The 461,373-nt window shown below is 69.5% G+C and carries 412 protein-coding genes, 12 tRNA genes, 1 other RNA gene and 4 pseudogenes (2 of these 429 cut by a window edge); 169 read left to right on the forward strand and 260 right to left on the reverse strand.

Translation table 11 applies throughout. From position 1 onward, the window contains the following. From Q5696_RS13725 to Q5696_RS13770, 10 genes are all read right to left on the reverse strand, one after another. On the reverse strand, positions 1-955 hold the 5' portion of the coding sequence (locus Q5696_RS13725) for a ComEC/Rec2 family competence protein (RefSeq protein ID WP_305091885.1). 1,415 nt of this gene lie to the left of the window's left edge; the window shows 955 of its 2,370 coding nt (coding positions 1-955); the start codon lies at positions 953-955; its stop codon lies off the left edge, out of view. Beyond that, positions 952-1,779 (reverse strand): ComEA family DNA-binding protein, encoded by an 828-nt coding sequence (locus Q5696_RS13730; RefSeq protein ID WP_305091886.1) that lies wholly within the window; start codon positions 1,777-1,779, stop codon positions 952-954. The genes Q5696_RS13725 and Q5696_RS13730 overlap by 4 nt, the downstream gene beginning before the upstream one ends. 87 nt (positions 1,780-1,866) lie before the next feature. Beyond that, the gene (locus tag Q5696_RS13735) at positions 1,867-2,706 is read right to left on the reverse strand and encodes a DegV family protein (RefSeq protein ID WP_305091887.1); all 840 of its coding nucleotides are present in this window, start codon (positions 2,704-2,706) and stop codon (positions 1,867-1,869) included. A gap of 4 nt (positions 2,707-2,710) precedes the next feature. Further along, positions 2,711-3,478: a diglucosylglycerate octanoyltransferase gene (octT, locus tag Q5696_RS13740; RefSeq protein WP_305091888.1), complete on the reverse strand. Its 768-nt coding sequence runs from the start codon at positions 3,476-3,478 to the stop codon at positions 2,711-2,713. Then, positions 3,427-4,101: a histidine phosphatase family protein gene (locus tag Q5696_RS13745; protein WP_370654794.1), complete on the reverse strand. Its 675-nt coding sequence runs from the start codon at positions 4,099-4,101 to the stop codon at positions 3,427-3,429. Before Q5696_RS13745 ends, octT begins: the two co-directional genes overlap by 52 nt. Then, the gene (gene rsfS, locus Q5696_RS13750) at positions 4,098-4,529 is read right to left on the reverse strand and encodes a ribosome silencing factor (protein WP_305091889.1); all 432 of its coding nucleotides are present in this window, start codon (positions 4,527-4,529) and stop codon (positions 4,098-4,100) included. The genes Q5696_RS13745 and rsfS overlap by 4 nt, the downstream gene beginning before the upstream one ends. Next, complete coding sequence (gene nadD / locus Q5696_RS13755; RefSeq protein WP_370654932.1) at positions 4,530-5,234, reverse strand: nicotinate-nucleotide adenylyltransferase; 705 nt, start codon at positions 5,232-5,234, stop codon at positions 4,530-4,532. A 73-nt stretch (positions 5,235-5,307) separates the two neighbouring features. After that, positions 5,308-6,753, reverse strand: a complete 1,446-nt coding sequence (locus Q5696_RS13760; protein WP_305091891.1) for a vWA domain-containing protein — start codon at positions 6,751-6,753, stop codon at positions 5,308-5,310. A 13-nt stretch (positions 6,754-6,766) separates the two neighbouring features. Beyond that, positions 6,767-7,648 carry an AAA family ATPase gene (locus Q5696_RS13765; RefSeq protein WP_305091892.1) on the reverse strand — a complete coding sequence of 294 codons (882 nt, stop codon included), beginning with the start codon at positions 7,646-7,648 and terminating at the stop codon, positions 6,767-6,769. A gap of 42 nt (positions 7,649-7,690) precedes the next feature. Beyond that, complete coding sequence (locus tag Q5696_RS13770; protein ID WP_305091893.1) at positions 7,691-8,974, reverse strand: glutamate-5-semialdehyde dehydrogenase; 1,284 nt, start codon at positions 8,972-8,974, stop codon at positions 7,691-7,693. Between the two features lie 71 nt (positions 8,975-9,045). Here Q5696_RS13770 and Q5696_RS13775 point away from each other — a divergent pair, with 71 nt between their 5' ends. The 6 genes from Q5696_RS13775 to Q5696_RS13800 all read left to right on the forward strand — a co-directional run bounded on the left by Q5696_RS13775 (position 9,046) and on the right by Q5696_RS13800 (position 15,896). Then, positions 9,046-10,431 carry an amino acid permease gene (locus Q5696_RS13775; RefSeq protein ID WP_305091894.1) on the forward strand — a complete coding sequence of 462 codons (1,386 nt, stop codon included), beginning with the start codon at positions 9,046-9,048 and terminating at the stop codon, positions 10,429-10,431. Between the two features lie 28 nt (positions 10,432-10,459). Next, entirely contained in the window at positions 10,460-11,329 is an 870-nt protein-coding gene (locus Q5696_RS13780) for a ribokinase (protein WP_305091895.1), read from the forward strand. A gap of 43 nt (positions 11,330-11,372) precedes the next feature. Continuing rightward, positions 11,373-13,487 carry a RecQ family ATP-dependent DNA helicase gene (locus Q5696_RS13785; RefSeq protein ID WP_305091896.1) on the forward strand — a complete coding sequence of 705 codons (2,115 nt, stop codon included), beginning with the start codon at positions 11,373-11,375 and terminating at the stop codon, positions 13,485-13,487. 147 nt (positions 13,488-13,634) lie between these two features. Further along, complete coding sequence (gene ectA / locus Q5696_RS13790) at positions 13,635-14,162, forward strand: diaminobutyrate acetyltransferase (RefSeq protein ID WP_305091897.1); 528 nt, start codon at positions 13,635-13,637, stop codon at positions 14,160-14,162. A 14-nt stretch (positions 14,163-14,176) separates the two neighbouring features. After that, positions 14,177-15,436, forward strand: coding sequence for a diaminobutyrate--2-oxoglutarate transaminase (gene ectB, locus Q5696_RS13795; RefSeq protein ID WP_305091898.1), 1,260 nt, complete (start codon positions 14,177-14,179; stop codon positions 15,434-15,436). Positions 15,437-15,479: 43 nt separating this feature from the next. Further along, positions 15,480-15,896 (forward strand): ectoine synthase, encoded by a 417-nt coding sequence (locus tag Q5696_RS13800; RefSeq protein WP_305091899.1) that lies wholly within the window; start codon positions 15,480-15,482, stop codon positions 15,894-15,896. A 66-nt stretch (positions 15,897-15,962) separates the two neighbouring features. On the opposite strand, the gene Q5696_RS13805 is transcribed toward Q5696_RS13800, so the two are convergent. Then, positions 15,963-17,846 (reverse strand): YhgE/Pip domain-containing protein, encoded by a 1,884-nt coding sequence (locus Q5696_RS13805; protein WP_305091900.1) that lies wholly within the window; start codon positions 17,844-17,846, stop codon positions 15,963-15,965. A gap of 157 nt (positions 17,847-18,003) precedes the next feature. Here Q5696_RS13805 and Q5696_RS13810 point away from each other — a divergent pair, with 157 nt between their 5' ends. After that, positions 18,004-18,858 (forward strand): NAD-dependent protein deacetylase, encoded by an 855-nt coding sequence (locus Q5696_RS13810; RefSeq protein WP_370654933.1) that lies wholly within the window; start codon positions 18,004-18,006, stop codon positions 18,856-18,858. Here Q5696_RS13810 and proB read toward each other — a convergent pair. The 11 genes from proB to Q5696_RS13865 form a co-directional block, all read right to left on the reverse strand. After that, positions 18,786-19,886, reverse strand: coding sequence for a glutamate 5-kinase (gene proB / locus Q5696_RS13815; protein WP_305091902.1), 1,101 nt, complete (start codon positions 19,884-19,886; stop codon positions 18,786-18,788). The genes Q5696_RS13810 and proB overlap by 73 nt on opposite strands. Beyond that, on the reverse strand, positions 19,883-21,343 hold the full coding sequence (gene obgE, locus Q5696_RS13820; RefSeq protein WP_305091903.1) for a GTPase ObgE: 1,461 nt from the start codon (positions 21,341-21,343) through the stop codon (positions 19,883-19,885). Before obgE ends, proB begins: the two co-directional genes overlap by 4 nt. Before the next feature lie 149 nt (positions 21,344-21,492). Beyond that, positions 21,493-21,756 (reverse strand): 50S ribosomal protein L27, encoded by a 264-nt coding sequence (gene rpmA / locus Q5696_RS13825; RefSeq protein ID WP_305091904.1) that lies wholly within the window; start codon positions 21,754-21,756, stop codon positions 21,493-21,495. Between the two features lie 63 nt (positions 21,757-21,819). Next, positions 21,820-22,131, reverse strand: coding sequence for a 50S ribosomal protein L21 (rplU, locus tag Q5696_RS13830; RefSeq protein WP_305091905.1), 312 nt, complete (start codon positions 22,129-22,131; stop codon positions 21,820-21,822). A gap of 268 nt (positions 22,132-22,399) precedes the next feature. After that, the gene (locus Q5696_RS13835) at positions 22,400-25,681 is read right to left on the reverse strand and encodes a translation initiation factor IF-2 N-terminal domain-containing protein (RefSeq protein WP_305091906.1); all 3,282 of its coding nucleotides are present in this window, start codon (positions 25,679-25,681) and stop codon (positions 22,400-22,402) included. Between the two features lie 452 nt (positions 25,682-26,133). Next, positions 26,134-26,553, reverse strand: coding sequence for a nucleoside-diphosphate kinase (gene ndk / locus Q5696_RS13840; protein ID WP_305091907.1), 420 nt, complete (start codon positions 26,551-26,553; stop codon positions 26,134-26,136). Positions 26,554-26,571: 18 nt separating this feature from the next. Continuing rightward, on the reverse strand, positions 26,572-26,991 hold the full coding sequence (locus tag Q5696_RS13845) for a DUF4233 domain-containing protein (protein ID WP_370654795.1): 420 nt from the start codon (positions 26,989-26,991) through the stop codon (positions 26,572-26,574). Then, positions 26,988-28,418, reverse strand: a complete 1,431-nt coding sequence (gene folC / locus Q5696_RS13850) for a bifunctional tetrahydrofolate synthase/dihydrofolate synthase (RefSeq protein WP_305091908.1) — start codon at positions 28,416-28,418, stop codon at positions 26,988-26,990. The genes Q5696_RS13845 and folC overlap by 4 nt, the downstream gene beginning before the upstream one ends. Then, the gene (locus Q5696_RS13855) at positions 28,415-31,075 is read right to left on the reverse strand and encodes a valine--tRNA ligase (RefSeq protein ID WP_305091909.1); all 2,661 of its coding nucleotides are present in this window, start codon (positions 31,073-31,075) and stop codon (positions 28,415-28,417) included. Before Q5696_RS13855 ends, folC begins: the two co-directional genes overlap by 4 nt. A gap of 183 nt (positions 31,076-31,258) precedes the next feature. Then, entirely contained in the window at positions 31,259-33,310 is a 2,052-nt protein-coding gene (locus Q5696_RS13860; RefSeq protein WP_305091910.1) for a S9 family peptidase, read from the reverse strand. An 8-nt stretch (positions 33,311-33,318) separates the two neighbouring features. Continuing rightward, positions 33,319-33,936, reverse strand: a complete 618-nt coding sequence (locus Q5696_RS13865; protein ID WP_305091911.1) for a GNAT family N-acetyltransferase — start codon at positions 33,934-33,936, stop codon at positions 33,319-33,321. A gap of 71 nt (positions 33,937-34,007) precedes the next feature. Between Q5696_RS13865 and Q5696_RS13870 the strand changes: the two genes are divergently transcribed. Both Q5696_RS13870 and fdhD read left to right on the forward strand, forming a co-directional pair. Continuing rightward, positions 34,008-36,320 carry an FdhF/YdeP family oxidoreductase gene (locus Q5696_RS13870; protein ID WP_305091912.1) on the forward strand — a complete coding sequence of 771 codons (2,313 nt, stop codon included), beginning with the start codon at positions 34,008-34,010 and terminating at the stop codon, positions 36,318-36,320. After that, complete coding sequence (fdhD, locus tag Q5696_RS13875) at positions 36,321-37,145, forward strand: formate dehydrogenase accessory sulfurtransferase FdhD (protein WP_305091913.1); 825 nt, start codon at positions 36,321-36,323, stop codon at positions 37,143-37,145. Here fdhD and Q5696_RS13880 read toward each other — a convergent pair. After that, positions 37,142-38,269 (reverse strand): alpha/beta hydrolase family protein, encoded by a 1,128-nt coding sequence (locus tag Q5696_RS13880; protein ID WP_514131071.1) that lies wholly within the window; start codon positions 38,267-38,269, stop codon positions 37,142-37,144. The two genes, fdhD and Q5696_RS13880, sit on opposite strands and share 4 nt — an antisense overlap. Before the next feature lie 155 nt (positions 38,270-38,424). Between Q5696_RS13880 and Q5696_RS13885 the strand changes: the two genes are divergently transcribed. Together Q5696_RS13885 and Q5696_RS13890 are read left to right on the forward strand one after the other, a co-directional pair. Further along, the gene (locus tag Q5696_RS13885) at positions 38,425-39,084 is read left to right on the forward strand and encodes a TetR family transcriptional regulator (RefSeq protein WP_305091915.1); all 660 of its coding nucleotides are present in this window, start codon (positions 38,425-38,427) and stop codon (positions 39,082-39,084) included. Between the two features lie 19 nt (positions 39,085-39,103). Further along, positions 39,104-39,874, forward strand: coding sequence for an IclR family transcriptional regulator (locus tag Q5696_RS13890; RefSeq protein WP_305091916.1), 771 nt, complete (start codon positions 39,104-39,106; stop codon positions 39,872-39,874). Between the two features lie 10 nt (positions 39,875-39,884). Here Q5696_RS13890 and Q5696_RS13895 read toward each other — a convergent pair whose 3' ends face one another. After that, entirely contained in the window at positions 39,885-40,742 is an 858-nt protein-coding gene (locus tag Q5696_RS13895; protein ID WP_305091917.1) for an LLM class flavin-dependent oxidoreductase, read from the reverse strand. Between the two features lie 176 nt (positions 40,743-40,918). Here Q5696_RS13895 and Q5696_RS13900 point away from each other — a divergent pair, with 176 nt between their 5' ends. From Q5696_RS13900 to dmpG, 3 genes are read left to right on the forward strand one after another with little or no spacing between them, the layout of a single operon-like run. Then, entirely contained in the window at positions 40,919-41,734 is an 816-nt protein-coding gene (locus Q5696_RS13900) for a 2-keto-4-pentenoate hydratase (protein WP_305091918.1), read from the forward strand. Between the two features lie 2 nt (positions 41,735-41,736). Then, positions 41,737-42,723 (forward strand): acetaldehyde dehydrogenase (acetylating), encoded by a 987-nt coding sequence (locus tag Q5696_RS13905; RefSeq protein ID WP_305095293.1) that lies wholly within the window; start codon positions 41,737-41,739, stop codon positions 42,721-42,723. A gap of 2 nt (positions 42,724-42,725) precedes the next feature. After that, a complete protein-coding gene (dmpG, locus tag Q5696_RS13910; RefSeq protein WP_305091919.1) occupies positions 42,726-43,757 on the forward strand; it encodes a 4-hydroxy-2-oxovalerate aldolase in 1,032 nt (343 codons plus the stop codon). Between the two features lie 154 nt (positions 43,758-43,911). Here the strand turns inward: dmpG and clpX are convergent, their stop codons facing one another. From clpX to Q5696_RS13935, 5 genes are all read right to left on the reverse strand, one after another. Next, complete coding sequence (gene clpX, locus Q5696_RS13915) at positions 43,912-45,189, reverse strand: ATP-dependent Clp protease ATP-binding subunit ClpX (RefSeq protein ID WP_305091920.1); 1,278 nt, start codon at positions 45,187-45,189, stop codon at positions 43,912-43,914. Positions 45,190-45,418: 229 nt separating this feature from the next. Next, the gene (locus Q5696_RS13920) at positions 45,419-46,081 is read right to left on the reverse strand and encodes an ATP-dependent Clp protease proteolytic subunit (protein ID WP_305091921.1); all 663 of its coding nucleotides are present in this window, start codon (positions 46,079-46,081) and stop codon (positions 45,419-45,421) included. 47 nt (positions 46,082-46,128) lie between these two features. Then, positions 46,129-46,737: an ATP-dependent Clp protease proteolytic subunit gene (locus Q5696_RS13925; protein WP_305091922.1), complete on the reverse strand. Its 609-nt coding sequence runs from the start codon at positions 46,735-46,737 to the stop codon at positions 46,129-46,131. 139 nt (positions 46,738-46,876) lie between these two features. Then, complete coding sequence (gene tig / locus Q5696_RS13930; RefSeq protein ID WP_305091923.1) at positions 46,877-48,256, reverse strand: trigger factor; 1,380 nt, start codon at positions 48,254-48,256, stop codon at positions 46,877-46,879. Positions 48,257-48,345: 89 nt separating this feature from the next. Further along, positions 48,346-48,422: transfer RNA gene (locus Q5696_RS13935), tRNA-Pro, on the reverse strand. A gap of 137 nt (positions 48,423-48,559) precedes the next feature. Between Q5696_RS13935 and Q5696_RS13940 the strand changes: the two genes are divergently transcribed. The 3 genes from Q5696_RS13940 to Q5696_RS13950 all read left to right on the forward strand — a co-directional run bounded on the left by Q5696_RS13940 (position 48,560) and on the right by Q5696_RS13950 (position 50,944). Beyond that, positions 48,560-48,633 (forward strand) — tRNA-Gly (locus tag Q5696_RS13940). 247 nt (positions 48,634-48,880) lie between these two features. Then, entirely contained in the window at positions 48,881-50,014 is a 1,134-nt protein-coding gene (locus tag Q5696_RS13945; protein WP_305091924.1) for a nitronate monooxygenase, read from the forward strand. Between the two features lie 114 nt (positions 50,015-50,128). Next, positions 50,129-50,944: a DUF1542 domain-containing protein gene (locus tag Q5696_RS13950; RefSeq protein WP_305091925.1), complete on the forward strand. Its 816-nt coding sequence runs from the start codon at positions 50,129-50,131 to the stop codon at positions 50,942-50,944. Here Q5696_RS13950 and Q5696_RS13955 read toward each other — a convergent pair. The 3 genes from Q5696_RS13955 to Q5696_RS13965 are packed head-to-tail and all read right to left on the reverse strand — an operon-like array spanning position 50,941 to position 52,900. Next, complete coding sequence (locus Q5696_RS13955; protein WP_305091926.1) at positions 50,941-51,738, reverse strand: Fpg/Nei family DNA glycosylase; 798 nt, start codon at positions 51,736-51,738, stop codon at positions 50,941-50,943. The two genes, Q5696_RS13950 and Q5696_RS13955, sit on opposite strands and share 4 nt — an antisense overlap. A gap of 4 nt (positions 51,739-51,742) precedes the next feature. Continuing rightward, positions 51,743-52,222 carry a ribose-5-phosphate isomerase gene (locus tag Q5696_RS13960; protein ID WP_305091927.1) on the reverse strand — a complete coding sequence of 160 codons (480 nt, stop codon included), beginning with the start codon at positions 52,220-52,222 and terminating at the stop codon, positions 51,743-51,745. Positions 52,223-52,276: 54 nt separating this feature from the next. Further along, a complete protein-coding gene (locus tag Q5696_RS13965; protein WP_305091928.1) occupies positions 52,277-52,900 on the reverse strand; it encodes a mycothiol-dependent nitroreductase Rv2466c family protein in 624 nt (207 codons plus the stop codon). A 167-nt stretch (positions 52,901-53,067) separates the two neighbouring features. On the opposite strand from Q5696_RS13965, the gene Q5696_RS13970 reads away from it, so the two are divergent. Both Q5696_RS13970 and pepN read left to right on the forward strand, forming a co-directional pair. Continuing rightward, a complete protein-coding gene (locus Q5696_RS13970; RefSeq protein WP_305091929.1) occupies positions 53,068-54,312 on the forward strand; it encodes an NAD(P)/FAD-dependent oxidoreductase in 1,245 nt (414 codons plus the stop codon). Positions 54,313-54,385: 73 nt separating this feature from the next. Then, the gene (pepN, locus tag Q5696_RS13975; protein WP_305091930.1) at positions 54,386-56,959 is read left to right on the forward strand and encodes an aminopeptidase N; all 2,574 of its coding nucleotides are present in this window, start codon (positions 54,386-54,388) and stop codon (positions 56,957-56,959) included. A 73-nt stretch (positions 56,960-57,032) separates the two neighbouring features. Here pepN and Q5696_RS13980 read toward each other — a convergent pair whose 3' ends face one another. The 3 genes from Q5696_RS13980 to Q5696_RS13990 are packed head-to-tail and all read right to left on the reverse strand — an operon-like array spanning position 57,033 to position 58,387. Continuing rightward, the gene (locus Q5696_RS13980) at positions 57,033-57,506 is read right to left on the reverse strand and encodes a DUF5130 domain-containing protein (RefSeq protein WP_305091931.1); all 474 of its coding nucleotides are present in this window, start codon (positions 57,504-57,506) and stop codon (positions 57,033-57,035) included. Beyond that, positions 57,493-57,744, reverse strand: a complete 252-nt coding sequence (ctaJ, locus tag Q5696_RS13985) for an aa3-type cytochrome oxidase subunit CtaJ (RefSeq protein ID WP_305091932.1) — start codon at positions 57,742-57,744, stop codon at positions 57,493-57,495. The genes Q5696_RS13980 and ctaJ overlap by 14 nt, the downstream gene beginning before the upstream one ends. A gap of 49 nt (positions 57,745-57,793) precedes the next feature. Continuing rightward, positions 57,794-58,387, reverse strand: coding sequence for an HNH endonuclease (locus tag Q5696_RS13990; protein ID WP_305091933.1), 594 nt, complete (start codon positions 58,385-58,387; stop codon positions 57,794-57,796). 122 nt (positions 58,388-58,509) lie between these two features. On the opposite strand from Q5696_RS13990, the gene Q5696_RS13995 reads away from it, so the two are divergent. Genes Q5696_RS13995 through Q5696_RS14010 form a run of 4 tightly spaced genes read left to right on the forward strand, consistent with a single transcriptional unit; the run spans position 58,510 to position 62,828 of the window. Further along, positions 58,510-58,899: a globin gene (locus tag Q5696_RS13995; RefSeq protein WP_305091934.1), complete on the forward strand. Its 390-nt coding sequence runs from the start codon at positions 58,510-58,512 to the stop codon at positions 58,897-58,899. 31 nt (positions 58,900-58,930) lie between these two features. Further along, positions 58,931-60,514: a glycoside hydrolase family 13 protein gene (locus Q5696_RS14000; protein WP_305091935.1), complete on the forward strand. Its 1,584-nt coding sequence runs from the start codon at positions 58,931-58,933 to the stop codon at positions 60,512-60,514. Positions 60,515-60,572: 58 nt separating this feature from the next. Further along, positions 60,573-61,454, forward strand: a complete 882-nt coding sequence (locus Q5696_RS14005) for an AurF N-oxygenase family protein (protein ID WP_305091936.1) — start codon at positions 60,573-60,575, stop codon at positions 61,452-61,454. A 9-nt stretch (positions 61,455-61,463) separates the two neighbouring features. Next, the gene (locus Q5696_RS14010; protein WP_305091937.1) at positions 61,464-62,828 is read left to right on the forward strand and encodes a 4Fe-4S binding protein; all 1,365 of its coding nucleotides are present in this window, start codon (positions 61,464-61,466) and stop codon (positions 62,826-62,828) included. 3 nt (positions 62,829-62,831) lie between these two features. Here the strand turns inward: Q5696_RS14010 and Q5696_RS14015 are convergent, their stop codons facing one another. Beyond that, complete coding sequence (locus Q5696_RS14015; protein ID WP_305091938.1) at positions 62,832-63,221, reverse strand: hypothetical protein; 390 nt, start codon at positions 63,219-63,221, stop codon at positions 62,832-62,834. Between the two features lie 51 nt (positions 63,222-63,272). Between Q5696_RS14015 and Q5696_RS14020 the strand changes: the two genes are divergently transcribed. From Q5696_RS14020 to Q5696_RS14040, 5 genes are all read left to right on the forward strand, one after another. Then, entirely contained in the window at positions 63,273-63,632 is a 360-nt protein-coding gene (locus tag Q5696_RS14020) for a hypothetical protein (RefSeq protein ID WP_305091939.1), read from the forward strand. An 86-nt stretch (positions 63,633-63,718) separates the two neighbouring features. Then, a complete protein-coding gene (locus tag Q5696_RS14025; protein WP_305091940.1) occupies positions 63,719-64,270 on the forward strand; it encodes a hypothetical protein in 552 nt (183 codons plus the stop codon). A gap of 66 nt (positions 64,271-64,336) precedes the next feature. Next, positions 64,337-65,548, forward strand: coding sequence for a cytochrome P450 (locus tag Q5696_RS14030; protein ID WP_370654934.1), 1,212 nt, complete (start codon positions 64,337-64,339; stop codon positions 65,546-65,548). 2 nt (positions 65,549-65,550) lie between these two features. After that, positions 65,551-66,132 carry a TetR/AcrR family transcriptional regulator gene (locus Q5696_RS14035; RefSeq protein ID WP_305091942.1) on the forward strand — a complete coding sequence of 194 codons (582 nt, stop codon included), beginning with the start codon at positions 65,551-65,553 and terminating at the stop codon, positions 66,130-66,132. Positions 66,133-66,211: 79 nt separating this feature from the next. After that, complete coding sequence (locus Q5696_RS14040; protein ID WP_305091943.1) at positions 66,212-66,751, forward strand: hypothetical protein; 540 nt, start codon at positions 66,212-66,214, stop codon at positions 66,749-66,751. A gap of 3 nt (positions 66,752-66,754) precedes the next feature. Here the strand turns inward: Q5696_RS14040 and Q5696_RS14045 are convergent, their stop codons facing one another. From Q5696_RS14045 to Q5696_RS14080, 8 genes are all read right to left on the reverse strand, one after another. After that, entirely contained in the window at positions 66,755-67,408 is a 654-nt protein-coding gene (locus Q5696_RS14045) for a DUF8185 domain-containing protein (RefSeq protein ID WP_305091944.1), read from the reverse strand. Further along, the gene (locus tag Q5696_RS14050) at positions 67,401-67,871 is read right to left on the reverse strand and encodes an acyl-CoA thioesterase (protein ID WP_305095294.1); all 471 of its coding nucleotides are present in this window, start codon (positions 67,869-67,871) and stop codon (positions 67,401-67,403) included. The genes Q5696_RS14045 and Q5696_RS14050 overlap by 8 nt, the downstream gene beginning before the upstream one ends. 2 nt (positions 67,872-67,873) lie before the next feature. Further along, on the reverse strand, positions 67,874-72,748 hold the full coding sequence (locus Q5696_RS14055) for an NAD-glutamate dehydrogenase (protein ID WP_305091945.1): 4,875 nt from the start codon (positions 72,746-72,748) through the stop codon (positions 67,874-67,876). 127 nt (positions 72,749-72,875) lie between these two features. Beyond that, positions 72,876-73,301: an acyl-CoA thioesterase gene (locus Q5696_RS14060; protein ID WP_305091946.1), complete on the reverse strand. Its 426-nt coding sequence runs from the start codon at positions 73,299-73,301 to the stop codon at positions 72,876-72,878. A gap of 5 nt (positions 73,302-73,306) precedes the next feature. After that, positions 73,307-74,980 (reverse strand): energy-dependent translational throttle protein EttA, encoded by a 1,674-nt coding sequence (gene ettA / locus Q5696_RS14065; RefSeq protein WP_305091947.1) that lies wholly within the window; start codon positions 74,978-74,980, stop codon positions 73,307-73,309. Between the two features lie 194 nt (positions 74,981-75,174). Further along, positions 75,175-76,323, reverse strand: a complete 1,149-nt coding sequence (locus Q5696_RS14070; protein ID WP_305091948.1) for a lipase family protein — start codon at positions 76,321-76,323, stop codon at positions 75,175-75,177. A gap of 82 nt (positions 76,324-76,405) precedes the next feature. Then, complete coding sequence (locus Q5696_RS14075) at positions 76,406-76,876, reverse strand: single-stranded DNA-binding protein (RefSeq protein ID WP_305095295.1); 471 nt, start codon at positions 76,874-76,876, stop codon at positions 76,406-76,408. Positions 76,877-77,071: 195 nt separating this feature from the next. Then, entirely contained in the window at positions 77,072-79,102 is a 2,031-nt protein-coding gene (locus Q5696_RS14080; RefSeq protein ID WP_305091949.1) for a bifunctional copper resistance protein CopD/cytochrome c oxidase assembly protein, read from the reverse strand. A 189-nt stretch (positions 79,103-79,291) separates the two neighbouring features. Here Q5696_RS14080 and Q5696_RS14085 point away from each other — a divergent pair, with 189 nt between their 5' ends. After that, on the forward strand, positions 79,292-80,248 hold the full coding sequence (locus tag Q5696_RS14085) for a LysR family transcriptional regulator (protein WP_305091950.1): 957 nt from the start codon (positions 79,292-79,294) through the stop codon (positions 80,246-80,248). Positions 80,249-80,297: 49 nt separating this feature from the next. Continuing rightward, positions 80,298-80,374: transfer RNA gene (locus Q5696_RS14090), tRNA-Arg, on the forward strand. A 64-nt stretch (positions 80,375-80,438) separates the two neighbouring features. Here the strand turns inward: Q5696_RS14090 and Q5696_RS14095 are convergent. Continuing rightward, on the reverse strand, positions 80,439-80,918 hold the full coding sequence (locus Q5696_RS14095) for a hypothetical protein (RefSeq protein WP_305091951.1): 480 nt from the start codon (positions 80,916-80,918) through the stop codon (positions 80,439-80,441). Between the two features lie 131 nt (positions 80,919-81,049). Beyond that, positions 81,050-81,955 (reverse strand): LysR family transcriptional regulator, encoded by a 906-nt coding sequence (locus Q5696_RS14100; RefSeq protein WP_305091952.1) that lies wholly within the window; start codon positions 81,953-81,955, stop codon positions 81,050-81,052. Positions 81,956-82,046: 91 nt separating this feature from the next. Here Q5696_RS14100 and mqo point away from each other — a divergent pair, with 91 nt between their 5' ends. Then, positions 82,047-83,447, forward strand: coding sequence for a malate dehydrogenase (quinone) (gene mqo / locus Q5696_RS14105; RefSeq protein ID WP_305091953.1), 1,401 nt, complete (start codon positions 82,047-82,049; stop codon positions 83,445-83,447). A 60-nt stretch (positions 83,448-83,507) separates the two neighbouring features. Here mqo and Q5696_RS14110 read toward each other — a convergent pair whose 3' ends face one another. Beyond that, the gene (locus Q5696_RS14110; RefSeq protein ID WP_305095296.1) at positions 83,508-84,872 is read right to left on the reverse strand and encodes a glycoside hydrolase family 183 protein; all 1,365 of its coding nucleotides are present in this window, start codon (positions 84,870-84,872) and stop codon (positions 83,508-83,510) included. A gap of 459 nt (positions 84,873-85,331) precedes the next feature. On the opposite strand from Q5696_RS14110, the gene gdhA reads away from it, so the two are divergent. Then, positions 85,332-86,675, forward strand: a complete 1,344-nt coding sequence (gdhA, locus tag Q5696_RS14115) for an NADP-specific glutamate dehydrogenase (RefSeq protein ID WP_305091954.1) — start codon at positions 85,332-85,334, stop codon at positions 86,673-86,675. A 67-nt stretch (positions 86,676-86,742) separates the two neighbouring features. Here gdhA and Q5696_RS14120 read toward each other — a convergent pair whose 3' ends face one another. The 3 genes from Q5696_RS14120 to Q5696_RS14130 are packed head-to-tail and all read right to left on the reverse strand — an operon-like array spanning position 86,743 to position 89,274. Beyond that, on the reverse strand, positions 86,743-86,955 hold the full coding sequence (locus tag Q5696_RS14120) for a hypothetical protein (RefSeq protein WP_305095297.1): 213 nt from the start codon (positions 86,953-86,955) through the stop codon (positions 86,743-86,745). A gap of 14 nt (positions 86,956-86,969) precedes the next feature. Continuing rightward, on the reverse strand, positions 86,970-88,154 hold the full coding sequence (locus Q5696_RS14125; protein WP_305091955.1) for a fatty acid desaturase family protein: 1,185 nt from the start codon (positions 88,152-88,154) through the stop codon (positions 86,970-86,972). Positions 88,155-88,188: 34 nt separating this feature from the next. After that, the gene (locus Q5696_RS14130) at positions 88,189-89,274 is read right to left on the reverse strand and encodes a ferredoxin reductase (RefSeq protein WP_305091956.1); all 1,086 of its coding nucleotides are present in this window, start codon (positions 89,272-89,274) and stop codon (positions 88,189-88,191) included. A 152-nt stretch (positions 89,275-89,426) separates the two neighbouring features. Between Q5696_RS14130 and Q5696_RS14135 the strand changes: the two genes are divergently transcribed. Then, a complete protein-coding gene (locus Q5696_RS14135; protein WP_305091957.1) occupies positions 89,427-90,053 on the forward strand; it encodes a TetR family transcriptional regulator in 627 nt (208 codons plus the stop codon). Positions 90,054-90,319: 266 nt separating this feature from the next. Here the strand turns inward: Q5696_RS14135 and Q5696_RS14140 are convergent, their stop codons facing one another. Together Q5696_RS14140 and Q5696_RS14145 are read right to left on the reverse strand one after the other, a co-directional pair. Then, positions 90,320-91,285, reverse strand: coding sequence for an alpha/beta fold hydrolase (locus Q5696_RS14140; RefSeq protein WP_305091958.1), 966 nt, complete (start codon positions 91,283-91,285; stop codon positions 90,320-90,322). Further along, complete coding sequence (locus tag Q5696_RS14145) at positions 91,258-92,016, reverse strand: MerR family transcriptional regulator (RefSeq protein ID WP_305091959.1); 759 nt, start codon at positions 92,014-92,016, stop codon at positions 91,258-91,260. The genes Q5696_RS14140 and Q5696_RS14145 overlap by 28 nt, the downstream gene beginning before the upstream one ends. Before the next feature lie 84 nt (positions 92,017-92,100). Between Q5696_RS14145 and Q5696_RS14150 the strand changes: the two genes are divergently transcribed. Further along, positions 92,101-92,946, forward strand: coding sequence for an alpha/beta fold hydrolase (locus Q5696_RS14150; protein WP_305091960.1), 846 nt, complete (start codon positions 92,101-92,103; stop codon positions 92,944-92,946). Between the two features lie 7 nt (positions 92,947-92,953). Here Q5696_RS14150 and Q5696_RS14155 read toward each other — a convergent pair whose 3' ends face one another. After that, positions 92,954-93,523 (reverse strand): TetR/AcrR family transcriptional regulator, encoded by a 570-nt coding sequence (locus Q5696_RS14155; RefSeq protein WP_305091961.1) that lies wholly within the window; start codon positions 93,521-93,523, stop codon positions 92,954-92,956. 91 nt (positions 93,524-93,614) lie between these two features. On the opposite strand from Q5696_RS14155, the gene Q5696_RS14160 reads away from it, so the two are divergent. After that, the gene (locus tag Q5696_RS14160) at positions 93,615-94,442 is read left to right on the forward strand and encodes an acyl-CoA thioesterase (protein ID WP_305091962.1); all 828 of its coding nucleotides are present in this window, start codon (positions 93,615-93,617) and stop codon (positions 94,440-94,442) included. A 28-nt stretch (positions 94,443-94,470) separates the two neighbouring features. Here Q5696_RS14160 and Q5696_RS14165 read toward each other — a convergent pair whose 3' ends face one another. Beyond that, a complete protein-coding gene (locus Q5696_RS14165; RefSeq protein WP_305091963.1) occupies positions 94,471-95,826 on the reverse strand; it encodes an MFS transporter in 1,356 nt (451 codons plus the stop codon). Between the two features lie 103 nt (positions 95,827-95,929). Here Q5696_RS14165 and Q5696_RS14170 point away from each other — a divergent pair, with 103 nt between their 5' ends. From Q5696_RS14170 to Q5696_RS14205, 8 genes and pseudogenes are all read left to right on the forward strand, one after another. After that, positions 95,930-96,472, forward strand: coding sequence for a PadR family transcriptional regulator (locus tag Q5696_RS14170; RefSeq protein WP_305091964.1), 543 nt, complete (start codon positions 95,930-95,932; stop codon positions 96,470-96,472). Between the two features lie 14 nt (positions 96,473-96,486). Then, positions 96,487-98,508, forward strand: coding sequence for an NADPH-dependent 2,4-dienoyl-CoA reductase (locus Q5696_RS14175; RefSeq protein ID WP_305091965.1), 2,022 nt, complete (start codon positions 96,487-96,489; stop codon positions 98,506-98,508). A 37-nt stretch (positions 98,509-98,545) separates the two neighbouring features. Beyond that, on the forward strand, positions 98,546-99,349 hold the full coding sequence (gene cmrA / locus Q5696_RS14180; RefSeq protein ID WP_305091966.1) for a mycolate reductase: 804 nt from the start codon (positions 98,546-98,548) through the stop codon (positions 99,347-99,349). Between the two features lie 125 nt (positions 99,350-99,474). Then, positions 99,475-100,429: pseudogene (locus Q5696_RS14185) on the forward strand (diaminopimelate decarboxylase family protein). A gap of 82 nt (positions 100,430-100,511) precedes the next feature. Then, complete coding sequence (locus tag Q5696_RS14190) at positions 100,512-101,630, forward strand: NDMA-dependent alcohol dehydrogenase (RefSeq protein WP_305091967.1); 1,119 nt, start codon at positions 100,512-100,514, stop codon at positions 101,628-101,630. 23 nt (positions 101,631-101,653) lie between these two features. After that, positions 101,654-102,253, forward strand: coding sequence for an oligoribonuclease (gene orn / locus Q5696_RS14195; protein ID WP_305091968.1), 600 nt, complete (start codon positions 101,654-101,656; stop codon positions 102,251-102,253). Between the two features lie 84 nt (positions 102,254-102,337). Next, positions 102,338-102,410: transfer RNA gene (locus Q5696_RS14200), tRNA-His, on the forward strand. A 349-nt stretch (positions 102,411-102,759) separates the two neighbouring features. Next, complete coding sequence (locus Q5696_RS14205; RefSeq protein WP_305091969.1) at positions 102,760-102,903, forward strand: hypothetical protein; 144 nt, start codon at positions 102,760-102,762, stop codon at positions 102,901-102,903. A 72-nt stretch (positions 102,904-102,975) separates the two neighbouring features. Here the strand turns inward: Q5696_RS14205 and Q5696_RS14210 are convergent, their stop codons facing one another. Both Q5696_RS14210 and Q5696_RS14215 read right to left on the reverse strand, forming a co-directional pair. Beyond that, positions 102,976-103,197, reverse strand: coding sequence for a hypothetical protein (locus tag Q5696_RS14210; protein WP_305091970.1), 222 nt, complete (start codon positions 103,195-103,197; stop codon positions 102,976-102,978). A gap of 52 nt (positions 103,198-103,249) precedes the next feature. Then, a complete protein-coding gene (locus Q5696_RS14215) occupies positions 103,250-104,389 on the reverse strand; it encodes a L,D-transpeptidase (protein WP_305095298.1) in 1,140 nt (379 codons plus the stop codon). A gap of 353 nt (positions 104,390-104,742) precedes the next feature. On the opposite strand from Q5696_RS14215, the gene Q5696_RS14220 reads away from it, so the two are divergent. Next, a tRNA-Lys gene (locus Q5696_RS14220) sits at positions 104,743-104,815 on the forward strand. Between the two features lie 40 nt (positions 104,816-104,855). Continuing rightward, a tRNA-Lys gene (locus Q5696_RS14225) sits at positions 104,856-104,928 on the forward strand. Positions 104,929-105,060: 132 nt separating this feature from the next. On the opposite strand, the gene Q5696_RS14230 is transcribed toward Q5696_RS14225, so the two are convergent. Continuing rightward, entirely contained in the window at positions 105,061-105,282 is a 222-nt protein-coding gene (locus tag Q5696_RS14230; protein WP_305091971.1) for a DUF3618 domain-containing protein, read from the reverse strand. Positions 105,283-105,389: 107 nt separating this feature from the next. Here Q5696_RS14230 and bcp point away from each other — a divergent pair, with 107 nt between their 5' ends. Then, on the forward strand, positions 105,390-105,860 hold the full coding sequence (gene bcp, locus Q5696_RS14235; protein WP_305091972.1) for a thioredoxin-dependent thiol peroxidase: 471 nt from the start codon (positions 105,390-105,392) through the stop codon (positions 105,858-105,860). A gap of 4 nt (positions 105,861-105,864) precedes the next feature. Here the strand turns inward: bcp and Q5696_RS14240 are convergent, their stop codons facing one another. Then, positions 105,865-107,220 carry a dipeptidase gene (locus Q5696_RS14240; protein ID WP_305091973.1) on the reverse strand — a complete coding sequence of 452 codons (1,356 nt, stop codon included), beginning with the start codon at positions 107,218-107,220 and terminating at the stop codon, positions 105,865-105,867. Between the two features lie 42 nt (positions 107,221-107,262). Continuing rightward, positions 107,263-107,991 carry a TetR/AcrR family transcriptional regulator gene (locus tag Q5696_RS14245; protein ID WP_305091974.1) on the reverse strand — a complete coding sequence of 243 codons (729 nt, stop codon included), beginning with the start codon at positions 107,989-107,991 and terminating at the stop codon, positions 107,263-107,265. 109 nt (positions 107,992-108,100) lie between these two features. Between Q5696_RS14245 and Q5696_RS14250 the strand changes: the two genes are divergently transcribed. The 3 genes from Q5696_RS14250 (at position 108,101) to Q5696_RS14260 (ending at position 110,593) form a co-directional block, all read left to right on the forward strand. Then, positions 108,101-109,054, forward strand: a complete 954-nt coding sequence (locus Q5696_RS14250) for an efflux ABC transporter ATPase subunit, DrrA-related (protein WP_305091975.1) — start codon at positions 108,101-108,103, stop codon at positions 109,052-109,054. Then, a complete protein-coding gene (locus tag Q5696_RS14255) occupies positions 109,051-109,833 on the forward strand; it encodes an ABC transporter permease (RefSeq protein WP_305091976.1) in 783 nt (260 codons plus the stop codon). Before Q5696_RS14250 ends, Q5696_RS14255 begins: the two co-directional genes overlap by 4 nt. A gap of 106 nt (positions 109,834-109,939) precedes the next feature. Beyond that, a complete protein-coding gene (locus Q5696_RS14260) occupies positions 109,940-110,593 on the forward strand; it encodes a TetR/AcrR family transcriptional regulator (protein WP_370654935.1) in 654 nt (217 codons plus the stop codon). A gap of 85 nt (positions 110,594-110,678) precedes the next feature. Here Q5696_RS14260 and acpS read toward each other — a convergent pair whose 3' ends face one another. Continuing rightward, positions 110,679-111,092 (reverse strand): holo-ACP synthase AcpS, encoded by a 414-nt coding sequence (gene acpS / locus Q5696_RS14265; RefSeq protein ID WP_305091978.1) that lies wholly within the window; start codon positions 111,090-111,092, stop codon positions 110,679-110,681. Next, entirely contained in the window at positions 111,092-120,379 is a 9,288-nt protein-coding gene (locus tag Q5696_RS14270) for a type I polyketide synthase (RefSeq protein WP_305091979.1), read from the reverse strand. The genes acpS and Q5696_RS14270 overlap by 1 nt, the downstream gene beginning before the upstream one ends. A gap of 448 nt (positions 120,380-120,827) precedes the next feature. Between Q5696_RS14270 and Q5696_RS14275 the strand changes: the two genes are divergently transcribed. After that, positions 120,828-120,912: transfer RNA gene (locus Q5696_RS14275), tRNA-Leu, on the forward strand. 199 nt (positions 120,913-121,111) lie between these two features. Here Q5696_RS14275 and Q5696_RS14280 read toward each other — a convergent pair. From Q5696_RS14280 to Q5696_RS14365, 18 genes are all read right to left on the reverse strand, one after another. After that, entirely contained in the window at positions 121,112-122,914 is a 1,803-nt protein-coding gene (locus tag Q5696_RS14280; RefSeq protein WP_305091980.1) for an alpha/beta hydrolase family protein, read from the reverse strand. 242 nt (positions 122,915-123,156) lie between these two features. Further along, positions 123,157-124,251: an amidohydrolase family protein gene (locus tag Q5696_RS14285; RefSeq protein WP_305091981.1), complete on the reverse strand. Its 1,095-nt coding sequence runs from the start codon at positions 124,249-124,251 to the stop codon at positions 123,157-123,159. After that, positions 124,248-125,834: a signal recognition particle protein gene (gene ffh, locus Q5696_RS14290; protein WP_305091982.1), complete on the reverse strand. Its 1,587-nt coding sequence runs from the start codon at positions 125,832-125,834 to the stop codon at positions 124,248-124,250. The genes Q5696_RS14285 and ffh overlap by 4 nt, the downstream gene beginning before the upstream one ends. A gap of 42 nt (positions 125,835-125,876) precedes the next feature. After that, positions 125,877-128,312, reverse strand: coding sequence for a [protein-PII] uridylyltransferase (locus Q5696_RS14295; RefSeq protein WP_305091983.1), 2,436 nt, complete (start codon positions 128,310-128,312; stop codon positions 125,877-125,879). After that, positions 128,302-128,640 carry a P-II family nitrogen regulator gene (locus Q5696_RS14300; RefSeq protein ID WP_305095299.1) on the reverse strand — a complete coding sequence of 113 codons (339 nt, stop codon included), beginning with the start codon at positions 128,638-128,640 and terminating at the stop codon, positions 128,302-128,304. Before Q5696_RS14300 ends, Q5696_RS14295 begins: the two co-directional genes overlap by 11 nt. 5 nt (positions 128,641-128,645) lie before the next feature. Continuing rightward, on the reverse strand, positions 128,646-129,971 hold the full coding sequence (locus Q5696_RS14305) for an ammonium transporter (RefSeq protein ID WP_370654936.1): 1,326 nt from the start codon (positions 129,969-129,971) through the stop codon (positions 128,646-128,648). 466 nt (positions 129,972-130,437) lie between these two features. After that, complete coding sequence (gene ftsY / locus Q5696_RS14310) at positions 130,438-131,928, reverse strand: signal recognition particle-docking protein FtsY (protein WP_305091985.1); 1,491 nt, start codon at positions 131,926-131,928, stop codon at positions 130,438-130,440. Positions 131,929-131,964: 36 nt separating this feature from the next. Further along, on the reverse strand, positions 131,965-135,564 hold the full coding sequence (gene smc / locus Q5696_RS14315) for a chromosome segregation protein SMC (RefSeq protein ID WP_305091986.1): 3,600 nt from the start codon (positions 135,562-135,564) through the stop codon (positions 131,965-131,967). Positions 135,565-135,571: 7 nt separating this feature from the next. Further along, positions 135,572-135,850 carry an acylphosphatase gene (locus Q5696_RS14320; protein WP_305091987.1) on the reverse strand — a complete coding sequence of 93 codons (279 nt, stop codon included), beginning with the start codon at positions 135,848-135,850 and terminating at the stop codon, positions 135,572-135,574. Between the two features lie 10 nt (positions 135,851-135,860). Further along, positions 135,861-136,289: an OsmC family protein gene (locus Q5696_RS14325; RefSeq protein ID WP_305091988.1), complete on the reverse strand. Its 429-nt coding sequence runs from the start codon at positions 136,287-136,289 to the stop codon at positions 135,861-135,863. Continuing rightward, positions 136,282-137,733, reverse strand: a complete 1,452-nt coding sequence (locus Q5696_RS14330; protein WP_305091989.1) for an alanine/glycine:cation symporter family protein — start codon at positions 137,731-137,733, stop codon at positions 136,282-136,284. Before Q5696_RS14330 ends, Q5696_RS14325 begins: the two co-directional genes overlap by 8 nt. An 82-nt stretch (positions 137,734-137,815) precedes the next feature. Beyond that, the gene (locus Q5696_RS14335) at positions 137,816-138,496 is read right to left on the reverse strand and encodes a response regulator (RefSeq protein ID WP_305091990.1); all 681 of its coding nucleotides are present in this window, start codon (positions 138,494-138,496) and stop codon (positions 137,816-137,818) included. After that, positions 138,493-141,030, reverse strand: coding sequence for a sensor histidine kinase (locus Q5696_RS14340; protein ID WP_305091991.1), 2,538 nt, complete (start codon positions 141,028-141,030; stop codon positions 138,493-138,495). The genes Q5696_RS14335 and Q5696_RS14340 overlap by 4 nt, the downstream gene beginning before the upstream one ends. Positions 141,031-141,037: 7 nt before the next feature. Further along, the gene (locus tag Q5696_RS14345) at positions 141,038-141,688 is read right to left on the reverse strand and encodes a potassium-transporting ATPase subunit C (protein WP_305091992.1); all 651 of its coding nucleotides are present in this window, start codon (positions 141,686-141,688) and stop codon (positions 141,038-141,040) included. Between the two features lie 7 nt (positions 141,689-141,695). Beyond that, a complete protein-coding gene (kdpB, locus tag Q5696_RS14350) occupies positions 141,696-143,807 on the reverse strand; it encodes a potassium-transporting ATPase subunit KdpB (RefSeq protein WP_305091993.1) in 2,112 nt (703 codons plus the stop codon). Next, positions 143,804-145,504 (reverse strand): potassium-transporting ATPase subunit KdpA, encoded by a 1,701-nt coding sequence (gene kdpA, locus Q5696_RS14355; protein WP_305091994.1) that lies wholly within the window; start codon positions 145,502-145,504, stop codon positions 143,804-143,806. The genes kdpB and kdpA overlap by 4 nt, the downstream gene beginning before the upstream one ends. 46 nt (positions 145,505-145,550) lie before the next feature. Next, positions 145,551-145,649, reverse strand: a complete 99-nt coding sequence (gene kdpF, locus Q5696_RS14360) for a K(+)-transporting ATPase subunit F (protein ID WP_305091995.1) — start codon at positions 145,647-145,649, stop codon at positions 145,551-145,553. 315 nt (positions 145,650-145,964) lie between these two features. After that, complete coding sequence (locus Q5696_RS14365; protein WP_305091996.1) at positions 145,965-146,609, reverse strand: pyridoxamine 5'-phosphate oxidase family protein; 645 nt, start codon at positions 146,607-146,609, stop codon at positions 145,965-145,967. A gap of 77 nt (positions 146,610-146,686) precedes the next feature. Between Q5696_RS14365 and pdxR the strand changes: the two genes are divergently transcribed. Continuing rightward, entirely contained in the window at positions 146,687-148,159 is a 1,473-nt protein-coding gene (pdxR, locus tag Q5696_RS14370) for a MocR-like pyridoxine biosynthesis transcription factor PdxR (protein WP_305091997.1), read from the forward strand. On the opposite strand, the gene mutM is transcribed toward pdxR, so the two are convergent. The 10 genes from mutM to fakA form a co-directional block, all read right to left on the reverse strand. Continuing rightward, entirely contained in the window at positions 148,095-148,961 is an 867-nt protein-coding gene (gene mutM, locus Q5696_RS14375) for a bifunctional DNA-formamidopyrimidine glycosylase/DNA-(apurinic or apyrimidinic site) lyase (protein ID WP_305091998.1), read from the reverse strand. The genes pdxR and mutM overlap by 65 nt on opposite strands. A gap of 16 nt (positions 148,962-148,977) precedes the next feature. Then, positions 148,978-149,751, reverse strand: a complete 774-nt coding sequence (gene rnc, locus Q5696_RS14380; protein WP_305091999.1) for a ribonuclease III — start codon at positions 149,749-149,751, stop codon at positions 148,978-148,980. 16 nt (positions 149,752-149,767) lie between these two features. Beyond that, positions 149,768-149,950: a 50S ribosomal protein L32 gene (gene rpmF, locus Q5696_RS14385; RefSeq protein ID WP_305092000.1), complete on the reverse strand. Its 183-nt coding sequence runs from the start codon at positions 149,948-149,950 to the stop codon at positions 149,768-149,770. 2 nt (positions 149,951-149,952) lie between these two features. After that, the gene (locus Q5696_RS14390) at positions 149,953-150,519 is read right to left on the reverse strand and encodes a YceD family protein (RefSeq protein WP_305092001.1); all 567 of its coding nucleotides are present in this window, start codon (positions 150,517-150,519) and stop codon (positions 149,953-149,955) included. 153 nt (positions 150,520-150,672) lie between these two features. Next, positions 150,673-151,428, reverse strand: coding sequence for a DivIVA domain-containing protein (locus Q5696_RS14395; protein ID WP_305092002.1), 756 nt, complete (start codon positions 151,426-151,428; stop codon positions 150,673-150,675). A gap of 92 nt (positions 151,429-151,520) precedes the next feature. Then, entirely contained in the window at positions 151,521-152,015 is a 495-nt protein-coding gene (gene coaD / locus Q5696_RS14400) for a pantetheine-phosphate adenylyltransferase (RefSeq protein ID WP_305092003.1), read from the reverse strand. Next, positions 152,012-152,578: a 16S rRNA (guanine(966)-N(2))-methyltransferase RsmD gene (gene rsmD, locus Q5696_RS14405; protein ID WP_305092004.1), complete on the reverse strand. Its 567-nt coding sequence runs from the start codon at positions 152,576-152,578 to the stop codon at positions 152,012-152,014. Before rsmD ends, coaD begins: the two co-directional genes overlap by 4 nt. Before the next feature lie 27 nt (positions 152,579-152,605). Further along, positions 152,606-156,013 (reverse strand): pyruvate carboxylase, encoded by a 3,408-nt coding sequence (locus tag Q5696_RS14410; protein ID WP_305092005.1) that lies wholly within the window; start codon positions 156,011-156,013, stop codon positions 152,606-152,608. Positions 156,014-156,168: 155 nt separating this feature from the next. Beyond that, a complete protein-coding gene (gene recG, locus Q5696_RS14415; RefSeq protein WP_305092006.1) occupies positions 156,169-158,424 on the reverse strand; it encodes an ATP-dependent DNA helicase RecG in 2,256 nt (751 codons plus the stop codon). 22 nt (positions 158,425-158,446) lie between these two features. Continuing rightward, positions 158,447-160,105 carry a fatty acid kinase ATP-binding subunit FakA gene (gene fakA / locus Q5696_RS14420; protein ID WP_305092007.1) on the reverse strand — a complete coding sequence of 553 codons (1,659 nt, stop codon included), beginning with the start codon at positions 160,103-160,105 and terminating at the stop codon, positions 158,447-158,449. Between the two features lie 322 nt (positions 160,106-160,427). Here fakA and rpmB point away from each other — a divergent pair, with 322 nt between their 5' ends. After that, positions 160,428-160,619, forward strand: coding sequence for a 50S ribosomal protein L28 (rpmB, locus tag Q5696_RS14425; RefSeq protein ID WP_305092008.1), 192 nt, complete (start codon positions 160,428-160,430; stop codon positions 160,617-160,619). Positions 160,620-160,774: 155 nt separating this feature from the next. Next, complete coding sequence (locus Q5696_RS14430; RefSeq protein ID WP_305092009.1) at positions 160,775-161,569, forward strand: enoyl-CoA hydratase/isomerase family protein; 795 nt, start codon at positions 160,775-160,777, stop codon at positions 161,567-161,569. 57 nt (positions 161,570-161,626) lie between these two features. Here the strand turns inward: Q5696_RS14430 and Q5696_RS14435 are convergent, their stop codons facing one another. From Q5696_RS14435 to Q5696_RS14445, 3 genes are read right to left on the reverse strand one after another with little or no spacing between them, the layout of a single operon-like run. After that, positions 161,627-162,304 carry a uracil-DNA glycosylase gene (locus tag Q5696_RS14435; protein ID WP_305092010.1) on the reverse strand — a complete coding sequence of 226 codons (678 nt, stop codon included), beginning with the start codon at positions 162,302-162,304 and terminating at the stop codon, positions 161,627-161,629. Then, positions 162,301-162,825 carry a gamma carbonic anhydrase family protein gene (locus Q5696_RS14440; protein ID WP_305092011.1) on the reverse strand — a complete coding sequence of 175 codons (525 nt, stop codon included), beginning with the start codon at positions 162,823-162,825 and terminating at the stop codon, positions 162,301-162,303. Before Q5696_RS14440 ends, Q5696_RS14435 begins: the two co-directional genes overlap by 4 nt. Positions 162,826-162,834: 9 nt before the next feature. Next, positions 162,835-163,752: a thiamine-phosphate kinase gene (locus Q5696_RS14445; protein ID WP_370654937.1), complete on the reverse strand. Its 918-nt coding sequence runs from the start codon at positions 163,750-163,752 to the stop codon at positions 162,835-162,837. 218 nt (positions 163,753-163,970) lie between these two features. On the opposite strand from Q5696_RS14445, the gene Q5696_RS14450 reads away from it, so the two are divergent. Then, the gene (locus Q5696_RS14450) at positions 163,971-164,219 is read left to right on the forward strand and encodes an Lrp/AsnC ligand binding domain-containing protein (RefSeq protein ID WP_305092012.1); all 249 of its coding nucleotides are present in this window, start codon (positions 163,971-163,973) and stop codon (positions 164,217-164,219) included. Between the two features lies 1 nt (position 164,220). Beyond that, positions 164,221-164,817 carry a DUF3515 domain-containing protein gene (locus tag Q5696_RS14455; protein ID WP_305092013.1) on the forward strand — a complete coding sequence of 199 codons (597 nt, stop codon included), beginning with the start codon at positions 164,221-164,223 and terminating at the stop codon, positions 164,815-164,817. Between the two features lie 31 nt (positions 164,818-164,848). Here Q5696_RS14455 and Q5696_RS14460 read toward each other — a convergent pair whose 3' ends face one another. Beyond that, positions 164,849-165,955 carry a D-alanine--D-alanine ligase family protein gene (locus Q5696_RS14460; protein WP_305092014.1) on the reverse strand — a complete coding sequence of 369 codons (1,107 nt, stop codon included), beginning with the start codon at positions 165,953-165,955 and terminating at the stop codon, positions 164,849-164,851. A gap of 75 nt (positions 165,956-166,030) precedes the next feature. After that, a complete protein-coding gene (locus Q5696_RS14465) occupies positions 166,031-167,029 on the reverse strand; it encodes an NAD(P)H-dependent glycerol-3-phosphate dehydrogenase (protein ID WP_305092015.1) in 999 nt (332 codons plus the stop codon). 137 nt (positions 167,030-167,166) lie between these two features. Here Q5696_RS14465 and cofC point away from each other — a divergent pair, with 137 nt between their 5' ends. From cofC to Q5696_RS14480, 3 genes are read left to right on the forward strand one after another with little or no spacing between them, the layout of a single operon-like run. After that, complete coding sequence (cofC, locus tag Q5696_RS14470) at positions 167,167-167,886, forward strand: 2-phospho-L-lactate guanylyltransferase (protein ID WP_305092016.1); 720 nt, start codon at positions 167,167-167,169, stop codon at positions 167,884-167,886. A gap of 51 nt (positions 167,887-167,937) precedes the next feature. Beyond that, a complete protein-coding gene (locus Q5696_RS14475; protein ID WP_305092017.1) occupies positions 167,938-170,163 on the forward strand; it encodes an RNA degradosome polyphosphate kinase in 2,226 nt (741 codons plus the stop codon). A 38-nt stretch (positions 170,164-170,201) separates the two neighbouring features. Next, entirely contained in the window at positions 170,202-171,167 is a 966-nt protein-coding gene (locus Q5696_RS14480; RefSeq protein ID WP_305092018.1) for an NUDIX hydrolase, read from the forward strand. Positions 171,168-171,279: 112 nt separating this feature from the next. Here Q5696_RS14480 and Q5696_RS14485 read toward each other — a convergent pair whose 3' ends face one another. From Q5696_RS14485 to leuC, 3 genes are all read right to left on the reverse strand, one after another. Then, entirely contained in the window at positions 171,280-172,050 is a 771-nt protein-coding gene (locus Q5696_RS14485) for an HU family DNA-binding protein (RefSeq protein WP_305092019.1), read from the reverse strand. A gap of 167 nt (positions 172,051-172,217) precedes the next feature. Next, positions 172,218-172,829: a 3-isopropylmalate dehydratase small subunit gene (leuD, locus tag Q5696_RS14490; protein ID WP_305092020.1), complete on the reverse strand. Its 612-nt coding sequence runs from the start codon at positions 172,827-172,829 to the stop codon at positions 172,218-172,220. A gap of 26 nt (positions 172,830-172,855) precedes the next feature. After that, complete coding sequence (gene leuC / locus Q5696_RS14495; RefSeq protein WP_305092021.1) at positions 172,856-174,289, reverse strand: 3-isopropylmalate dehydratase large subunit; 1,434 nt, start codon at positions 174,287-174,289, stop codon at positions 172,856-172,858. A 121-nt stretch (positions 174,290-174,410) separates the two neighbouring features. Between leuC and Q5696_RS14500 the strand changes: the two genes are divergently transcribed. The 3 genes from Q5696_RS14500 (at position 174,411) to Q5696_RS14510 (ending at position 175,938) form a co-directional block, all read left to right on the forward strand. Continuing rightward, positions 174,411-175,112, forward strand: coding sequence for an IclR family transcriptional regulator (locus tag Q5696_RS14500; RefSeq protein WP_305092022.1), 702 nt, complete (start codon positions 174,411-174,413; stop codon positions 175,110-175,112). Positions 175,113-175,201: 89 nt separating this feature from the next. After that, positions 175,202-175,705 (forward strand): pyridoxamine 5'-phosphate oxidase family protein, encoded by a 504-nt coding sequence (locus tag Q5696_RS14505; RefSeq protein ID WP_305092023.1) that lies wholly within the window; start codon positions 175,202-175,204, stop codon positions 175,703-175,705. 65 nt (positions 175,706-175,770) lie between these two features. Further along, positions 175,771-175,938, forward strand: a complete 168-nt coding sequence (locus Q5696_RS14510) for a DUF5302 domain-containing protein (protein WP_305092024.1) — start codon at positions 175,771-175,773, stop codon at positions 175,936-175,938. 68 nt (positions 175,939-176,006) lie between these two features. Here the strand turns inward: Q5696_RS14510 and Q5696_RS14515 are convergent. The 5 genes from Q5696_RS14515 to Q5696_RS14535 form a co-directional block, all read right to left on the reverse strand. Next, positions 176,007-176,079, reverse strand: a tRNA-Glu gene (locus Q5696_RS14515). A gap of 22 nt (positions 176,080-176,101) precedes the next feature. Next, positions 176,102-176,177, reverse strand: a tRNA-Glu gene (locus Q5696_RS14520). Positions 176,178-176,272: 95 nt separating this feature from the next. Continuing rightward, a tRNA-Gln gene (locus Q5696_RS14525) sits at positions 176,273-176,344 on the reverse strand. A gap of 192 nt (positions 176,345-176,536) precedes the next feature. Next, a complete protein-coding gene (gene gltX, locus Q5696_RS14530) occupies positions 176,537-178,009 on the reverse strand; it encodes a glutamate--tRNA ligase (RefSeq protein ID WP_305092025.1) in 1,473 nt (490 codons plus the stop codon). A gap of 113 nt (positions 178,010-178,122) precedes the next feature. Further along, on the reverse strand, positions 178,123-178,896 hold the full coding sequence (locus Q5696_RS14535) for a fumarylacetoacetate hydrolase family protein (RefSeq protein ID WP_305092026.1): 774 nt from the start codon (positions 178,894-178,896) through the stop codon (positions 178,123-178,125). A 168-nt stretch (positions 178,897-179,064) separates the two neighbouring features. On the opposite strand from Q5696_RS14535, the gene Q5696_RS14540 reads away from it, so the two are divergent. Next, the gene (locus Q5696_RS14540) at positions 179,065-180,222 is read left to right on the forward strand and encodes an MFS transporter (protein ID WP_305095301.1); all 1,158 of its coding nucleotides are present in this window, start codon (positions 179,065-179,067) and stop codon (positions 180,220-180,222) included. A 73-nt stretch (positions 180,223-180,295) separates the two neighbouring features. Here Q5696_RS14540 and Q5696_RS14545 read toward each other — a convergent pair whose 3' ends face one another. From Q5696_RS14545 to Q5696_RS14565, 5 genes are all read right to left on the reverse strand, one after another. Next, positions 180,296-181,309: a 3-isopropylmalate dehydrogenase gene (locus Q5696_RS14545; protein WP_305092027.1), complete on the reverse strand. Its 1,014-nt coding sequence runs from the start codon at positions 181,307-181,309 to the stop codon at positions 180,296-180,298. 109 nt (positions 181,310-181,418) lie between these two features. Then, positions 181,419-183,011: a phosphoglycerate dehydrogenase gene (gene serA, locus Q5696_RS14550; protein ID WP_305092028.1), complete on the reverse strand. Its 1,593-nt coding sequence runs from the start codon at positions 183,009-183,011 to the stop codon at positions 181,419-181,421. A gap of 227 nt (positions 183,012-183,238) precedes the next feature. Next, the gene (ilvC, locus tag Q5696_RS14555; protein WP_514131056.1) at positions 183,239-184,252 is read right to left on the reverse strand and encodes a ketol-acid reductoisomerase; all 1,014 of its coding nucleotides are present in this window, start codon (positions 184,250-184,252) and stop codon (positions 183,239-183,241) included. 64 nt (positions 184,253-184,316) lie between these two features. Further along, the gene (ilvN, locus tag Q5696_RS14560) at positions 184,317-184,820 is read right to left on the reverse strand and encodes an acetolactate synthase small subunit (protein WP_305092029.1); all 504 of its coding nucleotides are present in this window, start codon (positions 184,818-184,820) and stop codon (positions 184,317-184,319) included. Further along, a complete protein-coding gene (locus Q5696_RS14565) occupies positions 184,817-186,757 on the reverse strand; it encodes an acetolactate synthase large subunit (RefSeq protein ID WP_305092030.1) in 1,941 nt (646 codons plus the stop codon). The genes ilvN and Q5696_RS14565 overlap by 4 nt, the downstream gene beginning before the upstream one ends. Positions 186,758-187,026: 269 nt before the next feature. Between Q5696_RS14565 and Q5696_RS14570 the strand changes: the two genes are divergently transcribed. After that, complete coding sequence (locus tag Q5696_RS14570) at positions 187,027-187,524, forward strand: PH domain-containing protein (protein ID WP_305095303.1); 498 nt, start codon at positions 187,027-187,029, stop codon at positions 187,522-187,524. A gap of 83 nt (positions 187,525-187,607) precedes the next feature. Next, a complete protein-coding gene (gene ilvD / locus Q5696_RS14575) occupies positions 187,608-189,449 on the forward strand; it encodes a dihydroxy-acid dehydratase (RefSeq protein WP_305092031.1) in 1,842 nt (613 codons plus the stop codon). A gap of 76 nt (positions 189,450-189,525) precedes the next feature. Here ilvD and Q5696_RS14580 read toward each other — a convergent pair whose 3' ends face one another. Beyond that, a complete protein-coding gene (locus Q5696_RS14580) occupies positions 189,526-190,434 on the reverse strand; it encodes a DoxX family membrane protein (protein WP_305092032.1) in 909 nt (302 codons plus the stop codon). Positions 190,435-190,545: 111 nt separating this feature from the next. Here Q5696_RS14580 and Q5696_RS14585 point away from each other — a divergent pair, with 111 nt between their 5' ends. Next, positions 190,546-191,679, forward strand: a complete 1,134-nt coding sequence (locus Q5696_RS14585) for a PQQ-dependent sugar dehydrogenase (RefSeq protein WP_370654796.1) — start codon at positions 190,546-190,548, stop codon at positions 191,677-191,679. Here Q5696_RS14585 and Q5696_RS14590 read toward each other — a convergent pair. From Q5696_RS14590 to Q5696_RS14605, 4 genes are all read right to left on the reverse strand, one after another. Then, complete coding sequence (locus tag Q5696_RS14590) at positions 191,639-192,835, reverse strand: cation:proton antiporter (RefSeq protein ID WP_305092033.1); 1,197 nt, start codon at positions 192,833-192,835, stop codon at positions 191,639-191,641. The genes Q5696_RS14585 and Q5696_RS14590 overlap by 41 nt on opposite strands. 23 nt (positions 192,836-192,858) lie before the next feature. Continuing rightward, on the reverse strand, positions 192,859-194,370 hold the full coding sequence (gene gatB, locus Q5696_RS14595) for an Asp-tRNA(Asn)/Glu-tRNA(Gln) amidotransferase subunit GatB (RefSeq protein ID WP_305092034.1): 1,512 nt from the start codon (positions 194,368-194,370) through the stop codon (positions 192,859-192,861). 42 nt (positions 194,371-194,412) lie between these two features. Beyond that, positions 194,413-195,444, reverse strand: coding sequence for an ATP-dependent 6-phosphofructokinase (locus Q5696_RS14600; protein ID WP_305092035.1), 1,032 nt, complete (start codon positions 195,442-195,444; stop codon positions 194,413-194,415). Between the two features lie 87 nt (positions 195,445-195,531). Beyond that, entirely contained in the window at positions 195,532-196,194 is a 663-nt protein-coding gene (locus tag Q5696_RS14605) for a response regulator (protein WP_305092036.1), read from the reverse strand. A gap of 168 nt (positions 196,195-196,362) precedes the next feature. Here Q5696_RS14605 and Q5696_RS14610 point away from each other — a divergent pair, with 168 nt between their 5' ends. Continuing rightward, positions 196,363-197,643 carry a hypothetical protein gene (locus Q5696_RS14610; RefSeq protein ID WP_305092037.1) on the forward strand — a complete coding sequence of 427 codons (1,281 nt, stop codon included), beginning with the start codon at positions 196,363-196,365 and terminating at the stop codon, positions 197,641-197,643. After that, positions 197,640-199,007, forward strand: a complete 1,368-nt coding sequence (locus tag Q5696_RS14615; protein WP_305092038.1) for a lipase family protein — start codon at positions 197,640-197,642, stop codon at positions 199,005-199,007. The genes Q5696_RS14610 and Q5696_RS14615 overlap by 4 nt, the downstream gene beginning before the upstream one ends. A 4-nt stretch (positions 199,008-199,011) precedes the next feature. On the opposite strand, the gene Q5696_RS14620 is transcribed toward Q5696_RS14615, so the two are convergent. Further along, entirely contained in the window at positions 199,012-200,241 is a 1,230-nt protein-coding gene (locus Q5696_RS14620) for a sensor histidine kinase (protein ID WP_370654797.1), read from the reverse strand. A 126-nt stretch (positions 200,242-200,367) separates the two neighbouring features. Between Q5696_RS14620 and Q5696_RS14625 the strand changes: the two genes are divergently transcribed. The 5 genes from Q5696_RS14625 to Q5696_RS14645 all read left to right on the forward strand — a co-directional run bounded on the left by Q5696_RS14625 (position 200,368) and on the right by Q5696_RS14645 (position 204,642). Beyond that, positions 200,368-201,012, forward strand: coding sequence for a hypothetical protein (locus Q5696_RS14625; RefSeq protein WP_305092040.1), 645 nt, complete (start codon positions 200,368-200,370; stop codon positions 201,010-201,012). Next, the gene (locus tag Q5696_RS14630; RefSeq protein ID WP_305092041.1) at positions 201,009-202,325 is read left to right on the forward strand and encodes an alpha/beta-hydrolase family protein; all 1,317 of its coding nucleotides are present in this window, start codon (positions 201,009-201,011) and stop codon (positions 202,323-202,325) included. Before Q5696_RS14625 ends, Q5696_RS14630 begins: the two co-directional genes overlap by 4 nt. An 18-nt stretch (positions 202,326-202,343) precedes the next feature. Beyond that, positions 202,344-202,880 carry a mycothiol transferase gene (locus Q5696_RS14635; protein WP_305092042.1) on the forward strand — a complete coding sequence of 179 codons (537 nt, stop codon included), beginning with the start codon at positions 202,344-202,346 and terminating at the stop codon, positions 202,878-202,880. A gap of 118 nt (positions 202,881-202,998) precedes the next feature. Beyond that, the gene (locus tag Q5696_RS14640) at positions 202,999-203,487 is read left to right on the forward strand and encodes a DUF1269 domain-containing protein (protein ID WP_305092043.1); all 489 of its coding nucleotides are present in this window, start codon (positions 202,999-203,001) and stop codon (positions 203,485-203,487) included. A gap of 48 nt (positions 203,488-203,535) precedes the next feature. Continuing rightward, entirely contained in the window at positions 203,536-204,642 is a 1,107-nt protein-coding gene (locus Q5696_RS14645; protein ID WP_305092044.1) for an AI-2E family transporter, read from the forward strand. A 61-nt stretch (positions 204,643-204,703) separates the two neighbouring features. On the opposite strand, the gene gatA is transcribed toward Q5696_RS14645, so the two are convergent. Then, complete coding sequence (gene gatA / locus Q5696_RS14650; RefSeq protein ID WP_305092045.1) at positions 204,704-206,188, reverse strand: Asp-tRNA(Asn)/Glu-tRNA(Gln) amidotransferase subunit GatA; 1,485 nt, start codon at positions 206,186-206,188, stop codon at positions 204,704-204,706. After that, on the reverse strand, positions 206,185-206,484 hold the full coding sequence (gene gatC / locus Q5696_RS14655; protein ID WP_305092046.1) for an Asp-tRNA(Asn)/Glu-tRNA(Gln) amidotransferase subunit GatC: 300 nt from the start codon (positions 206,482-206,484) through the stop codon (positions 206,185-206,187). Before gatC ends, gatA begins: the two co-directional genes overlap by 4 nt. A 179-nt stretch (positions 206,485-206,663) precedes the next feature. On the opposite strand from gatC, the gene Q5696_RS14660 reads away from it, so the two are divergent. Further along, a complete protein-coding gene (locus Q5696_RS14660; protein WP_305092047.1) occupies positions 206,664-207,314 on the forward strand; it encodes an ACT domain-containing protein in 651 nt (216 codons plus the stop codon). Between the two features lie 3 nt (positions 207,315-207,317). Here Q5696_RS14660 and Q5696_RS14665 read toward each other — a convergent pair whose 3' ends face one another. The 7 genes from Q5696_RS14665 to Q5696_RS14695 form a co-directional block, all read right to left on the reverse strand. Then, positions 207,318-207,806, reverse strand: coding sequence for a GNAT family N-acetyltransferase (locus Q5696_RS14665; protein WP_305092048.1), 489 nt, complete (start codon positions 207,804-207,806; stop codon positions 207,318-207,320). A 218-nt stretch (positions 207,807-208,024) separates the two neighbouring features. Beyond that, complete coding sequence (gene ligA / locus Q5696_RS14670) at positions 208,025-210,112, reverse strand: NAD-dependent DNA ligase LigA (protein ID WP_305095305.1); 2,088 nt, start codon at positions 210,110-210,112, stop codon at positions 208,025-208,027. Between the two features lie 114 nt (positions 210,113-210,226). Next, positions 210,227-211,255: a methionine synthase gene (locus tag Q5696_RS14675; protein ID WP_305092049.1), complete on the reverse strand. Its 1,029-nt coding sequence runs from the start codon at positions 211,253-211,255 to the stop codon at positions 210,227-210,229. After that, positions 211,252-212,340 (reverse strand): tRNA 2-thiouridine(34) synthase MnmA, encoded by a 1,089-nt coding sequence (mnmA, locus tag Q5696_RS14680; protein ID WP_305092050.1) that lies wholly within the window; start codon positions 212,338-212,340, stop codon positions 211,252-211,254. Before mnmA ends, Q5696_RS14675 begins: the two co-directional genes overlap by 4 nt. 7 nt (positions 212,341-212,347) lie before the next feature. Continuing rightward, positions 212,348-213,496, reverse strand: a complete 1,149-nt coding sequence (locus Q5696_RS14685) for a cysteine desulfurase family protein (protein ID WP_305095306.1) — start codon at positions 213,494-213,496, stop codon at positions 212,348-212,350. Beyond that, complete coding sequence (locus Q5696_RS14690; protein ID WP_305092051.1) at positions 213,417-214,400, reverse strand: lysophospholipid acyltransferase family protein; 984 nt, start codon at positions 214,398-214,400, stop codon at positions 213,417-213,419. Before Q5696_RS14690 ends, Q5696_RS14685 begins: the two co-directional genes overlap by 80 nt. Beyond that, the gene (locus Q5696_RS14695; protein WP_305092052.1) at positions 214,397-215,212 is read right to left on the reverse strand and encodes a GNAT family N-acetyltransferase; all 816 of its coding nucleotides are present in this window, start codon (positions 215,210-215,212) and stop codon (positions 214,397-214,399) included. Before Q5696_RS14695 ends, Q5696_RS14690 begins: the two co-directional genes overlap by 4 nt. A gap of 220 nt (positions 215,213-215,432) precedes the next feature. On the opposite strand from Q5696_RS14695, the gene Q5696_RS14700 reads away from it, so the two are divergent. Further along, positions 215,433-216,392 carry a type IV toxin-antitoxin system AbiEi family antitoxin domain-containing protein gene (locus Q5696_RS14700; RefSeq protein WP_305092053.1) on the forward strand — a complete coding sequence of 320 codons (960 nt, stop codon included), beginning with the start codon at positions 215,433-215,435 and terminating at the stop codon, positions 216,390-216,392. Between the two features lie 124 nt (positions 216,393-216,516). Here the strand turns inward: Q5696_RS14700 and Q5696_RS14705 are convergent, their stop codons facing one another. Then, positions 216,517-217,473: an electron transfer flavoprotein subunit alpha/FixB family protein gene (locus tag Q5696_RS14705; protein ID WP_305092054.1), complete on the reverse strand. Its 957-nt coding sequence runs from the start codon at positions 217,471-217,473 to the stop codon at positions 216,517-216,519. Positions 217,474-217,518: 45 nt separating this feature from the next. Further along, a complete protein-coding gene (locus tag Q5696_RS14710; protein ID WP_305092055.1) occupies positions 217,519-218,319 on the reverse strand; it encodes an electron transfer flavoprotein subunit beta/FixA family protein in 801 nt (266 codons plus the stop codon). A 240-nt stretch (positions 218,320-218,559) separates the two neighbouring features. Here Q5696_RS14710 and Q5696_RS14715 point away from each other — a divergent pair, with 240 nt between their 5' ends. The 3 genes from Q5696_RS14715 to Q5696_RS14725 are packed head-to-tail and all read left to right on the forward strand — an operon-like array spanning position 218,560 to position 222,239. Beyond that, the gene (locus tag Q5696_RS14715) at positions 218,560-219,411 is read left to right on the forward strand and encodes a class I SAM-dependent methyltransferase (protein ID WP_370654798.1); all 852 of its coding nucleotides are present in this window, start codon (positions 218,560-218,562) and stop codon (positions 219,409-219,411) included. A 41-nt stretch (positions 219,412-219,452) separates the two neighbouring features. Beyond that, positions 219,453-220,973: a 1,4-alpha-glucan branching protein domain-containing protein gene (locus Q5696_RS14720; RefSeq protein ID WP_305095308.1), complete on the forward strand. Its 1,521-nt coding sequence runs from the start codon at positions 219,453-219,455 to the stop codon at positions 220,971-220,973. A 21-nt stretch (positions 220,974-220,994) separates the two neighbouring features. Beyond that, positions 220,995-222,239: a glycosyltransferase family 4 protein gene (locus Q5696_RS14725; RefSeq protein ID WP_305092056.1), complete on the forward strand. Its 1,245-nt coding sequence runs from the start codon at positions 220,995-220,997 to the stop codon at positions 222,237-222,239. Positions 222,240-222,306: 67 nt separating this feature from the next. Here Q5696_RS14725 and Q5696_RS14730 read toward each other — a convergent pair whose 3' ends face one another. The 3 genes from Q5696_RS14730 to ald all read right to left on the reverse strand — a co-directional run bounded on the left by Q5696_RS14730 (position 222,307) and on the right by ald (position 224,686). Continuing rightward, positions 222,307-223,041, reverse strand: coding sequence for an acyltransferase (locus Q5696_RS14730; protein ID WP_305092057.1), 735 nt, complete (start codon positions 223,039-223,041; stop codon positions 222,307-222,309). Between the two features lie 56 nt (positions 223,042-223,097). Next, on the reverse strand, positions 223,098-223,427 hold the full coding sequence (locus tag Q5696_RS14735; RefSeq protein ID WP_305092058.1) for a hypothetical protein: 330 nt from the start codon (positions 223,425-223,427) through the stop codon (positions 223,098-223,100). A 125-nt stretch (positions 223,428-223,552) separates the two neighbouring features. After that, positions 223,553-224,686, reverse strand: a complete 1,134-nt coding sequence (gene ald, locus Q5696_RS14740; RefSeq protein WP_305092059.1) for an alanine dehydrogenase — start codon at positions 224,684-224,686, stop codon at positions 223,553-223,555. 142 nt (positions 224,687-224,828) lie between these two features. Between ald and Q5696_RS14745 the strand changes: the two genes are divergently transcribed. Continuing rightward, positions 224,829-226,136: an outer membrane protein assembly factor BamB family protein gene (locus Q5696_RS14745; protein ID WP_305092060.1), complete on the forward strand. Its 1,308-nt coding sequence runs from the start codon at positions 224,829-224,831 to the stop codon at positions 226,134-226,136. Between the two features lie 4 nt (positions 226,137-226,140). Here Q5696_RS14745 and Q5696_RS14750 read toward each other — a convergent pair whose 3' ends face one another. The 8 genes from Q5696_RS14750 to ctaD all read right to left on the reverse strand — a co-directional run bounded on the left by Q5696_RS14750 (position 226,141) and on the right by ctaD (position 234,820). Further along, complete coding sequence (locus Q5696_RS14750; protein WP_305092061.1) at positions 226,141-227,298, reverse strand: THUMP-like domain-containing protein; 1,158 nt, start codon at positions 227,296-227,298, stop codon at positions 226,141-226,143. 16 nt (positions 227,299-227,314) lie between these two features. Continuing rightward, complete coding sequence (locus Q5696_RS14755; protein WP_305092062.1) at positions 227,315-228,289, reverse strand: class I SAM-dependent methyltransferase; 975 nt, start codon at positions 228,287-228,289, stop codon at positions 227,315-227,317. A 141-nt stretch (positions 228,290-228,430) separates the two neighbouring features. Continuing rightward, the gene (locus Q5696_RS14760) at positions 228,431-229,210 is read right to left on the reverse strand and encodes an enoyl-CoA hydratase-related protein (protein WP_305092063.1); all 780 of its coding nucleotides are present in this window, start codon (positions 229,208-229,210) and stop codon (positions 228,431-228,433) included. 10 nt (positions 229,211-229,220) lie between these two features. Continuing rightward, positions 229,221-230,036: an NUDIX hydrolase gene (locus tag Q5696_RS14765; RefSeq protein ID WP_305092064.1), complete on the reverse strand. Its 816-nt coding sequence runs from the start codon at positions 230,034-230,036 to the stop codon at positions 229,221-229,223. A gap of 55 nt (positions 230,037-230,091) precedes the next feature. Then, positions 230,092-230,922 carry an ABC transporter ATP-binding protein gene (locus Q5696_RS14770; RefSeq protein WP_305092065.1) on the reverse strand — a complete coding sequence of 277 codons (831 nt, stop codon included), beginning with the start codon at positions 230,920-230,922 and terminating at the stop codon, positions 230,092-230,094. A 57-nt stretch (positions 230,923-230,979) separates the two neighbouring features. Next, a complete protein-coding gene (locus tag Q5696_RS14775) occupies positions 230,980-231,723 on the reverse strand; it encodes a peptidyl-tRNA hydrolase (RefSeq protein ID WP_305092066.1) in 744 nt (247 codons plus the stop codon). Then, positions 231,720-232,946 (reverse strand): phosphoserine phosphatase SerB, encoded by a 1,227-nt coding sequence (serB, locus tag Q5696_RS14780; protein ID WP_305092067.1) that lies wholly within the window; start codon positions 232,944-232,946, stop codon positions 231,720-231,722. Before serB ends, Q5696_RS14775 begins: the two co-directional genes overlap by 4 nt. Before the next feature lie 137 nt (positions 232,947-233,083). Then, the gene (ctaD, locus tag Q5696_RS14785; protein WP_305092068.1) at positions 233,084-234,820 is read right to left on the reverse strand and encodes an aa3-type cytochrome oxidase subunit I; all 1,737 of its coding nucleotides are present in this window, start codon (positions 234,818-234,820) and stop codon (positions 233,084-233,086) included. Positions 234,821-235,206: 386 nt separating this feature from the next. Between ctaD and Q5696_RS14790 the strand changes: the two genes are divergently transcribed. Genes Q5696_RS14790 through Q5696_RS14805 form a run of 4 tightly spaced genes read left to right on the forward strand, consistent with a single transcriptional unit; the run spans position 235,207 to position 238,797 of the window. Continuing rightward, positions 235,207-236,190, forward strand: a complete 984-nt coding sequence (locus Q5696_RS14790) for an ABC transporter substrate-binding protein (protein WP_305095309.1) — start codon at positions 235,207-235,209, stop codon at positions 236,188-236,190. Between the two features lie 48 nt (positions 236,191-236,238). Continuing rightward, positions 236,239-237,252 (forward strand): ABC transporter substrate-binding protein, encoded by a 1,014-nt coding sequence (locus Q5696_RS14795; protein WP_305095310.1) that lies wholly within the window; start codon positions 236,239-236,241, stop codon positions 237,250-237,252. Then, positions 237,236-238,321: an HtaA domain-containing protein gene (locus tag Q5696_RS14800; RefSeq protein WP_305092069.1), complete on the forward strand. Its 1,086-nt coding sequence runs from the start codon at positions 237,236-237,238 to the stop codon at positions 238,319-238,321. The genes Q5696_RS14795 and Q5696_RS14800 overlap by 17 nt, the downstream gene beginning before the upstream one ends. Continuing rightward, on the forward strand, positions 238,321-238,797 hold the full coding sequence (locus Q5696_RS14805) for an NUDIX hydrolase (RefSeq protein ID WP_305092070.1): 477 nt from the start codon (positions 238,321-238,323) through the stop codon (positions 238,795-238,797). Before Q5696_RS14800 ends, Q5696_RS14805 begins: the two co-directional genes overlap by 1 nt. Before the next feature lie 99 nt (positions 238,798-238,896). Here Q5696_RS14805 and nrdF read toward each other — a convergent pair whose 3' ends face one another. The 5 genes from nrdF to Q5696_RS14830 all read right to left on the reverse strand — a co-directional run bounded on the left by nrdF (position 238,897) and on the right by Q5696_RS14830 (position 243,987). Next, on the reverse strand, positions 238,897-239,904 hold the full coding sequence (gene nrdF / locus Q5696_RS14810) for a class 1b ribonucleoside-diphosphate reductase subunit beta (protein ID WP_305092071.1): 1,008 nt from the start codon (positions 239,902-239,904) through the stop codon (positions 238,897-238,899). 46 nt (positions 239,905-239,950) lie between these two features. Beyond that, on the reverse strand, positions 239,951-242,119 hold the full coding sequence (nrdE, locus tag Q5696_RS14815) for a class 1b ribonucleoside-diphosphate reductase subunit alpha (protein WP_305092072.1): 2,169 nt from the start codon (positions 242,117-242,119) through the stop codon (positions 239,951-239,953). Beyond that, positions 242,077-242,535, reverse strand: coding sequence for a class Ib ribonucleoside-diphosphate reductase assembly flavoprotein NrdI (gene nrdI / locus Q5696_RS14820; RefSeq protein ID WP_305092073.1), 459 nt, complete (start codon positions 242,533-242,535; stop codon positions 242,077-242,079). The genes nrdE and nrdI overlap by 43 nt, the downstream gene beginning before the upstream one ends. A gap of 60 nt (positions 242,536-242,595) precedes the next feature. Beyond that, on the reverse strand, positions 242,596-242,829 hold the full coding sequence (nrdH, locus tag Q5696_RS14825; RefSeq protein ID WP_305092074.1) for a glutaredoxin-like protein NrdH: 234 nt from the start codon (positions 242,827-242,829) through the stop codon (positions 242,596-242,598). Between the two features lie 597 nt (positions 242,830-243,426). Next, positions 243,427-243,987, reverse strand: a complete 561-nt coding sequence (locus Q5696_RS14830) for an NAD(P)H-dependent oxidoreductase (RefSeq protein WP_305092075.1) — start codon at positions 243,985-243,987, stop codon at positions 243,427-243,429. Between the two features lie 95 nt (positions 243,988-244,082). Between Q5696_RS14830 and Q5696_RS14835 the strand changes: the two genes are divergently transcribed. Next, positions 244,083-244,706: a TetR/AcrR family transcriptional regulator gene (locus Q5696_RS14835; protein ID WP_305092076.1), complete on the forward strand. Its 624-nt coding sequence runs from the start codon at positions 244,083-244,085 to the stop codon at positions 244,704-244,706. A gap of 9 nt (positions 244,707-244,715) precedes the next feature. Then, a complete protein-coding gene (locus tag Q5696_RS14840) occupies positions 244,716-245,537 on the forward strand; it encodes an META domain-containing protein (RefSeq protein WP_305092077.1) in 822 nt (273 codons plus the stop codon). A 38-nt stretch (positions 245,538-245,575) separates the two neighbouring features. Here the strand turns inward: Q5696_RS14840 and Q5696_RS14845 are convergent, their stop codons facing one another. Beyond that, positions 245,576-246,130: a nucleosidase gene (locus tag Q5696_RS14845; RefSeq protein ID WP_305092078.1), complete on the reverse strand. Its 555-nt coding sequence runs from the start codon at positions 246,128-246,130 to the stop codon at positions 245,576-245,578. A gap of 79 nt (positions 246,131-246,209) precedes the next feature. On the opposite strand from Q5696_RS14845, the gene nadE reads away from it, so the two are divergent. After that, positions 246,210-247,052, forward strand: coding sequence for an NAD(+) synthase (nadE, locus tag Q5696_RS14850; RefSeq protein ID WP_305092079.1), 843 nt, complete (start codon positions 246,210-246,212; stop codon positions 247,050-247,052). Positions 247,053-247,115: 63 nt separating this feature from the next. Then, on the forward strand, positions 247,116-247,883 hold the full coding sequence (locus Q5696_RS14855) for an SDR family oxidoreductase (protein ID WP_305092080.1): 768 nt from the start codon (positions 247,116-247,118) through the stop codon (positions 247,881-247,883). Positions 247,884-247,886: 3 nt separating this feature from the next. On the opposite strand, the gene Q5696_RS14860 is transcribed toward Q5696_RS14855, so the two are convergent. Together Q5696_RS14860 and moaA are read right to left on the reverse strand one after the other, a co-directional pair. Then, positions 247,887-248,144 carry a MoaD/ThiS family protein gene (locus tag Q5696_RS14860; protein ID WP_305092081.1) on the reverse strand — a complete coding sequence of 86 codons (258 nt, stop codon included), beginning with the start codon at positions 248,142-248,144 and terminating at the stop codon, positions 247,887-247,889. Continuing rightward, a complete protein-coding gene (moaA, locus tag Q5696_RS14865) occupies positions 248,137-249,216 on the reverse strand; it encodes a GTP 3',8-cyclase MoaA (RefSeq protein ID WP_305092082.1) in 1,080 nt (359 codons plus the stop codon). The genes Q5696_RS14860 and moaA overlap by 8 nt, the downstream gene beginning before the upstream one ends. 60 nt (positions 249,217-249,276) lie before the next feature. Between moaA and Q5696_RS14870 the strand changes: the two genes are divergently transcribed. The 4 genes and pseudogenes from Q5696_RS14870 to Q5696_RS14885 all read left to right on the forward strand — a co-directional run. Beyond that, positions 249,277-250,485, forward strand: a complete 1,209-nt coding sequence (locus Q5696_RS14870; protein ID WP_305092083.1) for a molybdopterin molybdotransferase MoeA — start codon at positions 249,277-249,279, stop codon at positions 250,483-250,485. Between the two features lie 74 nt (positions 250,486-250,559). Then, positions 250,560-251,495 (forward strand): bifunctional molybdenum cofactor biosynthesis protein MoaC/MoaB, encoded by a 936-nt coding sequence (gene moaCB, locus Q5696_RS14875; RefSeq protein WP_370654938.1) that lies wholly within the window; start codon positions 250,560-250,562, stop codon positions 251,493-251,495. Then, entirely contained in the window at positions 251,488-251,901 is a 414-nt protein-coding gene (locus tag Q5696_RS14880; protein WP_305092085.1) for a molybdenum cofactor biosynthesis protein MoaE, read from the forward strand. Before moaCB ends, Q5696_RS14880 begins: the two co-directional genes overlap by 8 nt. 130 nt (positions 251,902-252,031) lie before the next feature. Then, a pseudogene (locus Q5696_RS14885) lies at positions 252,032-253,401 on the forward strand (DEAD/DEAH box helicase); the annotation flags it as partial. On the opposite strand, the gene bluB reads toward Q5696_RS14885, so the two are convergent. Further along, entirely contained in the window at positions 253,358-253,987 is a 630-nt protein-coding gene (gene bluB, locus Q5696_RS14890) for a 5,6-dimethylbenzimidazole synthase (RefSeq protein ID WP_305092087.1), read from the reverse strand. The pseudogene Q5696_RS14885 and the gene bluB overlap by 44 nt on opposite strands. Positions 253,988-254,032: 45 nt before the next feature. Next, entirely contained in the window at positions 254,033-255,166 is a 1,134-nt protein-coding gene (locus Q5696_RS14895; RefSeq protein WP_370654799.1) for a CobW family GTP-binding protein, read from the reverse strand. Between the two features lie 131 nt (positions 255,167-255,297). Between Q5696_RS14895 and Q5696_RS14900 the strand changes: the two genes are divergently transcribed. Together Q5696_RS14900 and Q5696_RS14905 are read left to right on the forward strand one after the other, a co-directional pair. Next, positions 255,298-256,656: a lipase family protein gene (locus tag Q5696_RS14900; protein WP_305092089.1), complete on the forward strand. Its 1,359-nt coding sequence runs from the start codon at positions 255,298-255,300 to the stop codon at positions 256,654-256,656. 285 nt (positions 256,657-256,941) lie between these two features. Next, complete coding sequence (locus tag Q5696_RS14905; protein ID WP_305092091.1) at positions 256,942-257,802, forward strand: SgcJ/EcaC family oxidoreductase; 861 nt, start codon at positions 256,942-256,944, stop codon at positions 257,800-257,802. A gap of 84 nt (positions 257,803-257,886) precedes the next feature. Here the strand turns inward: Q5696_RS14905 and Q5696_RS14910 are convergent. From Q5696_RS14910 to Q5696_RS14920, 3 genes are all read right to left on the reverse strand, one after another. Further along, positions 257,887-257,959: transfer RNA gene (locus Q5696_RS14910), tRNA-Ala, on the reverse strand. 156 nt (positions 257,960-258,115) lie between these two features. Then, positions 258,116-258,868 (reverse strand): DsbA family protein, encoded by a 753-nt coding sequence (locus Q5696_RS14915; RefSeq protein WP_305092092.1) that lies wholly within the window; start codon positions 258,866-258,868, stop codon positions 258,116-258,118. Positions 258,869-258,918: 50 nt separating this feature from the next. Then, positions 258,919-259,419, reverse strand: coding sequence for a DoxX family protein (locus Q5696_RS14920; protein ID WP_305092093.1), 501 nt, complete (start codon positions 259,417-259,419; stop codon positions 258,919-258,921). A gap of 83 nt (positions 259,420-259,502) precedes the next feature. Between Q5696_RS14920 and Q5696_RS14925 the strand changes: the two genes are divergently transcribed. Further along, positions 259,503-260,228: a VIT1/CCC1 transporter family protein gene (locus Q5696_RS14925; protein WP_370654800.1), complete on the forward strand. Its 726-nt coding sequence runs from the start codon at positions 259,503-259,505 to the stop codon at positions 260,226-260,228. 39 nt (positions 260,229-260,267) lie between these two features. On the opposite strand, the pseudogene Q5696_RS14930 reads toward Q5696_RS14925, so the two are convergent. The 6 genes and pseudogenes from Q5696_RS14930 to ssrA all read right to left on the reverse strand — a co-directional run. Beyond that, positions 260,268-261,452, reverse strand: a pseudogene (locus Q5696_RS14930) (MFS transporter); the annotation flags it as partial. A gap of 36 nt (positions 261,453-261,488) precedes the next feature. Beyond that, the gene (gene pgm / locus Q5696_RS14935; protein WP_305092095.1) at positions 261,489-263,126 is read right to left on the reverse strand and encodes a phosphoglucomutase (alpha-D-glucose-1,6-bisphosphate-dependent); all 1,638 of its coding nucleotides are present in this window, start codon (positions 263,124-263,126) and stop codon (positions 261,489-261,491) included. 75 nt (positions 263,127-263,201) lie between these two features. After that, positions 263,202-263,546 carry a fluoride efflux transporter CrcB gene (crcB, locus tag Q5696_RS14940; protein WP_305092096.1) on the reverse strand — a complete coding sequence of 115 codons (345 nt, stop codon included), beginning with the start codon at positions 263,544-263,546 and terminating at the stop codon, positions 263,202-263,204. After that, positions 263,543-263,944 (reverse strand): fluoride efflux transporter FluC, encoded by a 402-nt coding sequence (locus Q5696_RS14945; RefSeq protein ID WP_305092097.1) that lies wholly within the window; start codon positions 263,942-263,944, stop codon positions 263,543-263,545. Before Q5696_RS14945 ends, crcB begins: the two co-directional genes overlap by 4 nt. After that, positions 263,941-264,900 carry a prolyl aminopeptidase gene (gene pip, locus Q5696_RS14950; RefSeq protein ID WP_305092098.1) on the reverse strand — a complete coding sequence of 320 codons (960 nt, stop codon included), beginning with the start codon at positions 264,898-264,900 and terminating at the stop codon, positions 263,941-263,943. Before pip ends, Q5696_RS14945 begins: the two co-directional genes overlap by 4 nt. A gap of 88 nt (positions 264,901-264,988) precedes the next feature. Further along, positions 264,989-265,359, reverse strand: a transfer-messenger RNA (tmRNA) gene (gene ssrA, locus Q5696_RS14955). Between the two features lie 152 nt (positions 265,360-265,511). Here ssrA and Q5696_RS14960 point away from each other — a divergent pair. Together Q5696_RS14960 and Q5696_RS14965 are read left to right on the forward strand one after the other, a co-directional pair. Further along, complete coding sequence (locus Q5696_RS14960) at positions 265,512-266,717, forward strand: lipase family protein (protein ID WP_305092099.1); 1,206 nt, start codon at positions 265,512-265,514, stop codon at positions 266,715-266,717. 103 nt (positions 266,718-266,820) lie between these two features. Beyond that, complete coding sequence (locus tag Q5696_RS14965) at positions 266,821-268,887, forward strand: amidohydrolase family protein (protein WP_305092100.1); 2,067 nt, start codon at positions 266,821-266,823, stop codon at positions 268,885-268,887. Here the strand turns inward: Q5696_RS14965 and smpB are convergent. From smpB to prfB, 6 genes are all read right to left on the reverse strand, one after another. Continuing rightward, the gene (gene smpB, locus Q5696_RS14970) at positions 268,884-269,357 is read right to left on the reverse strand and encodes an SsrA-binding protein SmpB (RefSeq protein WP_305092101.1); all 474 of its coding nucleotides are present in this window, start codon (positions 269,355-269,357) and stop codon (positions 268,884-268,886) included. The two genes, Q5696_RS14965 and smpB, sit on opposite strands and share 4 nt — an antisense overlap. Positions 269,358-269,421: 64 nt before the next feature. Then, positions 269,422-270,327, reverse strand: a complete 906-nt coding sequence (gene ftsX / locus Q5696_RS14975; protein ID WP_305092102.1) for a permease-like cell division protein FtsX — start codon at positions 270,325-270,327, stop codon at positions 269,422-269,424. 64 nt (positions 270,328-270,391) lie between these two features. Next, positions 270,392-271,081, reverse strand: coding sequence for a cell division ATP-binding protein FtsE (ftsE, locus tag Q5696_RS14980; protein WP_305092103.1), 690 nt, complete (start codon positions 271,079-271,081; stop codon positions 270,392-270,394). A gap of 66 nt (positions 271,082-271,147) precedes the next feature. Then, a complete protein-coding gene (locus Q5696_RS14985; RefSeq protein ID WP_305092104.1) occupies positions 271,148-271,648 on the reverse strand; it encodes an Rv3103c transmembrane domain-containing protein in 501 nt (166 codons plus the stop codon). Continuing rightward, the gene (locus tag Q5696_RS14990) at positions 271,645-272,547 is read right to left on the reverse strand and encodes a mechanosensitive ion channel family protein (RefSeq protein ID WP_305092105.1); all 903 of its coding nucleotides are present in this window, start codon (positions 272,545-272,547) and stop codon (positions 271,645-271,647) included. The genes Q5696_RS14985 and Q5696_RS14990 overlap by 4 nt, the downstream gene beginning before the upstream one ends. A 13-nt stretch (positions 272,548-272,560) precedes the next feature. Then, a complete protein-coding gene (gene prfB / locus Q5696_RS14995) occupies positions 272,561-273,664 on the reverse strand; it encodes a peptide chain release factor 2 (protein WP_305092106.1) in 1,104 nt (367 codons plus the stop codon). Between the two features lie 59 nt (positions 273,665-273,723). Between prfB and hisN the strand changes: the two genes are divergently transcribed. The 8 genes from hisN to Q5696_RS15035 all read left to right on the forward strand — a co-directional run bounded on the left by hisN (position 273,724) and on the right by Q5696_RS15035 (position 281,231). Further along, positions 273,724-274,494 (forward strand): histidinol-phosphatase, encoded by a 771-nt coding sequence (gene hisN / locus Q5696_RS15000; RefSeq protein ID WP_305092107.1) that lies wholly within the window; start codon positions 273,724-273,726, stop codon positions 274,492-274,494. 18 nt (positions 274,495-274,512) lie between these two features. Beyond that, entirely contained in the window at positions 274,513-274,839 is a 327-nt protein-coding gene (locus Q5696_RS15005; protein WP_305092108.1) for a hypothetical protein, read from the forward strand. A gap of 194 nt (positions 274,840-275,033) precedes the next feature. Next, positions 275,034-276,446, forward strand: a complete 1,413-nt coding sequence (locus Q5696_RS15010; protein WP_305092109.1) for an acyl-CoA dehydrogenase family protein — start codon at positions 275,034-275,036, stop codon at positions 276,444-276,446. Between the two features lie 33 nt (positions 276,447-276,479). Continuing rightward, a complete protein-coding gene (locus Q5696_RS15015) occupies positions 276,480-277,685 on the forward strand; it encodes an acyl-CoA dehydrogenase family protein (RefSeq protein ID WP_305092110.1) in 1,206 nt (401 codons plus the stop codon). Between the two features lie 206 nt (positions 277,686-277,891). After that, positions 277,892-278,854 (forward strand): ABC transporter substrate-binding protein, encoded by a 963-nt coding sequence (locus tag Q5696_RS15020; protein ID WP_305092111.1) that lies wholly within the window; start codon positions 277,892-277,894, stop codon positions 278,852-278,854. After that, positions 278,851-279,900, forward strand: a complete 1,050-nt coding sequence (locus tag Q5696_RS15025; RefSeq protein ID WP_305092112.1) for a FecCD family ABC transporter permease — start codon at positions 278,851-278,853, stop codon at positions 279,898-279,900. Before Q5696_RS15020 ends, Q5696_RS15025 begins: the two co-directional genes overlap by 4 nt. Then, complete coding sequence (locus Q5696_RS15030) at positions 279,900-280,718, forward strand: ABC transporter ATP-binding protein (RefSeq protein WP_305092113.1); 819 nt, start codon at positions 279,900-279,902, stop codon at positions 280,716-280,718. Before Q5696_RS15025 ends, Q5696_RS15030 begins: the two co-directional genes overlap by 1 nt. Beyond that, entirely contained in the window at positions 280,719-281,231 is a 513-nt protein-coding gene (locus tag Q5696_RS15035) for a HugZ family pyridoxamine 5'-phosphate oxidase (protein ID WP_305092114.1), read from the forward strand. A gap of 62 nt (positions 281,232-281,293) precedes the next feature. On the opposite strand, the gene Q5696_RS15040 is transcribed toward Q5696_RS15035, so the two are convergent. The 3 genes from Q5696_RS15040 to Q5696_RS15050 all read right to left on the reverse strand — a co-directional run bounded on the left by Q5696_RS15040 (position 281,294) and on the right by Q5696_RS15050 (position 283,958). Continuing rightward, the gene (locus tag Q5696_RS15040) at positions 281,294-281,776 is read right to left on the reverse strand and encodes an Rv2732c family membrane protein (RefSeq protein ID WP_305092115.1); all 483 of its coding nucleotides are present in this window, start codon (positions 281,774-281,776) and stop codon (positions 281,294-281,296) included. Further along, positions 281,773-283,266: a PepSY-associated TM helix domain-containing protein gene (locus tag Q5696_RS15045; protein ID WP_305092116.1), complete on the reverse strand. Its 1,494-nt coding sequence runs from the start codon at positions 283,264-283,266 to the stop codon at positions 281,773-281,775. The genes Q5696_RS15040 and Q5696_RS15045 overlap by 4 nt, the downstream gene beginning before the upstream one ends. A gap of 155 nt (positions 283,267-283,421) precedes the next feature. Beyond that, positions 283,422-283,958 (reverse strand): hypothetical protein, encoded by a 537-nt coding sequence (locus tag Q5696_RS15050; protein WP_305092117.1) that lies wholly within the window; start codon positions 283,956-283,958, stop codon positions 283,422-283,424. 175 nt (positions 283,959-284,133) lie between these two features. Here Q5696_RS15050 and Q5696_RS15055 point away from each other — a divergent pair, with 175 nt between their 5' ends. After that, positions 284,134-285,726, forward strand: a complete 1,593-nt coding sequence (locus Q5696_RS15055) for an acyl-CoA synthetase (protein ID WP_305095311.1) — start codon at positions 284,134-284,136, stop codon at positions 285,724-285,726. Here Q5696_RS15055 and Q5696_RS15060 read toward each other — a convergent pair whose 3' ends face one another. Together Q5696_RS15060 and Q5696_RS15065 are read right to left on the reverse strand one after the other, a co-directional pair. Next, entirely contained in the window at positions 285,727-286,536 is an 810-nt protein-coding gene (locus Q5696_RS15060; RefSeq protein WP_305092118.1) for a CPBP family intramembrane glutamic endopeptidase, read from the reverse strand. A 253-nt stretch (positions 286,537-286,789) separates the two neighbouring features. Next, positions 286,790-286,863, reverse strand: a tRNA-Met gene (locus tag Q5696_RS15065). 446 nt (positions 286,864-287,309) lie between these two features. Here Q5696_RS15065 and Q5696_RS15070 point away from each other — a divergent pair. Continuing rightward, complete coding sequence (locus Q5696_RS15070) at positions 287,310-287,849, forward strand: transglycosylase family protein (RefSeq protein WP_305092119.1); 540 nt, start codon at positions 287,310-287,312, stop codon at positions 287,847-287,849. A gap of 104 nt (positions 287,850-287,953) precedes the next feature. On the opposite strand, the gene Q5696_RS15075 is transcribed toward Q5696_RS15070, so the two are convergent. After that, a complete protein-coding gene (locus Q5696_RS15075) occupies positions 287,954-290,878 on the reverse strand; it encodes a UPF0182 family protein (protein ID WP_305095312.1) in 2,925 nt (974 codons plus the stop codon). Between the two features lie 175 nt (positions 290,879-291,053). Here Q5696_RS15075 and Q5696_RS15080 point away from each other — a divergent pair, with 175 nt between their 5' ends. Further along, complete coding sequence (locus tag Q5696_RS15080) at positions 291,054-291,713, forward strand: PPA1309 family protein (RefSeq protein ID WP_305095313.1); 660 nt, start codon at positions 291,054-291,056, stop codon at positions 291,711-291,713. 4 nt (positions 291,714-291,717) lie between these two features. On the opposite strand, the gene Q5696_RS15085 is transcribed toward Q5696_RS15080, so the two are convergent. Continuing rightward, positions 291,718-292,770, reverse strand: a complete 1,053-nt coding sequence (locus Q5696_RS15085; protein WP_305092120.1) for a YlbL family protein — start codon at positions 292,768-292,770, stop codon at positions 291,718-291,720. A 99-nt stretch (positions 292,771-292,869) separates the two neighbouring features. Between Q5696_RS15085 and Q5696_RS15090 the strand changes: the two genes are divergently transcribed. Further along, entirely contained in the window at positions 292,870-294,306 is a 1,437-nt protein-coding gene (locus Q5696_RS15090; protein WP_305092121.1) for a zinc-dependent metalloprotease, read from the forward strand. Here Q5696_RS15090 and Q5696_RS15095 read toward each other — a convergent pair. After that, positions 294,303-294,872: a M48 metallopeptidase family protein gene (locus tag Q5696_RS15095; RefSeq protein ID WP_305092122.1), complete on the reverse strand. Its 570-nt coding sequence runs from the start codon at positions 294,870-294,872 to the stop codon at positions 294,303-294,305. The genes Q5696_RS15090 and Q5696_RS15095 overlap by 4 nt on opposite strands. 126 nt (positions 294,873-294,998) lie before the next feature. Between Q5696_RS15095 and Q5696_RS15100 the strand changes: the two genes are divergently transcribed. Together Q5696_RS15100 and Q5696_RS15105 are read left to right on the forward strand one after the other, a co-directional pair. Beyond that, positions 294,999-295,889: a bacteriocin biosynthesis cyclodehydratase domain-containing protein gene (locus Q5696_RS15100; RefSeq protein ID WP_305092123.1), complete on the forward strand. Its 891-nt coding sequence runs from the start codon at positions 294,999-295,001 to the stop codon at positions 295,887-295,889. A 7-nt stretch (positions 295,890-295,896) separates the two neighbouring features. Next, positions 295,897-297,243 carry an ABC1 kinase family protein gene (locus Q5696_RS15105; protein WP_305092124.1) on the forward strand — a complete coding sequence of 449 codons (1,347 nt, stop codon included), beginning with the start codon at positions 295,897-295,899 and terminating at the stop codon, positions 297,241-297,243. Positions 297,244-297,279: 36 nt separating this feature from the next. Here the strand turns inward: Q5696_RS15105 and Q5696_RS15110 are convergent, their stop codons facing one another. Beyond that, the gene (locus Q5696_RS15110; protein ID WP_370654939.1) at positions 297,280-297,579 is read right to left on the reverse strand and encodes a WhiB family transcriptional regulator; all 300 of its coding nucleotides are present in this window, start codon (positions 297,577-297,579) and stop codon (positions 297,280-297,282) included. 596 nt (positions 297,580-298,175) lie between these two features. Beyond that, complete coding sequence (locus tag Q5696_RS15115) at positions 298,176-300,308, reverse strand: ATP-dependent DNA helicase UvrD2 (RefSeq protein ID WP_305092125.1); 2,133 nt, start codon at positions 300,306-300,308, stop codon at positions 298,176-298,178. 131 nt (positions 300,309-300,439) lie between these two features. Here Q5696_RS15115 and Q5696_RS15120 point away from each other — a divergent pair, with 131 nt between their 5' ends. Then, positions 300,440-300,664, forward strand: a complete 225-nt coding sequence (locus Q5696_RS15120; RefSeq protein ID WP_370654940.1) for a mycoredoxin — start codon at positions 300,440-300,442, stop codon at positions 300,662-300,664. On the opposite strand, the gene nudC is transcribed toward Q5696_RS15120, so the two are convergent. The 4 genes from nudC to Q5696_RS15140 form a co-directional block, all read right to left on the reverse strand. Next, complete coding sequence (gene nudC, locus Q5696_RS15125) at positions 300,665-301,579, reverse strand: NAD(+) diphosphatase (protein WP_305092127.1); 915 nt, start codon at positions 301,577-301,579, stop codon at positions 300,665-300,667. Between the two features lie 10 nt (positions 301,580-301,589). Then, complete coding sequence (locus Q5696_RS15130) at positions 301,590-302,657, reverse strand: potassium channel family protein (RefSeq protein WP_305092128.1); 1,068 nt, start codon at positions 302,655-302,657, stop codon at positions 301,590-301,592. A 67-nt stretch (positions 302,658-302,724) separates the two neighbouring features. Next, positions 302,725-306,099, reverse strand: coding sequence for an ATP-dependent helicase (locus tag Q5696_RS15135; RefSeq protein ID WP_305092129.1), 3,375 nt, complete (start codon positions 306,097-306,099; stop codon positions 302,725-302,727). Beyond that, complete coding sequence (locus Q5696_RS15140; protein WP_305092130.1) at positions 306,096-309,422, reverse strand: ATP-dependent helicase; 3,327 nt, start codon at positions 309,420-309,422, stop codon at positions 306,096-306,098. Before Q5696_RS15140 ends, Q5696_RS15135 begins: the two co-directional genes overlap by 4 nt. Before the next feature lie 47 nt (positions 309,423-309,469). Here Q5696_RS15140 and Q5696_RS15145 point away from each other — a divergent pair, with 47 nt between their 5' ends. From Q5696_RS15145 to Q5696_RS15155, 3 genes are read left to right on the forward strand one after another with little or no spacing between them, the layout of a single operon-like run. Next, a complete protein-coding gene (locus Q5696_RS15145; RefSeq protein WP_370654801.1) occupies positions 309,470-310,255 on the forward strand; it encodes an alpha/beta fold hydrolase in 786 nt (261 codons plus the stop codon). 8 nt (positions 310,256-310,263) lie between these two features. Beyond that, the gene (locus Q5696_RS15150) at positions 310,264-310,560 is read left to right on the forward strand and encodes an MGMT family protein (RefSeq protein ID WP_305092132.1); all 297 of its coding nucleotides are present in this window, start codon (positions 310,264-310,266) and stop codon (positions 310,558-310,560) included. 36 nt (positions 310,561-310,596) lie between these two features. Continuing rightward, entirely contained in the window at positions 310,597-312,351 is a 1,755-nt protein-coding gene (locus Q5696_RS15155) for an NTP transferase domain-containing protein (protein ID WP_305092133.1), read from the forward strand. A gap of 6 nt (positions 312,352-312,357) precedes the next feature. On the opposite strand, the gene Q5696_RS15160 is transcribed toward Q5696_RS15155, so the two are convergent. From Q5696_RS15160 to Q5696_RS15170, 3 genes are all read right to left on the reverse strand, one after another. Then, positions 312,358-312,711, reverse strand: coding sequence for a PLD nuclease N-terminal domain-containing protein (locus Q5696_RS15160; protein WP_305092134.1), 354 nt, complete (start codon positions 312,709-312,711; stop codon positions 312,358-312,360). Positions 312,712-312,801: 90 nt separating this feature from the next. Further along, positions 312,802-313,839 (reverse strand): hypothetical protein, encoded by a 1,038-nt coding sequence (locus Q5696_RS15165; protein WP_305092135.1) that lies wholly within the window; start codon positions 313,837-313,839, stop codon positions 312,802-312,804. Between the two features lie 67 nt (positions 313,840-313,906). Continuing rightward, entirely contained in the window at positions 313,907-314,875 is a 969-nt protein-coding gene (locus Q5696_RS15170; protein ID WP_305092136.1) for a R2-like ligand-binding oxidase, read from the reverse strand. Positions 314,876-315,033: 158 nt separating this feature from the next. Here Q5696_RS15170 and Q5696_RS15175 point away from each other — a divergent pair, with 158 nt between their 5' ends. Further along, complete coding sequence (locus Q5696_RS15175) at positions 315,034-315,834, forward strand: acyl-CoA thioesterase domain-containing protein (protein ID WP_305092137.1); 801 nt, start codon at positions 315,034-315,036, stop codon at positions 315,832-315,834. Here the strand turns inward: Q5696_RS15175 and Q5696_RS15180 are convergent. The 8 genes and pseudogenes from Q5696_RS15180 to Q5696_RS15215 all read right to left on the reverse strand — a co-directional run bounded on the left by Q5696_RS15180 (position 315,788) and on the right by Q5696_RS15215 (position 327,024). Beyond that, positions 315,788-316,516: a sirohydrochlorin chelatase gene (locus tag Q5696_RS15180; protein WP_305092138.1), complete on the reverse strand. Its 729-nt coding sequence runs from the start codon at positions 316,514-316,516 to the stop codon at positions 315,788-315,790. The two genes, Q5696_RS15175 and Q5696_RS15180, sit on opposite strands and share 47 nt — an antisense overlap. After that, positions 316,513-317,667, reverse strand: coding sequence for a uroporphyrinogen-III synthase (locus Q5696_RS15185; RefSeq protein ID WP_305092139.1), 1,155 nt, complete (start codon positions 317,665-317,667; stop codon positions 316,513-316,515). Before Q5696_RS15185 ends, Q5696_RS15180 begins: the two co-directional genes overlap by 4 nt. Next, positions 317,664-318,077, reverse strand: coding sequence for a nitrite reductase small subunit NirD (nirD, locus tag Q5696_RS15190; RefSeq protein WP_305092140.1), 414 nt, complete (start codon positions 318,075-318,077; stop codon positions 317,664-317,666). Before nirD ends, Q5696_RS15185 begins: the two co-directional genes overlap by 4 nt. Positions 318,078-318,184: 107 nt before the next feature. Beyond that, positions 318,185-320,685 (reverse strand): annotated as a pseudogene (gene nirB, locus Q5696_RS15195) (nitrite reductase large subunit NirB). Next, complete coding sequence (locus Q5696_RS15200) at positions 320,682-322,187, reverse strand: FAD-dependent oxidoreductase (protein ID WP_305092141.1); 1,506 nt, start codon at positions 322,185-322,187, stop codon at positions 320,682-320,684. The pseudogene nirB and the gene Q5696_RS15200 overlap by 4 nt, the downstream one beginning before the upstream one ends. Continuing rightward, positions 322,184-324,313, reverse strand: a complete 2,130-nt coding sequence (locus Q5696_RS15205) for a molybdopterin oxidoreductase family protein (RefSeq protein WP_305092142.1) — start codon at positions 324,311-324,313, stop codon at positions 322,184-322,186. The genes Q5696_RS15200 and Q5696_RS15205 overlap by 4 nt, the downstream gene beginning before the upstream one ends. Beyond that, complete coding sequence (locus Q5696_RS15210) at positions 324,310-325,659, reverse strand: nitrate/nitrite transporter (RefSeq protein ID WP_305095316.1); 1,350 nt, start codon at positions 325,657-325,659, stop codon at positions 324,310-324,312. Before Q5696_RS15210 ends, Q5696_RS15205 begins: the two co-directional genes overlap by 4 nt. A gap of 189 nt (positions 325,660-325,848) precedes the next feature. Next, complete coding sequence (locus Q5696_RS15215) at positions 325,849-327,024, reverse strand: PucR family transcriptional regulator (protein ID WP_305092143.1); 1,176 nt, start codon at positions 327,022-327,024, stop codon at positions 325,849-325,851. Positions 327,025-327,249: 225 nt separating this feature from the next. On the opposite strand from Q5696_RS15215, the gene Q5696_RS15220 reads away from it, so the two are divergent. Together Q5696_RS15220 and Q5696_RS15225 are read left to right on the forward strand one after the other, a co-directional pair. Further along, entirely contained in the window at positions 327,250-328,785 is a 1,536-nt protein-coding gene (locus tag Q5696_RS15220) for a class I adenylate-forming enzyme family protein (protein ID WP_370654941.1), read from the forward strand. After that, positions 328,782-330,152, forward strand: coding sequence for an MFS transporter (locus Q5696_RS15225; RefSeq protein ID WP_305092145.1), 1,371 nt, complete (start codon positions 328,782-328,784; stop codon positions 330,150-330,152). The genes Q5696_RS15220 and Q5696_RS15225 overlap by 4 nt, the downstream gene beginning before the upstream one ends. A 34-nt stretch (positions 330,153-330,186) precedes the next feature. On the opposite strand, the gene Q5696_RS15230 is transcribed toward Q5696_RS15225, so the two are convergent. Beyond that, entirely contained in the window at positions 330,187-331,419 is a 1,233-nt protein-coding gene (locus Q5696_RS15230; protein ID WP_305092146.1) for an MFS transporter, read from the reverse strand. Between the two features lie 121 nt (positions 331,420-331,540). Between Q5696_RS15230 and Q5696_RS15235 the strand changes: the two genes are divergently transcribed. Next, complete coding sequence (locus tag Q5696_RS15235) at positions 331,541-332,221, forward strand: FadR/GntR family transcriptional regulator (protein WP_305092147.1); 681 nt, start codon at positions 331,541-331,543, stop codon at positions 332,219-332,221. 25 nt (positions 332,222-332,246) lie between these two features. Here the strand turns inward: Q5696_RS15235 and Q5696_RS15240 are convergent, their stop codons facing one another. The 5 genes from Q5696_RS15240 to Q5696_RS15260 form a co-directional block, all read right to left on the reverse strand. Continuing rightward, positions 332,247-332,513: a DUF1918 domain-containing protein gene (locus Q5696_RS15240; protein ID WP_305092148.1), complete on the reverse strand. Its 267-nt coding sequence runs from the start codon at positions 332,511-332,513 to the stop codon at positions 332,247-332,249. A gap of 102 nt (positions 332,514-332,615) precedes the next feature. Then, complete coding sequence (locus Q5696_RS15245; protein WP_305092149.1) at positions 332,616-333,470, reverse strand: TIGR02569 family protein; 855 nt, start codon at positions 333,468-333,470, stop codon at positions 332,616-332,618. A 106-nt stretch (positions 333,471-333,576) separates the two neighbouring features. Continuing rightward, positions 333,577-334,755 (reverse strand): adenylyltransferase/sulfurtransferase MoeZ, encoded by a 1,179-nt coding sequence (moeZ, locus tag Q5696_RS15250; RefSeq protein ID WP_305092150.1) that lies wholly within the window; start codon positions 334,753-334,755, stop codon positions 333,577-333,579. Positions 334,756-334,793: 38 nt separating this feature from the next. Then, positions 334,794-335,549, reverse strand: coding sequence for an HAD family hydrolase (locus tag Q5696_RS15255; RefSeq protein ID WP_305092151.1), 756 nt, complete (start codon positions 335,547-335,549; stop codon positions 334,794-334,796). Positions 335,550-335,562: 13 nt separating this feature from the next. Further along, entirely contained in the window at positions 335,563-336,609 is a 1,047-nt protein-coding gene (locus tag Q5696_RS15260) for a DUF3152 domain-containing protein (RefSeq protein ID WP_370654802.1), read from the reverse strand. A gap of 263 nt (positions 336,610-336,872) precedes the next feature. On the opposite strand from Q5696_RS15260, the gene fasR reads away from it, so the two are divergent. Next, a complete protein-coding gene (fasR, locus tag Q5696_RS15265) occupies positions 336,873-337,544 on the forward strand; it encodes an HTH-type transcriptional activator FasR (RefSeq protein WP_305092152.1) in 672 nt (223 codons plus the stop codon). 93 nt (positions 337,545-337,637) lie between these two features. Here fasR and Q5696_RS15270 read toward each other — a convergent pair whose 3' ends face one another. Both Q5696_RS15270 and Q5696_RS15275 read right to left on the reverse strand, forming a co-directional pair. Further along, positions 337,638-337,871 carry a DUF3107 domain-containing protein gene (locus tag Q5696_RS15270; RefSeq protein WP_305095318.1) on the reverse strand — a complete coding sequence of 78 codons (234 nt, stop codon included), beginning with the start codon at positions 337,869-337,871 and terminating at the stop codon, positions 337,638-337,640. A gap of 149 nt (positions 337,872-338,020) precedes the next feature. Then, complete coding sequence (locus Q5696_RS15275; RefSeq protein WP_305092153.1) at positions 338,021-338,701, reverse strand: ferritin-like fold-containing protein; 681 nt, start codon at positions 338,699-338,701, stop codon at positions 338,021-338,023. 351 nt (positions 338,702-339,052) lie between these two features. Between Q5696_RS15275 and Q5696_RS15280 the strand changes: the two genes are divergently transcribed. Beyond that, positions 339,053-340,642, forward strand: coding sequence for a DEAD/DEAH box helicase (locus Q5696_RS15280; protein WP_305092154.1), 1,590 nt, complete (start codon positions 339,053-339,055; stop codon positions 340,640-340,642). A gap of 46 nt (positions 340,643-340,688) precedes the next feature. Further along, on the forward strand, positions 340,689-341,900 hold the full coding sequence (locus Q5696_RS15285) for an Rv3212 family protein (protein ID WP_305092155.1): 1,212 nt from the start codon (positions 340,689-340,691) through the stop codon (positions 341,898-341,900). A gap of 3 nt (positions 341,901-341,903) precedes the next feature. Here the strand turns inward: Q5696_RS15285 and Q5696_RS15290 are convergent, their stop codons facing one another. After that, entirely contained in the window at positions 341,904-342,698 is a 795-nt protein-coding gene (locus tag Q5696_RS15290; RefSeq protein WP_305092156.1) for a ParA family protein, read from the reverse strand. Between the two features lie 66 nt (positions 342,699-342,764). Between Q5696_RS15290 and Q5696_RS15295 the strand changes: the two genes are divergently transcribed. Further along, on the forward strand, positions 342,765-343,367 hold the full coding sequence (locus tag Q5696_RS15295; RefSeq protein ID WP_305092157.1) for an acid phosphatase: 603 nt from the start codon (positions 342,765-342,767) through the stop codon (positions 343,365-343,367). Beyond that, positions 343,364-343,876, forward strand: a complete 513-nt coding sequence (locus tag Q5696_RS15300; RefSeq protein WP_305092158.1) for a GNAT family N-acetyltransferase — start codon at positions 343,364-343,366, stop codon at positions 343,874-343,876. Before Q5696_RS15295 ends, Q5696_RS15300 begins: the two co-directional genes overlap by 4 nt. Positions 343,877-343,892: 16 nt before the next feature. Here the strand turns inward: Q5696_RS15300 and Q5696_RS15305 are convergent, their stop codons facing one another. Further along, positions 343,893-344,321 carry a hypothetical protein gene (locus Q5696_RS15305; protein ID WP_305092159.1) on the reverse strand — a complete coding sequence of 143 codons (429 nt, stop codon included), beginning with the start codon at positions 344,319-344,321 and terminating at the stop codon, positions 343,893-343,895. Between the two features lie 45 nt (positions 344,322-344,366). On the opposite strand from Q5696_RS15305, the gene Q5696_RS15310 reads away from it, so the two are divergent. After that, positions 344,367-345,359 carry a diacylglycerol/lipid kinase family protein gene (locus Q5696_RS15310; protein WP_305092160.1) on the forward strand — a complete coding sequence of 331 codons (993 nt, stop codon included), beginning with the start codon at positions 344,367-344,369 and terminating at the stop codon, positions 345,357-345,359. Positions 345,360-345,633: 274 nt separating this feature from the next. Then, positions 345,634-345,888, forward strand: a complete 255-nt coding sequence (locus Q5696_RS15315; protein WP_031937408.1) for a WhiB family transcriptional regulator — start codon at positions 345,634-345,636, stop codon at positions 345,886-345,888. A gap of 105 nt (positions 345,889-345,993) precedes the next feature. Here Q5696_RS15315 and Q5696_RS15320 read toward each other — a convergent pair whose 3' ends face one another. Both Q5696_RS15320 and Q5696_RS15325 read right to left on the reverse strand, forming a co-directional pair. Next, complete coding sequence (locus tag Q5696_RS15320) at positions 345,994-347,511, reverse strand: sensor histidine kinase (protein ID WP_305092161.1); 1,518 nt, start codon at positions 347,509-347,511, stop codon at positions 345,994-345,996. A gap of 28 nt (positions 347,512-347,539) precedes the next feature. After that, positions 347,540-347,755: a biotin/lipoyl-binding carrier protein gene (locus Q5696_RS15325; protein WP_305092162.1), complete on the reverse strand. Its 216-nt coding sequence runs from the start codon at positions 347,753-347,755 to the stop codon at positions 347,540-347,542. A 108-nt stretch (positions 347,756-347,863) separates the two neighbouring features. Here Q5696_RS15325 and Q5696_RS21510 point away from each other — a divergent pair, with 108 nt between their 5' ends. Then, complete coding sequence (locus tag Q5696_RS21510; RefSeq protein ID WP_095887907.1) at positions 347,864-347,938, forward strand: 50S ribosomal protein bL37; 75 nt, start codon at positions 347,864-347,866, stop codon at positions 347,936-347,938. 84 nt (positions 347,939-348,022) lie between these two features. On the opposite strand, the gene rsrA is transcribed toward Q5696_RS21510, so the two are convergent. Beyond that, positions 348,023-348,298 (reverse strand): mycothiol system anti-sigma-R factor, encoded by a 276-nt coding sequence (gene rsrA, locus Q5696_RS15330; protein ID WP_305092163.1) that lies wholly within the window; start codon positions 348,296-348,298, stop codon positions 348,023-348,025. Then, positions 348,295-348,936: a sigma-70 family RNA polymerase sigma factor gene (locus Q5696_RS15335; RefSeq protein WP_305092164.1), complete on the reverse strand. Its 642-nt coding sequence runs from the start codon at positions 348,934-348,936 to the stop codon at positions 348,295-348,297. The genes rsrA and Q5696_RS15335 overlap by 4 nt, the downstream gene beginning before the upstream one ends. A gap of 186 nt (positions 348,937-349,122) precedes the next feature. Here Q5696_RS15335 and ybaK point away from each other — a divergent pair, with 186 nt between their 5' ends. After that, positions 349,123-349,617, forward strand: a complete 495-nt coding sequence (ybaK, locus tag Q5696_RS15340; protein ID WP_305092165.1) for a Cys-tRNA(Pro) deacylase — start codon at positions 349,123-349,125, stop codon at positions 349,615-349,617. Positions 349,618-349,767: 150 nt separating this feature from the next. Next, positions 349,768-350,784, forward strand: coding sequence for an LLM class flavin-dependent oxidoreductase (locus Q5696_RS15345; protein ID WP_305092166.1), 1,017 nt, complete (start codon positions 349,768-349,770; stop codon positions 350,782-350,784). Here the strand turns inward: Q5696_RS15345 and Q5696_RS15350 are convergent. Next, complete coding sequence (locus tag Q5696_RS15350) at positions 350,771-351,532, reverse strand: SOS response-associated peptidase (RefSeq protein WP_305095319.1); 762 nt, start codon at positions 351,530-351,532, stop codon at positions 350,771-350,773. The genes Q5696_RS15345 and Q5696_RS15350 overlap by 14 nt on opposite strands. A gap of 86 nt (positions 351,533-351,618) precedes the next feature. Between Q5696_RS15350 and aroA the strand changes: the two genes are divergently transcribed. The 3 genes from aroA (at position 351,619) to Q5696_RS15365 (ending at position 356,019) form a co-directional block, all read left to right on the forward strand. Beyond that, positions 351,619-352,938, forward strand: coding sequence for a 3-phosphoshikimate 1-carboxyvinyltransferase (gene aroA / locus Q5696_RS15355; RefSeq protein WP_305092167.1), 1,320 nt, complete (start codon positions 351,619-351,621; stop codon positions 352,936-352,938). After that, entirely contained in the window at positions 352,878-353,927 is a 1,050-nt protein-coding gene (gene rsgA / locus Q5696_RS15360; protein ID WP_305092168.1) for a ribosome small subunit-dependent GTPase A, read from the forward strand. The genes aroA and rsgA overlap by 61 nt, the downstream gene beginning before the upstream one ends. 85 nt (positions 353,928-354,012) lie before the next feature. After that, positions 354,013-356,019 (forward strand): CocE/NonD family hydrolase, encoded by a 2,007-nt coding sequence (locus tag Q5696_RS15365; RefSeq protein ID WP_370654942.1) that lies wholly within the window; start codon positions 354,013-354,015, stop codon positions 356,017-356,019. A 71-nt stretch (positions 356,020-356,090) separates the two neighbouring features. Here the strand turns inward: Q5696_RS15365 and Q5696_RS15370 are convergent, their stop codons facing one another. The 7 genes from Q5696_RS15370 to Q5696_RS15400 all read right to left on the reverse strand — a co-directional run bounded on the left by Q5696_RS15370 (position 356,091) and on the right by Q5696_RS15400 (position 363,947). Next, the gene (locus tag Q5696_RS15370) at positions 356,091-357,377 is read right to left on the reverse strand and encodes an NADH:flavin oxidoreductase (RefSeq protein ID WP_305092169.1); all 1,287 of its coding nucleotides are present in this window, start codon (positions 357,375-357,377) and stop codon (positions 356,091-356,093) included. A 211-nt stretch (positions 357,378-357,588) separates the two neighbouring features. Further along, positions 357,589-358,827 (reverse strand): fatty acid desaturase family protein, encoded by a 1,239-nt coding sequence (locus Q5696_RS15375; RefSeq protein WP_305092170.1) that lies wholly within the window; start codon positions 358,825-358,827, stop codon positions 357,589-357,591. Between the two features lie 70 nt (positions 358,828-358,897). Next, on the reverse strand, positions 358,898-360,157 hold the full coding sequence (locus Q5696_RS15380) for a fatty acid desaturase family protein (RefSeq protein WP_305092171.1): 1,260 nt from the start codon (positions 360,155-360,157) through the stop codon (positions 358,898-358,900). A gap of 91 nt (positions 360,158-360,248) precedes the next feature. After that, a complete protein-coding gene (locus Q5696_RS15385) occupies positions 360,249-361,364 on the reverse strand; it encodes a ferredoxin reductase (RefSeq protein WP_305092172.1) in 1,116 nt (371 codons plus the stop codon). A 106-nt stretch (positions 361,365-361,470) separates the two neighbouring features. Further along, entirely contained in the window at positions 361,471-362,019 is a 549-nt protein-coding gene (locus tag Q5696_RS15390; RefSeq protein WP_305092173.1) for a DUF6912 family protein, read from the reverse strand. A 57-nt stretch (positions 362,020-362,076) separates the two neighbouring features. Continuing rightward, positions 362,077-363,501, reverse strand: a complete 1,425-nt coding sequence (locus tag Q5696_RS15395; RefSeq protein WP_305095321.1) for a WS/DGAT/MGAT family O-acyltransferase — start codon at positions 363,499-363,501, stop codon at positions 362,077-362,079. A 17-nt stretch (positions 363,502-363,518) separates the two neighbouring features. Beyond that, complete coding sequence (locus tag Q5696_RS15400; protein ID WP_305092174.1) at positions 363,519-363,947, reverse strand: HAD-IA family hydrolase; 429 nt, start codon at positions 363,945-363,947, stop codon at positions 363,519-363,521. A 173-nt stretch (positions 363,948-364,120) separates the two neighbouring features. Between Q5696_RS15400 and Q5696_RS15405 the strand changes: the two genes are divergently transcribed. Further along, the gene (locus tag Q5696_RS15405) at positions 364,121-364,627 is read left to right on the forward strand and encodes an Rv3235 family protein (protein WP_305092175.1); all 507 of its coding nucleotides are present in this window, start codon (positions 364,121-364,123) and stop codon (positions 364,625-364,627) included. A gap of 16 nt (positions 364,628-364,643) precedes the next feature. On the opposite strand, the gene secA is transcribed toward Q5696_RS15405, so the two are convergent. The 18 genes from secA to Q5696_RS15495 form a co-directional block, all read right to left on the reverse strand. Continuing rightward, positions 364,644-367,442 carry a preprotein translocase subunit SecA gene (gene secA / locus Q5696_RS15410; protein WP_305092176.1) on the reverse strand — a complete coding sequence of 933 codons (2,799 nt, stop codon included), beginning with the start codon at positions 367,440-367,442 and terminating at the stop codon, positions 364,644-364,646. A 156-nt stretch (positions 367,443-367,598) separates the two neighbouring features. After that, entirely contained in the window at positions 367,599-368,288 is a 690-nt protein-coding gene (gene hpf / locus Q5696_RS15415; protein ID WP_305092177.1) for a ribosome hibernation-promoting factor, HPF/YfiA family, read from the reverse strand. 240 nt (positions 368,289-368,528) lie between these two features. After that, positions 368,529-369,194 (reverse strand): ComF family protein, encoded by a 666-nt coding sequence (locus tag Q5696_RS15420; protein WP_305092178.1) that lies wholly within the window; start codon positions 369,192-369,194, stop codon positions 368,529-368,531. Positions 369,195-369,233: 39 nt separating this feature from the next. Then, entirely contained in the window at positions 369,234-371,024 is a 1,791-nt protein-coding gene (gene lpqB, locus Q5696_RS15425; RefSeq protein ID WP_305095322.1) for an MtrAB system accessory lipoprotein LpqB, read from the reverse strand. Between the two features lie 8 nt (positions 371,025-371,032). After that, positions 371,033-372,907 (reverse strand): MtrAB system histidine kinase MtrB, encoded by a 1,875-nt coding sequence (gene mtrB, locus Q5696_RS15430; RefSeq protein WP_305092179.1) that lies wholly within the window; start codon positions 372,905-372,907, stop codon positions 371,033-371,035. Continuing rightward, complete coding sequence (gene mtrA / locus Q5696_RS15435) at positions 372,904-373,581, reverse strand: MtrAB system response regulator MtrA (RefSeq protein ID WP_305092180.1); 678 nt, start codon at positions 373,579-373,581, stop codon at positions 372,904-372,906. Before mtrA ends, mtrB begins: the two co-directional genes overlap by 4 nt. 82 nt (positions 373,582-373,663) lie before the next feature. Continuing rightward, entirely contained in the window at positions 373,664-374,305 is a 642-nt protein-coding gene (locus tag Q5696_RS15440) for a dTMP kinase (RefSeq protein ID WP_305092181.1), read from the reverse strand. Between the two features lie 83 nt (positions 374,306-374,388). Further along, complete coding sequence (gene ahcY / locus Q5696_RS15445; RefSeq protein WP_305095323.1) at positions 374,389-375,867, reverse strand: adenosylhomocysteinase; 1,479 nt, start codon at positions 375,865-375,867, stop codon at positions 374,389-374,391. Positions 375,868-375,950: 83 nt separating this feature from the next. Further along, positions 375,951-376,559, reverse strand: a complete 609-nt coding sequence (locus Q5696_RS15450) for a TetR/AcrR family transcriptional regulator (RefSeq protein ID WP_305092182.1) — start codon at positions 376,557-376,559, stop codon at positions 375,951-375,953. Between the two features lie 22 nt (positions 376,560-376,581). Beyond that, complete coding sequence (locus Q5696_RS15455; RefSeq protein ID WP_305095324.1) at positions 376,582-376,764, reverse strand: rubredoxin; 183 nt, start codon at positions 376,762-376,764, stop codon at positions 376,582-376,584. A 2-nt stretch (positions 376,765-376,766) separates the two neighbouring features. Beyond that, positions 376,767-376,934 carry a rubredoxin gene (locus Q5696_RS15460; RefSeq protein ID WP_305092183.1) on the reverse strand — a complete coding sequence of 56 codons (168 nt, stop codon included), beginning with the start codon at positions 376,932-376,934 and terminating at the stop codon, positions 376,767-376,769. Beyond that, the gene (locus Q5696_RS15465; RefSeq protein WP_305092184.1) at positions 376,931-378,160 is read right to left on the reverse strand and encodes an alkane 1-monooxygenase; all 1,230 of its coding nucleotides are present in this window, start codon (positions 378,158-378,160) and stop codon (positions 376,931-376,933) included. The genes Q5696_RS15460 and Q5696_RS15465 overlap by 4 nt, the downstream gene beginning before the upstream one ends. Before the next feature lie 105 nt (positions 378,161-378,265). Continuing rightward, the gene (locus Q5696_RS15470; RefSeq protein WP_305092185.1) at positions 378,266-379,801 is read right to left on the reverse strand and encodes an amino acid permease; all 1,536 of its coding nucleotides are present in this window, start codon (positions 379,799-379,801) and stop codon (positions 378,266-378,268) included. 77 nt (positions 379,802-379,878) lie between these two features. Next, positions 379,879-380,799: a cation diffusion facilitator family transporter gene (locus Q5696_RS15475; protein WP_305092186.1), complete on the reverse strand. Its 921-nt coding sequence runs from the start codon at positions 380,797-380,799 to the stop codon at positions 379,879-379,881. A gap of 66 nt (positions 380,800-380,865) precedes the next feature. Continuing rightward, positions 380,866-382,119, reverse strand: a complete 1,254-nt coding sequence (gene manA, locus Q5696_RS15480; RefSeq protein WP_305092187.1) for a mannose-6-phosphate isomerase, class I — start codon at positions 382,117-382,119, stop codon at positions 380,866-380,868. Further along, positions 382,119-383,240: a tobH protein gene (locus Q5696_RS15485; RefSeq protein ID WP_305092188.1), complete on the reverse strand. Its 1,122-nt coding sequence runs from the start codon at positions 383,238-383,240 to the stop codon at positions 382,119-382,121. Before Q5696_RS15485 ends, manA begins: the two co-directional genes overlap by 1 nt. Positions 383,241-383,322: 82 nt before the next feature. Further along, positions 383,323-384,705 carry a phosphomannomutase/phosphoglucomutase gene (locus tag Q5696_RS15490; RefSeq protein ID WP_305092189.1) on the reverse strand — a complete coding sequence of 461 codons (1,383 nt, stop codon included), beginning with the start codon at positions 384,703-384,705 and terminating at the stop codon, positions 383,323-383,325. A gap of 165 nt (positions 384,706-384,870) precedes the next feature. After that, positions 384,871-385,269, reverse strand: coding sequence for a DUF3499 domain-containing protein (locus Q5696_RS15495; protein ID WP_305092190.1), 399 nt, complete (start codon positions 385,267-385,269; stop codon positions 384,871-384,873). Positions 385,270-385,390: 121 nt separating this feature from the next. Here Q5696_RS15495 and Q5696_RS15500 point away from each other — a divergent pair, with 121 nt between their 5' ends. Then, complete coding sequence (locus tag Q5696_RS15500) at positions 385,391-385,867, forward strand: metallopeptidase family protein (RefSeq protein WP_305092191.1); 477 nt, start codon at positions 385,391-385,393, stop codon at positions 385,865-385,867. 108 nt (positions 385,868-385,975) lie between these two features. Here Q5696_RS15500 and Q5696_RS15505 read toward each other — a convergent pair whose 3' ends face one another. Beyond that, positions 385,976-386,209 (reverse strand): WhiB family transcriptional regulator, encoded by a 234-nt coding sequence (locus Q5696_RS15505; protein ID WP_305095325.1) that lies wholly within the window; start codon positions 386,207-386,209, stop codon positions 385,976-385,978. A 501-nt stretch (positions 386,210-386,710) separates the two neighbouring features. Between Q5696_RS15505 and cofD the strand changes: the two genes are divergently transcribed. The 4 genes from cofD to Q5696_RS15525 are packed head-to-tail and all read left to right on the forward strand — an operon-like array spanning position 386,711 to position 390,859. Next, the gene (cofD, locus tag Q5696_RS15510) at positions 386,711-387,709 is read left to right on the forward strand and encodes a 2-phospho-L-lactate transferase (protein ID WP_305092192.1); all 999 of its coding nucleotides are present in this window, start codon (positions 386,711-386,713) and stop codon (positions 387,707-387,709) included. Continuing rightward, positions 387,706-389,061: a coenzyme F420-0:L-glutamate ligase gene (locus Q5696_RS15515; protein ID WP_305092193.1), complete on the forward strand. Its 1,356-nt coding sequence runs from the start codon at positions 387,706-387,708 to the stop codon at positions 389,059-389,061. Before cofD ends, Q5696_RS15515 begins: the two co-directional genes overlap by 4 nt. After that, positions 389,058-389,615: an NUDIX hydrolase gene (locus Q5696_RS15520; RefSeq protein ID WP_305092194.1), complete on the forward strand. Its 558-nt coding sequence runs from the start codon at positions 389,058-389,060 to the stop codon at positions 389,613-389,615. The genes Q5696_RS15515 and Q5696_RS15520 overlap by 4 nt, the downstream gene beginning before the upstream one ends. A 2-nt stretch (positions 389,616-389,617) precedes the next feature. Next, positions 389,618-390,859 (forward strand): hypothetical protein, encoded by a 1,242-nt coding sequence (locus tag Q5696_RS15525; protein WP_305092195.1) that lies wholly within the window; start codon positions 389,618-389,620, stop codon positions 390,857-390,859. Here Q5696_RS15525 and Q5696_RS15530 read toward each other — a convergent pair. Together Q5696_RS15530 and Q5696_RS15535 are read right to left on the reverse strand one after the other, a co-directional pair. Further along, positions 390,834-391,481 carry a CoA transferase subunit B gene (locus Q5696_RS15530; protein ID WP_305092196.1) on the reverse strand — a complete coding sequence of 216 codons (648 nt, stop codon included), beginning with the start codon at positions 391,479-391,481 and terminating at the stop codon, positions 390,834-390,836. The genes Q5696_RS15525 and Q5696_RS15530 overlap by 26 nt on opposite strands. Further along, a complete protein-coding gene (locus Q5696_RS15535) occupies positions 391,478-392,224 on the reverse strand; it encodes a CoA transferase subunit A (protein WP_305095326.1) in 747 nt (248 codons plus the stop codon). The genes Q5696_RS15530 and Q5696_RS15535 overlap by 4 nt, the downstream gene beginning before the upstream one ends. 191 nt (positions 392,225-392,415) lie before the next feature. Here Q5696_RS15535 and pcaH point away from each other — a divergent pair, with 191 nt between their 5' ends. The 6 genes from pcaH to Q5696_RS15565 are packed head-to-tail and all read left to right on the forward strand — an operon-like array spanning position 392,416 to position 398,338. Next, on the forward strand, positions 392,416-393,138 hold the full coding sequence (pcaH, locus tag Q5696_RS15540) for a protocatechuate 3,4-dioxygenase subunit beta (RefSeq protein ID WP_305092197.1): 723 nt from the start codon (positions 392,416-392,418) through the stop codon (positions 393,136-393,138). Next, a complete protein-coding gene (gene pcaG / locus Q5696_RS15545; RefSeq protein ID WP_305092198.1) occupies positions 393,131-393,775 on the forward strand; it encodes a protocatechuate 3,4-dioxygenase subunit alpha in 645 nt (214 codons plus the stop codon). Before pcaH ends, pcaG begins: the two co-directional genes overlap by 8 nt. Before the next feature lie 13 nt (positions 393,776-393,788). Then, entirely contained in the window at positions 393,789-395,129 is a 1,341-nt protein-coding gene (gene pcaB / locus Q5696_RS15550; protein WP_305092199.1) for a 3-carboxy-cis,cis-muconate cycloisomerase, read from the forward strand. Continuing rightward, positions 395,126-396,301, forward strand: coding sequence for a bifunctional 3-oxoadipate enol-lactonase/4-carboxymuconolactone decarboxylase PcaDC (gene pcaDC / locus Q5696_RS15555; RefSeq protein WP_305092200.1), 1,176 nt, complete (start codon positions 395,126-395,128; stop codon positions 396,299-396,301). The genes pcaB and pcaDC overlap by 4 nt, the downstream gene beginning before the upstream one ends. Before the next feature lie 2 nt (positions 396,302-396,303). Beyond that, entirely contained in the window at positions 396,304-397,134 is an 831-nt protein-coding gene (locus Q5696_RS15560) for an IclR family transcriptional regulator (RefSeq protein WP_305092201.1), read from the forward strand. Then, on the forward strand, positions 397,127-398,338 hold the full coding sequence (locus Q5696_RS15565; protein ID WP_305092202.1) for an acetyl-CoA C-acetyltransferase: 1,212 nt from the start codon (positions 397,127-397,129) through the stop codon (positions 398,336-398,338). The genes Q5696_RS15560 and Q5696_RS15565 overlap by 8 nt, the downstream gene beginning before the upstream one ends. A 74-nt stretch (positions 398,339-398,412) precedes the next feature. Here Q5696_RS15565 and Q5696_RS15570 read toward each other — a convergent pair whose 3' ends face one another. The 3 genes from Q5696_RS15570 to Q5696_RS15580 all read right to left on the reverse strand — a co-directional run bounded on the left by Q5696_RS15570 (position 398,413) and on the right by Q5696_RS15580 (position 401,545). Then, complete coding sequence (locus Q5696_RS15570) at positions 398,413-399,327, reverse strand: NAD-dependent epimerase/dehydratase family protein (protein ID WP_305092203.1); 915 nt, start codon at positions 399,325-399,327, stop codon at positions 398,413-398,415. 196 nt (positions 399,328-399,523) lie between these two features. Continuing rightward, a complete protein-coding gene (locus tag Q5696_RS15575) occupies positions 399,524-400,711 on the reverse strand; it encodes a 4-hydroxybenzoate 3-monooxygenase (RefSeq protein WP_305092204.1) in 1,188 nt (395 codons plus the stop codon). Positions 400,712-400,828: 117 nt separating this feature from the next. Next, entirely contained in the window at positions 400,829-401,545 is a 717-nt protein-coding gene (locus Q5696_RS15580; RefSeq protein WP_305095327.1) for an IclR family transcriptional regulator, read from the reverse strand. Positions 401,546-401,723: 178 nt separating this feature from the next. On the opposite strand from Q5696_RS15580, the gene Q5696_RS15585 reads away from it, so the two are divergent. Beyond that, positions 401,724-403,007, forward strand: a complete 1,284-nt coding sequence (locus Q5696_RS15585) for an MFS transporter (RefSeq protein ID WP_305092206.1) — start codon at positions 401,724-401,726, stop codon at positions 403,005-403,007. Between the two features lie 70 nt (positions 403,008-403,077). Here the strand turns inward: Q5696_RS15585 and Q5696_RS15590 are convergent, their stop codons facing one another. The 4 genes from Q5696_RS15590 to rfbD all read right to left on the reverse strand — a co-directional run bounded on the left by Q5696_RS15590 (position 403,078) and on the right by rfbD (position 406,780). After that, positions 403,078-403,854, reverse strand: a complete 777-nt coding sequence (locus tag Q5696_RS15590; RefSeq protein WP_305092207.1) for an SGNH/GDSL hydrolase family protein — start codon at positions 403,852-403,854, stop codon at positions 403,078-403,080. A gap of 64 nt (positions 403,855-403,918) precedes the next feature. Next, positions 403,919-404,998, reverse strand: coding sequence for a mannose-1-phosphate guanylyltransferase ManB (manB, locus tag Q5696_RS15595; RefSeq protein WP_305092208.1), 1,080 nt, complete (start codon positions 404,996-404,998; stop codon positions 403,919-403,921). Next, positions 404,995-405,897, reverse strand: coding sequence for a glycosyltransferase family 2 protein (locus tag Q5696_RS15600; RefSeq protein WP_305092209.1), 903 nt, complete (start codon positions 405,895-405,897; stop codon positions 404,995-404,997). The genes manB and Q5696_RS15600 overlap by 4 nt, the downstream gene beginning before the upstream one ends. Before the next feature lie 34 nt (positions 405,898-405,931). Next, positions 405,932-406,780: a dTDP-4-dehydrorhamnose reductase gene (gene rfbD, locus Q5696_RS15605; RefSeq protein WP_305092210.1), complete on the reverse strand. Its 849-nt coding sequence runs from the start codon at positions 406,778-406,780 to the stop codon at positions 405,932-405,934. A 103-nt stretch (positions 406,781-406,883) separates the two neighbouring features. Between rfbD and Q5696_RS15610 the strand changes: the two genes are divergently transcribed. Together Q5696_RS15610 and Q5696_RS15615 are read left to right on the forward strand one after the other, a co-directional pair. Then, on the forward strand, positions 406,884-408,401 hold the full coding sequence (locus Q5696_RS15610) for an LCP family protein (protein WP_370654803.1): 1,518 nt from the start codon (positions 406,884-406,886) through the stop codon (positions 408,399-408,401). A gap of 35 nt (positions 408,402-408,436) precedes the next feature. After that, positions 408,437-409,147, forward strand: coding sequence for a TIGR03089 family protein (locus Q5696_RS15615; RefSeq protein ID WP_305092212.1), 711 nt, complete (start codon positions 408,437-408,439; stop codon positions 409,145-409,147). A gap of 6 nt (positions 409,148-409,153) precedes the next feature. On the opposite strand, the gene Q5696_RS15620 is transcribed toward Q5696_RS15615, so the two are convergent. The 6 genes from Q5696_RS15620 to Q5696_RS15645 form a co-directional block, all read right to left on the reverse strand. Further along, complete coding sequence (locus Q5696_RS15620) at positions 409,154-411,598, reverse strand: FtsX-like permease family protein (protein ID WP_305092213.1); 2,445 nt, start codon at positions 411,596-411,598, stop codon at positions 409,154-409,156. Further along, a complete protein-coding gene (locus tag Q5696_RS15625) occupies positions 411,598-412,344 on the reverse strand; it encodes an ABC transporter ATP-binding protein (RefSeq protein WP_305092214.1) in 747 nt (248 codons plus the stop codon). The genes Q5696_RS15620 and Q5696_RS15625 overlap by 1 nt, the downstream gene beginning before the upstream one ends. A gap of 107 nt (positions 412,345-412,451) precedes the next feature. Then, complete coding sequence (locus Q5696_RS15630) at positions 412,452-413,117, reverse strand: response regulator transcription factor (RefSeq protein WP_305092215.1); 666 nt, start codon at positions 413,115-413,117, stop codon at positions 412,452-412,454. Between the two features lie 10 nt (positions 413,118-413,127). Next, the gene (locus Q5696_RS15635; RefSeq protein WP_305092216.1) at positions 413,128-414,324 is read right to left on the reverse strand and encodes a sensor histidine kinase; all 1,197 of its coding nucleotides are present in this window, start codon (positions 414,322-414,324) and stop codon (positions 413,128-413,130) included. 4 nt (positions 414,325-414,328) lie between these two features. Further along, entirely contained in the window at positions 414,329-414,802 is a 474-nt protein-coding gene (purE, locus tag Q5696_RS15640; RefSeq protein WP_305095328.1) for a 5-(carboxyamino)imidazole ribonucleotide mutase, read from the reverse strand. A gap of 32 nt (positions 414,803-414,834) precedes the next feature. After that, entirely contained in the window at positions 414,835-416,124 is a 1,290-nt protein-coding gene (locus Q5696_RS15645) for a 5-(carboxyamino)imidazole ribonucleotide synthase (RefSeq protein WP_370654804.1), read from the reverse strand. Between the two features lie 112 nt (positions 416,125-416,236). Between Q5696_RS15645 and Q5696_RS15650 the strand changes: the two genes are divergently transcribed. After that, complete coding sequence (locus tag Q5696_RS15650) at positions 416,237-416,749, forward strand: GtrA family protein (protein ID WP_305092218.1); 513 nt, start codon at positions 416,237-416,239, stop codon at positions 416,747-416,749. A 12-nt stretch (positions 416,750-416,761) separates the two neighbouring features. Here Q5696_RS15650 and Q5696_RS15655 read toward each other — a convergent pair whose 3' ends face one another. Genes Q5696_RS15655 through Q5696_RS15665 form a run of 3 tightly spaced genes read right to left on the reverse strand, consistent with a single transcriptional unit; the run spans position 416,762 to position 419,378 of the window. Beyond that, positions 416,762-418,075: a sensor histidine kinase gene (locus Q5696_RS15655; protein ID WP_305092219.1), complete on the reverse strand. Its 1,314-nt coding sequence runs from the start codon at positions 418,073-418,075 to the stop codon at positions 416,762-416,764. A gap of 13 nt (positions 418,076-418,088) precedes the next feature. Then, a complete protein-coding gene (locus tag Q5696_RS15660) occupies positions 418,089-418,769 on the reverse strand; it encodes a response regulator transcription factor (protein WP_305092220.1) in 681 nt (226 codons plus the stop codon). Positions 418,770-418,808: 39 nt separating this feature from the next. After that, on the reverse strand, positions 418,809-419,378 hold the full coding sequence (locus tag Q5696_RS15665; RefSeq protein ID WP_305092221.1) for a PH domain-containing protein: 570 nt from the start codon (positions 419,376-419,378) through the stop codon (positions 418,809-418,811). A gap of 360 nt (positions 419,379-419,738) precedes the next feature. On the opposite strand from Q5696_RS15665, the gene Q5696_RS15670 reads away from it, so the two are divergent. Next, entirely contained in the window at positions 419,739-420,077 is a 339-nt protein-coding gene (locus Q5696_RS15670; protein ID WP_305092222.1) for a hypothetical protein, read from the forward strand. Here the strand turns inward: Q5696_RS15670 and Q5696_RS15675 are convergent. Continuing rightward, positions 420,060-421,145 carry an ISAs1 family transposase gene (locus Q5696_RS15675; protein WP_305091797.1) on the reverse strand — a complete coding sequence of 362 codons (1,086 nt, stop codon included), beginning with the start codon at positions 421,143-421,145 and terminating at the stop codon, positions 420,060-420,062. The genes Q5696_RS15670 and Q5696_RS15675 overlap by 18 nt on opposite strands. A gap of 92 nt (positions 421,146-421,237) precedes the next feature. Between Q5696_RS15675 and Q5696_RS15680 the strand changes: the two genes are divergently transcribed. From Q5696_RS15680 to Q5696_RS15690, 3 genes are all read left to right on the forward strand, one after another. Beyond that, on the forward strand, positions 421,238-421,669 hold the full coding sequence (locus Q5696_RS15680) for a hypothetical protein (protein WP_305092223.1): 432 nt from the start codon (positions 421,238-421,240) through the stop codon (positions 421,667-421,669). A 99-nt stretch (positions 421,670-421,768) separates the two neighbouring features. After that, complete coding sequence (locus Q5696_RS15685) at positions 421,769-422,680, forward strand: hypothetical protein (protein ID WP_305092224.1); 912 nt, start codon at positions 421,769-421,771, stop codon at positions 422,678-422,680. 88 nt (positions 422,681-422,768) lie between these two features. Then, positions 422,769-423,422, forward strand: a complete 654-nt coding sequence (locus Q5696_RS15690; protein ID WP_305092225.1) for a class F sortase — start codon at positions 422,769-422,771, stop codon at positions 423,420-423,422. 10 nt (positions 423,423-423,432) lie between these two features. On the opposite strand, the gene Q5696_RS15695 is transcribed toward Q5696_RS15690, so the two are convergent. Beyond that, complete coding sequence (locus tag Q5696_RS15695) at positions 423,433-424,023, reverse strand: HdeD family acid-resistance protein (protein ID WP_370654943.1); 591 nt, start codon at positions 424,021-424,023, stop codon at positions 423,433-423,435. 193 nt (positions 424,024-424,216) lie between these two features. Here Q5696_RS15695 and Q5696_RS15700 point away from each other — a divergent pair, with 193 nt between their 5' ends. After that, positions 424,217-424,636, forward strand: coding sequence for a DUF7144 family membrane protein (locus tag Q5696_RS15700; protein ID WP_305092227.1), 420 nt, complete (start codon positions 424,217-424,219; stop codon positions 424,634-424,636). A gap of 12 nt (positions 424,637-424,648) precedes the next feature. Here the strand turns inward: Q5696_RS15700 and Q5696_RS15705 are convergent, their stop codons facing one another. Beyond that, positions 424,649-425,479, reverse strand: coding sequence for a biotin--[acetyl-CoA-carboxylase] ligase (locus tag Q5696_RS15705; protein WP_305092228.1), 831 nt, complete (start codon positions 425,477-425,479; stop codon positions 424,649-424,651). Positions 425,480-425,595: 116 nt separating this feature from the next. Here Q5696_RS15705 and Q5696_RS15710 point away from each other — a divergent pair, with 116 nt between their 5' ends. Genes Q5696_RS15710 through Q5696_RS15720 form a run of 3 tightly spaced genes read left to right on the forward strand, consistent with a single transcriptional unit; the run spans position 425,596 to position 428,271 of the window. Beyond that, positions 425,596-427,236, forward strand: coding sequence for an acyl-CoA carboxylase subunit beta (locus Q5696_RS15710; RefSeq protein WP_305092229.1), 1,641 nt, complete (start codon positions 425,596-425,598; stop codon positions 427,234-427,236). Next, positions 427,233-427,598 carry an acyl-CoA carboxylase subunit epsilon gene (locus Q5696_RS15715; protein WP_305092230.1) on the forward strand — a complete coding sequence of 122 codons (366 nt, stop codon included), beginning with the start codon at positions 427,233-427,235 and terminating at the stop codon, positions 427,596-427,598. Before Q5696_RS15710 ends, Q5696_RS15715 begins: the two co-directional genes overlap by 4 nt. Positions 427,599-427,626: 28 nt before the next feature. Next, positions 427,627-428,271: a Maf family protein gene (locus Q5696_RS15720; protein ID WP_305092231.1), complete on the forward strand. Its 645-nt coding sequence runs from the start codon at positions 427,627-427,629 to the stop codon at positions 428,269-428,271. Here the strand turns inward: Q5696_RS15720 and Q5696_RS15725 are convergent. Continuing rightward, positions 428,268-428,684 carry a group III truncated hemoglobin gene (locus Q5696_RS15725; RefSeq protein ID WP_305092232.1) on the reverse strand — a complete coding sequence of 139 codons (417 nt, stop codon included), beginning with the start codon at positions 428,682-428,684 and terminating at the stop codon, positions 428,268-428,270. The two genes, Q5696_RS15720 and Q5696_RS15725, sit on opposite strands and share 4 nt — an antisense overlap. A gap of 128 nt (positions 428,685-428,812) precedes the next feature. On the opposite strand from Q5696_RS15725, the gene Q5696_RS15730 reads away from it, so the two are divergent. From Q5696_RS15730 to Q5696_RS15760, 7 genes are all read left to right on the forward strand, one after another. Then, positions 428,813-429,724: a sulfurtransferase gene (locus Q5696_RS15730; protein WP_305092233.1), complete on the forward strand. Its 912-nt coding sequence runs from the start codon at positions 428,813-428,815 to the stop codon at positions 429,722-429,724. Beyond that, complete coding sequence (locus tag Q5696_RS15735; protein WP_305092234.1) at positions 429,721-430,134, forward strand: SufE family protein; 414 nt, start codon at positions 429,721-429,723, stop codon at positions 430,132-430,134. Before Q5696_RS15730 ends, Q5696_RS15735 begins: the two co-directional genes overlap by 4 nt. 120 nt (positions 430,135-430,254) lie before the next feature. Continuing rightward, positions 430,255-431,637 (forward strand): condensation domain-containing protein, encoded by a 1,383-nt coding sequence (locus Q5696_RS15740; protein WP_305092235.1) that lies wholly within the window; start codon positions 430,255-430,257, stop codon positions 431,635-431,637. 158 nt (positions 431,638-431,795) lie between these two features. Then, positions 431,796-433,586 (forward strand): acetyl/propionyl/methylcrotonyl-CoA carboxylase subunit alpha, encoded by a 1,791-nt coding sequence (locus tag Q5696_RS15745; RefSeq protein WP_305092236.1) that lies wholly within the window; start codon positions 431,796-431,798, stop codon positions 433,584-433,586. A 74-nt stretch (positions 433,587-433,660) separates the two neighbouring features. Beyond that, complete coding sequence (locus Q5696_RS15750; RefSeq protein WP_305092237.1) at positions 433,661-434,038, forward strand: DUF1707 SHOCT-like domain-containing protein; 378 nt, start codon at positions 433,661-433,663, stop codon at positions 434,036-434,038. Continuing rightward, positions 434,038-434,379 carry a hypothetical protein gene (locus Q5696_RS15755; RefSeq protein WP_305092238.1) on the forward strand — a complete coding sequence of 114 codons (342 nt, stop codon included), beginning with the start codon at positions 434,038-434,040 and terminating at the stop codon, positions 434,377-434,379. Before Q5696_RS15750 ends, Q5696_RS15755 begins: the two co-directional genes overlap by 1 nt. 11 nt (positions 434,380-434,390) lie before the next feature. After that, positions 434,391-434,744, forward strand: a complete 354-nt coding sequence (locus Q5696_RS15760) for a VanZ family protein (RefSeq protein ID WP_305092239.1) — start codon at positions 434,391-434,393, stop codon at positions 434,742-434,744. Positions 434,745-434,747: 3 nt separating this feature from the next. Here the strand turns inward: Q5696_RS15760 and Q5696_RS15765 are convergent, their stop codons facing one another. From Q5696_RS15765 to lat, 3 genes are all read right to left on the reverse strand, one after another. Then, positions 434,748-435,560: a tyrosine-protein phosphatase gene (locus Q5696_RS15765; protein ID WP_305092240.1), complete on the reverse strand. Its 813-nt coding sequence runs from the start codon at positions 435,558-435,560 to the stop codon at positions 434,748-434,750. A gap of 9 nt (positions 435,561-435,569) precedes the next feature. Continuing rightward, the gene (locus tag Q5696_RS15770) at positions 435,570-437,120 is read right to left on the reverse strand and encodes an MBL fold metallo-hydrolase (RefSeq protein WP_305092241.1); all 1,551 of its coding nucleotides are present in this window, start codon (positions 437,118-437,120) and stop codon (positions 435,570-435,572) included. A gap of 121 nt (positions 437,121-437,241) precedes the next feature. Continuing rightward, entirely contained in the window at positions 437,242-438,582 is a 1,341-nt protein-coding gene (gene lat, locus Q5696_RS15775) for an L-lysine 6-transaminase (protein ID WP_305092242.1), read from the reverse strand. Between the two features lie 65 nt (positions 438,583-438,647). Between lat and hglS the strand changes: the two genes are divergently transcribed. Next, positions 438,648-439,901, forward strand: a complete 1,254-nt coding sequence (hglS, locus tag Q5696_RS15780; protein WP_305092243.1) for a 2-oxoadipate dioxygenase/decarboxylase — start codon at positions 438,648-438,650, stop codon at positions 439,899-439,901. Continuing rightward, positions 439,898-441,427 carry an L-piperidine-6-carboxylate dehydrogenase gene (gene amaB, locus Q5696_RS15785; RefSeq protein ID WP_305092244.1) on the forward strand — a complete coding sequence of 510 codons (1,530 nt, stop codon included), beginning with the start codon at positions 439,898-439,900 and terminating at the stop codon, positions 441,425-441,427. Before hglS ends, amaB begins: the two co-directional genes overlap by 4 nt. Here the strand turns inward: amaB and Q5696_RS15790 are convergent. The 3 genes from Q5696_RS15790 to Q5696_RS15800 are packed head-to-tail and all read right to left on the reverse strand — an operon-like array spanning position 441,424 to position 444,673. Further along, positions 441,424-442,266, reverse strand: a complete 843-nt coding sequence (locus Q5696_RS15790; protein WP_305092245.1) for an SDR family oxidoreductase — start codon at positions 442,264-442,266, stop codon at positions 441,424-441,426. The two genes, amaB and Q5696_RS15790, sit on opposite strands and share 4 nt — an antisense overlap. Further along, positions 442,263-443,729, reverse strand: a complete 1,467-nt coding sequence (locus Q5696_RS15795) for a flavin-containing monooxygenase (protein ID WP_305092246.1) — start codon at positions 443,727-443,729, stop codon at positions 442,263-442,265. Before Q5696_RS15795 ends, Q5696_RS15790 begins: the two co-directional genes overlap by 4 nt. Next, a complete protein-coding gene (locus Q5696_RS15800) occupies positions 443,726-444,673 on the reverse strand; it encodes a patatin-like phospholipase family protein (protein ID WP_305092247.1) in 948 nt (315 codons plus the stop codon). Before Q5696_RS15800 ends, Q5696_RS15795 begins: the two co-directional genes overlap by 4 nt. A gap of 61 nt (positions 444,674-444,734) precedes the next feature. On the opposite strand from Q5696_RS15800, the gene Q5696_RS15805 reads away from it, so the two are divergent. Continuing rightward, positions 444,735-445,358: a TetR/AcrR family transcriptional regulator gene (locus tag Q5696_RS15805; RefSeq protein WP_305092248.1), complete on the forward strand. Its 624-nt coding sequence runs from the start codon at positions 444,735-444,737 to the stop codon at positions 445,356-445,358. Positions 445,359-445,371: 13 nt separating this feature from the next. Here the strand turns inward: Q5696_RS15805 and Q5696_RS15810 are convergent, their stop codons facing one another. Further along, a complete protein-coding gene (locus tag Q5696_RS15810) occupies positions 445,372-445,965 on the reverse strand; it encodes a DUF8020 domain-containing protein (RefSeq protein WP_305092249.1) in 594 nt (197 codons plus the stop codon). Positions 445,966-446,156: 191 nt separating this feature from the next. Here Q5696_RS15810 and Q5696_RS15815 point away from each other — a divergent pair, with 191 nt between their 5' ends. Further along, a complete protein-coding gene (locus tag Q5696_RS15815; protein ID WP_305095329.1) occupies positions 446,157-450,728 on the forward strand; it encodes an ATP-dependent helicase in 4,572 nt (1,523 codons plus the stop codon). Between the two features lie 20 nt (positions 450,729-450,748). On the opposite strand, the gene Q5696_RS15820 is transcribed toward Q5696_RS15815, so the two are convergent. Together Q5696_RS15820 and Q5696_RS15825 are read right to left on the reverse strand one after the other, a co-directional pair. Continuing rightward, the gene (locus tag Q5696_RS15820; protein ID WP_305092250.1) at positions 450,749-452,332 is read right to left on the reverse strand and encodes an ABC transporter permease; all 1,584 of its coding nucleotides are present in this window, start codon (positions 452,330-452,332) and stop codon (positions 450,749-450,751) included. Then, positions 452,329-453,240 (reverse strand): ABC transporter ATP-binding protein, encoded by a 912-nt coding sequence (locus Q5696_RS15825; protein ID WP_305092251.1) that lies wholly within the window; start codon positions 453,238-453,240, stop codon positions 452,329-452,331. Before Q5696_RS15825 ends, Q5696_RS15820 begins: the two co-directional genes overlap by 4 nt. 85 nt (positions 453,241-453,325) lie before the next feature. Between Q5696_RS15825 and Q5696_RS15830 the strand changes: the two genes are divergently transcribed. Next, the gene (locus Q5696_RS15830; RefSeq protein WP_370654805.1) at positions 453,326-454,273 is read left to right on the forward strand and encodes an oxygenase MpaB family protein; all 948 of its coding nucleotides are present in this window, start codon (positions 453,326-453,328) and stop codon (positions 454,271-454,273) included. 20 nt (positions 454,274-454,293) lie between these two features. Beyond that, the gene (locus Q5696_RS15835) at positions 454,294-454,833 is read left to right on the forward strand and encodes a hypothetical protein (protein WP_305092252.1); all 540 of its coding nucleotides are present in this window, start codon (positions 454,294-454,296) and stop codon (positions 454,831-454,833) included. Here Q5696_RS15835 and Q5696_RS15840 read toward each other — a convergent pair. After that, a complete protein-coding gene (locus tag Q5696_RS15840; protein ID WP_305092253.1) occupies positions 454,811-456,550 on the reverse strand; it encodes a glycerol-3-phosphate dehydrogenase/oxidase in 1,740 nt (579 codons plus the stop codon). The two genes, Q5696_RS15835 and Q5696_RS15840, sit on opposite strands and share 23 nt — an antisense overlap. A gap of 91 nt (positions 456,551-456,641) precedes the next feature. On the opposite strand from Q5696_RS15840, the gene glpK reads away from it, so the two are divergent. Next, positions 456,642-458,147 carry a glycerol kinase GlpK gene (glpK, locus tag Q5696_RS15845; RefSeq protein ID WP_305092254.1) on the forward strand — a complete coding sequence of 502 codons (1,506 nt, stop codon included), beginning with the start codon at positions 456,642-456,644 and terminating at the stop codon, positions 458,145-458,147. An 80-nt stretch (positions 458,148-458,227) separates the two neighbouring features. Here the strand turns inward: glpK and Q5696_RS15850 are convergent, their stop codons facing one another. Together Q5696_RS15850 and Q5696_RS15855 are read right to left on the reverse strand one after the other, a co-directional pair. Beyond that, positions 458,228-459,418, reverse strand: coding sequence for an aminotransferase-like domain-containing protein (locus Q5696_RS15850; protein ID WP_305092255.1), 1,191 nt, complete (start codon positions 459,416-459,418; stop codon positions 458,228-458,230). Between the two features lie 160 nt (positions 459,419-459,578). Continuing rightward, positions 459,579-460,985 (reverse strand): NAD(P)H-quinone dehydrogenase, encoded by a 1,407-nt coding sequence (locus tag Q5696_RS15855; protein ID WP_305092256.1) that lies wholly within the window; start codon positions 460,983-460,985, stop codon positions 459,579-459,581. A gap of 192 nt (positions 460,986-461,177) precedes the next feature. Between Q5696_RS15855 and Q5696_RS15860 the strand changes: the two genes are divergently transcribed. After that, positions 461,178-461,373, forward strand: the start of a protein-coding gene (locus Q5696_RS15860; protein WP_305092257.1) for a gamma-glutamylcyclotransferase family protein. Its footprint extends 281 nt past the window's final position; 196 of the gene's 477 nt are visible here — the first part of the coding sequence; its start codon is at positions 461,178-461,180; the stop codon falls past the right edge of the window.

A 461,373-nucleotide genomic window follows, 5' to 3' on the forward strand; every position in this document is an offset into this window, starting at 1 on the left:
GCGCCAGCAACGCGACGGCACCCATCACCGCGGCCCGCAGCACGCTCGGGGACGGTCGCGCGACGACCACGAACGCGACCAGCGCGGCACCCGCGAGGACCGCGCCGATGCGCGGCCCGATCCCGGCGCCGCGCACGAGCAGCAGCACGGCACCCAACACGACCGACACGTTCGCGCCCGACACCGCCGTCAAGTGGGTGAGCCCGGCCGCGGTGAACTGGTCCTTCACCTCCTGCGGCAGCGCGGAGACGTCCCCGACGACGAGGCCCGGCAGCAGCCCGGCCTGCGCGGGTGGCAGTGCCGCAGCGGCCGCGGCGGAGAGCCGGTGCCGGACGGTGCCGGCCCACCGCTGGTGCACCGGTGGGGGCCGGACCTCCGACGGTGGCCCGGCCGCGCGGAGCACCGCGACCGTGAGGTCCCGGCGCTCCGGTACGGCGAGTTTCCCGCGCACCGTCACCTGCTGTCCGGGCAGCAGGTCCTCCCACCGCTCCCCCTGGGCGAAGACGAGGATCGAGCCGCCGGCCCGGACGGTGCGGTCGCCGTCGCGCACCTCCCGCAACGACGCCCGCACCAGCAGTTGACGGGGTCCCCCGAAACCGGAGGCGCGCAACGGTTTCGGATCGTCGTCGACGACGACGCTCAGGGTCGCCGACGCACCTCGTGCTGCCGCGCCGGCGAGTGGATTTTCGGTCACCGCGTGGACCCGGAGGGCGGTGGCGGCCGCGAATCCGGCGCCGAGCAGGGTCGCGGCGATCAGGGCGGCCGCCACGGTGCGCCGCAGCGGGGCGGCACTCCGATACGCCGCCACCGTCGTGACGGTTCCGGCCGCGACGAGCCCGACCCCCACGACCGCGACCGGCCGCCACCCTGCGAGCAGCCCGGTCAGTGTCACCGCCCAGCACACCGCCGCGGACGGGACCAGCCGCAGATCGACCGGCCCGTCCGGATCGGTCACACCGTCACCAGGTCCCGCAGCTTCGCGAGCCGGCCGGGCCCGATGCCGTCGACCTCCCCCAACTGTTCGACGTCGGTGAAACGTCCGTTCGTCGCCCGCCAGGCGACGATCGCGGTGGCGGTCACCGGCCCGACACCGGGCAATGCGTCGAGCGCGGCCTCGTCGGCGGTGTTCAGATTCACCTTGCCGCCCGGCTGGGCCCCGGCTTTCGCGGCAGTTCCCGCGGCTCCCGCTCCCGATCCGATACGGGCACTGCCGACGGTGGTGGGGCCACCGTCCGGTGCCGCCGCCCCGACCAGGATCTGGTCGCCGTCGTCGACCCGTTCGGCCATGTTCAGGCCCAGGACGTCCGCGCCGGGCCGGGCACCGCCCGCCGCGGCGAGGGCGTCGGCCACCCGGGATCCGGGCGGCAGCCGCACCAGCCCCGACCGTTCGACGACGCCGACGACACTGACCACCAGTTCCTCGGCGGGCGCGGGTACGGGTGGCCCGGCGGACGACGGTGGTGACGGCGACGCCGGCTCGGTGTCGGGCAACGTCCCGGATTCGACGACGGGCAGCGGTGGTATCGCCTGTACGGCGGGCCGGTCCCGCCACACCGTCACCGCGGCGACGATCGCGGCGACCAGTCCGACCACCACGAGTGCGGCGATGCCACGTCGTCCCGGGTTCAGGCGCAGACCGCGCCACCGGTCCGGGCCCGGGAGCACGGCGTCGTCGTATCGGTCCGGACGGTCGTCGTCGGTGAGCCACCCGGGCTCGCCGCCGGTCGACGCCGCGGCCAGCCGGCCGCGCACTCTCGCTCGATCCTCATCGGTCCCCATGCCGCCGACCCTAGGGTCGCGCGGCCGCCGCGATACCGCTCGAACGGGCCGGGAGAGAAAATCTGTGGATCAATCGGGAGCTGTGGATCAATCGCCGGTAGACGCCCCTCCGGTGCAGGTCACGACACCGATCGTGCCCGGCCCCAGATGGACGCCGAGTACACTGCCGATCTCCGTCACGACCACCTCGGTCAGCGACGGGATCCGCTCCTCGAGCTGAGCGGCCACGGTGTCCGCCCGCTCACGGGCATGCACGTGGTGCACGGCGACGGCGGCCGGTGCGTCACCGACCTGCTCGGCGACGGCATCGACGAGCTTGGCGAGGGCCTTCGTCGACGTCCGGGTCTTCTCCCGCAGCACCAGTTTGCCGTCCACCAGGTGCAGCACCGGCTTCATCGCCAGTGCCGTACCGAGCAGGGCCGCGGCCGTTCCGATGCGGCCGCCGCGACGCAGATGATCGAGCCGGTCGACGACGATCAGTGTGCGCCCCTGCCCGGCCACGTCGACGGCCCGGCGGTACACGGCGTCGAGGTCGCCACCCGCGCGGGCCGTGCGGGCCGCCTCGAGCACCGGATATCCGAGTCCCATACCGGTGGACGCGGAGTCGACGATCCGTACCTTCTCACCGAGCCCGGCCGCGGCCTGCCGGCCCGCATCCCACGTCCCCGACAGGTGCCGGGACAGATGGATCGCGACCACGCCGTCACCGTCGCTGTCGGCGAGCGCCGCAGCATAGGCGTCGGCCAGTTCCCCGGGCGACGCCCCCGACGTGGTCACTCCGGTCAGGTCGTCGGGGATCGGGTCGATGCCCTCGCGGTAGTCGTGGCCGTCGTGCAGGACGTGCAACGGCACGACCCGGACCCCGAACCGGCCGACCAGCTCGGGGGTCAGGCAGGAGGACGAGTCGGTGACGACGACGACAGGCATCCGGTCAGCCCTGCTCGCTCTCGGCGGACTCCGGGAGTCGGCGCGCATTCTTGACGGCGTCGATCATCGCGGCCGCGACCTCCTCGTGCGCGTCCCACCCCCAGTGGATTCCGTCCGGGTTGGCCCGATCGGAGAACACGTTGCCGCGAACAGCGGCGGCCAGGTCCACCATCGGCACCTTCTTCTCCGCCGACCACGCCGCCAACGCCCGCACCGCAGGCTCCCGGCCCGTGTGGACCTGCCCGTAGGCGTCGCACCGGTGCACCGACGGGAACGTGCCGATCACCGGCAGCTCCGGCCGGATCGCGGCGAGAGCGTCCCGGCAGCTCTCCAGGTATTCGACGGACAGTTTCGGGGGCAACGCGACCGGGCGGCCCAGTTTCGACAACCGCGGCTGCAACCACTGGTAGCCGGAGCGGACCACGCGGCGCAGCGCCGGCGGACGAATGTACCGCAACTGCTCACGCAACGCGGTCGGCAGCGGCGACGGCAACGAATCCATGCCGCCGACCGCGAACACGACGGCGCCCGCACGCGGCACCGCCGCCCACACTCGCGGGTCCTGGGTGATCGCCCACCACGCGTCCCGGCTGGTCCAGCCGATACGCGCGACGAGCTCGACCCGCCAGCCCAGTTCCTTCGCCACCAGATTCGGCCAGATCCGCGGATCGTCCGCCGGCAGCCCACCCTTGGGCCCGTAGTAGGCGAGCGAATCCGCGACTACCAGCAGGACGGGCTGTTCGCCGTCGCGTTCCACACGTCCAGACGCCATACCGGATCCGTTCCCTCCCCAAGAGCGCTGAGTTCCACCCAGGCCGTGTTTCCGAGTCCACCGAGCACCGGCCACCGATCCACCGGCAGGTCCAGCAGCCGCGCCGTGAGAGCCGCGATCAGACCCCCGTGCGCGACGAGGACCAGGGGACGCTGCGCGTCCTGTGCGCTTCCCCGGGAGCCCCCACCGTCCGAGACGAAGAGCTCCTGTACCACCGGCAGGCTGCGGGCAGCGACGTCGATGCGGGATTCTCCGCCGGGCGGCGCCCAGGAGGCGTCGGTACGCCACTGGTCGCGGGCTCCGGGGGCGATCTCGTCGACCTCGGTGTGGGTGAGCCCCTGCCAGTCCCCGAGATGCGTTTCCTGCAGCCGGGGATCGGTGTCGACGGGCATGCCGAGGTGGTCGCCGAGCGCGAGGGCGGTGTCGTGGGCGCGGCGCAGGTCCGACGAGACGATCGCGTACGGGTTCTTCTCGGCGAGGGCCAGGGCCGCGGTCTTCGCCTGGGCCCGCCCCAGGTCGGTCAGGTCGGTGTCGAGCCGGCCCTGCATCCGGTTGGTGGCGTTGTATTCCGTCTGCCCGTGCCGCAGCAGGATCAGCCGCCGCACCCGGCGACCGGCCGTCACGACTGCGTCTCCCCCGGCTCCCCGGCCTCGCCCGCCTCGTCGGCGTCGTTCAGGGACAGGCTGCGCGGCTCGATGCCCTCGACGGGCACCACGGGGCAGTCCTTCCACAGCCGGTCGAGGGCGTAGAAGTTGCGTTCGTCGGTGTGCTGGACGTGGATGACGATGTCGACGTAGTCGAGCAGCGCCCACCGGCCTTCCCGGGTGCCCTCACGACGGACGGGCTTGTGCCCGGCCTCGCGGAGCTTGTCCTCGATGTTCTCGACGATCGAGTTGACCTGGCGCTCGGTGTCCGCGGATGCGATGACGAAGCAGTCGGTGATGACGAGCTGCTCCGAGACGTCGAGTACCACCACGTCGGAGGCCAACTTCTCGTCGGCCGCCAGTGCGGCGATCCGTGCCATGGCGATGGCGTCGTTCGATGCGCTCACTCAGTGTTCTCCCGGTTCTGCTGATGTTGACGATAGTGGGGTGGGCGCGGCGCCGTGGACACGACGATGCGCGGGGACGGGCTCGGACATGGTGGCCGCGCCGTCGGGTCGGGCCGCGCCGTGCGGCCGGTACAGGTTGCGTTTGCTGATGTACTGCACGACGCCGTCGGGCACGAGATACCAGACGGGCCGGTTCTCGGCGGCCCGCTGTCGGCAGTCGGTCGACGAGATCGCCAGTGCCGGGATCTCGATGAGGGTGACGGCGTCGGCGGGCAGCTGCTCGAGATGCGCCGCGAGATGCTCGGTGTGCAGTTCGTAGCCGGGCCGGGAGACGCCGACGAAACGGGCGAGCCCGAACAGTTCCTCCCAGGCCTGCCACGACAGGATGCTCTCGAGCGCGTCGGCACCGGTGATGAAGTACAGGTCGGCGTCCGGATGCTGGACGTGCAGGTCGCGCAGGGTGTCGACGGTGTAGGTGACCTTGTGTCGGTCGACGTCGACACGACTCACCGAGAACCGCGGGTTCGACGCCGTCGCGATGACCGTCATGAGGTAGCGGTCCTCGGCGGGGCTGACCTCCCGGTTCTCCTTCTGCCACGGCTGACCGGTGGGGACGAAGATCACCTCGTCGAGGTCGAACCGATCGGCGACCTCGCTCGCGGCCACGAGGTGGCCGTGGTGGATCGGGTCGAAGGTTCCACCCATCACGCCCAGGCGGCGCCGGGGGGTGATCGGTGTCGGCTGCTGCACGAGGATCCAGCTTACGGGCTGCGGCCGATCACACCGGCAGCAGTCCGGAGACGACGGCGGACAGTTGCTGCGCGGACCGGCACTCGTGCATGTCGATCACCTCGTTGTAGACGAGGGCGGCCGAGTCGCCGCTGCCCCACTGCCGGCGCGGTTCCGGGTTGAGCCAGTGGGCGTGCCGGGCCACCGACACCAGGTGCGTGAGTGCCGCCAGGCCGGGGTCGCGGTAGTTGTTGCGGCCGTCGCCGAGGACGAGCAGCGAGCTGCGGCTGGTGAGCGTGTGTGCGTACCGTTCGGCGAACACCCCGAGGGAATGGCCGTAGTCGGAGTGGCCGTCGTACGTGATCAGTTCGGCCTCGCGCACCATGCGCGACATCGCGACACCGAGGTCGGCGCCGGTGTCGAAGAACCTGGTCACCTCGTCGGTGGTGTCGATGAACGCGAACACCCGCACCCGCGAGAACTGTTCCCGCAGCGCGTGCACCAGCAGCAACGTGAAGTGCGAGAACCCGGCGACCGAGCCGGACACATCGCACAGCAGCACCAGTTCGGGGCGGGCCGGGCGCGGCTTGCGCTGCACCAGATCGATCGGGACGCCGCCGGTGGACATCGACTTGCGCAGGGTGCGGCGCAGGTCGATCGCGCCCGCCCGGGCCCGGCTGCGCCGCACCGAGAGCCGGCTCGCGAGGAGCCGGGCCAGTGGCGTGACGCTGCGCCGCAGGGCGACCAGTTCGGCGTCCGACGCCCGCAGGAAGTCGACCGCCTCCGCCAGCTTGGGCACCCCGTAGTTCGCGACCCGTTCGCGGCCGATCCGTTCGGCGGACCGGCGCCGGGTCTCGGCGTCGACCAGCTTCCGGAAGTCCATGATCTTCTGGATCGCAGCCCGCTTCGCGACCTCGGACGCGTAGTCGCCGTCGGCGCGTTCCTCACCGGGCTGGTTGCCGAGGAGCCCGGAGAGGATCTTCTCGAGCAGCGTGTCGGGGGCGACGTTGCGCAGCGCCTGGTACGCCGAGAACGACGCCCCGTTCGGGGACTCGTACCGGCCCAGTTCCTCCACCATGAGCGCGACGAGTTCCTCGAGCCGGTCGTGGGCGTCCGGGGAGTCGTCGGACAACAGTGCGGCGAGCAGTTCCTGCAACGCGTCGTGGTCGAGCTCGCCGTCCGGGGTACGCGGGAGCTGCTGCGGGTCGTCCGCGTCCGGGCTGCGGAGACCCGTCCCGGCCGGGAACCACAGGTCGAACAGGGCGTCGAACGTGGCGCGGTGGGTGGGCCGGCGCAGCAGCGCGCACGCGAGTCCTTCCCGCAGCGCGTCCCGATCGAGCAGATCGAGGACGGCCATCACCCGTCCGGCGTCGACCGTCTCCGACGGTCCCACCGCGATCCCCCGGCGGCGCAGCGCCTCGACGAACTCGACGAGATGCCCGGGGATGCCGTGCGGTGCGAGCGGACCTCCGGAACGCGCGAACGGTGCGACCATCGGCTCGGTCTCCTCAGTTCAGGCGCAGCTCGGCAGCGGCCCGCTGCTGGTCGGCGCGATGTTTGAGGACGACGCCCATCGTGGCGCGGACCGCGTCGTCGTCGAGGGTGTCGAGGCCCAGCGCGAGCAGGGTGCGCCCCCAGTCGATGGTCTCGGACACCGACGGCACCTTCGCGAGCTGCATGCCGCGCAGCACCCCGACCGTCCGGACCAGCTGGTCCGCGACCGCCTCGGGCAGTTCCGGTACCCGGCTCGCGAGGATGCGGCGCTCGAGGTCGGCGTCCGGGAAATCGAGGTGCAGGAACAGGCAGCGGCGTTTGAGTGCCTCGGACAGCTCCCGGGTCGCGTTCGAGGTGAGCACCGCGAACGGCTTCCGGGTCGCGGTGATCGTGCCGAGCTCGGGGATGGTGACCGCGAAATCGCTGAGCACCTCGAGGAGCAGTCCCTCGATCTCGACGTCCGCCTTGTCGACCTCGTCGACGAGCAGCACCGTCGGCTCGTCGCGGCGGATCGCGGTCAGCAGCGGCCGCGGCAGCAGGAACTCCTCGGAGAACACGTCCTGCTTCGTCGCGTCCCAGCTGTGATCGCTCCCGGCCTGGATGCGCAGGATCTGTTTCGCGTGATTCCACTCGTACAGGGCCCGCGACTCGTCGACGCCCTCGTAACACTGCAGGCGCACCAGTTCCGCCGCCGACGTCTGTGCGACGGCGCGCGCCAGCTCGGTCTTGCCGACACCGGCGGGCCCCTCGACCAGCAGGGGCTTGCCGAGCCGGTCCGCGAGGAACACCGCGGTCGCGGTGGCCTTGTCGGACAGATAGCCGGTCTCGGCGAGCCGGGCGGTGACATCGTCGACGCTCGCGAACAGCGGCGGTGTCGTCGGCAGTGCTCGATCCACGCTCACTCCTTGCTGGCTCTACCGGTTGTCACCGGTGATCGGTCATGCCGGGCGGGTGTGCCCGTCGCCCCACACGGTCCACTTGGTGGAGGTCAGCTCACCGAGCCCCATCGGGCCGCGGGCGTGCAGCTTCTGGGTGGAGATGCCGATCTCGGCACCGAAACCGAACTGCTCGCCGTCGGTGAACGCGGTCGAGGCGTTGACCATGACCGCGGCCGCGTCGACGCGGGCCGTGAACTCGCGGGCCGCCGCCAGATCGGAGGTGACGATCGCCTCGGTGTGGCCGGTGCCGTAGCGGTCGATGTGGGCGACGGCCTCGTCGATGCCGTCGACGACCTTGAGCGCGATGTCGAGGGTCAGGTACTCCTGCGACCAGTCGTCCTCGGTGGCCGGGACCAGACCGGGGAGATCACCGTGCACGGTGATGCTGTGCATCTGCAGCACCTGCAGCAACTGCGGCAGCGCGGTCTCGGCGATCGCCGAATCGATCAGCAGCGTCTCGACCGTGTTGCACACGCTCGGGCGCCGGGTCTTGGCGTTGACCACGATCTTCTCGGCCATCGCGAGATCGGCGGCCGAATGGATGTAGATGTGGCAGTTGCCGACACCGGTCTCGATGGTGGGCACGGTGGCGTCCCGCACGACGGCGTTGATCAGTCCGGCGCCGCCCCGCGGGATGACGACGTCGACGAGGCCGCGGGCCTGGATGAGGTGGGTGACCGACGAGCGGTCCTCGCTCGGCAGCAACTGGACGGCGTCCTCGGGCAGCCCCTGCTCGGCGAGGGCCGCGCGCAGTACCGCGACCAGGGCCGCGTTGGAGTGGGCTGCCGACGACGATCCGCGCAGCAGTGCCGCGTTACCGGACTTGAGGGCCAGCCCGAACGCGTCGACCGTCACGTTGGGACGCGCCTCGTACACCATGCCGACGACGCCGAGCGGGACCCGGAGCTGACGGATCTCGAGGCCGTTCGGCAGCGTCGAACCGCGCACGATCTCCCCGACCGGATCGGCCAGGCCCGCGACCTGGCGCAGGCCCGCCGCGATGCCGTCGACACGAGCCTCGGTGAGCCGCAGCCGGTCGAGCAGCGACTCCTCGGTGCCCGCCGCCTTCGCCACCTCGATGTCCTCGGCGTTCGCGGCCAGCACGGTGGCGGTCGCGGCGAGGACCGCGTCGGCGGCCGCATGCAGCGCGGCATCCTTCTGGGCGGTGGTGAGCAGGGCCAGCGTGCGGGAGGCGACACGCGCACGGCGGGCGGCGTCGTGTACCTGCCCGCGGATGTCCCCGACCTCGCTGGCGGCCGATGTGGTGTGCGTCGCGGCAGTCATGCGTACAGATTAGCCACTACCGGGAGCGCATAATCGTTCTGCCCATTCGCCGTCCGAGTAAGGAAACACCAGTGTCACCACACGAGACGGTCGATCACGCTCCGTCGGAGGGCTACAGTCGCGGGCTCAACGCGCGCACCGTACAGATGATCGCCCTCGGTGGCGCCATCGGAACCGGCCTGTTCTACGGCTCCGGCGGCGCCATCGAGGAGGCCGGGCCGTCCCTGATCCTCGCGTATCTGGCGGCCGGTCTCGTGATCTTCGTCATCATGCGCGCACTCGGTGAACTCCTCACCTACCGTCCGGTCTCCGGCAGTTTCGCCGAGTACGCGGAGGAGTTCCTGGGCCGGTTCTTCGGCTTCGCGACCGGCTGGGCGTACTGGGCGGTGTGGGCGGCCACCTGCATGGCCGAGATCACCGTCGCCGGCAAGTACGTCGAGTACTGGTGGCCCAGCGTGCCCGGCTGGCTCACCGCACTCGTCGTGCTGCTCGCCTTGTTCGGCGCCAACCTCATCTCGGTGAAGATGTTCGGTGAGGCCGAATTCTGGTTCTCCACCATCAAGATCACCGCGATCCTCGGCATGATCCTCATCGGCATCGGCGTCCTCACCCTCGGATTCGGTCACGCCACGAATCCGACCGTGACGAACCTGTGGGCCGACGGCGGCGTCTTCCCCAACGGATTCGGCAGTTCACTGATGGCCCTGCAGGTCGTCATGTTCGCGTACGTCGGTGTCGAACTCGTCGGCGTCACCGCGGGCGAGGCGGAGAACCCCAAGGAGACACTCCGCAAGGCGATCAACACGCTGCCGTTCCGCATCGGCCTGTTCTACGTCGGCGCGCTCGTCGTCATCCTGTCGGTCGCCGGCTGGCAGGACTTCCATGCCGGACGCAGCCCGTTCGTCGAGGTCCTCGAACAGATCGGCATCCCCGCCGCCGCCGGCATCATGAACTTCGTCCTGCTCACCGCCGCACTGTCGTCGTGCAACTCGGGTATCTACTCCACCGGCCGCATGCTGCGCAGCCTGTCCCAGCGCAAAGAGGCACCCGAGGTGCTCGGCCGGCTCAGCAGTCGCCAGGTGCCGTACGCGGGCATCACCATGTCGGCGGCCGCGATGCTCATCGGCGTCGTCGTCAACATCCTGTCCCCCAACCGCGCCTTCGTCTACATCACATCGGTGTCGACGATCGGCATCATCTTCGTGTGGGGCGTCATCCTCGTGTGCCACCTGCGCTACCGCCGGTTCGTCGCCCGCGGCATCCTGACCGCCTCCGACTACCGACTGCCCGGCGCCCCTTACACCAACTGGATCGCCCTCGCCTTCCTCGCATTCGTCGTCGTCCTGCTGTTCTTCACCGACACCGGCCGCATCGCTCTCGGCGTGGGCGTCGTGTTCGGTGGCATCGTCGGCGGCGGCTACTACCTGCTCCTCGGACGCGCGTCGTCCCGGCACTGAGTTCCCGCCAGGCGCTAGCGTGCGGATCGTGAGGCGCAACAGGGTGGTCGTCGTCGGCAGCACCAACATGGATCTGGTCGCGTCCGTCCCGCGGCCGCCCGCTCCGGGTGAGACGGTCCTGGGGACAGCGTTCACGACGACGCCGGGCGGCAAGGGTGCCAACCAGGCGATCGCGGCGGCGAAAGCCGGCGCGGACGTGGTGTTCGTCGGTGCGGTCGGCGACGACACGTTCGCGTTGGATCTGCGGCAGGCCCTGGTCGACGCCGAGGTCGACACCGAGAACCTGCGTGAGGTTCCCGGTCCCAGCGGAGTCGCCGCGATCACCGTCGACGCCGACGGCGGCAACGCGATCGTCGTGGTGCCCGGCGCGAACGCACAGCTCACCACGCTCACCGACGCCGACCTGCAGGCGATCGCCGACGCCGACGTGCTGCTGTGCCAACTCGAGATCCCCCTCGACACGGTCGTTGCGGCCGCGCGGCACGCCGCCGCGCACGACACGGTGGTGATGCTCAATCCGTCACCGGTCCGGCCGCTGCCGGACGCCCTGCTCGCCGCCGTCGACGTGCTGGTCGTCAATCAGACCGAGGCCTGGCAACTCGGGCGCGACGTCCTGGCCGCGGTACCGCACGTGGTGACCACCCTCGGCGCCGACGGCGTCCGGTACCGCACACACCAGTTGCTCCAGAGCATCCCGTCCCCGACGGTCGACGCCGTCGACACCACCGGCGCGGGCGATGCGTTCGCCGGGGTGCTGGCCTGTGAGTGGGGTGCCGAGCCGCTTGCCGCCCTGATCTTCGCGGGTGCGGCCGGGGCGCTGGCCACCACCCGCCGCGGCGCGAGCGTGTCGTCACCGACACGGGCGGAGATCGATGCGCTCGTCACCGCGTGGCCCTGACGCGTGGCACCGATCTGTCGGACGTCTCCGGCACGATGGGGGCATGACGACCGCACCGACTGCCGCCGACCCGACCGCCGCCGATCTGCGCGACGAAGCCGAACGGCTGCTGCGTGAGCTGGCCGGCCCGGACGCGCGGCTGCGGGAGGATCAGTGGACGGCGATCGAGGCGCTCGTCGTGGGCCGGCGCCGGGCGCTGGTGGTGCAACGCACCGGCTGGGGCAAGTCGGCCGTCTATTTCATCGCCGCGAAGCTGCTGCGCGCCCACGGGCACGGCCCGACGGTCATCGTGTCGCCGCTGCTGGCGCTGATGCGCAACCAGGTGGCGTCGGCCGAGCGGGCCGGGGTGCGGGCCGCGACGATCAACTCCGGCAACGTCACCGAATGGGACGAGATCCATCAGCGGGTCGCGGACCGCGAACTCGACGTGCTGCTGGTGAGCCCCGAGCGGCTCAACAACCCGGACTTCCGGGACCAGGTACTGCCGTCGCTGGCCGCCGACGCCGGGCTCGTCGTGGTCGACGAGGCACACTGCGTCTCCGACTGGGGGCACGACTTCCGTCCCGACTACCGCCGCATCCGCACGCTCGTCGAGGATCTGGGCGACGGCATCCCGGTCCTCGCGACCACCGCGACCGCCAACGACCGCGTCGTCGGCGACGTCGCCACCCAGTTGGGGGTCGGCGGCGCGGAGACGCTGGTGCTGCGCGGCACCCTGGAGCGGGATTCGCTGAGCCTGTCGGTGGTGCGCATCCCGGAGGCGACACAACGGGCGGCGTGGCTCGCCGAGCACCTCGACGACCTGCCCGGATCGGGCATCGTCTACACGCTCACCGTGTCCGCGGCCCGCGACCTGGCGAGCCTGCTCGCCGACCGCGGACACCGGGTGGCCGCTTACACCGGGCAGACGGACGCCGCCGAACGTGAAGTGCTCGAACAGGATCTGCTGAACAACCGGGTCAAGGCGCTGATCGCGACGTCGGCGCTCGGGATGGGTTTCGACAAACCCGATCTGGGGTTCGTCGTGCACCTGGGCGCGCCGTCGTCGCCGATCTCGTACTACCAGCAGGTGGGCCGTGCGGGACGCTCCACCGACAGTGCCGAGGTGGTGCTGCTGCCCGGTCACGAGGACCGGCAGATCTGGAGCTATTTCGCGTCGGTGTCGTTCCCGCGGGAACATGTCGTCCGCCAGGTGCTCGACGTCCTCGACACCGAACGAGTGCAGTCGACGATGGCGCTCGAGCCGCTCGTGGAGCTGAACCGCACGCGCCTGGAACTGGTGCTCAAGGTCCTCGACGTCGACGGCGCGGTACGCCGCGTCAAGGGTGGCTGGGTGTCGACCGGGCAGCCGTGGACGTACGACGCCGACCGGTACGGTCGGCTCGACGCCGCCCGGCAGGCCGAGCAGCAGGCGATGCTGGACTACGAGACCACCGATGAATGCCGGATGACGTTCCTGCGCCGTCAGCTCGACGATCCCGGGCTCACCGCGGACAGCCGCTGCGGCCGCTGCGACAACTGCGCCGGGCCGAAGTACACCGCGGAGGTGGCCGCGGACACGGTCGCGGACACGCGGCGCCGGCTCGAACGCCCCGGTATCGATCTGCCGCCGCGCAAGCAGTGGCCGAGCGGCATGGCGAAGCTCGGGGTCGGCCTGTCCGGCAAGATTTCCGACGGTCCGGAACCGGGCCGGGTGCTGGGCCGGTTGTCCGATCTGGGGTGGGGGCAGCGGCTGCGGGCACTGCTCGACGGGCCCGATGCGCCGGTGCCGGACGCGGTCGTCGATGCCTGTGTCCAGGTGTTGGCGGCGTGGGACTGGGCGGAGCGCCCGGATGCGGTGATGTGCCTCGAATCGCCCCGGCATCCGGTGTTGATGCGGTCGCTGACCGCGCGGCTCGCGCAGGTCGGCCGGCTCACCGACCTCGGTGTCCTGTCGGAGCGTCCCGGTCGGCCGCCGGTGTCGGCCGCCAATTCCGCGTATCGGGTTGCGGGTCTGGTCGATGCGTGGGAGGTGCCGGATCTGGCCGATCGGACGCGTCCGGTGCTGTTGCTCGACGCCGTCACCGATTCGGGGTGGACACTGACGATGGCGGCTCGAACCCTCTGCCGGGCAGGTGTCCCCTCTGTCCTCCCTTTCGCTCTCGCCACCCCCAAGTGATACATCATGTGACGAGCATCACATTCACCGTCTCACCTGCACTGCAACAGGGTCTACTCTGCCCGATTTTCGCGGTTCCATGACATTGAGACCGGGGGTTGTTACGTTCGATTGGCAAGCACGTCAACAATACTGACGCCAACGCCTATGACCCCAACTGAACTGAGAGTTACCCCGACCACCGCGCCGGACGCGGTGAAGTTCCGTCAGCCCCAGATCTCCGACGGAGTCCGGCTCTGGGAGATCGCCAAGGATTCACAGGTTCTCGACCTCAATTCGAGCTACGCATACCTGCTCTGGTGCAGGGACTTTCGCGACACATCGATCGTCGCCACCGTCGACGACACCGTCGTCGGATTCGTCACCGGCTACGTGCGCCCCGAGGTGCCGGCCACCCTCATGGTGTGGCAGGTAGCGGTCGACGAGAACCACCGAGGCCACGGCCTGGCCGGACGTATGCTGTCCAGCCTCCTCGATCACGTTGCACTGCAAGGTGTCTGGAAGCTAGAGACCACGATCAGCCCGGGCAATGACGCCTCCGTCGCACTCTTCACATCCGTCGCACATCGACGTGGATGCACGATCACGAAGCAAGAACTGTTCTCCCCGAACGATTTTCCCGATGGGCACGAGGCCGAGGATCTGTACACGATCTCGCCGCAGAACGCCTCCTGAGGAAGGAGCACCCCATGACTACAGCCACGACCAGCATCTTCGAGGATCTCGAATCCGAGGTTCGCAGCTACTGTCGGAATTGGCCGACCGTCTTCGAGTCGGCGTCCGGCGCGTGGATCCGGGACGAATCCGGACGTGAGTACCTCGACTTCTTCGCCGGCGCCGGTGCGCTCAACTACGGGCACAACAACCCGGTGATGAAGGAGGCTCTGCTCGAGTACCTCTCCGGTGACGGCATCACGCACGGACTGGACATGTCTACCGTCGCGAAACGCCGATTCCTGCAGACATTCGAGCGAAACATCCTGCAGCCCCGGGGATTCGACTACAAAGTCCAGTTCCCCGGGCCCACCGGCACGAACGCCGTCGAGTCGGCACTGAAACTGGCCCGCAAGGTCACCGGTCGCGAGTCGATCATCAACTTCACCAACGCTTTCCACGGTATGACGTTGGGCGCACTGTCGGTGACCGGTAACTCGATGAAACGGGCCGGGGCCGGTATCCCCCTCGTGCACGCGACGCCGATGCCGTTCGACAACTACTTCGGCGGCGTCACCGACGACTTCCAGTGGTTCGAGCGTGTCCTCGACGACTCCGGCAGTGGCCTCAACCGGCCGGCCGCGGTGATCGTCGAGACCGTGCAGGGCGAGGGCGGCGTCAACGTCGCCCGCCCGGAATGGCTGCGCGCCCTGGCCGATCTGTGCACGCGCCGCGACATCCTGCTCATCGTCGACGACGTGCAGATGGGCTGCGGTCGTACCGGCCCCTTCTTCTCGTTCGAGATCGCCGGCATCACTCCCGACATCGTGACGCTGTCGAAGTCGATCGGCGGCTACGGCATGCCGATGGCCTTGACGCTGTTCAAACGGGAACTCGACCTGTGGGCTCCGGGTGAGCACAACGGCACGTTCCGTGGCAACAATCCGGCGTTCGTGACCGCGACGGCGGCGCTGGACCACTACTGGTCCGACGACGCCCTGCACCGTTCGACGCTCGCGAAGGGTGAGCGGATCAACCAGATCTTCGCCAACCTCACGGACAGCTTCGAGGGTGTGAGCACCCGGGGCCGCGGCATGGTCCGGGGCCTGGTGTTCGACGATCCGAGCAAGGCCGTCAAGGTGTGCGGTCTCGCGTTCGACGAGGGTCTGCTCACCGAGACGTCCGGGCCGTCGGACGAGGTGGTGAAACTGCTTCCGCCGCTGACGATCACGGATACCGAACTGGATCACGGGCTGAGCATCCTCGCCGAGGCGACCGCGAAGGTCTGCGCCTGACCGTCGCCGGCTTCCCCATTCTTTTTCGACCACAGGAGTTTTCATGATCGTTCGCACCACCGACGAGATCACCGACACCGACCGCGACATCACCAGCGAGGACGGGAACTGGCGCAGCAAGCGGATCGTGCTCGCGGGTGACAGTGTCGGATTCTCGTTCCACGAGACCACGATTCGCGCCGGATCGGTCAACGAGTTCCACTACGCCAACCATGTCGAGGCCGTGTGGCTGGTGGAGGGTGACGGTATCCTCACCGACCTCGACAACGGTGAGGTGCACCAGTTGCGTGCGGGAACGATGTACCTGTTGGACGGTCACGAGCGGCACCGGGTGGAGCCGGTCACCGAGATGCGGATGCTGTGTGTGTTCAATCCGCCGGTCACCGGTCGCGAGGTGCACGACGAGAACGGCGTGTACCCGCTGATCACGCTCGACGACGACGAGCGCGCCGCCTCCTAGTCCGAACCGGTACGAACACGGGCGGGGCCCGGTCGATTCGTCGACCGGGCCCCGCCCGCTGTGCGATCAGCCGATCCGCTCCATCACGATGGTCGGACCGTCCATCGGGGAAATCTCCTCGGCCGCCGGTTCCTGCCGGCGCCGCCACCAGATGGTGCAGGCCACCGCGACGACGACGAGCGCCGCGAGCGCCGCGACCGCGGTCCAGAAGCGCGGTCCGTAGTACCCGACCAGCACCATCCGCAGCGAGTTACGCGCCCACGTCAACGGCATCAACGCGTGCAGCCACTGCACCGGCGCGGGCATCTGCTCGATCGGATAGACCGCACCGAACGCGAAGATCTGGATCATCAACGCGCCCAACGCGACAAAGGTGCCGTTCACGGCCCCGAAGACGACGGTGAAGAGCCGCCCCGACGCCACTGCGGCCGCACCGACCAGGATCATGACGGCGGTCATGGCGAGCACGCTCGGCGGATTCGCGTCCGCGACGACGAGCGAGACCGTCGACGCCACGAGGGCCGCGACGAACGTGACCGTCGCGGGAATCCGGTACCGGCGCAATCCTTCCCGGATCACGCTCTCGTGTACGCGCTGCGGGCGTCCCCGCCGCGGGCGGACGACGAACCAGGTCAGGATGCCGCACAGGAACAACAGCACCGACATCACGGCCGGCACCGCGCCCGGCCCGAACCCGGCGGCCGGGTACGCGTACGTCTCCTGGACGGCCACCGGTGCCGCCAGCAGCCCCGCCGTGGTGGCGCGCTGCTCGTCGGTGAACTGCGGCACCTGCGCGGCCCCGTCCGTCAGACCGGTCGCGAGTTCGTTGCTGCCACTGTCGAGTTGGGTCATACCGGTCGACAGCTGCCCCAGCCCCTCTTCCAACTGGAGGCCACCGGTGTTCAGTTGCCCGAGACCCGACGACAGCTCGTTCGCGCCGGTACCGAGCTGGTGGGCGCCCGACGACAGCTCGCCCAGCCCGGTGTTCAGTTCGGCCGCGCCGGCCGCCGCGGCGAGCAGGCCACCACGGTAGTCCGCGGCCGGGTCGGTGAGCTGACGCGCGAGTTCGCGGGCCCCGTCCCGCAGCTCGGCCAGCTGGGATCCGATGTCGCCCTGCTCTCCGAGAAGGTCGAGCACCGGACCGGTGACCATGTCGACGACCTCGCTGATCTGCTTCGCACCGGCACCCAGCTCGTCGGTGCCACCCACCAGCTGGTTCAGGCCGGTACTCAGTTCACCCGACCCGGCCGCGGCCTGATCGGCGCCCGCTGCGAGCTCACCGGCACCGGCCGCGAGTTCCCGCCCACCCTGGTTCGCCTCGCCGAGCCCCGCCGACAGTTCCTTGCTGCCCGCGTAGAGTTCGTCGGTGCCGGCCAGGGCCTCCTTCGTACCCGCCGAGAGCTGCCGGGCACCGGCCGCGGCCTCACCGAAACCCTTACCGAGGTCACCGAGACCGATGAGCACCTGGTCCACCGATTGCTCGCCGATCGACTCCGACACCGCCGAGCGCACCTGCGCGACGACGCTCTCCCCGACCGGTGTCGCCACGAGGCTGTTGTAGTCGTTGTAGACCACGTCGAGCTGTGCCTTGCGTCCGGTCCCACCGGCGGCGCTCGCGACGTCCGCGCTGAACGTCTCCGGGATCACGACGGAGAAGTAGTACCTGCCGTCGTCGACACCGTCCCGGGCCTGCTGGGCCGTCACGACCTTCCAGTCGACGTCACCGCTGTCGACGAGCGCGGCCACCACGTCGTCGCCCGCGACGATCCGGGTCCCGTCGACGTCGGCGCCCGTGTCCGCGTTGACGATCGCGACCGGCAACCGGTTCACGGTGTCACCCGGATTCCACAACGCCCACATGTAGAAGCCGGCGATCGCGAGTGGCGCGATGACGAGCAGCGCCAGGATCGTACGGACGATGTGGGCACGACGCGCATCGGTCGGGGGCACGGTTGGGAACACCAGGCACGCTCTCTTGTCGGGGCGGGAGCACGGACGAAACTCTGGACGGATGTCCAATTTGCTCACGATAGAGATCCGCGGTCACGCCCGTGACCGTTTTCGGGCAGATCGACGTCCGCCTACCCTGGACATCGTGATCGACCAGATGCTCGACCTGCTCGACGGACGCCGCGTCTGCGTCCTGACCGGTGCGGGAGTCTCCACCGACTCCGGGATCCCCGACTACCGCGGCCCCGATTCCCCACCCCGTAATCCGATGACCTACCAGCAGTTCGTGGGCGATGCCGCGTTCCGCCGCCACTACTGGGCCCGCAACCACCTCGGCTGGCGGTTCATGGACGCCGCCCGCCCCAATCTCGGGCACCGGGCCCTGGCCCGGCTCGAGCGGGCCGGCGTCGTACACGGTGTGATCACCCAGAACGTGGACCTGCTGCACACCAAGGCCGGCAGCCGCCGCGTCGTCGACCTGCACGGCAGTTACGCCCAGGTCCGCTGTCTGGTCTGCGACCACCGGATCTCCCGCTGGACACTCGCCGATCGGCTCGACGCCGCCAACCCCGGTTTCGCCGACACGGTCGCCGCGGCCACCGGGGTGGAGATCGCGCCGGATGCGGACGCGGTCGTCGAATCCACCGACCATTTCCGGGTCGTCGACTGCGACCGCTGCGGCGGCACGCTCAAACCCGACATCGTCTACTTCGGCGAATCGGTCCCGAAACCTCGTGTCGCGGAAGCGTTCTCGATGGTCGACGCCGCCGACGCCCTCCTGGTCGCGGGCTCGTCACTGACGGTGATGTCGGGACTGCGGTTCGTTCGCCGCGCCGCCCGCGCCGGCACACCCGTCGTCATCGTCAACCGGGGCGCCACCCGCGGCGACGAGTTCGCCTCGATCAAGCTCGAACTGGGCTGTTCCGAAGTCCTGGACGCCTACAGTGCCACCAAATCGTCCGCGTGCACGACGGGACGATGCATGTCGGCGGGCAACTCCGTCGTGGAGTGACCGAGCATGTCCTCGATCTCGGCCGAGTCGTAGGCGACGACACCGCGGGCGACGGGCATCTCGTCGGGGCCGACGAGTGAGACGACGTCGCCGCCGTGGAACCGTCCGGACACCGCGGTGACCCCGGCCGGCAGCAGGGACCGCCGTCGCTCGACGACGGCCCGCACGGCACCGTCGTCGAGGTGGATCGCGCCCTGGGTGTCGGCGGCGTGCCGCACCCAGAACTTGCGGGCGGACATCCGGTGCGGTCGGGCCGCGAACACCGTGCCCGACTCGGCGGTGGTCAGGGCTGTCGCCGCATCGGATGCAGCGGTGAGCAGCACCGGCACCCCCGAGTCGGCGGCGAGGCGGGCCGCGGACAGCTTGGACGCCATCCCGCCCGTTCCGAGCGCACCGCCGGAGCCGGCGACCACCCCGTCGAGATCCTCGGGGCTGTTGACCTCCGGGATCAGGGTGGCCGCGCCCTTGCGCGGGTCACCGTCGTACAGTCCGTCGACGTCCGACAACAGCACCAGCGCATCCGCGCCCACGAGGTGCGCGACGAGCGCGGCGAGCCGATCGTTGTCACCGAACCGCAGTTCCGTCGTGGCGACGGTGTCGTTCTCGTTGACGATCGCGACCGCGTGCAGTGCCCGCAGCCGGTCCAGGGTGCGCTGCGCGTTGCGGTGCTGGGTGCGCCGGGCGATGTCGTCGGCGGTGAGCAGCACCTGCCCGACGGTGCGCCCGTATCGCGCGAACGACGTCCCCCACGCGTGCGCCAACGCCAACTGCCCCACACTCGCCGCCGCCTGCTTCGTCGCGAGATCCCGTGGGCGACGGGTCAACCCGAGTGGTGCGAGTCCCGCACCGACCGCACCCGACGACACGACGACGACGTCGGAACCGGCCCGCATCCGCGCCTCGAGCGCATCCGCGAGCACGTTCAACCGTCCGACGTCGAGTCCCCCGACGAGGCTCGTGAGTGCCGACGATCCGATCTTGACGACGATGCTGCGCGCCGACGCGACGGCGGCTCTGGTGTCGCTCACTTGTTCTCGGGGTCCTCGCTGTCGAGTCCGCGCCGCACCCGCCGGGCGTGCTTGCGTTCGGAGGCACCGATCCGGTCCACCTGGTCGAGGCGGGCGTCGGTGCCGCGGCCGGTGCGGACGATGTCGACGCCCGCCGCGGTCTGCGGTTCCCACTCGAATCCGACGTCACCGATCGTGACGAACGCACCGGGTTCGGCGCCCTGCTTGACGAGTTCGTTCTCGACACCGAGCCGGGCGAGCCGGTCCGCGAGATAGCCGACGGCCTCGTCGTTGTCGAACGCGGTCTGCCGTACCCAGCGCTCCGGCTGTACACCGCGGACGATGAAACCACCCGGGTTGTCCGGGTCGGCGATGACGTCGAATCCGGTCTCCTTGGCTGCGATCGGACGGATCACCTGTCGCTTCGGGGCGGCCGGCGGATGGGCCTCACGGTAGTCGGCAACCATCTTCGCGAGCGCGAACGTCAAGGGTCGCAGACCGTCCCGGCTCACCGCCGAGATCGTGAACACGGGCCAGCCGCGCGCCTCGAAGTCGGGGGTGACCATCTCGGCCAGTTCCGCGGCCTCGGGCACGTCGGCCTTGTTGAGGATCACGATGCGCGGCCGGTCCGCGAGCTCACCCAGGCTCGCATCGCCCTCGAGCGCCGGCTGGTAGGCGGCCAGTTCCGCCTCGAGCGCGTCGACGTCGGAGATCGGGTCGCGTCTGGGCTCGAGCGTCGCGCAGTCGACGACGTGCGCGAGCACCGCACACCGTTCGAGGTGCCGCAGGAAGTCGAGGCCGAGACCACGGCCCTTGCTGGCGCCGGGAATCAGCCCCGGCACGTCGGCGACGGTGAACGTGGTGTCGCCGCTCGACACCACACCGAGGTTGGGCTGCAGGGTCGTGAACGGGTAGTCCCCGATCTTCGGCTTGGCGGCCGACAGCACCGACACCAGCGACGACTTGCCCGCGGACGGGAAGCCGACGAGACCGACATCGGCGACGGACTTGAGTTCGAGAACGACGTCGAGTTCCTCGCCGTCCTCGCCGAGCAACGCGAAACCGGGCGCCTTGCGGGCCCTCGATGCCAGCGACGCGTTCCCGAGGCCGCCCCGGCCGCCGCGGGCCGCGACGAACTGGGTGCCGATACCGACGAGGTCGGCGAGAACATTGCCCTGCTTGTCGAGGACGACGGTGCCGTCGGGCACCTTGAGGGTCAGGTCGGAGCCGTTGGCACCCTCCCGGTTGCCACCCATCCCCTGCGTTCCGTTCGTGGCCTTCGCCCGCGGATGGAAGTGGAAGTCGAGGAGCGTGTGCACGTTCCGGTCGACCTCGAGGACGACGTCCCCGCCCCGGCCACCGTTGCCGCCGTCCGGACCACCGAGTGGCTTGAACTTCTCGCGGTGGACGGAGGCGCAACCATTGCCGCCCTTACCGGCGCTGACGTGCAACACCACGCGGTCAATGAATCGGGACATGAGTGCCGAACCCTTCCTCAGCAGGATGAAACAACAGTAGGGGCGGGCAAGGGTTCTGAAGACCCTGGCCCGCCCCTACTGGGAGATCGGAACGGAATCGTGTTCGTCAGCGCGAGGCGCTGTGAACGCGAACCGTAGTCGGCAGCAGACTAGGCCTGTGCCGCGACCGGAACGATGTTCACGGTCTTGCGCCCGCGCTTGGTGCCGAACTCGACGGCGCCGGCAGCGAGAGCGAACAGGGTGTCGTCACCGCCACGGCCGACGTTGACGCCGGGGTGGAAGTGGGTGCCGCGCTGACGCACCAGGATCTCGCCGGCGTTGACGGCCTGGCCGCCGAAACGCTTGACGCCGAGTCGCTGTGCGTTCGAATCGCGACCGTTACGGGAGCTGGATGCACCCTTCTTATGTGCCATGACTAACCCTCCAGGTTCAGGAATCCACGAGTTCGCGGTGCACGGGGCGGGGCCCCGATGCGGTTACTTGATGCCGGTGACCTTGACGACCGTCAGCTTCTGACGGTGGCCCTGACGCTTGTGGTAGCCGGTCTTGTTCTTGAACTTGTGGATCCGGATCTTCGGGCCCTTGGTGTGCTCGACAACCTCGGCGGACACGGAGACCTTCGCCAGCTTGTCGGCGTCGGTGGTCAGCTCGGAACCATCGACCACGAGGACCGGAGCAAGCGAGACAGCAGCGCCGGGCTCACCCTCGATCTTCTCGACCTTGACGAGGTCACCAACAGCGACCTTGTACTGCTTTCCGCCGGTCTTGACGATCGCGTACGTTGCCATCGGACGGCTACCCCTTGCTACTTCGAACGTGCTCGCGCCGCTGCCGTGAGGCTTTCAGTGCTGCGCGACTGGTCTGGTGTGGCTACTACCCCATGCCCGCCCGTGGTAGGCCCTCGATCGGGCGCAGCAGAGCGGTATCGCCGGGTAGCGACCGGTCAAGATTACGGGACGCGGACCACCATGGTCAAACCGAGGTGACCGCCGATCCCGCTGCGACGGTTCGCCGCCTCCGTGGGAGCACGAGGACGACGAACCGTCGCGATGCCTGTCAGGCCTCGGTGTCCACCGGAGGCCCTGCCGGGCGGGCCGCGGCGCGACGACGCCGGGGGCGCCGCGACACGGCGGGTTCACCGTCACCCGCCGCCGTTTCCGGCCCGGTGGCCGGCGCCGGGGCCGCCTCCGCGGCCGGTGCGGACTCCGTCACGGGAGCCGCCTCCGGTTCCGGGGACGGGGTGGGGATCACGAACACGGTTCCCGCATCCGACTTCTCCCCGGACTCCGCCGTCGGCGCCGCTGCCGCCCGGGACACCCGGCGGCTGCGCCGCCGGGCCCGCGGTGCCGGCGCGGCGTCGGCCGCTGGTGCCGAGACGACCTCGGGTTCGCGTTCCGGTTCGAGAGCGGGCTCCGGCTCGCGCTCGGATTCGGCGACGATCGGCGCCACCACCTGCGCAGCGATCGGCTCGGTCGACACCGGCTCCGCCGTGTCGGCCTGCTCGGCGTGTTCGGCGTGTTCGGGGTCGTGGTGCGAGGCCATCGCGAGCGCCACCGGGTGCGCACGCTTGACCGTGGCGTCCACGGCGGCTTCCTCCACCGTCGGATGCGGGTGCGACTCGGTCACCTCGGCGGGTGCCGCCGCGGCAGCACGATCCTTGCCGCGCTTGCGGCGGCCACCGGACTCCTTCGACTGCCCACGGCCGTCGTCGCCCGACTTCACCTCGATCGGCTCGCTCTGCACGATGATGCCGCGACCGTGGCAGTGCTCACACGTGGTGGAGAACGCCTCGACCAGCCCGGTACCGAGCTTCTTGCGTGTCATCTGGACCAGGCCCAGCGACGTCACCTCGGACACCTGATGCCGGGTGCGGTCCCGGCCGAGCGACTCGGTGAGACGCCGCAGCACCAGATCCCGGTTCGATTCGAGCACCATGTCGATGAAGTCGACGACGATCATGCCGCCGATGTCCCGCAGACGCATCTGCCGGACGATCTCCTCGGCCGCCTCGAGGTTGTTCCGGGTGACGGTCTCCTCGAGGTTGCCGCCGGCACCGGTGAACTTGCCGGTGTTGACGTCGATGACGGTCATCGCCTCGGTGCGGTCGATCACCAGCGTGCCGCCGGACGGCAGCCACACCTTGCGGTCGAGTGCCTTCGCGAGCTGCTCGTCGATGCGGTGCGTCTCGAACACGTCCGGGGTACCCGGCGCGGAATCGTGCCGTTCGACACGCGGCAGCAGGTCCGGGGCGACCGCCCCGATGTAGCCCTCGACGGTGTTCCACGCCTTCTCGCCCTCGATGACGAGCTTCGAGAAGTCCTCGTTGAACAGATCCCGGACGACCTTGACCAGAAGATCCGGTTCCTCGTACAGCGACTGCGGGGTGCCGGACTTGGCGGCCTGCGCCTTGTCCGCCTGCTCCTGGATGGTCGCCCACTGGGCCTGCAGCCGGGTGACGTCCCGCGACAGTTCCTCCTCGCTGACGCCCTCCGACGCAGTCCGGATGATCACACCGGCGTCGGCCGGGACGATCTCCTTGAGGATCTCCTTGAGCCGCTTGCGCTCGGTGTCGGGCAGCTTGCGGCTGATGCCGGTGGACGTGCCGCCGGGCACGTACACCAGGAATCGGCCCGCGAGGCTGATCTGCGTGGTCAGGCGGGCACCCTTGTGCCCGACCGGATCCTTGCTGACCTGCACGACGACCTGGTCGCCGGGCTTGAGGGCCTGCTCGATCTTGCGTTCCCGGCCGCCGAGACCGGCCGCCTCCCAGTTGACCTCACCCGCGTACAGGACGCCGTTGCGTCCACGGCCGATGTCGATGAACGCGGCCTCCATGCTGGGCAGCACGTTCTGCACCCGTCCCAGGTACACGTTGCCGACCATCGACGAGGACGACGACCCGGTCACGAAGTGTTCGACGAGCACGCCGTCCTCGAGCACCGCGACCTGTGTCGACGCTGCCGGGTTGCTGCCGCCGGTTTTCTCCCGGACCACCATCACACGGTCCACCGACTCGCGGCGGGCCAGGAACTCCGACTCGCTCAGGATCGGCGGGCGACGGCGTCCCGCGTCGCGTCCGTCACGACGGCGCTGACGCTTGGCCTCGAGCCGCGTCGAGCCGCTGATGCCCTGCACCTCGTCCTTGACGCGGGCCTTGTTCCGCGGTTCGCGTTCGTGGACGACGGTGGTGACGCCGTCGTCCTCGGCGGTGTCGGCGGACTCCGCGCTGCCCTTGCGACGACGGCGACGACGGCGACGGCGACTGGTGCCCTCGCCCGACTCCTCCGTATCGCCGGACTCGGCGTCGGCTCCCTCGGTCGACTCGGCGTCGGTTCCCTCGGCGGATTCTTCCGACTCGGTCGTCTCCGTGCCCTCGGTGGACTCGGTGGCTCGAGTGTCCTCGATGGTCTCGTCCGTGCCGGGCACGTCGGACTCGTCGGTCTCGGTACCGTCGGCGCCCTGTTCCCCGCGGCCCCGGCCCCGGCCCCGGCGGCCCCGGCGACGGCGACGCTGATGATCGCCCCCCTCGGACTCCGCAGTCTCCGTCTCGGCAGTCTCCGAGGACTCACCGGACTCGGTGGTCCCGGTGGAGTCCGTCGCCTCGGTCGCCTCGGCGCGGTCTGCAGCCTCGGCGGCCGGGGTCTCGACACCGGCCTCGGTCTGCTGTTCCTCGGTCTGCTGTTCCTCGGTCACCGCAGGCGCCGCTGCCCGGCGGCTGCGGCGACGTCGCGGCGTGGATTCGGCGGCCGGAGCCTCCGGGGTTTCCGGCTGCAGGAACAGCGGCGCCTGCACGGCAGGGGCGGCCGGCTGGATCTGCGGCTTGTGGCTCACGAGCTCGGCATCGGTGAACAGGCCGCCGGTCTCGGTCGCCTGTCCGGGTTCAGCGGCAGCCTCCGGCTCCGGCTGAGGCTCGGGCACGGACTCCGTGACAGCCTCCTCCGCCCGGGGAGCCTCCGCCTTGGGCGCGGCTTTCTTGCGGGTGCGCTTACGCGGCGCCGGCTTCTCGACCGGCTCGGCAGCCGCTTCTGGTTCCGGCTGAGCTTCCGGTTCCGGCTGAGCGGCGGGTTCCCGCTGCGCCTCGGGAGGTTGCTCCGAGGCCGGCGCGGACATGATCGCGTGAATGCGTTCGGCGAACTCACGCTGCAGGCTGGACTGCGCGCTGCGCAGCTCGGTGCCCAGCGCGGCAGCCTCGGCGAGGACCTGCTTACTGGTCACACCGAGCATCTTCGCCAGCGCATGGACACGAATCTTCTCGGGCAGCACCGGGGTGGTTCCGGTATCGGCCGACGCTTCCGCGGTCGGGTTCTGCACGTTCTCGGGCGGCGCTTGGTCGGCCACGTATTCTCCTCGAGCCCCCGGGCGCGTCCATCCGTCTGTCGATCGGGTGTGACGCGGCCGCGCGGGGGCGATGGTTGTGTACTCGCACCGGGGGTACGAGATTGTATGGTCTCGCTCCACGTGCTTCGCGGTGTCCGTTACTCACTGCGAAATCGCGCGGCGCCTGGCTGGATGGCGGCGATCCACGGCGCGGACGCCTGACCGTTCACGAGGCGAGCGCCTGATCATCCAGCGTGCCGGCCGGAGCAGGGGTTGCCTGCCGGTGGACCGCGATGACGGGCTTCGCACCGTGGTGTCATCCGATCGGATCCGCGTGAAACGCAATTGCAGTCCGACCATCTCGAGTATCCCACATGAATGCCTCGTGTTCTCTCAGCGGCGCACCGTCGACGAACAAACGAAAGGACGCCCCCGGGCCCGCTGGGCCCGGGGGCGTCCCGTACAACGTGGAATCAGGACTGGGCGAGCTGCGGAAACCAGAGGGCGATCTCGCGTTCGGCGGACTCGGTGGAATCCGATCCGTGGACGAGGTTCTGTCCACCGTCGAGCGCCAGGTCGGCGCGGATGGTGCCGGGAACGGCCTTCTCGACCGGGTCGGTGCCGCCGGCGATCTGGCGGAACGCGGCGATCGCCCGTGGCCCCTCGAGCACGGCGGCCACGAGCGGACCGGACGTGATGAACTCGAGCAGGCCCGGGTAGAACGGCTTGCCTTCGTGTTCGGCGTAGTGCGTGGCGGCCACGTCGTTCGGCGCGGTCCGCATCTCCATCGCCGCGATGGACAGGCCCTTGCGTTCGATACGGGAGAGGATCTCTCCGACGTAGCCGCGGGCCACGCCGTCGGGCTTGATCAGTACCAGGGTGCGCTCAGTCACGAAAAACAGCCTAGACGGTCAGTCTCGTTGTCCGGGCAGCAGACCCCGCTCGATCCGCTGCGTGATGTCCTTGCGCAGGTACACGATGTACAGCCACACGGCACCGAACAGCAGACCGATCACGCCGAGCGCGACGTCGATGAAGAATCCGAGGATCGTCAGCACCTGCAGGGCGAGATTGAACTTCATCGCCCACGGACGGCCCTGCATCCCGGCACCGAGGATCATCAGCAACGCCAGCACGCAGATGTAGGTGCCGGAGAACCAGGTCAGGCCGGTCGAGTTGATGACCGCGACGACCGGCAGCGCCAGCAGCACGACGATCGCCTCGAGGACGAGGGTTCCGGCCATGACGCCGCGGAAACCCTTCCACGGGTCGGTGGCCGGCGGGCGGAAGCCCTGCTCGGGATTCTCGGGGGTATCGGGCGTCTCGCTCACGCGGGGTCCTTTCCGAACAGGGAGCGGGCCACGCCCGCGGTCACGACCGAACCGGTCACCACGACGCCCGCACCGGACACCGCCTCGCCGGGTTCGGCGACCTCCTCTGCCAGGCCGATCGCGGTCTCGATCGCGTCGGCCAGGGTCGGCGCGACGACGACACGTTCGTCCCCGAACCGGGCGACCGCACGGTTCGCGAGATCCTCCACGTCCATGGCCCGAGGGGATCCGTTGTGGGTGACGACGAGTTCGTCGAAGATCGGTTCGAGGGCGTCGAGGATGCCGTCGACGTCCTTGTCGCCCATGACGGAGACGACGCCGACGAGCTTGCGGAAGTCGAATTCCGCGGACAGAGCCGCGGCGAGGGCACGGGCGCCGTGCGGATTGTGGGCGGCGTCCAGGAACACCGTCGGCGCGCTGCGGACCCGCTCGAGCCGACCCGGGTTGACGACCGACGCGAAACCGGCACGGATCGCGTCGGCGTCGAGCTGCCGGTCGGCGCCGGCCCCGAAGAACGCCTCCACCGCCGCCAGCGCGAGCGACGCGTTGCGCGCCTGGTGCTCGCCGTGCAGCGGCAGGAAGATGTCGTCGTACACACCGCCGAGGCCCTGCAGCTCGAGCTGCTGGCCGCCGATCGCGATCTGTCGGCGCAGAACCCGGAACTCGGATCCCTCGCGGGCGACGGCGGCGTCGACCTCGACGGCACGACGCAGCAGCACGTCCATCGCCTCGGGATCCTGTTCGGCGATGATCGCGACGGTGTCGACGCCGGGCATGCCCTCGACCCCGCTGTCGCGGCCCTTCGCGATGATCCCGGCCTTCTCCCCCGCGATCGACGCGAGATCCGAGCCCAGGTAGTCGACGTGGTCCAGGCCGATCGGGGTGATCACCGCGACCTGCGCGTCGATCACGTTGGTCGCGTCCCACGTGCCGCCGAGACCGGTCTCGACGACGGCGACGTCGACCGGAGCCTCCGCGAACGCGGCGTACGCCATCGCGGTGGTCACCTCGAACTTGCTCATCGCCGGGCCGCCCGCGGCCTGCGACTGCGCATCGATCATCCGGATGTACGGCTCGATCTCGCGATAGGTGTCGATGTACGTGCGGACGTCGATCGGCTTGCCGTCGATGCTGATCCGCTCGGTCGCCAGCTGCAGGTGCGGGCTCGTGGTGCGGCCCGTACGCCGGTGCAGTGCGGTGAGGAGCGCGTCGATCATCCGGGTCACCGACGTCTTGCCGTTGGTGCCTGCGACGTGGATCGCCGGGTAGTTGCGCTGCGGCGACCCGAGCAGATCCATCAGCGCGGAGATCCGGGTCAGCGACGGCTCGATCTTCGTCTCGGGCCAGCGCTGATCCAGCTCGGCCTCGACGAGGGCGAGTTCGGCCAGGTCGACCGGGCCGGGGTCGCCCGGACGTTCGGTGCTCACGCTCCGCCCAGCTCCTTCAGACGTGCACTCATCCGGGTGATCTCCTCCTGCGCCACCTGCCGGCGGGCGCGGATCTTGTCGACGACCGCGTCGGGGGCCTTCGCGAGGAACGCCTCGTTGCCGAGCTTCGCGGTGGTGCCGGCCAGTTCCTTCTCCGCGGCCGCGAGGTCCTTCTCGAGACGCTTCTTCTCCGCGCCCAGGTCGACGGCCCCGGACGTGTCCAGCTCGACGGTGACGGTGGCCTTGCTCAGCCGCACCTCGACGGACGCGGTCGCCGCGAACGTCTCGGTCGGCTCGGTGAGCTTCGCGAGCGACGACACCGACGCCAGCTGCGACTCGATGTCGGCCTCGGCGGCACCGGACAGGCGCGCGGCCACCTTCTGCGACGGCTTGAGACCCTGGTCGCTGCGGAAGCGGCGCACCTCGGTGACCAGGCGCTGCATGTCCTCGACGCGCTGCGCGGCAACGGGATCCACCGCGACACCGGTCGCGACCGGCCAGTCCGCGACGACGACGGACTCGCCGCCGGTGAGCACCTTCCACAGCGTCTCGGTGACGAACGGGATCACCGGGTGCAGCATCCGCAGCAAGGTGTCGAGAACGTTGCCCAGCACGGCCCGGGTGGACGCTGCCGCCGTCTCGTTCGAGGCGAGCTGCGGCTTGGCGAGCTCGAGATACCAGTCGCACACCTCGTCCCACGCGAAGTGGTACAGCGCCTCACAGGCCTTGGAGAACTCGAACTTGTCGAGGGCTTCGTCGACCTCGCCGCGGACCTGCTCGAGCCGGTCGAGGATCCAGCGGTCGGCGTCGGTCAGGGCCTCGCGGGCCGGCAACTCGGCGACGACGGCACCGTTCATGAGCGCGAACTTGGTGGCGTTGAACAGCTTGTTCGCGAAGTTGCGCGAGGACTGCGCGTGATCCTCACCGACCGCCAGGTCGCTGCCCGGATTGGCGCCGCGAGCCAGGGTGAAGCGCAGCGCGTCGGCGCCGAAACGGTCCACCCAGTCGAGCGGGTCGATGCCGTTGCCGCGGGACTTCGACATCTTCTTGCCGTACTGGTCGCGGACCAGACCGTGCAGGAACAGATCCTTGAACGGCACCTTGGCCCCGCTCACGGCGTCGTCTCCGGCCACGTACGTGCCGAACATCATCATCCGGGCCACCCAGAAGAACAGGATGTCGTAGCCGGTGACGAGAACGCTGGTGGGATAGAACTTCTCGATCTCGGGGGTCTTCTCGGGCCAGCCCATCGTGGAGAACGGCCACAGACCCGACGAGAACCACGTGTCGAGGACGTCGGGGTCCTGCTCCCAGCCCTCGGGCGCGGTCTCGTCCGGACCGAAGCACTGCACCTCACCGTTCGGGCCGTACCAGATCGGGATGCGGTGACCCCACCACAGCTGACGCGAGATGCACCAGTCGTGCATGTTGTCGACCCACGCGAACCAGCGCGGCTCCTGGCTGGCCGGGTGGATCACGGTGTCGCCGTCACGGACCGCGTCACCGGCGGCCTTCGCGAGAGCGTCGACCTTGACCCACCACTGCATCGACAGCCGCGGCTCGATGGTCTCGCCGGAGCGCTCCGAGTGGCCGACGCTGTGCACGTACGGACGCTTCTCGGCGACGACGCGGCCCTGCTCGGCGAGCGCCTCGCGCACCTTGACACGGGCCTCGAAGCGGTCCATGCCGTCGAACTGCGTTCCGGTGTCGGCGATCTTGCCGGTCTTGTCCATGATGGTGGGCATCGGCAGGTTGTGCCGCAGGCCCATCTCGAAGTCGTTGGGGTCGTGCGCGGGCGTGATCTTCACGGCGCCGGTACCGAACTCGGGGTCGACGTAGTCGTCCGCGATGATCGGGATCCGACGGCCCGTGAACGGGTGCTCGAGTGTGGTGCCGATCAGGTCCTTGTAGCGCTCGTCCTCGGGGTGGACGGCGACCGCGGTGTCACCGAGCATCGTCTCGACACGGGTGGTCGCGACGATCACGTGCGGCTCGTCGTCGTCGAGGGAGCCGTAGCGCAGCGAGACGAGCTCGCCCTCCACCTCCTCGAACTTGACCTCGATGTCGGAGATCGCGGTCTGCAGCACCGGCGACCAGTTCACCAGGCGCTCGGCGCGGTAGATGAGGCCGTCGTCGTAGAGGCGCTTGAAGATCGTCTGGACGGCCCGCGAGAGGCCCTCGTCCATCGTGAAGCGGTCACGGCTCCAGTCGACGCCGTCGCCGATGCGCCGCATCTGGCCCTGGATGGTGCCGCCGGACTCGCGCTTCCAGTCCCACACCTTCTCGATGAAGGCCTCGCGGCCGAAGTCTTCCTTCTTCTTGCCGTCGGCGGCGAGCTGCTTCTCGACGATGGTCTGGGTCGCGATGCCGGCGTGGTCCATGCCAGGCAGCCACAACACCTCGAAGCCCTGCATCCGCTTGCGCCGCGACAGTGCGTCCATCAGCGTGTGGTCGAGGGCATGCCCCATGTGCAGCGAGCCGGTCACGTTCGGCGGCGGCAGCACGATCGAGTAGCCGGGCTTGTCGCTCGTCGCGTCGGCGGTGAAGTAACCGGCGTCCACCCAGCCCTGATACAAGTCGGCCTCTACCGCGCTGGGATCCCAGCTCTTCGGGAGGGCGTCTGCGGGGTTCTGGGGAGTCTCTGGCGCACTGGTCACCCCCCAATCGTAATCAGTGACGGCGAATCGCCCGGACCCGGCTCGAAGACGTCCCCCTCCCCCGCGTTTTGCGCACTTATCGCGTCTTTCGGGGCACGAAAACACGCGATAAGTGCGCAAAACGCGAAAGGTCGGCCGAGCAGGCCCGGCAGGGAGCGAAGACCGGGCGGGAAGCGGGACGAATCAGCCGAGAGCGTCGGGCAGGGGCACGGTGTCACCGAGGACGTGTTCGGCGAGGAACGATTCGACCACCTGATACCAGATCTTGGTGTGCTGGGGGCTCAGGATCCAGTGGTTCTCGGTGGGGAAGTACAGGAAGCGATGGTCGGTGGTGCCGTCGGCGTCGGCGGGCAGGCCCGATTCGGACAACAGTTCGTACCAGAGCCGCAGGCCCTCCCCGATCGGGACGCGGTAGTCCTTGTCGCCGTGGATCACGAGCATGGGCGTGGCGATGTCGGCGACGTACAGGTGCGGCGAGTTCTCGAACGCCATCTCCGGTGTCATTTCGCGGGCCCAGTACCAGGCGGCGTCGGTGGTGGGCGCGAACTGGTCGAGGGCCCACAGGCCGGCGTGGGTGACGATCGCGTCGAACCGGTCGGTGTGTCCGGCGATCCAGTTGGCCATGTAGCCGCCGAACGAGCCGCCCATCGCGGCGGTGCGGGTGGCGTCGATCTCCGGTAACGCGGCGGCGGTGTCGGTGATCGCCATGAGATCGGTGAACGGTTCCTTGCCCCAGCGGCCCCAGCCGCGCTGCACGAAGTCCTGTCCGTACCCGGTGGACAGGGCCGGATCGGGCAGCAGCACCGCATAGCCCTGGGCGACGAGCAGCCACGGGTTCCACCGCCACGACCACGTGTTCCACGAGTTCAGGGGGCCGCCGTGGATCCACAGCAGCAGCGGCGCCGGGGCCTCGTCCGACGCGGTCTCCGGCAGTGCGAGCCATCCGCGCAGCGGGGTGCCGTCGACGCCCTGCGCGACGACCTCGGTGAGTCGTCCGGGCAGCGGCGGGTTCTCCGACGGGGCGCGCAACGGAGTGACGGTGCCGGCGTCGTCGCCGGTGAGCGAGATCCGGACGGGGTGCGGGGGCGACGTGTACGAGGCCCGCAACGCGTACACCGCCGCGGCGTCGGGGGCGACCTGCAGATCGGTGTACGCCGCAGCGTCGGTGGTGAGCGGTTCCGGGATGCCGTCGCGCAGCACGAAGACCGGGCCGCGTCCGTGGTCGTCGGCGGTGAGGAGCACTCCGGTGCCGTCGGGCAGCCACGTCACCGATGTGGGCCAGCGGTCCCACCCGGGTGCGAGGTCGTCGACCTTTCCGGTGTCGAACCGGTAGCGGTGCACCGTGATTCGCGGCGCGTTGTCGGCGTCGCCGTGGGCTTCCCGCAGAAAGGCGACGCTGCTGCCGTCCGGGGCGATCATCGGGTGCCCGGCGTCCGCGGTGGCGTCGTCGACGAGGACGGTCCGCTCCCCCGTCGCGGTGTCGATGCGTACCAGTGTCGTGCGGCGGGCACCGAGCGCACCCGGCACCGTCCACGTGCTCACCACGAACGTGCCGTCGGCGGACAGGTCGTAGTCGGCGTCCCGCAGCGCTGCCCCCGGATCGGGCGTCAGATCGTCGACGTCGATGCCGTCTCCACTGCCGCTGCCGTCGGTGCGGCCGACGAGGAGGTGTGGAACGTCGGCGCCGAGATCGTGGTCCCAGTGCCGGATCGGGTAGCCGCGGTGCAGGACCGCGGTGATCTTCTTGTCCTTGCGGTCGCCGCGGATCCGTTCGTCGTCGGCGGCGGTGGCCCCGAACACGGCACCACGCAGCACCGTTCGCGGGGAGCAGCGGGCGGCGCGGACACCGGTGAATCCGCCGCCGCGGGCCGCGATGCGGTGGGCCTCACCACCGTCGGCGGGCAGCCGCCACAGCGCGGCCGGGGTGTCGTCGCCGTCGTCGGGGCCGGGGCGGGACGCGAGGAACAACAGGTCCCCGGCGTCGGTGAAGACGGGTCCCGATTCCCCGGTGGCGCCCCAGGTGAGCCGGCGTGCCGGGCGTTCCCCGGACGGATCGATCTCCCACAGTGCGGATACATATTTCGTGGCGGCCTCGTCGAGCACCGCCCGGGTCACGACGAGTCGGGTGCCGTCCGGGGACAGCACGAGCCCGGACGTGCGCGGCAGCGCCACATAGTCGTCCAGGTCGCGGAAAGGCGTGGAGGGGACGGCCGGCGAGGAGGTGTCGGGGGTCATGCTCGTGCTCACCGCTGCCCGGTGTCCCGCGGTCGACGCCACATCTGCCACAGCGTGGGCCCGCCGTTCGGGATCACGATCTCGCCGGTCACCTCGAAACCGAACCGTTCGTAGTACGGGATGTTCCCTTCCTTGCTCGATTCCAGGTACGCGGGTAGGCCGTCCGCGTCGCACCGGGACAGCCGCGAGTTCAGCAGTGCGGTGCCGTGGCCGCCGCCCCGGCCGGCCGTCGACGTTCCGATCGACGCGAGATACCAGTGCGGTTCGGTGGGGTGCGCGGCATCGAGTGCGCCGTCGACCTCGGCGCCGGCCCGCAGCTGCCGGCCCAGGGCCAGCGCCAGCGTCGGCAGGCTCAGCAACGACGACAGTGTCGACTGCTTCCACCGTCCCGGCGGATCCCACAGTGCGCCCCCGACGATCGTGCCGTCGTCGGTGTATGCGAGTTCGGCGCCCCCTCCGGCCAGGTGGTGGTAACGGATCTCGGCGCCGAACAGGCGGGCCATGCCGGCCGGGCGGCGCTCCGGGTCCGGCAGGATCCAGCACATGACGGGGTCGTCGTCGAACGCGTCCGCGAGGGCCACCGAGACGGCACGGATGTCGGATCGGGTCACGGGACGCACAGGCATGCCGGGAGCCTACCGTCGGACGGCGTGTCGGTACGCGTGCATCGGAATCGTTTCGGGGCCACTATAGGTCCATGACGCGTCAGGGACCTCGGGACGACATCGACGAAAACGATCTGGTCGTCGGCAGCGCGAAGGACTACGCGGCCGGGGTGCCGGCGGTGTTGGTGTCGATGCAGCGGGCGGTCGAGCAGATGGGTGTCGTGCGGACCGCTCGCACACTGACCCGCCTCAACCAGCGGCACGGTTTCGACTGCCCGGGCTGCGCGTGGCCGGAGACGCCCGGACATCGCAAGCCCGCCGAGTTCTGCGAGAACGGCGCGAAGGCCGTCGCCGAGGAGGCGACACTGCGCACCGTGACACCGGAATTCTTCGCGTCGCATCCGATGTCGCTGCTGGCCGAGCGCACCGACTACTGGTTGGGCCAGCAGGGCCGGATCACGCATCCGATGGTGGTGCGGCCCGGTGGCGACCGGTACGAACCGATCGGCTGGGACGACGCGTACCGGCTGATCGCCGAGCATCTGCGGGGCCTCGACTCCCCCGACGAGGCGGTGTTCTACACGTCGGGCCGCACCAGCAACGAGGCCGCGTTCGTGTACCAGGCGATGATCCGGAGTTTCGGCACCAACAACCTGCCGGACTGCTCCAACATGTGCCACGAGTCGTCCGGCAGTGCCCTGACGGAGACGATCGGGATCGGGAAGGGCTCGGTGACGGTTCCCGACCTCGAGCAGGCCGACCTGATTCTCATCGCGGGACAGAACCCCGGCACCAATCATCCGCGGATGCTGTCGACGCTGGAGAAGGCGAAGGCCAACGGCGCGAAGATCATTGCGATCAATCCGCTGCCCGAGGCCGGGCTGCTCCGGTTCAAGGACCCGCAGAAGGTCGGCGGTGTCGTCGGCCACGGCGTCCCCATCGCCGACGAGTTCCTGCAGATCCGGCTCGGCGGCGACATGGCCCTGTTCCAGGGGCTGGGACGGCTGCTGCTCGAGGCCGACGACCGCAACCCGGGTTCGGTGGTCGACCGGGCGTTCGTCGACGCGCACTGCGCCGGGTTCGACGACTGGGCGGCACACGTGCGGGCCGTCGACCTCGACACCGTCGCCCTGGCCACGGGCCTGACCCGGCGTCAGCTCGACGAGACCGCTGCCGCGCTGGCCGCCTCGGAGCGCACGGTCGTGTGCTGGGCGATGGGCCTGACGCAGCATGCGCACGCCGTCGCCACCATCCAGGAGACGGTCAACGTGCTGTTGGCCCGCGGCATGATCGGCAAGACCGGTGCCGGGGTGTGCCCGGTGCGCGGACATTCCAACGTGCAGGGCGATCGAACGATGGGGATCTGGGAGCAGATGCCCGAGGAGTTCCTCGCTGCACTCGACGCCGAGTTCGGTATCTCCAGTCCCCGCAGCCACGGGTTCGACACCGTCGACGCGATCCGCGCGATGCGGGACGGCCGCGCCCGCGTGTTCGTGGCGATGGGCGGCAACTTCGTGTCCGCGACCCCGGACACCGCCGCCACCGAGCAGGCGCTGCGCAACTGCGAACTGACGGTGCAGGTGTCGACGAAGCTCAACCGCAGCCACGTGGTGCACGGGCGCACCGCACTGATCCTGCCGACGCTGGGCCGCACCGACCTCGACGTCCAGGACACCGGGAAACAGGCGGTGTCGGTGGAGGATTCGATGTCGATGGTGCACCTGTCGCGGGGACGTCTGCACCCGGTGAGCGAGCACCTGCGCAGCGAGATCGCCATCGTGTGCCAGCTGGCGCGGGAGCTGCTCGGGGCCGACCACCCGGTGCCGTGGCGCCGGTTCGAGGCCGACTACGACCTGATCCGGGACTCCATCTCGCGGGTGGTGCCCGGCTTCGAGGACTACAACGTGCGGGTACGCCGCCCGGACGGTTTCCAGTTGCCGCATCCGCCACGGGATTCGCGGGAGTTCCCCACCCACACCGGCAAAGCCAATTTCACGGTCAGCCCGCTCGAATGGGTGCCCACCCCGGCCGGCCGGCTGATCCTGCAGACCCTGCGCAGCCACGACCAGTACAACACCACCGTCTACGGCCTCGACGACCGTTACCGCGGCATCAAGAACGGCCGCAAGGTGGTCTTCGTCAGCGCCCCCGACATCGCCGAACTCGGCCTGCACGACGGGCAGATCGTCGACATCGTCTCGGAGTGGACCACCGCCGACGGCCGGCTCGAGGAGCGTCGGGTGCACGGATTCCGCGTCGTCGAGTACAGCACGCCGCGCGGCAACGCGGCCGCCTACTACCCGGAGACCAACCCGCTGGTGCCGCTCGATCATGTTGCGGCCAAATCGAACACACCGGTGTCGAAGGCGATCGTCGTCCGACTCGATCCCGTCGGGAACAGCTAGATGGGACGGGTCACCGCCCGACGCCCCGTCCTGCGCATCACCGCCGACGGCACCCGCCGCCGCCCGGATGCGCTGGCCGTCGAGGAGCCGCTCGAGATCCGTCTCGACGGCCGCTCGCTCACCGTCACGATGCGCACCCCCGGCAACGACGTCGAACTCGTGCACGGATTCCTGCTCACCGAGGGGATCGTCGCGACGGCCGCCGATGTGGCGGTGGTGCGCTACTGCGACGGGGTCGACGCCGACGGCGCCAACACCTACAACGTGCTCGACGTCGCGTTGGCGGCCGGTGTCCCCGATCCCGGTGAGCGGGGCCGGCGCGCGTTCCTCACCACGTCGGCATGCGGGGTGTGCGGCAAGGCGTCGCTCGACGAGGTCGCGGTCCGCAGCCGATTCGACCTGTCCGACAGCAGCTTCGAGATCTCCGCGGCGACCCTGTCGACACTGCCGGAGACGTTGCGCAGCCACCAGCGGGTGTTCGACGCCACCGGCGGCCTGCATGCGGCCGGGTTGTTCACCGCCGACGGCACCCTGCTCGCGGTGCGCGAGGACGTGGGCCGGCACAACGCCGTCGACAAGGTTCTCGGCTGGGCGCTCACCGAGAACCGGGTCCCCCTGTTCGACGCGGTTCTCGTGGTGAGCGGGCGCGCATCGTTCGAACTGGCGCAGAAGGCCGCGGTCGCGGGGGTGCCGGTGCTCGGGGCGGTGTCGGCACCGTCGTCACTGGCCGTGGACCTGGCCCGCGACCGCGGGATGACGCTCGCCGGATTCCTGCGCGGGGAGACGATGAACGTCTATTCCGGCGAGCAGCGCATCCTCCTCTAGCAGGTGCCGGCCGGCTTCTCGCCGTTCGCGAGCGCCGACATGAACTGCGACGCGTCGTCGTACGAGGCGGGGATCGCCGCCCGGTGGTCGGCACCCTCGTACGTCTTGTACGCGACCTCGCTGCCGTTGCTGCACAGGCTCTTCACGAGCGAGCTGCTCATGGCCTCGGTGACGAGCGTGTCCGCCGTGCCCTGCAGTACCAGTGTCGGCACGGTCGGTGTGACCGCCCCGGGCGCCTGCGCCTTCAGGTAGTCGGTGAGTTTGCCGAGATCGACGCCGGGCGCGAACGCCTTGTCCGGCGGGACCTGCCCGATGACGTCGCGGATCTGCCCGACGCAGCTGGTGCGGGCCGCGGTGAGCAGCACCTGCGCCTCCGGGGTGACGTAGTCGTCGGCGACGATCGACGGATCGGCGGCCTCGGCGCCCAGCAGGATCAGCGGCAGGAACGCGAGGGCGGGCGCCACCTCGGGGGTACCGGCCGCGAGGTACTGCGGGGTCTCGCTGATGTCGTTGCCCGGGGCGATCGCGATCGCCCCGCGCAGGTCGAGTTCCGGTGCCCGGTCGGCGCCCTGCGCCGCGGTGAACACGGCCGCGTGCCCACCCTGGCTGTGTCCCATCGCGTACCACTGGGTGCCGACCGCATCGTCGAGTTCGCGGCTGGCCCGGACGATGTCGGTGACCGCGTTGGCCTCGGTGCCGCCGTCCATGTACGGGTGGCCGCCGGGAGTACCCATGCCGACGTAGTCGGTCCGGACCACGACGTAACCGTCGGCGACGTACTTGTCGAGGGTCTGGTCGACGCCGGCCAGGTAGTCGTGTGCGAAGCCGTCGATCGTGTCGGCGGACGGCGCGCAGATGTCGGAGACACCGGTGGTGCCGTGGGCCCAGCTGATCACCGGGAAGCCGCCTTCGGGCGCCGCACCGGACGGGATCGACACCGTGCCGGAGACGACCACGGGGTCGCCCTGCGCGTTCTGCGACGCGTACGTGATCAGTTCGCTGCGGCCGGCGCTGGGCAGCACCGGGGTACCGCGCAGTTCCTGGACCGACAGCAACTGCCCGGGTTCGAGCGTCGCGGCCGCACTCTCGTTCGACGGGCCGCTGCTGCAGCCCGAGGCCACCAGCGCGACGGTCGTGGCCGCGACGGCGGTGAGAACACCGGCACGGGTGGTACCGGTACGTCGCTGATTCGTCGACGACGGTCGGAACACAGAACACCTCCAGATTAAGAACTTTGTCTCAACTTGGTGAACATAGTGCATTGGATACTCTGACCGTCATGCACTCGCCCAATGGACGCGACATGCTCATCCGTGTCGCCGAACGACTCATCGCCGAGCGCGGACTCCACGGAGTGTCCGCCCGCGAGATCGTGAGAACGGCCGGGCAGCGGAACAACTCGGCGATCACCTACCATTTCGGCACGTGGGACGGGCTGCTCGAGGCGGTGTGGCTCACCCACATGGACACCGTCAATGCGCATCGCGCCGAGATGCTCTCGACCCTGGATCACGCCGAGTCACCCGCCGACGACACCACCGTGGACACCCTGGCAGCCCTCGTTCATGCCTACATCCACCCGTTCGTCGTGGAGATCGAGTCGTCCGAACCGTCGTACTGGGCACGTTTCAACGAACAGTGGCTCACCGGCATCCACCTGGATTTCGTGAGCAGTCCGACGGCGCTCGACCCGGAGGATCCGAGGTTCCCGCGGGTCGGCGGTATGAACATCCTGCAGGGACTGTTCGAGCGGCTCCGCGCACAGCTCACCCACCTCGACGAGAGCGTCCGGGCCCGGCGGGTGGCCCTCATGGCCCGGTTCGTCGTCTCGGGGCTCGCGTCGTGGGAGCGGGAATCGGTGAGCGGCGGCGCCCCCGACCTGGCCGCGTTCGAGATCGAGCTGAACTCGCTCGCGGTCGCGCTGCTGCGGGCCACGTGACGATCCGGTCGGCGATCCCGTGACCGGCTCCGAGGGCGTCCCCAACACCGTGATCGGCAAGGTCGTCGTCGTCCTCGACGCGTTCACCGCCGAGGACCACTGGGTGAGCTTCACCGAACTCGTCCGCCGGACCGGGCTGCACAAGACGACGCTGCACCGCCTGCTCGCCGAACTGGTGGGCAGCCGACTCGTCGACCGGTCCGGGGCCGGCTACCGGCTGGGCCGGCACCTGTTCGAACTGGGCATGCGCGCCTCCGTCGAACGCGGCCTCATCGAGGTGGCCACCCCGTTTCTCGAGGACCTGCGGGAGCGCACCCACGAGACCGTGCACCTGGGGGTACTCGAGGGCGACGAGGTGGTGTACGTCGCGAAGATCGGCGGGCACCGGCAGGCCGCGTCTCCGTCGCGGATCGGTGGCCGGATGCCGTTGTACTGCACCGCGATCGGGAAGGCGATGCTCGCGCACGCCCCGGCCGACCTGAAGGCCCGCACCCTGTCCGGGCCGCTGCCGCGGCGTGGGCCGCGCACCATCACCACCCCGGGCCTGCTCGCCCGACAGCTCGAGACGATCCTCGAGACGGGGGTGGCGTTCGAGTACGAGGAGTCGGCGGTCGGCATCGTGTGCGTGTCGGCCGCGATCCTCGACGCCGACGACCGGCCGGTCGCCGGTGTCAGTGTGACCGGCCCCGTCACCCGCTTCCGGCCCGAGGCACACACCCACCAGGTGCGGGCCGCGGCCGCCGGTATCGCGGCCACTCTCGCCCGCCGGGACAACCTGCGGCAGGACTGACCGCACCCCGTCAGCCACGTTCGTGGGCGACGGCCCGCCGGATCGCCGGAATCGTTTCCTCGGCGAGGGCACGCAGGTCGGCCTCGGTGCCGTCGGAGTCGAGCACGAACGTGTCGATACCGTGCTCGACCGCGAGCGACGTGCACAGGTCGACCAGGGCGTCCCGATTCGACTTGCCGTTGATATTGAGGATGCGACGGATGTCCGACGGTGCCCGTCCGGCTTCCCCGGCGGCGTCGTCGATGCGTTTGCTCGCCTCGGCGATCCCCGGCACGTCGACGAACCCGAGCGACGGCAGCCACCCGTCGGCCGTGCTCCCCACCAACCTCAGCATGCGCGGCTTGTAGCCGCCGACCCAGATGCCGATCGGATGCGCCGGTACCGGTCCCGGATGCACGCCGGAGAGCGAGTAGAAGTCACCGCTGTACCGCACCGAGCGCTCCCCGCTCCACATCTGCCGGGCCACGTCGATCGCCTCTGCCAACGCCGACACCGCGTCCCCCGGCGTGCGGCGCGGCCCACCCATCGCGGCGATCGCGTCCCAGAACGCGCCCGTGCCCAACCCCAGTTCGACCCGACCGCCGGTGAGCAGATCGAGACTGGCCGCAGCCTTCGCCAGCACCGCCGGCGGCCGCAGCGGCAGGCTCGCCACGTCCGGGAACAGTGTCACGCGACTGGTGCGGGCCCCGAGCACGGACAGCAGAGTCCACGCGTCGAGGAACCGGGCCTGGTACGGATGGTCCTGGATCCCGATCAGGTCGAATCCCAGTTCGTCACACAGCACCGCGGACCGCACGAGCGCAGCGGGGTCGTCCGCGGCGGGAGTCGGGAAGTGACCGAATGCGACAGCTCTACCGTAATCGGGCACGCCGGCCTCCTGAGTTCCTCGGTACGGGCCCCACTCGACAGGTACCACACAGCGGGACACACCGCCGGGAAACCCGCACCGACAGGTAAGTTCCGCTCAGCGAAACCGAATGCTCGCGCGCGGCGGGCATCGTCACGCACAGTCGTAATCACGCACAACCCACGACAAGGACATCCATGCCTGACACCGCACCTACGATCTCCGAAGAGGCGATCACCCAGGCCGCGAAGCGCCTCGCCACCGCAGCCCAGACCGGCGTCGCCTGCGCACCGATCAACGACCTCATCGGCCCGTCCGACATCGGCGTCGCCTACCGCGTCCAGCAGAAGCTGATCGACTGGCAGATCGCCGACGGTGCCGTCGTCGTCGGCCGCAAGATCGGTGCGACGTCGCTGGCCGTGCAGACCCAGCTCGGCGTCGACCAGCCGGACTTCGGTGTCCTGTTCGACAACATGGACGTCTCCGACCTGCCCGAGGTGCCGACCGAGCGGATGCTCCAGCCCAAGGCCGAGGCCGAGGTCGCGTTCCGTCTCGGTGCCGACCTCGCCGAGGGCGATCTCGACCTCGACCAGATCCGTGCGGCCGTCACCGGCGCCGTCGCGGCCCTCGAACTCGTCGACAGCCGCATCGAGAACTGGAAGATCCTCATCACCGACACTGTCGCCGACAATGCGTCGTCCGGCCTGTACGTGCTCGGCGACAAGTGGGTCACGCTCGACGAGTTCGAGCCCAAGGACGTCGTGATGAAGATGTACGCCGACGACGAACTCGTCTCCGAGGGCAACGGCGAGGCCTGCCTCGGCGATCCGCTGATCGCACTGCAGTGGCTCGCCCGTACCGCCCGCGAGTACGGTCAGCCGCTGCGCGCCGGCCAGGTCGTGCTCTCCGGCGCCCTGGGTCCCATGGTTCCCGCCGCGCCCGGCGTGACCATCCGCGCCGAGCTGTCCACCCTCGGCTCCGTCACCGCAGTTTTCTCCCGGAAGGAATCGTGACAATCGTGACGAACAACGCTGATTCGAAGAAGATTCGGGTCGCCATCATCGGGCCGGGCAACATCGGCACCGACCTGATGATCAAGGTCCTGAACAAGTCCGACGTGCTCGAGATGGGTGCCATGGTCGGCATCGATCCCACGTCCGACGGCCTGGCCCGCGCCGAGCGTCTCGGCGTGCCCACCACCTCGGAGGGCGTCGACGGTCTCATCGCGCTCGACGGTTTCGACCAGATCGACATCGTGCTCGACGCGACCTCCGCCAAGGCGCACATCTCCAACTGCGAGAAGCTCGCCCCGTACGGCAAGAAGATCATCGACCTCACCCCGGCCGCGATCGGCCCGTTCGTGGTGCCGCCGGTGAACCTCGAGGAGCACCTCGACGAGGACCTCGACAACCTCAACATGGTCACGTGCGGTGGCCAGGCCACCATCCCGATGGTCGCCGCCATCTCCGCCGTCACCCCGGTCCCCTACGCCGAGATCGTCGCCTCGATCTCCTCGAAGTCGGCCGGCCCCGGCACCCGCGCGAACATCGACGAGTTCACCGAGACCACGTCGAACGCCATCCAGCAGGTCGGCGGCGCAGGCCGCGGCAAGGCCATCATCATCTTGAACCCGGCCGAGCCGCCCATGCTCATGCGCGACACCGTTCTCGCACTCGTCGGCGACGCCGACCAGGAGGCCATCCGCGCCTCCGTCAAGGAGATGGCCGCCCGGGTCGCCGAGTACGTGCCCGGTTACCGCCTCAAGCAGGAGGTCCAGTTCACGCCGGTCGCCGCCGACGAACCGGTCCACACCCTGCTGCCCGAGGGCTCGGGCCCGGTCACCACGAAGGTCACCGTGTTCCTCGAGGTCGAGGGCGCGGCCGACTACCTGCCCGCGTACGCCGGCAACCTCGACATCATGACCTCGGCCGCCCAGCGCACCGCCGAGTCCATCGCGCGCCGTCTGATCGCCGCGCGCACCAACACCCCCGCGGAGGTCTGAGCGTGTCCACCAAGATCTACATCCAGGACGTCACCCTGCGCGACGGCATGCACGCCGTCCGGCACCGGATGTCCCCGGAGAACGTGGCCAAGATCGTCACCGCCCTCGACGAGGCCGGCGTCGACGCCATCGAGGTCTCCCACGGTGACGGCATCGCCGGTGGCTCGCTCAACTACGGCCCGGGCTCGAACACCGACTGGGAGTGGATCGAGGCCGCCGCCGGTGCCGTGAAGAACGCGAAGCTCACGACGCTGCTGCTGCCCGGCATCGGCACCATCGAGGAGCTCGAGCACGCCCACAAGCTGGGTGTGCAGTCGGTTCGCATCGCGACGCACTGCACCGAGGCCGACGTCTCCGCACAGCACATCGCGAAGGCCCGCGAGCTGGGCATGGACGTGTCCGGCTTCCTCATGATGAGCCACATGGCCGCCCCCGAACTGCTGGCCCAGCAGGCCAAGCTCATGGAGTCGTACGGCGCGCACTGCGTGTACGTCACCGACTCGGGCGGACGCCTGACGATGGACGACGTCCGCGCCCGCATCAAGGCCTACCGGGACGTCCTCGACGCCGACACCCAGATCGGCATCCACGCGCACGAGAACCTGTCGCTGTCGGTGGCCAACAGCGTCGTCGCCGTCGAGAACGGCGTGTACCGCGTCGACGCCTCCCTCGCGGGTCAGGGCGCCGGTGCCGGCAACTGCCCGATCGAGGCGTTCATCGGTGTCGCCGACCTGTACGGCTGGGAGCACGGCTGCGACGTGTTCAAGCTGATGGATGCGGCCGACGACATCGTCCGACCGCTGCAGGATCGTCCGGTCCGCGTCGACCGCGAGACCCTCACCCTCGGCTACGCCGGCGTGTACTCGAGCTTCCTGCGGCACGCCGAGAAGGCGGCCGCGGACTACGGCCTCGACGCCCGCACCATCCTCCTCGAGGTCGGCAAGCGCAGCCTCGTCGGCGGCCAGGAAGACATGATCGTCGACATCGCGCTCGATCTGCTGAGCAAGGAAAACAAGGCGAACGTCTCCGCCTGAAGCCGAAGGGACCCTTTGTGCGCCGAGCACGTACGAAGGGTCCCTTCAGCTCGGCCGACCCCGTGAAAACGGCACTGCCCCCGACCTCCGCGCGGAGATCGGGGGCAGTGCTGTTGTGTCGATGTCGTGGATGTCCGCGTTGTCGCGGCCGGTGTCAGGCCGACTTGTCGCGGCGCTCGCGGTCCGTCTTGCGGGGCACGATCGTCGGGAGCACGTTGTCGTTGACGGTCTCGGCGGTCACGACGACCTTCTCGACGTCGTCACGGCTCGGGATGTCGTACATCACCGGCTGCAGCACTTCCTCCATGATGGCGCGCAGGCCGCGGGCGCCGGTGCCCCGGAGGATCGCCTGATCCGCCACCGCCTCGAGGGCGTCGGCAGTGAACTCCAACTCCACCCCGTCCATGTCGAACAGCCGCGAATACTGCTTGACGAGTGCATTCTTCGGCTCGGACAGGATCTGCACGAGCGATTCCTTGTCGAGGCTCGTCACCGACGCCACGACAGGCAGCCGGCCGATGAACTCGGGGATCAGCCCGAACTTGATGAGATCCTCGGGCAGGACCTCGGAGAAGTGGTCCTGCGTGTCGATCTCCGCCTTGGAGCGGACCTCGGCACCGAAACCGATACCCCGCTTGCCGACCCGGTCGGAGACGATCTTCTCGAGGCCCGCGAACGCACCGGCGACGATGAACAGCACGTTGGTCGTGTCGATCTGAATGAATTCCTGATGCGGATGCTTGCGTCCGCCCTGCGGCGGAACACTCGCCTGCGTACCCTCGAGGATCTTCAGCAGCGCCTGCTGCACACCCTCACCGGACACGTCGCGGGTGATCGACGGGTTCTCCGACTTACGAGCGATCTTGTCGACCTCGTCGATGTAGATGATGCCGGTCTCGGCACGCTTGACGTCGTAGTCGGCGGCCTGGATCAACTTCAGGAGGATGTTCTCGACGTCCTCACCGACGTAGCCGGCCTCGGTGAGTGCGGTGGCGTCGGCGATCGCGAACGGCACGTTGAGCATCTTCGCGAGCGTCTGCGCCAGATACGTCTTGCCGCAGCCCGTCGGGCCGAGCATCAGAATGTTCGACTTCGCCAGTTCGACGGTCTCGCCGCGCGCGTCCCGGCCACGGTCACCGGCCTGGATGCGCTTGTAGTGGTTGTAGACGGCGACCGCGAGCGTCCGCTTCGCGGCATCCTGGCCGATCACGTAGTTCTCCAGGAAGTCCCGGATCTCGGCCGGCTTCGGCAGTTCGTCGAGCTTCACCTCGCTCGACTCGGCGAGTTCTTCCTCGATGATCTCGTTGCACAGATCGATGCATTCGTCGCAGATGTAGACCCCAGGTCCCGCAATGAGCTTCTTGACCTGCTTCTGGCTCTTGCCGCAGAACGAGCACTTGAGCAGATCGCCGCCGTCACCGATGCGTGCCATCTCGTTAGGTCCCTACTTCCTTGTCTCCGTGCGAGCCCGTCACGGTCCGCGAGTTCCACCGTACGGCGGTTCCGCCTCCCCCACCGGGTTCGAGAGCTCCTGGTGAGACCGTACCCGCAGATCCGGAACGGGGTCGACCGTTCACGCGTGTTGCGGCCCGGCCGCTACGAATCCCCGGCACGCCGGTCACACGGATCCTTCGTGCGACCGACGGGCCGGGGGCGCCACATCACTTCTGGGCGGACAACTTTCGGTACTCGAGCACGTTGTCGATGATCCCGTACTCCTTGGCCTCCTCGGCCGTGAGGATCTTGTCGCGATCGGTGTCCTTGCGGATCACCTCGGGATCCTTGCCGGTGTGCCGGCCGAGGGTCGTCTCCATCAGACGGCGCATCCGCTCGATCTCGGCGGCCTGGATCTCGAGGTCCGAGACCTGACCCTGGATGCCGCCCGTGGCGGGCTGGTGGATCAGCACGCGGGCGTTGGGCAGCGCGAGACGCTTACCGGGGGTGCCGGCCGCGAGCAGCACCGCTGCCGCCGACGCCGCCTGCCCGAGGCACACCGTCGTGATGTCGGCGCGCACGTACTGCATCGTGTCGTAGATCGCCATGAGCGACGTGAACGAGCCACCCGGCGAGTTGATGTACATCGTGATGTCGCGGTCCGGATCGAGCGACTCGAGGACCAGCAGCTGCGCCATGATGTCGTTCGCGGAGGCGTCGTCCACCTGCGTGCCGAGGAAGATGATGCGCTCCTCGAACAGCTTGTTGTACGGGTTGGACTCCTTGACGCCGTAGCTGGAGTGCTCGATGAACGACGGCAGGATGTAGCGGGACTGGGCACCGGCCGGGGCCTGGCCGCCGAGTGCGCGAGGATCGAACATGTTGGTCATCAGTTCTCCAAGAATGGTCTGGGCTTCGGGGACGGGACGGCGGGCGGCTAGTTGCCTGCGCCACCGGCCTGCCGGGCACGGGAGACGACGTGGTCGACGAATCCGTACTCGAGCGCTTCCTGAGCCGTGAACCAGCGGTCACGATCGGAGTCTGCGGTGATCTGCTCGACGGTCTGACCGGTGTGCTCGGCGATCAGCTGAGCCATTTCCCGCTTGGTGTGCGCGAACTGCTCCGCCATGATCGCGATGTCGGACGCGGTGCCACCGATACCGGCGGACGGCTGGTGCATCATGATCCGCGCGTGCGGCAGCGCGTACCGCTTGCCCTTGGTGCCGGCCGAGAGCAGGAACTGGCCCATCGACGCAGCCAGGCCCATGCCGAACGTCGCGACGTCGCACTCGGCGAACTGCATCGTGTCGTAGATGGCCATGCCCGCCGTGACCGACCCGCCCGGCGAGTTGATGTACAGGCTGATGTCACGCGTCGGATCCTCCGCCGACAGCAGCAGGATCTGGGCGCACAGCTTGTTCGCGATGTCGTCGTCCACCTGCGTACCGAGGAAGATGATGCGCTCACGAAGGAGGCGTTCGTACACCGAGTCGCTGAGATTCAGGCCGGAAGTGGCCGAGGTCATGGCGGGATTCTGGTAAGTCACGGTACCTGCCTTCTCGAAAGATCGTTGTTCCTGACACAGACACTAACGAAGTAGGGCGGCACCGGAGTCCCGGTGCCGCCCTACTTCGCTGAAAGCGGAAAAGTCTTTTCCCACAGGCGGCGTCACCGCCGCCGGAGAACTACTCCTTCTCGGCCGCCTCGGCGTCCGCGGCAGTCTCGTCCTCGGCAGCGTCGTCCGAAGCCGTACCGAACATCTCGGCCGTGTCGACCGCCGCACCGGTGGTGTCGGTGACGGTCGCGGCCTCGACGACACCCGCGAGGGCCTTGCCGCGGCGGACGTCGGCGAAGACGGCACCGAGCTGGTTGGCCTGCTGGATCTGCTGGATGAACTGCTCCGGAGCCATGCCGTAGCGCTGCGCCTGGAACAGGATGCGCTCGGTGAGCTCGTCCTGGCCGACGGTGGTGCCGGCGGCGTCGGCGATCGCGTCGAGCAGCAGCTGCGTCTTCACCGAACGCTCGGCAGCCTCCTTGGCGTCGGCGTCGAACTGCTCACGCGTGGTGCCCTGCGACTCGAGCATCTCGGCGAGCTTCGCCTCGTCGTGGTCGAGACCGTGGATGGCGTCGTGCAGGGCGGCGTCGACCTCGGCCTTGACGACGGCCTCGGGCAGCGGAACCTCGACGGTGTCGAGCAGGTGCTCGAGCACCTTGTCGCGGATCTGACCGGCCTGCTCGACCTTGCGGACGCGTCCGACGCGCTCGCGCAGGTCGGCCTCCAGCTCGGCGAGGGTGTCGAACTCGCTCGCCATCTGGGCGAACTCGTCGTCGGCCTCGGGCAGCTCGCGCTCCTTGACCGACTTCACGGTGACGGTGATGACCGCGTCCTTGCCGGCGTGCTCACCCGCGACCAGCTTGGACGTGAAGTCCTTCGAGCCGTCGGCCTCGAGGCCGATGACGGCCTCGTCGAGGCCCTCGATCAGCTGACCGGAGCCGACCTCGTGGGACAGGCCCTCGGTGGCGGCCTCCGGAACGGCCTCGCCGTCGACGGTGGCCGACAGGTCGATCGACACGAAGTCGCCGTCCTGCACGGCCCGCTCGACGCCCTTGAGGGTGCCGAAACGCTGGCGCAGCGACAGCAGCTGCTCGGCGACGGCCTCGTCGGTGACCTCGATCGGGTCGACCTCGACGGCGACGGTCGCGAAGTCCGGGAGGGTGATCTCGGGGCGGACGTCGACCTCGGCGGTGAAGGTGAACTCCTGGCCGTCCTCGAGCTTGGTGAGCTCGATCTCCGGCTGGCCGATGACCTTCAGGTCGTTGGCCGAGACGGCCTCCGAGTAGCGGGCCGGCAGGGCGTCGTTGACGACCTGCTCGAGCACGGTGCCACGGCCGACGCGGGCCTCGATCAGCTTGGACGGAGCCTTGCCCGGGCGGAAGCCGGGGAGACGAACCTGCTGCGCGAGCGTCTTGTAGACCTTGTCGAAATCAGACTTGAGCTCCTCGAAGGGCACCTCAACGTTGATACGGACTCGCGTCGGGCTGAGCTGCTCGACGGTGCTCTTCACGGATCTGACTCCTTCATGTGGTGGTGCTCGTTGTTCGATGTCCGGTACCGCTGTGCGGCGAGGACCGTTTCCGGCCCCGCCGCACATGTTGGTCGGGGTGACAGGATTTGAACCTGCGACCCTCCGCTCCCAAAGCGGATGCGCTACCAAGCTGCGCCACACCCCGTTCGAACCAGGACTTCGCAATCCTCGCGACGACCCGCGCAGAATCCTACGGCTCCCCGATTAGGAATTCCAAAGCGAGGTGGGTACAGTCTGTTTTCGCACACGGCATCACTGGCGATCCCACAATGTCGTATGCGCGGGGATGTAGCTCAATGGTAGAGCCTCAGTCTTCCAAACTGATTACGCGGGTTCGATTCCCGTCATCCCCTCCACGAGGGAAACCCCGGTTCGCCTGCGGAAACGCAGGCGGACCGGGGTTTTTTCACGTCGCCGCCACGGCCGTCGCACATGTGACGCAGCACACTTTCCGATCCGATCGGTTCCGGATCGACCTCGCACGTTTCGGGCGTTTCCCCACCCCGCACCGCTCCCCCGCCCTAAGTTGGAACCTGTTACAGATTTCTGTCGGTTCCCCGCCCGGCACGGGCCGGTGGAGGCCCTCACGCAAGGAGCGCCCGGATGCACACCCCTCTCTGCGACGACCTCGGGATCGAGTTCCCGATCTTCGCGTTCACCCATTGCCGTGACGTCGTGGTCGCAGTCGCCAAGGCCGGCGGATTCGGCGTCCTCGGCGCCGTCGGTTTCACACCGGAGGAGCTCGAGATCGAGCTGAAGTGGATCGACGAGCACATCGGCGACCGCCCGTACGGCGTCGACATCGTCGTTCCCGGCAAGTACGAGGGCATGGACTCGAACCTGTCCGCGGACGAGTTGACGACGATGCTGCAGAAGATGGTGCCGCAGGAGACCCTGAACTTCGGCCGCAAGATCCTCACCGACCACGGCGTGCCCCTGCCCGCTCCCGGCGAGGACAACGCCCTGCAGTTGCTCGGCTGGACGGAGGCGACGGCCACCCCACAGGTCGAGGTGGCACTGCAGCATCCGAAGGTGACGCTCATCGCGAACGCGCTCGGCACCCCGCCCGTCGAGATGATCGAGCACATTCATGCCGCCGGCCGCAAGGTCGCCGCCCTGTGCGGCTCCCCCTATCAGGCCCGCAAGCACGCGGACGCCGGCGTCGACATCATCATCGCGCAGGGCGGTGAGGGCGGCGGCCACTGCGGCGAGGTCGGCTCGATCGTGCTGTGGCCGCAGGTCGTCAAGGAGGTCGCGCCGGTGCCGGTGCTCGCGGCCGGCGGCATCGGCAGCGGCCAGCAGATCGCGGCCGCGCTGGCCCTGGGTGCGCAGGGCGCATGGTCGGGCTCGCAGTGGTTGATGGTCGAGGAGGCCGAGAACACCGCCGTCCAGCAGGCCGCGTACGCGAACGCGACCAGCCGCGACACGGTCCGCAGCCGCTCGTTCACCGGCAAGCCGTGCCGCATGCTGCGCAACGACTGGACCGAGGCGTGGGAGCAGGAGGGCAACCCGGAGCCACTCGGCATGCCGCTGCAGTACATGGTGTCCGGGATGGCCGTGGCCGCGACCCACAAGTACCCGGACGAGACCGTCGACGTCGCGTTCAACCCGGTCGGTCAGGTCGTCGGCCAGCTGACGAAGGTGGAGAAGACGTCGGCCGTCATCGAACGCTGGGTGCAGGAGTATCTGGAGGCGACGGGCACGCTCGAACGGTTGAACGCCGCCGCCGGCGCGTGACACCACTCGTCCCACCAACGATTTCGTCTCGATCCGGGGCTCGACGCCGACCTGTCGGCGTCGAGCCCCGGTACCCTGGATGTTGTCCGATTTGCCGCCTCCGGAAGGCATCCCGTGGAATTCCTCCTCATCGTCGCCGTCCTTGCTGTCGTCGTCCTCCTGGTCGCGAAGAGCCAGAACAGGAACCGGGGCCATTCGGCGAACCGTCTCGACGACGCCAAGGCGGACGCTCGCCAGGCGATCGAGCGTCTCGGCGGACAGGTCTACAACCTCGTCGGCAGCAACGACGCCGCCAAGCAGGCACTCGCCGACGCGTCCGAGCGCTACACCGCCGCCGGTTCGCAGATCGAGCAGGCCGCGACCCCGGTGCAGGCGCGACTGGCCAAGCAGACCGCACTCGAGGGCCTCTACTACATCCGGGCCGCGCGGACCGCGATGGACATGGATCCCGGCCCCGAGATTCCGAGCATCGACGGCCAGCAGTCCGCCGGTGCCGTCACCGAGGACCGGAAGATCGAGTTCGAGGGCCGGCAGGTGTCGGCGTCGCCGAACCCGTCCGCGGCCACCCCGAACTATTACCCCGGCGGCCGCGTCGCCGGACGCCCCGTCCCCGCCGGCTGGTACTCCGAGCCGTGGTGGAAGCCGGCCCTCGTCGCGGGCGCGTGGGGTGTCGGTTCGATGCTCCTGTTCTCGGCCATGTTCTCCGGCATGGCAGGCGTCCCGTACGACGCGCAGTCGTTCGAGAGCGGTGCCGGCGACGGCTCCGACGCCGGTGGCGGCGATGCGGGTGGTGACGACTTCGGTGGCGGGGACGACTACTCGGGCGGCGACACCGACTACGGTGCCATGGGCGACGGCGGCAGCGACTGGGGCGGCAACGACTTCGGTGGCGGCTTCGACGGCGGCGGAATGGACTTCGGGGACTTCTAGTCCGGCTGGCAGCCGGGACACCAGAACAGGTTCCGGCCCTTCATGACCGTGTGAGCGATCGGCGTGCCGCAGATGCGGCACGCCGATCCTGTTCTGCGGTAGACGTAGGTGCGGGGCCGGTCCGGCGCGTACGACGGGGCACCGTGGTCGTGTTCGGGGCGCACGACGTGCATGACCCCGGCGTCGACGCCGACGGCCATGAGTGCGACGAGGTCGGTCCACATCGCGTCCCAGTCGGCGCGGCCGACGTGCCGTCCGGGCCGATCGGGGTGGATGCCGTGCCGGAAGAGGACTTCGGCGCGGTACACGTTGCCGACGCCGGCGAGGACCGACTGGTCCAGGAGCAGCGCCCCGATCGGGGTGCGGGAACGGGAGATCCGCTGCCACGCCCGGTCCGGGTCGGCGTCGGCGCGCAGCGGGTCGGGGCCGAGTCTCGCTTCGAGGGCGGCGATCTGGGTGGCGTCGTAGATGTCGCACGCGGTGGGGCCGCGCAGGTCGGCGCCCGATGCGGCGCCGATCATCCGCATCCGGACCTGTCCGACGGGGTCGGCGAGCGGGGTCGACGCGAAGTCGAACCGCCCGTACAGGCCGAGGTGGACGTGGACGGTGCGGCCGCCGTCGAAGTGCAGCAGCAGGTGCTTGCCGTTGGCCTCGGATCGTTCGAGGGTCCGGCCGTCGACGGCGGCGGCTCCGGCCTCGAACCGTCCCTGCGGGCTCGACACCCGCACGGGAGCACCGACGAACCTGTGTCGATGCTCCCGTGCGAGCCGATGGAGGGTGTGCCCCTCGGGCACGTCGTTACTTCTCGCCGCCCGGAACGGCCGGGGCGACACCGGTCTTCTCGTACTCGGCGAGGATGTCGATGCGACGCTGGTGCCGCTCCTCCTCCGACCACGGGGTCGCCAGGAAGGCGTCGACGATCGCGAGGGTCTCCTCGAGGCTGTGCATGCGGCCGCCGATGCCGATCAGCTGTGCGTTGTTGTGCTGGCGGGCCAGCTGCGCGGTCTCGACGCTCCACGCGAGGGCGCAGCGGGCGCCGGGCACCTTGTTCGCGGCGATCTGCTCGCCGTTGCCGCTGCCGCCGAGGACCAGGCCGAGGCTGCCCGGGTCGGCGACGACGCGGCGGGCCGCCTCGATGCAGAAGGCCGGGTAGTCGTCGAGGGCGTCGTACTCGTGTGCACCGCAGTCGACGGCCTCGTGGCCGTTCGCGGTGAGGTGTTCGATGATCTGGTTCTTGCGTTCGAAGCCGGCGTGGTCGGCACCCAGGTATACGCGCATGGCGTCAATTCTGACAGGCGCCACCACGCCGGCGACGCGGGACCTCGAGGAAGCTCAGTCGAACGCGGGATCCTCGGTGCGGCTGCGCTTGAGTTCGAAGAAGTGCGGGTACGACGCGAGTGCCACCGCACCGTCCCACACCCGTCCGGCGTCCTCGCCGCGCGGGATACGGGACAGGACCGGCCCGAAGAACGCGGTGCCGTTGACGTGGATGGTGGGGGTACCGACGTCGTCGCCGACCTTGTCCATGCCGGCGTGGTGGCTGGCGCGCAGGGCGGCGTCGTACTCGTCGGTGTCGGCGGCCGCGGCCAGGTCCGCGGGCAGCCCGACCTCGGCGAGTGCTGCGGCGGTCACGGCGGGCAGGTCCTTGTTGTTCTCGTTGTGGATGCGGGTTCCCATCGCCGTGTACAGCGGCAGCAGGATCTCGTCGCCGTGCTGTTGCGCCGCCGCGATCAGTACCCGGACCGGGCCCCACGCGTGGGTCAGCTTCTCGCGGTAGTCGTCGGACAGGTCGCGGCCCTCGTTGAGGACGGCAAGGCTCATGACGTGGAAGTTGGCTTCCAGGTCTCGAACGGTCGCGGCCTCGAGGATCCAGCGGGAGGTGATCCAGCACCACGGGCACAGTGGGTCGAACCAGAAATCGACGGTGTCCTTCGTGGTGGCGGTCGTGTCGGTCACGTGTGTCTCCCTCGTCCGGTATCTCGTGCGCGGCGGGTCACGGCCCGCCCGTTCAAGGGAACCACGTGGGCGCGCGTTTGCTTCCCGAGCACGCCGGGCCGCGGTTAGTGTCGGAGGAGAACCGCGAGAGGGCAGATCCGGTAACCGCACTGGAACGGAGCATTCACGTGACTTCCCACGATCCCGCACATCGCACCTTCGTCGTCGTCGGCGGTGGACTCGCCGGAGCCAAGGTGGCGGAGTCCTTGAGGGACAGAGACTTCGACGGAAACATCGTATTGCTGTGTGCTGAGGAGCATCTTCCGTACGAGCGTCCGCCCCTGTCCAAGGAACACGTCGCGGGCACGAAGGCCCTGGCGGACTTCACCGTCCGCCCGGGCGACTGGTATCGCGACCAGCACGTCGACGTGCGGCTCGGCACCACCGTCACGGCGATCGACCGGGACGCGAAACAGGTGGTGCTGCCGGACGGTTCGACGCTCGGCTACGACAAGCTGGCGCTCGCGACGGGGTCGCGGTCCCGGCGTCCACCGATCCCCGGCGGTGACGCCGACAGGGTGCACTATCTGCGCACCGTCGACGAATCCGACGCGCTCATCGCCGCATTGACGCCCGGCTCCCGGTTGGTGATCGTGGGCGCCGGCTGGATCGGGCTCGAGATCGCGGCCGGTGCGCGGGGCCGCGCCGTGGAGGTGGCGGTCGTCGAGGCCGCCGAACTGCCGCTGCTGGCGTCGCTCGGCCGGGAGATGGGGGCGGTGTTCGCGGATCTGCACCGGCAGCACGGCGTCGATCTGCGGTTCGGGGCGAAGGTCGAGGAGATCACCACGGCGGACGGGCGGGCGACCGGGGTCCGGCTCGGCGACGGCACGGTGCTGCCCGCCGACGCGGTGCTGGTGGCGGTGGGTGCGCAGGCGAACATCGAGATCGCCGAGGCCGCGGGGCTGGCCGTGGGCGACGGCGGGGTGCTGGTGAACGGGAACCTCACGACGAGCGACCCGGACATCGTCGCGGTGGGTGACATCGCGGCACAGCAGCATCCGCTGCTGGGTGCGCGGGTTCGGGTGGAGCACTGGGCGAATGCCCTGAACCAGCCGGCGGTCGCGGCGGCCACGCTGGTGGGGCATCCGGAGGAGTACACGCGGCTGCCGTACTTCTTCACCGACCAGTACGACCTGGGCATGGAGTACGTGGGTTGGGCGCCGGAGTATGCGTCCGTCGTCACTCGCGGCGATGTCGGGAAACGCGAATTCCTGGCGTTCTGGCTCGATTCCGGCAATCGGGTGCTGGCCGGGATGAACGTGAACGTCTGGGATGCCGGCGACGACATCAAGGCGCTCGTCGCCTCCGATGCCGCGGTCGATCCGGGCCGTCTCGCCGATCCGGGTGTGGCCCTCTCCGGCCTCCTGCCCTGACGTCACGTGATGGGATGGGTGTCGACGTGATTCGTCATCGTCGTTCGTGTCCATCCGTGATGAGGAGATCTTCGTGGCCCCACCGAATCTGACCCGTGACCAGGCCGCCGAGCGGTCCGCGCTGGTGTCGGTCGACAATTATTCCGTCGACCTCGATCTCACCGACGGCACCGGCCGCCCGGGTGAGCGGACGTTCCGGTCCCGCACCACGGTCACGTTCTCGGCGACACCGGGAGCGTCGACGTTCGTCGACCTGATCGCCGACCGGATCCACTCGGTGACGCTCAACGGCAACGCCGTGGACGTGTCCGGCTACGACGAGGCCACCGGCATCGTGCTCGACGGGCTGGCTGCGGGCAACGAGCTGGTCGTCGACGCCGACTGCCTGTACACGAACACCGGTGAGGGTCTGCACCGGTTCATGGACCCCACCGACGATGCGGTGTACCTGTACTCGCAGTTCGAGACCGCGGACGCCAAACGCATGTTCGCGTGCTTCGATCAGCCGGATCTCAAGGCCACGTTCGATATTCGTGTCACGGCGCCCGCCGCGTGGAAGGTGATCTCGAACGGTGCGACGGTGTCCGAGGACGCCGGTGTGCACGTGTTCGCGACAACGCCTCGGATGAGCACGTATCTGGTGGCGCTGATCGCCGGGCCGTACGCGGTGTGGACCGACAGTTACACCGACGAACACGGCACGATCCCGCTGGGCATCTACTGCCGTGGGTCGCTCGCCGAGTACATGGACGCCGAGCGTCTGTTCACCGAGACCAAGCAGGGCTTCGGCTTCTACCACCGTAATTTCGGGATCCCGTATGCGTTCGGCAAGTACGACCAGTTGTTCGTGCCGGAGTTCAATGCGGGCGCGATGGAGAACGCGGGCGCGGTCACGTTCCTCGAGGACTACGTGTTCCGGTCCAAGGTGACCCGCTACTCGTACGAGCGGCGCGCCGAGACCCTGCTGCACGAGATGGCGCACATGTGGTTCGGCGATCTCGTCACGATGCGCTGGTGGGACGACCTGTGGCTCAACGAGTCGTTCGCGACGTTCGCCTCGGTGCTGTGCCAGACGGAGGCCACCGAGTACACCAACGCGTGGACGACGTTTGCGAACGTCGAGAAGTCGTGGGCGTACCGGCAGGACCAGTTGCCGTCGACGCATCCGATCGCCGCGGACATCCCGGATCTGGCGGCGGTGGAGGTGAACTTCGACGGCATCACGTACGCGAAGGGGGCGTCGGTCCTCAAGCAGCTGGTGGCGTATGTGGGCCAGGAGCCGTTCATGGCGGGCCTGCGCGACTACTTCGCCGAGCACGCTTACGGCAACGCAACATTCGACGATCTGCTGCGGGCACTGGAGAAGGCGTCGGGCCGCGACCTGTCCGGCTGGGGCGCGCAGTGGCTCAAGACGACGGGCCTGAACATTCTGCGCCCGGATTTCCGGATCGACGCCGACGGCACGTTCACGTCGTTCGCGGTCCTGCAGGAGGGTGCCGAGCCGGGGGCCGGCGAGACCCGCGTGCACCGGCTCGCGATCGGCGTCTACGACGACGATCCGGTCACCGGCAAACTCGTTCGTACGCACCGGGTCGAACTGGACGTCGAGGGTGCGAGCACCGATGTTCCCGAGTTGGTGGGGGTGCCGCGCGGCAAGCTGATCCTGGTCAACGACGATGATCTGACGTACTGCTCGGTGCGCCTGGACCAGGATTCGCTCGACACCCTGATCGGCCGGATCGGTGACATCTCCGAACCGCTCCCCCGCACCCTGGCGTGGTCGGCGGCGTGGGAGATGACGCGTCAGGCCGAGATGCGGGCCCGCGACTTCGTCGGCCTGGTGCAGCGCGGTATCGGCGCCGAGACGGAGGTCGGTGTGGTGCAGCGGCTGCTGATGCAGGCACACACCGCGCTCGCGGCGTACGCGGAGCCCGGCTGGGCGGACGCATTCGGCTGGCCGGCATTCGCGGACCGCCTGCTCGAGCTGGCCCGGGAGTCCGAGGCCGGTTCGGACCACCAGTTGGCGTTCGTCAATGCTCTGGCCGGATCACAGCTGTCGGCGTGGCACACCGAGGTACTGCAGGAACTGCTCGACGCCGACCCCGCCAGGCTGGGCCTGTCCGGGCTGGCCGTCGACACCGATCTGCGCTGGCGGCTCGTGCACGCGCTGGCCGCGGCCGGCGCGGTCGACGCGGACGGCCCGGAGACGCCGTTCATCGACGCCGAGGCGCGCCGCGATCCGACCGCGGCGGGGGCACGGCACGCGGCGGCCGCGGCGGCGGCGCGCCCGCAGACGGCGGTGAAGGAGCGGGCGTGGACGACCGTCGTCGACGACGACACCGTCCCGAACATCACGGCCCGCGCGATCATCGGCGGCTTCGCCGGTCCGGGCCAGGACACACTGCTCGCACCGTATGTCGCACGGTATTTCGCGGAGATCCCCGGGGTGTGGGAGCGCCGTTCGAGCGAGGTGGCGCAGACGGTCGTCGTGGGGTTGTACCCGTCGTGGTCGATCAGCGAGCAGTCGGTGGCCGCCGCCGACGAGTTCCTGTCCGGTGAGCGTCCGCCGGCGTTGCGGCGTCTCGTCGTGGAGGGCCGGGCCGGCATCGTCCGGTCGCTGAAGGCCCGCGCGTTCGACGCGAGCTGACCGGCCCCCGACATGCCGGTGACCCGGTGCCGTACGGCACCGGGTCACCGGAGAGAAGCACTGAGCGGAAGGCCTACTTCGGGGCGATCGCGTTGCTCATGACGTTCAGCGCGGACACGAGACCGTCGATGAGGTTGCCCTCGGAGAACGAGGCCAACGCGGCCGTGACACCGAGCTGCGCGACGCGGTCGGTCACCCGGTTCTGCACCTTGCGGCCACCGCGGACCTCGATGACGCGCTGGTTCGGGGACACCGCGATCAGCACCGACCGCTCGGCCTCCGGGGTGTTCGGGAACACCGCGTCCACGCCGGCGGCCGGGTCCGCGCCCAGGTCGCCGACGAACACGTTGAACCGCACCTTGGTCAGGCGGGTCGCGTCGGTGAGGGCATTGTCGAGGGCGACCAGCTCGTCCGTGCTGAACGGCGGCAGATCGACCGGTTCGCCGACCCTGTGCGTCGCCGAGATGCGGCCCGACATCGTCACGACCGTGCCGGACGGCAGATCTGCCGCCGGGACCACGGGCTGGAGAACGTCACCACTTGCCACTTGCGGAACCTCCGATCAGATCTGCACCCGCCACAGCGTGTGCCGCGTGGTGATCGTGCGTCGTCACCTCGTCGGTCGCGCTCCACAGGATCGGGCCGTGCGTCCACCGCTCGCCGAGGCGGTACTCCGCCGGCAACGGGTTCGGCGACCGCCTGACCGGCAAGGACAGGAGGCCGAGGACCGCGATCACGAGGGCGGGGATGCCTACGTAAATCAGCACTGTCTCGAGAATGCTCACGCCTCGAACCGTAGCCCAGTCCTGCCGAATTGGAAGCGTCGGGGCCGTATCACGCCGCGCCTTCCCCGAGATACTGCAGCCACGTCGGATGCACCTCGGTGACGGTGGCGAGCAGACGCCAGTGCGGGCCGGTCGGCGGGACGAGGGCGGTGCGCAGCGTCCACCCCAGCTCGACGAGCAGTTTATCCGCTTTGCGGTGGTTGCAGGACGCGCAACAGGCGACGCAGTTCTCCCAGCCGTGCGCACCTCCCCGACTGCGCGGGACGACGTGGTCGATGGTCTCGGCCTTGCCGCCGCAGTAGCCGCACCGGGAGTTGTCGCGGAGCATGAGAGCGGTCCGGGTCATCGGCACGCGGGTCCGGTACGGGACGCGGACGTAGTTGCGGAGTCGGATGACGGACGGGAGTTGCACGGACCAGCCCTCGGAGTGGACGACGGGGCCGTTCGGGTCCTCGTGGACGGCGTCGGCCTTGTCGCACACCATGAGCACGACGGCGCGCCGGGCGGGCAGTGCGGTGAGGGGTTCGAAGGTGGCGTTGAGCAGCAGAACGCGGCGTTTACCCCACGCCGTGGGGGCCGGCGTCGTGCGCTCAGGTTCGGGTATCACCTGCAGCGCGCGCCGGTTGCCGTTTCTCTGCGCCATCGACACCTCCGCGAAGACTGCACCCAGTGGATCACGGATAATCGGGGCACGCACTCGCATTTCGGCGAAAAAATGCCCGACACCGGGTTAACGGGCGGCAACGGGCACAGATTGGAGCTGGTGTGACGGAGACGACGTTCTACGAGGCGGTCGGTGGAGCCGAGACGTTCCACAAACTGGTCGCGCGTTTCTACGAGGAGGTCGCGAAGGACGAGATCGTCCGACCGCTGTATCCGGAGGAGGATCTGGGGCCGGCGGAGCGCCGGATGCGGATGTTCCTCGAGCAGTACTGGGGTGGGCCGCGGACGTACTCGGACGAGCGCGGGCATCCGCGGTTGCGGATGCGGCACGTGCCGTTCAAGATCGGCCCGCTCGAGCGGGACGCGTGGCTGCGCTGCATGCACACGGCGATCGCGTCGATCGACGAGCAGACGTTGGATGCGGCACATCGCAAGACCCTGACCGAGTACATGGACATGGCAGCGGCGTCGCTGGTGAATTCGCCGGTCTGACCCGGCCCCGAGCGGGCGCGGATGCGGCACTATGAGGAGTGTGACCACTCCCGGTGCTCGCGCATGGTGGACGGACGCAGTCTTCTACCAGATCTATCCGCGCTCGTTCTGCGACGCGGACGGTGACGGCGTCGGCGATCTCGAGGGCGTGATCGACCGGCTCGGCTATCTGGAACTGCTCGGGATCGATGCGGTGTGGCTGGGCCCGGTGATGCGGTCGCCGATGGCCGATCACGGCTACGACGTGTCCGATCCGCGGGACGTCGATCCGCTGTTCGGGGATCTCGCGGTGATGGACGAGCTGATCGCCGAGGCACACGCCCGCGGAATCCGGGTCACGATGGATCTGGTGCCGAACCACACCAGCGATCGGCATCCGTGGTTCGATGCCGCGCTGGTGGGCGGCCCCGGCAGTCCGGCGCGGGACCGCTATTTCTTCCGGGACGGCCGCGGACCGGACGGTTCCGAGCCGCCGAACAACTGGCCGAGTGTGTTCGGGGGGCCGGCGTGGACGCGGGTCGTCGAGCCGGACGGGACACTCGGGCAGTGGTATCTGCACATCTTCGCGCCCGAGCAGCCGGATCTGAACTGGAGCCATCCGGACGTCGGCACGGATCTGGAACGGACGCTGCGGTTCTGGCTGCAGCGGGGCGTCGACGGTTTCCGGATCGATGTCGCACACGGGATGGCGAAGCCGGACGGCCTGCCCGACCACGACTGGTCGGCGGGTTCCCGCGATTCCGGTGACGTCGGGGATCCCCGGTTCGACAATCCGCGGGTCCACGAGATCCATCGTGGGATCCGCCGGGTGCTCGACGAGTTCCCGCAGACGGTGGCGGTCGGCGAGATCTGGGTGCGGGACAACGAGCGGTTCGGGCGGTACATCCGGCCGGACGAGTTGCATCTGGGGTTCAATTTCCGGCTCGCGGAGACGCCGTTCGATGCGGATGCGGTGCGGTCGGCGATCGAGAATTCTCTCGACGCGGTGGGCCGGGTGGGCGGCACTCCGACGTGGACGTTGTCGAATCACGACGTGGAGCGGGAGGTGACCCGGTACGGCGGTGGGGCCCGTGGTCTCGCCCGGGCGCGCGCGATGGCGTTGGTGGAGTTGGCGTTGCCGGGTGCGACGTTCGTCTACAACGGCGCCGAGCTGGGGTTGCCGAACGTGGAGCTGCCCGACGAGGTGCTGCAGGACCCGATCTGGCGGCGGTCGGGACGCACCGAACGCGGCCGGGACGGCTGCCGGGTGCCGTTGCCGTGGGAGGGTGCGGCACCGCCGTTCGGGTTCTCGACGACGCCGGACACGTGGCTGCCGATGCCGGCGGAGTGGGCGGAGACGACGGTGGAGGCGCAACTCGAGGACGTCGGATCGACGTTGTCGTTGTATCGCGCCGCCCTGGAGTTGCGCCGGAATCGTCCGGAATGGTCGGGTGACGAGATCGCGTGGTACGGAAGCCCTCCCGGCTGTTGCGCGTTCCGCCGCGGCGGCGGGTTGATCTGTGTCCTCAACGCCTCGGACGCCCCGATCGCGCTCCCACCGGGCCGGATCCTGCTCTCCAGCATCCCGCTGGTGGACGGCCTGCTGCCGGCGGATTCGGCGGCCTGGCTGGCGTGACGCCCGGTCTGTTTCTGCTTACCGTGCACGCCACCTCCGACGCATGTACCTTCCGTGCATGTACGAGAGCGATGCGCTGTTCGGGGCGCTTCTCGATTCCGCGAAGCGCCTGTCCTTCGATGCGCGCAACCCCCTGATCCCGCAGGCCGAACCCGGCGACGAGTATCGGCACGGCATGTCCCCCGAGTGGTCTCCCCTGTACGGCACCCCGTTGTGGGAGAGCATGTCCGACGCCGATCGGGTGCGGCTGACCCGCGCCGAGGTGGCGAACGTGCTCGGTGTGGGGATCTGGCTGGAGGTGGGCCTGCAGGTTGCGGTGCTGCGGTCGATCCATCCGGCGGATCCGGCGCGGCCGGACGTGAAGTTCCTGTTCAACGAGTGCGCCGACGAGAACATGCATTCGTTGATGTTCGTCGAGGCGATCGAGGCGATCGGGGCGCAGTTCCCGCGGCGGGACCGTGCGCTCGATCTCTTCGGCTGGCTGTTCCGTCATTTCTTCTCCGGCGAGGCCGCGTACGGGATCATCCTGGCCGGCGAGGAGATCTTCGACGTCATGCAGCGGGACTGGTCGAACGACGTGGACGTCGCCGCGCCCGTCCGCCGGGCCGCATACATCCATGTGGTCGAGGAGTCCCGGCACATGGCGTTCGCGCGCCGCAAGATCCGGGATCGGCTACGTGGCCTGTCCCGGGTGCGGCGCGGTGCGAGCACTCTGCTCATCGCGCTGGGGATGCACGTGATCGCGAAGAGTCTCATCAACCGGAGGACGTACGAGAGTCTCGGTCTCGACTGGAACGTGGTGAAGGCGAACATCGACGGCAACGAGCACCATCGGATGATGTTCCGGAAGTCCGCAGCACCGTTCGTCGAGTTCCTGAGCCGGGAGGGCCTGCTCACGCCCGCGGCCCGCTGGGTCTACCGGAAGTCCAATCTTCTCTGAGGAGTCCCCGTGACCCACGTGATCCTGGGCCAGTGCTGCAAGGACGCCTCGTGCGTGCGGGTGTGCCCGCAGAACTGCATCCATCCCGCGCCGGGCGAGGACGGTTTCGCGGAGGCCGACACCCTCCACATCGATCCGAACTCATGCATCGACTGCACCGCATGTGTGGAGGCCTGTCCGGCGTCGGCGATCAAACCCGATTACGCGCTGACCGCGACGGAACTCGGCCACCTCGACCGGAACCGGGACTTTTTCGTCGGGATGCCGTCACCGCGGACCCGGCCGCGGACCGTCGTCGATCTGCCGCTGACCGCTCCGGCCGGCCGGTTGTCGGTCGCTGTCGTGGGGGCGGGTGCGGCCGCGATGTACACGGTGCGCGAGTTGCTGCGGCGGTCGTCGTCGATCCGGGTGACCGTCTACGAGCGGGACGACGCCGTCGGGGGTCTGCTGCGCCGAGGGGTGTCCCGTGACCATGTCGGGGTGCGGGACATGATCCGGTTGTTCGACGTGCCGTTCCGGGACGACCGGGTGACGCTCGTGTCCCGGACACAGGTCGGGGTGGACGTGTCGGTCGACGAACTCCGGGCACGACACGACGCGGTGATCCTGGCGTGCGGGGCGTCGGTGCCGCGGCGGGTCGGAGCCGTCTCCGACACCGGAATTCTTCAGGCGATCGACGTTCTGGTCGCCGAGAATGCGGGGTTGCGGCCGCCCGCACCGGCGGGGCCGTCGTGTGTGGTGATCGGTGCGGGCAATGTGGCGTTCGATGTCGTCCGCTGGATCGTGCGGACCCGGAACCGGTTCACGGGCAACGCGATCCGTGAGGTGACGGTGTTGTCCCGATCGGGTCCGGAGCGGGCCGCGGTCACGTTGTCGGCGCTGGACGAGCTGCTCGGAATCGGAGGCGTCGACGTGGTGGTCGATGCCGCGGGCGTAGTGCCGATTCCCGGTACGGAGGGGCCGTTGGTGCGTTCGTTGTCGCATCTGCCGCTCACCGGGGTCCACGACGAACTGCGGGTCGACGGCCCGCTGCGGGTCGTGTTGTCGTTCGGGCAGGAAGTGGCCGATCTCGCGGTGTCCGGCACCGACACCGTCACGGTCACCACGTCGGCCGGGCGGGTGTTCCACACGAATTCGGTGGTGTGCGCCACCGGGTTCACGACCGAACGGATCGACGGTGTCCCGCTGGACGATCGTGGTGCCGTCCCACACGAACGCGGCCGGGTCCTGCGCTCGGGCAGCGACGATCCGGTGGACGGGCTGTACGTGGTGGGGTGGGCGAAGCGGGGTGCGTCCGGCGGGGTGGGCGACAACCGGCTGTGCGCGACCGAAACCGTGGCACGGCTCGCCGAGGATCTACTGGCACGGGTGTGAGGGTCAGGTGTCCCGGCCGGGGTCTGCCGCGTCGACCAGGTCGACCGCTGCTTTGAGACCGAGGCCGGGGTGGCGTTCGCGGAGCGCCTTGATCGCCGGGATCCGGCCCGTGGTGGACGCGACAGCGTCCCGGACGTCGGCGGCCGGTATCGAGGCCGGGTCGACGGCCGGAGGCGACGACGGGGCCGGACGGCGTCGAATCACGGTGCTGCACTGCCGGATCGTCATCACCATGACGAACACCCACAGGCCGACCTTGACCCAGTTCCAGACCGAACCGTCCTCCGCAAGGTCGGTGACGAAAAGGAATCCGAATGCCAGGAACGCTGCGAGCGAGACGAACGGCGCCCATCTCTCGTAGTTCGACGCGACTCTCCGCCACCTGCTCGGCACCGCTGCCCTCCTCGTCTTGCCGCGGCCGCCGCGACCGGGTACCAACAGCGTATGTGGTTCAACCGGATTGCCGCGGTGGTGCTCGCGGCCGCGTGCGCGGTCGCGGTCGGACGGTATCTGGCCGACGCGACCGGATGGCCCGCCGGCGGCCTCGCCCTGTGCATCGTCGCAACGGTGATTGCCCTCGTGCAGTCGCTGCGCGCCGCGCATCGGGAGCCCGCCTCGTTCGTCGCCGGGGCGTACGTGGCGTTCGGAATGATCACCGTTGTCGGCGGCGCGATCGCCGGCGACTGGACCCGCGCCTGCATCGCCCTCGTCCTCCTACCGATCATCCCGTGCTGGATCGTCGAAGATACGCGAACACGCAACTGGGTCAACAAGATCGGAGGCCACCGCCGGACAACTGCATGACTCGCCGGCGACCCACCCCGCGCACTCACATCACCCGAAATAGGGTGCATTGCATGTGGGGTGGAAACGATTTGTACAAAATTGCCGTGACAGGAATGCTCGTCTCGGCGGCCGTGAGCGGATGCAGCACTGCGGAACGGTCCGTCGCACCGGAGCCGGAATCATCGGTCGACTCGTCGGAGACCGGCACGTGGCTCCGCGTCGTCGGAGCCTGGCCCGAGCGCGTCACCCTCCCCACCGCCGGCACCGTCGACTGCACGCGACATTCATCCGACCACGGATACGGCTACCGCGCCTTCGATGCCCGCACCAGTGATTTCACCGAGTACGACGCGGGCGGAGAACGACCCGGCCACGATTTCGACGTCTCCGTCTACATCCCGAACGCCGACAACGACACCGACAACACCGACGGATCGTCGTCGTCCCACGTAATGGTCCAGTTCTCGGACCCGCAGGGGCGGTTCTTCCGGCTCACCGGTTCCGGGACCGACGACGCGACGATCACCCCGAGTCCCGACGGCACCTCGGTCTCGTTCGAGGTCACCGGCAGCGCCACCAGCATCGACGCCGATCCGCTCCTCGTCCGCGCCGCCGGCCGGATCCACTGCGATGCGGTGACCGAGCAGACTTACTGACCTTCCCCTCGTCACACCATTGACAAAACTCTCAATGTGTCTCACCGTTGAGTCATGACCTCGATGATGTCCGACAAGGTGGCCTACGTTCCGCGTTCCGGTGCGTCGTGGCGGGATCCGTGGCCGATGTATGCGGCGCTGCGCGAACACGATCCCGTGCATCACGTGGTGCCGGAATCTGCTCCGCAGGAGGACTTCTGGGTCCTCACCCGGCACGCCGACGTGTACGAGGCAGCCCGTGACGCGGGCACGTTCTCGTCGGCCGAGGGACTGACCATGTCGTACGGCGAGCTCGACAAGATCGGGCTGCGCGACAATCCGCCGCTCGTGATGCTCGACCCGCCGGCACACACCCAGTTCCGGCGTCTCGTCGCCCGCGGGTTCACCCCACGACAGGTGGAGGCCGTCGAACCGGAGGTCCGCCGCTTCGTGATCGACCGCATCGAGGGGTTGCGGTCGGCCGGAGACGGCGACATCGTCACCGAACTGTTCAAACCGTTGCCGTCCATGGTCGTCGCCCACTACCTCGGGGTGCCGGCCGAGGACCGTGGGCAGTTCGACGGCTGGACCGACGCGATCGTCGCCGCCAACGCCACCGGTGATCCACTCGAGGCACAGAACGCCGTCATCGAGCTGATGACGTACTTCGGCGGCCTCATCGAACGCCGCCGCACCGAGGGCGCGACGGGCGACGACACCATCTCGCATCTCGTCGCCGCAGGCATCGGTGCCGACGGGGACGTCTCCGGCCTTCTGTCGATCCTCGGATTTGCGTTCACCATGGTCACCGGCGGCAACGACACCACCACCGGAATGCTCGGCGGCGCAGTGCAACTGCTGACACAGCACCGCGATCAACGGCAGATCCTGCTCGACGATCCGACGCTGATCCCGGGCGCGGTCGAGGAGTTGCTGCGACTCACCTCGCCCGTTCAGGGCCTGGCCCGCACCACCACCCGCGACGTCGACATCGACGGCGTCACCATCCCCGCAGGCCGCAAGACCCTGCTGGTGTACGGGTCCGCGAACCGGGATCCGCTGGTGTTCGGCGACGACGCCGGAGAACTCGACGTCCTCCGCAACCCCAAGATGATCATGACGTTCAGCAGCGGCAACCATCACTGTCTCGGCGCCGCCGCCGCGCGCATGCAGGCGCGGGTCGCGCTCGAGGAACTCCTCGCCCGCTGCCCGGACTTCGACGTCGACATCGACGGCGTCGAATACGCCGCCGGAAACTATGTGCGACGCCCCACGCACGTCCCGTTCCGAACCGGATAGCCATGCCTGCCACAACATCTCACTCCTGGCTCCGCGACGAACGAACCGAGGCTGCCGCCGAGAGAATCCTCGACGCCGCCGCACGGTTGTTCGTCGACCACGGCGTCACCGCCACCGGCATGGCCGACATCGCTTCGGCCGCAGGATGTTCCCGGGCGACGCTGTACCGCTACTTCGAGAACCGCAAAGCCCTGCATCTGGCGTTCGTGCACCGGGAGGCGCGGCGGCTCGGGGAGCGCGTCGCCCGCTCGGTCACCGCCACCGACCCCCGCGAACGGATCACCGAGGCCGTGCTCACCGCGATCCGTGAGGTCCGCGCCGACCCGACCCTGTCCGTGTGGTTCGGTCTCGGTGACGCCGCGCTCGCCTCCGAGTTGGCGAGCACGTCCGAGATGATCGAGGTGCTCGGCGCGACCTTCCTCGCCGGCCCCGGCGGGGGCGTCGACGCCGAAACCACCGGCCGCGCCCGCTGGCTCGTGCGCGGTATCGTCTCCCTGCTCACCGTGCCCGGCGTCGACGAGGACGACGAACGCGCCATGATCGAACAGTTCCTCGTCCCCGTCGTCGGCCCCGCTCGCCTGTAACGGATCCCGGCACATCCGCGGATACACCAGTACCGTGTTGATCACCGTTGCCGCGGAACCGAAACGAAGGGGAGCACCCATGAGCACTCGGTCGCTACGCACAGCGAGCACAGCCGTGATCGCCGCCGCCGGAACGGCAGCCGCCGTCCTCGCCGGCAGCGGCGTCGCCCACGCCGACCCTGCACCGCCCACCTCGACGACCATGACGTGCTCGAGCCTGAACCCACTGTTCTGGGCTCCGTCGTTCACCTGGACGGTGACCGCGTCGTCGGGCGAATCGCTGCCGCCGGGCGGTGACGCCCTGCAACCGGCGGTGCTGCTCAGCGGCGGCAACGAACTCCCGGTTCCGCCCGGCGGACTGATCCCCAGCATCGGCCCCAACTGGTACGGCACCCGCGTCCTCGTCGACTGGCACAACCGCACCACCGGCGAGTCCGGGCACAGCATCAGCGACGAGGCCGCCTGGAACCAGGCCCCCGGCATCCCCGTCAACCGCACCTGGACCGGCACCGGCACCGTCGACGTGACCGTCACCGTGCAGACCGGTGCCGGCTGGTGGTGGTTCAACCCGCAGAACGCCGTCTGCCAGGGCACCCTGTCCGTCGTCCCCGGCCGCTGACGCCTACGTCGTGAACAGCGGCAGCCCGCCGCCGCGGCGGGCACAGATCGAACCGTAGCGGGCGTCGAGCCGCAGCCATGTCGCTGCGGCCCGCACCCGGACGACCTCGGTGTCGTCGGCAGTGTCCCCGGCCGGCTCGGGTACGAAACCCATTGCGGAGAGCGCGAACACGGTCCGCATCTCGACAGTCACCTCGACCCCGCCGCCGGAGACCTCGAGCACCTTCTGACCGAGCAGCGACGTCGGCGGCCCCTGCGGACCGGCGTGCTGCTGGGCGAGATCGGCGCCGCGCCGGGCCAGCTCGAACAGCACCCGGGCGGGTACGTCGTCGACGTGGACGAACCCCGTGTCCGGGGGCAGGGCACCGCGCCACGCCGAATCCATCGCATAGCCGACGCCGATGTCGGCGGTGCCACCGGTGAGCCCGGACAGCAGCACGTCCCCCGCGGCGGTGAGGTCCGTCGGACGGACGGAGCCGGCGGCAACGCGGGTGGCGAGGGCGTCGAACCCGGTGGGCGCCCACACCGTGACGTGCTCGTCGTCGCGTCGGCGCACCCGGATCACGGCCGCCTCGTCGAGACGCAGCGCACGCGTGACGAACGCCGCCAGGTTGGTACGTTCGGCCGGGTCGGGGACGGTCAGAGCCCGGTCAGCCACGCTTCCACAGCTCCAGGTAGCCGCGTTCGGCGTCGGTGAGACGCCGCAGCCGCTGCGTCCCGATGTCGAACGCCGCGATCTGCGTCGACGCGACGATCGACGGCGGCACCGACACCGTGGCGCCGGCGGGACGCACCTCGTACGCGATCGTGAAGTCGACGGCCCGGATCTGCTCGACCCACATCAGCACGTCCAGGGGGCTGTCCGAGTGCCGCAACTGCCCGCGGTAACGCACGTGCAGGTCGGCGATCACGGCACCCTCGCGCAGTGTGACGGTGGGAGCGTCGTCCTCGAACAGCCACGGGATCCGCGCCTCCTCGAGCAACGTCACCATCCGTGCATGGTTGACGTGCTGGAAGGCGTCCATGTCCGACCAGCGGACCACCACCGTGGTGTGGAACCCGACAGGCTCCGCCGCGGCCTGCCCACCGACCTCGACACCGTTGTGTACGACGTCCTGCATTGTCACCGTCCGACCTCCGATCTGGTGCCCACACCCCGCACCATGCTGCGTACCTGACGCGCCGCCACCGAGAGCGTCGCGAGGTCCAGCGTCCCAGACTCGGAGATCTCCGCGAGCGCGGACCTCGCTCTCGCGAGCCGCGACGCGTTCGTCGACTCCCAGTAGTCGATCTTCTCCTGGGAGGTTTCGGTCGGCTCCCCACCGGCGAGGACCTCGAGGGTCAGCGAGCGCAGCGACCCGTACAAGTCGTCGCGCAGGGCGAGACGGGCCAGGGAATGCCAGCGGTCGCCGCGCTCGAGATCGGAGACCGCGGTGAGCAGCCAGTCGATACCGAGATGCGCGTCGAGCGCGAAGTACAGTTCCGCGACCTCCGTGCCGTCCCGCTCGCAGATGTCGGCGACGTCGATGATGTCGAGCAGGCTGTACAGGTCGAGGAGCCCGTACACCTCGCGGGCCAACTCGTACGGCACCCCCTGTTCGACGACGGCTGCTGTCCGCCAGTCCAGTTCGGTCGACCTATGCCCGCGCAACCATCCGGGTACGTGCGGTGCGAGCTTGCGGAACTCCGACGAGTACCGGCTGATCTCCGCGCCCACCGCGACCGGCTGCGGCCGGTTCGACAGGAACCAGCGCGACGACCGGTCGAGGACGCGTCGCGACTGCAGCATCAGGGTGTACGCGACGTCGGACGGGATGGCGGCACTGTCGATCCGCTCCCACACCGCCGGCAGTTCGAAGATCTCGGTGACGGCCGCATACGCGCGGATCGCATCGGAACCGGACGCCCCGGTGTGCTCGCCGAGCCGGTAGGCGTAGGTGATGCCGCCGTTGTCGATCGCCTCGTTCGCGAGCATCGTGGCGACGATCTCGCGGCGCAGGGGGTGCGAGCGGATCGACGACCGGAACCGGGACCGCAGTTGCGGCGGGAAGTAGTCCGGCAACCGTGCGGCGAACACCTCGGTGTCAGGCAGGTCCGTGCCCAGCAGATCCTTCGAGAAGGCCAGCTTGACGTGGGCCATCACGGTCGCCAGTTCCGGTGACGTCAATCCGGTCCCGGCCTGTGCCCGCTTGGCGAACTCCGCTTCGGTCGGCAGTGCCTCGATCCGGCGGTCGAGTCCGTGGTCGGCGACGAGCATCGCGATCAGCCGCCGGTGCACGTCGAGCAGTTGCGGCGCGTTCGACCGCGACATACCCAGCTGGATGTTCTGGGAAATATTGTCCGCCAGCACCATTCGGGCGACGTCGCCGGTCATGGAGGCGAGCAGCGGGTCCCGGTCGGCGACGCCGAGTTCACCGCTGCTCACCAGTGAGTCGAGGAGAATCTTGATGTTCACCTCGTGGTCGGAGCAGTCGACGCCGGCGGAGTTGTCGATCGCATCGGTGTTGATCTTGCCGCCGCGCAGGGCGTACTCGATCCGGCCGAGCTGGGTGACCCCGAGATTGCCACCCTCCCCGACCACCCGGGCACGCACGTCACCGCCGCACACCCGTACCGCGTCGTTGCTCTTGTCGCCGACCGCCGCATCGGTCTCGGTCGCGGCCTTGACGTACGTGCCGATACCACCGTTCCACAGCAGGTCGACCGGGGCCGTGAGGATCGCTTTCACCAGATCCGGCGGCGTCATCTCGGTGACGTCGTCGCCGAGGCCGAGCGCGGCCCGCACCTGCGGGCTGATCGGCACGGACTTCACCGTCCGAGCGAACACGCCGCCGCCGTCACCGATCAGGGTCGTGTCGTAGTCGGCCCACGACGAGCGCGGCAACGCGAACAGGCGTCGGCGTTCCGCGAACGAACGGGCCGCGTCCGGGGTCGGGTCGAGGAAGATGTGCCGGTGGTCGAATGCGGCGACGAGACGGATGTGCTCGCTGAGCAGCATCCCGTTGCCGAACACGTCACCACTCATGTCACCGATTCCGGCGACGGTGAAATCGTCTGCCGCGACGTCGATTCCGAGTTCCCGGAAGTGAACCTTCACGCTCTCCCACGCACCGCGCGCGGTGATCCCCATCTCCTTGTGGTCGTAGCCGGCCGAACCGCCGGACGCGAACGCGTCCCCCAGCCAGAACCCGTAGCCGGCGGCGACGTCGTTGGCGATGTCGGAGAACGTCGCGGTGCCCTTGTCGGCGGCCACCACCAGGTACGAGTCGTCCTCGTCGCGGCGCACCACCCGATCCGGTGGCACGATCGCGCCGGACGCCCGATCCACGTTGTCGGTGACGTCGAGGAGCCCGGAGATGAACTCGCGGTAGCACGCCACCCCCTGGTCCCGTACCGCCTGCCGATCCACCACCGGGTCCCCGGTGGGCGGTACCGGCTGTTTGACGACGAATCCGCCCTTCGCACCGACCGGGACGATGACCGCGTTCTTGACCGCCTGCGCCTTCGCGAGCCCCAGGATCTCGGTGCGGAAGTCCTCCCGGCGATCCGACCAGCGCAGCCCGCCGCGGGCGACCGACCCGAACCGTAGGTGAACGCCCTCGACCTCCGGCGAGTACACGAACACCTCGAACCGCGGCCGCGGCTTCGGCAACTCCGGGATCCGGCCGGGGTCGAACTTCAGGGACAGGAAGCCGCGCGGATGCCCGTGCCGGTCGAGCACGAAACGGTTGGTCCGCAACGTCGCCCGGACCAGGCCGAACAGGGCCCGCAGGATCCGGTCCACGTCGAGGCTCACCACCTCGCCGATCGCGGTGGACAACGCCTGCTCGAGACCACGCGGATCGGGGCGCGCCGCACCGTCACCGGCGTCCGGGTCGAACAGCGCCTCGAACAGTTCGACGAGCTGCCGCGCGATCTCCGGATGCCCCAGCAGCACCGTCTCGATGTGCACCTGGCTGTACGCGAACCCGGCCTGCCGCAGATACTTCACGTACGCCCGCAGCACCGTCACCTGCTGCCAGCCCAGCCCCGCGCGCAACACCAGCTCGTTGAACCGGTCCGCCTCGCACCGGCCGTACCAGGCCGCCGTGAACGCCGCCGTGAACCGGTCCCGCAACCGGGCGTCCGGTCCCCCGCTCCGCAGGTCGACGACAGCGTCCCGCAGCACCCGCGATGGGACGGACAAGCCGAAATCGTATATCCAACAGTGCATTCCGTCCGGCCGGACGATCCGGTACGGGCGCTCGTCGAGGACCTCGACACCGAGACTGTGCAGGACCGGAAGCACGTGCGACAGCGAAATCCCCTCGCCCGCGAAGTAGAGCGCGAACCGCCACCGACCGGAGATGCCCCCCGGATCGTGGTAGAGGCTCAGGTCGATCGAGTCCACCTGCAGTGCAGCCAGTTTCCGGATGTCGGAGAGTGCGTGATCCGGCTCGAAATCCTCCTTGTACCCCTCCGGGAACGCTGCCGCATACTGTGCAGCCAGCGTGGGATCGGTCACCGACCCCGTTGCCGCCGCGTCGGTGAAACGATCGTCCCAGCTGCGACTGGCCTCCGCGAGACGCGACTGGAGCCGCAGCCGGTTCGCCTCCGAGGTGTCGACCGTCGCGTCCCGCGCACCGGGGGCGCGACGGATCGTCACGTGCAGCATCGCCAGATCGCCCTCGCTGACCCGCACCGTGTACTCGATCGAGCCTCCGCCCAGTTCGGCGAGTAGGATCTTCTGCATCCGCAACCGCACCGCCGTGGTGTACCGGTCCCGCGGCAGGTACACCAGGCACGAGACGAACCGGCCGAACGGATCCTCCCGCATGAACAGCCGCACCTGCCGGCGCAGACCGATGTTGAGGACCGCCGTCATCGTCCCGACCAGGGCGTCGGTGTCGATCGAGAACAGTTCGGTCCGCGGGAACGACTGCACCACTTCGAGCATCGCCTGCCCCGAGAACGAGTCGAGGTCGAACCCGGCCCGGGCGATCGCCGTCCGGACCCGCCGCTCGATGACGGGGATGTCGAGAACGTTCTCGTGCAGCGCGGTCACCGTGAACACGCCGAGGAACCTGTGTTCGCCGACGATCGCACCGTCGTCGTCGAGGATGCTCACCCCCACGAAGTACGGGTACACCGACCGGTGGACCGTCGCCGGTGCGGATCCCTGTGTCAGTACGAGGATCGGCTTCTCGGGAAGTCCTGCCGCACAGGGGATTTCGATGTTCCGATCGGTGGCGCCGTCATTGCGGAGCACACCGAGACCCGTCCCCGGCACCGGCACGGCGTGACAGCCGCTCCCGCACTCGTACCGCCGGTAACCGAGCACCGTGTAGTGACCGTCCGCGAGCCAGCGCAGCAGATTCGCGCAGTCCCGGATCTCGTCGGCACTCCGGTCCGGTGGCGGCGCAGCGGCTCGCCGGTCCAGCTCGGCCGCGAGGGAACACTGCAGACTGCGCATCGTCTCGGTGTCGCCGACCACCTGTGCGACATCGGACAGGACCGCGGCCAGCTCCCCCTCGACGGCATCCAGCACCGCGTCCTCGGTGGCCGGATGCAACTGCACGTGGATCCACGATTCGGCCGTCGTCCCGTTCTGCCGGTCCTGTGTCGGCGCATCGGGGACGATCCGGTGCAGCAGGCCGTCCGGTCCGCGGTCGACCCCGAAGATCGGATGCACCACCTCGGCGACCGATGCGTCGAACCTTCCCAGCAGCGCTGTCACCGATTCGACGAGCAGCGGCATGTCGTCGGTGACGATCTGCAGGGCGGCACCGACCCCCGTCCCGTCGTCGGGACGGTGGACCCGGGTGACGGCGACCCCCGCCGGCCGCTGCACCGCCAGCCGGGTGTGTTCCCGGAAGATCGCGTCCGCACGTTCGTGCAGCACACTGTCCGGTTCGTCGACCGATGTGTGCCGGAAGTAGGCGGCCCGCAGGACCGGCAGCTCGGCCCGCACCTGCGCGGGCAGGTCGACCGGCCGACCGGCATCGAGTGGATCCGTCATCGCGACACTCCGTCCTGGTCGAGGTCACCGCGGATGGCTCTGAAGCGAGCCTAACCGCGGTGACCTCGAATCGCGTGCGGGACGACGGCGTCGCGACCGTTTCCTGCCGTTACGCGACGACGGTTCGTTACGTGAGTGTGGCGGCCGGCAGGTACCGGCCCAGGACCTCACGTTCCATGTCGGTCAGGGGACGCGACTTCTCGGTGCGGACGTCGAATGCCACCAGCAGCGCATCCCCGGCCGCGCACACGTTGCCGTCGGCGTCCTTGACGACGTGCCGCATCGTGAACGACGACGTTCCCAGGTGCACGACCGACACCTCGACCCGCACCGGGCCGGACGCGTCGGTGAGGGGCCGCAGGAACTCGGCGTCCATCTTGCGGACGACGACCGCCCCGGCGCGCCCGCCGGCGGCCCGCACCTGTTCCTTCAGGAACAGGGCGCGGCCCTCCTGCATGAATTCGATGACGCGTGCATTGTTGACGTGCCCGAGCCGGTCGGAGTCACCCCACCGGATCTGGACGTCGCACGTGTAGACCTTCGTTTCGGACACGGTGGTCAGTCGCGGGTCAGCTTGCGGTGCGTGACGCGGTGCGGGCGTGCAGCATCGACACCGAGCCGCTCGACCTTGTTCGCCTCGTACGCCTCGAAGTTGCCCTCGAACCAGAACCACTGCCCCTCTTCGACGTTGCCCTCCCACGCGAGGATGTGGGTGCAGGTGCGGTCGAGGAACCAGCGGTCGTGGGAGATCACGACGGCGCAGCCCGGGAACTGCTGCAGCGCGTTCTCGAGCGAGCTGAGGGTTTCGACGTCGAGGTCGTTGGTCGGCTCGTCGAGCAGGATCAGGTTGCCGCCCTCTTTGAGGGTCAGCGCCAGGTTGAGGCGGTTGCGCTCACCACCGGAGAGCACCTCCGACCGCTTCTGCTGGTCCGGGCCCTTGAAACCGAACGCGCTGACGTACGCGCGGGACGGCATCTCGTTCTGGCCGACCTCGATGAAGTCGAGGCCGTCGGAGACGACCTCCCACACCGTCTTCTTCGGGTCGATGTTGGCGCGGCTCTGGTCGACGTAGCTGAGCTTGACCGTCTCGCCCACCTTGACGTTGCCCGAATCCGGCTCCTCGAGTCCGACGATCGTCTTGAACAGCGTGGTCTTACCGACACCGTTGGGGCCGATGACACCGACGATGCCGTTGCGCGGCAGCGTGAACGACAGGTCCTTGATCAGGACGCGGCCGTCGAAACCCTTGTCCAGGTGCTCGACCTCGACGACGACGTTGCCGAGACGCGGCGGCGTCGGGATCTGGATCTCCTCGAAGTCGAGCTTGCGGTGCTTCTCGGCTTCGGTGACCATCTCCTCGTAGCGGTCGAGGCGGGCCTTGTTCTTGGTCTGCCGGGCCTTCGCACCGGACCGCACCCAGGCCAGCTCCTCCTTGAGGCGCTTCTGCAGCTTCTGGTCCTTCTTGCCCTGGACCTCGAGCCGCTCGGCCTTCTTCTCCAGGTAGGTGGAGTAGTTGCCCTCGTACGGGTGCAGCTTGCCGCGGTCGACCTCACAGATCCACTGCGCGACGTGGTCGAGGAAGTACCGGTCGTGGGTGACGGCCAGCACGGCGCCCGGGTACGACGCGAGGAACTGCTCGAGCCACAGCACCGACTCGGCGTCGAGGTGGTTGGTGGGCTCGTCGAGGAGCAGCAGGTCGGGCTTGCTCAGCAGCAGCTTGCACAGCGCCACGCGGCGGCGCTCACCACCGGACAGATGGGTGACGGGGGCGTCGCCCGGAGGGCAGCGCAACGCGTCCATCGCCTGTTCGAGCTGCGAGTCGAGATCCCACGCGTCGGCGTGGTCGAGCTCCTCCTGGAGTTTGCCCATCTCCTCCATCAGCTCGTCCGAGTAGTCGGTCGCCATCAGCTCGGCGATCTCGTTGAACCGGTCGAGCTTGACCTTGATGTCGCCGAGACCCTCCTCGACGTTCTCCTTGACCGTCTTCTCCTCGTTGAGCGGCGGCTCCTGCATCAGGATGCCGACCGTCGCCTCGGGATCGAGGAACGCCTCACCGTTCGACGGCTGGTCCAGACCGGCCATGATCTTCAGGATGCTCGACTTGCCGGCGCCGTTCGGGCCCACCACACCGATCTTGGCGCCCGGGTAGAAGCTCATGGTGACGTCGTCGAGAATGACCTTGTCACCATGCGCCTTGCGCACCTTCTTCATCGTGTAAATGAACTCAGCCACCCAAAGGCTCCCATCTGGACCGGAAAATGTGCAGCTCACCGGCTGCGAGAATGCACGACTCGGGTGCCAGCCTACCGCGCCGTAACAGCGGCCCTCGTCCGCGTTCTACGCTCCTGCCCCTTCGACCGAAGGGACCCCTCGGTCGCCGGGAGCGCACGAAGGGTCCCTTCAGCTGTCGACGGGGATCGGGCAGATCACCCCAACTGCCGCTGCACGAACGGTGTGCTGTCGGGCAGGGACGCCGCCATGGTCTCGCTGTGCCCGGTGGGGTACGTCCGGTAGGTGGCATCGAGACCGGCGACGGCGAAGTCGGCGGCCAGCTTGAACGAGAACGGCGCCGGGACGACGGTGTCGAGCAGTCCCTGGGCGACGAACAGCGGCCGGTCGTAGCCGTTCGGCGGGACGCCCAGGTAGGTGGTCATCGCGTCCCGGAACTCCGGTTCGGCGAGCGGTCGGGCGAGGATGTCACCGACCGAGACCCCCGAGACGGCCTCGTCCTGTACGTCGTAGCAGTTGACCTCGGCGGCGTCGACGAGTTCCCGGCCGCGCGGCGTCAGATAGCTGTCGACGTCGACCTGGGGCATGGTTTCGCGCATGCCCGCCAAGATGTAGGTGGTGAACGACGTGAGTCCGTCGAGTCCGAGGTTCGGGATCCAGGGTCCACCGATCACGAAGCCGTGCTCGAGATTGGACGGGGCGCCGGTGGTGACGGCCCCGCGATAGTCGAGGTCCGGCGCGTACGTCGTGGCCTTGTGGGCGGCGACGAGGGCCGCGTGCCCGCCCTGGGACTGCCCGATCACCATCCAGCGCGGCGACAGCTCCGGGACGACCGCGCGGCCGGCCCGGACCATGTCGACGACGGCGTTCGCCTCGGACTCGCCCTCGAGATACGGGTGCACGCCCGGGGTGCCGAGTCCGATGTAGTCGGTGGCGACGATCGCGTATCCCTGCGACAGCCAGTGGTTCAGATAGTTCGCGTCCCGTTCGGTCCGCGGATTGTTCGACGGCGCACACGAATCGCCCAGGCCGACGGTGCCGTGTGCCCACGACACCACCGGCCAGCCGCCCTCCGGCGGGGTGCCCGGCGGCACGAACACCGCCCCGGTGCTCGACGCGGGACGCCCGGCGGCGTCCCGCGTCGTGTACTCGATCCGGTACTGGCGGTCCGCGCCGGCCAGCCCGAGTTCGGTGGGCAGTTGCCGAACCGACTCGACGTGGCCGGGCGCGGTGACGTCGTCCGATGCTCCCCCGGCCGACGCGGTGGCCGGTGCGAGGACGGCGAGCGCGAGCGCCGCGCCGACCGCCGTGGTGCGGTGCAGTGCCTTCGAACGTGATCGGCGCATATCAACTCCCAAGTGCTCTGAATGTCCGGGTCGGATGCGGATCACTCTGTCAGACCGCCGCACCGGGATGGACCGGATCCGGTCAGCCGACGAGCGCGGGTTCCGCGTCGACGAGTTCCCCGGCGTCCGTCACGTCACCCGATCCCGGCTCCGGGGCCGGCTGCTCGTCCGACGCGGCTGCGGGACGCACCCGGCCGGTGCGGTCGAGTTTGACGCTGCACCGGGACAGGTCGGGTCCGACGGCGGCGGCCCGCATCTCGAGGCCGCTGCGTGCTTCGCCGTCGCGGGTGACGTACTCGTTGGTGCGCAGTTCGCCGTACGCGATGATCGGATCGCCCTTCATGAGGGATGCGGCGACGCCCGAGACGAGCCGGCGCCAGCAGCTGACGGTCAGGTACAGCGTGCCGCCGTCGACCCATTCCCCGGACTCGCGGTCGCGGCGGCGGATGTTGCTGGCCATGCGGAAGCTCAGCACCTCCTCACCGGTGAGCGTTTCCCGCTTGACGGGATCGGTGATGACCGTGCCGACGACGGCGGCGTGGGTCTCGTACATGGTGTCCCCCTCGAACTCGGTGCGGCGTCCCCCGGAAAGCGGCGAACGCACCGCCCGGATGGGGCGGTGCGTTCGACGATGCCGCGGCGGCGGCACCGGGGACAGGGCTTCACCGGATCTGTGGACGAACGCAAGTCGTATCCACAGCCACCCCCGGAACCGTACGTTCCGGGGTGTTCCTGTCGGCGGGGTGTGCTACAGGCTGGACTCCCGGTCACGGCGGGCGAGTTCGGCGAACATCGCATTGTGGGCGGCGAGGTCGGCGTCGTCGTCACGTTCGGCGGCCCGGTCGACACGCTTCGCGGTCCGCTGATCACTGCGCGACCACTGCACGAGCAGCGCCAGCATGATGATCACGAGCGGCATCTCGCCGGTCGCCCACGCGATGGAGCCACCGAGCTGCTGATCGCGCAGCAGGTCGTCGTTCCAGCCGAGGCCGAGCGAACGGTAGAAGGTGGCGCCCATGACCTCGCCCATGCTCATCAGCGTGATGCCGAAGAAGGCGTGGAACGGCAGCGATCCGAACACCACCGCGAGTTTCGTGACGGGCTGCAGGGTCCGCGGCGACGGGTCGACCCCGATGATCACCCAGTAGAACAGGTAACCGCTGAGAAGGAAGTGCAGGTTCATCACCAGGTGCGCGGCGTGGCTGTCCACGGAGGCGGAGAAGATGCCACCCAGATACAGCACGTAGAAACCGCCGACGAACAACACGGCCGCGACCAGCGGCTGCGTCAGGAACCGGGAGATGGGGCTGTGCAGGAAACTCAGCAGCCATTCCCGCGGCCCGGGAACCCCGTCCTTACCGGCAGGTTTGAGGGCGCGCAGCGCCAGCGTGAACGGGCCACCGAGTGCGAGCAGCACCGGGGCGAGCATCGACAACGCCATGTGCGCACCCATGTGGACGCTGAACACGGCCGTTGCGTACCGGCCGACACCCGACGACGTCGCGAGCAGCAGCACGAGGCAACCGGAGAACCACGCAATGGTCCGGCCGACCGGCCACGAGTCGCCGCGCTTGCGCAGGGTGTACAGGCCCATGATGTAGAGCACGGCGAGCACGATGGCCGCGGTGCCGAACATGAGGTCGAACCGCCAGTCGAACAGCAGCCGTCCGAACGTCGGCGGCCCGGCGAGGTTGTAGCCGAGTTCGACCTCGCTCAGGGTGGGGATCGACGCCGGCGGCGGGGGCGGGGTGCGACCGAGGCCGACCGCGATACCGATGGTGGCGGCGAACACGAGGGCCTCGGCGCCGGCGAACCGGACGAGGGCACCCCGGGACTGCGGATCCGCGGCCAGGGCCGGCAGCGACTTGCGGCGCTGCAGGTAACCGAACACGCCGAGGAGGATCAGGGCGACGGTCTTCGCGACGACCAGGCGCCCGTACGTGGTGGTGAACACCTCGTCGAGCTGCATCCGGACGAGGGCGTTGATCACGCCACTGACGGCCATCGCGACGAAGGCGATCGTCGCGACCAGCGAGAAACGTCGGGCCGCGACGTCGGTGTGGGCGCCGCCGCGGCGGGCGTGCGCGAGCAGCGCGAACAGGCCACCGGCCCAGAACGCGGCACCGACGAGATGCCAGATGAGGCTGTTGGTGGCGACGTCGTGGGATCCACCCGACGACGAGTGACCGGTGAGTGCGAGCGGCATCATCGTGACGATGCTCAGCAGCAGCAGGAACGGTGTCCACGACCAGCGCAGCGCCATACGGGTCGTGACGGCGAGGACGAGCGCGAGGCCCGCCGTCCACGCCCAGGCGACCGCGTTCTGGACCTGGCCGATCGCCGACCACAGGTTGTCCGGCTGGATCGCCACCGAGAACGGCTGCCCCGACGTGTCCGACAGGGTCAGGGGGACGAGGAGCACCGCACACGCCGCCCAGACCAGCGCGGCGTGCGACGCGGTGCGGACGGCGCGATATCCGTCGACGTCGAGGACACCGGATTTCTGCGGCGGCACCATGAACGCCGCGAACAGCAGCGAGCCGACGGCGATGACGGCGGCGATCTCGCTGACCGCGCGGATCGCGGGCAGCCCGTACGTGGTGAACGGGCCGGGGTCGGGGATGCCCATGAGGACGAGTGCCTGTGACGCCGACAGAGCGACGACCAGCGCGGCAACGACACCCGCGAGGGCGCCGCTGACGGCGTAGAGGGGTCCGGAACCGGCGCGGGGAGGGGAAACGGAAGCGTGCTCCGACTGCTCTCGCAGGGGTGTTGCCATAGCAACCAGGGTAAGACCTACGACAATGCGTCGGACTCAGGCCTCGGCGGCTTCGGCGTACCGACCGGTCGCCGCCGGAGACCGAGAACACACCGCCGTCGGTACCGGTCCGGTCACGAACACCGCACAGTCCTTCCACCACCGGGGATTTTCGATTGCCGACGGTCGGGGCACCGTACTCTTCGATCCGTGACACCCGCTCAGCTGCGAGCCTATTCCGCGGTGGTGCGGCTCGGCTCGGTTCGGGCGGCGGCACGGGAACTGGGCATGACCGATTCCGGTGTCTCGATGCACATCGCGCAACTCCGCAAGGAACTCGGCGATCCCCTGTACAGCCGGGGCCCGTCCGGGCTGGTGTTCACCCCCGGCGGCCTGTGCCTCGCCGGACGGTCGGCCGAGATCCTCGGACTGCAGCGGCAGACGGCCATCGAGGTGGGGCAGGCCGGACACGGGCGGCGGATGCTGCGGATCGCGGCGTCACCCCTGTTCGCCGAACATGCCGCGCCCGGTCTGGTCGATCTGTTCGCGTCGGCGGCGACGAACCTGTCCGTGGAGGTGAGCGTCCATCCGGTGCGACGGTTCGCCGACCTCGTCGCCTCCCGGGCCGTCGACGTCGCACTCGGCCCCCGCGCCCCGGACAAACGGGGCCAACTGTCGGTGTGCCCGTTCCTGCACTACGAGGTGCTGACGGTGTGTGCCGCCGACCATCCCCTCGCCCACACCAGCCCCCCGCTGTCGCGGCTACGGGAACAACAGTGGTTCCTCGGCCCGTCCGCGGCCGCCGGCGACGGGCCGATGCGGCACATGCTGCGCGGCCTCGGCATCCCGGACAGCCACAAGCGGGTCTTCCCCAGCGATGCGTCGGCGATCGAAGCGGTCCGGCAGTCGACGGCTCTGACCGTCGCCCTCCGCTACGCCGTCGGCGACGAACTGTTCGACGGCACCCTCGGCGTCGTCGACGGCCCCGACCTCCGCGCCGACGGCGACTGGTGCGCCACCACCCTCGCCCGCCGGCACCTCCAACCCGCCACCACCGAACTCCTCCACATCATCACCACCCCCCACTGCCGGCAGGCCATGACCCGCTCCGCCGGCGCCGACATCACCCACTACACCCCCCACACCCACGTCGTCCGATGGAACTGACGACCGGACTCGCGGTACCGCCCGACCCAGCGGGTATGCTTCTGCCCGCGCCTCCGTAGCTCAGTTGGATAGAGCAAGAGCCTTCTAATCTCTAGGTCGCAGGTTCGATTCCTGCCGGGGGCACCACAAAACACCTGGTCATTGACCATTTTCAGGATGGTGTTGCCTGATAGGGAGCGGAGCGATCGGCTCACCCTTCCGATGTCGGCGTGCCCTTCCCGCTCGTGCCTTGATTACGAGCCTCGATGGCCTCGACGGACTTCTCGAGTTGCTTCCCCAATACGCGGGTGCCGAAGGCCCCGAGCACGATCGCGAGAAGCCGTCCCCTGAGGTTCTTGCCGTCCCGGACCACGACGACGTCCACGTCGGTCCCGCCTGTGGGCTGCTGAGTGAGAGTGTAGGTGTGGCCCGAGGCACCACCCCACAGGTTGGAGTCGGTGGTCGTCATCACGACGCGATGGGGGTCGGTCCAGTCGTAGTGCAGGCGTTCCCAGATACCGCTCGAGCCCTCCGTGACATCGGCATCATGGGGACCCTCGTGGTGTAGTTCGAGGTAACTGTCTGCACTGTTGCCGAAGAGTTCCTCGCGACCCGGGCCGAAGTCGGTGAGACCGGCAAGGAACTGTTCGGGCGTCGCGGTGGTCGTCTGATGGAGATGAATTGTGGTCATGGCATCTTCCTCGACATTCGGATGATCCGCCCCGCTCCGGGAGGCCGCAGCGGTGACCCGTCCAGAACACCACGGACGCGAGTTTCCCGGAAGAGGACTGATCGAGGTCGCACCCTCCGACCTGTGGTCGTTCACCACCCTCCGGTGGTCGCGAACCGTTCCTCGAGGTGCCGGCGCAGCCGGTCGACGGCCGGGGTGGGGCGGTGTCCGCCCGTGACGAGTCCGATGGTGCGGCGGCGTTTCCCGTCGAGCCGAATGCTCACCAGATCCGTGTGTTCGGTCTCGGCGTCGGGTAGCAGGGCGACGCCGAGGCCGTGGGCGACGAGTGAGCGCAGCGTCTCGAATTCGGTGATCTCGAAGACGACTCGGGGCGAGAATCCTGCCTCCGCGCACCACGAGTCGAGTTGCCGGCGCAGATGGTAGGTGGGCGGGTTCGCGACGAACGGTTCGCCGGCGAGATCACCGAGGGCGACGCGTCTCCGTCCGGCCAGTCGGTGGCCGCGTGGGACGACGGCCCGGATCTCCTGATGTCCCAGTCGAGTCGTCGGTAGGTCCTCCGGCGCCGGGATCACCACTGCGAGGTCGAGGTTCCCGGCGCGGATCCGATCGACGAGATCCTCACCGTGTGCCTGGACGAGGTGGAGCCGCACCCGCGGTGCGCTCCGATGGAAGTCTGCGAGCAGCGCCGGAATGCTCACCGGGCCCAGGGTGAGCGGGAATCCGAACCGCACCAGCCCGCTGTCCGGGTCGGCGTTGCTGCGCACGGCCGCCGCGGCATCCTCCAGTGCGCGCAGCACTCCCCGCGTGCGTTCGTGGAATTCGCGCCCCTGCGGGGTGAGCGCCACTCCGCGCCCCACCGGCTGGAACAGGGCGACACCGAGCACGTTCTCGACCGCTCGGATCCGTCGGCTCAACGTGGACTGTGGGATTCCGAGGTCGTGCGCGGCACGGGTGATGTGTCCTTCCTCGGCGGCCGCGTCGAACGCCGCGAGCAGCGGGACCAGCTCGTCGGCGTGCCCCCACACATATTCATCCATATGTGGATGATATTCCGGTCATCTGTTCGTTGGACGGGTTGTTCGATCCGGGTCAGCATGGTCCCGAACCCACATCGAGGAAGGGATCACGATGACTCGGACATCACGGACCGACACCGAACACGGTGTGCCACACGAGGTTCTCGACGCCGTCCTCGTCGGCGGCGGCATCATGTCCGCAACACTCGGCGCACTGCTGGCCCGCGTGCAACCGGACTGGCGGATCGCCGTGATCGAGCGCCGGGACCGGCTCGCCGCGGAGAGTTCACATCCGTGGCACAACGCCGGCACCGGCCACACCGGGGCGTGCGAACTCAACTACATGCCCGACCCGCACGACGCGGCACGCGCCGAGGAGATCGCCCGACAGTTCGCGGTGACCCGCCGGTTCTGGTCGGCCCTGACCGGCACCCCCGAATCGGAATGCACCGCGATCACCCCGGTCCCCCACATGACGGTGGTGTTCGGCGACCGTGACGTCGCGTATCTGCGCCGACGCTACGACACCCTGCACCGTTCACCGATGTTCGCCGGAATGCGGTACACGGAAGATCCCCGGACGATCGCCGAGTGGGCGCCGCTCGTGATGCGGGGCCGCCCGCCGGGTGAACCGATCGCGGCGACACGATTCGAGGACGGTACCGACGTCGACTTCGGCGCGATCACCCACGAGCTCACGAACATAGTGCGAGACACCGGCTCCCGGCTACTTCTCCGCCACGAGGTGACGTCGGTGACCCGTGGCGCGGACGGCAGCTGGAAGGTCGGCGGGCGTGATCGTGCGACCGGGCTCCGGTTCACGCTCCGCACCCGGTTCGTCTTCGTCGGGGCGGGCGGTGCCACACTCCGCCTGTTGCAGAAGGCCGGTGTTCCGGAGGTGCGGGGCTACGCCGTCCTCCCCGTCGGTGCCCAGTTCCTGCGCACCGACGAGCCCTCCGTGGTCGCCGCGCACGACGCGAAGGTGTACAGCCAGGCACCGTCCGGCGCTCCCCCGATGTCGGTCCCCCATCTCGACAAACGGGTTGTCGACGGTCGCGCGTCGCTGATGTTCGGCCCGTACGCCACGTTCAGTACCCGGCTTCTTCGGGCCGGCCGGCTCACCGACTTCTTCGCGACGGTGCGCCGCGACAACCTCCGCACCCTCGCCGGAGCGGCTGCCCGCAACCTGCCGCTGGTGCGCTATCTGATCGGCCAGCTGCTCGCGACCCGGGGCCGCAAGTTCGCCCAGCTCCGACGCTTCTACCCGACGGCCGATCCCGCGCACTGGCGTCTCGTCACGGCGGGCCAGCGGGCCCAGCTGGTGAAACCCGATCCGCGCGGGCTCGGTGTCCTCGTCCTCGGCACCGAGCTCGTGACGTCCGCCGACGGGACGATCGCGGGACTGCTCGGGGCGTCGCCGGGAGCTTCGACGGCCCCGTCGATCATGTCCGATCTCCTCGAACGCTGCTTCCCGGATCGGCACGCCCGCTGGGCGGAGGAGCTCGACGTGTGACGCGCGACGGCCCGCCCCCGAGGCTTCGGGGGCGGGCCGTCGTAATCGGCTGTCGCCGAACTACTTCTGCGGATCGAGCTGCAGGATCTCACCCTGTTCCGGGGTTTCGACACGCAGCAGCTGCTGTTCGCCGGTGGTGCCGGGGTCCGGGCGGTCGGCGGTGTCCGTCGACGTCATCCTCATGCCGCTGAGGTCGGTGCGCATGTAGATGACGTTGTAGCGGTCCCATGTGGTGAGCACGAAGTACAGGTCCTTGCCCTGCGACCACGGGTGCATCAGTCCGCCGTACAGCGACGGCAGCGTCACCGAGCTGATGAGCGTCTGCTTGCCGCTCCACGGGCCGGTCAGCGAATCGGCCTGACGCATCACCAGACCACTCACATCGGTGTACATCGCAATGTACTTGCCGAGATAGTCGTTCCACTGCACCGACAGCTCGCTGACCTGGCCCTTGATCACGGGCTTCGCGGCATCGATGTCGGACGACCACTGCGATCCGGTCCAGTACTCGTACTGGGTCAGGTCCGTCATGCCGGCCGAGGTCGCCGGAACCCGGGCCAGACGGGCCTCACCCGAGCGGCCCGACGGGGTACCGAACTCGTAGACGAAGCCGTCGCCGCGATCCGGAACGAACGCGCTCATCTGCCAGTTCTTGTTGGCCGAGGCCAGGGCGGGAATCCCCGGGACGTCGACGCCGTCGAACACGCCCTCACGGTTGAGTCGCACCGTCTGCGGCAGCGTCTTCCACGTGTCGCCGTTGTCCGAGGACTCCGCGAGACCCGAATAGTTCGTCGTCCACTCGCCCGGGGTGTCCCACGACCGCACCGACATCCAGCGCACGTACTGTTTGCCGTCGACCGCGACACCACCGGTGGGGATGACGGTGAACTCGGGGAAGCTACCGGGATTCTGGCCCAGCAGCCCCTGGATCACCTGTCGGGAGAAGTTCTGCGGCGTCTCCGCGAGCGGCGAATCGTCCAGTCGCATGCCGTCGCTCAGCGTCGTGTCGCTGCTGCGGAACAGGACGTTGCTGCGCCACTGGTCGCCGGGCTCGTCGCAGTCGCCGACGGTGTCACCGAACGCCATGAGCACCTGACCGGATCCGTTGTCCCACATGATGCCCAGATCGGTGCCGGCGACGCTGAAACGATCGATCGTCTTGTTCGGGCTGCCCGGCCCGGTGACCATCTCGACGGCCTTGGTCCTGCCGGACAGGACCGGCAGCGCACCGTCGGGCGATCCGGTGATCCACGGCAGCGAGTTGGCGAGCGACCCCGTGGCACTGCCGAGGCTTCCCGAACCCAGACTGCCCATCAGACTGCCGGTCAGCCCGGAACTGCCGAGACTCCCCGAGCTGCCACCGCTGCCCGAGCTGCCGTTGACCTGACCGCACGGACCACCGACCGCACTCGCCGGCGTCGCCATCGCCACCGACAGTCCGACCGTCACCGCCGTCGCCGACACCGCGGCCGCCCACCTCCGCGCGCCTGCATTCCACTTGCCTGTCACCGACCGAGTCCTCCCAACCGTGCGAAGGGAAGACAGTGCGCGCACGGCAACCCGGCCGACGTTTCCCCGAAATGATCATCGAACCCAGATCGAACCACGGACCGCCGACACCTAGGGGTGTTACGCGCCGGAAACACGATTTCGTCGACGTTCGGCCCCCTTCGAACGGTCCCTGATCGGTACAGATGCGACATTTCCGCCAACCGGTAGCCGTCGAACTCACTCGTCGGTACGCTGATCTTCGCAAGCGTGTAACACGATGTTTACACGTGGCTAATCTCACTTTCCCCTGGTAACCGTCGAAACCACCACCCCCTCCGGCCTAGGCTGTGACGGCAAGGTTTCAAACTTCTCACGGAAATCAGGTAGGTGAACGTGTCTGTACGCGACCGCGTCGAGGAGATTTATCAGCAGGTCCTCCTCCGCAATGCTGGCGAGCCCGAATTCCACCAGGCGGTCGCCGAGGTCTTCGAGTCGCTCACTGTCGTGCTCGATCGCCACCCCAACTACGCCGACGGCGCTCTGATCGAGCGACTGTGCGAGCCGGAGCGGCAGATCATCTTCCGGGTTCCGTGGCAGGACGACAACGGAAACATCCACGTCAACCGTGGTTTCCGGGTGCAGTACAACAGCGTGCTCGGCCCCTACAAGGGTGGCCTGCGCTTCCATCCGAGCGTCAACCTCGGCATCGTGAAGTTCCTCGGCTTCGAACAGATCTTCAAGAACTCCCTCACCGGTCTGCCCATCGGCGGCGGCAAGGGCGGCTCGGACTTCGACCCCAAGGGTCGTTCCGAGGCCGAGATCATGCGTTTCTGCCAGTCGTTCATGACCGAACTGCACCGCCACATCGGCGAGTACACCGACGTGCCGGCCGGTGACATCGGTGTCGGCGGCCGCGAGATCGGCTACCTGTTCGGCCAGTACAAGCGGCTCACCAACTCGTACGAGTCGGGCGTCCTCACCGGCAAGGGCCTCACCTGGGGCGGCTCGATGGTCCGCAAGGAAGCCACCGGTTACGGTGCCGCCTACTTCGTCGCCGAGATGCTCGCCGCCAAGGGCGACTCCATCGAGGGCAAGAAGGCCGTCGTGTCCGGCTCGGGCAACGTCGCCATCTACGCGATCGAGAAGATCCGCCAGCTCGGTGGCACCGCCATCGCGTGCTCCGACTCCTCGGGCTACATCGTCGACCGCAACGGTCTCGACGTCGAGCTGCTCAAGGAGATCAAGGAGGTCCGTCGCGGACGCATCTGCGAGTACGTCGACGAGCGCACCGACGCCGAGTTCTTCCCCGGCGGCACCATCTGGAACGTTCCGTGTGACATCGCGCTGCCGTGTGCCACGCAGAACGAGCTCGACGACGTCGCCGCGAAGACCCTGGTGAACCACGGCGTCAAGGCTGTCGCCGAGGGCGCCAACATGCCCACCACCCCCGGCGGTATCACGGTGTTCCGCGAGGCCGGTGTCGCGTTCGCTCCCGGCAAGGCCGCCAACGCCGGTGGCGTCGCCACCTCCGCGCTGGAGATGCAGCAGAACGCGTCGCGCGACTCCTGGAGCTTCTCCTACACCGACGAGCGGCTGTCGAAGATCATGCGCGACATCCACCACCGCTGCTCCACCACGGCCGAGGAGTACGGCAAGCCGGGCGACTACGTCCTGGGCGCCAACATCGCCGGCTTCGTGAAGGTGGCCGACGCAATGTTCGCCATGGGCGTCATCTGATCGACCCACATACGGGATCGGGCCCGGCACCTGTCACAGGTGCCGGGCCCGATTTCTTTGCCCCGGTTCAGTTTTCGTCGGGCGCCTGTCGTTCCCGATCTTCGCGGGCCTTCTGGGCGGCCTCGCGCATCTCGATCCCGTCGGTGATCCAGTCACCCACTTCCCGGGTGACGTCCCGGACGGCCCCGGCGATGATCACGGCGATCCTGCCGACGTGTGTGGCCGCGGACTCGGTGAGCTCCTGCACCGTGTCCTTGCCGCGTTCGAACTTCCCCACCATGTTCGATGTGCCTCTCATGCAGCGGTTTTCCGATGCTCGACGATAACACCGCGGGCCGCGGGACGGCCGGTGAGCGCGGGCGGCAGTGCGAGCCGGAAGATCTTGGCCCACACCGTGCCGATCTGCCGGAAGAAGCCGCCGGTGTTGTAGGGCAGGTCGTAGCGTTCGCACAGTTCACGCACCCGCGGCGCCATCTCCGGGTAGCGGTGGGCCGGGATGTCCGGGAACAGGTGGTGCTCGATCTGGTGCGACAGGTTGCCCGACATGATGTGGAACAGCGGGCTTCCGGTGATGTTCGCGCTGCCGAGCATCTGCCGCAGGTACCACTGGCCGCGCGTCTCGTCGGCGGTCTCGTCCTCGGTGAAACTCTGTACGCCGGACGGGAAGTGGCCGCAGAAGATGATCGAGTACGCCCACACGTTGCGGACCACGTTGGCCGTCGCGTTCCCGAGCAGTGTCGAGACGAACAGCGGGCCGGTGAGTGCCGGGAACAGCACGTAGTCCTTGAGCACCTGACGGCCGGCCTTGCGCCACCAGCCCCGCACGAGCGGTTCGACGTCCGACCATCTGCGCTTGCCCTGGATCACGTTCTCGGCCTCGAGGTCGTGCAGCATCACGCCCCACTCGAACAGGAACATCAGCGCGGTCGCATACAGCGGATTTCCCAGATAGTAGGGGTTCCAGCGCTGCGCCTCGTCCATCCGCAGGATGCCGTACCCGATGTCACGATCACGGCCGACGATGTTCGTGTAGGTGTGGTGCAGGTAGTTGTGCGAGTGCTTCCACTGATCCGCCGGGCACACGGTGTCCCACTCGAACACCCGCGAGTTCAGGCCGGGCTCACGCATCCAGTCGTACTGGCCGTGCATGACGTTGTGCCCGATCTCCATGTTGTCGAGGATCTTCGAGATCGACAGTGCCCCCACTCCCGCCAACCAGAACGGCGGCAGGAATCCCAGGTACATCAGGCCGCGGCCGGCGACCTCGAAACTGCGCTGCGCCTTGATGATCCGATAGATGTACTCGCGGTCTGCGGCACCGAGGTCGGCGACGACCTCGTCACGCAGCGCGTCGAGTTCGCGGCCGAGTGCCTCGACGTCGTCGTAACCGATGACGGTCACCTGCGGATCCTCGTCGCGATGCCCGCGGCGAAGGAACCCGGGTATCGACAGGAACCCGGGCAGACTGATTCCGAACATGGGTTTCTCCTCTGATCGTGGTGGGCCGGTGGGGTCAGACGTCGATCTCGACGTCGCCGACCGGCGCCGAGATGCACAGCTGGATCGGCTGGTCCGGGTCGTCGTGGGTGTCGCCGGTGCGGATGTCGCGGGTGCGTCCGGATCGTTTGACGGCGGTGCACGAGAAGCAGATCCCCATCCGGCAGCCGTGCTCGGGCCGCAGGCCCGCCGCCTCGGCCTGCTCGAGCAGACTCGCCCCGGTGTTCTCCGCCGTCACCCCGCTGCGGGCGAACGAGATCGTGCCGTCTGCGGTGCCGATCGGTGCGAGTGCCGCAGTCGTGAACATTTCGGTGTGCATGCGTGCACCGAATTGGCCGGCGTCGAGCAGGTCGGCGACGGCGTCGACGAGCGTGCCCGGCCCGCACACGAACACCTCGGAGTCCGCCCCCAGCCAGGGTGCCGCGTCGTCGAGGTGCTCACGCGCCAGACGCCCCTCGACCGATGTCTCGACGACACGGACGGCGATGTTCGCCCGCTCCCGCGCGAGTGCGTGCAGTTCGCCGAGGACGGGGACGTCACCGAGGGCGCGGGTGTAGTGCAGGAACGCGACCCGGCCGTCGAACTCTTCGTCGGCGAGGGTGCGCAGCATCGACAGCACCGGGGTGATGCCGCTGCCGCCGCTGATCAGGACGATCCGGCGGGGACGCGACCGGGGAAGAACGAATTCTCCTGCCGCCGTGGACAGGTCGACCACGTCACCCTCGGTCGCATGACGGACGAGATGTTGCGAGACCAGCCCGTCGCGGTGTCCGCGAACGATCAGCGTGACCCTGTCGCCGCTGCCGCGTTCGGGGTCGGTCGGCGAGTAGCAGCGGGTGTGCCGCACCCCGTCGATCACGATGCCGACCTGCACGAACTGCCCGGCTCGCGCCCCGCGCCACTGCCGCGTCGGCCGCAGCTCGAGCACGACGGAATCCGGCGTCGGACGTTCCACCCGTTCGACGCGTGCCCGCGTCTCGCGGGCCGTGACCATCGGATCGAGCAACTCGAGGTAGCGGTCCACCGCGTGCGGCGTCGCGAGCGCTTCCAGCAGGGACAGCAGCGGCCGACGCCTCGGTCGCTGCAGGGAACTCTCCGTCATGAGCATCTCCTCACGAGAGTTTTTCAGTGCACACTCGTACACTGATTAGTGTGAACGGGAGTACCCCACATCTGTCAACGGCGACCGGACGTGACGCCGGTCACCCGACGATCGGTTCGGGCGGCCGCGGCGCGCTGCCTACACTCGACGCCGTGACCGACCCGGTGGAGACCCGCGCGCAGCGCAAGGAACGCACGCGGCAGGCCCTGCTGGAGCACGCTCTCGAACTGCACGCCGACCGCAGTTTCGCGAGCGTGAGCCTGCGGGAGGTCGCCCGCGCGGCCGGCCTCGTGCCCACCGCCTTCTACCGACACTTCGCGTCGATGGAGGAGCTGGGTGTCGTGTTGGCCGAGGACAGCATGCGGGTCCTGCGCCGGATGTTGCGGGACGCCCGCCGGTCGCCCGGCCCGACGACCGCCCGTACCTCCCTCGACGTCCTGGCCCGTCAGGTGCGTGCCCACGAGGCGGAGTTCCGGTTCGTCGCACGGGAACGGTACGGCGGCGTCCCCGAGGTGCGGCGCGCCATCGCGACCGAACTGCGTCTGTTCGTCAGCGAACTCACCGTCGACCTCGGCCGGACACCGGCCCTGGCCGACTGGGACGTCGAGGATCTCGAGATGGCGGCCGATCTGATCGTCCAGGCGATGCTCGCCGCCGTCGTCGACCTCCTCGAAGTCGACCGCCCCGGATCCTCCGGTGAGCGTGCCGTGCTCGATCGTGCCGGGAAGCAACTGCGTCTGATCGGGTTGGGCATCGGCGCCTGGGATCCCGCGCGGTAGACGTGCCGCTCTCCCCCCAGAAGTCGCTCTTCGTGTAGCCGGTCCGCAGCGAGAATCCCAGGCCGCGCAGTTCCGCCGCCTCGCGGGCGTGCCTGAACTCGTCGGTGCAGACGAGCGCACGGTCACGGGACGGCCCGCTACCGGACAGGTCGCTCTCGAGTTCCACATCGGACGCCTCGACATCGAGCCGCCGGTTCGTGGTGACGAGTTCGTAGTCCGACGCGATCGGGGACTCGACGGGGTCGGGATCGCAATCGTCCGGGCCGTCAGGGGCCGGTGGCGAGAAAGTTCTCGATGTCGACGGCGATCCGGTCCGGTTGTTCACCGTTGATCGCGTGCGATGCCCCGGGGTAGACCGTCACGGTGCCGTGGCGCAGGGTGTCGCGGGCGGTCCGGGCGGCGGCGTCGCTGTCGTGCATCGGTGAGTCGCCGGCGAGGATCACCAGGACGGGCATCTGCAGGTCCCGGAGCCGGTCCGGCTCGATCCGGCCGGGTTGCGGCAGTGCCGTGGTGTACGTGGACATTCCGGCCTCGATCATCCGGGCGACCGGGGTGTCCTCGACGGGCGCGCCGCCGGCGGTCCAGCTGTTGAAGCTGTCCCGCCACGATCTCGGGAACCAGCTCACGCTCGCCGGCAGCGACCTCAGCACCAGTTCCGCGGAGAGCCCGGCGAAGGTCTGCACCGGCTCGATCAGGATCAGGCTCGCCACCTTCCCGGGTTCGTGGACGGCCAGGTTGGCAGCGGTCCAGCCTCCGATCGAGAGCCCCAGCACGTGGAATCCCGGTTCGGGCAGTACCGACAGGACCTCGTGCAGCCAGCGCGCCTGGTCGGTGGGGGTGTCGATCGGGCGGTCCTGCACGCTCATGCCCGGTTCCCCCAACAGATCGAGGGCGTACACCGGACGCTGGGCGAGCAGTGCGGGCATGTTGTCGGCGAATACAGCTGCTCCCGAACGAGTTCCGGGAAGCAGCAGGAACGGTTCCCGTCCGCCGACCTCCTCGGGGCCGGCGTACCGGTACACCCGCACGATCCCGTACCCGGTCCGCACGTCCAGCACCTGTTCCGGCTCGGGCATCTCCCGCATCGCGTCGTCGTACGCTGCCAGATAGCGGTCCTTGTCGCCGGCCGAGTCGAAATGCCCCACCGGTGTGGTGTCCCGCAGGAAGAACCAGGCCAGGGCCACGGCGGCGATCACGACGGCAGTTACTTCCGCTGTACGACGCGTAGACATCGGTCCAGGAACTCCTTTGTCTTCCGATGCAGGACAAGATCTTCTGCCGGCCATTCGTGATCGGTGTCCGCCGTCTCGCGGTACAGGTCACCGGTTCCGTCGGGCGGGCCTGCGAGCGCATGCTCCACTGTCGCCTGCCATTCCCGGCCGAGGCGTCGGCCCGAGGGAGTATCGGCCGGCACCCCGTTCTCCACCAGCAACAGCGCCTGGACCGCGGCAGCCTTCCACCCGAAGTACGTGGTGATCACCCGCTCGACGCCGGCCTCGGGCAGCGCGGGTGCCGCCGTGTCGGCGCGTTCCACCCCCGGATGACGCAGCAGGGTGCGGTCGAGGCTCATGGTGGCGGCCACGACACCCGCGGGCACGCGGGCCTCCGGATGTTCCCGCAGCACCTGCGTCACCGCGGCCAGCACGATCCGCTGGCACCGCAGCCGCAGTTCCGCGAGTTCGAGCAGCCGTACCTGTTCCTCGTACGTCTCGATCAGCGGCAGCCCGGCCTGCCGGTCGAGCGCCACACCGACCTCGTCGAGTCGTAGTCCCGCACCGGTGAGCAACTGGATCATGCGGAGCCGCTCCAGGTGTTCCGGACCGTAGCGGCGGCGACCGCTGTCGTCGCGGTCCGCGACCAACAGCCCGATCCGGTCGTAGTACTGCAGCGTGCGCACCGTGGTCCCGCACCTGCGCGCGGCGTCACCCACGACGATCCGTTCCACCTCGTCCCGACCGGCCATGACACCGAGCCTGGCACATGACGTCACGTCACCTGCAACTCTCGAATCCTTCCCGCCGCCGACCGGTTCCGTTACCGTGGCGCCATGACTGACGATTCACGGAACGATCGAATCCGATTGGGCGAATGGGAATTCGACGTCGTCGTCGCCGGTCGCGACGACGGTGTTCCGATCGTTCTGCTGCACGGTTTCCCGGAGAGCGCCGCGTCGTGGCGCCCGGTCACGCCGCGTCTCGTCGATGCCGGGTTGCGTGTCCTGGCACCGAATCAGCGCGGCTACTCCCCCGGTGCCCGGCCGTCGCGTGTCGAGGACTACCGGATCGGGGAACTCGTCGGTGACGTCGTCGGACTGCTGGATGCCTACGGTCTGGAATCGGCGCATCTGGTCGGGCACGACTGGGGTGCCGCGGTCGCGTGGCACGTCGCCGGTCTCCGGCCGGAGCGGGTACGCAGCCTGACGGCGGTCTCGGTTCCGCACACCGCCGCATTCGGCTGGGCACTGCGCGAGGACGCCGACCAGCAGCGCCGCTCCGGTTACATCGGCCTGCTCCGACAGGAAGGAAAGGCGGAAGAGGTTCTCCTCGAGGACGATTCGCGACGCCTGCGGGCGATGTTCGGCGACGGGCCCGATCCGGCGCTCGTCGACGAACATGTGCGACTGCTGTCGCAGCCGGGTGCATTGACGGCGGCGACGAACTGGTACCGGGCCATGACCCGCGAGTTCGGGGAGCTCGCGCCGGTACGGGTGCCGACCACCTACGTGTGGAGCACCGCGGACCCGGCGCTCGGGCCGGCGGCGGCGCAGCGGTGCGGCGAATTCGTCGACGCCCCCTACCGTTATGTCGTCCTCGACGGCGCGAGTCACTGGATTCCCGAGGAGCGTCCGGACGCACTGGCCGACGCGATCCTCGCGCGCGTCGCGCAGGCGTGAGCGGACGTCACGCGCCGAGCAGCACCTCGAGTTCGTCGACGACGGCGTCGAGCGGCGCCGACGTGCGCTGCGCCTGCGCCATCACCAGTGCCCCCTCGAGCGCCCCGACCACGAGTACCGCCAGTGTCGTGGACCGGGCCACCGGGATGCCGTCGTCGACGAGCGAATCGGCGATCGCCCCACACCACCGTGTGAACGTCTCGCCCGCGACGTCCCGCGCCGCCGGTTCGGTGCCGAGTGCCGCGGCGGCGATCGGGCAGCCGGCCGCGTAGTCGGTGGCCTCGAGTCCGCGGCGCCACAGGTCGACGAGTTCACGCAGCGCGGAAACGGTGTCACCGGAGCCGAGGACTCGGGTGATGCCGCGGCCGAGGTAGTCCGCCGCGGATCGGGTGGCCTCCTCCACCAGTTGCGCCTTGCCCCGGGGAAAGTGGTGGTAGACCGAGCCACGAGGAGCGCCGCTGTGGGCCAGCACGTCGGAGAACGCCGTGGCCGCGACGCCCCGCTCCCGCATCAGCGCGACCGCGGCGTCGATCATCGCGGCCCGGGGGCCGCCGGTGGGGTCCTGTCGCCTCGCCATATCGTCTCCTCCTCGATCGCACCGTGGTTGCCCAGCACTTCTATGTATGTTGTCATACCTGGAACCGGTTCATCACCTGTCAGGAGTCGCCGTGACCCAGACCGTCACTTCCACACATCCGTTCGACGACGCCGTCGAACTCGCCGCCGAGGCCGCCGCACCCGGCATGTTCCGGGGCCACACCTCGGCCGCCTACGCGAACATGGTGGGCCCGTTCGGCGGCATCACCGCCGCCACTCTGCTGCGGGCGGTGCTGCGACATCCGGAACGGCTCGGTGATCCGCTGTCGCTGACGGTCAACTTCGCCGGGCCGATCGCCGACGGCGAATTCGAGGTCGTCGCGCGGCCCACCCGCACCAACCGGTCGACGCAGCACTGGAGCATCGAACTGACCCAGGACGGTGTCGTCGCCACCACCGCCACCGCAGTGTTCGGCATTCGACGCGACACCTGGTCGTCCACCGAGATCGGCGCCCCCACCGCCCCGCCGGCCACCGACGTCGCCGCCACCGAGTTCCCCGACTTCATCGCCTGGGCCCGCAACTACGAGCTGCGGTTCGTCGAGGGCGCCGTGCCCGACCCGGACTCCGGTGAACAGGACACGTCGACCAGCACGCTGTGGGTGCGCGACACCCCACCGCGACCGCTGGACTTCCCGTCCCTGACCGCACTGTGCGACGTCTTCTATCCGCGCGCCTTCCTGCGGCTGGGCCGCTACCTGCCGGCCGGGACCGTGTCGCTCACCGTGTACTTCCACGCCGACGCGGCCCTGCTCGCGGCCCAGGCCGACGACGCCGTCCTCGCCACCGCCCGCGCGCAGCGGTTCGGCGGCGGCTACTTCGACCAGTCCGGGGAGATCTGGGGCACCGGCGGCGTCCTGCTCGCCACGACGCACCAGCTGGTGTACTTCAAGGCCTGACCCCGTTGTGGCCGAATGTCACACGCGTTCAGTCCGACTGAACCGATGTGACATTCGGCCCGACCGCAGGCTCGGTATCGGGGGCGCGCACCGCGAGCAGGGCGGCGAGGCCGCCGGCGAGGACGACGAGGAGTCCGACGATGCCGGCGCGGTCGGCGCCGAACCACCAGGCGAAGAACCCGAACAGGGTGGGGGCGAGGAACGAGACGGCGCGGCCGGTGGTGGCGTACAGCCCGAACAGCTGGCCTTCGCGGCCGGGTGGGGTGAGGCGGGCGAGGAAGGTGCGCGACGACGACTGTGCGGGGCCGACGAACAGGCACAGCAGCAGTCCGAAGATCCAGAACATGGTGGGGCCGGACACGGCGAGCAGGGCCACCCCGACGATCAGCATGGACGTCAGCGACACCACGATGACGGTTTTGGGGCCGGCACGGTCGTCGAAGCGTCCGGCGACGATGGCGCCGAGCGCGGCGACGACGTTGGCGGCGATGCCGAACAGGAGGACGTCGTCGGCGGCGAGTCCGTAGACGGTGACGGCGAGGACGGCCCCGAAGGTGAACACCCCGGCGAGTCCGTCGCGGAACAGGGCGCTGGCGACGAGGAAGCCGACGGTGCGCCGGTCCTGGTTCCACAGGTCGCGGACGTCGCGCCACAACACCCGGTAGGAGTCGAGGAATCCGGCTTTCGCGGCGCCCGGATCGGCTGCGGTGCGCGGGGCCTCGGGGACGGCGACGAGGACGGGGATCGCGAACACCGCGAGCCATGTCGCCGCGAGCAGTGCGACCAGGCGGATGTTCAGGCCTCCGTCGGTGGTGACACCGAGCAGTCCGCGGGTGTCGCCGTCACCGGCGATGAACCCGAGATAGCAGATCAGCAGCAGCGCGATACCGCCGAAATAGCCCATGGCCCAGCCGAACCCGGACACGCGTCCGATGGTCTCCGGGGTCGACACCTGTCGCAGCATCGCGTTGTAGGGGACGGCGGCGAGTTCGAAGATCACCGACGCGAAACCGAGCAGCACCAGTCCGAGCCACAGATAGTGGTAGTCGTCGACGACGAAGAACATGCCGGCCATGGCGGCGACGGTGAGGAACGTGAGGACCGCGAGGGAGCGTTTGCGCCGGCCGGTGGCGTCGAATCGTTGCCCGCTCACGGGGGCGAGGACCGCGATGAAGAACCCGGCGATGCCGAGGGACCAGCCGAGCCACGTGCTCGCCGAGATCGAGCCGGGCAGGTCGTCGCCGACGGCGTCGGTCAGGTAGACCGAGAACACGAAGGTGAGGACGACGGCGTTGAAGGCGGCGCCGCCCCAGTCCCACAGCCCCCATGCCGCGACCTGACGACGCGTCGCCGCCTGCCCGATTCCCGCCTCTCCGGTGACCATGGCGGGAGCGTATCCGGACGGCGCGATGGAGTCGCGGCGACGACCCACCGGTCGGTATATACACCCCGTTGCATACTCACCGTGTTGCATACAGAATGGCGGTGTGGCCCTCGAACACGCGATCCTCGTGTCCCTGTCCGAACAGAACGGTTCGGGATACGAACTCGCGCGCCGGTTCGACCGGTCGATCGGGTTCTTCTGGAGCGCCACCCACCAGCAGATCTACCGCGTACTCAAGCGGATGGACGACGCCGGATGGGTCGTGGGCGAGACCGTGGCACAGGACGGCCGCCCCGACAAGACCGTGTACCGGGCATCGAGCGCCGGACGAGCCGAACTGGCCCGCTGGATCGCCGAACCCACCGAACCCGGACATCTGCGCAACGAGCTCGCCGTGAAGATCCGCGGCGCGTCGTACGGCGACCCGGCGGCCCTGCTCGCGGAGGTGCGCCGGCACCGCGACGATCACGCCGCCCGCCTCGAGCTGTACCACCGCATCGAGGCACACGACTTTCCCGCGTCCCGCCGACGCACCGGCCGCACCCTGCACCAGTACCTCGTCCTGCGCGGCGGCATCCGCGTCGAGGAGGGGTTCGTCGCATGGTGCGACGAGGTACTGACCGCCCTGAACCCTTCCGACGACTGACGAAAGAGCCGCCGATGACCCCGTCGTTCCCGCACCTGCTGTCCCCGCTCGACGTCGGACCCGTGACGCTGCGCAACCGCGTCGTCATGGGCTCGATGCACACCGGGCTCGAGGACCGCGCGAGAAACACCCGCCGCCTGGCCGCGTTCTACGCCGAACGGGCCCGTGGCGGTGTCGGACTGATCGTCACCGGCGGCTACGCCCCCAACCGGACGGGGTGGCTGCTGCCGTTCGGCGCCAAACTCACCAACCGGTTCGAGGCGCGCCGGCACCGTGCGATCACGGCGGCCGTGCACGACGCGGGTGGGCGGATCGCCCTGCAGATCCTGCACGCGGGCCGCTACAGCTATCAGCCGCTGAGCGTGAGTGCGTCGTCGATCAAGGCGCCCATCAACCCGTTCCGGCCGCGGCGACTCACCGCGCGCGGCGTGCGATGGCAGCTCCGCAACTTCGTGCGCTGCGCGACGCTCGCACAGTCCGCGGGATACGACGGCGTCGAGATCATGGGTGGTGAAGGCTATTTCATCAACCAGTTCCTGTGCGAGCGCACCAACCGGCGTCGCGACGAGTGGGGTGGCACCCCCGAGAAGCGGCGCCGCCTCGCCGTCGAGATCGTCCGCCGCACCCGCGCCGCGGTGGGCCCGGATTTCCTGATCCTGTTCCGGCTGTCGATGGCCGATCTCGTCGAGGGCGGGCAGACCTGGGACGAGATCGTCGCGCTCGCACAGGAGATCGAAACCGCGGGCGCGAACGTGATCAACACCGACATCGGCTGGCACGAGTCCCGGGTGCCGACCATCGTCACGTCGGTGCCGCGGGCCGCGTTCGTCGACGTCACCGAGAAGCTCGCGAAGCACGTGAGCATCCCGGTGGTGGCGTCGAACCGGATCAACATGCCCGAGGTGGCCGAGGAGATTCTGGAACGCGGCGCCGCGCAACTGATCTCGATGGCCCGGCCGATGCTGGCCGACCCGGACTGGGTACGCAAGGCCGAGGCCGGCAACTCCGACGAGATCAACACGTGCATCGCGTGCAATCAGGCGTGCCTCGACCATGCGTTCGCGAACGAGCACGTGTCGTGCCTGCTCAATCCGCGGGCCGGACGCGAAACCGAGCTGACCCTGCTGCCGACACGCCGGAAGAAGCGGGTCGCGGTGGTCGGGGCCGGGCCGGCCGGACTGGCCGCGGCCCTGAACCTGGCCGAACGCGGGCACGCCGTCACCCTGTTCGAGGCCCGCGACGACATCGGCGGCCAGTTCGCGATCGCCCGCCGCATCCCCGGCAAGGAGGAGTTCGCCGAAACCGTCCGCTACTACCGGCGTCGCCTCGACCGCACCGGCGTGGACCTGCGTCTCGGAACCCGCATCACCGCACCGGAACTGCTCGATTCCCGGTTCGCCGAGGTGGTCGTCGCGACCGGCGTCACCCCACGGATCCCGGACATCCCCGGGATCGACCATCCGTCGGTGCTGTCGTACGCCGACGTGGTGCGCGACGGTGCCCCGGTCGGGCGTCGGGTCGCGGTGATCGGGGCGGGCGGGATCGGGGTCGACGTCAGCGAATTCCTCACCCACGACCACTCCCCCACGCTCGATCTCGCGGCGTGGAAACGGGAGTGGGGCGTCACCGACCCCGAGGCTGCACCGGGCGCACTCACCACGCCGCAGCCGGCCCCGTCCCCGCGGGAAGTGTTCCTGCTGCAACGCAGTCCCGGACGGATCGGCGCCGGACTCGCGAAAACCACCGGATGGGTGCACCGGGCGACCCTGAAAGCCAAAGGTGTCCAGGAGATTTCCGGGGTCACCTACGACCGTGTCGACGATGCGGGCCTGCACATCACCGTCGACGGCAGATCGCGTCTCCTCGCGGTGGACACCGTCGTGGTCTGCGCGGGGCAGGAATCGGTGCGCGACCTGGTCGACGAGCTGACGGTCGCGGGGATGCCCACCCACGTGATCGGCGGCGCCGACGTCGCCGCGGAACTCGATGCGAAACGGGCCATCGAGCAGGGCACCCGGCTGGCCGCCCGGATCTGACCGCGGCGCACGGGGCGACCCGCTACGCTGGCCTGTCGTGAGCCTGCCGTATCCCCGCCCTGACGCCCGCGCCGTCGTGACCGGCGCCTCCTCCGGCATCGGGGAGGCCCTCGCCGCCGAACTGGCCGCGCGAGGGCATTCCCTGATCCTCGTCGCCCGCCGAGGCGACGTCATGGAGACCACTGCCACCGAACTGCGCAGCAGGTACGGCGTCGAGGTCGAGGTCCGCGCCGTGGACCTGTCCGACCGCGACGGCCGTGCCCCGCTGGTCGCGGAGCTGGCGGAGCGGGAGATCTCGATCCTGTGCAACAACGCCGGCATCGCGACGTTCGGTCCGGTCGCCGAGCTCGATCCGGGCTACGAGCGTGACCAGGTGGAGCTCAACGCGGTCGCCGTCCACGACCTGACCCTCGCGGTGCTGCCGGGGATGCTCGAACGCAAGTCCGGCGCGATCCTCATGGTCGGCTCGGCGGCCGGCAACATGCCGATCCCCAACAACGCCACCTACGCGGCGACGAAGGCATTCGTCAACACGTTCTCGGAATCGTTGCGCGGCGAGCTCAAGGGCAGCGGCGTGCACGTCACCCTCCTCGCCCCCGGCCCGGTCCGCACCGAGATCCCCGACCCCGCCGAGGCGTCGATCGTCGACAGGCTGGTCCCCGACTTCCTGTGGATTTCCAGCGAATACGTCGCGAAGGTGTCGCTCGACGCCCTCGCCGAGAACAAGATGCGGATCGTGCCCGGCATCCTCAGCAAGGGCATGTCGATGGCCGGCCAGTACAGTCCCCGCGCCGTCATCGCCCCCATCGTCGGCACGTTCTACAAGAAGCTCGGCGGCTGACCGCTTCCGCGTCAACCACGCGTCAGATCCGGCCGGGACGGCGTCAAGTAGTCGTCAAGACCCGGACCCGGCGCCGGGCACCGGCGTACTCCTGAAGGGGAACCCCCACTTCCAGGAGTACGCCGGTGACTCTGCTCGACATCTTTCCGTCCCTCCGCGCCGCGATGACGCCGCGCCTCGACCCGGCGCTGTGGCCGGCCACCACCGGCCACGACGCCGTCGGTCGCATCACCGTCGGCGGTGTCGCCCTCGACGACGTCGCCGACCGGTTCGGCACCCCGACGGGTGCTCGTGCACGCCGAACCCGGAAGCGACATCGCGGCCACGGCGCGTCTCGTGCTCGATCGACCGGATCTCGATCCGGTCGGACTGCACTGCCGGCTCGGGTCCCGGATCACCGACAGCCGGGTCTTCGGCACCGCGATCGTCGACCTGATCGGGCAGATGGAACAGGTCCGCCGCGACCACGGCATCGTCCTCACCCAACTCGATCTCGGCGGCGGGCACGCCGTCCCGGAGTACCCGGGTGGCCCGCAACTCGACCTCGCCGCCCTCGCCCGGGACATCGCCGACGCCCTCGACGAGGCGTGCGCCCGCAACCGGTTTCCGCGCCCCACGATCGTCCTCGAACCCGGACGCGGGATCGTCGCCCGCGCCGGCGTCACCCTCTACCGGGTGGTGTCGACGGAGACGGACGCCGACGGCATCCGGAGCGTCACCGTCGACGGCGGCTCGGGCGACTGCCCGTGGGACGCCGCGAACGACGGCCGCCGTGACATCGCAGTCGCCAACCGGCATCCGGTTGCCGCCGGAGTTCCGACGACGGTGCGGGGCCGGCACGGAGGCTCCGACCGCACCCTGGCCCGTGGGGTGCTGCTGCCCGGCGATCTGCATCCCGGGGATGTGCTCGCGATGCCGTGCACCGGCGCCTACCACCACAGCCTCGCGTCCCCGTACGGCGGTGTCGGGCGGCCACCGGTCGTTGCGGTCCGGGGCGGCACTGCCCGCGAACTGGTCCGCAGGGAGACGGTCGCCGACCTGTTGTCCCGGGAGGTCGATGCCCGACCCGTGTTCCGTTGAGTGAGATCACAGTCACATTTACGGACACTCCGGACGAATAGTGATGCGGAGCACATTGTTTCGTTTCGTCAGGAGGACACCCGTGAAGACCCGCGCCGCCGTGATCACCGACGCCCCCGGCACCTACAAGGTCGTCGACCTCGAACTCGAGGGCCCCCGCCAGAACGAGATCACCGTCGAGATGGTCGCGTCCGGCCTGTGCCACTCCGACGATCACATCGCCAAGGGCGACCACGGCGTCGGCCGCTACCCCATCTGCGGTGGCCACGAGGGCGCCGGCATCGTCGTCGAGGTGGGCCCGCACACCCTCGGCTGGGAGGTCGGCGACCACGTCGTGTTCTCGTTCCTCGCCGGCTGCGGACGCTGCCGCTGGTGCGCCAAGGGCCTGCAGAACCTGTGCGACCGCGGCGCCGCCATCATGACCGGCGGACGCCCCGACGATCCGAACAGCTACCGCCTCTCCCTCGACGGCGCACCCGTCGCGCAGACCTGTGGACTCGGCACGTTCAGCGAGTACACCACCGTCAGCATCGATTCCGCGGTGAAGGTGGACAAGGACCTGCCGCTCGACAAGTTGTGTCTCCTGGGCTGCGGCGTCGGCACCGGCTGGGGCGCGGCGGTCAACTCCGCACAGGTGTATCCGGGCCACACCGTCATCGTCATGGGTGTCGGCGGCATCGGCATCAACGCCGTGCAGGGTGCCGCGCACGCCGGCGCGGCGCACGTCATCGCCGTCGACCCCGTCGAGTTCAAGCGCACCACCGCCCTCGAACTCGGCGCCACCCACGCGGTCGCCACGATGGAGGAGGCCACCGACATCGCCCGCTCGTTCACCAACGGGCAGGGCGCCGACTCGGCGATCGTCACCGTCGGCGTCACCACCGGTGAGCATGTCGCGCAGGCATTCTCCTCGATCCGCAAGGCAGGCACGTGTGTCGTGACCGGCCTCGGGAAGATGGAGGACGTGGGACTGCCGATCAGCCTGCTCGAGCTGACCCTGTACCAGAAGCGCCTCCAGGGCTCACTGTTCGGCGCATCCGCTCCGAGCGCCGACATCCCGTGGATGATCGAGCTGTACCGCAGCGGCAAGCTCGATCTCGACCGGCTCGTCACCACCACCTACTCGCTCGACGACATCGCCCAGGGGTTCGTCGACATGCACGACGGCAAGAACATCCGCGGCGTCGTCCTGTTCGACTGACGACCTGACTACTGTTGTTCCCCGTGCAGGACAAATTGGTATGGATCGATTGTGAAATGACGGGGCTGCAGCTCGGGTCGGACAAGCTCATCGAGATCGCCGCACTGGTGACCGACAGCGACCTGAACATCCTCGGTGAGGGCGTGGACATCGTCATCCACGCCGACGACGCCGCGCTCGCCGCGATGCCCGACGTCGTCACCGAGATGCACGCCCGCTCCGGGCTCACCGAGGAGGTGCGGGCGTCGACGGTGACCCTCGCCGAGGCCGAGCAGCAGGTGCTCGCCTACATCCGGCAGCACGTGCCCGTCGCCGGGACCGTGCCCCTGGCCGGTAACTCGATCGCCACCGACCGGGGCTTCATCGCCCGTGACATGCCCGAACTGGATGCGTACCTGCACTACCGGATGATCGACGTCAGCTCCATCAAGGAACTGTGCCGACGCTGGTACCCGCGCATCTACTTCGGCCAGCCGGAGAAGGGTCTCGCCCACCGGGCGCTCGCCGACATCAGGGAGTCGATCCGCGAACTGAAGTACTACCGGCAGACCGCGTTCGTCGCCGACCCCGGCCCCTCGACCAACGACATCGCCACCGTCGTGAAGGACCTGGGACCCGCCTGACCAGCGGATTGGCCCTTTCGACGATCTTCAGGCTAGTATTTGACTCGCTGAAGCAACCGGCCCCGGCCGGGAGCAGATGCGATGGTGACTGTAGTTCAGTTGGTAGAGCACCAGGTTGTGATCCTGGCTGTCGCGGGTTCGAGTCCCGTCAGTCACCCCGAACAAACGCCCTCCGGCATTGCCGGAGGGCGTTTGTCGTTTCCCGCCGGCACGCCTCTCCCCTCTCACCTCTCCCGCGCTTTGCGCACTCGTCGAGACCGGAAGGGCCGACCGGCCGTGCCCAGGGCGCGAAAAGCGAGATAACACAGAAGCGTGTGCCAGATCACACTTCTGGCACCCGGTGCCATCCCAAACTGCCCTGAACAGGAAAAACCTCGCCAAGTCCCACTCAGCGGGACTGTCAATTAACTGTTTGTTCATCCCAAATCTACTGTGACGCGCAGCATCCACCGATGCGCGGCATGACATGTGTCACTGCCGAACGCTTTTCACGACAGGAGACTTCCATGGGTTCTATCGACGCCGACAGCATGGCCCAGCTCGGCAAGATTCAGCCGGTCATCGCAGCATCGGGTGGCGCCCTCGTCGGCATCGGCTCGATCCTCGGCCTGGTCCTGGCGATCAGCAAGTTCGCTGCCCCCGCCGCCTGACCTGAGGCACGCACGAAGAAGGCCCGCTCCGTACGGAGCGGGCCTTCTTCGTGTCGTCGTACCGGGAGGGGCTCAGTCGAACAGTGTCGGCGCTTCACCGGAATCGTCGACGGCCGGCGCGGCAGGGCGGCCCGGCTCGGCCTTGCGGACGACGGTCAGCGTCGTGGTGCGACGCGACAACCGGTGTCCGTCCGCGTGTTCGAGCAGTGCCATGCCGTGTCGCACCTCGAGGACCGTCCACGGCCCGGCATGCCCGGCTGCCTGAACGAGATCTCCGACTGTCACCGCTTCCACGTTGTGCTCCCGTTCATCCGGTCGATTCGGTCACGTCCAGGGTAGTCGCCCGTCACGCGTTCCCGGCGCTCCAGGTCTCCCACGGAATGTTCCAGTCGCCGAGACCGTCCGTGCCGGACAGTGTGCCGCCGACGGTGTTCTTCACGACGACGATGTCGCCACGCTTGGTGTTGTCGAAGATCCACTTGGCATTCGACGGACTCAGGTTGAGGCATCCGTGACTGGTGTTGGTGTTGCCCTGCTCGGCGATCGACCACGGTGCCGAGTGGAAGAAGATGCCGCTGTACGACATTCGTGTCGCCCAGTCGACGGGGGTGCGGTAGCCGTCGGACGAGGTGATCGGCACTCCGTAGGTGGACGAGTCCATGATCATGTGGTCGAAGCGGTCGCCGATGATGTAGACGCCGTTGTCGGTGGGCGTCGAGTTCTTGCCCATCGAGGTGGGCATGGTCTTGACGGTCCTGCCGGACACGTCGACGGTCACCTGCTTGGTGTCGTCGTCGACCTCGATGATCACGGCGTCGCCGATCGTGAACGACGAGTGCACGTCCTCCTGCCCGAACAGCTCCTTGCCGAGGTTGCGGCCGTACGCCTTCACGTCGACGGTGACGGTGGTGCCGGGCGCCCAGTAGTTCTGGGGCCGCCAGCGCACCTCACGGTTGTTGAGCCAGTAGAACGCTCCGTCGACGGGCGGGTTCGTGGTGATCTCGATGGCGGCTTCGGCGGCCTTGCGGTCGGGGATGTTCTCGTCGAACTGGACGGCGACGGGCTGGCCGATGCCGACGACGCTGCCGTCCCACGGCATGACGTACGGCTTGGTGAGGTTGCCGGGCGCGCTCGTGGTGAACGTCGTGTTGGTGGTGACGGCACCGCCGAGTCCGTGTGCCTCGGCCGCCAGCGTGTAGGTGCGGTTGTAGCCGAGCGGCTCGGTGGTGGTCCACGTCGATCCGTCGGGGGTCATCGTCCCGGCCACGATCTTGCCCTCGGGGTTGCGCAGGGTCACCTCCGTCAGCCGGCCGTCGACGACACCGACGGTGACCGGATCGCCCGGCGACGCGCCCACCGCGCCGTCGGCGACGGACGTCGTCAGCTTGGGCTGGACGAGTGCGACGAGCGGGTTCGAGTCGATCGGCTCCCCCGACGTGGACGCTCCGGCCGCTCCCGTGGAGATGGTGCAGCCGGTGACGAGCATCACCGCCCCCAGCGTGGCCGCCCCCACCACGAAGGCCTTCGGTAGTCGCTCGAGGATCGCGCCACGCCCGCTCCGCCGTCGGACATCACCCCTGATATTCATGAAAACCCCACTTCACACCACAAGAACCACTTCGACATGCCACAGGGCGAACCCCGACAATTACCCCGCGCCACTGCATGATGCCAGGTTTGTCCGACATCCCCGCCCGACGTGCCGGACCGATGAATAACGGTCGAATACCAATCGCCACCTGCGACGGAACGGTTACAGCACCATGGATTTGCTTTCGCTCGAAGCCGTCCGCTAATGTTCTCCTCGCACCGAGCGAGGGACACCTCGTGACGAGCAATGCGCCTATAGCTCAGTTGGTAGAGCAAGTGACTCTTAATCACTGGGTCCGGGGTTCGAGTCCCTGTGGGCGCACGCTAGTTCACTAGCAGCCGGTTCGCCGGCGTATGGGCATGCGCCTATAGCTCAGTTGGTAGAGCAAGTGACTCTTAATCACTGGGTCCGGGGTTCGAGTCCCTGTGGGCGCACCGAGAAGGCCCCCGCACGCATCGCGTGCGGGGGCCTTCTTCTGTTTCCGATCCCGGAGCGTACGCCGAGCAAGACGCCACGGCACGCTCCCGAGGGAGGTGGCCGCGGCGTCCCGCTCGGACGAGCCCGCTCTAGCGGAAGATCTTGCGCAGCACCACGAGTCCCACGACGGCGCCGACACCGACGAGCGCGGCCTTCACCTTCGGATCGCCCAGCTTGACGAGGACGGACTGCTTGGTGGTCTCCACCAGGCGCTTGGGGTTGGTGCGGACAGCGAGCACGTCGAGTGTCTGTGCGAGCTGGTTGCGGGCGTTCTCGATGTCCCGCTCGATGGCCTCGGTGTCCCTGGGCACGTGTCCTCCAATAGTGAATCGGTGCTGCTGTCGCCGGTCACGCTACCGGCAGCTCGGGTCAACCGTAGAACAGAAGGGTCACATCAACTTCGGTAGCCTCACTGGTCGTGACCGACAACAGACTCGCCCCCGGCGACATCGCCCCCGACTTCACGCTGCCCGACGCCGACGGCAACGAGGTGTCGCTCGCCGACTACCGCGGCCGCAAGGTGATCGTGTACTTCTATCCGGCCGCGAGCACCCCCGGCTGCACCAAGCAGGCGTGCGACTTCCGCGACAGCCTCGCCGAGCTGAACGAGGCGGGGCTCGACGTCGTCGGCATCTCCCCCGACAAGCCGGCCAAGCTGGCGAAGTTCCGCGACAACGAGGGACTGACGTTCCCGCTGCTGTCGGATCCGGAGAAGACGACGCTCACCGCGTGGGGCGCGTTCGGTGAGAAGAAGCTGTACGGCAAGGTCGTCCAGGGGGTCATCCGGTCGACGTTCCTGATCGACGAGGACGGCAAGGTCGAGGTGGCGCAGTACAACGTGCGTGCCACCGGTCACGTCGCGAAGCTGCGCCGCGACCTGTCCGTCTGACGGGTCAGGCCAGGCCCTGCAGGAACAGGGCCTCGGCGACGGCCAGGTTCTCGATCTCCGACGGGTCGACGCTCTCGTTCGGGGCGTGGATCGACGCCCGCGGTTCCTCGACGCCCATGAGCACGATCTCGGCGTCGGGGAACTGCACCGCGAGCACCGTGCACAGCGGGATCGTGCCGCCCTGCCCGGCCACGGCCACTCCCCTGCCGTACGCGGCCGTCAGAGCCGCCGTCAATGCCGTGTAGCCGGGCCCCGACGTGCGGGCCCGGAACGGTTCTCCCACGGCCTCCCGTTCGACGGTGACACGCGCACCCCACGGTGCCGCCTTCTCGAGATGCGCGACGAGCGCGTCCTGCGCCCGGTGCGGGTCCATGCCGGGCGGCACCCGCAGGTTGAGCCGCGCCGATGCCCGTGGCGCGATCGCCGCGGCCGATCCGACGACCGGCGGGGCGTCGATACCGAGAATCGTCAACGCGGGCCGCGCCCAGACGGCGTCGGCGACCGTGTCCGATCCGGTGAGCCGGACCCCGTCGAGGACGCCGGCGTCGGCCCGGAACCGGTCCTCCGGGTATGCGACGCCGTCCCACACCTGAGCGGTGTCGAGGCCGTCGACGACGGTGTTGCCGCCGAGGTCGCGCAGGGTCGACAGCATCTGCACGAGTGCGGCCAGCGCGTCGGGCGCCGACCCGCCGTACATACCCGAATGCAGTTCGCCCGCCAGGGTTTCCACGTGTACGACGACGTTCGCGATACCGCGCAGGCTGGTGGTGAGCGTCGGCACCCCGACCGCGACGTTGCCGGTGTCCGCGATGATCACGACGTCGGCGGCGAACAGGTCGGGCCGCTCCTGCACGAGGTGTTCGAGGCCTCCGCCCCCGGTTTCCTCGGAGCCCTCCGACACGATCCGGATGCCCACCGGCAGCGGCTCGCCGCCCGCGGTGAGTGCCCGCAACGCCAGCAGGTGCATCACGAGGTTGCCCTTGCAGTCGGCGGCGCCGCGGCCGTACCAGCGGCCGTCGCGTTCGGTGAGGGTGAACGGCGGCGATTCCCACAGTGCCTCGTCACCGGCGGGCTGGACGTCGTAGTGGCTGTAGAGCAGGACGGTGGGTGCGCCGTCGGGGCCGGGCCGGTGCCCGACGACGGCAGTCGAACCGTCGGACGTCTCGATCAGGTCCACGGACGGGATCCCGGCGCCGCGGAACGCGTCGGCGACCCACCCGGCCGCCCCGATGTTCTCCGAGGGCGGCGCCTGCCGCGGATCGGCGATGGACCGGAACGCCACCAGCTGCGCCAGCTCGTCGCGGGCCGTGGGCATCTGCGCCCGCACCCGCGACCGGATCTCGTCCACCCGTTCCACCATCACGGCCACCTCCACACGTCTCCGACAGAGTCCCCCCAGAGCCTACGAGCCGTGCTGCTCGACGAAACGTTCCACACCGTCGAGCAGCAGCGCCAGCGCGAACCGGAAGTCCGTATCCGCCCAGTCCACATCGTCGTCCTCGAAACCGCCGTCCGCGAGTGCGGTGGTGAGCGCCGGGAATCGGGCGGGGTCGAGCACTCGGGTGAGGATGCTCGCGTAGTCGTCCGGTTCGGCGTCCGGGGACAGGTCGACGGCGAACCGCGCCCGTCCGATGACGTGGACCGAGACGTTGAGAGCGATCTGCACTTTGAGTGGTTCGGGCAGTCCGGTCGACGCCAGGCAGCCGAGCGCCGCCTCGAGCCAGGCCATGTTGTTCGGTCCGAGCGGCGCACCGCTGATGGGCAACCGCAGCCACCAGCGGTGACGCATGAGGGCGTCGTACTCGGCACGCGCCCACACCTCCAGGCCCTCACGCCACGACAGGCCGGGCGCGATGTCGGGCGGAGTGCCGACCACCCGATCCGAGATCAGTTCGAGCAGTTCGTCCTTGCTGCGAACGTACCGGTACAGCGACATCGTGGTGAAACCGAGCCGCTTCGCGACCCGCGCCATGGACAGTGCCGCCACACCTTCCTCGTCGGCGAGTTCGATTGCGGCGTCGAGTATTTCGTTCAGGCTCAGCCCCCTGCGGGGCCCCCGGGCCCCGGCGTCGTCCAGCCCCCACGCCAGTTCGACGACACGCGGCAGCGACGCGCTCTCCGTGGTGTCCATCCGTGTCCGCTCCTCGCCAAGTGCCCGGCACACTCTTGCGCTCATCCTAAAACTGCGTATCGTCTAAACAGTTGTGTACGTCATACACAGTTTATCGAGAGGGTTACTCGTGAAACCACACCGACCCGGCCACGCCGTCGCCGTGACCGGCCTCCGCAAGACGTTCGGCGACCGCACCGTGCTCGACGGCGTCGACCTGCACATCCCCACCGGATCCGTCTTCGCGCTGCTCGGCGCCAACGGCGCCGGGAAGACCACCACCGTGCGGGTCCTGTCGACGCTGCTCCCCTTCGATGCAGGCGACGTGGAGGTCGCCGGCCACCGTCTCCCCGACGCCGCGCACGCCGTCCGCGCCGACATCAGCGTCACCGGCCAGTACGCGTCGGTCGACGCCCTGCTGACCGGCCGCGAGAACCTCATGCTGATGAGCGCCCTGCACCACCTCGGCCGACGCGAATCCCGGCTCCGCACAGAAGAACTCCTGCACCGCTTCGACCTGACGGGTGCCGCGGACCGCCGCGCCGACACGTATTCGGGTGGCATGCGGCGCCGCCTGGATCTCGCGATGAGCCTGGTCGCCCACCCCACCGTGCTCTTCCTCGACGAACCGACCACCGGACTGGACCCGCGCAGCCGCCGGGACATGTGGGAGATGGTGCGCGAACTGGTCCGGGAGGGCACAACGATCCTGCTCACCACGCAGTACCTCGACGAGGCGGACGAACTCGCCGACCGCATCGCCGTGCTCGACGGCGGACGCATCGTCGCCGAAGGCACCCCCGACGAACTCAAACGTCTCGTCCCCGGCGGCCACCTCGCCCTGCGTCTGCGGGACACGACGCAGCTGGCCCGGGTGAGCAGCGCCCTGCCCGACGCCGTCGTCGATGCCGACACCGCGACCCTGGCGGTCCCGACCGACGGCAGCGTCCGCTCGCTACGGGACGTACTGGACCGGATCGACGACCCGACGCTGTCCTTCGAGCGGTTCGCGCTCGACACCCCCGATCTCGACGACGTCTTCTTCGCCTTGACCCGGGCCGACCGGAAGGAGCCTGTGCGATGACCGCCTCCCCGAGCCGCGATGTCCGAACCGTGGGGCCCGACTCGTGGGCCATGCTGCGGCGCAACCTGACCCATGTCACCCGCAGCCCGGACACCATGATCACCGCCGTCGCGTTACCGGTCATGCTGATGCTGCTGTTCGTGTACGTGTTCGGCGGTGCGATCGACACCGGCCGCGCCTACATCGACTACGTGGTGCCCGGCATCGTCCTGTTGTGCGTCGCGTTCGGCTCGTCCACCACCGCCGTCAGCGTGTCGAGCGACATGACCGACGGCATCGTCGACCGGTTCCGCACCCTGCCCATCGCCCGGTCCGCCGTCCTCAACGGCCATGTCCTGGCGAGCGTCGTCCGCAATCTGATCACCGGGGCCGTCGTCGTCGCCGTTGCCCTCCTCATGGGTTTCCGTCCGACCGCGGACCCCGTGCGCTGGCTCGGCGTGATCGCGGTCGTGGTCCTGTTCGTGTTCGCCCTGTCGTATCTGGCCACCGCGCTCGGACTGCTCGCGAAGAATCCCGAGGCCGCGAACGGCTTCACGTTCGCGATCCTGTTCCTGCCGTACGTCAGCAGCGCCTTCGTGCCCGCCGAGACGATGCCGTCCTGGCTGCGGTGGTTCGCGGAGAACCAACCGGTGACCCCTGTCATCGAGACCGTGCGCGGCCTGCTCACGGGCACCGCGATCGGTGCCTCCGCCTGGCTGGCGGTCGCCTGGTGCACCGTCATCGCCGTCGTCGGATTCGGGTCCGCCACCGTGCTCTACCGCCGGCGCACCGGCCGATAAGCGGTACCGCCGGAAACACGAGAACGGGAAGTTCGTCGAATCCTGCGCAAAAGACCGATAACCTGTTCTCGTGGAGTCCACTACCAGCCGCCGTCCGTCCCGCCGGGTGGACCCCGCGTTGGAGGTCCAGAGCGATCCCCAGGAGCTGGTGCCTCGGCGGCGCCCGACCCAGGAACGCAGCCGACGCAAATTCGACGCCCTGCTCACCGCGTCCCGCGACCTGCTCGTCGATGTCGGTTTCGAGTCGTTCACGTGCGAGGAGGTCGCGGCCCGTGCCGAGGTGCCGATCGGCACGCTGTACCAGTTCTTCGCCAACAAGTACGTCATCGTGTGCGAACTGAACCGGCAGGACCTCGTCGGCGTCCAGCAGGAACTGGAAACGTTCAGCGGAGAGGTGCCGTCGATCGACTGGCTGCGTTTCCTCAACAAGTTCGTCGACCACATGGCCGGACTGTGGACGTCCGACCCGTCCCGGCGCGAAGTGTGGCTGGCGATGCAGTCGACGCCGTCGACCCGCGCCACCGGCATGATCCACGAGAAGCAGTTCGCCGAGCAGGTCGCCTTGATGCTGGCACCGCTCACCCCGCACACCCCGCGGGAGCGTCGCACTCTGATGGCCGAGGTCCTCGTGCACGTCGTGTACTCGATGCTCAACTTCTCGGTGCAGGACGGGCAGAGCCACGCCGACGCCGTCGCCGAACTCAAACGCCTCATGGGCGCATACCTCGTCGTTGCGGAGAAGGAAGCCCGCGCCAAGTAGCAGCCCACGCATGCAGGGCAGAAACACCGAGGCCGGCCGACGGATTGTGTCCGTCGACCGGCCTCGGTTCTTTTTCCGTGCTCGATCAGCCGTTGGGCGCGATCGGGTCAGGTTCTTCGATCACCACCATCGCGCCCGCGACGTCGCCGTCGTGGGTGAGCGACAGGTGGATCTTGGCGCTGGGCAGGAACTGGGCGGCCTCACCGTGCAGCTTGATGGTGGGCCGGCCCCACGCGTCGTTGACGACCTCGACGAGTTCGTAGGCGTTGTCGCCGACGGCGGGGGGCCGCGCGAACCGCGAGGCCGCCCACGCCTTGATGACGGCTTCCTTGGCGGCCCAGCGGACCGCGTAGTGCCGGGCCGGGTCGGTACTGCGGGTTTCGCAGTACCGACGCTCGGCCGGACGGAAGCTCGACTTCATTGCGGTGCCGGGCATTTTCAGTTGCTCGGCGAACTCCGAAATCGTGACGACGTCGAAACCGATCCCCAGGATCGCCACTACTGGCACCCCGGCTTCCCGGTGAAGTACACGCTGTCGGCTCCGAGGCGGGCGTCCTCGTCGAGGAGCACGTCGGCCTCGAGCTGACGGGTCACCTTCGCCGGCACCGAGTCGCCGCCGAGGCGGCGGTCCGCGGGACGCTCGTAGAGAGCGTCGCCGCCGCACATCGCGGACGCCAGGCGGCGCTGCCCGTCGATGGTGCGCTGCTGTGCCTGCGCGAGGTACGCCGCGCGCCGGTCCGCCGGGATCGACTCGACGAACGCCTGCGGGTGCACGACCGCGATCAGCCCGGACACGTGCCCGAAGCCGAGGCTGGTGAGCAGGCCCGCCTTGAGCGGCAGCCGGTCACCGAACCGCAGCGGGGTCCGCGGCCACACCAGGTGCGAGAACTCGGCCATCTTGTCGTCGACACAGTCGAGGCTGCGGTTCGGTGGGACGACGCCCTGGCCGAGGACCTGGCACAGGCCGATCAGCTGGAACGCCGCCGCACCGCCCTTGGCGTGACCGGTCAGCGTCTTCTGCGAGACGACGAACAGCGGGGCGCCCTCGCTGCGGCCCAGGGCCGCCGCCAGACGCTCGTGCAGTTCGGCCTCGTTCGGATCGTTCGCGGCGGTCGAGGTGTCGTGCTTGGAGATCACCGAGATGTCGTCCGCGGTGACGCCCAGTGCCGCCAGCGACAGCGCCAGCTGCGAGTCCTGGCCGCCACGGCCGGCGCCGAGGGCACCGATACCGGGTGCCGGGATCGACGTGTGGACGCCGTCCGCGAACGAACCCGCCCAGGCGACGACACCGAGGACCGGCAGGCCCATCTCGAGCGCGACGTCGCCGCGCGCCAGCAGGATGGTGCCGCCACCGGCGGACTCGACGAAGCCGCCGCGACGACGGTCGTTGGCCCGCGAGAAGCGGTTGTCGTCGATGCCCTTGGCGGTCATCTCGTCCGACTTGGCGGTCGCCGACATGTCACCGAAGCCGATGATGCCCTCGATGCCGAGGTCGTCGAAGCCGCCGGCGACGACGAGCTGCGCCTTGCCCAGCTTGATCTTGTCGACGCCCTCCTCGACGGAGACCGCGGCCGTGGCGCACGCCGCGACCGGGTGCACCATCGCACCGTAGCCACCGACGTACGACTGGACGACGTGCGCCGCAATCACATTCGGCAGGGCTTCCTGCAGGATGTCGTTGGCGCGGGACTCGCCGAGCAGTGTGTCGACGTACAGCGAGCGCATCGACGTCATACCGCCCATGCCGGTGCCCTGCGTGTTGGCGACCAGCGACGGGTGCACCCAGCGCAGCAGCTCCGACGGGGTGAAGCCGCCGGTGAGGAACGCGTCGACGGTGGTGACGATGTTCCACAGGCCCACCCGGTCCACGGAGCCGGCCATGTCGGCGGGGATGCCCCACTTGGTGACGTCGAACCCGGTGGGGATCTGGCCACCGACCGTGCGGGTCAGCTTCGCCTTGCGCGGCACGCGGATCTCGGTGCCCGCCTTGCGGGTGACGGTCCAGTCACCGGACTCCGGATCGACCGCCGCGGTGGTGTTCTCCGGGTCGGAGTCCACGAACGCGCGGGCCTCGGCCTCGGAGCCGACGACGAACGACAGGTCCTTGTCGATGAACACCGACGTCAGCAGCGGCGCCGTGTTGTCGACCATCGCGCCCTCGTCACCGTAGGTGCGGATGCCGCAGCGTTCGACGACGGCGTCGTGGTAACGGTCGGCGATCTCCGCCTCCGGCACCAGCTCGCCGGACTCGACGTCGTACCAGCCGGGGGTGGGGTCGTTCTCCCACGCGACCAGCCCGGTGTTCCAGGCGAGTTCGAGGACGCCGGCCGCCGACAGCTGCTCGTCGACCTCCATCTCGAAACGGGTCCGCGAGGAGCCGTACGGGCCGAGCTCACCGGCGCCGACGATGACGACCAGCTCGGACGGGTCGACGTCCAGCTCGGTCCACGCCGGGACGGGGGCATCCACCGCGCGCGGCGGGGACGGCAGGGCTGCAATGGCATTCGCGTCGGCCGTGTCGTCGGACGCGGCGTCAGCGGCGTTCTCGGCCGCCTCCGCTGCTTCCTTCGCGAGCGCCGGCAGATCCAGATCGACCTCGGCGAGACCACCGGTGAGATCCACCAGTCGCGGTGCCTGCGCGGCGTCCGCCTTGGCGTCCGGCGTGCACGAGGACAGCAGTTCGGTGGCCATCTCGTCGGTGGACCACGTACGCACGCCCTTGGCCTCGACGGCCTCGACCATCGGGTCGTTGCCGCCCATGAGGCCGGTGCCGCGCACCCAGCCGATCAGCGCGTGGACGAGGGTGACCCGCTCGGCCCAGGTGCGCTCGGCCGACCAGCGTCCGACGACCGCGTCGAGCGCGGCCTTCGACTCGCCGTAGGCGCCGTCGCCGCCGAACAGGCCACGGTTCGGGGAACCGGGCAGCACGACGTGCAGGTGGGTGTCGACGTCACGGTCGTAGCCGATCTGCGACAGGCCACCGATCAGGCGCTCCACCGACCACAGCAGGACCCGCATCTCCATCTCGGCGCGGGCACCCGCGTCGGACAGTTCGCCGGCCACACGCGGTGCGGCGAACGGGAAGAGCATCGTCGGCGTCATCGCCTCCTTGACGAGCTTCTTCGCGCCACCGGCCGTTTCGGTCTGGACATTGCCGACCCACTCGACGAGCGCGTCGACATCGGTGTACGACGCCATGTTCGCGGGCACCACCCACAGGGCGGCACCGGCGCGAGCGTGTGCGGCGTACAGCTTCCGGTAGAAGCCGAGACGGCCGCTGTCGAGACGCGAGGTGGTGACCACGACCGTGGCACCGCCGCCGAGCAGCTTGCCGGCGACCGACGCCGCGATCGAGCCCTTGCTGGCACCCGTGACGACGGCGATCTCACCGGTGTACTGCCCGGTCTCGTCGGCCGGGGCGACCGCGACCTGCGCGATGCGCCCGTACAGCTCGGCCAGGTCGGTCCGGCTCTCGGCGGCGGCACGCTGCTGCCACCACTGTGCGTGGGCGGCGACGGCGGCACCGGCACCGTCGAAACGCTCGGCGGTCAGCTCGATCTCACCGGTCCAGGCGCGCGCCAGATCCTCACGCGCGGTGGCCCAGCGGTCGTCGATCAGGACGGCCTTCTTCGCGTCGAACGCGGGGGCGACCAGACGCGGCCAGTCGGAGCCCAGCTCCGCCGACACCAGGTCGACGAGCGCGGTGTCGTCCGCGGCGACCGCGGCCGCAGCCGACTCGCTGAAGCCGAGCTGCTCGAGCACCAGCCGTGCCGCCGACGCCAGCACACCGTTGCGGCCGGTGATGGCCTCGGTGAACTCGCCGAGTGCGGCAGCGTCGACGGTGCCGCCCGCTCCCCCACCGGCAGCCGGCATCGAGACCGTCACACCACGACGCGACGCGACGGACTGCACGGCGGCGTCGATCACGGCGTCGACGGCGCTGCCGTCGGCGATCGCACCCTCGTGCAGGCCACCCATCGCACCACCGCGGACGGACGAGCCGTCTCGGGTGCCGAGCGCGACCTCCGCGGTCACGTGGTGGGCCCAGCCGTCGCCGAGCTGCCACACCTTGGTGACCCGGTCGGCGATCGCGGCCGGACGCTTACCCGACGGGCCGAACACCTTGCGCAGGTGATCGCCTATCGAGTCGGACAGCACCGGGCCGAACGGCTTGTAGGTGCGGGCCAGACGGTCGACGGTGACGGCGAGCGCACCCATGTCGGCGTCCGCGGCGCCGTCGATCGCGCCGAGCGACAGCTCGGAGCCGAGGTCGACGAGCAGCTGGTTGCGGCGCGAGGACACACCGTCGCACAGCGCCTCGATGGTGTCGGCGGGACCGATCTGGTCCGGGCGCAGCTTCGTCCACAGCGCGATGAGCACCTTGGTGGCGTCGGCGGCCTTGAACGCGATGTCGTCGGGGCGCGGGCCACCGGCCGGGGCGGCCGGGGCCGCGACGGGTGCGGCAGCGGCCGGAGCGGCGGCGACAGCGGCCTCGGGCGCTTCCGGTTCATCGTCCTCGACCGGCGCCGGATCGACGTCGGTGCTGTAGACGATCGACGCCTCACGCTCGATGTTGAGGACCTCGAGCACGGTGTTGGCGTGCTCGGGCAGCTTCATCGTCTGCGACGCGAGGTTCGCGACGGTCGGGGTGGCACCCAGACCGATCTCGACGAACCGCTCGACACCGAGACCACCGTCGGCTTCCGCGGTGAACAGCAGGTCCTGCGTCTCGATCCAGCGGACCGGGGACGCGAACTGCCACGCCAGCAGCTCGATGAGCAGCGTGCGGGTCAGCGCGACGGGGCGGGCGGCCCAGGCGTCGAAATCGGCGAGGACGTCGGCCAACTGCTGCGACGGCACCAGGTCGGCGATCTCCTGGACGAAGTCGCGGCCCAGGTTGAACAGCTTGGGCACCAGGTTCGGGATGTAGCGGCCGATGAGCACCGACGGGTCGATGTCCTGCGGCAGCAGCTCGTCGAGCTTGGCACGGAAGTCGTCGACACCACCGCGCAGCACGGTCGAGTGGAACGGCACGTCGATGCCGGGCACCAGGATGAACGCGCGCTTGCCACCGAACTCGGCACGCTTGCGGTCGATCTCCTCCTCCAGCGCCTTCAGACCCTTGACGGTGCCGGCGATCGCATACTGCGAACCCTTGAGGTTCAGGTTCACGATCTGGAGAAATTCTCCGGTCGCATCCGCGACGCCACCCACGAACGCCTGCAGTTCGTCGTCGGCGACACCGATCTGCGACGGACGGATCGCGGCCATGCGGTAGCTACTGCGGCCGGCACCGTCGCGCGGGACCAGCTCGTGCATCGCCGAACCACGCTGGAACACGACCTCGAGCAGCGCCTCGAGCGGCAGCACCCCGGCGACCGCGGCGAGCGCGTTGTACTCACCGACCGAGTGACCGGCCAGGTACGCACCCTCCACGTACGCACCGGATTCGCGGAGCTCCGCGACCTGGGCGACACCGAGGGTGGCCATCGCGACCTGCGTGAACTGGGTCAGGTGCAGGACACCGTCCGGGTGCCGGTGCTCGACGCCACGCGCCTTGACCAGCGTCGGGTTGTCGCGGACGACGGCGAGGATCGAGAAGCCGAGGGCCTCGCGGGTGTGCTTGTCGGCGCGCTCCCAGATCTCGCGGGCGGCCTTGGACCGGGAACGGGCGTCGAGGCCCATGCCCGGACGCTGGATGCCCTGGCCGGGGAACGCGTACACGGTCTTCGGGGCGGCGGTGCGGCCGGTCGCGACCATCACCAGATCGCCGTCGACGCGGCAGCCGACCTCGACGATCTCGTCGCCGCCGTCGGTGGCGATCCGGTCGACGCGGACGTCGATCTCGGCGCCGGGACGGACCATGCCCAGGAAGCGCGCGGTCCACGCGGTCAGGCGGCGCGTCGGCACCTTCGATGCCGGGTCGACCGCGACGACGGCCTGCTGGGCCGCAGCCGACAGCCACATGCCGTGGACGATCGGGCTGCCGAGCCCGGCGAGCAGGGCCGCGGCGTCGGAGGTGTGGATCGGATTGTGGTCACCGGAGACGCGGGCGAACGCCGCCATGTTGCGCGGCGCCACCATCGTCAGGTCGCGGCGGCGGCGACGCGGGGTCTCCGCGACGTCCGCGGACAGCGAGCCGCCGGCACGCGCCGGGTCGGCCAGCTCGCCGCGGCCGGTGCGGCCACGGATCGCGAACCGCTCGGTGAGCGTCGCGACGGCGGGGGCCTCGAGGCCCTCACCGAGCATGGCGCCGACCTCGACACGCACCTCGACGACCCGACCCATGTCGGTGTCGACGACGTCGCCGGCCTCGGCGCGGACCACGAGAATGCTGGTCTCCGAAGGCAGCTCACCGACGAGGTTCACCGCGTGGTCGAGGTGGACCAGGTCCAGCATGCCCTCGATGACATGGATGCCGGACTCGGTGGTGGCGGCGCCGAGCGCCGCGAACACGGCCGGCCAGCAGGCGCCGACGACGACGTCGGGGACGGCCTTGCCGCTGGTGCCGACGCTCTCGGGCAGGCCGACACCGGTGACACCGGCGTGGTCGGCGATCAGGTCCGGGGTCCACGCCAGGTTGATGTGCGCGACCCCGCCCTTGACGGCCGGAAGCTCCTGGCCGGCAGCGACACCCAGCAGTGCCGACATCGACGCCTCGGCGTCGGCCTCCGTGACGACGGGGGCACCGCCGTCGTGGACCGTGGCGGGCACGGTGATCCGGATCTCGACGGCCTTGCCCTGTGCGAGCGGCACGGTCAGGTCGACGTGCTCGGCGTCGGCGACGACGAGGCGCGCGCCGGTCTTGTCGTGGCTGGCGACGGTGTCGGACTCGATGGTCCACTCGTCGACCGCGCCGAGGCGACGGACCGGGTTCTGCGTCAGGCGTGCCGCCCACAGCACGTCCGGGGCGGTGAGGACGGCGTCGAGCAGTCCGGTGCCGAAACCACCGTGACGGCGGCCGGCGACAGCCGCCGGGACGGCACCGGCCGCGAGCAGCTCGTCGGCGGTGGCCTTCTCGAAGCGGTCGAGCAGCTCACCGACGGGCTCGTCGGCGCGGGTGATCCCGGCGACCGCGACGGTGCCGGGGATGATGCACACCTGGTCGGCGGTGTAGCGCGCGTCGTGCGCCTGCCACAGCGAATCCGACCGCCACCAGCGGCGGACGTCACCGTCGACGACGGGCACGAAGTTCACCGGCTTGCCGGGGGTCTTGCACAGCGCGACGAAGAACGGAACGTCGGCCGGGTGCAGCACCGTGGTGGCGTAGTCGGGGTAGGCGGCCTCGAGCGCGCACAGCGCCGCGAACGGCTGATCGAGCGTCGCAGGATCCGCGAACAGCGTCCGGATCGGGCCACGGTCGTTGCGGTGCAGACGGGCCTCGGCACGCTGCAGCATCTCGCCGAAACGATCCCGCCACGACACGTCCAGCCACACCGACCGGGTCGCGTCGGCGATCGCGTCCTGCACGTCGCCGCCGCAGTCGAACGCCTGCGCGGAGTCGACGCCCACGGCCAGTTCCAGGTAGCGGCGCAGCCACTGCTGGTACGTCATCGACGCGACGTCACCGAAGTACGGCTTGGCGGTCACGTCGAGCGCGGCGATGATCTCGTCGCGGCGCTTCGCGACGGCCTCGGCGTCGCCGGCGACCTCGTCGAGCAGACGGCCCGTGCGCGAGGCGGCGTTGTCGATCTCGTGGATGTCGGCGCCGAGCTGGCTGCGACCGGAGGCCATGCCGCCCTCGGCGGTGCCGGCACCGACCCAGTCCGGGGTGCCGGGGGTGTCGACGAGCATCTGCTTGACGTCGGGCGAGGTGGTGGCCTCGAGCGTCGCCATCGCAGCGGTACCGACGAGGATGCCGTCGAGCGGCATCACCGGGAAACCGTAGTCGGTGGCCCAGCGACCGGTCAGGTAGTCGGCGGCCCGCTCGGGGGTGCCGATGCCGCCACCGACGCACAGCACCAGGTTGTCGCGGGTGCGCAGCTCGGCGTAGGTGTCGAGGAGCAGGTCGTCGAGGTCCTCCCACGAGTGGTGACCGCCGGCGCGGCCGCCCTCGATGTGGACGATGATCGGGAAGTCCGGCACCTCGTTCGCGATGCGGATCACCGAGCGGATCTGCGCGACGGTGCCCGGCTTGAACGCGACATAGCTGAAACCGGCCTCGGTCAGCTCGTCGATGATCGTGACGGCTTCCTCGAGCTCGGGGATGCCGGCGGTGACGACGACACCGTCGAACGGGGCGCCCGCGGCACGGGCCCGCGGCACGAGACGCTTACCGCCCACGTGCAGCTTCCACAGGTACGGGTCGAGGAACATCGAGTTGAACTGCACGGCACGGCCCGGCTCGAGCAGGCTCTTCAGGCCCTCGACGTTCTCGGCGAAGATCGCCTCGGTGACCTGACCGCCACCGGCCAGCTCGGCCCAGTGGCCGGCGTTCGCGGCGGCAGCGACGATCGCCGGGTCGACGGTCGTGGGGGTCATGCCGGCGAGCAGGATCGGCGAGCGGCCGGTCAGACGCGTGAACGCGGTCTCGACGGCGACACGGCCGTTCGGCAGCGTGACGGCCTGCGGCGCGAACTCGGTCCACGCGCGCGGCACCTCCGGGGTGGCCCCCGGCGTCAGAAGGTTGCGGTGGCCTCCGCGGGTGGAAGCGGCCACGATTCCGACACCCTGACCACGCAGGCCGGTGGACGTCATGCGGGTGAGCAGGTCGCCCGGGCCCAGATCCAGGATCCAGGCGGCACCGGCACCGACCGCGCTCTCGACGGCGTCGACCCAGTCGACCGGATCGACGAGGACGGCCTGCGCGAGCTCACGCACCTGGTCGGCGTCGAGACCGCAGCGGGTGGCCCAGCCACCGACGATGTCGACGGCCTCGTTCAGCGCCGGGTGGTGGAAACCGACCTCGACCGGCAGCGACTCGAACACCGGCGCGAACACGGCACCGCCGCGCGTCTTGGCGTCCCGGTCGCGGGTCTCGTCGGCGGCGATCTGCTCGCAACGCTGCTGCACACGCGCCAGCTGCTCCGGCGGGCCGGCCAGCACGACACGACGACGGCCGTTGCGGATCGCCATGACTGCGGCACGGTCCTCGTCGACACCGTCGAACAGGTCCGCGACGATCCCGCGCAGACGCTCGGGGTCGACGTTGGAGACGGCCAGCATCGGCGACCGGTCGGCGGTCGCGAGGATGCCGCGACGGCGTCCGACCAGGCCGGCTGCGGCACCGATGAGCTGCGCGGTCGCGAGCAGTGCGGCGTCGGCGACACCGCCACCGGAGACGGCAGCGGCGGCGATCAAGCCCTGCGAGTGCCCGATCGTGGCGACCGGTGCGGTCTCCGCGGGGTCGAGGCCCTGCTGCTGCAGTGCGCGCAGCGCGGCGAGCTGGGTGAGGAAGACGCCGGGCAGCGACACCGCGGCGGAGGTGAGTGCGGCGGCCGACGGGCCGGCGGGTGCGGCATCGTCGTCGGCGAGTTCCTGCTCGAGAATCCACGCGATCGGGTCGAAGCCGACCGGGCGGACCACGAGGAGGTCCTGCGCGACCGGCTCGAGGATCGCGGCGGCCTCGTTCACCAGGTCGGTGAGAGCCGGCTCGAGGCCACTGTCACGGGTGAGCTCGGCGAGCGCGCTCAGCCACGGGGCCCCCTGACCACCGAACGCGAGCGCGTACGGCTCACCGGCGCGCAGCCGGTCCACGAGCGGAGTCTGCGCAGCAGAACGGACCGGCGTCCGATCGGCGCGGTCGTTCGAGGTTCGTCCATTTCCTGCAGTGTCGTCGATCGTCACTGAAGTGAGTCCTCTCCTGCTCCCCCATGGGAGGTAGGTCGTGTTCGGCCGCCCTCGAGTACAGAGCGCATCCGGGCACGTAGAGGTTGGCACAGAATCATGAGGAAATCCTCACGTTTGACCTGGGGCGCCTTCCCTACCAGCGAGTATCGAGTGATGTTCACCACAGGAGTGCCACGAAGTGACCCGTCGGTAGACCGGGTATCCGCGGGTCAGGCCACATGCGTGGAAGCCCTCGAACCTGAGGAAACCCTCATGTTGATTGTTATCAATTCGTGACCACTTGACTCGATGGTTTCGGCGTGCACGGAACGGGTTGCCGGGACCGATCCACCGTCCCCCCACGCGGCCGCCGAGCGACGCGAAGTCGACTCCCGGACCCTGGCGCACACCAGCCGGTGCGGCGATTCGGGCACCGGCCGACGGTGGCGTAGGCTGTTGACCGCTCGCGCGAGTGGCGGAATTGGCAGACGCGCTGGATTTAGGTTCCAGTGTCTCAGGACGTGGGGGTTCAAGTCCCCCCTCGCGCACCACATCATTTCCCCGGCGTCACACCCCTTCTCCCGGGATCACACACGACTTCGGCACCGAAAACGTGTGTGACGCCGACAGAACGTGTGTGACGCCGTCGCTGCCGCAGGGCCGATCGCACGGTCGCAGGACAATTCCACCCGCACCGCCCCTGCGGCCGTCGCACACACCCTGCGACGACCGCCTGCCGGCCCACCGACGTCAGTGAGCGCCCGCAAGTACCGCATCGGGATCGCCGTCCGGCGCAGCGATCGCGACCGGGCCGAGTCCCTTCTCGGACATGAACGCCATCAGCCGCTCGAGCACTTCGTGCCCGGTCCGCAGCTGCGCCAGCCTGGGCGACTTCTGGTCGGAGAACGGCTCGAGGCTGTTGATCTCGGCGTTGATCTGGTTGTCCCTGTCGACGATCCGCTCCCACAGAGCCCGGTCGTACTCGAGGTTCAGCTTCTTCAACGCATACTCGGCAGCCACGCGAGCAACAAGCGTCCGCGGATCCTCGGTGGCCGCACTCGTGGAGCCCACGGTCGCCGCCACGGTTGCCATGAGCGTTCCTGTCGACGCCAGGCCGCCGACCATTGCGAGGCCGCCGGCCATGCCGCCGGGGCCGAACGCGGCGAGCATGCTGGTGAACGCGGCGCCACCGGCGAGTCCGACGGGCGCGGCCACCATCAGCCCGATGGGTGCGGCCGCGAGAAGCGCGACACCGAGCGCCCCGATCACCCACCGGCCCGCCGTGACATCACCGAATCTGTCGCGCAGACTGCGGGATTCGAGCACACTGCGGCGCACCTCGACGACCGCACCTTTCACCGCGTCGCCGATCTGACTGCTCAGCCCGAGGCCCATCGCGATATGCGGGAGCGCCGTGAACGGTGCGTCCCCGCAGTCGATCTCGTATGGCGCGATGTTGTTCGCGGTCGCCAGCACCGCCATGTACCGGACGGCCTCGACCTCGGTCCACAGCAGCGGCAGCATCGGCATGCGCCCCTCGACGAGCGTCCGGAATTCGGCCGGCACCGGCCGACCGGCCTCGATCATCGACCGGATGCTGTCGACAGCCTCGTCGCGCAGCAGTTGAGCGGCACCGGTGAAGCGTTCCCGTGCATCCTTGTCCTCGATCTGGTTCGCGACCAGTCGGTTGAACTCCATGACCAGCAGTCGGAGCGCATCGCCTTCGCCCAGTCGCACAGCGATATCGGCGCTGCCGCGGTACGTCGGTTCGGGTGTGGGCCAGACGGCGTCGCCGATCAGTCCGGCGATCGCATCGTGCTGCAGATACCGGGTGCTGTCGTGGGCGCCGGCCGCAACCACCTCGGCCACGTCGAGGTCGTCGAGTCGGACCGTGAAGTCCTGCGCGGCCGGGAACAGCGAGGCCAAGCCCCGCCCCATGGTGACCGGGTCCCACGGCGACAGGAAGTTGGACCAGTCGTCGACCCGCGCATACGGGAACTTCTCGAGCAGGCGCTCCGCATCCTTGTGCAGGGTCTTCGAGTGCGCGGGGCTACCGATCGTGACGAAGCGTCGAACACGGAGCGTCTCCGGCAACCGGCCGAGAAGGTCGATCGCGATGACGCTGCCGAGACCGTGTGCGACGAGCACGATGTCGCCGTGTACCCCGCGCAGCGCCTCGAGGATGTGCGCCAGGACTGCGCCCCGAATCTTCTCGTTCGTCACATAGTTCTTCACCGCCTCGAGTGGCCCCGGTGCCGCCCATACAGTGGCCGCGCTTCCGGCCTGCGCTGCCGGCTCCGGGATCCTCCCGAGCCCGAACGCCTTGACCGTCGGATCCTTCTGTAGCTTCCGCTGGATCCGCGCCCGCCGCCGTTCGTACTGCCGGCGCACCGAACCGTCGTCCTTCGACTTGTACGTCACCGACGGCAACGAACCACGGATCGTCGGGTCCCGGAGCAGGTCGTTGTAGCGCGGGGCGACGACGTTGCTGCGGTCGATCGACCCGTATCCACACCGGTACAACCCCTGGTCGAGCGCGTCCAGCCACGCCATGCCGGGATCGCCGTTACCGACTCCGTGTAGGAAGACAACTTTCGGTGTGGACACTGTGTGTTCCTCCGCCCCCTGATGGTGCACGGCCCCTCCGTGCGAGCGGATTCTGGCACACGACGCAGACAGACCGACCGAATGCCCTCATCGCTGTCGCAGGGCGAGTCCCACCGTCGCAGAACGAATCCGCCCGCATCACCCCTGCGGCCGTCGCAGACGCCCTGCGACAGGTTCGACGGCTACCGTCAGGCGTACGCCCCGCGCGCCACCACGACGTCGCCGCCGACGACGACCAGCGACGGCCGCGACAGGACCTCGGGCCCGGTGCGCGGATCGTCTTCGTACACAACGAAATCGGCGCGCGAACCGGCTGCGAGTCCGCCACCGCCGAGCCAGTCCTGCGCGTTCCAGCAGGCGGCGCCGAGTGCTTCGGTGGGGGTCATGCCGATCTTCCCCAGAGCGGCGACCTCGTCGGCGATGCGGCCGTGTTGCACGTGCCCGCCGGCGTCGGTGCCCGCGTAGACGGGGATGCCGGCGTCGCGGGCGGCGCCGATGGTGTCGTTCACGCGGGCGTGGAGATCACGCATGTGGGCGGCGTACACGGGGAATCGGGTGGCGCCGTCGGCGATTTCGGGGAAGTTCGCGATGTTCACCAGTGTGGGGACGAGTGCGGTGCCGTGTTCCGCCATCATCGCGATGGTGGTGTCGGTGAGGCCGGTGCCGTGTTCGATGCAGTCGATCCCGGCCGCGATGAGCCCGGGGAGGGCGTCCTCACCGAACACGTGCGCGGTGACCCGAGCCCCGACGGCGTGCGCTGCGGCGATCGCCTCGACCAGCACCGCGTCGCTCCACAGCGGCGCCAGATCGCCGACCTCGCGGTCGATCCAGTCCCCCACCAGCTTCACCCAGCCGTCGCCGGCATGCGCCTGCCGGACCACCTCGGCGGGCAGCTGCGACTCGTCCTCGAGGTCGACGGGCAGCCCGCGGATGTACCGCTTGGGGGCGGCGATGTGCCGTCCGGCACGAATGATCCGGGGCAGCCCGGGGACGTCGTCGAGTCCGCGGGTGTCGACGGGTGAGCCGGCGTCCCGCACCAGCAGCACCCCGCGGTCACGTTCGGTCCGGGCCTGCGCCAGCGCACCGTCCAGGTCCTCGGCGCCGCCGCCGTACCGAATCCCGATGTGGCAGTGGGCGTCCACGAGGCCGGGCAGGATCCAGCCGGACGTCGACACCGTCTGCGCGCCGGGCACCGGGCCGTCGACGAACACATCGCCGTCGACCCACAGGTCGACGGGCTGCTCGTCGGGCAGGCCGACACCGCGCAGGTGCAGTGCGCTCACTTCTTGGGGAACTTGAACTGCGACAGGTCGATACCGTCGAGGCCCGGGGGCAGCTCGTCGAGACCCTTCGGCATGTTCGACAGGTCCGGGAATCCGGCCGGCATACCGCCGGGCATTCCGCCGGGGAAGCCACCCGGCAGGCCACCGGGGAAGCCGCCCTTGATCTTCGGCGGGGTGGGGCCGCGGCCGCCCTTCTTGCCCTTCTTCCCCTTCTTGCCCTTGATCTGCTTGCGGGATCCGGGCATGCCCATGCGTCCGGCCATCGCGGCCATCATCTTGCGGGCCTCGAAGAACCGGTCGACGAGCTGGTTGACGTCCGAGACCTTGACACCGGAGCCGTTCGCGATACGCAGGCGGCGCGACGCGTTGATGATCTTCGGGTTCTCGCGCTCGGCCGGGGTCATGCCGCGGATGATCGCCTGGATGCGGTCGAGCTGCTTCTCGTCGACGTTGGCGAGGGCGTCCTTCATCTGCCCGGCGCCGGGCAGCATGCCGAGCAGGTTGCCGATGGGGCCCATCTTGCGGACGGCCATCATCTGCTCGAGGAAGTCCTCGAGGGTGAGCTCGCCGGAGCCGATCTTCGCGGCGGTGGCCTCGGCCTGCTGGGCGTCGAACACCTGCTCGGCCTGCTCGATGAGGGTGAGCACATCGCCCATGCCGAGGATGCGGCTGGACATGCGGTCCGGGTGGAAGACGTCGAAGTCCTCGAGCTTCTCACCGGTGGACGCGAACAGGATCGGCTCACCGGTGATCTCGCGGACGCTGAGCGCGGCACCACCGCGGGCGTCGCCGTCGAGCTTGGTGAGCACGACACCGGTGAAGCCGACACCCGTCTTGAACGCCTCCGCGGTGTGCACCGCGTCCTGGCCGATCATGGCGTCGAGCACGAACAGCGTCTCGTCGGGCTGCACGGCGTCGCGGATGCCGGCGGCCTGCGCCATCAGCTCCTCGTCGATACCGAGACGGCCGGCGGTGTCGACGATGACGACGTCGTACTGCTTGGTGCGGGCCTCTTCGACACCGGCGCGGGCGACCTCGACCGGGTCGGCGGCGGAGATGCCGAGCGGGTTCTCGCCGCCACCGATGGACGTGCCGGGATGCGGCGCGAACACGGCCGCGCCGGCGCGCTCACCGACGATCTGCAGCTGGCTGACGGCGCCGGGACGCTGCAGGTCACACGCGACGAGCAGCGGCGTGTGCCCCTGGTCCTTGAGCCACTTGGCGAGCTTGCCGGCGAGGGTGGTCTTACCGGAACCCTGCAGACCGGCCAGCATGATGACGGTCGGCGGCGTCTTCGCGAACCGCAGGCGCCGCGTCTCACCACCGAGGATGCCGACGAGTTCCTCGTTGACGATCTTGACGACCTGCTGCGCCGGGTTGAGCGCCGCCGAGACCTCGGCACCCTTCGCCCGTTCCTTGATCTTCGCGATGAAGGACCGGACGACGGGGAGCGCGACGTCGGCCTCGAGGAGCGCGAGACGGATCTCGCGGCACGTGGCGTCGATGTCGGCTCCGGAGAGTCGACCCTTGCCACGCAGATCCTTGAGGGCTCCGGTCAACCGGTCGGAAAGGGATTCGAACACCGAATGCGCTCCTGAGCTCTGTTCTGGTCTGGGTGCAGGCCGTTACTGGTCACCGCCCAGGGTAGCGGCTGGGGGTGCCGGCACCACGGACAGCACGGCTTTCCCGAGCCGGTCGCGGGTGTCGTCGTCGGCGAGGTGAATACCGAACGCGTCGACGACGGTCGCACCGAGCGTGTTCACCGTGGCCCACCGCACGTCCGCGCCGTGCTGCTCGAACACCCGCGCGAGGCGTCCGAGCAGGCCCGGCCGGTCCTCGGCGCGCACCTCCACGACGACCTCGCCGTCACGGCCGTCGAACCAGCGGACCCGCGGCGGGGCCAGCGCGTACTGGACGGGGACGGCCGCCCCGGTCCGGTCGCCGAGCGCCCGGCTCTCCCGGTTCTGCCGTTCCCGGTCGTCGAGCCTGGCGACGACGTCGACGTCCCCGGCGATCGCCCGCAGCAGGTCCTGCCGCAGCAGCACGGCGTCCGGCGGCGCCCCGAACCGTGGGGCGACGACGAACCGGTTGATCGCCGCCGGCCCGTGGTGGCCGACGGACGCCGACAGCACCCGCAGCGACGCCAGGGCCAGCACCCCGGCCTCGTGGGCCAGCAGTCCGGGGGTGTCGGGCGCGACGATCGTCACGACGTGGGTGTGGGCGGCGGCGCCCGGCTCGAAGTCCACCCGGATACCGCCGTGGGCGGCGACCTCGACGAGAGCCGGGTCGATCGGGTCCGGTTCCGGGTCCGGTTCCCCCGCCATCACGAGCCGGCAGCGGCGCACCAGTTCCCCGATGAGCGACGCCTTCCACTCCCCCCACACGCCGGGTCCGGTCGCGAGCGAGTCGGCTTCGGCGAGCGCGTGCAGCAACTCGAGCAGTATCGGGTCGCCGCCGATCCGGTCGACGACGAGGTGCGCGGTGGCCGGGTCGTCCAGATCGCGTCGGGTCGCGGTCTGCGCCAGCAGCAGATGGTGACGCACCATCGCCGTGAGCACGACGATGTCCGACGGCCACATTCCGAGCCGGGCCCCGATCTGCGCGGCCAGTTCGGCCCCGACCTCGCTGTGGTCGCCGCCGCGGCCCTTGCCGATGTCGTGCAGCAGTGCCCCGAGCAGCAGCAGATCCGGCCGGGCGACGCGGGTGGTGAGGGCCGCGGCCTGCGCGACGGTTTCGACGAGGTGCCGGTCGACGGTCCAGGTGTGGACGGCGTCACGCGGCGGCAGATCGCGCACCGCACCCCATTCGGGGAGCAGCCGCCCCCACAGTCCGGTCCGGTCGAGGGCTTCGATGGTGCCGATCGCGCGCGGCCCGGAACCGAGCAGTACGAGGAAGTCGGCGAGCGCCCCGGACGGCCACGGCTGCCGTAGTTCGGGGGCCTGGTCCGAGAGCCGGGTCAGCGTCGACGCCGAGATCGGCAGCCCGGCCGACGCGGATGCGGCCGCGACCCGCACCAGCAGACCCGGATCGCGGCGCGGGCGGGCGTCGCGGGCGAGCACCACCTCCCCCGCCTGTTCGACGACGCCCTCGTCGAGGGGACGCCGCAGCGGTCCGCGGCGCAACGCCGACAGCCCGCGGCGCGGCAACGCGTTCCCCGCGGTGCGCAACCCGACGTCGACGGCGTAGCCGACAGTGCGGGCGCTGTCGCTGAGGGTGCGGGCCAGATCGAAACGGTCCCCGATGCGCAGGGCGGCACCGATCTCGTCGGCGTCCTGCGCCCGCACCTGTTCGCGGGGGCGTCCGGCCACCCGGTGCAGTTCGGTGCGGACGTCGAGCAGTCGCCGGTGCGCGGACGCGAGACCACCACCGGGAGTGTCGGGGCCGAGGCCCGGCACTCCGTCGGTGAGCTGCGCGATCGACAGCGCGCTCAGCAGTTGAACGTCGCGCAGCCCGCCCCGGCCGTTCTTGATGTCGGGTTCGGCGCGGTGCGCGATCTGTCCGCTCCGCTCCCACCGGTCGTGTGCCTGCGCGACGAGTTCGTCGAAACGGGAACGGATCCCGGTGCGCCACTGTCGCCGGATGCCGCCGATGAGCAGGGCGGTGAGGTCGGCGTCGCCGACGATGTGCCGGGCCTCGAGCATCCCGAGCGTCGCGGTCAGGTCCGACGCTGCGACCCGCAGCGCCTGCGCCACCGTCCGCACACTGTGGTCGAGCCCGATGTGCCCGTCCCACAACGGATACCAGAGCTTTTCGGCCACCGACGCCAGCTGGGCGGGGTCGACGTCGTCGTGCAGCAGGATCAGGTCGAGGTCCGAGTACGGCAGCATCTCGCGGCGCCCGAGCCCGCCGACCGCGACGATCGCGAGACCCGAGTCGGGCCGGACACCGAGTTCGTGTCCTCGTGTGGTGAGCCAGAATTCGTGCAGGTCGACGAGCGCCTCGCGCAGGTCGGCGGCGTCGAGACGGTGCCGGCGATCGGTGCCGGAGAGCAGTCGGTCACGAGCGCGGGCGAGATCGCCCGCGTCGTGACCGGCTCCCGACCCGTGGGGGTCAGATCGCATCCACTCCCCGCTCCCCGGTGCGCACCCTCACGATCGATTCGACCGGGGTGACCCACACCTTGCCGTCACCGATCTTGCCGGTGCGGGCGGCCTCGACGACGATGTCGACGACCTTGTCGGCGACCGCGTCGTCGACGACGACCTCGACCCGCACCTTCGGGACGAAGTCGACGGAGTACTCGGCTCCGCGGTAGACCTCGGTGTGGCCCTTCTGCCGCCCGTAGCCCTGGACCTCGCTGACCGTCATCCCGAGGACACCGGCCTGCTCGAGCCCGGTCTTGACGTCCTCGAGCGTGAACGGCTTGACGATTGCGGTGATGAGCTTCATATCCCTCATGCCTCCCTGGCGGCAACAGTGACGGGCGCGGATGTGCGTCCCGGGACCGGACTTCCGGCGAGTGCAACGAAGTCGTAGGCGTTCTCGGCGTGCTCGCTCTCGTCCACTCCGCGAACCTCCGCTTCGGCACCGACCCGCAGTCCGATCGTGGCTTTCACGATAAGCGCGATGACGGTGGTTGCGGCGGCCGAGTAGAGCAGGACCGCACCCGCGCCGACCCCCTGACGCCACAGTTGGTCGAATCCTCCGCCGTAGAACAGCCCGTTCACGCCGGCCGGTGCGGTGTCGGTGGCCACGAATCCGACCAGCAGGGTGCCGAGCAGGCCACCGACGAGGTGGACGCCGACGACGTCGAGGGAATCGTCGAATCCGAAGCGGTACTTCAGTCCCACCGCGAGCGCACACAGTGCGCCGGCGACGACACCGATCACGATCGCCCCGAGCACGTCCACCGACGTGCAGGCCGGCGTGATCGCGACCAGGCCGGCGACGATGCCCGACGCCCCACCGAGCGTGGTGGCGTGCCCGTCACGGATCTTCTCCACCAGCAGCCACGCCAGCATCGCGGCACACGTCGCGACGATCGTGGTGACGAACGCGGCACCGGCGACACCGTTGGCGGCGAGGGACGATCCGGCGTTGAACCCGAACCAGCCGAACCACAGCAACGCGGCACCGAGCATCACGAACGGCAGATTGTGCGGACGGAACGGGGTGCGCGGCCAGCCGCGACGCTTACCCAACACGATCGCCAACACCAGACCGGCGACACCGGCATTGATGTGAACGGCGGTACCACCGGCGAAGTCGATCGCCTCCACCTTGTTCGCGATCCAACCACCGGTCGCGGCGGTGACCCCGTCGAACGCGAACACCCAGTGCGCCACCGGGAAATAGACGACCGTCGCCCAGATACCGGCGAACAGCAGCCACGCCCCGAACTTCATACGGTCCGCGACGGAACCGGAGATGAGAGCGACCGTAAGGATCGCGAACATCGCCTGGAACGCCACGAACACCAGTGCCGGAATCGTACCGACCAGCGGGATCGACACGGCAGCACCGGTTTCCGCGTCCGCCAGATACTGTCCGCCGAACAGGCCGCGCAACCCGAAGAACTGTGTCGGATCACCGATCACCCCGCCGACGTCGTCGCCGAACGCCATCGAGTACCCGAACAGCACCCACAGCACGCCGACGACACCCATCGCGCCGACACTCATCATGATCATGTTCAGGACGTTCTTGGCGCGCACCATGCCGCCGTAGAAGAACGCCACCCCCGGCGTCATCAACAGCACCAATGCGGCACTGATCAACATCCACGCCGTATCCCCGGTGTCCGGGGTTCCGAGAACGGGAAAGTCCACCGTGAGCCTCCTCGTCAGTCTTGTCGGTCTGCACGAAAGACTGCTCACACGGTGTTTCCGCTGTGGTGTCGGCGCGTTTCGGATACGTGAACGGACCGGCGGGACGTGTTGCGATCGGGTTTCCGACAGTGCACGGCACCGGCAGGCCACCGCGGCGCGATCCGGAGCAGGGGACCGGACGCATCGAGTTGCGCACAGTCGACAGATTCCAGCGGACGCTGGCAGTCTTATCGATTGCAGGCGCGATCCCTCTCTCGGGGATGACCCCGTTGTCGCTGCCAGGGACAGCTGAACGTCTGCGTATTCCCCGCGCGAGCGGGGACGACCCGTACTGCCATCCACCATTGGCGCCGAGCCCCCGCAAGCGGCACTGCCCGGCCCCTGAACAGGGACCGGGCAGTGCCGTATCGGGCTGTTTCTAGCCGAGCAGCGCGTCGACGAACGCGGCGGGTTCGAACGGGGCGAGGTCGTCGGCGCCCTCACCGAGGCCGACGAGTTTCACGGGCACACCGAGTTCGTGCTGGACCTGGAAGACGATGCCGCCCTTGGCGGTGCCGTCGAGTTTGGTGAGTACGACACCGGTGATGTCGACGACCTCGGCGAACACGCGGGCCTGCATGAGGCCGTTCTGGCCGACGGTCGCGTCGAGGACGAGGAGGACGTCGTCGACGACGGCTTTCTTCTCGACGACGCGCTTGACCTTGCCGAGTTCGTCCATGAGACCGGTTTTGGTGTGCAGGCGGCCGGCGGTGTCGATGAGGACACAGTCGACGCCGTCCTCGATGCCCTTGGCGACCGAGTCGAACGCGATCGCGGCCGGGTCGCCGCCTTCCTTGCCGCGCACCACCTCGGCGCCGACCCGTTCGGCCCACGTCTGCAGCTGGTCGGCGGCGGCGGCACGGAACGTGTCGGCGGCGCCGAGCAGGACGCGTCGGCCGTCGGCGACGAGAACGCGGGCAAGTTTGCCGGTGGTGGTGGTCTTGCCGGTGCCGTTCACGCCAACCACCAGCAGCACCGCCGGATGATCACCGTGTGGCAGCGCATGGATCGAGCGGTCCATCTGCGGCTGCAGCTCCTCGATCAGCACCTCCCGCAGCAGGGCACGGGCGTCGGCTTCGGTGCGCACACCCCGCGACGCCATCTGCTCCCGCAGCCGCTCGACGACCTTCGTCGTGGTCGCGGTGCCGAGGTCCGCGATCAGCAGCGTGTCCTCGACCTCCTCCCACGAGTCCTCGTCCAGGTCGCCGCCACCGAGCAGACCCAGCAGAGACTTGCCGACCGCGTTCTGCGACCGCGACAACCGGCCACGCAGACGATCCAGACGCCCCTCGGTGGGCTCGATCTCCTCGATCGCCGGGGCCGGGACAACCTCCGGCTCGGGCTCCACCACGACCGGCTCCACGACGACCGGCTCGGGCGAGACGACCGGCTCGGGTTCCGGTTCGACCACCGGCTCGGGCGCGGCGGGCGCCTCGGGTTCGACGACGGGCGCCGCAGCATCGACGACCGGTTCGGGTTCGAGGGCCGTCGGTTCCGGTGCCGGCTTCTCGACCACCGGCTCTTCGACGACCGGCTCCGGCTTCGGCTCCGGCTTTGGCTCGGGTGCCGGCTTCTCGACCACCGGCGGAACCGGTGGCACCACGGGCGGCACGACCGGCGGGGCGGCCGGGGTCTTGGGCGCGGCAGGCGGCGCGGTCGGGGGCGCGGTGGCCGTCGGCCCCTGGCTGAAGTTGAATCCGCCGCCGGCTTGATAGCCGCCCGACCGGTCCTTCGGCTTCTCGAGTTCGGGCTGCTGCTCGGGTGCGGTGAGGGTGATGCGGCGGCGCCGCGACACGATCAGGCCGACGACGAGTGCCACGATGAGGACGGCCAGTACGGCCGCTATTGCTATCCAGGCTCCGGTAGTCACCCCCACATCCTGTCAGGCTGGGCGGGGTGCGGGCGATCAGCCCGACGCGGTCAAGTCGTGTCCGCGGAGGCGTTGGGAGATGACGGTGGTGATGCCGTCGCCGCGCATGCTGACGCCGTAGAGGGCGTCGGCGACCTCCATGGTCGGCTTCTGATGGGTGATGACGATGAGCTGCGATTTTTCCCGCAGCTGCTCGAACAGTCCGATGAGCCGTCGCAGGTTGGTGTCGTCGAGGGCGGCTTCCACCTCGTCCATGACGTAGAACGGGGACGGGCGGGCCTTGAAGATCGCGACGAGCATCGCGACGGCGGTCAACGATTTTTCGCCGCCGGACAGCAGGGAGAGCCGTTTGACCTTCTTGCCGGGTGGGCGGGCTTCGACGTCGATGCCGGTGGTGAGCATGTCGGACGGGTCGGTGAGCACGAGGCGGCCCTCGCCGCCGGGGAACAGGGCGGCGAACACGTCGACGAATTCGCGTTCGACGTCGGCGTAGGCGTCGGTGAACAGTTGCAGGATGCGGGCGTCGACGTCGGCGACCACCCCGAGCAGATCCTTGCGGGCCGCTTTGACGTCCTCGAGTTGCGTGGAGAGGAACGTGTAGCGCTCCTCGAGGGCCGCGAACTCCTCCAACGCGAGCGGGTTGACCTTGCCGAGTGTCGCGAGATCCTTCTCGGCGCGCTTGGCGCGACGTTCCTGGGTGGCCCGGTCGTACGGGACTGGTGCGGGTTTGACGACCTGCTCGCCACGCTCGCGGGCCTGCTCGTATTCGGCGAGTTCGAGTTCCGACGGCGGTAGCGGCACGTCGGGCCCGTATTCGGCGATCAGGTCGTCGGGGGCGATCGCGTACTGCTCGACGATCGTCGCCTCGAGTGCTTCGATGCGCAGCGCGGCCTGCGCGCGGGCCACCTCGTCGCGGTGGACGGCGTCGGTGAGTGCCGCCATCTGCGCGGTCAGTTGCCGGACGTGTTCCTTACCGGTCTCGACCTGTTCGGCGTGCACGGTGCGCAGCCGGGTCAGGTCGTCGCGGTGCGCGGCGGCGTCCGCCACCACCTGTTCGAGGCGGGACGCGACCTCGGCCCCGGCTTCGGCGACGGCCGCGGCGACGGCGGCCGCGGACTGCCGGGCCCGTCGGGCGTGTTCGGCGCGGGCCCGCGCGTCGCGTTCGGCCTGCGCCGCCCGTCGCAGCGAATCCGCTTTGCCGCGTACCGATTCGGCGCGTTCCTCGGCGGTGCGCACCGCGAGCCGGGCCTCGACCTCGACGGCCCGCACCTCCGCGAGGGCCGCGGCCGCAGTCTCGCGTTCGAGGTCGGTGCCGGCGCCCTCCCCGTCGATGTCGGTGCCGCCCGTACTCTCCTCGGCGAGGCGCAGCCGCTCCTCGAGGTCGGCGAGCGCCGCGAGGGTGTCGTCGCGTCCGGTCTCGGCGTCGTCGCGGTGCGCGAGAAGACGGTCGGTGTCGGCTCGGGCCACCCGCACCGTGTGGCCGAGCCGGCCCAGCTGCTCGTAGACGGCGGTGAGTGCGGCATCGGATTCGTGCAGGGCTGCGAGGGTCTGCCCGGCCACCTCGGCGCGGTCGGCCTGTTCGGCGACGGCCCCGGCGAGCGCGGCCGTCAGTTCTTCGGCGCGCTGCCGCGCGTCGGCGAGGGCGGTGGTGGACGCGTCGATCGCGGCCTGCACCTCGAGGGTGCTCGGGCGGCGTTCGGTGCCGCCGACCAGCCAGCCGGGTCCGATCAGGTCGCCGCTGCGGGTGACGGCCCGGGTCGCCGGCGTCTGCCCGACGAGCGCGACGCCGTCCGCCGCGGTGTCGACGACGGCCACCCCGGCCAGCAGGGCGTCGACCGCGGACCGCACGGTGTCGGGGCAGGTGACGACGTCGGCGAGCCACCGAGCCGCACCGGGAAGGTCGGGGGGTGCGGCCGTGGGAGGGTTTCCGGCGGGGAACAGCAGTGCGGCCCGGCCGCCGTCGCCGGCCGCGAGTGCGTCGATCGCGGTGACCGCGTCGGTGGCGGTGGCGACGGCGAGCGCATCGGCGGCGGGTCCCAGGACGGCGGCGACGGCGGCCTCGAATCCCGGTTGCACGTGCAGCAGTTCGGCGACCCGACCGGTGATCTTCCCGTCGTGGTGGTCGAGGAGCCACGCGGCGCCGTCCCGCTGTTCGAGGCCGATCGCGAGCGCGTCGATCCGTGCGGTCAGGGACGCGACCTCGTGTCCGGCGGCCCGTTCCGCGGTGCGTAGCTCGGTGACCCGCCCGGTGACGAGTTCGAGTGCGGCGACGGCACGTTCGTGCTGCTCGTCGAGTCCGATCTCGCTCGCCTCGAGGTCGGCGGCGGCGGTGACGGCGTCGTCGAACTCGGACTGCGCGAGGTCGCCGCGCTGCCGGGCGTCGGCGATCGCCGTGTCGAGGCGGGCGACCTCGGTAGCAGCGGCGTCGGCGCGGGAACGCAGGGTGTCGACCTGCCCGGCGAGCCGGGCCAGGCCCTCACGGCGGTCGGCGACGGCCCGTACCGCGGCCAGGTGCGCACGTTCGGCGTCCGCGGCGGCGTCCTCCCGTTCGGCGAGCTGTTCGCGGGCGGCGTCGAGCATGCCGCGGGCGATCTCGACGGCCGCGGCGAGTTCGGTCTCCTCGGCCGCGATCCGGTCGGCGCGGGCCTCCATCTCGTCGGGGTCCTGGCCGCGACCGGTGTCCGGTTCGGTGTCGAGGTGGCGGGCGCGTTCGGCGGCGATCCGGACGGTGGCGCTCACCCGTTCGGCGAGCGCGGACAGCCGGAACCAGGTCTGGGCGGCGGTGTCGGCCTGCGGGGTGAGCCGGGCGAGGGCCTGTTCGTGGCCGCGGAGTTCGGCGGTCGCAGCGTCGAGTGCGGCAGCGACCGTCTGCTGCTGCTCACGGATCAGGGTCTCGTCGCGGCTCTGGTCGGCCAGTTCGGTGCGGCGGGTGTCGAGGTCGTCAGCGGCCAGGCGTAGTCGGGCGTCGCGCAGGTCGGCCTGCACGGTCTGGGCGCGGCGCGCCACCTCCGCCTGCCGGCCGAGCGGTTTGAGCTGGCGGCGCAGTTCGGCGGTGAGGTCGGTGAGCCGGGCCAGGTTGGCCTGCATCGCGTCGAGCTTGCGGACCGCTTTCTCTTTGCGTTTGCGGTGCTTGAGGACGCCCGCGGCCTCCTCGATGAACGCACGTCGTTCCTCGGGCCGGGATTCGAGGATCGCCGCCAGCTGTCCCTGCCCGACGATGACGTGCATCTCCCGGCCGATACCGGAGTCGGACAGCAGTTCCTGGACGTCCATGAGCCGGCACGAGTTGCCGTTGATCTCGTATTCGCCGGCGCCGTCGCGGAACATGCGCCGCGTGATCGACACCTCGGAGTAGTCGATGGGCAGGACGCCGTCGGAGTTGTCGATCGTGAGGGTCACCTCGGCGCGGCCGAGTGCGGGACGGCCCGCGGTGCCGGCGAAGATGACGTCCTGCATCTTGCCGCCGCGCAACGCCTTGGCGCCCTGCTCTCCCATCACCCACATCAGAGCGTCGAGGACATTGGACTTGCCGGAGCCGTTGGGTCCGACGACGCACGTGATGCCGGGCTCGAACCGCAGAGTCGTCGCGGACGCGAAGGACTTGAAGCCCTTCAACGTCAGACTCTTCAGATGCACGTGTGTCCTACCGCTCCACGAATCCGGACAGACCGCCGCGCGGTGCGTCGAATTGGTCGACGACGAGGGTGACGGTTCCCGGGGTCTCCCCGGACCGGAGCAGCGCGAGCAGCCGGTCGAGTTGCCCGCGCGGGCCTTCCGCGATCACCAGCACCCGCCCGTCGGCTTGATTGGTGGCGTGCCCGACGAGACCCAGTTCGAGTGCGCGAGCCCGGGTCCACCAGCGGAAGCCGACGCCCTGCACCCGCCCGTGTACCCAGGCGGTCAGCCGTGCGGTGTCGTTCATGCGGCCCCCGTCAGTCCCGTGTGACGGTCAGCGTCACCTTCGTGCCGGCCTTGAGCGTGCGACCGACCGTGCACACCTTGTCGACGGACCGTTCGACGAGGGCGACCAGACGCTCCTGCGCGTCGGCGTCGAGTTCGCTGAGGTCGAGTTCGAGGGTCTCCTCGAGGTGCGGGTACACCTCGTTCTCGCGGTCCGCGGCGCCCGAGACGCGGATGGTGGCGTCGTAGTCGTCGCCGAGACGGCGCGACAGCGGGAAGTCCGAGCTCATACCCGAGCAGGCGGCGAGGGCGATCTTCAGCAGCTCGCCGGGCGTGAAGACGCCGTCGACCGACTCCGACCCGATGCGGACCTCGGCGCCGCGGGAGCTGCGTCCCGTGTAGAGGCGGGTGCCGGTCCGTTCGACCCACAGCTCGGTGGGTGCGGTGCTCTGTTCAGCCATGAGACGTGATCCTGCCATCCGCGTCCGACACGGTCGGCGGCTCCCACACCTGGATGCCGGTGATCTCCGGGATCTCGTCGCGGTGGAACGTCGGGTCCTGGCCGGCGGCCTTCTGCTTGCTGTAGTGCCGGAACAGCAGGAACGCGATCCCGGACAGTGGCAGCAGCGCCGCGAGGTTGACGGTCGCCATGACACCCATCACCAGGTCGGCCAGACCCCACACCAGCGGCACCGAGCCGAGCGCACCCGCGAACACGCACACCACGACGAGGGCCCGGAACCAGGTGAGGACCCGGCGTGACGGCGTGAGGAACTCGATGTTCGTCTCGCCGTAGTAGTAGTTGCCGATCACGGAGGTGAATGCGAGGAAGAAGATCGCGACGGTGAGGAAGTGGACGGTCCAGCCGCCGAGCTGGGCGGCGAGCGCGTTCTGGGTGAGGGACGCGCCGGCGCGAGTCCCGTACTCGGGATCGGACAGCAGGATGATGAACGCGGTCGCCGTGCACACCAGCAGCGTGTCGAAGTACACACCGAGGCTCTGGACGAGGCCCTGCTTGACGGGGTGCGACACGGCCGCGGTGGCGCCGGCGTTGGGCGCCGAACCCATGCCGGCCTCGTTGGAGAACAGGCCGCGGCGGATGCCGTTCATGAAGGCGGCCGCGAACCCGCCGGTCACCACTTCCTGGATGCCGAACGCGTTCTCGACGATGAGCCGGAACATGCCGGGCACCTCGGTGATGTTGAGGGCCACCACGAGCAATGCCATGAGGATGTAGGCGCCCGCGACGACGGGGACGACGATGCTCGACACCGTGGAGATGCGTCGCACACCGCCGAAGATGACGGCCGCCGTGAGGCCCGCGACCACGAGGCCGACGACGACCGCCGCACCGTTGCCGTCGGTGTCGAGGGACGTGTTGACGGCGTCGACGATCGAGTTGGTCTGCACGGCGTTGAACACGAACCCGTAGGTGATGGTGATGACCACCGCGAACAGCACGCCCATCCAGCGTTTCCGCAGGCCGTGCAGCATGTAGTAGGCGGGGCCGCCGTGGAAGCCGCCGTCCTTGTCACGCACCTTGTACAGCTGGGCGAGGGTGGACTCGATGAACGCGCTGGAGGCGCCCAGGATCGCCATGACCCACATCCAGAACACGGCGCCGGGCCCGCCGATACTGATCGCGATCGCGACGCCGGCGATGTTGCCGGTGCCGACGCGGGACGCCGCCGAGATCGAGAACGCCTTGAACGCCGAGATGCCCTTGGTGCCGTCCGGCAGGGTCTCGGCGCCCTCGGTGACCGACCTCAGCATGTCCGGCAGGAGCCGGATCTGCACGAACCGGGACCGCACCGTGAAGTACAGTCCCAGGCCCACGAGCAGGGCGATGACGACGTACCAGTAGGTGTCGTTGACGTCCGCGATCAGATCGACGAGTGAATCCACTCGAAAACTATCTACGACGATCGCCTTCGATCGCCACCCACGTACCGGCTGGTCTCGTTCACGAAAGTGTCACGATCGGTGCTCACACCTGGAAGCGGTAGCCCATTCCGGTCTCGGTGATCAGGTGCCGCGGCTTCGACGGGTCCTGCTCGAGTTTGCGGCGCAGCTGGGCGAGGTAGACGCGCAGATAGTGGGTTTCGGTGGCATATGCCGGACCCCACACCTCGCGCAGCAGCTCCTTCTGTCCGACGAGTTTGCCCCGGTTGCGGACCAGCATCTCGAGCATGCCCCATTCGGTGGGCGTCAGATGCACTTCGGTGCCGTCGCGGGTGACGGTCTTCGCGGCCAGGTCGACGGTGAAGGCGTCGGTGACGACGACGGGTTCGCTCGTCTCGGTGGCGGCGGCACCGCGCCGGACCGCGGCCCGCAGCCGGGCCAGGAACTCGTCCATCCCGAACGGTTTCGTGACGTAGTCGTCGGCGCCGGCGTCGAGGGCCTCCACCTTGTCCGACGAATCGGTGCGCGCCGACAGCACGATCACCGGGGCCGTGCACCAGCCGCGCAGGCCGGCGAGGACCTCGATGCCGTCGATGTCGGGCAGCCCGAGATCCAGGACGATCACCTCGGGATGTTTCTCGGCCGCCGCCCGCAGCGCCGCCGCCCCGGTCGACGCCGTCGTCACCTCGTAGCCGCGGACACTCAGGTTGATCCGCAGTGCGCGCAGGATCTGTGGCTCGTCGTCGACCACCAGGACCCGGGTCATGCCGTTCCTTCCGCCGTGGCAGCCGGGCAGGCCGCCAGTTCCACCACCATCGTCAGTCCGCCGCCGGGGGTGTCGGTGGCCTGCACCGTCCCACCCATCGCCTCGACGAATCCCTTCACCACCGACAGCCCCAACCCGACACCGCTGGTGGTGTCGCGGTCGCCGAGCCGCTGGAACGCGTCGAACATCTGCTCGTCGGCGCCCGGTGCGAGTCCCGGCCCGGTGTCGGCGACGGTGAGCGTCATCCGGTCCCCCGCCCGCGCCGCCCCGATCCGCACCGGCCGGTCCGGCGCGTACCGCAGGGCGTTGTCGACGAGGTTCGCGATCACCCGTTCCAGCAGTCCCGCGTCGGCCATCGCGGTGGCGCCGCCGACCTCCACCTTCACCCGGTCCCGGATCCGCTGCGCTGTCCCCGGCGCGCCGTAGCCGACGCCGACGAGCGCCCGGTGCACCACCTCCTCGAGGTACACCCGGCGCAGCGTCGGCTTCACGACACCGGCGGCCAGCCGGGACGAGTCGAGCAGGTTCCCGACGAGGGCGGTCAGCTGGTCGGCGGATTCCTCGATGGTGGCGAGCAGTTCGGCGGTGTCCTCGGGGGAGAATTCGATGTCGTCGCTGCGCAGGCTCGACACCGCGGCCTTCACCGCGGCGAGTGGGGTGCGCAGGTCGTGGCTGACGGCCGAGAGCAGGGAGCGGCGCAGCCGGTCCGCCTCCGCGAGGGCCTGCGCCCGGCTCGCTTCCTCCGCGAGTTGTCGCTGCCGGATCAGGCCGACGGCCTGGTTCGCGACCGCGTACAGCACCTTGCGGTCGCGGGCGCCGAGTTCGCTGCCCGCGAGCAGCAGCGTGTACTCGCCGTCGCCGGCCTCGCACACGGTGTCGGCGGCGTCGACGGTCGCCGGGGGCCTGTCACCGGCCGCGCTGATCACCCCGGTGCCGTGCCGGACGACGCTGACTCCGCGCTGCGCATAGGTTTCCCGCACCTTCTCGAGCAGCGCCGGCAGGTCCGCGCCGCGCAGCACCGACCCCGCGAACAGGGCCAGCAGTTCCGCTTCCTGCGACGCCCGCCGCGCCTCCCGGGCGCGTTTCGCGGACGCGTCGACGAGGACGGCGACAGCGACCGCGACGACCAGCAGCACCATCGTGGTGATGAAGTTCTCCGGCTGCGCGATCGTGAAGCTGTAGAGCGGGCTGGTGAAGAAATAGTTGAGCAGCAGCCCGGAGACGAGCGCCGACAGGATCGCCGGGCCGATCCCCCCGAGCAGCGCGACGACGAGCACCACGACGAAGAACAGCGCGTTCTGGCCGCCGACGCCCGCGTACCGGTCGACGACGCCCATGAGGATCGCCGCGATCGACGGCACCCCGACCGCCGCGAGCCACGACACCAGCCGGCGTTCGTGACGCCCCAGTACGGACAGCCGTCGGCGGGTCGCGGCCTCGGCATGCGTGACCATGTGGACGTCGATCGTCCCCGACTGCTGGACGATCGACGCGCCGATCCCCTCGTCGAGGATCCGCATCCACCGCGACCGCCGGGACGTACCGATCACCAACTGGGTGGCGTTGACCTCGCGGGCGAACTCGAGCAGGGTGGTGGGGACGTCGTCGCCGACGACGTTGTGCACGCTCGCCCCGACACCGGCGGCCAGCGCACGCACCTTGCCCATGTCGCCGGGCGACACTCCGGCCAGCCCGTCGCCGCGCACCACGTGCACGACCATCAGTTCCGCGCTCGCCCGGCCCGCGATGCGGCTCGCCCGCCGGATCAAGGTCGCCGACTCGGGTCCGCCGGTGACGGCGACGACGACCCGTTCCCGTGCTTCCCACGTGTCGGTGATCCGGTTCTCCGCACGGTACTTCGCGAGGGCCGCATCCACCTGGTCGGCGACCCACAGCAGCGCGAGTTCGCGCAGCGCCGTGAGGTTTCCGCGCCGGAAGTAGTTGCCCAGCGCCGCATCGACCTTGTCGGCGGCGTACACGTTTCCGTGGGAAAGTCTGCGCCGCAACGCCTCCGGTGTGATGTCGACGAGCTCCACCTGCGCCGCCGACCGCACCACCTCGTCGGGCACCGTCTCCTGCTGCGTCACCCCGGTGATCTGTTCGACCACGTCGCCGAGGCTTTCGAGATGCTGCACGTTGAGCGTCGACAGGACGTCGATGCCGGCGTCGAGGATCTCGTCGACGTCCTGCCACCGCTTGGCGTTGCGGCTGCCCGGGGTGTTGGTGTGCGCGAGCTCGTCGACCAGCACCACCGCGGGCCGACGCGCGATCACCGCGTCCACGTCCAGTTCGGGCATCGCGGTGCCGCAGTAGGCGACCATCCTCGGTGCCACCGTCTCGAGTCCCGCGAGCTGTTCGGCGGTGCGGGTGCGGCCGTGGGTTTCCACCACGCCCGCGACCACGTCGCGTCCCCGTTCCCGCCGCCGGTGCGCCTCCCCCAGCATCGCGTACGTCTTGCCGACACCGGGTGCGGCACCGAGGTAGATCCGCAGCTCGCCGCGCCGGGTCGGACGCGACTGCTCGAGGTTGCTCACTCCGCCATCATTCACCGTGCGCGGCCGGGTCGCATCCAGGTGCGGTGAGCCCCAGGGCCGCGTTCAGTTCCAGTACGTTCACCCGTTCGGATCCGAGGAATCCGAGCTGCCGTCCGTCGGTGTGGGCGGCGACCAGTTCCCGTACCCGGTCCTCGCCCAGTCCGGTAGCCTTCGCGACGCGCGGCACCTGCAGGGCCGCGTACTCGGGCGAGATGTGCGGGTCCAGCCCGGATCCCGACCCGGTGACAGCGTCGGCCGGAACCTGTTCGGGAGCAATGTGTTCCCGGGCGGCGATCGCGTCCCGCCGGGCCTGTACGAACCCGGCGAGGATCTCGCTGCTCGGCCCCTGGTTGGTGGGCAGGCCGGCGGCCGGGTCCCCGGTCGCGAACGGGTTGCCGTCGGCCACCGAGCCGACGACGCGGTTGTGGAAGAACGGGTCCGGTGCACCGGCCGCGACCTGCGGGTCCACGCCGAGCCACCGGCTGCCGACGACGCATCCGGACGCGTCGGTCACCGGTGAGCCCTCCGCCGACCCCGACGAGAGCCGGGACACCCCCCACACCGCGGCCGGGTAGAGCCCACCGAGGACGACGGTGAGCGCGAGCAGGACCAGCAGCCCGGTCCGCACCTGTCTGAGAATTCCGATTCCGAATCGCATTGCGGTTTCACCCGATTCCAGGGACGAGGCGGACGACGAGGTCGATCAGCCAGATACCGACGAAGGGTGTGACGACACCACCCAGGCCGTAGATCAGCAGGTTTCGGCCGAGCAGCGTCGACGCCGACGCCGGCCGGTAGCGGACTCCCCTGAGCGCCAGCGGGATCAGTCCGACGATGACCAGCGCGTTGAAGATCACCGCCGACAGGATCGCCGACTGCGGCGAGGCCAGGTGCATGACGTTCAGTACCGCGAGCTGCGGGTAGATGCTGCTGAACAGTGCCGGCAGGATCGCGAAGTACTTCGCGAGATCGTTCGCGAGCGAGAACGTGGTGAGCGCACCCCGGGTGATGAGCAGCTGTTTGCCGATCTCGACGACCTCGATCAGCTTGGTCGGGTCGGAGTCGAGATCGACCATGTTGCCGGCCTCCTTGGCCGCCGACGTGCCGGTGTTCATCGCGACACCGACGTCCGCCTGCGCCAGCGCCGGGGCGTCGTTGGTGCCGTCCCCGGTCATCGCGACCAGCCGGCCGCCCTCCTGTTCGGTCCGGATGCGGTCGAGTTTGTCCTCCGGGGTCGCCTCGGCGAGGAAGTCGTCGACGCCCGCCTCCTGTGCGATGGCCCGCGCGGTGAGTGGGTTGTCGCCGGTCACCATGACCGTCCGGATGCCCATCGCCCGCAACTGCGCGAACCGCTCCGCGATACCGGGTTTGACGACGTCGGTCAGTGCGATCACGCCGAGTATCGACGCCGTGCCGCGTTCGGCGACCGCCACGACGAGCGGGGTGCCGCCCGCGAGCGCGACCTGCTCGACGGCACCGGACACGGCCGGGTCGAGGTCGCCGCCGAACCCGGACACCCACGCGCGCACCGAGTCACCGGCACCCTTGCGGATCTGCTGCGGGCCCGTCGGGGCCGCGATGTCGAGGCCACTCATCCGGGTCTGTGCGGTGAAGGGCACGAACTCGGCGGCCCGCTCGTGCTCGGCCGGTTCGGTGGGCAGCCCGTACCGCTGCGCGCACAGTTCGACGATGCTGCGCCCCTCCGGGGTGTCGTCGGCGAGGCTGGACAACCGTGCGGCGGCGGCCAGTTCGTCGTCGGAGACCCCCGGCGCCGGATACAGTGCGGTGGCCCGCCGGTTGCCGTAGGTGATGGTGCCGGTCTTGTCCATGAGCAGCGTGTCGATGTCGCCGGCCGCCTCGACGGCGCGCCCCGACATGGCCAGGACGTTGCGCTGTACGAGCCGGTCCATGCCGGCGATGCCGATCGCGGACAGCAGCGCACCGATGGTGGTGGGGATCAGGCATACCAGCAGCGCGATGAGTTTCACCGGATCCTGCGCCTCACCGGCGTATTCGCCCATCGGTCCGACCGCGACGACCGCGAGCAGGAACACGATCGTCAGCGCGCACAGCAGGATGTTCAGTGCGATCTCGTTGGGCGTCTTCTTGCGGGACGCCCCCTCGACGAGCGCGATCATCCGGTCGACGAACGACTCACCCGGCGCGCACGTGATCCGGACGACGATCCGGTCGGACAGCACGGTCGTGCCGCCGGTGACGGCGCACCGGTCGCCGCCGGATTCGCGGACCACGGGCGCGGACTCTCCGGTGATGGCGGACTCGTCGACGGTGGCGATCCCGTCGATCACGTCGCCGTCACCGGGGATCACCTGGCCGGCCTCGACGACGACGGTGTCGCCGACCCTCAGGGTGGACGCCGACACCTCCTCGACCGCACCGGACGTCGTCGTCCGGCGGGCGACGGTGTCCTGCTTGACCTTCCGCAGGCTCGCGGCCTGCGCTTTGCCCCGGCCCTCGGCGACGGATTCGGCGAGGTTCGCGAACACGACCGTGAACCACAGCCAGGCGGCGACGAGCCACGTGAACAGCGTCGGCCGGGCGATCGCCATGACCGTGGTGACGATCGAGCCGACCAGGACGACGAACATGACCGGGTTGCGGGCCTGGTGGCGCGGGTCGAGTTTGCGCACCGCACCGGGCAGGGCAGTGAGCAGTTGCCGAGGGTGGAACAGGCCGGCCGGGACGGATGCGGGTCCGTCGTCGCCCGACGAGGCGGCCTCCACGACAGGAGGTTTCACATCGGTGTGCAGACTCATTGGAGCGCCTCCGAGATCGGCCCGAGCGAGAGGGCCGGGAAGAAGGTGAGGGCCGCGACCAGCACGACGGTGCCGGTGAGCAGGCCCGCGAACAGGGGGCCGGACGTGGGCAGGGTGCCGACTCCGGCGGTGGTGCGGCGCTGCGCGGACAGGGAGCCCGCGAGTGCGAGGACGAACAGGATCGGCAGGAAGCGACCGAGGAGCATGCACACGCCGAGCGCGGTCTGGAACCAGTCGCTGGTCACGGTGAGGCCGCCGAACGCGCTGCCGTTGTTGTTCGACGCCGACGCGAACGCGTACAGCACCTCGGTGAACCCGTGGATGGACTGCGGGCTGCCGGGATCGCCGCTGTTGCCGAGGTAGCCGACGGTGGAACCGAGGATCACGGTGATCCCGGTGCCGACCAGCACGAGTGCGGGCATCACGAGGACCGAGAGCGCCGCGAGCGTGATCTCGCGCTGCCCCAGCTTCTTGCCCAGGTATTCGGGGGTGCGGCCGACGAGCAGACCACCGACGAACACCGCGATGATCGCGAGGATCAGGATGCCGTACAAGCCGGTCCCCACCCCGCCGGGCGCGATCTCCCCGAGCAGCATGCCCAGCAGCGCCGCCCCGCCGCCGAGCGGTGAGAGGCTGTCGTGGGCGGCGTTGACGGCACCGGTGCTGGTGCCGGTCGTGGTCACCGCGAACAGTGCGGTGCCGGGGATGCCGAAGCGAACTTCCTTGCCCTCCATCATCGCTCCGGCCGCGTCGGCGGCTACGCCACGCGTCCCGGATTCGGCGGCGAGGACGACGGCGAGCAGACCGAAGTACAGCACCGACATGACCGACAGGAGCGTCAGCCCCTGCCGGCGGTCGCCGACCATGGTGCCGAACGTGCGGGTGAGGCTCACCGGGATCAGCAGGATCGCGAGGATCTCCACGACGTTGCTCAGCGGTGTCGGATTCTCGAACGGGTGCGCCGAGTTGGCCGCGAGGATGCCGCCGCCGTTGGTGCCGAGTTCCTTGATCGCCTCTTGTGAGGCGACGGGGGCGAGCGCGTTGGTGACGGGGGTGCCGTCGAGACCCGTCGACGCGAAACCGCTGTGGAACGACTGGATCACGCCCTGGCTGAGCAGGATCAGTGCGATGACGAACGCGATGGGCAGCAGGATTCGCAGGCAGCCGCGGACGAGGTCGACCCAGAAGTTGCCGATCTCGCCGCCCCGGGAGACCCGGACGATACCGCGGATCAGTGCCGCGGCGACGGCCATCCCGACGGCGGCGGACACGAAGTTCTGCACCGCGAGACCGGCGGCCTGCGTGAGGTGTCCCATCGTCGTCTCGGGGGTGTACGACTGCCAGTTGGTGTTGGTGACGAACGACGCCGCCGTGTTGAACGCGACCGCGGGGTTGACCCCGCCGAGCCCGTTGCTCAGCGGCAGCACCCCCTGAATGCGTTGCAGCGCATACAGCAGCAGCACGCTCGCCGCGGAGAAGCCGAGCAGGCTGCCGGCGTAGCCGTACCACGTCTGCTCGGCCCGCGAGTCGATCCGGCAGACCCGGTAGAGGACGGATTCGATGCGCAGATCCCCGGAGCGGAGATCGGTGTCGGTGGTGTAGACCTTGGCCATGTAGTCACCGACGGGGACGTACAGAACCGCCAGGACTGCGACGACCAGCGCGATCTGCAGTCCTGCCGCGAGAGCGGGATTCATAGGACCGTGACCTTTCCGGGATCCCCGATGGGATCCGTCGGGGTACTCAGAACCGTTCCGGGTTCAGGAGTGCGACCAGCAGATAAGCCACGAGGGCGGCGGCGATCACGACGACGGCGACACTCACCGTCCCCGCGACCGTCACCGCACACTCCGGGCATGCAGTCCGCGCAACACCAGGGCGCAGACGGTGAACACACCGATGATCAACCCGACACAGGCCACGTCAGCCATTGCGTTCCTCTTCCGAGTTCGCGCGCTGCAGATCGGCAGCGCGACGCGGCGCCGACTCTCGACGCACCCGGTGAGCGTGCGCCCGTTCCCGCTCCGGGGACCCGCTCCTGACGGTTCGCTGACACCCTGTCCGACCGCGTTGACGCGATCTTTACGCCGCGGTGATCCCGGTCACCATGTGTCCGCCGTGTCCGTGCGGCGCGGTGCGGTGCGGTGCGGTGCGGTGTCAGCCCTGCTGCAGTGCCCGCACCGACGCCGGCACCGGGACGTCGTCGGGCACCCACGACGCGCGTTCGGGTGCACCGGCCACCGTGCGCAGCGGCACCACCCCGGCCCACACTCCGGGGGCGCGATCGCCCGCGCTCGGCGGGCCCGAGCGTGCCTTGACGGTCCACTGCCCCGGCTCGATCGGCAGTGCCAGAGTGAGGGTGGCAGCCAGTTCCTTGCCGGACGACGCCCGCACCTCGGTGCTCCGGTCGGGGATCAGCGCGTCGGACAGGGCGACGAGTGCGGTCTCGGCGTCGACCCCTTCCAGGCTGGTGAGCCGGCCGCGGACCACCGCCGACCGGTAGTTCGCCGACGAGTTGAACAGGTTGTCCGCCACCACGATCCCGTCGAGGTGCGTCACGCTCAGGCACGCGGGTGCCCCGGCCGCCACGCGGCGCAGTGCTCCCGCCCCGGTGGACCCGTGGAGCAGGATCGCGTCGCCGATCCGCGCGTACAGCATGGGCACCGCCCAGGGCAGGCCGTCGACGACCGTGGACAGTGTGCCGACGGCGCCGTCGGCGAGCACGGCGTCGAGCACGGATCGGTCGCCGACGGCGCGGTCGGCGAGGCGTCGGACACGGGTTCGAGGGTCGATCGTCGTCATGACTCCACCCTCGCCACAATCCGGTCCGGGCTCCAGATCCAGAATCGGCTCTTACAACAGACCAGTATCCTGCCGGTATGCCCCGCACCCGGACGCTCACGACACTGCACCTGGCTCTCCCGGACACCCGGGAACCGTTGCGGCACCGGATCGCTGCCGCCGTCGTCGACGCACTGCGCACCGGGCAGCTCGCGGCCGGGGACCCGCTGCCCGCCAGCCGGACACTGGCGTCCGACCTCGGGGTGTCCCGCGGCGCGGTGGTGAGCGCCTACGACGAACTCGCGGCGGCCGGATACGTCGTCACGCGTGCCGGCGGCAGCACCCGGGTCGCACCCGGTGCCGTCGATGCCGCACGGGCCGGCGCCGACCCGCACATCACCGAACCTGCCGGTGTCGTCCGCCCGCCCGGTGTCCTCCGGGAACCGGCCGTCGTCGACCTGTCCCCCGGCTACCCGGACACCACCTCGATCTCGGCGCGGGAGTGGCGATCGTCCTGGCGGACGACACTGTTCGACGCTGTCCCCAACGCGGCACCCGGGCCGGAGCTGCATCTGCGCCTCCGCACCGCGCTGGCCGGGCACCTGCGGCGCACCCGCGGCATCGTCGCGGACCCCGACGAGATCGTCGTCGTGCCCGGTGTGCTGTCGGCGCTGCGCACTCTGGTCGCCGCCGCCGATCTCGCCGGACGGACGATCGCGTTCGAGGACCCCGGCTATGCCCGGGCCCGACGCCTGTTCGAGGCGGCCCGTGTCCGGGTCCGCCCGGTTCCGGTCGACGCCGACGGGCTGCCACCGCATCTGCTCCGCGACTCCGATGCCGCCGTGTACTGCACCCCCGCGCACCAGTATCCGATGGGTGGACGCATGCCGGTCGCACGCCGGGCCGCGCTGCTCGCCGCATCGGCGTCGACCGGACGCCTGGTGATCGAGGACGACTACGACGGCGAATTCCGTTACGGTGCAGCGGTACTGCCGGCTCTCCGCGCGTTGGATCACGGCCGCGACACGGTCGCCTACGTGGGTACCGCGTCGAAGATCGTCTCACCGTCGCTGCGGCTGGCCTGGCTGATTCCCCCGGCCCCGCTGCTGGGCCCGGTGCGCGACGTGCTCGCGGTCAGCGGCGAAACCGTATCGGAGATCACGGCCGACGCGTTCGCCCGGTTCGTCGAAACCGGTGCACTCACACGGCATCTGGCGCGGGTCTCCCGCACGTACGCCGCGCGTCGGCACGCCTTCGTCGACGCGTTGCGAACCCACCTGCCCGCCGTGGAACCGCTCGGTATCGAGGCGGGACTGCATGTTGCGCTGCGCCTTCCCGACGGCACCGACGACGTCGCGCTGGCCGCGGAGATCACCCGGCGCGGCGTGACGGTTCCGGCGTTGGCGAACTACCGGGCATCCGAGCAGGGGCCCCGCGGACTGCTCTGCGGCTACGCGCGACTGCCCGAATCGAAGGCCGACGCCGTCGCGCGGACGATCGCCGACGTCATCCGCGGACGAGTCGGGGCCGCGGCTGGCATGTCGGGCAGCTGTACGACGAGCGGTTCATGAACTTTTCGCGGCGGATCGGCGCCCCGCAGCGCGGGCAGGGCCGGTCTTCCTGTCCGTAGGCGTTCAGGGAGCGGTCGAAGTAGCCGGACTGGCCGTTGACGTTGACGTAGAGGGCGTCGAACGAGGTTCCGCCCTGGTCGAGGGCTTCGCGCATGACGGCGCCGACGTGGTCGAGCAGTAGGTGCAGGCGGGGTCCGCTCAGCTTGTCCGTGGGGCGGTTGCCGTGGATCTCGGCGCGCCACAGGGCTTCGTCGGCGTAGATGTTGCCGACGCCGGACACGATCGTCTGGTCGAGGAGGGCCCGTTTGATCTCGGTGTGCTTGCCGCGCAACGTTTTCACGACACGGTCCGGGTCGAACAGCGGATCGAGGGGGTCGCGGGCGATGTGTGCGACGGCGTCGGGGACATCGGTGCCGTCCACGGTCACCAGGTCGGCGAGCGCCCAGCCCCCGAACGTGCGCTGGTCCACGAACCGCAGATCGGTGCCCGTGTCGAGGCGGGCCCGGATCCGTAGATGTTTCTCGTCGGGAACCGACGGATCCTGGACGAGCATCTGACCGCTCATCCCCAGATGCACGACGAGTGCGACCGAATCGGGTTCGAGGACGAGCCACAGGTATTTGCCGCGACGCTCGGCGGCGGCGACGGTGCGGCCCTCGAGACGTCCGACGAGGTCGGCGGCACCGGGTAGGTGCCGGCGGATCGCACGGGGATGCAGCACCTCGACGGAATCGATGCCGTGGCCGACGACGTGGGCGGTCAGCCCACGTCGCACGACCTCGACTTCGGGTAGTTCGGGCACGACGTGCTCGGGTGCCCTAGCCCTGGACCGCGGGGTCGACGGGCTCCGCCGTGTCCGCCGAGCCGGCAGGTTCCGACAGCGCGCTCCACGCGGTGCTGGCTGCCTTCTGTTCGGCTTCCTTCTTGGAGCGGCCGACACCGACACCGAGGGGGGCACCGCCGACGAGGACCGTCGCGGTGAACTCCTTGTCGTGGTCGGGCCCGGTCGCCGTGATCTCGTACGCCGGCACACCGACACCGCGTTCGGCGGTCAGCTCCTGCAGACTCGTCTTCCAGTCGAGTCCGGCACCGAGCTTGGGAGCCCGGGTGAGCAGTTCCGCGAACAGGGTGAGCACGACGGTGCGTGCCGTGTCGATGCCGTGCTGCAGGTGGATGGCCCCGAGCAGCGACTCCATCCCGTCGGCCAGGATGCTCGGCTTGTCCCGTCCTCCGGTCATCTCCTCGCCCTTGCCCAACAGCAGGTGCGCGCCCAGCCCGCCCGGACCGAGACCGCGGGCGACCTCGGCGAGCGCATGCATGTTGACGATGCTGGCGCGGATCTTCGCGAGCTCACCCTCGGACTTCTCCGGGTGGGACAGGTACAGACGTTCGGTGATCGTGATGCCGAGAACCGAATCGCCGAGGAACTCGAGGCGCTCGTTGGTGGGCAGCCCGCCGTGCTCGTACGCGTACGAGCGGTGGGTGAGCGCCAACGTCAGCAGCGAATCGTCCAAGGAAACGCCGAGAGCGGCGAGGAGCGATCCGTGATCCTCCTCGCCGCCGGCGAGTGCTGTATTGCTTTTTCTGGTCACAGTGCCACTGAGCAGACTAAACCGCTGCGGTGACCTGACGGCCCTTGTAGGTGCCACACGACGGGCACGCGATGTGGGGCAGCGTCTGCTCGCCACAGCCACGGTTCGGGCAGGTGATGAGGGTGGGCGCAGTGGTCTTCCACTGGCTCCGCCGCGAACGCGTGTTGGAACGCGACATTCTGCGCTTGGGAACGGCCACGTCTACTTCTCCTCGTTGATCTTGCTGGCATCAGCAGTTGCATTGCTGGCGTCGGATCCTGCACCGAATTTGGCTGCGAGCCCAGCCCAGCGGGGATCCATTATTTCATGACCGTGCTCGGATCCGGCAATCGCCAGGCGAATACCGCATTCGGGGCACAATCCCTCACAATCGTCGCTGCACAGAGGCTGGAGCGGAAGCTCGAGTCCCACTGCATCGACGATCACCGGTTCGAGGTCGATCTCGTCGTCCACGATCCGGTAGACCTCGTCCTCCTCGGTGGTCTCCTCCGTGGCGCTGTTCGGGTACGCGAACAGTTCCGTGAGGTGAAGATCCACCGAGCCGTCGAACGGTTCGAGACACCGAGAGCACTCACCGACGAGGTCCGCGTGAACGGATCCCGTGACGAGCACACCCTCGGACACGGCCTCGAGCCGCAGATCGAATTCCACATCCGTACCCTCCTCGATCGCGACCAGGTCGAGACCGATGCGGGCGGGAGCCGGAACGACACGGGACACCGTACGCATCGAACCGGGGCTGCGCCCCAGCGAGAGCGTGTCCAACACGAAACCCTCGTCACGCGTCGGACGCGAGGACGAAGACTTGTGGCGATGCGATGACACGAGCGTTCACTTTCTTTGACGGAGATGGAACGGGCAACCACTCAACGGTACGCGACGGAGGCGCCCCGAGGGAAATCGACCGAAAGTCGGACCTGTTCAGCGGCGACTCTCGCCGTAGCCGGCGTCGTAGTCCGGCACACCGGTACCGGTCCGCAGCTGCTGCCGGCCCCGCCCGACCGACCGGATCGTGCCGTTCAGGAAGTCCTCGAACTCAGCGAGCTTGGTGTCGACGTAGAGGTCGCAGTCGGAACGCAACCGGTCCGATTCGGCGTGCGCGGCATCGATGACGCGCGTCGACTCCGCGTTGGCGGCCTGCACCACCTCGGCCTGCGACACCAGCCGCTGCTGTTCGGCGATACCGTCGGCGACGGACCGCTCGTACGCCACCTGGCCCGACTCGATCATCCGATCCGATTCGGCGCGCGCACGCGAGGTCAGCGTGTCGTACTCGCGCTGCCCGTCGGCGACGACCGCGTCGGCGTCCGCACGGGCGTCGTGCACCAGCTGGTCGGCATGGGCACGCGCCTCGGCGACCATCCGGTCGGCCTGCGCCTTGGCGTCGGCGAGGATGCGGTCGGCGTTCTCCCGTGCGTCCGTGAGCGTCTCGTGCGCTTCCGCGTTCGCCCGGCCGACGGTCTGCTCCGCATTGTGGCGGGCGTCGCCGACGAGCTTGTCCCGATGGTCGAGCACGTCCTGCGCGTCGTCCAGTTCGCCGGGAATCGCGTCCCGCACGTCGTCGAGCAATTCGAGGACGTCACCACGCGGTACGACGCATCCCGCGGTCATCGGAACTCCCCGCGCCTCCTCGACGATCGCGACAAGTTCGTCGAGTGCCTCGAATACCCGGTACACGCACAACCCCATTCGTCCGTTGCTTCGCTGGTGTCGGGAACCAGTCTGCCCCAGACCGGGCGGGTCGGTCGTCGCGCACGCCGGTGTGTCGGTCAGGAGTTGGCCGCGGCCCGTTCGGCGAGACGCGCCGTCAGGCGTGCGTGCACCTTCTCGGGCACCATGTCCGCGACGTCGCCACCGAAGGTCGCGACCTCCTTGACCAGGGAGCTGGACAGGAAGCTGTAGGTCGGGTTGGTGGGGATGAACAGCGTGTCGACGCCGGACAACTTCTGGTTCATCTGCGCCATCTGCAGCTCGTAGTCGAAGTCGTTGGCACCGCGCAGGCCCTTCACGATCGCCGAGATCCCTTGGGATTTCGCGTAATCCACGAGCAACCCGTACCACGATGCGACCCGCACGTTGGGCAGGTGCGCGGTGGCGTCCTCGAGCATCTCGATGCGCTCGTCGACGGTGAACAGCCCGCTCTTGCTCTTGTTGATCATGACGGTCACGACGACCTCGTCGAACAGCGCGGCCGCGCGGCCGATCACGTCCAGATGACCGTTGGTCACGGGGTCGAAGGATCCGGGGCAGACGGCACCAGTCATGAGTCGAGACCGTAGCAGGTGGCAATCTCGATCCTGGTCTCCCCGTAGCGCTTCACCCGGTCGGGGCGCATGCCGTCGGGCCACGTCGTCTCGGGCGAGCGGGACGAGCGTTCGACGGCGACGACGGTGCCCTCCCCCACCCAGCCGTGGGCGAGGAGATCGGCCAGTGCCGCGGTCACCGCGTCCTCCCCGAGCGCGTAGGGCGGGTCGGCGAGGACGATGTCGTACTCGCGGTCGGCGGTGACCGCCACGACCGACGCGACAGACGCCACGCGCACCACCGCGCCGGGCAGGCCGACAGCCGCCACGTTCGCCCTGACGACGGCGGCCGCCTTGGCGTCGGATTCGATGAGCAGCACGTGCTCGGCACCCCGCGACAGCGCCTCGAGCCCGAGGGCGCCGGAACCTGCGAACAGGTCCAGTACGGCGGCGCCCTCGAGCTCGATGCGGCTGTCGAGCGAGGAGAACAGGGCCTCCCGAACACGTTCGGACGTCGGTCGGGTCCCGCTCGCGGGCACCTTCAAACGTCGGCCACCGGCACGGCCGGCGACGATTCTCGTCACGGTGTCAGTCCTGTCCCTCGCTGGTCGTCACTCGTTGCCGGCGGTCTCCCGCGTCGACACGACGGCGAGGAGATCCCCGCCCTCGACCTGCGAGGTGCCGCCGATGGCAACCCGCGTGACGATACCGCCGCGCGGTGCTGTGATCGCTGCCTCCATCTTCATGGCCTCGATCGTGGCCACAGTGTCGCCGGCGGACACGGGCTGCCCCTCGGTGACGACGAGAGTCACGGCCCCGGCGAACGGCGCGGCGATGTGACCGGGGTTGTTCTTGTCGGCCTTCTCGGCGGCCGGCACCTCGCTGGCGATGGAGCGGTCGCGCACCGAGACGGGACGCAGCTGCCCGTTGAGGATGCACATGACGGTGCGGTAGCCGCGCTCGTCGGGTTCGGAGATCGCTTCGAGACCGATGAGCAGTTCGACACCCTTGCCGAGCTTGACGCGGTGTTCCTCGTCGCGGCGCAGGCCGTAGAAGAACTGGTTGGCCGACAGCTGCGACGTGTCGCCGTACGTGTTGCGGTGCTCCTCGAACTCCTTGGTGGGGCCGGGGAACAGCAGCCGGTTGAGGGTCGCCTGACGTTCCTTCGACGTGCCCGCCAGCCCCTTCTCGTCCTCCGCGGTCAGCGGGGTCTCCGGTTTGGCGGCACCGCGACCCTCGAGGGCCTTGCTGCGGAACGGTTCGGGCCAGCCGCCGGCGGGGGTGCCGAGCTCGCCGCGCAGGAATCCGACGACGGAGTCGGGGATGTCGAATTTCTCCGGTTCCGAAGCGAATTCGTCGGCCGGGACGTCCGCGCCGACCAGGTGCAGCGCCAGGTCTCCGACGACCTTCGACGACGGGGTGACCTTGATCAGGCGTCCGAGCATGCGGTCGGCGGCGGCGTACTTGGCCTCGACCTCCTCGAAGCGGTCACCGAGGCCGAGCGCGATGGCCTGCTGCCGCAGGTTCGACAGCTGGCCGCCCGGAATCTCGTGGGTGTAGACGCGTCCGGTGGGGGCAGGAATACCGGACTCGAAGGGGGCGTACACCTTTCGCAGCGCCTCCCAGTACGGTTCCAGATCGCACACGGCCTGCAGGTCGATGCCGGTGTCCCATTCGCTGTGCGCGGCGGCCGCGACGATCGCGGACAGGGCGGGCTGACTGGTGGTGCCGGACAACGGGGCGGACGCGCCGTCGACGGCGTCGGCCCCGGCCTGCCACGCGGCGAGGTAGGTGGCGAGCTGCCCGCCGGGGGTGTCGTGGGTGTGCACGTGTACCGGCAGGTCGAAGTTGGAGCGCAGCGCCGTGACCAGCTTGGTCGCGGCGGGGGCGCGGAGCAGCCCGGCCATGTCCTTGATGGCGAGGACGTGCGCACCGGCCTCGACGATCTGCTCGGCGAGCCGCAGGTAGTAGTCGAGGGTGTAGAGCTTCTCGTTCGGGTCGGCCAGGTCGCCGGTGTACGACATCGCCACCTCGGCGACCGTGGTGCCGGTCTCGCGGACCGCCTCGATCGCGGGCCGCATCTGGTCGACGTTGTTGAGGGCGTCGAAGATCCGGAAGATGTCGATACCCGTGGCCGCGGCCTCGTCGACGAATGCGCGGGCCACCTTCTCCGGGTACGGGGTGTAGCCGACGGTGTTGCGGCCGCGCAGCAGCATCTGCAGGTTGATGTTCGGGATCGCCTCACGCAGCGCCGCGAGGCGGTACCAGGGGTCCTCGTGCAGGAACCGCAGCGCCACATCGTAGGTCGCGCCACCCCACGCCTCGATCGACAGCAGCTCGGGCGTCATCCGGGCGACGTGTCCGGCGACGTCGAGCAGACCGGACGTCCGCACCCGGGTCGCGAGCAGCGACTGGTGCGCGTCGCGGAACGTGGTGTCGGTGACCGCGAGCGCCTTCTGCTCGCGCAGCGACTTCGCGAAGCCCTCGGGGCCGAGTTCGAGGAGCCGGTCCCGCGAGCCCTTCGGCGGCGCGACCGTGAGATCGAGCTTCGGCAGCTTGTCGTGCGGGTACACGGTGGTGGGGCGGGCACCGTGCGGCTTGTTGACCGTCACGTCCGCGAGGTAGTTCAGGATCTTGGTGCCGCGGTCGGCGGAGCTGCGCAGGGTGAGCAGTTCGGGGCGCTGCTCGATGAACGACGTCGTCACCCGGCCTGCCCGGAAGTCGGGGTCGTCGAGAACCGCCTGCAGGAACGGGATGTTCGTGGAGACGCCGCGGATACGGAACTCGGTGACGGCACGCCGGGCGCGCGCGATCGCGGCCTCGAGGGTCCGGCCGCGGCAGGTCAGCTTGACGAGCATCGAGTCGAAGTGGGCACCGACCTCGGCGCCGAGGTTCGCGCCGCCGTCCAACCGGACGCCCGCACCACCGGGGGTGCGGTAGCCGGTGATCCGGCCGGTGTCCGGGCGGAAGCCGTTGGCCGGATCCTCGGTGGTGATGCGGCACTGCAGCGCGGCGCCGCGGATCGTGATCGTGTCCTGGCTCAGGCCGAGGTCGGCGAGGGTCTCGCCCGCGGCGATCCGCAGCTGCGCCTGCACCAGGTCGACGTCGGTGATCTCCTCGGTGACCGTGTGCTCCACCTGGATACGCGGGTTCATCTCGATGAACACGTGGTTGCCGCGGGTGTCGAGGAGGAACTCGACGGTGCCCGCACAGCGGTAGCCGATCTGCTTCGCGAACGCGACCGCGTCGGCGCAGATCCGATCCCGCAGTTCCGGATCGAGATTCGGCGCCGGCGCGAGCTCGATCACCTTCTGGTGGCGGCGCTGCACCGAGCAGTCGCGCTCGAACAGGTGGATGACGTTGCCCTCGCCGTCGGCGAGGATCTGTACCTCGATGTGCCGCGGGTCGACCACGGCCTGCTCGAGGAACACCGTCGGATCGCCGAACGCCGACTCCGCCTCCCGCGACGCCGCCTCGATCGCCTCCCGCAACTGGCCGCGCTCGGCGACCCGTCGCATACCGCGGCCGCCGCCACCGGCGACGGCCTTGACGAAGATCGGGAACTCCATGTCCTCGGCGGCCGCGAGCAGCGCCTCGACGTCCGAGGACGGCTCCGACGACGCCAGCACCGGCAGGCCCGCCGCCTTCGCCGCCGCGATCGCCCGCGCCTTGTTGCCGGTCAGCTCCAGCACCTCGGCGGACGGGCCGACGAACGTGATGCCCGCTGCCTCGCACGCGGCTGCCAGGTCCGGATTCTCGGACAGGAACCCGTAACCGGGGTAGATCGCGTCCGCGCCCACCTTCCGCGCCGCCGACACGATCTCCTCGACCGACAGGTATGCGCGGACCGGATGCCCGACCTCACCGATCTGGTAGGCCTCGTCGGCCTTCAACCGGTGGACCGAGTTGCGGTCTTCGTACGGGAACACCGCCACCGTTCCGGCACCCAGTTCGTAGGCGGCACGGAACGCGCGGATCGCGATTTCGCCGCGGTTGGCGACGAGGACTTTGGTGAACATGGCAAGGAAACTACAGCGTTCCCCGCCGATTCGCCGGGCCACCCCCGACCCGAAACCGAGACTTAACAAACTTCACAAACGACACCTCTGACGTGCGAAATTGGCAAGTTTGCAAACCGGAGAAGAAGTGCCCAGCACAGCGGCTCGCGCGGCCGTCAGGACTTCTCCAGATACTCCAGGCTCCGCGGGTCGAGTGCCGCACCCGTCATCGCCGCCAGCCCCGGATGCCCCGTGAGGTCCGGGTCCACGTCGACGATCCGCCGCGCGAACTCGCGCGCCGCCTCGATGACGTCCTCGTGTTCGAGCAACGACAGCAACCGGAGCGTCGTCGCCTTCCCCGACTGCGCCTTGCCGAGCACGTCGCCCTCGCGTCGCTGCCGCAGATCGAGCTGCGCCAGCTCGAAACCGTCGTTGGTGCCGGCGACCGCGGTGAGCCGCTGGTAGGTGGGCGACTCCGGCATCGCGTCGGTGACGAGGATGCACAGCCCCTGATGGCTGCCGCGACCGACACGGCCCCGGAGCTGGTGGAGCTGGCTCACCCCGAACCGGTCGGCGTCGACGATCACCATGACGGTCGCGTTGGGGACGTTGACACCGACCTCGACGACCGTGGTGCACACCAGGACGTCGATCCCACCGGCCGTGAAATCGCGCATCACGGCGTCCTTCTCGTCCGACGGCAGCCGCCCGTGCAACAGCCCCACCCGCAGGTCCCGCATCGGTCCCGCGCGCAGCTGGTCGAACAGATCCACCGCGGACGTCGTCTCGGGCGGCTCCTTACCGGACTTGACGAGGTCCTCCTCGCTCTGCCCGTCCCCGATCCGCGAGCACACCACGTACGCCTGACGTCCGCTCGCGACGTCCTCGCGGATACGTTCCCAGGCCCGGGCCACCCACTGCGGTTTCTGCCGGGCGGGGACGACGTTGCTCACGATCGGCGAGCGACCGTGCGGCAGCTGCCGCAGGGTCGACGTCTCGAGGTCCCCGAGGACCGTCATCGCGATCGTGCGCGGGATGGGGGTGGCGGTCATGACCAGCAGGTGCGGGCTCAGCCCCTCCCGCGCCCGCCTGCGGAGTTCGTCACGCTGTTCGACACCGAACCGGTGCTGTTCGTCGACGACGACGAAACCCAGGTCGAAGAAGTGCACGTTGTCCTGGATCAGCGCGTGGGTGCCGATGACGATGCCGGCGTCGCCGGTGACGATCTCGTTCAGTGCCGTCCGCCGCTGGGCGGTGGGCATCGAGCCGGTCAGCAGCGTCACCCGCGTGGCCACCTCGGCGGCTCCGAGTTCCCCCGCGGCCCCGAGCGGTCCGAGCATCTCCCGTAGCGACCGGGCATGTTGGGCGGCAAGCACTTCCGTCGGAGCGAGCAGCGCACACTGGTAGCCGGCGTCGACGGCCTGCAGCATCGCCCGCAGCGCGACGATCGTCTTGCCCGACCCCACCTCACCCTGCAGGAGCCGGTTCATCGGGTGCGGGTCCGTAAGATCGGCGGCGATCTCGCGGGCCACCTCCTGCTGTCCCTCGGTCAGCTCGAACGGCAGCTGCCGGTCGAACGCCGCCGCCAACCCGTCCGGCTTCGGCGGGCACTGCGGCGCCACCCGCAGCGCGGCGTCCCGGCGGCGCTGCGCGAGCACCAACTGCAGGGCGGCCGCCTCGTCGAACCGCAACCGTTCCTGCGCGCGGCCGATGTCGTCCCGGTGCTCGGGCAGGTGCACGAGCCGCAGCGCCTCGTCGAGACCGATCAGACCGTGTTCGTCACGCACGTCCGGCGGCAGCGGGTCGTCGACGACGTCGAGCTGGTCGAGGACCTGCCGCACGCACCGCAGCAGCGTCCAGCTCTCCACCTCCCGGGTGGCCGGATAGAGCGGGATCAGTTCCCGATCGAAGATCGACATGTCCACACCGTTCCCGGAATCCTTTGTGGCACGGGCCATTCCGGCCAGAGCTCCGGCACCGCGGACGTGGGCCATCGACACGACCTGGTCCTCTCCGTCGACGGCGTCCGGCAGGATCAGGTAACTCGGATGCGTCAGCCCCCACTTGCCGCGGAAGGTCTTGACGGTGCCCGAGAACATACCCTTGGCGCCCACCCGCACTGCATGTTTGACCTTGTGCGGGTTGAAGAACGTCACGTCGACGCTCTGCGACTCCGCCGCCAGCACCACCCGTAGCAGCTGGCCGCGGCGACTCTTCATGTTCACGACGTCGGCCTTGACGACCTTCGCGACGATCGTGACGTGCGAGCCCTCCTCGGGGTCCTTCTCGGTCAGCTCCCGCCCTTGGGAGGCGTAGCGGTGCGGGTAGTGCCGCAGCAGATCCTCCACCGTGTGGATGTCGAACGCGTCGACGAGAGCGTCGGCGTTCTTCGTGCCCAGCAGGTGGTCGAGGCGGTCGTTCAGCGTCGCCATCTCGTCACGTCCCTTCCGTCTTCTACTCGACCCCGAACTGGAGCAGGTCACAGCCCTGCCCACCGCGGTACACCATCACCTCGACACCCGGGTTCCGGGACGTGAGATGCTCGGCGATACGCTCCCCCAGTTCGTCGGTTGCCTTCTCCCCCAACAGGATCGTGACCAGTTCACCACCGGCGCGCAGCACCAGTTCGACGAGACGGCGCCCCGCCGTCCCGACATCGGGTTCGATGACGACGACCTCGTGCCCGACCAGGCCGAGACAATCCCCGGGTTCGCACGTGCCCACATAGGTGAGGGCCCGCTGATCGGCGATCCGCAACGATCCCCACCGTGTGGCCGCGGCAGCCTCGGACATCGAGTACGCGTCGTCGACACCGAGGCGGTCCGGGTCGTGGACCGCGAGCGCCGCGAGCGCCTGCACGGTGGAGGAACTGGGCAGGAACACCACGTCCCGGCCGTCGGCGCGGGCCTGCGCACCGACCGCGACGAGATCCGGGGCCGGCAACACGCCGTTGGGCAGCACCATCACGTCCCGCCGGCCGGTCCGCCGGATCGCGGCCAACAGATCCGCCCGCGTCACCGGCCCGTCCGCGCGCAGCACGTGCGCACCCTCCTGCGCGAACAGGTCGGCGGCGCCGTCGCCCGCGACGATCGACAGCACCGCTCGCGGCCCACGACCGGTCGTCGCCGTGCGGGTCGCATCGAGCACGAAGCACGTGATCCGCACGTCGGACAGCCGTCCGGCGACGAGACCCGCCTCGACCGCGGCACCGGCGTCCGCACAGTGCACGTGCACCGACCACGTCGCCGCCCCCTCGCGACCCCCTGCAGTGTCCCCGTGCCCGTCCCCGACGATGACGACCGAGTCGCCGATCTCCCCCAGCACCGTGCGCAGTACCGCGATCCGGTCGGCGTCGGTGTCGGAGACGAGGTACATCACCTCGTAGTCCTGCCCGGCGGCCTCGTGCGCCACCGGGCGATCCGTGCACACGGACTCGGCGTCGGCGACGTCGGGGCGACGGCGGGAGGCGAGGGGGGCCCGTTCCGGGGCCTGCCCGGTGACCACGTCGACGAGGGCGTCGAGGATCACCACCAATCCGCGGCCGCCCGCATCGACGACGCCGGCCGCGCCGAGCACGTCGAGCTGGGCCGGGGTGCGGCGCAGCGCGTCGGCCGCGGTGTCCGCGGCCGTCCGCACCAGAGCGGCAAGCGTGGCATCAGAGTCCGAGACGGCGGCCGAGACGGCGGCGAGCACCGTCACGATCGTGCCGTCCATCGGTCGGCTCACCGCCGCGAGGGCCAGCTCCGACGCGTATCGCAGCGCCGAGCGCAGGCCCGGCCCGTCGATTCGGCCGGGGTCCACCGAATCGGCTGTCCCCCGCGCGACGCCCCGCAGCACCTGGGACAGGATGGCCCCCGAGTTTCCCCGCGCGCCCGCGACCGCGCCGCGCGCGAGCGCGGACGCCACGACATCGGCGCCGTCGCCGTCCACGGTGTCCGCCGCACGCACGGCCGCGCGCATCGTCGCGAGCAGATTGGTCCCGGTGTCGGCGTCCGGGACCGGGAAGACGTTGAGGTCGTTGATCTCGGCGCAGTGCTCGTCGAGGCCCGCGACACAGGCGTGGGCCCACCGGCGCAGCGCCGGGCCGTCGATGGCATCCGGGGCTTCGAGCACTCGCCTGTCCTTACTCTCTGGACTCTTTCCGATCGACCGTGCGGCGACCGTTCTCGGGGCATGCACCGACCGAGCCGATCCCGCCGGCCAGCCTAGCCGCGGGCCCCGACAGACCCGGCGCTCACACGATCCGCGCGAACGGGTACGGTCGATACCGTCTTCGACGCGGTTCGGCCTCGATTTCGTTCCTGGAAACGACGATTTGGCCAATCGAACCGCGAGCGGTTATCCTTGTCGGGTTGCCTCGCACCAGCGACTCTGTCGCCTGTGTTCGAAGGCACCGCACAAGACAATGTTTGACTATCACAAGGAGTTCGCGACTATGGCTGCCGTCTGCGACGTTTGCGCCAAGGGCCCCGGCTTCGGTAAGTCGGTCTCGCACTCGCACCGGCGCACCAATCGTCGCTGGAACCCGAACATCCAGACCGTTCGCGCTCAGGTTGCCCCGGGCAACACCAAGCGACTGAATGTCTGCACCTCGTGCCTGAAGGCCGGCAAGGTCCTCCGCGGCTGATCTGCCCCGGCACACGTTCTCGACGGAACCCCCGAACATTCCGGTGTTCGGGGGTTCCGTCGTCTCCGGGGACCCGGTCCCGTACCGGCCCGGTGAACGCCGCTGGATGGGACGGGTGACCGATGCGTACCGGCCCGCCCGCTACTGTGCTCCACGTGACTGCAACAGACGCCCCCAGCAATGTCCGGATCGAGGACGGTGTCCTGCGCATCGCCGTGTCGACGGCCGCCAACGGAACCTCCCTCGACGTCGACGGACTCGCCGACGCCACCGCCGCACTGCGTGATCTCGACGCCGATGTCCGCGCGGTGCTGCTCGTCGGTGACGGCGGAAACTTCTGCGCAGGCGGCAACGTCCACGCGTTCGCGGCCGCCGAGAACCGTAGCGAGTACGTCGGGCAGATCGCGTCCGCGTTCCACGAGTTCGTACGTGCCCTCGACGCCACGACGCTGCCCGTCGTCGCCGCTGTCCACGGCTGGGCCGCCGGCGCCGGGATGAGCATCGTGTGCCTCTCCGACATCGCGATCGGCGGCACCTCCACCAAGCTGCGACCCGCCTACCCGTCGATCGGTTACACCCCGGACGGCGGCATGTCGTGGACGCTGCCGCGTATCGTCGGCGCCTCACGGGCCCGCGAGATCCTCCTCACCGACGCAGTGCTCGGCGCCGACGAGGCAGTGCGGCTGGGACTGCTCAGCCGGATCGTCGAGGACGACCAGGTGCAGGACGAGGCGCTGCGGGTCGCCCGCACTCTAGCGGCCGGGCCGACCACGTCGTACACCGGGATCAAGACCCTGCTCGCGGGCAGCCGCGCCACCTCGCTGTCCGAGCAGCTCGACGCCGAGACCGCGTCGATCGCCGCAGCCGCCGACACCCCCACCGGCCGGGAGGGCGTCGACGCGTTCGTCGAGAAGCGCCGCCCCGACTGGAGCTCGGTCCGCGACGCCTGACACCGCACCACCGTCCCGGCCCGCCCCGTCCCGACCGGACGAGGCGGGCCGGTTCCGTCAGGTCAGGTGCCAGTCCACCGGCTCGCCGCCGCGTTCGGTGAGCAGCGCATTGGCGCGGCTGAACGGGCGGGAGCCGAAGAACCCGCGGGACGCGGACAGCGGTGACGGGTGCGCGGATTCGATCGTCGGGACGTCCCCGAGCATCGGTTTCAGGGTGGCCGCGTCGCGTCCCCACAGGATCGCGACCATCGGTGTGCCGCGGGCGACGAGTGCGCGGATCGCCTGCTCGGTCACCGCTTCCCAGCCTTTGCGGCGGTGCGATCCGGCATTCCCCGGCTCGACGGTGAGGACCCTGTTGAGCAGCAGTACCCCGTGCCGCGACCACGGGGTGAGGTCGCCGTTCGACGGGGTCGGGTAGCCGAGGTCCTGCGTGTACTCGGTGAAGATGTTGTTCAGGCTGCGCGGTACCGGTCGCACGTCGGGGGCCACCGAGAAGCTCAGTCCCACAGCATGTCCCGGGGTCGGGTACGGGTCCTGGCCGACGATGAGCACGCGGACGTCCGCGAACGGCTGCGTGAACGCGCGCAGCACGTTCTCGCCGGCGGGCAGGTAGCCGCGGCCGGCCGCGTTCTCGGCGCGCAGGAAGTCGCCCATGTCGGCGATGCGGTCCGCGACCGGTGCCAGGGCCTGCGCCCAACCCGATTCGACGAGGTCTCCGAGGGGTTTGCCCGTCATCGGTCGATCCGACGCAGCGCGTCCCGGTAGTACGCGGCGTTCGCCTGGTACAGCTTCACGTTCAGGTCGAGGTGTCCCTCCGGAACCTCGTAGCCCTCGCGCACCTTCGCGGGCACACCGAGCGCCATACTGCGCGGCGGCACCTCGAACTTGAACGGCACCACGGCGCCCGCACCGACGATCGACCCGGCACCGATCACGGAGCCGTTGAGCACGATCGACCCCGAGGCGACGAGACAGTGGTCGCCGATCTGTGCGCCCTCGATGTGCGCGTTGTGGCCGACGACACAGCCGGCGCCGATGACCGTCGCGTCGATCGACGTGCAGTGCACGACGGTGCCGTCCTGGATGTTGGTGCCGGCGCCGACGCTGATGGTGCCGTAGTCGCCGCGCAGGACCGCGCCGGGCCAGACCGAGGCGCCGGGGCCGAGGGTGACCGCACCGATCACGACCGCGTCGGGGTGGACATAGGCGTCCGGCGCAATGTCCGGTTCGCGTTCACCGAGTGCATAGATAGCCATGCGTGCAACCTATCCCGCGTCGAAGCTCTGCCAGCCGCCGGACGTCTGCCACCCGCGGCCGTCGACGAGGACGGCCGGGCCGTCCCCCGCCGCCACCACGTCGCCGATCGCCGTCCATCCCTCTGGCAGCGGGACGTCGGGCGGGAACGTCGCGGCGAGGGCGTGGTCCTCGCCGCCGGTGAGGATCCACTGCCACGGGTCGGCGTCCAGTGCGGTGGCCGCCTCGGCCAGGTCGGGGTCGAGGTCGAACGCCGTCCGGTCGAGACGGACACCCACGTTCGACGCCGCCGCGATGTGCCCGAGGTCGGCGATCAGCCCGTCCGAGACGTCGGTCATCGCGCTCGCCCCGGCGGCAGCCGCCGCGACCCCCCGCTCGTACGGCGGGGACGGCACCCGGTGGGCGTCGACGAGGTCCGCGAACCGCGACTCCGGCGCCCGGCCGGCGAGCAGGACAGCCAGCCCCGCCGCGGACCGGCCGAGGCGTCCCGCGACCGCGACGACGTCCCCGGCGCGCGCACCCGAGCGCAGCACCGGTGCCCGTCCTTCCAGATCCCCGAGAACGGTGACCGACACCACGATCCGATCGGACTGCACGAGGTCACCGCCGACGACGCCGGCACCGAGCGCCTCCGCCGCTCCACCGAGACCGTCCGAGATACCCGCCGCGACGGCGACCGGGGTGTCGGCCGGGCAGCCCAGGGACACCAGGAACGCCGTCGGCCGTCCGCCCATCGCGGCGATGTCCGCACCGTTCTGCGCCACCGCTTTTCGGCCCACCTGCTCGGGGGTCGACCAGTCGAACCGGAAGTGCCGGCCCTCGACGAGCATGTCCGCCGACACCGCGACCCGGCCGTCACCGGCCCGGACGAGGGCGGCGTCGTCGCCGGGGCCGAGCAGGGTCGTGGCGGGCTGCCGGCGTCCCCGCACGGCCCGCCCGATGACGGCGAACTCACCGGCCTGCGCAACGGTCCGGTCGGTGTCGTCCTGCGGTGCGCGCGCGGCGTCGATGATGTTCTCCTGGTGATGTCCGTGATGTTCGAGGGCGGGAAGTCGAGCGCTGGGTCGTTCGAGCAGCGGTCCGGTACTTTTAGATGCGGTGACTCTACCGAGGTGACGGTGCACGACGACGGGAAGGGACTTCACCCGTGGTGCAGGCTTTCGTACTGATCCAGACCGAGGTCGGCAAGGCCGCCGCGGTCGCGGCGACACTGTCCCGGATCCCCGGTGTCACTTCCGCCGAGGACGTCCTCGGTCCGTACGACGTGATCGCCCGCGTCGGCGCGCCCGCGCCCACCGGCGTCTCCGACATCGTCGACGACATGAAGAAGGTCCGGGGCATCACCCGCATCCTGACCTGCCAGATCGCGGCCCCCGCCGCACCGAACGAGAACTGAGATGGCCGAACCAGAACACCCTGCCCCCGTCCCGTCCGACACCGAGCACGCCGAGGTCCCCGAGAAACGGCATCCCGCCCTCATCGCGACGGCCGTCGCGCTTCCGGTGGCGCTCGTCATCGGCGTCGTCGTCGCCGCCGCGGTCGCGAACCGCACGCCGGTCCTCGAACCCGTGGGCCTGGGCCCTGTCGAAGCACCCGCGGCGGACTCCCCCGAATGCGGCACGCTGATGGCGGAACTTCCCGAGGAGCTCGGCGACTACACCCGTGCCGAACTGCGCGATCCGGCCCCCGAGGCGACCGCCGCCTGGCAGCAGGCCGAGGGTGATCCCGTCGTACTCCGGTGCGGTCTGCCGCGGCCACCCGAATTCGATCAGGCGTCGGCGCTCAATGTCGTCGACGGCGTGCAGTGGTTCGAGATCTCCGGCGCAGCGCAGGGCATCGACGCCAGCACGTGGTATGCCGTCGACCGCGGCGTGTACGTCGCCGTCACGATCCCGAACGGGTCCGGGCCGACGCCGTTGCAGGACGCGTCCGAGGCCGTCGCGCAGGTGCTGCCCGAGCAGCCGCTCGATCCGGCCCCGCTCCCCGGCTCGTAGGCACGTTCCGGGGCCGGGTTCCGGTGGTGGACTACCGGAGCCCGGTTCCCCGGGCCAGCGCCGTGTCGACCAGTGTGGACACCAGGTCCGCGTACTCGACACCGGCGGCCTGCCACATACGCGGGAACATCGAGATCGACGTGAAGCCGGGCATCGTGTTGATCTCGTTGATCACCGGACCGTCGGCGGTGACGAAGAAGTCGACGCGGGCCAGGCCCTGGCAGTCGAGGGCCCGGAACGCGCGCACCGCGAGCTCCCGGATCTGCTCGCTGACGTCGTCGTCGAGTCGGGCGGGAACATCGAACTCGCACACGTCGTCGAGGTATTTGGTGTCGAAGTCGTAGAACGCGGAGTCGTCGCCGTCGCTGTCCGGCATCCGGATCTCGGCGACCACACTCGCCCGGACGTCGCCGTCGGCGAACTCGAGCACACCGCACTCGACCTCCCGGCCGACGATCCCGGACTCCACGATCACCTTCGGGTCGTGCCGGCGGGCCTCCGCGATCGCCGCGTCGAGCTGCGCCCAGTCCGCGACGCGGGTGATCCCGATCGACGATCCGCCGCGTGCGGGCTTGACGAACACCGGCAGCTGCAGCTGTTGCTTCTGTTCCTCGGTGACCGTCGCGGTGCCCGGACGCAGCACCACCTGGAAGCCGACGGGCAGGCCCTCGGCGGCCAGCAGCTTCTTCGTGAACTCCTTGTCCATGCCGGCGGCACTCGCCAGCACCCCCGGCCCCACGTACGGAATGCCGGCGAGTTCGAGCAGGCCCTGGATGGTGCCGTCCTCGCCGTACGCGCCGTGCAGCACCGGGAACACCACGTCCACAGAGGCCAGCGCCTGCCCGGCACGGCCCTCGTCGAGTGCGACCAGCTCGCCGTCCCGGGTGGGGTCGGCGGTCAACGCCAGCGCGGTGCCGGACGCGTCGACCGTCGGCATCGACCGGTCCCGGATCGACAACGACTCCGGATCGGTGGAACCGAGAACCCACGCACCGTCCGTCGTGATCCCGACGGGGACGACGTCGTAGCGTTCCGGGTCGAGGTTCCTCAGAACACTGCCGGCGGACACACACGACACCGAATGCTCGTTACTGCGGCCGCCGAAGACGACGGCGACCCTGGTACGCGGATTGTTCACGCCCCAAACCGTACCGTCGCGGTGCCCGGGCAACCGAACCGACCGCAGGACCGGCGAACCGGTGTTCCGGACATCTCACTCCGGTTTGACGCGACGCCCCAGCAACATTCCGACCGCGTCGCGCACCGACATGCCCTCGTGGCACACCCGGTGCACGGCGTCGGTGAGCGGCATCTCGACACCGTGTGCGGCGGCGAGGGCCCGCACGGACGTGCACGATTTGACGCCCTCGGCGACCTGGCCGTTGGTGGCGGCCTGCGCGCTCTCGAGGGATCCGCCGCGGCCGAGTCGCTCACCGAAGGACCGGTTGCGCGACAGCGGCGACGTACACGTCGCGACGAGGTCACCGACACCGGCGAGGCCGGCGAGGGTGGCGGCGTTGGCGCCCAGGGCGACGCCGAGGCGGATGATCTCGGCCAGGCCCCGAGTGATGAGGCTCGCGATCGTGTTCTCCCCCAGACCGATGCCCGACGCCATCCCACAGGCCAGGGCGATCACGTTCTTGCACGCCCCACCGACCTCGCACCCGACCACGTCGGTGTTCGTGTAGGGGCGGAAATAACCTGTCGCGCAAGACTTCTGGACGGCCACGGCGCGGGCCTCGTCGGTGCACGCGACGACCGTGGCGGCGGGCTGCCCGAGCGCGATCTCGCGGGCCAGGTTCGGGCCCGACAGCACCGCCACCCGCGACGGATCCACCGCCGCCACCTGGGAGATCACCTCGCTCATCCGCAGCAGGGTGCCGCTCTCGATGCCCTTGGCCAGGCTCAGCAGTGTCGCGTCCGGACCGATCGACGGTGACCAGCGTTCGAGGTTGCCGCGCAACGACTGCGACGGGACCGCGAGCACGACGAGATCGGCACCGGCGAGCGCCCTCTCGTGGTCGACCGTCGCGGTCACCGTGGCCGGCAACGTGATCCCGGGCAGATAGTAGGGGTTCTCGTGTGTCGTGACGACAGCGTCGGCGACCTCCTCGCGCCGCGCCCACAACGTGACGTCGGTGCCCGCGTCCGCGAGCACCTTCGCGAACGCCGTCCCCCACGAGCCGGTCCCCAGCACTGCCGCCTTGGTCACGCCGGCTCCTCCCATCCGCTCACACCGTTCGCCGGCGGCCCGCACACACGCCGGCCGCTCGCCGAACACGATATCCCGAGCGCGGACGACGTCGCCGGTCGTGAGGCCCCGACACGGCGACTGGCAAGATTGCGCGCATGGACGCGGAGCACCGAGCCGGGCGGGCCGTGCACACGCACGTTCTCGTCGCGGTCAAGGAGTTGCGGGTGGCCAAGTCGCGCCTCGCCGACCATCTCTCCCCCGCCGACCGGGCCGCTCTGGTGACGGCGATGCTGCACGACACGCTGGACGTTCTCGCCGAGGCCGGTTTCGGTACCGCGCCCGGGTCGGGGGTGACCGTCGTCAGTCCCGATCCGGCGATCGCCGCGGTCGCCGCCGCGCACGGCGTCCGGCACGTCCCGGACCCGGGTCCCACGCCCACCGGCGGGTCCGGGCTCAACGCGGCGCTCGCCGCCACCGCCCGTGCCGTCCTGTCTGCAGGTTCGGGCGTCACCGATCTGGTGGCGTTGCAGGCGGATCTGCCGTCGCTGCGAGCGAGTGAACTGCACGATGCGCTCGCCGCCGCCCGCCGGGTCGGACGCGCGATCGTCGTGGACCACACCGGCACCGGGACGGCGGCCCTGTTCGCGTGTGGTCGCCCGCGCCGGCTCGATCCGCGGTTCGGGTCCGGTTCGGCGGCCCGGCACGTCGCGTCGGGTGCGGTCGCTCTGGACGGACGGTGGCCGGGTCTACGACAGGACGTCGACACGATTGCGGATCTCGCGGCGGTCGCCGGCCTCGGTCCCGGACCGCACACCCGCACGATCCTCGACCACATCGCGTGCACACCGGGTGTCGGGCAGCCGCCACCGCCGTGAACGACACGTGATCGATTGTCCCGCCTGGGATTCTCGAGGGATGATCGAGACGTGACCAACGGGAGAGCAGTCGAATCACGCACAGACATCGAATCGGCGGCCGAGGACGGTTCCGGTCCCGGGCACGGGAACCGCACCGGCGGTCCGGAGGGCGTGCACTCCCCGAACATCCCGACCCCGCCGCCTGCCGCCACCCCGACCGGCACCCCCGATGGTGGACTGCCGTCGGATCGTTACCTCAACCGGGAGCTGAGCTGGCTCGACTTCAACTCGCGGGTGCTGGCACTCGCCGAGGACTCCTCGCTCCCCCTGCTCGAGCGCGCGAAGTTCCTGGCGATCTTCGCTTCGAACCTCGACGAGTTCTACATGGTGCGGGTCGCCGGCCTCAAACGACGCGACGAAACCGGACTGTCCGTCCGTTCCGCCGACGGGCTGTCCCCGCGAGAACAGTTGGCGCTGATCGGCGCCCGGACGCAGGAACTGTCCGACAAGCACGCTCGGGTCTTCCTCGATGCGGTACGTCCGGCCCTGGCCGCGGAAGGCATCTCGATCATCGGCTGGGCCGATCTCGACGACACCGAACGCGCCCGGCTCTCGGCGCATTTCCACGAGCAGGTGTTCCCGGTCCTCACTCCGCTGGCCGTCGACCCCGCACACCCGTTCCCCTATATCAGCGGGCTGAGCCTGAACCTGGCCGTGACGGTGAAGGACGGGTCCACCGGCGGCGAGCACTTCGCCCGAGTGAAAGTGCCCGACAACGTCGATCGGTTCATGCGCGTCACCCGCACCGGCCATACGCCCGGCGCCGTTCCCGCATTCCTGCCCACCGAGGATCTCATCGCCGCGCACCTCGACGTCCTCTTCCCCGGCATGGAGGTGGTGGAGCATCACGCCTTCCGGGTCACCCGCAACGCCGACTTCGAGGTCGAGGAGGACCGGGACGAGGATCTGCTGCAGGCCCTCGAGCGGGAACTCGCGCGGCGCCGCTTCGGTTCACCGGTCCGCCTCGAGGTGGCCGACGACATGACCGAGCACATGCTCGAACTGCTGCTGCGCGAACTCGACGTCGATCCCAGCGACGTGATCCAGGTACCCGGCCTGCTGGACCTGTCGTCGCTGTGGCAGGTGTACGGCGTGGACCGGCCGAACCTCAAGGACACGCCGTTCGTCCCGGCGACGCATCCCGCGTTCGGGGAACGCGAAACCCCGAAGAGCGTGTTCTCGACGCTCCGCGACGGCGACGTCCTGGTACAGCATCCGTACGACTCGTTCTCGACGAGCGTGCAGCGGTTCATCGAGCAGGCCGCCGCCGACCCGCAGGTACTCGCGATCAAGCAGACGCTGTACCGGACGTCGGGTGACTCCCCGATCGTCAACGCGCTCGTCGCGGCCGCCGAGGCGGGCAAGCAGGTCGTCGCCCTGGTCGAGATCAAGGCCCGCTTCGACGAGCAGGCGAACATCAAGTGGGCGCGCAAACTCGAACAGGCCGGTGTCCACGTCGTGTACGGGCTCGTCGGGCTCAAGACCCACTGCAAGACGTGTCTGGTGGTCCGCCGCGAGGGGGCGACGATCCGCCGTTACTGCCACATCGGTACCGGCAACTACAACCCGAAGACCGCGCGCATGTACGAGGACGTGGGTCTGCTGACCGCGGCCCCCGAGATCGGCGCCGATCTCACGGACCTGTTCAACTCGCTCACCGGCTATTCGCGAAAGTCCCAGTACCGCAATCTTCTCGTCGCACCGTACGGGGTCCGGGCCGGCATCATCGCCCGGATCGACGCCGAGGTCGCGCACCGGCAGGCGGGTCGCGCGGCGGGTATCCGGATGAAGGCCAACGCGCTCGTCGACGAGCAGGTGATCGACGCCCTCTACCGGGCATCCCGGGCCGGGGTCCCGGTCCAGATCGTCGTGCGCGGCATCTGCGCCCTCAAGCCGGGAGTCCCGGGGTTGAGTGAGAACATCGAGGTCCGCTCGATCCTCGGCCGGTTCCTCGAACATTCCCGCATCATGCATTTCCGGGGTGCGAACGAGTTCTGGATCGGCAGCGCGGACATGATGCACCGCAACCTCGATCGCCGGGTCGAGGTGATGGCACAGGTCAAGGATCCGCGGCTGACCCGTCAGCTCGACGAGATCTTCGAGTCCGCGCTCGACCCGACCACCCGGTGCTGGGTGTTGCAGGCCGACAGCAGCTGGCAGGCTTCCCCGGCCCGCGGGGAGAAGGTGCGCGAGCACCAGGAAGAGATGATGCGCCGCCGCCGGGTGGGCGGTTGACGGCACCCGGCCCGTGGTCGACGGAAGGAACGATTCCCTTGAGCCCCCAGCATCCTCATCCCGACAACGCCGCGATCGACAAACCGGTCAAAGCCAATATTTTTGCGGCCGGCGCCGTGGTGTGGCGGAAATCTCCCGCGAATCCGTACGAGATCGAAATCGCTCTCATTCACCGTCCGCGGTACGACGACTGGTCGTTTCCCAAGGGGAAACTCGACCCCGGTGAAACCTCGATCGCCGCAGCTGTACGCGAAATTCGCGAGGAAACCGGGCTCGACGCACAATTGGGTCGATATTTGTCGGGTGTGACATACCCGATACCCGGGCATCGCAAACTGAAGAGAGTCGAGTACTGGGCGGCCGAGGCGGTCTCGGGAGAATTCGAGCCCAACGACGAGGTCGACGAGTTGCGCTGGCTGGCTCCGGATCTGGTACCCGACCAGCTCTCGTATCCGATGGACCGGACCATCCTGCGCCGGTTCGCACACCTGCCGCCCGACACGACGACGGTCCTGCTCGTCCGGCATGCGAAGGCCGGTAGCCGTAAGAAGTACAGCGGCGACGACACCCTCCGACCGCTCGAGAGCAAGGGCCGGATCCAGGCGGAAGCCCTTGTCCCGCAACTACTGGCCTACGGTGCGGTCGAGATCACGTCGGCGGATCGGACCCGGTGCATCCAGACCGTCGAGCCTCTCGCGGAGTCTCTCGGCGTGCCGGTACGCGTCGACCCACTGCTGTCCGAGGAGGGTTACGCCGCCGATCCGACGGCCGCCCGCGCCCGGATCCGCAAGATCGCCGCGCTCGGCGGCACTCAGGTGATCTGCAGCCAGGGCGGTGTCATTCCGGATCTGTTGCAGTGGTGGGCCGATCGTGACGGCGTGACGCTTCCACCGGCCCGGAACCGCAAGGCCAGCATGTGGGTGCTGTCGCTGTCGGGGGGCCGGTTGGTCGCCGCCGATCACGTCGACAGTCCGCTGCCCGTCGCCCGGAACACGAACCAGTAGTTCCGCGCCCCGAACACGAACTCGGCGGCCACGGGAATCGTCCCGTGGCCGCCGAGTTCGTTACGGAGTATCCCGTTCGACGCGAACGCCGCCACACCTGCTCACGCAGGAATCACTTACGGGCGGTGCGCTTCGCCGGAGCCTTCTTGGCTGCAGTCTTCTTGGCTGCGGTCTTGGCGGGAGCCTTGGCCGCAGTCTTCTTGGCTGCGGTCTTGGCCGGAGCCTTGGCCGCAGTCTTCTTCGCGACAGTCTTCTTGGCTGCGGTCTTGGCGGGAGCCTTGGCCGCAGTCTTCTTGGCTGCGGTCTTGGCGGGAGCCTTGGCCGCAGTCTTCTTGGCTGCGGTCTTGGCCGGAGCCTTCGCCGCAGTCTTCTTCGCCACGGTCTTGGCCGGAGCCTTGGCCGCAGTCTTCTTGGCTGCGGTCTTGGCCGGAGCCTTCGCCGCAGTCTTCTTCGCCACGGTCTTGGCCGGAGCCTTCGCCGCGGTCTTCTTCGCCACGGTCTTCTTGGCCGCAGCCTTCTTCGCCGCCGCAGTCTTCTTGGCCGCAGCCTTCTTCACGGGCTCGGCGGCACCGCGCTTGACGGCCGGGCCGCTGGACGGAAGCTTCTGTCCGCCCGCGATGAGCGCCTTGAACTGCGCACCCGGACGGAACGCCGGCACCGACGTCGGCTTGACCTTGACGGTCTCACCGGTACGCGGGTTGCGCGCGACGCGGGCCGCCCTACGACGCTGCTCGAAGACACCGAATCCGGTGATGGTGACGCTCTCGCCCGAGTGGACCGCACGCACGATGGTGTCGACGACGTGCTCGACAGCCTCGCTGGCAGTGCGCCTGTCCGTGCCCAATTTCTCGGTCAGAACATCGATCAGCTCTGCCTTGTTCATGGAAAATCCTCCGCAAACTTGTGGTCCACCGTCGGACCGACTATGACCTACGGTAAACCCGAAATCGGCAAGAGTCTATGTGCCACGGTGATTCTCACCAAAAGCGGCCCCCCGATCCAGTGTGGATCGAGGGGCCGCGCCGGTCACCTGTCAGGCGTCCGATTGTGTCAATTGTCGTTCGCGACTCGGGCGGGAAGAGTCTCAGGTTTCCATGAAGGCCTTGACTTTTCGAACTCCGAAATCGCTTCTACCTGGCGCAACGTGAGACCGATGTCGTCGAGTCCCTCGAGGAGACGCCAACGCGTGTAGTCGTCAATAGTGAAGCGCACCACGGTCGTTCCCGCGGTGACCGTCTTGGCCTCGAGGTCCACGACCAGTTCCAGTCCCGGCTGCTCCTCGAGCAGCTTCCACAGCATCTCGACGTCGGACTGCTCGACCTGAGCGGCGAGCAGTCCGGCCTTGCCGGCGTTGCCGCGGAAGATGTCGGCGAAGCGGGACGCGATGACGACACGGAAACCGTAGTCGGACAGAGCCCACACGGCGTGCTCGCGCGACGATCCGGTACCGAAGTCCGGTCCGGCGACCAGAACCGAACCCCGGTCGTACGGTGCGACGTTGAGGATGAACTCGGGGTCCGTACGCCATGCGGCGAAGAGTCCGTCCTCGAAACCGCTGCGGGTCACGCGCTTCAGATAGACGGCCGGAATGATCTGGTCCGTGTCCACGTTGGAGCGGCGCAGCGGAACACCGATTCCCTTGTGAGTGGTAAAGGCTTCCATCGTTTTTCTCCTAGTTCCCTTGCGCCCTATGCCAGATCTGCCGGTGCCGACAGCGTGCCGCGGACCGCGGTCGCCGCCGCGACGGCAGGAGAGACGAGGTGGGTTCGTCCGCCCTTTCCTTGGCGGCCTTCGAAATTGCGGTTCGACGTCGATGCCGAACGCTCGCCCGGCGCCAGCTGATCCGGGTTCATGCCGAGACACATCGAGCATCCCGCCTGCCGCCATTCGGCGCCCGCGGTGGTGAAGATCTCACCGAGGCCTTCCGCTTCGGCCTGCGCCCGCACCCGCATCGAGCCGGGCACGACCAGCATCCGGACGCCGTCGGCCACCTTCCGGCCCTTCAGGACGTCGGCCACAGCCCGCAGGTCCTCGATACGGCCGTTGGTGCACGAACCGACGAACACGGTGTCGACGGGGATCTCGCGCAGCGGGGTGCCCGGCTCCAATCCCATGTAGGACAGCGCCTTCTCCGCCGAGATCCGCTCGCCCTCGTCGGCGATGTCGGCCGGGTTCGGGACCGTGTCGCTCAGCGGCGCACCCTGACCGGGGTTGGTGCCCCACGTCACGAACGGGGTGAGCGACGCACCGTCGATGTGCACCTCGGCGTCGAACACGGCGTCGTCGTCGGTCTTCAGCTGCTCCCACGCAGCCACGGCGGCGTCCCAGTCGGCGCCCTGCGGGGCGTGCGGCCGTCCCTTGACGAACTCGTAGGTGATCTCGTCGGGGGCGATCATGCCGGCGCGAGCGCCCGCCTCGATCGACATGTTGCAGATCGTCATCCGCGATTCCATCGACAGTTTCCGGATGGCCTCGCCGCGGTACTCGATGACGTAGCCCTGCCCACCACCGGTGCCGATCTTCGCGATGACGGCGAGGATCAGGTCCTTGCTCGTGACCCCGGGCGCCAGTTCACCGTCGACAGTGACCGCCATCGTCTTGAACGGACGCAGCGACAGCGTCTGCGTGGCCATGACGTGCTCGACCTCGCTGGTGCCGATTCCCATTGCGAGAGCACCGAAAGCACCGTGCGTGGACGTATGGCTGTCGCCGCACACGACGGTCATACCCGGCTGGGTGAGGCCGAGCTGTGGGCCCACCACGTGGACGATGCCCTGGTCCAGGTCGCCCATGGGATGCAGCCGGACCCCGAACTCCTCGCAGTTCTTGCGCAGGGTGTCGACCTGCGTGCGCGAGACCGGATCGGCGATCGGCTTGTCGATGTCGACGGTGGGAACGTTGTGGTCCTCGGTCGCGATCGTCAGGTCCGGCCGGCGCAGCTTCCGGCCGGCGAGCCGGAGGCCGTCGAAGGCCTGCGGGCTGGTGACCTCGTGGACGAGATGCAGGTCGATGTAGATCAGGTCGGGTTGCCGCGCCGAGCCCTCTCCCTCACCGCGTACGACGACATGCTCGTCCCACACCTTCTCGGCCAGTGTCCGTCCTCTGTGAGCCATGTTCTCCACCTCTGCAATCTGCTTTGTCGCGCCGCCGGAATTCAGGGCTGACCCGTGTCGCGTGCTGTGTCGTTCCCACTGTCCCGCACCTCGGCTATGATCCCAACATGCGAGAAAGTAGTATCGGCCTATGAGACAGCATAGCGGCATCGGGGTACTCGACAAAGCAATGGGCGTGCTGCACGCAGTGGCCGAACAGCCGTGCAGTCTCACGGAACTGTGCACGCGAACCGGCCTGCCCCGCGCCACCGCCCACCGTCTCGCGGTGGGCCTCGAGGTGCACCGACTGCTCGCGCGCGACGCCGACGGACTGTGGTGCCCCGGCCCCGGACTGGCCGAGCTGGCCGCCAAGGCCACCGACACCCTCGTCGACGCCGCGGCACTCGTGCTCCCCCGGCTCCGCGACATCACCGGCGAGAGCGTCCAGCTGTACCGCCGCGAGGGCATCCAGCGGGTGTGCGTCGCCTCGGTGGAACCCCCGGCCGGCCTGCGTGACACCGTCCCGGTGGGGGCGCGCCTGCCCATGACGGCCGGCTCCGGTGCGAAGGTGCTCCTCGCCTGGGCCGATCCGCAGTTGCAGCGCACCGTGCTCCCGGAGGCGACGTTCGGTGAACGCGTCCTGGCCGAGGTCCGCCGCCGCGGGTGGGCGCAGAGCGCCGCCGAACGCGAAGCCGGCGTCGCGAGCGTCGCGGCGCCGGTACGGGACGCCGCCGGCACCGTCGTCGCCGCGATTTCGGTGTCGGGCCCGATCGACCGCATGGGACGCCGCCCGGGTGCCCGCTGGGCGGCCGACCTCCTGGCGGCAGCGGAGGCGCTCCACAAGCGGCTCTGACCCCGAGGGGACCCTGCCCGGCCACCCGGAACGTGATCCGTGGCACAGTCGTGCCCGAGAACGAATTCCAGCCGAGTGGAGGTAGTGCCGTGGGAACGAACCAGCGCGGTCAGATCACGATGACCGACGACGAGATCACCGAGTTCATCGAGCGCAGTCGCGTGTCCACGATGGCGACGGTCGGGCCGAGCGGCACCCCGCATCTGGTCGCCATGTGGTACGCGGTGATCGACGGCGAATTGTGGTTCGAGACGAAGGCCAAATCGCAGAAGGCCGTCAATCTCCGCCGCGACGACCGGATCACGATGATGATCGAGGACGGCCACACCTACGACACCCTGCGCGGCGTCTCCATCGAGGGCCGTGCCGAGATCGTCGACGACCCCGAAGCCCTGTTCAAGGTCGGGATCAGCATCTGGGAGCGGTACACCGGCCCGTACTCCGACGACGTCAAGCCGGCCGTCGAGATGATGCTGCACAAGCGAATCGCGGTGCGTGTGGTCCCCGATCGGGTCCGCTCCTGGGACCATCGCAAGCTCGGACTGCCCGCGATGCCGGTCGGCGGATCCACTGCAGCTTTCCTGCACTCGTAAATTCGGGCGACGAGTCCCCCGCTCGGCGGTACATTCCGACGTACCGACGAACGGAGGAGGACCCCGTGACCGATACCGGAACCGACGACATCAAACGCAAGTTCCGTGAGGCGCTGGATCGCAAGAATCACCAGCAGTCGAACGCTTCGGCCCATCTGGACGGGCAGTCGAAAGTGCACGACTCGCACGGCAGCGCCGACCACAAACGGGAGTTCCGCCGCAAGAGCGGATAGGGATCCGGAACTCGCCCCACACAGAGAAGAACACCCTCCGATTCGTGTGATCGGAGGGTGTTTCGTTGTAGCCCCGACGGGATTCGAACCCGCGCTACCGCCTTGAGAGGGCGGCGTCCTAGGCCGCTAGACGACGGGGCCAGAACCGTGTTCGATACGACGTTGGTAGCCCCGACGGGATTCGAACCCGCGCTACCGCCTTGAGAGGGCGGCGTCCTAGGCCGCTAGACGACGGGGCCGAGAACGTGCATCGAAACACGCTATGACTGCGTGACCACGCCGGGCCTCGACAGTATCTGTGCGATCCGGAAGGAATGCACCTTGCGGATCACTGCTGGGGTACCAGGACTCGAACCTAGAATGGCTGAACCAGAATCAGCTGTGTTGCCAATTACACCATACCCCAATGGTCTGTTTCGGCGGCCTGCCCTGCGGGCGTCTGGCCTCCGTTCCGAACCGAGAGAAACATTAGCATCAACCCCGTATCGAACTACAAATCGGCAGGTCAAAGGCGGTAAATCGACCCAAAACGACAGCCCCGGAACGACAGCGGCCCGCCCCGAGGACGGGACGGGCCGAGCGCTCTCGGTGCTCGCGATCAGGCGATCTGCGCCCGCGCCGACCGCAGCCGGGCCATCGTCGTGTCGCGGCCGAGCAGTTCCATCGACTCGTACAGCGGCGGGCTGATGTGCGATCCGGTCAGCGCCACCCGCACCGGCGCGAATGCCTTGCGCGGCTTGAGTTCGAGCTTCTCGATGAGGGCGGCCTTGAGGGCCTCCTCGAGCTCGGCCGTCGTCCACTGCTCCAGCGCGTCGAGGGCCTCGATCGTCGCGTCGAGCACCGGCGCCGCATCGGCACCGAGATTCTTGGCCGCCGCGGCCGGGTCGATCGCGAAATCGGCCTCGTCGACGAGGAGGAACTTCAGCAGGCCCCACGCGTCGGACAGCACCGTGATGCGGGTCTGCACCAGATCGGCCGCGACGTCGAACTGCTCGGGGGTGAGCGCGTCCACCGGATGCCCGTGCGTCGTCAGGTACGCGCGCAGCCGCGCCGAGAAGTCGGCCGGCTCGAGCAGACGGATGTGCTCGGCGTTGATCGCGTCGGCCTTCTTCTGGTCGAAACGTGCCGGATTCGAGTTGACCTTGGAGATGTCGAACGCGGCCACCATCTCGTCGAGGGAGAAGACGTCGCGGTCGTCGGCGATGCCCCAACCCAACAGCGCCAGGTAGTTGAGCAGGCCCTCGGGGATGAAGCCGCGGTCCCGGTGGATGAACAGGTTCGACTCGGGATCACGCTTGGACAGCTTCTTGTTGCCCTGTCCCATCACGAACGGCAGGTGCCCGAACTCCGGCGTGAACTCGGCGACCCCGATGCGCTGCAGCGCCTCGTACAGCGCGAGCTGACGCGGCGTCGAGGACAGCAGATCCTCGCCACGCAGCACATGCGTGATCCTCATCAGCGCGTCGTCGACGGGATTCACCAACGTGTACAGCGGAATCCCGTTGCCACGGGTGAGCGCGAAGTCCGGCACCGTACCGGCCTTGAACGTCGTCTCCCCGCGCACCAGATCGGTCCACGTGAGGTCGTGGTCCGGCATCCGCAACCGCACGACCGGCTTGCGCCCCTCGTCCAGGTACGCCTGGATCTGCTCCGGCGTCAGGTCCCGGTCGAAGTTGTCGTAGCCGAGCTTGGGGTCGCGTCCGGCCGCCTTGTGCCGGGCCTCGACCTCCTCGGGCGTCGAGAACGACTCGTACGCCTCTCCCGCCTCGAGCAGACGCCGCACCACGTCGAGGTGGAGATCACGGCGCTGCGACTGCCGGTACGGCTCGTACGGGCCGCCCACCTCCGGACCCTCGTCCCAGTTCAGCCCCAGCCAGCGCAACGCGTCCAGGATCGCCTGGTACGACTCCTCCGTGTCACGGGCGGCGTCGGTGTCCTCGATCCGGAACACGAGCGTGCCGCCGTGGTGACGGGCGAACGCCCAGTTGAACAGGGCGGTCCGGATGAGCCCGACGTGCGGGGTTCCGGTGGGTGACGGACAGAAACGGACGCGTACTTCGCTGGTGGTCATGGCTCACTTCGGAAACAACGCTGCCTGGACGCGTCAAGCCGTCGCCCGGCAGCGATCGGGTACGGAACGGACCCCTACAGGCTAGTCCCGCACCCGAGCGGAGCGGTACCGGATCAGCGCTTGGCGGCAACCGGATTGGTGAGTGTGCCGATACCCTCGACCGTCACGCTCACGGTCTGGCCGTCGACGATCGGGCCCACTCCCTCCGGCGTACCGGTGAGGATCACGTCACCCGGCAGCAGGGTCATGACGGCGGACACCCATTCGATCACCTTCGGGATGTCGTGCAGCAGAAGCGAAGTGCGACTGCGCTGCACGACCTCGCCGTCGACCTCCGTGCGCACCTCGACGTCGGACGCGTCCAGGTTCGTCTCGATCCACGGGCCGAGCGGGCAGAACGTGTCGTACCCCTTGCCGCGCGTCCACTGCCCGTCGTGCCGCTGCTGATCGCGGGCGGTGACGTCGTTGGCGGCGGTGTAGCCGAGGATGACCTCACGGGCCTTCGCCGCGGGCACGTCCTTGCAGGGGCGACCGATGACGACGGCGAGCTCGCCTTCGTAGTGCACCTCGTTCGACGACGGCGGCAGCACGATCGGCGCGCCCGGGCCGACGATCGACGTGTTGGGCTTGATGAAGATGACCGGGTCCTCGGGGGCCTCGCCACCCATTTCGGCCGCGTGCGCGGCGTAGTTCTTGCCGACGCAGATCACCTTGCTGGCGAGGATCGGGGCGAGCAGCCGGACGTCGGCGAGCGGCCAGCTCCGGCCCGTGAAAGTCGGTGTACCGAAGGGGTGTTCGGCGATCTCCTTCGCGGTCTGCGCATCCCCCTCTCCCTCGATGGACACGAAGGCAACTCCGTCGGGACTGGCAATTCGACCTAGGCGCATGCGCCGAGTCTAACGAGTGCCCGGACACGCCTCGGTGCACGCGTGGCGGCGCAGGGTCTACACTCCGACCTGTATTCACAATGTAGGAATTTCATTTCACATATTGAGATAGAGGTGAGTGGTGTGAACCTGGCGGACACGACGACCGGAACCGCACGCCGCTGGACGATGCTGGTGCTGGGCGTCCTCGCTCAGGCCGCTGGAGCGACGTTCTCGAATGCGCCCGCGTTCCTGCTTCCGGCACTCGAGACCGAGCACGGACTGGACCTGTCCCGTGCCGGACTGCTCGTCGCCGCACCCACCGTCGGGTTCCTCGTCAGCCTCATGGCGTGGGGCGCGATCGTCGACCGTATCGGGGAACGACGCGTCCTCGTCCTCGGCATGACGCTGACGGCGGCGGCGGCCGCCGGCGCCGCCGTGGCCGCCGCCGCGTCCTCGTTCCTCGCGACGGGCCTGATGCTGCTCGTGGGCGGAACGGCCGCGTCCAGCGCCAACGCCGCCAGTGGCCGGGTCGTCGTCGGCTGGTTCCCGCCGCACCGCCGCGGCCTCGCAATGGGGATCCGTCAGATGGCGCTGCCCCTCGGGGTGGCCTTCGGCGCACTGACGGTACCGAGAATCGCCGAAAACCACGGTGTCGGCTGGGCGTTGGCGATACCGGTCGCAGCCGCCGCCGTCGCCGCGATCGCGTGCCTGTTCGTCGTCGACCCGCCACGACCGGACCGGGCGGCGGCCGCACAGTCCGGCCTGCTGGACAATCCGTACCGGTCGTCGAGCGTGCTGTGGCGTATCCACGGCGTCTCGGTGCTGCTGGTGGTGCCGCAGTATCTGGTGTGGACGTTCGCACTGGTGTGGCTGATGTCGGACCGACACTGGTCCGCGGCCTCGGCGGGACTGCTCGTCACCGTCACCCAATTGCTCGGTGCGGCAGGACGGATCGCGGCCGGCGCGCTGTCCGACCGGGTCGGCAGCCGGATGCGTCCGCTGCGCTGGGTCGCGATCGCGGCGGCACTGTCCATGGGCGCCCTGGCCCTGACGGACGCGCTGGGCTCCTCCGCGTCCGTGGCACTGCTGGTGCTGGCGTCGGTGATCACGGTGGCGGACAACGGATTGGCGTTCACCGCCGTCGCCGAGATCGCCGGACCCTACTGGAGCGGCCGGGCGCTCGGCGCCCAGAACACCAGCCAGTACCTGGCGGCGTCACTGGTGCCACCGCTCTTCGGTGGGCTGATCGCGGCGGTGAGCTTTCCGGTCGCCTTCGCGGTGACCGCACTGTTCCCCCTCGTCGCCGTGCCCCTGGTCCCCGCCGACCGGCCCGAACGCCACTGACCCGTCGCCGATACGGCCGTGGCCGCCACCCGGGTTCCGGGTGGCGGCCACGTCTGTCGGACGTACGGAGCGGCTAGACGGCAGCCGCGATCCGGTCGCCGACCTCGGTCGTGACGATCGGGGCGTCGCCGCGCGACGCCAGGTCGGCCTCGACGGCACGCTCGATGCGGGCGGCGTCGTCCTCCCGGCCGAGGTGACGCAGCAGCATCGCGGCCGACAGGATCGCCGCCGTCGGGTCGGCGATACCCTGGCCGGCGATGTCCGGTGCCGAACCGTGGACCGGCTCGAACATCGACGGATTGGTGCCCGACGCGTCGATGTTGCCCGACGCCGCCAGCCCGATACCGCCGGTGACCGCGCCCGCGAGGTCGGTGATGATGTCACCGAACAGGTTGTCGGTGACGATCACATCGAAGCGGGCGGGATCGGTGACCATGTAGATGGTGGCCGCGTCGATGTGGCAGTACGCCGTCTCGACCTCGGGGTACTCGGCACCGACGGTCTCCATCGCGCGGGTCCAGATGCGGCCGGCGTTGGAGAGCACATTGGTCTTGTGGATCAGCGTGAGGTGCTTCCGCCGCTTCTGCGCCAGCTCGTACGCGGCGCGGACGACACGCTCGGCACCGAACCACGTGTTGACCGACACCTCGGTCGCCACCTCGTGCGGGGTGCCGATGCGGATCGAACCACCGTTGCCGGTGTACGGGCCCTCGGTGCCCTCGCGGACCACGACGAAGTCGATGTCCGGGTTCGCGGCCAGCGGCGAGCTCGACTGCGGGTAGGTGCGCGCCGGGCGCAGGTTCACGTGATGGTCGAGCAGGAAGCGCATGTTCAGCAGCAGGCCGCGCTCGAGGATGCCCGGCGCCACGTATCGGGGATCGCCGATCGCGCCGAGGAGGATCGCGTCGTGCTGCCGGATCTGCTCGAGCTCGGCGTCCGGCAGCAGGTCACCGGTCTCGTTGTAGCGCTTGGCACCGAGGTCGAACTCGGTGGTCTCGACATCGGGAACCAGCTTCCGCAGGACCTTCAACGCTTCCGCGGTGACCTCGACACCGATGCCGTCACCGGGGATGACCGCAAGCTTCATGAACACACTCTCTTCCTCGTGGACCGGCCGCGAACACGGAACCGGTGAATTCGACTGTGGCCGCGACCGTTTCGCAACAGTCGCGGCCACCATCGTCAGAAGGGGACGATCAGGACAGGTCGACCTGCGCGACGCGCGCGTCGAGCTGCGAGGTGATCTGCTCGACCTCGGCGTCACCGACGACACGGTCGACACGCAGGATGACGGTGGCGCCCTCGCCCTCGGCGTCCTGGCTCAGCGCTGCGGCCTGGATGTCGATGCCGGCGCCGCCGAGCACGGTGCCCAGGACACCCAGGACACCCGGACGATCCGTGTAGTGGACGACGATGTTGTGGCCCTCGGCGCGCAGGTCGAAGCTGCGGCCGTTGACGGCGACGATCTTCTCGACCTGCTGCAGGCCGGTCAGCGCGCCCGCGACGGTGGTGACGGTGCCGTCCGCGGCCACCGCCCGCACCTCGACTGCGCTGCGGTGCGTCTGGGCCTCGCTGTGCTTCTCGACCTCGACGGTGACGCCGCGCTGCTCGGCGAGCTGCGGGGCGTTGACGAACGTGACGGCCTCGTCGCTGCTCGCGGAGAACAGGCCGCGCAGTGCGGCCAGGCCGAGGATGTCGACGTTCTCGGCGGACAGCTCACCGCTCGCGATCACCTGGACGTTCTGGACGGCCTCGAGCGACAGGGTGCCGGCGAGCAGACCCAGCTTGCGGACCAGCTCGAGCCACGGGGCGACCTCTTCGCCGACCGGGCCGCCGGAGACGTTGACGGCGTCCGGCACGAACTCGCCGGCCAGCGCCAGCAGGACGGACTTGGCGACATCGGTGCCGGCGCGGTCCTGCGCCTCGGAGGTGGAGGCACCCAGGTGCGGGGTGACGACGACGTTGTCGAGGTCGAACAGCTTGGAGTCGGTGCACGGCTCGGTGTTGAACACGTCGAGGCCGGCGGCGCGGACCTTACCGTTCACCAGCGCGTCGTACAGCGCGTCCTCGTCGATGAGGCCACCGCGGGCGGCGTTGACGATGATGACGCCGTCCTTCGCCTTGGCCAGGCGCTCCGCGTTGATCAGGCCCGCGGTCTCCTTGGTCTTGGGCAGGTGCACGGAGATGAAGTCGGCGCGCTCGACCAGCTCGTCGATGTCGACCAGCTCGATACCCAGCTGCGCGGCGCGGGCCGCGGGCAGGTAGGGGTCGTACGCGATGATGTCGGTCTCGAACGCGGCGAGACGCTGCGCGAACAGCTGGCCGATACGGCCCAGGCCGACGACACCGACGGTCTTGCCGAGGATCTCGGTGCCGTTGAAGCTCGAACGCTTCCAGGTCTTCTCCCGCAGGGTGCGGTCCGCGGCCGGGATCTGGCGGGCGGTCGACAGCAGCAGCGACACGGCGTGCTCGGCGGCCGAGTGGATGTTCGAGGTCGGCGCGTTGACGACCATGACGCCGCGCTCGGTGGCGGCCGGGATGTCGACGTTGTCGAGGCCGACACCGGCGCGGCCGACGATCTTCAGCTTCGTGGCGGCGGCGAGCACCTCGGCGTCGACCGTGGTGGCCGAACGGACCAGCAGGGCGTCTGCCTCCGGGACGGCCGCGAGCAGCGCGGGACGGTCCGGGCCGTCGACCCAGCGCACCTCGACACCGTCTCCGAGCGCATCGACGGTCGATTGTGCGAGCTTGTCGGCGATCAGGACGACGGGACGGCCATTCTGGCTCACGAGCGAACTCCCTGTGTTGAGGTGGCGGCTTGGATAGTGCAGTGTCAGCTTAGTGGGCGGCGGTCACGGATTCCGCAGGGCGGGTGCGCCTTACCAGATAGTGGACACCTCCCGCACCGAAATCGGAGATTCGTACCACTCTTTTGCCGCCGGAAAGGCCTTCGGCCCGAGCGGTACTCGCGTACCACCCGGGCCGAAGGAGTCGGACCGTCAGATCCGGGACAGGATCAGGCCGTCTCGGTGATCGGACGATCGACCCAGCTCATCAGGTCGCGCAGCTTCTTGCCGGTGACCTCGATCGGGTGCTCGGCGTTCTCCTTGCGGAGAGCCTCGAGCTCCTTGTTGCCGTTCTCGACGTTGGCGACCAGGCGGCGGGTGAACTCACCGGACTGGATGTCGGCCAGGATCGCCTTCATGCGCTCCTTGGTGCCGGCGTCGATGACACGCGGACCGCTCAGGTAGCCACCGAACTCGGCGGTGTCGGACACCGAGTAGTTCATGCGGGCGATGCCACCCTCGTACATGAGGTCGACGATGAGCTTGAGCTCGTGCAGCACCTCGAAGTACGCCATCTCGGGCGCGTAGCCGGCCTCGACCATGACCTCGAAGCCGGTCTTGACCAGTTCCTCGGTGCCGCCGCACAGCACGGCCTGCTCACCGAAGAGGTCCGTCTCGGTCTCTTCCTTGAAGGTGGTCTTGATGACGCCGGCGCGGGTGCCGCCGATGCCCTTCGCGTAGGACAGCGCCAGGGCCTGGCCCTCACCCTTCGGGTCCTGGTGGACGGCGATCAGGGCCGGAACGCCCTTGCCGTCGACGAACTGACGACGCACCAGGTGGCCGGGGCCCTTCGGGGCGACCATGCCGACGGTGACGTTCTCCGGGGCCTTGATCAGGTCGAAGTGGATGTTGAGGCCGTGGCCGAAGAACAGCGCGTCGCCGTCCTTCAGGTTCGGCTCGATGTCGTTGCTGAAGATCGACGCCTGCGCGGTGTCGGGAGCCAGCAGCATGATGACGTCTGCCCACTCGGAGACCTCGGCCGGCGTGCCGACCGTCAGGCCCTGCTCCTCCGCCTTCGCGCGGGACTTCGAACCCTCCTTGAGGCCGATGCGCACATCGACACCGGAATCGCGCAGGCTCAGCGAGTGCGCGTGGCCCTGGCTGCCGTAGCCGATGACCGCGACCTTGCGGCCCTGGATGATCGACAGGTCTGCATCGTCGTCGTAGAACATCTCGACTGCCACAGTTCTTACCTTCCCTCTGGGTTCAATGAACGCTTGATTGTCTGTTGTCGCCGGTGCGACGGTTCTAGCGGGTTGCCGTGATGGACTTCGGCCCACGGCCGACCGCCACCACACCGGACTGCACGATCTCCCGGATACCGAACGGATCGAGCATGCGCAGCAGCGCGTCGAGCTTCGACCGGGTACCGGTCGCCTCGATCGTGAGCGACTCCGGTGACACGTCGATCACCTTGGCACGGAACAGGTTCACGGTCTCGATCACCTGCGAGCGCACACTCGCATCCGCGCGCACCTTGACCAGGATCAGTTCACGGGCGACGGACGCCTCGGTGTCCTGCTCCACGATCTTGATGACGTTGACGAGCTTGTTGAGCTGCTTGGTCACCTGCTCGAGCGGGAACTCCTCGACCGTCACGACGATCGTCATCCGCGAGATGTCCGGAACCTCGGTGCCGCCCACGGCGAGCGACTCGATGTTGAAGCCGCGGCGGGAGAACAGGGCCGCGACTCGGGCCAGCACGCCCGGCTTGTCCTCGACGAGAACACTGAGGGTGTGACTGGTGCTCACTGGCGTTCCTCTCCGGTTTCGGTGTCGGACTCGACCTGGTTGCGTTCGGTCGCTTCCGCGATGACGTCGTGGATGACGGCGGGGTCGTCGGCAGCCTCGTCCTCGTCGAACAGCGGACGGATGCCGCGGGCCGCCATGATCTCGTCGTTGCCGGTACCGGCCGCGACCATCGGCCACACCTGGGCGTCCTTGCCGACGATGAAGTCGATGACGACGGGCTTGTCGTTGATCGACTGCGCGGTGCGGATCGCGTCCTCGACGTCCTCCTCGCGCTCGACCCGGATACCGACACAGCCGAGGGCCTCGGCGAGCTTGACGAAGTCGGGGATGCGCACGGTGCCGTGCGTGCCGAGGTTCGTGTTCGAGTAGCGCTGGTCGTAGAACAGGGTCTGCCACTGACGGACCATGCCCAGGTTGCCGTTGTTGACGAGCGCGACCTTGATCGGCACACCCTCGACGGCGCACGTCGCGAGTTCCTGATTGGTCATCTGGAAGCAGCCGTCACCGTCGATCGCCCACACCTCACGGTCGGGCATGCCCATCTTGGCGCCCATCGCGGCCGGCACGGCGTAACCCATCGTGCCCAGACCGCCGGAGTTCAGCCACGTGCGGGGCTTCTCGTAGTTCACGAACTGGGCGGCCCACATCTGGTGCTGGCCGACGCCCGCGCAGTAGATCGCGTCCGGACCGGCGAGCCGGCCGACGGCCTGGATCACGAACTGCGGCGACAGCGTGCCGTCCGCGGGACGGTCGTACGACAGCGGGTAGGTGCCGCGGATGTCGTCGAGGTACGCCCACCACGCCGTGAGATCGAACGACGTGCCCGTCGCCATGTCGGCCCGGATCGCCTCGATCAGTTCGGCGATGACCTCCTTGCAGTCACCGACGATCGGCACGTCCGCGTGCCGGTTCTTGCCGATCTCCGCGGGGTCGATGTCGGCGTGGACGATCTTCGCATCGGGCGCGAACGAGTCGAGCCGGCCGGTGACGCGGTCGTCGAACCGGGCACCGAGCGTGATCAGCAGATCACTCTTCTGCAGCGCAGCGACGGCCGCGACCGTGCCGTGCATGCCCGGCATGCCGCAGTTGAGCTGGTGGCTGTCGGGGAAAGCGCCGCGGGCCATGAGCGTCGTGACGACGGGGATGCCGGTCAGCTCGGCCAGTTCGAGCAGCTCGGCGGACGCGTCGGCCTTGATGACACCGCCACCGACGTACAGGACCGGGGCCTTGGCTTCGGCGATGAGCCGGGCCGCCTCACGGACCTGCTTGCCGTGCGGCTTGGTGACCGGACGGTAGCCGGGCAGGTGCATCTCCGGCGGCCACGAGAACGTGGTCTGCGCCTGCAGGATGTCCTTGGGAATGTCGACGAGCACGGCACCGGGGCGGCCACTGGACGCGAGGTAGAACGCCTCGGCCAGGATGCGCGGGATGTCGAGACCGTCGGTGATGAGGAAGTTGTGCTTCGTGATCGGCATCGTGATGCCGGAGATGTCGGCTTCCTGGAAGGCGTCGGTGCCGATCAGCCCACGGCCGACCTGACCCGTGATCGCCACGACCGGAACGGAATCCATCTGGGCGTCGGCGAGCGGCGTGACCAGGTTGGTGGCGCCGGGACCGGACGTGGCCATGCACACGCCGACCTTGCCGGTCGCCTGCGCGTAGCCGGTCGCGGCGTGACCCGCGCCCTGCTCGTGCCGGACCAGGACGTGCCGGACCCGCCGCGAATCGAACAGCGGGTCGTACACCGGAAGGATCGCACCGCCCGGAATACCGAAGACGGTGTCGACCTCGAGCTCCTCGAGCGCGCGGACCACGGACTGCGCGCCGGTGACCCGCTCGGGGGCGAGCTGACGTCGATTGGTCGATGCGGCGGCAGTCGGGCCTGCTGTTCCCGACTTGCGCGGCGACGGCTGAGGCCGTGCGGTTGGTGCGCTCACTGGAAAAACCTCTTGATTCTGGCTCCGGGCAACAAAAAACCCTCGTCAGCATCAGCTGTACGAGGGTGGCGCGTCGTTATCTGGCGAGTTGCAGCAACCGGCTCAGGCGACGACGCGCCGGCCGAGTACGAGCAACTCATTCTGCTTCACGCGCTCGACGGTAGGCGCGCGATTCGTAGACAGTCAACTTTGGTGAGTGCGCTGTCCCAGAATGTGAGATGTATCGGCTGCAATGAGAAGATGGTGAGGTGTCCACTCCGCAGCAGCCCGTGCCACCGCAGCCATCATCCCACATCCCCGACGAAGACCGACAGGTCATCCGGATTTCGCCGCTCGCCCTGATCGCGTGCATCTTTCTGCTGTTCTGTATCAGCTTCCCGGTCCTGGGGTGGCCCGCCGCGTTCAGCTGGATGCTGCTGATCCCGTTCCTCGTCGGTGCCTGGGTCCTGCGGGTTCGCACCACCGTGACCCCGAACGGCCTGGAGCTGCGGCACGCCTTCTCCTCGACATCCATATCGTGGGATCAGATCAAGGGGTTCCGCTTCCCGAAGCGTGGCTGGGCCCGCGCCGACCTCCTCGACGGCACCGAGGTGTCCCTGCCCACCGTCACGTTCGGACGGCTCCCACAACTCGCCGCGGCCAGCGGTGGCCGCGTCACCGACCCGTACGCCGCAGCCCGCGAGGCCACCCGCCGCAAAGCCCGCGAAGAGGACGCCACGGCCGCAGCGAAGACCGAAACTACCGACCAGGAGTCGGATACCGACTGACCGGCGCGCGAGAGTAGCGTCCCACCAGGACGTCCCCGCTCCCCGGAGATGACGAGATCCGCTGATCGACGAAGGAAACGCCCATGCCCCCGCTCAGGTCACGCACCACCACCGTCGGACGCAACGCCGCCGGCGCCCGCTCGCTGTGGCGCGCCACCGGTATGACCGACTCCGACTTCGGTAAGCCGATCGTCGCGATCGCGAACTCCTACACGCAGTTCGTCCCCGGACACGTCCACCTCAAGAACGTCGGCGAGATCGTCGCCGAGGCCGTCCGCGCCGCCGGCGGCGTGCCCCGCGAGTTCCACACCATCGCCGTCGACGACGGCATCGCGATGGGCCACGGCGGCATGCTGTACTCCCTGCCCAGCCGCGAGATCATCGCCGACTCCGTCGAATACATGGCCAACGCGCACACCGCCGACGCCCTCGTCTGCATCTCCAACTGCGACAAGATCACCCCCGGCATGCTCAATGCCGCGATGCGCCTGAACATCCCGACCGTGTTCGTCTCGGGCGGCCCGATGGAGGCCGGCAAGGCCGTCGTCGTCGGCGGCGTCGCCCAGGCCCCCACCGACCTCATCACCGCGATCTCCGCATCCGCCAACGATGCGGTGTCCGAGGAAGGCCTCGACGAGGTCGAGCGCAGCGCCTGCCCCACGTGCGGCTCCTGCTCCGGCATGTTCACCGCCAACTCGATGAACTGCCTCACCGAGGCGCTCGGCCTGGCCCTGCCCGGCAACGGTTCGACGCTGGCCACGCACGAGGCACGCCGCGCCCTGTTCACCCGCGCCGGCACCACCGTCGTCGAGGCCGCGCTGCGCTACTACCGCGACGAGGACGAGTCCGTGCTGCCGCGGAACATCGCCACCCCCAAGGCCTTCCGCAACGCGATGGCACTGGACGTCGCGATGGGCGGCTCCACCAACACCGTCCTGCACACGCTCGCCGCGGCGCAGGAGGGCGAGGTCGACTTCGATCTGTCCACCATCGACGAGATCAGCCGTCGGGTGCCGTGCCTGTCCAAGGTCTCCCCCAACTCGGACTACCACATGGAGGACGTGCACCGCGCCGGTGGCATCCCTGCACTGCTGGGTGAGCTGCGCCGCGCCGGCCTGCTGGAAACCGACGTCTCCACCGTCCACACGAAAAGCTTCGACGAGTGGCTCGACACGTGGGACATCCGCTCCGGCAAGGCGTCCGACGAGGCGATCGAGCTCTTTCATGCGGCACCGGGCGGCGTCCGCACCACCGAGCCGTTCTCGACGAACAACCGCTGGTCGTCCCTGGACACCGACGCCGAGGGCGGCTGCATTCGCGACCTCGAGCACGCCTACACCGTCGAGGGCGGCCTGTGCGTGCTGCGCGGCAACATCGCCGTCGACGGCGCGATCCTCAAGACCGCCGGCATCGACGAGGAACTGTTCTCCTTCCAGGGCCCGGCGGTCGTCGTCGAGTCACAGGAGGCGGCCGTCTCGGTGATCCTGCAGAAGCAGATCAAGCCGGGCGACGTCATCGTGGTTCGCTACGAGGGCCCCAAGGGCGGCCCGGGCATGCAGGAGATGCTGCACCCCACGGCGTTCCTCAAGGGCGCCGGCCTGGGCAAGGAGTGCGCGCTCATCACCGACGGCCGCTTCTCCGGTGGCACGTCGGGCCTGTCCATCGGCCACATCTCCCCCGAGGCCGCGTCGGGCGGTGTGATCGGCCTCGTCGAGGACGGCGACCAGATCCGCATCGACGTCGCGACCCGCACGCTCGAGGTCCTCGTCGACGACGAGACCCTCGCCGCGCGCCGCGCCAAGATGGAAGCCTCCGAGCGTCCGTGGCAGCCGGTCGACCGTCAGCGCACCGTCACCACCGCGCTGCGCGCCTACGCCGCCCTGGCCACCTCGGCCGACAAGGGCGCCGTGCGCTACGTGCCGTAGGCACTTCTCTCGACAGCTGAAGGGACCCTTTGTGCGCTCCGAGCGCACAAAGGGTCCCTTCGACTCATGGGGGGCGTCAGATCACCGGATTGGCACCGTTGAGGACGAACCACACGGCCAGTCCGGCGGCGATACCGGCGAGCAGGATCAGTACCGATCCGGCACGGGGTCGAGTGGCCCAGCTCCGGCGTCCGTCGAGGGCGATGCGGCCGGGGCCGGTGAGGGCGATCGCGGCGGCACCGGCAGCGAGAACCGTCTCGTATTCGATGCCGTCGGGGGCGAAGTATTCGAGGCCGGGTACCGCCGACTGCTTCAGGCACCACGCGTTGATCATCACGGCGAGGACGGCGGCCGCCGCGACGGGGGTGATCAGCCCGAGAATCAGCAGCAGCCCGCCGGCGACCTCCCCGACACCGCCGGCCACTGCCAGGATGCGGGCCTGGTCGAATCCGGCGGCCGCGAGATCGTCGCGGTAGCCGAGGAGCCCGGGCCCGTTCCACCATCCGGTGAGTTTCTGCAGGCCGTGTGCCAGCAGAGTGCCACCGACCGCGAGCCGCAGGATCAGCAGGCCGACGTCGAGGGTTCCGCGACCCACCTCCGCGGCGGGTGCGGCCGGAGGCACGACGACGGGTGCCGCGGTGGTCGGCGTGAACTGTTCCGGCGGCACGGGTGCCGCGGCCCGGATCGGCTCGGTCGCGGACGCCTGTTCGGCGAACGCCTCCGTCGCCGGTTCGGTGCGGTCGATCACTGCGGTCGGCAGATCGTCCCCGGCCGGCTGGGGTGCCGGGATCGGACTCGCGGCGGGCCGGTATGTGGGGATCTGTTCGGTGGGCAGGCCGTCGAGGGCACCGAAGTCGAGGTCCTCGTCGGTGTGGGCCAGCGGCCGCCCCGCCGGATTCGACACGACGGGGAAACGTCCGGTCGGCTGGTCGTACGGGCTGGGCGCGGATCCCGTGCCCGGGGTGTCACTCGGCTTGTCCGTCACGTCCTGCAGCCTAGGGCTGTTCGTCCGAGTCGCCCGGGAGCGCGGTCCGGCGTGCCGGTCACAGCCACCGCGCGACACTCACCGATCGTCCTTTGCGTAACGTCGTGAACCATGACGACGGGAGAACCGCGCCGGACCCTGGGACGTGTCGCGATGATCGGAGCGATCGCGGCCCTGACCCTCACCGGTTGCGCCCGCTTCGACGATGCCGCGTCGTCGCCGTTCACCCCCGAACCGACGTTCGATCCGGGTGCCGAGGTGCAGCCGGAGTCCCCGGCCGCACCGTCGTCGGCGGCGGAACCGACGATCCCCGACGACCCGTGTTTCGACCCCGATCCGAACGTGGTCGCAACGTGCCTCGACACCACCTCCGGGTTGGTGCTCCTGCCCGGCGGCTCGGCGCTCGTCGCCGAACGGCGGACCGGACGCATCCTGCGGGTGGCGCCGCAGCAGCAGCCGGCCGAGATCGCACGGATCCCGGTGGACGGCGCCACGGACGGCGGACTGCTCGACATCGCCCTGTCCCCCACGTTCGACGAGGACCATCTGATCTACGCGTACGTGACGACGCCGTCGGACAATCGGGTGGTGCGGATCGCACCGGGCGACATCCCGAAGGATGTGCTCACCGGCATTCCGCGTGGCGCGGGCGGCAACGCGGGCGCGCTCGCGTTCGCGACACCGAACGAACTGATGGTGCTCACCGGGGACGCCGGCGATCCGGCGGCGGCCACCGATCCCGGCTCGCTCGCCGGGAAACTGTTGAAGGTGACGTCCCTGACGTCGAATCCGAATCCGCCCCGGCCCGCAGTGGTGCTGTCCGGGATCGGGACGGCCGGCGACGTGTGCATCGACCCGCGCGGTGCGATCTGGGTGACGGACCGCACCGCCGTCGAGGACCGGTTGCAGCGGGTCCGCGCCGACGGCACGGTGGGTGCGCCGGCCTGGACGTGGCCCGACAAGCCCGGTGTCGCGGGCTGCGCGGCGGGGCCGGGGGCGGTCGCGGTCGCATTGACCGACGGGCAGGCGATGGCGCTGCTCGAGATCGAACGGGACACGGGCACGGTGACGTCGGCGCCGGCACTGCTCGCGGAGAACGCCTACGGTCGGCTCGGCGCCGCCGCCATCGACGCGGACGGCCGGATCTGGTCGGCGACGGTGAACAAGGCGGGCGGGCAACCGGTTCCGACGGACGACCGCGTCGTCAAGCTGCCGATGTCGTCCGGGGGCGGCGGTCCCGACTGACGATCGCGTTCGCGAGCAGCGGCAGCACCAGGACGGTGATCGCCCCGGCAGCGACGAGGATCGACGCGGTGGCGTTCGACATCTGGCCGGCGTCGACGGCCACCCCGGTGACGGCGACGATGAGTGGCAGCCCGGTGGTGGCGTACAACGCCACCTGTACCTGCCCGCCGGTGTCGAGGCCGGAGGCCCGGTCGGTGCGGGACGCCACGAACACCGGCAGTCCGCGCACCACGACGAGCAGGGCGAGGAACGCCAGCAGGACCAGCGGTTCCCCGACCACCGCGGACACCTCGATCGCCATGCCGGACGTGACGAAGAAGATCGGGACCAGCAGCCCGAACGCGAGGCCGTCGAGTTTGTGTTCGAGTTGCTCGTCACCGTCCGGGACGGTGCGCCGCAGGATGAATCCGGCGGCGAACGCGCCGAGGATGATGTCGAGGTCGAACACCGCGGCCACCGCGATGAGGGCGACGAGGAGCAACATCACCAGCCGAACCGACGTCTGGCCGGTGGTGTCCGAGCCGCGTCGCACGACGGCGAGCAGTGCGGTGCCCTCTCGCAGGATCCGGGTCGGTAGCACCGCGACAACGGCGGCGACCACCGCGAACACCGCGAGGACGACGAGGGACGCGACGGCCCCACGCGCCCCGAGGAGGATCGCCATGGCGACGACCGGGCCGATCTCGCCGACCGCACCGTGGTTGAGGACCGCCCGGCCGACCGGGGTGCCGATCAGCTTGCGGTCCTTGAGGATCGGGAGCAGCGTGCCCAGCGCGGTGGAGGTGAGCGCGATCGCGACGGCGATCTCCGAATGCACCAGTCCTGCCGCCGCCAGGGCACCGACGACGGCGAACGCCAGTGCCAGGCACGCCAGCCATGTCACCAGGGCCCGGCGTCCGCCGCGGCCGGTCAGTTCGTCGCGGTCGATCTCGTAGCCGGCGAGCAGGAACAGCATGCCGAGCCCGAGTTCACGCAGCATCCCGATCTCGGAATCGACCTGTGCGAGATCGAGGGCGTACGGGCCGATCACGATACCGGCCACCAGCAGCAGTACGACTTCGGGAATCGGCTTGTGCCGCAACGATCCCGCGATCAGGGGCGCGATCGCTGCGGCAGCGACGATCCAGAACAGTGACGTGGCTACTGCAGCGCTCATGCGGCGCTACAGTAGCCGGAACATCAGCTGCACGCAGCGAGCACGAGCTCCTTGACGCGCGCCGGATCGGCCTGGCCGCGAGTGGCCTTCATGACGTCGCCGACGATCTTGCCGGCCGCCGCGACCTTGCCGCTGCGGATCTTGTCGGCGATGTCGGGGTTGGCGGCCAGGGCCTCGTCGACGGCGGCCTGCAGCTTGCTGTCGTCGCGCACCACCACGAGCTCCGGGTGGGCCTCGAGGATCTGCTCGGGGTCGCCCTCGCCGTCGAGGACCCGGTCGACCACCTGGCGGGCCACCTTGTTGTTCAGCTTGCCGCTGTCGATCAGCGCGATCACCTGCGCGACCTGCGCGGGCGAGATGGGCAGCTCGCCCAGCTCGACGCCGCGCGTGTTGGCCTGCTGCGCGAGGTACGACACCCACCACGAGCGGGCGGCGTCGGCAGAGGCGCCCGCCTCGGTGGTGGCGATGACGAGATCGAGCGCGCCGGCGTTGACGAGGTCGCGCATCACCTCGTCGGAGACACCCCACTCCTTCTGGATGCGGGCGCGGCGCAGCCACGGCAGCTCGGGCAGGGTGCCGCGCAGTTCCTCGACCCAGGCGGCGTCGGGGGCGACGGGCTCGAGGTCGGGCTCCGGGAAGTAGCGGTAGTCCTCGGCGGTCTCCTTGCGGCGGCCCGCGGACGTGGTGCCGTCGGCCTCCTGGAAGTGCCGGGTCTCCTGAATCACCTCACCGCCGGAGACGAGAACCGCGGCCTGACGGCGCATCTCGTAGCGGACGGCGGTCTCGACGCTCTTGAGCGAGTTGACGTTCTTGGTCTCGGTGCGGGTGCCGAACACGTCGGCGCCGATCGGCATGAGCGAGACGTTGGCGTCGCAGCGCAGCGACCCCTGGTCCATGCGGACGTCGGACACGTCGAGGGCCTTGAGGAGATCGCGCAGCGCGGCGACGTAGGCGCGGGCCACCTCGGGGGCACGCTCACCGGCGCCGGTGATGGGCTTGGTGACGATCTCGACGAGCGGCACACCGGCCCGGTTGTAGTCGAGCAGCGAGTGGCTCGCGCCGTGGATCCGGCCGGTCGCGCCGCCGACGTGCAGCGACTTTCCGGTGTCCTCCTCCATGTGGGCGCGCTCGATGTCGACGCGCCACGTGCTGCCGTCGTCGAGGACGACGTCGAGGTAGCCCTCGGTGGCGATGGGCTCGTCGTACTGCGAGATCTGGTAGTTCTTCGGCTGGTCCGGGTAGAAGTAGTTCTTCCGCGCGAACCGGCCCCACGGGGTGATCGAGCAGTTCAGTGCGAGACCGATCCGGATTGCGGACTCGACAGCGGCCTGGTTGACGACCGGCAGCGCACCGGGCATACCGAGGCAGACGGGGCACACCTGCGTGTTGGGTTCGGCACCGAATGCCGTGGGGCACGGGCAGAACATCTTGGTCGCGGTGTGCAACTCGACGTGCACTTCCATGCCCAGTACGGGCTCGAACTTCGCGAGAACGGCGTCATAGTCGAGAAGGTCAGCGGACACGGCGGCAGTCATGTCCACGAGTTTAGACGGCCCGGGTCGGACGGTTGCGGAGCGTCAGCCGAAGATGATCCGCATCTCCCGGTAGCGCTCGGCGGGCACGAACTTGTGGTCGGCGAGGGCCTCGTCGAATCCGACGCGGGCGATGTCGGTGCCGTGCAGCGCCACCATGTGCCCCCACTGTTCGTCGGCGACGAGGTCGGTGACGGCCATGCCCAGCCGGGTGGCGAGTACCCGGTCGAACGCGGTGGGAACACCGCCGCGTTGGACGTATCCGAGGATCGTCGCGCGGGTCTCGATGCCGGTGTGTTCCTCGATGAGCGGTGCCAGCACGTCGGCGATGCCCCCGAGCCGGGGGCGGTCGAAGCCGTCCCGCCCCTTCGTCGAGTACACCTCGCCCATGCCGGGCAGGGTGAAGCCCTCGGCCACGACGACCATCGGGGATCGTCCGCGGTCGTGCACGCTGGTGACCCATGCGCAGATCTGTTCGAGGCTCTCCGGGTGTTCGGGGATGAGGATCGCGTGTGCGCCGCCCGCGGTGCCCGAGTGCAGCGCGATCCAGCCGGCGTGCCGGCCCATCACCTCGAGCACCATGCACCGGCGGTGCGAGTTGCCGGTGGTCCGCAACCGGTCGATCGCGACGGTCGCGATCTCGACGGCGGTGTCGAATCCGAACGTGTAGTCGGTGCGGCTGAGGTCGTTGTCGATCGTCTTGGGGACGCCGACGATCCGGATGCCGTCCTCGTAGAGGCGTTTCGACGCGGCCGCCGTCCCCTCCCCGCCGATCGCGACGACGGCGTCGACGCCGAGCCGGTCGAGGGTGGCCCGAATGTTCTCCGCGCCCCCGTTCGGGCCCTGGTAGGGGCCGATCCGGCTCGTGCCGAGGATCGTGCCGCCCTCGTGGGACAGGCCCCGGACCCGGCTGCGGTCCAACGGGATCGCGTCGCCGTCGACCAGCCCGCGCCAGCCGTCGAGGAAACCCACGAACTCCTGGCCGTGGACCTCGGTGCCCTTGAGGACGGCCCCGCGGATCACCGCGTTGAGGCCGGGACAGTCGCCACCGCTGGTGAGGATGCCGATCCGGGTCATGCTGCACAACCTTCCGTCGACGGACTGGGGCGCACCTGCCATCCTGCCCGCCCCGACGGTCGCCGGCACGCCGATCGTGTGGCCGGGTCAGCCCGGGACGACGAGCCCCGACTCGTAGGCGAGGACCACGGCCTGTGCCCGGTCCCGCAGTTCCAGCTTCGCGAGCACCTTCCCCACATGCGTCTTGACGGTCTGTTCGGCGACGAACAGGCGCTGCGCGATCTCGGTGTTCGACAGACCGGCCGCGATCAGTTCGAGAACCTCCCGTTCCCGCGGGGTGAGCGTGTCGAGCCGTGGATGCCGCGGACGCGGCGTCGACCGGCGCCGGGTGGCGTCCTCGATCAGCCGGCGGGTCACGCTCGGCGCGAGCAGCGCGTCACCGGCGGCGACGACCCGGACCGCGCGGACGAGTTCCTCGGCGGGGGCGTCCTTGAGCATGAAGCCACTCGCCCCGATCCCGAGCGCCTCGTACACGTACTCGTCGATGTCGAACGTGGTGAGCATCAGGACCCGGACCGGAGGATCCGTCGGCGCCGCCAGGATCGCCCGGGCCGCGTCGAGGCCGTTCAGTTCCGGCATCCGCACGTCCATGAGGACGACGTCGGGGCGCAGCCGTGCGACCTCGGCGACCGCGACCCGGCCGTCGGGAGCGTCACCGACGACACTGATGTCGGGTTGCGCGGACAACAGTGCCCCGAACCCCTGCCGCACCATCGCCTGGTCGTCCGCGATGAAGACCGTGATCGCCACCGTCACAGAGTAAGCGCCGGGCACGACGAATCGCCGAACACGACGAATCGGTGAGATCCGGACCACTTTCCGTCAATTCGGGAAACGTCAATCTTCCCGTCCCCCATGCTGTACCGAACAGTACGTCTCGCCCGGTCACACCCCGGGGCATTCGCTGGAAGTGGACGGATGACAACTGCACGCACACCCCTGCCGGACTCGAAGCTCGCCCGAGCGGCCGTCGGTGTCCTCGCCGCCACGGCCGTCGCACTGGGCGGAACCACGTGGACGGCGGCGGCCACCCCCACCGGCGATGTCGACCGGTACCTGAACCTTCCGCTGGTGAACCGGGACGCCGCGCAGGGCCCGGGCGGTGTCAACCCGATCCTGCCCACCGACGGTGCCGCGCTGACCGCCCTGCTGCACGACGCCCGCAGCAGCGGCGCCGCCCCCAGCACCTATCGGGCACTGGTCTACCAGTACTGGCTGGTCCAGGCGACCGAGGCCGCCGGCATCGACCTCGCGGGCTGGGATCCGCGCGCCGGGGTGGAGGCCAACCGGGACAACCTGATCAAGTCGTACCGCTTCTACGAGGACCTGCAGCTGTCGCACCGCGAACTGCAGTGGGCCGGGATGGGCGGCATGGTGGGCGCCGACTTCGGCGGCGGCCTGATCGACTTCGAACTGCTGACCGACGGGTTCGACATCCCCGCGGTACAGCAGTCGGCGCGCGCGATCGTGCAGGCGGCGACCGACGTCGCGGGACCGGACCTCGTCGCGTCGCTCCCGGAGGGCCTGCGTGCCCTCGCAGACGCCGGCACCGTGATCACCGGGGACGACCTGCACTACATCCTCGGCATGATCATGGTGATGCAGAAGAACATCTTCTCGGACCTGATGCCGATGCACCGCGCCTATGTCACCGAGGGGATTCCGGCACTCGAGGAGATGCACGCCGCCGGACTGTTCGGCGACGACATCATGGACGCGTGGCGGGACGTCGCCTCGAAGGATCCCGATCGCATCGCCCGCGGCAACGCGGCACTGCTGCAGCGTGAGCAGGGGGTGATCATCCGCGACCAGTGGGACACCGTCCGCGACTACAAGGGCTCGGTCGGCGCCGCGATCACCTATCTGTCCACCGTCGCCGGATCGCCGTCGGTCGCCGGAGTGGTCCCGCCGCGGTCGTTCCACCCGATCGAGATCGGCACGACGCTGCCGGACGGCCGGACCGCGACCCTGACGACGCCGCTGCCGGACTGGAACTGGTCCGTGTACGACGAGCGCTGGGACTACATCACCACCCAGCTGCTGCCCAAGTACAAGAACATGGTCGAGAACCACTGGCCGCAACTCGAGGCGGAACTGCGGACACCGTACGAGACACAACTCGAAACCCACCGGCCCCTGCTCAACATTCCGCAGATGCTGCAGTCGGCGGCCACGAACACGGCGGTGACGGTGTCATGAGGATTCGGGGAGGACGTTCCGTCCGCGCACTGACCGGGGTGACAGCGGTCGCATCGGCGCTCGTGACGCCCACGGTCGCATCGGCGGCACCGGCACCGATCGTGAGCGACCAGTCGGTGGTGCGGACGGCCGGCCTGGACGAGGTGTTCGGCACATACGTCGTGAGCACGCTGACATCGGGCCGGCTCGCGACACAGGCCGAGATGGACGCCGGGATGCGCACCGACGAGCCGTTCTACGACGCACCGGCGCTCACCGGTACCGAGAAGCCGGGCACGCTGCTGAAGGTGCAGCCCGTCGAGGTCCTGTTCTCCGGAGTGAAACCGGGCAAGCTCGACGCCTACCGGATCATGTTCGTCACCACCGGGATCGACGGCGTCACCCCCGAGATCAGCACCGGCATCGTCCTCGTCCCCGACGACGGCACCCCGGCCGACCAGCGGAGACTGATCAGCTACCAGGAGGCCAACGACAGCGTCGGCGGCTACTGCCATCCGAGCACGCAGTGGACCGGCGGCGACCCGATGGACGGCGCGTCCTGGTCGGCACTGGGACCGCTGGCCCTGATGTTCGGCAAGGGGTACGCGGTCGTCATCTCCGACGTCGGCAACAACGGTGACCTGTCCCCGCACGGTGTGTTCGCGGGCCGGTACGCCGGCCACACCCAACTCGACGCGATCCGGGCGGCGACGGCCGTCGACGAGATCGGGCTCCGCAAGGACGTGCCGGTGGGGCTGTTCGGGATCGCCGGCGGCGGTGTCGGTGCCGCGTTCGCGGCCGAATCGCACGCCGAGTACGCACCCGAACTGAACATCACCGCGACGGTGCTCGAGGGGATGGTCGTCGACCAGCGCACGTTCATGCGCACGGCCGACGGCTCCGTCGGCTCGGGGTTCGCGTTCGCGGCACTGCTCGGTCTCGAACCGAAGTACCCGGAGATGCGGATCGACGAGAAACTCACCCCGGTCGGGAAGAAGGTGGCCGACTGGTATCGCACACAGTGCCAGACACCCGCCTACTTCACGGCGCCGTTCGTGCCGTTGCGGACGCTCTTCACGAGCGGGCAGAGTCCGGCCGACATCCCCGAGTTCCAGCACGTGTACGACGACAATCTGCTCGGCGACAGGGCACCGCGGTCGAAGGTGCTCATCGCGTCGTGCGAGAAGGACGACTCCCCGATGTCGCTGGTACCGGCGCAGGACGCCCGGGACCTCGCCGCCCGCTACCGGGCCGGCGGCACCGACGTCACGTACGCCCCGAGCGACTGCAGCATGGGCCGGTTCTTCGCCGACCCGTACGGGTGGGGCACCGACCTGTTCGGGATGCAGACGATCGACTGGCTCTCCGGCAACGTCACCGGCTGAGCCGTCACCGCCTCGCCGGGGACGTCGCCGGCAGCGTCGCGACGACCTCGAATCCGCCGTCGTCGAGGGGCCGGGTGCCGAGGGTGCCACCGACCGCGACGGCCCGCTCGAACATTCCGGTGATGCCGCTGCCACCCGAATGCTCCACCGGCAGCGTCTGATCGGGCTCGGTGCGGGCGGGTCCGTTGACGACACGCAACGCCACCGCGTCCGGTCCGTAGTTCAGCGTCACGTCGACGTGCGAGCCGGGCCGGTGCCGGGCCGCATTGGCGAGCGACTCCTGCAGGATCCGGTACAGCGCGAGCCCGGACAGCTCCGACAGCACCGACGGATCCCCCGTCACGTCCCACGACAACGCGATCCCGGCCCGCCGGGTGCCGTCGAGCAGTTCCCGGATCTGCGCGGTGCCCGGCTGCGGGGCGCGTTCGACGAGCTCGGCGTCGCTGCGCAGCACCCCGAGCAGCCCGCGGATCTCGTTGAGGGCCTGCCGCGCACTCGCCCCGATGGACTCGAACTCGGCGCGGGTCTCCTCGGACACCTCCGGCAACCGGTACGGGGCGCTCTGCGCCTGCACCACCACCATCGACATGTGGTGGGCGACGACGTCGTGCAGGTCGCGCGCGATCCGGGCCTTCTCCTCGAGGATCGCGCGGCGGGCCCGCTCGAGTTCGCTCGTCTCCTCCTCGGCGGCCAGTTGCCGGCGGGACGACACCAGCCAGCGGACGAGCAGCGCGAACACCACGAGCGCGGTCAGCCCGAACGCCCAGCCGCGACCGTCGTCGCCGGGGGCCTCGGCCAGGAACAGCAGCGACGTCGCAGCCCATGCCACCAGCACCGTCGGCGGACCGGCGGTGAGACTCACCGACAGCAGCAGCGCCATGATCACGATGATGTGCACGACCTGCCACGGATACGTGTAGCCGGAATCGGGCACCAGGTCGAAGACCGCCGGGATCACTGCCGCCGACGCCGCCGAGATCGCCCATCCCAGAGCCGGATTCGCGCGTACGAACAGGAACGGCCAGGCGGCGAGGGCAGCGACGATCGGCTGGACCGGCGGCGGCACCCGATGCGTGAGGTGCAGCGTCGGCCACGCCACCGCGTACAGGATCACGGTGACCAGCACGACGAGGACGATCGTGCCGTGTCCGCGCAGTCGCGTCCGCACACCGCGGGTGGTTCGGGTGACATTCACCTGTCCGACTCTAGGAACCCGGAGCTCGTGGCGCGTCATACCCGGGAGTGAGATCGACCCGATACCGCAGGGTGAGAGCGGTCGCCCGCACCCCCACCGGTCGGGGTCGAGATCGGCTCCGCGGAGGGATGTTCCAGCGTATCGGCCATTCCTAACGTTCGGTTCATGCACACGAGAACCTGGGCCGGAGCCCTCGTCGCCGGGGCGGCGATCCTGACTCTCACCGCGACCGCACCGCACGCCGATGCCGGGACACCCGCACGCGACGGCTCCCCGGTTGCGCTGGCCGTCACGGCGCTGACCGCCGACGGCACACCGGATCCGTCGGCGGTGCCCGCCGACTTCGCCGACCGGTTCGGCTACCGACCCCGTGTCGTCGACGGCATGGTGGTGAACCCGAACGGCGCCTGCTCGTCCCCGGTTCCCCTGCCCGCCGAGTTCGACATCGCGTGCATGGCCCACGACTACGGGTACGACCTGCTCCGGTACGCGCACGCGACCGGAACCGACCTCGGCCCGTGGGCGCGCACGGCCCTCGACGAGCAACTCGACCGGCGGATGCACGACGCGTGCGAGGCGCGGGACACCGCCCGGGCGTCGTGCTTCGCGATGGCGAACACCGCGACCGTGGCCGTCGCGATCAACTCGCAGCGGCAGGGGTACGGGGCGCCGATCGACGAACCGTGGATCCGGTACGGCCTGGTCGCCGGGCCGGTGCTGCTCGGCGGGTGGGCGCTCACCGCGGCCGCCCGCCGGGTCCGCCGGAGCCGGACACGGGTCGCCGCGGACACGGTGGGAGCCGTCGCATGAGCGCCGTACACGCGCCCCGGCTCGGCACCCGAATCCACGTCGGTGCCGCCGCCCTCCCCCGGGTGAGCACGTCGCTGGCGGTGTCGGCCGGCACGCTGATCTCCCTCGCACCGTCGCTGCTGCCCCGCCCCGCCGCGGTACAGGGCATCCTGACGGGGGTGCTCGTGTCGGTGCTGTGGGGGCTCGCGACCCTGGCCCGTCGCCGCCGGCGCACCGTGACATCGCCCGGCACCCGTGCGGTCGCCGCGACCGCCGCCGTCGTGGTCGCGGGGTGGGGTGCCGTGCTCGCCGACCACTGGCAGAACTCGCTACGGACGGCGATGGCGTTGCCCGGCACCGACATCGGCTACTGGATCCGGGTGGAATGCTGGGCAGGGGCCGTGTGCCTGGCCGGGTTCGTCGCCGCCCGGGCCGTGACCGCCGGGACGCGCCGGCTGGGACGGCTGGGGCGGCTGGGACGTCGGAGGGTGATCGCGCTGGGCGGCGTACTCGTCGCCCTCGGCTGGTTCGTCGCCGTCCCCGCCGCGACGACTGCTGCGGCACAACACTTCCGGTCGTCGAACACGGAAGCGGAGCGGTTCCTGACCGGGGGATCCGATCCGCGTGCGGTCCGCTCGTACGTCGGACTCGATGCCGCCCCCGACGTCGCGTCCCGCGCCGCCCTCGCCGTGCGGGACCTCGATCGGGCCGGCGGTTTCGGGCGCGGCCACGTCGTCGTCGCGGTGCCGACGGGATCCGGTTGGATCGACGGTGAGGCCGCCCGCGGTATCGAGCGCCGGTTCGACGGCGATGTCGCGATCGTCGGGCAGCAGTACTCGTACGCACCGAGCTGGGTGACGTTCCTGTTCGGGCGGAACGACGCCGCGGAGTCGGCGCGGGCACTGTTCACCGCGGTGTCGGCGCACATCGCGGCGATGCCCGTCGACACCCGCCCGGACCTGCACGTGTACGGGCAGAGCCTCGGATCCATCGGCGGCAGCGCCGTTTTCGACTCGGGCGCCGAGACCGCCGTGTGCAGTGTGCTGTGGGCCGGGCCCCCGGCCGGAGCCGTCCGCACCGACGGGGCGGCCGTTCTCGCCAACAGTTCCGACCCTGTCGTGTGGTGGTCGCCGACGCTGCTCACCCGGGCACCCGATCTGTCCCGGGTGCGCATCGACGCCCCGGTCCCGCAATGGATTCCGTTCGTCAGTTTCGTCCAGACCACCGTCGACCTGGTGTTCGCACTCGACGCCCCCACCGGGCACGGGCACCGCTACGGTGACGACCAGGGACTGCGGCTGCCCGGGTGCGGAACCGCTGCGGACGCCCGCTGACGCTTCTACCGTGGAGGCATGAACGGCGACACCGGAAACCGGGACATCGACGCCACCCGCTCCGTCCTGCGGGACCACTTCGAGCGGATCCGCGAACTGGTGGAATCCGCCACCGCGGGGCTGACGACCGAGATGTCGGACTATCGCCCCGGGCCGCAAGCGAATTCGATCGCGTGGCTGCTGTGGCATCTGACCCGAGTGCAGGACGATCACGTGTCCGGGGCGGCCGGAGTCGAACAGGTGTGGACGGCCCACGGGTGGCGGGACCGGTTCGCGTTGCCCTTCCACGCCGACGACATCGGCTACGGGCACACCGACGAGCAGGTCGGACTCGTGCACGCCGACGCCCGACTGCTCGCCGACTATCACGCCGACGTGCACCGGGTCACGCTCGGCTACGTCGACGGTCTCACCGCCGACGAACTCGACCGCATCGTCGATCGGCGGTGGGATCCCCCGGTGACCGCCGCGGTGCGACTGGTCAGTGTGATCGGGGACTGCCTGCAGCATCTCGGTCAGGCCGCCTACGTTCGGGGGTTGTTCGAGGCCGAGTGACCGCGCCCGGCGGCCGCGGGAACTTCATCCGAAAGGTGTGAAGTGCCGAGCCCGCCGCGGACCGTACCGTCTCGTACGAGTCCGAGGTGACTCGACTTCGACCCACCAGGAGGAACCGATGGCCGGAACATTGACCGTGTGGAAGTTCGACTCCCCCACCGGCGCGGACACCGCGATCACAACGTTGGAAGATCTCCAGAAACAGGAACTGATCACGGTCCTGGACGCGGCCGTCGTCAGCTGGCCCGCGGACAAGAAGAAGCCGAAAACACACCAGTTGAACAACGTGACGGGCGCCGGCGCCCTGGGCGGCACGTTCTGGGGGCTGCTCTTCGGGATCCTGTTCTTCATTCCGCTCATCGGTGCGGCGGTCGGCGCCGCGGTCGGCGCGCTCACCGGCGCGATGACCGACGTCGGGATCGACAACGACTTCATCGCGCAGGTCAAGGACAAGGTGACGCCCGGTACGTCCGCCCTGTTCGTGCTCACCACGGACGCGACGATCGATCGGGTCCACGAGGAGTTCCGGGGGCAGTCCGCCGAGCTGATCTCGACGAACCTCTCCCACGAGCAGGAGTCCCAGCTGCGTGAGGTGTTCGCGGACTGACCGTCCGCGAACACGGATATCGAGACCACGGAGGCGAGGATGATGTCGATGCGCTCCCGGAGATCGTCGTCGACACGCACGCTGCCGCCGGGGCCGGTGCCCACACTGGCACCGGCCCAGTGGGCGATCCCGCGCGGCCTGATCGTGCTGCTGGCCGGCGCCGGAGCGGTGGTCACGATCGCCGGCATCAAGACGTTCGCCGGGATTCTCGGGCCGGTGTTCCTGGCGTTGATGCTCACGATCGCAGTGCAACCGGTCCAGGGCTGGGTGCAGCGCAGGGGGCTGCCCCCGTGGCTCGGCATGCTGGGGGCACTGCTCGCCGTCAACGCCATCGTCGTCGCCCTGATCGGTGCGCTCGTCGTGTCCGCGGCCCAACTCGCGTCCGAGCTGCCGCAGTACGCGGACACCGCCGACGAACTGCTCGACGGGCTACGGTCCACCCTCTCGGGTGCCGGAGTGAGTTCCGACCAGATCCAGAACATGCTGAGCGGCATCGACACCGGCACGATCGTCGGGCTGCTCGAGTCGGCGTTGCAGGGGCTGCTCGGTGTGTTCTCCAACCTGTTCTTCGTCCTGGCCCTGCTGCTGTTCATGGCCTTCGACGGCATGACCATCGGCAAGAAGATGCAGATCGTCGCCGAGGCTCGGCCGGAAATCGCTTACGCCCTTTCGACGTTCGCACACGGAACCCGGCAGTATCTCGTGGTGTCCACCGTCTTCGGCCTCATCGTGGCCGTGCTCGACGGTGCCGCACTGTGGTGGCTGGGAGTGCCGCTGCCGATCCTGTGGGCGGTCCTGTCGTTCATCACCAACTACATTCCGAACATCGGGTTCGTGATCGGGCTGGTGCCCCCGGCACTGCTCGCCCTCCTCGACGGCGGGGTCGGCGCCATGCTGTGGGTGATCGCCGTCTACTGCGTGATCAACTTCGTCATCCAGTCGATCATCCAACCGAAGTTCGTCGGCGACGCCGTCGGCATCAGCGTGACGATGGCGTTCCTGTCCCTCGTCTTCTGGACCTGGGTTCTCGGCGCCCTCGGCGCCCTGCTCGCGATCCCGATGACGTTGCTGGTCAAGGCCGTTCTGCTCGACATCGATCCCACGACCCGCTGGGTGGGGGCACTGATCGGCGATCGGGTACCACCCCGCCCCTGAACACGCGTGCGGCCCGGCCTCCTCGTCGAGGATGCCGGGCCGCACGCGGGCGTCGGGGGCGTTACACGACGGGCGACGCGATCGGGCCGCGCGCGGCCTCGTAGGCCGCACCGACGCGGTAGAGCCGCTCGTCGGCGAGGGCCGGGGCCATGATCTGCAGGCCGACGGGCAGACCGTCGTCCGCGGACACCCCGGACGGCACCGACATCGCGCAGTGGCCGGCCAGGTTGGTCGGCAGCGTGCACAGGTCGGACAGGTACATCGCCAGCGGGTCGTCGACCTTCTCGCCGAGCTTCCACGGCGTGAACGGGCTCGTCGGGGAGACGAGAACGTCGACCTTCTCGTACGCGGCGTCGAAGTCGCGGGCGATCAGCGTGCGGACCTTGAGCGCCGAACCGTAGTAGGCGTCGTAGTAGCCGGACGACAGCGCGTAGGTGCCGATCATGATGCGGCGCTTGACTTCCTTGCCGAAGCCCGCGGCGCGGGTGGCGGCCATGACCTGCTCGGCGCTCATGTTGCCGTCGTCGACGCGCAGGCCGTAGCGCATCGCGTCGAAGCGGGCGAGGTTCGAGGACACCTCACTCGGCAGGATCAGGTAGTACGCGGCGAGCGCGTGCAGGAAGTTGGGGCACGACACCTCGACGACCTCGGCACCGAGCGCCGTCAGCTGCTCGACCGCGGCGTCGAACGAGGCGATGACACCGGGCTGGTAGCTGTCGGAGTGCAGTTCCTTGACGACGCCGACTCGCACACCCTTCAGGTCACCGGTGGCACCCTGGCGGGCCGCCTCGACGACCGGGCGGACCGGCTCGTTCACCGACGTCGAGTCGCGCGGGTCGTAACCGGCGACGACCTCGTGCAGCAGCGCGGTGTCGAGGACGGTGCGACCGCACGGGCCACCCTGGTCCAGCGACGACGCGCACGCGACGAGACCGAACCGCGAGACGGTGCCGTACGTGGGCTTGGTGCCGACGGTCGCGGTGACCGCGGCCGGCTGGCGGATCGAACCACCGGTGTCGGTGCCGATCGCGATCGGCGCCTGGTACGACGCGAGCGCTGCCGCCGAGCCGCCGCCCGAGCCGCCCGGGATGCGGGTGGTGTCCCACGGGTTGCGGGTGGGACCGTACGCGGAGTTCTCGGTGGACGAGCCCATCGCGAACTCGTCCATGTTGGTCTTGCCGAGGATCGGGATGCCGGCCTCGCGCAGCTTGGTGGTGAGCGTCGCGTCGTACGGCGACACCCAGTTCTCGAGGATCTTCGACGCGCACGTCGTCGGCATGTCGGTGGTCGTGAAGACGTCCTTGAGCGCGATCGGCACACCCGCGAGCGCGGAGACCGGCGCGTCGCCGGCGGCGATCGCGGAGTCGACCTCCTTGGCCGCGACGAGCGCCTGCTCGCCCGCGACGTGCAGGAACGCGTGCAGTTCGCCGTCGACCTGCCCGATGCGGTCCAGGTGCGCCTGCGTGACCTCCACCGAGGAGACCTCGCGGGAATGGATCTTCGACGCCAGTTCGGATGCGTCGAGACGGGTCAGATCGGTGCTCATTCGCCCTCTCCCAGGATCTGCGGAACCGCGAACCGGTCCTGTTCGACAGCCGGGGCGCCCGACAGCGCCTGCTCCGGCGTGAGGCCGGGGACGATGACGTCCGGCCGGGTCACGTTGACGACGGGGTTGGGATTCGCGGTGGGCGGCACATCATCTGCCGCGACCTCCGACACCGCCTTCACATGGCTGAGAATCGAATCCAACTGACCGGCGAACTCGTCGAGCTCGGCGTCGGTCAGGGCGAGCCGGGACAGCCGGGCGAGGTGGGCGACCTCGTCACGGGAGATGGCAGGCACCTTCGGTGACCCCTTTCAGGTCGGAAGTGAACGTTCCCGACCAGCCTAGAGCGTGCCGTGAACGGCCGTGCAGGCCGTCACCCCACCGGCGGACGCCTCGGAGTGACAGGATGGACGACGGCGGGGGCCGACCGGTGTCCCTTCCGAGTGTCGAACCAGACCGAACGGAAAGGCCACCCGTGTCCTACCTGCTCCGCGTCCAGCTTCCCGACCGGCCCGGCAGCCTCGGCGCGCTCGCGCTCGCGCTCGGCGCGGTCGGGGCCGACATCCTGTCGCTGGACGTCGTCGAACGCGGCTCGGGGTTCGCCGTCGACGATCTGGTCGTGGACGTCCAGTCCGGGTCGCTGCCGGACGCCCTCATCACGGCCGCCGAGAAGCTGCCCGACGTGCACGTCGATTCGATTCGCCCGTACGCCGGGATGCTCGACACGCATCGCGAACTCGAACTCATCGACCAGGTCGCCGCCGCCCGCACCGACCGGCTGCAGGTGCTCGTCGACAACGCACCCCGCGTGCTGCGGGTGGGCTGGTGCACCGTCCTCGCGGCCGGGCCGCGCGGCACCTACCGGGTGGTCGGCAGCCCCGGAGCCCCGGAAACCCATGCAGCGGACGCCCCCTGGATGCCACTCGAACGCGCCGTCGTCCTCGACACCGACGACGACTGGGTGCCGGCGCTGTGGCGGGACATGGACACCGCGCTGGCCGCCGCACCCCTCGGGTCCAGCGGTAACGTGCTGCTGCTCGGACGGCCGGGCGGCCCCGAGTTCCGCCCGTCGGAGGTGGCGCGACTCGGCTACCTGACCGGGATCCTCGCCACCGTCCTGGGCTGACCGTCAGACGAGTTCGCGCACCAGCGCGGTCAGTTCGACGCCGGGCACCGGCTCCCAGTTGCGGTCCGGTGCGGGCACGAAACCGTTGCGGTCGTAGATGCGGCGGGCGTCGGCCATATCGGGCTGGGTGGAGATCACCACCGCCTGGTCGCCACGCTCGTACGCGATGTCGAGAACGTGCCGCACCAGCGCCGACCCGACCCCCTTGCCGCGGGCCGACTGGGCGACCGCCAGCATGCGGAACTCGAGTTCGCCCTTGTCGGCGACGTCCGAGAACGGCGTGCCGGGCTCGGCGATCGTCACCGAACCGACGATCTCGCCCTCGACCTCGGCGACGACGACCTGCGCCTGCTCGGCCCGGGTCGCGGTGTCGCGCAGGAGCTGCGCGTAGCCGTCGTCCCTCGACACGAAGCCGTCACCGATGTAGACGCCGACGGTGAGATCGCCGATCGTGTCGAAGTCGGCAGGTGTCGCGGTGCGGATATCGATCATGGCGTCATGATGACAGTCGACCCCGACAGCAGGAAAACCGTTTCGAGAACACGTCCGAGACACATGTCACATTCTCGAGGCGTGAGATTCGCGGACCACGCCCGGGACCTGCAACCCGGCACCACATCAACGACACCGCGTCGTAGACGTGGCGTTCGTCACGTGGACAAGTCGGCCCCCGAAGTGCGAAAGTTCCTGTCGCTCTGTGCTTCTGCCGGTCACTCCGACTGTTCGACGTCGTCCGGGCCGGTGACACCGTCGGGACCGTACTCGAGCAGACGCCGGAACCCGTCCTCGTCGAGGATCGTCACCCCCAGTTCCTCTGCCTTGACGGCCTTCGATCCCGGGGCGTCACCGATCACCACGAACGCCGTCTTCTTCGACACCGACCCGGCCGCCTTGCCGCCGCGAACCAGGATCGCCTCCTTCGCCTCGTCCCGGGAGAACCCGTCGAGCGATCCCGTCACGACGATCGACAGTCCCTCGAGGTTCCGCACGATCGACTCGTCCCGCTCGTCCTCCATGCTCACCCCCGCCGCACGCCACTTGCCGACGATGTCCCGATGCCAGTCGACGGTGAACCAGTCGACCACCGCCGCCGCGATCGTGCCGCCCACCCCGTCGACCGCCGCGAGTTCCTCGACACTCGCGGACTCGATCCGTTCGAGGCTGCCGAACGCGCCCGCCAGCGCCCGTGCCGCCGTCGGGCCCACGTGCCGGATCGACAGCGCCACCAGCACCCGCCACAGCGGCTGCACCTTGGCCGAGCCCAGATTGTCGAGCAGGCGCCGTCCGTTCGCGGACAGGTTCCCGGCCTTCGTGCGGAACAGCGGGGCCTCGAGCAGGTCGTCCTCGGTGAGCGAGAACAGGTCGCCCTCGTCCCCGATCACCCCGGCCTGCAGCAGCGCCGTCGCCGCCTCGTAGCCCAGGACCTCGATGTCGAACGCGCCGCGCCCCGCGACGTGGAACACCCGTTCCCGCAACTGCGCCGGGCACGACCGGGTGTTCGGGCAGCGGATGTCGGCGTCCCCCTCCTTCGCCGGTGCGAGCGTGGTCCCGCACTCGGGGCACTGCGTGGGCATCACGAACGGGCGTTCGGTGCCGTCCCGCACGTCGACGACCGGGCCGAGTACCTCGGGGATCACCTCCCCCGCCTTGCGGATGACGACGGTGTCGCCGATCAGCACCCCCTTGCGGGCGACCTCCGACGCATTGTGCAGCGTCGCCAACGCCACCGTCGACCCGGCCACCAGCACCGGCTCCATGTACGCGAACGGCGTCACCCGGCCCGTGCGCCCGACACTCACCCGGACGTCGAGCAGCTTGGTGGTGGCCTCCTCCGGCGGATACTTGTACGCGACCGCCCACCGCGGCGCCCGCGACGTGGCCCCGAGCCGCCGGTGCAGCGACATCTCGTCGATCTTCACGACCAGCCCGTCGATCTCGTGCTCGACGTCGTGCCGGTGCTCACCCCAGTACCGCACCTTCTCGATCACCGCATCGGCGCCGACGACCCGGGTGGTGTGGGTCGAGACCGGCAGCCCCCACGCCGCGAGTGCGGTGTAGGCCTCGTACTGCGAGGCCGGGGCGAAACCCTCGGTGCGGCCGAGACCGTGGCAGATCATGCCGAGCCGGCGGCGCGCCGTGACCGCGGGATTCTTCTGCCGCAGCGACCCCGCCGCCGAATTGCGGGGATTCGCGAACGGCGCCTTGCCGTCCGCGACGAGGGACGCGTTGAGCGCCGCGAAATCCTCGAGCCGGAAGAACACCTCGCCGCGCACCTCCAGGAGCGCAGGAATCGGGTATTCGTCCGAGTGCGTGAGGTTTTCGGGGATGTCGGCGATGGTCCGGGCGTTGAGGGTGACGTCCTCACCGGTGCGCCCGTCCCCTCGCGTCGCGGCCCGCACCAGCTTCCCGTTCTCGTACACCAGGTTCAGGGCGACACCGTCGATCTTGACCTCGCACAGGTAGTGCACGTCACCGGCCGACATCTCGGCCTCGACCCGGCTCACCCAGGTCCGCATCTCGTCCTCGTCGAAGACGTTGTCGAGACTGAGCATGCGCTCGAGGTGGTCGACGGCCGCGAACTCGGTGGCGAAGCCACCACCGACGAGCTGGGTCGGCGAATCCGGCGTCCGCAGATCGGGGTGCTCTTCCTCGATCGCGTTCAACTGGCCGAACAGCCGGTCGAACTCCCCGTCGGACACGATCGGCGAGTCGAGCACGTAGTAACGGAACTGATGGTTCCGCACGATCTCCGCCAGCTCCTGCCAGCGCTCCCGGTCCACGGGGCTCGCAGGGTGCACCTCGATGTCCGACGGGCTGGTCACGGCAGTCACGGCTTCGTTCGGATCCACCCCGGAAGGCTATCGCAGCCGACCGACAGGATCCGCCGGGGAAAGCGCGGCGCCGACTCCCGTTCAGCGCCGCGCGTCGGGGTCCGCGCCGTCCGCGAAGGCACGGGTCAGCTCGGCCGCGCCACGCAGGACGTCCCGGGCCCGGTCGAGGCTCGCGCCGGTCAGTCCGCACGCCGGGGTGACCGCGACCCGCGACGCCAGATACTCCCGCGGAAACCCGAGCCGGTCGAGCAGCCGCGTCGCCGGCTCCGCCAGGTCCCGCCACCCGGGAACCGGATCGGACGCCGTCGGCACCAGCCCGAGCCCGAGATCGACGCCGTCGTCGAGCAGCCGGCCGACCCCGTCCAGATCGGCGGTGCGCAGGGTGCTCACATCGAACCCGATCATCGTCGCACCGCTGCGGCGCAACAGGTTCCACGGAAGATCGGGGGCACAGCAGTGGATCGTCGTCGGCACACCGACAGTCCCGACCGCACGCTGCACCAGATCCAGGGCCTCCGGTTCCGGCAGCGCCGGCGGCGACTGCAGAATCGACACCCCCGGCAGCGATCCGGCCAGCACGGCGGGCAGCGACGGCTCGTCGAACTGGACCACGATCGGGGAGCCGAGCCGCCGGGCGGCCTCGGCGACGTGGTTCGCGACGCCCTCCGCCAACGACTCCGTGACGTCCCGCAGTGCGCCGCGGTCGGTGAGCACCCGGTGGCCGCCGAACAGTTCGGTGTGCGCGGCGAGCGTCAACGGTCCCACCGCCTGCACCTTCACCGGACGGTTACTGCCCCGCAGCCCCGCGAGTTCCCACGCCTCCTCGAGCGCATCGAGGTCACGGGCCAGGAAATCGCGGGCCGCCCGGGTCGCCGCACCGGGCCGCTGCGCCAGCCGGTACCCGGTGGTGGACGTGTCCAGCGGCATGTCGACCAGCAGTGCCGCGGCCCGGCCGATCAGATCGGCGCCGACACCGCGCGCGGGCAGTTCCACCAGATGCGGCAGGCCGGGCAGTTCCCCGACGACGATCTCCGCGGCCATCCGCGGATCGGTACCCGGCCACGACCCGATGCCCGTCGCCACCCCGACGGGAACCCGGGTGTCCGTCACGGCCGGTCCGTGGACGTGCCCGAGATGGTGCCGCTGCCGATCACGATGTCACCGGCGGCGTCCGGGCGGTACAGCACGACGGCCTGCCCCTTCGCGACACCGGTCAGCGGCTCGGCGAGCCGGACCACGATGCCGTCGGGCGTGGCTTCGGCGACCGCGGGCGCGGTACCGCCGTGCGCGCGCACCTGCACGACGCACTCGATCGGCCCCTCGGGGGTCTGCCCCGACGTCCAGATCGGCCGGTCCGCGGTGATCGTCCACACGTTCAACCGGTCCACCGAACCCACCTGCACGGTGCCGGTCTCGGGTTCGATCGCGGTCACGTAGCGGGGCTTGCCGTTCGCGGCCGGCCCCTCCACACCGAGGCCCTTGCGCTGGCCGATCGTGAACCCGTGGACGCCGTCGTGCTGCCCGAGCACCTCACCGGTGTCGGCGTCGACGACGGCGCCGGGACGGATCCCGATCTTCGCGCCGAGGAACGCCCGGGTGTCACCGGACGGGATGAAGCAGATGTCGTGGCTGTCGGGCTTGTTCGCGACCGCGAGGCCCCGCTCGGCGGCCTCCGCGCGGATCTGTTCCTTGGGGGTGTCGCCGACCGGGAACATCGCCCGCGACAACTGCTTCGCGGTGAGCACCGCGAGCACGTACGACTGGTCCTTGTCGGCGTCGACGGCGCGCCGCAGCTCACCGTTCTCGAGCCGCGCGTAGTGGCCGGTCGCGACCGCGTCGAAACCCAGCGCGTACGCCCGCTCCGCGAGCGCCGAGAACTTGATCTTCTCGTTGCAGCGCAGGCACGGGTTGGGGGTCTCCCCCGCCGCATACGACTCGACGAAGTCGTCGATCACGTCTTCCTTGAAGCGGTCGGCGAAATCCCATACGTAGAAAGGGATTCCGAGGACATCGGCGGCCCGCTTGGCATCGCCCGCGTCCTCCTTGGAGCAGCAGCCCCGCGACCCGGTCCGCAGGGTGCCCGGCGCAGTGGACAGCGCCAGATGCACCCCCACCACGTCGTGGCCGGCGGCCACCGCGCGCGCCGCGGCGACCGCGGAATCGACACCGCCGCTCATCGCTGCCAGAACTCGCATCTACCGATTACCTCCGTGTCGTGTCGGCCAGTCCGGCGGCCCGGGCCCGTTCGATCACCTGTGGCAGCGCCGCCAGCAGCGCCTCGACGTCGCGTCGGGACGACGTGTGCCCCAACGAGAATCGCAGCGAACCCCGTGCCACGACCGGGTCGACACCCATCGACGTCAACACGTGACTCGCGCTCGCGACCCCGGCCGTGCACGCCGACCCGGTCGAACATTCGACCCCGGCGACGTCGAGCAGCATGAGCAGCGAATCGCCCTCGCAGCCGGGGAACGTGAAGTGCGCGTTACCGGGCAGTCGCGCCGCACCCGTCGCACCGTTGAGAATCGCATCGGGCACGATCGCCCGCACCCCGGAGATCAGGCTGTCCCGCAGTTCGGTCAGCTCGGCCGCCCGCTCGTCCATCTCGGCCGTCGTGATCCGCAGCGCCGCCGCGAGCCCGACGATCGACGCGGTGTCCTGCGTGCCGGAGCGGACGTCGCGCTCGTGCCCGCCGCCGTGCAGCAGCGGCACGCACGGCACCTGCCGGCCCAGCAGCAGGACGCCGACGCCGTGCGGGCCGCCGAGCTTGTGCCCGGCGAGACTCAGCGCCGACAGTCCGCTCGCGGCGAAGTCGACGGGCAGATGCGCGGCGGCCTGCACCGCGTCGGAATGGATCGGGACGTCGTAGGAGGAGGCGATCGCAGCGATCTCGGACACCGGGTTGATCGTGCCGACCTCGTTGTTGGCCCACATGACGGTCACCAGCGCGACCTCGTCGGCGTGGCGGGCCAGTTCGGTCCGCACCGTCTCCGGGTCGACGGCGCCGTGTTCGTCGACCGGCAGCCACGTCACCTGCGCACCCTCGTGCGTCACCAGCCACTCGACGGCGTCGAGCACCGCATGATGTTCGACAGCGCTCGCCAGGATGCGGGTACGACGCGGATCGGCGTCCCGTCGCGCCCAGAAGATGCCCTTGACCGCGAGATTGTCGCTCTCGGTGCCGCCGGAGGTGAAGATCACCTCGGACGGGCGGGCACCGAGGCACGCCGCGATGGACTCGCGGGACTCCTCGATCCGGCGACGGGCGGCCCTACCCGACCCGTGCAACGACGACGCGTTGCCCACGGTCGCGAAGATCTCGGTCATCGCCTCGATCGTGGCCGGATACATCGGGGTGGTCGCGGCGTGGTCGAGGTAGACCGCGGGACTGGGCGCAGGCGAGATCATGGCCCGTCAAGGATAGCCCGTCCGCCGCAGCGGTCACGTCCGCGGAGGCGCCGGCCACCCGTCGCACGTACCGCTCGCACCGAGCGGCGAGTTCGCGACGATCCCCACCCGGCCGCTGCACCGGACCCACCACCACCTCGGCCCGCACGCCACGGCTCCGCAGGATCCGCCGCATCGACGCGCCGATCTCCTCGTCGCCCACGAAACTCGGGCCCGTCGTCCGCTCCCCGGACGCGTCGACATAGCCGATCGACACCGGCACCACCGGCCGGCCCGAATCGATCGCGGCCTGGAACAGCGCCGGACGGAACCGCCCGTACACCCGGCCGCACCACGTGGTGCCCTCCGGGAACGCGATCACCGTCTCCCCCGCCGCCAGCCGATCCCGCACCACCGCGACCGTCGCGGGCAGCCGGCGCAGCCGGTCCCGTTCGATCGGGACGACACCCGCCCACCGGGCCACGACACCGAGCAGCGGCCACGACACCAGATCCGCGCGGGCGACGAACCGGCCCGGCGTCACCGCTGCGAGTACCAGGACATCCAGCCACGACGTGTGCCCCGCGACGACGAACGCACCCCCACCCATCTCACCGACGTCCACCCGGCGTCCTCGATCGAGGCGAATCCCGATGCTGTGCAATGCCACCCGCGCCAGGCTGCGGTGCACCGCCGTCCGCAGACCGGCCGGCAGCAGCCGTACCAGCGGCAGCAGCAGCGTCGACGACGCCACCAGGACCAGGGCGCACCAGCGGGCCGCCGCCACCACCGTCGGCACCCGTTCCGGACGCCGCGGCAGACACCCCGCACCGCACGGGCTCACCGGCTGCCACGCGTGCCCGCTCACGCCGCGGCCTCGACCACCGCCGACGCCCGACGCAACCGCTCGAGATAGCGGGTGTCCGCGCCGTGCAGGCTCTGGACCGCCACGAAGTCGGCGACACCGAAGTCCGGATCGTGGGCGGGCTGCCCGTGGATCCGCGCACCCAACCGCAGGTATCCGCGCAACAGCGGCGGCACCACGGCGCGCTCGGCGGCGGCGATGTCGTCGAGCGGGCGCCCGTCGACCCGCACGGGCCGCCGCGGCCGCACCCACCGGCCCGGGTCGGCGGCGTGCCGGGCCAGCAGCAGATCCCGGACCGCGCGGACGTTCGCCCCCGGCACCGCGTCGGGCCGGTCCTGCATCGGAACCGACACACAGCCCATGACACTGTCGTGGCCGGTGAGCTGCAGATAGTGCAGGATTCCGGCCCACATGAGCGCCAGCACCGACCCGTTCCGGTGCGCGGCGTCGACGCACGCCCGCCCCATCTCCACGACCCGCAGACCGGCCGGGTCGAGATTCGCGAGATCGAACTCGGTGGCGGTGTAGTAGCCGCCCGCGGCGCGAGCACCGTCCGGCGGCAGCATCCGGTAGCAGCCGACGAACTCACCCGTCCGGTTGTCGCGGACGAGCAGATGGTCACAGAACTCGTCGAACCGGTCGGCGTCGAGCAGCGCCTCGTCGAGGGGAAGAACGAAGCCGGGTTCGGTGGAGAACACCCGGTAGCGCAGCCGCTGCGCGGCCTGCCGATGGTCACGGTCGGCGGAGACGATCAGGGAGTAGCGCGGGGTCGTGTGCGCAGAACAGACGGTTTCGACGAACGGCGAAGTTGTCATGCTGCAGGTCTATCGCCCGTCGACAGCGCCGGGGCGTCTGCTCCGTGACGCGTCGATGCAGGTTCGGTGAACGCGCTGCGCGCACGTTGACGTCCTGCGCGCACGATTGCGCGCGCAGGACGTCGAGTCGCGCGCAGGAACCTGTGGACAGCGTCGAAGTTGTCCACAGATTCCGAAACGGGTCTCGCGTAGACCCCGGCCGGCTTCCACGATGGACGACATGACCGAGACACCACGGCTGCTCCGTCGCAGCGACGCACTGGCCCACGGCTACACCGACGCCGAGATCCGGACCCTGTGCCGCACCGGCGGGCTGCACCGATTACGGCCCGGCGCCTACCTCGCCCACGACGCACATGCCGACCTCGAACCGTCGCAGCAACACCTCGAACTCGTCCGCGCGACGCTACCGAAGGTGAGTGCGGACGCCGTCGTCAGTCACCAGTCTGCGGCTGCTCTACACGGGTTACCCTTGTGGCGGATCCCACTCGATCGCGTCCACGTCACGCGGGTCCGGACGTCCGGCGGCCGTCGCACCCGACTGCTGCACTCGCACTGTGCGCCGCTGGCCGATCGGGATGTCGTGGAAACAGGCGGCCTCCGCATCACCTCACTCGCTCGCACCGTGGCCGACTTGTGCCGGACAACTCCTTTCGAGTCCGCGGTCGTCACCGGTGATGCCGCGCTGCACACCGGCTCGATCCGAACCGACGATCCGGCCGACGCCCTGTCCTACGCGGAGCGGAGACCCGGGTACCCCGCCGCACTGCGGGCGCTCGCGTTCCTGGACGGACGCAGTGAGAGCGTCGGCGAGTCCCGCAGCCGCGTTGTACTCGCCGGGCTCGACGTGCCGGCCCCGGAATTGCAACGATCGCTGCTCGACCCGGACGGCCGATTCCTGGGTCGGGTCGACTTCCTGTTCTCGGACGCCGGTGTCGTCGGGGAGTTCGACGGGAAGGTGAAGTACGGCAAGTACCTTCGTGACGGCCAGGACCCCGGGGATGCAGTGTTCGCGGAGAAGCAACGCGAGGACCGGATCCGAGACGCCGGCTGGGAGGTGGTGCGCTGGGTGTGGAGGGACCTCGCACGTCCGGAGGTGATCGGTGCCCGTATTCACCGGGCTATGCGCCGCGCCGCGGTCCGGCCTCGGCCACTCGGTGAGGCGCCGCGCGCACGTTGACGTCCTGCGCGCACGATTGAGCGCGCAGGACGTCGAGTCGCGCGCAGCGCGCGCCGCCGGAGGACAGCACGACGCCCCGTCACCGGAAGCGGTGACGGGGCGTCGGTTGCCGAGCGGGTGGGTGTCAGCCCTTGTGAGCCTTGACGGCCTCGGTCAGCTGCGGGGCGACGTTGAACAGGTCGCCGACGACACCGTAGTCCGCGATCTCGAAGATCGGGGCCTCTTCGTCCTTGTTGACCGCGACGATGGTCTTCGAGGTCTGCATGCCGGCGCGGTGCTGGATGGCGCCGGAGATGCCGAGCGCGATGTACAGCTGCGGGGAGACCGTCTTACCGGTCTGACCGACCTGGAACTGGCCCGGGTAGTAGCCGGAGTCGACGGCGGCACGCGAGGCACCGACGGCGGCACCGAGCGAGTCGGCGAGCTCCTCGACGACCGAGAACTTGTCGGCCGAGCCGACGCCGCGGCCACCGGAGACGACGACCGACGCCTCGGTGAGCTCGGGGCGATCGCCACCGACGATGGGCTCACGGGAGACGACCTTGACGGCGCTCTCGTCCTGGGCCGGAACCTCGACGACGACCTGCTCGCCGGCCGCGGCCTGCGGGGCGGCCTCGACGGCGCCCGGGCGGACCGAGATGACCGGAACCTCGCCGTTGGCCTTGGCGTCGACGGTGAAGGCACCACCGAAGATCGAGTGGACGACGCTGCCGTCGGCCTTGATGTCGACGACGTCGGACAGCAGGCCGGAGCCGATACGGGCCGCCAGACGTCCGGCGACCTCCTTGCCCTCGATGCTGGCGGCGAGGACGACGGCGGCGGGGCCGGAGGTCTCGACGAGGCTCGCGAGGACGTCGACCTTCGGGGTCACCAGGTAGCCCTCGATGTCGTCGGACTCGGCGACGTAGATCTTCGCGGCACCGGCGGCGGCCAGTGCGTCGGCCAGCTTCGCGGCCGTGCCGGCCGGGCCGGTGACGACGGCGGACGGCTCACCGAGCGCGCGGGCGGCGGTGATGAGCTCGGTGCTGACCTTCTTGAGTGCACCCTCGGCGTGCTCGACGAGCACGAGTACTTCTGCCATTGCTTACTTCTCCTGAGTCTTGTCTGCTGGTCTCGAGGGGTGCGATCAGATGATCTTCTGGCCCACGAGGTACGCGGCGATCTTGCTGCCGCCGTCGCCCTCGTCGGTGACACGCTCGCCAGCGGTACGCGGGGGCTTCGGGGTGGACGCGGTGACGGTGGTGCCGGCGTTGGCGACACCCACGGTCTCCGGATCGACACCCAGGTCGGCCAGGGTGAGGACCTGAACTTCCTTCTTCTTCGCGGCCATGATGCCCTTGAAGGACGGGAAGCGCGGCTCGTTGATCTTCTCGGTGACCGAGACGATGGCCGGCAGGCCCGCCTCGAGGCCGAAGACGCCCTCGTCGGTCTCGCGCTCGCCGGTGACCTTGCCGTCGGCGACGGTCAGCTTGCGCAGCTGCGTGAGCTGCGGCAGGCCCAGGTACTCGGCGATGATGGCCGGGACGGCGCCGATGCGGCCGTCGGTGGCCTCGTTACCGGCGATGACCAGGTCGGCGGCCTCACCGTTCTCGAAGCTGATCTGGCCGAGCGCGGCAGCCAGCGTCCAGCCGGTCTGGACCGCGTCGGAGCCGTGCAGCGCCGGATCGTTGACGTGAACGGCCTTGTCGGCACCCATGGACAGCGCCTTGCGGATGGCGTCGGTGGCGCGGTCGGGACCGGCGCACAGCACGATCACCTCGCCGCCGTCCTTCTCCTTGATGAGGAGGGCTTCCTCGACGGCGCGCTCGTTGATCTCGTCGAGCACTGCGTCGGCAGCCTCGCGGTCAAGCGTGAAGTCGCCGTCGGTGAGCTTGCGCTCGGACCACGTATCGGGGACCTGCTTGATCAAAACGACGATGTTCGTCATGGGTCTTCGTCGACCTCCTGTGTGTAGCCGGCTGATGGTCGCGAGAATCTCCGCGACTTGTACCGAGCTCTCGTAAGTAATTTCGTCGCACGTTGGCTGTGCGACACGTTACCCCACGCTAAGTTACCCGCCGGTAACTTTTGTGGAATCCGGCCTCACTCTAACCGCGACCCCCGTCTCGACCGCTGTGATGTGAACCACCTTTACAGGTGTCCGAGAGTGGCCACTAACCTCGCTGAGGTGAGCAAATCCACAGTCGGTGAGCCGACGATGCCCTCTGCCGGCGAGCCGACGACGCCTTCCGTCGGTGAACCGACCCCGTCTTCCGCCGGCGAGTCGACCACCCCCACCCTGCCCCTGACCGGCGAGCGGACCGTGCCCGGCATCCCGGAGGAGAACTACTGGTTCCGCCGCCACGAGGTGGTCTACCGGGATCTGCTCTCCCGTTGCGCGGGCCGCGCGGTACTCGAGGCCGGATCGGGAGAAGGCTACGGCGCCAACATGATTGCCGATGTCGCCACGACGGTCACGGGTCTCGACTACGACATCTCGGCCGTCGAGCACGTCCGCGCCCGCTACCCCCGGGTGGAGATGCTGCACGGCAATCTCGCCGATCTTCCGTTGCCCGACGGCTCGGTCGACACGGTCGTCAACTTCCAGGTGATCGAGCACCTGTGGGATCAGGGCCAGTTCCTGCGCGAGTGCCACCGGGTGCTCCGCGACGGTGGCGAACTTCTGGTGAGCACCCCCAACCGGATCACGTTCTCCCCCGGCCGCGACACCCCCCTCAACCCGTTCCACACACGTGAGTTGAATGCCGCCGAGCTGACCGAACTGTTGGTCGACGCCGGTTTCCGGGTGGAACTCATGACGGGTGTCCATCACGGTCCGCGTCTGCGGGAGCTCGACGCCAAGCACGGCGGGTCCTTCATCGACGCGCAGATCGAGCGGGCCCTGGCCGGCGAGCCGTGGCCCGAGGACCTGTGCCGGGACGTCGAGGGGATCGGCGTCGACGATTTCGTTCTGCGCGAACCCGACATCGACGCGAGCCTCGATCTCGTGGCGATCGCCGTCAAGGATCCTCGGAAGTGACTGCCGTGAAAGGTGTTTCCGGGGGGACCCGCGAGCCGGGCATGTTCGCCCTGGTGCTGCATTCGCACCTGCCGTGGCTCGCGAACCACGGCCGCTGGCCGGTCGGTGAGGAATGGCTGTACCAGTCGTGGGCGGCGACGTATCTGCCGGTGACGTCGGTGCTGCGCCGACTCGCCGCCGAGGGCCGCACCCGGCTGCTCACACTCGGCATCACACCGGTGCTGGCGGCGCAGCTCGACGATCCGCACTGCCTCGCCGGCATGCACCACTGGATCGGCAACTGGCAGCTGCGTGCCCACGAGGCCGCGGGCATGCGGTCGGAGTCGCACCGGGAGCTCGGCGCCCGCGAGCACCGGGCGTCCGCCGCCGCCCTCGAGGATTTCGAAACCCGTTGGCGCCACGGCGGTTCCGCAGTTCTTCGGGAGCTGATCGACGCCGAGACGTTCGAACTCCTCGGTGGCCCGCTCGCGCACCCGTTCCAGCCGCTGCTCGATCCGCGGCTGCGCGCGTTCTCCCTCACCGAGGGACTCGCGGACGCCCGTGCCCGCTGGGGGCACACCCCGTCCGGTATCTGGGCACCCGAGTGCGGCTACACCCCCGGCCTCGAGTCGCAGTACGCGGCGGCCGGCGTCTCCCATTTCATGGTCGACGGTCCCGCCCTGCGCGGCGACACCTCGCTCGGCCGTCCGGTGTGGGATTCGGACGTCGTGGCGTTCGGCCGCGACCTCGAGGTCTCGTACCGGGTGTGGTCACCGAAGGACGGCTACCCCGGCCACGGCGCCTACCGCGACTTCCACACGTACGACCACGACACCGGACTCAAACCGGCTCGTGTCACGTCACGGACCACACCGTCGGAGAAGAAGGCTCCCTACGATCCGGACCTCGCCGCGGCGGCCGTCGACAAGCACGTCGACGACTTCGTCGAGACCGTCCGGCGCCGGCTGCGCAGCGAATCCGCGCGCACCGGACGCGACGCGCTCGTGGTGGCCGCCTTCGACACCGAACTGTTCGGGCACTGGTGGTACGAGGGGCCACAGTGGCTCGAGAAGGTGTTGCGGGCCCTGCCCGAGGCCGGCATCGAGATCGGCACCCTTTCCGATGCCCGCGCCCGCGGCTACGTCGGGCAGCCGGTCGAACTGCAGGACTCGTCGTGGGGGTCCGGCAAGGACTGGCGGGTATGGGCCGGCGACCAGGTGCGCGACCTCGTCCAACTCAACGCCGAGGTCGTCGCGACCGCGCTCGACACGATCGACAAGGACCGCGATGCGCACCGGGAAACCCCGGAACTACGCAATCGGGTCCACGACCAGATGCTGCGTGAGACGCTGATGACGGTCTCGAGCGACTGGGCGTTCATGGTCAGCAAGGACTCGGCGGCCGGATACGCGCGCGACCGGGCCCACAAGCACGCGCACGCGTTGCGGGAGATCGCCGACGCCGTCGCGTCCGGACGCCACGAGACCGCCCGCAGGCTCGCCGACGGTTGGAACGCCGCCGACGGGCTGTTTCCCGCGCTCGACGCGCGGCGACTGCCCGGCCGCGACACCGCGACCATCTGATCCGCTGGGGAGCGAGAAAAAATGAAGATTCTGATCGTGTCGTGGGAGTACCCGCCCGTCGTGGTGGGCGGGTTGGGGCGGCACGTCCACCATCTGGCGACCGAACTGGCCGCCGCCGGGCACGAGGTCGTCGTGCTGTCCCGGCGGCCGACGGGCACCGACGCGTCGACGCATCCGACGGTCACCGAGATCGCCGACGGCGTCCTCGTCGTCGCGGTCGCGGAGGATTCACCGCACTTCGTGTTCGGTGAGGACATGCTCGCGTGGACGCTCGCGATGGGCCACGCGATGGTCCGGGCCGGTGTCGCACTGTCGAAGGGCGGGATCGGCGACGGCTGGCAGCCCGACGTCGTGCACGCCCACGACTGGCTGGTCGCGCACCCGGCGATCGCACTCGCCGAGTTCTACGACGTGCCGCTCGTGTCGACGCTGCACGCGTCGGAAGCGGGCCGGCACAGCGGCTGGATCTCCGGGAAGATCAACCGACAGGTGCATTCGGTGGAGTGGTGGCTCGCCAACGAATCCGACTCGATCATCACGTGCTCGGCGTCGATGGAGGACGAGGTCACGCAGCTGTACGGACCCGACCTGCCGCCGATCACCGTGATCCGCAACGGTATCGACGTCACTACGTGGAACTATCGGGCGCGCGCCCCCCGGTCCGGTCCCGCGACCCTGCTGTACGTGGGACGGCTCGAATACGAGAAAGGCATTCAGGACGCGATCGCGGCCCTGCCCCGGATCCGCCGCACCCATCCCGGCACCACGTTGGCGATCGCCGGCGAGGGTACCCAGTTCGAATGGTTGCAGCAGCAGGCCCGCACCCACCGGGTCGTCCGTTCGGTGACGTTCCTCGGCAACCTCGACCACGAGGAACTGCTCGGCTGGTTGCACGGCGCCGACGCGATCGTGCTGCCCAGCCGCTACGAGCCGTTCGGGATCATCGCCCTCGAGGCCGCGGCCGCCGGTACCCCCCTGATCGCATCCACCGCCGGCGGTCTCGGTGAAGCCGTCGTCGACGGGACGACCGGGCTGTCCTTCGCACCCGGCGACGTCGACGGCCTCACGAGTGCCGTCCGCCGCACCCTCGACGACCCGGACGCCGCCCAGGTACGCGCGCGGGCCGCCCGCGACCGGCTCACCGCCGACTTCGACTGGGGCAAAGTCGCCGAGGAAACCGTCCAGGTGTACGCGGCCGCGAAACGTCGCGTCCGGCACCCTCTGGCCCGGCCGGTGATTCCGGAACATCCCCTGCCGGGCCGGTGACCGCTGTGCACCCTTGTCGGTGGTTGCTACTGCCGACAAGGGCGCACAGGCTGGTACTACGCGGGCGCTAGGAACTCTTCTTGCGGGCGATGTCCTCGAGGGCGGCGATGTAGGCGGCGCGGTCCTCGGCGCCCGATTCCCATTCGGCGCGGCGGTTCTTGACGACCTTGGCCGGGGAACCGACGGCGATGGAGAAGTCGGGGATCTCACCCTTGACGACGGCGTGGGCGCCGAGGACGCAGCCGCGGCCGACGCGGGTGTTGCGCAGCACGGAGACCTTGGCGGCGATCCACGTGTCGGGGCCGATCCGGACCGGTCCCTTGACGATGCCCTGATCCTTGATCGGATAGGTGACGTCCTCGGTGCGGTGGTCGAAGTCGCAGATGTAGCACCAGTCCGCGACCAGGGTCGAGGCGCCGATCTCGATGTCGATGTAGGTGTTGACGACGTTGTCCTTGCCGAACACGACCTTGTCGCCGATGCGCAGCGAGCCTTCGTGGCAGCGCAGGGCGTTGCCGTCGCCGATGTGCACCCACTTGCCGATCTCCATGCGCGACAGGCCGGGGGTGGAGTGGATCTCGACGTTCTTGCCGAGGAACACCATGCCACGGGTGACGATGTGCGGGTTGGCCAGTTTGAACTTGGCCAGACGGTAGTAGCGGACCAGATACCACGGGGTGTACGCCTTGTTGGCGATCACCCATTTCAACGACGCCACCGTCAGGAACCGGGCCTGATCGCTGTCCCGCCGACGGGATCCGCGCCACCTCGAGCGCAACGGTGCGCCCCACATGCTCGTCATGGTCGACAAGCCTACGGACCGGTATTGTGCGCCCGGTCACGTGGCCCGGGTGTGCGTTACGCGGCGTGCCGTCCGACGTTCCGAGAGTCCCAGGCCGGGGTGGTCGACGTCTTCCACGACGGCGCCACCGCCACCCGGCGGCGTCGGGCCCGGCGCCGGTGCAGGCGGAGCGCCCAATCGTCGTCGTGCGCGGTGAGATAGGCGGTGACCGCGCCGACGAGAGCCGTGACGACCACTGCGACGACCGAGTTCAGGGCGATGCCGACCGCCGCCGCGATCCCGGCAACCAATGCCACCGCAATGGCACGCCCGGCGGCCGGTGAACCCAGCAGATAGTCCGTTTCCTGCATCCGCGCCGCGGATTCGTTACCCGTTCCCGACTGCATGAAGCTATTAGACCCGTCCTGCGGTGGCGTGTCGCAGCAGAATATGTAAACGATCGGCAACAATTCGGTGCCGCCGGACGGACAACGCCCACACCGTTCACACAATCGTCCTGTTCGCCCTCCGGTCACTCGCGCAGGGCACTGTCCACGGGCACGTGCGGCAGGGCGTGTGCGAGCGCGACCGGAGCGTGGGTCACCTGCCCTGACCAGGTATTGAGCCCCCTCGCGAGCGACGGGTCCGTGGCCATCGCGTCCCGCCATCCCCGCCCGGCGATCGCCGCGACGTACGGCAATGTGACATTTACCAATGCATGGGTGGACGTGTGGGGAACAATGCTCGGCATATTGGGAACGGCGTACATGATTGAATTGTGAACAGAAAATGTGGGATGGTCGTGTGTCGTAGGTCGGGAATCCTCGAAACACCCGCCCTGATCGATCGCGATGTCGACCAGAACACTGCCCGGCAGCATCCCCGACACCTGCCGGGACGACACGACCCGGGGAGCGCGGGCACCCGGGACCAGAACCGCGCCGATCACCAGGTCCGCATCGGCGAGGATCGCGTCGAGTTCGGTGCCGGTGGACACCGCCGTCGTGATCCGCGAACCGAACCGTGTGTGCGCGGCCCGCAGTCGATCGACGTCCCGGTCCAACACCGTCACCCGGGCACCCATACCGACCGCGACGGCCGTCGCCTGCGTTCCGACGCTCCCCGCCCCGATGACCGCGACCCGGGCCGGCGCCACGCCCGGCACCCCGCCGAGCAGGATCCCGCGGCCCCGCAGTCCGTCCGGTCCGGCGGTGGCCTGCAACGCGTGCGCCCCCACCTGGGTGGCGAGCCGGCCGGCGACCTCGCTCATCGGTGCGAGCAGCGGCAGTGTCCCGTCCGCCCGCTCGACCGTCTCGTATGCGATCGCCGTGACGCCGCTCGACAGCAGCGCCTCGGTGCACTCGAGGGACGCCGCGAGATGCAGATACGTGAACAGGACCTGTCCGCGGCGCATCCGCCCGTACTCCGGGGGCAACGGTTCCTTCACCTTGACGATCAGCTCCGTATCCGCCCACACGTCGTCCGGAGATTCGACGATCCGGGCCCCGGCGGCGGCGAAATCCGCGTCCGGAAGCGAGGATCCGTCACCGGCGCCCCGCTCGACGAGGATCTCGTGCCCTCGGGCCCGCAGTTCGGCCACCGCGAGCGGGGTGAGGGCGACCCGCAGCTCACCGCTCTTGATCTCCTTCGGGACACCGATGCGCATGACGCCTCCTCGACCGAGCCTGCTTCGAGCGTCCCACGAATCGGGGTCTGCCGATACGAAATCGTGGCCGGGATAGTCTCGTCCGTGCCGGTTCCCGCAGGGTCCGGTCGACAACCGGCAGACACCGACTCGAGGAGATGGAATGCGGCGCGCCCTCAGGTCGTCGGCGGCAACGCTGACGGCGGTCTCGGCTCTCCTGCTCGTGGGATGCGGCGCGGATTCCGGCACCGAGAACGTTTTCGGCGGCGGTGGCTGGCCGGGCATGCACGCCGACGCCCGAAACAGCGACACGAGCGGTGTCACCGGCCCCCGCACACCGGAATTCACGTGGTCGCGTCCCGTGGGTGCCCCGACTCCGGTCCGGGCGACGGTCGCCGCGAACGGGCAGGTCTTCCTCACCTCCCAGGCCGGCGAGGGCTGCAACCTGCTGTCGTTCCAGCTCGACTCCGGCCGCAAACGCTGGTGTGTGTGGACGGGCCCCGGGGCGGCGACGTCGTCCCCGATCGTCGACGACAGGACCAACGTGTACGTGGGCACCGAGGGGGCGATGAGCTCGTTCGACCAGCGCGGCCAGCTGCGGTGGTTCCGGCCGGTGACCGGAACACCCCTGTCCGCCCAGTTCACCGGTGACGGAAGGCTGCTGTTCGTTACGCATCTCGGGCAGATCGTGATCCTCGACCCGCAGACCGGTGACCGGGTGGCCGCCCCGTACGACCTGATCCCGCCCGCATCGTTCACACAGGACGCGAACGTGGACCCGGTCCCGAACGGGCTGGGCCTCGACGCGTGCTTCGACGGCGGCCCGGCATGCCCCGTCGCGAATCCACCCGCGATCGACCTCGGCAACGGCCGGTTCGTGCTCACCTTCACCCGGCCGGGAGAGTCCCGCGCCGACCTGGTCGCGATGCAGTACACCGGCGGCGACAGTCCCCGCATCGAACCGGTGTGGTCGACGACGACGCTCGACGACGGTCCGGCCGGCGCCCCGGTCCTGTCCGCAGACGGGGCCACGGTGTACGCGAACGACAATGCCGGGCAGCTGTGGGCGGTCGACGCCGAGACCGGCACCCCGAAGTGGAGCCACGACCTCGGCTACCGTCCGCTCGACGGCCCGTCCGTGTCCGCCGACGGGCTGATCGTCCCGGCAGGCGGCGAGAACGCGCACCTGATCGCACTCCGGGACCGCGGCGACAGCGTCGAAACCGTTTGGGAACGCGACGATCTCGCACCGGTCGGAGGCGCGGCCCAGACAGCCGGCGGCACCGGCCACACGACGGTCCGCGGCAGCGACGGCGGTGTCACACTGCTCACGTTCGACCTCGGAACCGGTGAGACCCTCGACCAGGACGTGCTGCCCGGCGCCACCGGATTCACCGCCGGCACCTCGATCGGACCGGACGGCGAGATCCTCACCCCGACACTCATCGGCGAACTGTTCGTCCTGAAATAGGCGCTCAGTCCCGGGCTGCACACACGAACGCGACCGGCGTGCGCCCGATGCGGGTGAGCACCACCGACAGTGGCGTCGCCCCCCGCAGTTTCAGTCGACGCCGCAGTGCGTCCGGGTCGACGTCGAGACCCCGGACCAGGATCTCCGCGGACCCGCAGTCCCGGGCCGACAGTTCCTGCCGCAGCGCCTTTTCCGTGTATTTGAGTTGCGACAGGATCCGGAATCCGCGGACCCCGTCGGGCACGCGGTCGCCGGTCAGGTACGCGATCCGCGGATCGAGTTGCCACAGCCCGTGCCGGGCCGCGTAGTGCCGCACCAGCCCCGCCCGGACGACGGCACCGTCCGGGTCGACGATCCACTCCCCCGGTTCGCGTTCCGGGATGTCGTCGGGCTCGGCGTCGGTGATCTCCCAGGCCGACCCGTCCGACCGCAGCACGCTCGCCCGCCGGCGCACCCCGGTCCCGGCCAGGCCCGGCGACCACAGGCACGCCTCCCGCACCCCGCCGTCGAGCGAGACGATCTCCACTTCGCCGTCCCAGTCGAGAGCATCGAAATCCAGTCCCGGAGCACACTTCACAGCGAGGTCGCGGCCGGCGTAGACGTCGAGGAGGTCCGGCAGCGGCGGCATCAGCGCCGCCGGATCGTGGGTGCGCTTGCCACCCGAGCGGCGGGCCGGGTCCGCGATCACCACGGTGTCGCGGGTGCACGGGCGCAGCGCGTCCGCCCGCACCAGCACCGCACCGGGCACGTTGTGCGCGGCCATCGCCAGCCGCACCGGGTCGAGGTCGCTGCCGATCACGGTGTCCGCCACCGGAACCAGCGCCGACAACTCCGCCCCGATCGAACAGGTGACGTCGTGGACGCGTCGGCCCGTCAACCGGACGCTGCGACGGCGGGCCACCAGCGACGGCGTCGCCTGCTGCACCGCATCGTCGGTGAGCAGCCACGCCGCTCCCCCGTCGAGCTTGGCCTCCGCCTTGCGGCGCAGCAGCACCGTCTCGATCAGCAGTCCGGCACGATCACCGAAACGCGTACGCGCCCGACCGATGTCGGCCAGGCGCGTGCGCGTGGACAGTTCCGACTCCGCCGTCTCCGCGAGCGCGGCGACACCGTCGCCGCTGCGCAGATAGTCGACATCGTCGAGTGTGAAGTCGTATCCCACGTGCGAGCAGAATCGATCAGTCGGTGGCGCCCGGCTTCACGCCGGTGATCATCGCGTTGTAGAAGAAGCCCTTCGGGACGATGTGCTTCATGACGTTGTCGTCGACCCAGCTGAGAGCCTTCCAGCCGCCGAACGCGAACTTGGCCCAGTTCCAGCCGAGCTTGCCCTCCGGGACGGCCGCCTCGAACGTGCGGACCGGCCAGCCGAGCATCGCGGCCGTGAACTCCTCCGACGCCGCGTGCACCTGCACCGCACCGGCCGAACGTGCCATCTTCTCGAGATCCGCCGGATCGAACGTGTGGATGTCGACGACGGCCTCGAGTGCCGCCGCGCGGGACGACTCGTCGAGCTCGGCCTGCGGACGACGCCAGCTGCTGAGCGGGCCGAACTTGGTGACGTTGGTGGTCAGATACCACGTGGCGCGAGAGAGCCAACGGGCGTAGAAGTCGCCGACCGTGGTGGGCTCGCCGGCGAAGACGAAACGGCCACCGGGCTTGAGGACCCGGATCACCTCGCGCAGCGACTGCTCGACATCCGGGATGTGGTGCAGCACCGCGTGCCCGACGACCAGGTCGAACGTGTTGTCGTCGTACGGGATCCGCTCGGCGTCCGCCACCCGACCGTCGACCGGCAGGCCCAGCCCCTCGGCGTTGCGCAGCGCCACCTTCACCATGCCGGGCGACAGGTCGGTGACCGAACCGGTCTTCGCGACACCACCCTGCATGAGGTTGAGCAGGAAGAAGCCCGTACCGCAGCCGAGTTCGAGGGCCCGCTCGTAGGGCAGGTCCTGGTCGCCGGCGACTGCGTCGAAGCGCCCGCGCGCGTAGTCGATGCAGCGCTCGTCGTACGAGATCGACCACTTCTCGTCGTACGTCTCCGCCTCCCAGTCGTGATACAGGACCTGGGCGAGCTTGGTGTCCTGCATCGCGGCCGCGACCTCTTCGGCCGTGGCGTGCGGGTTGGGTGCGGGGTCTGTCGGGCTAGCAGTCATGCGGGGAATCCTACCGAAAGGTAAGCAATGAACAAGTTCTAGTTTTCCGGTTTCCGTCCTCCGCGTTTCACGCACTCGTCGTCGTCCGCCGGACGCGTGGACCACGACAAGTGCGCGAAACGCGCGAGGTGGACGGTGCGGCTACTTGCCGGTGAACGACGCCTTACCGGGACCGTTCTCGACGAACGACGCCATGCCGATCGTGCGGTCCTCGGTGGCGAACAGCGACGCGAACAGGTGCTGCTCGATCTTCAGACCGGTCGCCAGATCGGTGTCCAGCCCCTCGTCGATCGCAGCCTTCGCGGCAGCGATCGCGCGGCTCGCGGCACCGGTGAACTGCGACGCCCACGTGCGGGCCGCGTTGTACACCTCGTCGGGGGCGACCATCTCGTCGATCAGACCGATCGCGAGGGCCTCCTCGGCGCCGACGAAACGGCCCGTGAACACCATGTCCTTCGCCTTCGACGGCCCGACCAGACGCGCCAGGCGCTGCGTGCCGCCGCCACCGGGGATGATGCCCAGAAGCACCTCGGGGACACCGAGTTTCACATTGTCACCGGCGATGCGGCGGTCTGCGCCGAGGGCGAGTTCGAGACCGCCACCGAGCGCATAACCGGTGATCGCGGCGACCGTCGGCTTCGGGATGTCGGCGATCGCGCCGAGCGCCGACTGCAGGTCCGCGATGATCTCGCTCATCTGCACGAAGTCGAGCTCCGCCATCTCCTTGATGTCGGCACCCGCCGCGAACACCTTCTCGCCGCCGTACACGATGACGGCCTTGACGTCCGCATCCACCGTCGCCTGTCGTGCCGCGGCCCGGATCTCCTCCTGCACCTGACGGTTCAGCGCGTTCATCGGGGGGCGCGCGAGACGGATCGTGCCGATACCTTCGGAGACCTCGAGGGTCACAAACTCAGCCATGCGGCTCAGGTTACTGGGCGGTCGACCAAGGGTGGGCCCCGGTGCCGTAGTAGCCGGCTTCCCCCGGGAACGACACCCGCGGCGTGCCGTCGACGAACGTCAGATCCGGCAGGATCGGCGAGATCTCCGGCTCCGCAGCGAGAATCGCGTCGACGCCGTCGTACCGGCCCAGCTCCGTCAGCTGCGTCCACGTCGGCGGCAGCAGGATGCTGCGCTTGCCGCGCCAGTCGTCGACGGCCGCGGCCGGGGTCCGCCACGCCACCTCCGCGGCCTCCGAGGTGTCCCCGTCGGCCTGCTGCCCCTGCGGCAGCACCGCGACGAAGAACCGGGTGTCGTAGCGGCGTCCCTCCTGAACCGGGGTGATCCAGTTGGCCCACGGCCGCAACAGGTCACTGCGCAGCACCAGGTTCTCCTGCTCCAGGAACTCCGCGAACGACAACTCCCGCGATTCGAGCCGGCGGCGGGCCTGCGCGTACCCGGAGGTGTCCGCGACGACGGTATCCGCCGTCGGGCCGGCGAGCAGCACCCCGCACTCCTCGAACGTCTCCCGCACCGCCGCGCACACCGCCGCCTGCGCCCGGGACTCGTCGACACCGAACCGGTGCGCCCACCACGACGGCGGTGGCCCCGCCCAACGCACGTCGGCGTCGCCGTCGCTCGGGTCGACACCGCCCCCCGGGAACACCGTCATGCCCCCGGCGAACGCCATCCCGGTCACTCGGCGCAGCAGGAACACCTCCACCCCGTCCGCACCGTCGCGCACCAACATGACGGTGGACGCGTCCTTCGGATCGACCGGAGAGCCGGGCTCACGCATGGTTTCCATATCCGGAACCTACGCTCCGAGTGACCGGGACCTCACGACCGCCCCGCCGCGCGTGTCAGGCCCGGTGCCGGCCGGGAAGCCGGCTGCGACGGGCGAAGTACCGGCCGTCGACGCGGTCCAGACTGATCGACTGACTGAACGCCGCACTGAGGTTCTCGGCGGTGATCACGTCGTCGAGCAGACCCTGCGACACGACCCGGCCCTCCGACAGCAGCAGCGCGTGCGTGAAGCCCGGCGGAATCTCCTCGACGTGGTGCGTGATGAGCACCGTCGCGGGCGAATCCGGATCCGACGCCAGATCCCCGAGCCGCGCGACCAACTCCTCGCGGCCACCGAGGTCGAGGCCCGCGGCGGGCTCGTCGAGGAGTAGCAGCTCCGGGTCGGTCATGAGCGCCCGCGCGATGAGCACGCGCTTGCGTTCGCCCTCCGACAGCGTCCCGTACGTGCGGTCGGCCAGATGCTCGGCACCGAGACTCTCGAGCATCTCGACGGCCCGCTCGGTGTCCATGTCCTCGTAGCGTTCCCGCCACCGGCCCAGGACCGCGTACCCGGCGGACACCACGAGATCCTTCACGACCTCGTCCGCCGGAACCCGGTGGGCGAGAGCGGACGACGACAGGCCGATCCGGGGACGCAACTCGGTGACGTCGGTCCGGCCGAGGGTTTCGCCCAGCAGCCGGGCGACACCGGACGTGGGATGAACCTCGGCGGCCGCGATACGCAGCAGCGACGTCTTGCCCGCGCCGTTGGGGCCGAGAACGACCCACTTCTCGTCGAGTTCCACCTTCCAGGAGACGGGACCGACGAGGGTCGCACCGCCCCGGCGGATCACGACGTCTTCGAAATCGATGAGGAGATCAGGATCTGGTTCCGACACGGTCACCATCTTCGCGCACCGGACACGGGCCGCGCCGACCGGTCCGGTGTGCGTGTCGTCGCAGTGTCAGGCGAGCCGCGCGATCACCGTCGTCGAACCCGGTGCCACCTCGGTGAATCCCGCGTCGCGGACCGCGATCGCCCGGCCCGCGGCGACGTCGGCACACAACCGCGCCCACGCCGTCTCGTCGGCGTCCCGGACCGCACACCGGTAGCCGTCCGCCGCCCAGTCGAACGCTCGATCTGCGGACATCGCGCCGGCCAGGATCATCGACGCGTGCCCGACCTGTGCGGCGGCCTTGCCGACCGTCATGCCCAGCGTCGCGTTCACCCACAGGACCGGGACACCGTCCGGCACCGGTCCGGGATCGTCGGTATCCAGCTCGGTGCCGCCGATCTGCAACTTACGGATCCGCGGATCGAGCGCCCCGACCCGGCCCGGGACCAGTGCGCGGGCCTGCGCGCCGTCCACGTCGACGGTCACCCCGTCGACGTCCTGCGCCGCGAGCCACTGCGCGCCCCGCGCCCGCCGTGACACCTTCCGGATCCGGGCACCGACCCAGTCCCGCAACGACGCCTGCCACGGCCCGGGGGCCCCGTCCGGGCCGGGCCCGACCCGGTCGTCGAGGCACAGCGCGACGGTCGCCGACGCCGCCGCCGCGAGCAGGGCGCTGCGCGCGGGCGGGTCCGCCTTGGGGATGTGCAGGACGATCGGCATCGCCAGCACGTCCGCCGGATCGGCGGGGTCGGGACGGTCGCCGTATCCGCCGGCCAGCACCGCGTGCCGGGCCGCGAAGCCGGACGGGATCACGCGAGCGGAACCCGCCGCACGCCGCCGTCGACAGCGTCGGCGGCCTCGACCTCGTCGCGGGTGACGCCCAGAATGAACAGCACCGCATCGAGGAACGGGTAGTTCAGTGCCGTGTCGGCGACCTCCCGCAGCGCCGGCTTCGCGTTGAACGCGACACCGAGACCCGCGGCGGTGAGCATGTCGATGTCGTTGGCGCCGTCACCGACCGCGACGGTCTGCTCCATCGGCACCCCCACCTCGGCGGCGAACTTGCGCAGCGCGGTGGCCTTGTAGGCCCGGTCGACGACGTCACCGACGACCCGGCCCGTGAGCTTGCCGTCGACGATCTCGAGCGTGTTGGCCTGTACGAAGTCGAGCTCGAGTTCGTGCGCGAGCCCCTCGATGACCTGACGGAATCCGCCCGAGACGACACCACAGTGGTAGCCGAGCCGGCGCAGGGTACGGATCGTGGTGCGGGCGCCGGGCGTGAGCTGCAACTCGGCCGCGACGTCGTCGATGACGGATGCGTCCAGGCCCGCGAGCGTGGCGACCCGCTGGTTCAACGACTCGGTGAAGTCGATCTCGCCGCGCATCGCGGCCTCGGTGACCGCACGCACCTCGTCCTCGACACCGGCCCGGGCCGCGAGCATCTCGATGACCTCACCCTGCACCAGCGTCGAATCGACGTCGAACACGATGAGGCGCTTCGCCCGCCGGGCGAGGCCGCCGCGCTCGACGGCCACGTCCACGTTCTCCCCGGCCGCGACCTCGGCGAGGCCCGCCCGCAGCTGCGCGTCGGCGTCGGTGTCGGTGTTCGACGCGGTGACCATCAGTTCGAGCCCCGTGACCGGGTAGTCGGCGATACCGCGGATCGAATCGATGTTGGCGCCCTGTCGGGCCAGCTCCCGGGACAGCGCCCGGAACGCCCGCGCACTGACGGGGCTGCCCAGCACCACGACGGCGTGCGTCGACACGTGCTGGCGGGCATCCGGATCCGCGCCGATCGCCACGTCGACGTGCATCCCGACGGTGTCCATCGCCTCCTCGAGCGCCTCCTGCAGCAACTCCGGATCGGTGGGGCACTGCACCAGCACGCCCAGGGTGAGCCGGCCCCGGATCACGACCTGCTCGACGTCGAGCAGGCTCACGTCGTGACGCGAGAGCGCCCCGAAGAGAACCGACGTCACGCCGGGCCTGTCCGGACCTGTAACCGTCACCAGAACCGTGGCGTCTGACGCACCCACCGAGAAACTCCGTTCGTTAGGGAAAATCCGCACCCATTCTGCCAAGCCCGGGTGCGAGCAGCGGGAAGGCCCCGACCGTTCCCCCGATGTGCGGGGGTCGGCCGGGGCCTTCCGGGTAGTGCAGGGACGGGGGTCCGTCAGGACTTGCCGTCTTCCAGGACCGTGGTGGGGTGCTTGGCTCCACCGGTGAGTCCGACGTGGGCTTCGGCGCGCATCCGCTCGACCATGTGCGGGTAGTGCAGCTCGAATGCCGGGCGCTCCGAACGGATCCGGGGCAGCTCGGTGAAGTTGTGCCGCGGCGGCGGGCAGCTGGTGGCCCACTCGAGGGAGTTGCCGTAGCCCCACGGGTCGTCGACGGTGACGACCTGGCCGTAGCGGTAGCTCTTGAAGACGTTCCACAGGAACGGCAGCGTCGAGGCGCCGAGGATGAACGAGCCGATCGTGGAGAACGTGTTCAGGAACGTGAACCCGTCGGACGGCAGGTAGTCGGCGTAGCGGCGCGGCATGCCCTCGTTACCGAGCCAGTGCTGCACCAGGAACGTGGCGTGGAAGCCGACGAACGTGCTCCAGAAGTGCCACTTGCCGAGACGCTCGTCCATGAGCCGGCCGGTCATCTTCGGGAACCAGAAGTAGATGCCCGCGTAGGTGGCGAACACGATGGTGCCGAACAGCACGTAGTGGAAGTGCGCGATGACGAAGTACGAGTCGGTGACGTGGAAGTCGATCGGCGGGGACGCGAGCAGGACGCCCGACAGGCCTCCGAACAGGAACGTCACCAGGAAGCCGACCGAGAACAGCATCGGGGTCTCGAAGGTCAGATGCCCCTTCCACATGGTGCCGATCCAGTTGAAGAACTTCACGCCGGTCGGCACGGCGATGAGGAACGTCATGAACGAGAAGAACGGCAGCAGGACCGCGCCCGTGGCGTACATGTGGTGCGCCCACACCGCGATCGACAGGGCGCCGATGCCGATGGTGGCGTACACCAGGCCGCTGTAACCGAAGATCGGCTTGCGCGAGAACACCGGGAAGATCTCCGAGACGATGCCGAAGAACGGCAGCGCGATGATGTACACCTCGGGGTGGCCGAAGAACCAGAACAGGTGCTGCCACAGCAGGACACCGCCGGTCGCCGGGTCGAAGATGTGGGCACCGAGATGGCGGTCCACCCACAGGCCCATGAACGCGGCCGTCAGGATCGGGAACGCGAGCAGGATCAACAGCGACGTGATCAGGATGTTCCACGTGAAGATCGACATCCGGAACATGGTCATGCCGGGTGCGCGCAGGCACACGATCGTGGTGATGAAGTTGACCGCACCGAGGATCGTGCCCAGGCCGGCGACGGCCAGACCCATGATCCACAGGTCCGCGCCCATGCCCGGCGAGTGCAGTGCGCTCGTGAGCGGGGTGTAGGCGGTCCAGCCGAAGTCCGCGGCACCACCGGGGGTGATGAACCCGGCCGTGGTGATGATCGCGCCGAACAGGTACAGCCAGTAGCTGAACGCGTTCAGACGCGGGAACGCCACGTCGGGGGCGCCGATCTGCAGCGGGATGATGTAGTTCGCGAAGCCGAACACGACCGGCGTCGCGTACAGCAGCAGCATGATCGTGCCGTGCATCGTGAACAGCTGGTTGAACTGCTCGTTCGACAGGAACTGCAGACCCGGCACCGCGAGCTCGGTACGCATCAGCAGCGCCATCAGGCCGCCGATGAGGAAGAACGCGAACGAGGTGACCAGATACATGATCCCGAGCACCTTGGGATCAGTGGTCGTCACCATCTTGTGGATGAACGAGCCCTTCGGTCCCTGCCGCGGCGGGTACGGCCTCGCGGTTATCTCTGGGACTGGCTGGGGCGCTACGGCAGTCACTGATCCTCCTGATTGTGCCCTTGGTCGCTCCGCAGGCTCGCTCCGAACCCCGGCCTCATGCTCGAGGCAGGCGTTCTCCGGCTTGCGCTCATCGAATCGTAGACGGTGCTTTCGTGCCCGATCGACCGGGTCCTACTCCCTGTCGTACTCGGGTCCTTCCGCCTCCGGCCCGTAGAGCCTCGAGCAGGACCTTAGTCCCTGTTCGGGCCTATGCCCGAACAGGACCACCGCGTGTCGAGGACCGAGGTCGCGCGCCGATCTCTTCCCGAACCGGAACCGTGGCGCGACCACACCCGACACCCCACTGTTAAGGTACCCCTTACTAACCTGAGCCTCACCTTATCCACCTGGAGTTGTCGCCCGTGTTCACACAGTCTCGTCGCGCTCTGACCGCCGTCGCCGCCGTAGGAGTGACCGCCGCCCTCGTCCTCACCGGATGCTCCTCGTCCGAGGACGACGCCCGCACTGCGGAGACAACGACCGCATCGGCCGGCGAGTTCCCCCGCACCGTCGAACACTTCCGCGGGGCCACCACCGTCGAATCGCAGCCGCAGCGCGTCGTGACCCTCGACAACAGCTTCACCGACGCCGTCCTCCTGCTCGGCTCACCGCTCACCGGCTACGCCGACTACCGCGGCGCCGGACTGCCCGACTATCTCGGCGACGCCCGCACCGAGTACGGCGCCGACGCCGAATCGGTGGGCAAGGTCTCCGACGTGAACCTCGAGAAGGTCGCCGCTCTGCAGCCCGACCTGATCCTGTCGGCCGAGGTCCGCGACGGGAAGAACTACGAGACGCTGTCCGCGATCGCCCCGACCGTCTTCTCGCAGACCACCGGGCCGACGTGGAAGGACAACATCCGACTCGTCGGGCGCGCACTCGGCAAGGAGGACGTGGCCGAGCAGAAGATCGGCGAGTACGAGGCCCGCGCGAAGGCCATCGGCGACGAGATCAACGCCAAGGCCGGCAACCCGAAGATCTCGGTCGTACGGTTCGCCGGCGAGCCCACCGCCCGCCTGTACCGGACCACATCGTTCAGCGGCATCGTGCTGTCCGATGCGGGCCTGGCCCGCCCCGACAGCCAGGGCCCCGACCCCGCGGACCCGAGCAGCATCATGAACGCGATCAGCCCGGAACGGATCACCGACGCCGACGCCGACGTCATCTTCGTCACGACGTACGACGACCCGGCCGGCAAGTCGGCCGAGATGTCCCAGACGTTCCTGCAGAACCCGCTGTGGGGAACACTGCACGGCCGGATCGTGAACGTCGACGACTCGCTGTGGATGTCCCCGGTCAGCATCCAGGGCGCACACAAGATCCTCGACGACCTCGCGGAAGCCTTCGAGGTGGACCCGCACAACAGCTAGCCTGGACCGGCCCGCCAGCAGGAGCCCGTCGAACAGGAAATCACCGTGGTGCCCAGTTCCCAGCCCGTCCGTGTCGCCCGACGGACCGCCGTCGCTCTCGCCGCCGTCTCCGTGACGGTCGCGGGCGTCACCGGATGCAGCAGCACGTCGGACGACGACGCGTCGTCGATCGTGCGGAAGACCACCGCGATCGCCGGGGCCGGAGTCGTCACCGTCGAACGGGACACCAGCGGTGCGTGCGCGGCACCGACACCGCCCGATCCGGGGGCGCCGGACCCGCAGCGGATCGTCGTACTCGACAGCGGCGCACTGGATTCGGTGTGCGCGCTCGGCGTGTGGGATCGGGTGGTCGGGGCGACGGTGTCGCCGGTCGACGGTGAGCGGCCGTCGTATCTCGGTGCGGGGATCGCGCAGCTTCCCTCGATCGGACCCGAGGGGGCACCGGACGTCGACCGGATCGCCGCGGCCGCACCCGATCTGATTCTGGCGTCCGCTCCCCCGTCCCCCGATGTGGACGCGCGACTGACCACGATCGCGCCCACCGTGTCCGTCGGCGCCGATCCGGCGCAGTGGAAGCCCCGTTTCCTGGCTACCGGTGCGGCACTGGGCCGTTCGGGTGCCGCGCAGCAGGCACTCGATGCCTACACCGCCGACGCGGCCCGCGCCGGAGACGATCTCGGCGCCCGGCAGACGCAGGCGTCGGTGATCCGGTTCGGCGCCGACACCGCCGTCGTCGAGGGGCCCGGATCGTTCTCCGGTCAGGTCCTCGCCGACATCGGCGTCGCCCGCCCCGGACCGCAGCGGATCGAGACGGAGACGGCGCCGCTCGACGATCTCACCGCGGCCGAGGGTGACCTGATCTACGTCGGCTTCGACGGACCCGACGGGCTCTCCCACGGGACCGACGTCCTCGAATCCGATGCGTGGCTCGACCTCGGGGCCGCAACCGACAACCGTGTTTTCGCGGTCGACGACGACGTGTGGAACACCGGTAACGGCATCGTCGCCGCCCGCGCCGTCATCGCCGATGTGAGGAGCTCACTCAATGGATATGCCAGCTAGGACACGAGGGTTCACCCGTACGGCTGCCGCGGCCGCCGCGACGGTCGTAGTGTGCGCCGTCCCCGTCACCGCACAGGCCGCCACCCCGACCGGTCCGTCGATCACGGTGTTCGCCGCCGACGGTGTCACCCCACTCGGCGACACCGCCGTGCACGAGGGTGACCGGATCGTGGTGCGCGGCACCGGCTTCGACCCGAACGCCGATACCGGCGGGCTGCCGGTTCCGGTGCCGCCCGGGGTGCCGCACGGCACGTTTGTGTCGTTCGGCGCATTCGCCGACGACTGGCGTCCGTCGCAGGGGGCGCCCGCCGATTCCCGGGTGGGACAGCAGCGTTCCGCGACCGCATGGGTGATGTCGCCGGACGCCCTGAACCGGGTTCCGGACGTGCCGTTCGACTTCCGTCGCACCATCCGGCAGCAGTGGGTGCCGCTCGAGGGCGACGGCTCGTTCACCGCGACCCTCACCGTCACGAAGCCGGCGACGGTGCCGGAGGGCGCCGAGTACGGCGTCTACACGTACGCTGCCGCCGACGCCGTCAACGCCGCCGAGGAACTCGAGGTGCCGGTCGTCTTCGATCCGACCCCCGGCCCGAACGCTCCGGTGGCCCCGTCGCAGGACCTGGTGTGGGGTCTGGCCCCCGGCTACACCGACCTGGTGAAGACCACGACCCAGGGCTCCGTCACCGGATCGGACGGGGCGTCGGTGCGCGGCGACGGCCGGCTCACGTTCGAACTCGACGGCGCCGACGTCGACCCGGCCACCGGCCTGGGCGCCGTGCGCTACCGCGGCACCGTGGTGTCGTTCACCCGGTTCCATCTCGCGGAGATCGCGCTCGCGAACCCGTGGATCGAATTCACCCCGGAAGGCACGTTCCTGTCCGCGGAGACGTCCGACGGCAACATGGTCGGCACCGACGCCATGGCCCGGATCCGATTCGCCCGGTTGGACACCCGCCCCGGCACGAACGACGTGACCGACGCACCGGCACACTTCCTGTTCCCGCTGCAGCCGTCGATCCTGCTCCCCTACTCGGGTCAGCCGGCCGCACCGGTGACGTTCCGGTACTGATGCCGGTCCCCGAGTTCGTCCGCGACCTGCGCGCTCACGTCGGGCACGCCCCCTTGTGGCTGCCCGGCGTGAGCGCCGTGGTCGTCGACGACGACGGTCTGGTGCTGCTGACCCGGCGCGCCGACAACGGGCTGTGGGCAATCGTGTCCGGCATCCTCGAACCCGGTGAGGAGCCCGGCCCTGCCGTGCTCCGGGAGATCCGTGAGGAGACCGGGATCGACGCCGAACTCGTGCGGATCACCGGCGTCGACACCGCCGGCCCCATCACCTACCCCAACGGGGACGTCGCGAGCTATCTCGACGTGTGCTTCCTCGCCCGCGCGGTGTCCGGTGAAGCCCACGCCGCAGACGACGAGAACCTCGAGGTGCGCTGGTTCTCTCCCGACGAGTTGCCGGCGGACATGACCGCGTCGTCGACGAGCCGGCTCACCGCCGCACTCCGCGGCGACGAGCGTGCGTGGTTCGCACGGGAGTGAAACCGCCTGTGCCCTGAAACGCCTTGTGGCCGAATGTCACATCGGCTCAGTCGAACTGAACGCGTGTGACATTCGGCCACAGGGTGGTGTGCGGGGAGGTTAGAAGTCCCAGTCCTCGTCTTCGGTGTTGACGGCCTTGCCGATGACGTAGCTCGAACCCGAGCCGGAGAAGAAGTCGTGGTTCTCGTCGGCGTTCGGGGACAGGGCGGAGAGGATCGCCGGGTTGACGTCCGTCTCGTCCTTCGGGAACAGGCCCTCGTAGCCGAGGTTCATCAGCGCCTTGTTGGCGTTGTAGCGCAGGAACTTCTTGACGTCCTCGGTGAGCCCGACCTCGTCGTACAGGTCCTGCGTGTACTCGACCTCGTTGTCGTACAGCTCGAACAGCAGCTCGAACGTGTAGCTCTTGAGTTCCTCGCGCTCGGCCTCGGTGACCTGCTCGAGGCCCTTCTGGTACTTGTAGCCGATGTAGTAGCCGTGCACGGCCTCGTCACGGATGATGAGGCGGATCATGTCGGCCGTGTTGGTGAGCTTGGCCCGCGACGACCAGTACATGGGCAGGTAGAAGCCCGAGTAGAACAGGAACGACTCGAGCAGCGTGGAGGCCACCTTGCGCTTGAGCGGGTCGTCACCCTTGTAGTAGTCGAGGATGATCTGCGCCTTGCGCTGCAGGTTCGGATTCTCCTCCGACCAGCGGAACGCCTCGTCGATCTCCCGGGTGGTGCACAGCGTCGAGAAGATCTGCGAGTAGCTCTTCGCGTGCACCGACTCCATGAACGCGATGTTGGTGAGGACAGCCTCCTCGTGCGGGGTGACCGCATCGGGAATGAGGCTCACGGCACCGACCGTGCCCTGGATGGTGTCGAGCAGCGTCAGACCGGTGAACACCCGCATCGTGAGCTGCTGCTCACCCGGCGTCAGCGTCCCCCACGACTGGATGTCGTTGGACACCGGCACCTTCTCCGGCAACCAGAAGTTACCGGTGAGACGGTCCCACACCTCCGCATCCTTCTCGTCCGGAACCCGGTTCCAGTTGATCGCCGAAACCCGGTCGATCAGCTTGATGCGCGTGCCGTCGGCCGGCGAATGCACGTGAGGAGCGGAGGTCATCGTTCTTCCCTGTTCGAGTGTCGGTGCAGGACTGGAGAATCGAGGGTCACAACATGCACGAGACGCAACCCTCGACCTCGGTGCCCTCGAGTGCCATCTGGCGCAGTCGGATGTAGTACAGCGTCTTGATGCCCTTGCGCCATGCGTAGATCTGCGCACGGTTGACGTCACGGGTGGTGGCGGTGTCCTTGAAGAACAACGTCAGCGACAGGCCCTGGTCGACGTGCTGGGTGGCGGCCGCGTAGGTGTCGATGATCTTCTCGTACCCGATCTCGTACGCGTCCTGGTAGTACTCCAGGTTGTCGTTCGTCAGGTAGGGCGCCGGGTAGTAGACGCGGCCGATCTTGCCTTCCTTGCGGATCTCGATCTTCGACGCCACCGGGTGGATGGAGCTGGTGGAGTTGTTGATGTACGAGATCGAGCCGGTCGGCGGAACCGCCTGCAGGTTCTGGTTGTAGATACCGTGCTCCTGCACCGACGCCTTCAGCTCACGCCAGTCGTCCTGCGTGGGGATGTCCACACCGGCGTCCGCGAACAGCCGTCGCACCTTGTCCGTCTCCGGCTCCCACACCCGGTCGGTGTACTTGTCGAAGTACTCGCCGGACGCGTACTTCGATTCCGGGAAGCCCGCGAAGTAGGTGCCGCGTTCCTTCGCGATCAGGTTCGACGCCCGGATCGCGTGGTAGACGACGGTGTAGAAGTAGATGTTCGTGAAGTCGATGCCCTCGTCGGAGCCGTAGTAGATCCGCTCGCGGGCCAGGTAGCCGTGCAGGTTCATCTGGCCGAGACCGATCGCATGGCCCTCGTCGTTGGCCCGCTTGATCGACGGCACCGAGTCGATCGACGTCTGGTCGGCGACCGCCGTCAGAGCCCGGATCGACGTCTCGATGGTCTGCGCGAAGTCCGGCGAATCCATCGTCTTGGCGATGTTGAGGGAGCCGAGGTTGCAGGAGATGTCCTTGCCGATGTGGCTGTAGGACAGGTCGTCGTTGAACGTCGACGGCGTCGACACCTGCAGGATCTCCGAGCACAGGTTCGAGTGCGTGACCTTGCCGGCGATGGGGTTGGCCCGGTTCACCGTGTCCTCGAACATGACGTACGGGTAACCCGACTCGAACTGCAGCTCGGCGACCGTCTGGAAGAACTCGCGCGCCTTGATCTTCGACTTGCGGATCCGCTTGTCGTCGACCATCTCGTGGTACTTCTCGGAGACGTTGACGTCGGCGAACGGCACCCCGTAGATGCGTTCGACGTCGTACGGCGAGAACAGGTACATGTCCTCGTTGTTCTTCGCGAGCTCGAACGTGATGTCCGGGATCACCACACCGAGCGACAGCGTCTTGATGCGGATCTTCTCGTCCGCGTTCTCCCGCTTGGTGTCGAGGAACCGGTAGATGTCCGGGTGGTGCGCGTGCAGGTACACCGCGCCGGCACCCTGCCGGGCCCCGAGCTGGTTGGCGTACGAGAACGAGTCCTCGAGCAGCTTCATGATCGGGATGACGCCCGAACTCTGGTTCTCGATCTTCTTGATCGGCGCGCCGTGCTCGCGAACGTTGCTGAGCAGCAAGGCAACTCCGCCGCCGCGCTTGGACAGCTGCAGCGCCGAGTTGATGGAACGACCGATGGACTCCATGTTGTCCTCGATGCGCAGCAGGAAGCACGACACGGGCTCGCCGCGCTGCTTCTTGCCGGAGTTGAGGAACGTGGGAGTGGCCGGCTGGAAGCGTCCGGAGATGATCTCGTCGACGAGATGCTCGGCGAGCGCCTCGTCACCGGCGGCGAGCGTGAGCGCGACCATGCACACCCGGTCCTCGAACCGCTCCAGGTAACGCTTCCCGTCGAACGTCTTGAGCGTGTACGACGTGTAGTACTTGAACGCGCCCAGGAACGTGGGGAACCGGAACTTGTACGCGTACGCGCGGTCGATCAGCGACTTCACGAACTCCCGCGAGTACCGGTCGAGAACCTCGGCCTCGTAGTAGTTCTCCTCGACGAGGTAGTCGAGCTTCTCGTCGAGGTTGTGGAAGAACACCGTGTTCTGGTTGACGTGCTGCAGGAAGTACTGGCGCGCGGCCGCGACATCCTTGTCGAACTGGATCTCGCCGTTCGGACCGTACAGGTTCAGCATCGCGTTGAGCGCGTGGTAGTCCATGTCGCCCACCGCAGCGCGCTCTACACTCCCAGCCGGGGCTGAATCCGTGATGGTCGGTGCCACTGTTCACTCTCCATGAATTGTGCGAGGCCCTCGCGCACTGCGACGACATCGTCTGCTGTTCCCATGAGTTCGAAGCGGTACAGGTACGGGACCTGACACTTCTGCGCAACGACGTTCCCCGCATAGCAGTAGGACTCGCCGAAGTTGGTGTTGCCGGCAGCGATCACGCCCCGAATGAGGGCGCGATTGTGCTTGTTGTTGAGGAATCTGATGACCTGCTTGGGCACGTAGCTCGTGTCGCGCCCCGTTGCCGTCGTCCCACCCCCGTAGGTGGGCAGGATCAGAACGTACGGTTCGTCGACCTCGATCGTGCCGGCGCGATCGTGAATCGGGATGCGCGTGGCGGGGACTCCGAGTCGCTGAACGAATCGGTGCGTGTTCTCCGACACGCTGGAGAAGTACACCAGCGATGCCATCGGCGTTCACCTGTTCCAGTCGAGCGTGAATCGGTCTCCCGCGGCACCCGCCGCACCGCTTCAGGCAGCGTTTGCGGTGAGTGCCTTGATGCGGTCGGGACGGAAGCCCGACCAGTGGTCGTCACCGGCCACCACGACGGGCGCCTGAAGGTATCCGAGGGCCATCACGAAGTCGCGCGCCTCGGGGTTCTCGGAGATGTCGACGACGTCGTATTCGAGACCGGCCTTGTCGAGGGCACGGTAGGTGGCATTGCACTGAACGCAGGCGGGCTTGGTGTAGACGGTGATGCTCATATTGGTCCCTCTTTCCCACGGCCTGACGAGCCTGGCGAACTTCGGTGATGCAGTCTTCGCGCCGAGATCGAAAGGGTTCTCGAACCGGGAACCGTCTCGGCCCCCGTTGCACCTTCTCGGCTGTGTAGACACTACACCTTGTGGCCGACGGATACATACAACGCGAGATCTTGTGACTCACATCGATGAAATTCCCCAGGCTCCATCCCCAGGGGGTGGATGATTCCGGCGTGTCGCACACCACCCCGAGAGGCGACGGCGGCTCCGTTCGAGCAGGTGGAGCCGCCGTCGGCGCCGAGTCCTCTCCGAGTTCCTCGCGCCGCCCGGCCGGCGACCGGCGCGACACGCCGGACGACACCCGGCTCGACCCCACCCGACCACCCCTCCGGGCCTACTCCGGACCTCGGCTATCGACACGCCGGACCACGACACACCGGGCGATGCGCGAAGCCGCACGACGCCGCACGGACACCGCCCCCGAAGCGTTAGCTGATAGGTAACTGACGCCCGAGCCGCCTCCACAACAGCTGAAGGGACCCTTTGTGCGCTCGCAGCGCACAAAGGGTCCCTTCAGCTGAACGGGTGGAAGCCGAAACGTCAGGCGTCGACGAGCTGGGTCGCGGCGACGAGGGCGGTGAGGAGGTCGCCGATCTGGCCGGCGACCTCGGCGTTGTCGCGCGGGTGGGCGTCGCCGAACTTCTGGATGGTGGCGCCGATGGAGAGTTCGGCGTCGACGACGTTGCCGCCGGCGATGCCGAGGGCCTTGCGGGCGTCGTCGTGGGCCCACTTGGCGGCATTGGGGCTCGGGGAGGCGCTGATGACGGCGACGGGCTTGTCCTTGACGGCGCCGGCGCCGTAGGGGCGGGAGATCCAGTCGATGGCGTTCTTGAGGACGGCGGGGACGGTGCCGTTGTACTCCGGGGTGACCAGGAGCAGGGCGTCGGCCTGGGCGGCGGCGGCGCGCAGTTCGTCGACGCCGGCGATGGTGGCGCCGGGGACGTCGATGTCCTCGTTGTAGAAGGGCAGGTCGCCGAGGCCCTCGAAGATCGCGACCTCGACACCCTCGGGGGCGACGGCTGCGGCGGTCTCGGCGACCTGACGGTTGACGGAGCCGGCGCGGAGGCTGCCGACGAGGGAGAGGACGCGGGTCTGCGACATGAGTGGTGATTCCTTCGATGATGCGATGGTTGACGCTGCAACAGGTATAGCAGCATAAACGGACCACGGTCCACTTATGTTCCCGCTGGGCTACGATGCGTCACGTGAACAGCCCGCTCCTTCCGCTGGTGGACGCCGAGATCCCCGAACGATGTGACGCTGCCCGCAATCGGAAACTGCTCCTCGACGCGGCAGCCGCACTCGTCGCCGAACGTGGGGTCGACGCCGTCACGATGGACGACGTCGCCGACCGGGCCGGAGTCGGCAAGGGCACCGTGTTCCGCCGGTTCGGCAGCCGGTCGGGCCTGATGAACGCTCTGCTCGACCACACCGAGCGGGAACTGCAGGACGCCTTCATGTTCGGGCCGCCGCCACTCGGGCCGGACGCGGACCCGGTCGACCGGCTGATCGCGTTCGGGCGGGCCCGGCTGGACATGGTCTTCGTGCAGGGCGACATCCTGCGCGCCGCCGAGGACTCCCCCGAGTTCCGTTACGGGGCACCGGCCCGCGCGGTGAGCCTGCACCACGTGACGATGCTGCTCTCCCAGGCCGGCACCGACGGGGACCTCGAACTACTCGCGATCGCCCTGCTCGCGCCGCTCGAGGCGACGCTGGTGCTACACCAGATCCGGGTCCGGGGAACCGCACCGGACCGTATCGCCGCCAGCTGGGAAGACTTGGTGCTCAGAGTCACCCGACCCGGGCGGACCGCCGGTTAGGGTGTGCGCATGCGCACACCACTGGTCGCCCTCGCACTGCTGTCCGCCGCCGCCCTGACCGCGTGTGGTGGCGCGTCCGACGATGCCGCCGGCGCTACGTCGGAGACGACGGCCGCGTCGACGGCGACGGCCCCCCAGGACGCACTGTGGGGCCGGACGTTCCTGTCGACCTCCGTGACCGGCACCGCGATCCCCGGCGGCGGACCACTGGAAGTGGCGTTCCCCGAACGGGATCGGATCGCGATGAGTGCCGGCTGCAACCGCGGCGTGGGCAGCGTCGACCTGTCCGGGGGTGTCGTGCGGACCGGCCCGATCGCGACCACGATGATGGCGTGCCCCGGCGATCTCGAGGCCGCCGACACGTGGATGACCGACGTGTTCGCCGCCGCACCCACCTGGACGCTCGCCGACGACGTGCTCACACTGTCGTCGCCCGGCGTCACGATCGCGCTCGCCGACAAGAAGACGACCGACCCGGATCGGCCGGTCGTCGGCACCACGTGGACGGTCGAGACACTGATCACACCGGACGCGATCACGTCGTCGCAGGCGATCGAGGCGGCGGACGCGAATCTGACGATCGGACAGGACGGTCAGGTGTCCGGTTCCAGCGGCTGCAACCGGTTCTCCGGCCCGGTCTCCGTCGGCGACAGCACCATCACGTTCGGGCCGCTCGCGTCCACCCGGATGGCGTGCACGGACGAATCCGTCGCCGACGTGGAACGGTCGGTGCTGCACGTACTCGACGGTGAGGCCACGTACGCCGTCGACGGCCCGACGATGCGGCTGACGAGGGCCGACGGCACCGGCCTGGGACTGCGCGCCCGGTAGAGCTGCGCCACCGGTAGAGCTGCCTCACCGGAAGCGCGTCACAGCTGCCGGCGCACCCAGTCCGCGAGAACGCGGGCGCTGGCGTCGACCTGCGCGGGCCAGTCCAGGGCCGTGTCGTCGGCGTGGTCGCTGACATGCTTGACCAGCCGGCAGCGGGCCCCGAACGCCTCGCACGCGTACGCGATCGCGAACCCCTCCATGTCGACCAGGTCGGCGCGGGCGGCGAGCGCGTCGCGGACCTGCGCGTCGGACACGAACGCGTCCCCGGTCGCGAGGACCGATCCGTCGCCGTCGGCGAGATCGATCGCGTCCCGCACCGGATGCCCGAGGGAGCGCAGCACGTCGGCACTGATGTCGTGGTTGATCACCGCCGACGGCACGTACAGGCCACCGTGGTGGGCGTGCAGCGCACCGGCCGTACCGATGTTGAGGACGAGCGGCGTCCGGCCGGACGGGTACCGCGCCAGCGCCCCGGCAACCGCGACGGCGGCCGCGACCTTGCCGATGCCGGTGACGACGACGTCGACCCCGTCGTGGACGTGCGCGGCTTCCTCAGCGGTAGCACTGACCACGAGGATTCCGGTGCTGCCCATGACGATCTCCCTTGTTCGGTCGCGGCAGCCGGACGGTCGCCGCGCACCCATCCTGCCGGGTGGCCGTTAGAGTTCTCCCATGGCGATCACGCAGGCACAGATCATCGAGGAATTGCAAGTCCGGTCGACGATCGATCCGGCCGCCGAGATCCGGCGTCGCGTGCAGTTCCTCGCCGACTACCTGAGGTCCACACCGGCCCGCGGTTTCGTGCTCGGCATCAGCGGCGGACAGGACAGCACCCTGGCCGGGCGCCTGACGCAGCTGGCCGTCGAACAGTTGCGGGCCGACGGCATCGACGCCGAGTTCGTGGCGGTTCGGCTGCCGTACGGCGTGCAGATCGACGAAGACGACGCCCAGACGGCGCTGGCGTTCATCGCCCCGGACCGGTCGCTGACGGTCGACGTCCGCCCGGGCGCGGATGCGACGATCGCGGAGGCGTCGGGCGCCATGCGCGAACTCCTCGGGGACGGGGAACGGTTGCGGGACTTCGTCCGCGGCAACGTCAAGGCCCGCGAACGCATGATGATCCAGTACGCGATCGCCGGGGAACTCGGCCACCTCGTGGTCGGCACCGACCACGCCGCGGAGGCGCTCACCGGCTTCTACACCAAGTTCGGTGACGGCGGTGTCGACGTCACCCCGCTGACCGGCCTCACCAAGCGGCAGGGTGCCGCACTGCTGCGTGAGCTCGGCGCACCCGAGAGCACGTGGCGCAAGGTACCCACCGCGGACCTCGAGGACGACCGGCCGTCGCTGCCCGACGAGGTGGCGCTCGGAGTGACCTACCGACAGATCGACGACTTCCTCGAGGGCGAGACCGTGCCCGAGGAGGTCTCCGACCGGCTGATCCGGATGTTCACGAACACCCGGCACAAGCGGACGGTGCCGGTGACACCGTCCGACACGTGGTGGCGGGACTGACCTTCCGGCACACACCGTTTCGGTAGCGGACCGCAGCGGACCGTATCGAGGACAGGGGGCGTGATGACGACGTATCTGGTGGCCGGCGGGACCGGCACCGCGGGACGGGCCGTGGTCGCCGAACTGGTACGCCGCGGCGAGACGGTACGTGTCCTGAGCCGCCGGACCGGGTCGCAGGACGGCGCCGACCGGGTGATCGGCGACCTGGTGAGCGGGTCCGGTCTGGCCGCCGCTCTCGACGGTGTCGACGTCGTCGTCGACACGACGGACGGCAAGACCCGCAGTGCCCGTGCGGTTCTCGCCGCCGGCACCACGAATCTGCTGTCGGCGGCACACGACACCGGGGTGTCGCGGGCCGTGCTGCTGTCGATCGTGAACGTCGACCGCTGCGATTTCTCCTACTACCGCACCAAGACTCGCCAGGAGCAGCTCTACCGGGAGGCGTCGGTCCCGACGCGGATCGTGCGGGCCACCCAGTTCCACGAGTTCGTCCCCATGATCTGTGCGCCGGCGTCCCGGATCGGGGTGATCCCGGCGTTCACCGGCACCCGCTTCCAGCCGATCGACACCACCGACGTCGCGCGGGCGCTGGCCGACGCGGCGACCGACGGATCGCCGTCGCAGGACCCGGTCACGGTGGGCGGGCCCGAGATCCTCACGATGCGGGACATGGCGGACGCCTGGAAGACCGCGACCGGTGCCCGTGGCCGGGTCACGAATCTCCGCATGCCCGGACCGCTGGGCGCGTTCCTCCGCGCAGGGCAGAACCTGGTGCCGGACGCCACGTTCGGCACGGTCACGTTCGCGCAGTGGCTGGCCGGGCGGAGCTGACCGTCAGCCGCCCGCGAACGGCGGCAGGACGTCCACCCGGTCACCGACCCCGCGGGCGAGGTCACGGGTGAGTTCGGAGTCGACGATATAGGCCGACACCCCGAGGATCTGCTCCATACGCGACCCGTAGCGTGCGGCGAGCAGGGAACGCAGACCCGCCAGATCCGTGCCGGCCGCCAGCTCCACCGTCTCGTCGGTACGCCCGGCCGCCTCCGCCGCCGCCGCGAAATACCGCACCTGCACCGAACACACGTCAGCCACCGATCGCTCCCATACTGCGCTGCGGCGGAACGAATCCGGCCGCGTTGATACCGTGCCCCGCCCACTTGTCCCACATCGCGGCCCGCCAGCGGTCCGCGACCGTCTCGTCGTCGGCGCCGCCGCGCAACGCGTCCCGCAGGTCGATCTCGCGATCACTGAACAGACACGACCGGACGGTTCCCTCCGCGGTCAGCCGGGTGCGATCGCAGTCGGCGCAGAACGAGCGGGTCACCGAGGCGATGATCCCCACCGTCGCCGGGCCACCGTCCACGAGCCACTCCTCGGCCGGCGCCGACGGGTCCTCGCGTCCGGCCTCCCGCAGCTCGAACCGGGTACCGAGCACATTCAGCAGGGTCTGCGCGTCGACCATGTTCGCGCGAGCCCACTCGTGGTCGGCGTCGAGCGGCATCTGCTCGATGAACCGCAGCACGCATCCCGCGTCGAGGCACCATTGCAGCAGGTCGGGGGCACCGTCCAGAGTCTCCGCCATGAGCACCGCGTTGATCTTGAGTGGAGTGAGGCCGGCGGCCTGCGCAGCCCGGATACCGGCGAGTACCGACGCGAGCCGGTCCCGGCGGGTGAGTTCCGCGAAGTGTGCGCGGTCGACCGTGTCGAGCGAGACGTTGATCCGGGTCAGTCCCGCCCGGGCCAGGCCTGCCGCGCGGTGTTCGAGTCCGACCGCGTTGGTCGTCATCGACAACGGCGTCCCCGGCACCGCGGCCGCACACCCGGCGACGATCTCCTCGAGATCCCGGCGCATCAGCGGCTCGCCCCCGGTGAACCGCACCTCCCGGACCCCGAGCCGCTCGACCGCGACCCGCACCAGGCGGATCACCTCGTCCGCAGTGAGCAGCTGCCGCGCCGGGATCGGTGGCAGCCCTTCCGCCGGCATGCAGTACGTGCAGCGCAGCGAACACTTTTCGGTGAGCGATACCCGCAGGTCGCGAGCGACCCGGCCGAAACGGTCCACCAGATCGGGCACGTCGGGCCGATCCGTGGTCGACGGCAGGGTGTCGCGCACGGCGGGAACACCCAGATCCACCCGGGCCCGTGTGTGCTGTGCCGCCGTCATGGCACCAGTATGCCGCCGGTCACCGGCCCGCGCGGGCCGACCTGCCTAGGATGGGCAACCATGGCACACGCGCAGCGGCACACCGGCCCCGCCCGTTCGGTCGAGGAGCACACCGCCGAGGTGTCCGGCCTGCTCGCGCCCCTGCTCGCCCGGCCGGCCGAAACCGTGCCGGTGCCGGACGCTCTCGGCCGGGTCGTCGCGGCCGACGTCGTCTCCCCCGTCGATCTGCCGCTGTTCCGGAATTCGCAGATGGACGGGTTCGCCGTCGACGCGGCCACCGTCGCGGCCGTCCCGGTGACGCTGCCGATCGTCGCGACAATTCCTGCCGGCCCGACGCGCCCGGCCCCGCACGTGCCGGGGACGGCGGTGCGGATCATGACCGGCGCCGCCCTGCCCGACGGCGCGGAAGCCGTTGTCCCCGTGGAAGACACCGAGGTATCCGGTGACACGGTCACGATCCTCCGGCCCCGCACGGCCGGCGAGTTCGTCCGGGACCGCGGCAGCGACGTCGCATCGGGAATGCTGTTGGTGCCCAACGGGACCCGGCTCGAACCGCGCCATGTGAGCGTGCTGGCCGCCGTCGGTCTGCCCGGCGTCCCGGTCCGGACGCGGCCCCGCGTCGCAGTGCTCACGACCGGCGCCGAACTCGTCGACGCCGGCAGCACACCCGCCCCCGGGCAGATCTTCGACTCCAACGGCCCCGCGCTCGCCGCCTCGCTGCGGGCGAACGGCGCCGACGTGGTGTCCGTCGACCGCAGCAGCGACGACCCCGACGCGTTCCGGAATGCGCTGCACCGGGCGACGTCCCGAGCGGAACTGGTGATCACGTCCGGCGGGGTGTCGATGGGCGACTTCGAGGTCGTCAAGGACGTGCTGTCCGGGATGGGTGGCCGGTTCGGGAAGGTCGCGATGCAGCCGGGGGGCCCGCAGGGCGTCGCCGTGGTCGACGGCGTTCCCGTGCTGACCTTCCCCGGCAACCCGGTGTCGACGCTGGTGTCGTTCGAGCTGTTCGTCCGCCCGCTGCTGCGCCGCGCCGCCGGACTGCCCGCGATCCCCACCGAGACCGTTGCCCTCGACCACGCGCTGACCTCGATTCCGGGGAAACGCCAACTGCTGCGCGGACGCCGCACGACGACCGGCGTCGGCACCGTCGCCGGACCCGGCTCGCATCTGGTGGCGGCGTTCGCGTGGGCGGACGTCCTCATCGACATCCCCGCCGACACCACCGCCCTGACGGCCGGTGACCGAGTGAAAGTGTGGCCCCTGTGACGACCGACCACGAGACGACGACCGACCACCAGACCAGCCCGCTGAGCCACCTCGACGCCGAGGGCCGCGCCCGCATGGTCGACGTCAGCGCCAAGGCGAGCACCACCCGGATCGCCGTCGCGGCCGGGGAACTCGTCACCACCGCCGAGGTGATCGCCCTCGTGCGCGCCGACGACATGCCGAAGGCCGACGTGCTCGCCACCGCCCGGATCGCCGGTATCGCGGGCGCCAAGAAGACGTCCGAGCTGATCCCGCTGTGCCACCAGCTGGCGCTGTCGTCGGTGAAGATCGCATTCGGGTTCACCGACACGTCGATCACGATCGAGGCCACCGCGAAGACCACCGGGCAGACCGGTGTCGAGATGGAGGCACTCACCGCCGTCGCCGTCGCCGGCCTCACACTCCACGACATGGTCAAGGCCGTCGACCCGGCCGCGACGCTCGACGGCGTCCGCCTGCTCACCAAGGAAGGCGGCAAGCGTGGCGTCTGGCAGCGCGACGAGACCGTGACGACCGCTCCGGGGACGCCGCGCCCCGGCTCGGCGACCGTCCTGGTCGCATCCACCGGCGCCGCCCGCGGCACCCGCCCGGACACCACCGGGCCGGCGATCACGGAATGGCTCACCGCGCGCGGGCACACGGTCCGCGGCCCACTCGTCTACGCAGACGCCGACATCACCGCCGGTCTGGCCGACGCCCTCTCCGACACCCCGGCCCTGGTGATCACCACCGGCGGCACCGGCGCCTCCCCCACCGACGCGACCCCGGACGCGACCCGCGCCGTCCTGGACCGAGAACTGCCGGGCATCGCCGAGGAGATGCGGCGACGCGGCACGAAGGTGACCCCGCACGCGACGCTCAGTCGTGGCCTCGTCGGGCTCGCCGGACGCACCGTGATCGTGAATCTGCCGGGATCACCGGGCGGAGTGAAGGACGGGCTCGCGATCCTCGAACCGATCCTCGACCATCTGCTCGCGCAGGTCGCCGGTGGCGGTGCGCACGATGCGTGAACTGCTCGCCGCGATCTCCGACACACCGCTCGATCCGGCCGTGGTCGACGCCGCCGTCGCAGGCCCCGAGCACGGTGCGGTGGTGCTGTTCACCGGTGTGGTCCGCGACCACGACGGCGGCCGGTCGGTGTCCGCCCTCGAATACCAGGCCCACCCGGACGCGCAACGGTTCCTGCGGCAGTGCTGCGAGCAGGTGTCCGAGCGGACGGGGCTACCGGTCGCAGCCGTCCACCGCGTCGGGCCGCTCACGATCGGGGATCTGGCACTGGTGGCAGCGGTCGCGGCCCCGCACCGGGCGGAGGCGTTCGCGGCGTGTGCGGAACTGGTGGAACGCATCAAGGCCGACGTGCCGATCTGGAAGCGGCAACGGTTCGCGGAAGGCACCTCCGAGTGGGTCGGGTTGTGACCGCCGGTATGGTGGGGACAACGAGACGTCCCCGAAGTGGGCGTCCGACGTCGTAGAGCGCTTCCTTTCTCGAGCATGTCTTGCGGCGATCCACTGTGCCCGGACTCTGCCCGAAAGGCTCTCAGTCACCTTGTCTACCACCGTCTCCGACGCCCCCCTGTCCTTCTCCGCTCTCGGCGTGCCCGCCCCGATCGTCGCCGCCCTCGCCGGTGGCGGCATCACCGCGCCGTTCCCCATCCAGGTCGGCACGCTGCCCGACACGCTCGCCGGGCGGGACGTCCTGGGCCGCGGCAAGACCGGCAGCGGCAAGACCCTGGCCTTCTCCATCCCTCTCGCGGCGCGTCTCGCCGGCGGCAAACGCCGCCCCCGCCGGCCGCGGGGCCTCGTCCTGTCCCCGACCCGGGAACTCGCGACGCAGATCACCGCGGCCCTCGAGCCGCTCGCGAAAGCGTCCGGGCTGCGGGTGACCACGATCTTCGGCGGCGTGTCGCAGCACCGTCAGGTCAATGCCCTCGAACACGGTGTCGACATCGTCGTCGCCTGCCCGGGACGGCTCGAGGACCTCATGAAGCAGGGATTCGTCACCCTCGACGCCGTCGAGATGACGATCCTCGACGAGGCCGACCACATGGCCGACCTCGGCTTCCTGCCCGGCGTCACCCGCATCCTGAACGCCACCCCGAAGGGCGGGCAACGCCTGCTGTTCTCCGCGACGCTCGACAACGGCGTCGACAAACTCGTCAAACGGTTCCTGCAGAACGAGGTGCTGCACTCGGTCGACGAGGCCACCTCCCCCGTCGCCGCGATGACCCACCACGTGTTCGACGTCACCGGCGTCGACGCCAAGAAGGCCCTCGTCCACACCCTCGCCTCGGGGCAGGGTCGACGAATCCTGTTCATGCGCACCAAGCATCAGGCTCGCAAGCTCGCCCGGCAGCTCACCGAATCCGGTATCCCGTCGGTGGACCTGCACGGCAACCTGTCGCAGAACGCCCGCGACCGGAACCTGGCCGCATTCTCCTCCGGTGAGGCCCGCGTCCTGGTCGCCACCGACGTCGCGGCACGCGGCGTCCACGTCGACGACGTCGAACTCGTCGTGCACGTCGACCCGCCCGCCGAACACAAGGCGTACCTGCACCGTTCGGGCCGCACCGCCCGCGCCGGCAGCGCCGGTGACGTCGTCACGATCGTGCTGCCCGATCAGCGCAAGGACATGTCGGCGCTCATGCGCAAGGCCGCGATCAAGGTGTCCCCGGTGCAGGTCACCGCGGACTCCGAGCACGTGACCCGGCTCGTCGGTGAACCCGCCGCCTATGTGGCACCGGCCCCGAAGGTCGACAAGCCGGCCTCCGGCGGCGCGGGCGGCAACGCCGGACCCGGCCGCCGTCCCGGTGCGCGGGGTGGCCGCAGCCGTGGTGGCCGCAGCCGGCGTCCCCGCGCTACCGGCCGGGACTGATCAGAACTTCTCCCAGTGGATCGCGTCGGCGAGGTCGCGACGGTTGCGCCACCCGAACCGCTCGAGGTCCGGCACCTCCTGGAACTTGTCGACCTTGCCGACGCACAGCCACGCGATGGGACGCACCGGCTCCGGGACCCCCACCAACTCGGTGAGGTACTCCTCGTCGTAGAACGACACCCAGCCGACGCCGACGTTCTCGGCGGCCGCCGCGAGCCACAGGTTCTGGATCGCGAGAACCGCCGAGAACAGTCCGGTGTCGTCGATCGTGTGCCGGCCGAGGATGTTCGTCCCGCCGCGGGACGGGTCGTACGTGACGACGATGCCGGTACCCGACTCCCGGATCCCCTCGATCTTGATGGGATCGAACGTCTTTCGGCGTTCCTCGGGCAGCGACTCGGCGAATGCCTTGCGCCGGTCGGCCACATGGTTCGCGAACGTGTCGAGAGTGTCCGGGTCACGGACCACGACGAAGTCCCACGGCTGGGTGTTCCCGACACTCGGGGCCGCGTGCGCCGCACCCAGGACCCGCTGCAGGACATCGTCCGGGATCAGTTCGCCGCTGAACTCGGCGCGGACGTCACGGCGGCGGCGGATGGCTTCGTACACGGAAACGGGAGATTCGGTCACCCCACCACCGTAGCCGTCGGGTGAGCGCCCCCGTACCGGGTCCGGTCACGCCGGGTCGGTGTACCGGTGTACGCCCATCATCGTGTCCGGCTCGAGCGCGTCGGCGTCCGGTTCGGTGCACGCCTCGAGCAGCGCGTCGATCCCCTCGCCGTCCAGATCGGTACCGATGACGACCAGGTCGGTACGCCGCTCCTCGCCCGCCGACCAACGCTGCCGGCTGAACGCGATGTGGTCGCCGACCACCTGCACCAGGTATTTGTGCTGATGACCGGGCACCCCGAAATACACGAACCCCTTGATCCGATACACCCCGGTGGGCTGCTTCTCGAGAAACCGGATCAGCCGGCGTGGATGCATCGGCGACCGCGAGGTGAACGTCACACTGCAATACATCTCGTGAATGTGGTCGCCGTGCCCACAGTCTTCGTGACCACAGTCCGTGTCGGCCTCGCCGCCGTCGTGCCCGCAGTCGTTGCCGCCGGTGAGCAGTTCGTCGAACGAGAGCTGCTCCCCCGGGCTCGGTCGTCGGCGCGGCGTCCGGTCGAACAGCAGTCCGGGATCGACCCGGCCGCGCACGGTCGACACGAGCGCGGCACGCGGATTGATCGCGACCACGTCGCCGCGCAGCACGTCGCGGGCGGCGACGTCGATGCGGTCGATCTTGTTGAGCACCACCAGATCCGCGATCGCGACGTGCTGGTCGAGTTCGGGGTGCCGACGGCGGCTTTCCTGATACTCGGCGCCGTCGACGACCACGACGAGCCCCCCGTACGTGATGTACGGGTTCTCGCTGCCGAGGACGAGCCGGATCATGTTGCGCGGCTCCGCGAGCCCACTCGCCTCCACCACGATCACGTCGATCTCGGAGGTGCGGTGCGCGAGCCGGTCGAGCATCTCGTCCATGTCGCTGACGTCGACGGCACAGCACATGCAGCCGTTGCTCAGCGCCATCATCGAGTCGACCTGACCGGCCACCAGCATCGCATCGACGTTCACCGACCCGAAATCGTTGACGATCACACCGATCCGGGTGCCCCCGTTGTGGTGCAGCAGATGGTTGAGCAGGGTCGTCTTCCCGGACCCGAGAAAACCCGCCACCACGACGACCGGGATCGACCGCGAGCTCCGCTTCCTCGCCACCTGCGACCTCCGCGACCTCGACGACAACCGACCGGCCATCGTACTAGGTTCGCGGGCCGGCCCGGTGTGTCACCGACTCCGGCAACCCCTCCCTACCGGAAAGTAAGTTCGATTATGCTACTCCTCACATTTCCCCGCCGCGGCGGGGAACGACGACCGAAGGAGCCGAGTTGCGGACGAAGTCGATTGCACGCTCGATGGTCACCCTGCTCGCGGCCACACTCACACTGACTGCCGCACCGCTCGCCGGCGCCGCACCGGCACCGCCCGGCACGGACGGCTTCTACCGCTACGACGGCACCGCACCGCTGGAGTCGTACGCGCCCGGCACCGTCCTGAAGACTCGCACCACGTCGTACAACGTGGTGAACGTGCCCACACCGCTGCAGGCGGTACAGATCCTCTACCGGTCGACCGACGCCCTCGGTCGGCCCGTCGCCAACGTGACGTCGGTGCTGCGCCCGGCGAACGCCCTCCCCGGCAAGGTCGTCTCCTACCAGTCGTTCTACGACTCCCTGAATCCGGAGGACAGCCCGTCGCGGGCCATCGCCGGCAACACCCCACTCGGCGGGTGGACGGTCGACGGCCGCAACCTCGAGATCGGCGGGGCGGTCGCGTCCAGCGAAGCGTTCGTGTTCGGACCGCTGCTGGCCATGGGCTACACCGTGGTGATCCCGGACACCGAGGGCCCGAACGCGGACTTCGCGGCCGGCCCGGAGTACGGCATGACGACGCTCGATTCGCTGCGGGCCGTCCGCGCCGTGCCCGAGACGGGTGTCACGGTCGGCACCGACATCGGCCTGATGGGGTATTCCGGTGGCGCGATCGCCACGAACTGGGCCGCGATTCTCGCGCCCTCCTATGCACCGGAGATCGACGCCGACCTGGTCGGGGCCGCACAGGGCGGTGTGCTGGTCGATCCGGCGAAGAATCTGCGCTACGCGAGCGGCAGTATCGGCTGGGGTGGTGTGGTCGGCATGGCCGTCGTGGGCGTGGCCCGCTCCTACGGCATCGACTTCGACCGCTACCTCAACGATCGTGGCCGTGAGGTCGTGGGCCGACTCGCGGACGCCTCGATCGGCAACGTCATCGCGCAGTATCCGGGGCTGACGTGGGAGCAGATGGTGAAGCCCGGCTACGAGGACCCCAACTCGATCCCCGAATACGTCGACGCCGTGAACAAGATCAACATGGGCCTTGCTCCGGTACCGACGATCCCCATGTTCATCGGGCAGGGCGCCAACGGCGTCCTCGAGGGCACCCCGCCCGGCGGTCCCGGCATCGGCCCCGGCGACGGCATCATGGTCGCCGGCGACGTCCGCGGCCTCGCCCACCGCTACTGCGACGCCGGTCTCACCGTCCAGTACGACGAATACGCCGCGCTCAGCCACGTCCCGGCCGCCGTCGCGTGGCTGCCCGGTGCCGTGATCTGGCTCCACGACCGGCTCAGCGGTGTCGCGGCGACCGGCAACTGCGGGCAGTTCGCCCCCGGGAACAGTTTCGCTCCCGCCCGCCCGGCCACCGGTTAGCAGTAGTCCCGTCTCTTCACAAGCCTTCGGCACGGGGTGAGGAATTCGTCACTTCACGCTGGTCGAATGCCTCAGATTCGTGCCCTGGGCCACAAATTGCACTACAGTACAAAAAGTTGCCCTCCCCCCCTGGGCAGCAACGGGCTCGCCCGGCGTTCCCCCCTGCCCGGGCGAGCCGTCGAGCGGGGCGCGTGAGACTACTCCGCGCCCCGCTCGACACCGTCTGGCCCGTCTCGCGGACCCGACCTTGACTTCAAGTGCACTCGATCCGGCACTGTCCGACGTATGACAACCGAGAACACGCTCCCCACCCCGACGGACGCAGACACCGCCCGTCTCCGCGAACTCGTCGCCGTCGTGCAGCGCACGCAACGCGCAGAAGACGTCGACGGCTTCCTCGCCCTGTTCGCCCCCGACGCCGTGTGGGTCAACGGTGCCGGCCGCCGCCTGGTCGGACTCGACGAGATCGCGGCCTTCACCCGCACGGTGCTGCCCGGCGCGATGGCGGAACAATCCGTGCGCTACGACGTGGTCGACGTGCGCTTCCTGGCACCCGACATCGCGGTCACGAGCATCGACCAGGAGGCCCTGACAACGGACGAACAGTCGTTCTCACCGCGACGAGAGGGGAAACCGACCTACGTGTGGGCACGACGGGACGGCGAATGGCGTCTCGTGCAAGGGCAGAACACCGCCGTGTTCCACCCCGACGCGGAGTTCGACGGGGCCGTCTCACCGGAGGACGCGGCCGCGCTCCGCGCCATCGTCGCGAACGTCGAGGAGGGATTCAACCGGAACGATGCCGAACTGCTCCTCGGGGACGTCGCCCCGGACGCCCGCATCGTCAACGCGGTCGGGACGGAGGCCGCCGGGCGCGAGGAGATCAAGGCGACCACACGCCGCGGGCTCTCGCAGGCGTCCCTCCGCGACGCCACCGCGCACTACCGTCTCCACGGGATGTCGATGCTCGCACCCGACATCGCGGTCGCACACAAGCGCGCCTGGTCGACCGCGGAAGCAGCCGACCGGGGTGACGCACCCGAGATGACGGCGCTGTACGTGTTCGCGCGGCGGGACGGTCGCTGGTGGATCGTCCGCAGGCAGAACACCCTGGTCCCCACCGCGCAGGCAGCATCACCCGAATAGGGGTGCTCGATCCTTCCGCGGACCCGCCCGAGGGACCGACGAAAAAAGACCAGGTCAGACAATTGTCTGACCTGGTCTTTTCTGTGGAGCTAAGGGGACTCGAACCCCTGACCCCCACACTGCCAGTGTGGTGCGCTACCAGCTGCGCCATAGCCCCGTGTGAAATTGCGTTCTACGCTTCGGGAGGGACTCCCTTGCGCTGAAGAAAAAGTACACCACCGGCGACGTGGACAACAAATCGGCTGGTCAAAAGCGTTTCCGCGACGACGGCGGCCGGTGGCCGGCCCGTACCCGGGCCGGCCACCGCATCCGATTACGGCTGGGAGACCTCGGCGACCCAGTTCGGGTTGCCGAGAGCGTCGACCACCGTGCCGTTGTGGACGACGGCCGGGGTGCCGGTCGCCCCGGACGCGGACAGGGCCTGGCGTCCCGTCTCGGCGTCCGCCGCGGCCTGCTGCATCCGCTCCCCGCTCGTGATGCACGAGACGGCCGTGTCGTTCGCGCCGGCATCCGTCGCGAGCCGCGCCAGATCGTCGTTCGACAGATCCGACTTGCCCTGCTCGGCGGGCTGGTTGTCCGGCGAGAACAGTTCGCCGTGGAACGTCGAGTACGCGATCGCGTCACCGGTCTGCGCGACGCACTGCGAGGCCGCGACCGCGCGGGTCGAGTAGTCGCCGCTCGCCGAGAGCCGGTCCAGGAAGTTGAGGACGTGGTAGCGGACCGCGAACTTGCCCTCGTCGATCGCCTGCGCGACCTCCTGACCGTGCTTCTGCTCGAGCTGCGCACAGTACGGGCACATCGGGTCCTCGAACACGTCGATCGTGTTGGTGACGTCGGGCATCCCCAACCGGACGACACCGGTGTCCTCCATCGTCACCTGCACGGCCGGATTCCGGACGGCGCCGTAGCCGGCGTTGCGGGCCTCGTCGTTGCTCTTCGTCAACAGGATGCCGCCGATCACCAGCGCCGCGATCACGACGATCGCCAGGCCACCGATGAGGTAGGTGGTCCTGCTCGACGTGGGCTGGGGGTTGTACTTGACCGACTTCGGTTTCTTCGAACTCACTTCGCGTCCTTCGTCATGGGAGTGACATCCGTGCGGGCACTACTCGTTCTTTACTCTGCCACCGCAGCCTGAGGGGGCACTGAGAACCGCGGACGCGACCGGGGGCCGAGCGACAGCGGGCTGCGCGGCAGGATCGTCAACCACACCGCCAGAGCGAGGAACCCGATGTCGCGGGCGATCTCGAGGGCGTAGTCCCCGCCGTCCACATCGGCGGCGCCACCCCCACCGAAACAACCGCAGTCGATGGACAGGCCCCGCGCCCACACCGACACGATCACACCGATCAGCACCAGCAGGGTCGCCGCCGACACCACCGCCACGATCCGCACCCCGAGACCGATCACGAGGAACAGGCCGAGCGCGATCTCGAACATCGGCATCGTGTACGCCACCGGCCGCACCAGATCCTCCGGCAACAGCTGGTAGGCCCGCACCGCGACGACCGTCTGCGTGGGGTCGGCGAACTTGATCCATCCCGAGACCAGCCACACCGCAGCCAGGCCGAGGCGGGCGAGGAAACTGACGCCGAGCGTCCACTGCTGTCTGTGCACGACCGTAACGCTACCGACACGCGGGACTGGCGGGAACTGCGTCGCTACCGCCACGGAGCCGTCTCCGGGGCTACGTTCACGAGGTGACTGCGATACCGCCCGAGGGTGCCCTGCCGCACGACTTCGACCACACCCACGCCGACGTGTCCGGCGGCTGGCTGCGCGCCGCCGTATTCGGCGCGATGGACGGCCTGGTCACCAACACCGCACTCGTCGCCGGTGTGGGCGGCGCCGGCGTCGACGCGCAGACCGTGGTGCTCAGCGGTGTCGCGGGCCTCGTCGCGGGCGCGTTCTCGATGGCTCTCGGCGAGTACACGTCGGTGCGGACCGCGAACGAGCAGATCGACGCCGAGGTCCGGGTCGAACGGCGAGCGCTGCGCATGCATCCGGAGGCCGAGGAGGCCGAACTGGTGCAGACGTTCACCGCGATGGGCATGAGCGAGGACACCGCGGCCGCGGCCGCCACCGAGATCCACGCCGACGCGGACCGTGCCGTCGACATCCACATCACCCACGAACTCGGCGTCGACCCGAACGAGAAGCCGTCTCCGGCGGTCGCCGCCGGATCGTCGTTCGTGATGTTCTCGATCGGCGCGATCATCCCGCTCATCCCGTACCTGCTGGGCTTCGACTCCCTCGTCGCCGGGCTGGCCGTCGGCGGGGTGGGACTACTGCTCGCGGGCGGGCTCGCGGCCCGGTTCACCGACCGGCCCGTGCTCCACGGCGCGCTCCGGCAACTGCTGTTCGGTGCCATCGCCGTCGGCGCCACGTACGCCGTCGGTGTACTCGTCGGTGTCGGGGTCTCCTGATCCTGCTGTGAGCGTCGTGTCGGCGTCGTACCGGCCGCCGGGCGCGAACATCCACAGCAGGACCGGCAGCAGCATGACCCCACCCGTCACCGTCCACGCGGCCCCGTACGAGAACTCCTGTACGACGACACCCGCGACGAGCGGGCCGGAGAAAGTGCCGATGTCGTTGGCCATCTGGTAGACGGCGAGGACGGGCCCACCGCGCCGCTTCGAGCCGATGACGTCGGCGACCGCGGCCTGCTGCGGGGGGCCCATGATCCCGGATCCGAGCCCGCACACCGCAGTGGCCACGAAGAACAGCACCAGATTGGTGGTCTGCCCCATCACGACGGTCGACACACCGCACACCACCAGGCCCAGCAGCACGAACGGTTTGCGCCCGATCCGGTCGGACCACCGGCCGGACTGCATGAGGACGGCGGTGTTACCGAGCGCGAACACCGTCAACGCGATCGCGGCCATCGCCCCGCTGCCGCCCAGGACCTCCACGACGAACAACGGCACCAGCGAAATCCGTACCCCGAAGATCACCCATCCGGTCACGAAGTTGGATCCGAGGGCCGCCCGGAACAGCGGCGACCGCGCACCGTCGAGCAGCGTCATCGTCGTCAGCCCGCTGTCGCCCTCCGGCTCCGCGAGATGCGATTTCCGCAACGCCAGATAGACGACACCCGCCGCGATCAGCAACGCGACCGCGTAGATGACGAACGGCACCCGCAGCCCGAACCCGGCGAGCGCGCCACCGAACAGCGGGCCGGTGATGGTGCCGATGAGGAACGCCGCCGAATACACGCCCGACACCCGGCCGCGGCCGTCCGGCGGGGAGATCCGGACCAGCAGGCCCAGCGCCGACACCGTGAACATCGTCGACCCGATACCACCGAGCCCCCGGAACAGCAGCAGCTGCCAGTACGTCTCGGCGAACGCGCACGCTCCCGTCGACATCGCCGTGATGAGCAGACCCGTCAGATAGGTGGGCCGCTCCCCCAGCCTCTGCACGAGAGAACCGCTGAGCGGCGCGAACATCAACCGCATCAACGCGAACGCACTGATCACCGCGGAGGCCGCGGTGACACCGACGTCGAAGCTGCGCGCGAACTGCGGCAGCACCGGTGCCACGATGCCGAAGCCGACCGCGACGATGAACGCCGCCGCGACGAGAACCCAGATCTCCTTGGGCAGGGGTGTGGCGGGTGTCGAGGTGCTGTCAGGCGTGTGCGTCATCGCCGACGAACTCTATCGGCGCAGCAACAGCGCAGGTCAGCCGAGTCCCAGTGCGCGGGAGACCAGCTCCCGGGCCGCCGACTGCACCTGCGCGAGATGCTCGGGCCCGCGGAACGATTCGGCGTAGATCTTGTAGACGTCCTCGGTGCCGGACGGCCGGGCCGCGAACCACGCGTGCTCGGTGGTGACCTTGAGCCCGCCGAGCGCGGCACCGTTGCCAGGGGCCGTCGTCAGGGTCGCGGTGATCGGCTCACCCGCCAGCTCCGACGCCGCCACCTGCTGCGGTGTCAGCGCCGCCAGCACCGCTTTCTGTTCGCGGGTGGCGGGGGCGTCGATCCGCGCGTACGCCGGGTCGCCGTGCCGGCGGGTGAGTTCCCGGTACCGCTGCGACGGGCTCTGCCCGGTGACGGCCGTGATCTCCGCGGCGAGCAGGGCGAGCGCGATGCCGTCCTTGTCGGTGGTCCACACGGTGCCGTCCCGGCGCAGCAGCGACGCACCCGCGCTCTCCTCGCCGCCGAACCCGAGGCTGCCGTCGCTCAGGCCCGGCACGAACCATTTGAAGCCGACCGGCACCTCCACGACGGGGCGGCCCAGTTCGTCGGCGACCCGGTCGATCATCGACGAACTGACGAGGGTCTTGCCGACCTTCGCCATCGGTGACCAGCCGCCGCGGTACGTGAACAGGTAGTCGATCGCGACCGCCAGGTAGTGGTTGGGGTTCATCAGGCCACCGTCGGGGGTGACGATGCCGTGCCGGTCGGCGTCGGCGTCGTTGCCGGTCGCGAGATCGAACCGGTCGCGGGCCGCGATGAGCGACGCCATCGCGTGCGGCGACGAACAGTCCATCCGGATCTTCCCGTCACCGTCGAGGGTCATGAACCGCCACGTCGCGTCGACGACGGGGTTGACGACCGTCAGATCGAGACGGTGCCGGTCGGCGATCACCGCCCAGTAGTCGACCGACGCGCCGCCCAGCGGGTCGGCACCGATCCGCAGCCCGGACGCCCGGATCGCATCGAGGTCGATCACGTTCGGCAGGTCGTCGACGTACGCGGCGAGGAAATCGTGGCGCCCCGCCGTCCCGAGTGCCCGGTCGAGCGGCACCCGGGTGATCCCGGACGATCCGTTCCGCAGCAGCTCGTTGGCGCGGGCCGCGATCACCGAGGTGGCGTCGCTGTCCGCGGGTCCGCCGTGCGGCGGGTTGTACTTGAAGCCACCGTCGCGGGGCGGATTGTGCGACGGGGTGACGACGATGCCGTCCGCGGCGGCCGCGGCGCCGGACGCATTGTGCCGCAGGATCGCATGGCTGACGGCCGGGGTGGGCGTGTACCGTCCGCGGGCGTCTACCACCACCTCGACGTCGTTCCCGACGAGCACCTCGAGGGCCGTGGCCCACGCCGGCTCGGACAGGGCGTGCGTGTCCCGGCCGAGGAACAGCGGACCGGTGATGCCCTGGGCGGCGCGGTACTCGACGATCGCCTGCGTCGTCGCCAGGATGTGCGCCTCGTTGAACGCACCGTCCAGGCTCGAGCCACGATGCCCGGACGTCCCGAACACCACCTGCTGCGACGGATCCGACGGGTCCGGGGTGCGCGTGTAGTACGCGGACACCAGGTGCGCGAGGTCCTCGAGATCCTCCGGCAGCGCCACCTGTCCCGCCCGTTCGTGCACCATCGATCGCCTCCGCTTCCTCGTTCCTGCACCGTCGAACCGGCTCCATCGTGCCAGGAACCCGACCTACCGGCGGGTTCAACGAGTGAGGTGGAATCCCGTCCAGGCGGCACCGATCCCGACCGTGAGACTGGCCGCGACGTACACCGCCGACGTGACGGTGCGCCGCACCCGGGCCAGACCGACGGCCTCGGTCGCGAACGTCGAGTAGGTGGTGAGGCCGCCGCAGAATCCGGTGCCGAGCAGCGCGAACACCGCCGGCGGCAGCGTCGCGCCCGCGAGCAGGCCCAGGATCAGGCAGCCGGCGACATTGACGACGAACGTGGGCACCGGGAAACTGCCGAACGAATGCAGGTGCCGGCCCGCCAGATACCGGACGGCGGCGCCGGCGCCGCCGCCGAGCGCGACCCACAGCACCGTCATGCCGGCACCTCCGACCGTCGGGCGTGCACGTACTCGCCGACCGCCATGCCGAGTCGGGCCGCGAGCAGCGCCGGCAGCAGCGTCACGAACACGTACAGGATCGCGGTGCCCGGGTTCTGCACGGCGTCGACCGCGAACGTGGAGAACGTCGTGAAGCCGCCCAGGACGCCGGTGCCGAGGAACAGGCGCCACAACCGGTCCGGGCCGAGCAGCGCGGCGACGCACCCCAGCAGCAGCGAGCCGGCGATGTTGATCGTCGCGACCGTCCAGATGCCGGAGAACTCGTGGGACAGCAGGTACCGGGCCCCCGCGCCGATCGCACCGCCCACCGCGACCACGGTCAGCGCCCGCATCTCCACCGTGCCCGTACCTCCGTCCGGCCGACGCACCCGGGTCATCCGATCCGGGACGCGAGCGAGTCGATCGCGGCGACGAGTTGCCCGGTGAAGCCTCCCCCTCCGTGGCCGGCGTCGTCGACGACGACCAGTCTGCTGCCCGGCCACAGACGCGACAGGTCCCACGCGGTGTCCACCGGCCCGGACACGTCGTACCGGCCGTGCACGAGCACTGCCGGAATGTCGGCGAGCAGGTGCATACCGTCGCGGAGTTGGTTCGGGGCCAGGAAACAATCGTTGCCCCAGTAGTGCGTGACCGTGCGCGCGAAGACGCTCCGGAACAGCGGATCGCGATATCGCGCGTCCGGCGTCCAGCCCGGGGCGAGGGAGACGTGCGTGTCCTCCCACTCGCACCAACGGACGGCCGCGTGCTCGCGGACCGACGGATCGGGGTCGGCGAGCAACCGCGCGTACGCCGCCGCAAGGTTGCCGTCCCGCTCGTCCTCGGCAACCGGCTCGACGAAGCGCTCCCATTCACGCGGAAAGATCCGCCGCATGTCGCGGGTGATCCACTCGATCTCCTCCGGGGTGCCGGAGGTGATCGCCCCGAGCGCCATTCCGGTCACCCGATCCGGGTGCGCCTGCGCGTATGCCAGTCCGAGCGTGACGCCCCACGACACACCCACCACGATCCACTTCTCGATCCCGAGACGTTTCCGCAGCCGCTCGATGTCGGCTATCAGGTGGGCCGTGGTGTTCGTCGACAGGTCGGCCGTGGGATCGTCCGCGCGCGGCTCGCTGCGACCGCAACCGCGCTGGTCGAAGAGCACGGCCCGGAACACGTTCGGGTCGAAGAGACGTCGTCTGCCGGGTCCGGCCCCCGAGCCCGGTCCACCGTGCAGATAGACCGCAGGGACACCGTCCGGATCACCGACGCACTCCCAGTACACGCGGTGGCCGTCGGAGACCTCCAACAGGCCGGTCTCGTACGGCTCGATCGACGGGTAGCGCGCAACCATGGGTCGAGTCTGCCAGCCGGGTGCAGAAGACTTTCCGGCAACGAAAAGGGGCCCGATCGGAAGTGTTTCCGATCGGGCCCCTTCGTTGCGGTGGAGCTGCCGGGAATCGAACCCGGGTCCTACGCAGCCTTGCCTGGGCTTCTCCGTGTGCAGTTCGCTATGTCTCTACTCGGATCTCCCGGTCTCGCGAACAAGCCGTGATGACGATCCCAGTCGCTGTTGGATGTCCCGTTCCACTCCGCGACCGAGTGGAACGGTGGAGCCCTCTAGCTGATGCCAGTACCCGACCCGAGGGCGAGGCCGGACTGACAGACACGCTTCGTTGCTTAGGCAGCGAGAGCGTAGTCGCGCTGATTGGAATCGGCGCTTAATTGGTTGCATCGACGCTTACGGTGGTCTCTTGCCTGCACCGACACGCTTCCCCTGACTCAACGTACGCAGTCGAAACCGTTCAGCCCCGTACGTGCCCCTCGATTTTCGGGGGGCCACCCACTGTAACCCGATACGGCACAGGATTCATCCCGATTTCCGCTAGTGTCTCTCCCCGGGTCGGGGAAGCCCGGTGACACTCGTCACCTTACTGATTCGTCACCTTCACTGGGGAGTGATTCATGACGTCCTTGGCACGTCGACTGACGGCCACTGCGGCACTCGCGCTGACCGCGCTCGTCGGCACTGCGGTCGCGACACCGGCGGCTTCCGCGACACCGGCGTATCCGACTCCGCTACCGGATCCGTTCTATGCCGCACCGGCGGACATCGCCACCAAGGCGCCCGGCGACGTCCTCGAGGTCCGCCGCGCCGACACGTGGCTGGCGTCGGGCAACGAGGTGTGGCAGATCAAGTACCGGTCCACGAACTCCGCGGGCGAGGCGATCCCGGCGGTCACCACCGTCCTCAAGCCCGTGAATGCGCCCGCCGACATGCCCGTGCTGTCGTACCAGGCGATCGTCAACTCGCTCGGACTGCAGTGCGCACCGTCGGCGGCGCTGTTCACCGGCGAGATCAAGGACGTCTTCGGGTTGCCGCTCGCCCTGTCGCGGGGCTGGGCGGTCGCACTGCCCGACCATCTCGGACCGAACAGTGCCTACGGTGCTGCGAAGCTCGGGGGCATGATCACGCTCGACGGCGTCCGGGCCGTCAAGAACGTGCCGGAGCTGCAGTTCGCGAACAGCCCCGTCGCACTGGCCGGCTATTCGGGCGGCGGCATGTCGACGGCATGGGCGGCAGCCCTGAACTCGACGTACGCGCCGGACGTGAAGCTCGTCGGCGTCGCGCAGGGCGGTGTGCCCGCGAACATCGAGGAGATGGCCGTCGGTCTCGGTCTCGCCGACCGGCATCCCGGTTTCGGGCTCGGGTTCGCCGCCGCGATCGGCCTCGAACGCGAGTATCCGGAGAAGCTGCCGCTCGGTGACCAGCTCACGCCGGCCGGGCTCGCGCTGCGCGACGAGTTCAAGGACGAGTGCCGCACCCTGCTGCTCGCGAAGGGGGTCCTGCACGGCGTCAGCGAGGTCGCGCACTCGACGAGCCTGCTGCAGGACGAGGCCGTGAAAGCGGTGATGCGCGAGAACAGCATCGTGAACTACCCCGGCATCCCCACCGCGCCGATGTTCATGTGGCACGGCACCTCCGATCCGCTCACCCCGTACGGCTCGGTCGCCGCGACCGCCGACCGCTACTGCAAGGCCGGTGCCACGCTCGAGTTCCGCAGCTTCCCCATCGCCGAGCACATGACCAACGCCGCCCTCGGGCTGCCGGAGGCGATCCAGTACATCGCGGACCGGTTCGCGGGCCTGCCCGCGCCCAGCAACTGCTGACGGCGTCCACACTGCGGGACAGTTCGCCGAATCCACCTGGACGGCTGTTCAAGTGAATCTAGTCTTCTGACGAAACAGACCGTTTCGTCAGGAGAAGGCCGTGATGACCGCTCGATCCGGATCCGTGCAACGCCGAGCGGCTGCACTGCTCGGCGCCGTCGTCGCCGTCACCCTGGCGGCGACGACGGCGGCCGTAGCGGCTCCCCTGTCCCCGATGCCCGACGACCCCGGACCCGCCACCGACCCGGTGTACGGACTCGCCGGCGGCTGCTACACGCTGGCCGCCGACGGCGGACGCGGTGTCGTCGTCCGCGACGGCAACGGCTTCCGGACGACCGACACCGCGTCCGCCACCCCGTTCCGGATGCAGGCCGCGCAACTCGGCCGGTTCCTGTTCGTCGCCGACGACGGCACGTCGATCACCGGCGGTCCCGGCGCGGTCACCGCGGCACCACAGCCGACCCCGGACGCGGACTGGACACTGACCCACACCGACGGGCTCTACACCGCGGTCGGGACGGTGACGGGCAGGCAGCTGAGCGTCGGCGCCGACGGCCGGCTCACCGTCACCGATCCGGGTCCCGCACCCGATGCCGGACGCTTCCGGCTCGCCGCCGCCACCGGGTGCACCGACGTCCCGGAGGCCGACGTGAACGCGACCGGTGTCCCGGCCGGGGCGGACGCGTCCGGTCAGGTGCTGGGTTTCGTCGACGCCCACGTCCACATGAACGCGAACGAGTTCATCGGCGGCGAGATCCGCTGCGGGAAGCCGTACTCGCCGCTCGGTGTGGCGGCTGCGCTGCGCGACTGCGACGACCACGGCCCGGACGGGGCGACCGCCCTGCTCGAGAACGTCCTGTCGCACGGCACTCCGTTCGACAACCACGACACCACGATGTGGCCGAGCTTCGCCGACGTCCCCGCGTACGACTCGATGACACACGAGCAGACGTACTACCGGTGGGTCGAGCGGGCGTGGCGTGGCGGGCTGCGCATCTTCACGAACCTGCTGGTGTCGAACCGGGTGCTGTGCGAGCTGTACCCGCTGCGCAGCAACCCGTGCGACGAGATGGAGACCGCCCGTATCCAGGCCCGGCAGGCCCGCGAGATCCAGGACTACGTGGACGCCCAGTACGGGGGCCCGGGCCGCGGCTGGTTCCGGATCGTCGACTCCCCCGCCCGGGCCCGTGAGGTGGCGGCGTCCGGCAAGCTCGCCGTCACCCTCGGCGTGGAGATCTCCGAGCCGTTCGGCTGCGGGATCCGGGACGGGGCCCCGCAGTGCACCGAGGCCGATATCGACGCCGGTCTCGACGAGCTGTACGCGCTCGGGGTGCGGCAGGTGATCCTCGCCCACAAGTTCGACAATGCGCTCGGTGGGGTGCGGTTCGACGAGGGCATCACCGGGATCGCGGTCAACGCCGGTAACTTCCTGGGCACCGGCCGGTTCTGGGAGACCGAGCCGTGCGTCTCCGCGGCGGAGGACAACCCGATCGGGAACGTCGACGCCGACACCGCTGGACAGGTGGCCGCGATGCTACCGCCGGGCGTGACGCTGCCGGTGTATCCGGAGGGGCCGTCGTGCAACGCTCGCGGGCTCACCGATCTCGGCGCGTACGCGGTCCGGGGACTGATCGACCGCGGCATGATCGTCGACGTCGACCACATGAGCGCGAAGGCCGCCGACGCGGCCCTGACGATCCTCGAGGACGCCCGCTATCCGGGTGTCGTGTCGAGCCACGGGTGGACCGATCCGGCGAACTATCCGCGGATCTACACGCTCGGCGGATTCGTCGCGTCGTATGCCGGTCCGGCGGAGAATTTCGTCGACGAGTGGCGCGCGGCCCGCGACGTCCGGGACGACGACTACTTCTTCGGCTACGGATTCGGCGCCGACACCAACGGGTTCGGGGCCCAGCCGGCGCCACCGGAGAACGGCCGCAGCCTCGTCGACTACCCGTTCACGGCGTTCGACGGCACCGTCCTGGATCGTCAGCAGGCCGGGACGCGGGTGTTCGACTTCAACCGGGACGGGCTCGCCCAGTACGGGATGATCCCCGACTGGATCGAGGCGATGCGCACGTACGCCGGCACCGACGGCGACCAGTTCCTGACCGATCTGTCCCGCGGCGCCGAGGCGTACCTGCAGATGTGGGAGCGGGCGACGCGTTAACGCATGCCCTTGATGCGCCGTCCGAGTTCGCGGGTGACCTCGCGTTCGGCGGTGCGTCGGGCGATGTCCTGGCGCTTGTCGTAGTCCTGTTTGCCCTTCGCGAGGGCGAGCTCGACCTTGACCTTGCCGTCGGAGAAGTACATCGACAGCGGCACCAAGGTCTGGTTGCCCTCGCGGGACTTGCCGACCAGGTGCTCGATCTCGCGGCGGTGCAGCAGCAGCTTGCGGGTGCGGCGCGGCGCATGGTTGGTCCAGCTGCCGTGGCCGTACTCCGGGATGTGCAGGCCGCGCAACCACACCTCGCCGTCGTCGACGGTGGCGAACGCGTCGACCAGCGACGCCTTGCCCTCCCGCAGGCTCTTCACCTCGGTGCCGACCAGCGCCACACCGGCCTCGTACGTGTCGAGGATGGTGTAGTTGTGGCGTGCCTTGCGGTTGGTCGCGATGACTTTGCGGCCCTTTTCTTTCACGCCTCCCAGCATAGGGGCCGCGGCAACCGGATTACGCCCTGCACGCCCCCGGGCCGTCCGGCCGTCAGTCCCGCACGTACAGACGCAGCGCCACGTACGCGGTGATCGCGGCCATGCCGGCGCCGGCGATCGCGATGAACGGCGACACCAGCAGCACATCGCTGTTGGAGATGCGGGCGACGATGTTGGCGTCGTAGATGTCGGCGAGGACATCGTCGACGAACAGGTTCTTCGCTGTGAACAGGGCGGCGATCGCGAGCGCCGAACCGATCAGGGACGCCACCACGGCTTCGAGCAGGAACGGTAGCTGCGTGTACCAGCGGGTCGCGCCGACCAGCCGCATGATGCCGACCTCGGTGCGGCGGGTCAGGGCGGCGACCTGGACCATGTTGGCGATGAGGAAGATCGCGGCGATCGCCTGCACGATCGCGATCGCGAACGCGGCGTTGCGGATGCCGCCGAGAACACTGAACAGCCGGTCGACCAGTTCACGCTGGTTGAGGATGCTGTCGATACCGGGCCGCAGCGCGAAGTCGGCGCCGAGGGCCTCGAACTGGTCCGGGTCGCTCAGCTTCACCTTGAACGACGCCGGGAACGACTCGGCACTCACCAGCGACGCCAGTTCCGGGTTGTCCTTGAACACCCGGTCGGTGGCGTCGACGACGGCGTCGTCCCGGTTGAGGTACTGCACCGACACCACCGAACCGGTGTTCTCGAGATCGGTACGGATGCCCCGGCAGATGTCCTGCTCGCAGTTCGGGTCGGCCGCGGAGATGTCGTCGGTGAGGAACAGCTGTACCTCGACGCGGTCCAGGAAGATGTGCTGCGTCTTGTCGGCCATCTGCACGATCAGCAGGCCGCCGCCGAACAGCCCCAGCGAGATCGCGGTGGTGAGGATCATCGCGACGGTCATCGTGATGTTGCGGCGCAGGCCGGTGAGGACCTCGCTGAAGATGAAGCTGGCACGCATCGGGGTAGGCAGTCCTTGCAGTCGTCGCAGTCGTCCGGGCAGGAGAGAACGTGGTGTACGCCGGTCAGCGGCCGACGGCGTACACACCCCTCGCTTCGTCGCGCACCACCTTGCCCTGATCGAGTTCGACGACGCGGCGGCGCATCGAGTCGACGATGTGGTGGTCGTGCGTGGCCATGAGCACGGTGGTGCCGGTCCGGTTGATCCGTTCGAGCAGCAGCATGATGTCGCCGCTGGTGTCCGGGTCGAGGTTGCCGGTCGGCTCGTCGGCGAGCAGCACGAGCGGCCGGTTCACGAACGCCCGCGCAATCGCGACCCGCTGCTGTTCGCCACCGGACAGCTCGTTGGGTAGCCGGTCAGCCTTCCCGGACAGGCCCACCAGATCGAGCACCTCGGGGACCGTGCGGGCGATCACCGAGCGGGACTTGCCGATCACCTCGAGCGCGAACGCGACGTTCTCCGACACCGTCTTGTTCGGCAGCAGCCGGAAGTCCTGGAACACGTAGCCGACGCTCTGCCGCAGCTTCGGAACCTTGCGTCCGGACAGCCGGTTGACGTGGAAGTCGGCGACGTGGATGTCTCCCGACGTGGGCGTCTCCTCACGCAGCAGGAGCTGCATGAACGTGCTCTTCCCGGAGCCTGACGGCCCGATGAGGAACACGAATTCGCCCTTGTCGATCTCGACGTTCACCTTGTCCAGAGCCGGCCTGGTGGAGGCCTTGTAGAACTTGGAGACATCCTTGACGCTGATCACGAGGAGCCAGTCTAGCCGTTATCCAACGGTGACCTTCGGGAACGACGCGGCGGATTCCGGGCCGCGTCAGCCCTCGGGGGTGGGGACGACGGTGGTCTCGTTCTGTGGTGTGGTCTCCACCGATCCCGGTTCACTCTGCGACGTCTCCGACGTGACCGTGGACCCGTTCTCCCCGGGCGATTCGAGCGTCGAGGTCTCGCGCTGCCCGCCGGGTGTCGTCGAACTCGACGAGCTGCCCGAGCGGCCCGACTGCGGACTCGGCGACGGGGTCGGCGTCCCGCTGGTCTCCGACGGCGACGCCGGCACCGAGGTCGACGGTTGGGTCGGCGGCTTCTCGACGGGCGCGGGCGGGATGTACGTGCCCTGTTCCGTACCGGCCGGAGCCGGGGCTTCGGTCACCGGCGACGGTGTGGGATTGAGCTCGCCGTTGAGGATCGACAGCCCCAGCCACAGCACGCACATGACCGCGGTCGTGGTGCGCATGTGGCCGCGGAACAGGGTGTGGGGAATCCGCGCCCACAGCCGGGACAGCTTCTTCTGCGCGGTCACGTTCTCCTGCTCGGTCACTCGTCACCACCGGTCGCTTCGGCGGTGAGGTCGGCGGCGATCGTGAGGCCCGCGCGGCGCAGTGCCGCCACCACCCGCACCCGCAGCGCCCGGCCCACCTGGAACTGTTTGCCGGGCAGGGTGCGGGCCACCATCCGGACGCTGACCTGATCCATCTCGAGGCTTTCGACGCCCATCACGGTGGGGGTGTCGAGCAGCAGCGGTCGCAGTGCCTTGTCCTCGTACGCGTCCTCCCCGACCCGGTGCAGGATGTCGTTGACGTGGTTGATGTCGGCGGTCGCCGGGATCGGCACGTCGACCACGGCCCGCGCCCAGTCCTTCGACAGGTTGACGGCCTTGACGATCTGCCCGTTGGGGACGGTGATGACCTCACCGTCCGCGTTGCGCATCCGGGTCACGCGCAGGGTCACGTCCTCGATGACGCCCTCGGCGTCCGTCCCCGACCCGGTGACCGCGATCTGCACGGTGTCACCGAACCCGTACTGGCGTTCGGTGATGATGAAGAATCCCGCGAGGATGTCCTGGACGACGCGTTGCGCACCGAAACCGAGAGCGGCACCGAGCACGGTCGCGGGCGCGACGAGGCTACCGAGCGGCATGTCCAGTTGGGAGAGCACCTTCACGATCGCGAGGGTGTAGACGAGCGTGATGATCACCCACGTGACGACCTGCGCCACCGAATGCCGGTGTTTGGTGGCCTCCGAGCGGACCAGCGCGTCGCCCTGCTGATAGTTCTCGTCGATCCGTTGGGTGATCCGGCCACCCGCCCACGACACGAACCGGGCGACGAGCAGCGCCCCGAGCACGGTCAGCGAGATCGGCAGGATCGTCACCTTCAACCAGTCGAGAAACTGGTTGAGGGGACCGATCGAGGTCTGGGCGAGGTAGCTGATCTGCATACGGGCCCGCGGCCTAGTCCTGGTTCTGACTCATCCGCCAGCGGATGCCTGCCTCGATGAAGCCGTCGATCTCGCCGTCGAGGACCGCAGACGGGTTGTTGACCTCGTACTCGGTGCGCAGGTCCTTGACCATCTGGTACGGGTGCAGCACGTACGAGCGCATCTGGTTGCCCCACGAGCTGCCGCCGTCACCCTTGAGGGCGTCCATCTCGGCGCGCTCTTCCTGACGCTTGCGTTCGAGCAGCTTGGCCTGCAGGACCCGCATCGCGGACACCTTGTTCTGCAGCTGCGACTTCTCGTTCTGACACGTGACGACGATGCCGGTCGGGACGTGCGTCAGGCGCACCGCAGAGTCGGTCGTGTTGACCGACTGGCCGCCCGGGCCGGACGAGCGGTAGACGTCGACGCGGACGTCGTTCTCGTCGATGTCGATGTGGTCGGTGGTCTCCACGACGGGCAGCACCTCGACCTCGGCGAACGACGTCTGGCGGCGGCCCTGGTTGTCGAACGGGCTGATCCGCACCAGGCGGTGGGTGCCCATCTCGACGGACAGGGTGCCGTAGCTGTAGGGCGCCTTGACCGCGAAGGTGGCGGACTTGATGCCGGCCTCTTCCGCGTAGGAGGTGTCGTAGACCTCGACGCCGTAGCCGCGCTTCTCGGCCCAGCGGATGTACATGCGCATGAGCATCTCGGCCCAGTCCGCGGCGTCGACGCCACCGGCACCGGCCCGGATGTTGACGAGCGCGTCACGCTGGTCGTAGTCACCCGAGAGCATCGTCTTGACTTCCATCGCCTCGATGTCGGCGCGCAGCTGCTCCCGCTCGGCGTGCACGTCGGTGACCGCGTCGGCGCCCTCTTCCTCGGCGAGTTCGTACAGCACGGCCATGTCGTCGAGGCGCGCCCGCAGTTCCTCGACGCGGCGCAGTTCGGACTGTGCGTGCGACAGCGCGCTGGTGACCTGCTGCGCGTGTTCCTGGTCGTTCCACAGCTCCGGGTCGGACGCCTGATGCTCGAGTTCGTCGATGCGTCGGCGCAGCTCCTCGACGTCGAGGACCTTCTCGACCGTGGTCAGAGTGGTGTCGAGTTCGGCGAGGTCAGAGGAAACGTCAGGATGCACAGTTCACCAGGCTACCGGGTGAAATCGCGGGACCGCCACGACCCGGTACCGTCGGGCGCGTGACCGATCTCGAACTCGCCCTGCGCCTCGCCGACGCCGCCGACACCATCACCCGCGACCGTTTCGGCGCCCTCGATCTGCGGGTCGACGCCAAGCCGGACCTGACGCCCGTCTCCGACGCCGACCTGGCCGTCGAGGAAGCACTGCGGGCGATGCTCGGCGCCGAGCGGCCGGCCGACGCCGTGCTCGGCGAGGAGTTCGGTGGCGACGCCACGTTCACGGGACGCCAGTGGGTGATCGACCCGATCGACGGCACCAAGAACTTCGTCCGCGGGGTTCCGGTGTGGGCGAGCCTGATCGCGCTGCTCGAGGACGGCGTGCCCGTCGTCGGCGTGGTGAGCGCCCCGGCCCTGAACCGGCGCTGGTGGGCGTCGGCCGGAGCGGGCGCGTGGGCGGCGTACGACGGCGGCGAGGCCCGCAAGCTGTCGGTGTCCGCGGTGGGCGAGCTGGCGTCGTCGAGTCTCGCGTTCTCGTCCCTGTCGGGATGGAAGGACCGCGGCATCCGGGAACAGTTCGTCGATCTGACCGACGACGTGTGGCGCATCCGCGGCTACGGCGACTTCTTCTCGTACTGCCTGCTCGCCGAGGGCACCCTCGAGATCGCGGCCGAGCCCGAGGTGTCGCTGTGGGATCTGGCGCCCCTGGACGTCCTGGTGCGGGAGGCCGGTGGACGCTTCACGAGCCTCGACGGCGTCGCCGGCCCGCACGGCGGCAGCGCCGTCGCCACCAACGGACTCCTGCACGACGAGGTCCTCGCCCGGCTCCGCTGACCCGGGAGGAACACACCGATGGACGCCGACGACGTCGACTTCGCCCACACCGATCAGGCCGACCGCAAACGTCGGGAGAAGGCCCTCGGGTTGGCCAGGTTCGTGTGGGAGCGCGGCATCAGCGGCGCCGAACTGCTCGACATGCCCGACGACCGGCTCCGCAAGCTGGCGCGCGCGGCGGGGGCGAATCCGCCGAGCACCCGCGAAACCTGGACGGTCGCGGCCCGGCTGATCGACGAGAAGGACCGGTGGGCCGACCGGAATCCCGACGATCCGCGGGCGGTCCGCGACCACACCGACGAGAAGATCATGTGGGTCAAGCCGCCGATCACGCCCTGGACGTGATCCCCTCTCCACCCCGCTCTCCCCGCGTTCTGCGCACTTGTCGCGGGTTCTCGGCGCCGTTTCTCGCGGCAAGTGCGCAGAACGCGAGAAGGCGGCACACCCGAGTAGTGACGTTCGTCACTTTTCGGGTTGACTCGACTTCCTTTCTTACTCCAGAGTAAGGTCGTGACAGTCCGAGACCGCACCTCCGAGAAATGGTCATCATGAGCAAGCAAGACGTTGTGAAGACGAACGGCGCCCAGCGTGAGCCCCGCGACACCTCGGCGGTCGGCCTCAACCCCGTCCGACGGGACGCGATGGGCGCCGCCATGCGGATCCTGACCCGGATCACCGGGTCCGACCTGGCCGAGAAGTACAACCTGCGACAGGTCATCGACCGCGTCACCTACGAGGGCACCAAGACCGGCTTCAAGACCCTCGGCGCCGCGACCCGCACGTTCAACCAGGTTTCCGGCGGCGGCGCACCCAAGCGCCTGCCCGACGGCGCCACCAAGAACGCCGACTACTTCGATCTCACCCCCACCGACGAACAGCAGATGATCGTCGAGACGGTCCGCGAGTTCTCGGCCGAGATCCTGCGCCCGGCCGCGCACGACGCCGACGAGGCCGCCGCCGCGCCCGTAGATCTGACGAAGCGGGCCGCGGAACTGGGTATCACGCTCGTCAACATTCCCGAGGAGTTCGAGGGGGTGGCGTCCGAGCGTGGCGCGGTCACCAATGCGCTGGTCGCCGAGGCCCTCGCGCACGGCGACATGGGTCTGGCACTGCCGATCCTCGCGCCGAGCGGTGTGGCCGTCGCCCTCACCCAGTGGGGCACCGACGCCCAGCAGCAGACGTATCTGCCCGCCTTCGCCGGCGAGAACGTGCCCGCTGCGGCGGTCGTGGTGAGCGAGCCGCGCGCTCTGTTCGATCCGTTCGCGCTGCAGACCAAGGCCGTCCGCTCCCCCAGCGGCTACAAGCTCAACGGCGTCAAGAGTCTCGTGCCCGCCGCCGGTTCGGCGGAACTGTTCGTCGTCGCCGCCGAACTCGACGGGCGTCCGGCGTTCTTCCTCGTCGAATCCGACACCAAGGGTGTCGTGATCGAGGCGGACCCGAGCATGGGTCTGCGCGCCGCCGGCCTGGGCCGGCTGCTCCTCACCGACGTCGCCGTCCCGGAGTCGGCGATCCTCGGTGACGGTGACGCCGACCAGCGGGCCCGCGAATACGCGGACGCGATCCGGCTGGCCCGGCTCGGCTGGGCGTCGCTCGCCGTCGGAACGAGCCAGGCCGTCCTCGACTACGTCATCCCCTACGTCAACGAGCGTGAGGCGTTCGGCGAGCCGATCAGCCACCGGCAGGCGGTCGCGTTCATGGTCGCGAACATCGGCATCGAACTCGACGGCATGCGGCTCGTCACGCTGCGCGGCGCGTCCCGCGCCGAGCAGGGCCTGTCGTTCGCCCGTGAAGCGGCACTGGCCAAGAAGCTCGCCTCCGACAAGGGCATGCAGATCGGGCTGGACGGCGTCCAGTTGCTCGGCGGCCACGGCTTCACCAAGGAGCACCCGGTGGAGCGCTGGTACCGCGACCTGCGAGCCGTCGGCGTTGCCGAGGGCATCGTCCTCGTCTGACGCCGACCCGATCCGTTTACAGGAGATCCTTCGATGATCAATCTCGAACTTCCCAAGAAGCTCAAGGCGTCCGCCAACCAGGCCCACCAGGTCGCGGCACAGATCCTGCGACCCGTGTCCCGCAAGTACGATCTCGCCGAGCACGAGTACCCGGTCGAGCTCGACACGATGGCCGCGATGGTGGAGGGCCTGAACGACTCCGGGCAGGGGGCGTCCGGCGCCGCACTGGGCCGCGGCGACGCCCCGTCCATCGTCGGCAACGCCAACGGCGGCAACATGGCGTCGCTGATGAACGTGATCGAAACCTGTTGGGGCGACGTCGGTCTGACGCTGTCGATCCCCTACCAGGGTCTCGGCAACTCGGCGATCGCCGCGGTCGCCACCGACGAGCAACTCGAACGGTTCGGCAAGGTGTGGGCGTCGATGGCCATCACCGAACCCGGCTTCGGCTCCGATTCGGCGGCCGTCACCACCACGGCCGTCCTCGACGGCGACGAGTGGGTTCTCAACGGCGAGAAGATCTTCGTGACCGCCGGTGAGCGGTCGACGCACATCGTGGTGTGGGCGACGGTCGACAAGTCCAAGGGCCGCGCCGCGATCAAGTCGTTCGTCGTGCCCCGCGACGCCCCCGGCCTGTCCGTGGCCCGGCTCGAACACAAGCTGGGCATCAAGGCGTCCGACACCGCAGTGCTGCTGCTGCAGGACTGCCGCATCCCGAAGGACAACATCCTCGGCAGCCCGGAAGTGAACGTGGAGAAGGGTTTCGCGGGCGTCATGCAGACGTTCGACAACACCCGCCCCATCGTCGCGGGCATGGCCATCGGTCTCGGACGGGCCGCCCTCGAGGAGTTGCGCGGCATCCTCGAAGACGCCGGCGTGGAGATCTCGTACGACGTCCCCGCGAACAACCAGCACGCTGCGGCGGCAGAGTTCCTGGCACTCGAAGCCGACTGGGAGGCCGCCTACCTGCTGGCGTTGCGCGCCACCTGGATGGCCGACAACAAGAAGCCCAACTCGCTCGAGGCATCGATGTCGAAGGCGAAGGCCGGCCGCACCGGCACCGCGGTGTCCCTCAAGGCCGTCGAACTGGCCGGCAGCTACGGCTACTCGCAGCGTCCGCTGCTCGAGAAGTGGGCCCGCGACAGCAAGATCCTCGACATCTTCGAGGGCACGCAGCAGATCCAGCAGCTCATCATCGCGCGCCGACTGCTCGGGAAGAGTTCGGCAGAGCTGAAGTAGCAGCCCCCCGCACACCGTCGCATCGCCGTCCCCGCCACGTCCCCGCACGTGGCGGGGACGGCGTCGTCGTACCTGTTTCCGGGGCGTTCCGGACTTGACAGCCGGATCGGCAATACTGGATATTCTGGACACAGGGTGCCCTCAGTTTGGGTAGTCTTCCCTAATTCTTCTGTCCCGAATGTCGTCGCCCCGAGGAGTGCACCACCGTGCGATACCGTTCTGCATCGATAGCGCTGCTCGCCAGTGCGGTCCTCGTCGGTGGCGTCACCGCGTGCGGCAGCGACAGCGCCACCGCGTCCGAGACGTCCACCTCGGTGGCGGCCACCACCCCGGCCGAGGACACCGCGAAGCGCGAGGCGGCCCTCGCCCAGTTCCCCGACACCCCGCCGCAGACGGTGGTGACGGCGTCGGTGCCGCTCGCCGAGGTGCTCACGCTCCTGGACGTGCCGGTCGCCGGTGTCCCGTCCACGACGACGCAGCAGCTGCCCGCCGCCCTCGACGGCGCGACCCGCATCGGCACCGTCAAGGCGCTCGACGTGGAGAAGATCGTCGGCCTGGGCCCCGATCTGGTGATCGGGTCGGAGAGCTCGCGCAGTTCCGTCGAGGCCAGCCTGGCGTCGACCGCGACCCCGGCCGCGTTCCTCACCACCGAGAGCTTCGGCGATCTGAGGTTCGCGGTGCAGGTGCTGGGCGACGCGTTCGATCGTGCGGACCGCGCGAACGAGATCGTCGCGAACATGGACGAGCACGCCGCGACCCTGTCCGACGCCGACGGCTCGGCCGAGGCTCCGAAGGTGCTGGTGCTGATCGGTGCCGCCGACTCGTTCATGGTGATGAACGACAAGTCGTTCCTGGGCAGCCTCATCGAGCTGTCCGGTGCCGACAACGTCGCGGTGTCGTCGCTCGGAGCGAAGGAAACCTTCAGCGCGGTGAACCTGGAGAACATCATCGCGGCCGCCCCCGACGTGGTGCTGGTGCTGCGCTCGGGTGACGTCGCGGAGGGCCAGGCCGCATTCGACGCCGAGGTCGAGAAGAACCCGGCGTGGAAGGGCCTGCCCGCGTACACGAACGACCGCATCCACGTCCTCGACTACTCGGCCTTCGGCTACACATCGGTCACCGGCCTCGACAAGGCCGTTCCCGCCCTCGCGGGTGTGCTCTACCCGTGAGCGCGCCGACCCCCGTACGCGCCCCGGCACCGTCGCCGGTGTCCGCCGCACCCGTCCCCGCGCGGTCGCGGGCCCGGTGGGCGCTGCCCGCAGCGTGGATCCTGCTCGTCGTCGCGACGGTCGTCAGCCTCGGGCTGGGCAGCGTGCACATCTCACCGGCGGAGATCGTCTCGATCCTGTCGGGACGTTCCGACGGCGGCTCGCTGAGCACGATCGTGTGGGACGTGCGCATGCCACGCGTCCTGCTCGCGCTGCTGGTCGGATCGGCCATCGCGGTGTCCGGTGCCCTGCTGCAGACCGTGATAGGCAATCCGCTCGCCGATCCCGGCCTGACCGGTGTCACGAGCGGCGCGGCGTCCCTCGTCCTGGTGATCCTGCTGGCCGCCCCGGCCTACCACTCGATGATCCCGGTCGCGGCGTTCGTCGGCGGGGTGATCGCCGCGACCGTCGTCTACGCGCTGGCGTGGCGGCGCGAGGGCATCAAACCGCTCAACATCATCCTGGCCGGTGTCGCGGTCAACGCCCTCGCCGGCGCGTTCATCGGCTACCTGTCGCTGCGCTACAGCGATCGGCTCCCGGCGGCGATCCAGTGGATGAACGGCAGCCTCGCCGCGAAGGGCATGAACTCGGTGTGGCTGATCCTGCCGTACACGATCGTCGGACTCCTGGTCGCACTGCTGTGCATCCGCTCCGCCAACGTCATGCGTCTCGGCGACGACGTCGCCCGCAACCTCGGCGAGGGCGTCGACCTCACCCGCATCCTGCTGTCCCTCGTCGCCGTGTTCCTGGCCGCGATCGCGGTGTCGGCCGTCGGCATCATCGGCTTCGTGGGCCTGGTCGTCCCGCACATCGCCCGCATGATCGTCGGCTCCAACCATGCCGTCCTCATCCCGATGAGCATCGCCGTCGGCGCACTGCTGGTGCTCGTCTCGGACACGGTGGGCCGGACGGCGTTCAGCCCCACCGAGATTCCCGCCGGCATCATCATGGCGGCGATCGGCGCACCCTACTTCCTGTACCTGATGCGCAGGCAGGGAGCACAGTGATGCTGCTCGAGGGACACGAGCTGGGGATCTGGTACGGCGACAAGCAGATCGTCGACGGCGTGTCGATCGCCGTAGGGTCGCAGGAGGTGGTCACGCTCATCGGACCGAACGGGTCCGGGAAGTCCACCATCTTCAAGTCGTTGAGCGGACGGCTCCGCCCGCGCACCGGAGTCGTCCGGCTCGAGGGTTCCGACATGGCGTCGTGGTCGTCGCGGCGGCGGGCGCAGGCGATCGGCATGCTCAACCAGAAGAACACGGCGCCGGCCGACATGACGGTGCGGGAACTCGTCGGCTACGGCCGGCACCCGCACCGCCGCTGGTACGAGCGCACCACCGCCGACGACGGTGAGGCCGTCGACTGGGCCATCGCGCACACCGAACTGAAGTCGCTGGCCGATCGTCCCGTCGCGGAACTGTCCGGCGGTGAGGCACAACGGGCGTGGCTCGCGATGGTGCTCGCGCAGCGCCCCCGCGTCCTGCTGCTCGACGAGCCCACCACGTACCTCGACATCGCGCACCAGCACGAGGTCCTCGAGGTGGTGACGTCGCTCAACCGCACGCTCGGCATCTCGGTGCTGATGGTGCTGCACGACCTCAACCAGGCCGCGACGTTCAGCGACCGTATCGTCGCGCTCTCCGCGGGACGGGTCGTCGCCGACGGCATCCCCGGCGACGTCCTGACCCCCGAGTTGATCCGGGACGTGTACGGCATGGAAGCCGAGGTCGAGGCGCACCCCGTCACCGCACACCCACTAATTCACCTGGTCAGACGGCAGTGGAACGTTGCCGTCGCCGCCCCGATTCTCGAGGAGAGCTGAATGCTGACCGACACCCAGCAGGACAAGGCCCTGAACGACTACCGGTCGTTCCTCGCCACCCGCAAGACCGTCGTGATCGCGACCCGCGACGAGAACGGCGACCCGTTCCTGTCGATCGCCCCGTTCGTCGTGCACGACGGCGGCCTCTACGTGTACGCCAGCGAGATCGCCGACCACTACCGCTACCTGCGGGACGCGAACACCGTCCGAGTCCTGATCCACGCCGACGAAGCCGAGTCCGGCAACGTGTTCGGTGTCGAGCGGGCAAGCTTCGTGTGCACCGTCGAGCAGAAGCCGGAAGAGGGCCACGACGCCGTCTTCGAGAAGTTCGCGGACCGCACCAACGCGAAGCTCGTCGAGACCCTACGGGGCCTCGACTTCCACCTGTTCCGGCTGACACCGCAGGACGGCCGCTACGTCGTCGGGTTCGGCAAGGCGTTCGAGGTCAGCTTCGACGGCAGCCGCTTCGACCATGTCGTGGTCGACAAGAAGGCCGCCGCAGAGAACAACTGACGACGACCGACACGGTGGTCCTCCGGTTGCCCGGTTCGGCGTCGAACCGGGCAACCGTCGTCTCACGGCCGGGTCGGCATGAGATTCGAACGTCCCGCGACGACGGGAATCCACAACACCGCGAGCACCGCCATGGCCGCCCATTCGACGAGCAGGCCGTAGCCGATGCTGCCGGTGCCGCTGACCCGTGCGGCGTGCTGCGACCAGTAGGTGAGCAGCCCGAGGACGGTGCCGACGGTGACCCCGGCCATCGCGATCCACGCGAACATCCAGCGCCGGGTCCACACCGCCAGCGCCGACATGCCGATACCGAACACCACGACGAACCACGTGAACAGCCGCGCGAGCGCCGCCACCTCGTGGTGGCCGCCGGCGAGGACGTGCCAGGCCCGGAGCCCGTCGACCTGTGGGGCGGCGAGCGCGATCAGCAGGACCGCGACCGCCGCGGCGATGACCGGGCCGCGCCCACGCGGATCGACCTCGCGGGCCACCTTCGCCTCGATCGCGGCCAGTTCCCGTCGCAGCAGCGAGATGTCGTCGCTCATTCGCTCACACCGGTCGATACTCGTCTGCGGTGAAACATACCGACGACCATATCGACGCCGACGAAGCCGAGCAGGGTCAGCCCCAGCAGCGGAACGAACCAGCCGATCAGTACGGAGCCGGTCACGATCGCCGCGATCGCCACCGGGTGCAGACCGCGCAGGGTGCCGCGCACCGGCGGCCGACCCCAGCGCCGCGCACCACGGGTGGGGCGGCGGCGCCACCACATCGAGTAGCCGAGGACGACGACGATCAGCAGCGCCGCGGCCAGCGCCAGCAGCACCAACTGGTTGACCGGCCCGAACAGGATGCCCATGTGCAGAGCGATACCCCAGGACGCGAGTTTCGCGGCCAACGGCCAGTCCGTGAACCGCACAGTGTCGGTGACCTGCCCGGTCGCACCGTCGATCGCGACCGCATCCGAGCTGAACCGAAACGGCTGACGGGTCTCGGTGACAGTGAACGCGGTGCCCGAGTCGGACGGGACCGAGGCCTCGACCTCCCCCGCCACGCCCACCGCCGCGGCCGCCGCCAGCACGTCGTCGATGCGTCCCACGTTGGTGTCGAGCACACCGGCGTCCCCCGAGGCCGCCACGTGGTGGCCGTCGTGGCCGCCGGCCGGAGCGGCGTCCGTGCCGGCGAGGTTCTTCGCCACGGCCGGTGTGGTCCAGCCCAGTGATGCCCGCAGGTCGGTGACGTTCTCACCGGCGTACTTCGACCAGGTCAGACCCGTCGCCGACAGGAACACCAACCCGAGCGCGATCCACAGCCCCAGCGCGCCGTGCCATCCGAGCATCCGGTTGCGTCCGCGTGCACCCCGCTCGACGGTCCACAGCCGCGGCGCGGCGGCCGCGCTGCGGGCGCGGGCGGTCCGGTAGCGGCGCACCCACAGGTAGCCGCCACCGAGCGCGATCACCCACAGCCACGACGCCGCGAGTTCGCTGTACAGTCGCCCGGATTCACCCAGGTGCAGGTGTCGGTGCAGCCCGGAGATCCACGCGCGCATCGGCAGCGCACCGCTGCTGCCGTAGACGACCAGCTCGCCGACCGGTCGCGCGGACACCGGGTCGACGAACACCGCGAGACGCTCCGACTCGCCGAGCGTCGGATCGGCGAACAGCACGCGCGTGGTCTGTCCCGGGTCGGTGGACGGGCGCACCGCCGCCACCGTGAGGTCGGGCCGCTCGGCCCGCGCGGCCGCGATCTGCTCGCTCACGGGTGCCGCCGACCCGGCCCCGCCGGATTCCGGCTGCTCGACGTGCAGGTAGTCCCGGTACACGAACTGTTCGAGTGTCGGGGCGATCGCGTACAGCCCACCACTGACCGCGGCGATCACGAGGAACGGCGCGACGAAGACCCCCGCGTAGAAGTGCAGTCGCAGCACCAGCTTGCGGAGGGCGCCCGGCGGTGACGAGTCGTTCGACGCGCGGCGGACTCGAGGATCGTGCGGAACGTGCGCAGGGTCGGTCCCCACGCCTTCGGAAGCGTGCATGAATCAGGCTCTTTCCTGAAGTTGCGGATCGGCGCGCGACACGATCGGGCGCGCCGCGTAGGACACGCCGACGTACCCCGGCACACGAGCGGTGTGCGGGCGTCGGCGGTGACGGCAACGGCAGCTACCGGACACGCGGGCGCGTGACCGGGCGTCTACCAGGAAAGAACGGGAGGACCGCGGGTGCCCCCGGCGGCGCGGGCGACGCGGGACGTCGTGGGATCGAGGCGGCGGACGACCGTCGGCGTCCAGCGCAGGATGTCGGGCACCGGGGGCGTCGACAGCACCGTGACGACGATGCGCACCACCGAGCCGATCACGGCGGACAGCGAACGCTCGACGGCGCGGACCAGCACCGCACCGGCGGCGGTCGCGGCGGCGTGTGCCGTGAGCATCTGCGGCGTCAGGTGCAGGCCGTGACCGTGTTCGGAGGCCAGCGTGAGCGTGAGGTGTCCGATGCCCTGACCGGCCGCGAGCACCGCAGCGGCGAGGAGCAGCGGATTGCGTTCGCCTCGGACCGAAGCAACGACGGCGCCGACCACGGCGCTGGCCGCGAGGAGCAGCACGATCGCTTCCTCACCGGGGACCGCGGTTCCCCCGCCGAGTCCGTGCGCGGCGATGCTGATGGCCCCGGACAGCGAGCCGACGCACATGCCGCGCACTCGCGCGACGGCACCGGCCCGGGACTTCACCCCGCGAGACTAGCGCGCCTACTACAGCGGCTAGTACATCGGATGCTCGCCGACCAGGACGAATCCACCCCTTGTGATCTCCATCACCACTAGTCTGGGGCTGCCGCCGTCGAGGGGAGCTGCCGTGCCGGACCTGCTGACGAACGTCACCGATGCGTTGCGTGCCGTGTACGTGATGGGTCGGGCCGGGCTGGTGCCGTTCCCGCGTGTCGACGAGGGCATCGCGCTGCTGCGGGCCGTCGACCGGTACGGCCCGTTCGCGGGCGCCGTCCACGCACACGCCGGGACCCGACGCGACCGCATCGCGCTGATCGACGAGGGCGGGCCGCTCACCTACCGCGATCTCGAGGAGCAGTCGAACGCGCTGGTGCGGGGCTGGCAGGCCGCGGGCATCGACGCCGGAACGTGTGTGGGCGCGATGTGCCGCAACCACCGCTACCTGGTGCTGACGATGCTGGCCGCCGCGAAGGCCGGACTGCGGCTGGTGTTGATGAACACCGGGTTCGCGCGACGCCAGCTCGCCGACGTCGCGCAGCGGGAAGGTGTGCGGCACTTCGTGTTCGACAGCGAGTTCACCGATGTCGCGGACGCGTTGCCGTCCGACGTCACCCCACTGCTGGCGTGGGTCGACGGCCCGGTCCGCACTCCCCCGGCCGAGGATCCGGTCCGCACCCTCGACGACGTGATCGCCGGCCGGCCCACCGGCTCGGTGCCGGCACCGGACGAGCCGGGCACGTTCATCCTGCTCACCAGCGGCACCACCGGCACCCCGAAGGGGGCGCCGCGCGGCCACACCTCCCCGTTCGTGACGGCCCAGTTCCTCGACCGGATTCCGCTGCGCCCCCGTCAGACCCTCGTCATGCCGGCGCCGGCGTTCCACGGCACCGGGCTGTCGCAGCTGGCGCTGGGGCTGGCACTCGAGAACACGATCGTGATGCCGCGCCGCTTCGACCCGGAGGCAACGGTCCGGCTGCTCGCCGAGCACCGGGCCGACACGCTGGTCCTGGTGCCGACGATGCTGCAGCGGATCGTCGACCTCGGCCCGGACGTGCTGGCCCGGTACGACACGTCGAATCTGAAGGTGATCTTCGCGGCCGGCTCGTCGCTGTCCCCGGACCTGTGCATCCGCACCCAGCAGGCGTTCGGGAAGGTGCTGCACAACTTCTACGGTTCCACCGAGGTCGCGGCCGTCACCGTCGCCACCCCGGACGATCTCGAACGTGCCCCCGGCACCGCGGGACGAGCGCCGGCGACCTGCCACATCGCCCTGTTCGACGACGCCGGGACACGCATCACCGAACCGGACGTGGTGGGACGTATCTTCGCCCGCAGCGGCCTGAGTTTCACCGGCTACACCGACGGCCGCGACAAGCAGCGCATCGACGGCATGCTCTCCACCGGCGACGTCGGCCACTTCGATACGGACGGGCTGCTGTTCGTCGACGGCCGCGACGACGACATGATCGTCTCCGGCGGCGAGAACGTGTACCCGCTCGAGGTGGAGAACGTCATCGCCGAACGCGCCGACGTCCTCGAGGTCGCCGTCATCGGTGTCGCCGACGACGAATTCGGTCACCGGCTGCGCGCCTTCGTGGTCCCGGCACCGGACTCGGCCCGCGACGCCGACGACATCCGCACCCACGTCAAATCGACTCTCGCCCGCTACAAGGTGCCCCGGGACATCGTCTTCGTCGACGAACTGCCACGCAACGCGACCGGCAAACTGCTGCGGCGGGTGCTGGTGGAGACGGAACTTCCCGACGCCTGATCAGAGGGCGATCAGGGCCGCGCCACCGATGATGGACGGGGTGAACATCACCCAGTCGTTGATGATGTGGGCGCCGGTGGAAACCCACAGATTCTTCGTGCGGATGTAGGCCAGGGTCAGGACGATCCGCGCCCCGCCGATGACGACGAACGCTTGCGCGACGTTCCAGTCGTAGGTGGGAAGATGAGCGGCCCCGAACCAGACCGCGCTGATCAGCCACGCGAGGACGATCGCCGTCTTGCGGGACAGCTTCGCCTTGGCGTACAGGACGTACAGCAGGGCAAGGAACGGCAACATCGTGAAGATCTCTTCACCGAGCAACTGGATCGCGGTCCCGACGTAGAACGCGACGACGTCGAGTGTGCCGTCCTTGCCGACGTCGTCGGCCGCCGTGTTCCCCGACGCGCCGAACAGTGCCCCGACGATCACGCCCAGGACCGCTGTCACCGCAATATTGAGGGCTGCGATACCGAACATGAGAACCACGTCGCGGCCAGTGAGGCGACGGAACAGTGCGGTCCAGTGTTCCCGGGCGATCAGGGCGAACACCCCCAGCGGAATCACGACGAACAGGGCCCGCGGGATCAGGTCGACGAGATTGTTCGGGGCCGGAATCTGGGTCAGGGCGACGAAGCCGACCGCGACGGCCGCCCACGCGGCGACCCACTGGCCGACCGACAGGGTCGTCGGGGTGCCGTTGTAGAAGGGGAAGTCGGCATCGTCGTCGCGTTCGACGAGGTGACCGAAACGCTCGACGGACGGGACCGGTTCGTGCCGCGGATACGGTCGGATCTCGGGTGCGTCGCTCATCGCGGTTCTCCTGGGTATCGGTCCTGCGCCATATCCCGGGTCACGTCATGGGGTCACACCACGGACCCTCGATATCGGTTCGAGAATAAAAGGAACAGGTTTCCGCTCCGCGTCGAAACGCCGATTCACCCGAGCGAATATCCGGCGACGGCCGATCCGGGGCGACGCTACAGAATCGCCCGATGGGGCCGTCAGCTTGTTCTGGAAATGGAACAGGCCCGGAAATCCATGGATTTCCGGGCCTGTTCATCAGTAGCGGGGACAGGATTTGAACCTGCGACCTCTGGGTTATGAGCCCAGCGAGCTACCGAGCTGCTCCACCCCGCGATGCATGAACGAAGTTACACGAACCGTGGAACGGAAGGCAAATCGCCTGCGCGCGGGCCGATTCGGTTCGCCGACTGCGCAGGAACAGCGCCGTCGATGTGTCCCGGTTCACAGAATCCCGGTAATCCATCTCACGAAACGAGCGTGTAACGCCCCCTGTTCCCGATCGGCAGTGACGACGTCCGACCTGCGGAAACGGCGACCCGAGGGCGCTTCAAGCAAACCGACAAGTCTATTTTCACGAGGTGGCTCCACCGGAAACCCTGTCGTACGTTCGTTACCGGCTCGTGACGAACGAGCCCAGAAACCACCGACCCGGCGCTGCCAGCACTGCCCCCGCGGGACCGGTACGACATCCGTCGAGGGGCAGGGACGCGAAGATCGCACGCCCGGGACATGCCGTCCTGCCGGCCGCTCGCGTCGGCGCAGGAGAGGATTCACCCCGCATGACCATCAGCATCACCGCGCGCGGCATCGGCCTCGCCGCCGTCACCGGCGCCCTCGTCGCCGCCCCGCTCACCCTCGGTACCCCCGCCGCATCCGCCGCCACCCACAACTGGGACGGCGTCGCGCAGTGTGAGAGCGGCGGCAACTGGGCCATCAACACCGGCAACGGCTACTACGGTGGCCTGCAGTTCTCGCAGAGCACCTGGACCGCCAACGGCGGCACCGGTTCCCCGCACACCGCGTCGAAGGAAGAACAGATCCGCGTCGCCGAGAACACCCTCCTCTCTCAGGGCCCCGGCGCCTGGCCGCACTGCGGCCAGTACCTGACCGTCGCCGAACCCGCCCCGGCCCCGGCCGCACCGGCCCCCGCGCCCGCCGTCGCACCCCAGCCCGCCGCGACCCCCGAATACCTCGACCACGTCGTCGACGTCGCCCGCGGACTCGCCGACCAGCACGGTGTCGCCGAGCAGTTCCAGCAGGCCCTCGACACCCACGGCCACGTCCTCGACGACGTCAAGGCCGCGCTGCCGAATCAATAGTTCCCCCGCTTACAGCTGAAGGGACCCTCCGTGCGCCGTGAGCGCTCGAAGGGTCCCTTCAGCTGTACCGGCGCGACAGGCGCGCCGTCACCCGTTGCCGGGGTTTATCCGCCGGCGTTCTTGTACGCCTGGACGGCCTTCTGCAGTTGTTCGAGGGCGTCGCCGTAGGCCTTGAAGTCGCCGCTCTGCTGCGCCGACTGGAGTGTGGCGAGCGCGGAATCGAGTTGGGCGACGGCCGCGGCCTTGTCGGCGGGTTGGCCGGCGGGCGGCGGTGTCGGTGCCGGGGTCTGGCCTTCCGTTTCCTGACCGGACTCCGGCTGCTCGCCTTCACCGCTGGGTGCGGTGGCCGCGTTGCCGGTGCCGGAGCCGAACACCTGGTCGAGGGCCTCGGCGAGGGTCGGTGCATAGCCGACGCGGATGCCGGTGGTGTCGGTGAAGCTGACCATGACACGGGCGAGCTGCGGGAACGCGTTGGTCGAGTTGCGCTGCGTGTAGATCGGTTCGACGTAGAGGATGCCGCCGTCCGCGATGGGCAGCGTCAGCATGTTGCCGAAGATGACCTTGTTGGCCTGTCGCAGCAGTGCGAGCTCGCTGGCCACACGCGGGTCGGAGGTCATCGCGGACTGGGCCTGCTGCGGGCCCTGGGTCTGCGTCTCGGTGGGCAGCTGCAGTACCCGGAACTTGCCGTAGTTCTCCGGATCGGACTGCACCGAGATGTACGCCGACAGCAACTCCCGCTCGTATCCCACCATCGGGCTGGTGAGCACGAACTGCGGCTTCGCGGTCTCCGGGTTGCCGGACAGCACGTAGTACGGCGGCTGGTTCTTGTCCGTCTCGACGGTCGGGTCGCTCGGCACCGACCAGAACGCGTTGTTACTGAAGAACACGGCCGGGTCGTCGACGTGGTACTTGGCGAGCATCTCGCGCTGCACCTTGAACAGATCCTCCGGGTACCGGAAGTGGGCCTGCAGGTCGGCGGAGACGTCCGACTTGGGCTTGACGGTGTCCGGGAAGACACCCATCCACGCCTTGAGCACCGGATCGTTCTCGTCGACCTGGTAGAGGGTGACGGTGCCGTCGTATGCGTCGACGGTGGCCTTCACCGAGTTGCGGATGTAGGAGACCTCCTGCTTGGGCAGCATCCGACCCGGGGTCTGGTTGGTGGTGCTGTCCTGCACCAGGCCGTCGAGGGACGACCGCTGTGCGTACGGGTAGTTGTCGAGCGTGGTGTACGCGTCGACGATCCACTGCAACCTGCCGTCGACGACCGCCGGGTACACGGTGCCGTCGGTGGTCAGCCACGGGGCGACCTTGTTGACGCGGTCGGCGGGGTCACGGTTGTAGATGATCTTCGAGTCGGAGCCGATGGCGCTCGAGAACAGGATGTTGCGTTCGGTGTACTTGCCCGCGAACGCCAGCCGGTTGAACCAGTTGCCGATGCCGACGCCGCCGTCACCGGTATAGGTGTAGTTCTTGCCGTCGGCGTCGTATTCGCGGGGCGCGCTGCCCGGGTCGCCGCCGACGATCGCGTAGTCGGCGTCCGACGCGGCGATGACCGGACCGTAGTAGATCCGCGGGTTCTCCACCTCGAGCGCCTTGTCGATCGGCTTGGTGGTGAGGTCGCTGACGCTGTAGATCGGGTAGCCGCCGGTGTTGTTCTGGGTGTCACCGCTGACGGCGGTCACCTGGTTGGCGTAGGCGGCGACGAATCCGTTGCCGTGCGTGTAGACGGTGTGCTTGTTGATCCAGTCCGTCTGGTTGCCCTGCAGGCTCGACGGCGACAGCTCACGCGCGGCGACGACGAAGTCCCGGACCTCGCCGTTCATCTCGTACCGGTCGATGTTGAGCGACTTCGGGAACGCGTAGAAGTTCTTGAGCTGCTGCTGCGCGGTGAACGTCGGGGACAGCACGTTCGGGTCGAGCAGACGGGTGTTGGCGATGGTCGTGACGTCCGACGGCACATCCTTGGGCTGCTTCGCGGACTTCCCGGAATAGTCGACGTAGTCGACCATGTCGTCGGTGATCCCGTACGCCTGCCGGGTGGCCGCGATGTTCCGCTCGATATAGGCGCGTTCCTTGTCGGCCGCGTTCGGCTTGACCGAGAACTGCTCGACGATCAGCGGCCACACCGCGCCGACGAGGATCGACGAGAACACCAGTAGTGCGACGGCCATCGCGGGAATCCGCAGATCGCGCAGGAAGATCGCCGCGAAGAACGCGATCGCGCAGATGATCGCGATCGCCATGAGGATCAGTTTGGCGGGGAGCACCGCGTTGATGTCGGTGTAGCCGGCGCCGGTGAACGTGGGTTCCTTACGACTGCTGGACAGCAGCGCGTACCGGTCGAACCAATAGGACACGGCCTTGAGCAGGACGAACGTGCCGGCGAGGACCGCGAGTTGGACGCGGGCCGCCCGGGTGAGTGCGCCCTGCCGGTTGCCGAGGCGCAGGCCACCGAAGATGTAGTGGGTCACCAGGCTCGCGAAGAATGCGATGACGACGGCGACGAACAGCCAGTTGAGCACGTACTGGTAGAACGGCAGCGAGAACGCGTAGAAGCCGATGTCCTTGCCGAACTGCGGGTCGGTGACCCCGAACGACTGCCGGTTGAGGAACAACTGCACCGTCGACCATCCGGCCTGCCCGACGAGTCCGGCGAACAGTCCGATGACGACGGGGATGCCGATGCCGAACAGCTTCTGGCGGGCCATCACCGCGGTGCGGTAGCGGGCGACGGGGTCGTTGGCGCCCGGCGACGGCAGGAACATCGGCCGCGACCGGTAGGCCAGCAGCAGCCCCGCCCACACGATCAGGCCGACGATCAGGCCGACGACCACGAACAGCACGATCCGAGTGACGACGACCGTGCTGAACACGCTGCGGAAGTCGACTTCTCCGAACCACAACCAGTCGGTGTAGACATCGATGAACCGGGGGCCGAACAGCAGCAACGCGGCTGCGATCAACGCCAGGATCAGCAGCACGCGTGTGCGTTTCGACAACGAAGGTAGTCCGGCGGGGGGCCGCATGCCCACTTGCCACTCTCCCTACAAATCCGGCGACGCCTTCGCGCCGCAGCCAATGCACCGTCCAGCGTCACCAGAAAGTGACCGTTTCGTCCCAACTCTACGTGCCGAGGGCCCGTCCCGAGCGTCACGACCGACGAGAGTCGACGCGAGCCCCTGGTGCAAGGATAGGGATGTGATGGAGAACGATGGTGTGTTCCACGGGGACGACCCGGTCAGCGGCGGGTCGAGCGTGAGCCTGTCCGACGAATCCCTGCGCCGATGTGTGCACGAGGTGATCGATTACGTCGACGGCAACGGGTGGGGCCGCCCGCCGGTGATGTTCGCGCTCGTACCGACCGCGTTGATCGCGGCCGCGGAACCGTCGCTGCTCGATCAACTCGACGACGGGGCCGAGCTCACCCCGATCGAACAGGAGGCGCTGCCCGACGACGTCGAGGGCGGCTCCCCTGCGCTCGACGAGTTCCTCGCCACCACGAGCTGGCCGGACGAGATCGTCGGCTGTGTACTGGTGCAGGAGATCGTGGTGCTGCCACCGGCCGCCGAATCCGATCTGGACGACGCCGTCACAGCAGACACGGTCGAGGCCCCGACCCTGTCGGATCGGCACGCCGCCGACGAGGCCGCCCGTACGGCCGCCGGCGCGCACCCCGATCGGCGGGAGGCCCGGCTGATCGCCGCGGTGCTGCGGGACGGCCCGTCGATCACGCTGCTGCAGCTGCGGCCCACCGACGACGACGATCCGTTCGCAGGCCTGGAGTTGCGCACGTACGACAACCTGGCGCCCGGCGTGGTGTCCGCCCTGTACGCGACCCTCGAGGCCGACCCGGACCTGTAGCGGATCAGCAGCTGGGTGCGGGGACCCCGGCGTCGATCGAGTCGAGGGCGTCGACCGCCCCGGACAGGGTCTCGACCTTCACCAGGTCGAGGCCGTCGGGCCGGTTGGCGGCGGCCTCGTCGCAGTTGGTCGCGGGCACCAGGAACGTGGTGGCCCCGGCTTCCCGGGCCGCGGTCATCTTGAACGGGATGCCGCCGATGGGCCCGACGTTGCCGTCGGGGTCGATCGTGCCGGTGCCCGCGACGAAATCGCCGCCGTTGAGTTCACCGGGGCTCAGCTTGTCGACGACCGCGAGACTGAACATCAGGCCGGCGGACGGTCCGCCGATGTCGGCGAGGTTGAAGTCGATCGTGAACGGCACGTCCGGCACCAGTACGGCACTCACCCCGAGATAACCGTTCTCGCCGCCGTCCCCGCCGGGCCGCGCACCCAGCGTCACGGGGACGGTCGATTCGACCCCGTCACGGCGGTAGGTGACCTGGACCGGGGTGCCCGGGGAGGTGGCCCCGATCACGTCCTGCAGTGCGGTGAGCGAGTCGACGACGGTGTCGTTCACGCGCAGGATCAGGTCACCTTCTCGCAGGACGGCGGCGGCAGGGCCGTCGTCGGCGACCGTCGTCACCTCGAGCGCGACCGGCTTGCCGAGGAACCGCAGCGCGGCCAGTTCGGCACTGTTCTCCGACTTCTGGAACTGTCGCGCATTCTCCTCACGGACCTCGTCCTGCGTCTTCTGCGGCGGATACACCTCCTCGCGGGGGACGAGTCCGTGCCGGCCGCTCACCCACAGGCCGAGGGCGTCGAACAGCGACAGGTTGCTGCGCACCGCGACGGTCGTCATGTTGAGGTTGCCGCTGGTGGGGTCGACGTCGGTGCCCTCGATGTCGACCACCGGCCGGGTTTCGGTCTGCCCGTCGACGGTGACCTCGGTGTCGCCGAGCGTGTTGAAGGTCGGGCCGGGCCCGAGCGCGACGAACGGCACGGTCACCGTCGTCCCGAGCACCCCGAGAGCCACCACCGGGGCCAACGCTGCCAACAAGGTCACCATCCGTCGGTTCACCCGGCCAAGAATAGAGGCCACCGTGGAAACGTCGGATGTTCGCCGTCAGCGTCATCTCCGCACGGGCCAACGACGGCGCCGCCTTGTACCGTTGAAACCATGAGCGATCTGCCCTTCGGCTTCTCCAGCCCCGACGACGACCCGGACCGGAAGAAGGATGCGGGTGGAGGTCAGGGCGGATCGTCCGGTCAGCCGTTCGGATTCGATCCGAGCGCGTTCGGCCTCGGCGGTGCCGGTGGCCCGGTCGGCGGCAACTTCAACCCTGCCGATCTCGGGCAGATGCTCACCCAGTTCGGGCAGATGCTCAGCGGCATGGGCAGCGCGATGGGCCAGGGCGGGCAGTCCGGTCCCGTCAACTACGAGGTCGCCAAGAAGCTGGCGCGTCAGCAGATCGGCACGGTCGCCCCGATCACCGAGGGCACGACGTCGGCGGTCACCGACGCCGCCCGCCTCGCGGAACTGTGGCTCGACGGTGCGACGACGCTGCCGGCCGGTGCGACCCGGACGCTGGCGTGGACGGCGAACGACTGGCTCGACGGCACCCTCGACACGTGGAAGCGGCTGTGCGACCCGGTGGCCCAGCAGGTGTCCGGCATGTGGGTGCAAGGTCTGCCCGAGGAGGCCCGCAGCATGATCGGCCCGATGGCCGGGATGCTCACCCAGATGGGTGGCCTGACGTTCGGCTCGCAGCTCGGGCAGGCGCTGGGGCAGCTGTCGAAGGAGGTCCTCACCTCCACCGACATCGGGCTGCCACTCGGCCCCGCCGGCACCGGCGCACTGCTGCCGGCCGCGATCGAGGCGTTCAGCGAGGGCCTCGAGCAGCCGCACCGCGAGGTGCTGGTATTCATCGCGGCCCGCGAGGCCGCCTACCAGCGGCTCTACAGTCACGTGCCGTGGCTGCGGCAGCGGCTGCTGTCGACGGTCGAAGACTACGCGCGCGGCATCAAGATGGATTTCTCGGCGATCGAGGAGGCCGCGCAGGGCCTGGATCCGTCGGCGCTGACAGACCCGTCGCAGATCGAGAAGATCCTGGCCCAGGGCGCGTTCGAACCGCAGACCACACCCGAACAGAAGCAGGCCCTCGAACGACTCGAGACGCTGCTCGCGCTCGTCGAGGGCTGGGTGGAGACCGTCGTGTCCGACGCTCTCGGTGACCGGCTGCCCGGTGCCGCCGCCCTGACCGAGACGCTGCGCCGCCGCCGCGCGACCGGCGGGCCGGCCGAGCAGACGTTCGCGACGCTCGTCGGTCTCGAACTGCGTCCCCGCAAGATCCGAGAGGCCGCGCAGCTGTGGCACCGCCTCACCACCGACACCGGTATGGACGCCCGCGACGGCGTCTGGGCGCACCCGGATCTGCTGCCCGACGCGAGCGACCTCGACAACCCGGCCGCGTTCGTCGACCGCATCCTCGGGGGCGGCACCACCGACACGTTCCACGACCCCATCGCGCAACTCGAGCAGATCGAGGCGCGCGAGCGGGAGGAGAAGAACCGAGAAGGCGGCGACCCCGAGAATCCCGAGAGCACCGACTCCTAACCGGTGGTGTCCCCTGCGCAGTCGGCCCGGTCCAGGTCGACGAGGTCCGGCTGCCGGGTGACCACCGAGTACGCCTCGAGGTATCCCACGGCCCGTTCCGTCCTCGGATAGCGGCGCACCTGCTGCCAGAAGCGGTCGTTGTGGCCGCCGGGAACGTACAGGTGCACGAGTTCGTGGACGAGAACGTAGTCCAGCACGTACGCCGGCACCGTCTGCAGCAGTTCGCTGACGCGGACGGTGCCGTCGTGCGGTGTGCACGACGCCCACCGGGTCCGCATCGGCGGCACCCAGCGCACCGACACCGGGCGGGCGGCCCCGTCGAGCCAGCGCTGCGACAGGCGCCGGGCCCGGTCGGCGAGGTCGATGTCGCCGCGTTCGGCGCGGGCGGCGGCCCGCCGGTCGGCGCGGTCGAGTTTGCCGATCATCTCGGCGACGAGGTCGTCCTCCGCCTGCTTCGACAGCCCGGTGGGCATGAGCACGATCACCTTGTCGCCTTCACGGCGGGCGCTGACGGTGCGCCGGCGGCGGGCGCTGCGCCGGATCTCCACGTCGGGGATTCCTGTCACGAGCGACCACGCTAACCCGCGAATTCTTCCTGGACGGTAAACCAGCAGGTCGAACCGGGTTTCGTCCTGTGGATAACCGGCCCGTCCGCCCCCGGTACGCGGTGTCGTGTCTGCGATCGTCGAACCATGACGCAGGCACCCGTGAGACGTCCCCACCGGCCCACCCTCGATCCGCGGCTGCCGCTGTTGGTCCGGCCGAGCGGCCTGGTCCAGATCGGGTGGGACCCGGACACCGCCCTGGTGCTCACCCCGCCGGCAGGGGTGGACGCGGACACCCTGGTGTCGGTGCTGGAGTTGCTCGACGGCCGCACCCCGCGGCCCACGATCGTGTGGCGGGCCGTCGAGCACGGGATCGCGGCCGCCGACATGTCGACATTGCTGAGCGAACTCGACGAGGCCGGGCTGCTGCGCCCCGAACCGGCTGCGACCGACCCCGATCGCAGCCCCCTGATCCGAGTCCACGGCCGGGGGCCGCTCGCCGACGCCGTCTCCGCCGGTCTGGCCCGGGCGTCGGTGCGGGTGACCCGGTCGACGCACGTCACCGCCGACACCGACGTCACGCGCTGGAACTGCCTGTGTGTCGTCCTCACGGACGATCTCGTCGCCGATCCGCGACTGGTGGACGCCCTGCTCGCTGCGGGTGTCCCGCATCTGCAGGTGCGACTGCGGGACGGTCGCGGCATCGTCGGACCGCTGGTGCTGCCGGGGCGCACGAGTTGCCTGCGGTGCGCGGATCTGACGCGCAGTGCCGTCGACGAGGAGTGGCCGCACGTGGCCGCGCAACTGCTGGGGCGGGTCGGGTATGCCGGGCCCGCCGCGGTGCTCGCGACGGCCGCGGTGGCGCTGGGGCAGCTCGAGAAGGTGCTGTCGGGGGTGGCCCATCCGGCACCGGCGACGCTGAACGCGACCCTCGAACTCGACCTCGACGAGCACCGGCTCGCGGTCCGGCCGTGGCCCCGCGATCCACGGTGTACCTGCTCACGCTTCTTGGACGAACCCGAGAATTTTCCGTCATGATGGTCAGGTGCCCGAGATTCCCCGCAGAAGCACCGCCCGCACCGCCAAGCTCGCGAGTATCCCGCTGGGGATCGCCGGCCGCGCGGCTGTGGGGTTCGGCCGGAAGCTGACCGGTGGCGACCGGGACACCATCGATGCCGAATTGGCCGCGAAGGCTGCCGAACAGTTGTTCACCGTCCTCGGGGAACTCAAGGGTGGCGCGATGAAGCTCGGCCAGGCGCTGTCCGTGATGGAGGCGGCGGTGCCGGAGGAGTTCGCGGAACCGTATCGCGAGGCCCTCACCAAGCTGCAGGCCGAGGCTCCGCCGCTGCCCGCCCGCCAGGTGCACCGGGTGCTCGACCAGCAACTCGGCACCCGGTGGCGGGAACGCTTCCGCGAGTTCGACGACTCCCCCACCGCGTCGGCGAGCATCGGGCAGGTGCACCGGGCGGTGTGGGCGGACGGCCGCGAGGTGGCCGTCAAGGTGCAGTACCCGGGAGCCGACGAGGCGCTGCGCGCGGACCTGAAGACACTGTCGCGGTTCGCGAACCTGTTCACGTCGATCATGCCCGGCACCGATGTCAAACCGGTCCTCGACGAACTGTCCGCCCGCACCGAGGAGGAACTCGACTACCGCATCGAAGCCGACAATCAACGGGCGTTCGCGACGGCGTTCGACGGAGACCCGAAGTTCGTGGTGCCGCGCGTCGTCGCGAGTGCCCCCAAGGTGGTGGTCACCGAGTGGATGTCGGCGACACCGCTGTCGGCGATCATCACCGACGGCACCGCCGAGCAACGGAACACCGCCGGCGCCCTGCTCGCGGAGTTCCATTTCGTGTCGCCCGCCGAAGTGGGCCTGCTGCACTGTGATCCGCATCCCGGTAACTTCATGCTTCTGGACGACGGACGTCTCGGCATCATCGACTTCGGGGCCTGCGCGCCGCTGCCGAACGGGTTCCCACCGGAGCTCGGCCGGATGGTGCGGCTCAGTCTCGAAGAACGATTCGACGAGCTCACCGAACTGTTGCGCACCAACGGTTTCGTGCTGCCCGGCCGCACCGTCACCGACGAGGAGATCGCCGACTATCTACGCCCGTTCACCGACCCCATCCAGACCGAATCGTTCCATTTCACCCGGGCCTGGCTGCAGCGGGCGGCCGGCACGGCCACCGATCTGCAGGGTTCCCATTTCCGGACGGCCCGCGCACTCAATCTGCCACCGCAGTACCTGATGATCTTCCGGGTACTCCTGGGTTCGGTGGGTATCTGCGCGCAACTCGACGCCGAAGCGCCCTACATGGGCATCCTCAGCGCCTGGCTGCCGGGCTTCACCGACGACGGCACCGTGGCCGAATGTCACACCGGTTCAGTCTGACCGAACGCATGTGACATTCGGCCACAGCGGGTGCTGTCAGGCACACACCAGGGCCGGGTCCTCCTGTGGCACGGGATGTTTCCGGGGCCGGCCGCGGGGCCTCTTGCGGGCGATGACGGCGCCCTGTTCGAGGATCTCGCCGCCCCACACTCCCCACGGTTCCGCACGGTCGAGGGCTGCGGTGAGGCACCGGGTCCGGATCGGGCAGCCCGCGCACAGCTGCTTGGCGCGTTCGAGGTCGGCGGGGGTGTCGGCGAACCACAGGTCGGGGTTGTTCCCGGTGCGGCAGGGCAGTTCCCGGCGTGCCGAGCGGACGGCTCCCAGCCCGTTGGACACGGTGTGGTTCACGTTCTGTACTCGGCATGTCACGGTAGACACGTCTTCTCCTCTGTTTCGTTCTCGGCGGGTGCCGGCTGTCGTGGGTTTCACGAACCGCGGATGGTGGCCGGGAGCGGTGAACGCTCGAAACACGAAGGCCACGGTTCGCTGGGTGCGATCCGTGGCCTGGGGAGGACGGGCGGAGTGTCTACCGAACGACGGTTCGGTGGCGGCTCCTGGCCACGGATTCGCGGGCTGCTGCTGCAATGACTGCTGCTGCGCGCGGACGGAGTGCGTACGGTGCTGCTGCTGCGACGCTCGCGGCGGCCGTGTGGGCCGCGGGGAGGGCGCATGCGAATGCGGGCACCGATGCACGTGCCGCTGCTGCGTTCACCACAGTCGCGTTCCAGTCGTTCATCGTTGCCACCTCCCTTTCATCTCGTCGTCGACAGGACATGCCGGCCGGGCCGGCTACCGCACACGAGTTTCCCCGTGGCATGCGATCCAGGTTATGGGACCTGATCGGACCGCACAAGTTATTTTCTACCTGCGGTTTCTCCGCCGCACAGCCGCATCCGTCGCCCGGCCGCGTGCCGGATACGCACGACGGCAGCTCACGGCAGGTCGAGAGTCGCCGCCGTCCGCTCCCCCCGCACAACTGCCAGGACCTCGGCACCGTACTGTTCGAGCTTCTTCGCACCGATCCCGGAGATCCCGGTCAGGGCCCGCTCGTCCCGGGGCTGTTGTTCGGCGATGGCCTGCAGCGTGTTGTCGGTGAACACCACGTAGGCGGGAACCTTCGCCTCGCGGGCCTTGTCCCGGCGCCATTCCTTGAGCGCCTCGAACAGTCCGGCGTCGAGGTCCGACGGGCAGTCCCGGCAGCGACCGAGGGTGGTCGAGGGGGCGTCCATGAGCGGTTTCCCGCACACCCGGCACCGGGCACGTTTCCGCGTCGACCGTTGCGGCTCCGCAATTTTCGACGCCGGGGAATCGTCGGGGATCAGGCCGTGCAGGAACCGGGAGCGGCGCCGCGACTTGCGTCCGCCCTCGTTGCGGGCCAGCGCCCACGACAGGGCGAGGTGTTCGCGGGCCCGGGTGACACCGACGTAGAGGAGGCGTCGCTCCTCCTCGATCCCGGCCTCGTCGCCGGGCGAGGTGGAGTCGCCGAGCACGTGCGCGATGGGCAGCGTGCCCTCGGTGAGCCCGACGAGGAACACCGCGTCCCATTCGAGGCCCTTCGCGGCGTGCAGCGACGCGAGCGTCACACCCTGCACGACGGGGGGATGCCGGGCCTCGGAGCGGGCGGCGAGTTCGGCGAGCAGCCCGCCGAGCGTCAGGTACTGGTCGTGGCCCAGCAGTTCCTCGGTGAGCGCGACGAGCGCGGTCAGCGAGGCCCACCGTTCCCGGGCCTGGGTGCCGGCCGGTTCCTCGTCGCCGAGGCCGAGCGGCGCCAGGACGGCCCGCACGAGCGTCACCAGGTTCTCGCCGGTGTCGGCACCGTCGGGGAGGTCGTCGCGGGCGGCGGCGCTGCGCAGCGCGGTGATCGCCTGCCGCACCTCCTGCCGGGTGAAGAAGCCCTCGCCGCCGCGCACCTGGTACGGGATACCGGCCTCGGTGAGCGCCTGCTCGTGCACCTCGGACTGGGCGTTGATGCGGTACAGGACCGCGATCTCGGCGGGGTCGACGCCACGGTCGATCAGTGCCCGGATCTGTTTCGCGACGGCCTTCGCCTCGGCCGGTTCGTCGTCGTACTCGGCGAACGTCGGTTCGGGGCCGGACGGGCGCTGCCCGATCAGTTTCAGGCGGGTGCCGGCGATGCGGCCGCGAGCGGCCCCGATGACCCGGTTGGCGAGCGACACCACCTCGGGCGTCGACCGGTAGTCGCGTTCGAGCCGGACGACGGAGGCGTCCGGGAAGCGCCGTGAGAAGTCGAGCAGATATTTCGGGGTGGCACCGGTGAACGAGTAGATGGTCTGGTTGGCGTCGCCGACGACGGTGAGGTCGTCGCGGTCCCCGAGCCACGCGTCGAGGACCCGCTGCTGCAGCGGCGTCACGTCCTGGTATTCGTCGACGACGAAGCAGCGGTAGCGGTCCCGGAACTCCTCGGCGACCGCCGGATGGTTCTCGAGGGACGCCGCGGTGTGCAGCAGCAGGTCGTCGAAGTCGAGGAGCATGCCGTCCGCACTGTTCTTCGCCTGCTCGTAGGCGGCGTAGACGGCAGCGACCTTCTCCGCGTCCGCCGGGACGTCGCGGCGGGTGCGGGCCGCGACGGCCGGATAGTCCTCGGGCGCCACGAGGGAGCCCTTGGCCCATTCGATCTCGCTCGCGAGGTCCCGGATGCTGTCGGTGGCGGTCGGCAGTCCGACCCGGCTCGCGGCCTGACCGACGAGCGGGAACTTGCGGTCGAGCAGCCGCCACTCGATGTCCCCGACGACCTGCGGCCAGAAGTACTTGAGTTGACGCATCGACGCGGAGTGGAACGTGCGGGCCTGCACCTGCGGTCCGCCCCCACCGATCCCCAGCGCACGCAACCGGCCCCGCATCTCCCCCGCCGCGCGGGCGGTGAACGTGACCGCCAGCACCTGTCCCGCCGACACGTGGCCGTTCGCGACGAGGTGCGCGATGCGCCGGGTGATGGTGCGGGTCTTGCCGGTTCCGGCGCCCGCGAGCACACACACCGGTCCGCGGGGTGCGAGCACCGCCGCCGACTGTTCCGGATCCAGTCCCTCGTCCTGCCCACCTGACATGCGGTCCATCCTGTCAGGCGCCACCGACAGCCGCCCGGTCGCGTTCGACCGCGATGGGAACATCGATGGGAACATCACAGCCCGGTCGTGGTGTTATTAGGCGCGTGACTACCGAAGCTCCCGCCCTGACCATGTACTCGACCACCTGGTGCGGCTACTGCCGACGCCTCAAGAAGCAGCTCGACGAGAACGGCATCACCTATGTCGTGGTCGACATCGAGGACGATCCGGCGGCCGCGGACTTCGTCGGCAGCGTCAACGGCGGCAACCACGTCGTTCCGACCGTGAAGTACGCCGACGGCAGCACCGCCACCAACCCGACCCTCTCCCAGGTCAAGCAGGCCCTCGGCCGATAGTCAGCCGGCGCTCGCCCAGGACTCGACCATGATCCGCGCGATCGAGATCGAGCCGGGCAGCAGCAGTTCGGCGTCCGACGACTCCCGCGTCCCCGACGCCCAGTCGCCGGCGTCGAGCGCCGCCCGCACCTGATCGCGGGTGAACCAGTGGGCCTCGGCGATCTCGCCGTCCGCGAACTCCAGTGCGGCGGCGGGGTCGCCGACCGCCGCGAACCCCAGCATCACCGACCGCGGGAACGGCCACGGCTGACTGCCCAGGTAGCGGATGTCGGTGACGTCGACTCCGACTTCCTCCCGGATCTCCCGGGCCACGCACGCCTCGAGTGATTCCCCGGCCTCGACGAACCCGGCGAGTACCGAGAACATCCGCGGCGGCCACGACGGCTGCCGCGCCAACAGGACCCGGTCGCCGCCGTCGTGGACGAGGCAGATGATCGCCGGATCGGTGCGCGGGAACTCCTCGTGCCCGGTGCTCGAGGAGATCCGGGACCACCCGGACATCGTCGGTTCGGTGGGGGCACCGTCCAGGGCACTGAACCCGGCGTGGTCGTGCCAGTTCAGCAGCGCGACGGCCGTCGTCAGCAGGCCGGCGCTCGCCTCGTCCAGCCGGTGCCCGATCATCCGCAGGTCCCCGAGTTCGCCGGTCAGTGCCGGAACCCGCACCGCCCACACGTGCAGCGGTCCGCGCACCCCCAGGAACACCGCCCCCGGCACCGGTGTGTCGCCCAGCTCCGTCGCCGGTTCGAGTACCAGGTCGCCGTCGGTGATCCGGACCTGACCGCGGCCGTTGACCCGCAACAGCACCGCGTCCGGCCACCCGGCGCGCAACGCGTCGGTGTCGGGGCGCAGATGTTCGGCCCGGTCGAGGGCGGCGCGGGACAGCAGGGGCAGGTCGGTCAGCACGAAATCGGTCATGGCCGGCGGCTCAGTTGCCGACGCGTCGGATGTAGAGCAGCAGATCGTCGGCTTCGACGGCGTCGACCTCCGGGGAGCCGACCCGCAACAGCCGGCCGTCGCGGACGACACCGAGCACGATGTCCGCCAGGTGCCGCGGCGATCCGCCGACCTCCTCCGGTTCGACCTCGCGTTCGGCGATCGCGAACCCGGCCTCCGGTGTGAGCAGGTCCTCGATCATCTCCACGACGCTCGGTGTGGTGCGGGCGATACCGAGGAGCCGGCCCGCGGTGTCGGAGGAGACGACGACGGAGTCGGCGCCGGACTGTCGCAGCAGGTGCGCGTTGTCGGTCTCTCGGATCGCGGCCGCGATCTTGGCGTTCGGCGCGATCTCTCGGGCGGTGAGCGTCACCAGGACGGCGGTGTCGTCGCGGTTCGCGGCGACGATGATCGAGGCCGCGTTCTGCACACCGGCCAGGCGCAGCACATCGGATTTGGTGGCCGACCCGTGCACGGTGACCAGGCCCAGGCTCGCCGCGGTCTCGAGCACATTGGAGTCGGTGTCGACGACGACGATGTCCGACGGGCTGATGCCGTCGCCGAGCATGGCGTCGATGGCGGTGCGGCCCTTGGTGCCGAATCCGACGACGACGGTGTGGTTGCGCACGCGGTGCCTCCAGCGCTGGATCTTGAATGCCTGCCGGGAACTCTCGGTGAGTGCCGAGAGTGTCGTACCGACCAGGACGATGAGGAAGAAGATGCGGAGCGGTGTGATGACCAGGACGTTGATCAACCGTGCTTCCGGGGTGATCGGGGTGACGTCGCCGTAGCCGGTGGTCGACAGCGACACCGTCGCGTAATAGATGCAGTCCAGCAGCGACAGCGGGTTGTCCTGCGCATCCTTGTAGCCGTCCCGGTCGATGTACACGACCACCACGGCCAGGGCGAGGGCCGCGATCGCGTACGACACCCGTCGCAGGATGGCCCGTGCCGGACTGGTCTGCAGTTCGGGAACCTTGAGGACGCCGACGAGCGCGAAGTCCGGGCGATCCGTCAGCGTGTCCGAATTCCGGAACCGCGCACTCAACCTACCGGGCATCCACTCGTCCCTGTCTTTTCGTCTCGCTACCGAACATCGGCTCGCAGCCTAACCGTGAATCCGGATTTCACGGAACGACACCCGCACCCCGGACGAGTGCCGCCAGCCGATCTCCGTCCGGCAGATCCGCGGGCGCGATGGTGCGTCCGGTCCGCACGTAGTGGAACGCGGCACGCACCCGGTCGAGTCGCGGCGCCGCCGGGCGTCCCGTGAGCTGTGTCTGCCGGGCTGCCACGAGTTCCGCCCACGCCAACCGGTAGGCCGCCAGCTGCATCACCACCGCCCGCTCGTTCTCGGCGGACGGTTCGGCACCGGTCTTCCAGTCGATGACGGTCCAGCCGCCGTCCGGGTCGGCGAACACCGCGTCGATCCGGCCGCGCAGCACCGTGCCCGCCACCGACGTCTCGAACGGCACCTCCACCTCCACCGGGTTCCGGTCCGCCCATGGGGACCGCAGGAACGCGTCCTGCAGCAGTGTCAGTTCCGGGTCGGCGCGCACGTCGGTGTCGGCGGCGCCGGGCAGCTCGTCGAAGTCGAGCAGCCGGGTGGCCCCGAACCGCTGCTCCACCCACGCGTGGAACGCGGTGCCGCGGCGCGCCAACGGGTTCGGCGGGTACGGCAGGGGCCGCCGCAGCCGTGCCGCCAGCGCGTCCGGGTCGGCGGCCAGGTCCACGAGCTGGCTCACCGACATCTGCCCCGGCAGCTCCACCTCCAGGGTCGATTTCCGTGAATGCCGTTCGGCCAGCAGCGCGTCCACGTCGGTGGCCCAGTTGTCGGGGTCGTCGTCCTCCGGCTCGCCGTCGGCGGCGTCCCCGGTGTCCGCGCCCAGTGCCGCGAGCGCCTCCCGCACCAGCTCCGCGCCGTGCACGACGTCGGCGCGCCGCTGCCCCAGCGGGTCCCGCGGCCAGGTCTCCTCGCGCGGTTCCGCGGTCAGGGGGTTCTCGGTGCCGGGTTCGGGGGCGGGCGCCCACTCGTCGATCACACCGAGCGGCGGACCGTCCCACGTCTCGACCAGCTCGTGCAGTTCGGTCAGGAACGGGGACGGCCCCTTCGGCGTCGGCGCCGACTCGGTCCAGTGGTGCCCGGAGGCGAACAGGGCCCGTTCGGTGCGGGTGAGTGCGACGTAGAACAGGCGTCGGTCCTCGTCGAGGCGGCGGGCGCCGAGCGCATCCTTGTGCACGTCGATCGCGTTCTCGAGGTCCTTGCGGTCGCACACGGTCCCGACGTCGAGCACGGGGACGCCGTCGGCCTGCTCACCGGGCCAGGCGCGGTCGCCACGCAGGGACGGCGGCAGTTCGGACGTCGACCCCAGCCATGTCGCCGACGCCTGTGTGGACGGGAACACCCCCGCCGTCAGGTGCGGGATCGCGACCACGTCCCATTCGAGGCCCTTCGCGGAATGCACGGTGAGGACCTGCACCCGATCCTCGGCGACGTCGACTTCGCCGGGGGCCAGCCCGTTCTCGATGTGCTCGGCCGCCGACAGGAACGCCAGCAGACCCGTCAGTGTCGCCGACGGCCGGCTCGCGTACCCGGAGACGACGTCGGCGAACGCGTCGAGGTGCTCGCGTCCGGCGACCCCGACATCGGACGCGACGGTCCGCGCCTGCGCCTCGATGCCGATGCCGATGACCCGTTCGACCTCGAAGACGAGCTCGGTGAGCGGTTGACCGAGCCGTTCGCGCAGCGAGGCGAGTTCCGCCGCGAGCGCGTGGATCCGGACGTACCCGGATTCCGAATAGCGGTGGGCGGGGCCGGGATCGTGGAGGGCGTCGGCCAGGCCGGCCTGCTCGGCGTGCTCACCGGGCAGCGCACTGCCGAGGGCCTCGTCGAGGGCCGCCGGGTCGGTGACCGCCCCGGCGGTGCCGTACCCGGAGCGGATGCCGAGTTCACCGGCCCGCTGCCACAGGGCCCGCAGGTCGGCGGCACCGATCTGCCAGCGGGCGCCGGTGAGCACCCGGACCGCGGCGCTGCCGGCCATCGGGTCGGCGACCAGGCGCAGCATCGCGACCACGTCGGCGACCTCCGGGGTGTGCAGCAGGCCGCCGAGACCGACCACTTCGACGGGCAGGCCGCGGGATCGCAACTCCTCGGCGATGGGGGCGGCGTCGGCGTTGCGTCGCACGAGAACCGCTGCGGTGGGCGGTTTTCCGTCCTCGCCGCGTCTCGTCTCGTACTGTTCGGCGATCCGGTCGGCCACCCAGGCGCGTTCGGCGGCGACGGTGTCGAGCAGGGCGAGACGCACGTCGCCGGGCTCGGGGTCGGGGCGCGGCGCCAGCGTGCCGACCTCCACGCCCCGGTCGCGGAGCGGATCGGCCACCAGGTTCGCCAGCACCAGCGCCTCGGGGGGGTTGCGCCAGCTGGTGAGCAGTTCGAGGGTCGGGGCGGGCCGGCCGTCGGCCAGCGGGAAATCGGTGGCGAACCGCGGCAGGTTCGCAGCCGACGCACCACGCCACCCGTAGATCGACTGCATCGGATCGCCGACCGCGGTCACCGCGAGCCCGGCACCCGCGCTGTCGCCGCCGAACAGCGACGACAGCAGCACCCGCTGCGAATGCCCGGTGTCCTGGTATTCGTCGAGCAGCACCACCCGGAACCGTTGCCGCTCACTGCGTCCCACCTCCGGATGTTCGGACGCGACGCGTGCCGCGAGCGACATCTGGCTGCCGTAGTCGAGGGCACCTTCGCGGTGCAGGGTGTCGGTGAGCCGCTGCACGAGCGGCAGCAGGTCGAGTCGTTCGTGCTGCGCCGCGACGATGTCGAGAAGTTTCTTGGGCGGGTCGGCCTTCTGCCGGGGGCCCGGCGGCAGGGTGTGGACGAGCTTCTCGAACTCGACGTGCGCGGACCGCAGATCGTCGGGGTCGACGAGGTGTTCGGCGAGCTGACCGGCCAGCGCCAGCACCGACTCGGTGAGCGACGCCGGGCTGCGGTCGGTGTCCAGGTCGCCGTCCCAGGCACTGACGACGCGGAACGCGAGCTGCCACAGTTCGGTCTCCGACAGCAGGGTCGCGGACGGTTCGATGGGCAGCAGCAGTCCGTGTTCGGTGAGGAGTCGTCCGGCGTACGCGTGGTACGTGCTCACCTCGGCGTCGCTGGAGAGGATCCGGGACCGCAGGCCGCCGCTCGGATCCAGGTCGTCGACCAGCGGGGATCCGGCCAGCGTCCGGAGCCGCTGCCGGATCCGTTTCGTCAGCTGCTGCGCGGCCTTGCGGGTGAACGTGAGGCCGAGGACCTGTTCCGGCTCGACGATGCCGTTCGCGACGAGCCACACGACCCGCGCCGCCATCGTCTCGGTCTTGCCGGCACCGGCACCGGCCACGACGAGCGTCGGAGCCATCGGGGCCTCGATGACCGCGGCCTGTTCGGGGGTCGGCGGATGCTGCCCGAGTGCACGCGCCAGTGTCACCGAGCCGACGACGGGACGTGACCGGGGTGCGCTCATCGGGACGTCACCTGCCGTCCCTCGTCGTGTGCCGGGCAGCTCGACAGCACCGGGCAGTGCCGGCAGCTGTCGTTGATCCGGGCGGCGAACGTCGGGCCCTGTGTCGCGGCCGCGGCCGCGTGGATCGTCGTCTCCCACAGGTCCAGTCCCTCGTCGTCGAGGGCGAGTTGCTCACGTTGCGTCGCCCCGTCCTTGTTGTGCGGTCTTGCGACGAACACGAGCCGCGCCCCGCCCGGTTCGGTGGCGGGCTGCCCGTCGACGAGCCCGTGCGCGGCCGCCACCTGGTAGGCGGCGAGCTGCGCGTGCTGCTGCGCCTGGTCCTTGGTGACGGCGTTCCGTGCGGTCTTGACGTCGATGATCACCGGACGGCCCTCGGCGTCACGTTCGAGCCGGTCGATACGGCCCTTGATGCGCACCGGCGGGTCGTTCTCGTCGCGGGGTTCGAGGAGGCCGTCGACGGTCACCTCGACCCCGATCTCGGTGAGTTCGGAGCGGCTGCGGCGCAGCCAGTTCGCGAATGCGTCGAGCATGCCGCGGGTGCGTTCGAGTTCGCGTCGCGCATACCAGTCCGAGCCGAGGTCGACGGCGTCCCACGCGGTTTCGAGGGCGTGGTTCACCCGGTCCGGCGGGATGTTCCCGGCGAGGGCCTGCACCAGTGTGTGCACGAGGGTGCCGGCGATCGCGTGGGTGTTGTCGCCGTCGCTGCCGCCGTGCCGTTCGAGCATCCAGCGCAGCGGGCAGTTGGTGATCAGTTCGATCGTCGACGGCGACATCGGCACCGGGCCGTCCGCCGTCTCCCACAACGGTTCGGACGAACTCGGGTCCGCGAGGCCGTACCAGCTGTCCGGGTGGGCGCCACGGACACCGGCGTCGGCCAGTCGGGCGAGCTGGTGGGCGGCCCGGCGCTGCCGGTCCGGGTCGGTTGCCGCGATACCCGGATCGCACACGACGCTGCGCAGTTCGGCGACCAGTGTCGGCATGGCCAGTACCCGCGGATCCGGTTGCAGTGCAGTGTCTTCCGTATCGTCGTCGGCGCCGTTGTCGGTACCGAGCAGTTCGTCGACGAACCGGGACGGCATCAGTTCCTCGTCGCTGCCCGCCGCGTCGACGGCGGTGATCAGCAGCGACGACCGGGCCCGGCTGCACGCCACGTGGAACAGTCTCCGTTCCTCCGCGAGCAGTGGGGCCGTCCGGGACAGGTACGCGGTCGGCGACGCCGGATCCGGTTCCGCCGCACCGCTGGTGAGGTCGATCAGCGCCTCGACTCCCAGCAGGGTGCCACGCGCGCCGAGACTCGGCCACAGTCCTTCCTGCACGCCGGCGACCGCGACGACCTGCCACTGTCGTCCCGCGGCCGAGTGCGCGCTGAGGATCGTGACCGTGTCCTGCGGGGCGACCGTCCGGGCCCGCGGGCTGCCGGGGATCTCCTGTGAGACGAGGTAGTCGACGAAACCGGCCAGTTGGGCGCGGGGCAGCCGGTCGACGTAGTCGGCGGCCTGGTCGAACAGCGCGACGACCGCGTCCAGGTCGCGGTCGGCCTGGGCGCCGATCGGCCCGCCGAACGCGGATGCCGCGGCCCAGCGTTTCTCGAGGCCCGTCGCCTGCCACGCCGCCCACAGCACCTCTTCGATCCCGCGGCCGCGGTCCAGTGGGATCCGGGCCCGGCGCAGCACCTTCAGGACCCGGCGCAGCGACAGGGATTCGACGTCGGTGAGGCCCGGCAGCAGGTGCGCGAGGCCGTCCGCGTCGGGTCCGTCGACGATGATCGCGCGCAGCAGTTCGGCGGAGTCCCGGTCGCCGCCGGACGCCAGTTCGACGCGGCGCAGGCCGCGGCGCAGCCGGCGCAGGCTCACCGGTTCGGCGCCGCCGACAGGCCCCGACAGCAACGCGAGCGCGTCCTCTCCGGTGAACTCGCCGCCCGACAGTGCCTGCAGGACCGCGAGCAGCCCGGCGACGCCGTGCCGGCGGGCCAGCGGCAGTTCGCTCGCGGCGGTGGTGACGGGCACCCCGGCGGCGAGCAGTGCGCGGCGCAGGGGCGGCAGCACCCGCGGCACCGACCGCGCGACGATCGCCATCTGCGACCACGGCACGCCGTCGATCAGGTGCGCGCGGCGCAGGGTGTCGGCGATCAGGGCGGCCTCCTTGGCGGGGGTGGTCACCACCCGCACCGCGACCCGGCCGGGTGCGCCGTCGTCGGTGACCGGGGCGGCGAGCCCGCGGTGCGGCGGCCGGCCGGGCAGCAGCGACGCGATCTTCGCGGCGACGGCCGCCACATCGGGTGCCGACCGGTAGCCGGTGTCGAGGAGCACCTGCGCCGGGCTGTCCTTCTCCGCGAGATCGGTGAGGAAGCGGGGGTCGGCGCCGCGGAACGCGAAGATCGACTGGTCCGGGTCTCCTGCGACGGCGGTGGTGTCGGTGCCGGTGCCGATCAGCCGCACCAGTTGCGCGGCCTGCGGGTCGAGGTGCTGGGCGTCGTCGACGAGCAGGTGCCGGATCCGGTGGCGTTCCCGCTGCAACAGGCCGGAATCGGTGGCCAGCGCGGTGAGTGCCGCACTGATCAGCTCGGCGGCGTCGAGGGCCGGTGCGGTGGCCTCGGGTGCCTCGACACCGACCGAGCCGCGCAGCAGCATGCCCTGCTCGTAGGTGGTGGCGAAGCGACCGGCCGCCACCCATTCCGGGCGGTTGTGGCGCTCCCCGAGGTCGATCAGGTCTTCCGGCCCGAGTCCGCGTTCGGCCGCTCGGAGCATGAGGTTGCGCAGTTCCACCGCGAACCCGGTGGTGCCGAGGGCGGGGCGCAGTCGCGGCGGCCAGTACTCGGCGCCGTCCTCGATGTCGCCGCGCAGCAGTTCCCGCAGCACCGTGTCCTGTTCGGCACCGGTGATGAGCCGTGGCGGCGGGTTACCGTGGGTGGCGGCCTGCAGGCGCAGCACCGCGAACGCGTACGAGTGGACGGTGCGGACGAGCGGTTCCCGCGTCGCCCACGGACGCTCGTCCGACGCCGGGTCCGCGGCAGCCAGCAGGCCCTCCGTGATCTGTGCGCGGATCGCGGTGGACGCCCGCCGCGACTGGGTCAGCACGAGTACCGATTCGGGGTCGGTACCGGCGAGGATGCGGGCGACGGCGGCGTCGACGAGCAGCGACGTCTTCCCGGTGCCGGGGCCGCCGAGGATCTGCCACGGATGCCAGTCGCGCCCGGGTGGGGCGCCGGCGAGGACCCGCGCCGGACCGGCCGGCCACGTGCGGGACACGGCCGGTGCCGCGACCCGGCCGACGAGCCGCGCCGACGGAACCGTCGTCCTGCTGGATGCCCCCGTCTCGGTCATGCCTGGCATCTCACCAGACGGGTCCGACATCGCGTGCGTCCGGCATCATGGACGGCATGCGCGGTCTGCACACCCACCTGTTCGGCACTCCCGGGGGACCGGAGGTCCTCGCCCTGCACGGGCTCACCGGGCACGGCCGGCGGTGGGAGGCGCTCGGCACCGATCAGCTGCGCGACGCCCGCATCATCGCCCCCGATCTGCGCGGGCACGGCCGGTCCCCGTGGACGCCGCCGTGGGGGTTCGACACACACGTCGACGACCTGCTGCGGGTGCTCGACGAGCATGCGACGGGCCCGGTCGTGGTGGTGGCGCATTCGTTCGGTGGTGCGGTCGCCGTGCATCTCGCGCGCACCGCACCGGAGCGGGTCCGCGGGCTGGTGCTGCTCGATCCGGCGATCGGTCTCGAGCCGGAGCTGTCGGGCCGGATCGCCGGGCTGGTGGCCGAGTACCCCGACTACACCGATGCCGCGGAGGCGCGAGCGGAGAAGGCGCACGGGTCGTGGGGCGACGTCCCGACGGAGGCCCTCGACGCCGACATCGCCGAACACCTGATCGCCCTGCCGAACGGGCGTGTCGGCTGGCGCATGTCGATTCCGGCGGTCGTGGCGTCGTGGGGTGAGATGGCGCGCGGGTTCGTGCTGCCGCCGACGGGGATGCCGACGGTGCTGGTGCAGGCGCTGCGGGTGCAGCCGCCGTACGTGACGCCGGTGTTCCGGGCCGCACTGTCCGAGCATCTGGGCCCGGATCTGACGATCGCCGACCTCGACTGCGACCACATGGTGCCGCACGCCGTCCCCGACGATGTCGCGGCGTTCGTCCGCAAGCTCCTGTAGGCGGTCACGTGGCCGCCACCACCGACGAGCAGATCGAACGGGTCCGGGAACTCGTCGCCTCGGTCCCGGCCGGCCGGGTCGCCACGTACGGGGACATCGCCGAGGCCGCGGGGCTGTCGTCGCCGCGGACCGTGGGCTGGATCATGCGCACCGACGCCGCCGACCTGCCCTGGCATCGAGTGATCGGCGCGTCGGGCCGGCCCGCTCCGCACCTGCAACACCGGCAGCTCGCGAAACTCGAACTCGAGGGCGTCCCGATCCGCGGCGACCGCGTCGACCTGGCCCGGGCCCGGCACCGGTTCTGACCACCGGGCCTCGGCCCGATACGGCACGATGGGGCGATGCGTACTTTCGGTCCCCCTGTCGATGCGATCGTTCTGGCGGGTGGGCGCGCGCAGCGCATGGGTGGTGCCGACAAGCCGGCGCTGACGGTCGGCGGGCGGCGCATGCTGGACACGGTGCTGGCTGCGGTTGCCGGCTGCACGCACGTCGTGGTCGTCGGACCGCACCGCCCCGAGCTGCCCGAACATGTCCGGCAGACCCGGGAGGACCCGGCCGGGTCGGGTCCGGTCGCCGCGCTCGCGGCCGGGATGCACGTCCTCCGGCAGTCCGAGGACCATCTCGTCGTGACCGTCGCGGCCGATCTGCCGACCCTCGACAGCCGCATCGTGGACGATCTGGTCGCGGCGCTCGTCGCCCGCCCGGACGCCGACGCCGTGTTCGCGGTGGACGAGGCGGGCCGCACCCAGTATCTCCTGGGTGTCTGGCGGCAACCTGCGCTGGCCGCGCAGCTCGGGGCGCTCCGCCGTCACGAGAATCAGCCGGTCAAGGCGCTCGTCCCCGACGCTGTCGTGACCGTCCCGGCCCTCGGGGTCACCGACTGCGACACCCCCGAGGACGTCGACCGCGCTCGCGCCGCTCATGTTCCGGAACCGATGGAGGTGGATGCGGCCCGTGACGCGGTCCGAAGGTCGGTGAAACCCCTTCCGATACACGATCTTCCGATAGCCGATGCGCTCGGCGCCGCCCTCGCTGCCCCACTCGTCGCCGCGGACGCCCTGCCGCGCGTCGACACGTCCGCGATGGACGGCTACGCGGTGGCCGGGCCGGGCCCGTGGCGGCTGCGTCCCGAGGTCCGCCGCGCCGGTGCGTCGTCGGACGTCCACCTGGCCACGGACGAGGCGGTGCGGATCGCGACGGGCGCCCACGTCCCACCGGGATCGACGGCGGTGATCCGCGACGAGTTCGTCGACGCGACACCGGATTCCGAGACACTTCGTCGGCGCCCCGACGCTCCGTCGCGCGACGACACCCGGCGGCGCGGCGAGGACTGGCAGCCCGGTCATCATCTCGCGGAGGCCGGGACGGCGGTGTCCCCGGCGGTGGTGTCGGCGGCGGCCAGCGGGGAGGTGACCGAGATCGCGGTGCGCGGCCCGGTCCGGGCGCATGTCGCCCTGACCGGGGACGAGATCCGCCGCGACGGCCCGCTCGCCGAGGGCCAGACGCGGGACTCGATCGGCCCGATCCTGCCGGAGATCCTGCGGCACTGCAGGGTTCGGGTCGCCGCCGACACCCACGTGCCGGACACCGTGGACGGCTTCGACGTCCTGCTGCGGGACGCGAACACCGCCGACGTGATCGTCGTGGTGGGGGCGACCGGCGGGGGTGCCGCGGACCAGTTGCGGGCGGCGCTGACACGGGCGGGCGCCCGGATCGTCGTCGGCCGGGTCCGGTGCCGGCCGGGCGGCTCGCAGGTGACGGCGATGCTGCCGGACGGGCGAATCGTGTTGGGGCTCCCGGGGAATCCGTTGGCGGCGGTGGCGACACTGCTGGTGATGCTGCCCGCGATCGTCGACGCGCTCACCGCCGGAACTCCGGCCGTTCCCGTCGTGGGTGTGGTGGCGAACGCGTCCGAGGCGGCGGCACCGGTGACCCGGATCGTGCCCGTCACACGTCTGGCGGACGGGACGTGGCGCGCGGACACCGTCGTGCGCACCGCGCACCTGGCGGGGCTGATCGGCCGGGACGCTCTCGCCCTGATCCCCTCGGATGCGGTCGACGGTCAGGTCGTCGAACTGGTCACGCTGCCACGCTGATTCGCGTCAGCCCTCGGCCTGGTTCCGCTTCTGCTCGCGGGCGATGCGCCGCTGTTCCTCGGCGCGTTCGCGGCAGCGGCGCAGGAATTCCTCGTCGTCCGTGGACTGCTGCGCGACGTGCCGTCCGGGCCGATCGTATTCGGGGAACGTCGACCGTGCTGCGGGCCGGCGCGGGCCGGGGTATCCGCCGTCGGGCCGGCCGGCGACGAGCCACAGCAGCGACCCGAGCAGCGGCACGAACAGCACCACGAACACCCACGCCACCTTGGGCAGGTTCCGCACGGCGTGTTCCTCCGCGAGGATCACATCCACCAGACAGACGACCCACACGATCATCACGATCAAACCCAGATACGGCACGGCTGCCGGCCCTCCCCTGTTTCCTCCCGAAGCACACCGACCGATGCCGGGCGCCCGTAGATGGAACCAACCGGGAGGTAGGTAGTGCAACTATTCGGCGACAGCCCCCTGGTCGGACGCTCGGCGCCCGAGCGCGAACGCACCCCAGACGAGAGCGCCGACGAGGGCCGCACCGCCACCCGCGACGGCGTACACCCAGGCGGGACGTCCCGACGAGTCCGTGGCCGACGCGGCCTGTGTGTCGGTGGTGTCGTCCGGGGTGGCCGGCTTACCCGAGGGCAGCGCCTTCGAGGCGGCGCTGACGCTCGACGACAGGCCGTCGACGACGCCCGAGATGGGGCCGGTGCCGTCGACGAGCTGACCTGTTCCCGCGGCGAGGGCTTTACCGCCGTCGTCGAGGAGTCCGAGGCCCTCGGTGAGCTGGTCGGCGCCGTCGGCGATCTGGTTGACGCCACTGACGAACTGTGCGGACGGGTCGTTGAGTTCGAACGACAACTGGCGGGCGCCGTCCTTGAGGGTGGCGAGCTGGTTGAGGGTCTCGGGGCCGAGTCCTTCCGCGTCGAGACGGTCGGCGAGTCCGGTGAGACGTGCGACCGCCCCCTGCGACACCGGGTCCGGGGAGATCGCGAGGGTGCCGGCGACCTGGCGGAGCGACGCGGTCACGTCGGCCTGCATGCCACCGAAGCTCTCGAGCCGGTCGACGACCTGGTCGACGCCGCCGCTGACCTGACCGGCACCGTCACCGAGAAGTCCGACACCACCGCTGAGCGCGGTCAGCCCGTCGGACAGTTGCTGGGCGCCGTCGCGGGCCTGACCGATGCCGGCGGAGAGCTGGTTGGCGCCGTCGTCGAGCTGGCGGCCGCCGTCGACGAGCTGGTCGACGCCGCCGCCGAGGAGTGACAGCGGCAGGCTGGCCTGTGACAGGTTGCTGCGGGCCTTCGCGAGCGCGGCCGCGTCGTCGTCCCCGGCGGACTGCTCGGTGGCCTGCTGGTCGGCGGCGGGCGCGGCATCGTCCTTGCCGAGGACGAGCCACAGGACGACGCCGGTCACCGCGACGGCGGCGACGACGAACAGGGCGAGGATCTGCCGAGCGGACGGTCGGCGGCGGGGGATGTCGTGTGCGCTCATAGGTCCGCGAAGGGTAGCAACGCGGATTAAGCACTCTCTGAGACGGAGCGCGGGAGGGAGATGCAGGTCACACCGGGCGGTCGGCGGCGACCTCCGCGAGCGCGGCCGCGTCCTCCGCACCGAACGTGTCCTCGAGGGTTTCCGGCGAGTAGTCGAGGTCGATTTCCTCGACGGGCCGACCCCGCGCGGATTCGATGGCGCCGAGTCGGCGCTGCGCTCGATCGGCGGCGTAGTCGAGGTAGTCCTGCGGTTCGATACCGAACGGTGGTTCCTCGAACTGGTCGTTGACCCACTGGATCATGTTCAGGGCGTGCGGCAGCAACTCGCCCATCCGCTGGGTGACAACGTCCCACAGGCTGTCGTCGGCGGCGACGTGCCGGCGGCACGTGAACGTGCCCCACGCCATGTGACGGCGTTCGTCGTCGCCGATACGGCGGACGAGCTCCTGCATGCCGGGCAGGATTCCCCGTTCGGTGCACACCCGCTGCCACGCGTAGTAGCCGGTGAGGGCGAGGCTGCCCTCGATGACGTGGTTGTAGGTGACCGACGCGCGAATCTGGTTGGCGGGACTCGGATCCGATTCCAGGATGCGCAGCGACCGCGGCAGCTCCTCGTAGAAGAGGGTGCGGTAGTGCGGGTTCTCCGCGACGAACGGGTGCAGGTCGCCGTCGAGGCCGACCGTGTCCATCCACCGGCGGAACACCTGGACGTGCTTGGCCTCCTCGAAACAGAACTGCGTCAGGTACATCTCGTCACCGAAGCGGCCCTCGGTGGCCATCGCCTTCATGAACGGCTGGATGTCCTCGGTGACGGCTTCTTCACCGGCGATGAACTGCGCGCACAGGTAGGTGGAGCTGCGCCGTTCCTCGTCGCCCAGGCCCTGCCAGTCGATGGCGTCCTGCGTGAAGTCGATGTCCACCGGATTCCAGAACTTCGCGTTGCCCTTCACGAACAGGCGTAGCGGGAAGGCGTCCCAGTTGAGGCCACCCGCACGCAGCGAACTGAAACCTTCACGGTCGACCGAGGTCGCGGTCATTCGAAGCCACCCACTTTCACGTCGGTACCCACACCTGTCTTCCACGGTAGTGCGTGAACGGCCTCGACGGGAGCACTTCTTGCACATCGATGTGCATGCCGTGGGTTCCGCCGATGCCATATGTTCCGGTGACCAATCAGACGAGGGGGTTTGTTCGGATGGAGATCGGTTTCCTGCGCCACGACGGCGACGGGTTCGTGCCGCTCGAGTTGGGTATCAGCAAGTGGTCACCGGACATGATCAACGGGCCGGCGATCACCGGCGTCCTGGCGCGGGCGATCGAGAACGCGCACGGCGCCGAGGATTTCGTTCCTGCCCGATTGACGGTCGACCTGTTCCGGCCGGCCCGCGCACGACGGTTGCACGTGGCGACTCGCAGTGTGCGGGAGGGTAACCGGATCCGGTTGGCGGACGCCGAGGTGGTGCAGGACGGGGAGACCGTGGCCCGGGCATCGGTGGTGTTCCTGCGCCGCGGCGTCCGACCGCCCGGGCAGACGTGGACGCGCCCGGACGTCCCGCAGCCGCCGCCCCTGTCGCTGTTGCAGCCGTTGCAGGGGCCGTCGCATCCGTGGATCGGCAGCGACGGACACCCCGACGGATGGTCGCCGTCCCTCGTCGACCATCAGGGGTCGACCCGGAAACGGTTGTGGCAGTATCAGGTTCCCGTCGTCGCCGGGGAGGAACCGTCGCCGTTCGTGCGGGCCGCGACGGTCGGCGAGACCACGAGTCTCATGACCAACTGGGGCAGCGCCGGTGTCGGCTACATCAACGCCGATCTCACCCTCGCCCTGTCCCGGCTCCCGGACGGACCGGAGATCGGGCTCGAAGCCGACAACCACATCAGCGTCGACGGTGTCGCCGTCGGCTCCACCACCATGTTCGACCGGAGCGGTCCGATCGGTACGTGCATCGTCACGGCACTGTCGAACGCCGAGCGGCAGGTGGGGTTCTCGAACTGATCGCGGCACGCCGGTACCGCTGCGCCACGAGGTCGGCGATCGCGTCGTGCGCACCGAGCGGGGCAGCGATCCCGTCGGCCCCGGCGTCGGCGAGTCGGGTGTGGAAGTGGCCGGGCGCCAACAGGTACGACGCGACGAACACCCGCTCCTCCCCCGCGGCCCGCAGCGTCTGCACGGCATCGGCGACGGTCGGTGACCCGGTCGCGATGTAGCCGACCGGGACATCGCGGCGCACCCGCGCCGCCAGCATCGCGGCGGCCCGTCGCACATCGTGTCGGGCTCGTGGATCCGACGATCCCGCCGCTGCCAGTACTACGGAATCTCCGGGGTACCATCCGGATTCGCGTAGCCGGTACTCGAGGATCCGGGCGAGGGCCGGGTCCGGACCGAGCGCGCGGGTGACCGTCACCCGCCGGTGCCCGGACGCCGCCACCTCGCGCGGCACATCGGTGTGTACGTGGTAGCCGGACGCCAGGAATGCCGGCACCAGCACCGCGGGCCCGGTGAGATCCGACAGCACTTCGGCGGGCGACGGACCCAGCACGTCGACGAACGCGGTCCGTACCGCGCCCACCCGGGCGGCGACCGCGTCCGCGAGGGCCGCCACGGTGTCGACGCCGGCCCGGCTGCGGGTGCCGTGCGCGACGAGCACCGGAGCCGGGGACACCGCCGGCCCGGTCATCGGGCACCGACCGCGAGCAGCCGGTCGTAGTCGTCGGGGGCGATCGCCAGCCGGTACCCGCGTTTGACGACGGTCTGCACGGCGGCGGGGGCTCCGAGTGCGCTGCGCAGCCGGGCGATCGCGGTCTCCACGGCGTGCGGGTCGTCGCTGCCGCCGGGCAGTGCCGCCAGCAGGTCCGCACGGGTCACCACCATGCCCGGCTGTTCGACGAGCCGGTTCAGCAGTGCCATGGTGGCGGGCGAGAGCGATTTCACGGCGCCGTCGACGACGACGCAGGTGCCGCGCACGCTCAGCTCGTGTTCCCCGGCCCGGATCGGCACCGCCCGCCGCGGCAACTCGTCCGCGATGTGCCGGGCCAACGCCCCCAGCCGGGACCGAGCGGGCATCGTGGTCGGTACGCCGAGGGCCGTCAACGGTGCAGCCGTCACCGCCCCCACGCACACGGCCGCGGCCCGCCCACCGAATCCGGCCAGCAGGTCGTCGAGCACACCGGTCTCGTCGGCGCGCTCCAGCATCGACGCCACCGCTGGTGCACTCGTGAACGCGACCGCGTCCAACCCTCCCGATCGGACGCCCGCGATCACCTGGTCGAGCGCGGCGGGGTCGTCGGGTCGTGTCCACCGGTACACCGGGACCGGCACGACGTCGGCGCCGGCGGCCCGCAGGACCGCGACCACGTCCGGGGTCGGTTCCCACCGCGTCGTCTCTCCGTGTAGTTGCACCGCGATACGCAGTCCCGAAACGCCTTCGGCGAGGAGACGGTCGAGCATTTCCGGTGACGACTCCGACTGCGGAGCCCAGTCCTCCCGCAGATCCGCGGCCCGCACCGCCCCCTTCGCCTTGGGGCCGCGGGCGACGATCCGGCTCGCGCCGAGCACCCCGAGCAACTGCTCGGCGCGTCCCCGTCCTTCCGCCGCACCGATCCAGCCACGGAATCCGACGGCGGTCATCGCGACCGTGATGTCGGGCGGGTTCGCGATCACCTCGTCGGTGGCGCGGGCCAGGCCGGTGTCGTCGGCGAGCGGAACGATACGGATCGCCGGTGCGTGCAGCACGGTGGCGCCGCGCCGTTCGAGCAGCGTCGCGAACTCCTCCGCCCGCCGCGCCGCCGTCACCGCGACGGTGAACCCCAGCAGTTCCGATCCCGTCACCCGCGGCCCCCGCGCCCCGTGCCGGCGAACGTGCGACTGTGCACCTGCACCACACCGGCCCACACCCGGACGTCGTACACCGGCAGGCGCACCGATTCGTCGTCGAGGCAACGTCCGTCGACGAGCGAGAACACCTGCTTGAGCAGTGGTGACGCGACGGTCGGTTCGCCGCCACGGTCCCCGACCAGGCCGCGGGAGATCACCGCGGCCCGCGCGAACGGGTCGATGTTGCCGACGGCCCGCAACGATCCGTCGTCGAGCCGGAACAACGCCACCTGCTCGCCGCCCCGCAGCAGCACCGCCACACCGCATCCGGGGACGAGGCTGCTCAGCGGGCATGCGGACGTCCAGGCACTCCGGCCCTCCGGGGCGTCGTCGGTCGTCACGGTCGTGATCTCGAGAATGGTCATCACGGTCCTCCCTGTGGCTGCAGCACGTCGCCGACTGCAGGACTCCATTTCTACGAAACGGGTGTTACTCCCGCGTTAAGGGCCGATTCCCGCGCGGTAAGGAGTCGTCACGAGGCCGGCACGGTGGGCATGCCCATCAGGACCGGCGTCTTGCGGGCACCCGTGTCGTCGAAGACGACCGTCGGGTCCGCGGTCTCCGGGGCGTTGACGAAGGACACGAACCGCGACAGTTTCTCCGGGTCGTCGAGGACCCCCGCCCATTCGTCCCGGTAGCCGTCGACGTGCCTGGCCATCGCCGCCTCGAGGTCGTCGGCGATACCGAGGGCGTCGTCGCACACGACGGCCTTCAGATGGTCGAGGCCACCGTCGAGGGCGTCGAGCCACGGCGCGGTGCGCTGCAACCGGTCGGCGGTGCGGATGTAGAACATGAGGAACCGGTCGATGTACCGCACCAGGGTCGCGTCGTCGAGGCCGCCGGCGAGCAGTTGCGCATGTTTGGGCGACTGTCCGCCGTTGCCGCACACGTACAGGTTCCAGCCGTTCTCGGTGGCGATGACGCCGACGTCCTTGCCTCGGGCCTCCGCGCATTCCCGTGCGCACCCGGACACCCCGAACTTGAGTTTGTGCGGCGACCGCAGGCCGCGATACCGCAGTTCGAGGGCGACGGCCGTGCCCACGGAGTCCTGCACCCCGTACCGGCACCACGTCGACCCGACGCAGCTCTTCACCGTCCGCAACGACTTGCCGTACGCCTGACCGGATTCCATGCCGGCGTCGACGAGCCGACGCCAGATCAGCGGCAACTGTTCGACGCGCGCCCCGAACAGGTCGATGCGCTGCCCACCGGTCATCTTCACGTACAGGCCGAAGTCGCGGGCCACCTCACCGATCACGATCAGCTGCTCGGGGTGCATTCGCCGCCGGGCATCCGCGGCACCACCGAGTACGTGCCGTTGCGCTGGATGTTCGCCAGGAAGTGGTCGTTGGTGTCCTGCAGTCCGGCCTGCTGCCGGTGCAGGATGTGGTCCGAGTCGGTGGACGCGAGGATCGACGCGACCACCGGTTTGCAGATGTCGCAGCCGGAACCCGTGCCGTACTTGGTGATCAGTGCCGAGAACGTGCGGATCCCGGTGGCCTGGACCACCTGGAACAGTTCGGCCCGCGACTGGGAGAAGTGCTCGCACAGTGCCTTCGGCAGCTCCACCCCCGACGACGCGAGCAGTTGCTTCACTGTCGGCAGGCAGCCGCCGCACGTGGTGCCGGCACTGGTGCACGCCTTGACCGTGGCGATGTCGCACGCGCCGCCGGTGATGGCGTCGCAGATCTGCCCCTTGGTGACGGCGTTGCACGAGCACACCTGGGCGTCGTCGGGAAGTGTTCCGGCCCCGGGCTTCTCACCGGACGGGGAGATCAGGGCCGCCGGGTCGCCGGGCAGTTCACGTCCGACGAGGGGGCGCAGCGACCCGTACGCCGACGCGTCACCGACGAGGATGCCACCGAGCAGGGTGCGGGCGTCGTCGGAGACGACGAGTTTGGCGTAGGTGCCCTTCGCGGCGTCGGACAGCACCACCTCGAGGGCGCCGGGCGTGGCCGCGTGGACGTCACCGAAACTCGCGACGTCCACGCCGAGGAGCTTGAGTTTGGTCGACAGGTCGGCACCGGGGAACACCGCGTCCCCGCCGAGGAGCCGGTCGGCGACCACCTCCGCGGTGGTGTAGCCGGGGGCGACGAGCCCGTAGCAGCGGCCCTCGACGGCGGCGCACTCGCCGACCGCGAAAACGTCCGGATCCGAGGTGACACAGCCACTGTCGGTGAGGACGCCGCCGCGTTCGGCGATCTCGAGGCCCGCGGCGCGGGCCAGCGTGTCGCGGGGGCGCACCCCGGCCGAGAACACCAGCAGGGCCGCGTCGATCACCGCGCCGTCGGACAGTTCCACGCGCAGCCCGGCGGGCCCGTCGGTGATCGACGCGACCCCCGCCCCGGTGTGCAGGTGCAGGCCGAGGTCGGTGACCAGCCGGGCGAGAACCCGACCGCCGCCCTCGTCGACCTGCAGTGGCATGAGCCGCTGGTTGTGTTCGACGACGTGCGGTGTCATACCCAACTGCCGCAACGCGTTCGCCGCCTCGAGGCCGAGGAGACCGCCACCGATCACGACACCGGCGGCGCCGGGGGCGGCGGATTCGGCGCCGGCCCGGATCCCGTCGAGGTCGCTCGGGGTGCGGTACACGAAACACCGGTCGTGGTCGTGACCGGGCACCGGCGGGACGAACGGGTACGAGCCGGTCGCCAGGACCAGCGCGTCGTAGCCGAGGATCTCGCCGTCCGAGGTGGTGACGGTGCGGGCCGCGCGGTCGATCGACTCGGCCGCCGTCCCCACCCGCAGATCGACGGCGGTGTCACCGTCGAAGTCGTTGCCCGCCAACGCCAGTTCCGCCGCATCCCACGATCCGACGTACGACGACAGCGCCACCCGGTCGTAGGCGGGCAGCGTTTCCTCGCACAGCACCGTCACCGCCCAGGTGCCGGCGTCGTCCCGTGCCCGCAGTGCCTCCACGAACCGGTGTCCCACCATGCCGTGTCCGATGACGATCGCGGTCTTCGCGTTCATGCCGCACCTTCCTTCCGTTCCGGTCCTGTGTCCTGTTCGGTGTTCTCGTCGCCGGTGCTCCCGCTGTGGGGATCCGTCGTGCGCAGCCAGCCGCAGATCCCGTCGACCGCGGAGCCGCAGCCGCCGCACCCCGTCGTGGCGCGGGTCGCGGACGCGAGCGCCGCAACCGTGCGGGCACCGGCCCGCCAGGCCGTCGTCAGATCCGATTTGGTGACCGAGTTGCAGCGGCAGATCACCGCGCTGCCCGGCATACCCGCGGGGCTCACCGCGTCCGTCGCCGCCCCGGCCCGGCCGGTCAGCAACGTCATCCGGTCCCGCGGTACCGGCAGCCCGGCGTCGAACAACTGGGTGACGACGCCGACGGTGTCGGGGCAGCCGAGCAGGACGGCCCCGACGATCCGGTCGCCGGCGACGACGAGTTTGCCGTAGCGGCCGCGCGCCGGGTCGGCGACGACGAGCACGTCACGGTCCGGGTCGTGCAGGTCCGCGTCGACCTCCCCCATCGACGCCAGATCGATGTCGTGCGCCTTCAGCCGGGTCAGGGCCGGGGTGCCCGGGTAGTCGGCGTCCGGGTCGGTGCCGGTGATGCGGTCGGCCACCACCGCGGCCTGCTCCCAGCCCGGCTGCACCAGGCCGTACACCTCGCCGCGATGCTGCGCGCACTCCCCGATCGCCCACACGTGCGGGATGCTGGTGCGCAGGGCGTCGTCGACGACGATGCCGTGGTCGACGCCGATCCCCGCGGCCCGGGCCAGGGTGGTGTCGGGCCGGATGCCCGCCGCGAGCACCACCAGGTCGGCGGGCAGGACGGTGCCGTCTCCGAGGACCAGGGACCGTCCGGAGCCGCCACCGCGCACCGCCACCGCGCGCCGCTCGAGCAGCATGCGCACCCCGAGTCCGGTGAGGGTGCGGGTGAGGATCCGGCCGGCACCGTCGTCGAGCTGGCGTTCCATCGGCACCGCCTTGGGGTGCACGACGGTGACGTCGGCGCCGCGCAGCAGCAGCCCGCGGGCCGCCTCGAGCCCCAGCAGGCCGCCGCCGAGGACCACGGCCCGGCATCCCGGCCCCGCCGCCGCGGCGATGCGGTCGCAGTCGTCGACCGTCCGGAACGCGACGGTCCGCGGATCGTCCGGGTCGGCGCCGTCGATCTGCGGCACGAACGGGGTACTGCCGGTGGCCAGCACCAGGTCGTCCCAGCCGAGGACGGTGCCGTCGTCGCAGTGCACGACACGGCCGGCGGTGTCGACGCCCGTCACCCGCACCCCGGTCCGGACGTCGACGTGGTTCCGGGACCACCAGTCGTCGGGACGCAACCGGGTGTCGCGGGCGGTGATGCTGCCCGCCAGCACGTTCGACAGCAGGATCCGGTTGTAGGCGGCCCGGGGTTCCGCCCCGACCACCGTCACCGCGAGCCGCCCCCGACTCGGCTCGCGGCGACGCAGTTCCTCGGCCAGGCGCGCCCCGGCCATCCCGTTGCCGACGATCACCACGCGGCGCGTCACGACGGCATCCGATCTTCCGGCGCCGCCGGGGCCGGCTCCAGCCGGACCGCGCACACCTTGAACTCCGGCATCCGGCTCGTCGGGTCGAGTGCCGGGTTGGTGAGCAGGTTGGCCCGCGCGTCCCCGGGAAAGTGGAACGGCAGGAACACGGTGTCGAGCCGCATCGTGTCGTCGCAGCGGACCACGGCGGCGACCCGGCCGCGCCGGCCGATCACGGCGGCATCCTCGCCGTCGCGCACCCCGGCCCGGGCCGCGGTGTCGGGATGCACCTGCACGAACATCGGCCCGGCCGCGGACACCAACTCCGTGACGCGGCGGGTCTGCGCCCCCGACTGGTAGTGCGCCAGAACACGTCCCGTCGTCGCGACGAGCGGGAACTCGCTGTCGGCCGGCTCGGCGGGGCCACGATGCTCGACGGCCGTGAACCGGGCCCGGCCGTCGGCGGTGGCGAACCGGTCGAGGAACAGTCGCGGCGTGCCGGGGTGGCCGGTGTCGGGGCACGGCCAGTGCAGAGCCTCCCCCGCCTCGAGCCGGCCGTACGTGACGCCCGCGTAGTCGGCCTTTCCACCGGCCGACGCGCGCCGCAGTTCCTCGAACACCACCTCGGGTTCGGCCGGGAACCGCTCCGCCGGCTGCCCGAGACGAACAGCCAAGGCACGCAACACCTCCAGTTCGCTGCGCGGGCCGGCCGGCGGGTCGATCCCCCGGCGGCGGCGCAGGATCCGGCCCTCGAGGCTCGTCACCGTGCCCTCCTCCTCGGCCCACTGCAGCACCGGCAGCACCACGTCGGCCGCCGCGGCGGTCTCCGAGAGGACGAAGTCGCACACCACCAGCAGGTCCAGGGAACGCAGCCGCTCGACGACGTGCCCGGCCCGCGGCGCCGACACCGCGAGGTTCGCGCCGTGCACCAGCAGGGCGCGCGGCCCGTCGGGGCGGCCGAGGGCGTCGAGCAGTTCGTACGCGCTGCGGCCCGGGCCGGGAAGCTCGCCCGGGTCGATCCCCCACACCCGCGCAACATGTTCGCGGGCACCGGGATCGGTGATGCTGCGGTAGCCGGGCAGCTGGTCCGCCTTCTGCCCGTGCTCGCGTCCGCCCTGCCCGTTGCCCTGCCCGGTGACCGCGCCGTAACCGCTGCCGCGGCGTCCCGGCAGACCCAGGGTGAGGGCCAGCGCGATCCACGCGGAGACGGTGTCGGTGCCGGACGCGTGCTGCTCGGTGCCGCGCGCGGTGAGCACGTAGGCGCCGGTGTCGCGGCGCCGCGACCGGGACAGGGTCTCCACGGTCCGGCGCAGCGCGGCGACGGGCACGCCGGTGACCCGCTCGGTGCGTTCCGGCCACCACTGTGCGGCCGCGCACCAGACGTCGTCGAAACCTGTTGTGCGCGAGTCGAGATACTCACGGTCGAGGTGGCCGTCGGTGACCGCGACGTGCAGCAGGCCGAGGGCGAGCGGCAGATCGGTGCCGGGGGCGAGTTGCAGGTGCAGGCCACCGCCCGCGAGTGCCCGCTCGGCGGTGGCGGTGCGGCGCGGGTCCACGACGATCAGCCCACCGGCGTCGACGGCGGACGCGAGATGCCCGAGCAGCGGCGGCATGGTCTCGGCGACGTTCCCGCCGGCCAGCAGGATCGCCTTCGCCGGCGACAGATCCGACACCGGGAACGGCAGCCCACGGTCGAGTCCGAAGGCCCGGTTGCCGGCCGCCGCGGCCGACGACATGCAGAACCGTCCGTTGTAGTCGATGTTCGACGTGCCGAGCGCGACCCGCGCGAACTTCCCCAACTGGTAGGCCTTCTCGTTGGTGAGACCGCCGCCGCCGAACACCGCGACGGCGTCCCGACCGCCCACGGCCTGCGCGGCCCGGATGTCGTCGGCGACGCGGTCGAGGGCGTCGTCCCACGATGCCGGACGCAGTCCCCCGGCCGTCCGGACCAGAGGTGCGGTGAGCCGGTCCGGGTGCCGCAGCAGTTCGGCGCTCGTCCAGCCCTTCTGGCACAGGCCGCCGCGGTTGGTGGGGAATCGGCGACCGGTGACGGTGACGGCGGCGGCCGATCGGGTCAGGGTCATCGCGCACTGCAGGCCGCAGTACGGGCAGTGCGTGTCGGTGGGAGCTGCGGTCGCTGCGGTCACAATGTCACCGGAACCGGTTCGGCGGCACTGTCGTTCGCGACGGGACGGCGCACGAACACCGCCCAGGTGAGAGCCCCGCACACGATGTAGAAGCCGAGGAACACCCAGAACGCGAGGGTCGCCGACGCGGCCGCACCCCCGTACGACGCCCGCAGTACCAGGTTGATGCCGACGCCGCCGAGGCCACCGATGGCGCCCGCGAAGCCGATGAGTGCGCCGGACAGGTTCTGGGCGCGGGCGTCGAAGATAGACGGGATCAGCTTGTACACCGAGCCGTTGCCGAGACCGGACAGCACGAACAGGGCCACGAACCCGGCCACGAGCACGGCCAGGGTCGCACCGGACGCCGCACCGGGGGTGGCGTCGTCGATCGTGGACGCGGTGACCAGGACGGCTGCGGCCGCGGTCATGCCCGCGAACGTCCACAGGGTGATCCGGCCGCCGCCGATCCGGTCGGCGAGCCGGCCGCCGATCGGGCGGGCGATCGACCCGAGCAGCGGGCCGACGAACGCGATCTGCGCGGCGTGCAGTGCGGCCTGCGCCGGGGTGTCGCCGCCGGCGAGGAAGTTGATCTGCAGGACCTGCCCGAACGCGAAGCTGAATCCGATGAACGAACCGAACGTGCCGATGTAGAGGAAGCTCACGATCCACGAGTCCCGCACCTTCAGTGCGTCGCGCATCGACCGCAGGTCGGCGGTCTGCCCGTCGAGGTTGTCCATGAACAGGGCCGCGCCGACCGCCGCGACCGCGATGAACACCAGGTAGATCGCGCACACCAGGTACGGCGCGGTGGTGCCGGCGGTCGCGATCACCAGCAGGCCCACCAGTTGGATCGCGGGTACCCCGATGTTGCCGCCGCCCGCGTTGAGCCCGAGCGCCCACCCCTTGAGCCGCTGCGGATAGAACGCATTGATGTTCGTCATCGACGACGCGAAATTGCCGCCACCGACACCGGCCGTGGCCGCCACCAGCAGCAACGTCGTGTACGACGCCCCCGGATGCGTCACGAACCACAACGCGAGCAGCGCCGGCACCAGCAGCAGGACCGCACTGAACACTGTCCAGTTGCGGCCGCCGAAGCGGGCCGTCGCCACCGTGTACGGGATGCGGAGCAGCGACCCGACGAGAGTGGGCACCGCGACGAGGAAGAACTTGCCGGCCGCGTCGATCCCGAACACGTCGGCCGGCATGAACAACACCATCACCGACCAGATCGACCAGATCGAGAACCCGACGTGCTCGGCGATCACCGACCAGATCAGGTTGCGCCGCGCGATCTCCTTACCGCCTGCCTCCCAGGCGTCGACGTCCTCGGGATCCCAGTGCTCGATCCGGTGGCGTCGCACCACCGGTTGCTGCGGGGTCGATGTCTCGGACCGATCGGAAAGTGTGGTCACCGGAGCCTCCTACCTGTGAGGGAAACCCCAAGGTAGAAGTCCGGTGTTGCGTCGGTGCTGCATCCTGTGACCCGCCGGTCAACACTCCCTCACCGGCATGATTCGACGTGGTGAGGGACGAGCAGCAGCGCCCGACGCTCACCCGGCCGGTCGTGCGGCGTCACCTGTCCCCGCGTCGAGAATGCCCTCGTCTCGGCGGGCCGCGAGGACCCAGCTGAGTTCGACGAGAGTGTTCGTCGACTCGAGCGAGCACGCGGTCAGTTCCTCGAAGCGGGCCAGACGATGGCGCAGGGTGTTCTGGTGGACGACGAGCGCCTGGGCCGTCGCGCGCACGACCCGATCGTGCTCGAGGTGGGTCCGGACGGTGTCGAGCAGGACCACACCGAAGTCACCCTCGGCGGCAAGCGGCTCGAGATAACGCCGCCGAAGCAACTGCGTGACCAGCGGCGTACCCGGGATGCCCAGGCGCCAGGACACCGTGCTCGGGTCGTGCAGGCCCGGCGTACCGCCGGGCACGAGTGCCAGGATGCGCTCGGCCACGGCGGCGGATGCGGCGAGATCGTCCAGCGGGGCGGACGGCCCCACTGCGAGCACGCCCCGGCCCGCGACTTCGCGTGGCACACGGGCCACCAGGGCCGCGGTGCGCCCGGAAACCTCGGCGACCAGGGCCGCGGCTCCGGGCATCGATCCGTATCTGGCCAGATCCGCGGCCCACCGCTCCCGGGTTCCCGACGTCGGGTGGCCCAGCACGATGTGGTGGTCTCGGGAGGGATCCACCCCCAGTGCCCGCACCCGGGGCAGCAGAGCCGGATCGGGTGGCGATCCGGCGACCAGGGTCCGCAGCACGTCGGCCTCCTCCACAGAGCGCCGGACCGCCTCCGGGACGGCGTGTGTGCGGTACTCCTTGACGACGTCGGCGACGAACCAGTCACCGACTTCCCACAGCAGGTTCGACCCGCGCAGGGTCAGTTCCGCCATCAGCGAATGCTCCCGTGCAATCTCGATGAAGCGGTCGTGGATGGCGTTGAGGCTGAGCCGATATGCCCGGATGATGTCCTCGATGGCCATGCCCTGCCGGATCCGCTGCCGGGTCGTCCGGCGCGCCTCACCGTCCGGGACGTCTCGCGGCGCCCGCCCCTCCTCGAGACTCAGCACGCCCCTGGCCACGTTCAGCCGGACGGAGTAGATGAGTTCGTCCCGTCCGACGCTCGCGTAGTCGGGCAGCTCCCGGTAGATGTCGTCCGCTGCTCGCTGGGCGATCTGCTCCGCCTCGTCGCGTAGCAGGGCTGCGGCAGACTCGAGATTCACGGCCATCGTCGGCCTCCTGTCCGGTCGGTGCGCGGACACCCGGCCTTCGTTGTAGTTTTCTCCGATCAGGGTATCGCGAGGTTGGGTGGCGCACCGTAGTAAAACCCTCGATGACCACCGAATATTGGAGACATGACATGGATCACAGATGGCGGACCGGCTTCTGTCGTAGTAGAGAAGGATGACGCCGAGAGTTCTCCCCTGGCTGGATCACCCGGCACCTTCGACGCCCTGTGGACAGTCGCCGTACGAGACCACGGCGCCGGGACCTTCCTCGTGTTCAAGGACGAGGACGGCGCCGTCACCCGGTGGACGTACGCGGAGTTCGACGCAGTCGTCGCACGCACCGTTGCCGCCCTGCGCCGTCGCGGCGTCGTACCGGGCGACGGCATCCACCTGTGCCTGCGCAACAGTCCCGCCTTCGTAGCCCTCTGGCTCGCCGCTGCCCGGATGGGTGCCTGGATCGTGCCGGCGGACCCGAGCGCGTCCGGCCGGGACCTGAATCAGCAGATCGGCCGGACGTCCCCGCGGATCGGCTTCCACTCGTCGGCGCGCCGGGAGGCCTACCTCGTGGGCGCCGGCGCCCACGGTCTGAGCACGGTGGAGTTGACCGAAACCACCCGAGACGTCACGGATTCCGCCATCGGGCTGGTCTCCGACGAGTCCGTGACCGCCGAACGGTACACACCCGGTCCAGGCGATCGTCTGGCCGTCATGTTCACCTCCGGCACCACGTCCCAGCCCAAGGGCGTCGTGCTGACCCAGGCCAACTACTCCAGAGTGGCCACCACGATGGCGGACGCCGCGGAGCTCCGGGCGGGCGACCGCTGGCTGGTGACCCTGCCGCTCTTCCACGGCAACGCGCAGTACTACTGTTTCGCGCCGGCCATCGCGGTGGGTGGCGGTGTGGGGCTGACCGCCACGTTCTCCGCCAGCGGATGGGTCGGTGACGCGATCGAGCTGGGTGCGACACACGCGAGCCTCTTCGCGGCTCCGATGCGGATGATCCTGGCTCGCACGCCCGCCGACCAGCCGCCGGCACAGTTGCGGCACGTGTGGTTCGCCCAGAGCCTCGGCGCCGAGCACCACGCCGCCTTCGCCCGCCTGGCCGGATGCTTGCCGCGTCAGCTCTACGGCATGACCGAGACCGTGCCGGTGGTCAGCTACGATCGCAGCACACCGCCGGTGTCCGACCTGATCGGCACGCCCCTCGACGGGCGGGTCGCCCGGCTGGTCACACCCGGAACCCTGAACCCGGTATCCCCGGGAGAAACCGGGATGATCGCGGTCGCCGGTAGCCGCGGCGACACCCTGTTCCGGGAGTACCTCGACGATCCGGCCACCACGGAACGGTCCTTCCACACCGACAAGAACGGCACGGATTGGCTGCTCACCGGCGATCTCGCCGTCGAGACACCCCACGGGTGGCGTTTCGTGGGACGAGCCGACGACGTCATCAAGGTCGCCGGCGAGAACGTCTCCCTGACCGAGGTCGAGGCGACCGTCGCGCAGGCACCGGGTGTTCTCGAAGCGGCAGTGCTGGCCCGCCCGGACGAGATCCGCGATCACGTGCCCGTCGCGTACGTGGTGCCCCGCGACCCGTCGAATCCTCCGCATCCCGACGAGCTCGAGGAATGGGCCACCCGCAACCTCGCCAAGGCCGCTCGCCCCCACGTGTGGACCGTCATATCCGAACTACCGCGCACCAGTGTGGGCAAGATCCGCCGTTTCAAGCTGACCGACACCGAAGGAGCTGTCACGCGATGACAACTGCGACCACCATCTCCTCGACCCGGCGTAGACGCGCCTTCGTCGGCGCGGTCTCCGGCCACCTCATCGAATGGTTCGACTACGGCGTCTACGGTTTCCTCGCACTGACCATGGGGCAGTTGTTCTTCGCCTCGGAGTCGCCGGCCGTCAGCCTGCTCAGCAGCTTCGCCGTATTCGCGTTGAGTTTCTTCATCCGCCCGCTGGGCGGGATCTTCTTCGGACCGATGGCCGATCGGATCGGACGCAAGCAGACGCTACTCGTCGTCATGCTTCTCATGTCGGGATCCACCTGTCTCATCGGGCTTCTCCCGACGTACGCCAGCATCGGTATCGCCGCTCCGCTGCTGTTGATCCTGCTGCGCTGCATCCAGGGTTTCTCGGCGGGGGGCGAGATCGGCACCGTGACCAGCTTCGTCGCGGAATACGCGGGTCCTCGTCGTCGCGCCTTCTCGACCAGCTGGCTCATGGTCACCGCCGTGCTCGGACTGATGCTGGGCAGCCTCGTCGCGAACGGGCTCACCTCCCTCCTCGGCCAGGACGGGATGGCAGCCTGGGGCTGGCGCCTCCCCTTCCTCCTCGCCGGGCCTCTGGGGTTGGTCGCTGCCTATATCCGGCTCAAGCTCGAGGACAGTCCCGAGTTCCTGGCCCTGCACGCCGCGGGCGGGCACGAGAAGGCTCCGCTGCGCGAGGCGATGCGCTGGAAGCGCGCGCTCACGATCGTCTTCTTCGTCATCGTCCTGCACTCGTCGATCTTCTATCTGGTGCTCACCTTCGCATCGACGTTCATGACCAACACGCTCGGCTTCGGCAACTCGACCCGTTTCTGGTACGTCCTGCTCGCCTGCGGGCTGGCCGCGGCCGTCATGCCGCTCGGCGGTGCGTTCACGGACCGCTACGGGCGCAAGCCGTTCCTGATCGGAGCCGGGCTGATGGCGACCGGTTCGATGTTCTGGTTCTTCCAGGCCGCACCCGGTGCCACACCCGAGTCGTTCCTGCCGCCGCTGCTCGCGACGGCCGTGTCGTTCGGTCTCTACGTGTCGTCCACCTACGCGACCATGACCGAACTGATCCCGACCCGGATCCGGTCCACCGGTATCTCGATCGCCTACAACGTTCCCGTTGCGGTGTTCGGCGGCTGCGCCCCCTTCGTCGCCTCGTGGCTCATCACCACCACCGGCGACATCACCTCCCCGTGGTACTTCTTCGTCGCGACCGGTCTCGTGTCCCTTGCCGCACTGCTGGTGCTGCACCCGAACGACTTCCGTCGCGCCGCAGCCGCCTCGGTGCCCACCTCGTCCACTGGGGAGGCACCGCCGGCTGCCGACTCCCCGTCCGTGCGGCCGACAGCGGAGGCGACGGCGTGAATGCGAGCGTGCCCGGACACGGAGGCGAACGGGCTCAGTTCCAGCTGTCCTCGAGCATCCGCGGTTTGCAGGCGGCCCATGCCGAGATCAGGACGACGACGACGGCGACACCGAGCAGGGCGAAGGGGGCGCCCCAGCCGCCGGTGGTTTCGTGGAGGACGCCGAACAGCAGGGGGCCGATGCAGGCGACGGTGTAGCCGAGTCCCTGCGTGAATCCGGAGAGGGCGGCCGATCCGGCGTGGGTGCGGGTGCGGAGGTTGATCAGGGTCAGCGACATCGGGAACGTGCTCGGGCCGAGGCCGATGACGATCACCCACAGGATCGGTGCCGCCATCGGCGCCACCAGCAGACCGGTGAATCCGATCGCGTACGCGATCGCGCAGCCGACCACGATGGGGAACGGATTGCGCATCCGCGCGCACACGTTGGGGGCTGCGAACGCCGCGATCAACCCCATGAACGAGAACAGGGCGACCATGCTGCCGCCGAACGATTCGCTCGCACCGGCCTCGGTGAGGATCGTCGGGATCCACGTGAACATCGAGTACGTGATGAGCGACGTCATCCCGAACATGCCGGCCATGCCCCAGCCGACCGGCGACCGCCACGGACGCCCCGACGGATGTGCTTCGGTGGACCCGGACACAGCCGTCGCGGCGGTCGCACCCCGGCCGCGGGCCAGGATCATCAGCCACGGCACGGCCGCCGCGAAACCGAGCAGCGACCACACACCGAGCGAGATACGCCAGTCGAACGCGTCCGCGAGCGGCACCGCGACCGTCGCCGGGAGGATCGTGCCGATCTGCACACCGGTGATGTAGATGGCGCTCACGAGCGCCAGCCGGTCCCCGAAGTATCGCTTGACCAGGGGCGGGATGACGACGTTGCCGATGCCCATACCGCCGAGGGCCAGTGCCGACAGGGCCAGCAGCGACCACGTGTCCGACATCATCGCACGCGTGAGCATGCCGATCCCGGCCATCATCATGCCGAGCAGGGCCGTCCACTCGAGACCGAGGCGACGGCCGATCGTGGGGGTGAGGAGACCGAACACCGCGAACAGTGCGGTGGGCAGCATGCCGAACACGCCGACGACCGTCGACGAGAAACCGATCTCGTCGCTGATCTGGGAGGCGAGCGGTGTGAACGACGTGACCGCGAGCCGCAGTGTCAACGCCGACATCGCGATCGCGGCGAACACCAGCAGCCGGCCCTTCAGCAGGGGCTGCGGGCCGGTGGTCGCGGGCGGGGCTGCGGTCACGGTCATGTAGTACTACCTCGGTTCGGGGCTGCGGCGAAAGAAGGGCCGCCAAAATCATAGGATGACCCGATGACTGTGGCAAAGCATTAAAGTGCGGACAGGCCCCGTCCCCACCACCAGGAGCACCGTGCAACCCGTCCGCCGCAGCACCCTGATCACGCAGGTCACCGAACAACTCCGCGACGAGATCCGCTCCGGACGCTGGCCCGTGGGATCCCGCATCCCCACCGAACCCGAACTGGCCGAACGCACCGGCACCGGACGCAACACCGTCCGCGAGGCGGTACAGGCCCTCGTCTACTCGGGACTGCTCGAACGCCGGCAGGGATCGGGCACGTACGTGCTCGCCGACACCGAGCACACCGCGTCGCTCGGCGCCTACTTCGCCGGCGCCCACCAGCGCGACGTCGTCGAACTACGCCAGTCCCTCGACGTGACCGCCGCCGGCCTGGCCGCGCAGCGACGCACCGACGACGACATCCGCACCCTACGGGCCCTGCTCGACGCACGGGCCGCGGCCTGGGACGGCACCGATCTCCGCGCCGCGGTGGCCGCCGACATGGCCCTGCACCGCGGCATCGTCGCCGCGAGCCACAACCGCGTGTACCTCGAGTTCTACGACTCGCTGCTGCCGACCATCGAGGCCACCGTCCTCGAACACGTCACGGCCACCGGCATCGGCTTCCACGACGAGCACACCGACCTGGTCGACGCGATCGTCGACGGCGACACCGACCGGGCTCTCGCCACCGCACGCTGCTTCTTCGCCGAACTCCTCGCCGGCTACACGTCCACCGACGAGCGGTGAGACCACACCTCGACCACAGGCCGGGTCAGGATCGGTGGTGGTGCTCGAGCGCCTCCTGGAGTTCGGCGATCCGCTTGCTCTCCTGAGTGTCCAGTTCCACCATGTCGGCGGCCGTCACGACGTGGGCGTCGGGTCCGGGGAACACCAGCGCCTCGTGCTCGTCGTGCAGCCATACGACCAGGTACGGCGGCCCACCTTCGGCTCCGCGCACGTCGCGGATCTGCCCGACCTCGTCGGGTGCCCCGACGGTCGTTCCCTTGACGATGAGCCAGTCTCCCGGTTCGGCGTTCATGACGCCCTCCTCGATCGAGTTCGTTGGTGCCGGTCGAACCACGAATCCAGTATCACCGACACAGGTGCACGGTCAACAGTGGCCGATCCGCTCCGACTCCGATCAGAGGATCAGCCGGATCATCTCGGCGGTACGGATCAGCCCGGGCAGCGCCTCGGGTGTGGACCGCGGATGCAGCGTGTGCACCGACAGCCGGAACAGCAAGGCCCGCAACAACATCTGCGGCCACTCCGGCAGGTCCTCCCACCGTCCGATCAGGCCCTCGTCGGCGCCGCCCCACGACAGGGCGTCGACGACGACGACTCCGGCCGCCCACGCCGCCGGACGCCAGTACGGGGTGATGTCGGTAACCCCGGGGGCCGTACTGCCGGTGAACAGGACCGTGCCGAACAGGTCGCCGTGGACGAGCTGATCGGGGGTCTGCACCGGCCTGCGCAGCGACGCCAGCTGCCCGATCAGTTCGACGCTGCGCTTCGCGTCGGCGGACAGGTCCTCGAGTGCACCGGCGGCGCGGGCGGTGCGCAGCGGCACCGTCTCCCACGCGGCCCGGTCGGCGGCGACGAACACGTCCACGTCGGCCCACGGTGCAACCGGCGGCTGCGCCAGGAACCGGGGGCGTTCGAGTTGCGCGGTCGCGGCGTGCAGACGCAGCGACAGCGACACGACCTCGTCGTGACGGGGTTCGGGGGTGCCGGTGAGGAACGTGTCGGCCCGCCACCCTGAGACGACGTAGCGGCCGTCGGTGGCGCGTACCGGGCGGGCCAGCCGCACCGCGTCCACCGCGAGGGTTTCCCGGACCTTCGCCGACCAGGCGGCCCGTGCGTGGTCGGCGACCGGGGTCAGTACGACGTCGCCGAGACGCCAGCCGCCTTCCCAATCCGACCCCAACGCGACCGGCTCGACCTCGCGGAGACCGAAAGTGGAACAGACGTGCTGGGGTGGTTGTGCTGAGCTCACGGCGGTCAGGCTACCGTCGCGAGCGGTCGGTTCCGGTGAGGCACCCCGGCGAACCCGACAGCGTGACCAGGCTGTGACCAGGGCTGCGCGGGCCGGTGCGCCGCGGTCAGTACACCGGCAGCGACGGATCCACCTGATGTGCCCACGCGATCACCCCGCCCTGCAGGTGCACGGCGTCGGCGAACCCGGCCCGCCGGACCGCGGCGAGGGCCTCCGCCGACCGGATCCCGGTCTTGCAGTGCAGCACGATCCGCTTGTCCTGGGGCAGCTCCGCGAGCGCGTCCCCGGACAGGATCCGGTCCTTGGGGATCAGCGTCGCCCCCGGCAGGTGCACGATGTCCCACTCCACCGGTTCGCGGACGTCGACGATCGCGATGTCGGCGCCGGACTCGATCAGTTCCCGCAGCTCGGACGGCGTGATCGTCCCGTCGGCCTGGACGTCGGTCTCGGGTACGACGCCGCAGAACGCGTCGTAGTCGATCAGTTCGGTGACCGGCACCCGGTCGGGGTCCCGGCTGAGCCGGACCTTGCGGCAGCTCATCGCGAGCGCGTCGTAGACCATCAGGCTGCCCAGCAGCGGCTCCCCGATGCCGGTGATCAGCTTGATCGCCTCGGTCGCCATGATCGAGCCGACGGTACCGGGCAGCACCCCGAGGACGCCGCCCTCGGCGCACGACGGGACGGCGCCCGGCGGCGGCGCCTCCGGGTACAGGTCGCGCAGCGTGATCGAACGATCGCCGGGGGCGGCGTCCCAGAACACCGACACCTGCCCCTGGAAGCGGTAGATCGATCCCCACACGTACGGCCGGCCGGCCAGGACGGCGGCATCGTTGACGAGGTAGCGGGTCGCGAAATTGTCGGCGCCGTCGAGGATCAGGTCGTACTGCTCGAACAACGCCACCGCGTTGGCCGCCTCCAGCCGGAACTCGTGCAGGCGGACGTCGACGTACGGATTGATCTCGCGGACGGAGTCCCGCGCACTCCGAGCCTTGGACCGTCCGACGTCGGCGGTGCCGTGGATGACCTGACGCTGCAGGTTCGACTCGTCGACGACGTCGAAGTCGACGATGCCGATCGTGCCGACACCGGCCGCCGCCAGGTACAGCAGCGTCGGCGCGCCCAGACCGCCCGCACCGATCACCAGCACCCGGGCATTCTTGAGTCGACGCTGCCCGACCGTGCCGACGTCCGGAACGATCAGGTGCCGGCTGTAGCGGGCCACCTCGTCACGACTCAGTTCGGACGCCGGCTCCACCAGCGCCGGAAGCGGATTCTTCGCGGACACACACGCTCCTGACCTCGACCGGAAAGCTCGCATCCAGCCTAGGCGCTGCCGAACTCCACCTCGAGGTCGCGCAGGTCCGAGACCACCACGTCGGCGCCCGCCGCCCGCAGCGCATCCGCGTGATGCGTGCGGTCGACACCGACGACCAGCCCGAACCCGCCCCGTCGGCCCGCCTGCACCCCGGCGAGGGCGTCCTCGAGCACGACGCACTCCCCCGCTGCCAGCCCCAGCCGGCGCGCGGCCTCGAGATACGTGTCGGGTGCCGGTTTCCCGGGCAGGGACAGCCGGTCGACGTCGACGCCGTCGACCCGCGCATCGAACAGGTCCGTCAGCCCCGCCGCGTCCAGGACCCGGGTCGCGTTGCGGCTCGCGGTCACCAGCGCCACCGCCGTGCCCGCTTCCCGCAGCCGCCGGATCAGCGTGACGGTGCCGTCGAACACGACGACACCGTGCGCCTCGAGCTCACGGCGGAACAGGGCGTCCTTGCGGGCGGCCAACCCGCACACCGTGTCCGCCGTCGGCGGATCCGACGGGTCACCGTGGGGCAGGTCGATCGACCGGGACGCCAGGAACGACGCCACCCCGTCGACGCGGGGACGCCCGTCGACGTACCGGAGATAGTCGTCGGACGTGAACGGCGGCTCCCCCCTGCCACGGTCGGCGAGGACATCGTCGAACAGGCGTGTCCACGCCCGCTCGTGGACCCGGGCGGTATCGGTGACGACACCGTCCAGGTCGAACAGGAAACCCGAGCATCCGACGCCCCCGATCGACGCCGTGGGCGCAACGGTCACGGCCGGCCTCCTGTCAGCCCCGCGGGTACGGCCACGGATTGAACCGGCACACCTTGCCGTCCATCGGGACCACACCCTCCGGGTCGAGCATCGCGATGTCGTTGTTCGCGGTGCCGAACGTCTGCTGCATCATCACCGGCGCCAGACCGCCGTCCACCTCGCACGGCTGATGCGTCTCGTACCCGATCGCGTGCCCCACCTCGTGGTTGATCTGGTACTGCCGGTACGAGCCGATGTCGCCCTGGTAGGCGATCGCGCCACGCACCCAGCGGGCCTCGTTGAGCACCACCCGGTCGATACCCGGGTTGTAGCAGGACACCTCCAACTGGATGTCGTAGCCGCACGCCTCCCGGATCGTCATCGGCGACGTCAGCGAGATCCGGAAGTCCGGGCCGTCCCCGGCGAGCATCGGGTCACCCGCGTCGACCCGGCGGAATGCGAACCGGGGATCCTTCGTCCACCCCTTCGGGTTGGCGAGCGTCTGGTCGATCATCCGGCCGAACGACTCGTCACCACCGAACCCCGCGGTGTCGATACCGTCCTCGACCTCCACCGAATACGTGAACACCCGCTCCGTGCCCTGCCCCACCTGGCCGGTCGCACCCGGTACGACGTGCCACGTCTTTGCGCCGGCCTCCACGTACTGGCCACCGTCGGGCAGCGCACCGGACGGAACGGTGTCCGCGAAGTTGCCGTCGGCGACCGGCGGCACCCCCACGATGTTCGTGCTGTCCGAATGGCTCAGTTCCCCGAACCCCGGATTCCCGAGGTTCTCGTCCGCGGTGTCGCCGCCACCGCGGACGGCGTCGACCAGCACCAGCACCGTCACGACCAGCAGGATCGGAACGGCGTACGCCCGCCACCCGTACATGGTGACGAAACGGCCGAGCCGGCTCTGCTTCCGGGCGTCCCGTTCGGGGCGGGGCGTCCGGGGACGACCGATGTTGCGACGCGTCGGATCCCACAGTGCCCGCAGCGGCTCGTGCGGATCCGGCACCCGCTCGGCGTCGGACGTCTCGGGGGCCGGGCCCCGCAGTCGTGGTCCTCCTCGGTCAGTCACCCCGCCAGAATCTCACAGTCCCGGTCCCCCCTTCACCTGCCGCAGGTGAACGCGTGACCGGCCTCGCACACGTCGGCCCGGAGTGGGATGCTCGATGTGGGGACCCGGAAGATCGACCGGAGAACCGGGCAAGTTCTCCGGGAGTTCACCGGTTACGAGCGGAAACCTTCCGGGTATCGTGCACATGATTTACCTTGCCCCGAGAGGTTCGACTCAAGTCGGGCATCGAATCGACCGAGGCTCTTGTGCAGATTGGGAGCGACATGACTGAACTCGCCGACCGGACACACTCCGGTCGCGCCGCCACGACCGCAAACGGTCAGGGCGCCCGCCGCAGCACCCGACTACCCCGGGATGCGCGACGCCTTCAGTTGCTCGCGGCAGCCAGCGAGGTCTTCGTCAGCCGCGGGTACCACGCGGCCGGAATGGACGAGATCGCCGAGTGCGCCGGCGTGAGCAAACCTGTGCTGTACCAGCACTTCCCCGGCAAACTCGAGTTGTACGTCGCGGTGCTGCAGAGCTACGTCGACAGCCTCATCTCGGGAGTCCGGCAGGCGCTGCGGTCCACGACCGACAACAAGCAGCGCGTCCGGGCCGCGGTACAGGCGTTCTTCGACTTCGTCGACAACGACACCCAGGGCTTCCGGCTCGTCTTCGAATCCGACCTCATGGGTGAGCCGCAGGTGCAGCAGCGGGTCGAGCAGGCCACCGAGGCATGCGTCGACGCCGTGTTCGACCTGGTCGCCCACGATTCGGGTCTCGACCCGTACCGGGCCCGCATCCTTGCGGTCGGACTCGTCGGCACCAGCCAGTTCACCGCCCGCTACTGGCTCGAGGCCGCCCGCCCCATCCCCAAGGAAGAGGCCGTCGACACCACCGTCGCGCTCGCCTGGGGCGGCCTGTCGCACGTGCCGATGCACGGCGACCTCAGCTAGGCGACCACTCGCCGACCACGCACACACCCCTCACGCAGAAGGGGCGTGTGGCCCGGAATCCCCGGACCACACGCCCCTTCTGTCGTCTCGGAACTAGCTCGTCGTGGGAGCGAACCCGACCTTCCGGCCGTCCGCCGGGCCGATCTCCACGTAGGTGATCCGGCTCGACTGGACGAGGAACTTGCGCCCCTTCTCGTCGACGAGCGAGAGCACACCCTCCGCACCACCGAGTGCGTTCGTCACGAGCGCCTCGACCTCGTCGGCCGACTGCGCGCTGACGACGACGAGCTCACGCGGGCTGTCAGTTACACCGATCTTGACCTCCACGGTCAACCTCCGAACTCTCCGAGCGCTTCCAGCTGTCCCGGCCAGATTAATGCAGCCCCACCGTGGCAGGCCCGCCGTGACACTGCGCCGAGAGCGAACAGTGCCGAACCGGGGCCGCCGGAGAGACGCCGGAAGTCCGTCGGGGGTCGTCAGACCAGGCCCAGGACCGCCATCCGCTCGGCATGCTTGGCCTGCATGTTGTCGAACAGCGCGGCGACGCCGTTGAGGCTGCCGGTCGCGGCCATCACCAGATCGGTGAGATCCTCGCGCCGCGCGAGCACGAACTGGGCCTGCGTGATCGCCTCCCCGAGCAGGCGCCGGCCCCACAGCATGAGCCGATCCTTCTCCGTCTTGCTGCCGGTCACGACCGAGTGCACCTCGTGGACCACGAACTCCGAGTGCCCGACCTGCGCGAGCACGTCGCTGACGATCCCCCCGACCTCGGCGGGCAGCGAGTGTGCGATCTCCCGGTAGAAGTCCGCGGCGATACCGTCACCGACGTACGCCTTCACGAGCGCCTCGAGCCACGTCGACGGGTCGGTGGACGCGTGGTAGTCGTCGAGGGCCCGCACGTACGGTTCCATCGCCGGATAGACGTCGATGCCCCGGTCGGTCAACGCCGACCGCAGCACGTCGAAATGCGCCATCTCGGCGGCGGCCATGCTCGCGAGCGCGACCCGGCCCTGCAGTGTGGGGGCCATCCGGGCATCGTCGGCCAGCCGGTAGAACGCGGAGATCTCACCGTAGGCGAGGACCGCGAACAGTTCGGCGACACCGGGATGGTCGGCTGCGATGGTCGGCACGGACGACAACGAGGTTTCGGCTCCCATGCGGGCCAGCCTAGACCCGGCCACCGCGGTCGTCGGGCTCAGCGGTGATCGGCGAGAAACGTGACATACGCCATTGCCCTGTCGGGTTCGAACACCCCGACCGCTACAATTGCGGCGGGAGACCATTACTTCGCACCCGGCCACCACGTCATTCGGGCACGTCGTTCGAGACGAACCGGGTCCGGCCTCCCGACGACAATGTGCGCGCACCTGATCGACGACGCCCACCGTTGCTCGCCGAAATCGACACCGGTTTCCGTGCTGAAGCAGTGGCCGACATCCGGCCCGGTGGCACCGACGCAAGAGGGCACCGACATCGGCCGACTTACGGCCAGGCCCCTTACCTCGTGCGTGCGTGCCGATACGAGGAAGGCCAGTCCCCTGAGCGAGAGCACGATCGACATCACCCCCGACACCACCCCCGCGGTGCACACCGCCCCCTCCTTCGCCGAGCTCGGCGTCCGCGACGAGATCGTCCGGGCCCTCGCCGAGATCGGTATCGAACGCACCTTCGCGATCCAGGAGCTGACGCTCCCGCTGGCACTCGCCGGCGACGACCTCATCGGTCAGGCGCGCACCGGCATGGGCAAGACGTTCGGCTTCGGCATTCCGCTGCTGCACCGCGTGTCCACCGCGAATTCGGGTACGACGCCGCTCGACGGCACCCCGCGTGCCCTCGTGATCGTCCCGACCCGCGAGCTGTGCATCCAGGTCACCCAGGACCTCGAGAACGCGTCGAAGTTCCTGCAGGCCGGCGACCGCAAACTCCAGGTCCTCTCGATCTACGGCGGCCGCCCCTACGAGCAGCAGATCGATGCGCTCCGCAAGGGCGTCGACGTCGTCGTCGGCACCCCGGGCCGTCTGCTCGACCTCGCCAACCAGGGTCACCTGATCCTCGGCAAGATCGGCGTCCTGGTCCTCGACGAGGCCGACGAGATGCTCGACCTCGGCTTCCTGCCCGACATCGAGCGCATTCTCGGCATGGTCCCGGACAAGCGTCAGACGATGCTGTTCTCGGCCACGATGCCCGGCCCGATCATCACCCTGGCCCGCACGTTCCTGACCCAGCCGACGCACATCCGTGCCGAGGAGCCGGAGTCGTCGGCCGTGCACGAGCGCACCAGCCAGCACATCTACCGCGCCCACGCCCTCGACAAGGCCGAGATGGTCGCGCGGATCCTACAGGCCGAGGGCCGCGGCGCGACGATGATCTTCACCCGCACCAAGCGCACCGCGCAGAAGGTCGCCGACGACCTGAACGAGCGCGGCTTCAAGGTCGGCGCCGTGCACGGCGACCTCGGTCAGGTCGCCCGCGAGAAGTCCCTCGAGGCGTTCCGCAAGGGCACCGTCGACGTCCTCGTCGCCACCGACGTCGCGGCCCGCGGCATCGACATCGACGACGTCACCCACGTCATCAACTACCAGTGTCCCGAGGACGAGAAGACCTACGTGCACCGTATCGGCCGCACCGGTCGCGCGGGCCGCACCGGCACCGCTGTCACCCTCGTCGACTGGGACGACGTGCCGCGCTGGCAGCTCATCGACAAGGCCCTCGAGCTCGGGGTCGCCGAGCCGGTGGAAACCTACTCGAGCTCGCCGCACCTGTTCGAGGAGCTCGGCATCCCCGCCGACGCGAAGGGCACGGTCCGCAAGCCGCGCGCCGAGCGTCCCGCGAAGGAGTCCGCCGAGAAGAGTGGCGCGAAGGCCGACGGAGACAAGCCGGCCCGCACCCGCACCCGCCGGCGTACCCGCGGCGGCAAGACCACCGAGAACACCACTGCCACCGCCACCGAGACCGCGCCCACCGGCGGTCCCGCAGCGGATTCCGCGACCGGCGACCAGCCGGCGGCCCCGCGTCGCCGTCGTCGTCGCCGTCGTTCGGGCGCCGGTGCGGAGGCCGCGGCCACCGAGTCGGCGAGCGTGTCCGCAGCCTCCGAGTAACTCGGAGCAGAACCCTTCCGGATCGACGCCGGGTACCCTCGCCCCTGTGCCGGCACCCGAGCGTCGTACCCGTCTGGACGTGGCGGCCGCCGCGACGATCGCGATCGTCGTGGCGGTCGCCACGACCGTTCTCTGGCTGCGCAGCGACGCCCGGGGAACCACGTCGATCACTGCGAGCACCCCTGCCTCGGAAGCACTTCCGGTACTCACCCCACCGGAGACGCTGAGCGAGATCTGGCGTGCCACCAGCGGCGCGTCCTCCGCCCCGATCGCCGCGGACGGCGCGGTCGCCACCGCCGACGACGGCACCGTCACCGGACGGGACCGGCTCACCGGCGACGAACTGTGGCGATACCAGCGGGACATGCCGCTGTGCGGGACCATCGGCGCCTGGAACAGCGTCGTCGCGGTGTACCGGGACCAGCGCGGCTGCAGTCAGGTCACCCAGCTCGACGGCGCGAGCGGTGCCCGGGAGGCGCAGCGGTCCAGTGACGCCGACGACGACGTGACCCTGTCCTACGACGGCACCTACATCGTCTCCCGCGGCCCGGAGCGGCTCGAATCGTGGCGGTCGGATCTGGTCCGCACCCTCGAGTTGGGCCGGGTCGACGCCCCGATCAACCCGCACAAGCAGCCGCATCCCGGCTGCGAGCTGATGTCCGCGGCGGCCGGCGGGACCCGGCTGTCGGTACTGATGCACTGTCCCGGTGAGGCCGGGGACCGGCTCAGTGTCCTCGACATCGCCCCGTCCGACAATCAGGAACCCCACGAGTTCGGCACCAGCCTCGTCGGTGCCGCCAACACGCCGGGCGCCCGCATCGTCGCAGCGTCCGGCGACCGGACCGCGGTGTACGTGCCGGCCGGTCCCGTCTCGGAGCAGCGGCTCGCGATCTTCGACGGCAGCGCGAACGAGATCGCGTCCCACCCGGTGCCGGGACCGGTCTCCGAGAACGCGACCGCGGCCCGCAACGGTGCGGTGTTCACGTGGTGGACCGGCAGCGAGCTGATCGCACTGTCCACCAGTGAACTCGCGCCGCGCTGGACGGCGGCGGCCGGCGCACTCGGCCCCGGCACGATCATGGCCGGCGCCCTGCTGGTCCCGATGCCCGACGGCACGGCTGTCGTCGACCCGAGGACCGGCACCGAGAATCGGCGCATCCCGATCGACCGGGACGACGTGTCCGGCCCGATCACGATGTCCGTTCTCGGTGACGTCGTCCTCGAGCAGCGCGGCGACGAGGTCGTCGCCCTGCGCTGACCGCTACGGGACCGACTCGAACGTGACCAGTGCGGCCCCGTCGAACCAGTGGGCCGAAAGGCTCTGCGCCAGTTCGCGATACGCGTCGGCGCCCTTGTTCTTGCGACCCGACAGGACCGTCGCCCCGGACGCCGACGCCTCCGCGAACCGCACGGTGCGCGGGATCGGCGGGGCCAGCACCGGCATGGCGTAGCGGTCGGAGACGTCGGCGAGGACGTCGCGGCTGTGAGTGGTCCGGGCGTCGTACAGCGTGGGCAGCGCACCCAGCAGGACCAGGTCGGGGTTGGTGATCTGCTGCACCTCGGACACCGTCCGCAACAACTGCCCGACACCGCGGTGCGCGAGCGTCTCGCACTGCAACGGCACCAGCACCTGCTGCGCCGCGGTCAACCCGTTGAGGGTGAGCACCCCCAGCGACGGCGGGCAGTCGATCACGACGACGTCGAACAGGTCCAGCAGCGGTGCGAGCGCCCGCTTCAGTGCGAATTCGCGGCCCGGCCGCATCAGCAGCAGTGCCTCGGCGCCGGCCAGATCGATCGTCGCGGGCAGCAGGGACACCCCGTCGCCGGTGTCGAGCAGGACCTCCTTCGCCGGGATGTCGCCGACGAGCACGTCGTGCACCGACCGCTCGAGCCGGTCGGGGTTGTGCCCCAACGAGAACGTCAGACATCCTTGCGGATCGAGGTCCACCACGAGTACCCGTCGACCGAGGCCCGCGAGCGCGGCCCCCAGCGACGCCACCGTCGTGGTCTTGGCCACCCCACCCTTTTGATTCGCTACAGCCAGCACCATCGTCACGGCCTCGATCCTTGCGTACTCGCGGTCCGAACGCGAGAGCCTGCCCACAGCGGGCATGATGATCGAGTGACCACATCCGACCGCCGCCTCGTCCTGCTCCGACACGGCGAAACGGAGTGGGCTCGGCTCGGCCGGCACACCGGCGTCACCGACGTCGACCTGACGGTGCGCGGTGTCGCACAGGCCCGGGCTGCCGGCCCCCTGCTCGCCGCACTGGGACTGCGCGATCCGCTCGTCCTCACCAGTCCGCGCCGACGGGCCCACCTCACCGCGGATTTGGCGGGCCTGTCCGGGGATCGACGCTGGGACGCGCTGGCCGAATGGAACTACGGGGACTACGAGGGCCGCACGACCCCCGAGATCCGTGAGCAGATCCCGGACTGGACGGTGTGGACGCATCCGTGCCCGGGCGGCGAAACCCACGAGACGGTCGCGTCCCGCGCCGACATGGTGCTCTCGACGTGCGAGGCGGCGCTGCCCGACCGGGACGTGGTCCTCGTCGGGCACGGTCACTTTTCCCGCGCACTGATCGCCCGCTGGATCGAACTGCCCGTGACCGAGGGCCGCCGTGTCGTGCTGTCCCCGGCCGGGCATACCGTGCTGAGTTACGAGCACGGTTTCCGCACCATCGTCACGCACAACGTGACGCCCGAGAAAGGTATCGAGTGATTTCCGCACCGTCCGCCGTCGTCCGCCGCGCCACCGAGGCCGATGTCGCCGCGATCACCGGCCTGATCTACGAACTGGCCGAGTACGAGAAGGCCCGGCACGAGTGCACGGTGACGCCCGAGCAGATCACGGCCGCCCTGTTCGAGCCGGCGCCGGCCGTGTTCGCGCACGTCGTCGAGGTCCCGACGGCCGACGGGCCGCAGGTGGTGGGGACGGCGGTGTGGTTCCGCAACTTCTCCACCTGGGACGGTGTCCACGGCATCTACCTCGAGGACCTGTACGTGACGCCCGAGCATCGGGGCGCCGGATACGGCAAGGCCCTGCTGGCGACGCTCGCCGCCGAGTGTGTCGACAACGGCTACACGCGGCTGGCGTGGTCGGTGCTGAACTGGAACACCCCGTCGATCGGCTTCTACGAGTCGCTCGGCGCGGTCGCGCAGGACGAGTGGACGACGTACCGGCTCAGTGGAGCTCCGCTGGCCGCGTTGGCCTCCCACGCCCCGCGGTAGGCCCGGTCGGGCCGGGTCAGTCGTCCTCGGACGGAGCGTCGGGTGCGGCGTATCCGGCGGCCATCCACCGGGACGTGCTCGCCGAGAACAGCAGCACGAGCGCCGAGAGCACCACGATGCCCAGCAGGATGCCCCACAGCATCTGGTGCGAGGTGAAGACGTACCACGTGACGGGCAGTAGCAGCAGCTGCGCGAGCAGCGCGATCGTGCGGCCCCAGCGGTGGCCGAGGAGCAGGGCGATCCCGGACGCCAGGACGGCCCCACCGAGGATCGCGAACCAGGCGGCGGTGCCGTAACCGCTGACGACGCTCTGGTCGGCACCGGCCAGCCCGCGCACCACGAGGACGATCACGAAGATCATCGCCACCGTGCCCTCGAGTGTGACGAGTGCACCGGCCCCGCGGACGGATCGAGGGACCGGGACGGGCGCAGACTGATTCGACACGCGGTCAGCCTATACATCGAGGCGCCCCGGTTAAGCTGATCCCCCGTGCACGCCCTGCTGATCGTCAACCCCAATGCGACGTCGACCACACCGGCCGGCCGCGACCTGCTCGCGCACGCGTTGTCGAGTCGGGTCCGGTTGACGGTGACACACACGACGCACCGCGGTCACGCCGCCGAACTGGCCGCCCGCGCCCGCACCGACGGAGTCGCGCTGATCATCGTGCACGGCGGTGACGGCACCGTGAACGAGGTCGTCAACGGACTGCTCGGGGCGCCGCACCCGGTGTCGATGCGGTCGGTGCCGGCCGGGCCGATCCCGCTCGTCGCGGTGGTGCCGGGTGGTTCGGCGAACGTGTTCGCCCGCTCCCTCGGGATCGCGCCCGATCCGGTGGATGCGACCAATCAGCTGATCGATCTGCTGGCGGCGCGGCGGCGGCGCACGATCGGACTCGGGCACTGCGACAACCGCTGGTTCACGTTCAATGCGGGCATGGGCCTGGACGCCCAGGTGTGCGAGGCCGTCGATCACGGGCGCAGCGCCGGGCAGGCCGTCACCCCGGCGCGGTACGTGCGGCACGCGGTGCGGGCGTTCTTCCGTGCCAAGCGTGCGGAGCCGACGCTGACGGTCGAGGTGCGCGGCAGTCGGCCCGAGCCGTTCGACGGCGGCGAGCCCGAACCGTTCGTCGCCGACGGCGTCCACTACGCCTTCGTGTCGAACTCGACGCCGTGGACGTATCTGAACAAGCGTGAGGTGCACACGAACCCGGGGACGAGCTTCGACGGCGGGCTGGGCCTGTTCGCGATGCGCACGACGCGTGTCTTTGCCAGCTTGCGCGTCGTACGTCAACTACTCAGCACCGGATTATCACCTAAATCACATTCATTGATTCGATTCGACGACGTTTCCGATATCCGAATCCGCGCGAGTACACCGATCGGCCTTCAACTGGACGGCGACTATATCGGCCTGCGCTCCGACGTGACATTCACCGCAGTTCCGGATGCACTCACGGTCGTCGCACCGGACGCCTCCTGAGCCGATCCGGGCGGTCAAGGGCTACCAGATCGGGTCCCGGCGCAGGAACCGCCCCCCTTCACCACGCGAAACCGCTGGTGAGCACCACAGACCGGCCATTCTGGATAGGATGCCCTAACCAAGTGAGCTTCCCCACGCTGTCGCCGGAACCTATTGACTTCTCCCTCGATCGTGAAAGCATTCACAAGTAACCGCGCTGAAACATGCAAGTAAGCGCCCCCTGAACTTGTGAATGCATATCGGTGCCGCGTGCACCCTGTTAAGGAGTAGAAGGATGGACTGGCGCCACAACGCAATCTGCCGCGACGAGGATCCCGAACTGTTCTTCCCCGTGGGAAACAGTGGCCCGGCCCTCGCGCAGATCGCCGACGCCAAGGTCGTGTGCAACCGCTGCCCCGTGACGGCCGAGTGCCTGTCCTGGGCCCTCGAGTCCGGCCAGGACGCCGGCGTGTGGGGCGGCATGAGCGAGGACGAGCGTCGCGCACTCAAGCGCCGCAACGCCCGCACCCGCGCACGTACCGCGGTCTAGTCTCCACGGACTACACGACGAGGGCCCGGCACCGTTGGTGCCGGGCCCTCGTCGTGTCGGTACCGGACGGCTTCGGTCCCGGACTGCGCCGGTGCACGATTCACATCAGACGCGGGACGCCCTGCGCCCCAAGGGGACTCGCAGGATCGCATCGGTTCCGCCGCCCGTCGACGGGTGCAGACTCAACGATCCACCGAGTTCGGCGTCGACGAGGGTCCGCACGATCTGCAGTCCCAGCCGATCGGACTTCTCGAGACTGAAACCGTCCGGCAGGCCGTGCCCGTCGTCGTGGACGACGACGTCGAGCCAGCGGGCCGAACGTTCCGCCCGCAGGAACACCACGCCCTCCTCACCGGGGTCGAAGGCATGCTCGATCGAGTTCTGGACCAGTTCGGTCAGCACCATCACCAGCGGGGTGGCGCGTTCGGCGGCGAAGACACCGAGGCTGCCCTCGCGCCGGATCTTGATCGGCATGTTCACCGAGGCGACGTCGGAGAGGATCGGGACCAGCCGGTCCACCACCTCGTCGAGATCGACTTCCTCGTCCACCGACATCGACAGGGTTTCGTGGACGAGCGCGATCGACGTCACCCGCCGCACCGACTCGGACAACGCCTGCCGGGCCTCCTCGTTGCCGGTGCGCCGGGCCTGCAACCGCAGCAGGGCCGCGACGGTCTGCAGGTTGTTCTTCACCCGGTGGTGGATCTCCCGGATCGTGGCGTCCTTGCTGAGCAGTGCGCGGTCCCGGCGTTTGACCTCGGTGACGTCCCGGACGACGACGGCGGCACCGACGACCTCCCCGCGCGGCACCAGGACGAGGGCCCGTAGCAGCACCGTCGCACCGCGTGCCTCGATCTCCATGCGATGGCCGAGCCGGCCGGCGACGGTCCCGGCGATGTAGTCGGCCACCTCCTGCGACTCGAACGTGTCGGTGATCAGGTCGCGGGTCGTGGAGGCCAGATCCCGGCCCACCAGGTCGGTGTTGAGGCCCATCCGGTGGTACGCGGATTTCGCATTGGGGCTGGCGTAGACGACGCGCCCGTCGGGGTCGAGGCGGATGAAACCATCGCCCGCGCGGGGGCTGGAGTTGGTGTCCGAGCGGGACTCCGGGTTGGGGAACGTGCCCTCGCTGATCATCTGGCACAGGTCGGCGGCGCAGTCGAGATACGCGATCTCGAGAGGGCTCTGGGCCCGCTGCTGCGCCAGGTTGGTGTCGCGGCTCAGGACGGCGATCACCGCGCCCTCGTGCCGGACCGGGACCGCTTCGCGGCGCAGGGGGGTGCCGTCGCGCCAGGCCGGGTCGACGGCGGTGACGATCTCACCCTCGAGGAGGGCTTCGAGAACGTGCGGATGCTCGGATTCGGAGACGACCGTCCCGACGGCGTCCTCAGGGAAGGCCGTGGACGCCGTCGTCGGACGACACTGGGCGACGCACACGACGGTCACCGGATCGGATGCGGCGGCTCCCGCCTCGTCGTGATGCTCGGTCGGCACCCACAGCAGGACGTCGGCGAAGGACAGGTCCGCGAGGAGCTGCCATTCGCCCACCACCTGCTGCAGGTGGTCGACCGCGGCGCCGGGGAGGTCGGTGTGCTCGGCGAGCAGATCACTCAGTGTCGACACGAACCGGCCTCCGCTCGTCGCCTCGAATTCAGCTGATGACGGCGATCAGGTCGCCCTGCTGGATGACGTCGCCGACCTTCACGTCCACGGTGGTGACCGTGCCCGCCGCCTCGGCCAGCACCGGAATCTCCATCTTCATCGACTCGAGGATCACCAGGGTGTCGCCCTCGTTCACCTCGTCACCGGCGTTCACAACCACCTGGTAGACGGTCGAAACCATTTCGGCGCGCACATCTTCTGCCACAGGGAACCTCACTCTTCGCGGACGGTCGCGGACCAGCCAATGGAACCACAGCCAACCACACGTGAAACACTGGGACGAACCGAGTTCACACACCGAAAGGAGCTACTCATGGGTAAGCGTGGCCGTAAGAAGCGCAGTCGTAAGGGCAGTGCCGCCAACCACGGCAAGCGTCCCAACGCCTGAGACGCCTGACGTACGAAACGGGGGCCGGTGAGCACAGCGCTCACCGGCCCCCGTCCGCGTTCCGGGCCGTCGACCGGTTGCCGGTCAGTCGTCGGTTTCGGCGAGGATGACGGTGTGCCGGATCTGGATCGACAGCCGTTCCCGCAGCCCGTCCGGCGCATGCTCGCCACCACATTTGCGACCGATGAGACTCTTGACCTTCTCCTCGATCCCGTACGCCGCGAAGCACGCCCCGCACGTGTCGAGATGATGCTGGATCCGGGCCCGTGAATGCTCGTCGCATTCCCGGTCGAGGAGCAGCCACACGTCCGCGATCACCGCCGAGCAGTCCAGTTGCTCGAATTCGTTCTCCCCGGTCACCGGGTAACCTCCTGCTCCGCTGTTGCCCCGCGGTTGAATCCACGTTCCTTGGCGACGTCCGCGAGCAGGCCGCGCAACTGTTTGCGCCCGCGGTGCAGCCGCGACATGACCGTCCCGATGGGCGTGCCCATGATCTCGGCGATCTCCTTGTACGGGAAGCCCTCGACGTCGGCGTAGTACACCGCCATCCGGAACTCCTCGGGCAGCTCCTGCAGGGCCGCCTTGATGTCCTCGTCGGGCAGCGCGTCGAGCGCCTCGACCTCGGCCGACCGCAGACCGGTGGACGTGTGCTCGGCTGTCGCGGCGAGCTGCCAGTCGGTGATCTCGTCGGTCGGATACTGCGCGGGCTGCCGCTGCTTCTTGCGGTACGAGTTGATGTACGTGTTGGTGAGAATCCGGTACAGCCAGGCCTTGAGGTTGGTGCCCGCCTTGAAGGACCGGAACGCCGAATACGCCTTGACGTACGTCTCCTGCACCAGATCCTCGGCGTCGGCCGGGTTCCGGGTCATCCGCAGCGCGGCCCCGTACAGCTGATCGAGCAGCGGCAGGGCGTCCCGCTCGAACCGCGCCGTCAACTGCTCGTCGGTCTCCGGCCTGTCGCCTGCGGGGTCCTCCCCAGGTTCGTGGTCGCCTCGCACACCGATCCCTTCGCTTGCCGTAGGGATCAAGGCTACCGCCGCCACCGGCTCGTCCACCGGACGAACACGTTCGGGACACAACACCGTCACGCCACCACTTCCCTTCACCACAGGCCTGCGGCAGTGTTCAACAGCGCGCGGGCACGTCGTGTTCCCGGCGGGCGGTCTCTCGTAGAGTTCCGGGTCATGGCCGGAACCTCGACACCCGCGACGAAACTGCTCGACAAGGAGAAGGTGGCACACCGTGTCCACTCCTACGATCACGATGCGCGGGCCGCGTCGTACGGCGGTGAGGCCGTCGACTCGCTGGCCGGGGTGCTCGGGGTGCAGCCGGCCCAGATCTTCAAGACCCTCGTGATCAAGACCGACACCGGCAAGCTCGCGGTCGCGGTGCTGCCGGTGCCGTCGAAACTGTCCCTCAAGGCGGCCGCGGCGGCGGTCGGCGCGGGCAAGGCCGTCATGGCCGAGCAGGCCGACGCCGAACGCTCCACCGGCTACGTCCTCGGCGGCATCTCCCCGCTCGGGCAACGCAAACGGCTGCCGACGGTGATCGACGCGTCCGCCCTGGAATGGGATCGGGTGCTGTGCAGCGCCGGCCGCCGCGGCCTCGAGATCGAGGTGGCGCCGCAGGACCTGGTGCGACTCACCGGCGGCATCGTCGCCGCCGTGACCGCCGGCTGAGCCGGCAATCGGACTCAGGCGGCTGAGCCGGCAATCGGACTCAGGCGGCTGAGCCGGCAATCGGACTCAGGCGGCTGAGGGGAATCAGTAGCCGAGTACCGCTGTTGCCTCTCGGGAAGATCATTCGACGAACGAAAGACGGTGTCCGTCATGCCCGGCCTCGCGCTGCCCCTGTCCATCCTCGATCTGGCGTACATCGGGTCGGGTGAGACGGTGGCCGACAGTTTCCGGTCGAGTGTGGAGATGGCGCGTAATGCGGAGCGGTGGGGATATCACCGGATCTGGTACGCAGAGCACCACAACATGCCGTCGATCGCGTCGTCGGCGACGAGTGTGCTGATCGCGCACGTCGCGGCGCACACGGAACGGATCCGGCTCGGGTCGGGCGGGATCATGCTGCCCAACCATTCACCGCTCACGATCGCCGAACAGTTCGGCACGCTCGCCGAACTGCATCCGGGGCGCATCGATCTGGGTCTGGGCCGGGCGCCGGGCACCGATCAGCCGACGATGCGGGCCCTGCGCCGCGACCCGAGTGCCGCCGACTCGTTCCCGCAGGACGTGCTCGAACTGCAGGGGTATCTGGCGGGGGCGTCCCGCATTCCCGGGGTCGCCGCGATTCCCGGTGCGGGTACGCACGTGCCGCTGTACGTGCTCGGTTCGTCACTGTTCGGGGCGCAACTGGCGGCGGCCCTCGGGTTGCCGTACGCGTTCGCCTCGCACTTCGCCCCGGATGCCCTGCACGACGCGATCGCCGTCTACCGGCGCGACTTCCGCCCGTCCGCGCAGCTCGCCGAGCCGTACGTGATCGCCGCGGTCAACGTCATCGCCGCCGATACCGCCGCCGAAGCACACCGGATCCTCGAACAGACCGAACGCACCCGCGTCGAACGGTTCCTGGGCCGCGGTCGCACCTTCACCGACGAGGAGATCGACATGCTCCTCGAGGCGCCCGCCGGCCGCCAGGTGCTCGCCATGATGCGCTACACCGCCGTCGGCACCCCCGACACCGTCCACGACTACCTCGCCGCCTTCGCCGAACGCACCGGCGCCGACGAACTCATGATCGTGTCGTCCGCCTCCGAACGGAACGCCTGGATGCGGTCCCTCGAACTGGTGGCCGAGGTGGCCGGCCTCGGTGACCGTCCCACCGTCACAGCAGACTGATCTGCTCCCCGGCCCGTTCGCCGTCGTCGGGGGCCAGCAGGTCGGGCCCGTTGTTGCGGACGCTGTTCACTTTCGGGGAGACGCGTCGGATCTCGACGGCGGCGACCGCTTCGAGGCTGGGACGGATGAGATCCGGGTGTCCGAGGCTGTCCGGGTCGAGCCACGCGTCCCACCGGTCGGGCGGCAGGATCAGCGGCATCCGCTCGTGCACGTTCGCCAACTGGTCCACCGAATCGGTCGTCAGGATCGTCGTCGACAGCAGCGGCGGATCGGTGGGCGCCTTCGGGTCGTGCCACACCGACCACAGTCCCGCCATGAAGATCCGCTGCCCGTCACCGCGGGACATGTAGTACGGCACCTTGACGGCTCTACCGGCCGTGTCCCCGGGGGCCGGCTCGGTCTGCCACTCGTACCAGCCGTCCATCGGGACCAGGCAGCGTTTGTGCCGCAGCGACGTCCGGAACGACGGTTTCGTGGCCACCGTCTCGGAACGCGCGTTGAACAACGGGGCACTCCTGCCGGGATCCTTCGCGTACGCCGGCACCAGCCCCCACCGCATCCGCCGGATCCGGCGCCGTACCGGGCTGTCGGCGTCGCCGTGGTCGTGGCGGGCGACCACGGTGAGGACACCCGTCGTCGGCGCCACGTTGTAGTTCGCCGATTCCACCGGCTCCCCCGTCTCGTTCACCGCGTCGAGTTCGACGGCGAGGGCCGCCGGGTCGGCCGTCGTCGCATACCTGCCGCACATGTCCGCCAGCTCCCTTCGCACCGGATGTCCCCTCCCATGCTGGCACGGTTGCCGCGGCCCGCTCACGCATAGGAGAAGATGGACGGGTGAGCCCTGACATCCTGTGGAGAGCGCCCCGAGCCGAACATCCCGTCGACGCGTCGGTGACGCTGCCCGGATCGAAGTCGATCACCAACCGAGCCCTCGTACTGGCGGCGCTCGCGTCCGGGCCGTCGACGATCACCGGGACGCTGCGCAGCCGCGACACCGACCTCATGATCGACGGCCTGCGCGCGCTCGGCGCCACGATCACCGAGGTCGACGGCGACCCGACCACCTTGCGGATCGCCCCCGCCCCCCTGCACGGCGGCACGATCGACTGTGGTCTCGCCGGCACCGTGATGCGGTTCCTGCCGCCCCTCGCCGCCCTCGCCGCCGGCACCGTCACCGTCGACGGCGACGAGCAGGCCCGCCACCGGCCGATGGGCACCATCCTCGAGGCGCTGCGCGGACTCGGTGCCGACATCGACGGCGACACCCTCCCCTTCACCGTCCACGGCCGCGGCGGGCTGCGCGGCGGCACCGTCACCGTCGACGCGTCCGGATCGTCGCAGTTCGTGTCCGGGCTGCTGCTGTCCGCGGCCCGCTTCGACGACGGGGTCACCGTCCGGCACCTCGGCGGGCCGCTGCCGTCGATGCCGCACATCGACATGACCGTCGAGATGCTCCGCGACGCCGGGGTCACGGTCCTCACCCCCGGCGAGAGCGGCGAGGCCGACACGTGGAAGGTGTTGCCGGGCAGTATTTCCCCCGTGGACTGGGCAATCGAGCCCGACCTGTCGAACGCGACCCCGTTCCTCGCCGCGGCCGCCGTCACCGGCGGCACCGTGCGGGTGCCGCTGTGGCCATCGCGCACCACCCAGCCGGGCGACGCGATCCGCGGCATCCTCACCGACATGGGCGCGACCGTCGACCTGGCCGACGGCGTCCTGACGGTGACCGGGCCGAAGACGTTGCGCGGCATCGACATCGACCTGCACGACGTCGGCGAGCTCACCCCCACCGTCGCGGCGCTCGCGGCGGTCGCGGACGGCCCGTCGGTGCTGCGCGGCATCGCACACCTGCGCGGCCACGAGACCGACCGGCTCGCCGCGCTCGCCACCGAGATCGGCAAACTCGGCGGCGCGGTCACCGAAACCGACGACGGTCTGCACATCGAACCGCGTCCCCTCCACGGCGGGCAGTGGCACTCCTACGCCGACCACCGGATGGCGACCGCCGGCGCGATCCTCGGCCTCGCCGTCGACGGCGTCGACGTGCAGGACGTCGGCACCACCGCCAAGACCCTGCCCGGTTTCGAGAACCTGTGGGCCGCGATGCTGAACGAGACGAGGACCGCGGCCACCGAGCAGGGGGCACGACCCTGAGCCGCCGGCAGTACGACGAGTCCGACGTCCGGATCCGTCCGGGCAAGGGGTCGCGTCCGCGCACCAAGAACCGGCCCGAACACGCCGACGCCGCCGAGGCGATGGTGGTGTCGAAGGACCGCGGCCGTTGGGGCGTCGTCCTCGACGGCGACCCGGACCGGCCCGTCGTCACCATGCGGGCCCGTGAACTGGGCCGCACCCCCATCGTCGTGGGCGACACCGTGAGCGTCGTCGGTGACCTGTCCGGCAAGCCGGACACCCTCGCCCGGATCGTGCGGGTCGCCGACCGCACGACGGTGCTGCGCCGCACCGCCGACGACACCGACCCGTTCGAGCGGATCGTGGTCGCCAACGCCGAGCAGCTGCTGATCGTGGTGGCGCTGGCCGATCCCCCACCGCGCACCGGGTTCGTCGAACGCGCCCTCGTCGCCGCGTACGTCGGCGGCCTGGAACCGATCCTGTGCCTGACCAAGAGCGACCTGGCGACACCCGACGAGTTCGCGGCGACGTTCGCCGGCCTCGACATCCCCGTCGTCGTCGCGGGCCGCGACGACCCCATCGAACCGGTCACCGAGATCCTCACCGGCCGGCTCACCGCCCTCATCGGGCACTCCGGTGTCGGCAAGTCGACGATGGTCAATCGTCTCGTCCCCGAAGCGGATCGGGCCACCGGCGTGGTCTCCGGTGTCGGCAAGGGCCGGCACACGTCGACGCAGTCGGTGGCGCTGCCGCTGCCCGACGGCGGCTGGGTCGTCGACACCCCCGGCATCCGCTCGTTCGGGCTCGCACACATCTCCCCGGAGAATGTCGTCGACGCCTTCACCGACCTCGCGGCCGCCGCCGAGGACTGCCCGCGCGGCTGCACCCATCTGGGCCCGCCGGCCGACCCCGAATGTGCCCTCGACCGCCTCGAGGGCGAGTCCGCGGGACGCGTCGAAGCGGTGCGGCGCCTGCTGGTGGCGCTCATGTCCAACGAGTCCTGGAGCTGACCCGGGTATCCGCTACCCGCGGTACCGCCTTTCCGGTCGCGACAGCTAGGGTGTGTCCAGCGTCACCGAATCGGGGGAGGATCTCGTGCACACTCTGCTGCGTCGCACCGGCACCGCACTGGCCGTGGCCGCCGCACTGGTCGTCGGCACCACCACCGGCGTACCGGCCGCGGCCGCCGACCCGACCGGCGGTGCGGCCGGGCAGGACTGGACCGCCACCACCGACGGCCCCGACCGGTACCCGGGCGTGGCCGTCGACCAGGACGTACCGATCCGCATGAGCGACGGAGTCGTGCTGCGGGCCAGCGTGTTCCGACCCGCGGACGCGTCCGGCGCCGCGATCGACGCAGCGCTGCCCACGATCGTCAACATCACCCCGTACACGCGGCTCGTCCCCGTCCTCGCCGACGGAGCCGAGCAGGATCCGATCCTCGGGCAGGCACTCGACCAGCTCGGGGCGGCCGACCTGTCCGGCACCCCGTTCGACGGCGTCACCGAACTGACCGGCGGGCTCGGCGGCGGCCTGCTGCGCACGTTCGGCGTCAACCGCGATCTCGTGCAGAACGGCTACGTCCAGGTGGTCGTCGACGTCCGCGGCACCGGCTACTCGCAGGGTGTGTGGGACGTCCTCGGGGAACGCGAACAGCAGGACAGCGTCGAGGTGTTCGACTGGGCCCGTACCCAGCCGTGGTCGAACGGCGAGTTCGGCATGGCCGGCGTCTCCTACTCGGCGATCAACAGCTTGCACGCCGCAGACAAGCGCCCCGAGGGCCTGAAGGCCATCTTCCCGGTCGAGCCGTCCGAGGACCTGGCCCGCGAGATCGTCGCCACCGGAGGCGCCTTCGGCGCCGGCTTCATGCCGGCGTGGCTGGTGGCGGTCAACGCGCTCAAGTTCGCGCCGATCGACTCGCTGCTGCGCGGCGACGTCGACCCGCAGTGGCTCGCCGACCGCCTGGCCGATCCGGCGGTGATGTTCCCGCAGATGTTCGATGCGGTCCTGGGCGGTGACGGTGAGGCCGCGAACGACGGCGCGTTCTACGACGTCCGGGCCGCCGACATCGAACGAATCCAGGTGCCCACGTTCGTCACCGGCGGCTGGCACGACATCTTCGGCCGCGGCGAACCCCGTATCTTCGACCGACTGCAGCTCCCCGCCGGGCGGAAACAACTGCTCATGGGCAACGGGTATCACCTCAATCCCGGCCTGGGACAAGGTGATCCCGGGAACCCGCCGCGCCTGGACGTGCTCGAGCGCGCCTGGTTCGACAAGTGGATCAAGGGCATCGACAACGGTATCGACGGCTACGGTCCGGCCACGCTGTACCAGCAGGGCGGCGACTGGATCACCGCGTCGCAGTTCCCGCGGGCCGGCGCCGAGTACCGGCGCCTGTACCTCGACGGCGCCCCGTCCGGGTCGGCGCCGCACGCCCTGACCGACGGCTCGCTCACCACCTCCGCACCGACGGCGGCGAGCACCCTGTCGGTGACGCCGGGGCTGCGGGCGGCCTGCTCGCGGGACACCGCGCAGGGCACCGCCGGCTTCGGCGCGATCCTCGGGTCTGCGTGCACCCAGGACGCCCGGTTCGCCGAGGCCGAGGCCCTGACGTTCACCACGGCACCGGTCACCGAGGCCACCGAGATCTCCGGATCCATTGCCGCACATCTGCGTACCACCACCGACGGCGCCGACGGTTTCTGGGCGGTGACCGTCACCGACGTCGCCCCCGACGGCCGCTCCACGGTCCTCACCAACGGGGCCCTGCTGTCGTCGCGCAGCGCACTGGACGAGCAGCAGAGCGAGAAGGACTCCTCGGGTGCGTACACGGTGCCCGTCGCCGACCTGCACGCCGACACGAAACGGGCCGTCACCCCGGGCGCACCGCTGGTCCTCGACATCGGATTGAACGGCACCGAGGCGAGGATCGCTCCGGGACACCGACTGCGCATCGACATCGCGGCCGCGAGTTTCCCGCGCTACCTGCCGATGCTGCCGGACCTGCAGGCCAGCGGGCTGAAGCCGCAGCGGCTGCTGATCGACCCGGACGACCCCAGCTTCGTCAACATTCCGGTCGTCGGCACCGCCGGCTGGTGACCTGACCGGCCCGACGGGCGCCGATGCCCGCCCCGGTTTCCGGGGCGGGCATCGGTGTCTGTCGCTGCGGATCAGGCGGGCGTGATCGGGAGTTCCTTCGACCGGTCGGCGGTGAACCGGGTCGACTCGGCGGACCCCGCCGCGCCGTGTCGGCTGTCCGGATCGAGAACGCAGTGCGTGCGCCCGTACACGGTGTACATGCACTTGTTGTTGTGGTTGCAGCGCCCGGAAACCGTGTGGTCGGCCTTGATCCGGTTCACCAGGTCCGGTTCGCGCAGCAATGCGCGGCCCATGGCGACGAAGCCGAAGCCCTCGCGCATACCGGTCGCGATGTGGTCGTAGTTGTTGATGCCGCCCAACAGGATCAGTTGTGTGTTCGCCACGACCGGAACGAACTGGCGGGCCGATTCGAGCATGTACAGGTCCTCGTACGGGTAGGTGCCCAGCGCGCGCTTGCCGAACAGCCGGACACCGGTCTTGAACGGCTCTTTCATCACGGCCGCGAACTCGTCGACGGGAACGTCACCGCGGAAGAGGTACATCTGCTTGAAGAACGACGAGCCCTGGGTCAGTTCGATCGCGTCGAGGTTGTGGTCCCGGTCGAGGAGTTGCACGGTCCGCAGCGACTCGGACAGCCAGATGCTGCCGCGGATGCCGTCGTCCATGCTGATCTTCGCGGTCACCGCGATCCGGTCGCCGACGACCTCCCGGACCCGTTGCGCGATCTCCCGGACCAGCCGGGAGCGGTTGTCGATGGTGCCGCCGTACTCGTCCCGGCGGCGGTTGAGCAGCGGGCTCAGGAACGAGCTCGGCAGGTAGAGGTGTCCGAAGTGCAGTTCGACGGCATCGAATCCTGCCTCCTCGGCGATCTTCGCGGCCTCTCCGAACTGGTCGACGACTCGGCGGATCTCGGATGTGGTGATCTCCCGGCAGTACTCGAGCGACGACGGGTTGATCACGCGACTCGGCGACATCGCGGTCACTCCGGTGATCTTCTTCGACGCCACCACGCCGGCATGGCCGAGCTGGGCCGCGATGGCACCACCCGCGTCGTGGACCGCATCGGTCAGGCGGCGCAGGCCCGGCAGGGCCTTGCTGCTCATCAGGATCTGTCCGGGAGCGCTGGCCCCCTCGGGGGCGACACAGCAATACGCCACCGTGGTCATGCCCACTCCGCCGCGGACGTAGCCGAGATGGAAGTCGACGAGGTCGTCGGTGACGAGGCCGTCGGGGGAACGCCCCTCGGAGGTCGCCGCCTTGATGATGCGGTTGCGGAGTCGAACCGGCCCCAACGTCGCCGGGGCGAACGGATCCGGCGTCACCGGTGTCGAATCGGTGTGTTCAGCTGCGATGGTCATGGTCGCCCTTCCCTCGAATCCGATGTGGCCGAGACCACACTTCGCGAGGGCTACCCCATCGTCAATACCGTTTCCCTCCCAACGGACAACCGGCTTTCGAACACCGGCGTCTCCGCACAGCGCTCGGGACCGGACGTCGGGAGGCGGGTTTCCCGGTGTGGCACGTACCGAATCGGTATGTGCCACACCGGGAAACCGGGTGTCAGCGGAACTAGCGGGACAGCAGCGCGCGCAGGCCGCGACGCTTCTTCGATGCCGTGATCGCCGACAGCAGGCCCTGACGACGGCCGGTCACCGGATCGATCGTCGCAGTGGTGTTGCCACCGAACTTGCGCTCGGACGCCGTCTCGGGCGCATCGTCCGCGGTGTCGGTGAGGTACTTGTTCGGCAGCGACAGCTTCGCGATGGTCCGCCAGGCCTTGAGGTACTGCACCAGCAGCGGGCCGGTCGTGTACGGCAGGTCGTACTTGTCGCACAGCGCCCGCACCTTCACCGCGATCTCGGCGTACCGGTTGGACGGCAGATCCGGGTAGATGTGGTGCTCGATCTGGTAGCTGAGATTGCCGGTCATGAAGTCCATGACCGGGCCGCCCGAGATGTTGGCACTGCCGAGCATCTGGCGCAGGTACCACTCGGCGTGCGTCTCCTTGTCGACGTCCGCCTTCGTGAACTTCTCGGCACCGTCCGGGAAGTGACCGCAGAAGATCACCGCATTCGTCCACACGTTGCGGATCACGTTGGCGGTCAGATTCGCCGTCATCGTCGACTTCCACGCCTTGCCGGTCAGCGCCGGGTGGACGACGTAGTCCTTGACGATCTGCTTGCCGATCTTCTCGCCGACCTCGGCCAGCTTGCGCTTGGTCTCGGCGCGATCGTCCCGACCCTTGGCGACCTTGCCCAGTTCGAGATGCTGGATCGCGACACCGTACTGGAACGCCAGCGCCAGCAGCGTGTTGTAGGCGAGGTTGCCGTAGTTGAACGGCTTCCAGCGCTGGTCACGGGTCACCCGCAGCAGCCCGTATCCGACATCGTCGTCCATGCCGAGGATGTTCGTGTACTTGTGATGCAGGTAGTTGTGGGTCTGCTTCCAGTGCGCCGACGGATCGGCGTTGTCCCACTCCCAGTTCGCGGAGTGGACCTCCGGATCGTTCATCCAGTCCCACTGCCCGTGCATCACGTTGTGCCCGAGCTCCATGTTCTCGATGATCTTCGAGACGCCGAGCAGGCCGGCACCGAGCAGCCACAGCGGTCGCTTGCGGCTGCCGAACAGTACAGCCCGGCCACCGATCTCGAGGCCGCGCTGCAGCCGGATCGTGTTGCGGATGTACCGGGCGTCGCGTTCGCCACGGGACTCCTCGACATCCCGGCGGATCGCATCGAGCTCGCGTCCGAGCGCCTCGACGTCGGCATCCGTCAGATGCGCGTACTCCTTGATGTCCGTAATCGCCACGGGCCTACCGTACCGTAAGTTACGACACCGTAGGTTACCGATCGGTGACTGTGTCGTGGATCACGATACGTCAGCCCCGGCGCAGGGCGCGACGCCGTCCCACCTGCGCCTCGGCATGCGCCCTCAGCGCCGACAACAGCCCGCGCCGGCGTCCGGTCTCCGCATCGACCCGCAACGCCTCCGCGATCTGCGATCCCGTCGACGCGAACTTGCGCTCCGACGACGTCTCCGGGGCGTCGTCGGACGTCCGCGTGAGGAACCGGTCCGGCAACGCCAGCTTGTGGATCGTCCGCAACGCCAGCAGATACTGACGGCTCAACGGCCCGGTCGTGTACGGCAGGTCGTACTTCGCGCACAGCGCCTGCACCCGCGCCGCGACCTCCGCATACCAGTTCGACGGCAGATCCGGGAACAGGTGGTGCTCGATCTGGTAACTCAGATTGCCGGTCAGGAACGCCATCACCGGACCGGCATCGATGTTGGCGCTGCCCAGCATCTGCCGCAGATACCACTGCGCACGCGTCTCGTTCTCGAACTGTTCGACCGTGAACTTCTCGGCGCCGTCCGGGAAGTGCCCGCAGAAGATCACCGCGTACGCCCACAGGTTGCGAACCAGGTTCGCCGTCGCGTTCGCGGCCAGCGTGTGCTTCCACGCCTTCCCCGTCAACGCCGGGAACAGCACGAAATCCTTGCCGACCTGTCGGACGATCTTGACCGCGAACTGCCTGTTCGGCCCGGAGTTCAGCTGCATCGGGTCGACGCCCTCGAGCTTCTTCTGCGCCGAGAGGTCGTGCAGTGCGATACCCCACTCGAACCCGGCCGCGAGAACCACGTTCGCGATCGGCTGCAGCAGATTGATCGGACGCCACTTCTCGTCCCGCGTCATCCGCAGGATCCCGAATCCCACGTCCTCGTCCATGCCGACGATGTTCGTGTACGTGTGATGGGCGTAGTTGTGGGCGCGCTTCCAATGCTCCGACGGGCCCGTCATGTCCCACTCCCACGTCGTGGAGTGGATCTCCGGGTCGTTCATCCAATCCCACTGGCCGTGGGTGATGTTGTGCCCCAGCTCCATGTTCTCGATGATCTTCGCGAGCGACAACATGCCGGTCCCGAGCACCCACAGCGGACGCCGCCGGCTGCCCAGCAGTACCACCCGCGCCCCCAGTTCGAGCGACCGCTGCGCCCGGATCACCCCACGGATGTAGCGAGCGTCACGCACACCACGGGACGCCTCGACGTCACGGCGGATCGCGTCCAGCTCGGCACCGAGCAACTCGATGTCGGCGTCCGTGAGATGGGCGAACTCTTTGATGTCGGTGATGGCCACCGAGGATCCTCCGTCGGATAGATCAGGCACTGGGGATCAACCACAGTGGTCAGGTACCCGACGACACGCCGAACACCGAAACGCTCGAAAGTTACACGTCGAGCGTACAGTCGCCCGCCGCCGCGGAGATGCACGTCTGGATGCGCTCACCCTCGGCATGCTCCTTGCCGGTACGCAGGTCCACCGCATGACCGGACGCCAGCGGGACCACACACGTCTGACAGATACCCATGCGGCAGCCGAACGGCATGAGCACCCCGGCCTTCTCACCCGCCTCGAGCAGCGTCGTCGCCCCGTCCACCTGCGCATTCTTGCCGGAACGGGCGAACGTCACCGCGCCGCCCTCCCCCGACAGATCGGCCCGCGACACCGCGAACCGTTCGAGGTGCAGATTCGGTTCGACGCCCTCGTGCTTCCACGTCTGCTCGATGTCGTCGAGCATGGCCTGCGGACCGCACGCCCACGTCTGCCGCTCCCGCCAGTCCGGGCACACCTCGTCGAGCGATGCGAGCGCGAACTTGCCGGCGGTCCGGGTGTGCTGCACGTGGCAACGGAACGACGGATGTGCCGCCCCGAGCCGGGCGAGCTCACCCGCGAACATCGTGTCGTCCGCGGTCGGCGCCGAATGCACGTGGACCACGTCGGGCAGGTCACCGCGACGGTCCATCGTCCGCAACATCGAGATGACCGGCGTGATACCGCTGCCCGCGGTGAGGAACAGGATCTTCTCCGGCGGCGGCGACGGCAACGCGAAATTCCCCGTCGGCGCGGCCAGGCGCACGATCGTGCCCGACGGCACCCCGGTGACCAGATGGCTCGACAGGAACCCCTCCGGCATCGCCTTCACGGTGATGGAGATCAGCTTGTGGTCGACGTCCGGCGCCGACGTGAGCGAGTACGAGCGCCAATGCCAGCGACCGTCGACGAGAATGCCGATACCGACGTACTGGCCCGGCCGGTAGTCGAAGTCGAATCCCCAGCCCGGCTTGATCACCAACGTCGCGGAATCGGACGTCTCGGGCCGCACCTCGACGATCCGGCCCCGCAACTCACGCGCAGACCACAACGGATTGACCAAATGCAGGTAGTCGTCGGGGAGCAGCGGTGTCGTCAACCGGGTGACGGCACCGCGCACCACGTTCGCCACCGACCGGTTCGAGCCCGCGGCCCTCGCCGCCGGCGCCTCGATCCAGCTCTTCAGTCCCATCCGACCTCCCTCTCGCATCGTGCAGCAGCCAGCGTAGACCAGAAGGCTACGGTTGCGTAAGTTACGGCCGGGTAGTGAGCGAGGGTAAGAACCGGGGCGGGTTCCGTCAGAGCAGTTCCAACAGGAACGGCAGCTCCTGCGTCGCGTACCACGCCAGCTCGTGATCCTCGGCGTCCCCGAGCACGAACTCGGCATCCTCGTCCCCGAGATCGGCTGCATCGATCACGGCGACCGCCTTCTCGACGTCCGCCTCCGCCTCCGCGAGATCGACATGCACCGACGCCACCTGCGACAAGGTCACCACGTCCGCGAGCCGCACCACCGCATCGTCGAGATCCGGCCGATGCTTCGCCTCCGGCACGTCCGCCGCGATCACCGCCCGTCGGAAACGCGGGGCACCGCCCGCTCCCGTCCCGCCCGCCTCAGCCGTCTCGGGGACTTCGGGGGCTTCGGAAGCTTCGGCCGCCAACAGGCGCAGCGATGCGCGCGCCGCCTCCGCCATCGCGACCTCGGACAGTTCGTCGTCGTCGCCCGAATGGTAGGCCTCCCGCAGCGCGGGCGTCACCGCGAACGCCGTCCGGCTCACCGGTGTCAGCTCCCGCTCGGCGACCAGCTTCTGCAACATCGCGACCGTCGCGGGCACATAGACCCTCATGCCCGGCTCCCGGCCGCGTACGCCACCCGGGCCACGTGTGTCTCGACCATCCACCGCTCAGCCACCGGCCTCCACCAACTCCTCGAGAGATTCGTGCAACGACGCGGCCACCACATCCACGTCGGGCATGGCGTCGCGGTCCGCATTCAAACCGTAGTGGACGTACCCGTCGTACGACGTCAAGGCGATACCGAGCGTCTGATTCTCGAGCAGCGGCGACACCGGATACATCTCCACCATCCGCATCCCCGCCAGATACAACGGAATCTGCGGCCCCGGCGCGTTCGTGACGACGAGATTGAACATGCGCTGCGACATCCCGGACGCGAGCCGCGCCGCCCGCGCATGCAGCGACGCCGGAGCGAACCCCGACAACCGCACCATCGTCCGCGCCGTCACCGGGCGACCCTGCCGTGCGAACTCCTCCGTCGCATGCTGGACGTGCGACAGCCGCATCACCGGGTTCGGTTCCCCCACAGGCAGATCCATCAGGAACGACGACGTCCACGCATGCTCCGCACCGGACTCCCCGGCGCCACACACATCGACGACGGCGGCCCCGTTCGTGCCCGGTCGGGCCTCGCAGATCGACATCGGCGCGAGCACCCGCAGTGTCGACGCCTCCGACACCGGCTCCCCCCGCGACAACAGCCACGTCCGCATCGCACCCGCCACCACGGTCAGCACCGCATCGTTGATCGAACAGCCGTACCGGGCCCGGATCTCCCGGTACCGCTCGAGATCCGTGCGGGCCACCGCGAACCGGCGACTGCGCGACACCGGCACGTTCAACAGACTCGACGGCGCCGGCTGCGCCGCCGTCCGCACCAGAGCCGCAAGCTTGCCCAGCACCTCCGACGCCTCGTCGACCACGGTGTTCACGTCCCGCAACGTCATCCGCAACGTCGCGATGCCCTCCCGCGGCTGCGCCACCAACTGGGCGAGTGCCTCCGCGACCAGCGCCGGCTCCCCCGGCGCCCGCTCCGGCATCCACAGATCGTCGACGACCGCCGGCAACTCGTCGTCCTCGTCGAGAAGCACCTGACCGATGTCGAGAGCATGGGTGCCGTCCACCAACGCCGAATGCGACTTCACGAACACCGCACACCGGTTACCGGCCAGCCCCTCCACGACATACATCTCCCACAGCGGCCGCGTCGTATCCAACGGCCGGGACGTCAACCGCGCCACCAGATCGTGCAGCTGGTCGTCGGTTCCCGGGGACGGCAACGCCGACCGCCGGACGTGATAGGTGATGTCGAAATCGGTGTCGTCCACCCACACCGGACGCGCCAGCCCGTACGCCACCTCCCGTACCTTCTGCCGATACCGAGGCACCAGATGCAACCGGCCCTCGACGAGCCGCAACACCGCCTCGAAGTCGAGACCACCCGACGGCACCTGCAGGATCGCCAACGACCCCATGTGCATCGGGGTGTTGCTCGCGTCGAGGAAATAGAACGACGCATCCTGCGCCGACATCCGGACCGCTTTCGCCACTACCGCTCCGTCCGCTCGACCGTGCCCACACCGTCCGAACCCAGAAGAATCCGGATCTCTTCCGCCGCCACCACCGGATCCCCGTGATGCACACCCACCATGCCCGCAGCCGCCGCACCCCGCACATTCCCGACGAGGTCGTCGACGAACACGCACTCACCCGGGTCGAGCCCGATCCGCTGCGCCACCAACTCGTAGATCCGCCGATCCGGCTTCGCCAGCCCCACATCCCCCGACAGCACGACGACGTCCACGAACGGCCCCGCCAGCTCCCGCAGTCCCCGACCTGCCGGACCACCCGGATCATTGCTCAGAATCGCCGTCCGCACCCCGTGTCGACGCGCCTGTTCCACCACGCCCGCCATGAGCTCACCGTCCGCACCGGGACCACCGAGCACTCCACCGAAATCCAGCACCAGCCCGCGCACGGGTCCACCCTAGGCCGCACGGGCACGAAGCGCCTCTGGACGTGTCCTGTGGGGCCGTGTCATGCTGTGCGCCAGATTCCGTCCTCTCCACGGGGTCGACCCGTCGTCGCCGGAACACCGGCGCCGGTCCAGTCGACGGGTGCCGCGTCTCGCGGCACCGGAGAGGCCATCACATGGACAGTGCGCAGTACGCCGCCCACCGTTTTCTTTCTCCCGCACCACGATTCGAGCCGTCCACGGCCGAGGAACCGGGGCGGCGCAACGGGCCGTTGTCGTCTCCGGTGTCGTCCGCTCGACGTTCCCCGCACGACGGCCGTCCCCCGCACCGTCCGCGGCCGGCCGCGGTGGACGCCTCGGACGCCCACCGGTTCGCCGAACATGCGTTGCGACTGGTACTGGAGGTCGTCGATCGCCGACGTCCGCCGGCGCAGTTGCGTGCCGTCGCGGTTCCCGCCGTCGTCGACGTCGTGCACTATCTGGCACGGTCGGCTCCCCCGGCCGGTCGGCCCGGTCCTGCGACCCGGGTGCGGGTCCACGTCCGCCCGGTGCGGCCCGGTGCCGCCGAGGTGTTCGGCACCTACAACCGCAGCGGCCGGGTGTTCGCCGTGGCCGCGCGTATCGAACGCGGTCACGACGCCCACCCGGCCGACTGGACGGTCACGGCTCTGCAGATCGCCTGAACGACGATCCTCGGATTCAGCGCTTGCGCTTGGACTTCGGTCGCTTCGCCTCGGCCCGGGCCGCTTCCCGCCGCTCCCGGCGGGTTCCGGCCGGGGCGTCGGTGTCGCCCGAGATCCGGCTGACGTGGGCGCTGCCGTCCTCCGCCGGACCCGACAGGGTCAGGCCGCTCGGCCGGCCCTCGTCGAGGCCCTTCGCCGCGAGGGCGGGAGCCGGGGCCTGCTGCCCCAGGGCCGGGCCGCCCGACGCCGCGGCAGCCGCCGACGCCGCGGTCACACTCACCGGTGCACCGCCACCCTGCGGGGTGCCCGCCTCGACCTGCAGGTTGAACAGGAAGCCGACCGACTCCTCCTTGAGGCCGTCGAGCATCGCGGTGAACATGTCGTAGCCCTCCCGCTGGTACTCGACCAGTGGATCGCGCTGCGCCATCGCCCGCAGGCCGATGCCTTCCTTGAGGTAGTCCATCTCGTACAGATGCTCGCGCCACTTGCGGTCCAGCACGGACAGCAGCACCCGACGCTCGAGCTCCCGCATGCCGCCCTCGCCGGCGATCTCGTCGATCTGCTGCTCTCGGGTCGCGTACGCGGCGCGCGCATCCGTCAGCAACGCGTCGAGCAGCCCGGCCCGGTCGAGATCCGAGTCGGCGGCGTCGTCACCGACGAGGTCCCGGTAGTCGATGCCGACCGGGTACAGCGTCTTCAGTGCCGACCACAGCTGCTCGAGATCCCAGTCCTCGACGTAGCCTTCCGCGGTGGCCCCGTCGACGTACGCGGTGACCACCGCGGTGATCATCGACTCGACCTGGCCCTCGAGGTTCTCACCCTCGAGGATGCGGCGACGCTCGTCGTAGATGACGGTGCGCTGCTGGTTCATCACCTCGTCGTACTTGAGGACGTTCTTGCGGATCTCGAAGTTCTGCTGCTCGACCTGCGTCTGCGCGCTCTTGATCGCCTTCGAGACCATCTTCGCCTCGATCGGGACGTCGTCGGGCAGATTCAGGCGCGTCATGATCGATTCGAGGGCCGCACCGTTGAACCGGCGCATCAGCTCGTCACCGAGGGACAGGTAGAACCGGGACTCGCCCGGATCGCCCTGACGACCGGAGCGGCCGCGCAGCTGGTTGTCGATACGACGCGACTCGTGCCGTTCGGTGCCCAGCACGTACAGGCCACCGGCGGCACGAACCTTCTCGGCGTCCGCCTTGACCTCGGCCTTGACCTTCTCGAGGACCTCGTCCCACGCCGTCTCGTACTCGTCCGGATTGTGCACCGGGTCGAGACCCTGCTTGCGCAGCACGAGGTCGGCGATGATGTCCGGGTTTCCGCCGAGCACGACGTCGGTGCCACGACCGGCCATGTTGGTGGCGACGGTGACCGCGCCGGACCGACCGGCCTCGGCGACGATCGTCGCCTCCTGCTCGTGGAACTTGGCGTTGAGCACACTGTGCGCGACACCGCGCTTGGTGAACTGCTTCGACAGATACTCGGAGCGCTCGACGCTGGTGGTACCGATCAGGACCGGCTGGCCCTTGTGGTGCCGCTCGACGACATCGTCGACGACCGCGTCGAACTTCGCTTCCTCCGTCTTGTAGATCAGGTCGCCCTGGTCGACACGGATCAGCGGCTTGTTCGTGGGGATCGGGATGACGCCCAGGCTGTACGTCTGGTGCAGTTCGGCCGCCTCGGTCTCGGCGGTACCGGTCATGCCGGACAGCTTGTCGTACAGGCGGAAGTAGTTCTGCAGCGTGATCGTGGCGAGAGTCTGGTTCTCGGCCTTGATCTCGACGCGTTCCTTGGCCTCGATCGCCTGGTGCATGCCCTCGTTGTAGCGGCGGCCGACGAGGATACGTCCGGTGAACTCGTCGACGATGATGACCTCGCCGTCGCGGACGATGTAGTCCTTGTCGCGCTGGTACAGCTCCTTCGCCTTGATGGCGTTGTTGAGGTAGCTCACCAGCGGCGAGTTCGCGGCCTCGTACAGGTTGTCGATGCCGAGCTGGTCCTCGACGAACTCGACACCTGCCTCGTGCACGCCGACGGTGCGCTTCTTGATGTCCACCTCGTAGTGGACGTCCTTCTTCAGCAGCGGCGCGATACGGGCGAACTCGCCGTACCACTTGCTCGACGCGTCCGCCGGGCCGGAGATGATCAGCGGGGTGCGGGCCTCGTCGATGAGGATCGAGTCGACCTCGTCGACGATCGCGAAGTTGTGCCCGCGCTGGACGAGATCGTCGAGCGTGTGCGTCATGTTGTCGCGCAGGTAGTCGAACCCGAACTCGTTGTTGGTGCCGTACGTGATGTCGGCCGCGTACGCCTCACGACGCTGCGCGGGACTCAGCCCGGACAGGATCACGCTGGTCTCGAGGCCGAGGAGGCGGTGCACGCGGCCCATCCACTCGGAGTCACGCTTGGCGAGATAGTCGTTGACGGTGACGACGTGCACGCCGTCCCCGGAGATCGCGTTCAGGTACGCCGGCAGCACACAGGTCAGGGTCTTGCCCTCACCGGTCTTCATCTCGGCGACGTTGCCGAAGTGCAGGGCCGCGCCACCCATGATCTGCACGAGGTAGTGCTTCTGCCCCAGCACCCGGTGCGACGCCTCCCGGGCGACCGCGAAGGCCTCGGGCAGCAACTCGTCGAGCGATTCCCCGTCGGCGTAGCGCTTACGGAACTCGTCGGTCTTGGCGCGCAACTGGTCGTCGGACAGCGACTCGTAGTCGGGAGACAGGGCATCGACGTGCTCGGCGATGCTCTTGAGCCGCTTGACCATGCGGCCTTCACCTACACGGAGCAACTTCGATAGCGACAGTGACGGCACGGGCCTCTTCGTCCTCAATCCAGGTGGCGGAATCCGGATGTCGAATCCGGCTCACGGATACACGACACATGGAATCCGGCTGGGGTCGGGCGACCCCAGCCGGATTCCATGGTAGGCGTAATCACGGTTCGGCGAGTAGACCGACCGGCCGCGACATCAGGTCAGCCGGATCAACCCGTAGTCGAACGCATGACGGCGGTACACGACGGAAGGCCGATCGGTCTCCTTGTCGTGGAACAGGAAGAAGTCGTGACCGACCAGTTCCATCTCGTACAGGGCGTCGTCGACGGTCATCGGTTCGGACGAGTGTTCCTTCGTACGAACGATCTGACCCGGCCCGTGCGGAACCTGCCCCTCCCAGTCGATGTCGTGGTCGATGGCGAGCGAATCGTCCCGGGCGAGTTCCGCGGTCGCCTGTGCGACGGAGACCGGGGTCTTGTCCCCGTAGTGAACGCGACGACGATCCTTCGTGCGCCGGAGTCGGCTCTCCAACTTGGCGGTCACCGATTCGAACGCGGCATAGAAACTGTCCGCGCTGGCTTCCGCACGGACCACAGGTCCCTTGCCCCGTGCGGTGATCTCGACCCGCTGGCAACTCTTGGCCTGGCGGCGGTTGCGTTCGTGTTGGAGTTCCACATCGAAGTGGAAGATCGTGGGATCGAAACGCTCGAGTCGTGCGAGCTTCTCGGAGACGTAGGTTCGGAAGTGTTCCGGAACCTCCACGTTCCGTCCTTTGACGACGATTTCGGCGTTGGTGCCGTTCGACGGAGCTGTGGCCTGCGCGGTGTCGGTGGTGTCCGCGGTGTCTTCTTCGACGAAGATCGAGGCCTTGGTAGGGGTCGTCACTCGTACCTCCCGATTAACGGCCGGCTCACGTCGTGAGACCGGCGAGTTCGATCTCGACCGGGCGGGGAACCACCCGGCATCAGAACGTGGAATATCACCTCCCACCTGTGACTTCGGGTGTGAACGCGACGCTAGTACGTAACCGCGCCGTGTGCCACTGTTCGGCGATATTTCACCGGTGTGTCGCACGATCGAGGTGTCCCGATCGCCGGAATCCCCAGGACATCGCGGTACCGCACCTCACGCGGCCGCGACGACGAGGGCCGCCGTCACCGCCACACCCGCCGATGCCAGCACCCGAACGGACTCGGCCACCGTCGCCCCCGTCGTGACGACGTCGTCGACGAGCACCACCTGAGAGCCCCACTCGCCTCCACCGCGCCGCAACCCGGTCCCCGCGGCCGTGAACCGGATCCGGCCCGCCAGATTCTGTTGTCGCCGCGCCGCCGACAGTCCCACCGAATCCCGCACCCCGACCCGCATCGTCAACGCCGGCACTACCCGGCAGCCGCCCGTGGCGGTCGCCGCGACCTGCGCGGCCCGCAGCACCGGATCCCCACCGCGGCCGCGGGCGGCCCGCGGCCGGGACGGGGCCGGCACCAGCACGAGCGGACCCGCCGGATCCAGTTCGCCCCACCGCCGCAGCCGCCCCAGCGCACCCGACAACGCACGCCCCAGCGGATCTGCAAGATCGCGGCGGCCCCGCTCCTTCGCCGCGATCACCGCGCGCCGACGCGGACCGGAATAGGGGCCGAGCGCCCACACCTCGACCCCGGTGTCGACGCGGGTGTGCACCTCGATCGGTACGTCCGCCAGCAGTCGGCGACAGCCGTCGCACCACGATGTGCCGGGGGCACCGCACCCGCCGCACTCGACGGGAAGGATCAGGTCCAGTAGCGCACGCACCCGGCCAGTGTGCCCGCCGGCACCGACATCCCGGCCGGATCAGCCCGGCAGGATCGGCACCGAGTCCCGACCGCCGAGGCCGGGCACCTCACGCCAGTACCGGTCCCCCGCGGGATCGTTGTTGTTCAGCTGGAACACCGCCCGCGCGTCGGCGACGTACTCGGTGCTCGGTGACGCCTCCACCGACCGGACGGGCGCCGTGAGATTGCGGCTCGGCATCGAGTCCATCCGGGACCCGTCGATCGCGATCTTCACCACCGGCACCTCGGACGTGTCCCGGGCGACGACGATGCTCTCGGCTCCGTTCCAGTCCAGCGACACCGCCCGGCCACCCAGCCCGTACGCCACCGCCCGCGGACTGGTCAGCGTGTAGGTGCCGTCGTCGAGCCGGGTGACGGTCGCGATGTACACGTTCCCGTCGACGATCATCGCCGCCCGCACCCCGTCCCGGGACAGACGCAGTTCGGTGATCGGACCACCGAGCGCAGTGACCGCGGCCGCCTCGACACCGGTGACGGTGAGTTTGCCGGTACTCGTCTCGCGCACCACCCGCACCACCGTCGACCCGTTCACGACGGCCCACACCGTGGTGCCGTCGAACGCCCACGTCGGACGGGTCACGCTCTGTGCCTCGAGTGCCGTGGCGACGTTCCCGTCGTAGGTGCCCACGACGAGCGCGTTCTGCTCGGCCGGCGGCGGACGCCGCGTGTCCGCGACCGCCGCGGTCAGGGTCCCGTCCCGCGACAGGGCCACCGACCGGAGATTGTCCGACGCCCCGAAATAGCCGGGCACCGGGGTGACCGCACCGTCCTGGACGCGCACCATGCCGCCCGCCCGCAACGCGTGCAGGGCCACGGACGCGCCCGTCGTGGCCAGCGGGTTGAACGACGCCACGTCCGCGGACGTCCACCCGTCCGGGTAGCGCTGGTCCAGCGGCTGCCCGTCCGCGAGCAGCACGTACGGACCCGAGATGTCGGCGTTCGTCAACGTCCAGACCACTTGGGCGGCAAGCAGTTCCCGCGTCTGGGCGTTCATCGTCCCGAGGCCCTGGAAGTCGACCCGGATCCCGCCGAGCCCGACACCGACCTGAGAGGTCCGGCCGTCCGCCTTCGTCACGGACCCCAGGATCGACACGCCCGCACCGAGTTCGTTGCGGACCGCGCCGGCGAGCGACGGCTTGGGGCCGTCGATCAGCAGCCCGATCAGCTGTGTCGCGACCTGATCGGGTGCGGCCGCGATCCACCGCGGATCCGGGACCACGGTCTGCGCCGTCGGATCGAGGAAGTACAGCGACCGCCGCTGGTACGTGTTCAGAAACTCGGGCCGATCCATGACGACCCCGTTCGGCAGCTCGTCGATCCGCCACTGCCCGTCGACCCGGACCCAGCTGAACTTGGCCTCGTAGTCGCCGTCCATCGCCTGGTACAGGCCACCGGGCTCGAGCTGCCCGACCCGATTGGCGCGAACCCTGTACACGGCCCGCTCCGACGAACGCGATTCGAGGATCAGGTCGATCTTCTCGACGATCGTGGCGCTCGCCGCGTCGTCCCAGTGCTCGGAGGCGTTCTCGGTCAGATATTGGCGTGCCGCCAGATGCCGGTTGGCCGGATCGGTGCCGGCCCGGAAGAAGTCACGCAGCAGCAGATCCGGTTCCCGTCCCGGTGCCGGTGCCTCCACGCTCGTCGTCACCGGGGACCGGTCGACCGTGCCGATGGCCTGGGGCGCCGACGAGTCCGGCAGGTTCGCACATCCGGCGACCACCGTCACCATCGCCACGAGCAGCGCGAGAACCGCCGACGCTCGGGTTCCGCCCCGCTTCCGGCACGACACAGCAACTCTCACGATTCGGGCTCACGATCGTCGGGGGCCGAGGGCAGACGATCCGAGCCGGTCCGCGGCACCGCCGAGTTCGCGTCGGGCGGATAGGCCACGGCCGGGCGGGCCGGAGCGGCGGGCTGCGGCACCGGGCCGGGGTCGTCGGCCTGGGCGGCGGCGGAGTCGGCTCCGGTGTTGCGCGGGGCGGGCACATCGGTCGACGACAGCCCTTCTGCGAGGAAAGCCGCCTCGGCCGCGGTACCCGGCAACGGCCGGCCCTGCACCAGCTTCCCGGACGACGGCTTGAGCGGCAGTGGACTGCGGCTCACCTTGCGTCCCCGGACCCGCGGCAACGTCAACCGGAAGCACGCGCCGTTCCCGGGCTCACCCCACGCTTCGAGGGTGCCGTTGTGCAGGTTCGCGTCCTCGACGCTGATCGCCAGCCCCAGACCGGTACCACCGGAACGTCGGACCCGCGACGGATCCGACCGCCAGAACCGGTTGAAAACCAGCTTCTCCTCACCGGGACGCAGACCGACGCCCTGGTCCCGCACGATGAACGCGGCAGCATCGTCGTCGGCACGCAGCCGCAACAGCACCGGCTTGCCCTCACCGTGGTCGATCGCGTTGGCCAGCAGGTTCCGCAGGATCCGTTCGACCCGCCGCGGATCGACCTCCGCGACCACCGGATCGTCCGGCAGATCCACGATCAACTCGGTCGACGTCTCCTTCGCGAGATGCCGCACCGTCGAGACCGCGGCCCGTGCACACATCCGCAGATCCAGCTGCTCGGACGCCAGCTCCGCGACGCCCGCGTCGTGCCGGGAGATCTCCAGCAGATCACCGAGCAGGCTCTCGAAGCGGTCCAGTTCCGCCACCAACAGTTCCGACGACCGTTTGAGCACAGGATCGAGGTCGTCGCTGCTGTCGTGGATCAGGTCGGCCGCCATCCGGACCGTGGTGAGCGGTGTCCGCAGCTCGTGGCTGACATCGGATGTGAACCGTTTCTGCAGATTGCCGAACTCTTCGAGCTGGGTGATCTGCTTCGACAGGCTCTCGGCCATCTCGTTGAACGACATCGCCAGCCGCGCCATGTCGTCCTCACCGCGCACCGGCATCCGCTCCTTGAGCCGGCCGTCGGCGAACCGCACCGCGATCCGCGACGCCGACCGGATCGGCAGCACCACCTGGCGGGCCACGAGCATCGAGATCGCCGCCAGCAACACCGCCAGCACCGCACCACCGATGAGCATCGTGCCGCGCACCAGCGACAGGCTGCGATCCTCACTGGCCAGTGGGAACACCAGGTACAGCTCGAGCGTCGAGATGTCCGACGCCGTCGGGCTGCCGATGATCAGGGCCGGACCGGTGTAGCCGTCCGGGTCGGTGACCGTCGCGAACTGGTACGCGATCTGGCTGGCGTGCACGAAATCCCGCAGGCTGGACGGAATCTGATCCACCGGGCCCGCATACGTGGGCTCACGGGGGCCGTCGCCGGGCACGATCAGCACCGGATCGAAGGTGCCCGCCGACCCCGCGTTCTGCCCACTGTCGGGTTCCCGGTTGGTCAGGACCAGCCGGGCCGCCTCCAACCGCACCTTGAGCGAGCCACTGTCGTCTGCTCCCGCCAACTGCGCCTCGACGGTGCCGCGGGCACGATCCATCTCCTCCGTGGCGGCGGTGATCTTGGCCTCGAGCAACCGGTCGGTGATCTGGCTCGTGAGCACGACACCGAGAATCGTGATCACGATCAGGGACAGCGACAGGGTCGACACGACGACCCGAAGCTGGAGCGAGCGCCGCCACACGTGGGCGAGCCAGTTGCTCGATGCTCGACTCCAGCGGACCAGCGGCGCGAACGCGCGGTTCGACCGCCGGTTCCTACGGGGACCGATCACGGCGGTCCGGCCTTGTAGCCGACCCCCCTGACCGTCAGGACCACCTCGGGATTCTCGGGATCCTTCTCGACCTTCGCACGCAACCGCTGCACGTGCACGTTCACCAGGCGGGTGTCGGCAGCATGCCGGTAGCCCCACACCTGCTCGAGCAGCACCTCACGGGTGAAGACCTGGCGCGGCTTGCGGGCCAGCGCGACGAGCAGATCGAACTCGAGCGGCGTCAGCGAGATGAGCGCGTTGTCCCGCGTCACCTTGTGCGCCGGCACGTCGATCATGATCTCGCCGATGCTCAGGATCTCCGCCGGCTCCTCCTCGGTGCGGCGCAGCCGCGCCCGCACCCGGGCCACCAGCTCCTTCGGCTTGAACGGCTTCATGATGTAGTCGTCCGCACCGGACTCGAGGCCGAGGACGACGTCGACGGTGTCGGTCTTCGCGGTCAGCATGACGATCGGGACGCCCGACTCGGCCCGCAGTACCCGGCACACGTCGATGCCGTTCATGCCGGGAAGCATGAGATCCAACAGCACCAGATCCGGCCGCGTCTCGCGCACCGCGGCCAACGCCTGGCTACCGTCACCCACCACGTACGGCTCGAATCCCTCACCGCGCAGCACGATGGTGAGCATCTCGGCGAGCGCCGTGTCATCGTCGACGACCAGAATCCTTGGCTTCATATCCCTATCGTTACATCTTCGGGGCTGCGAAATGTGGAAAGGCGCGCTCACGAATACGGGGAACCGTCCGGCGCCTGCCCGGTTACTGCACGAGTGTCAGCCTATCGGCCAGGTCGTCCGGATCCGCATCCGGCGAAACCGTCCACCACTCGGAATTCCAGTTCGCGGTGGCCAGCTCGCGGTAGACGGCACCGGTCCGCGCCTGCAGCCCGCTGTCCTTCTCGTAGGCGTCCAACGCCCGCGCACTGTCCTCGGCCTCGCGGCGCCGGGCCCGCTCCTCGGCGAGCGCGACCGGAACGTCCAGGTACAACTGCAGATCGGGGCGCGGCATCCCGAGCCGGCCGAACTCGAGTGCGTCGACCCACGCCACGAACTCGCCGTCCGCGTGCTCGTGCAGCCGCGCCGCACCGTACGCCGCATTGGACGCCACGTACCGATCCAGGATCACGATGTCGTGGGCGGCGACCAGGTCCCGCAGCGTATCGGCCGCACCGGCCCGGTCCAGCGCGAACATCACGGCCATCGCATGCACCGACCCGGCCAGGTCACCGTGGCCGCCCTTGAGTGCCTCCGACGCCAGATCCGCGTGGATCGACGTGCCGTAGCGGGGAAAGTCGAGTGTCGCGACCCGCGTCCCCCGCTGCTCGAGCCGAGCCACCACCTTGCCGACGAGAGTGCGCTTACCCGCGCCGTCCAGCCCCTCCAGGGCGATCAGAGTTCCCACGGGAGACACAGTAGGCAGCGGCGCCGCCTGTGCGCACTTTCGGTAGTGGCCGCTACCGAAAGTGCGCACGAGCACCACTACCGCTAGTAGCGGTAGTGCTCCGGCTTGTAGGGGCCTTCGACGTCCACACCGATGTACTCGGCCTGGTCCTTGGTCAGCTTGGTGATCGAACCGCCGAGTGCCTCGACGTGGATCTTCGCGACCTTCTCGTCGAGGTGCTTGGGCAGACGGTAGACCTCGTTGTCGTACTCGTCCGGCTTGGTCCACAGCTCGATCTGCGCGATCGTCTGGTTCGCGAACGAGTTGGACATCACGAACGACGGGTGGCCGGTGGCGTTGCCCAGATTCAGCAGACGGCCCTCGGACAGCACGATGATCGAGTGGCCGTCGGCAAACGTGAACTCGTCGACCTGCGGCTTGATGTTGACGCGCGTGACGTCACCGGCACGCTCGAGGCCCGCCATGTCGATCTCGTTGTCGAAGTGGCCGATGTTGCCGAGGATCGCCTGATGCTTCATCTGCTTCATGTGCTCGAAGGAGATGATGTCCTTGTTGCCGGTCGCGGTGACGACGATGTCGGCCTGGCCGATGAACTCCTCGACGGTCTTGACGTCGTAGCCGTCCATCATGGCCTGGAGCGCGTTGATCGGGTCGATCTCGGTGACCGTGACACGCGCGCCCTGGCCGCGCAGCGCCTCCGCGCAGCCCTTGCCGACGTCGCCGTAGCCACACACCAGCGCGGCCTTGCCGCCGATCAGCACATCGGTGCCGCGGTTGATGCCGTCGAGCAGCGAGTGGCGGGTGCCGTACTTGTTGTCGAACTTGCTCTTGGTGACCGAGTCGTTGACGTTGATCGCCGGGAACGCCAGTTCGCCGGCGGCCGCGAACTGGTACAGGCGCAGCACGCCGGTGGTGGTCTCCTCGGTGACACCCTTGACGGACTCGGCGATCGCGGTCCACTTGCCGCCGTCCGCCTCGAGGGACTTGCGCAGCAGTGCAAGGAACACCTTGTACTCGTCGGAGTCGCCGTCCTCGGTGGGCGGGACGACGCCGGCCTTCTCGTACTGTGCGCCGCGCAGCACGAGCATCGTGGCGTCACCACCGTCGTCCAGAATCATGTTGGCGGTCGTGCCCGGCCACGTGAGCATCTGCTCGGCCGCCCACCAGTACTCCTCGAGGGTTTCGCCCTTCCATGCGAACACGGGGACACCCTTGGGTTCCTCCGGCGTGCCGTGCGGACCGACGACGACGGCCGCGGCCGCATGGTCCTGCGTCGAGAAGATGTTGCACGACGCCCAGCGGACCTCGGCACCGAGAGCCGTCAGCGTCTCGATGAGCACCGCGGTCTGGATGGTCATGTGCAGCGAACCGGAGATGCGGGCACCCTTGAGCGGCGCCACGTCCGCGTACTCGCGGCGCAGCTCCATCAGACCGGGCATCTCGTGCTCGGCGAGCCGAATCTCTTTGCGCCCGAACTCCGCGAGCGACAGATCCGCCACCTTGAAGTCGATACCGCCCCGGTGCTCGGCCACCGGGACTGCTGTTTCGGGGGAACCCGACATCGTCATAACTGCCTCTCCTGTCAACCGTCTGAACTGTTCCCCAGGCTATCGGGTGACGATCCCCGACCGGGGACGGGCAACCGTCAGCTGCGGACGACGATGCTCACGAACGGAGCCAACAACGCCGCCAGCTCCCGCGCATCGTCACGATCGGATGTCGGCGGCATCGACACGTAGCTCAACGCGACCCGCACGATGCCGTGGCTCAGGGTGTCGGCATCGGCGTCGGATGCCCCGATCCAGCTGTGCCGGAACGTCTCTGCCAGACGGCCCGACGCCCGTTCGATGAGCTGGCCGCTGTCGATCGTGACGATCCGCAGCAGATCGGGTTTGGCCGTCCCGCTGCGCAGCGACCGCACCAGGGGATCGACGGCGCTCGCCCGGAAGAAGGCCGCGAATCCGTCGACGAGGGCCGCGTGCCCGTCACCCGGATGCGCATACACGGCCGAGGTGACCGCGTCGACGAACCGGTCCGCCAGCTGCAGCGCGTACCCCTCGGCGAGACCCTGGCGGCTACCGAACTCGTTGTAGATCGTCTGCCGGCTCACCCCGACCGCGGCCGCCACGTCCGTCATCGTCACCGCAGGCCAGTCCCGTTCGAGCAGAAGGTCGTGGACCGCACCGAGAATCGACTCGCGCAGCAGTTGCCGCGACGCCTCCGGATACGGTGTCCGCCGTGGTGACTCGCTCATGGGAACGAGCCTAGAGACCGCCTCAGCTGCGTTCGACCTCCACCATGAAGAAGTCCTCCTTGGCGGCCCCACAGTCCGGGCACCGCCAGTCGTCGGGAATGTCGTCCCACCGGGTGCCCGGCGCGATGCCCTCGTCGGGCCAGCCGAGTTCCTCGTCGTACTCGAAGCCGCACTGCGCGCACTGGTAGAGCCTGTAGTCCTTCACGGTCACGACACCACCTGTTCGAAATCGATCTTCTCCCGGACCCCGCAGTCGGGGCAGCACCAGTCGTCGGGGACCGACGTCCAGGCCGTCCCGGCGGGGAATCCCTCTCTCGGCGCGCCGACGGTTTCGTCGAACACGTACTCGCACACCGGGCATCGGTACGCGCTCATGCCGTTCCCCCGTTCACACCGTGGGCCGCGAGCAGTTTCTCGCGCTTGCTCGGCTGCAGGTTCACCTTCGTGATGTCGCCGTCGTAGTGGGCGAGCACCCGATGGTCCATGACCTTCCGCCACAACGGCGGCACGTACGCGAGGACGATCATGCCGGCGTAGCCGCTCGGCAGGTTCGGTGCGACGTCCATGCTGCGCAACGTCTGGTAGCGCCGGGTGGGGTTGGCGTGATGGTCGCTGTGCCGCTGCAGGTGGTACAGGAAGATGTTGGTGCAGATGTGGTCGCTGTTCCAGCTGTGTGCGGGCGTGCACCGTTCGTAGCGGCCGCTCGCGGTGCGCTGCCGCAGCAGCCCGTAGTGCTCGAGGTAGTTGACCGTCTCGAGCAGCGTGAAGCCGAACACCGCCTGCAGCAGCAGATACGGGGCGACGCCGACACCGAACACCGCGATCAGGACGCCGAACAGCACCACCGACATCGCCCACGCGTTCAGGACGTCGTTGCGCAGTGTCCACGGGCTCGTGCCGAGCCGTTCGAGCCGGGCCTTCTCGAGGCGCCACGACGAGCGCAGGCTCCCCCACACGCTGCGCGGCAGGAACGCCCAGAAGCTCTCCCCGAACCGTGAACTCGCCGGGTCCTCCGGGGTGGCGACCCGCACGTGGTGGCCCCGGTTGTGCTCGATGTAGAAGTGGCCGTAGAACGACTGCGCCAGCGTGATCTTCGACAGCCAGCGTTCGAGGTCGTCCTTCTTGTGACCGAGCTCGTGGGCGGTGTTGATGCCGATGCCGGCGACGCAGCCGACACTGATCGCGAGGCCGATCTTCGACACCACCCCGAGCCCGCCGTCGATGCCGAGCCAGGACAGATCGTCCGCCGACCACAGGTAGCACGCGGCGACCAGCGTGAGGAGCTGGAACGGAATGTAGGCGTATGTGCACCATCGGTAGTAGCGGTCGTTCTCGAGCTGCTCCATCACCTCGTCGGGCGGATTCTGCCCGTCGTCCCCGAACCACAGGTCGAGGATCGGGAGGAGCCCGTAGACGAGCAGCGGCCCGATCCACCACCAGACGGGCGCGACGGCGTCGAGCCCCAGCCGGTTCGTCGCCCACACCAGTCCCGTCGCGACGAACAGCGCGGTGGGCGGGATCAGGCCCAGCAGCCACAGATACCGCTTCTTGTCCCGCCACACCGGCGCCGCCGCGTCCGGCTCGCGCACCTCGCTCGACATCGTCGTCCCCTTCCCGAGGGGTCGTCAGTGTGATCGACCCCACTCAGGAGTGGACGATACGCGCCCATCTGTAAGGCGTCTAGACAATCAAGCTTATTTGTAAAGTCAGGAGTCGGTGCCGTCCTCCGCCGCCCCCGCCGCCTCGGCAGCCGCCGCCTGCCGCTCCCGGATCCCGATCATCGAGTGCCGACGGCTGTAGGCGAAGTACACGACGACACCGAGCGCCATCCAGATCAGGAACCGCAGCCATGTCTCGACGGACAGGTTGAGCATCAGCCACAGGCACGACACGACGGCGAGGATCGGGATCAGCGGCACGAGCGGCACCCGGAATCCACGCGGCAGATCCGGGCGGGTGCGGCGCAGGATCACCACACCGATCGACACCAGCACGAACGCGAACAGCGTGCCGATGTTGACCATCTCCTCGAGGGTGCCGATCGGGAAGACGGCCGCCAGGGCCGCGACGACGACACCGACGATGACGGTGATGCGCACCGGGGTGCCGCGTTTGCCGGTCGGTGCGAGCGACCGCGGCATCAGCCCGTCCCGCGACATCGCGAACAGGACGCGGGTCTGGCCGAGCATGAGCACCATGACGACGGTCGTCAGCCCCGCCAGGGCGCCGAAGGAAATGAGGTTCTTGGCCCAGTCCATGCCGTTGAGCGCGAAGGCCGTCGCGAGCGTCGAGTCGTCGCCGGCGAGGTCCTTGTAGTTCACCATTCCGGTGAGCACGAGCGAGACCGCGACGTACAGCACCGCGACGATCGCGAGCGAACCGAGAATGCCGCGCGGCAGCGCCTTCTGCGGGTTCTTGGTCTCCTCCGCGGTGGTGGCGACGACGTCGAAACCGATGAACGCGAAGAACACCAGGCTGGCGGCGGCCAGCAGTCCGTACCAGCCGAAGTTGCTGCCGCCGGCGCCGGTGAGGAACGAGAACAGCGACTGGTGGATGCCCTCGCCCGTCGTACCCGCCTCCGACGGCGGAATGTACGGCGAGTAGTTCTCCGCCTTGATGTAGAACGCGCCGAGCACGACGACGAACAGCACGACCGCGACCTTGATGGCGGTGACGACCGCCGAGACCCGCGACGACACCTTCGTGCCGACGGCCAGCAGCACCGTGATGATCGTGACGATCAGCAGTGCCCCCCAGTCGATCTCGATCGATCCGAGGTGGAGGATCGTCCGCGAACCGCCGAGCACCTCACCGAGGTACAGCGACCAGCCCTTCGAGACGACGGCGGCGGCGAGCGCGAATTCGAGGATGAGGTCCCAGCCGATGATCCAGGCGACGAACTCGCCGAACGTGGCGTACGAGAACGTGTAGGCGCTACCGGCGACGGGCACCGTGGAGGCGAATTCGGCGTAGCACAGCGCCGCGAACGCACACGCGATCGCCGCGAACACGAACGCGAGCGACACCGACGGCCCGGCGACGTTGCCGGCGGTCCGCGCGGTCAGCGTGAAGATGCCGGCACCGATCACCACCGCGACACCGAATACCGTCAGATCCCACCCCGTCAGATCCTTGCGGAGTTTGGTCTCGGGTTCGTCGGTCTCGCGGATCGACTGCTCGATCGACTTGGTACGGAACAGCCCGGAGCGGTTGCTCACGGGCTTCCTGGCGGGTGTCGCCATCGGGTCCTCCTCGGGAGGGGTGAGATGGGGGAAGCCTATGTCGGGACACCGCCTGTCGGCACGATCTCCCGACACTGTCATCCCACGGTGGTGCGGTACAGATCCGGTTCGATGTAGATCAGCTCGACGGCGGGTAGTGCGGTACGGATCCTCTTCTCTGCGTCGTCGATCGCGGTCGCGACGTCCCCGATGTCGAGTCCGGGGGTGATCGCGACCTTGGCCGCGACCAGGATCTCGTCCGGGCCCAGGTACTGGGTGCGGCAGTGGATGACCCGGTCGATGCGGACCCCGTCCACGAGCGCGGCGAGGATCTTCTCCGCTTCGTCGGGTGTCGCGCCCTCCCCGATGAGCAGGCTCTTCATCTCGACGATGAGGACGACGGCGATGATGCCGAGCAGCACGCCGATACACAGCGTTCCGATGCCGTCCCAGACCGGGTCGCCGGTGAGCATCGTCAGACCGACGCCGCCGAGCGCGAGGACCAGGCCGATCAGGGCCCCGGTGTCCTCGAGCAGGACGACGGGCAGTTCGGGGCTGCGCGACGTGCGGATGAACCCCCACCAGCTCGCGTCCCCCTTGAGCGGACGCGACTCCCGCGCCGCGGTGACGAAGCTGTAGCCCTCGAGTGCGATCGCGACACCGAGGATGACGACGGCCACGATCGGCGACGACAGGCCCTCGGGGTGCTGGATCTTGTGGATGCCCTCGTAGATCGCGAACAGCGAACCGAGGGTGAACAGCACGAGCGCGACGACGAACGAATAGAAGTAGCGGTTGCGGCCGTACCCGAACTGGTGCAGGTCGTCGGCCTGCTGCTCGGCACGCTTCTGGCCGAGCAGCAACAGGCCCTGATTGGACGTGTCGGCCACCGAGTGAACCGATTCGGCCAGCATCGACGACGATCCCGTGATGAGGAATCCGGTGAACTTCGCCACCGCGATTCCCGCGTTCGCGGTGAGTGCCGCGAAGATCGCTTTTTTACCCCCGTGCGCCGACACCGGCCACTCCTCCCGTCGAAAATGAGCGGCTCACAGGGTACGGCACGAAAACGCGCAGGCCACACTTCACCCGTGGACGGCGCCCACCCCGGCGACGAACAATTGTGTGTGCTCGGCGCACGACTGGACCTGGATGTCGCGGTCCGCCGCGGAGATCCACACCGAACCGCCGCTCTCGACGACGAGGGACCGCGTCTCGCACGTCACTTTCGCGGCACCGGACGTGCACAGCAGGATCCGGGGGCCGCCCGACCCGAACCCGGTCGCGGCGCCGTCCGTGGTGTCCAGGTCGAGGTCGATGCGCGCGAGCCGGAATTCCGGTGCCGGGGTCTCGTAGACGCCCCACCCACCGTTCTCGGGGTCCGGGGAGGGCACGGGGGTCAGGATCGGAACGTCGACCGAATCGAAGTCGAGGACGCGCAGCAGTTCGGGCACGTCGACGTGTTTGGGGGTCAGACCGCCGCGCAGGACGTTGTCCGAGTTCGCCATGATCTCGACGGCCGTGCCGTGCAGGTAGGCGTGCAGGTTGCCGGCGTCGAGGAACAGGCCCTGTCCCGGTTCCAGGGTGATCCGGTTGAGCAGCAGCGACGCCAGCACCCCGGCATCGCCCGGGTAGCCCTCGCTCAGTTCGAGTGCCGTCTGCGCTTCGGCCGCGAATTCGAGCCCACTCGCGTCGGGGGTGGACAGGTAGGCGACACAGCCGTCGAGCACGGCCGGGAGCAGCGCCGACAGTGCCGGGGACGGCAGCGTGATCCACGTCGTGAACAGTGCCCGCAAACCACCCGAATCGGGTTGTCCGGCAAGTAGTCCCGTGTACGGGTCGAGTTCCGGTACCGCAAGTGCCTCGAGCAGGCGGACGGTCCGGTGCGGGTCCCGGAAGCCGGCGAGCGCCTCGAACCGGGTGAGTGCCACCACCAGTTCCGGTTTGTGACTCGCGTCCCGGTAGTTGCGTTCGGGCGAATCGATCGGAATGCCCGCCGCCTCCTCCCGCGCGAAGCCCTCCCGGGCCTGCTCGGCACTGGGATGCGCCTGCAGCGACAGCGGCTCCTCCGCCGCGAGCACCTTGAGCAGGAACGGCAGGTCCGCCCCGAACTCGGCGATACACCGGTCGCCGAGTTCACCGGCCGGGTCGGCGTCGACGACGTCCCGCAGGGAGCGTGGGGAGCCGTCCTCGACGACCCGCGCCGGGTCGGCGGGATGCGCTCCCAACCACAGTTCCGCTTCCGGGTGCGCGCTGGGGCTGGTGCGGCCGCACAGTTCCGCGAGCGCAGTTCGCGACCCCCAGGCGTAGGACCGGAGCGCACCTTCGAGTTGGCGCACTAGTTACCACCGATCAGACGTAGATATGCCGCACTCGTTTCGAGGCGGCCGGCGAGAATTGCCATCTGCTCGATCTCTGCACGGGTGTCCGGTGCCGCCGACAGGGGAACAGCGGCCGGCGTGGCCGCCTGCTCGTTCACGGCGACGATCACGTCCGCGTCCGGCAGCGCCGCCACCCGGCGTTCGGCGATCGCCCGGCCGGTTTCCGTGGCGAGCACGAACACCCGCAGCGGCAGACCGGGCGCCGGCCCGTCGAGTTGCTCGTCGTGGAACAGCGGGTCGTACCCGGTCACCGCCGTCCCCGTCGACCCCGCGGCCGCGAACGCCGGAACGCCGGACAGGACACCGGACAGGTCCGCGGCCGCGGCGACCGCGGCCCCGGACTGCAGCAGCAGCTCGCTGCCGTGCCGGGCCAGCTGCATCGTGGCCGGCCCGTCCCCGGTGAGGACCACCCGTCGCCCCTGCATGCGGGCGGCGAGGGCCTTGGCCGGATTGTGGAACACCTCGTTGCGGGGGTGCGCCCGCAGCGACTCGTCGTCGACGGCGTCGGCGAGCAGGTTCAGGTCCGGGCACACGGCGGCGCCGCGCTCGGATTCGAGAGCGGAGACGACGGCCAGGAACACCGCGACGTACCGCAGCAGAGCGTGTCGGTCCGGGACCGCGACCCGTGGGGGAAGCGTGAGCGCACCACCGGCACCCGCCGACCGCAAGGGGCCCTCGTCGGGCGCGGCGACCACCACTTCGGCTCCGCGCCGCAACGCGCGGTCCACGGATTCGACGAGCCGCGGATCACCCGCGTCGTCGCCGGCGACCACGACCACGTCCAGCGGCCCGGCCCACGGCGGTGTCACGGAGCAGGCGACGAGCGGGACGCCGATCCGGCCGCCGACGGTTGCCGTGACCAGGTCGACGGCCCGCTCGGCCCGCCCGGTACCGGTGACGAACACGACGCTGCGCGGTTGCAGCCCGCGCAGCCGCGCCAGCGCACCTTCCTCGACGGCGGCCTGCGTCGCCCGGATCTGGGCGCCGCCGAGGGCCGCGAACCGGAGTGTGCCGTCGACGTCGGCAGCGAGCAGCGCGTCGACGTCGTCGAGATCGAGCAGAGACGACGGTGCCGTCATGACCGACACACCTCCCTTTCTCCCACTCCCCTGTCCCCCCGAACGCTCCCAGGTCACTCGAGTATCCCAGCTTTTGCGGCGGCTAGGCGCGTACGACGGCGAGGATCTCGGTGACGAGCGCGTCGACCTCCGTGGAGGTTCGCGCCTCGACGTTGAGGCGCAGCAACGGCTCGGTGTTGGAGGCGCGCAGGTTGAACCAGGCACCGTCCGGAAGGTCGACGGTGACCCCGTCGAGCCGGTCCACGGACACCGTCCGATCGGCGAAGGCGTCGACCACGGCGGCCGTCCGCTCACCGGCGTCGGCGACGGTCGAGTTGATCTCGCCGGACGCGGCATAGCCCTCGTACGAGCGCATCAGCTCCGACAGCGGGCGGTCCTGTTCACCGAGTGCCGCGAGGACGTGCAGCGCGGCGAGCATGCCCGAGTCGGCGCCCCAGAACTCGCGGAAGTAGTAGTGCGCGGAATGTTCGCCACCGAAGATCGCGCCGGTCTCGGCCATCTGCTGCTTGATGAACGAGTGCCCGACCCGGGTCCGCACGGCCGTGCCGCCGAGCTTCTCGACGAGCTCGGGGACGAACCGGGACGTGATGAGGTTGTGGATGACGGTGGCGCCGGGCTCCTTCGCCAGCTCCCGGTCGGCGACCAGTGCGGTCACCGCGGACGGCGACACCGGGTCGCCGTTCTCGTCGACGACGAAGCAGCGGTCGGCGTCGCCGTCGAAGGCGAGACCGATGTCGGCGCCGGTGTCGAGCACGAACTTCTGCAGGTCGACCAGGTTCGCCGGATCCAGCGGATTGGCCTCGTGGTTGGGGAACGAGCCGTCGAGCTCGAAGTACAGCGGCAGCACCTCCACCGGCATGGGCCCGAACACGGCCGGCACGGTGTGCCCGCCCATGCCGTTGCCGGCGTCGACGGCGATCTTCAGCGGCCGCAGCTCGGACAGGTTCACCAGGCCGCGCACGAACGACGCGTACCGGTCGAGCACGTCGTCCTCGGTGACCGTGCCGGCCGGGCCGTCGAACGCGGGGACACCCTCGGCGACCTCACCGGCGATGACGGCCAGGCCCGTGTCCTGACCGACGGGCTTGGCGCCCGCGCGGCACAGCTTGATGCCGTTGTACTTGGCGGGGTTGTGACTCGCGGTGAACATCGCACCCGGGCAGTCGAGGATGCCGGACGCGAAGTACAGCTGGTCGGTGGACGCGAGTCCGATGTGCACGACGTCGAGTCCCTGTGCGACGGCACCCTCCGCGAACGCGCGGGACAGGTCGGGCGACGAGGCCCGCATGTCGTGACCGATCACGATCCGCGTCACCGGCTCGCCGGAACCCTGCTCGTCGCGGACCAGGCGGGCGAACGACGCGCCGACGTCCCGAACGAAGTCGGCGTCGATCTGCTCACCGACGACGCCACGCACGTCGTAGGCCTTGATCACGGCATTCACGGATTCGACGGACCGCTCCACTGCTGAGTTCTCCTGCTGTTCGTTGATGCGACGCGCATTGTTCGCCGCACCGCTTGTCCGGCCCGGTGGCGTGGACGCGACCGGGTCGTCGACGAGCCTAGTGCGGAGTGCCCCGTTCGCGCTTCCTGAGTGAAATGTCGAGGTTCGACGGGGGCCGGTGGCGCGTCAGTTGGCGGGATCGGGCAGGACCCGGAGATGGCCGCGACGGCCGGTACGTGCGGTCGGCGGCGTCGACGGGACGACGGCAGCCGACGATTCCGTGTCCGAACCGGTGTCGACCCGGGAACGCTCCCCCAGACCCGCTTCGCGGACCGCCTCGGCGAGCGCGGTCAGGTCGTCCTCGTCCGGGGTGCTCGACGAGAACCCACCCTCGTATCGCACGAGTTCCCACCCCTTGGGGGCGGTTATCCGCGACGCGTGACTCTCGCACAGGTCCCACGAGTGTGGTTCCGCGACCGTTGCCAGGGGACCCACCACCGCGGTGGAATCGGAGTACACGTACGTCAGGGTCGCGACAGCCGGGTTCTTGCACCCAGGCCGGCAGCAACGACGCAGTGATCTCACAAGCAAGGAGACTAACCCCATCTCCGCGGTTGGCCTACTCCGACACACGGAAGGCCACCCGAACCGTCACCGACCTGCTCACCGGACGGGAGCGACGCCGGGTCGCGGTAGTGTCCCCACCATGGCCAGAGCTCGTCGTCCCCGCCCCTCGACGTCCCGTTCCGTCACGCGGCACGGCCGGGGAATCCGCGGGCCGCTGCTGCCGCCGCACCTGCCGGCGGCCCGGACCCGCGCCGAGAAGTTCGACCATCTGGTCCTGAACGCGTTCGAACCCGTCGACGCGCGCTGGCACGACCGGCTCACGAAACTCGACATCGCCGTGGACGACGTGCCGCGCATCCGGGCGATCGACCCGGATTCGGTGAACTGGCCACCCGAGGTGGTCGCCGACGGCCCGGTGCCGCTGTCACGGCTGATCCCGGCCGGTATCGACCGGCACGGGACGACGACCCGGGCCCGCATCGTGCTGTTCCGGCGGCCGCTCGAACTGCGAGCCAAGAATCCCGACGATCTCGAGGACCTCGTGCACGACGTTCTCGTCGAGCAGGTCGCCACCTATCTCGGGGTCGACCCGGACGTCGTCGACCCACAAGGCTGACCCGAACCGGCCCTGCATCCCGGACCCGATCGGGACCTGCTCACCGGACCGGCCCACCGGACAGAAACGGCGCCCCTCGCAACGAGAGGCGCCGAAAGCTGTTGGACGTCAGATGATTCCGCGCTTGAGGCGACGGCGCTCACGCTCCGACATGCCACCCCAGATACCGAACCGCTCGTCGTTCGAGAGTGCGTACTCGAGGCACTCGTTGCGCACCTCGCACCCCATGCAGATGCGTTTGGCCTCGCGCGTCGATCCGCCCTTCTCGGGAAAGAACGCCTCAGGGTCGGTCTGCGCGCACAGTGCACGCTCCTGCCACTGATCGTCCTCGTCGTCGTACATCGCGTCGAATCCCGGAATCAGACTCAGCCGGGGCACACTCACCCCGAGCTCGAAGTCCACGACACCCTCTCCGACCGGCACCACTGCCGACGAACCCGTGTCCACCCCCGTGTCGAACCCGGTGCGCGATCGCGCACCGGCCACGGCCAGAGGAGTTTCGGGAGTATCGAACTCGTACTGCTGAACGTGCATCGCTCCGCCTCCTCACTTACCTTCACTGCGCAGAGCCGGGAACACCCTCGAATTCCCGCTGCTCTCCCGCTGCTTCCGAATTGCTTCTCCCACCTCGATATTCGTCCGGACGAGTACCCGCACGAAAGTTCGGGAAAAGAGCCATACCGGGTGAACTCGCCCCACGAACCCGGAATGACATAAATGTGATTAGACACGCGTTGGCGTGTCGGGTCAAGCCGAATCGGGAATGTCGTTTACCATCCCGCGCTCCCCGCGCAGACGTGGTAGAACCCGACAGCTCCGAGGGCACCGCCTAGGCTTCGGGACGTGAACGTGACTGTATTGGTTGGCGGCGTCGGAGGGGCTCGATTCCTCCAAGGAGTTCGGAACCTGCTCGGGGTCGTCCCCGGCGAGGCCGGCGACGACCCTGTGCATCGGATCACGGCCGTGGTCAACGTCGGCGACGACGTGTGGATGCACGGTCTGCGGATCTGCCCTGATCTCGACACCTGCATGTACACCCTCGGCGGCGGCATCGACCCCGAACGCGGCTGGGGCCACATCGGCGAAACCTGGAACGCCAAAGAGGAACTCGCCGCCTACGGCGCCCAGCCCGACTGGTTCGGTCTCGGTGACCGCGACATCGCCACACACCTGATCCGCAGCCAGATGCTGCGCACCGGATATCCGCTCTCCGCCGTGACCGAAGCGCTGTGCAACCGCTGGCAGCCGGGTGTCTCACTGCTCCCGGTCACCGACGATCGCAGCGAAACCCACGTCGTCGTCACCGATCCCGACTCCGATCCGGCGGATCCGATGCAGAAGGCGATCCACTTCCAGGAGTGGTGGGTGCGTTACCGCGCGCAGATCCCCACACACAGCTTCGCTCACATCGGCGCCGATCAGGCGACCCCGGCGCCCGGGGTGCTCGAGGCGATCGAGACCGCGGACGTGGTGCTGCTGGCCCCGTCGAACCCGGTCGTCAGCATCGGCGCGATCCTCGCCGTCCCCGGTATCCGCGGCGCACTGCGCACGACGGCCGCGAAGGTCGTCGGCCTGTCCCCCGTGATCGACGGAAAGCCGTTGCGCGGCATGGCCGACGAATGCCTGTCCGTGATCGGCGTCGAGACGTCGGCGGAGGCCATCGGACGCCACTACGGTGCCCGCTCGGCGACCGGCATCCTCGACGGCTGGCTGATCCACTCCACCGACACCGCCGACGTGCCCAGTGTCGACGTGCGCAGTGTTCCGCTGCTCATGACCGATCCCGACGCGACCGCCGACATGGTGCGCGCAGCCTTCGACGTGGCCGGAGTCGTGTTGTGACGGTACGCGATCACGGGGCCGGCGGGGGCCTCGAAATTCTGCCGGTACCCGGTCTGCCCGAGTTCCGTCCGGGGGACGATCTGGCGGCGTCGATCGTCGACGCGGCACCGTGGCTGGCGGACGGCGACGTCCTCGTCGTCACGAGCAAGGTGTTCTCGAAGGTCGAGGGCCGGATCGTGGCCTCCCCCACCGACCCCGACGAACGGGACGCGGCGCGCAGGCGACTCGTCGACCAGGAGGCGGTGCGGGTCGTGGCCCGCAAGGGGCGCACCCTCATCACCGAGAACAAGCTCGGCATCGTGCAGGCCGCGTCGGGTATCGACGGCTCCAACGTCGACGGCGCCGAGCTGGCTCTGCTACCGGAGGACCCGGACGGCAGTGCCCGAAAGCTGCGGCAGGACATCGAGAATCGTCTCGGGATCCGGGTCGCGGTCGTGGTGACCGACACGATGGGGCGGGCGTGGCGGATCGGGCAGATCGACGCCGCGATCGGCGCGTCCGGCATTCCGGTGCTGCACGCGTACGCCGGCTCGGTCGACGGTCAGGGCAACGAGCTGATGGTGACCGAGGTGGCCGTCGCCGACGAACTCGCCGCCGCCGCCGACCTCGTCAAGGGCAAGCTGGGCGGCATGCCGGTGGCAGTCGTCCGGGGTCTGGCCGCGGACGGTCTCGTCGACGACGGTTCGTCGGCGCAGGATCTGATCCGCCGCGGCTCCGAGGACCTGTTCTGGCTGGGCACCGCGGAGTCGTTCGAGCAGGGCCGGCGCGAGGCACTGCTGCTGCGCCGGTCGGTACGCGAGTTCTCCGACGAACCGGTCGACCCGGAGGTACTGCGCGCGGCGATCGCGGACGCGCTCACCGCGCCCGCCCCGCACCACACCCGCCCGGTGCGGTTCGTGTGGCTGCGCAGCCCCGACGTCCGCACCCGCCTGCTGGACGCGATGCGGGAGCGCTGGCGGGCGGACCTCGCGTCCGACGGGTTGGACGCCGGGCGGATCGAGAAGCGGATCGCGCGCGGCGACATCCTGTTCCGCGCCCCGGAGGTGGTGATCCCTTTCTGTGTGCCGGACGGGGCACACGACTATCCGGACGAGCGGCGGACCCGCGCCGAGTCGACGATGTTCACGGTCGCGGTCGGTGCCGCCGTACAGGGGCTGCTGGTGTCGCTCGCGACGCGCGGCATCGGCAGCTGCTGGATCGGGTCGACGATCTTCGCGGCCGACACCGTCCGGGCAGCACTGGAGTTGCCGGCCGACTGGCAGCCGCTGGGGGCGATCGCCGTCGGCCACCCCCTCGAACCGTTGACGCCGCGCGAACCGCGGGTTCCCGGTGACGCACTGGTGGAGCTGTGAGCGCCCGGTCGCTGCACGCCTCGGCGCGGGCGGCACTCACGGACTGGGCCGCCGACTCCGACGCCGCGGACTCGTTGCGGCACACGATGCTCGCGTTCCTCGACTCGGCACCCGACGGCTGTCTGCGTGCGCACGTCCCCGGGCACATCACGGCGTCGTCGCTCGTCCTCGACGCACCCCACGAACATGTGCTACTCACCCTGCATCCGCGGGTGGGCCGGTGGATCCAGCTCGGCGGGCACTGCGAGGAGGGCGACGACACGGTCGTCGACGCGGCCCTGCGGGAGGCCCGGGAGGAGTCCGGGATCGCCGGGCTGCGGATCGATCCGCGGCTGCTGTCGGCGCACACGCACCCGATCACGTGCTCGCTCGGGGTGCCGACCCGGCACCTCGACCTGCGTTTCCTCGTCACCGCACCCGGCCCGGCCGCCGACACGCCCGCCACGATCAGCGACGAATCCCAGGACCTGCGCTGGTGGCCGGTCGACGCCCTCCCCGACGGCGCCGAGAAGGAGACGATCGACCACCTGGTGACGTTGGCGCGGCAGCGGTGACTGTGACGGTGTCTGCGGCCGCCCGGACCGCACCGGTCGCGGCCGGACTCGTCGGCGGCGCGGTCGCGGTGTTCGCGATCCGCGAGACCACCGTCCAGGACCACATCTCCGTCGAGGGCACGTTCCGGCAGCTCGTCGTCACCCCGCAGTGGGCGGGCGCCCTCGCGGCGCTGACCGCCGCACTCGTGCTCGTGGTGCTGTCGCTGCGCCGGGAACGGTTCGCAGCCCCGCTCGCGGCCGTGGCGGGTGCGGTCCTGCTCGCACTGCCGGCCTGGGTGGAGGTGACCGCGCCGCCGGCGATCTCGCTCACCGCGGTCGGGGCGGGCCTGCTACTCGGGGCGGCCGCGTACGCCGGGGCCGGGGTGCCGGCGGCGCAGGCCGCCCTCGTGTTCGGTGTGGTGGGCGCGAACCTCTTCTACGCGGGTGCCCTGTGGCGGAGCCGTGAGGACCGGTGGGCGCTGTCGATCAAGGCCCTACCGGTGCAGGCCGCGATTCCGGTCGCGGTGGCGGCCATCGCCGCGGTCGTCGTCGGCTACGCCGCAGGGACGGCCCGCTCCGGCACGGCCGCGGATCGTCGCGCGCTCGCGGTCGCGGCCGGACTCCCGATCGTTGCGACGTTCGTGTACGCGGGGCTCGGGTCGATCTCGGCATCGGTGTCGCCGTCGCCCACGTCCTGGACCGTGGCGGTGATCGTCACCGCCGGACTCGTCGTGGCCGCTGCCCGGTGGACCGGCGCCTCGGGTGGGCGATTCCTCGCCGCCGGGTTCGCGGTGGCCGCGGTCGGGGTGAACATCCTGGCCTACTTCCCCGGATCGGGGTGGCTCGTCGCCGCCGGTGTCGCGCTGTTCGCGGCCGGTGCCGCGACGGGGCGGCGACGGCCCATGCCCGACCTCGGTATCGGCCTGCTCGCCGTCGCCGTCGTCACCGGGCTGTGGGCGCCGGCGACGCTCGCCGCGGCCGGGTACACCCTCGTCGTGCCGTTCGCAGTGGGACTGGTCGTCGCCGCGACATTGCCGGCCGACCCGGCGACCGCACTGACCGGCGCCCTGTTACCGCTGACCGTCACCCTGTTCTCCGTGTCCGCACCGGTGGAGTGGGATTTCGGCTGGATCTCCTACGTGCCCGGCGAGGTGGACTACCCGCTCGCACTGGTCGGGTCGCCGCTGCCGGTCGGGGTGGTCGTCGCGGCAGCGGCGATCGTGATCGCGTGGTTCTCGATCAGAGCAGCAACGTCGCGGCGGTAGCGGCGACGACCTCGTCGACGCTGATGCCGGGTGCGGTCTCGACCAGTCGCAGGCCCTCGTCGGTGACGTCGAGGACGGCCATGTCGGTGATGATCCGCTGCACGCAGCCCTTGCCGGTGAGCGGCAGGGTGCACTCGTCGAGGATCTTCGACTCACCCTTCTTCGAGACGTGCTCCATCATCACGATGACGCGTTTGGCGCCGTGGACCAGGTCCATCGCGCCGCCCATGCCCTTGACCATGTGCCCGGGGATCATCCAGTTGGCGAGATCACCGGTGGCGCTGACCTGCATCGCGCCGAGCACTGCGACGTCGACCTGACCGCCGCGGATCATCCCGAACGACTGCGACGAGTCGAAGAACGACGCGCCGGGCAGGGTGGTGATGGTCTCCTTGCCGGCGTTGATCAGCTCGGGGTCGAGTTCGTCCTCGGTGGGGTACGGCCCGACGCCGAGCACACCGTTCTCCGAGTGCAGTACGACGGTGATGCCCTCGGGGATGAAGTTCGGCACCAGGGTGGGCATGCCGATGCCGAGGTTGACGTACTGGCCGTCGGACAGTTCCTGCGCGACGCGCGCGGCCATCTGTTCGCGGGTCAGCTTCTGGATCGTTACCTGAGTCATGCTCGTACCGTTCGCTTCTCGATTCCGACAGTGACCTTGCCCACGGGCACGACGCGCTGCACGTGGATGCCCGGGGTGTGGATCTGGTCCGGGTCCAGCTCACCCGGCTCGACGAGGTGTTCGACCTGCGCGATGGTGATCCGGCCCGAGGCGGCGGCGGGCGGGTTGAAGTTGCGGGCGCTGCGGCGGAAGACCAGGTTGCCGTGGCGATCACCCTTCCAGGCGTGCACCAGGGCGAAGTCGGCCACGATGCCACGCTCCATCACGTACGTCGTGCCGTCGAACTCGCGGGTCTCCTTGACCGGGCTGGCGACGGCGATGCCGCCGTTGCCGTCGTAACGGCGCGGCAGCCCGCCCTCGGCGACCTGGGTGCCGACACCGGCCGGGGTGAAGAACGCGGGGATGCCCGCGCCACCGGCGCGCAGCCGTTCGGCGAGCGTGCCCTGCGGGGTCAGCTCCACCTCGAGCTCACCGGAGAGGTACTGCCGCGCGAACTCCTTGTTGTCGCCGACGTACGAGCTGATGGTGCGGCGGATGCGGCCCTTCTCGAGCAGCACGCCGAGGCCGAAGCCGTCGGTACCGCAGTTGTTGCTCACGGTCTCGAGGTCCGTCGCCCCCTGGTCCAGGAGCGCATCGATGAGGATCTCGGGCACTCCGACCAGGCCGAATCCGCCGACCGCGATGGTTGCACCGTCCGGGATGTCGGCGACGGCCTCGGCCGCTGTGGCAATGACTTTGTCCATCATGCTCGTCAGCATACGACGACATGTGCGTATTGTGAACCCTCGTCCGCATGACGAACAAATCCGGGGTGAGCCGTTGATTGCCACGCCCGTACGCACTACGTTGTTCGTATAGCGTCACATCGTCCACATTGCGAACAGCCTTACTCGATTCCCCCTCACCTGTTCCCTGTTCCCCCATGAGGTCTCACATGCTTCATCTACCCCCTCAATACCGGCCGATCGGCACCGGCGTGAACGCCCCGCCGAACTTCGCCGACTACAAGACCACCGGGCTGCGCAGCCCGCGTCAGCCGTTGAAACTGCTGCCGCAGCGTCTCGGCGAACTCACCGGGCCGGTGTTCGGCGAGGACCGGGTCCGCCCCGGCGACGCCGACCTGACGATCGCGAACGGCGGCGAGGCCCAGGGCCAGCGGATCATCGTGCACGGCCGCGTCCTCGATTCGAACGGCAAGCCCGTCCCGCACACGCTGCTCGAGGTGTGGCAGGCCAACGCCGGCGGCCGCTACCGCCACACCGGCGACAACTGGCCCGCACCACTGGACCCGCACTTCGACGGGGTCGGTCGCTGCGTCACCGACGCCGACGGCCACTACACGTTCACCACGATCAAGCCGGGCGCCTACCCGTGGCGCAACCACGACAACGCGTGGCGGCCGTCGCACATCCACTTCTCGCTGTTCGGCACCGCGTTCACGCAGCGTCTGGTGACGCAGATGTACTTCCCGGACGATCCGCTGTTCTTCCAGGACCCGATCTACAACGCGGTGCCCGCGGAGGCACGGCACCGGATGGTCAGCGTCTTCGACTACGACGCGACCGTGGCCGACTGGGCGCTCGGCTTCCGTTTCGACATCGTCCTGCGCGGACGCGACGCCACCCCGTTCGAGGACGACGAGGATCACGATGACTGACGCATCCACCGAGAACACCGCCCCCACCTACCCCGTCACGCCGGGCGACTTCACCACCGCCGCGTTCGGGGTCACCCCGTCGCAGACGGTGGGCCCGTACTGGCACATCGGCCTGCCCTGGGCGGACGGCCCCGACGCCGCACCCGCCGGCGCCGAGGGCCGGATCACGCTGCGCATCACCGTGATCGACGGGAATCGTGTCCCCGTCGCCGACGCGATGGTCGAGACCTGGCAGGCCGACGCCGCCGGACGGTTCGCGCATGCCGACGATCCGCGCGGCGCAACCGAGCCGGTCCCCGCGGGGTTCCGGGGCTTCGGCCGGGCCGGTGCCGACGAGACCGGCACCGCCGCAATCCACACCGTCAAGCCCGGTGCGCTACCGGCCGAGGACGGCGGTGTCGAGGCACCGCACGTGAACGTCGGGATCTTCGCGCGCGGCATGCTCGAGCGTCTGTACACGCGGTTGTACTTCCCCGAGGACACCGCCGCGCACGCCGTCGATCCGGTGCTGGTGTCGCTGCCGGAGTCGCAGCGCCCCAAGCTGATCGCGACCGAGACCGAAGACGGCTACAGCCTCACGGTCTATGTTCAGGACAGTGATCCCGACGGTGTCGAGACGCCGTTCTTCGAGCTGTGATCAGGAGCCTGCCGTGACGCACACCCGTGGCGACCTGTTCGATCCCGTGTTCGGCGCCGGTAGCGACACTGCCGTCGCGGCGCAGGTGTCGGACCATGCCTGGGTGGCCGCCCTACTCGAGGTGGAGGCGGCCCTGACCCGGGCGGCCTCCACCGCGGGGCTGGCGACGGCCGAACAGGCCGCGACGGTGACCGCGGTGGCGGCCCGGCTCGCCGCACCCGGCGGGATCGACGTCGCCGACCTGGGCCGGAAGTCGGCGGCCGGCGGCAATCCGGTGATCCCGCTCGTGAAGATCCTGCGGGCCGCGTGCGCCGAGCACGGCGTCCCGGCGTCGGCCGTGCACGTCGGCGCCACCAGCCAGGACGTCATGGACTCGGCGCTGATGCTGTTGTCGCGCAGGGCCGGGCGTCTGGTTCTCGCGGATCTGCGGGCGGCCGCGAACGCCGCGGCCGAACTCGCCCGGGTGCACCGCGCCACCCCCATGGTCGCGCGCACTCTCGGGCAACAGGCGCTGCCGACGACGTTCGGGGCGCTGGCCGTGTCGTGGCTGACAGGCCTGGACGACGCGGCCGAACAGCTCGAGCGGGCCCTGTCGGCGCTGCCCGTCCAGTTCGGTGGCGCGGCAGGCACTCTCGCCGCCGTGCATCCGCACGGCCTTACGGTGGCCGATGCCCTCGCCGACGAACTGGGCCTGGCCCGGCAGGTCGTGCCGTGGCACACCACCCGCACTCCCGTCGCCGCCCTCGCCGCCGCACTGGGGGTCGCGGCCGGTGCGATCTCCAAGCCGGCCACCGACGTCACCGCGATGGCCTCGACCGAGTTCGGCGAGGTCGCCGAGGACGCGCCCGGCGGCTCGTCGGCCATGCCGCACAAGCAGAATCCGGTCGCGGCGATCACCGCGCGGGCCGCGGCCCGGCGGGTGCCGGGCCTGGTGTCGACGGTCCTGTCGTCGATGGACCACGAGTTCGCCCGTGCCGCCGGCGCCTGGCACGCCGAGTGGGAGACGGTCTGCGACCTGCTGCGGCTCACCGGAGGCGCCGCGCACCGGCTGGCCTCCAGCCTCGGCGGACTCCGTGTCCGCCCCGACGCGATGGCCCGCAACCTCGACATCACCGGTGGCCTGATCCTCGCCGAACGGGTCACCGGCGCACTCGCCGCACACACCGATGCCGCCCGTGACATCGTCACCGCCGCAGCGGCTTCCGGAACCCCGCTCGACCAGGCGCCCGAGATCACCGCGCATCTGACGGCCGGTGAACTACGCGACCTGCTCGACCCCGCGCACTATCTCGGCCACGCCGTCGATCTCGTCGACCGCGCCCTCGCTTCCCGAACCACCGGAGGACACCCATGACCGTGGACCTGAACTTCGAGACACACGGCGACCCCGCCGCCCCGCCGGTTCTGCTGCTCGGCTCCCTGGGCTCCGACCTGCACATGTGGGACCCGCAGATCCACGCCCTGTCGTCCCGCGCGCACGTCGTCGCGGTCGACCATCGTGGCCACGGCGGCTCTCCCGCCCCGGCCGGTCCGTACACGATCGCCGACCTCGGCGGCGACGTGCTCGCGCTGCTCGACAAGCTCGGCCTGAACTCGGTGCACGTCGTGGGCCTGTCGCTCGGCGGCGCCGTCGGGCAGTGGCTGTCCGCGAACCACCCGCAGCGGGTACAGACCCTGACCGTGATGTGCACGGCGGCGCAGTTCGCGCCGGCGCAACCGTGGCTCGACCGGGCCGCGGCCGTCCGCGCCGACGGTGTCGCGTCGATCGCCGAGTCGATCGTCGGCCGCTGGTTCACTCCCGAACTGGCGCAGCGTGATCCGCAGCTCGTCGCCCGGCACGTCGAGATGGTGCGCGGCACCTCCGACGAAGGGTACGCCGCGTGCTGTGAGGCACTGTCGCAGTGGGACGGCCGCGCCGACCTCGCGCGCATCGTCGCCCCCACGCTGGTGATCGCCGCCGAGCAGGACGGCCCGACCCCGCCGTCGACCCTGCAGGTGATCGCCGACGGCATCGCCGGCGCGCAGCTGCACGTGTTGTCCCCCGGCGCGCATCTGGCCAACGTCGAGCAGGCCGGTGCGGTCACCCGGCTGATCGAACGCCACATCGCCGCGGCGACACCGGTGGGTGTGTCCCGCCGCGCCGTGCACGACGCCGGTATGGCGGTGCGCCGCTCGGTGCTCGGCGACGCCCACGTCGATCGGGCGATCGCCGGCAGCACCGCGTTCACCGAGCCGTTCCAGGACTTCATCACCCGCACCGCGTGGGGCGACATCTGGGCCCGCGACGGCCTCGACCACCCCACCCGGCGTCTGCTCACGATGGCGATCCTCACCGCGGTCGGCAACGAACACGAACTCGACATGCACATCCGGGCCGCGCTGCGGGCCGGTATGGACCCCGAGCTGCTCGTGGAAGTATTCCTTCACACCGCGGTGTACGCGGGTGTGCCGAACAGCAACCGGGCGTTCGCGCTCGGCAAGCAGGCCCTCGCCGACCTGGCGGGCGCCATCGAGGGGAGTACGTGACAGTGACGAATTCGAGCGGGATCGAGCCGACCGGGGTATCGACCGACTACGTGCAATCGCTCGCACGAGGTCTGTCGGTGATCAAGGCGTTCGACGCCGAGAACCCGCGGCGCACGCTCAGCGACGTGGCCCGCGCGACCGAGCTCACCCGCGCGACGGCCCGTCGATTCCTGCTCACCCTCGTCGAACTCGGCTACGTCCGCACCGACGGCTCGGTGTTCTGGCTGACGCCGCGGGTCCTCGAACTCGGGTACAGCTACCTGTCGAGCCTGTCGCTGCCCGACATCGCCCGCCCGCACCTCGAGGCGCTGTCGGAGCGGGTCCACGAGTCGACGTCGGTCTCGATCCTCGACGACGGCGACGTCGTGTACGTCGCCCGCGTGCCGGTTCGGCGGATCATGACCGTCTCCATCACCATCGGGACCCGGTTCCCCGCGTTCGCGACGTCGATGGGCCGGGTGCTGCTCGCCGGGCTCGGCCCCGCCGACCTCGACGCCTACCTCGGGCGCGTCGACCTGACCCCGCTCACCGGCCGCACCATAGCGACTCCCGACGCGTTGCGCGCCGAACTCGACAAGATCCGGGCCGACGGCTACTGCGTCGTCGACCAGGAACTCGAGGAGGGGCTGCGTTCGCTCGCCGCACCCATCCGCGACCGGTCGGGCACTGTCGTTGCGGCCGTGAACATCTCGACGCAGGCGGCGCGGTACGAGATGGAGGCGGTGCACGACATACTCGTCCCGGCCGCCGTCGCGACCGCCGAGGCCATCTCGGCCGATCTCGCCCGCACCCAGTCTCAATCGTCTCCGCATCAAGGAAGTAGCCATGCCTGACGCAGTCATCTGCGAACCGCTCCGCACCCCCGTCGGCCGTTTCGGCGGGGTCTTCCGGGACATCGCCCCCGAGGACCTCGCGGCCACCGTCATCACCGAACTCGTCACCCGCACCGGCATTTCCGGTACCGACATCGACGACGTGATCCTCGGCCAGGCCTCCCCCGGCGGTGAGGCCCCCGCGATCGGCCGCATCGCGGCACTGAACGCCGGACTCGGAGTGGACGTTCCGGGTCTTCAGGTCGACCGCCGCTGCGGCTCGGGTCTGCAGGCGATCGTCCAGGCCGTGATGCAGGTCCAGTCCGGCGGCAGCGACCTCGTCCTCGCCGGCGGTGTCGAGTCCATGAGCCAGGCCGAGTTCTACGCCACCGGCATGCGGTACGGCGTCCGCGGCGAATCAGTCGCCCTCAGCGACCGTCTGGCCCGCGCCCGGGTGACCGCCGGTGGCCGCAACTATCCGGTGCCCGGCGGCATGATCGAGACCGCCGAGAACCTGCGCGCCGAGTTCGCGATCAGCCGCGCGGACCAGGACGCGCTGGCCGTACAGTCCCACCGGCGCGCCGTCGCGGCGCAGCAGGGTGGGGTGTTCGCGCAGGAGATCGTCCCGGTGACCGTCCCGCAGCGCAAGGGTGACCCGCTCGTCGTCGACACCGACGAGCATCCCCGCGCCGACACCAGCGTCGAATCGCTCGCGAAGCTGCGCCCGATCCGCGGCAAGATCGACCCCGATTCGACCGTCACCGCCGGCAACGCCAGCGGCCAGAACGACGGCGCCGCGATCGCGATCGTCACCACGCCGGAGAAGGCGAAGGCCCTCGGCCTGCGTCCACTGGCCCGGCTCGCCAGCTGGGCCGTCGCCGGTGTGCCGCCGCGGACGATGGGTATCGGCCCGGTCCCGTCGACCGAGAAGGCCCTGAGCCGACTGGGGCTGGGACTGGCCGACATGGGCGTCATCGAACTCAACGAGGCCTTCGCGGCGCAGGCCCTCGCCGTGACCCGCACGTGGGGCCTCGAGCCCGACGATCCGCGGCTGAACCCGAACGGCTCGGGCATCTCGCTGGGTCACCCGGTCGGCGCGACCGGTGCCCGTATCCTCGCCACGCTGCTGCGCGAGATGGACCGTCGCGAGGCCCGCTACGGCCTCGAGACCATGTGCATCGGCGGCGGCCAGGGCCTGGCCGCGGTGTTCGAGCGCATCGCCTGACACCGATACGACGAGAAGGTCGGCCTCGCGGATCATTCTGCGGGGCCGACCTTTTCGTAGACATAGGTGAAGCGTCAGTGGGCGGCGGCAGCCTTGACGGTCTCGTACATCTCGGCGAGCGCGCGGGCGCAGTCACCCTTGCCGTAGCCGAGCAGAGCGGTCTCCTCCGGATCGGTCTCGTATGCGATGACGTTGCCGCGGCCCTGGACGATGAAGCTGTCCGGCAGCAGCGGATGCTCCTCGTCACGTTCCTCGATGGTGCGGTCGCCACCGGCGGCGTCGACGAGCAGCTGGAAGTACTCGGTGAACGTGAGGTTCTGGTCGCCGATCAGGTACGCCTTGGACTCGCCGTGCTGCAGCGCACCCCAGATCGCCTCGGCGAGCGACTGCGCCGACATGTAGTTCGTGCCGCCGGCCGGGGCGAAGTCCGGGATCTGCGGCTCGTTGCCCGCGGCCCACGAGAACAGTCGGCGGTACCGCTTGGCGGACACCCCGCTGATGGCGCCCAGGATCGACGGCGGGTTCAGCGTCACGACGGTGAAGTTCTCGTCCGCGAGCGCGCGGGCACCCTCGTCGGCCGCCTTGCGCGCCGCGACGTACGGCATCGTCTCCGCGTACTCCGGCCGCAGGTGGTGGTAGTAGCTGCCGACCTGGACGAACCGGGACACCCCGGCCTCCTTGGCCAGCGCGGCGAACCGCGGCACGCCGCCGGACTGCGTCTTCTCCCAGAATTCCGCCTCGTCGACGTCACGGCCCATGTGCCGGATGTCCTGGCCCGCGGCGAACACGACGGCATCGAACGGGGCCAACTGGTCGGCCGTGAAGGTCTGCTCCGTGTAGTCGCCGAGCAGCACCGGGAAATCGTGCACCGGCGAATCGTCGGCCAGCGGGTTACGCGCAGCGACGGTGACGTCGTTGCCCTGCTCGCGTAGGTGAAGTGCCGTGTGGGCGCCGATCATGCCGGTGCCGCCGACAATCAGGATCTTCATGGAAGGCCTCTCCTGTAGGTGATGCGAACAACTCCCCCGAACCTACGGACGACTCGCCCACACCCCTCCCCCTCTTCTCACCGACCGAGAAATTCGACCACACCTCTTTTCGTCACACGACGGAATCGGGGGTACCTACGGACATGCCGAATCGGCCGACCCCGATCAGAGGTCGGCCGATTCGGTACGGCGCGGGTCAGCCCAGCGGCGTGCCCACGTAGTTCTCGGCGATGAGGGTGCGGCCGGCGACCGAGCGGGTCACCATGTCGAGCTCCGCGACCTGGCGCTTGTGGTCGAAGCCGGACGCGTCGGGCAGTCGGTGCAGCATCGACGACATCCACCACGAGAAGTGCTGGGTGCGCCAGATCCGCGGCAGCACCGTCTCGGTGTAGGCGTCGAGGCGTCCACGGTTGCCTGTCTCGAAGAACTCGGCCATACCCTTCGACAGCACGTAGACGTCGGCGACGGCCAGGTTCAGGCCCTTCGCGCCGGTCGGGGGCACGGTGTGCGCGGCGTCGCCGGCGAGGAACAGGTTGCCGTGCTGCATCGGCTCGCACACGAAGCTGCGGAACTGCAGGATCGACTTCTCGAAGATCCTGCCGTCCTTGATCTCCGCTCCCTCGCCGTCGACGCGGGCGTGCAGTTCGGACCAGATCCGGTCGTCGGACCAGTTGTCGACCGAGTCGTCCGGATCGACCTGGAGGTAGTGGCGCTGCACCTCCGGGGTGCGGGTACTGATGAGCGCGAAGCCACGCGGATGGTTCGCGTAGATCAGCTCCTCCGAGGACGGCGGCGCCTCGGCCAGGATGCCGAACCACGCGAACGGGTACTGGCGGAAGTGGTCCTGCCGGATCGTCGACTCGGGAATGAGCTTGCGGGTCTTGGTCCGGGAGCCGTCGCAGCCGCCGACCAGCGCGCACGTGACCGTCTGCGGGTTGCCGTCGGTGTCGGTGTAGGTGATGTACGGCTTGTCCGTGGTGTGGTCGTGCACCTCGACGTCGGAGACGCCGAACCGGATGTCGCCGCCGTCGGCGAGCCGCTTGGCGATGAGATCCTTGAGAACCTCGTGCTGCGGGTAGACCGTGACCGCGCGACCGTCCGTGAGCTCGTCGAATGCGATGCGGTGGCCACGGCCGCCGAAGCGCAGCTCGATGCCGTGGTGCTCGTGCCCCTCGGCCTTCACCCGGTCACCGAGACCGGTCTCCACCATCAGGTCGACGGTGTTCTGCTCGAGCACGCCCGCACGAATGGTGCCCTCGACCTCCTCGCGGGTGCGCGCCTCGAGAACGACGGATTCGATGCCGCGCAGGTGCAGGAGATGGGACAGCATCAGTCCGGCCGGGCCGGCGCCGACGATGCCGACCTGGGTGCTCGAGATGGTCATGCGGTTAACTCCTCGGTAGAACGTGATCGCCAACACTGTTCCGGCCGGCCGCCGACCACAGAACCCCCACTTTCACTCAGTGAAAGGCAATTCTTCGTCGATCCGGGGAGATCTCGGTCACGCCAGCCCGCGCGAGATACCGCGCGCCGCGGCCCGCAGCGCCGGGATCAGCGGCGCCGGATCGACCTCGGCGCCGACGACGACCGAGATCGACGCGACCACCTCCCCGGCCTGCCCCCGCAACGGCGCGGCGACCGCGAGCGTCCCGACGTTGAGATGCTCGCGGCACACGACGAACCCGCTGCGCCGAATCTCGTCGAGCACCTGACGGAGCCGATGCTCGGAGGTGATCGTGTTCGGCGTGAATCGTTCGAGCCCACCGGCGAGCACGTCCCCGAGGAGTTCCGGCCCGCCGTGCGCGAGTAGGACCAGCCCGCCACTGGACGCGTGCAGCGGCAGCCGCCCGCCCGCCCGACCGACCACGGGGACCGCCCCACGTGCGGAAAGCCGCTCGATGTAGAGGGCCTCGAGACCTTCACGGACGATCAGCTGGACGTTCTCGCGCGTAGCCTCGTAGAGGTCCTCGAGATACGGCATCGCCACCTGCCGGAGCCCGTGCGCCCCGGGTGCGAGCGCGCCGATCTCCCACAGTCGGACACCGATCTCGTAGCTCCCGTCGGCTGCACGTTCGAGCGCACCGTTGTCCGCCAGCTGGATGCACAGCCGGTGCACGGTCGGCAGCGGCAGTCCTGTGCGGCGGCTCAGTTCGGACTGCGTCAGGCGCGGACGCTCGACGGTGAAGGAGTTCAACACCAGGAACGCCCGACCGAGCATGCTGCGGTCGATTCCGCGTTCGTCGATCACCCGCCCAGTGTGGCCGGACCACGACCCCGACGGGGAGCCAACCCCCGGGTTTGCGGCTTGACATTCACGTGTGACCCACCAAACAATGGCCGAGTTCTTAAATTGAACGGTGGTTCGTATTGCGAACACCTTGGCTTCTGGAGATCGAATGAGCACCATCGAACGACCCGCGACGCGCGGTCGCGCAGCGATGTGGGTCGCCCCACTGTGTTGGATCGCCGTCCTACTCGACGGATTCGATCTCGTCGTTCTGGGTGCAGTCATCCCCTCGCTGCGCGAGCACGGAGACTGGAACCTGAGCACGAGCGCGATCACGACCATCTCGACGTTCGGGCTCGTCGGCATGACGATCGGTGCCCTCGTCATCGGCACCCTCACCGACGTCCTGGGACGCCGCCGGGCGCTGATCTACGCCGTCGCGGCGTTCTCGATCCTCACGCTGCTGTGCGCGGTCGCCCCGAACCCGTTCCTCTTCGGCCTGCTCCGCTTCCTCGCGGGCATCGGCCTGGGTGGCGCGCTGCCCACCGCACTGGCGCTGGTCAACGAGTTCTCCAAGAAGCAGGGTGGCGGATCCGCGTCCACGATGCTCATGACCGGCTACCACGTCGGCGCCGTCGCGACCGCGGCACTGGCCATCGTGCTCATCGACCCCTTCGGCTGGCACTCGATGTTCGTCGTCGGCGCCGCACCGGCGATCGTGCTGATCCCGTTGATGATCAAGTACCTGCCCGAGTCGCCGTCGTACCTGCTCTCCAAGGGGCGTCGCGACGAGGCCGAGCGCATCGCCGCACAGTACGGACTCGTCCTCGAGCCGGCACCCACCGGCGACGCCTCCACCGCCGCGACCGCCAATCCGGTCAAGTCGCTCTTCTCGCCGAAGTTCCTGCGCAACAGCATCGCCATCTGGGTCGCCTCGTTCATGGGCCTGCTGCTGGTCTACGGCCTCAACACGTGGCTGCCGACGATCATGCGTGAGGCCGGCTACGAACTCGGTGCCGCGCTGACGTTCCTGCTGATCCTCAACGCCGGCGCCGTCGTCGGCCTGCTCATCGCGGGCCGGGTCGCCGACAAGATCGGCCCCCGCACGGCGGCCATCGGGTGGTTCACCGGTGCGGCCGTCTTCCTCGCGGCGCTCAGCATCGACGTCGCGGGCGGCATCTACGTGATGGTCTTCCTCGCCGGCTGCTTCGTGTTCAGCGCCCAGGTGCTGGTGTACGCATTCACCAGCGCCAACCATCCCGCAGCGATCCGCGCGACCGCCCTGGGCTGGTCTGCGGGCGTCGGACGCGTCGGCGCGATCTGCGGCCCGATCCTCGGCGGCGCACTGCTCGGCGCCGGCTACGCGGTGCCGTGGGGCTTCTACGCCTTCGCCCTGGTCGGCCTGATCGGCCTGATCGCGATCTCCACGACCCGTAATCTCGCTACCGACTGACCTGCCCGACAGACGACGGAAGGCCGACCGGGGAGTCCCCGGTCGGCCTTCCGTCGTCTGTCCGCCTCCCTCAGCGGATGGATTCGAGCGTGGGCCGTTTGGCGGCGACACCGTCACCCGACGACGTGCCACGCACCCGGCGCCCGATCCACGGCAACAGGAAGTCCTTGGTCCACACCAGGTCCGCGCGGCGCCGCGACGCCTTGTCGGTGGGCAGATCCGGGCCGAGTGGGTCCACCACGATGTGGTGGTCGACGCCGAGCGTCTCGAGCACCCGGACGGCCATGTTCTGGTGTCCCGGGGTCGACATGTGCAGCCGGTCCCAGTCCCACATGCGCAGGTCCTGGTACTCGTCGAACCGCCAGAAGTCGACGAGCGTCGCACCGTGCCGGTCCGCGACCTCGCGCACCAGTTCGTTGTAGATCGCCGAACGGCCGCGGATCTTGCCGAACACCGCCGAGAAACCGGCATCGAATGCCGTCCACATCAGGACCGTGGCTCCGGTGGCGGTCAGTTTCCCGATCGCCTCGTCGTACCGGGCGACGAGCGCATCGAGATCGAGCGACGGGCGCATCAGATCGTTGCCGCCCGCATAGATCGTGACCAGGTCCGGCTGCAACGCGACCGCCGCATCGACCTGCTCGTCGACGATCGGGCCCAGCAGCCGGCCCCGGATCGCGAGATTGGCGTAGCCGAAGTCGGCACTGCGGGTGGCCAGTTCCTCGGCGACCCGGTCCGCCCAGCCACGCAGACCGTTGGGGCGGGTGGGATCGGGATCCCCGACACCCTCGGTGAACGAGTCACCGAGGGCGACATACCTGCGATAGACGGGTTCCTGCGACATCATCACTCCAGTATTCCGTTAGCAATGCGCAAGAAGTCGACCGCGTGGCCGATCCCACGTCACCGGATCACACGTCGGTACTGAACCGGACCCCGCCGTCGGGCAGCTTCACGCCGGGCCACACCCGGGCGCCACCGATCAGTTCACAGCGCGCACCGACGTCGGCGCCGTCACCGATCACGGCGTCCCGCACCAGCGCACGCGGCCCGATCCGGGCACCGAATCCGATGATGGACCGCTCGACCACCGCACCGGCCTCGACCTGCGCCCCGTCGAACAGCACGGCGCCGTCGAGACGGGCACCGGCACCGACCTCGGCGCCGCGTCCGACGACGGTGCCACCGATCAGCAGCGCACCCGGCGCCACCCCGGCACCGGGGTGGACGAGGGACTCGCCGCGCGGGCCGTCCAGCGCCGGCGACGGCGCGATACCGCGCACCAGATCGGCGGACCCGCGGACGAAATCGTCCGGGGTGCCCATGTCGCGCCAGTACGAGGTGTCGACGTGGCCGAACACGCGGGCACCGTCCGCGAGCAGTGCCGGGAACACCTCGCGTTCGACGGAGACGGGGCGATCCGACGGAATCTTCTCGATGATCTCGCGGCGGAACACGTAGCAGCCGGCGTTGATCTGATCGGTCGGCGGATCCTGCGTCTTCTCCAGGAACGCCTTGACGCGGCCGTCGTCGTCGGTGGGAACACAGCCGAATGCGCGCGGGTCACCGACCCGCACCAGGTGCAGGGTGACGTCGGCGTTGGTGCGGAAGTGCGTGTCCAGGACACCGGACAGGTCGGTGCCGCCCAGGACGTCACCGTTGAAGACCATGATGTTGTCGGCCCGCAGGCTCGGCAGCACGTTGCGGATGCCGCCGCCGGTGCCCATCGGCTCCACCTCGGTGACGTACTCGATCTCGAGCCCCAGATCGCTGCCGTCGCCGAAGTGCTCCTCGAAGACCTCGGCCTTGAACGACGTGCCGAGCACGACGTGGCCGATGCCCGCCTGCTTGATCCGCGCCAGCAGATGCGTCAGAAACGGCACCCCCGCGGTGGGGAGCATCGGCTTGGGTGCGGACAGCGTCAGTGGACGGAGCCGTGTGCCCTGGCCTCCCACCAGGACGACGGCGTCGGTCGCCGAAGCAATTGTCATTCTTTCCCCTCGATCTCATTGTCCCGACTCTCGCTCGCGCCGCGCTGCCGGACGGCTGCGGCGACCGCAAGCTTCGAACGCAGGGCGAGACCGCCCCGCAACGCCCACCGCAGCGGCGCCTGCCACCACGCCGGGTGACGGTCCGCCTGGAATCGGTAGGCACTCTCGTGGTGGGCGGGCAGCATCAGTTCCGGATGCCGGCCCGCGGCGTGACCTTTCGCGTGGGTGACCTCGGCGGACGGCACGAACACGTTGAGCCAGCCGGCCCGGCCCAGCCGGTCCCCGAGATCGACGTCCTCCATGTACATGAAGTATCGGGAGTCGAAGCCGTCGATCGCGTCGAACGCGACCCGACGCAGCAGCAGGCACGACCCCGACAGCCAACCCGCCGGACGTTCGGTGATCGTCTCGCTGTCCTGCCGGTACCGCTGCGTCCACGGATTCGACGGCCACACCGAACCGAGCACCGCGTGCCCGGCACCGGAGACCAGGTCGGGAACGGCCCGCGCCGACGGATACACGCTGCCGTCCAGTTCGCGCACCATCGGACCCAGTGCGCCGGCCCGCGGCCACCGCTGCGCCGCGGCCAGCAGTTCGTCGATCGACCCGGGCGACCAGCGCACGTCCGGGTTGACGACGAGGACGAACTCGATGTCGGGGTCGATCTCGGCGACGGCACGGTTGATCGCGCCGCCGTAGCCGATGTTGCCGCCGGTACGCAGCAGCCGGACATGATCGTGAGCGGCGGCCGCAGCCTCGGGGGTGCCGTCGACCGACCCGTTGTCGGCGAGGATCACCTGCGGATTCTCGGTCGTGGCATCGGCCAGCGTGCTCAGGAAATGCTCCAGATGCTCGCCCGGCGAGTAGGTCACCGTCACCACGGCCAGCTTCGAACTCACGACGGCCAGCCTAGCCGCAGTGCCCGTATCGTCCTCATCCGAGCCGGGCCAGCGCGTCGGCCAGCGCGTCGCGCCAGTCCCGCAGCGGCGTCAGGCCCGCGTCCGCCCACGATCGCGGCGACAGCACCGAGTAGGCGGGCCGTGGTGCGGGCCGGACGAACTCGGCGCTCGTGCACGGACGCACCCGCTCCGGGTCGGCCCCGACCCCGGCGAACACGGCCCGCGCCAGGTCGAACCACGTGGCCGCGCCCGCATTGGTGGCGTGCAGCGTCGTGACACCCCGGCCACCGGTGCGGGCCAGCTCGAGCAGCCCGGCCGCCAGATCGGCGGCATATGTGGGCGACCCGATCTGATCGTCGACGACCTGCACGGTGTCGCGTTCACGTTCCAGTCGCAGCATCGTCGCCACGAAATCGGTGCCACCCCCGCTGTACACCCACGCCGTCCGCACGATCTGCGCCGTCGGCAGCGCATCGTGGACGGCCCGCTCCCCCGCCAGTTTCGTGCGCCCGTACACGGTCCGCGGCCCGGTCGGAGCGTCCGCCGCGTAAGGGGCGTCCGCATCACCGGCGAACACGTAGTCCGTCGAGACGTGGATCAGATGGGCACCGGCACGTGCGCAGGCCCGGGCCAGATTCCGCGGTCCGTCCTCGTTGACCGCGGTCGCGGCGGCCACCTCGGACTCGGCCGCGTCGACGGCCGTGTACGCCGCACAGTTGATCACGACCGTGCCCGGCCGCACCCGGTCCGCGACGGCGTCCGCGTCGGTGATGTCGAGGTCTGCCGAACCGACACCGTCCACGTCGACGCCCGCGTCCTGCGCGCCCTGCACCAGCCGGCTGCCCAACTGGCCCCGCGCCCCCGTCACCATGATCCTTCGCACAGCGACCGAGTCTGGCACGCCGGGCCGTGGTGCGCCGTCCCGGAGCACGATCACCGTTAGCCTTGAACACAGTATGAGAACCGACCGTCATCAAGGCCCCCGCGTGCCCCCCGACCGCCCGCCGCGCGACGTCCCACGTCCGCCGGCCCCCGCGTCGCGCAAGCAGATCGCTGTCGCGATCGCCGCGGTCCTGGTGCTCGTGATCACCGGATTCGCCTGGCGCAGCGTCGATTCGCTGCGGTCGAACCTCGCGACGATCGGACTCGGGCTCGGTGGCGGCGAGGACGGCGCCCTCGACATCCTGCTCGTCGGCACCGACAGTCGCACCGACGCGCACGGCAACCCGCTCACGTCGTCCGAACTCGAGGCCCTGCGGGCCGGAGAAGAAGTGGCGTCGAACACCGACACGATCATCCTCGTACGCGTCCCCAACGACGGCAGTTCCGCCACCGCGATCTCGATCCCCCGCGACGCCTACGTGAACGTGCCCGGCATCGGCAAGTCGAAGATCAACGCCGCGTACGGGGCCACCAAGGAAGCCGAACGTGGGCGCCTCGTCGAGGCCGGGAAATCCGATGCGGCCGCGGAGAAGGAAGCCGCGCAGGCCGGCCGCGAAGCCCTCGTCGAATCGGTCGCCGACCTCACCGGCGTCACCGTCGACCACTACGCCGAGATCGGGCTCCTCGGATTCGTCCTGCTCACCGACGCCGTCGGCGGTGTCGACGTGTGCCTCAACGCCGCCGTCGACGAGCCGCTCTCCGGGGCGAGGTTCCCGGCCGGGGAACAAACCCTCGACGGCTCCGACGCCCTGAGCTTCGTGCGGCAGCGGCACGACCTGCCCCGCGGCGACCTCGACCGGATCGTGCGCCAGCAGGTGTTCATGGCGTCCCTCGCGAACAAGGTGCTCAGCGCCAAGACCCTCACCAACCCCGGCAAACTCAACCAGCTGTCGTCCGCGGTGCAACGATCGGTGGTCCTCGACTCCGACTGGGACATCATCGACTTCGCGACCCAACTACAGGGCCTCGCCGGGGGCAGCGTCAAGTTCGAGACCATTCCCGTCGTCGACATCAACGGCACCACCGACTACGGCGAGTCCATCGTCGAGGTAGACCCGAAAGCCGTCCGGAAATACGTTGCGTCCCTGGCCGGGGAGGAACCGGCCGAGGACGCCTCCACGACGACATCCGAGCAGATCCCCACCACCATGCCCGACATCGACGTGTCGTCCGTCGCCGTCGACGTCGCCAACGACTCCAGCGTCAGCGGCCTCGCCTCCAGCGTCGGAAACCTGCTCGAGAACGAAGGCTTCGACCTCGGCACCGTCGGCAACCACACCGGGAAGTCGGTGTCGCGCAGCACCGTGTTCGCGAAAACCTCCGACAGCGACGCCGCCCGGGCGGTGTCCGTGACCCTCGGTGGGTTGCCGATCGAAACCGACTCGTCCCTGAAAACCGGGGAGGTGCGGGTCGTGGTCACCGGGGACTACACGGCACCCACATCGTCTTCCTCGTCCTCGAATTCGGCGTCCGGGACGAGCACCACCGCCACCTCCCCCACCCCGGTCGAACCCGGGCCCCCGATCGACGCCGGCGGTACCGGACCGCGCTGCGTCAACTGAGCGCACCGCGCTCGCGTCGACTGAAGGATTTTTCTGTGACCGATCTGACCACCGCCCTGCTCGACCCGATCCTCGCCGCCGACCCGGCCGGGCCGCGCATCACCTACTACGACGACGCCACCGGCGAGCGCATCGAACTGTCCGCGATCACGCTCGCCAACTGGGCCGCGAAGACCGCGAACCTGCTGTCCGACGAGTTCGGGCTGCTCCCCGGCTCTCGGGTGTCGGTGCTGCTGCCCGCGCACTGGCAGACCGCCGCGGTCCTGCTCGGCGCGTGGTGGGCCGGACTCGAGGTCACCCTCGACGCCGATCCCGATGCGGACGCCGCCCTCGTCACCGCCGACCGCCTGGACGACGTCGCCGACGTCCCCGAGGTCGCGGTCCTGTCGCTCGACGCGTTCGGCCGTCCCGTCCCGGATCTGCCGGTCGGGGTCACCGACTACGCGACGGCGGTGCGCGTGCACGGCGACCAGTTCCGGCCCACCGGAACCGGCGCCGCGACCCTCGACGGCCGCGGCGTCGACGAGGTCCTCGACGCCGCCCGCGCCGCGGCCGCCGCCGACAAGGTGACCGGGTCGGATCGGGTGCTCTCCACCCGCTCCTGGGCGACGCCCGACGAACTGATCGCCGGACTCGTCTCGATGCTCGCGGTCGGCGCCTCGCTGGTGCAGGTGAACAATCCCGACACCGACGCGATCGAACGTCGCGTCGGCGCCGAGAAGGTCACCGTCCGGTTCGGCGGGTAGCCGCCCTCACGCCAGCGCGGCCACCGGGGCCGTGCGGGCCGCCCGCCGCGCGGGCAGGATCGCGGCGATCGCCCCGGCCACGCCGCCGCCCGACACGATCAGCAGCAGCGTGAGCCACGGCAGGGTGCCGAGTTCGAGACCGTCGAACCCGAACACCGACGCCGATCCGGTGATGCCGAAGGCGAGGCCCAGCACGACGCCGAGCACGGACGCGACACCCGCGATGAGCACCGCTTCCCACAGCAGCAGCGATCGCAGGCCCGCACGGGTCAGACCCACCGCCCGCAGCAGGCCGGACTCGCGTCGACGTTCGAGCACCGACAGTGCCATCGTGTTCCCCACACCGATCAGTGCGATCACGACGGCCACCGACAGCAGACCGGCCACGATCATCAGCAGCGTGTCGAGCACGGTGTCCAGCGTCGCGCGCATCACCAGCGAGCCGCCGACCTCACTGCCCGGCGCCGACCGTTCGGCGATCGAGGCGATCTCGTCCTGCACCACACGTTTCTCTTCGTCGGTGAGACCGTCGACCAGCCGGATCCACACCTGGTCGTCGACGACCTGCGGCGACAGCGCCGCCAGCACCCGCCGGTCCGCCAGCGCCTCGGCGCCGCCGGTGGCCGATCCGATCACCGCGTCGGTGCGGCCGACGTTACCGCGCAGCGTCACCGTGTCGCCGAGCTCGAGCCCGAACGCCCGGCGCTCGTCCGGGCCCAGCAGCAACTGGTCCGGCCCGGGCAGGTCGACGTCGGTGCGCAGCGTCGCCCGCACCGCCGCCACGTCCACACCGATCACCGGAAGCGTGTGCCCGTCCGGCAAGGTGATGTCGGCCGTGGCGAGCGCCGCGGCCGCAGCGACCCCGTCGAGGCGCCGGACCCGGTCGACGAGGTCGACCGGCAGCCCGGCCGCGCCGTGCGTGGCGATGCTGACATCGACCGGGAACTGCTCGTCCACCGCGCCCGGCGCACTCGCCTTCGTCACCGCGACGCCGACGACGAGGGTGCTGGTGAGCGTGACACCGATCAGCAGGGCCGTCGCGGTCGCCGCGGTGCGCCGCGGGTTGCGGCCCGCGTTGCCGGCAGCGAGCAGCCCCACCGGGCCGCCGAACCGTCCGACGAACGCGCCCACCGCGGACACCACGGCCGGCACGATGCGCCGGCTCAGCACCACGATCGCGACGAACGTGAGCAGGCCACCGACGCATGCGATCAGCACCTGGCCCGTGGCGACCGCCACCGCGAGGATGCCGACACCCGCGAGCAGTGCGAGCGCCCCGAGGATGCGACGCACCCGCGACACCGCGACGGGTTCGGGCGCCGACTCGAGCGGCTGCAGCGCGGCCAGCGGCGACACCCGGGTCGCGGCCCGGCCGGGCGCCGACGCCGCCACCATCGTCATGACCACACCGACCACCAGGCCCACGAGCACCGTCACCGGTGTCACGCGCACCCCGTGCAGCGGGATCGGCACGTCCACCGCCGTCGCGACCCGGGCGACCGCCCACGCCGCCACGACGCCGACCCCCACCCCGAGCACCGATGCGAGCACGCCGAGACCCGCGGCCTCGACCTGCACGCTGCGCCGCACCTGGGGCGCGGTCGCGCCGACGCAGCGCAGCAGCGCGAGTTCCCGGGTGCGCGCGGCGAGCAGCACCGCGAACGTGTTCGCGATCACCAGTCCCGCGACGACCACCGCGATCGCCCCGAACGCCAACAGCACACTCGCCAGCAGATCCGAGTCACCCAGGTACTGCTGCGACACCAGCTCGGCCTGTCGCGCACCGGTTTCCACGGTCACCTCCGTCGGCAGCGCCGACCGGACCCGCTCCGCCAACTGCTCCGGTGCGAGGGTGCCGTCACCGACCGCGCGCACCTCCCGCCCTCCGGATCCACCGGTCCACTCGTCGAGTTGCGCGGTGGTCGCGAACACCGTGGTGCCGTTCATCTGCTGCGCAGTGCCCGACAGATCGACAGTCCCGACCACCGTCACCGTCGCCGCGACCGCCGCGCCGTCGGCGAGCGGGGTGACCGTCAGTTCGCTGCCGAGCGGAATCCCGGAGCCCGCCGCGACCGCGACCTCACCGGGTGCCTGCGCGAAGCGGCCGTCCACCAATTTCTGCCAGCGCAGAACCGGGTCCGGAGACAACGAGAGTGCCGACCCCCACGACGTTCCCTCGCCGGGACGTCCCACCTTCACGCTCGTCGAGATGTCCTCGGTGACCGCCCGCACGCCCGGCACCGCGGCGACAGTGGCCGCGCTGATGTCCCCGGTGACGACGATGTCCGACGACGCGTACTGGCCGGCCAGCGAATCCGTCACGCCCGCTTTGAGCGTCGAGTTCAGCGTGAGCGTCGCGACGATGAAGGCCACCGAGATCACGACCGCCAGGGCCGAGGCGACGTACCGCCCCGCATGGGCACGCATCTGCGCCCACGCCAGCCCGCGCATCAGTGCGTCCTGCTCAAGTCGTCGGCACCGAGAAGACGCATCGTCTCGATCACCGAATCGGTGGTGGGGCGGTCGATCTCACCGGCGATACTGCCGTCGGCGATCAGCACCACCCGGTCCGCGTACGACGCCGCGACGGGATCGTGGGTCACCATCACCACGGTCTGCCCGGTCTCGCGCACGCTCGACCGCAGCAGATCCAGCACCTCCGCGCCGGTCCGCGAGTCGAGGTTGCCCGTCGGCTCGTCCGCGAAGATCACGTCCGGCTGTGGCAGCAGCGCCCGCGCCACCGCGACCCGCTGCTGCTGCCCACCCGACAATTCGTGCGGGCGGTGTCCGAGCCGGTCGGTCAGACCCAGGCGCCGCACCACCTCGTCGCGCCACCCCTGTTCGGGCAGGCTTCCCGCCAACCGCATGGGCAGCAACATGTTCTCCTCGGCCGACAGCACCGGCAGCAGGTTGAACGCCTGGAACACGAACCCGATCCGGTCCCGCCGCAGCTCGGTGAGCGCCCTGTCACCCAACCGGGTGATCTCGGTGCCGCCCACCTCGACGGTCCCGGCAGACGCGGTGTCGAGACCGGCCAGGCAGTGCATCAGCGTCGACTTTCCCGAGCCCGACGGCCCCATGATCGCCGTGAACGCACCCGCCGCGAAATCCACGTCCACCCCTCGAAGGGCATGAACGGCAGTGTCGCCGGCTCCGTAGGTCTTCGTCAGGCTCCGCGCCCGCACCATAATCCTCATGCTGTCGACGCTATGGCTGGTCAGACGCCCGGCACATCGGAGCGGGGAGCGATCTACGCGAGGCCCGCCGTCATCCCCCGGTAGGACCGGGAGTCATCCCGCCGGGATCAATCGGAGCCGAGCAGATCCTGCGGCCGCACCAGGCCCACCTGGAACGCGTACAGCACGGCCTGTACCCGGTCACGCGAACCGGTCTTCGAGAGAACCCGTCCCACATGGGTTTTCACGGTCGCCTCGGAGACGACGAGCTTTGCGGCGATCTCGGTGTTGGACAGCCCGTGGGCCATTTCCACGAGCACCTCGATCTCCCGTGGGGTGAGGTCCTCCGGCAAGGACGGCAGAGCCACACCCAGCATCGGCCCCACGTGCTGCAGCAGCTTGCGAGTGGAGCGGGCCTCGATGACGGCGTCACCGCGGTACACGGTGCGGATCGCGTCGAGGAGCTGCTCGGGCGGGACGTCCTTGAGGAGGAAGCCGCTCGCGCCGGCACTGATCGCGGACAGCACGTACTCGTCGTTCTCGAAGGTGGTGAGCACCACCACCTTCGGCGAGTCGTCACGCGCGGTGAGCCGGCGGGTGGCCTCGATGCCGTCCATGTGCGGCATCTGCACATCCATCAACACGACATCGGCCGGAGTGCAGGCCAGTGCCGAAACCGCTGCGGCTCCGTCGCTCGATTCGAGAACCACCTCGAGGTCGGGCTGCGAATCGATCACCATGCGGAACCCCGCGCGCACGAGCTGCTGGTCGTCGACGAGGGCCACACGAATCATGGTCGCCAGCCTAGGCGGCGGTGTACGGCAGCCGTCCGTGTACCCGGTAGCCGCCGCCGGCGACCGGACCGGCCGCGAGGGCGCCGCCGTGCAACCCGGCCCGCTCCTTCATGCCGATGACGCCCTGCCCGCCGGGGGACGCGTCGACCAGCGCCGCCGCCCCACCGCGCCCGTCGTCGGTGACGACGAGATCGAGTTCCCGCTCACCCCACGACATCTCGACACGGGCGTGCGCGCCCGGGCCGGCGTGTTTGAGGACGTTCGTGAGAGATTCCTGCACGATCCGGTACACGGTGAGACCGGTTCCGACCGGCAGGTCCCGCCGCTCCCCGGACACCTCGAGGTCGACGGCGAGCCCCCCGCGCCGCAGGTCCTCCACGAGCCCGCCGACGTCGTCGGCGCCGGGCAGTGCCGAGAACTCCCGCGGCCGGTCCTCCCGCAGCACCGACAGCAGGCCCCGCATGTCCGTCAGGGCCTGCCGCCCCGTCGACGCGATCGTCTCCAGGGCATCGAGCGCAGCCTGCGGATCCTTCGCACCGCCGTAGCGTCCGCCGTCGGCCTGGGCGATGACGACCGTGAGCGAGTGCGCGACGATGTCGTGCATCTCGCGGGCGATGCGGGTGCGTTCACCGATCGCGGCGAGTTCGGCCTCCTGCGCGCGTTCGAGTTCGAGGAGCCGGGCGCGTTCGGAGAGTCCCTCCACCTCCTGGATGCGGACCCGGCGCAGATCGCCGAACGCCCACACGGCGATGACGAACACCACCAGCAGGCTCGCGTTGGCGACCGCTCCCTGCCAGGTACGGCCGTCGTATCCGAAGTATTCGACGCCGGCCGCGGCCGCCCCCAGGATCGCGACGACCAGCGCGGTGTAGCTGCTCCACCGGGGCGCATACGCCGCGAACGCGTACAACGCGACCGGTACCGCGATCGCGCTCGGCATCAGCAGATCCGAGACGACCATCAGGTGCGCGACCGCGAACGCGGCCACCACGAACCCGGAGATCACCGTGTGCGAGCGGCGCCACGCGAGCGGCACCGTCATACCCAGCGAGATGATCACCCGCTCGGCGCCTCCGCCGTCGACCGCGGTGGCCAGACAGAACAACGTCAGGAGCGCCGCCTCGGCGCGGTCGATTCCGACGGCGTGGGCGGCGCTCCATCGGTACCAGCGTTCACTCAGCCGAGAGCGCGCCGGACGGGGCGTCACGGGTTCAGCCGAGCAGCTTCGCGCGCAGCGCCGCGTCCTTCTCCAGCACCATCTGCTCGAGGCCGGCCTGGAAGTCGGCCATCCGCTGCTGCAGGGCCGGATCCGAGGCGCCGAGGATGCGGGCCGCGAGCAGGCCCGCGTTGCGGGCGCCGCCGATCGAGACTGTTGCGACCGGGACACCGGCCGGCATCTGCACGATCGACAGCAGCGAATCCATGCCGTCGAGGTACTTGAGCGGAACGGGCACGCCGATCACCGGCAGCGGGGTCGCCGAGGCGACCATGCCGGGCAGGTGGGCGGCCCCGCCGGCGCCGGCGATGATGACCTTGATTCCTCGGCCGGCGGCGTCCTTCGCGTAGTCGAGCATGCGCTGCGGGGTGCGGTGCGCCGACACGACACCCACCTCGAAGCGGACACCGAACTCGGCGAGGGCCTCGGCGGCGGCCTCCATCGTCGGCCAGTCCGAGTCGCTGCCCATGATGAGCCCGACGAGGGGCCCGTTCGATTCCGTCACTTGGTCGCTCCCGTGTGCTCGTCGTATCCGTCGGTCCATTCGGCGTGCGACAGCCAGTGCGCCGCCCGCTCCGCGCGTTCCCGCACGGCCGCCACGTAGGCCGGGTCGTCGATCGAGCCGGACGCCGCACCCACGATGTTCACGTGCCCGATCTTGCGGTCCTTGCGCTCGCCCTTGCCGTACAGGTGCACCTTGGCGTCGGGCATGCGCGCGAACAGGTGGTGCAGGCGCTCGTCCATGCTCATCTCGGGTGCCGCGGGGGCGCCGAGCACGTTCGCCATCACGGTGACCGGGGCGATCGGCGACGGGTCGCCGAGCGGGTAGTCCAGGACCGCGCGCAGATGCTGCTCGAACTGTGACGTGCGGGCGCCGTCCTGCGTCCAGTGGCCGGAGTTGTGGGGGCGCATCGCCAGCTCGTTCACGATCAGGTCACCGGCGGTGGTCTCGAACAGTTCGACGGCCATCGCTCCGACGACGCCGAGCTCGGACGCGATCCGCAGTGCCAGCTGCTCGGCCTCGGCGGCCCGCTCGGCCGGCAGGTTCGGGGCCGGTGCCAGCACGACCGAGCACTGCCCGTTCACCTGCACGGTTTCGACGACGGGCCACGACGCGCCCTGCCCGAACGGGGAGCGGGCGACCATCGCGGACAGTTCACGGGTGAAGTCGACGGCCTGCTCGACCATCAGCTCGACGCCCTGATCGAGCTGCTGCGCCACGATCTGCTCGGCCTCGTCGGAGTCGTCGGTGATCCACACGCCGCGGCCGTCGTAGCCGCCGCGGACTGCCTTGATCACGACCGGCCAGCCGTGTTCGGCACCGAACCGGACGACGTCCTCGGCCCATGTGACCTCGGTGAACGCCGGGATCGGGGCGCCCATCTCGCCGAGCCTGCGACGCATCGCCAGCTTGTCCTGCGCGTACACGAGCGCCTGCGGCGGCGGCTGGACGTTGACGCCCTCGGACACCAGTACGTCGAGGTGCTCGGTGGGAACGTGCTCGTGGTCGAAGGTGAGCGCATTGGATCCGGCCGCGGCCTTGCGCAGTGCCTCGAGGTCGGTGTGGCTGCCGAGGACGATGTCCGGACCGACCTGCGCGGCGGGCTCGTCGACACTGCCGGCGAGCACCCGCAGGGTCTGTCCCAGCTCGATCGCGGCCTGATGGGTCATGCGCGCGAGCTGACCGCCGCCGATCATCGTCACCACGGGCATCCCGGTGGGGAGGTCACGCGGCGGGGTGGGGCGGGATTCGGATTCGGATTTGCCGGTCACGACACACCATGGTGTCATGTCGGCTCGCGGCTCGTTCCGTCGAGGTCGGCGGGCGTCGCATCCTGTGGAGAACCTGATAGATCGCGGTCCGCTGCACCGTCTGCGTCGCGGCTTCGTACAATACTTCGTTGTGTCATTCGTCGACGCGGCGTTGAGCCGAGTTCCCGAGCCCTTCCGGGCCCTCGTCCTGCGCCACCACGAATTGGTCAAGTTCGCGATCGTGGGCGGCACGACCATGGTGTTCGACCTCGCGATCTTCTACTCGCTGAGCCTGACCGTCCTCGAACAGAAGCCGGTGGTCGCCAAGATCCTGTCCGGTGTGATGGCGACGATCCTGAGCTACATCCTCAACCGGGAGTGGTCGTTCAAGCATCGCGGCGGACGGGAACGCCACCACGAGGCGCTGCTGTTCTTCACGATCAGCGGTATCGGCGTGATCATCGCCGCCGCCCCGCTGTGGATCGCGAACAACATCTTCGACGTCCGTTCGTCGGTCAGTTTCACCGCGCTGATGGTCATCGACTTCGTCCTCAACTACATCATCGGCAACCTGCTGCAGATGGTGTTCCGGTTCTGGTCGTTCCGTCGCTGGGTGTTCCCCGAGGAGACCGGACCCGAGACGCCCGAACGCGAGACCGTCTGATCCGGTCCGGGTCTACCGCGGTTCGTGAATACCGGTGACCCGGGTCGGTGCCTCCGACCGGACCGGCGCCAGGAACGCCGCGAACAGGCTGGGCCGTCGCCGCTGCAGTTCCAGTCGGCCACCGTCCGCCTCGATGAGTGCCCGCGCGAGCGCCAATCCGACGCCCGTCGATCCGGCCCCGGAGAATCCGCGGTCGAAGATGTGCGGGGCGAGTTCGTCGCTGACGCCCTCCCCCTCGTCGGACACCTCCACGCACACGCGTGACCCGCGCCCACCCGACCCGGACACCTGACGCACCGACACCGTGCACGTGCCCGCACCGTGCTGCAGCGAGTTGTCGATCAGCACCGACACCGCCTCCCGCAGCCGCGACCCGGTCGTCGCCGACATCAGCCGCGGCTCGCCGCGCAACCGCAGGACCCGCCCGGCGTCCTCGAACGGCCCCTGCCAGTCGGCGACGACGCTCGCGAGTTCCCCGACCACCGACACCGGTTCCCGGTTCGCGGCGTCGCTGTCCCGCGACGACCGCACCAGATCGTCGACGGCGACGGTGAGCCGGTCCACCTGTGCCATCGCCTCCTCGGCCTCGTGCACCACCGCGGGATCGTCGTGTGTGGACAGTTCGTCGAGCCGCAACCGGATCGCGGTCAGCCGGCTACGCAGCTGGTGCGAGACGTCCCCGACGAGCGCATGCTCGCGTTGCAACCGCCGGGAAATCTCGACGGTCGCCGAATCGAGCACGTCGGACACCCGGTCGAGTTCCGGGATGTCGTGCCGGCGCGAGTCCGGGCGGAAGTCGCCTTCGGCGAGCCGCGCGGCCCGTTCGGCGACATCCTTGAGCGGGTCGGAGAGCCGTTTCGCGGTGACGACCGCGACGCCCGCACCCGCCCCGATGGACGCGAGGACCAGCATCGCGACCGCCCCGGCCGCCTGCCGTTGCAGTGACCGCATCCGATCCGACGGCATCTCGAGCCGCAGCGAACCGGACGTCCCCATCGACAGCGATTCGACCAGCGGGGACGGCACCGCAGCCTCACCGATGTCCAGGCGCGCTGCCCCCTCCGACGGCGTCGGGTAGACGACGACGAGTTTGCCTTTCTCGGGGACCACGAGCCGCAGCGACGTCGTGTCCAGGCCGCCCTCGACGACGCCGGTGCTGCCCTCCTGCCGGATGATTTCGGCGGCCATCCGGTCGAGCCGGGCCTGCATCTCGTTTCGGGTGAAGTCCTCCACCCACAGCCACGCCGTGTAGATGAGCGGGACACCGAGCAGCAGCCCGGTGAGCAGGACGACGGCGAGAATGGACAGCAGCAGTCTGCGACGCACTGGCGGTCCGCGCCTAGTCGGTGTTGATCCGGAATCCGACGCCCCGCACGGTCGCGATACGCCGGTCCGCACCCGTGCCCTCGTCGCCGATCTTGCGGCGCAGCCACGACATGTGCATGTCGAGGGTCTTCGATCCGCGCAGTTCCACGTCGCCCCACACCTCGCGCAGGATCGTCTCCCGGGAGACCACCTGCCCGGCATGCTCGAGCAGCACCCTCAGCAGCTCGTATTCCTTGTTCGCCAGCGCCACCTCGGACCCGTCGACGAGGACTCGACGGGCCGCGGGTTCGAACCGGATTCCGGGCACCTCGACGACGACGTCCTCGCCGCCTCCGCTGCGCCGCAGCAGCGCCCGCACCCGGGCCATCAGTTCGGCGAGCCGGAACGGTTTGCCGACGTAGTCGTCGGCACCGGCGTCGAGCCCGACGACGAAGTCGACCTCGTCGGTGCGGGCGGTGAGCATCAGCACCGCGAGGTCCAGGTTGTTGGCCCGGAGCTGACGGCACACTTCGAGCCCGTCCATCCCCGGCAGGCCGAGGTCGAGAATGAGGAGCTCGAACCCTCCGGTGAGCGCCTGTTCGAGTGCTGCCGGCCCGGTCTGTTCGACGGTGACGGTGTAACCCTCTCGCCCGAGCGCACGCGACAGGGGGGCGGCGATGGCCTCGTCATCTTCGGCAAGCAGTACGGCAGTCACGCACGACAGCCTACGGTCGCGTCGGCGGATACGGTTCGATTACCAACGTTTCCGATCATCGTGACGTTCTGGACCGGCCTCGTGGGTGGGTCGGTGGGTGGGGGCACCGTCGGCCGCTCCGGCGTCGAGGACCTGGCGATAGAGCAGTGCGTGCACCTGCTGGACGTCGGGGATGTCGTCGAACTCGAGCGGATCGTCGGACGACGCGACGATCATCAGCGTTCCGGTTTTCAGCAGCCGGTCGACGAGGCCGTGCCGGAACTGGACGTTGCTGATCCGATTCATCGGGATGTCGATGCCGGTGTGGGTGAGGACGCCGTGCCGGATCATGACGCGGCGATCGGTGACGAGGAAGTGCGTCGACTTCCACCGCAACGCCGGTACGAGGACCTTCCAGCCGACGAGGGCCAGCCATACGACGCCGACGAGTATCGACACCACCGGAACGGCACCGCCGGTGAGCCGCGACTGCGCCGAGCCGAGCGCGAAACCGGCTATCGCTGTCGCCAGTACGAAGATCGCTGCCGGTACGACGAGCATCTTCCAGTGCGGGTGCCGGTGCAGCACCAGTTCCTCGTCCGCGGCCAGCGCGTCCTGCGGGTATCCCATCCCACGAGTGTGACAGGACCTGCCGGCAACACCGTGCCACTGTACGGCGACTGCGGCGCGGCTGATGCGATCGAACGAACACTCGACCCGATGCTCGTCGTCGGGTCGGGTGTTTTCCGGCCCTCGACACCTGCGACGAATGTCGACCTTGTCACACCTTTCTCATGTAACGGTCGAGGCAATAGCCATACAGCGCTCCGAATTCGCAGTTCAGCCACCCGAACGAACGATCTACCCGAACAATCGTGAATTTCGAACGGCCACCCAATTCCGTCGGGGAAAGAAATTTGACTTACTCTTTGCCGCGCAAGTGGGGGTCGGGGCCCGCGAGACGATCTGTCGAGTGGCTAGGAAGTGGTAATGCGTACGAACAGTCTGATGTCGCGTGGGCTGAGGGGAGGGATCGCCGCGTTCGGTGCGCTCGCACTCGTGAGCGGGGCAAGCGTCGGCGTCGCGTCCGCCGATCCGGGCCTCCCCGGGCTCCCGAAGATCACGGTCCCGGGAATCCCGGACACCGGCTTCACGGCACCGGCATGTGAGGCGACCGAGTGGACCCCCACCGATCTGCAACTGACGATCGACGGCTCCAGGTTGGAGAGCTACAACGCCGGCAACGTCGTGCCGATGTACGGCAACAAGCCCGACACCCCCAGGGCCCCGGCAAAGTCGCATAGCTGCATGTCAGGCGGCATGAAGTAGATCGATCGGACGATGCGGGTCGCGGCCGTGATGCCGTAGCGCGGCTGCGATGTTGTCGTGGCCGGCCAACCGCAGGACGCTGACGACGGTGTTGCGGATGGTGGCCATCACCTGCGGACCGGTGCCGGTGCGGACGGCGGAGCGGTCTTCGTCGAAGGTGACGTCCCGGACCCAGTGCAGGCGGTTCTCGATCGCCCAATGCCCGCGAACCCAGCCGGCGACCTGCAGCGGAGCGGCAGAGGTCATCGGGATCGAGGTGACCAGGTAGACGACCTCGACGGATCTACGGCCCTTCCTGGTGACGGTGCGACGCACCTGCAACACCTGGCAGGCGTGTGGAAACCCGAGCCCACCGGCGACCTCGGTGGCCTTGATCGTGCGCTGCTCCCGCCGCCCGTGACCATACCCACCGGTCGACGACGAGACAGGAATCGCGTTCCACGGCAACGACTTCAACAGATCCCGCAGGACCTTCTGGTTGTTCTTGACGGTGAACACGTAATGCCCGCCCCGACCGACGATGTACTCGGCGGTGGCCCGCTGACAGTGCAGGGCATCCGCGGTGACCACCGCGTCGGTGAGGTCGAGTGGGGCGAGGAGGTCGGTGATCAGCGGGATCTCGTTGGTCTTCGCACCGACCTCGACCTGTCCGAGGACCACCCCGCTGCCGTGGTCGAGGGCGGCCAGCAGATGGGTGAGATGCCCGGCCGCGTCCCTCGCGCCTCGCAACGTCTTGCCGTCGACGGCGATCACCCGGCGCCCGTCGACCACCCGGGTTCGTAGCCACGCCCACATGCCGATGACCTGGTCCAACACGGCCGCGTCGACGCGGGCGAGGGTGCGGCGGATCGTCGATTCCGACGGCACCCGATCGGCCACACCCAGCTTCCCGAGCGCGTCTGCCGGCGCATCATGGACCCACTCTGCGATGGCGGTGAACGAGCGCGCGCCGGCGCACACCGCGGCCAGGGACACCGACAGGATCACCGTGAGCGGGTGCCGGACCCCACGCCGGGCCCGTGGATCGGGCACCCAGTCGAGCGCGTCGAGGATCCCGGTGTCGGACACTGGAACAGGCGTGGGAGAAGATGAGGCTGCGGGCACGACTCGTTCCTGGTTGTGACGATTGTGTAGGAACTTGAATCATCGCCGAGGCGGTCGTGCCCGCCCCAATCCGCGCTCTCGTCGAGCGTCATCTCGCACTGAAACCCCAGCTCAGCGTGTATCACTCACGACTTTGCCGGGCCCCTGCCGACACCCCCTACTGGGAAGAACCTCCGATCTGCGGTGTCCGCCAGGTCGACGGACAGCCCGTCGCCGCGTGGATGTTCTGCACCGACGGCGCCAGCGACACGTGCGCCATTCTCGACGAGAACGGCAACCCGGTCCACGGCTTCACCGGCGAACAGGTCGGCCCGATGCTCCCCCGGCCGACCAACGCGCGTCTCGACGACGACCAGGCGAAGGTTGTCGGCTACCTGCTGCAGCACGGTATCGAATGGAATGCGAACTACCCCGACTACGGCGGAACGGCCACCCGGGCCGACACGGCGTCCCAGCCGAACCGCCAGGCTCTCCAGCGTGCAGTCTGATGTGTCACCGACGGCCCGGGTCTGTTCCCGGACCCGGCGGACAAGGACAACTGCGGTAGGTACATCGGCGAGAAGCAGCAGCAGGACATCCTCGCTCTGATGCCGGACACCGAGGCCGTCCTCGACCTGTCCCGCACCGAACCGGCCCCCGGCGACGAACTCTCCGTCGGCGAGACTGCGCGGTTCACGCTGACGACGAACCTGGTCGATCAGCCGCTGACCCTCACCGTTCCGGCCGGCGCGACGGTCGAGGTGTGCGAGGGCGACGCGACGCTCGTCGGCGACACACTCACCGTCGCGAAGGCTGCCGGTGACACCGCCACGGTGGTCCTGTGTGTGACCTCCGATCAGGAGGGCACCGTCGATCTGTCGGTCGCGGGAATCCCGTCCGGCGACAAGAGCATCCGCTGGAACCAGGCGAACTCCGACATCACGCACGCCTACCCCGACGAGGCGTACCTGGACTGCCAGGTCTTCGCGACGTTCGACGAGAAGGAGCAGCTGACCTCCGCCGCCACCGTCACCTTCGTCGACGAGGACGGTGCAGGCGCCGGTTCGGGCATCATCGGCTCCGAGGACACCGGTTCGCTGGGGCTGGGCAGCCTCGGCAGTCTGGCTCTCGGTTCGCTGGGTCTGGGCAGCCTCGGCTCCGGTTCCCTCGGCGACCTGGGCAGCAGCGATCCGAACGGTTCGCTGGGTGGCGACGATCAGGGCAGCCTCGGCGGCTCGACCGACCCGCAGCCGACCACCCCGTCGCAGCCGACTCCGCAGCCGACCACCCCGTCGCAGCCGACCACGCCGCAGACCCCGGACGACAACCAGGGCAACGGCGGCCAGAACAACGGTGGCCAGCCCGGCGACAAGGCTCCGCAGGGTGAGCGTCCGCACGCCATCGACGGTGGCGGCGCCGAAATGAGTACTGCAACCAGGACCGGTGCCGGTCTTGCGATCGCACTGCTGGCTCTCGGTGGTCTGGGCGCGTTCGTGGCCGTGCGCCGCATGCGTGGCTAGCCTGAAACCGAACATCGACTGAAACGGCGCCCGGCCCGGTGCGTATCACCGGGCCGGGCGCCGTTTCACGAACTCCCGAGGACACGGCATGCGGACACGTGGCAGGCATCGGCGGCGGCCGAACCTGTTCTGGACCTTGACGATCGCGCTGGTCGCGGTGGTCGTGCTCGTGGCCGGTGGCGTCCTGCTGCTGCGGGAACCCCAGCAGCGGGTCGCGGCCGACCCGCGTCCTCCCGGGGTGTCCGAGAGCGCCGACGCCCCGACCTCGCCGCTCCCCGAGATCGGGCAGTTGCCGCCTCGCACACTGCTTCTCGGGCGGGTCGGGGTACAGGCCCCGATCGGGGTGTCGACGGTTCCCGGCGGCGTGCTCACCCCACCGAACGACGTGTCGACCGTCGGAATCTGGCTCGACGGCGCCACTCTCGACGCCGACGCGGGCACCACCCTGCTGGCGGGGCACGTCAACATGATCGGCCAGGGCAACGGCGCTCTGTTCGATCTGGCACTCATGCAGCCCGGCGATGTCGTCTACACCTCGGACGACGCCGGCTCACCCACGGCGTGGCGGGTGAGCCGGGTGGTCGAACGGGCCAAGGCCGACGGGGTCGAGGAGAGCGTCCTCGACGGTCCGACCGGCCCGCGCAGGCTCGCCGTCGTCACGTGCGGCGGCGAGCTGACGTACGACAACGGGGTCGGCGACTACGAGGACAACATCTACCTGTACGCCGACCTCGTGGAATAGTCCCGGCCGGTCACGCGGCCGCGCGACGCACGAGGAACGGTGCGGCGACGACGATGACGCCGTACAGGATCATCCAGACGGCGACGACGACGACGAACACGCCGAGCGACATCGTCGGCTGCAGCAGCACGATCGCACCGGCGACGATGCTGATCAGGCCCAGGACGATGCCGGCCGCACGGTTGCCGGGCACCTCGCTGGCGCCGGCGACGAGGTCGAGCACCCCGCGGAACACCCACCACGCGCCGATCACGAGTGTGATGACGATGAGCGTCTGCAACGGGCTGCGCAGGACCAGGAATCCGAGCAGCACGGCCAGCGCCCCGGACAGTCCGGTCAGGGTGCGGGATGCGGTGGGCGCGTTGACTTCCGCGAAGGACCGCACGATCTGGACGATGCCGAACGCGAACACCTGGATCGCGATGATCACCGCGGCGACCACGAGGGTCGCGTCGGGCCATACCAGCATCGCGACACCGAGGCCCACGGTGAGCAGACCGAACACGACGGTCAGTCCCGTCAGGAATCGGCCTGCGGCCTCGAGGTCCCCGGACCCGTCGGCCACCCATACGCCACCGGTCGGCTGCTCTTGCGTGTTCATCATGTTCCCCTCGTTGCACGATATCGATCGATCAGCGAGAACGTAGCAGTCGAACGGTGTTGTGAGAGGGCAGAAACGCTGTGGAATTCACCCGGCACGGGTGAGCCGGGGCGAGTGCTCGCGGCGGAGACTGCGTCCAGGCGACGTTTCCCTGTCACCGTCGCCCCTGTCACCGACCGAAGGGGATTCAGTGATGACGACTTCCACCCCGCCCTCGCACAGTTCGGGCAGCACCAAGCAGGGCTTCGCGGCGGGGGCGTCGATCGCCGCCGCAATCCTGCTCATGACCGTGGGAATCCTGCAGATCTTCCAGGGGATCTCGGCGCTCGCCGACGACGACATGTTCGTCGTCGGACCGCAGTACGTCTACCAGTTCGACCTGACCGCCTGGGGCTGGATCCATCTGATCCTCGGCATCGTGGTCGTTCTCATCGGACTCGGCCTGCTGACGGGGGCGACGTGGGCACGCGTGTGTGCCATCGTCATCGCCGCGCTGTCGATCATCGCGAACTTCCTGTGGATCCCGTGGTACCCGCTGTGGTCCATCCTGATCATCGCGCTCGACGTCGTGGTGATCTGGGCGGTCACCGCCTGGAATCCCGACCGCGCCTGAGGGTTTCGACGTTCAGACGGCACGCAGATGGGTGATGTCACCGGCCGATACCGCGACCGGTGACATCCCCGTCGGCGTGATGACGATGCGACCCTCGTGATCGATGCCGGTCGCGATGCCGACGAGTTCCCGGTCTCCCGGGAGTTCCGCGCGCACCAGCCGGCCGAGTGTGCCGCACCGCTCCCGATAGGCCGCGGCGAGATCGTCGACCTTCCATCCCGCGGCCTCCCATGCGCGCCACCGTGCGGCCAGGGCTCGCAGCAGAGCGCGGGCCAGCACCGAGCGGTCGGTGACCTCGGCGTCCTCGAGCAGCAGCGACGTGGCCGTCGGCACCGGCCGTTCGTCCGCGGTCAGGGTCACGTTGAGACCGACACCGACGACGACGGTCGGCACGGGCGTCGTCGACGCCACCTCCACGAGAATCCCGGCAAGTTTGCGGCCGTCGACGAGAACGTCGTTGGGCCACTTGAGATCCGCATCGACACCGGCGACGTCGCGCAGGGTGTCGACCACCGCGACCCCCACCAGCAGTGGCAGCCAGCCGATGTCCGCGAGGTCCAGTCCCGGCAGGTCGAGCACTGCCGACACGGTGAGCAGTGCCCGCGGCGGACTCACCCACGGCCGGGCGTGCCGGCCACGGCCGGCCGTCTGGTATTCCGCGATCAGGACGCTGCGCGGGTAGCCCGGCCCCTTCGGTCGGGCGAGGAGGTCGGCATTGGTGGAGCCGGTCTCGGCCACGATGTCGACGCTCGACCAGAAAGCGTCCGGGTCACCTCCGCCGCGCACCAGGGCACGGCGCAACACGTCGGCGTCGAGGGGCGGGCGGTTCAGGTCGGTCCACATCCGTCCAGCGTAGGGTGTGATTGAAAAGTGACTCGTCAGTAGCTTAGGTTGAACAATTCGGCCCGAAGAGACCTCACTCGAAAGCGGCCCGTCGCGCCTGGTTATGCTCACGAACCATGACCAGTGTTCAGGAGCCGGCCGCGGCGGAGGCGGCGAATACCCCGGATATCCACACCACGGCGGGGAAGCTCGCTGACCTGCGTAACCGCCAGGCGCAGGCAATGCAGCCGATGGGCGAGAAGGCCGTCGAGAGGGTCCATGCCAAGGGCAAGCTGACGGCCCGCGAGCGCATCGAAGCGCTGCTCGACGAGGGCTCGTTCGTGGAACTCGACGCCCTGGCCCGGCACCGGAGCACCAACTTCGGCCTCGCCGACAACCGTCCCGTCGGCGACGGTGTCGTCACCGGCTACGGCACCATCGACGGCCGCGACGTCTGCGTGTTCTCGCAGGACGCCACCGTGTTCGGCGGCAGCCTCGGCGAGATCTACGGTGAGAAGATCGTCAAGGTCATGGACCTGGCGCTCAAGACCGGCCGCCCGTTGATCGGCATCAACGAGGGTGCCGGTGCCCGCATCCAGGAGGGCGTCGTCTCGCTCGGCCTGTACGGCGAGATCTTCCACCGCAACATCCAGGCCTCGGGTGTCATCCCGCAGATCTCTCTGATCATGGGCCCGGCCGCCGGTGGCCACGTGTACTCCCCCGCCCTCACCGACTTCGTCGTCATGGTCGACGAGGCCAGCCAGATGTTCGTCACCGGCCCCGACGTCATCAAGACCGTCACGGGCGAGGACGTCACCATGGAGGATCTGGGCGGCGCCCGGACCCACATGGCCAAGTCGGGTGTCGCGCACTACGTCGCCTCCGACGAGCAGGACGCCCTCGACTACGTCAAGGACCTGCTGTCCTACCTGCCGAGCAACAACCAGGCCGCGGCGCCGCGCATGCTGCCGACGGATCCGATCGACGGCTCGATCGAGGACTCGCTCACCGACGAGGACCGCGAGCTCGACACGATCATCCCGGACTCGGCGAACCAGCCGTACGACATGCACGAGGTCATCCGTCGTCTCCTCGACGACGACGAGTTCCTCGAGGTGCAGGCCGGCCGTGCCGCCAACATCGTCGTCGGCTTCGGCCGCATCGACGGCCGCAGCGTCGGCATCGTCGCGAACCAGCCGATGCAGTTCGCCGGCTGCCTCGACATCGACGCCTCCGAGAAGGCCGCCCGCTTCGTCCGCACGTGCGATGCGTTCAACGTTCCGATCGTCACCCTCGTCGATGTCCCGGGCTTCCTGCCCGGCACCGACCAGGAGTACAACGGCATCATCCGTCGCGGCGCGAAGCTGCTGTACGCGTACGGTGAGGCCACGGTCGGAAAGATCACCGTCATCACCCGCAAGGCGTACGGTGGCGCGTACGACGTCATGGGCTCGAAGCACATGGGCGCGGACGTCAACCTGGCGTGGCCGACCGCGCAGATCGCCGTCATGGGCGCATCCGGCGCTGTGGGCTTCGTCTACCGCAAGGAGATCAAGGCGGCCGAGGCGAACGGCGAGAACGTCGACGCACTGCGCCTGGAGCTGCAGCAGCAGTACGAGGACACCCTGGTGAACCCGTACGTTGCGGCCGAGCGCGGCTACGTCGATGCCGTGATCCCGCCGTCGCACACCCGCGGACAGATCGTCTCCGCTCTGCGTCTGCTCGAGCGCAAGATGGTTTCGCTTCCGCCCAAGAAGCATGGGAACATTCCGCTGTGACAGCCACCACCCGGGAAGAAGTGCTCACCGACGCCGCTCTGCTCGACGCGTCGACGCTCGAAGGAGCCGTGTTGGCGGATGCAGTCGCCGGACTCGAACCGGCCGGGCTCGAAACGGCCGGGCTCGAGCCCGCCGCCACGACGACGCCGGTCGCGCCCGCGTTCAGCATCGTCAAGGGCAATCCGACGGACGAGGATGTCGCGGTCCTGGTGACCGTGCTGGCCGCCGCGTCGAGCTCGGCGGCACCGGCCGGTGACGGCCTGCCGCCCGAGACCTGGGGTGCCCCGACCCGCATGCATCGTGGGCACGCACCGTTCTCGCCGTACTCCTTCGGCACCCCGGTCGCGCCGCGCCCGTTCTGATGCTCGCTCCGAGCGGACGGTCCGCGCAGTGACCACACTGGTTCTCGCCTCGGCGTCCCCGGCACGGTTGACCGTGCTGCGGGGCGCCGGGGTCGAACCCGTCGTCCGGGTCTCCGGTGTCGACGAGGACGTCCTCGTCGACCGTCTGGGCCCGTCCGCGGCCCCCGAGACGGTCGTCACCACGCTCGCCGAGGCCAAGGCCCGCGACGTGATTCCCGCCCTGCTCGCCGACGGCATCACCGACGCCGTCGTGATCGGCTGCGATTCGATGCTGCACATCGACGGGCAGTTGCAGGGCAAGCCGCACACCGTCGACGTCGCGCGTCGACGCTGGCAGTCCATGGCCGGCCGCAGCGCGACGCTGCTCACCGGGCACAGTGTGCTCCGACTGGAGTCCGGCGAGATCACAGCGGCCGTGTCCGACTGCAGCGGCACCGTCGTGCACTTCGGTACCCCGTCCGACGACGAACTCGAGGCGTATCTCGCGTCGGGTGAACCGTTGAAGGTGGCCGGCGCCTTCACTCTCGACAGTCTCGGCGGCTGGTTCGTCGAACGCCTCGACGGTGATCCGTCGAGTGTGGTCGGGATCGGCCTGCCGCTCGTGCGTCGGCTGCTCGCCGACGTCGGGGTCTCCGTGGCCGCGTTGTGGGCCACCGCCCGGGTCCCCCGCTAGCGGCGGCTCCGGCTGCCGCTCCAGCTGCGTTCCATGGCAGCCGCCATCGCGGCCGCTTTCGTCTTGGCCCGCTCGGCGTCCGGTCCGGTGAACATCTCGTCGACCGTCTCGCACCACAGGTGCAGCCAGCGCGCCAGTTTCTCGCCCGCCAGATCGTGCTGCCGGTGCAGCGCGTCGTGCACCGCCACGAATTCGCCCTGGTAGCGGACGGTACGGAACAGGATCTGTTCCCAGAAGTCGCCGACGACCGGCAGGTGGGCCTCGAGTCCCACGATCGTCAGGATCTCGAACGCCGATTCCAGGACCGGGTCGGTGAGGGCCCGCTCGTAGAACGCCGTCACGAGCCGGTCGATGTCGGCGCGTCCGCGCAGGTCGGGGCGGCCGACGGCCGGCGCCTTCGAGGGAACGGTCACGGGTTCCGATCGTACCGACGGCGCTACCGGCGGGTAGAGCGCTCCGGTTCCGTTCGCTCCGTCGAACGAACGACCACTTAGAATCGTGAGTGGACCACCCTCCACACACCCTCCACAGGAGACCCTTCGTGCCCGTCGCACCCGACCCCCATCCCGCATTCGCCGCGTACGCCCATCCGGAGCGTCTCGTCTCGACCGAGTGGCTGTCCGTCCACCTGGGCACTCCCGGTGTGAAGGTGGTGGAGTCGGACGAGGACGTGCTGCTCTACGACATCGGTCATATTCCGGGCGCCGTGAAGATCGACTGGCATCTCGATCTCAACGACCCCGTCACCCGCGACTACATCGACGGCGAGGCGTTCGCCGATCTGATGAGCCGCAAGGGCATCGAACGCACCGACACGGTGGTGATCTACGGCGACAAGAGCAACTGGTGGGCGGCGTACGCGCTGTGGGTGTTCACACTGTTCGGGCACGAGGACGTGCGCCTGCTCGACGGGGGCCGGGACGCGTGGATCTCGGAGAACCGGGAGACCACGTTCGACGTTCCCGATCCCGCCCGCACCCGCTACCCGGTGGTGGAGCGCGACGATCACGCGATCCGTGCGTTCAAGGACGATGTGCTCGCCCATCTGGGTCGCGGCCCGCTCGTGGACGTGCGGTCGCCGCAGGAGTACACGGGTGAGCGCACCCACATGCCGGACTATCCGGAGGAGGGTGCGCTGCGCGGGGGTCATGTTCCGACCGCCGAGTCGATTCCGTGGGCGCGGGCCGCGGCCCCCGACGGCCGGTTCCGCGGCCGGGTCGAGCTCGACGAGATCTACGGGCACCTGTCCCCGGAGTCCGACGTGATCGCGTACTGCCGGATCGGTGAGCGGTCGAGTCACACGTGGTTCGTGCTCACCCATCTGCTCGGCTACCCGAACGTGCGCAACTACGACGGGTCGTGGACCGAGTGGGGCAACGTCGTGCGGGTGCCGATCGTTCGGGGCGAGCAGCCGGGCAGTGCGCCGGGCGTCGCCGGGGGCGAGGTGTCGTGAGCCTGCCCGACAGTCTCGCGGAGATCGTCGAGGACTTCGCTGCCGTCGACGATCGGGACAAGCTGCAGCTGCTGCTCGAGTTCAGCCGCGAGCTGGCTCCGCTGCCGCCGGAGCTCGAGCAGGAGGCGATGGAGCCGGTGCCCGAGTGTCAGTCGCCGCTGTTCCTGTTGGTCGACGACGCGGATCGGGAGCGGGTGCGGCTGCATTTCAGCGCGCCGGCCGAGGCGCCGACCACGCGCGGGTTCGCGTCGATCCTGCATCAGGGTCTCGACGGGCACAGCGCCGCAACGATTCTCGCGATCCCCGACGACTTCTATTCGGCGCTCGGGCTGGCGGACGCCGTCAGCCCGCTGCGCCTGCGTGGCATGAGTGCGATGCTCGCGCGCATCAAGCGGCACCTGCGGTCCTGACCGCCCTGCTGCGAAAAATCACCCGGGAGTGATCCTCCCCACAACTTCACTGTGACATCGTTCACCGCCGACACTGTTCACCGCCGACACCACGGCGGGACGAGAGATGGATTCTCCACAATGGAATTCACCGAGCTCGCGGACTACGCGCTCGCTCCCGGCATGCTCACCGAATGGCTACCCGAGGCCACCGCGCAGTGGGCCGACGACCCGCGTCCGGCGTCGTACATCCACGAGGCTCACCTGCGTCGCACCGCGGACGGCACCCACGACGACGGCCGCGAATCGTGGCTGGGGGCGGCGTTCCGGCTATCGGGACCGCTCGACCACGACGCGTTCCGGGTCGCGGTGCGCGAGTGGATCGACCGGCACGAGCCGCTGCGCAGTCACGCCGAACTCGGCGCCGACGGCCTGATCCGGCGGCGCACGGTGCCGCCGGGCGGTATCGATCTCGACGAGGTGCGGCACGAGTTCGAGTTCGACGAGGACACCGTCCAGGAGCGGGTCCTCGATCTGTTCGACGAATTGACGTCGCCGCACCGGTGGCCCGCGTACCTGTTCGTGACGCTCGAGCACACCGATCCGGAGGACGGCTGCACGGTGTTCTTCGCGGCCGACCATTCCCTGATCGACGGCTTCTCCGTGGTCCTGGTGGCGCACGAGCTGACCGCTCTGTACTGCGAGGCGGCTGCGGGCCCACCGGCACTGCTGGTACCGACGGGCAGCTACATCGATTTCGGTGCCGAGGAGCGGTCGGCGGCGGTCGGCGTCGACCACCGGCATTCCGCGGTGGACGTGTGGCGGGGTGCGCTGATGCGCAGCAAGGGACGGTTGTCGGAGTTTCCTCTCGATCTCGGTCCGAAGCCCGTCCGGCGGGTGGCGCAGCGGGCCGTGTCCGAGTGGGTGTTCGACGCCGCACAGGCGGCCGCGTTCAACGCGCTGTGCCATCGGTCCGGGCAGAACTTCTTCGCCGGCATCCTGGCGGGCGTCGCGGAGGCGAATCTCGCGTTGACCGGGAACACACTGCTGCGTACCGTCACCCCGGTCCACACTCGGCACGATCAGCGATGGGCGACGTCGCTGGGCTGGTTCGTCGGTCTCGCCCCGATCGAGTTCGACATCGCCGGCGCCCCCGACTTCGCGGCGGCCACCGCCCGTGCGGCCGAAGCGATCTCGGCGACGAAGCCGGCCGCGAAGATTCCGTTCGCCCGCGTCGAGGAAATTCTCGGGGTGCCGATCCGGCCGCGGTTCGTCGTGTCGTTCATGGACGTGCGGTTCGTGCCGATGGCGCAGGAATGGCCGGAGATCCAGGCGCGGGCGCTGCGCAGCCGGCACTACTCCCACGACGTCTACCTGTGGGTGAACCGGACACCACACGGGGTGAACGTCTCGGTCCGTTTCCCCGGCACCGACACCGCGACCGAGAACGTGGTGCGCTTCCTCGCTCACGTCCGGGAGGCGTTGACGGCAGCCCTCGGATCGGGAACTACTACTGGTCAGTAGGGTTGCGGCCTCGAATCGAGCACCTACTGTGTAACCGCTATCCGGTTTCATCGCCCCTTCGAGCGGTGCCTACACTCCGAAGAAGATGCCAACCGACACGTGCCGGTGACGCCACAGGCGAACCGCAGTGCCCGACCATGCGAAATACAGGAGGCTCAGTGCCCACTCCAGCCAGCGCGCAGATCACGAAGGTGCTCGTCGCCAACCGCGGCGAAATCGCTGTGCGGGTCATCCGAGCCGCGAAGGATGCCGGCTACGGTAGCGTCGCCGTCTACGCCGAGCCCGACGCGGACGCGCAGTTCGTGAAGCTCGCTGACGAGGCGTTCGCTCTCGGTGGCCAGACGTCCGCCGAGTCCTACCTGGTGTTCGACAAGATCCTCGACGCCGCCGCCAAGTCCGGCGCCGACGCCATCCACCCCGGTTACGGCTTCCTGTCCGAGAACGCCGACTTCGCGCAGGCCGTCATCGACGCCGGGCTGATCTGGATCGGCCCCTCGCCGCAGTCGATCCGCGACCTCGGTGACAAGGTCACCGCCCGCCACATCGCGGAGCGCGCCAACGCCCCGATGGCCGCCGGCACCAAGGATCCGGTCAACAACGCCGACGAGGTCGTCGAGTTCGCGAAGCAGTACGGCGTCCCGGTCGCGATCAAGGCCGCCTTCGGTGGCGGTGGCCGCGGCATGAAGGTCGCGCAGACCATCGAGGAGATCCCCGAGCTGTTCGAGTCGGCCACCCGTGAGGCCATCGCAGCCTTCGGTCGCGGCGAGTGCTTCGTCGAGCAGTACCTGGACAAGGCCCGCCACGTCGAGGCCCAGGTCATCGCCGACAAGCACGGCAACGTCGTCGTCGCCGGCACCCGCGACTGCTCGCTGCAGCGTCGTTTCCAGAAGCTCGTCGAGGAGGCGCCCGCGCCGTTCCTGACCGACGACCAGCGTCGTCGCATCCACGAGTCCGCGAAGGCCATCTGCAAGGAGGCCGGCTACTACGGTGCCGGCACGGTCGAGTACCTGGTCCAGGGCGACACGGTCTCGTTCCTCGAGGTCAACACCCGCCTGCAGGTCGAGCACCCGGTCACCGAGGAGACCGCGGGCATCGACCTGGTGCGTCAGCAGTTCCTCATCGCCAACGGCGAGGAGCTGAGCATCAAGGAGGATCCCACCCCGCGTGGCCACTCCTTCGAGTTCCGCATCAACGGTGAGGACGCCGGCCGCGGCTTCATGCCCGCCCCCGGCCCGGTCACCGTCTACAAGGAGCCGTCGGGCCCGGGTGTGCGTGTCGACTCCGGCATCGTCGCCGGCGACGTCATCGGCGGCCAGTTCGACTCGATGATCGCCAAGCTGATCGTCACCGGTGAGAACCGTGAGCAGGCCCTGCAGCGTGCCGCTCGTGCGCTCGCCGAGTTCGAGATCGACGGCCTGGCCACGGTTCTGCCGTTCCACCGCCACATCGTCGAGAACCCGGCCTTCGTCGGTGACGGCGAGAGCTTCGAGGTCTACACCAAGTGGATCGAGACCGACTGGGTGAACCCGATCGAGCCGTACGCCGGTGCGGGCGTCGCCGCCGACGAGGACGAGAACCTGCCCCGTCAGCAGGTCGTCGTCGAGGTCGGTGGCCGCCGCGTCGAGGTGTCGCTGCCCGGTTCGTTCTCGGTCGGCACGGGCGGTGCCCCCGCCGGTGCCATTCGGAAGAAGCCGAAGGCCCGCAAGCGCGGCGGTGCCGGTGCCGGTGCCGCGTCCGGTGACGCCGTCACCGCCCCGATGCAGGGCACCGTCGTCAAGGTCGCCGTCGAGGAGGGTCAGGAGGTCGCCGAGGGCGATCTGATCGTCGTCCTCGAGGCCATGAAGATGGAGAACCCGGTCACCGCCCACAAGGCCGGTGTCGTCACGGGTCTGTCGGTCGAGGCCGGCGCCGCCATCACCCAGGGCACGGTTCTGCTCGAACTGAAGTAAAGCCCCAAGGCACCTGTGCGCGGTCGGCGAGTCTCGGTACTCGCCGACCGCGCACAGCCATTTATGCTCGCTGTATGGCCGACCTTCCCGAGATCCGTATCGGTACCGCCGAACGAGAGCAGGCATTGAATCTCCTGACCCGGCACTTCGAGGACGGACGGCTCACGGTCTCCGAGTTCGACGAACGCAGCGGCATGATCGCATCGGCCACCACCCGCGGCCAGCTCGATCGGGTGTTCACGGATCTTCCGTCGTCCCCGGCTCCCGGCGGCGCGGCCACCGGACACGACGACGGCCGCACGTGGCGCAACACCGTCATGGCCGTGGTGCCGTTGGTGGCGCTCGCCCTGTTCTTCCTGGTGCCGATCGACAACAGCTGGCTGTTCTTCCTGCTGATCCCGGCGACCGGCGCGCTGCTGTTCGGGGGCCGGAAGGGCCACGGTGGCTGCTGATGGAACCGATCGAGATCAACGCCGGGACCTGGTATCTGCGGGGGCTGCGCGCCGACGACCGTGTCGACGACCGTCCCGCTCTCCGCGACGGCGGCATCGACGACCCCGGCTACGTGGCCGAACGAGCCCGCCAGTGGGCGGACGAGGATCATTTCTCGTGGGCGGTGTGCGAGCCGACGACCGGTGAAATGCTCGCCGAGGTGGGGGTGACGCCGCACGGCACCGACGGTGTCGTGCGCGGCTGGGCACGTCCCGGCCACGCCGACGCGCTCGCCGCCGCCACCGATGCCGTCCGCCGGTTCGCCGAGGGCGCCCTCGGTCTCGCCGTCGCGGACTGCTGAAGGCGCCGAGGATGCTCGACCGAATCGACGGACGCTGTGTACCGCTCGCGATCGCAACGGTGATCGTGCTCGTGATGCTGTTCTCCCCCGGATCCACCGTCCCGAGTGGACCGGAGAACAGCGACAAGGTCACGCATGCGCTGATGTTCGCGGCGCTCGCTCTCACGTCCCGCTACGCCCGCATCGGCGTGGCGTGGACCGCCGCCTGGCTGCTGGTGTTCGCGGCGGTCTCGGAGGTGTTGCAGGGGGCGCTGCCGATCCAGCGCAGCGGCTCGGTGTGGGACGCGGCCGCGGACGCCGTCGGCATCGGGATCGGCCTGGTGGCCGCGCGGGTGTTCGCGCGGCCACTGCGGATCACCGCGTAGCCGTCAGCTCTCCAGCAGGTGGGCGCGGATCGCGTCCTGTCCGGCGGTGTCGATGCCGAGGCCGTCGGTGAAGTAGCCCTCGATCGTCCCGAACGTCTCCTGCATCTGTGCGAGCGCCGCGTGCAGGTATTCGGCGCGGACCCCGAGGATGTCCTTCAGGGTTTCCGGGTCGCCGCCGGCCGCAGCGAACTTGTCGAACGCGCTCGCGAACGTCGGCAACAGCAGCGTGTTGGTGAGCAGGTAGTCGTGGAAGACGTCGTCCTCGTCCACGCCGAGGAGCAGCAGCAGTGACGCTGTCGCCCATCCGGTGCGGTCCTTGCCGGTGGTGCAGTGCACGAGCGCCGGTAGCGTCTCACGGGCCGCGAGATCGGTGAACATCGCCCGATACGACGCGACCGCGCTCGGCATCGTCACGAAGTCCCGGTAGCTGCCCAGCATGTAGCCGTGAGCCTGATGTTCCCCGAGCATCGACACCGCGATCGACGGATCCTTCAGGAACGCCTTCATCTGCGCGGGCACCGCCTGGGTGGCGCGGTCCGCGAGGACGTCGAGCGGCACCTCCCGCGCCGACGACGGGAGCCGGTCCGGGGCGGCCACCCGCTCGGCATGCGTCCGCAGGTCGAACACCGTGACCAGGCCCAGCTCCGCGAGACGCGGGGCGTCGTCGACGGTGACCTTGCTCAGATCCGTCGACCGGAAGAAGCGGCCCGCGGCGACCGTCGCCCCGTCGCGGGTGCGGTGGCCGCCGACGTCCCGCAGGTTGGGAACCGATTCGATCACGATGCTCGTCTCCGGCGTCTCCGGCGTCGTCGTCATGCGCCCAAACTAGCCCAGTTTCTTCGTCCGCAGCTCGTGACCCTTGGACGTCTTGCAACGCCCGGTCTCGAGGTCCCACTGCCAGCCGTGCAGGTTGCACGTCAGGTTCGTGCCCTCGACGACACCGAACTTGGACAGGTCGGCCTTGAGGTGCGGGCAGCGCCGCTGGATCTCGTAGCCGCCCATCTCGATGGAGGCGCTGTCGTCGTGGGCCTCGGCGAACCAGCCGTCGGCGTACGCGATGCGCTCGTCGGTGAGGCATTTGAAGAACGTGTAGAGGAACTCGTTGTAGCCGCCGACACGCCACGCCTCGAAGCGGGTGGACAGGAAGATCGTGTTGACCCAGTCGGGCTCGTCGTCACGCAGGACGGTGCGCACCAGTTCGGGTGCGATGCGGAAACCGTAGCGGTACTTGCCGTCGCCGTCCTGCGGCTCGCGGACGGTGCGGTTCGGGAAGTCGAGGACGACGGTCTCGTCTCCCATCACCAGGCCGACGGGGTAGCCGATGCCGTCGCAGATCAGATCGGACTGCGCCATGATCGGCTCGAACTTGGCCTTGAGCGGCCCGAGCAGTGGTTCACCCTCGGCGGGCGCCCACGTGGCCTTCTCGGCCTCGATGACCGGTGCGAGACGCTGCGCCATGTCCTCGATGTAGGCGGCCTTGTCGGTGAAGATCTTGTCGACGTCGGCGTCCGGGATCGGGTGTGTGAGCGTGGCCTTGTCGCCGTGGATGTCGACGGTCGAGCCGGGGATCATCAGCAGGCCGCCGTCGTTGCCGTGGATGCGCATCTGCTCGAGGAACACGATCTGGTCGGGGAAGATGTTGCCTTCGTCGCCGTGATCGTCGTTGAGATCCCGCAGCGCAGGATCGAGGAACACCGGCGGGCCCGCGGACGGCACCACCCACGTGGCACCGACCTGGTCGATGTAGCTGCGGCAGCGGTCCATGCCGCGCTGACGCTTCTGCTTGCCGAAGTTGCGCTTGGTGCCGGCCGGGATGTCGTAGACCATCGGGTACCAGATGGCGCCCGAGTACTGCAGCAGGTGGATGTCGACCTTGCCGAACGCCTCGAGCATCGGATCCATGTCGATGGGCCGGGCGTCGTTCATGTTGAAGCACACGGTCTCGCCGTCGGAGACCACCAGACCGGAGTCGCCGATCGGGCCGTCCGCGGGCGCGCGCAGCGCGATGATCATGACGTCCAGGTCACCCTTAGGGCCTGTGACGGTGTGCTTCACGGAGTCCTGTGTCTCGAAGAACTTGGTGAAGCCCAGCTTGCGGAGTTCCCGCTCGAGGTCCGGCACCGGGTAGTCCGGCAACAGGACGGTCGCGTCCTTGTTGACGTGCTTGCTCAGTGTCTCGGGATCGAAGTGGTCCTTGTGCAGGTGCGAGACGTACAGGTAGTCGACGTCGCCGAGGGCGTCCCAGTCGAGTCCGGTGTTGTCCGGGAACGGGAACCACGACGCGAAGTACGCGGGGTTCACCCACGGGTCGCAGAGAATCGCCCCCGCTTCGGTCTGGATGTGGAATCCGGCGTGTCCGACGCTGGTGATCTGCACTCGTCTGCCTCCTCGATAGACCGCGTCAATCGTAACGAGAGTGTCGGACGTCGCGCCGCCACGCACCGCCGATGTGGGACGGAACACCGGGGATCGGGGACTTCGGTCCCTACGTGGGCCTCTACGCGTGGGCTCGGGCGAGCACCCGGTCGATCGCGTCGACGGCGGCGTCGAGTTCGGCGATGGTCACGGTGAGCGGTGGCCGGAACCGGATACCGCGCACTCCGGTCGGCAGGATCAGCACGTGCTCGCGTTCACGCAGTGCGGTGACGGTGTCGTCCCGGAACTCGGGGGTGGGCAGCGTGATCGCGCACATCAGGCCGCGGCCCCGTGGTTCGGTGACAGCGTCGTGGCTCGCGGCCAGGTGCTCGAGCCGGGTGAGCAGATGGGCGCCGCACAGCCGGGCCCGGTCGATCAGCCGGTCCTCCTCGATCACCTCGAGGATGCGCCGGGCCCGCACCATGTCGGTGAGGTTGCCGCCCCACGTCGAGTTGATCCGTGAGCTCACCTCGAACACGTTGTCGTGCACGCGGTCGACGCGGCCGCCGGCCATGATGCCGCACACCTGGGTCTTCTTGCCGAACGCGACGACGTCGGGAGTGACACCCAGCTGCTGGTAGGCCCACGCGGTGCCGGTGAGCCCGCAGCCGGTCTGCACCTCGTCGAGGATCAGCAGGGCGTCGTGTTCCAGGCACAGCTGCTGCATGCGGGCGAAGAACTCGGGACGGAAGTGGTGGTCGCCGCCCTCCCCCTGGATCGGTTCGGCGAGGAAGCAGGCGATGTCGTGCGGGTGTTCGGCGAATGCCCGCCGGGCCTGCGCGAGGGTGCGCTGTTCCGCCGCCTCGATGTCCCGGCCGTCCGTGAGGTACGGGGCGTCGATGCGCGGCCAGTCGAACTTGGGGAACCGCGCGATCTTGACGGGGTCGGTGTTGGTGAGTGACAGCGTGTAGCCGCTGCGACCGTGGAACGCCTCGGTCAGGTGCAGCACCCGCGTCCCCAGCGCGGGATCGAGCCCGTGGGTCTCGTTCAGACGGCTCTTCCAGTCGAACGCCACCTTGAGCGCGTTCTCGACCGCGAGGGCGCCACCGTCGACGAAGAACAGGTGCGGCAGTGCCGGATCGCCGAGGACGCGGGCGAACGTGTCGACGAACCGGGCCATCGGCACGGTGTACATGTCGGAGTTGCTGGGCTTGTCGATCGCGGCCGCCGCGAGTTCGCGCAGGAACTCGTCGTCGTCGGCGAGCGCCGGATGGTTCATGCCGAGCGCCGACGACGCGAAGAAGGCGAACATGTCGAGGTACGCGGTGCCGTCGCGGAGGTCGACCACGTGGGTGCCGCGCGAGTTCTCCAGATCGAGGACGAGGTCGAATCCGTCCGTGAGCATGTGCGCTCGCAGGACGTCGTGTACTCGCCCGGCCGGAAGGTCCGAGTCACCGGCCGCGGGGCGGACCGCGGTGCTCATGCACCCAGACTACGTCCGCTCATCCGCACCCGTCCGGTGTTCGACGCTCGTACCATCGAGGGACGATGGCCGAAATCCACGAACTACGGTCGAGATTCGCTGCGGCGCTGTCTCGCATGTACGGCCGCGAGGTTCCGGAGTACACGACACTGGTGGACGTCACCGAATCGGTCAATGCGGACTTCCTTGCCGCGCATCCGGACTCGGCGGAGCGGTTCGGCAGCATCGCGCGGGTCACGGCCGAGCGGCACGGTGCGATCCGGGTGGGCACCCCGGCCGAGTTGCACGACGTCGCGGTGCTGTTCGCCGGGTTCGGCATGTATCCGGTGGGCTTCTACGACCTGCGGGAGGCGTCGCCGCCGGTGCCGGTGGTGTCCACGGCGTTTCGGCCGATCGAGTCCGGTGAGCTCGCCCGCAATCCGTTCCGGGTGTTCACCTCGATGCTCACCACCGGCGACCGCCGGTTCTTCGACACCGACCTGCAGCGGCAACTCGACGGGTTCCTGTCGCGGCGGCGCCTGTTCCCCGACGTGCTGCTGTCGCTGGCCCGCCGCGCCGCGGACGACGGCGGCCTGGACGAGCCGCAGGCGCGGCGCTTCGTGGCGCTCGCGACGTCGGTGTTCGAGTTGTCGCACGAACCGGTGGACCTGGGGTGGTACCGCGAGCTCGAGGCGGTGTCTGCGGTGGCTGCGGACATCGGCGGGGTGTCGAGCACCCACATCAACCATCTGACGCCGCGGGTGCTCGACATCGACGACCTGTACGCGCGGATGTCGGAGCGCGGCGTCGCGATGATCGACCGGATCCAGGGTCCACCACGCTGGGGCGGTCCGGCGGTGCTGCTGCGGCAGACGTCGTTCCGGGCGCTGGCCGAGCCACGACGGTTCGCGCTGCCCGACGGCTCGGTCGCCGACGGCGCGCTGCGGGTGCGGTTCGGGGAGGTCGAGGCCCGCGGTATCGCCCTCACCGAGAGCGGCCGGGAACTCTACGACGACCTGATGGACGCGGACCCGTCGAACACGAAGGGGCTGTGGGACAGACGCTTCCCGACGTCGGAGGACGAACTCGAGAAGCACGAGGCCGCGTACTTCACGTATCACGGCGGGGTACGCGAACCGATCGTCTACGAGGACTTCCTGCCGAAGTCGGCGGCCGGCATCTTCCGCTCCAATCTCGACACCGACACTTCCGCGACCACCGGTGAGGCGGGTGACGACTTCTCCCGTGCCTCGCTGGCCGCGGCGATCGGCCGGGACATCCACGATCCGTACGAGCTGTACCGACGTCAGCAGGAGCAGTCGAGAGGACCCCAGCGATGACACTTCCCGGCACCGGCATGTTGGCGGATCGCGCGATCGCGGCGCTCGATCGTTGCGGGGCAACGCTTCCCGAGATCGGAGGCGACGCAGGCCCGGCCCCGATCTCGGCGCGCACCCCCATCGACGGCTCGGTCCTCGCGTTCCTGCACCCGAGCACGTCCGCCGACGTCGATGCGGCGGTGCGGCGTGCGTCCGAGGTGTTCCGAACGTGGCGGGCGGTGCCCGCACCCCGGCGGGGCGCGGTGGTGCGCCGACTGGGTGAACTGCTCACCGAGCACAGGTCCGACCTGGCCGACCTGGTCACCCTGGAGGCGGGCAAGATCCGCTCCGAGGCCCTCGGCGAGGTGCAGGAGATGATCGACATCTGCGAGTTCGCGGTCGGGCTGTCCCGGCAGTTGTACGGGCGCACCATCGCCTCGGAGCGGCCGGGCCATCGGCTGTCGGAGACGTGGCATCCGCTGGGGGTGGTGGCGGTGATCTCGGCGTTCAATTTCCCGGTCGCGGTGTGGTCGTGGAACACCGCGCTGGCACTGGTGTGCGGCGATCCGGTGGTGTGGAAGCCGTCCGAGACCACCCCGCTCACCGCGATCGCGTGCGACGCGTTGCTGCGCCGGGCCGCCGCCGAGACCGGAGCCCCGAACGGCCTGCACCACGTGGTGCTCGGGGCGGCGGTCATCGGCGAGCAACTGGTCGACGATCCGCGGGTCGCGCTCGTGAGCGCAACCGGATCGGTGCGGATGGGGCGTGCGGTGGCGCCGCGGGTCGCGGCCCGCTTCGGTCGCTGCCTGCTGGAGTTGGGCGGCAACAATGCCGCGGTGGTGACGCCGTCAGCCGATCTGGATCTGACGGTGCGCGCCGTGGTCTTCGCGGCCGCCGGCACCGCGGGCCAGCGGTGCACCACGCTGCGGCGGCTGATCGTCCACCGATCCGTCGTGGACGACGTGACCGCCCGGATCGCCGACGCGTACCGGCAACTGCCGGTGGGTGATCCGTTCGACGACGGCGTCCTGGTGGGGCCGTTGATCTCCGGGGCGGCGCTGCACGCCATGCACGCCGCCCTCGACACCGCGCGCGCCGACGGCGGTGTCGTCGTCACCGGCGGCGAACGCATCGGTGGCGGCGGCTCGTTCTACGTCAGGCCCGCGATCGTCCGGATGCCGGCGCAGACCGCGATCGTGCGGGCCGAGACGTTCGCGCCGATCCTGTACGTCCTCGCGTACGACACCTTCGACGAGGCCGTCGAACTGCACAACGGTGTCCCACAGGGCTTGTCGTCGGCGATCTTCACCACCGACCAGCGCGAGGCCGAACGGTTCCTCGCCGCCGACGGCTCCGACTGCGGCATCGCGAACGTCAACATCGGCACGTCCGGGGCGGAGATCGGTGGCGCGTTCGGCGGCGAGAAGGACACCGGCGGCGGACGCGAATCCGGCTCCGACGCCTGGAAGTCGTACATGCGCCGCGCCACCAACACCGTCAACTACTCGGACGAACTTCCCCTCGCACAGGGAGTGGAGTTCGGCTAGCCGGGCTGCTCGTCGCGGATCTCGTCGCGCCGCAGCCGCGCGTCGTAGTCGGCCCGCGTCGTGGGGTCGACGCGGGTCAGTGCCCGCTCACCGCCGACGGCCCGGCGGATCCACTGCACCAGCCGTTCCGGCGCCACGGCGAGCCCGAGGTCGAGGGCGGCGAGGTAGCCCGGGACCGGCGTCTCGGCGCGGCGGGTGCGGACGGTGCGCACGATGGCGTCGGCGATGTCCTCGGGGTCGACGGTGGGCAGTCCCTTGCCGAGCGGGATGCCCGAGGTGAGCGTCGTCCGCACCGCGCTCGGTAGCACGGTCGACACACTGACTCCGTGGTCGGCGAACTCGAGCCGGGCAGCCGCCGAGAGTCCCACGGCCGCATACTTGCTCGCGTTGTAGACCGCGAGGCCGGGGATCGCGATCTTGCCGGCCAGCGATGCGACGTTCACGACGTGCCCGCGCCCGCGTTCGATCATGCCGGGCACCACGGCGCGCATCCCGTGGATCGGGCCCCACACGTTGACGTCGATCGTCATCTCGCCGGTCGCATCGGGCTCGTCGAGGAAACCGCCGACCGGCATGACGCCGGCGTTGTTGACGAGGATGTCGATCGGCCCCGCCTCGGCGACGCACGCATCCCACGACGCCCGCGACCGCACGTCCAACACGTGCGCGGTTCCGAGTCCGTCTGCGGTGGATTCCACTGCGTCCCGGTCGATGTCGGCGAGTGCGACGGTCGCGCCGCGGGCGGCGAACGCCTCCGCGGTGGCCCGGCCGATGCCGCGTCCGGCGCCGGTCACGAGCACCCGCGCTCCGCCCAGGTCGATCTCGGGGTATCGGGTCATGAGGAAACCTCCGTCGATGTCAGATAGGCCGATTCGTCGAAGCGGTGCAATCGCTCCCGCATCCGCCCGGTGGACCACGGCCAGTTGAAACTGTTGCGGCCGTTGACGTCCAGGAAGTAGCTCTGGCAGCCGCCGGCGTTGTAGACGGTGGTGGCGAGGGCCTGCTGCACCTCGGCGTTGAACGCGGCCTGCACCTCGGGCCGGGGTTCCATGCGGGTCCAGCCGGCCGAGCGCGCGGCGCCGATCGCGGCCGTCAGGTAGTCGAGTTGCGCCTCGAGGATCATGAACGCCGACGTGTGCCCGGTGCCGAGGGCCGGGCCCAGCAGCACGAACGCGTTGGGGAATCCGGCGACGGTGGTGCCGAGGTAGGCCTGTGGGCTGCCCTTCCAGTGGTCGCCCAGGCTGCGGCCCTGACCGTCGAACACCCGTCCGGCGATGGGCATGTCGAGGATGTGGAAACCGGTGCCGAAGATGATGGCGTCGACCTCACGCTCCTGGCCGTCCGCGCCGATCACCACGTTGCCCCGCACCTGCCGCACCGCGTTCGCGTGCACCTCGACGTTCGGGCGGTTCAGCGCAGGGTAGTACGTGTTGGACATCAACAGCCGCTTGCAGCCGAGCGTGTAGTCGGGGGTGAGCGCCCGGCGCAGTTCCGGATCCCGGATCTGCGCCCGCAGCTGCATGCGGCCGATCTGCTGGATCACCCGCAGGATCCACGGGTTGCGGAAGCCGACACCGAGGGCCTCCATGATCCCGTACTGGATGCGGCGCAGCGTATTCAGCGATCCGGGGATCGCGCCGATCGCCGCACGGACGGGGCCGGGCAGCGCGGTGTCCGGCTTGGGCAGCACCCACTGCGCCGTCCGCTGATAGAGGTGCAACTCCCCCACCACCGGCGCGATCTCGGGGACGAACTGCACCGCCGACGCGCCCGTCCCGACGACGGCGACCCGCTTGCCGGACAGGTCGTAGTCGTGGTTCCAGCGCGACGAGTGGAACACCTCGCCGGTGAACCCGTCGAGCCCCGGGACGTCGGGGATCAGCGGTTGGTTCCACGGGCCGGCGGCCGCGATCACCGCGTTCGCGGTGAAGGTGCCGTTCGACGTCTCCAGCACCCACCGCCGCGTGGTCTCGTCCCACTGGGCACGCAGCAGTTCGGTACCGAACTCGACGCGCTCGTGCACGCCGTGCTCGGCGGCGGTCCGCTCGATGTACTCGCGGATCTCGTGCTGGCCCGCGAACAGTCGACTCCATCCGGGGTTGGGCGCGAACGAGTACGAGTACAGCGCGGACGGCACGTCGCACGCGCACCCGGGGTAGGTGTTGTCACGCCAGGTTCCGCCGAGGGAGTCGGCCTTCTCGAGGATCACGACGTCGTCGATCCCCATGCGCTGCAACCGGATCACGGCACCGATCCCCGAGATTCCGGCGCCGACGACGATCACCTCGTGGTGGCCGGTCATGCGCGGGCTCCTGCCGCGAGGGCGCGCTGCACCTGGGTGCGGGTGCTGCGCAGCGAGTGTTCCAGAGTGGCGAGTCGGCGGCGATCGTCCATGAAGTTGGCACCCATCACGGCGAGATCCTCGGCGGTCGCGTCGATCCGGATCACGCGCGTGCCGGACGCCGCCAGCGCCGCGCATTCGGCGTCGAGTCCGGCGCTCATCCAGTTCCGCAGCACCAGACGTTCGAGGGCGGCCGGTCCGCGGCCGGGGATGCGGCCGCGGGAGGCCATCGGTGCCAGCACGATCACCTCGTCGAGTCCGCGTCCGGCCAGCAGATCGGCCGACGCGGTGGAGGCCGCACCTCCGTCGACGTACCGCCGACCGCCGATCGTGACCGGTGACATCCAGCCCGGGATCGCCCACGATGCCCGCAGTGCCTCCGACAGCGTCGCGTTCGGCGCCCCCTGCGCCCCGAACGCCACCTGCTCACCGGTGGCGGCGTCCATTGCGACCAACCAGGTCCGGGTGTGCGGCACCCACCCGTCGGGGTCCGCGACGCCGGCGGCCAGGCGGTCCAGCCAGTCGGCGTCGCCGCGGCCCTCCGGGAGCAACCCGCTCAACCGGGTCATGGTGGGCACGGCGCGGCGCAGCAGACCGGGTGCACTCGGCCGCGGTCGCGGTAACGGCGGGAACCGGCCCGGCGCGCCCTCGAGATGGTGCGACAGCACCGGATGCGTGGGCTCCCCCAGTTGCATCGCGAGGATCTCGTCGACGCCGATGCCGCTCCCGAGCATCGTGACGAGTTCGGCCCCCGCCGACGTGCCGACCAGGGTGTCCGCGTCGCGCGGATCCCATCCGAGCGCGTCACGGACCGCGACCAGCGCGGCAACGGTCCACGCGGCCCCCAGTGTTCCCCCGCATCCGATGACCAGGCCCCGACTGAGATGTGTGTCACTCGACGTCATATGCAGAAACTAACAGCATTCAGATACCGGCGGTAGCCCAATCGTCGTGGAGAATGACCGCATGGCACGTTTGACCAGATCGGAGAGCCAGGCCCGGACCCGCGCGGACCTGCTCGCGACCGCCCGCGACCTGTTCCTCACCGACGGCTACGCGGCGACGTCACTCGAGAAGGTCGCCGAGACGGCGGGCTACTCGAAGGGCGCGGTGTACTCGAACTTCCGCGGCAAGAAGGAGTTGTGCCTCGAGGTCCTCGACCTGATCCACACGACGAAGTTCGAGGAGGTGGCAGCACTCGTGGCCGCGGACGGCGACCTCGACGAGCTGCTCGACCGCATCCAGGAGTGGGCCGCACGCACCCTCGGTGACGTGGGCTGGACGATGCTCGAGTTCGAGTTCATCGCCGCCTGCCGGCACGACCCCGAGGTGCAGGCCGCGCTGGCGTCGGCCCTGGGAATGGCGCACGGAATGGTTCTGGCCCTGGTGAATTCGCTGACCACCGCAACCGGGATCGTGCTGCCGCTGCCACCCGAGGATGCTGCGCGCAGCATCCTCAGCCTCGGTGTGGGACTCGGCATCCAACGCGCCATCGACCCCGACATCTCGGCCCGCATCGTCACCGACAACCTGCGCGCACTCCTGCAGCGGGGCTCGCCCCTCCCCGACGCAGGGGCGAGCAGATCCTGACCCTCCCTCCTCGTCAGTACAGCGTCGCGATGAAATCGAAGACCGCGGGCTGCACTGCCGGATTGGCGGCGTTGATGCCGTTCGCGGCGCCGATGACACCACCGATCGCGGCCCCGGGGATGCAGCCGACGAACAGGAACAGAACACATCCGACGACGGCGCCGACACCCGCGCCGATCTGTGCGTTCATCTGGCCGCCACTGTTCCAGCCCTTCTCGATCTCGCGCACCATGTTGCTGTAGGCGTCCTGCCGGGCGTCGGCATCCTCGAGCTCCGCCACCCCCTGCACCGGAACCTCCGGGGTGAGCGTGAGCCGGTTGCCGTCGACGGTCGCGGACAGCGGCACGGCGGTGCCGGCGACCGGATAGCTGAGCGGGACGGTGCCGACCGTGGCGCCGGACGGGGCGACGACGTCGACGACATCGCCTGCTACACGGAACGTACCGGCGTCGAGGACGGTGTCGAGGGACGCACCGTCCGCGCCGATCTGCGTCCGATAGTGGATCGCGTCGGGTGGCGCACCCGGTTCCGCGTACGCGGTGCCGGTCGCGACACCGAGTGCCGCGATCGCCAGCACGGACACGGCCGCGGTTCTGTGGAGTTTCACGGGGAGCTCCCCTCCTAGCAGAAAGACGGCCCCGATCAGGTCAAAGACCGTCCGGAACCTCTCCAGAGTATCGGCTGCGGAACGGTCTGTACGTGGTACCGAGATCCGTGACCGAAGCATCCCGTCTGTCCCCGGCCCCGTGTTCGCGCAGGTGACGACACTTGTCGGACCGTCGTTGCAAGATGGACCGCATGGACTCCGTCCTCGAGCGTTTCTCCGCCCCCACCCGGGAGTGGTTCGACGGCGCCTTCGACGCGCCCACCGCCGCGCAGCTCGGGGCGTGGGACTCGATCGCGAGCGGCGCGCACACCCTCGTCGTGGCGCCCACCGGCTCCGGCAAGACGCTGTCGGCGTTCCTGTGGGCGCTGGACCGGTTGGCATCGACTGTGGAAGCCGACGAGAAGCGCACCGCGGCCACTCGCACCCGCGTCCTGTACCTCTCCCCGCTCAAGGCCCTCGGTGTGGACGTCGAACGCAACCTGCGGGCGCCACTGGTCGGCATCACGCAGACCGCGAAGCGTCTCGGGTTCGAGCCGCCGGAGATCCGGGTCGGTGTCCGCTCCGGCGACACCCCCACCGGCGAACGCCGCAAGCTGATCAAGACCCCACCCGACATCCTCATCACCACCCCCGAATCCCTGTTCCTGATGTTGACGTCGTCGGCGCGGGAAACCCTCGCCGGGGTGGAGACGGTGATCATCGACGAGGTGCACGCCGTCGCCGGCACCAAACGCGGCGCGCACCTGGCGCTGTCGCTCGAACGCCTCGACATGCTGCGCGACGAACCGGTCCAGCGGATCGGGCTGTCCGCGACGGTGCGCCCACACGAGGAGGTGGCCCGGTTCCTCGCCGGCGCCGCCCCCGTGCGGATCATCGCGCCGCCGGCCGCCAAGACGTTCGATCTGACGGTGCGGGTCCCGGTCGAGGACATGACCGAGCTCGGTACCACCGACGACGAGACCGGCACCCCACAGGCCGGGTCGATCTGGCCGCACGTCGAGGAGCAGATCGTCGACCTGATCCTCGAGCACCGGTCGTCGATCGTGTTCGCGAACTCGCGCCGCCTCGCCGAGAAACTCACCGCCCGGCTCAACGAGATCTACGGCGAACGGCTCGGCGGCACGATCGAGAAACAGGGCAGGCCGCCGGCACAGATCGGTGCGCCCACCGAGGTCAGCTACGGAGCCGGTCCCCTGCTGGCACGCGCCCACCACGGCTCGGTCAGCAAGGACCAGCGCGCGATCATCGAGGACGACCTCAAGTCCGGGCGTCTGCGCTGCGTCGTCGCCACCAGCAGCCTCGAACTCGGAATCGACATGGGCGCAGTCGATCTCGTCGTCCAGGTGGAGGCGCCACCGTCGGTGGCGAGCGGGCTGCAACGCGTGGGCCGGGCCGGACACCAGGTGGGCGAGATCTCCCGCGGTGTGCTCTTCCCCAAGCACCGCACCGATCTGATCCACTGCGCGGTCACGGTCGAGCGCATGACGAACGGCAAGATCGAGGCCCTCGAGATTCCCGCCAACCCGCTGGACATCCTGGCGCAGCAGACCGTCGCGGCCACCGCCCTCGAACCGGTCGACGTCGAGCAGTGGTTCGACGTGGTCCGGCGCAGCGGCTCGTTCGCGACCCTGCCGCGCTCGGCGTACGAGTCGACGCTCGACCTGCTCGCCGGCCGCTACCCCTCCGACGAGTTCGCCGAACTGCGGCCCCGCCTGGTGTGGGACCGCGACGCCGGCACCCTCACCGGGCGGCCCGGAGCCCAACGCCTCGCGGTCACCTCCGGCGGCGCCATCCCCGACCGCGGCCTGTTCGCCGTCTACATGGTGGGCGCTGCGTCTCCTGGTCGCTCCGCGGGCTCCGCTCCCGGCCAGTCTCGGGTCGGTGAACTCGACGAGGAGATGGTCTACGAGTCCCGCGTCGGGGACGTGTTCGCGCTCGGCGCCACCAGTTGGCGGATCGAGGAGATCACCTTCGACCGGGTCCTCGTCAGCCCCGCGCACGGCCTGCCGGGGCGGCTGCCGTTCTGGCACGGTGACGGTCTGGGCCGACCCGCCGAACTCGGTGAAGCACTCGGCGGATTCCTGCGGGAACTGTCGTCGAGCACCCCGGACGAGGTCGCGGCCCGCTGCACGGCGTCCGGGCTCGACACCAACGCCACCACCAACCTCGCGGCGCTGATCGAGGACCAGCGCCGCGCGACGGGACGCGTCCCCACCGACCGCACCCTCGTCGTGGAACGCTTCCGCGACGAACTCGGCGACTGGCGACTGGTGCTGCACTCGCCGTACGGACTGCGGGCGCACGCACCGTGGGCGCTCGCGATCGGGGCGCGGCTGCGGGAACGGTTCGGTATCGACGCCGCCCCCACCGCCTCCGACGACGGCATCATCGTCCGGCTCCCCGACACCGAGGACACCCCGCCCGGCGCGGACCTGTTCGTGTTCGAACGTGACGAGATCGAGGACATCGTCACCGACGAGGTGGGCGGCTCGGCGCTGTTCGCGTCCCGCTTCCGTGAATGTGCCGCGCGCGCACTGCTGTTGCCGCGACGCACCCCCGGCAAGCGGGCACCGCTGTGGCAGCAGCGGCAACGCTCGGCGCAACTGCTCGACGTGGCCCGCAAGTTCCCGACGTTCCCGATCCTGCTCGAGGCGGTCCGCGAATGCCTGCAGGACGTCTACGACCTGCCCGCGCTGCGCGACCTGTTCGGTCGTCTCGGACGGAGGCAGATCCGGATCGTGGAGGTGGAGACCGCGGCCCCGTCCCCGTTCGCGAACGCGCTGCTGTTCGACTACGTGGGCGCGTTCATGTACGAGGGCGACAGTCCGCTCGCCGAACGTCGCGCCGCCGCGCTGTCGCTCGACTCCACGCTCCTCGCGGAACTGCTCGGCCGGGTGGAGTTGCGCGAACTGCTCGACGCCGACGTGATCGAGGCGACCGAGCGGCAGTTGCAGCGGCTGGATCCGGACCGCCGCGCCCGGGACGTGGAGGGCATGGCGGATCTGCTGCGCCTGCTCGGCCCGCTCACCATCGACGAGGCGACGCAGCGTTCCACTGCCGATCCGGTGCCGTGGCTCGACGAACTCGTCGCACACCGCCGCGCCCTGCACGTCTCGTTCGCGGGACGGCAGTGGTGGACGGCGATCGAGGATGCCGCCCGGCTGCGCGACGGTCTCGGCGTGCCGTTGCCGATCGGGACCCCGGCCGCGTTCGTCGAACCGGTCGACGACCCGCTCGGGGATCTCCTCGGCCGCTATGCCCGCACCCACGGCCCGTTCACGGTGAGCGAGGCGGCAGAGCGCTTCGGGCTCGGATCCGCTGTGGCCCGTGACGTCCTGGCACGGCTGGCGCACGAGAAACGGGTCGTGGAGGGCGAGTTCCGGCCCGGCGCGTCCGGCAGCGAGTGGTGCGACACCGAGGTGCTGCGCCGCCTGCGCCGACGGTCTCTCGCCGCGGCCCGTGAGGGGATCGAACCGGTGGGCACTGCGGCCCTGGGCCGATTCCTGCCCGACTGGCAGCACGTCGGCGGCGAGCTGCGGGGTGTCGACGGGGTGGTGACCGTGGTGGAGCAGCTTGCGGGCGTGCCGGTTCCGGCGTCGGCGCTCGAGTCGTTGATCCTCGGCTCCCGGGTGCGCGACTACTCCCCCGCGATGCTCGACGAGCTCACCGCCACCGGTGAGGTGCTGTGGGCGGGCGCCGGGCAGATCACCGGCAAGGACGGCTGGGTGAGCCTGCACCTGGCCGAATCGTCACCGCTGACCCTCGCACCGCCGACCGAGATCGATCTCACCGACACCCACCGCGCCGTCCTCGATGTCCTCGCCGGGGGTGGCGCGTACTTCTTCCGGCAGTTGGCGGACAGCATCGGAGCGGACGCAACGGACGACGCGATGCTGACGTCCGCGCTGTGGGACCTGGTGTGGGCCGGGCACATCGGGAACGACACCCTCGCCCCGCTGCGGGCGCTGCTGTCGGACACCTCCCGTGCCACCCCGAGTCACCGCACGCCGCGCCGGGCGCCCCGCGCCCACGCCTACCGGAGACTGTCCCGGCCGGCGGTGCCGTCGCGCACCGGCCCACCGACGGCGGGTGGACGCTGGTCGCTGCTGCCCGAGCCCGAACCGGATCCCACGCTGCGCGCCCACGCGACCGCCGATCTGCTGCTCGAACGGTACGGCGTCGTCACCCGCGGCGCGGTCGTCGCCGAGGAGGTGCCCGGTGGTTTCGCGTCGATGTACAAGGTGCTCAGCCGGTTCGAGGACAGCGGCCGCTGCCGGCGCGGCTACTTCGTCGACTCGCTCGGCGGCGCACAGTTCTCGACGTCGGATGTCGTCGACCGGCTGCGCTCGTACTCCGACACCGTCGACGGACGCCACCGGACCACGGCGGCGGTGACGCTCGCAGCGTGCGATCCGGCGAACCCGTACGGGGCGGCGCTGCCGTGGCCGCGGAACGACGACTCGGCCGATGCACCGTCCAGGCACCGGCCGGGCCGCAAGGCGGGCGGCCTGGTGGTGCTCGTCGACGGCGAACTGGTGCTGTTCGTCGAGCGCGGGGGCCGGACGCTGCTGACGTTCACCGACGACATCGGTGCGCTGCGCACGGGCGCGGAGTCACTCGCCGCCACCGTCACCCGCGGCGGTGTCGACAAGGTCGTGATCGAGAAGATAGACGGGGTCACCGTCCACGGCAACGATTTCGCACCGCTGCTCACCGAGGCCGGATTCTCCGCCACGCCCCGCGGCTACCGGTTGCGATCCTGACCCACGGGATCCGCCGCCCCTCACGTGGTGAGCACGTCCCGTCGCCGGAACGCCAGCAGACCTGCCGTGCACAACAGGACCGCCACCCCCGTGGTGACCGCGGCCGGAACCGGATCGAACGCGACGGCCGGAACCAGCGGCAGGTTGTCGAACGGGGAGACGCTCATCAGCCACGACGGGAAGCGCAACGTGACACCGAACATGAGGACGACGAAGCAGAACGCGAGCGCCGTCCACGCGGCCACCGCCGCACGAGGTACGAACCCGTACAGCACGACGGTGACGCCCGCGAGCAGCCAGACCGCGGGCAGATACGCCAGCGTCGCGGCGAACAGGCGAACGACCTGGGATCCGTCGCCCGCGACGATCGCGTACATCACGCCCATGCCGAGTCCTGCTGCCGCGACCACCACCGCCGATCCGACCAGCGTGACGGTCACGTGACTCGCAGTCCACCGGAGCCGGGTCAGCGCCGTCGACAGCAACGGTTCGACGCGGCCGGCGAGTTCCTCGGCTCGCGGCCGCAGTGCCGCCGAGATCGCGTAGGCCGACGCGATCATCGCGAGCATCGCCGCGGCCATCGCATAGAACGCGTCGATCAGGCTCGCGTTCTCGTAGCCCAGCAGTTCCCCGATGTCCACGTCACCGAGCAGGTCGCCGACATCGTTGCCGATGGTCCCGAACGCCGCCCCACCGAGGAGCATGCCCACCGTCCAACCGATCAGGGTGCCCCGCTGCAGCGTCCACGCCAGCCCGAGTTCACCGTGCAATGCCCGTGACGCCCGCCCCGGGCCCGGCCGGGGGACGAACACGCCGGCACCGGCGTCACGATGGTCGAGCACCTGCATCGCTGCCGCGGCGACCACGACCGCCACCGCCAGCGACAGCAGCGCCGGCCACCAGATCTCGCCCGCGTACGGCCGCATCGCCTGCCCCCAGCCCAGCGGCGACAGCCAGGACGCCACCCCGTTGCCGACGTCACCGACCGCACGCAGCACGTATGCGACCGCGATCGCGGCCCCGGTGATGCCGTACATCGTCCGGGTACTTCCGGTCAGCTGCGCCACCAGCAGCGCGATCGCGGTGAACACGAGTCCGGCGCAGGTTGCACCGACTCCGAGAGCTGTCGATCCGGCAACCGGAAGCCCGTACGCCACGAGGGCCGCCACGACCGCCACACCGTAGAGCACGTTCACGAGAACCGCGAGAATCGTTGCCGCCGCGAACGTCGCGTGCCGGCCGACGACGCCGGAGCGGATCAACTCGTCCCGCCCGGCCTCCTCGTCGGCGCGGGTGTGCCGCCCCACCAGCACCATGCTCATCAGGCCGGCCACGATCATGCCGAACGCACTCGCCTGGAACGCCACCTGCCCGCCGACGGTGTCGAGTGCCCGGGGTGGGCCGGCCATCGCGATCATCGCCGCATTCCCCTGCATGGACGCGGCGACCGTGTCGAGTTCCGCCTGTGTCGGGTAGGTGATGCCGACCCCGACGGCCTGCGAGTAGTACACGAACGTGCCCGCGAGCACCCACAGCACCAGCGCGAATCGTTCACGGCGCAGCGCGAACCGGGTCAGAGTGCCGGTGCCCGTCCAGGTGGTCACGACTCGTCCACCCCGGCTGCCGAGAGTTCGTCGCCGTAGTGCCGGAGGAACAGTTCCTCGAGGGTCGGGGGCTGGCTGACCAGTGATCGGATCCGAAATCGGGTCAGATGCGTGATTGCGGCGTCCAGGTCGACGGTGTCCACCTGGAACCGGGCCCGAGTGCCGTCGACGACGAGGTCGTGCACCCCCATCAGTTCGGACAGCCCCGTCGGCGGCTCGGCCGTCTCGACGGACACCGAGGTGCGGGTCAGGTGCCGCAGATCGGCGAGGCTGCCCGTCTCGATCGCCCGACCGAGCCGGATGATCGTCACCCGGTCGCACAACGCCTCGACCTGGGCGAGGATGTGACTCGACAGCAGCACCGTGCGGCCGTCCGCCACGGCCTCGGTGATGCACTCCTGGAAGACGGCTTCCATGAGCGGATCGAGTCCCGACGTCGGTTCGTCGAGGATCAACAGTTCCGCATCGGACGACAGCGCCGCCACCAGCGCGACCTTCTGCCGGTTCCCCTTCGAGTAGGTGCGGCCCTTCTTCGTCGGATCCAGATCGAATCGGTCGAGGAGTTCGGCGCGGCGTTCCTCGTCGAGTCCACCGCGCAGGCGCCCCAACAGGTCGATCACCTCACCGCCGGTGAGGTTCGGCCACAGGTTCACGTCGCCGGGCACGTAGGCGAGACGCCGGTGCAGTGCGGCCGCATCGTGCCACGGATCGCCGCCGAGCAGGGTGACCTCACCGGAGTCGGCCCGCAACAGCCCCAGGAGCACCCGGATGGTCGTCGACTTGCCGGATCCGTTCGGTCCCAGGAATCCGTGCACCTCCCCGGAACGCACGTCCAGGTCCATCCCGTCGAGTGCCCGTGTGCGACCGAACGTCTTGACCAGGTTCGATATCGCTATCGCCGTAGCCATGTCCCGACGGTACAACCGTTGCCCCGCGGTCGCTGTCGAATCTACGCTGGCATCGATGGGCGAACCCTGGGGAAGGTGACAGCACGTGATCCGCTCGGAATCACCGGAGACCTCCGCTCCCGCACCGCTCGGGCCGGATTCGCTCACCTGGCGCTACTTCGCCGACTGGCGCGGCATGCTGCAGGGCCTGTGGGCGGGGTCGATGCAGAACATGCATCCCGGGCTCGGGGCGGGTGTCGAACAGCACTCCCGGTTCTTCGAGGAACGCTGGGAGCGGCTGCTGCGGTCGCTGTATCCGATCGGCGGCGTCGTGTTCGACGGCGACCGGGCCCGGCAGACGGCCGAGGAGGTCCGGGACTACCACCGCACCATCAAGGGCGTCGACGCGCAGGGACGCCGCTATCACGCCCTCGACCCGGACACGTTCTACTGGGCGCACGCCACGTTCTTCATGGGCACGATCCTCACCGCCGAACACTTCATGGGTGGCATCACCGAGGCGCAGAAGCGACAGCTGTTCACCGAACACGTCCAGTGGTATCGGCTGTACGGCATGAGCATGCGGCCCGTCCCGCAGACGTGGGAGGACTTCCAGGACTACTGGGACCGCATGTGCCGGAACGTACTCGAGGACAACAAGGCCACCCGCGACGTCCTCGACCTCACCGGACTCGGCCACCCACCGTTCACACCGTGGCTACCGCAGCCGCTGTGGCGGCTCGCCCGCATCCCGATCGCGAAGGGATTCGTGTGGCTCACCGTCGGCATGTACGACCAGCCGGTGCGGGACCTGCTGGGCTTCCGGTGGACGCCGGTCGACGCGTGGCTGCACCGGCGGGCCGGGCGGACCGTGAACGCAGTGTTCCGTCTGGTGCCGCCGCGCTACCGCAAGCATCCGCGGGCCCGCGGCGGACTGGACCGGGTCAGTGGCCGCAGCCCGGTGGACGCGCCGCTCGTGCACACTCCGGCCCGTAATCTGCCGCCGCTCGGGCGCCGGGACGATCCGACGCACTACACGCCGCCCGTGGGCTGATCTGTGCGACGCTGCACCACATGGAATCGGATCTGCGTTCCCTGCTGCACCGGCCACTGCTGAGCCGACGGGTTCCGCTCGACCGGGAGAACGCGGCCGCCCGCATCAGCGCCTACGTGTACGGCAACATCCTGATCCTGGCCGCGCTGATCCCGGAAACCATCTCCCGCAGCGATTCCCGCACCATCGCGATCGTCGCGGGTACCGCGATCTCGACGTTCGTCGCGCACATCTTCGCCGAGGGTGTCGGCAAATCCGTCCGCTCCGGGGCCCAGCTGACCGCCAAGGAGCGTCTCGCCGAGGTCCGCGACTCGGTGCCGGTCCTCAGTTCCGCGGTCGTCCCGATCGTCGTCCTGGCCACCGCCTACTTCGGGTGGCTCGAACCGTTCACCGCGCAGGTGATCGCCGAGGTCGCGATCCTGATCCGCATCGCGTCGATGGTCTTCGTCATCACCCGGCTGCGCGGTGAACGCCCCTCCGGGACGACCCTGCTCGCCGCCGCCGTCCTGGCGGTCGTCGCGACCGGCATCGTCGTCCTCAAGGTCGTGCTGACCCACTGACCGGCTCGAGGATCTCCGCCCGCGCCTCGGGTGCGGCGGCACGCAGCGCGTCTGCCGATGCATCGTCCGGTTGGGTCTGCGAGCACACCTCGGCCTCGACCCGCGCCCGGTACGTCCCGATCTCCCGGTCGATCGTCTCCTCGTCCCAGCCCAGAACGGGGGCGACGAGCCGCGCCACCTGTTCGGCACAGTCGACACCGCGGTGCGGGTATTCGATCGAGATGCGGGTGCGCCGGGCCAGGATGTCCTCGAGGTGCAACGCCCCCTCCGCCGCCGCGGCGTACACGGCCTCGACCTGCAGGTAGTCGGGGGCGTCGGTGATCGGGTCGAAGAGTTCGGGGGCGTCGGCGGCGAGCCCGAGGACCTCGTCGATGAGCGACCCGTACCGGCCCAGCAGGTGTTTGATCCGGTACGGATGCAGCCCGTACTGCTCCCCGAGCTGCACGGCCTGGTTGACGAGCGCGAAGTACCCGTCGGCGCCGACGAGCGGCACCTTCTCCGTGATCGACGGCGCCACCCGCGCCGGGATGTCCTCGGCGGCCGCGTCGACGGCGTCCTCCCCCATCACCCGGTAGGTCGTGTACTTGCCGCCGGCGATCGCCACCAGACCGGGGGCGACGCGGGCGACGGCGTGCTCACGGGACAGTTTGGACGTCTCGTCGCTCTCCCCCGCGAGCAGTGGCCGCAGCCCGGCGTAGACGCCGTCGATGTCGTCGTGGGTGAGTGCGGTGACGAGCACCTTGTTGACGTGCCCGAGGATGTAGTCGATGTCGGCCTTCGTCGCGGCCGGGTGCGCGAGGTCGAGGTTCCAGTCGGTGTCGGTGGTTCCGATGATCCAGTGGTTGCCCCACGGGATGACGAACAGCACCGACTTCTCGGTGCGCAGGATGATCGCCGAATCGCTCACGATCCGGTCCCGCGGCACCACGATGTGCACCCCCTTGGACGCCCGTACCCGGAACCGCCCGCGCTGCCTCGACAGCGCCTGGATCTCGTCGGTCCACACCCCCGTCGCATTGATCACGACATGCCCGCGCACCTCGGTGACGGCGCCGGTCTCCGAGTCCCGCACCCGCACCCCGGACACCCGGTCGGCCTCCCGCAGGAAGCCGACGACCTGGGTGGACGTGCGGACCACGGCCCCGTAGTGAGCGGCGGTCCGGGCGACCGTCATGGTGTGGCGGGCGTCGTCGACGACGGTGTCGTAGTAGCGGATTCCGCCGATCAGCGCGTTCCGTTTGAGCCCGGGCACCATGCGCAGCGCCCCGGCACGCGTCAGATGTTTCTGCGCGGGAACGGATTTCGCGCCGCCCATGCGGTCGTACAGCAGGAATCCGGCCGCCATGTACGGCCGCTCCCACACCCGATGTGTGAGCGGGAACAGGAATTTCAACGGTTTGACGAGGTGCGGGGCGAGCGTCGACATCGACAGTTCCCGCTCGTGCAGCGCCTCGGCGACGAGCCCGAACTCGAGCTGTTCGAGATACCGCAGGCCGCCGTGGAACATCTTCGACGACCGGGACGACGTGCCCGACGCGAAGTCCCGGGCCTCGACGAGCGCGACCCGCAGTCCACGGGTCGCGGCGTCGAGCGCGGCACCCACCCCGACGACGCCACCGCCGATCACGATCACGTCGAACTGTTCGTTCCCCAACCGCTCCCACGCCCGCTCACGCTGCTGCGGGCCCAGGAACTGCACACCAGGCTGCTTGTCCAACTCGATCTCCCGTGGTTGTCGGCCGATCCGGTTTCAGGCTAGTAGGTTCGTGCCGAGACTGCGCGAGAGACCGCGAGAGACGAGGACGACGTTGACCCGATACATCGCCGCCATCGACCAGGGCACCACGTCGAGCCGATGCATGATCTTCGACCACGACGGCCGGGTCGCGGGCGTGGCTCAGAAGGAACACGAGCAGATCTTCCCGAAACCGGGCTGGGTGGAACACGATCCGGAGGAACTGTGGAGCAATACCCGGGAGATGATCGGGTCGGTGCTCGCCAGGACGAATCTGACGGCCGCGGACATCGCGGCGGTCGGCATCACCAATCAGCGCGAGACCACCGTCGTGTGGGACCGCCGGACCGGCAAGCCCGTCCACAATGCGATCGTCTGGCAGGACACCCGCACCGACCGGTTGTGCACCGAGATCGGTGGCGACGCCGGACCGGACCGGTTCCGCGGCGTGACGGGACTGCCGCTGTCGACGTACTTCTCGGGCCCCAAGGTCCGCTGGATCCTCGACCGGGTCGACGGTGCCCGGGAGCGCGCGGAGGCCGGTGAGTTGTGTTTCGGGACGATCGATTCGTGGGTCGTCTGGAATCTCACGGGTGGCCTGCACGTCACGGATGTGACGAATGCGTCGCGCACGATGCTGATGAACATCGAGACCCTCGAGTGGGATCCGGACATCTGCGCCGCCATGGGGATTCCGATGTCGATGCTGCCGGAGATCCGCAGTTCGTCCGAGGTGTACGGCGAGCTCGCCCTGCCCGGCATCTCGGCGGGGATTCCGGTCGCCGGCATTCTCGGCGATCAGCAGGCCGCGACGTTCGGGCAGGCGTGCCTGTCGGCGGGCGAGGCGAAGAACACGTACGGCACCGGAAACTTCCTGCTACTCAACACCGGGACCACTCCGGTGCACAGTGAGCACGGGCTGCTCACCACGGTCTGTTACCGGCTCGGCGAGAAGCCCGCGGTGTACGCGCTCGAGGGTTCGGTGGCGGTGACGGGGTCGCTCGTGCAGTGGCTGCGCGACAATCTGGGAATCATCCGGTCCGCCAAGGACATCGAGCCGCTCGCGAACACGGTCGACGACAACGGCGGCGCCTACATCGTGCCGGCGTTCTCGGGGTTGTTCGCGCCCCGCTGGCGGCCGGATGCCCGCGGCGTGATCGCCGGGCTGACCCGGTTCGTGAACAAGGGGCATCTGGCGCGGGCCGCGCTCGAGGCCACCGCCTATCAGACGCGGGAGGTGATCGAGGCGATGCGCGCCGATTCCGGTGTCGAGCTCAGTGCGCTCAAGGTGGACGGCGGCATGGTCGTCAACGACACCCTGATGCAGTTCCAGTCCGACATTCTCGACGTCCCGGTGACGCGTCCGGTGGTGAACGAGACGACCGCGCTCGGTGCCGCCTACGCGGCCGGTCTGGCCGTCGGGTTCTGGGAGAGCGAGGACGACATCCGCGCCAACTGGGCCGAGGACAAGACGTGGCGGCCCCGGATGGGCGCGGACGAGCGTGCCCGCCTGTACGCCGGCTGGAACAAGGCCGTCGAACGCACCTACGACTGGGTGGACGACGCTCCGACGACGTAGACCACGTCCGCTGCGCGCGGATTCGTCTCCTGCGCGCGATCGTGCGCGCAGGAGGTCGACTCACGCGCAGCAGTTCGAGGTCACGCCCGATGCGCGTCGTACGCCGTCCGCAGTCGCTCGATCCCGTCGGCGAGCACCGGGCCGTCGTAGGTGGCGAAGCACAGCCGGGCCGCGGACCGATGGGCGTCCGCGACACCGAACGCCCCGCCCGGCACGAACGCGACACCGTGACGCACCGCCGTGTCCAACAGGGCGGCCGTGTCGGCACCGTCGGAGAACTCGATCCAGCAGAACATGCCGCCCCGGACCCCGGCATGGGACACGGTGCCCCCGAAGGACTCCGCGAGCGCGTCGACCAGGGTCCGGGCCCGCGCCGCATACGCCGACCGCACCGTGTCCAGGTGCCGGGTCAGCCACGGATCGTCCGCCAGCAGCTCCGCCGCGATCTGCTGCGTCAGCGACGACCCGCACAGATCCGCGCCCTGCTTGAGCAGTTCGACGGCCTCGCACACGCGGCGGTCACCGTGCAGCCAACCGATCCGCAGCGCCGGCGCCAGAATCTTCGACCCGCTCGACAGTCGCAGCACCCGCTCCGAATGCGCCGCAACCGGGGCGGGTGCGGGTGCGTCGAACCACAGTTCGCCGTACGGATCGTCCTCGATCACCCAGAATCCGTACCGGTCGGCGAGCGCCGCGAGGTGCCGTCGACGCTCGTGCGACAACACCACACCCCGCGGATTGTGGAAGTTGCTCACGGTGTGGACGACCTTGGGGCGCAAGCCCTCCCGCAGCATGTTCTCCAGCGCCGCGGTGTCCATCCCGTCGGCGTCCAGCGCGACGGGCACCAGTGCGGCCTGCGCGGTACGGAACACCTGCAGCGCACCGGTGTAGCCGGGTTCCTCCACGACCACCGTGTCACCGGGGTCCAGCAGCACCTGCGCCAGCAGACTCAGCGCCTGCTGCGAGCCGTGCGTGACGACGACCTCCGACCGGTCGACGTCGCGCCCGATCTTCCCGCTCTCCCGGGCCGCGATCACCTCCCGCAACGGTGCCCACCCGGACGTCTCCCCGTACTGCACCGCTCGCGGATCGGCCAGCGCATGCTCGGCGGCCTGCGTGATGCGTTCACGCGGAACGAGTTCCGTCGCGGGCAGCCCACCGGCCAGACTGATCACGTCGGGGCGGGCGGTGAGGGTGAGCAGGTCACGAATGGCGGAACTGCGGAGCCCGGACATGCGAGCGGACAACCGGACGGACGTGTCGAGCGACATGAGAGAACTCCCGTGGCAGCGGAACGAAGACTGGAACACCCAGGTCGTCCCGGATCCGCGGGGCGGAGAGCGATGTGAGGGGCCGATGGTTGTCGGCCCCTCACATCATCACACAATCGCGTCCAGCAAGTGAAATGCCCGTCTCACATTTCAGGAATCGTCAGTCCAGGTCGTCGTGCCGCATCAGCTGACGCGACGCCTCGGTGATCGACCCCGACAGCGACGGGTACACCGAGAACGTCTGTGCCAGATCGTTGACGGTGAGGTTGTTCTGCACCGCGATCGCGATGGGCAGGATCAGCTCGGACGCCGTCGCCGCCACCACGACACCACCGATGACGACACCGGTGGCCGGGCGGCAGAAGATCTTCACGAAGCCGCGACGCAGGCCGGACATCTTGGCGCGCGGGTTGGTGTTGAGCGGCAGCATCACGGTGCGGGCCGGGACCTCACCGCTGTCGATCGCCGCCTGACTGACACCGACGTTCGCGATCTCCGGGCGGGTGAACACCGCCGACGCGACCGTCTTGAGCTTGATCGGGCTCACACCCTCACCGAGCGCGTGGTACATCGCGATACGGCCCTGCATCGCCGCCACCGACGCCAACGGCAGCAGCCCCGTGCAGTCACCGGCCGCGTAGATCCCGGACACCGTGGTGCGCGAGACCCGGTCGACCCGCAGGTAGCCACCCTGGTCGAGTTCGATGCCGACCTTCTCGAGGCCGAGACTGCCGGTGTTCGGGGTGGAGCCGACGGCCATCAGCGCGTGACTTCCGGTGACGGTGCGCCCGTCCGACAGCTTGACCAGGACACCCCCGTCCGCGGTGCGTTCGACGGCGTCGGCCCGCGCATGCTTGACGAGCGTGACGCCACGTTCGGTGAGCACGTCCTCGAGGACGAGGGCTGCGTCGGCGTCCTCGTGCGGCATCATCCGGTCGCGGCTCGACACCAACGTCACCTTGACGCCCATCTCGGTGTAGGCGGACACGAACTCGGCACCCGTGACACCGGAACCGACGACCACGAGATGCTCGGGCAGCTCCTCGAGGTCGTACAGGTGCCGCCACGTGAGGATGCGTTCCCCGTCCGGGACGGCTCCGGGCAGGACACGCGGGCTGGCGCCGGTGGCGATGAGGACGACGTCGGCGTCGAGCACCTTCTCCTCACCGCTGTGCAGGGTGGCACGCACCTGGTGCGACGCCATACCGATCTGCGAGTCGATCAGTTCGGCGGTACCGGACAGCAGTTGGACGCCGACGCTCTGCAGGCGTGCCCGGATGTCCGCGGACTGGGCCTGCGCGAGGTTCTTCACACGCGTGTTGATCTGCGGCAGGGAGATGGTGGCACTGGACGGGTCGAGAGCGATACCGAGATCGGTGGCGCGGCGCATGTCGGTGCGGATACCGGTGGACGCGATGAACGTCTTGGACGGCACGCAGTCGAACAGCACGCACGCGCCACCGACGCCGTCGGAATCGACCAGGGTCACCGAAGCCTGATGCTGCGCCGCCACCAGCGCCGCCTCGTAGCCGGCGGGTCCGCCGCCGATGATCACGATCCGGGTCATTCGTCCTCCAAGGTCGCCGCGGGGCCGGGATCTCCGGCCACACCCGGTACAACGCTATTCCAGTGACCGGGAACACGCAGGCGACGGGGGTCGCACGGGTGCTATTCGCGCGCCGGGAACGCCACCGGGGACGGGCGGTCGCGACACCTGTCCGTTACCCGCATGCGCGGTGTACGGATTAGGCTTGCCGCCGTGCCGATCTATGCCGCGTACGGGTCCAACATGCACCCGGAACAGATGCTCGAACGCTGCCCGCACTCCCCCATGGCGGGCACGGGCTGGCTGCCGGGCTGGCGGCTCACGTTCAGCGGCGACGACATCGGCTGGGAGGGCGCGCTCGCGACCGTCGTCGAGGACCCGGAGAACCCGGACACGGGTGTGTTCGTCG

Source organism: Prescottella sp. R16, assembly GCF_030656875.1.
Lineage (GTDB): Bacteria > Actinomycetota > Actinomycetes > Mycobacteriales > Mycobacteriaceae > Prescottella.

What these genes read in the sequence shown, in the direction of transcription:
- Q5696_RS13770 (WP_305091893.1), bottom strand. Translation starts at nt 8,974, where the DNA reads ATGACTGCCGCGACGCACACCACATCGGCCGCCAGCGAGGTCGGGGAC.
- rpmB (WP_305092008.1), top strand. Translation starts at nt 160,428, where the DNA reads ATGGCTGCCGTCTGCGACGTTTGCGCCAAGGGCCCCGGCTTCGGTAAG.
- Q5696_RS14120 (WP_305095297.1), bottom strand. Translation starts at nt 86,955, where the DNA reads ATGGTGGGGAAGTTCGAACGCGGCAAGGACACGGTGCAGGAGCTCACC.
- Q5696_RS14585 (WP_370654796.1), top strand. Translation starts at nt 190,546, where the DNA reads ATGACGACGGGAGAACCGCGCCGGACCCTGGGACGTGTCGCGATGATC.
- Q5696_RS14165 (WP_305091963.1), bottom strand. Translation starts at nt 95,826, where the DNA reads ATGGTCACCGGAGAGGCGGGAATCGGGCAGGCGGCGACGCGTCGTCAG.
- Q5696_RS13800 (WP_305091899.1), top strand. Translation starts at nt 15,480, where the DNA reads ATGATCGTTCGCACCACCGACGAGATCACCGACACCGACCGCGACATC.
- Q5696_RS15395 (WP_305095321.1), bottom strand. Translation starts at nt 363,501, where the DNA reads ATGTCGGCGCAGGATGCGTCGTTCTATTTCCTCGACGCGAGCAACACC.
- Q5696_RS13920 (WP_305091921.1), bottom strand. Translation starts at nt 46,081, where the DNA reads ATGACCAACATGTTCGATCCTCGCGCACTCGGCGGCCAGGCCCCGGCC.
- Q5696_RS14215 (WP_305095298.1), bottom strand. Translation starts at nt 104,389, where the DNA reads ATGCTCGTCACCGGCTGCACCATCTCCACGGGAGCGGCCGGAGCGTCC.
- Q5696_RS14175 (WP_305091965.1), top strand. Translation starts at nt 96,487, where the DNA reads ATGACCCCGTCGTTCCCGCACCTGCTGTCCCCGCTCGACGTCGGACCC.
- pcaH (WP_305092197.1), top strand. Translation starts at nt 392,416, where the DNA reads ATGCTTCATCTACCCCCTCAATACCGGCCGATCGGCACCGGCGTGAAC.
- Q5696_RS14545 (WP_305092027.1), bottom strand. Translation starts at nt 181,309, where the DNA reads ATGAAGCTTGCGGTCATCCCCGGTGACGGCATCGGTGTCGAGGTCACC.
- pgm (WP_305092095.1), bottom strand. Translation starts at nt 263,126, where the DNA reads ATGGTGCACGAACGGGCGGGACAGGTGGCGCTGCCGGAGGATCTCGAG.
- Q5696_RS14640 (WP_305092043.1), top strand. Translation starts at nt 202,999, where the DNA reads ATGGCCGGAACATTGACCGTGTGGAAGTTCGACTCCCCCACCGGCGCG.
- Q5696_RS15530 (WP_305092196.1), bottom strand. Translation starts at nt 391,481, where the DNA reads ATGACTCAGGTAACGATCCAGAAGCTGACCCGCGAACAGATGGCCGCG.
- Q5696_RS14735 (WP_305092058.1), bottom strand. Translation starts at nt 223,427, where the DNA reads ATGCAGTCGGGAACGGGTAACGAATCCGCGGCGCGGATGCAGGAAACG.
- Q5696_RS15045 (WP_305092116.1), bottom strand. Translation starts at nt 283,266, where the DNA reads ATGCACGCTTCCGAAGGCGTGGGGACCGACCCTGCGCACGTTCCGCAC.
- Q5696_RS14335 (WP_305091990.1), bottom strand. Translation starts at nt 138,496, where the DNA reads ATGACCCGGGTCCTGGTGGTCGACGACGAGCCACAGATCCTGCGCGCA.
- Q5696_RS14485 (WP_305092019.1), bottom strand. Translation starts at nt 172,050, where the DNA reads ATGAACAAGGCAGAGCTGATCGATGTTCTGACCGAGAAATTGGGCACG.
- Q5696_RS15345 (WP_305092166.1), top strand. Translation starts at nt 349,768, where the DNA reads ATGCCCGGCCTCGCGCTGCCCCTGTCCATCCTCGATCTGGCGTACATC.
- Q5696_RS15275 (WP_305092153.1), bottom strand. Translation starts at nt 338,701, where the DNA reads ATGGGAGCCGAAACCTCGTTGTCGTCCGTGCCGACCATCGCAGCCGAC.
- Q5696_RS14630 (WP_305092041.1), top strand. Translation starts at nt 201,009, where the DNA reads ATGAGCGCCGTACACGCGCCCCGGCTCGGCACCCGAATCCACGTCGGT.
- moaA (WP_305092082.1), bottom strand. Translation starts at nt 249,216, where the DNA reads ATGACGGCGGCACAGCACACACGGGCCCGGGTGGATCTGGGTGTTCCC.
- Q5696_RS15790 (WP_305092245.1), bottom strand. Translation starts at nt 442,266, where the DNA reads ATGACCCGATACCCCGAGATCGACCTGGGCGGAGCGCGGGTGCTCGTG.
- Q5696_RS13735 (WP_305091887.1), bottom strand. Translation starts at nt 2,706, where the DNA reads ATGCCTGTCGTCGTCGTCACCGACTCGTCCTCCTGCCTGACCCCCGAG.
- Q5696_RS14070 (WP_305091948.1), bottom strand. Translation starts at nt 76,323, where the DNA reads ATGCGCCGATCACGTTCGAAGGCACTGCACCGCACCACGGCGGTCGGC.
- fasR (WP_305092152.1), top strand. Translation starts at nt 336,873, where the DNA reads ATGACTGAACTCGCCGACCGGACACACTCCGGTCGCGCCGCCACGACC.
- Q5696_RS14035 (WP_305091942.1), top strand. Translation starts at nt 65,551, where the DNA reads ATGCCTGCCACAACATCTCACTCCTGGCTCCGCGACGAACGAACCGAG.
- Q5696_RS14280 (WP_305091980.1), bottom strand. Translation starts at nt 122,914, where the DNA reads ATGGCGTGGCTGGACGCGCTCGACCAGGGGTTGTACCGGTGTGGATAC.
- Q5696_RS15080 (WP_305095313.1), top strand. Translation starts at nt 291,054, where the DNA reads ATGGAGAACGATGGTGTGTTCCACGGGGACGACCCGGTCAGCGGCGGG.
- Q5696_RS14125 (WP_305091955.1), bottom strand. Translation starts at nt 88,154, where the DNA reads ATGTTCGGAATCAGTCTGCCCGGGTTCCTGTCGATACCCGGGTTCCTT.
- Q5696_RS15665 (WP_305092221.1), bottom strand. Translation starts at nt 419,378, where the DNA reads ATGGGATACCCGCAGGACGCGCTGGCCGCGGACGAGGAACTGGTGCTG.
- Q5696_RS15165 (WP_305092135.1), bottom strand. Translation starts at nt 313,839, where the DNA reads ATGAGCGCACACGACATCCCCCGCCGCCGACCGTCCGCTCGGCAGATC.
- nrdI (WP_305092073.1), bottom strand. Translation starts at nt 242,535, where the DNA reads ATGGCATCGCTGGTGTACTTCTCCAGCGTGTCGGAGAACACGCACCGA.
- obgE (WP_305091903.1), bottom strand. Translation starts at nt 21,343, where the DNA reads ATGTCCCGATTCATTGACCGCGTGGTGTTGCACGTCAGCGCCGGTAAG.
- Q5696_RS15485 (WP_305092188.1), bottom strand. Translation starts at nt 383,240, where the DNA reads ATGACGGCACCGTCGTCTCTGCTCGATCTCGACGACGTCGACGCGCTG.
- Q5696_RS14050 (WP_305095294.1), bottom strand. Translation starts at nt 67,871, where the DNA reads ATGCAGGACGTCGTACACAACGGTGTCGAGGTCGGTGGGCAGGCCGCG.
- Q5696_RS15385 (WP_305092172.1), bottom strand. Translation starts at nt 361,364, where the DNA reads ATGGGACTGAAGAGCTGGATCGAGGCGCCGGCGGCGAGGGCCGCGGGC.
- Q5696_RS15645 (WP_370654804.1), bottom strand. Translation starts at nt 416,124, where the DNA reads ATGACACCATGGTGTGTCGTGACCGGCAAATCCGAATCCGAATCCCGC.
- Q5696_RS15175 (WP_305092137.1), top strand. Translation starts at nt 315,034, where the DNA reads ATGGAGATCGGTTTCCTGCGCCACGACGGCGACGGGTTCGTGCCGCTC.
- Q5696_RS14765 (WP_305092064.1), bottom strand. Translation starts at nt 230,036, where the DNA reads ATGGAAACCATGCGTGAGCCCGGCTCTCCGGTCGATCCGAAGGACGCG.
- Q5696_RS14440 (WP_305092011.1), bottom strand. Translation starts at nt 162,825, where the DNA reads ATGGCTATCTATGCACTCGGTGAACGCGAACCGGACATTGCGCCGGAC.
- Q5696_RS15690 (WP_305092225.1), top strand. Translation starts at nt 422,769, where the DNA reads ATGCGGACACGTGGCAGGCATCGGCGGCGGCCGAACCTGTTCTGGACC.
- Q5696_RS14410 (WP_305092005.1), bottom strand. Translation starts at nt 156,013, where the DNA reads ATGTTCACCAAAGTCCTCGTCGCCAACCGCGGCGAAATCGCGATCCGC.
- Q5696_RS14960 (WP_305092099.1), top strand. Translation starts at nt 265,512, where the DNA reads ATGACGTCCTTGGCACGTCGACTGACGGCCACTGCGGCACTCGCGCTG.
- Q5696_RS15825 (WP_305092251.1), bottom strand. Translation starts at nt 453,240, where the DNA reads ATGGCTACGGCGATAGCGATATCGAACCTGGTCAAGACGTTCGGTCGC.
- nrdF (WP_305092071.1), bottom strand. Translation starts at nt 239,904, where the DNA reads ATGACCTCCGCTCCTCACGTGCATTCGCCGGCCGACGGCACGCGCATC.
- ftsX (WP_305092102.1), bottom strand. Translation starts at nt 270,327, where the DNA reads ATGCGTGCCAGCTTCATCTTCAGCGAGGTCCTCACCGGCCTGCGCCGC.
- Q5696_RS15155 (WP_305092133.1), top strand. Translation starts at nt 310,597, where the DNA reads ATGCGTACTTTCGGTCCCCCTGTCGATGCGATCGTTCTGGCGGGTGGG.
- Q5696_RS15620 (WP_305092213.1), bottom strand. Translation starts at nt 411,598, where the DNA reads ATGCGCGGGCTGGCGTGGGCGCAGATGCGTGCCCATGCGGGGCGGTAC.
- Q5696_RS15010 (WP_305092109.1), top strand. Translation starts at nt 275,034, where the DNA reads ATGGTCATCATGAGCAAGCAAGACGTTGTGAAGACGAACGGCGCCCAG.
- Q5696_RS14705 (WP_305092054.1), bottom strand. Translation starts at nt 217,473, where the DNA reads ATGGCAGAAGTACTCGTGCTCGTCGAGCACGCCGAGGGTGCACTCAAG.
- fdhD (WP_305091913.1), top strand. Translation starts at nt 36,321, where the DNA reads ATGGGACGGGTCACCGCCCGACGCCCCGTCCTGCGCATCACCGCCGAC.
- nudC (WP_305092127.1), bottom strand. Translation starts at nt 301,579, where the DNA reads ATGACCGATTTCGTGCTGACCGACCTGCCCCTGCTGTCCCGCGCCGCC.
- Q5696_RS15135 (WP_305092129.1), bottom strand. Translation starts at nt 306,099, where the DNA reads ATGAGCGCACCCCGGTCACGTCCCGTCGTCGGCTCGGTGACACTGGCG.
- Q5696_RS15570 (WP_305092203.1), bottom strand. Translation starts at nt 399,327, where the DNA reads ATGAAGATCCTGATTGTCGGCGGCACCGGCATGATCGGCGCCCACACG.
- Q5696_RS14245 (WP_305091974.1), bottom strand. Translation starts at nt 107,991, where the DNA reads ATGGACACCACGGAGAGCGCGTCGCTGCCGCGTGTCGTCGAACTGGCG.
- Q5696_RS14300 (WP_305095299.1), bottom strand. Translation starts at nt 128,640, where the DNA reads ATGAAGCTCATCACCGCAATCGTCAAGCCGTTCACGCTCGAGGACGTC.
- Q5696_RS14905 (WP_305092091.1), top strand. Translation starts at nt 256,942, where the DNA reads ATGACAACCGAGAACACGCTCCCCACCCCGACGGACGCAGACACCGCC.
- Q5696_RS14150 (WP_305091960.1), top strand. Translation starts at nt 92,101, where the DNA reads ATGACTGACGATTCACGGAACGATCGAATCCGATTGGGCGAATGGGAA.
- Q5696_RS14535 (WP_305092026.1), bottom strand. Translation starts at nt 178,896, where the DNA reads ATGCGCCTAGGTCGAATTGCCAGTCCCGACGGAGTTGCCTTCGTGTCC.
- Q5696_RS13960 (WP_305091927.1), bottom strand. Translation starts at nt 52,222, where the DNA reads ATGCGCGTATACCTGGGTGCCGACCACGCCGGCTTCGAACGCAAGAAC.
- Q5696_RS13990 (WP_305091933.1), bottom strand. Translation starts at nt 58,387, where the DNA reads ATGGCGCAGAGAAACGGCAACCGGCGCGCGCTGCAGGTGATACCCGAA.
- Q5696_RS15565 (WP_305092202.1), top strand. Translation starts at nt 397,127, where the DNA reads ATGCCTGACGCAGTCATCTGCGAACCGCTCCGCACCCCCGTCGGCCGT.
- Q5696_RS14205 (WP_305091969.1), top strand. Translation starts at nt 102,760, where the DNA reads ATGGGTTCTATCGACGCCGACAGCATGGCCCAGCTCGGCAAGATTCAG.
- Q5696_RS14295 (WP_305091983.1), bottom strand. Translation starts at nt 128,312, where the DNA reads ATGCGATCTGACCCCCACGGGTCGGGAGCCGGTCACGACGCGGGCGAT.
- ectA (WP_305091897.1), top strand. Translation starts at nt 13,635, where the DNA reads ATGACCCCAACTGAACTGAGAGTTACCCCGACCACCGCGCCGGACGCG.
- Q5696_RS15140 (WP_305092130.1), bottom strand. Translation starts at nt 309,422, where the DNA reads ATGACCGAGACGGGGGCATCCAGCAGGACGACGGTTCCGTCGGCGCGG.
- Q5696_RS14590 (WP_305092033.1), bottom strand. Translation starts at nt 192,835, where the DNA reads ATGAGCGCTGCAGTAGCCACGTCACTGTTCTGGATCGTCGCTGCCGCA.
- nadE (WP_305092079.1), top strand. Translation starts at nt 246,210, where the DNA reads ATGGCGATCACGCAGGCACAGATCATCGAGGAATTGCAAGTCCGGTCG.
- Q5696_RS15090 (WP_305092121.1), top strand. Translation starts at nt 292,870, where the DNA reads ATGAGCGATCTGCCCTTCGGCTTCTCCAGCCCCGACGACGACCCGGAC.
- Q5696_RS14840 (WP_305092077.1), top strand. Translation starts at nt 244,716, where the DNA reads ATGCGCACACCACTGGTCGCCCTCGCACTGCTGTCCGCCGCCGCCCTG.
- nirD (WP_305092140.1), bottom strand. Translation starts at nt 318,077, where the DNA reads ATGACCATTCTCGAGATCACGACCGTGACGACCGACGACGCCCCGGAG.
- Q5696_RS15315 (WP_031937408.1), top strand. Translation starts at nt 345,634, where the DNA reads ATGGACTGGCGCCACAACGCAATCTGCCGCGACGAGGATCCCGAACTG.
- Q5696_RS15630 (WP_305092215.1), bottom strand. Translation starts at nt 413,117, where the DNA reads ATGATTCGTGTGGCCCTCGTCGACGACCAGCAGCTCGTGCGCGCGGGG.
- Q5696_RS15405 (WP_305092175.1), top strand. Translation starts at nt 364,121, where the DNA reads ATGGACAGTGCGCAGTACGCCGCCCACCGTTTTCTTTCTCCCGCACCA.
- cofC (WP_305092016.1), top strand. Translation starts at nt 167,167, where the DNA reads ATGGACGCGGAGCACCGAGCCGGGCGGGCCGTGCACACGCACGTTCTC.
- Q5696_RS14325 (WP_305091988.1), bottom strand. Translation starts at nt 136,289, where the DNA reads ATGGCTGAACAGAGCACCGCACCCACCGAGCTGTGGGTCGAACGGACC.
- crcB (WP_305092096.1), bottom strand. Translation starts at nt 263,546, where the DNA reads ATGACGGTGCTGTGGGTCGCGCTCGGCGGCGGCGCCGGCGCCGCCGTC.
- Q5696_RS14830 (WP_305092075.1), bottom strand. Translation starts at nt 243,987, where the DNA reads ATGTCGCAGACCCGCGTCCTCTCCCTCGTCGGCAGCCTCCGCGCCGGC.
- gatA (WP_305092045.1), bottom strand. Translation starts at nt 206,188, where the DNA reads ATGAGCACCGATCTGACCCGTCTCGACGCATCCGAACTGGCGTCGAAG.
- Q5696_RS14685 (WP_305095306.1), bottom strand. Translation starts at nt 213,496, where the DNA reads ATGTATCCGGCCACGATCGAGGCGATGACCGAGATCTTCGCGACCGTG.
- Q5696_RS15230 (WP_305092146.1), bottom strand. Translation starts at nt 331,419, where the DNA reads ATGACCGTGACCGCAGCCCCGCCCGCGACCACCGGCCCGCAGCCCCTG.
- Q5696_RS15760 (WP_305092239.1), top strand. Translation starts at nt 434,391, where the DNA reads ATGCTCGACCGAATCGACGGACGCTGTGTACCGCTCGCGATCGCAACG.
- Q5696_RS14695 (WP_305092052.1), bottom strand. Translation starts at nt 215,212, where the DNA reads ATGACAACTTCGCCGTTCGTCGAAACCGTCTGTTCTGCGCACACGACC.
- Q5696_RS13810 (WP_370654933.1), top strand. Translation starts at nt 18,004, where the DNA reads ATGCTCGACCTGCTCGACGGACGCCGCGTCTGCGTCCTGACCGGTGCG.
- Q5696_RS15740 (WP_305092235.1), top strand. Translation starts at nt 430,255, where the DNA reads ATGGAATTCACCGAGCTCGCGGACTACGCGCTCGCTCCCGGCATGCTC.
- Q5696_RS13945 (WP_305091924.1), top strand. Translation starts at nt 48,881, where the DNA reads ATGCACACCCCTCTCTGCGACGACCTCGGGATCGAGTTCCCGATCTTC.
- Q5696_RS13865 (WP_305091911.1), bottom strand. Translation starts at nt 33,936, where the DNA reads ATGCCTGTGCGTCCCGTGACCCGATCCGACATCCGTGCCGTCTCGGTG.
- ahcY (WP_305095323.1), bottom strand. Translation starts at nt 375,867, where the DNA reads ATGTCGGGTTCCCCCGAAACAGCAGTCCCGGTGGCCGAGCACCGGGGC.
- Q5696_RS14755 (WP_305092062.1), bottom strand. Translation starts at nt 228,289, where the DNA reads ATGACTGCTAGCCCGACAGACCCCGCACCCAACCCGCACGCCACGGCC.
- mnmA (WP_305092050.1), bottom strand. Translation starts at nt 212,340, where the DNA reads ATGCGAGTTCTGGCAGCGATGAGCGGCGGTGTCGATTCCGCGGTCGCC.
- Q5696_RS15685 (WP_305092224.1), top strand. Translation starts at nt 421,769, where the DNA reads ATGCCGGACACCGAGGCCGTCCTCGACCTGTCCCGCACCGAACCGGCC.
- Q5696_RS14095 (WP_305091951.1), bottom strand. Translation starts at nt 80,918, where the DNA reads ATGACCACAATTCATCTCCATCAGACGACCACCGCGACGCCCGAACAG.
- Q5696_RS15030 (WP_305092113.1), top strand. Translation starts at nt 279,900, where the DNA reads ATGCTGCTCGAGGGACACGAGCTGGGGATCTGGTACGGCGACAAGCAG.
- Q5696_RS14110 (WP_305095296.1), bottom strand. Translation starts at nt 84,872, where the DNA reads ATGGCGACGCCGGCGAGTGCGGTCGGTGGTCCGTGCGGTCAGGTCAAC.
- Q5696_RS15145 (WP_370654801.1), top strand. Translation starts at nt 309,470, where the DNA reads ATGGACGGCATGCGCGGTCTGCACACCCACCTGTTCGGCACTCCCGGG.
- Q5696_RS14020 (WP_305091939.1), top strand. Translation starts at nt 63,273, where the DNA reads ATGTGGTTCAACCGGATTGCCGCGGTGGTGCTCGCGGCCGCGTGCGCG.
- Q5696_RS15795 (WP_305092246.1), bottom strand. Translation starts at nt 443,729, where the DNA reads ATGACCGGCCACCACGAGGTGATCGTCGTCGGCGCCGGAATCTCGGGG.
- Q5696_RS14730 (WP_305092057.1), bottom strand. Translation starts at nt 223,041, where the DNA reads ATGACGAGCATGTGGGGCGCACCGTTGCGCTCGAGGTGGCGCGGATCC.
- Q5696_RS15390 (WP_305092173.1), bottom strand. Translation starts at nt 362,019, where the DNA reads ATGAGGGTCTATGTGCCCGCGACGGTCGCGATGTTGCAGAAGCTGGTC.
- clpX (WP_305091920.1), bottom strand. Translation starts at nt 45,189, where the DNA reads ATGGCACGCATCGGTGACGGCGGCGATCTGCTCAAGTGCTCGTTCTGC.
- Q5696_RS14870 (WP_305092083.1), top strand. Translation starts at nt 249,277, where the DNA reads ATGGCACACGCGCAGCGGCACACCGGCCCCGCCCGTTCGGTCGAGGAG.
- Q5696_RS14880 (WP_305092085.1), top strand. Translation starts at nt 251,488, where the DNA reads ATGCGTGAACTGCTCGCCGCGATCTCCGACACACCGCTCGATCCGGCC.
- Q5696_RS15040 (WP_305092115.1), bottom strand. Translation starts at nt 281,776, where the DNA reads ATGAGCGACGACATCTCGCTGCTGCGACGGGAACTGGCCGCGATCGAG.
- Q5696_RS14635 (WP_305092042.1), top strand. Translation starts at nt 202,344, where the DNA reads ATGAACGGCGACACCGGAAACCGGGACATCGACGCCACCCGCTCCGTC.
- Q5696_RS15505 (WP_305095325.1), bottom strand. Translation starts at nt 386,209, where the DNA reads ATGTACGACGACGAGGACGATCAGTGGCAGGAGCGTGCACTGTGCGCG.
- Q5696_RS14965 (WP_305092100.1), top strand. Translation starts at nt 266,821, where the DNA reads ATGACCGCTCGATCCGGATCCGTGCAACGCCGAGCGGCTGCACTGCTC.
- pcaG (WP_305092198.1), top strand. Translation starts at nt 393,131, where the DNA reads ATGACTGACGCATCCACCGAGAACACCGCCCCCACCTACCCCGTCACG.
- rpmA (WP_305091904.1), bottom strand. Translation starts at nt 21,756, where the DNA reads ATGGCACATAAGAAGGGTGCATCCAGCTCCCGTAACGGTCGCGATTCG.
- Q5696_RS14130 (WP_305091956.1), bottom strand. Translation starts at nt 89,274, where the DNA reads ATGACGGAGAGTTCCCTGCAGCGACCGAGGCGTCGGCCGCTGCTGTCC.
- gltX (WP_305092025.1), bottom strand. Translation starts at nt 178,009, where the DNA reads ATGACCACCAGCGAAGTACGCGTCCGTTTCTGTCCGTCACCCACCGGA.
- Q5696_RS14895 (WP_370654799.1), bottom strand. Translation starts at nt 255,166, where the DNA reads ATGGCCGGTCGGTTGTCGTCGAGGTCGCGGAGGTCGCAGGTGGCGAGG.
- rplU (WP_305091905.1), bottom strand. Translation starts at nt 22,131, where the DNA reads ATGGCAACGTACGCGATCGTCAAGACCGGCGGAAAGCAGTACAAGGTC.
- Q5696_RS14100 (WP_305091952.1), bottom strand. Translation starts at nt 81,955, where the DNA reads ATGGATGAATATGTGTGGGGGCACGCCGACGAGCTGGTCCCGCTGCTC.
- Q5696_RS15100 (WP_305092123.1), top strand. Translation starts at nt 294,999, where the DNA reads ATGACGCAGGCACCCGTGAGACGTCCCCACCGGCCCACCCTCGATCCG.
- Q5696_RS14145 (WP_305091959.1), bottom strand. Translation starts at nt 92,016, where the DNA reads ATGGCCGGTCGGGACGAGGTGGAACGGATCGTCGTGGGTGACGCCGCG.
- lat (WP_305092242.1), bottom strand. Translation starts at nt 438,582, where the DNA reads ATGAGCACCGCGGTCCGCCCCGCGGCCGGTGACTCGGACCTTCCGGCC.
- Q5696_RS14255 (WP_305091976.1), top strand. Translation starts at nt 109,051, where the DNA reads ATGACCGCCTCCCCGAGCCGCGATGTCCGAACCGTGGGGCCCGACTCG.
- Q5696_RS13730 (WP_305091886.1), bottom strand. Translation starts at nt 1,779, where the DNA reads ATGGGGACCGATGAGGATCGAGCGAGAGTGCGCGGCCGGCTGGCCGCG.
- nrdH (WP_305092074.1), bottom strand. Translation starts at nt 242,829, where the DNA reads ATGAGCATCACCGTCTACACCAAGCCCGCCTGCGTTCAGTGCAATGCC.
- Q5696_RS15115 (WP_305092125.1), bottom strand. Translation starts at nt 300,308, where the DNA reads ATGTCAGGTGGGCAGGACGAGGGACTGGATCCGGAACAGTCGGCGGCG.
- Q5696_RS15765 (WP_305092240.1), bottom strand. Translation starts at nt 435,560, where the DNA reads ATGACGACGACGCCGGAGACGCCGGAGACGAGCATCGTGATCGAATCG.
- pdxR (WP_305091997.1), top strand. Translation starts at nt 146,687, where the DNA reads ATGCCCCGCACCCGGACGCTCACGACACTGCACCTGGCTCTCCCGGAC.
- Q5696_RS15805 (WP_305092248.1), top strand. Translation starts at nt 444,735, where the DNA reads ATGGCACGTTTGACCAGATCGGAGAGCCAGGCCCGGACCCGCGCGGAC.
- Q5696_RS15590 (WP_305092207.1), bottom strand. Translation starts at nt 403,854, where the DNA reads ATGATGTCGCAGGAACCCGTCTATCGCAGGTATGTCGCCCTCGGTGAC.
- Q5696_RS14600 (WP_305092035.1), bottom strand. Translation starts at nt 195,444, where the DNA reads ATGACCCGGATCGGCATCCTCACCAGCGGTGGCGACTGTCCCGGCCTC.
- ectB (WP_305091898.1), top strand. Translation starts at nt 14,177, where the DNA reads ATGACTACAGCCACGACCAGCATCTTCGAGGATCTCGAATCCGAGGTT.
- Q5696_RS14990 (WP_305092105.1), bottom strand. Translation starts at nt 272,547, where the DNA reads ATGCAGATCAGCTACCTCGCCCAGACCTCGATCGGTCCCCTCAACCAG.
- Q5696_RS13860 (WP_305091910.1), bottom strand. Translation starts at nt 33,310, where the DNA reads ATGACCCCCGACACCTCCTCGCCGGCCGTCCCCTCCACGCCTTTCCGC.
- kdpB (WP_305091993.1), bottom strand. Translation starts at nt 143,807, where the DNA reads ATGAGTCTGCACACCGATGTGAAACCTCCTGTCGTGGAGGCCGCCTCG.
- Q5696_RS14500 (WP_305092022.1), top strand. Translation starts at nt 174,411, where the DNA reads ATGAGACAGCATAGCGGCATCGGGGTACTCGACAAAGCAATGGGCGTG.
- Q5696_RS14710 (WP_305092055.1), bottom strand. Translation starts at nt 218,319, where the DNA reads ATGACGAACATCGTCGTTTTGATCAAGCAGGTCCCCGATACGTGGTCC.
- Q5696_RS15005 (WP_305092108.1), top strand. Translation starts at nt 274,513, where the DNA reads ATGGACGCCGACGACGTCGACTTCGCCCACACCGATCAGGCCGACCGC.
- Q5696_RS14155 (WP_305091961.1), bottom strand. Translation starts at nt 93,523, where the DNA reads ATGGCGAGGCGACAGGACCCCACCGGCGGCCCCCGGGCCGCGATGATC.
- amaB (WP_305092244.1), top strand. Translation starts at nt 439,898, where the DNA reads ATGACACTTCCCGGCACCGGCATGTTGGCGGATCGCGCGATCGCGGCG.
- Q5696_RS14080 (WP_305091949.1), bottom strand. Translation starts at nt 79,102, where the DNA reads ATGGCAACACCCCTGCGAGAGCAGTCGGAGCACGCTTCCGTTTCCCCT.
- Q5696_RS14770 (WP_305092065.1), bottom strand. Translation starts at nt 230,922, where the DNA reads ATGGTGACCGTGTCGGAACCAGATCCTGATCTCCTCATCGATTTCGAA.
- Q5696_RS15815 (WP_305095329.1), top strand. Translation starts at nt 446,157, where the DNA reads ATGGACTCCGTCCTCGAGCGTTTCTCCGCCCCCACCCGGGAGTGGTTC.
- Q5696_RS14625 (WP_305092040.1), top strand. Translation starts at nt 200,368, where the DNA reads ATGCACACGAGAACCTGGGCCGGAGCCCTCGTCGCCGGGGCGGCGATC.
- gatB (WP_305092034.1), bottom strand. Translation starts at nt 194,370, where the DNA reads ATGACTGCCGCCGTGTCCGCTGACCTTCTCGACTATGACGCCGTTCTC.
- Q5696_RS14305 (WP_370654936.1), bottom strand. Translation starts at nt 129,971, where the DNA reads ATGTTGATCAGTGCCGCATTGGTGCTGTTGATGACGCCGGGGGTGGCG.
- Q5696_RS14615 (WP_305092038.1), top strand. Translation starts at nt 197,640, where the DNA reads ATGAGGATTCGGGGAGGACGTTCCGTCCGCGCACTGACCGGGGTGACA.
- Q5696_RS15695 (WP_370654943.1), bottom strand. Translation starts at nt 424,023, where the DNA reads ATGAACACGCAAGAGCAGCCGACCGGTGGCGTATGGGTGGCCGACGGG.
- Q5696_RS15130 (WP_305092128.1), bottom strand. Translation starts at nt 302,657, where the DNA reads ATGCCCGGTAGGTTGAGTGCGCGGTTCCGGAATTCGGACACGCTGACG.
- Q5696_RS14540 (WP_305095301.1), top strand. Translation starts at nt 179,065, where the DNA reads ATGCTGGTGCTGGGCGTCCTCGCTCAGGCCGCTGGAGCGACGTTCTCG.
- Q5696_RS15120 (WP_370654940.1), top strand. Translation starts at nt 300,440, where the DNA reads ATGTACTCGACCACCTGGTGCGGCTACTGCCGACGCCTCAAGAAGCAG.
- Q5696_RS15015 (WP_305092110.1), top strand. Translation starts at nt 276,480, where the DNA reads ATGATCAATCTCGAACTTCCCAAGAAGCTCAAGGCGTCCGCCAACCAG.
- Q5696_RS15470 (WP_305092185.1), bottom strand. Translation starts at nt 379,801, where the DNA reads ATGGCGACACCCGCCAGGAAGCCCGTGAGCAACCGCTCCGGGCTGTTC.
- leuD (WP_305092020.1), bottom strand. Translation starts at nt 172,829, where the DNA reads ATGGAAGCCTTTACCACTCACAAGGGAATCGGTGTTCCGCTGCGCCGC.
- Q5696_RS15535 (WP_305095326.1), bottom strand. Translation starts at nt 392,224, where the DNA reads ATGGACAAAGTCATTGCCACAGCGGCCGAGGCCGTCGCCGACATCCCG.
- pcaDC (WP_305092200.1), top strand. Translation starts at nt 395,126, where the DNA reads ATGACCGTGGACCTGAACTTCGAGACACACGGCGACCCCGCCGCCCCG.
- Q5696_RS14945 (WP_305092097.1), bottom strand. Translation starts at nt 263,944, where the DNA reads ATGACCCGGGTGCGTCGGCCGGACGGAGGTACGGGCACGGTGGAGATG.
- Q5696_RS15215 (WP_305092143.1), bottom strand. Translation starts at nt 327,024, where the DNA reads ATGGCCGTGAATCTCGAGTCTGCCGCAGCCCTGCTACGCGACGAGGCG.
- Q5696_RS15710 (WP_305092229.1), top strand. Translation starts at nt 425,596, where the DNA reads ATGACCAGTGTTCAGGAGCCGGCCGCGGCGGAGGCGGCGAATACCCCG.
- Q5696_RS14000 (WP_305091935.1), top strand. Translation starts at nt 58,931, where the DNA reads ATGAGGAGTGTGACCACTCCCGGTGCTCGCGCATGGTGGACGGACGCA.
- manB (WP_305092208.1), bottom strand. Translation starts at nt 404,998, where the DNA reads ATGACAATTGCTTCGGCGACCGACGCCGTCGTCCTGGTGGGAGGCCAG.
- Q5696_RS14805 (WP_305092070.1), top strand. Translation starts at nt 238,321, where the DNA reads ATGCCGGTCCCCGAGTTCGTCCGCGACCTGCGCGCTCACGTCGGGCAC.
- Q5696_RS15670 (WP_305092222.1), top strand. Translation starts at nt 419,739, where the DNA reads ATGCGTACGAACAGTCTGATGTCGCGTGGGCTGAGGGGAGGGATCGCC.
- Q5696_RS15240 (WP_305092148.1), bottom strand. Translation starts at nt 332,513, where the DNA reads ATGAACGCCGAACCGGGAGACTGGCTCATCGTCAAGGGAACGACCGTC.
- Q5696_RS15755 (WP_305092238.1), top strand. Translation starts at nt 434,038, where the DNA reads ATGGAACCGATCGAGATCAACGCCGGGACCTGGTATCTGCGGGGGCTG.
- Q5696_RS15750 (WP_305092237.1), top strand. Translation starts at nt 433,661, where the DNA reads ATGGCCGACCTTCCCGAGATCCGTATCGGTACCGCCGAACGAGAGCAG.
- Q5696_RS15350 (WP_305095319.1), bottom strand. Translation starts at nt 351,532, where the DNA reads ATGTGCGGCAGGTATGCGACGACGGCCGACCCGGCGGCCCTCGCCGTC.
- Q5696_RS14845 (WP_305092078.1), bottom strand. Translation starts at nt 246,130, where the DNA reads ATGGGCAGCACCGGAATCCTCGTGGTCAGTGCTACCGCTGAGGAAGCC.
- ilvD (WP_305092031.1), top strand. Translation starts at nt 187,608, where the DNA reads ATGCCCCCGCTCAGGTCACGCACCACCACCGTCGGACGCAACGCCGCC.
- Q5696_RS15465 (WP_305092184.1), bottom strand. Translation starts at nt 378,160, where the DNA reads ATGTCGAGCGAGGTGCGCGAGCCGGACGCGGCGGCGCCGGTGTGGCGG.
- mqo (WP_305091953.1), top strand. Translation starts at nt 82,047, where the DNA reads ATGACTCGGACATCACGGACCGACACCGAACACGGTGTGCCACACGAG.
- Q5696_RS14365 (WP_305091996.1), bottom strand. Translation starts at nt 146,609, where the DNA reads ATGACGACGATCGACCCTCGAACCCGTGTCCGACGCCTCGCCGACCGC.
- Q5696_RS14835 (WP_305092076.1), top strand. Translation starts at nt 244,083, where the DNA reads ATGCGTCACGTGAACAGCCCGCTCCTTCCGCTGGTGGACGCCGAGATC.
- hglS (WP_305092243.1), top strand. Translation starts at nt 438,648, where the DNA reads ATGGCCGAAATCCACGAACTACGGTCGAGATTCGCTGCGGCGCTGTCT.
- Q5696_RS13785 (WP_305091896.1), top strand. Translation starts at nt 11,373, where the DNA reads ATGACGACCGCACCGACTGCCGCCGACCCGACCGCCGCCGATCTGCGC.
- Q5696_RS14720 (WP_305095308.1), top strand. Translation starts at nt 219,453, where the DNA reads ATGTTCGCCCTGGTGCTGCATTCGCACCTGCCGTGGCTCGCGAACCAC.
- Q5696_RS14455 (WP_305092013.1), top strand. Translation starts at nt 164,221, where the DNA reads ATGGCCGAACCAGAACACCCTGCCCCCGTCCCGTCCGACACCGAGCAC.
- ybaK (WP_305092165.1), top strand. Translation starts at nt 349,123, where the DNA reads ATGGCCGGAACCTCGACACCCGCGACGAAACTGCTCGACAAGGAGAAG.
- Q5696_RS15800 (WP_305092247.1), bottom strand. Translation starts at nt 444,673, where the DNA reads ATGACGTCGAGTGACACACATCTCAGTCGGGGCCTGGTCATCGGATGC.
- Q5696_RS15370 (WP_305092169.1), bottom strand. Translation starts at nt 357,377, where the DNA reads ATGACCATCGCAGCTGAACACACCGATTCGACACCGGTGACGCCGGAT.
- Q5696_RS14760 (WP_305092063.1), bottom strand. Translation starts at nt 229,210, where the DNA reads ATGGCTGAGTTTGTGACCCTCGAGGTCTCCGAAGGTATCGGCACGATC.
- coaD (WP_305092003.1), bottom strand. Translation starts at nt 152,015, where the DNA reads ATGACTGGTGCCGTCTGCCCCGGATCCTTCGACCCCGTGACCAACGGT.
- Q5696_RS15500 (WP_305092191.1), top strand. Translation starts at nt 385,391, where the DNA reads ATGGCCAGAGCTCGTCGTCCCCGCCCCTCGACGTCCCGTTCCGTCACG.
- Q5696_RS15705 (WP_305092228.1), bottom strand. Translation starts at nt 425,479, where the DNA reads ATGTGGACCGACCTGAACCGCCCGCCCCTCGACGCCGACGTGTTGCGC.
- Q5696_RS15170 (WP_305092136.1), bottom strand. Translation starts at nt 314,875, where the DNA reads ATGACCGCGACCTCGGTCGACCGTGAAGGTTTCAGTTCGCTGCGTGCG.
- Q5696_RS14005 (WP_305091936.1), top strand. Translation starts at nt 60,573, where the DNA reads ATGTACGAGAGCGATGCGCTGTTCGGGGCGCTTCTCGATTCCGCGAAG.
- Q5696_RS15225 (WP_305092145.1), top strand. Translation starts at nt 328,782, where the DNA reads ATGACAACTGCGACCACCATCTCCTCGACCCGGCGTAGACGCGCCTTC.
- Q5696_RS14075 (WP_305095295.1), bottom strand. Translation starts at nt 76,876, where the DNA reads ATGTACGAGACCCACGCCGCCGTCGTCGGCACGGTCATCACCGATCCC.
- Q5696_RS15055 (WP_305095311.1), top strand. Translation starts at nt 284,134, where the DNA reads ATGGGTCGGGCCGGGCTGGTGCCGTTCCCGCGTGTCGACGAGGGCATC.
- mtrA (WP_305092180.1), bottom strand. Translation starts at nt 373,581, where the DNA reads ATGAAGCCAAGGATTCTGGTCGTCGACGATGACACGGCGCTCGCCGAG.
- Q5696_RS15575 (WP_305092204.1), bottom strand. Translation starts at nt 400,711, where the DNA reads ATGACCATCTCGAGCACCCAGGTCGGCATCGTCGGCGCCGGCCCGGCC.
- Q5696_RS15180 (WP_305092138.1), bottom strand. Translation starts at nt 316,516, where the DNA reads ATGACCGGGCCGGCGGTGTCCCCGGCTCCGGTGCTCGTCGCGCACGGC.
- Q5696_RS15855 (WP_305092256.1), bottom strand. Translation starts at nt 460,985, where the DNA reads ATGACCCGGATCGTGATCATCGGCGGCGGACCCGCCGGCTACGAGGCG.
- recG (WP_305092006.1), bottom strand. Translation starts at nt 158,424, where the DNA reads ATGGCGACGCTGAACGACCGCCTCGACCACCTGCTGGGCACGAAGAAC.
- Q5696_RS15625 (WP_305092214.1), bottom strand. Translation starts at nt 412,344, where the DNA reads ATGAGGATTATGGTGCGGGCGCGGAGCCTGACGAAGACCTACGGAGCC.
- Q5696_RS15070 (WP_305092119.1), top strand. Translation starts at nt 287,310, where the DNA reads ATGACCATCAGCATCACCGCGCGCGGCATCGGCCTCGCCGCCGTCACC.
- Q5696_RS14620 (WP_370654797.1), bottom strand. Translation starts at nt 200,241, where the DNA reads ATGACGCGCCACGAGCTCCGGGTTCCTAGAGTCGGACAGGTGAATGTC.
- Q5696_RS15460 (WP_305092183.1), bottom strand. Translation starts at nt 376,934, where the DNA reads ATGAGCGCGTACCGATGCCCGGTGTGCGAGTACGTGTTCGACGAAACC.
- octT (WP_305091888.1), bottom strand. Translation starts at nt 3,478, where the DNA reads ATGGCGTCTGGACGTGTGGAACGCGACGGCGAACAGCCCGTCCTGCTG.
- Q5696_RS13900 (WP_305091918.1), top strand. Translation starts at nt 40,919, where the DNA reads ATGCCTGACACCGCACCTACGATCTCCGAAGAGGCGATCACCCAGGCC.
- purE (WP_305095328.1), bottom strand. Translation starts at nt 414,802, where the DNA reads ATGGGCAGCGACTCGGACTGGCCGACGATGGAGGCCGCCGCCGAGGCC.
- Q5696_RS14745 (WP_305092060.1), top strand. Translation starts at nt 224,829, where the DNA reads ATGCGGCGCGCCCTCAGGTCGTCGGCGGCAACGCTGACGGCGGTCTCG.
- nadD (WP_370654932.1), bottom strand. Translation starts at nt 5,234, where the DNA reads ATGGGTGGAACCTTCGACCCGATCCACCACGGCCACCTCGTGGCCGCG.
- Q5696_RS14725 (WP_305092056.1), top strand. Translation starts at nt 220,995, where the DNA reads ATGAAGATTCTGATCGTGTCGTGGGAGTACCCGCCCGTCGTGGTGGGC.
- Q5696_RS15035 (WP_305092114.1), top strand. Translation starts at nt 280,719, where the DNA reads ATGCTGACCGACACCCAGCAGGACAAGGCCCTGAACGACTACCGGTCG.
- Q5696_RS13885 (WP_305091915.1), top strand. Translation starts at nt 38,425, where the DNA reads ATGCACTCGCCCAATGGACGCGACATGCTCATCCGTGTCGCCGAACGA.
- Q5696_RS14040 (WP_305091943.1), top strand. Translation starts at nt 66,212, where the DNA reads ATGAGCACTCGGTCGCTACGCACAGCGAGCACAGCCGTGATCGCCGCC.
- Q5696_RS15835 (WP_305092252.1), top strand. Translation starts at nt 454,294, where the DNA reads ATGGAATCGGATCTGCGTTCCCTGCTGCACCGGCCACTGCTGAGCCGA.
- Q5696_RS14030 (WP_370654934.1), top strand. Translation starts at nt 64,337, where the DNA reads ATGTCCGACAAGGTGGCCTACGTTCCGCGTTCCGGTGCGTCGTGGCGG.
- Q5696_RS14700 (WP_305092053.1), top strand. Translation starts at nt 215,433, where the DNA reads ATGACCGAGACACCACGGCTGCTCCGTCGCAGCGACGCACTGGCCCAC.
- Q5696_RS14140 (WP_305091958.1), bottom strand. Translation starts at nt 91,285, where the DNA reads ATGTCTACGCGTCGTACAGCGGAAGTAACTGCCGTCGTGATCGCCGCC.
- Q5696_RS15580 (WP_305095327.1), bottom strand. Translation starts at nt 401,545, where the DNA reads ATGCTCGGTCGGGCGTTCCTGGTGTTGAACTCCTTCACCGTCGAGCGT.
- Q5696_RS15850 (WP_305092255.1), bottom strand. Translation starts at nt 459,418, where the DNA reads ATGTCGCTCGACACGTCCGTCCGGTTGTCCGCTCGCATGTCCGGGCTC.
- Q5696_RS15060 (WP_305092118.1), bottom strand. Translation starts at nt 286,536, where the DNA reads ATGAGCGACGCACCCGAGATCCGACCGTATCCGCGGCACGAACCGGTC.
- Q5696_RS15075 (WP_305095312.1), bottom strand. Translation starts at nt 290,878, where the DNA reads ATGCGGCCCCCCGCCGGACTACCTTCGTTGTCGAAACGCACACGCGTG.
- Q5696_RS14435 (WP_305092010.1), bottom strand. Translation starts at nt 162,304, where the DNA reads ATGACGGGCAAACCCCTCGGAGACCTCGTCGAATCGGGTTGGGCGCAG.
- Q5696_RS14645 (WP_305092044.1), top strand. Translation starts at nt 203,536, where the DNA reads ATGCGCTCCCGGAGATCGTCGTCGACACGCACGCTGCCGCCGGGGCCG.
- Q5696_RS15585 (WP_305092206.1), top strand. Translation starts at nt 401,724, where the DNA reads ATGAGCACCATCGAACGACCCGCGACGCGCGGTCGCGCAGCGATGTGG.
- Q5696_RS14800 (WP_305092069.1), top strand. Translation starts at nt 237,236, where the DNA reads ATGGATATGCCAGCTAGGACACGAGGGTTCACCCGTACGGCTGCCGCG.
- Q5696_RS13760 (WP_305091891.1), bottom strand. Translation starts at nt 6,753, where the DNA reads ATGGTCGCACCGTTCGCGCGTTCCGGAGGTCCGCTCGCACCGCACGGC.
- Q5696_RS15450 (WP_305092182.1), bottom strand. Translation starts at nt 376,559, where the DNA reads ATGAGCGAGTCACCACGGCGGACACCGTATCCGGAGGCGTCGCGGCAA.
- ald (WP_305092059.1), bottom strand. Translation starts at nt 224,686, where the DNA reads ATGCGCATCGGTGTCCCGAAGGAGATCAAGAGCGGTGAGCTGCGGGTC.
- Q5696_RS14610 (WP_305092037.1), top strand. Translation starts at nt 196,363, where the DNA reads ATGACAACTGCACGCACACCCCTGCCGGACTCGAAGCTCGCCCGAGCG.
- Q5696_RS13870 (WP_305091912.1), top strand. Translation starts at nt 34,008, where the DNA reads ATGACGCGTCAGGGACCTCGGGACGACATCGACGAAAACGATCTGGTC.
- kdpA (WP_305091994.1), bottom strand. Translation starts at nt 145,504, where the DNA reads ATGAATCCCGCTCTCGCGGCAGGACTGCAGATCGCGCTGGTCGTCGCA.
- Q5696_RS14345 (WP_305091992.1), bottom strand. Translation starts at nt 141,688, where the DNA reads ATGCGATTCGGAATCGGAATTCTCAGACAGGTGCGGACCGGGCTGCTG.
- moaCB (WP_370654938.1), top strand. Translation starts at nt 250,560, where the DNA reads ATGGTCGACGTCAGCGCCAAGGCGAGCACCACCCGGATCGCCGTCGCG.
- Q5696_RS14240 (WP_305091973.1), bottom strand. Translation starts at nt 107,220, where the DNA reads ATGGTGGAACGGGTGGACGAGATCCGGTCGCGGGTGCGGGCGCAGATG.
- pip (WP_305092098.1), bottom strand. Translation starts at nt 264,900, where the DNA reads ATGGTTGCGCGCTACCCGTCGATCGAGCCGTACGAGACCGGCCTGTTG.
- Q5696_RS15700 (WP_305092227.1), top strand. Translation starts at nt 424,217, where the DNA reads ATGACGACTTCCACCCCGCCCTCGCACAGTTCGGGCAGCACCAAGCAG.
- Q5696_RS14320 (WP_305091987.1), bottom strand. Translation starts at nt 135,850, where the DNA reads ATGAACGACACCGCACGGCTGACCGCCTGGGTACACGGGCGGGTGCAG.
- Q5696_RS14665 (WP_305092048.1), bottom strand. Translation starts at nt 207,806, where the DNA reads ATGATCGATATCCGCACCGCGACACCTGCCGACTTCGACACGATCGGC.
- Q5696_RS14055 (WP_305091945.1), bottom strand. Translation starts at nt 72,748, where the DNA reads ATGACGGATCCACTCGATGCCGGTCGGCCGGTCGACCTGCCCGCGCAG.
- Q5696_RS14855 (WP_305092080.1), top strand. Translation starts at nt 247,116, where the DNA reads ATGACGACGTATCTGGTGGCCGGCGGGACCGGCACCGCGGGACGGGCC.